This is a genomic window from Clostridium sp. ETTB3, from assembly GCF_053571985.1.
In genome coordinates this window covers 2,244,630-2,682,500 of sequence record NZ_CP199832.1, presented here as the reverse complement: position 1 = coordinate 2,682,500, position 437,871 = coordinate 2,244,630, and the positions used below count along the sequence as shown (strand labels likewise).

Below are 437,871 nucleotides of genomic sequence, written 5' to 3'. Positions count from 1 at the left end.
TGTTGGGTTAAGTCCCGCAACGAGCGCAACCCTTATTGTTAGTTGCTACCATTTAGTTGAGCACTCTAGCGAGACTGCCCGGGTTAACCGGGAGGAAGGTGGGGATGACGTCAAATCATCATGCCCCTTATGTCTAGGGCTACACACGTGCTACAATGGCAAGTACAAAGAGATGCAATACCGCGAGGTGGAGCAAAACTCAAAAACTTGTCTCAGTTCGGATTGTAGGCTGAAACTCGCCTACATGAAGCTGGAGTTGCTAGTAATCGCGAATCAGCATGTCGCGGTGAATACGTTCCCGGGCCTTGTACACACCGCCCGTCACACCATGAGAGTTGGCAATACCCAAAGTGCGTGATCTAACTCGCAAGAGAGGAAGCGCCCTAAGGTAGGGTCAGCGATTGGGGTGAAGTCGTAACAAGGTAGCCGTAGGAGAACCTGCGGCTGGATCACCTCCTTTCTATGGAGAAATGAAACAACAAGATGTTTGTTTCGTAAATCTTAAAAGATACTGGTTTAACTAGTCTGTTCAATTTTGAGAAACCATGTTTCTCAAAATTAATTTACTGTTAGAAGTAAGCAGTACGAGGAAGTTGACGTAGTAATGCTAAGTTTATAACTGTAAATTTTGTTCTTTGAAAATTGCACATGAATTATATATAACTTCAAAACATATTGAGAAGTAAGCCAAGAAATATTCTTAAGTGAGAATCCAAATTTTAATTTGGTAATTCGAACTTACAACTCTGAAGTAATTAAGAGTTGTTGCGAAAATATTAAATGCAAAACTTTGAAAATTTTTGACTGATAGGTTACGAAGTTTAATATAGCTTAGTACAAGGAAACAAGAAAGATATGAAATGAACAGTACTTGTGTACGTGAATGAATAGATTTCATAGTTGACGAAGTAATAAGATATAGTAAACGAGTAAAGGTCAAGCTACAAAGGGCGCATGGTGAATGCCTTGGCATCAGGAGCCGATGAAGGACGTGATAAGCTGCGATAAGCTTCGGGTAGGCGCACATAGCCAGTGATCCGGAGATTTCCGAATGTGGGAACACACATGGGAAACCCCATGTATCGTATAGTGAATACATAGCTATACGAGGGTAAACCTAGGGAACTGAAACATCTAAGTACCTAGAGGAAGAGAAAGAAAAATCGATTTCCTAAGTAGCGGCGAGCGAAAGGGAAAGAGCCCAAACCAAAGATTTATCTTTGGGGTTGCGGACAGAACATTAACGAGAAGTCGTGATTAACCGAACACAACTGGAAAGTTGGACCGTAGGAGGTAATAGTCCTGTAGGTGAAAGTCAAGATAATCAAGTTCTGATCCAGAGTACCACGAGACACGTGAAACCTTGTGGGAAGCAGGGAGGACCACCTCCCAAGGCTAAATACTACCTGATGACCGATAGTGAAGCAGTACCGTGAGGGAAAGGTGAAAAGAACCCCGGGAGGGGAGTGAAATAGAACCTGAAACCGTGTGCCTACAACCGGTCAAAGCCCCTTATGAGGGTGATGACGTGCTTTTTGTAGAACGAGCCAACGAGTTACGGTATGTAGCAAGGTTAAGTACTTAAGGTACGGAGCCGAAGGGAAACCGAGTCTTAATAGGGCGACTAGTTGCATGCCGTAGACCCGAAACCGGGTGACCTATCCATGGCCAGGTTGAAGCGAGGGTAAAACTTCGTGGAGGACCGAACCACGTTGCTGTTGAAAAAGCATGGGATGAGCTGTGGATAGCGGAGAAATTCCAATCGAACTCGGAGATAGCTGGTTCTCCCCGAAATAGCTTTAGGGCTAGCGTCGGATATGTGTAGTGGAGGTAGAGCACTGAATGGGCTAGGGGGCATATCGCTTACCGAACCTTATCAAACTCCGAATGCCATATACATTAAGTCCGGCAGTCAGACTACGAATGATAAGATCCGTGGTCAAAAGGGAAACAGCCCAGACCGTCAGCTAAGGTCCCAAAGTGTAAGTTAAGTGGAAAAGGATGTGGGATTTCTAAGACAACTAGGATGTTGGCTTAGAAGCAGCCACTCATTTAAAGAGTGCGTAATAGCTCACTAGTCGAGAGATCCTGCGCCGAAAATGTACCGGGGCTAAACTTACCACCGAAGCTACGGATTTGCAAGTAATTGCAAGTGGTAGGGGAGCGTCGTAATCGGGCTGAAGTCGTACCGGAAGGAGCGGTGGACTGATTACGAGTGAGAATGTTGGCATTAGTAGCGAGATGTAGGTGAGAATCCTACAGGCCGAATATCTAAGGTTTCCTCAGGAAGGCTCGTCCGCTGAGGGTTAGTCGGGACCTAAGCCGAGGCCGAAAGGCGTAGGCGATGGACAATCGGTTGATATTCCGATACCACTACCATCGTTATTATCGAGGGTGTGACGGAGAAGGATAGTGTGTGCTAGCGATTGGAAATGCTAGTCTAAGCGTTTAGGAAGTTACGGTAGGCAAATCCGCTGTAACAATTCTGAGGCGTGATGGGGAAGGTCATTAAGACCGAAGTACATGATTCCATGCTTCCAAGAAAAGCATCTAGAGAGAGAAGTAGTGCCCGTACCGCAAACCGACACAGGTAGATGAGGAGAGAATCCTAAGGCCGGCGGAAGAATTGCAGTTAAGGAACTAGGCAAATTGACCCCGTAAGTTCGCGAGAAGGGGTGCCTGCGAGAGCAGGCCGCAGAGAATAGGCCCAAGCAACTGTTTAGCAAAAACACAGGTCTCTGCTAAAGCGTAAGCTGATGTATAGGGGCTGACGCCTGCCCGGTGCTGGAAGGTTAAGGGGAACACTTAGCGCAAGCGAAGGTGTGAACTTAAGCCCCAGTAAACGGCGGCCGTAACTATAACGGTCCTAAGGTAGCGAAATTCCTTGTCAGGTAAGTTCTGACCCGCACGAATGGCGTAATGACTTGGGCACTGTCTCAACTGCAAATCCGGCGAAGTTGTAGTGCGAGTGAAGATGCTCGCTACCCGCGATTGGACGGAAAGACCCCGTAGAGCTTTACTGTAGCTTAGCATTGAATTCCGGTATTGTCTGTACAGGATAGGTGGGAGACTGGGAAACTAGGGCGTCAGCCTTAGTGGAGTCAACCTTGGGATACCACCCTGACAGTACTGGGGTTCTAACAGGACGCCATGAATCTGGTGACTGGACATTGTTAGGTGGGCAGTTTGACTGGGGCGGTCGCCTCCTAAAAAGTAACGGAGGCGCCCAAAGGTTCCCTCAGAACGGTCGGAAATCGTTCGTAGAGTGCAAAGGCAGAAGGGAGCCTGACTGCGAGACCTACAAGTCGAGCAGGGACGAAAGTCGGGCTTAGTGATCCGGTGGTACCTCGTGGGAGGGCCATCGCTCAACGGATAAAAGCTACCTCGGGGATAACAGGCTGATCTCCCCCAAGAGTCCACATCGACGGGGAGGTTTGGCACCTCGATGTCGGCTCGTCGCATCCTGGGGCTGTAGTAGGTCCCAAGGGTTGGGCTGTTCGCCCATTAAAGCGGCACGCGAGCTGGGTTCAGAACGTCGTGAGACAGTTCGGTCCCTATCCGTCGCGGGCGTAGGAAATTTGAGAGGAGCTGTCCTTAGTACGAGAGGACCGGGATGGACTGACCTCTGGTGCACCAGTTGTTCTGCCAAGAGCATGGCTGGGTAGCTAAGTCGGGAAGGGATAAACGCTGAAAGCATCTAAGCGTGAAGCCCCCCTCAAGATGAGATTTCCCATAGCATAAGCTAGTAAGACCCCTTGAAGAACACAAGGTTGATAGGTCAGAGGTGGAAGTGCGGTAACGTATGTAGCTGACTGATACTAATAGGTCGAGGGCTTGACCAATAATATAAGATAATTCATGTGCAATTTTCAGAGAATAATTTATAAAAAAGTTATTGACAGTTAATTATAATTACTGTATAATAATTAATATAAATGAGATATTAGAATTCTTTGGAACTCAGATATCTGGTGATGATGGCGTAGAGGAAACACTCCTTCCCATTCCGAACAGGACAGTTAAGCTCTACAGCGTCAATGGTACTGCATGGGTGACCGTGTGGGAGAGTAGAACGTTGCCAGGTTAACACTGAGGATCTTTAGCTCAGTTGGTTAGAGCAACCGGCTCATAACCGGTAGGTCCGGGGTTCGAGTCCCTGAAGGTCCACCATTTTTGGGGGTATAGCTCAGTTGGGAGAGCACTTGCCTTGCACGCAAGGGGTCAAGGGTTCGACTCCCTTTACCTCCACCAAAGCTACGATTTTTAATCGTAGCTTTTTTGTTTTATAAGTTTATATTATTTTGTCGTAAAATAAATTTAAATTTATTATTGTTTTTTTACTATGATTTTAATAAAGTATTATATAATAGTATATATAATACTTTAAGTATAGATTATAATATGTTCTTATATAAAAATAAGAATGGGAGTGGTTATATGGAAGAAAAGGTAAATTTAGAACAAAAAATAATAGACTTAAAATTAAAGAAGAGAGAGTTGGTATTAGCAGGGAAGAATACAAGTGATGTAGATGAAGAAATTAAGAAAATAAAACAGGAATTAGATAAAGAATCGTTGATAGTAAAATAAATTTTAAGGTATTGTTATTTAAGCATATTATAAAAAAAAATATCATAATAATTTTTGAAGGAATTATATTTTTATATAAATATAGGAGGGGTTATTTATGATAAGAACAGTGGTATGCGAAAAAGAAGGTTGTTCAGGAAATACCTTTTTTATAGAAACTCAAGGTAATAATTTAGTACTGACATGTGAACATTGTAAAAGTAAATATGAGTTTGATATAAGCTATTATGATTTTATTATTTTATCTAATTGTTCAAAGTGTAATAATGATACATTTAAGGTATTTAGAGATACTGAAAAAGAAGGAATATATGCAAAATGTACTGAATGTGGAGGAACACCTGAAAAGATATATATAGATTCAGATGGTATTCAAGTATCTTATGAGGCCAAATTATTAAATGATATTAAAGAATTGATGTATCAATTAGATCAAAGAATATGTAATTTAGAAGTTAAATTACAAGATCTTGAAGGAAGCCAAGGAATATTGGAAGAATCTTTAGCTTATATTAATAGATATTTAGTTGAAAAAAATTAAAATTTTAAAATTATGACAAGGAGAGAATATGGGAAACAAAAGAATGATAATAAACTGGATATTATTAATAGCATGGATGTTATTAATATTTTTAATGTCAAATCAGCCAGCGCATATATCTAATCAGCAAAGTAACTCATTTATTAATATGCTTGCTTTTTTTGGTATTGATTTAAATAGTAAATTAGGCTCTTTAGCATCATTTGTAGTTAGAAAAACAGCACATTTTACGGAGTATTTTATATTATATTGGTTAGCTTTTGAGGTATTAAAGAATTATATAGAAATAAAGAAAGCAAGAATATATTCTTTATTTGTGGTACTAGGATATGCAACTACAGATGAAATTCATCAATATTTTATACCTGGACGAGAAATGGCTTTAAGAGATGTAATTATTGATTTTTCTGGGGGATTATTTGCAAGTTTTATAAATTATATAGTCTATAGTTTTAAAAATAAAAAAATAAATAAAAATTTTTCATCAAAGATCATTGCTAAATAAATGCAATGATCTTTTTTACAATTAAGAGATAATTTTAATGATTTATTTTTTGATATTTATATATATTGTAAAATTAAAATTTAATTTTACAATATATATAAATATAAGAATAAAATGATAAGTTAGTTGGTTAAACTATAAATAATTGAAATAATTTAAATTGAATGAAAATAATAATATAAAATAGAATAAATTTAATTATGTACTATTTAATGTAACAAATTCATAAAAATTAATTATAACTTTAAATAATATTAATTAGTAAAATGATAATTAATCAATCTATATAAGGAAAGGTGGGTGAAAGATAGTGCTAAATGGTAGCACTATCACTATATTATGAAAGATTATAATTATAAAAACCTTAGAAATGTAGGATTAATAGGACATGGGGCAACTGGAAAAACATCTTTAACAGAAGCATTATTATTTTATACAAATAATACAGATAGATTGGGAAAAGTTGATGATGGAACTACTGTAATGGATTATGAACAAGAAGAAAAGAAAAGAAAGATATCATTATCAACATCAGTAGCTTCATTTGAAGTAGATGACATTAAAGTTAATATAGTAGATATGCCAGGATATTTTGATTTTCAAGGTGAAGTAGCTGAAGGAATGAGGGCTGTGGATATTGCAACTATAGTAGTATGTGCAGCATCAGGTGTTCAAGTTGGTACAGAAAAAGCGTGGGATTATTGTGAAAATATCAAATTGCCTAGGGCATTTTTTATTAATAAAATGGATAGGGAAAATGCAAACTTTGATAAGGTATTAGAGCAGATGAAAGAGAAATTTGGTATGAGTGTAGTACCTATTCAATATCCAATAGGAAAAGAAAATAATTTTAATGGAATAGTTAATATAATTTCAAAATCAGCATTAATATATAATCCTAATACTTCACGAATGGAAAAGGCAGATATTCCTGAAGATTTAATAGATAAAATAGATGAGTGTAAACAAATGATTATGGAAGCTGTTGCAGAAACTGATGAAGAATTATTAGATAAATATTTAAACAATGGTGAATTAAATGATGAAGATATATACAATGGATTAATTAAAGGATGCGCTAATGGAGATATAGCACCAGTATTATGTGGTAGTGCAACAAAAATGATAGGAATAAAATCAATGATTGATAGTATAATTAAGAGCTTCCCATCACCAGAACATTCAATTCCTCAAAAGGCAGTAAATTTAAATAATAATAAAGAGGTTTTCATAAATATTAACGAAGAACAACCTTTTTCAGCTTTTGTATTTAAAACTATAGCAGATCCTTTTGTAGGGAAAATATCATTATTTAGAGTAATTACAGGAAAAATAAATGGAGAAATGATAGCATTAAATCCTAATAAAGATAAGCAAGAAAAGTTAAATCATTTATTTTTCTTAAAGGGAAAAAATCAAATTTCAACACAAGAAATAGTTTCTGGAGATATTGGTGCAGTATCTAAGTTGCAATATACCGCAACTGGAGATACATTATGTAGTGAAGAATTTAAAGTAATGTATGATAAAATTAATTTACCTAAGGCAGTAATGCCAATGGCAATATTACCAAAATCTAAAGGTGATGAAGAAAAAATATCATTATCATTGTCAAAGTTAATGGAAGAAGATCCTGTATTTAAAATTGAAAGAGATGTGGAAAATGCAGAAACTATAGTTTGGGGATTAGGAGAGACACATTTAGAAGTAATAGCTAGTAGAATTAAAAGTAAATTTGGCGCAGAAGTAATATTACAAGAGCCAAAAGTTCCTTATAGAGAAACTATAAAAGGCACTTCAGATGTACAAGGAAAGCATAAAAAGCAATCAGGTGGACACGGACAATATGGTGATGTAAAGATTAAGTTTGAACCAAGAAGAGATGGAGAATTAGATTTAGAATTTATTGATAAGGTAGTTGGAGGTGTAGTTCCTAGAAACTTTATACCAGCTGTAGAAAAAGGATTAAGAGAATGCATTACAAGTGGTGTTTTAGCTGGTTACCCTGTTGTGGGACTTAAAGCAACATTATATGATGGCTCTTATCATCCTGTAGATTCTTCAGAAATGGCATTTAAAATAGCAGCATCAATAGCCTATAAAAAGGGGTTAGAAGCAGCTAAACCTATATTATTAGAACCTATTATGAATGTTCAAATATTAGTTCCAGATAATTATATGGGAGATGTAATGGGCGATATTAATAAGCGTAGGGGTAGAGTAATTGGAATGGAACCAGAAGGAAAACTTCAAAGAATAAGTGCAGAAATTCCTATGGGTGAAATGTTTACTTATGCAACTGATTTAAGGTCAATGACACAAGCAAGAGGTAGTTATTTTAGTGAATTTTTAAGATATGAAGAAGTACCAGCTACTGAAGTAAGCAAGATATTGGAAGAAAGTAAAAAATTAAAAGCAGAAGCATAGAAAATATTAATGAGTTATATTAATTTAAAATGGGAATATACATTGAAAGTAGCATTTAAAATATTTTTGATATAAAATCCATTTTATTTATATAGCTCATTTTTATATAAAAATTAAAGTTATAGAATAAAATTGCAAAAAAATGCATAAAATAAGGACAATTAAGAAATTGATAAGATTGGAAAAATAATAGGAGGGTATAGCAATGCCAGACTATAAGATGGATATTAGAGGAAAGTTAGGGCTTGGGGAATATAGTGATATCTATGATTATATGGGGATAGTAGATAAAAATGATAATTTTACTATAACGTTAGATCAGTCAAATAGGCAACATGTAAATATTATTACCTCCATGTTAAAAGAAAGCAATTTTTGTATATTAGAAGAAGGAATAAATAATTTAGGGGATTATTATATTAATGCTAATAAATATAAATAAAAATTTCTAAAGAAATTTACTTTAGAGGTTTTTATTAAAAAATATTAATGTAAATTTATAGGCAAATATATTATAATTATATTTATAAAAACTTGAGGTGAATTAAATGAAAAATCAAAATTCTATTGAGAATATTATAGGTGATATTTTGTGCAAAAATAATATAACTATATCAACAGCAGAATCGTGCACTGGTGGAATGGTTGCAGCAAAGTTAATATCTTATCCAGGAATATCAAGTGTTTTTTTAGAAGGAGCAGTTACATATTCTAATGAAGCAAAAATAAAAAGACTTGGAGTAAAAGAAGAAACATTAAGTAAATATGGTGCAGTTAGTGAGCAAACTGCTAAAGAAATGGCAGAAGGAATAGCAAGGGAAAGTTTATCTAATGCATCTATTGCAACCACGGGAATAGCTGGTCCAAGTGGAGCAACTATAGAAAAACCAATAGGATTAGTTTATATAGCTATATATTTAAATGGAAAAACAATAGTGAAAAAATGCAATTTCTCAGGGGATAGAAATGAAGTTAGAACTTTAGCTACTAATTATGCAATTAATATGATGATAAAAGAACTTAAGGATAATAATTATGAATAAAAAAATGTAACGAAAATAATCCCAATAATATTATTTAATACATTAAAGGGATTATTTTTGTATATAAATAAAATGGGGGAGAGGCGATTAACTATGAAGTTTTAAACTTCATTTATATTATTATCACCAATTAAATTTAATATACACTTAAGTTAATAAAATTTTTATATAAGGAGAAATTTATGGGAAAGGTTTCTAAGGCAAATACATATTTTTTGATAATTATGTTATTACAATTATTTTTACCAGTGTCAAAAATATTTGAGATATTTAATATAACTGATATTAAGTTAATGCTTTTTATAAATCACAGCATTATTTTTATTATACCTGCAATAATATATTTAATTATAACTAAACAATCAATAAGAGGAACTTTAAAATTAAACAAGCTATATTTTAAGGATGCCTTATTGATAGGATTACTTGCGTTTATTTGTCAGCCTATTATGACTTTTTTTTCATTAATATCACAATTTTTCTTTGAAAATAAAATAGGAAATTTTATGACTAATATAGTAAATTCACCATATATTATATTATTATTATTAGTAGCTGTTTTACCAGCAATTACAGAAGAAATAACTATACGTGGTGTAGTCTTATCTGGATATGAAGATAAAAATATATATTTATCTTCTATGGTAACTGGATTATTATTTGGAATAATGCATTTAGATGCTCAACAATTTTTATATGCTACAATATTAGGATTTGTATTGGCATTGGTTGTTAGAATAACAAATACTATATTTGCATCTGCATTAATTCATTTTTTAATTAATGGAACTTCAATAACAATTCAAAAAATAATGAGTTTAACATACAACAATAATACTATAATACAGGAATCAACAGAAATAAGTTTAAAGAGTATGCCTATGGCATATAAGCTTATTACAGCAGGAATATATGGAACTATAGCATTAGCTTTTGGGATAGTAGCATTTTTCATAATAAAGAAATTAATGAAGTTAAACATTAAAAGAGGAATAATTATAAAGGAAGAAGTTGGAATAGGATATAGTAAAAGCAATGAAAAAGTATTTAATATTCAATTTATTAGTATAATTATTATTTATTTAATATTTATGATAAGGATACCTCTAATAATTAATTTTATTAGAGCAATATTGTAATAAAATTAAAAAGAAAATTTAATATAATAAAAGTCTATGTAATTATAAAGATTAATTACTTTATATATTATTACATAGACTTTTTGTTATTTAAAATTAGATGGAATATCCTTTGATAATGAATAAACTAAAGAAAAATCATTTTCATTTATCCAACCTCGACAATTATATAATGTGTCAACTGGTAAGCTAACATAAAACCAAGTTCTGTTATCAATAATAGCACTATCTAAAATTTTAACTTCCATTTTTATATCTAATGTTTTTAATTGAGGAGAATCAGTTGTTGGAGCTAAAAATATAGTTGACTTATTATTTGCAATAGCAGTTGTTATTGAAGGTTGTACAAACTTGACATTTAAATGCTTAGTTTTAGCTATAGAATTTCTGTATTCATTTCTAATGTTATTAAATTGTGAAGAGGTTCTTAATATCCTATTTTTGGCTATTGTAAGTTTTTTTTCATAATAAAAATACATAAATATAATAATTAATATTAATAATATAAATATAAAGTATTTCAAAATTACCTCCTAAATAATTTCTATATTATATATTTATATTTAAATATAAATAAAAAATTACATATGAAAATATTCTTAATATAAAAAAGTATTTGACATAATATTAAAAATGTTGTATATTAAAGTTGTTAAGGCTCGATAGCTCAGTCGGTAGAGCAGAGGACTGAAAATCCTCGTGTCCCTGGTTCGATTCCTGGTCGAGCCACCAGGAAAGTAACTTACATTTTGGTAAGTTACTTTTTTTTTATTTTCATAATATAGTTTAATCAATAAAAAAATAACAACAACTCTTTTAAAAGTTAAAATTAATACTTAGAAATAGTAAGCAATAACTCTTTACTTTAAATAACTAATATGGTAAAATAATATAAAGAAAGTTTGTTTATAAAAATAAGGAGATATGCAATGGTGGAAAAAATTATGCTTTCAGATAAGGAATATGAATATTTAACTAAGGGAATAGCCATTGGAGTAGGAATAGGAATTGTTTCTGGAATGGTATTGGAAGACATAGTATTAGGATTTTCTGCAGGTGGAGTTATAGGAATTATAGTATCATTTGTATATTCTTATTATAAGAGATTAAAGAAACATAAGAAATAATGTTTTTAAAATATAATAATAAAAAAGTTAGATCATTTTATAATGAATCTAACTTTTTTTGCTATATGTTTTCTATTTGCCAATCAATAGGAGCTTTATTAACAGAAACAAGAAATTTATTAATTTTAGAAAAAGGCTTACTTCCAAAGAATCCCCTTGATGCAGATAAAGGACTAGGATGGGCAGATGATAAAATTAAGTGTTGTTTATTAGTTATTAGCTTTTTTTTGTTAATAGCATTATTACCCCATAATAAAAAGACAACGGGATCTGTTTTTTCATTGATTAAGGAAATTATTTTATCAGTGAATATTTCCCAACCTTTATTTTTATGTGAATTAGCTTCACCAGCTCTTACAGTAAGAGAAGTATTTAAAAGCAATACACCTTGATCAGCCCATTTTTTTAAATATCCATTATTGGGAGTATAACATCCCAAGTCAGAATTAAGTTCTTTATATATATTTAATAAAGAAGGAGGGATTTTAACTCCTGGACTTACCGAAAAACTTAATCCATGTGCTTGATTTGGTCCATGATAGGGGTCTTGCCCTAATATAACAACTTTTACATCTTTATAAGAAGTATAATGTAGAGCATTAAATATATCATATTTATCAGGATAAATTATTTTAGTAGTATATTCATTTTTTAAGAATTCTCTTAATGATAAATAATAATCTTTTGAAAATTCATCTTTTAAAAGTTCATTCCAATCATTTTTTAGTATTTGTCTCATTTTATTCACCTCAAATAAGTAATTTTTGAAATTAAGTTATAAATTTTAGATAATTATAACACAAACGTTACCTAGTATATCAATAGTAGAAAAAAAGAGAAAAAAGAAGAAAAATGATAAATAATTAAAATTATTTAGATAAAATAATGGAAAAATGAAAATTATAATAAATAAATGATGTTAATATAAAACACGTCGCTGATGCAAATCAAACAAATTAAAGTTGATTAGTAAGTGATGATTATCATTTAATTAATATAAAAAAACTTTTAAAACAAAGTTGACAGATATTAATCAAAATGATAAGATAAGGAAGTCGCTTTTGTGCGACAGAGTAAATGGTCTTTGAAAATTGAACAGAATATAGTTAAAGTAAACCAGCAATTCTTTATGAGATGAGTGAGAATCTAAATTTAAATTTAGTAATTCGAACTTACAAATTCAATAAATTGAATTTGGACCTTTTAAAATCTCAAAGTAATTTGAGCAAATGATTAAACTTTTTAGTGAGAGTTTGATCCTGGCTCAGGACGAACGCTGGCGGCGTGCCTAACACATGCAAGTCGAGCGAGTGAATCTCCTTCGGGAGTGAAGCTAGCGGCGGACGGGTGAGTAACACGTGGGCAACCTGCCTCATAGAGGGGAATAGCCTTTCGAAAGGAAGATTAATACCGCATAAGATTGTAGCTTCGCATGAAGTAGCAATTAAAGGAGCAATCCGCTATGAGATGGGCCCGCGGCGCATTAGCTAGTTGGTGAGGTAACGGCTCACCAAGGCGACGATGCGTAGCCGACCTGAGAGGGTGATCGGCCACATTGGGACTGAGACACGGCCCAGACTCCTACGGGAGGCAGCAGTGGGGAATATTGCACAATGGGGGAAACCCTGATGCAGCAACGCCGCGTGAGTGATGACGGCCTTCGGGTTGTAAAGCTCTGTCTTCAGGGACGATAATGACGGTACCTGAGGAGGAAGCCACGGCTAACTACGTGCCAGCAGCCGCGGTAATACGTAGGTGGCGAGCGTTGTCCGGATTTACTGGGCGTAAAGGGAGCGTAGGCGGACTTTTAAGTGAGATGTGAAATACCCGGGCTCAACTTGGGTGCTGCATTTCAAACTGGAAGTCTAGAGTGCAGGAGAGGAGAATGGAATTCCTAGTGTAGCGGTGAAATGCGTAGAGATTAGGAAGAACACCAGTGGCGAAGGCGATTCTCTGGACTGTAACTGACGCTGAGGCTCGAAAGCGTGGGGAGCAAACAGGATTAGATACCCTGGTAGTCCACGCCGTAAACGATGAATACTAGGTGTAGGGGTTGTCATGACCTCTGTGCCGCCGCTAACGCATTAAGTATTCCGCCTGGGGAGTACGGTCGCAAGATTAAAACTCAAAGGAATTGACGGGGGCCCGCACAAGCAGCGGAGCATGTGGTTTAATTCGAAGCAACGCGAAGAACCTTACCTAGACTTGACATCTCCTGCATTACCCTTAATCGGGAAAGTTCCTTCGGGGACAGGAAGACAGGTGGTGCATGGTTGTCGTCAGCTCGTGTCGTGAGATGTTGGGTTAAGTCCCGCAACGAGCGCAACCCTTATTGTTAGTTGCTACCATTTAGTTGAGCACTCTAGCGAGACTGCCCGGGTTAACCGGGAGGAAGGTGGGGATGACGTCAAATCATCATGCCCCTTATGTCTAGGGCTACACACGTGCTACAATGGCAAGTACAAAGAGACGCAATACCGCGAGGTGGAGCAAAACTCAAAAACTTGTCTCAGTTCGGATTGTAGGCTGAAACTCGCCTACATGAAGCTGGAGTTGCTAGTAATCGCGAATCAGCATGTCGCGGTGAATACGTTCCCGGGCCTTGTACACACCGCCCGTCACACCATGAGAGTTGGCAATACCCAAAGTGCGTGATCTAACTCGCAAGAGAGGAAGCGCCCTAAGGTAGGGTCAGCGATTGGGGTGAAGTCGTAACAAGGTAGCCGTAGGAGAACCTGCGGCTGGATCACCTCCTTTCTATGGAGAAATGAAACAACAAGATGTTTGTTTCGTAAATCTTAAAAGATACTGGTTTAACTAGTCTGTTCAATTTTGAGAAACCATGTTTCTCAAAATTAATTTACTGTTAGAAGTAAGCAGTACGAGGAAACGACGAATGAGCAATGGAGCGTATGATATACGTGAGTAGCATAACGAGGAAGTTGACGTAGTAATGCTAAGTTTATAACTGTAAATTTTGTTCTTTGAAAATTGCACATGAATTATATATAACTTCAAAACATATTGAGAAGTAAGCCAAGAAATATTCTTAAGTGAGAATCCAAATTTTAATTTGGTAATTCGAACTTACAACTCTGAAGTAATTAAGAGTTGTTGCGAAAATATTAAATGCAAAACTTTGAAAATTTTTGACTGATAGGTTACGAAGTTTAATATAGCTTAGTACAAGGAAACAAGAAAGATATGAAATGAACAGTACTTGTGTACGTGAATGAATAGATTTCATAGTTGACGAAGTAATAAGATATAGTAAACGAGTAAAGGTCAAGCTACAAAGGGCGCATGGTGAATGCCTTGGCATCAGGAGCCGATGAAGGACGTGATAAGCTGCGATAAGCTTCGGGTAGGCGCACATAGCCAGTGATCCGGAGATTTCCGAATGTGGGAACACACATGGGAAACCCCATGTATCGTATAGTGAATACATAGTTATACGAAGGTAAACCTAGGGAACTGAAACATCTAAGTACCTAGAGGAAGAGAAAGAAAAATCGATTTCCTAAGTAGCGGCGAGCGAAAGGGAAAGAGCCCAAACCAAAGATTTATCTTTGGGGTTGCGGACAGAACATTAACGAGAAGTCATGATTAACCGAACACAACTGGAAAGTTGGACCGTAGGAGGTAATAGTCCTGTAGGTGAAAGTCAAGATAATCAAGTTCTGATCCAGAGTACCACGAGACACGTGAAACCTTGTGGGAAGCAGGGAGGACCACCTCCCAAGGCTAAATACTACCTGATGACCGATAGTGAAGCAGTACCGTGAGGGAAAGGTGAAAAGAACCCCGGGAGGGGAGTGAAATAGAACCTGAAACCGTGTGCCTACAACCGGTCAAAGCCCCTTATGAGGGTGATGACGTGCTTTTTGTAGAACGAGCCAACGAGTTACGGTATGTAGCAAGGTTAAGTACTTAAGGTACGGAGCCGAAGGGAAACCGAGTCTTAATAGGGCGACTAGTTGCATGCCGTAGACCCGAAACCGGGTGACCTATCCATGGCCAGGTTGAAGCGAGGGTAAAACTTCGTGGAGGACCGAACCACGTTGCTGTTGAAAAAGCATGGGATGAGCTGTGGATAGCGGAGAAATTCCAATCGAACTCGGAGATAGCTGGTTCTCCCCGAAATAGCTTTAGGGCTAGCGTCGGATATGTGTAGTGGAGGTAGAGCACTGAATGGGCTAGGGGGCATATCGCTTACCGAACCTTATCAAACTCCGAATGCCATATACATTAAGTCCGGCAGTCAGACTACGAATGATAAGATCCGTGGTCAAAAGGGAAACAGCCCAGACCGTCAGCTAAGGTCCCAAAGTGTAAGTTAAGTGGAAAAGGATGTGGGATTTCTAAGACAACTAGGATGTTGGCTTAGAAGCAGCCACTCATTTAAAGAGTGCGTAATAGCTCACTAGTCGAGAGATCCTGCGCCGAAAATGTACCGGGGCTAAACTTACCACCGAAGCTACGGATTTGCAAGTAATTGCAAGTGGTAGGGGAGCGTCGTAATCGGGCTGAAGTCGTACCGGAAGGAGCGGTGGACTGATTACGAGTGAGAATGTTGGCATTAGTAGCGAGATGTAGGTGAGAATCCTACAGGCCGAATATCTAAGGTTTCCTCAGGAAGGCTCGTCCGCTGAGGGTTAGTCGGGACCTAAGCCGAGGCCGAAAGGCGTAGGCGATGGACAATCGGTTGATATTCCGATACCACTACCATCGTTATTATCGAGGGTGTGACGGAGAAGGATAGTGTGTGCTAGCGATTGGAAATGCTAGTCTAAGCGTTTAGGAAGTTACGGTAGGCAAATCCGCTGTAACAATTCTGAGGCGTGATGGGGAAGGTCATTAAGACCGAAGTACATGATTCCATGCTTCCAAGAAAAGCATCTAGAGAGAGAAGTAGTGCCCGTACCGCAAACCGACACAGGTAGATGAGGAGAGAATCCTAAGGCCGGCGGAAGAATTGCAGTTAAGGAACTAGGCAAATTGACCCCGTAAGTTCGCGAGAAGGGGTGCCTGCGAGAGCAGGCCGCAGAGAATAGGCCCAAGCAACTGTTTAGCAAAAACACAGGTCTCTGCTAAAGCGTAAGCTGATGTATAGGGGCTGACGCCTGCCCGGTGCTGGAAGGTTAAGGGGAACACTTAGCGCAAGCGAAGGTGTGAACTTAAGCCCCAGTAAACGGCGGCCGTAACTATAACGGTCCTAAGGTAGCGAAATTCCTTGTCAGGTAAGTTCTGACCCGCACGAATGGCGTAATGACTTGGGCACTGTCTCAACTGCAAATCCGGCGAAGTTGTAGTGCGAGTGAAGATGCTCGCTACCCGCGATTGGACGGAAAGACCCCGTAGAGCTTTACTGTAGCTTAGCATTGAATTCCGGTATTGTCTGTACAGGATAGGTGGGAGACTGGGAAACTAGGGCGTCAGCCTTAGTGGAGTCAACCTTGGGATACCACCCTGACAGTACTGGGGTTCTAACAGGACGCCATGAATCTGGTGACTGGACATTGTTAGGTGGGCAGTTTGACTGGGGCGGTCGCCTCCTAAAAAGTAACGGAGGCGCCCAAAGGTTCCCTCAGAACGGTCGGAAATCGTTCGTAGAGTGCAAAGGCAGAAGGGAGCCTGACTGCGAGACCTACAAGTCGAGCAGGGACGAAAGTCGGGCTTAGTGATCCGGTGGTACCTCGTGGGAGGGCCATCGCTCAACGGATAAAAGCTACCTCGGGGATAACAGGCTGATCTCCCCCAAGAGTCCACATCGACGGGGAGGTTTGGCACCTCGATGTCGGCTCGTCGCATCCTGGGGCTGTAGTAGGTCCCAAGGGTTGGGCTGTTCGCCCATTAAAGCGGCACGCGAGCTGGGTTCAGAACGTCGTGAGACAGTTCGGTCCCTATCCGTCGCGGGCGTAGGAAATTTGAGAGGAGCTGTCCTTAGTACGAGAGGACCGGGATGGACTGACCTCTGGTGCACCAGTTGTTCTGCCAAGAGCATGGCTGGGTAGCTAAGTCGGGAAGGGATAAACGCTGAAAGCATCTAAGCGTGAAGCCCCCCTCAAGATGAGATTTCCCATAGCATAAGCTAGTAAGACCCCTTGAAGAACACAAGGTTGATAGGTCAGAGGTGGAAGTGCGGTAACGTATGTAGCTGACTGATACTAATAGGTCGAGGGCTTGACCAATAATATAAGATAATTCATGTGCAATTTTGAGATAACAATCTCTAAAAAAACTAACTCAACAAAGTTGAGGAGTACAAAGTTTTAACTAAATCGAAGATTTAGAAAACTATAGCATCTGGTGATGATGGCGTAGAGGAAACACTCTTTCCCATTCCGAACAGGACAGTTAAGCTCTACAGCGTCAATGGTACTGCATGGGTGACCGTGTGGGAGAGTAGAACGTTGCCAGGTAATGTGGCTCGATAGCTCAGTCGGTAGAGCAGAGGACTGAAAATCCTCGTGTCCCTGGTTCGATTCCTGGTCGAGCCACCAGGAAAAAGCACTAACATATGTTAGTGCTTTTATTTTACATATAGAAAATTATAAAATTTTTTAATTTATAAAGCTAGTGATACCAATAAGGTTCAAGATTTAAAGATATAAAATTTATACTATGAATTAGGAGTGGCGATAGCCACTTTTTATTACAGTAATTCTAGATCTTTTAAAACTGTAGATACATGATCCTTTACCTTAACTTTTCTATATTCTTTAACAAGAATACCTTCTTCATTAATTATAAAAGTACTTCTTTCAATACCAAATACCTTTTTTCCATACATATTTTTTTCTTTAATAACATTAAATAAATTACATACTTCTTCTTTTTCATCACTTAATAAAATAAAAGGTAAATTAAATTTTTCAATGAATTTAGTATGTGATTTTAAAGAATCCCTACTTATACCTATAATAATTGCATTTTTATTAATAAACACATCATTACTATCTCTAAAATTACATGCCTCAGTTGAGCAACCAGGTGTATTATCTCGTGGATAAAAATAAAGGATTACCTTTTTACCTCTATATTGGCTTAATTTATGTTCTTGATTATCAGAGCCCATCAATGTAAAATCAGGCACTGCACAATTAATTTCTATCATAATTAACCTCCAAATAATTATATAATAATAATTATTATATAGTAATAAAAAAATATAATCAATAAATAAATGCAACTGTATACATTGGTAAAAATCTGTTATAATTATATATATCAAGTAAAAAAAAGGAGAAATATAGATGGAAAACAAAGTATTAGCTGTTATTTCAGGTAGTGAAATTACAGAAAAAGATTTAAATGCAATAATAATGAGATATCCTGAAGAACAAAGAGCAATGTTTAGCTCTGAAATGGGGAAAAAGCAATTATTAGAACAAATGATTTCTTTTGAATTAATGAATAAATTAGGAAAAGAAATGAAGTTAAATGAAACAGAAGAATATAAGGCTGGTTTAGAGCAACTAGAAAAAGATTTACTTACTCAAATGACAATAAATAAGGTATTATCAGAAGTAACAGTTACTGATGAAGATGCTAAAAAATATTATAAAGAAAATAAGACTCAATTTGATCAACCAGCAACAGTATCAGCTAAACATATATTAGTTGATACTGAAGAATTATGTTCTGAAGTTAAGGAGCGTATAGAAAACGGAGAATTATCGTTTGAAGATGCAGCTAAAGAATACTCAACATGCCCATCTAATGCTCAAGGAGGAAGTCTTGGAGTATTTGGTAGAGGAATGATGGTTCCAGAATTTGAAGATGCTGCATTTGAATTAGAATTAGAAAAGATAAGTGAACCAGTTAAAACTCAATTTGGATATCATTTAATTAAGGTTGATACTAAGAATGAAGCAAAAGCTGCTTCGTTTGATGAAGTTAAAAATAAAATTGTTCAACAATTAATTCAAAAAAATCAAGAAAAGAAATATATGGATGTAATGAAAGAGCTTGAAAATAAATACGAAGTTAAAAGAGCTTAATTAAATTAATAATAAAACCACATTTTAATTTAGGTTAAATAACTAAATTAAATGTGGTTTTTTATTTAAATTAAATCTTCATAATTATATATGTAATTGTCACATTCTTTCTTTAATATATCAATTTGGTGTTCTGAATGTTTATCGTATACTCCAGTTACCTTCATACCAGCTAATTTAGCACCATATACAGCAGCTATTATATCTTCAAATACCATACATTCGCTAGGATTAACACCAAGTTTTTTGGCAGCAAGTAAATATATGTCTGGATTACTTTTACTTTTTTCAACTTCATCAGTAACAGTAATAGCATCAAATAATTCGAAGGCATTATTACTTTTTAATGTAGTAGTTAAAAGATGCATAGAGTTACTTGTAGCTAGTCCAATTTTTATACCTAATTCTTTTAACTTTAATAAGTATTGAAGTGCCCCAGGTTTTAGCTTTATATCATTTGTGTAATAATTATAAGCCATTGTATTCCAATCATTCATAATTTCTTCAATTGAATCTTCAAGAGAAAATTTGTTTTTAAAATATTCAGCTGTTTGTGAAAAACTTAAGTGAGTAATTTCATCATTTAAATTTTTAGGAACAGAATGTCCTTTTTTAGACAAATAATCTATATCAATTTGCTTCCATACCCACATAGAATCGACAAGAGTACCATCTAAGTCAAATATAGCAGCTTTTATATTATTCAAGCTTAATCATCTCCTATATATTGTTTATAAAAAAAGAGATAGATTTTAATCTATCTCTTTGGTCGGGGTGACAGGGATCGAACCTGCGACCTCATGGTCCCAAACCACGCGCGCTCCCATCTGCGCCACACCCCGTAGCATATTTAATATTATATTTAGAATTATATAATATGTCAATACTTTTATTAAAAAATATATAATTTATTTATTATATATTTTTTAAAATTATTCTTATGGTATAATTTTATTTTAGTAAATGTTTATAAAGTATGAGGTGAAAGTATGAATAAAACAATTATAGTTATGTTATTAGGAAGTTTTGGCTTTATTTTGCTTGGAATATACTTATTAAATAATAAATATATTAAAAATAGTGATTCAAGCAATAGTGAAATAAAGAAGGAAGTTAAATCAATAAAATTAAGTGGGTATACTAATATATTAATAGGTCTTGTAGGAATAATATGTTCTATTGTAGCACTTTTATGTGGTGGGATTACAAAAATTATTATAGCTATTTTTGTATTATGTATAGCTATACTATCTATTTTTCAATATATATTCAATAAGAAGGCAAGAATATAAAAATTAAGGGAATAATACTATAATAGTATTAAAATATTATAAAAGATGGGTTTTAAAATTATTGAAAGTTGATTAAAGGTAGTAAAAATATGGAGTAGAACCCTTTTAAATAGGTATTTTTAAAAAAATACCATTGTCCAATGTTTCTATAAGTGATATAATAGTAAGGAAACGAAGTGAGAGGGGGAAGGTCAATAGACCTAGATAATAAATATGAAGAAGAAGATTTTGTCGGCAGTTTTAGCCGCTACCTTAGTTATTACTTCAGTAACACCTACCTTTGCTACGCCAAATGAAGAAGTAATACAAAATCAAAAGAAATATGATGAATTTACGCAAAAAATAGAAGAAATCAATGATAAAATATATACTTTAAATGGAGAAATAGAACCTTTAATTGCAAGCATTGATTCAAATAATGCTCAAATAAAACAAATTAAGGTTGAAGTTGAAAATACAGAAAATGAAATAAAAGCAGCTAAAGAAGATATAGCTAAAACAGAAGAAGTATTAGGGAAAAGAGTAAGAGAGCTATATAAATCAGGTGGACAAAGTAGCTACATAATGTTATTATTCACTGCTGATAGTTTCAATGATTTAATATCTAAAATTGAATCTACTAGTAGATTGGTGAAAATAGATAAGAAAATTGTTAAGGAACTTGAAGATAAACAAAATTCATTAAATGAAAAAATTAAATCTTTAGAACAAAAAAATGAAGAACTTGTTAAGATAAATGAAGAAACAAAAAAATCATTAAGTGAATGTGAAGCTAAAAAGGCTGAACAAGAAACTTTAGTTGAACAAGCAAAGGCTGAACAAGCTCAATTTGAAGTGGAATTCTTAGCAGTTTCAGAAAGACAATTAGTTAGTCCACAATATGCAGTTATAGAGGACTCATCAAGTTCAATTGATAGCTTAAATAGTGCTATAAGTCAATTAAGAAACATAAGAGATAATCAATTAAAGAGTAGTATAGTAAAAGAAGAAGTTAATGAAAAAATTGAAACAGCAAAATCAAAAGTTTCAGAACTTCAAGCAGCAATAGATGTAGCAAATGCAGCTGCTGCAAGCAGACCAAATAGAGGAAATACAACTGTATCTGCAACAGGAAATTCAATAGTTGATTATGCATATCAATTCCTTGGAACACCATATGTATGGGCAGGAACATCTCCAAGTGGATTTGACTGTTCAGGATTTACTCAATATGTATTTAGAAATGCTGCAGGAGTAAGTTTACCAAGAACAACTTATGAACAAATAAATGTTGGTACACCAGTAGCGTATTCGGATCTTCAACCAGGAGATTTAGTATTTCCTCACACTGGACATGTTGGTATATATGTAGGTAATGGACAAATGATACATGCACCAAGTACAGGTGATGTAATTAAAGTTTCAAGCGTATATAAATTTTATACAGCAAGAAGAGTATCATAATTTGAATTTTAGACTAGGATTATTAATCCTAGTCTTTTTTGTATATAATATGTATAATAAAAGTACTTACTTTACAATTGAAAAATATTGCAAAACAACTTAGTTAGTTTTTAGTTAATTGAAAAAATACTATGGGAGTTTCTTAAAATATATATTGCTTTAACTTGAGCATAGATGAAATTATTTATTAATTACTAACTTATTAGCCAAGTTGTTAAACAATTTAATAGAGGTGTATTATGGAAGTTAATATAGAAAAAGATGAAAGTATAGATGATTTACAGTTAAATGGATTGCAATTAATACAAAAAAATGAGGGCTTTAGATTTGGGGTAGATGCAGTATTGTTATCACATTTTGCAAATGTAAAGAAGAAGCATAGAGTAATAGATTTATGTACTGGAACTGGAATAGTATCATTTTTAATGTATGGTAAGTATAATCCAAGTGAAGTTGTTGGGCTTGAAATACAAGAAGAAATGGTTGAAATGGCTAATAGAAGTGCTAAATTAAATGATATTACTGATAGGATAAAATTTGTTAAAGGGGATTTAAAAGATAAGAAGTTATTAGATTCTTTAGGGAGATTTGATGTTGTTACAGTTAATCCGCCTTATAAATTAAACAGTGCTGGAATTTTAAATCCAAATGATAAATTAGCAATAGCAAGGCATGAAATAATGTGTAATTTAGAAGATGTTATTGTAGCATCTAGAAAGTTGCTAAAGGATAATGGAAGGATGTTTATTGTACATAGACCTGAAAGATTAGCAGATATTTTTGGACTTATGAGAAAATATAAAATAGAACCTAAAAGGGTAAGAATGGTTCAGCCTAATAGTAAAAAAGCACCTAACATAGTTTTAGTTGAGGGGCAAAGAGATGGAGGAGCATTTTTAAAATGGGAAGAAACATTATTTGTATATGATGATAATGGAAATTATAGTGAAGAAATAAATCGTATTTATGGAAGGAAATAAAAGTATATGGAATATGGAAAAGTATATTTAGTACCAACGCCAATAGGGAATTTAAAAGATATTACACTTAGAGCATTAGAGGTATTAGAAAATGTAGATGAAGTTGCAGCTGAGGACACTAGACAAAGTTTAAAATTATTAAATCATTTTAATATAAAAAAGCCATTGTTTAGTTATCACCAACATAATGAGCAAGGTAAAAGTGATGAAATATTATCAAAATTAGAATCAGGAAAAAATATTGCTATAGTGACTGATGCTGGTACACCAGGAATATCTGATCCAGGAAGTGTTATTGTTAAAAAGTGTATAGAAAATAATATTTCATTTGAAGTATTACCAGGTGCAACAGCTATTACAACTGCTTTAGTATATTCAGGATTAGATACTACTAAATTTATATTTAGGGGGTTTATACCTAGGGAAACTAAAGAAAGAAAAATATTAATAGAAGAAATAAAAGATAAAAAAGAAACTTTAATTTTCTATGAATCACCACATAGGTTAATTGAATCATTAGATTATTTAAAAAAATCATTAGGAAATAGAAAGATAGCTGTATGTAGAGAATTAACAAAACTTCATGAAGATATATATAGAGGGACTATAGAAGAAGCATATAATTGGTTTTTAGAAAATAAACCAAGAGGGGAATTTGTTTTAGTTATATCAGGAAAAACTGAAAGTGAAATTAAAGCCGAAAAAGAACAGGAACTTAGTGGAATATCAGTAGAACAGCAATTAATAAATTTAATTAATTCAGGAATTGATAAAAAAGAAGCAATTAAATTAGTTGCTAAAGAAAGGGAAATTCCCAAAAAAGAAGTATATAAAATTGCAATAAATATATAAAAAATGAGATTCTTTAAGAATCTCATTTTTTATATATTTAATATGTAAATTAACTTTTGGATTATTTTCCTAATTTTAATTCTTCCATACAGTTCTTGCAGATGTTTTTACCTTTGTAGTTTATAACGTCTCTAGCATCACCACAGAAGATACAAGCTGGCTCATATTTCTTTAATATGATTTGTTCACCATCTACATATATTTCTAAAGCATCTTTTTCAGCGATATCTAAAGTTCTTCTTAATTCTATTGGAATAACGATTCTTCCTAACTCATCTACTCTTCTTACAACTCCAGTTGATTTCATAAAAAATTCCTCCTAACAAGTTTCGACATTTAGCAGATTAATATTAGCAGATATGTAATTAAAAGTCAATAAAAAACTTTAAAAAAAGTTTTAATTACAAATTTCTTATTAAAATTAATTCATAAATAAACTATACTACCATATTTTTGAAAAGTCAATAATATTTAATAAAATAAATGACAAAATAAATGATATAATATACTGCTTGTACATAAAACTTGAAGAAATAGGATTTTTCAGTTTAAAATTATTAAATATAAAGCGATAAAATAAGAAAAAAAAGTAAATATAAAATTAGTATATAATTTTATTATATTTTGAGAATAATTAAAGAATAATAAAAGTTACGTATAAAATAGGCGGTGTTAACTTGTAATAAGTTTATAATTACTATATAATATAATTATGTAATGTAGAGAAGGATAAGGTGGAGTGAATATGGTTAACAAAATAGACAATAACTATATAAAAAAGGTTGCAGAAGAAATCTCAAATACGTCAATGATTCCTTATGAAGATTTACCTAGATATGATCTTTTTTTATCTCAAGTTATAGATTTTTTAAATGATAAATTTGTAGAGGATAAATATACAAATAATATAGTTCAAAATTATATAAAAAGTGAAGTTATTAGTAAGCCAGAAGATGGTAAAAAGAGAGGGTATACTAAAATTCATTTAGTACAACTTGTATTATTAAGTTATATGAGACCTATACTTACTACTGAGGAAATTAAAAAAGTGTTTAGGTTAGCATTTAATGAAATTAATGATAGATCAGATGATATTATTGATTGGGAAACTGCTTATAAGTTGTTTTTTGAAACTCAAGGTGAAAGTTTTGATAAATATTTAGATGCAACTGCTATAAATGATGATAAACTAGATTCTATAATAAAAGATTTAAATTTAGATGAAAAAGATGAAAATAGCATAAGAACTTTTGTTGTTGTTTTATCATTAATAGCTCAAGCTAGTGCTATTAAAAAATTAGTTCAAAAAATTGTAAATGAATATCATTCATAAGTAATATATAAAGGAAATATATATTATATTAAATTTATTTAATTTTAATTAATTAAAAGAAATTATTGTAATATAAGTTTGATATTTATTTAAAGGATGTATTATATTAGTTTATTTATATTGAAGCTGCCAATTTAATTGGTAGCTTTTTTGTTATAATAAGTTTAGGAGGTTAAAAGGTATGGATTATGAGTGAGAGTATACAATTTAAAGAATCGGTAAGAGGTATTGTAGAATATGTATTAAAAGGTGGAAGCTTAGATGATAGGTTTGTATCTAGGGGAAGGGCATTAGAAGGAACAATTGCACATGGTAAACTTCAGAGAGATAATGAAAAGGTATATCAAGATTATGAAAAAGAAGTAATTTTAAAACATGAATTTTTAGTAAATAACATATCTTTAATTGTAGAAGGTAGAGCTGATGGAATAATAAAAGAAAATGGAAAAATTATTATTGAAGAAATAAAATCTACTTATAAAGATTTAAGTTACATAAACTTTGATTATAACTTATTGCATTGGGCACAAGGTAAATTTTATGGATATATTTATTGTGTTGATAATAATATAGATGAAATAGATATAAGATTAAGCTATTTTAATATAAATAATGATGAAGTAAGGTCATTTGATAAAACATACAACATATGTGAATTAGAACAATTTGTTTATTCATTAGTAAATAAGTATTTAGAAATTATAGTTATTAAAGAGGAGTTTAATAAAATTAAAAATGAAAGTATAAGGTTATTAAGTTTTCCTTTTTCATCATATAGAAAAGGGCAAAGAGAATTAGCTGTAAATTGCTTTAATACTATAAAACAAAATGGAATTTTATTTGCTCAAGCTCCAACAGGTATAGGAAAAACAATATCAACGATTTTTCCAGCACTAAAAAGTATTGGAGAAAATAGAGGAGAAAAAATAGTATATTTAACTGCAAAAACAATTACCAGAACTGTAGCACAAGAAGCATATTTAAAATTATATGATAAGGGATTTAAATTTAAAGTAGTAACTATAACTGCTAAAGAAAAGATGTGCTTAAATAATGAAGTAAAATGCAATCCTGATGATTGTATATATGCAAAGGATTATTTTACAAAGATAAATAATGTAATAGCATCATTAATAAAAAAAGATGATAAGTTTTTTGAAGATGATATTATAGAATATGCAAAAATGTATAATATTTGTCCATTTCAACTATCATTGGATTTAAGTGAATGGTGTGATGGAATAATATGTGATTATAATTATGCTTTTGATCCTACTGTAAAATTAAAAAGAATATTTGAAGAAAGAAATGAAAAAAATATATTATTAATAGATGAAGCACATAATCTTGTAAGTAGAGCAAGAAATATGTATAGTTGTCAAATTGAAAAAAGTAAAATTGTAAATGTAAATAAAGTTATAAAAGGTAAGGTGCCAAGATTATATAAAATATCTAATGCTATAAATAAAGAAATGATTTTAATAAGAAGAGAATTGGAAGAAATAAATGAAAATATAACTTATCATAATGAAATTTATCAAAATTTAATAAAATTAATGAAATCATTTATTAATGAAGCAGAAAGTTATTTAATTAAGGCAAAGGGAACTTTAGGATATGAAGATGTATTAGAATTTTATTATAGTGCTAGAAGTTTTATAGCTGTAAGTGAATTATATAGCAATAAATATACAACTATATTAAGAAAAGAAAAAAGTGAATTTATAATAAAGATATTTTGTATAAATCCATCTGAAAATTTAAAACAAACATTAAATGGAGCGTATTCAAGTATAATTTTTTCTGCTACATTATCTCCTATAAAGTATTATATGGATTTAATTGGAGGTGATGAAAAAAGCTTTAGAGTGAGGTTTGATTCACCTTTTAATAAGAAAAATTTATCTACTTATTTGTACAATTTAGATATGAGATATTTTAATAGAGAAAAAAATATAGATATGTTGTGTAAGCTTATTAATCAATTTATAACTGAAGTAAAAGGTAATTATATGGTATTTTTACCCTCATTTGGGTATTTAGGAAAGGTATATGAAAAATATATTGATATATATGGGAATAATGGTACAATAATTCAAGAAGAAAACTTATCGGAAGAAAAAAAGAAAGAATATTTGGAACAGTTTTCTTTAAAAACAAATATAGTTGGATTTACTGTTGTTGGTGGTATGTTTTCAGAAGGAATAGATTTGCCAGGAGATAAACTAATAGGAGCTATTATAGTAGGTGTAGGATTTCCTAAGGTTTCTATAGAAAATAACATAATACAAGATTATTTTGAGAAAAATGGATTTGATTATTCATATACTTATCCTGGAATAAATAAGGTTCTTCAATCTGTAGGAAGAGTTATACGAACGGAAAATGATAAGGGAAGAGTATTATTAATAGATAATAGATATAGTAGTTATAAATATAAAGCTATGTTGCCTTCAGAATGGGATATAAAAAATTATAAGTTACTTAATTAGCTAAAATTTAAAAATAAGTATAAAATAAATTATTAATTAAATAAAAAATATAAAACATACAATATATTATAAAATAATAGAAAGGAAATATGGTGATATTATGTCGAATACAGTAGAAGGTAAAAAGAGAGGTTTTTTCGGCTTTATAATCTACTTTATAGTTAAAATTAAAGAAGATGATATTTTTGCATTAGGTGCTCAATTAGCATATTATTTAATATTATCATTTTTTCCTTTTTTAATTTTCCTACTAACATTAATAGGATTTAGTAATTTAGATTCTATGGAGGTATTAGGAGGATTAAGGGCCATATTACCTACAAGCGTATTTGAACTTGTTTATAATATAGTAATAGAAGTAATTGAAAAACAAAATACAGGATTATTAGGGGCATCTTTATTATTGGTAGTTTGGTCAGCATCATCAGCATTTAGGGCTGTTATTAAAGGCGTAAATAAAGCCTATGGAATAAAAGAAAATAGATCATTTATAAAAAGAGCAATAATAGCAATGATTTGTACTTTTGCATTAGCCTTTGTAATTATATTAACATTGGTAATGCTTGTATTTGGTAGATTAATAGGAGATTTATTGACAACGTATTTGCCTTTTCCAGAGATTGTATCTAAAGTTTGGAATTTCATTAGATACGGCATGGTTTTATTTATTATGATTTGTATATTTGCAGGAATATATAGATATACTCCATCTAAGAGACTTAAGTGGAGAGAGGTTTTTCCAGGAGCGGCAGTATGTACTATTGGATGGCTTATTGTATCTTTATGTTTTTCATTTTATATAAATAATTTTAGTAGTTACTCAAAGATATATGGAGGATTAGGAGCAGTAATTGTATTAATTACTTGGCTTTATATAACATCAATAATATTTATAGCTGGTGGAGAGATAAATTCTGTTATTGGAATTAGAAAAGAAATAAGGCTTAGAGAGTAAAAATTACATTTTCTTGAATAGAAAATTTTGAAGTGGTTAGACTCAAAAATAAAATATTCAGGAGGTGTAATAAAATGAATAAAATAGTGTTGTTAGGAAAACTTATAAAGGATCCTGAACTTAAAACTATAGAAAATGGAGAAAAGGTTTTTACTAGATTTATAATTGCTGTAGATAGAAATTTTAAGTCAGCAGATGGAACAAGAAAGGCAGATTTAATACCAGTAACTATATGGGGAAGAAAAGCTGAAGTAGTTTGTAAATATATGAGAAAAGGGAGCTATATAAGTTTAAGTGGTAGGTTAAAAACTGGTAGTTATGAAGATAAGCAAGGAAATAAAAAATATATAGCAGAAGTTGTTGCAGAAGACTTTAAGTTTGTAGGAAATAAAAGAGATATAAGACAAGACAATGAAGTTAGTGGTGGAGATAATTAAAGTGGGTTGGAGATTGTATTAAAAGCAATCTTCAACTTTTTTTATATATATTTTATGATTTTAATATCTTTCGACATATGTTAACTAATTCATGGTATTTATAAATATATACACAATATAATAACTTCTGAAAAAAGTGCAATAAATTACAATTATGTTGAATAGTAAAGAAAATTTTTTAAACCATTATCCTACGGTTTGACATAATTTTAATTTGCTTTATGGTATTGTTTAATTATTAAATAATATGAAGAGGAGAGAAGTATTATGAAGATTAAAAAAACTTTAAGTAAATTAGTTAGTTTTGATGATAGGGAAAGTAAATATATTTATAGAGTCATTGAAAATACAGTAAAAAATAGACAAGCTTTTGGAATTGAGATTGAAAGACAAGATTTAAATTGTGGAGAGGTTATAAATTTAGAAAGAGATACTATAAATATAGTAGCAAGCAATGAGAAAAAAGCAGAAGATATTTTAGTATTATTATTTAATAATTTAGTTTCACCAATTCATTTAATTGATGTAGTTGGTGAATATTCTGATTTATGTGTAAATGACTTTGGGTTTTAAATTAATTTACATAAATAAATTACAATATATATTTAACTAAAGAGGTGTTTTATGATATTAGGAGTTGGGACAGATATAATTGAAATTGACAGAATAAAAAGAGCAATGGATAATACATCGGGATTTTTAGAAAGGATATTTACTGATAAAGAAATAAAGTATTTATCTGAAAATTCAAATAGAATAGAAAGTATTGCGGGGAATTTTGCTGTAAAGGAAGCTGTTAGTAAAGCATTGGGAACAGGAATAAGGGGATTTACTTTTAAAGAAATTGAAGTATTCAGAGATAATTTAGGAAAACCAGTAGTAAATGTATCTGAAAATGTAAGAAAGTTAATAAAAGCTAAAGATTATTTATTTAATGTTTCTATATCTCATAATAAAACTATGGCAATTGCATTTGTGGTTTTAGAAGAGTGTCAATCTACATAATACAAAATAATGTTAAAAGTTAAATTTATCTATTTAACTTAATAATAAATTATGAATAAAATATATATTTACTTAATATTAGTAATAATGAAACAGTGGTTATGGGAGGAGCTATGAAAAAGAAAATAATCATTTCATTATTATTAATAATACCTTTTATATCAATTCTTCTTGTTATTATTTTTAGAGCAAATTTTTTACCTAATAATCAAGAAATAATTAGAGAATTGAAGAGTATAAAATGTTATGAAACAAAAGTTAAGTACATAGTAAAGAATGCTAAAGGGGAAGAACAAGAAGATACTAATCAATATTATTCAAGCGATTATGGATTTAGGATAGAGTTTGGGGATGAGAAAGTAAAGATCTATAAAAATGATAATATATATGTAAAAGATAGTTTAGATGATAGTGAATATGTATTAGATGAAGGGATGGATATGCTTCATTCCCTAGCATTTATGAATAAAATATTATCATATCCGCTTAAAAGTAATTCCATAAAAGAAGGGCAAGAAGAATGGGGAGATGAAATATATATTCAAGTTGATACAGAATTATTCTTGGAAAATGAACATTTTGATACTGCCAGAATATTTATAAATAAAAAAACTAAAACACCAATAGGTATTATAGTATACGATAAAGAAGGAAATGATTCATTAAGAATAATATATTATGACTTTAAGAAGGTTAAGGGATTTGATGAATCTATATTTAATTAAGGGAAGCTTAGAGATACTGAATTATTATTTTGTATAAAAACGTAATGATTAATATTAAAAACACAAAAGATAAATAATTATATGAAGATAATATATTTGAAAATTTAGCCTATTAAAATATTTAATTTATTAGAATATATTTAAGATGAAATAGTGGGTACATAGTGATTACTAAGAATAATCATATAATAACACTTTAAAATAATAGAATTTGTGGTAAATATAGAAAATGTGTTATTTAAAGGTCTTTCTATTTACAAAATGACATTATTTGAAATATAATTTTATTATATGTAGAAAAATAGAGCTCTTAGGAGGACCAAAATGTCAAAAAAAATAGATAACACAATCATTTTTAAATTTAAAAATGATTTAAAAAAAAGTAGTAAATTTATTAAGGAAAGTTTAATAGTATATAGTGATGATAACGAATCATGTGAATTTTTTGAATTAATGAAGAATGGTTACAAGGAAATGTCGAAAATTAATTTAGAAATAGCAGGATGCGGAAGTTCATCACAAAAGTCACTTAAATATAAATTAGATGATATAAATGAATATGAGAAATGGCTGTGCGGAGTGTGATATTTTTAATGACTACTATGGTTGTAAAAAGAGGGGATATTTTTTATGCAGATTTAAGTCCGGTTATAGGTTCAGAACAAGGTGGAATTAGACCAGTTATTATAATACAAAATGATATAGGAAATAAGTATAGTCCTACTGTTATTGTAGCAGCTATAACTTCTCAAATTAATAAGGCTAAGCTTCCAACACATGTTGAAATTTCTTCAGAAGAATACGGACTAAATAGAGATTCGGTTGTTCTTTTGGAACAGATAAGGACATTAGATAAAAAAAGATTAAAAGAAAAAATAGGGCATATGACTGAAACAGATATGAAAAAGGTAGATAAATCATTACTTATAAGTATAAGTCTAGCTTAAGTAATTTAATAATATAATTAATGGGGCTGTCGCACTAAAACTTTTATACACAATATATTGTTTTAAAAAATAAAAATAAACACAATATATTGTAGTGTTTATTATTAATGCGACATCCCCTTTAATTATACATTAAATTATAATATTAATTCAAAAACAATTAATAATGTATACTATTTTGCGTAAGTGTTATACTTTTTGAAAAAATAGTGTATACAAATAATTTGTGGTATGATAAAATAAATTTGGGTAATTTATATAATTATAGAGTATAATAAAGAATATTAATATAAATTGTTGTAACGGAGGTTTACAAATGGTTAATAATGTAGAAGAATTAAAATCAATATCTAAATTAATAAGAAAAGATATAGTTTCAATGTTAACAGAATCAGCATCAGGACATCCAGGTGGGTCTTTATCTGCTGCAGATATAGTAACTACACTTTTCTTTAAAGAAATGAACATAGATCCAAACAATCCTAAAAATCCAAATAGAGATAGATTTGTATTATCAAAGGGCCATGCAGCACCAGTTTTATATAGTGCATTAGCTAGAAAGGGATTTTTTCCTGTAGAGGAATTATCTACTTTAAGAAAGTTTGGTTCAAGATTACAAGGACATCCAAGTATGAAATGTTTGCCAGGAATAGATATGTCAACAGGTTCATTAGGACAAGGAATTTCTTCAGCTGTAGGAATGGCTTTAGCTGGAAAATTAGATAAAAAGGATTATAGAGTATATACTATTTTAGGTGATGGTGAATTAGAAGAAGGGCAAGTTTGGGAAGCTGCTATGTGTGCAGCACATTATAAGTTAAATAATTTAACTGCCTTTGTGGATTTTAATGGGCTACAAATAGATGGGAATATAGAAGAGGTTATGAATCCATCTCCAATAGATAAAAAGTTTGAAGCTTTTGGATGGAATGCATTAGTCATTGATGGACATAATTATGATGATATAATAGATGCAATAGAAAAGGCAAGAAATTGTAAAGATATGCCTACAGTAATAGTTTGTAAGACTATTAAAGGTAAAGGTGTATCATTTATGGAAAATGATGCAGGATGGCATGGTGTGGCACCAAGTAAGGAACAATGTGAAAAAGCTTTAGCTGAGATTGGAGGAAACAGATAATGAGTAATAAGATAGCTACAAGAGAAGCATATGGAAAAGCATTAGCAGAATTAGCAAAAGAAAATGAAAATGTAGTAGTATTAGATGCAGATTTATCTAAGTCTACTAAAACAGCTGATTTCAAAGCTGTTTCTCCAGAAAGATTTTTTAATATGGGTATTGCTGAAGCAAATATGATGGGAGTTGCGGCTGGATTATCAACTTGTGGTAAAATTCCATTTGTAAGTACTTTTGCAATGTTTGCAGCAGGAAGAGCTTTTGAACAAATAAGAAATTCAATTTGTTATCCTAAATTAAATGTTAAAGTTTGTGCTACACATGCAGGATTAACTGTTGGGGAAGATGGAGCATCTCACCAAACTGTTGAAGATTTATCATTAATGAGAAGTATACCAAATATGGTAGTTATATCACCAGCAGATGCTGTTGAAACTAAAGCAGCAATAAAGGCTATAGTAAATTATGAAGGGCCTTGTTATGTAAGATTAGGAAGAGCTGCAGTTAATGTAATAAATGATGAAAAAACTTATGAATTTAAATTAGGAAAAGGTGTTACTTTAGCAGATGGAAAGGATATTACTATAATCGCAACAGGTATAATGGTTGATGCGGCTATGGAAGCAAGACAAATTTTAGCTAACGATGGAATTAGTGCAAAGGTTATAAATATACATACAATTAAACCTTTAGATAATGAATTAATAGTTAAATCTGCTAAGGAAACAGGTGCTATTGTAACTGCTGAAGAGCATAGCATAATAGGTGGATTAGGTTCTGCAGTAGCAGAAGCTGTTACTACAGAATATCCAATACCAGTTTTAAGAGTTGGAATTAAAGATGTATTTGGAGAGAGTGGTAAGCCAGAAGAATTATTAAAGGCTTATAATTTAACAGCTCAAGATATAGTTAATAAAGTTAAAGAAGCAATTATTTTAAAAAATAAATTTTAATATATACCACAAACAGCTATTTACCACTGAAACTGCGATTTAAAATCGCAGTTTTTTTATTAGCAAATAAGGTATTTAATAGAAAAGTGTGTTAAAATACATAGGATAAAATAATATATAATGAGGAAAAATAATACAAAAAGTTATTTTATAAGGAGTAAGTGTATGAAAAGAGAGAGTATTAAAGAATTTGCTCTAATTACAATGGGAATATTTTTAGTTGCAGTTTCAGTAGTTTATTTTTTTGAACCTAATAATATTGCTGCAGGTGGAATAACTGGTTTAGCAATTGTAATAAATCATTATATACCATTTATATCTATAGGACCCTTAGTTTTAATGATGGATGCTATTTTATTTATAGTTGCATTAATAGTATTAGGAGCAAAGTTTGGAGCTAAAACTATATATTCAAGTTTTTTATTATCAACATCTATGTGGTTAATGCAAACTTTTATACCAATTAATATTACTAATGATTTGATATTAGCAACTATATTTGGTACATTAATATCTGCAGTTGGAATGGCAATAGTATTTAATGCTAATGCATCAACTGGAGGAACTGATATAATTGCAAAAATTTTAAATAAGTTTTTTCATATTGAAATAGGAAAATCCTTATTAATAGTTGATTTTTTAGTAACTTTATTAGGTGCAGTTACTTTTGGAATAAATATTGGGTTATATGGTCTATTAGCAGTTATAATTAATGGAGTGGTTATAGATAATATAATAGCTGGATTTAAAACTAAAAGTGAAATCACAATAATAAGTGAAAAAAATAAAGAAATAAGTAAGTTTATTTTAGATGATTTAGAAAGAGGGTGTACTTTTATTAAAGGTATTGGAGGATTTACAAGAAAAGATACTTCAATATTATATACTGTGTTAGATAGAAATGAATTTATAAAATTAAAAAATAAAATTAAAGAAATAGATAAAAATGCATTTATAACAGTTGGTGAGGTTCATGAGGTTATGGGAGAAGGTTTTATGGGAATAGACGAAGATTAAATTAAGATAGGAGAGAATTATGCAAAAGGTTAAAGAATATTTATTAACAACAATTGGAGTAGCATTAACAGCAATTGCACTTGAGTATTTCTTTTTTCCATGTGATATAGCAGCTGGAGGAGTTTCAGGTATAGGATTAGTTATAAATAAGGTTTTTGGATTAGATACTAGTGTAGTCATTCTTGTTCTTAATATTGTATTATTTGCATTAGCTTTTGTTGTATTAGGAAAAGGCTTTGGTGCAAAAAGTATTTATGCAACAATAATGTTGTCTGTATTTATGTGGCTAATTGAAAATGTTTTTAAGCCAACTATACTTACTGAAAATATGTTTTTAGCAAGTGTATTTGGATCAATTATTTTAGGAATGGGAGCTGCAATAGTTTTTCATCAAGGTGCTTCTACAGGGGGAACTAGCATAATAGCAGCTATAATAAGTAAATTTACGCCTATTGGTATAGGAATTTCTGTTTTACTTACAGATTCATTTGTTTGTATGGCAGCAATAAGTGTTTTTGGGGTTGATAAAGGATTATTTGGATTCTTTAGTGTTATTTTAATTGGGTTGATAATAGATAAATTTATTGATGGATTTAATACATGTAAACAAGTATTTATAATAACAGCAAAGGAAAAAGAAATAGTAAATCATATAATTAAAAATATTGATAGAGGATGTACAGTACTTAATGGAAATGGTGGATATACAGGAACTGATATAAAAGTAATTTATACTGTTTTAAGTACTAAAGAGTTTATTGAGTTAAAAAAATCTATAAAAAATATAGATCCAAATGCATTTTTAACTGTAAATGAATCTACAGAGGTTTTAGGAAAGGGATTTACAGAATATTAATCATAATAGTAATATTAGGTAAATATAGCTTAAATATTGGTATTATAGATAGTTGTATGTTATAATGGCTTTATAGTTTGTCAAGATATAGAAATGAATGTTATAAAGAGGTGTATTTATGATAGAGTTTAAGGGCGTTTCTAAGGTATATGATAATAATGTAAAAGCATTATCAAATGTAAATATAAAAATTAATTCAGGAGATTTTGTTTTTCTAGTTGGTCCTTCTGGAGCAGGTAAATCTACTTTTATAAAAATGTTATTAAAAGAAGTAGAGCCAACAATGGGAGAAATTATAGTTGCAGATAAAGAATTATCTAAGGTAACTAGAAGACAAACACCATACTATAGAAGAAAAATAGGTATGGTATTCCAAGATTTTAGGTTAATACCAACTTTAAATGTATATGAAAATGTTGCTTTTGCAATGAGAGTTGTTGAAGCATCACAAAGAGAAATTAGAAAAAGAGTACCTATGGTATTGTCATTAGTTGGATTATCACATAAATATAAAATGTTTCCTAATGAATTATCAGGAGGAGAACAACAAAGAGTATCATTAGCAAGAGCTATTGTTAATAATCCATCAGTACTAATTGCTGATGAGCCTACTGGAAACCTTGATCCAGAAACAGCAAAAGAGATTATGGGATTATTAGAAGATATAAACAAGGCAGGAACTACTATATTAATGGCTACGCATGCAAAAGACATAGTTGATAATATGCAAAAGAGAGTTATAGCTATTGATAAGGGAATGATAGTAAGAGATGATAGAAAGGGGATGTACGAAAATGAAAATTAGCACGTTAAACTATTTTATAGTCGATGCATTTAAGAGCATAAAGAGAAATAGGACAATCAGTTTTGCTGCTATGATTACAGTATTAATAACATTTTTCGTTTTTGGTACATTTACTTTATTAGCATTAAATTTCAATAAAAGTATTGAAGATGTAGCATCAAAGATTCAAATTCAAGTGTATCTTAGAGAAGATATAAAATTAGTTGATCAAAAAGAAATAGAATTAAAGCTATTGGAATCTCCTCAAGTTAGTGAAGTTAAATATCAATCAAAAGATGAAGCTTTTTTAAATTTAAAAGAAAATTTAGGAAGCAATGAAGGTTTATTAGAAGGATATGATTTAAATAATAATCCACTACCAAGTTCATTTATAGTTAATTTAAAGGATCCATCTTATGCTGAAGAAGTAGCTAAATTAGTTGAAGGTATGACTGGCGTTGAAGGTATAGGAAATCAACAAGAAGTTATTGATACAATAAGTAAGTTTGTTGATGTAGTTCAAATAGTTGGTATAGGTTTATTTATAGTATTTATTGGTGTATCTGTATTCTTAATAATGAATACAATAAAGCTTACAGTTTACTCAAGAAGAAGAGAAGTTGGAATTATGAAGTTTGTTGGAGCAACAGACTGGTTTATTAGATGGCCATTTGTTATTGAAGGTATAGTAATTGGTGCTATTGGGGCATTCTTATCAAGTATAGTTTTATATTTTGCATATAATGCAGTATTTAAATGGATAGTTTCATCTATGTTTATAGTAAATTTAGTACAACCTCAATTTGTTTTAACTACATTATTAGCTTGTTTTGTTGGTGGAGGAATAGTAATTGGAGCTATAGGAAGTATATTTGCATTAAGAAAATTCTTAATTGTATAGTATATAGAGTATGTTAATTAGGCAAAAATATATATAGAAATTATTTAAAAACTACAACTCATTAATTATTATGGGTTGTAGTTTTAAGCAAATAAGGGGTAAAATTAAATAAATATTAATATACAGAAAGGAGATAAGTATTTATGGATAATTTAAATGGAGAAGAAATTAAACCAAGGAAAAAAACACATAAATTCTTAAAAGGTTTAATAGTAATAGTATTTGCTTTAGTAACTTATTTTGCAGCTTTTTACTTAGGAAATAACTTAGCAACTAAGGGAGTAGTTATAGGTGGAGCTGTTCCTCAAAAAGCAGTTGCAGACTTAGAGGAAATTGGAGATTCAGGGAAATATTCTAATTTATTTAATTTGCGAAGTATGTTATTTTCCATGTATGATGGAGAAATAGATGATGAAAAACTTCTTGAAGGTGCAATGAAGGGAATGGCAAATGCAGTTGGAGATCCATATACAGTTTATATGGATAAAGAAGAATTTAATAAATTTATGGAATCAAGTCAAGGAAGCTTTTATGGAATAGGAGCTCAATTAGGAGTTAGAGATAATAATATAACTATAATAGCACCTGTTGAAGGTTCACCAGCAGAAAAAGCTGGACTTAAAGCTGGAGACATAATTTTAAAAGTTGATGATTATGAAGTAACAGATTTAAATACAGAGGCAGTTGTTTCAAGAGTTAGGGGTAATCAAGGAGAACCAGTTACACTAACTATTAAACGTGAAGGAATTGAAGAGCCATTTGAAGTAACCATAGTTAGAGCTGAAATTAAAACAGAATCAGTAAAAGGTGAAATTATTGAAGATGGAATTGGATATATTCAAATAAGTACTTTTAGCGATGAAGAAGTAAGTGATAAGTTTACTGAAAAATTAAATGAATTAAAAAATGAAGGAATGAAAAAACTAATATTAGATTTAAGAGGAAACCCAGGTGGATACTTAAATGAATGTGTTAAAATTGCTTCTAATTTTATTCCAAAAGGAGAAGTAGTAACTTATACAATTGATAAATATAATAAAAAGGTTGTTTCAAATTCAATTGGAGGAGATGCAATTGGAGTTCCACTAGTTGTACTTGTTGATGGTGGAAGTGCAAGTGCATCAGAGGTTGTTACAGGAGCATTAAGAGATCATGGAGCTGCTATAACAATAGGAACAACTACATTTGGAAAAGGAATAGTTCAACAATTAAAGGTATTGCCAAATGATATGGGAGGACTTAAAGTTACAACTTCTAAGTATTATACTCCAAATGGAGAAAATATTCATGGTACTGGAATAACACCAGATATTACAGTGGAAATTCCACAAGAAATATTAGAAAAGGATTATGATAGAAACATTGATCCACAATTTAAAAAGGCTCTAGAGGTAATTAGAGATAAGAATTAAGTAGGAGGCTCAGTATGGATTTAATAATTAATAGTTTAAAATCTGTATCAATAGCAATAATTGAGCCAATGCATTTACTTATGCTTTTTATATTTGGGATAATATTTTATTTTAAAAATATTAGAATTGTATCAATCCAAAAGATGACATTAGGAGAGGGGGTTAATACACCCCTTGAATTAACATTATCTCAAATTGTATTTGGCATACTAGCAGGTGCAGTTGGTACTGTTATATTAACGGTACTAGGAGTTTCATTTAATGAAACCTCAGGTATAGAATTTATATTTATGATATCAATACTATGTTTGTTTTATAAGAAAAAGTATATATCATATGCTTATTCAGCAGCAATTTTAGGTATGATAGGAATTATATTAAAAGTAGCAAGTAATATTACTGGAATAAGGTTATTAATAGATATAAATGTAGTATCATTAATAACACTTGTTGGAGTAATATATATACTTGAAGGAATATTGATAATGTTTGATGGAAGTAGAGGGGCAATACCTGTATTTACAAAAAAAGAAGATAAGATAATTGGAGGATTTTCCTTTAGTAGATATTGGCCTATTCCAATAGCTATATTAATGATTTTTACTAATAGTTCATCACCAGCAGATTCAATTTATTTAAATGCTAGTTCATGGTGGCCAATATTAAATAAAAGCCAAACATTAAGCTTAATAGCTTCTGCTATGGTAGCAACCATACCTATATACGGAATACTTGGATATGGAAATGTTACTTTTACTCAAGAAAAAAAGAAAAAGTCATTAAGAAGTGGCACAGTTATTTTAATTTATGGTATTTCAATTGTATTAATAGCTCAATTAGCAACGCTTAATATACTGGGACAAATAATATCGATTATTTATCTACCATTAGTTTATGAATTTATTATGAGATATGAAGCTAATGTAGAAAAAAAGGGTGAATATTTATACGTTAGTGATGATGAAGGAATAATGATTCTTGAAGTTACTCCAAATTCGCCAGCATATGAAGTTGGAGTTAAGCGTGGAGATAAAATTATAGAAGTAAATGGAGAAAAAATAAAATCAGAAGTTGATATATTTAATGCTATTAAAGAAAGTATATTTAAGATTTCTATTAAGATAAAGAATAATTCGGGACAAGTATTAGAATATAATATACAACCTAGAAATAAAATATTAGGGGTGCTTTTAGTACCTAAAATGGTTAAAAGAGAAGATATGATTGAAATAAATCAAGAAGATTTAAAAGATATAATTAATGAAATTAAGAATAAAAAATAGAGGAAAGTTTATACTTACCTCTATTTTTTGTTATAAAAGTTTTGAAAATGGTGAATATAAAAAGTAAAATATATTTAAGAAAATAAGAAAAATTTGGAGTTGATATATATGGGAAACTTTAAGATACATTCTAAATTTAAGCCAATGGGAGATCAACCTGTAGCTATAGAAAGTTTAGTATCAGGATTAAATAAAAATGAAAAGTTCCAAACACTATTAGGGGTAACAGGATCAGGTAAAACATATACAATGGCAAATATAATTGAAAAAGTACAAAAGCCAACTATAGTTTTAGCTCATAATAAAACACTAGCAGCACAGTTATGTTCGGAGTTTAAAGAATTCTTTCCAAATAACATAGTAGAATACTTTGTATCTTATTATGATTATTATCAGCCAGAAGCATATGTGCCTCAAACAGATACCTTTATTGAAAAAGATGCTTCTATAAATGATGAAATAGATAAATTAAGGCATTCTGCTACATCTGCATTATTTGAAAGAAGAGATGTAATAATAGTAGCTTCTGTATCATGTATATATGGGTTAGGTAATCCAGATGAGTATAAGAAATTAACTATTTCACTGAGAGTAGGAATGGAAAAAGAGAGAGATGAAATAATTAAAAAGCTTATAGAAATTCAATATGAAAGAAATGATATTGATTTTGCAAGAGGTACTTTTAGAGTTAGAGGTGATTCATTAGATATTATTCCAGCTTCATCTTCAACTAAGGGAATTAGAATAGAGTTCTTTGGAGATGAAATTGATAGAATAAGAGAATTTGATGTTTTAACAGGAAAGATATTGGGTGAAAGAGAGCATGTTGCAATTTTCCCAGCATCTCACTTTGCTGCATCACAAGAAACATTAAATAAAGCAATAAGAGAAATTGAAGATGAATTAGAGGAAAGATTAAGAGAATTAACATCACAAGATAAATTATTAGAAGCTCAAAGGCTAAGACAAAGAACAAATTATGATATAGAAATGATTAAGGAAATGGGATATTGTAGTGGAATTGAAAATTATTCAAGAGTTTTAGATGGAAGAGCACCTGGAACTCCGCCAAAAACATTATTAGATTACTTTCCAGATGATTATTTAATGTTTATAGATGAAAGTCATGTTACTTTACCACAGGTAAGAGCAATGTATGCAGGTGATAGATCAAGAAAAGATACATTAGTTGATTATGGATTTAGGCTTCCTTGTGCTTATGATAATAGACCACTTAAGTTCAATGAATTTGAAAGTAAAATTAATCAACTTATATTTGTTTCTGCAACGCCAGGTCAATATGAATTAGATCATTCAACTAATATAGCAGAACAAATAATAAGGCCTACAGGACTTTTAGATCCAATTGTTGAAATAAGGCCAGTTACAGGTCAGATAGATGATTTATATGCAGAAATAATTAAAACAACGGAAAGGGGATTTAGAACATTAGTTACAACGCTAACTAAAAAAATGGCTGAGGATTTAACAAAGTACTTAACTCAATTAGGAATTAAAACTACTTATATGCATTCTGATATAAAGACTATTGAAAGAATGGAGATAATAAGAAATTTAAGATTAGGTGAATTTGATGTACTTGTTGGAATAAACCTTTTAAGAGAAGGCCTAGATATTCCAGAAGTTGCTCTTGTTGCAATTTTAGATGCAGACAAGGAAGGATTTTTACGTTCTGAAACATCTATGGTCCAAACTATAGGAAGAGCTGCTAGAAATTCTGAAAGTAAAGTAATTATGTATGCAGATAAAATGACTGGGTCTATGGATAGAGCTATTAAAGAAACAAATAGAAGAAGAGAAATCCAAATGAACTACAATAAAGAACATGGAATTGTTCCTAAAACTATAATTAAAGGAATTAGAGATGTAATTGAAGCAACAAAGGTTGCAGAAGATTCCTCAGAATATAATGTAAATAATGATTCAATTTCATTAAGTGAAAAGGACAAGAAGAAGTTAATTAAGCAATATACTGAAGAAATGAAAGATGCAGCTAAAAATCTTCAATTTGAAAGAGCAGCTGAGCTTAGAGATATGATTAATGATTTAAAGGAAAAATAATTTCCTAGGAAATTGCATTAAGTATTTTTATGAAAGTCATTTAAAAATCTCATAATTAAAATAATTGTATATATGATATACTGTGTTTGAACTGTTTTGAAAACTTAATGAATAGATATAGTTTCAATATATCCATTCATCATAAATTTCATAGCAAATATATATTAACTGATTCCTATTTAGTGTAGGAATCAGTTTTTTTATCCCCCTATTAACCTTAAGGAATAAACTGAAAAAAATAATACGAAGAGTTAATCATAAGTATGTAGTTTTATTTTATTATATAGGATTATTTATTTGATAAAAAAACGGAATATAATACTAGTTTACTAGTAAAATTTTACATAAGGTTATTTTGACTGATGGTTATTATAAGGGGGGATTATGTTATGGGGAAAAAAATAAGGTAGCGTTAATGTTAGTAATAACGTTATTGTTTAATATTTTTTATACTTCAAATGTATTTGCAACATTTGAATATAAATATATTAAGTGTATTAAAAATTAATTCAATGATAACTGACATTAATTCAGTAGTTAACCTTAGTGCAAATGATCAGGTAGAATTAGATATAAAATATACCAATAGCAATAAAAATATACAAGCTGGAGATGAAGTTAATATTGATTTGCTATTAAATTTTAAAAATGTAAAAATAAATTATGAACCAGAGTATTTTACTTCAAATCCTGTGATTGATAGTCAGAATGTATATACTCTAACTCTGAATGATAAAGTAGTTGATTCGTCTGAAATTAATATTTCTATTATTGGCACAATTTTAGAAGTTGAAGAATTAGTAAATGATAGTATTGTCGTTAATATTGGACAAGAAAAAGTTAATATAGCAGTTAATATAGAATCTAGTACAGATAAGGTTTCTGGAAATATAGATGAAACACAAAATACTAATGAAGTTAAAGAAGATAGTGAAAAAATAGATGATATACAAAATTCAACTGAAGTTACTGATGAAGTATTAGGAATATCTGAAATCGATGAATGTGAAGAAATTACAAAAAGTTAAATTGAATTTGAAGCGATAAATGTTTTGGATGCAACTAAGAAATTGACAGAAGAATATAAGAGCAAAAATACTTTTAGATATGTAAAGGATGGTATTGAATATACTACACCAGCATTTGATTTTCATATTTTTTCAACAGAAGCTATTTTATCAGCTCATACTAATGGAAATATAGCAACTAAAGATTTAGATTCAGGGGGACAAGGATTTGGGGCTAGCCAGTCTTCATCATTAAAATTGAATGAGGAGCATTACTAATAAATAACAAAAGGAAAAAGGTTGAAAATTAATTAAATGTAATAATAAACTAAAGCCTGTAGAAAATAATTTCTACAGGCTTTAGTAATACTAATTTATAGAGACATAATTTTTTGATATAATTTATATAATTATTTGTTATAGAGGATGGAGAATTTATGAATGCAAGTAACAAAATATTAGTAGTTGAAGATGACTGGGATATAAATGCGCTGTTATGTAAGATACTAAGTCAAAATGGATATGATGTAAGAGGGGCATATTCGGGATCAGAAGCAAAGATGTGCATTGAGAAAAGTCAATATGATCTTATAATCTTAGATTTAATGTTACCAGGGATATGCGGAGAAGAGTTAATAAAGGAAATTAGAAAGAATTATTTAATGCCAATAATAGTGGAGTCAGCTAAGATAACTCCAGAAGATAAGATTGGAGTATTAAAAATGGGGGCTGATGATTTTATTAGTAAGCCATTTGATATAAATGAAGTTTTGGCTAGAGTAGAGGCACAATTAAGAAGGTATAAAGCATTTTCTAGTTCTAAAACAAATAGCAATAATAAATTAACTCATAAAAATTTAACTTTAGATATAGATAGTAGACAAGTACAGGTAAATGGAATAAACATAAATTTAACAGTTAGAGAATTTGATATATTAGAACTATTAATTAGTAATCCTAACAAAGTGTTTACAAGGGCAAATTTATTTGAGGCAGTTTGGAAAGATGAATTCATTGGAGATTATAATACTGTTAATGTACATATTAGTAATTTAAGAGCCAAGATATCTAAGATAGATAAGGAAAATGAATATATACAAACAGTATGGGGAATTGGATTTAAATTAAAGTCTGAATAGTTAATATTTGTAGGAAAGAAAATTACAATAGGAAATAATATATTTAAAAAATGTAATTATACAATTTAAATAGTGGTTGGTAGAAAATTTAATGAGTTCTACCAACCATTTTTTAATCTTATTTTTTATCTTTGAAACTTAATACTTTCTTAATATTTTCTTTAAGGTATCTTACAACTATGGATATACAATGTAAGTAAATTAAGAATTTAAATAAAAAAAGAAGTGATAGATAAATTAATACTTAGGGGGTAAATAAAAATGAAAAAAGTTGTATTGAAGACATATAACATTACTAAAAAATATGGTGAACAACTGGCTGTAGATAATGTTAATATGACTATTAAAAAAGGTGATATATATGGATTTATAGGTCAAAATGGTGCGGGTAAAACAACATTAATTAGACTTATTACAGGATTAATTCATAAAAGTGGTGGAGAAATAGAGCTTTTAGGGGCAAATGAGGAAAATGAGTTAAATAAGGCAAGAACAATGGTTGGAAGTTTAATTGAATCCCCTTCACTTTATACTAATATGACGGCAAGAGAAAACCTAGAAGTATCTAGATTAGTAAGGAATATACCAGGAAAGAAATGTATAGATGAAGTATTAGAATTAGTTGGATTAAAAGATGTTGAAAAGAAAAAAGTTAAGAACTTTTCTTTAGGAATGAGACAAAGATTAGGAATTGCAAATGCACTAATGGGAAATCCTAAATTGCTTATATTAGATGAACCTATAAATGGACTTGATCCAATGGGAATTGTTGAAATAAGAGAATTATTAAAGAAGATAAATAAAGAAAAAGATATGACAATATTGATATCAAGCCATATATTAAGTGAGCTATCAGAACTTGCAACAACTTATGGAATAATCTCAAATGGAAAATTAATTGAAGAAATTACAGCTAAGCAACTATCCGAAAAATGTAGACAATATATAGATTTAAAGGTTGATGATACAGCTAGGGCGGTAATTTTGTTAGAGAGAGAATTAGGAATAAGTGATTATGAGGTATTAGAAGATAGTAACATAAAGGTATTTTCTAATTTGGATAATGTTGGTGAAGTAAATTCGTTATTATCAAGATCCGGAATTATTGTTGAAAGTATAAGTGTTAAAGGTGAAAATTTGGAGGAATACTTTATGAATAAAGTTGGAGGTGTTTTAAATGCTTAAAGCAATACAAGCAGAATTATATAAGCTATTTAAAAATAGAACATTTAAAGTACTAATATGTGTTGCAGTTTTATTATCTACATTGACAGTAGTTATGTGTTCATCGGTTTTTGAGAAAATACTTAATGATAGTTTAGGAAATATGCCACAAGATCAAAAAGAGGTTCTTATGGAACAATTAACAAGTATGTCTGAAAGTGAAGCAATAGTAACACCAGGCCAACTAGGAATTCAGTTACAAGCTAAAGATATGATGAATCCAACTTCAATAGAAGTATACCATGCTTCATTTGGGTCAGGAGTTATAGAAATAATAATAGGTATATTAGTAGGAGCATTAATAGCAAAAGAATACTCACAAGGTACAATTAAAAATTTCTTAGCTTACGGTAAGAGGAGAGAAGAATTTTATCTAGCAAAATTTGTATCTATGGTTATAGCAGTTACAATAATTTTAGCTGTTATGACAATCCTACCAACCATAGTAGTAACGCTAATGAATGGCTGGAGACAAGCTTTTGAAATTTCACAACTATTAGGAATGATAAAAACATTTGTTGCATCAGTTATTGCGGGTTCAGCAGTAGCAGCATTAGCTATGATTATAGCAACATTAGTAAAAAGTAATGGAGCTACAATAGGAATAACAGTAGCAATATTTATAGGGATTCCTACGTTAGCTGGATTTTTATACGGAATATATCCTTGGTTCGATAGAGTTTATGAGGTATTACCATTTTATAATTCAGCATTAGCAACTTCAATTAAAGCAGGAAATGGAGATTTGTTAAGATCAGTAATAATTTCATTAGTAACAATAGCAATTTCGTTATTTGTGGGAATAAAAATATTTAAGTCGCAAGATATCAAATAAGAAAGGTTAGTAGATTAAAAATGATTAATAGTAAATTAGAAAAGAACATTAAATTAGGCTTTGGGATAGTTATTTTTATTTTAGGAATTATATCATTTATTATATTACCTAATAAAGTAGGAATGCAGATTTCAGTTAGTGGTAAATTACAAAATTATATGCCAAAGATAATTGCTGTTATTATACCAATTGGGCTATATGGACTTGGTTTTTTACCCAATGGAAATGGTAAATCAGCAGAAATAAAAAGGAATATAATTTTATCATTATTAGCTATAGTTATTCAAATTTTTACATTAGTTTCAAATTTATAAGGATATTATAAAAAGGGGAATAAGTATAAGGGGAGAAATAGTATGTTAGAAATAAAGAACTTTTCAAAAGAATATTCAAAGGGCAAAAAAGCAGTTGATAATATATCTTTAACTGTAAATAGTGGGGAGATATTTGGATTTATAGGTCACAATGGTGCAGGAAAAACAACAACGATTAAATCTATAGTTGGAATATTAGAATTTAGTGAAGGGGATATATTAATAGATAGTAAATCTATTAAGAAAAATCCTATAGAATGTAAAAAAGTAATGGCATATATTCCAGATAATCCAGATCTTTATGAAGCTTTAACTGGAATACAATATTTAAGCTTTATTGCAGATATTTATAAAATAAGTAAAGAACAAAGAGAAAAATTAATTAAATATTATGGAGATAAGCTTGAGTTAACTAAATATTTAGGAGATTTAATTTCTTCATATTCCCATGGTATGAAACAAAAGTTAGCAGTAATATCAGCATTAATTCATAAACCAAAGTTATTAATATTAGATGAGCCATTTGTTGGATTAGATCCTAAGGCTTCTCATACACTTAAAGAAATAATGAGAGAACTTTGCAATGAAGGTAGTGCAATATTCTTTTCAACTCATGTATTAGAGGTAGCAGAAAAATTATGTGATAAGATTGCAATTATTAAAGATGGGAAAATAGTTGCAGAAGGGACTACTGAACAAGTTAAAGGTAATAATTCTTTAGAAGAAGTATTTATGGAGTTGATTGATAATGAGTAATTTATTTATTTTATTAAAAAATTCATTTATAAATAGCACAGGAATTAATTCTTTATCTAAAGGGGTTAGCACTTCTAATGAAAAGAAGAAGTTATTAATTACTACAGCTACATTATTATTAATAGCAGCAGTAATATGCTTTATGTCAACCACATATTCAATAGCGTTAGCTACAGTATTAAAACCAATGGGATATTTAGATTTAATATTAATAGTTGCTGTATTATTTTCATGTATTTTAAGCTTTATAACATCAATATATAAAGCGCAAGGAACATTATTTAGTTCAAAAGATTACGATTTATTAATGGCTTTACCTATAAGAAATAGTACAATATTAACTAGTAAAATATTAAGTTTAATGTCTATAAACTATATAGGAACAGCACTTGTAATAGTACCGGCTTCAATAGTATATTTTATCTATAATGGAAGTTTGTCATGGATTTTCTTCATTATATTAATAATAGGGTTAATATTTATACCAATGATTCCAATAATATCAGCTTCAATAATAGCTGTTGCTATAACATTTATATCATCAAGATTTAAGCATAAAAATATAGTAACTACAGTTGTTGGTATGATAGCATTTTTATTAATTATGATACTTTCAATGAATATGCAAAATTATATTAATGAATTTATTGCAAATAGTGACTCAATAGTAAAAGGACTATCTAGCATATATCTACCAGCAATGTATTTAAAAGAAGCTTTAGTAAATTATGATATATTTGCTTTAATAAAGTTTATACTAATATCAATAGTTCCATTTTTAATATTTATTTTGGTATTTAGTAAGACATTTAAAGTTATAAATGGGAAATTATCAGAAAGCTATAAAAAGGCAAATTATAAGGTGTCAAAGTTAGAAGCAAGCAGTGTAATAAAATCATTGATTACGCAAGAACTAAGAAGATACTTTGCAACACCTATTTATGTTATGAATACAGCGTTTGGGATGGTATTATTAGTTGCAGCATCCATTGCAACGTTATTTGTAAGTAAAGAAACGTTAGTGGAATTTTTGGGGTATCCTGAGATAGCTAATATGATTCCAGTTGAAATATTAGTTTTCTTAGTATTTACTATTGGACTATCTTGTACAACAAATTCATCAATATCATTAGAAGGAAATAGGTTATGGATATTAAAATCATTGCCAATAGAACCTAATGATATCTTTAAGGGTAAAATAATAACTAATTTAATAATAACAATTCCAGCATCAATTATAGCAAATGTATTTTTTTATATAGGATTAAAGTTTGATATAAAGTATTTAATATTTAACTTAGTAATTAGTATAGTATTTGCAATTGTATCAGCTATATTAGGAATAATAATTAATTTATATTTTCCAAAGATGGAGTGGACAAATCCAACAACAGTAGTAAAGCAAAGCGCAAGTGTAATGATTACTATTTTGGGAATATTGATATTAATATTAGTAGTTGTAGCAGTATCAGTTGTATTAGTTAAAGTATTCAATATTACAAATATGATGATTATTTTAAGTTCAGTATTAATTATATTTTTAATAGCTTTATTTGTTTCAATTAAGGTATTGAATAATATAGGTAGTGAAAAGTTTAATAGATTATAGAAGAGTTGCCTCTGTGGAATATTCATTTTTTAGAATATTCTATTGAGGTAATTTGCTTATATTTATATAGTGTTGGAAGGATTAAGCATAGAGTATATAATATACTTAAAGAATAAATTGAATTTTGATATTTATAAAATTAGATTTGAATTCATATGCAAATAGATTAAGAGGTTTAATTATAGATGAGTATATCTAGGGGTATATATAATGAATTGATATATAGAATAGGAGAAAATATGGGAATAACATGTATTTTAATACTAATAATTATTGTTTTAATAGCTGTTATTATAGGATATAAAAGAGAGTTTAGAAGAATAAGTAAGCAAATTAATAATAATTTAGATGAATATGCAAATATAAAAACAAAATCTGTAGACAAGGATATAGAGTATTTAGTTGAAAATATAAATTTGATTTTTGATTCTAAACAAAGAATTGTTGCAGAAAAGAATAAGAACGAAGAAGAATTAAGAGCTAGTATAGCTAATATGTCACATGATTTAAGAACACCATTAACATCAATAATGGGATATTTGCAAATGGAAAGATTAGAAGAAGTATCGGAAGAGGAAAAAAATGAGTATATAGATATTGTAGAAAATAGAACAAAATCATTACAACAGCTTATTAGTAGTTTTTACGATTTATCTAGAATAGAAGGAAATGAGTATAACTTTAATTATAAAAAGGTAAATTTAAAAAACATATTATGCGAAAATATAGCCGCATTTTACAATGATTTTATTAATAATAATATTAATCCGATTATTGAAGTAGATGAGAATATTAGAGATATTATATCAGATGAAGGAGCTATTACAAGAATTTTTACTAATTTAATAGGAAATATAATTAAACATGGTGAAAGTTATGTAAAAATTACTTTAAAACAAAAGGATGATGTAATAATAACAGAGTTTATTAACAAAACAACAGATTTAACGGAAGAAAATGTGGATAAATTATTTAAGAGATTCTATACTGTGGATAAATCAAGAAGTGATAGAAATACAGGATTAGGGTTGTATATAACTAAGGTCTTAGTAGAAAAATTGGGATATAGTATAAATGCCACTTTAAAAAATGAAGAATTAATAATACGAATTTTATGGAAATAAGATAAAAATAGTTATAATCAATGTAAGCAAATTTAATGAAAAATTATTTGCTTGTATTTTTTTATAAACAGATGATATACAAGAAATAAATATTATTGAGACTTTAAGTAAATATGTTGGATAATGCAAAGGTATAAAAACCAAATTATAATCGTATAAATATTAATCATGAAATTTATTGACAATAAATTTCAATAAACCTAAAATATAATAAAGAGAATATTTGTTCGGGATTAAAGAAAAGAAATTATGACAAAAATAAAATAATGAAGTATATCGAAGAGGGTAGAAAAATGAAAGATAAGATTATAGTAAAAGGTGCAAGAGTACATAATTTAAAAAATGTTTCTCTAGAAATTCCTAGAGATAAATTAATAGTATTTACTGGATTATCAGGTTCAGGTAAATCTTCTTTAGCATTTGATACATTATATGCAGAAGGGCAAAGAAGATATGTTGAGTCTTTATCAGCATATGCAAGACAATTTTTAGGGCAAATGAATAAGCCTGATGTAGATTATATTGAAGGTTTATCACCAGCAATATCAATAGATCAAAAAACAACTAGCAAAAATCCAAGGTCTACAGTTGGAACAATTACTGAAATTTATGATTATTTAAGATTATTATATGCAAGAATAGGAATTCCACATTGTCCTAAGTGTGGAAAGGTAATAAGCAAGCAGTCTGTGGATCAAATTGTGGATCAAGTAATGGCACTTGGGGATAAAACTAAAATTCAAATTTTAGCTCCAATAATTAGAGGGAAAAAAGGGACGCATGAAAAAGTTTTAGATAATATAAAGAAAAATGGATATGTAAGAGCTAGGGTTGATGGAGAAATATATGAGTTAGCTGAAGAGGATATAAAGCTTGAAAAGACTAAAAAGCATAATATTGAAGCTGTTATAGATAGACTTATTATAAAAGAAGGCATGGAAGGAAGATTAAGTGATTCATTAGAAGCGGCATTAAGATTAGCAGAAGGATTAGTAATTATAAACGTAATTGGCGATAAAGATATATTATTTAGTGAAAATTTTGCATGTGCTGATTGTGGAATTAGTATACAAGAATTTGAGCCGAGAATGTTTTCATTTAATGCCCCATATGGAAAATGTGATAAATGTGATGGCTTAGGAACTTTAATGGAAATAGATCCAAACTTAGTTATTCCAAATAAGAACCTAAGTGTTATGGAAGGTGCTATAGCAACATGGGGAGAAGGGAGGTTAAAGGAAGATTCATGGACGTATGCAATATTACAAGCCTTAAGCAAAGAATATGATTTGGATTTAAATAAGCCAATAAAGGAGTTATCTAAAGAACATTTATATTTATTATTATATGGAACTGATGGGCATAAATTATCAATAACATATACTAAGGATGGAGTAAAAGGATTATATTCTTATTCATATGATGGAGAAATTAATTCATTAATAAAAAGATATAAGGAAACTAATTCAGATGTTATAAAGAATGAAATAGAACAATACATGAGCAATAAGGCATGTCCAAAATGTAAAGGAGCAAGACTTAATAATGAAGTTTTAGCAGTTACAGTTGGTGGTAAAAATATATATGAATTTACTAAGATGCCAATTAAGGAAGAACTTGAGTTTATAAGTTCAATTACACTATCTGAAAAAGAAAGAATTATAAGTGGTCAAATAGTAAAGGAAATAAGAAGTAGGTTAGAATTCTTAGTTAATGTTGGATTAGATTATTTAAATCTTTCAAGAAGTTCAGGAACTCTTTCTGGTGGAGAAGCACAAAGAATAAGACTTGCAACACAAATTGGATCAGCATTGATGGGAGTGTTATATATATTAGATGAGCCAAGTATTGGATTACATCAAAGAGATAATGATAAGTTGATTCAAACATTAAAAAACTTAAGGGAGGTAGGAAATACTGTTATAGTTGTTGAACATGATGAAGATACTATGAGGGAAGCTGATTATATAGTAGATATAGGGCCAAGGGCAGGAGAACATGGTGGTCAAATAATTGCAGCAGGACCAGTTAATGAAATTATGGCATGTAAGGAATCAATTACAGGTCAATACTTAACAGGAGAAAAATCAATTAAAGTTCCTGAAGAAAGAAGAAAAGGTAATGGAAACTTTATTACTGTAACTGGGGCCAAAGAAAATAATCTTAAAAGCTTAAATGTTAAATTTCCTTTGGGAGTATTAACAATGGTTACAGGTGTTTCAGGCTCAGGTAAAAGTACTTTAGTAAATGAAATATTATATAAAGGTTTAAATAAGATAGTAAATAAAAGTAAAAATCCAACAGGAACTTATAAAGAAATAACAGGATATGAAAATATAGATAAAATTATAGATATTGATCAAAGCCCTATAGGAAGAACACCACGTTCCAACCCAGCAACATATACAGGTACATTTGATATAATAAGAGAATTATTTTCACAAACACCAGAAGCTAAAATGAGAGGATATAAGCCAGGAAGATTTAGTTTTAATGTAAAAGGTGGAAGATGTGAAGCTTGTTCAGGAGATGGAATTATAAAAATAGAAATGCAGTTCTTATCTGATGTATATGTTCCTTGTGAAGTTTGTAAAGGAAAAAGATACAATAGGGAAACTCTTGAAGTTAAGTATAAGGGAAAAAATATAGATGATGTTTTAAATATGACTGTTGAAGAAGCTTTAGAGTTTTTTGAAAATATTCCAAGAATAAAAAATAAGATTCAAACATTAAAGGATGTAGGATTAGGATATATTAGATTAGGTCAACCATCAACTCAATTATCAGGTGGAGAAGCTCAAAGAATTAAACTTGCATTTGAATTATCAAAAAGAAGTACAGGAAAGACATTATATATTTTAGATGAACCAACAACAGGACTTCATGTAGATGATGTAAATAGATTAGTTGAAATATTACAAAGACTAGTTGATGCAGGAAATACTGTTATTGTTATAGAACATAATTTAGATATGATAAAATGTGCAGATTATATAATAGATTTAGGACCAGAAGGTGGAGATAAAGGTGGTACTTTAGTAGCACAAGGAACACCAGAAAAAATTGTCGAAAATAATAACTCTTATACTGGTAGATATCTTAAGAAGTTATTAAGATAAATTAAGATGGCTTGTTATTTTTTACAATAAGATTTAATATATAATGGTAAATATTCATTAGTTTGAGGTGAAGGTATGAGTTTTGGAAAGTTATTTACTTTTGTATTTGGTATAATTTTTATAATTTTATTATATGTAATTATATATTATGCATTAAAAATAATGTATAAAGATGTTAAGACAGGTGGTAAGGCTAAAAATAATAACTCAGGAATAAGATATGGAATTGAAGTTATTCAAACAGGTGTTAATTCTACACTGGAGCAGGGCGCGGTAGTTCCTATAAGGGGAATTATTACATTAGGAAGAAAAGCAGAAAATACAATAGTATTAACAGAGCCTTTTGTATCAGGTAATCATGCAAGGATATATGCTAAAAATAATAATTTATATGTTGAAGATTTAAATAGTACAAATGGTGTATATGTAAATAATGAAAGAATTGAAGAAAAATATAAGCTTATTGCTGATGATGAAGTAAAAATAGGAAGTGCAATTTTTAAGGTTTTAAAATCAGGTAAGTAAAACTCTAAATTTATGATTTAGATAGTTGAACTTATATCTTAGACATTAAGAAAAGATGTTTTAGTAATAATTTAGAGGTGAGGATATGAAAGCAAAAAAGCGAGAAAAAAGATTACTAAATTTAGTATATCTGCTATGCTTACTACTTTTCACAGCATTAGGCTTTTTACAACAGCCTTTTGATAAATTTGCATTAATAATGGGAGTAGTCTTATGTGTATTAATAGGCTATTCCCACTTTATAGTTAGAAGATTTTATCCAGATGGAGATAAATTTATTTTAATTTTTGCAAGTGTGTTAGCAGTAGTAGGAGTAGCAATGTTATATAGAATAAATCCAAATACAGCTATTAAACAGCTTATATGGATAGCACTTGGGATAATTGGTTATATATTAATAGTTGTAATATTGCCGGATTTAAAAAGTTTTGCAAAATATAAAAATGTATATATGATAATAACATTGGTATTAATGCCATTAGCTTTAATATTTGGTACAGAACAGTTTGGTGCAAAAAACTGGATATTAATAGGGCCAATTTCTTTTCAGCCATCAGAATTTGCTAAAATAGCATTAGTTTTATATTTAGCAGCAGCATTGGCTACATATGAATCTAAAAAAAGTTTCAAGGAAGAAGTTAAACAATTATTTCAACCAGCATTAGTTGCAGGTTTTTCAATGGGATGTATGGTATTACAAAGAGATTTAGGGAGTGCATTAATATTCTTTGGGATATCAATAACTTTACTTTATGTTGCAACATCAAAGAAAAAGTATGTTTTTACAGCTTTAGGATTAGCAGCAATAGGTTCTGTTGCAGGTTATACAATGTTTGGTCATGTAAGGGAAAGAGTTATGATTTGGCGTGATCCATGGAAATATGCATTAGGATCATCATATCAAATAGTTGAAGGAATGTATTCTATTGCAGCTGGAGGACTTTTTGGGGTTGGATTAGGTCAAGGACACTTTCAAAACTTACCTGTAAAAGAAAGTGATATGATTTATGCAATTATATGTGAAGAATTTGGAATAATTTTTGCAATTGGATTAATGATAATATACTTCTTATTATTTTATAGGGGTATAAGAGCTGCCTTTGTAACAAAGGATAGTTATTCACAATTAATAGCTGTAGGATTTAGTACAATGATAGCATGTCAAACATTAGTTATAATAGGAGGAATATTTTCAGTTATTCCATTAACAGGTATAACATTGCCTATTATAAGTTATGGTGGTTCATCAGTATTGACTATATTCTTTGCATTAGGAATATTACAAAAAATATCGGAGGAGGCATAGGATATGAATGATTTAGCAAAAAGTGTTAAGAATGTAATGACTGTTTTTTTAGTACTATTTATAGCATTGATATCCTATATTGCATATTTTCAGCTAATTAAAAGCCCTAAAATTAATGAAATGGCAAGTAATACAAGGGTTATAGCTAAAAAGAATGAAGTTTTAAGAGGAACTATTTATGATAGAAATGAAACAGCATTAACTACAAGTGAAAGATTAAATGAAACTTCACAAAAAAGGGATTATTTATATGATGGACTATATGTTCATGTATTAGGATATACAAGTGCTGTATATGGAAAAACTGGTTTAGAAGAAGAATATGATAGTGAGTTAACAACTTATAATGCAATTGGAAATAACTTTAGAAAATTTTTAGATTCTATTGATGTTAAGGGATTAATAGAAGATATAAAAAATGATAAAAAAAGCACAGGAAGTTTTAATTTTGCTTCTAATTTTAAAACATTTAAGGATAAAATAAATTTTAATTTATTAGAAGAAGAAGAAAATAAAGTAGGTAATGGTGTTATAACTACTTTAGATACTACACTTCAACAAGTTGCATCCGATGCATTAGGAAGTAATAAGGGAGCTGTAGTTGCTTTAAATCCTAAAACAGGAGAAATATTAGCAATGGTATCAAATCCAATATTTAATCCTAATAATTTAGCTGAAGAAATGAAAGCTGCTAATAGTGGAAGTGCAGATAACTCACCATTAATAAACAGAGCAATTAATGGACTTTATCCGCCAGGGTCTGTATTTAAAACTGTTACATTAACAAGTGCATTAGAAAATATGCCATCAGTAGCTAATAGAACTTTTCAGGATGATGGAAAAATTAAATTTCCAGATGGCAGAAGTTTAAGTAATTTTGGAAATAATGTTTATGGATCATTAAGTTTAAAGCAATCATATAAGGTATCAAGTAATGTTGTATTTGGGACATTAGCAATGGAATTAGGAAATAATAAATTAAAATCTACAGCTGAAGATTTTGGATTTAATTCTGTAATAACAGGACCAGGTGTTTCTATAACAGCAAGTAGATTTCCAACGTTAGATAGTTCTGAAGTTGGGAATATAGCACAAAGTGGTATAGGACAAAGTAGTATTTTATCAACGCCTATGCAAATGGCATTAGTTGCAGCAACAGTAGCTAATGATGGTATAATGATGCAACCAAAGCTTGTAAATACAATAGTTGATAAAGATAAGAATGTTATTAAATCTATAGATAACAAAGAATTAAAGAAAGTTATGTCTAGTGATATAGCACAAACAGTTCAAGATTATATGTTAAATGTAGTAAATAGCAATTTAAGTAAATGGCCAGCATTTAAAGGAACTAATGCTGGAGGAAAAACTGGAACAGCTGATTATACTTTACCAGATGGAAGTGAAGCAACTCCACATAGTTGGTTTATATCAGTAGCTCCAATGAATGATCCTAAAATAGCAGTTGCAGTAATTGTTGAAAATGGAGGAACAGGTTCAGGAAAGGCTGCAACAGTTGCAAGTAAAGTAGTAAGACAATGGGTCTTAGGTGATTAAATTTTAAATAAATCCTTCAATAAAGGAAATTTCTATAATAGGAGTTAAGGGGGAAGTAAGCATATTTAGTAAGTAACTAAAAAGATAATTTGCTTATTACCTTTTAACTCTTATTTATTAATATAATTAAAACTAAAGAAAGGAGTGTGCAAATAATGTTTGATTTTGAATATCATATAAAGAATTTACCAGATAAGCCTGGTGTATATTTAATGAAAAATTCTTTGGGTGAAGTAATTTATGTTGGAAAAGCAAAGGTTTTAAAAAATAGAGTAAAAAGTTATTTTCAAAAATCTAAAAACCATTCAGAAAAAGTAAAAGTAATGGTAAAAAATATTGCTGAATTTGAGTATATTGTTACAGATTCTGAAATGGAAGCATTAATTTTAGAATGTAATTTAATAAAAAAGTACAGTCCTAAGTATAATATTTTGTTAAAGGATGATAAATTTTATCCTTTTATAAAGATAACTGTAAATGATGATTATCCAAGAGTATTTGTTACGAGAAGATTTGCAAAGGATGGAAGTAAATATTTTGGGCCATATACAAATGGAAGTGCCGTTTATGAAACACTTGATTTAATATATAAGATATTTCCTTTGAGAAATTGTAAATTAGTAATAAAAGAAAATTGTGAAAAGGTTAGACCCTGTTTAAATTATCATATAAAAAAGTGCCTTGGGCCATGTGGAGGGCATATTAGTAAAGAAGAATATGGGAAAATGATTAATGATATAATAGATATTTTAAGTGGAAAAGAAACATATATTACTAAAATGCTTAAATCTGATATGGAAAAGGCTGCGGAAGAACTAGAATTTGAAAAAGCTGCATCATTGAGAGACAAAATATTATCTATAAATGCAATAGCAGAAAAACAAAAGATATTTAAAACCATGGAAGGTGATGAAGATTTCATCAATATAGAACAAGATGAAAAAGATAGTTGTATTCAAGTATTTTTCTCAAGGGATGGAAAGGTAATTGGAAGAGAGCATTTTATATTTGAAAACACAGCAAATGAAAGCATTGGTGAAATAATAGAAGATTTTATAGGATCATTTTATGGAGGAACAGCTAAAATTCCTAAAACAATATATGTTCCACAAATTGATAATTTTGACTTAATGGAAGAATATTTAACAATAAAAAGAGGGGCAAAAGTGTGGATTAAGGTGCCTCAAAAGGGGCAAAAAAAAGAAATGCTTGAAATGGTTAAAAACAATGCAAGAATTACTTTAGAAAAGTTTAAAGATAAATATTTAAAGGATAAAGAAATCAACAGAATTTCATTATTAGAGCTTCAAGACTTGTTAGAATTAGAAGAATGTCCACAAAGAATAGAAGCTTATGATATTTCCAATATACAAGGGGTTGATTCTGTTGGAACAATGATTGTATTTGAAGAAGGAAGAGCTAAAAATAGTGATTATAGGAGATTTAAAATAAAAACTGTTAAGGGTGCAAATGATTATGATAGTATGCGTGAAATATTGACTAGAAGATTTAATCATGGATTAGATGAAATTAAGGCAATTCAGCAAAGAGATTTAAAGTTATCAGCAGGTAAGTTTTCAACGTTTCCTGATTTAATAATGATGGATGGTGGAAAAGGACAGGTTAATGTTGCATTAGAAGTCTTACAATCTTTAAATATAGATATTCCTGTTTGCGGATTAGTTAAAGATGATAAACACCAAACAAGAGGAATTATATATAATAATAATGAACTTATTATTAATAAAAGCTCAAATTTAATGCAATTAATTAGAAGAATACAAGATGAAGTTCATAGATTTGCTATAACTTATCATAGAAGCTTAAGAGATAAGAGAACATTACATTCTGTTTTAGATGATATACCTTATGTTGGTGAAAAGAGAAGAAGGGCATTATTGATGAAATTTGGAAGTGTTGATAATATAAAGAAAGCATCAATGCAAGAGTTATTAGAAACACAATCAATTGATAAAAAATCAGCAGAAAGTATTTATAATTATTTTAATGGTAATAATTAAGAATAAATCACTTGTTTAATAGTATAAATTAATTTATACTATTAAATTGTAAATATTTTATAATTTTAAGGAGCTTATCATGAATAAATACAACAAATTTGTAGGATTATTTAATGAATTTTACGATATAAATGATATTAAAATAGATGAAAAATTAAGTGAATATGTTAATTTTAAAGTTGGAGGACCAGCAGATATATTATTAATTCCAAATTCAAAGGAGCAAGTAATTAAAAGTATTAAAATTTGCAAGGAAAATAATATTCCTTTTTACTTAATTGGAAATGGTTCTAATATATTAGTTAGAGATGGTGGTTTTAGAGGAGTTGTACTTTCATTAAAGAATGTTAAAAACATTTATGTTGATGGAGAAAAGATAGAAGCTGAATGTGGAGTTATGTTAAAAGAAGTTTCAGATAAGGCTATAGAAAATTCATTAACTGGTTTTGAATTTGCATGTGGAATTCCAGGAACTATAGGTGGAGCTGTATTTATGAATGCTGGAGCTTATGATGGAGAAATATCAAAAGTAATTGAAAGTGCTGAAGTTATAGATGAAAATTGCAATATCATAAGACTTTCAAGAGAAGAATTAGATTTTGGATATAGATCATCATTAGTAATGAAAAAAGGATATACAGTATTATCAGCTGTATTTAAATTAGAAAAGGGTCAAGTAAAGACAATAAAGGAATTAATAGAAGATTTAACTAACAAAAGGGAATCAAAGCAACCACTTGAATATCCATCAGCAGGAAGTACGTTTAAGAGACCAACTGGATATTTTGCAGGAAAGCTTATTCAAGATGCTGGATTAAAGGGATATTCAATAGGTGGAGCAGCTGTTTCAGAAAAGCATTCTGGATTTGTAATAAATAAGGGAAATGCAACAGCTAAGGATATAACTGATTTAATAAAACATATACAAGATGAAGTTAAAAAGCAATTTGGAGTTGATCTTCATCCTGAAGTTAGAATTATTGGAGAAGAATAAAAAGTATTAGGGGAATACACAATATAAGTTTTTATAAATGTGTATTCCTATTTTTTAACTTGAAATATAAGATGTGTTTATTATTATATGACCTTGGTATATAATAACAATGAGTGCTTATAAAAAGGTATAATATATAAGTTGAATATTATTAAAATTGATAGTTTGGAGGTATTATATGAGATTTATTATAGTTACAGGATTATCAGGTGCTGGTAAATCAGAAGCAACTAAAAGTTTAGAGGATATGGGATATTTTTGCGTAGATAACCTTCCACCAACATTAATAACAAAATTTGCAGATGTATGTTTGCAAAGTGATGGAAAGATAAATAAGGTTGCATTAGTAATTGATATAAGAGGTGGGGTATTCTTTAATGATTTATTCCAAAGTTTAAAAGAATTAGAAAAGCAACAATTTAAGTATGAAATATTATTTTTAGATGCTTCTGATGAAGTATTAGTAAAAAGATTTAAAGAAAAAAGAAGAAGTCATCCGTTATCAGGTGGTGGAAGAGTTATAACTGGCATTGAGCTTGAAAGAAATAAATTAAGGGAAGTTAAAGATAAATCAGATATAATTATAGATACATCGAAGTATAAAATTGGTGATTTAAGAGAAGAAATGACTAAATATTTTGGAGATGAAAAAATTCCAGAAAAGCAAATGTCAATTACAGTATTGAGTTTTGGATTTAAATATGGAATACCTGTTGATTCAGATTTAGTTTTTGATGTTAGATTTATACCAAATCCATTTTACATACCAGAATTAAAGCCATTTTCAGGATTAGATGCACCTGTTAGGGATTATGTACTTGGGCAAGATGAAACTAAAGAGTTTTTAGGTAAACTAACTGATATGCTAGAATTCTTAATTCCAAACTATAAAAAGGAAGGAAAAAGACAACTTATTATTGCAATAGGATGTACTGGAGGAAGACATAGATCAGTTGCAATAGCAAATGAAATATATCAAAACTTACATGAAAAAAATTATGATGTTTATATAGAACATAGAGATATTAAAGAGGATGTTCATAAAGGGGATAAAAAACTATGATAATGGATTTTTTCATGAAGCCTGGAACCAAAATTAAAAGGTGGATATTTCTAGGGGGCATTGGTATGATTTTATCAGTAATAGGTATAGTTGAGATTTTTTCAAACCATGAGCATAATTTATCAATTAAGTTATTATACTTATTTTTAACTTTTATAGGATTGGTAATGATTTATATATCAGTATCTGAATTTATAAAATCTTTTATTTCGTTAATAAATAATGAAAAGATAAAAATAACTATTAATGATAAAAGTATTGAAGATTTAGTTGAGGAAAAAAGAGTTCATGTAGGTGGTCCTAAAATTGTTGTTATTGGCGGGGGGACTGGTTTATCTACAATGTTAAGAGGACTTAAGTTATATACTAATAATATAACAGCAATAGTAACAGTTGGAGATGATGGAGGAGGTTCAGGAAAGCTTAGAGCAGACCTTGGAATGCTTCCTCCAGGTGACATACGTAACTGTATTTTGGCATTAGCTGATACAGAGCCTATAATGGAAGATTTACTTCAATATAGATTTACAGAAGGTTCTTTAAAGGGACAAAGCTTTGGTAATTTATTTTTAGCTGCTATGGATGGAATAAGTGATAGTTTTGAATCAGCAGTTCAAAAGATGAGCTCAGTACTTGCTGTAACAGGAAAGGTATTACCTGTTACTCTTGATGATATGAAGCTTATAGCAGAGCTTGAAAATGGAAATATAGTAGAGGGTGAATCTATAATTCCAGATAAAGTAGTTAAGCAAAAAAGTAAAATAAAAGAGCTTAGAATAAATCCTAAAAAGGCACTGCCACTATTAGATGCATTAATGGCAATTAACGAAGCTGATGCAATAGTAATGGGGCCAGGAAGTCTTTATACTAGCATAATACCTAATCTTTTAGTTGAGGATATTGTTGAATGTATAAATAAAAGTGATGCAATTAAGATTTATATTTCTAATGTAATGACTCAACCAGGAGAAACAGATAATTTTGCAGTATCTGATCATATAAAAACATTAATGAAGTATAGCGGTAAAAATAGTATTGAATATGTCATTGCAAATAATGGGACGATTCCTAATGAAATAAAAGAAAGATATTTAAAAGAAGGTTCCGAATTAGTTGAATTAGATTATGAAAATATAAAAGGGTTAGGTGTTGAGATTGTGGAAACAGATTTAGTTAAAATAACTAAGGGATATGTAAAGCATGATTCAGAACATTTAGCGCAAGTTTTAATGACAACTATACTTGATAAAAAGTTATTATATGATAAAAAAAGGATTATGGAATATATGTATGTTTCCCAAAAAATAAAGAAAAATTAAATTTAAGGGTTAGTATAAGTAAGCTAAGTTTAGTTAATGGACAAGAGTTTGCTATACTAACTTTTTATATATTTTAAAATGTTAGTATAAGTTTAATTGTAAGTAAGGCAATAATATAAAATATCAAATTTAACAATAAATATTTAATTTATTTAGCAAATATTATTAAAAAAACTATAATTAGCATTAACAATTTTCCAATATTATAGTATGATACATACGGCACAGTTTATGATATAATAATAGATATATTTATAGTTAGTTAGGAGAAAAAATTTATGTCGTTTTCAGCGAAAGTAAAAGGAGAAATATGCAGATATACAGATATATCTAAGGAGGAAGCATTAGCAGAGCTTTCAGCAATAATGAAAGGTAGTGGAACAATAGGATTTAGTGGAAAAGGTCTTAGCTTTAGAATTACAACAGAAAATCCAGCTTCAGCAAGACATATATTCACTATACTAAAGGAACACTTTGATATACATTCTAAATTAATGGTTAAGAAGAGCAATTCATTAAAGAAGAATAATATTTATATGGTTTTAATAGATGAAGAGATGGGGGTTAGGGATTTACTTCAGGAAACAGGAATTTTCAAAGAAATAGATGGAGTACTAACTATTGATTATAAAATTGACCCGGAAATGGTAAAGACTGAGGAGTATAAGAAGGCCTATATAAGGGGAGCTTTTATTGGTGGTGGAAGTGTAACTAATCCTGAAAAGACATATCATTTAGAGTTTGTAACTCATAGTGAAGAATATGCAATTGATTTATGTAAGCTAATTAATTCTTTTGGATTAAATTCTAAGGTTATTCAAAGAAAAAATAGTTTTATAATATATATCAAAGAAGGTGAACAAATAGTTGACCTTTTAAATATAGTAGGAGCTCATACTTCATTACTTGAATTAGAAAATATAAGAATAATGAAGGAAATGAGAAATAATGTAAATAGACTTGTTAATTGTGAAACGGCTAATTTAAGTAAAACAGTTAATGCTGCAGTTAGACAGGTTGAAAGTATAAAACTTATTCAAAGTAGTATAGGACTTCAAAGGTTGCCTAAAAATCTTCAAGAAGTTGCAGAGCTTAGATTAAGTTATCCTGATGAATCACTTAAGGAATTAGGAGAAATGCTAGATCCTCCAGTAGGTAAATCAGGAATAAATCATAGATTAAGAAAAATAGAAAAAATAGCTGAAGAAATAAGAAGCGGAAACTATTAGTTAGTTAGGAGTTAGTAGTGAGTAGTTAGGAGTTAAGGAGAAAATTCAGTTTAAGAAGTATTCAGTTTCAAGTTTCAAGTGGCAACTGACAAGTGAGAAGTTGCAAGTTGCAAGTTAAGGAAAAATTTCATCTAAGCTGAATTTTAGAAAATATAATTTAAAGAAATTCCTTACGGAATTTCATCCACAACTACTAACTCTAAACTCCAAACTAATTTAAACGGGGGTGTTTTATTGGAAAAGAAAAAGTTCTGTCATCTTCATTTACATACTGAATATAGCTTGCTTGATAGTTCGGCTAAGATTAAAAAGGTTATTAGTAGGGCAAAAGAGCTTGGAATGGAAAGCATAGCTATTACTGATCATGGTGTTATGTATGGTTGTGTTGCATTTTACAAAGAGGCTATAGCACAGGGAATTAAGCCTATACTTGGATGTGAAGTATATGTAGCTGGAAAGTCAATGAATATTAAAATTAATGATAAGGATAATGGTACATATCACTTAGTATTATTGGTAAAAAATGAAGTTGGTTATGAAAATCTAATGAAAATAGTATCAGCAGCATCAATTCATGGATTTTACTATAAGCCGAGAGTCGACCATGATTTCTTAAGAAAGCATAGTGAAGGCTTAATTGCATTAAGTGCTTGTCTTGGTGGAGAAGTACAAAAAAATTTATTAAATGATGACTATGAAAAGTCAAAAGAAGTTGCCTTAATGTATAAGGATATTTTTAAAGATGGTTTTTATTTAGAAATACAAGACCATGGAATGGAGGAGCAAAGAAAGGTTACAGAGGGTAATATTAAATTATCTAGAGAAACTGGAATTCCTTTAATTGCAACTAATGATGTCCATTATATTAATCAAGAGGATTCAAAGGCACATGATATTTTAATGTGTATTCAAACAGGTAAGACTGTGGAAGATCAAAATAGAAGAAGATATCCTTCAAATCAGTTTTATTTAAAGTCTCCAGAGGAAATGTGGGATATGTTCTCTTATGTTCCTGAAGCATTGGAGAATACAATTAAGATTGCTGATGAATGTAATTTTGATTATGAGTTCCATGTTTCTAAGTTACCTAACTTCCCAGTTCCACAGGAATATAAAACTCACTTTGATTATCTTGAAGAGGTGTGTTTTGAAGGGCTAGTTGAAAGATATGATGTATTTGAGCAATTTAAGGATAAATTAATTAAAGTTCAAGATATAAAGAATTTTGCAGAAACTAATGAGGAAGCAAAGGAATATGTTGATAGATTAAGCTATGAGCTTAGTGTAATTAATCAAATGGGATATGTTGATTATTTCTTGATTACTTGGGATTTTATTAAATATTCAAATGATCATGGTATACCAACTGGTCCAGGAAGAGGATGCTTTCTACCAGGGACAGAAATACTTTTAAGTAATGGTTCAATCAAAAGTATAGAAGATATTAAGATAGGTGATGAAGTTATCACTGCTTATGGTAATTTGCAGTTAGTTGAAAATTTATTAAGATATGATATTAAAGAAAAAATAATAACTATTGAAAGTGCTAATGAAAAAGTTAAGTTAACAAGTGATCATAAAATGTTAGCTATAAAGGCTTCTCAATGTACTAAAGAATGGCAAGATAGAAGTAATCTACCTGTAATATACAAAAAAGGGTGCTCTTTTGAGGAAGGGTGCATTAATAAACCATATGAAGAATATAAGGCTGAATGGATAGAGGCTAATAAGTTAGAAAAAAACGATTTTATACTTTATCCTAGAACAAAAGAGGCTGTAAGTGATATTACATATGATTTATTAGAATATTGTAAGCAAGAAGAACATTTAAGATATGATGAGAATCATATTTGGTACGAAATAGGAAGTAATAATCTTCAAACTAATAAAATAAATAGGTTTATAAAATTAGATGAAGATTTATGTAAATTATATGGATACTTTATATCAGAAGGTTGGACTACTATTAATGAAGATATAAGAGAATATAAATTTGGTTTTGGATTTAATAAAAAAGAAACTGAATATATAGATGATGCAGTTAACTTAGTTAATAAAATATTTGCATTACAAGTAAGGATTGCTGAACATAAAACAAAAGAAGATACATATGTTGAATTTAACTCAAAGGTAATTTCAGAGTTTTTAAGGCAACAATGCAATAAGGGAGCTAATAATAAAAGAATACCTTATGATGTTATAAAAAATACTAGAGATTATAACTTAAAGTTGTTAGTTGCTAATATGTTTAGAGGTGATGGAAGTTATAGTGATATTAATTGTGAGGAAGCATCATTTAGAATTAAATATACTACAACATCAATTGAATTAACTAGACAACTTAGAATGATTCTTGCTAGATTAGGTTACTGGTCTACTTTTAAGACGAGATTTAAAGAGCAGGAGCAAATGAATGATGAGTATTCTGTTTGTATATCTGGAAAGCAGCTTTTAAGATGGAATGATGATTTTGAAAATTATAAAATTCCAGTGAGAGAGCAAAAGTTTTATAGAAATGATAGTTTTTATATGGATGATGATTATTTCTATATAAAAATTAAGAATAAAACAGAAGAAGAGTATACTGGAAAAGTATATGATTTATCTGTGCCAGGGGATACGTCATATGTTGCAAATTCAATGGCTGTTCATAATAGTGCGGCAGGTTCAATTGTTGCATATACTCTAGGAATAACAAAAATAAATCCGATAAAGTATAGCTTACTTTTTGAGAGATTTTTAAATCCTGAAAGAGTAAGTATGCCTGATATAGATTCGGATTTTTGTTATGAAAGAAGACAGGAAGTAATTGATTATGTTGTTGATAAATATGGAGTTAATAATGTATCTCAGATAATTACCTTTGGTACAATGGCTGCTAGGTTGTGTTTAAGAGACGTAGGAAGAGCTATGAACTATTCATATGCAGAAGTAGACAGGATAGCTAAAATGATTCCTACAATGCTTGGAATAACAATAGAAAAGGCATTAGATTTAAATCCGGAGCTTAAAGCAGCATATGAAAATGAAGATAGATTAAAAACATTAATAGATGTTAGTAAAACTCTAGAAGGGTTACCAAGGCATTCATCAACTCATGCGGCTGGTGTAGTTATAGCATCAAAGCCATTAGTTGAATATGTGCCACTTCAAAGAAATGAAGATATGATAGTAACCCAATTTGATATGACAACATTAGAGGAGCTTGGTCTTTTAAAGATGGATTTCCTTGGATTAAGAACTTTAACAGTTATGAGTGATACTGTTAAGATGATTAAAGAAAATAGAGGAATAGACATCGATTTAGATAAAATAGATTTTGAAGATAAAAATGTTTATAACATGATTGGTGAAGGAAAAACAGCTGGTGTATTCCAATTAGAATCCCCAGGAATGACATCATTCATGAAGGAGCTTAAACCCGACTGTTTGGAAGATATTATAGCTGGAATATCCTTATATAGACCGGGACCAATGTCAGAAATCCCAAGGTATATAGAGGGTAAGAGAAATAAAGATAGTGTGCATTATGAGACGCCAGAACTTGAAAATATACTGGATGTTACATATGGAGTAATGGTATATCAAGAGCAAGTTATGCAAATAGTTAGAGATCTAGGGGGATACTCCTTAGGTAGAAGTGATATGGTTAGAAGAGCCATGTCAAAGAAAAAGCACAGTGTTATGGAACAAGAAAGAAAAAACTTTATATATGGAATAGTAGATAAAGATGGTAATGTAGAAGTGCCAGGTTGTTTGAGAAATGGTATAAGCGAAAAGGCAGCAAATGAAATTTTCGATCAGATGATGGACTTTGCTTCGTATGCATTCAACAAATCTCATGCAGCAGCCTATGCAGTAATAGGCTATCAGACAGCATACTTAATGCATTACTATCCAGTAGAAACTATAGCAGCAATGGTTAATTCTGTTATGGGTATAAGTGAAAAAGTAGCACATTACACTAAGTTTGCAGAAAGCTTAGGAATACAAGTGTTACCACCCAATATAAATGAAAGCTATTCAAAGTTTACGGTTAAAGGAAATAGTATAAGGTTTGGTTTGGCAGCAATAAAAAATGTTGGATTAAATGTTGTTGATGGAATAGTTGAAGCAAGAAAAAACAAAGGGAAGTTTGAGTCATTAGTTGATTTTATAAATAAAATAGACTTATCAACAATAAACAAAAGAGCTATAGAAAGCTTAATAAAAGCAGGAGCTTTTGATGAATTTAAAATATTTAGATCAAAATTATTAGCTGTTTATGAAAAATTAATGGATAGTGTAGCTAGTGATAAAAAGAGAAATATTGATGGTCAAATTAGTCTTTTTGGTATGGTAGATGAAAGTATAAGGGAACCAGAGGTAATATATCCTGATATAAAGGAATTTGCTAAAAACAACTTATTATCAATGGAAAAGGAAATGACTGGACTTTATATATCAGGTCATCCATTAGATGAGTATGAAAAGAGCCTAAAGATGATGACATCTACTACAATAGAAACAATATTTCAATCATATGAAGCTATTATGGATGGATTAGGTGAAGATGAACACCTAATTCAAGACAATCAAAGGGTAATATTAGGTGGAATATTAGCAGAAGTAAATCAAAAGGTAACTAGGAATAACTCAATAATGGCATTTTTAAAGTTAGAGGATTTAACAGGTGTTATTGAGGTTGTAGTATTTCCTAAAACATTAGAAAAAACGAGAAATTTAATTAATTTAGACTCAATGGTAATTATTAAAGGTAGAGTAAGTATAAAGGAAGATGAAGAACCAAAGTTAATTTGTGAAAGCATAGAACCATTAGAAAAAATAAATAGTGATAAAGTATATATAAGGGTTGATGATTTGCAAATGGCAAAATTTATGAAATCACAATTGGTAAATATAACTTCTCAATATAAGGGGGATTCAGCATTATATGTTTTTACTGCCAATGATAGAAAAAATTATAGAATGCCACGTGATATGTGGGTAAATTTAAATAGTGAAGTTTTATTTGAATTAAAAAAGATTTTTGGAGAGTCAAATGTTAAAATAGTAGAATAAAATTGTTAAAAAATATTATCTTAATGAAATTATTTTCATAAAGATAATATTTTTTTGAAAATTTGTAAAATCTCACAATGATAATTAATTAAAAAAGAAATTTAAATACAATAAATATAAAATAATCATAAAATAGCAATAGAAAAATGTTAAAAAAATAACAAATAACTAAGTGGATATTAAATTTTTAATGGAAAATTCTCAAAAAAAATGTTAATATAAAATATGTAAAAAGATACAAAGAGAAATAATTTAAAAAAAAATAATTATATAATTTACATAAGATAAGGGCAAAACATACATGTAATAGTGTAAATAAACGATAAATTTAGGCATAAGTATATTTATTTTAGTTGCAATACTATGCGTTTACAAGTAAAATAAAAAAGGTGGTAAAAAGTTTAACAATAAAAGAATAATAAGGAATATTTCAAAGTGTGTGGACATGCAGAGTCCTTAGTAGTTTCAAGGAGGAATATTTTATGAAAAAAATAGCTGTTTTAACAAGTGGTGGAGATGCTCCAGGAATGAATGCTGCAATAAGAGCAGTAGTAAGAACTGCAATACATAATGGTATTGAAGTTATGGGAGTACAAAGAGGATATGCTGGATTAATAAATGGTGAGTTATTCCCAATGAATAGATCATCTGTTTCAGATATAATTCAAAGAGGCGGTACTATTTTAAGAACTGCTAGATGTTTAGAATTTAAACAAGAAGAAGTAAGAAAAGAAGCTGCACAAATTCTTGCAGATAATGGTGTAGAAGCTTTAGTAGTTATCGGTGGAGATGGATCTTTCACTGGAGCTAAATTATTATCAAAATTAGGAGTTAAAACTATAGGTTTACCTGGTACAATTGATAATGACTTAACTTATACTGATTATACAATAGGATTTGATACAGCATTAAATACGGTAGTTGATGCCATAGATAAAATAAGAGATACTTCAACTTCTCATGAAAGAGTTTCTATCGTAGAAGTTATGGGTAGAAATTGTGGAGATATAGCTCTTCATACAGGTGTAGCTTGTGGAGCTGAATATATTATTACACCAGAACAAGGTTACGATAAAGATGAATTATGCAAAGTTATTTTAGAAGGTAAGAAAGCTGGAAAAATGCATAACTTAGTTTTACTTGCTGAAGGTGTTGGTGGAGCTTCTGAATTATCTAAATATATTGAAGATAAGACAGGAATAGAAACAAGAGCAACTGTATTAGGACATATTCAAAGAGGTGGGGCTCCAAGTGCTTTTGATAGAGTATTAGCTTCAAGAATGGGTTCAAAAGCAATTGAGCTTTTAATGGAAGGCAAAACTTCAAAAGTTGTTGGTATAAAAGATAATGAGATTTTTGACCAAGATATAGATGAAGCTTTAGCTTTAGATAGAAGGTTTGATAAAGAATTATATAGAATTTCAGAAGAAATTTCTAAGTAATTTAATTAATATTGCCAATATTTTATTTTAAAATACATTAAATTAGAGATTAAAGGAGAGTTTTTAAATGAGAAAAACTAAAATCATTTGCACTATCGGTCCAGCTAGTGAAAATCCAGAAATATTATCACAAATAATTGAAGCAGGAATGAATGTTTCAAGACACAACTTCTCTCACGGAGATCATGAAGAACATGCAGCGAGAATTAACTTAGTTAAAGAATTAGCTAAAAAGCATAACAAAGAAATCGCTGTTATGTTAGATACAAAAGGACCAGAAATAAGAACTGGTAAATTTGAGCCTAAGAAGGTTGAATTACAAGCAGGAGATAAATTCACTGTACATGCAGGTGGCGATGTTGTAGGTAATACTGAAGAGTGTTCAGTAACTTATGCTGGATTAGCTAATGATGTTAAACCAGGTGACACTATTCTTATCGATGACGGTTTAGTTGGATTAACTGTTGAATCAATTGAAGGAAACAAAATTCACTGTACAGTACAAAATACTGGATTTGTTGCTACTCATAAGGGAGTTAACGTTCCAGGAGTTTCAATTAAGTTACCAGCTTTAACTGAAAAAGATATAGCTGATTTAAAATTTGGTTGTGAAATTGGAGTAAATGCTGTAGCTGCTTCATTCATCAGAAAGGCTTCAGACGTTGAAACAATCAGAAAAATATTAAATGAAAATGGTGGAGAACATATCCAAATCATCTCTAAGATAGAAAACCAAGAAGGTGTTGATAATATTGATGCAATATTAGAAGCTTCTGATGGATTAATGGTTGCTAGAGGAGACCTAGGGGTTGAAATTCCATTTGAAAAATTACCAGCTGTTCAAAAGATGATGATAGAAAAATGTAATGCTGCAGGAAAGCCAGTTGTAACTGCAACTCAAATGTTAGACTCAATGATGAGAAACCCAAGACCAACAAGAGCAGAAGTTTCAGACGTAGCTAACGCTATATTAGATGGAACAGATGCAATCATGTTATCTGGGGAATCAGCTAATGGGGATTGGCCAGTAGAATCAGTTCAAACAATGGCTAGAATAGCTACTGAAACTGAAGAACAATTAAAGTATGAAACTGCAGTTTCTAAGGCTAAATCTCATACTCCAGCTATATCAGGAGTTATTTCAAGAGCTGCTTGCAATGCTGCTAATGAATTAAAGGCTGCTGCAATAGTTTCTTCAACTAAGAGTGGAGCAACTGCAAGAAGAATTTCTCAATGCAGACCAGAATGCCCAATCGTAGCTGTAACTCCAAGTGAAAAAGTTGCTAAGAGCTTAGCATTCTGCTTCGGTGTATATCCAGTAGTTGCAGAAGATCAAAATTCAACAGATGCTATGATGGCTAACGCTACTAAAATAGCTGTTGAAAATGGATTTGCTAACTCAGGAGATACAGTTGTAATAGCTGCTGGTTTAGATCAAGTTGGATCAACTAACCTTTTAAAAGTAAGCATAGTAGAATAATTTGACATAAAAAAAGAAGTGTAGTATTTACACTTCTTTTTTAGTTTATGGGTGTAAATTTGGAGGAGAAGCAATATGGAGTTATTCTCTAGAGATCCCACATATATTGAATAGTAGTTTAAAATGAATAAAATTATGCAAAAGTTAAGTGGACTATATTAAAAAATGCAAGAAAATATATCAAAAATGCTAATAAATATAAAAAGTTAACAAAAAGTTTACAAATAGAGTTGATAAATTAGGGTATAATTGATAATATCACATTAAGTTCGAAAGAATTGAAATGGTAAAGGCAACTGATTCATTATTTGGCACCGAAAGGTGTCTTTTTTTTACATAAAAAAGATATGGTATGTTTATTACAATGGTAGTTTGGTATATAATATTAGTAGTTTGTTAGAATAACATAAGAAGATTGATGGGTGATAAATTTGATAGAAAAGAATAAAGAATATATACTTGATATTGTTTCACAAGGTTATGAAGGTGAAGGTATTGCAAAAATTAATGATACTTTTCCTATATTTATAGAAGGAGCATTAAAGGGTGAAAGAGTTAATGTAAGAATAGTAAAGAGTAAAAAGAATTTTGCATATGGTAAGTTGCTAGAAGTAATAGAACCATCACTAGAAAGATGTGAAGCAAAATGTAGTATACATAAAAGATGTGGTGGATGTAAGTTACAACATTCAACATATAAGGAACAATTAAATTTTAAATTTGAAAGAGTAAAAGATTGCATAACTAAGATAGGGAAACTTGATGAAAGCATAGTACAATTTCCATTAGGCATGGATGAACCATGGAGGTATAGAAATAAGGTTCAATTGCCTATAGGAATGGTAAATGGAGAACTAAAGATAGGATTCTTTGCACCAAGAAGTCATGAAATAATAGACATGGAAACATGCTTAATTCAAGATGAAATTGCTGATAAGGTAGTAGGAATAACTAGAAGTTGGATTAAGAAAAATAATATAAAACCTTATAATATTGATGGAAAATATGATGAAACTGGAATACTTAGGCATATAATGATTAGAAGGGGATTTACAACTAATGAAGTAATGGTTGTGTTAGTTACCAATGGTAGCAAATTGCCTAATAAAGATGAATTTATAAGCTTAATAACAGAAAATATCCCAGGAATTAAAAGTATAGTTCAAAATATTAATTCTAAACCTACAAATGTAATACTAGGCCAAGAATGTATAACTTTATGGGGTGAACCTACAATAAGTGATTATATAGGAGAATTTAAGTTTAATATATCTCCATTATCATTCTTCCAAGTAAACCCCATTCAAACAGAAGTTCTATATAACAAGGCACTTGAATATGCAGGATTAACAGGAGATGAAACAGTATTTGATGCATATTGTGGTACAGGGACAATAACTCTTTTCTTATCACAAAAGGCTAAAAAAGTTTATGGTGTAGAAATTATTCCACAAGCTATTGAAAATGCAAATATAAACGCAAAAGAAAATAATGCTAATAATGTTGAATTCTTTGTTGGAGAATCAGAAGTTGTTATACCTGATTTAATAAATAAAGGAATAAAAGCTGATGTGGTTGTTGTAGATCCTCCTAGAAAGGGTTGTGATGTTAAATTATTAAATGCTATAACTAACATAGATGCTAAAAAAATAGTATATGTAAGCTGTGATCCAAGTACATTAGCTAGAGATTTAGCTATTTTAGAGGGAAATGGATATAAAACAGTAAAAGTTCAACCAGTTGATATGTTTCCACATACAGCACATATTGAGAACGTAGCTTTACTTATCAAGTAACGATAGTGACTAAGATAAGTATTTAACACGTTCAATGCAAGAGATGTCAAAGATACTTAAGGAAACAACTTTGAAAGAAAATAAGAAATAATTGATAAAAAATTTATATTAGAAGACTAGATATTTAGACGCAATAAGGAGTGAAAAATAATTTCTTAAGGCGTCTTTTTTATAGGAGGAAAATTAAAATGAAAGCAATTATTTATACGTCAAATACCGGCAGTACAGCTCATTATGCAAAGTTGTTAGCAGAAAAAGTTAATTTGCCTGTATATAATATTAAATAGGTAAGTTATGAAAGTTTTAATTAACACATTAACAGCGAATTTGTTTCTTAAATTATATACATCAGTTGGTTGGATTGCACCTTGTAAAGAACAAGTAGAACGAGCATTAGAAAATACATTGGCATCATTTGTTGCATATGAAGATGATAAGCCTGTTGGAATGGTTAGGATTTTAGGGGATAATGGAATGTCATTTTATATAAAGGATTTTGCGGTGATACCTAAATATCAAGGAAAAGGTATTGGCAAGCTTCTTATTTCAGAAGTGCAGAATTATATATTGAGTAACATTGATAAAGATTGGTCAGTTAGTTTAGAGTTGATTAGTACAAAAGAAGGAGTAAAATTTTATAAAAAGAATGGATTTGAGGAAAGGCCATGTGAATGGGATGGGCCTGGTATGTTTAAGATGATTAAAATTACTGATTGAAGCATAGGTATGAAATTTGTTTATTTCATGTTTTATGTAATAGTTAAGTAGTTTATAGAAATTTTAAGTTGCTTTAAGATTTATTTTATATTATTAAATAATTATTTATATACTTTATTTGTTAAATCATTATCTAATATGGTATAATTTTTATTACATAAATACAATAAATGGAAAATTTGGTTTTGATCAATATATTTAATATAAAGTAATTGTAGGTGAAATATGAACAATAAAAAAGATGTGCATGTAGCATTGCAGGAAAGTTTTAAAAAGTTAATACTCAAGCATAACTTTGATAAGATAACAATTAAAATGATAACTGATGATGCTGGTCTTATTAGGCCAACATTTTACAACCATTATGCAGATAAATATGAGGTTTTAGAAGAAATTTTTTATAATGATATCTTTAAGGGAAGTAAAATGCTTATTGAGAATAAAATGCCATATGAAGCTATATATTATATGTTTTCAAGAATAGAAAGCAATAAGAAATTTTACTTACAAGCAATAAAAATAACAGGACAAAATTCTTTTGAAGAAATTATAAATAATAATTTAATAAAAATTTTTAAGAATTTGTTTAATCAATATGATATTAATAATAGTAAAGAAAAGTTTTCAGTAAATGATATTGCAGAATATTATTCCAGGGGATTAACTTTTATAATTAAAAGGTGGATTGAACAAGGAATAAAAATATCATCAAGAGAACTAGCAGATAAATATAAGATTTTAGTAACTAATTCATTAGATGATATAATACATGATTTAACTTAATAATAATTTAAATTATAAAAACTCTAGTATGTAAATTGAATATTAGAGTTTTTTTATTTCAAAATATACAATTTAATGAATTTGTATTTTTAAAATTACAGAAAAATAAAATTGTTTATTTATTAAAACAAAATAAATAAATTATATATTCTAAAATATGGAATATGGTATTAAAATAAAAAGCATGAGGAGGGAAGTGGATGAATGAGGTTATGGGAAATAATTATAGTTTCAGTAGGGTTATCATTAGATGCATTCACCATAGCAGTATGTAGGGGATCTACACAGGGAAAATTGAATAAGCTAACGGCTACATTGGTTGGAATCATATTTGGTTTAATTCAAACATTGATGTTAGCTGCTGGAATGATTATTGCAATATACCCTATGTTAAATATACAAAATGAAAAAATTATATCTATTAATCAATGGTTTTCAGCAATCATACTAATTTATTTAGGTATAAAATTTTTAAAAAACTCATTTAAAATTAATAAGTATGAAGAAAAACGGCAAGAGTTTTTTGGATATAAATACAGTATGGCATTAGCATTTGCAACAAGTATAGATGCCTTTATTTTAGGTATTGGATTTGGATTATTAAGAACAAATCTTATAACAAATATGATAGTTTTATTTATTGTTACAAGCATATTAGTTGCATATGGGTTATGGGTTGGATACTGTATGGGAAACAAATACAAAAAACAAATAGATATATGTGGAGGAATCATTCTTTTAACTATTGGCATAAAGATTATATGTAATTATTTTAATATTATATGAAGGGGAGAGATATTTAAATGTTAAGTCCAAAGTATAAGATTCAACAATTTGCATTAAAACAAGTTTTGGGGTATTTGAAGAAAGATCCTCAAAAAAATTTACCTAAGATAATGGAATGGGTAAGAAAATTTGATACAGAAAATATATATGTAGATCAATATGATATGATTGAAGAATACTTAAGAGACCCTAATAACAACTGGACTCAGTTAATGTGTAACATAATCAATAATGTACATCCAAAAATAGTTCAAACAGTATTTACAAACTTTTTATTAAATGCATCAATTAGGGGTTGGGCTGAAATACAAAAAAATAAAGAAAAGTATGGTCATGAAATACCATTTACAATATTAGTAGATCCAACAACAGCTTGTAATAAACATTGTATTGGATGTTGGGCTGCAGATTATAATAAGGCATTAAATTTAAGTTATGAACAATTAGACAAGTTATTTACAGAAGGAAAAGAGTTAGGAATATACTTTTATATAATGACTGGTGGGGAACCATTGGTAAGGAAAAAAGATATATTAAAGCTTTCTAAAAAACATAATGATTGTGTATTTATGTTCTTTACAAATGGTACTTTAATAGATCAACAGTTCTGTGATGATTTAATTGAAGTTGGTAATTTAGTACCAACAATTAGTGTTGAGGGATTTGGTGATGCTACAGATGGAAGAAGAGGAGAAGGTTCTTGGAATGATATAATGAGAGCTATGGAGCTTATGAAATCTAATAAAATACCATTTGGATTCTCAACTTGCTTTACAACAGCAAATTGTGATAGTGTTCTTTCAGAAAAATTTATTGATTTAATGATAGATAAGGGAGCTTATTTCTCTTGGTACTTTACATTTATGCCAATAGGATGTAAGACAGATACTTCATTAATGGCAAATCCAGATCAAAGAGAAAAGTTATATAGAACAATTAGAGCATGGCGTAACACTAAATCAATATTTAATATGGATTTTTGGCATGATGCAGAATATGTTGGAGGATGTGTTGCAGGTGGAAGAAGATATTGTCATATAAATGCAAATGGTGACGTAGAACCTTGTGTATTTTGTCATTATTCAAATGCAAATATAAAGGATGTTTCTTTAATTGAAGCTTTGGGTCAACCATTATTTATTGAATATCAAAAGAATCAACCATTTAATAAAAATCAATTTAGGCCATGTCCAATATTAGATAATGCTCCTAAGATAGCAGAGATGGTTAAGAATTCAGAAGCTAAGTCTACTGAGTTTATAGATCCTGAAAATGTAGATGACTTATGTAATAAAACTATAAATTATGGATTAACTTGGGCTAAGAGAGCAGAAACATTATGGGAAGAAAATATAGAAAATAAGAGAAAAGCCAAAGAAGAAAAGGAAAGAATAAAAAGGGAAAAAGAGGATTGTTTAATAAAAAATTAAATAGAATAAAATAAGCGGTAGGGAAAACTTACTGCTTATTTTATTGAATAAAAATTATAATAAATGGAATAATTTTAAATAAGGGGCTTATTATAGGCTATACTTTGCTGTTTATTAGTATAATCATAGCGCCATAAGAATTAAATAAGCAGCAAAGTTTAATTATTAAATAAAATAAAAGAATAGGAGTTTATTTATGGATTTAGAAAAGAACTTTTTAAAAACATTTTTAAATAAATTCAAGGGGGTTTGCTTTAATATAAGATTTTGGGATGGAGAAGATTTTAAGGTAGGAAATGAAGAAGTAAAATTTAATATTATTTTACATAAACCATTAAGAAAAAAGGATATGTTAACAAGTACCTCATTATCATTTGGAGAAGCTTATATGAGAGGAGATATAGAAATAGAAGGAGATTTATTTGTTGTATTTGATGAATTACTTAAATGTATTGATGAGTTTTCAACTAATTTTGGAGCATTAACAAAGATATTTGGAGGATCAACATCTAAGAAAAAGCAAAAAGAAGAAGTTTCATCACATTATGATATAGGAAATGATTTTTATAAGATATGGTTAGATGATACATTAAGCTATTCTTGTGCATATTTTAAAAATAATGATGATTCCTTATATGATGCTCAAATGAATAAAATTCATTATATTTTAAGGAAATTAAATTTATCTGAAGGATTATCATTACTTGATATTGGATGTGGATGGGGAGGGTTACTTATTGAAGCAGCAAAAATTTATAAAATAAGAGGATTAGGAATTACATTAAGTGAAGAACAATATAAGGCATTTAAAGAAAGAATAGAAAAAGAAAGTCTTCAAGAATACTTAGATGTAAAGCTAATGGATTATAGAGAATTAGAAAATAGTAAATTATCATTTGATAGAATAGTTAGCGTTGGTATGATAGAACATGTAGGAAGACCTAATTATGATTTATTTTTTAAAAATGTAAATGTTGTTTTAAAAGAAAGTGGATTATTTTTGCTTCATTATATTAGTGGGCTTAAAGAATCAGAAGGTGATGCATGGATTAAAAAATATATATTTCCAGGGGGAGTTATACCAAGTTTAAGAGAAATTATAAGTATTTCATCAGAATATAAATATCATATTTTAGATGTGGAAAGTTTAAGATTACATTATAAAAAGACCTTATTAATGTGGGCTAAAAATTTTGATAATAATATAGATAAAATTAAAGCTATGTTTGATGATAAATTTATAAGAATGTGGAGAATGTATTTATATTCATGTGCAGCTTCATTTAATAATGGAGTTATAGATTTACATCAGATATTATTTGTAAAAGGTGTTAATAATAATTTACCTATGACTAGGAGTTATATATATAAATAATATAAAAAAAGTGGCATAAGCCACTTTTTTTGTCCTAATATTTTAAAACACACTTAAATTATTGATTAATTTATTATTATTCACCAAGAATTTCGTTAATAGCATTTTTATAAGCATCAGCTTTTGCGCCAAATATTGCTTGAATTCCGTTTCCAACTTCGACAACACCAGCAGCTCCTAGAGATTTTAATTGATCCTTATCAACATTTGCCTTATCTTTAACTTCAACTCTTAATCTTGTAATACAAGCATCAACAGATACTATGTTTGCTTCTCCACCTAAAGCAGCTAATACTAAAGGAGCTTTTTCAGCTATTTCACCCTTAGTAGAAGTTTTTGTTGGAGCAGCTTCAGCAGCAGCACCTTTACCTTTTTGGTAATCAGCTTTTGTGAATAATTTAGTTTCTTCGTTATCCTCTTCTCTACCTGGAGTTTTTAAGTTTAACTTAGTAATTAAGAAGTAGAATACTACATAATATAATACTGCATATACAGCACCAACAGCTAAAACCCAATACCAGTTAGTTGGAACACCAGCACCAGCTGGAAGTAAACCAAATAATGCATAGTCAATTACACCACCAGAGAATGTCATACCTATGAATACATTTAATATATCCATTAAGAAGAATGCTAAACCTGCAAATACACAGTGTACAGCATATAAAGCTGGAGCAACGAATAAGAATGTAAATTCTAATGGTTCAGTTATACCAGTTAAGAATGATGTTAATGCAGCTGTAGCTAATAATGAACCAACAACTTGTTTCTTGTTTGGCTTAGCAGCTTTGTACATAGCAAATGCAGCACCAGGAAGACCAAACATCATGAATGGGAATTTACCAGCCATAAATCTAGTAGTCCCACTAATTACATCGCTCATAGTTGAAGCAGAAGCACCAACTAAGCTTGACATACTTGATAATTGAACGAAGTAAGCAGTATTTGCACCAGCAACAGTTTGAACAGCACCATTAACTAAAACATTACCTTCAACTAATGAACTATACCAGAATGGAGTATAGAATACGTGATGTAATCCAAATGGTATTAAAGCTCTTTCAATTAATCCGTAGAAGAATGTACCAATTGCACCAGCATTTTTAACTAAAGTAGATAATACACTAATACCATCTTGAACAACTGGCCATACAAATGCTAATATAGCACCAACAAATGCCATAGTAACAGCAGTAACTATAGGAACAAATCTTGATCCAGAGAAGAATCCTATAATAGCTGGTAATTGAATAGTATGGAATTTATTGTGTAATAAAGCTGTTATTAAACCAGTAATTATACCACCGAATACTGACATATTTAATGTAAATATACCAACATTAGTAGTAACATATGAACCGTAATTACCAACTGAATCAGGAGTAACAACTCCTAATTGAGTAACACCTAAAGATAAAAGTGTAGATATAACTTGGTTCATTACAAAGAATCCAAATACAGATGCTAAAGCAGCAGTACCTTTATCTTTTTTTGCTAAACCAACAGCAACACCAACAGCAAATAATATTGGTAAGTTACCAAATACGATATCTCCTACATTTTTCATAACTGTTAATACAGCAGTAACTGCAGGAATGTTAACAAAACTAATTAATCCTTTATAGATTGCAGGGGCATCTTGTAAAGTTGCGATACCTAAGAAAGCACCACCGATACCAAGTAATATACCTGCAATTGGAAGGGCAGCAATTGGAAGCATTATAGCTTTACCAATTCTTTGTAAAAATTGCATCATTGTGATTATTCCTCCTAGAATTTATATTTTAAATTAAATAAACATAATAGCATGAGCTTGATAGAATATTGTAATTAAACAATAAAAAAGGCTCAAATATCTATAAATTATACAATTATCCCTAAGTATCATTTTGGAATAAACAACAATTTATACATATTTAAGCCTTGCCTGCATTACCAGTAACACACTAATTATTAGATTACATTACATATAATAACATAATCTAAATTTAATGTAAAGCTTTTTTGAAAAATATAATAAGGAATTATTTAATAAGTGGATTTATAGCAATAAATATCTATTTTAATTATTATAAAAATAGATATTTAGTAAATTATAAGGAAAAGGTAAAATTTGAATTGAGATTTAAACAAAAGTTATCCACAGATTGTGGATAAAATCTAAAAAATGTTGAAAACTTTTTTATAGTATTGACACAATATATTAGGTTATTATAAAAATAAACAACTATATAGTGGGTAATGTAAAAAATATGAAAAGTTTGTAGAACAAATAATGCGAACTTACATTCTAAAAAATAAAGTTATCAACAATATCCACAGAATTGTGGATAAAAGTTGTGGATAACTTGATAATAAGTTAAATATTCAAATAAAAATACGGCAATATGTAATTAAAGTTTGTGGATAACTTTTATTAAAAGATATAGAAAAATGTAATATACAAAAATTCTAAAGGGGTGAGTTATATAAAATGAAATATAATAAAAATGTAAAAAAAGCAGAGTTTATAAATAGACCCAATAGATTTAATGCAGTAGTTAAATTAGAAGAAGAAGAAATAACAGCACATGTACCTAATACTGGAAGATGTGGAGAATTGCTTGTAGAGGGGTATACTGTATTTTTAAGAGAGGAAAATAATCCTACTAGGAAAACTCAATATGATTTAATTGCTGTTTATAAGGCAAATAAATTAATAAGTATGGATTCTCAAATACCTAATAAAGTTGTAGAAGAAGCTTTAAAAAATAAAGAAACTTGTTAAATATACAAATATTTTAAGAGAGAAGACCTTTGGAAAAAGTAGATTTGATTTTAAGATTTCTAACGATTTAGGAGCAAAAATGATGTGGATATTTTTGAATATAATTGTATAGTAACGGAAGATGGAATAGAAATAAATGAAGAAGTAGAAATAATATTAACTTAAAGTTCTTTAAATATTAAATTTAAATAGTATAATTATATCTATAAAATTAGTGTTAGGAGTGTTTAGATGGAGAATAAGAGACATAAAAATGTGCCTGAAATAAAAGGACTTTTAAGAAGTCATGTTGTAGAAGTGCCTTCATGTATTAGGGATTGTTCAGGGATAAAAATTTTTGGCAAAAGAATAAAATCTTTACTATTTACAACAGATGTTGCAATAATTAGAAATACAAATGCAGATGCAATAATTGCAGTATATCCATTTACTCCTCAGCCGTTAATAACATCAGCATTAGTAATGGCAGCAGATGTGCCAGTCTTTTGTGGAGTTGGGGGAGGAATAACTCAAGGAAAGAGGGTAGTTAATTTAGCATTAGATGCAGAATTTAAAGGGGCTATGGGAGTAGTTGTAAATGCACCTACTTCAAATGAAGTTGTTTCAAGAATTAGGGAAACTATAGATATACCATTAATAGTTACAGTAGTATCTATTAACGAAGACATAAGAAAAAGAATAGAATCTGGAGCAACAATATTAAATGTTTCAGGTGGAAAAGATACTCCAAATATAGTTAGAAAAATAAAAGAAGAATTTCCAAACTTCCCAGTAATAGCTACAGGTGGACCAAATGAAGAAACGATAAGAAAAACAATAGAGGCAGGTGCAAATGCTATAACTTATACACCACCAACAAATGGAGATACTATGAGTAGTTTGATGGATAAATATAGAAGTTTATAGAAAAATTATAATAAAAAATAAAATATGGTTGAATAATTTAAATAATATGGTATCATATTAATAACAATGTACATATCATATATAATAGATTTATTATTGATGAAAATATGTTATTTTAATTATTTAAATAAAATTTTATAAAAAACCTATGTTAGAGGTGCTATTTATAAATAGTAATAAATTGGAGCTGACGGGCTATGATAATTTATGAAAGGTATAGTAGCCGAAGGAATATTTTATGTAAAGGGGTATTTCTGGGTATGTATATAACATATGCATAACTGTCACGAAAGTGGAGTGCTAAAAAGGTGCAATTATTCAATCAAAAAAATTGAGTTTATTTTGTGAATAAAACTTGCATTTTAATAAGTAAACTACCCTTATAGGTTTTTATATGGGTAGTTTTTTATCGTTATTTTAAATAAAAGTTAATAATTTTTAGATTAAATATAATTTTTAAATAGTTTATGAATGAGGTTTATAATAAATGGCTTCTAATTAAATAGATTATTGGAGGTATAATAATGAAATTATTTGGGGCAATGAAAGTTAAAAACAATGAATTATTAGTAGGAGGTGTTAGTTGTAGTCATTTAGTTAGAGAATTTGGATCTCCATTATATGTAATGGATGAGAAGTTATTGATAAATACTTGTAAAGATTACTATGATAATTTTAAATGTAAGGAAGAAAATAATAAGGTAGCTTATGCTGGAAAGGCTTTTTTGACAAAGGCAATGTGTAAATTAGTAGAAGAACAGGGGCTTTATTTAGATGTAGTATCAGGGGGAGAGTTATTTACTGCTTATAAAGCTGGATTTCCTTTAAATAAAGTATATTTCCATGGAAATAATAAAAGCAGAGGGGAAATTGAATTAGGTGTTAAACTTGGTGTTGGAAGATTTGTTGTAGATAATTTAAGTGAAATGAAAATGTTAAATAAAGAATCAAAAAGATGTAATAAGATACAAGATATTTATTTAAGATTAACACCAGGAATAGAAGCTCATACTCATGAGTATATAAAGACAGGACAAATAGATTCTAAATTTGGATTTGCTCCAGTTGGAGAAACAATTATGGAGGCAGTAAAACATGCATTAGATTGTGAAAATTTAAATTTAAAGGGATTACACTGTCATATAGGCTCCCAAATTTTTGAAACAGAACCTTATGAAGATGCTGTTGAAATTATGATGAAGTTTATAAAAGAAATTAAAGAACAGACTGGATATACTATACACGAATTAGATTTAGGTGGTGGATTTGGTATACATTATACTGATGGGGATAATCCAAAATCAATAAAAGAGTATTGTAAAGTAATATTGAAAAAAGTTGATGAGGTATGTTCAAATTTAAATGTAGAAAAACCTATATTAACGATAGAACCAGGAAGATCAATAGTTGGAAATGCTGGAATTACACTTTATACAATTGGAGCAATTAAAAATATACAAGGTGTAAGGACTTACGTTTCTGTAGATGGAGGGATGACTGATAATATAAGACCTGCTTTATATGGAGCAAAATATGAAATGGCAATTGCAAATAAGATGAATGAAAAATTAGATACAAGAGTAGCTATAGCAGGAAAATGTTGTGAATCAGGAGATGTATTTATTGATGATATATGTATTCAAAATCCTGAAATAGGTGATATTCTTGCTGTATTTTCAACTGGTGCATATGGATTTTCAATGTCAAGTAATTATAATAAGAATCCTAAAGCTCCTGTAATATTTGTTAAGGATGGTATTGTAAGAGTTGTATCTAAAAGACAAAGTTATGAAGAACTTTTAGCTTTAGAAATTTAAAGAGTTTTCAACTTTGTATATTAATGAAAATAAAATTTTAAGAATTTATAAAGATTATATATAAGTAGCTATATCAAATTTAGGTATGGCTATTTTTTTATTACAATATTATAATAAATTAAAATATATATAAAATATATATAGCGTTAATAAAATTTTTTGTTGTAACAAAATTGACATAATAAATGTATATAATGAAGAGTAATACTATTAGTTATTATATAAATATGGTATACTTAATATAACTATCCAACATATGTAGATTTTAATTAATAATCTATATTATATATATAGGAAAAGAGGGTTAGTATAGTATATATGAAGGAACAAAAATTTATAATTGATAGGATAGAAGAAGATTATGTTATCTTAGAAGATGAGAATCATAATATAATTTCAAAAAATATAAATTCATTTTGTATTAAACCTAATGAAGGTGATGTAGTAATTATAAATGAAAATAATTTACCTAAAGTAAACATAGAAGCAACTAACAAGAGAAAAAAAGAAATAAGCATTTTAATGAAAGGTATGTGGGAAGAGTGAGAATAGAATTAAAAAAAACAAATTTCTTTACTGAATGGGTTGTACCAATATTAATAGCATTAGTATTAGCATTTTTAATTAATAAGTTTTTAATTTTTAAGGTTAAAATTCCATCTGAATCTATGGTTCCAACATTAAATGTTGGTGATAGATTATTTGTTACAAGAATTCATAATCCAGAAAAACTTAAGCGTGGAGATATAGTGGTGTTTCATTCAGATGAAAAAAATGAAGATATGATTAAAAGATTAATAGGATTACCAGGTGATAAGGTAGTTATCAAAGATGGGATTGTAACTGTAAATGGTGAAACACTAAAAGAAAATTACATAGGAACTGCAGATAATTATAGTGGAGAATTCGAAGTACCTGAAGGTAAGTATTTTTTCTTAGGAGATAATAGATACTGGTCATTAGATTCAAGGTATTGGGAAAATCCGTATATTGATGGTAGTAAAATAAAAGGAAAGGCTCAAATAAAAGTATATCCTTGGAGTGAATTTGGAAAAATAAAATAAGAGTTTTGAGAAAGATTTTAGGATTAGTAGGAGATTAAAAAAATATGAATAATAATGTAAATAATAGAAAAGATGGAGACAAGAAAAAGAATGGCAAATTCTTGTTAATATATGTTGTAGTAGCTTTCTTATTCTTATATTCATTTTCAACTGCAAAAGAAATGTTAACTACTAAAGAAATTTCATATAATGAATTTGTTAAAATGGTTGAAAATAAGGAAGTAAAGAAAGTTACAGTAGATGGAACAGCACTTGTAATCACACCACAAGATTCAAGTGAAATGAAAGGAAAAGTTTTATATACAGGAAATGCAGATAATCCTGATTTAATAAAGTTATTAATAGATAATAATGTAGAATATTATCCAGAAATAACCAAACAACAATCAGTGTTTATGGATTTTATAATAATAAATGTATTACCATTAGTTATAATGTTCTTTATAGTTAGATTTGTATTTAACAAAATGTCTAAGAAGATGGGTGGCGGCCCAATGGGAATGGGTGGCTTAGGAAAAAGTAATGCTAAAGTTTATGTAGAAAAAGATATTAAGGTAAGCTTTGAAGATGTAGCTGGTCAAGATGAAGCTAAAGAATCATTAACAGAAATAATAGATTTCCTTCATAATCCAAAGAGATATACTGAAATAGGTGCTAAATTACCTAAGGGAGCACTTTTAGTAGGGCCTCCAGGAACAGGTAAAACACTTATAGCAAAGGCGGTTGCTGGTGAGGCAAAGGTTCCATTCCTTTCAGTTTCAGGTTCAACTTTCATTGAGATGTTTGTTGGTATGGGAGCTGCTAAAGTAAGAGATTTATTTAAAGAAGCTGAAAAAGTGGCTCCTTGTATAATATTTATAGATGAAATTGACTCTATTGGTAAGAGCAGAGATAGTCAAATGCAAAGCAATGATGAAAGAGAGCAAACTTTAAATCAATTACTTACTGAAATGGATGGGTTTGATACATCAAAGGGAATAGTTATTTTAGGTGCAACAAATAGACCTGAAATACTAGATAAAGCACTTTTAAGGCCAGGTAGATTTGATAGAAGAGTTATTGTTGATAGACCAGATTTAAAAGGAAGAATTGCAATATTAAATGTTCATTCTAAGGATGTTAAAATGTCATCAAATGTTAACTTAGAATCAATTGCAAAAGGAACCCCAGGAGCTGTAGGAGCTGATCTTGCTAATATAGTAAATGAAGCAGCATTAAGAGCAGTTAGAAGTGGAAGAGAAGAAGTTATTCAAGAAGATTTAGAAGAAGCAGTTGAAGTTATAATTGCAGGTAAAGAAAAGAAAGATAGAATACTTTCTAAGAAAGAAAGAGAAGTTGTTGCTTTCCATGAGGTTGGGCATGCATTAGTTGCAGGGCTTTTAGAAGGGACAGATCCAGTTCATAAAATAACAATAGTTCCTAGAACAATGGGAGCATTAGGATATACTATGCAACTTCCAGAAGAGGAAAAATACCTTGTTTCTAAAGAAGAACTTATGAATCAAATAATGGTTATGTTAGGTGGTAGAGCTGCAGAAGAAGAAGTATTTAATCTTGTATCTACAGGTGCTTCTAATGATATTGAAAGAGCAACTCAAACAGCAAGAAATATGGTAACTATTTATGGTATGACTGATAATTTTGATATGATGGCATTAGAATCAGTTCAAAATAGATATTTAGATGGAAGAGCTGTTAGAAATTGTAGTGAGGAAACATCAACTTTAATAGATAAAGAGGTTTTAAGTATAATAAGGGAATGTCATCAAAAGGCAAGAGAAATATTAAGAGAAAATAGAGATTTATTAGATAAAATTTCTGAATACCTATTAGAAAAGGAAACTATTTTTGGAGATGAATTCTTTAAGTTTGTATATGAAAAATATCCAGAACTAAAGGAAAAAAGAGAAGAAGAAAAGAAAAGTAGAGAACTTGAAATAAATAAAAAATATACAGAAGCTTGTGCTGATACAGCAGAAGAGCTGCACGATAAGAAAGTAGCTCAAGAGGTTATAGAAGCTGTTGAGCAAGAAGAAGAAAATATAATTAAAGAAGCAGAAGAATCAAAGTCTGAAGTTTTATTAGATATGGATAAGGAAGATAAATAATAAAAATATTTATTATTTATGTTTTTAAATCAATAAATTAAAAAATATTTAATTATGATAATAAGGAGTTAAGCAGTAAAACAAGCTTAACTCCTTAAACATTGTTAGTAAGTGGCAAGTGGTAAGTGGCAAGTTGTGGATGGAATTCCTTAGGGAATTTCTTAAATTTATTTTATAAAATTCAGCTAAGGCTGAATTTATACCAAAGCTTTTCACTTTTCACTTGTCACTTGAAACTTACAACTAAAAAAATCGTGGAGGGGTTTATTTTGAATAATTTTGAGTTTTTACAAGAAGAGCAAAATTTAGAATATACTTTGAATTTATTAAGTCAGGAAATATTAAATTACATACAAAAAAGAAAAGATGTTTCAGATTACATATTAGAATATAGAAAGAAGTTTATTGAAGAGTATAGAGATGACGAAGATAAAGTAATGGAATATTTCGATCATGAGAGATATGTAAAAGAAGAAATGTATAGAACTATAGATAAAAAATTAGCTGAGTTTACAAAGTTAAAGGAATCACCTTACTTTGGAAAAGTTAATTTTGAGGATAATGGATATGCAGAACAAATATATGTTGGTAGATATGGATTAACTCCAGAAGGAAATTTTGATGCTGCCATAGTAGATTGGAGAGCACCGGTTGCATCATTATTTTATAAGGGAACATTAGGTGAAACTAGTTACAAGTCACCAGCTGGAGAAGTTCTAGTAGATATATTAGTAAGAAGACAAATAATGATTAAAAAAGGAAAATTAGAAGGGTTCTTCGATTCAGATATTGATGTTAAAGATGATATTCTTCAAATGATTTTATCATCAAATGCAGGAGAAAAGCTTAAGGATATAGTTATGACTATCCAAAAGGAGCAAGATGAAATTATAAGAGAAGAAAGAATGAAGGTTGTAGTAGTTAACGGTGTTGCAGGTTCTGGTAAGACTACAATTGCACTTCATAGAGTTGCTTATCTTTTATACAATTTCAGAGAGCAGTTAGGCGATAAGGTATTAATATTAGGACCTAATGATATATTCATTGATTATATAGGGGAGGTTCTTCCTACTTTAGGTGAAAGTAATGTTAATCAACAAACGTTTGCTCATTTTGTAATAAATGAAATTGGATTAAATGAACCAGTAATTGATTTTACAGCTTATTTAGAAGAAGTTTTAAAAGGCAATGAAGAAGTTATAAATGAAATTAAATATAAGGCTGGAGAAGGATTTATATCTGTATTAGATAAGAAATGTGAGGACTTAGAAAATAGTTATTTTAATGTTCAGGCAGCTAAATTCTTTGATGAAGAAGTAGTTTCAATAGAAGAAATTAATGACTTGTTTGAAAATTACTATAAGTATATGCCTTTATTTAGAAGAAGCAAAAAAATAAAGAGAATAATTACTGAAAAGCTTAAAGATAAAAGAGATGAATTAGTAAGAAATTTAAATGCTGAAGTTAAGGGAAAATTAGCTTCTTTAACAGAAGAACAATTAGTTATTGAACAAAATAATATAGAATTCCAAAGAAAAATAAGGATTAGAGAAATTGTTAGAGAACTAATGATTCAAAAGGAAAACTTAGCAAAGTGGATAGATAATGAAAGTATAGTAGATATTTATAAAGAATTTACTAATACTGAAAATTTATCATACTTAGATTTACCAGCAATACTTTATTTAATGATTAAGCTTGATGGTAAGAAATCTAGTAAAGAAATTAAGCATATAGTAATTGATGAAGCTCAAGATTATAGCATGCTTCAGTTCATTGTATTAAAGGAATTAACAGGATGTAAGAGTTATACTATAGTTGGAGATTCGAATCAAAGGCTTATAAAAGTAGAAGAAGAGCCAGCTATGCTTAAGCTTAAATCTTTATTTGGCGGATTTGTTAAGAATTATGCCTTAAATAAGAGTTATAGATCTACATTCCAAATTATGGAGTATGCAAGTAAGTTATTAGATGAAAATGCAATAGTACCATTTGTTAGAAAAGGTAAGTTTGATGTTGAAGAAGTGAAAGTTAAAGATGAAGATGATTTAATAGATACTATTTTAGAAACATTAGAAGATTATGATGATGAAAATTATGATAATATTGCAATTATAACTAAAGATAAAGAAGAACTTAAGAAAATATCACCTGAACTTAAAAAGTTTACTAAACTTTTAGCTTTTGATAGAGAAGATGTTATTTACAGAGGGGGAAAAGTTATAGTTCCTTCTTATTATGCTAAAGGACTTGAATTTGATGGTGTTATAATAGTTAATTTTGATGATAATACTGATGATTTAGTTAAATATATTATGGCAACAAGAGCACTTCATAGATTAAAAGTAGTAAATTATAGGATGGAGTAGAATATAGGAACGGAGATGTCGCATTAAGAATAAATACTATAATATATTGTGTATAAAAATTTTAGTGCGACAGCCCAAATATAAAGTATTAAATTATAATTATTATGGATAATTTTAAGTTTAAAAGAATCAAGGGTCATGATAGTGAGGTAGAAGAGCTTAATCGATAACTGAAAACTACAAAAAATAGCAGAATGTACAAAAAGATATTTTATTTAAATCCTTAATAAAAATATACTTTTTTATAAAAATATTTTAAAATTTATATTTATGCAAAAATAACTTTACAATATGCATAAAAAATTGTATATTATAAAGGACGAATAGATATGAAGTAGGTAGAGGTTGCGATATTTAATAGTATATTTGCGGAGGTAAGCACAAAGATGTAAATAGAAAGGAAATTTCGCCGAAATATATAGCTAATGCTTTGAGGTTATATTATTGGGGTTATATATAATATATATAACACTGTCACATTTTGTGAAGAGCTATCACTAATATGATTATATTTTTACAAATGATAAATTAAAATTAGTTTTTGTAGTGATATGGTCTTGAGTGATAAACTCAAGACTTTTTTATGTATAGGAAATTGTAAAGCTAGTTATATCAATGGATTTCAATATTTAAAGTTGTAAATTTTATACCACGAAGTTGACGTGGCGATAGCAACTTTGTTCTTAAAAAGTTATTTTTTATAAGTAAAATAATTTTTAATATATATCTCCTTCATCTATGATGTCGAAATAATGCTTAGGGGGAGTTTTTAGCTATGCAAAATGCAGTAAATAATGAAAAAAAGGGATTTTTAAAGAATTTTAGTAATGGAATAAAAGTCCCACATACATTAGTTATTATTTTTTCAATAATAATACTAATGGCAATAGCAACATACATAGTTCCTGGTGGTTCATATGATAGAGTAATAGCTGATGTAAATGGACAAAGTAAAACAGTAGTATTAAATGGTTCATTCCACTATGTTGAAAATGAAGCACAAGGATTGTTTTCAGTAATGCAAGCACCTATAAGTGGATTAGAACAATCAGCTGAAATTATAGCATTTTTATTTATAGTTGGTGGTGCATTTAGTTTAATAACGAGAACAAAAGCAATAGATTCAGCTATTGCAAGGGTTGTTAGTATTTTTAAGGGAAATGAATTATTAATAATTCCTATTATATTTACATTGTTTTCACTTGGTGGAGCAACTTTTGGTATGACAGAAGAAGCTATACCATTTATAACAATTTTAACACCATTAATGTTAGCACTTGGATTTGACAGTATATTAGCAGTAGGAATAAGTTATTTAGGATGTATCGTAGGGTTTGCAACAGCAATGCTAAATCCATTTACAGTAGGTATAGCACAATCAATAGCTGAAATTACCTTATTTTCAGGAGTAGTATATCGTAGTATTTTATGGGTTATAACTACAATAGTAGGGATTATTTTCTTAATGATTTATGCAAGAAGAATCAAAAAGAATCCACAACTTAGTCCAATGTATAAATTAGATGAAGAAAAACGCAAAAAATTAAATAAAAGTGAAAATGAAGAAATTAAGTTTACACTTTCACATAAAATTATTATTGCATCTATTGGTGTTTGTTTAGCAGTTATTATATGGGGAGTTTTAAGAAAAGGTTTCTGGATTCCAGAAATAGCAGCTGTATTTTTAATAACAGGAATATTTGCAGGAATAGTTGGTGGATTAAAAGCTGATGAAATGGCAGATGCATTTGTAGCAGGAGCTAAAGATATGATTGGAGCTGCTATGGTAATTGGATTTGCAAGAGCTATAGTTATAATTGCTGAAAATTCTCAAATAATAGATACAATATTATATGGTTTATCATCATTTATAGGTAAATTACCATCATTATTAGCTGCATGCGTAATGTTACCAGTTCAAATGTTCATAAACTTCTTTGTTATCTCAGGTTCAGGGCAAGCAGCATTAACTATGCCAATATTAGCACCACTTGGTGATTTACTTGATATATCAAGACAAACAACTGTTTTAATATTCCAATTAGGGGATGGATTTTCAAATGCTATTTTCCCAACATCAGGAGTTTTAATGGCATGTTTAGGTATGGCAGGAATACCATATTCAAAGTGGTTTAAATGGATTTTACCATTACAAATAATACTATTTGCACTTGCAATTATATTTATAACATGTGCAATGATGATTGGATGGGCTTAAGAGAGTTAGTAGTGGGGAGTTAGTAGTTTGGACTTAATGAAAAAATTCAGCTAACGCTGAATTTTAGAAAAATATATTTAAGGGGGATGTCGCATTAAGAATAAATACTACAATATATTGTGTATAAAATTTTTAGTGAGACAGCCCCAGCCACTAACTACTCACTATAAACTACAAACTAAAGAAGGGTTAGGTGTAGAAATGAGAAAAGTAATATATAATGAAGCTCAATTAATTAAAGAAAAGTTATATGAAATAAGTGATTACATATATAATAATCCAGAATTGGGAAATCAAGAATATAAGGCTGTTGAAGCTTTAACTAGATTTTTAAAGGAACATGGATTTGAAATAGAATGTCCTTATGCAGGAATGGATACAGCTTTTAAAGCTACTTTTGATAGTGGAAAAGAAGGAAAAAATATAGGATACTTATGTGAATATGATGCACTTCCTGAAATAGGGCATGGATGTGGTCATAATATGATAGGTGCTATGTCTTGTGGTGCAGGTGTATCTTTAAGTAAGGTTTTATCTGAAATTGGAGGAAAAGTTATAGTTTATGGAACTCCAGCAGAAGAAACAAATGGAGGAAAGGTTATTTTAGCAGAAGCAGGTGCATTTGATGAATTAGATGCAGCAATGATAGTTCATCCAGATGGTGAAACTAGAGCAAGTGGATCAAGTAGTGCTTTATATCCTATAAGATTTATATATAAAGGTAAAACTGCTCATGCAGCATCTTGTCCAGAAAAGGGAATAAATGCATTAAATAGTGTTATTAAATTATTTAATGGAATAGATGCACTTCGTCAACATGTAACACCAGATGTAAAGATGCATGGAATAATAACTAAAGGTGGAGCTGCAGCTAATATAGTTCCAGGTGAAGCAGTTGCAGATTTTTATTTTAGAGCATCTACGAAGGAGAGATTAAGCGAAGTTGTAGAAAAGGTTAAAAAGATTGCAGAAGGTGCAGCTTTAATGACTGGTGCAACTCTTGAAATGGAAAGATATGAATTACCATATGATGACTTAAAGACTAATGAAAAGTTATCGGAATTATTTAATAATAACTTAAGAGAATTAGGAATTACAGATATAAAAGAAGCAAAAGCAACTGGGGGTTCAAGTGATATAGGAAATGTTAGTCATGTTACAGCAACAATTCATCCTTATATTGGATTAACAGATTGCCCAATGGTAGGACATAGTGTTGAAATGGCAAATTCAACAATAACTGATAAAGCTCATGATAGATTATTAATTGCAGCTTTAGCTATGGCTTATACAGGTTATGATATAATATCAAAGAATATAAATTTAGAAGATTAATTAAAAATGAGTACAATATACTAGTGGGTAATATTGTACTCATTTTATTTTAACTATTCATATTTTTCTAATTTATTAATAACTTTGTTATAAATATTATCAGCAAAAGCAAAATCCATTGCTTTAATATAATAACTTTCTAATTCATCATGAAGTAAATGGGCATTATGAATTAATGAAATTCCCTTATTAATTAATTCATAAAATAAATCACTATTATATTTTATATCATCTTTTTTAGAAGTAGATAAAGCAGATTTAGTATAATCAAATAAGTTATATTCGATTCCAGTATAATTAGCTTGATTAATTTCATTATTTGTTATAATACATGTTGATGTTTCAGGGATAAAGATATGCTCAATTCGCTCAGGTACAAATGGGTCATGCATATATTCAATAAAATAACCTTTCTTTTGACCGCTACTTCCTATGAATTTTAAAATATCAGTTTTCCCAAATCCTGGACCACCAGTTAATACATATTTTTTTTTAAATTCACTACTAAGTTGATCTGCATAAGTAATTATTCCATTAGGTGTAATTGCTGTAGCAAAAAGGTGACGTTCACTTCCATATCCAATTTTATCAGACTTAAATATATTATTTTTTAGATTTTCAATAATATTAGAAATTTTATTAGAATCTAAAGATTCATAATTTAAACTGCTCCAATCATCATGAATACATCTTGCAGACCCTAGATACCTATAAGCTCTTTTGAAGTTTTTACCTATTTCTTTATTTAAATAAATAATTTCTTTTTTGTTTTTGGCAAGCATATCTATATTTAATGCATCACCCATATTAAGAATTTCATCAACAGCTCCAGGGTTAATAGGATCTACAATATGAGGAGAAGTTCCATCTAATAATGCTATGTTTAATTCTTTAATTAGAACACCATCCAAAGAATTAGGATCAGAAGAACAATGATGATATTCTATTGTATATCCTTTTTTAGCAAAATAAGCTCCAACTTTTTTCATAAGTTGTGATTTTCCTGTTCCAGGACCACCCTTTATACAAAGTATACGTTTTGCATCATCTTGAGAAAGTACATATCTATATAAAGAATAAAATCCTTTAGAGGTATTACCACCAGGAAAGAGATGCCTTTCTTTTAACGTTGTCATTAAATTCACTCCTAATAAAAATAGATTATCCATAATATTTTATTCATAATATATTAAAAAATGGACAAAATTCAGTAATTTATTTAAATATTGATTAATTAATGAAAAATAAATATAAGACTTATGCCATAAAATATGCATATAATCACAATAAGATTATTATAAAATTTATTTAAAGTAAGATTTATGCATATAAAACATAGTGTTTATGCATGAATTCTATGTTTTATATGCATAAATATAAAATTTTATAAAAAAGTATTGCATAAATATAATTTAACGGTGTATAATTATGCTGTGGTTAAGGAAGAGTTCAAGAATACATAAAGTTTAAGGGGGATTTAAATATGAAAAAGGGATTAATGAAAAAAATAATTGCTACAGCAGTTTTAGGAATAATGACAATGGGGCTTGCAGGATGTGGTTCTTCTAATGATAAAAATTCTGCTTCAAAAACTGATTTATTAGAAAAGATACAAAAGAATGGTAAATTAGTTGTGGGAATGAGTGCTGATTATGCACCATATGAGTTTCATTATATAGATGAAAATGGAAAAGATGTTATAGGTGGATTTGATGTTGATATAGCAAATGAAATTGCAAATAAAATAGGGGTTAATTTAGTAATTCAAGAAATGGATTTTGATGCTTTAGTATCAGCTTTACCAGCAGGAAAGGTTGACCTTGTAATTTCAGGAATGAATCCAACTGAAGAAAGAGCTAAAGTGGTAGATTTCTCAGAAGTTTATTATAATTCAAAACATGGAATATTAGTTAGAGCTGAAGATGCGGACAAGTATCAAACATTTGCAGATTTAGAAGGTGCAAAAGTTGGAGTACAATTAGGTTCAACACAAGAAAAAATAGCAAAAACAGAAATTCCAAATGTAAATTTGCAACAATTATCTAATATTAATAATTTAATTTTAGAATTAAAAGCTGGAAAGGTTGATGCAATAGTTATGGAAAAGCCAGTTGCAGAAATGGCTGTTAAAAGCAATCCAGAATTAGCAGTAGGAAAACCAATATACGAAGAACAAACAGGTGGAAATGCAGTTGGTATTGCTAAAAATAATCCACAATTATTAGCAAAGGTTAATGAAGTTATCACAGAGTTAAATGAATCAGGAAAAATGGATGAATATATAGAAAAGGCTAATGAATTAGCAGCAACAGCAAATATTGTTGAAGAATAATAAATATTATAAATATAAGATAATAAAAATAAGGGGAATTTAGAAATATAAAATTTAGTTATAGCAGAGTCTAATATGGTATAGGCCCTGCTAAATAGTAAATTTTATTATAGAAAAAATAGGAGGATAAAAAATGCATTTTGATTTTAGTTTTGTACCAAATTATTTGCCTTATTATCTTGAAGGTGTTAAATATACATTATTAATTTCTTTAATTACAGTATTTTTTGGAGCTATATTTGGATCTTTATTATTTTTTATGAAGACTTCAAATTTTCATGTTTGGAAAATCAAACCTTTAAAGATATTAGCAGTAATTTATATTGAAATAGTTAGAGGAACACCAATGTTATTACAAATCTTAATTATGTATGCAGGCTCTAAGATGTTTTTTGGAATAGATTTAAGTCCATTTACATCAGCAATAATAGCAATTGCTTTAAATTCAGCAGCATATGTATCTGAGATAGTAAGAGCTGGTATAGAAGCAGTTGATAAAGGACAAATGGAAGCAGCAAGAAGTTTAGGGATGAAGAAAAGCACAGCTATGATGTTAATTGTAATACCACAAGCTGTTAAAAATATATTACCTGCTATAGGTAATGAGTTTGTTGCAATAATTAAGGAATCATCAATGGCATCAATAATTGGTGTTAATGAATTAATGTTTGCAGGTAAAGTAGTTGTAGGATCTACATATTTAGGATTAGAACCATATATAGTAGCTGCAGGTTTCTATTTTATTATGACATTTACATTAGGTAGAATAATATCTCTTATAGAAAGGAGAATGAAAAAAAGTGATTCGTGTTAATAATCTCCATAAAAGTTTTGAAAAAAATGAAGTTTTAAAAGGAATAAATGAGCATATAGAAAAAGGTGAAGTTGTAGTTGTAATAGGACCATCAGGTTCAGGAAAAAGTACATTTTTAAGATGCTTGAACCTATTAGAAGTTCCAACTTCAGGAGAAATAATTTTTGAGGGAAAAAATATTACTGATAAAAAAGTTGATATAAATAAAATTAGGGAAAAGATGGGCATGGTGTTTCAACAATTTAATCTTTTTCCACATAAAACAGTATTAGATAATCTAACAATAGCTCCTATTAAGGTTAAGGGAGTTAGCAAGGCTGATGCTGAAAAGAAGGCAAAAGAGCTTCTTGATAGAGTTGGATTGCTTAATAAGGCAGATGCATACCCATCATCTTTATCTGGTGGGCAAAAGCAAAGAATAGCAATAGCAAGGGCATTAGCTATGGACCCAGATGTTATGTTATTTGATGAACCAACTTCTGCATTAGATCCCGAAATGGTTGGTGAAGTTTTAAATGTTATGAAGGAACTTGCCAAGGAAGGTATGACAATGGTTGTTGTAACTCATGAAATGGGATTTGCAAGGGAAGTTGGAGATAGAATTCTTTTTATGGATAAGGGAAATATAATGGAAGAGGGAACTCCTGAAGAAATATTCTCAAATCCAAAGAATCCAAGAACAATAGACTTTTTATCTAAGGTATTATAATAAATTATATTTAATAAACAAGTTATTATAGAAAAATAATTTGTTTATTTTTATTTTATAAAAAAATATTATTAATAAAGATATTAACCATATAATAAACTAATAGTAGGAATAATAACAATTTTGGAGGCCATATGGATAAAAGCTTTAATTATGATTTTCTAAAATTGGAGTTTAATGATATATATGAAGATTTAAATAAATTAAAAGATCAAACTAATTTAGAAATGATAAATAAAGAAGTGAATGATGTAATAAATGATATTATTTATTATATTTCTAAACAAAATAAAGTTTTATATGATGAAAATGAAGAATGCTTAAAAAGATTAGAAGTATTAAAAGAAATAGGTGTTATTCCTAATGAAATAGTAGAAAAGATAATATTATGGGGAAAAATAGTAAAGAGTAATGTTAATAAAACAGATATAGAAATAAAAAGTAGTGTAGGTAATGAAAATAATAGAGAAAGTGTTGAGCAAGGCTTAAATGAAAGTAAAAGCATTGATAAAAATCATGAAAAAGAGGAAATTAAAAAATTAAAACTTATATATGAAGTTTTAGTTTGGTTTGTAATTAATTATGGTAGTGAAAATTATTCATTATTTTTAGAAAATTTATTGGAAGAAGAAAAAGAAATCTTTAAAAAGTATTTAAGAAAGTCAACGTTAATTACTAATAATGATTTAAAAAGTAATAAGTCTATGATGATTAATTTTTCAGATATAGAAGAAAAAGAAATAGAATTATCACATTCCTTAGTTGAAGAAGGCGAAAAATATTATTTTGGAAGAGGAGTAAAGAGAAATTATAAAACAGCATATAAATATTTTTTGGAAGCTGCAAAGTTTAATGATGAATATGCTGAAAGTTATTTAGGATTATTTTATGATAGAGGAATTGGAATATCTAGAAATTATGAAATAGCATATCAGTGGTATTATAAAGCAGCAAACAAGGGAAATGCTTTTTCACAGTATTCAATAGGAGTTTTATATGCAGAAGGAAATGGATTGCCAAAGGATTATTATAAAGCCTTTATGTGGTTTCAAAAAAGTGCAGAAAATGAATATGCAGCAGCATATTATCAGTTGGGACGATGTTATTATAATGGGTTAGGTATTGAAAAAGACTTAAATACTGCATTTAAATGGCATAGTAAAGCTGCAAAGTGTAATTTTCCAGCATCACAATATGCATTATCATTAATGTATAAAAATGGAGAGGGATGTGAAGAAAATTTAATAAGAGCTTATTATTGGATGGAAAAAGCTGCTGAAAATGACTATGAAGATGCATATTATATAATTGGAAGGTCTTATTTAGAGGGAATATACATTGAAGAGGATTATAAAAGGGCATTTAATTATTTATCTAAGGGCTATATTGCTTTAGATACTAATTGTATAGAATCATTGGCTGAAATGTATTTAAAGGGTTTGCATGTTAAAAAGGACTTATATTCCGCAATAGAACTTTATAATAAAGCAATAGAATTTGGTGATAAGAGTATTTACTTTAAACTTGGAAAGTTGTATGAAGATGAGGGACTTATTAATCAAGCTATTTCAACTTATGAAGAGGGGCATGAAGAAGGGAATTTAAAATGTACTCAAAGACTTGGAATAATGTATTACAATGGAGAAGGAATTGAAAGAAATTTAGAAAAAGCAATAGAATATATTGAATTTGCAGCAGCAAGGAAAGAGCCTCATGCGATGTATGTTCTTGCAGTTGCATATTTAAGATTAAATAAATTTGGAGAAAAAACAACAGAAATAGTAAAAAGATTATTAAAGGAAGCATATAGGCTAAATTCACCTTATGCAGCTGATTATTTAGCATCTATTATGATAAATGAATTAAGTGAAAAGAAGGATATAAATAGGAGTGAATTAGTTGAATATATTAAATTTGGAGTAGAATATGAATTAAAAGAATCAATTTTTAAGTTTGGATATATATATGAAAAAGGTATAGGTGTAATGCAAGATTATGAAAAGGCTTATCAATATTATAACCTTGCAGCAGAAAAGAATTGTATTAAAGCAATGAATAAGCTTGGAGATTGGTATAAGAAAGGAATATTTTTATCTAGAAATATAAATTTAGCTATTAAATGGTATGAAAAAGCAGCTAATAAAAATGATATAGATGGGGTAGAAAATCTTATACAAATATATGAAAAAGGAATTGGAAACAAGAAAAATGATATTAAGGCAATTTATTATGTGTTTAAGTTAATAGATTTAGATGTATTAAAAGGAAAAGAAAGATTAATATATTATTGTTATAAGGGAATTGGAATTGAGGAAAATAAAGAAAGAGGAAATGAGTTAATTAATGAAATAGAAGAAATAGATAAGGGAACAGCAAATTTTATTAAAGCAAATTTAGGAGAAAATAATTTAATTAATATGAGTAAAGATGAAATAATAAATTTATATAAGGATGGAATAGATCTTGGAAATTTAAATTGTTATGGAAATCTTGCTGTTTTTTTATATGAAAATGATTTATATGATAGTGATAAATATAAAGAATTATTTAATATTGCAATGCAAGGAGAACACTTGGGTGTAAAGAAATGTGAATATATATATTTAAAGAAAAAGCTTAAAGAATTTGAGATAAGTAGTATAGTAACAGTTGAAGAATTAATTATTATTAAAAAATTGACTAAACTTTTAAATAACGGTGTTTATAAAGTTATTGATGAATTGATTAAATGGTATTCTAAAAGAAGGCCAGAGGAAAAGACTGAATATTATAAATTAATGGAAGATAAAATTTATTATAATTTAATTATTTGATAAATTACAATATCAAGTGCAACACTAATTAATTGCAAAAAAATAACCCATACGGGTACGTTCATGTTAAAGTAATAATTGACTAGAAAACCACTTTAAAGGACGTGACTGTATGAGCTATAAACATATTACTATAAATGAACGTTGTTGTATAGTAGAATATTTAAATTTAGGATGGAGTTTATCTAAAATAGCCAAAGAACTCAACAGAAATAAATCAAGTATTTCAAGAGAAATTAAAAGAAACAATCTTAATGGAAGATACAAAGCTCATGTAGCTCAAGATAAATATGAAAACAGAAGAGTTAAATGTAAACCTCATGGAAAAATTGCTAACGCTTCGTTAGTAAACTATGTTCAAGAAAAGCTAAATAATCACTGGTCTCCAGAACAGATTTCAGGTCGTCTAAAACTTGAATTTAATAAACAAATAATTTCATTTAGCACTATATACTCTTGGCTATATAAAGGTATTTTGGAGCACTGTTCCGTTGACCTGCTTCGCAGGAAGGGTAAATCACTAAAACCAAGAGAAACTCGAGGTAAATTCAATATAGGGAAAACAATAAGTCAAAGACCTAAAGATGTAAGAAAAAGATTAGATATTGGACACTGGGAACTTGATACTATTGTTTCAAGTAGGGGAAAATCTAAGGCGTGTCTTTCAACTTTCGTTGAAAGAAAAACACGTTTAACAAAAATCAGAATAATGCAAAATAGAAAAGCTTCTACTTTTAATGAACATTGTATTATTGCATTAGGCAAATTTGGTAGGAATAATTTAAAATCATTGACTGTAGATCGTGGTAAAGAATTTGCTGGATATTTAGAGTTAGAAAATAAATTAGACTTAGATGTGTATTTTGCTGATGCTTACAGTTCATGGCAAAGAGGAACTAATGAAAATACAAATGGCTTGATTAGAGAATTCTTTCCTAAAAAATTTGATTTTTCTACTATAAATCAAAATCATGTTGATATTGTTGAGGATATTTTAAATAATAGACCACGGAAATGTCTTGGATACAAGACACCGTTAGAAGCATTTAACGAAGAACAAGCTAAGTGTTGCACTTAGCTTGACAATTCGTCATTTAAAAAAAATGACTCAATTTAAAAGAGAAATAATTACTTTTAAATTGAGTCAAACTATTTTATAATGCTAAATCTAAAGTTATTATGCAATTATATTTAGGAGCATGTAATTTGATATCAGCTTCTATTTGTGATAATAGTTTTTCTGGAGAATTTGATTGATTAAGCTTAGAAGGATAAACTTCTATATCAAAAACAAGATTTTTTTTATCATTTTCCCCAACAACTCTAAAATCATGAAATGATTTTACTGCATCATATTTATTTAAAATTGATATGACCATGTTTCTAGCTTCAATTATTTCATCTGTATCAACACAAATAGGATCCATGTGTATGACTAAATAAATATTGAGTTTTTTTGAAATTTCTCTTTCAGCAGTATCTATAATATCATGAATTTTCATAATATCTATATTGCTAGGAATTTCAGCATGAATTGAAGCCATAATTCTACCAGGTCCATAATTATGAACGACTAAATCGTGAATTCCAGTAATATTATCGTAAGACATAACCATATTAATTATATCATTTACTAATTCTGGATCAGGTGGTTCTCCTAAAAGAGGACTAAGTGTTTCTTTAATAAGAGAATAACCAGAATAAACTATAGCTAATGCAACAATTATACCTATGTATCCATCAATAGGAAGTGTTGTAAATTTAGCTATTAAAAAAGAAATAACAACAGTACTTGAAGTAAAAACATCACCCATTGCATCAGTTGCAGTTGCTTTTAATGTTGAAGAATTAATTTTATTACCAATGGATTTGTTAAACTTTGAAAGCCATAATTTAAAGCCAATTGAAATTAGCAATAATAAAAATGGAATAGTTTCAAATGATACTGGAGTAGGGGTAATTATTTTTTGAAAAGAAGTTTTAACAAATTGTAACCCTACAAGCATAACCATAAAGGAAACTACCATTGCAGTTATATACTCTATACGTCCGTGTCCAAAAGGATGCTCAGCATCAGCAGGTTTATTTGCCATTTTGAATCCTATGATAGTTATTATAGAAGAAGCTGCATCTGATAAATTATTGAATGCATCAGCTAAAATTGAAACTGAGTTAGAAAGTAATCCAACTGATAATTTAATTAAAAAAAGTAATGAATTAGTAATTATTCCAATTATACCAGCAAGATTAGCGTAAGATTCTCTTACTTTTACATCAGATATGTTTTCAGGTTCTTTAATAAATTTTTTTATTAAAAAGTTAGAGATCATAAAAGTCCTCCTATGTTTATTTTAATTAATTTATACAAATAAAATTGTATTTAAAAAGAAAGTTTATTATATAATGCTAATTTAATGAAATATAAAAGTCAACGGTAGGACATAAAATTTTAAAAATTAAGGCTACTATGAAGAGCATATTAATTAAATGTATATGTATTTGTTATAGGAGAATGTTGTTATGATTTAAGTATTGGATTTTGTTATAGGAAAATGTTGTTGGAATTTATGATTAGATAAGTTTATAAATGAAGTTACTGATTTGTCTATTTTTATTATTACTTAAAATTTTATATTGAGGTTCTGTTATATCAAAATGTTGTTAACAACATTTTGATATAACAGAATAATAAGACCTAAAGAAATATATATTAAAAGGTTATAAGTTCAAATGAGTTGAGAAAAAATAACAAATGAAGTATAGTAAATATATACATTAAGTAAAGGAGTAAATAACTATGGAAAGAAATCTAGCAATAGAATTAATAGACTTTTTATATGATAGTCCAAGTGCATGTCATGGAGTAAAAGCTACTCAAAGGATATTAAATGAAAATGGGTTTATTGAAATAAAAGAAGAAGATAAATGGGATTTAAAATCAAAGGGTAAATATTATGTTATAAAAAACGACTCAGCATTAATTGCTTTTGAAATAGGTAGTGAAGATATAGAGCAAGTTGGTTTTAGACTTATTGGAGCACATACAGATGTACCAGGATTTAGAATAAAGCCAAATCCTCAAATGATTACAGAAGGAAGATATGTTAAATTAAATACTGAAGTTTATGGTGGACCAATACTACATACATGGTATGACAGACCTTTAAGTATTGCTGGTAAAGTTGCATTAAAGAGTAAATCTCCAATAAAGCCAGAAATAAGATTAATAAATATTAACAAGCCATTATTAATAATTCCAAGCTTAGCTATTCATATGAATAGAGAAGTAAATGAAGGATATAAAATAAATAGACAAGTTGATACTTTACCTTTATTAGGACTTATAAATGATAAACTTGAAAAAGAAGATTATTTAATGAACATTCTTGCTCAAGAACTTAAGGTTAATAAAGAAGATATATTAAATTTTGAATTAGGATTATATGAATATGAAAAAGGGTCATTAATAGGAATGAATGAAGAACTTATTTCTTCAGGAAGATTTGATGATTTATGGATGGTATTTGCTGGTGTTAAAGCATTGGTAAATAGTAAGGAAAATAAGGCAACTAAGGTTATGATTTGCATTGATAATGAGGAAATAGGAAGCTTAACAGCAGAAGGGGCTAATTCTACATTATTAAATAATATCTTAGAAAGAATTACTATTGGATTAGGAAAGGATAGAGAAGGATATTATAGGGCTTTATCTAAGTCTATAATGATATCTGCTGATTTAGCACATGCTGTTCATCCTAATTTAGGAGATAAGCATGATCCTACAAATAGGCCAGTTCTTGAAGGAGGTCCAGTATTAAAAATTGCTGCATCTGGAAGCTATAGTACAGATAGCTTTAATGGAGCTGTATTTGCTGGAATTTGTGATTCTGCAGGTGTTCCATTCCAAAAATTTGTTAATAGATCAGATGTTAGGGGAGGAACTACAATAGGACCTGTAACAGCTGCAAATTTAACTATTCCAGTTATTGATATGGGGGCACCAGTTATTGGAATGCATTCAATAAGGGAATTAGCAAGTGTTAAGGATAATTATTATACTATTAAAGCATTTACTGAATTTTTTAGTTTATAAGATAATTTATTGAAATTTTTTAAAGTGAGCTGTGTAAAGGCTTGTAATATAGATATGTTACAGAAGCCTTACACAGCTTTTTATTATAAAATTTATTATATAAATTAATTTTAATATTATGTTAATTTAATTGTGAAATTTTGTATAAATAATTGCTATATAAGTTATTTTAAGTAATACAGTTTAATATCATAAGAAGTGTTATTCTATAGTTATTGTTCCTTTAGAACTATCTGTATTAGAAATAGTAATAGTGTTATCATTTAATGTAAAATCATGATTTTCAGTATCAAGAAGTAATTTACATTGAGCAACTGTTGCATTTCCTAGTTTCTTTAAGCTATCTTTTTCAATAGGTAAATTATCCCCTTGAAGATCAGAACCTATAGTTTCATTTTCATTTTTAGTAGTAGATTTATATTTTACTGATTCATATGCAGTAACAATTGATTTTGCTTCATTTAAAATGCTTACCTTTTTAGCTTGAGTAATATAGTTACCAAATCTAGGAATAAATGCGGCTGAAAGTATTGCAATAATAGCCATGACAGCTACAAGCTCAATTAATGTAAATCCCTTCTTTTTGTTTTTTAAATTTGATTTGATTTTAAAAAAGTTAATTATTGTTTTCATTACACATCTCCTTTAAATAAAAAATTTAACTTTTAGGCCTAAATAGTCTTTAGAAATTATTGACCAAAAGCAAAATATATATTCAAAAAAATAATATTTATAAAATTTTATAAAAATATGAATAAATTAAATTAAAAAAGGATAAAACATTAATAAGAGGTAACAAGTAATAAATTTTAAAAATTATTTATAGTGAAGATAGTTATAAATAATTAAATAGAAGCTAATCATAATATGTTTGTTATGCCTCGCTACTGTTTTAAAAATTTATATAGTGTTATCTCTTTAAAAGATTTTGGGCTATTAGCTTAAGAGTGGTATAGCGTATCTTTATTATTTTAATATTGAGAAAATATCGATTTATCTTAAGTAAAAGAAATGTTAGAAAGAAAAGCTTTATAAAAGAACATGATGGTTCAAGACGTATTTTAATATTATTGCAAAATAATATTAAGCATAATTTCGGATATTTTCATTTACACATACTGCATTAGAATGATAAAGAAATTTATCAGGAGATAACAAAATTATGTATGATACACTTGAAAACAAGTCATAGGGGATAAAGGTCTAGCTTTTAACATGAATAATAGTTCCGAAGTCTTTTGTTATATTAAAAATAAAAATAAGTAATGATAAATCTTAAATAAAGAGTTTATCATTACTTATTGTATTTAAAAATATGCAAACGCTAATTTATAAAAACAATGGCTTGATAATTAAGCCAGATTCATAAGCATAAATAATAGCTTGAGTTCTATCTTTAACATTAATTTTAATAAATATATTGCTAATATGCTTTTTAACAGTATTTTCGCTTATGTTAAGATTTTTAGCTATTTCAAAATTACTTAACCCATTAGATAATTGAGAAAGTATTTCTAATTCTCTTCTAGTAAGAGATGTCCTCAAATGATTTTTACTAGTAATTGTAACAGCAGATTCATCCTCAACAAGTCTATATAATAATTCACGATCATAAAATTTTGCACCTGTAGAAATTTTATGTAAAGCATAATTAATATCTTCTTGAGCAAATGTTCCAAGTATATAACCATCAACTTTTAATTTTGAAGTTTTAAAAAACATATTTTTACTTTCATTAAAATCTATAACTAATAATTTTAAGTTAGAATAGTTATCTTTAATAGATAAAATATTATCTATTATTTCTAAATCTTCTTTAAATAATGTAATTATTAAAAGTGTATCTTTAGTATTATTTATACTTTTATCATCAGTAGAATTTAAAGACTTAATACAATTATCCATAGAAGAAAAATAAGAAATATTTTCGAAATTATCTTTTAATAATGATTTAATACCTTCGTGAATTACAGGATATCTGCACAAAATAGAAATATTCACATTACCACCCTTTTCCAAATTAAAATAACTAATATTAAAATTATATAATAAAAAAATGGAAAAGTATAGATTTGTTTACATAAAGTTCTAAAATGATTTTGATGTTTTTAATTAAAATTATATTAAATAGTTAAATTTTCAAAATAATACTTTTATTAATACAAAATTTAAAATTATATTAAATTTAAAATTTTAATATTCAGTATTAAATAAAAAATGAATTTTAATATATAAACATAATAAAAATGTAGTAAGGGATAAATAATTAATTAGTATTAGTTAGTAGTATAAAGATAAGTAATGAAAAATAAGTAATATGAGATAATACTAATATATTATTTACTGTAAAAGATTGTAAAATGTATAATAATTTAATAAAAAGATATTAAAGTTATGTTTAATATTGATAAATATAAGAGTAAAAAAATATAAAGAAGGGAGTAAAAGAGGGTTGAGAGGCGAAGCTATTTTAAATTTAAGTAAAAAAAGCAAAAAATCAATATTGTTACTTGGAGATTTAACAATTATATTTTTATCTTATTACTTAATAATGTTATTTCAATATTCATCATCACAGTTAATAAGAAGTATATTTATAAAGCTTCCTTTAGTAGCAGTAATATATATAGCAATATTATTAAGTTTTAAGATGTATAGTTGTATATGGATAAATGCAGGTATTTATGAATTTAAACAAGCAATTACTTCAACAAGTATTGCATGTATCATAACTACAGTAGCAATGTTAATTATTCCAAATTCAATACCAGTATCATTAAATATTATATCTGGAATAGTAATAATAGCTTTAATTACAAGTTTTAGAATGTCATTAAAAGTATTAACAAGAGCAATTATTTACACAACATCTGAAAAAATCAATGGTAAATACAATGTTTTAATAATTGGTGCAGGCGATTGTGCATCTACAATAATGACTGAAATAAGAAAAGAAAAAAGTGATGAATATAATATTGTAGGAATTATAGATGATAATAAATCAAAAATAGGAAATTATTTAAATGGTGTAAAAATTCTTGGTGATAGAAATGATATTGCTGAAATAGTAGAAAAAGAAAATATAGATGAAATATTTTTTGCAATTGCAAAGATAAATGGAGAAGAAAGGGCAAAAATACTTGATATATGTAGTAATACAAAAGCTAAGATTAAGGTTATTCCAGGGTACTATCAATTATTAGAAGAAGGTATTTCTTTTAATAAAATGAGATATGTAGACTTAAAAGATTTAATAGGAAGAGAAGAGGTTAAATTAGATAAGGTTGGAATTGAGGAATATATAAAGGATAAGGTTGTTTTAGTAACTGGAGGAGGAGGTTCAATTGGATCTGAATTATGTAGACAAATTGCAAAGTATAATCCAAAACTTCTTTTAATATTAGATATTTATGAAAATAATGCCTATGATATACAAAATGAATTATCTTTTAATGAACCTAATTTAAATAAAAAAGTAATAATTGCATCAGTTAGAGATAAATTTAGATTAAATCAAGTAATAAGTGCATATAAGCCATCAATAATATTTCATGCAGCAGCACATAAGCATGTACCATTAATGGAAGATAACCCTGGTGAGGCAATTAAAAACAATGTTCTAGGAACATTAAATATGGTTGAATTGGCAATTCAATATAAGGTAGAAAAGTTTGTTTTAATTTCTACTGATAAAGCAGTTAATCCTACTAATATAATGGGAGCAACAAAAAGGCTTTGTGAAATGATAGTACAAGCAGCTAATAATGAAAGAGGAAATAAAACAGAATTTGTTGCAGTTAGATTTGGTAATGTACTTGGAAGTAATGGTTCAGTAATTCCATTATTTAAGAAACAAATTAAAAAAGGTGGACCGTTAACCTTAACTCACAAGAATATAACAAGATATTTTATGTTAATTCCAGAAGCTGCTCAATTAGTACTTCAAGCAGGGGCATATGCAAAAGGTGGAGAAGTATTTGTTTTAGATATGGGCAAACCAGTTAAAATTTATGATTTAGCAGAAAATTTAATAAAACTTTCTGGATATAAGCCTAATGAAGAGATAAAAATTCAAATAACAGGTTTAAGGCCAGGAGAAAAATTATATGAAGAATTATTAATGAATGAAGATTTAAGAAAAACTCAGCATAATAAAATATTTATTGATAAGCCAGAAAGTATTTCATTAAGTAATCTAAAAAATCAAATAGATGATTTAATTTTTGCTACAAAATTAGGAAATGAAAATATGCTAAAAGATAAATTAAAGGAAATAGTACCAACTTATAATTCACCAGAGTTTTATAACAATAAAAGGATATTACAAGAAGCTGCAATTACATCAGGAGGGGAAGAGTAATGGAAGCAATAAAAGAAAGAAAATCAAAAGAAGTTAATGAAAATAAAAGAATATTCTTATCATCTCCACATATGGGTAACTTAGAAAAGGAATTTATTAAAGAAGCATTTGATACAAATTGGATTGCTCCACTTGGCCCTAATGTTAATAGCTTTGAAAAAGAAGTTGCACAATATGTTGGAATAGACAATGCAGCTGCATTAATTTCTGGAACTTCAGCAATACATTTAGCAATTAAGTTATTAGGAATAAAAGAAGGAGATGTGGTATTTTGTTCAGATTTAACATTTGCAGCAACTTGCAATCCAATAATTTATGAAAAAGCAACTCCCGTATTTATAGATTCGGAATATGAAAGTTTAAATATGTCACCAAAGGCATTAAAAAAGGCATTTGAAGTTTATGAAGAAAAAGGAATCATGCCAAAAGCAGTTATAGTAGTTCACCTTTATGGACAAGCTGCTAATATGGATGAAATACTTGAAATTTGCAATAAGTACAATGTTCCAATAATAGAAGATGCAGCAGAATCGCTTGGTGCAACTTACAAGGGAAAACAAACAGGAACAATTGGTAAGTATGGTATTTATTCATTTAATGGAAATAAGATAATAACTACTTCAGGTGGTGGAATGCTTGTTTCTAACAATGATGAAGATATAAAAAAGGCAAGATTTTGGGCAACACAAGCTAGAGATAATAGAAGATATTATCATCATACAGAGCTTGGATATAATTATAGAATGAGTAATATTGTTGCAGGGATAGGAAGAGGCCAAATAAGAGTTTTGAATGAAAGAATAGCTCAAAAGAAAAATATTTATGAAATTTATAAAGAAGGATTTAAAGATATTAAGGAAATTGAAATGCAACATATATGTGATTATGGGAATCCAAATTATTGGTTAAGTGTTGCAACTATAGATTCAAAATCAAATGTTAAGCCACTAGATATAATTTTAAATCTTGAGGAACATAATATAGAATCAAGACACATATGGAAGCCAATGCATATACAACCTTATTATGAAAAATATGATTTCTTCAGTAGTTTTAATGATAATGAAAATAGTGTTTCTGAAGATATATTTAATAGGGGAATTTGTCTACCTTCAGATACAAAAATGACACAAGAAGAAATAAATAGGGTTATTAAAATTATAAAAGAATTATTTAAATGAATATAAAATTAATTAATATTAAAGAAGGGTATAGATTATGTTTGTAAAAAGGCTTCTCGATATTACAATATCATTAATAGCTTTAATTTTTTTATTGCCATTAATGTTATTAATTTACTTATCAGTAAGAATAAACCTAGGGGGCCCGGCCTTTTTCTTGCAAGAGAGGGTTGGAAAAGAGAATAAAATATTTAAAATGATAAAGTTTAGAACAATGAAAAATTCTACTGATAAGAATGGAAATTTATTAAGTGATAATGAAAGGGTAACTAAGTTTGGAAGTTTCTTAAGAAGTTTTAGCTTAGATGAATTACCTGAACTTATCAATATTTTAAAGGGGGATATGAGCTTAGTTGGACCAAGAGCATTATTAGTTCAATATTTGGGACTTTATAATGATGAACAAATAAGAAGACATGAAGTTCTTCCAGGGCTTACTGGATGGGCACAGATAAATGGAAGGAATTCTATTACTTGGAGTGAAAAGTTTAAGCTTGATGTTTGGTATGTAGATAATTGGTCTCTTTGGTTAGATATTAAGATTTTCTTTTTAACTTTTTGGAAGGTACTAAAAAGGGAAGGGATTAATCAAAGTGAAAGTGTTACAATGGAATATTTTAATGGAAGCAATTAGTTATTTAAGTAATAGTAGTAAATCGAGGGCTATATAAGAAGTGGGGATTGCTATATAGATAGAAAAAGATAACGGGAGGATGAAGATGATAGATAAATTTATAAATATTGAAGATTTATTATATACTTTTAAAAAAAAGTTTTGGATAATAATTATTGTTACATTATTTACTACTACAGTTGGCATATATAAAGCTTCAAAGCTAAAACCAACTTATGTTGCAAATGCTACGGTTTTTATTGGAAAAGGTAGTGAGTTAGTAGAGTACTATTCTAAAGAGGAAGTGGATTATTATTCACAATTAGTGTCAATTTTTAATGAGTTATCAAAAGTAGATGGTTTTTTTGATAATATTTTAAGGAAAAATAGAATAAATAAAACTTCTACGGAAGTAGCATATGGTATATCATTTTCATCATCTTCAAACACTCCGATGGTAAAGATATCATATTCTAGCGGAAGTGATGATAAAATAGAAGACATTCTAAATGCTGTAAGTGATGAATTAGTAAATAAAATTAAGCAAATAGCACCGGAATCACAACCAACTATAATAAGTAAAGCAAAATCATCAACAATATACGCAAATAAGAAAAAGATACAATTAACAGGGTTTGTTGCAGGAGTAATAATATCAGCAATGATTATTTTAGTGATAGATTTTTTAGATGATAGAGTAAATTCTAAAAGAAGATTGGCAGAAGTATTGCCAGTGCCTGTTATAGGTAATATACCAACTCATGAAAAGGAGTTTAGAAAGGAGAATAATGATGTTCATAACAAGCAAAATGCCAAAGTCAATATCAGCAGAGGCGTATAGAAGTTTAAGAACTAGTATAAAGTTTTCATCAGTAGATAAACCTATAAAAACAATAGTAGTAACAAGTTCTATTCCAGGAGAGGGAAAGTCTACTATTTCAGGGAACTTAGCAATTACCTTAAGTCAAAGTGGAGCGAGAGTTTTACTTATAGATTGCGATTTAAGAAAGCCATCTATTCATAAAAAATTTAGAGTAGTAAATGATTTAGGGCTTACTGATATTTTGGTTGATAAATGTAGTTTAAAAGATGTAATAAAAAAGATAGATGAGTATCTTTTTATGATTACTGCAGGAACTATTCCACCAAATCCATCAGAAATAGTAGGCTCAAATTCTATGGAGGATTTAATAAAAGAGTTATCTTTAAGTTTTGATTATATAGTTATGGATACTCCACCAGTAATTCCAGTTACAGATCCCTTACTTTTAGCTGCGAAATCAGATGCAACGATTATAGTTGTTAGAGCAAGAAAGACAAAGGAAAAAATAATAAGGCAGGCTTATGATGAGCTTATAAAAGTAAATTCAAATATTATTGGAAGTATATTAAATGATTCAGAAACAAAAACAAATAATAGCTATTATGAGTATTATGCTGAAGAAGATAAATGGAGTAGGCATAAGAGAAGAATAGCTAAGAAGTTAAAAAAATAAAGAAAGTATAAGGGGAAAATATGGTTATTAATATATTGATACTAAGTGCTGGGAGAAGAGTAGAGTTAGTAAAATGCTTTAAAGAGGCAGCAAAAATCAAAAGGATAGAAAGTAATATTGTAACTGCAGATATATCGAAAACTGCTCCTGCAACATACTTTGGGGATAAAAACTATACAATACCCAAAATCGGTGATGATGGATATATAGAGGCGGTTATTAATATATGTAATAAAGAAAATATTATGTTGGTAATACCAACTATAGATACAGAGTTAAAAATTTTAAGCGAAAATAAAAAATTAATTGAAAAGGAAACAAATGCAAAAATTTTAATTAGTGATAAAAAAGTAATAGACATATGTATAAATAAAAAGAATACAAATAAGTTTTTTGAAGAAAATGGATTTGGAATACCAAAGGAAATTAAAAATAGTGATATTGAAAATAGAAATTATAAATTTCCCTTATTTATAAAGCCAATTGATGGAAGTTCTAGTATAAATGCATTTAAAGTTAATAATGAAAAGCAATTATTATTTTTTAAAGATTATATTGATAATCCAATTATTCAAGAATTTATAGAGGGTACAGAATATACAATAGATGCATTTATTGATTTTGATGGAAATCCAATAACAATAGTACCAAGAGAGCGAATTGCAACAAGAGCGGGGGAAATATCTAAGGGGAAAATTGTTAAGGATAGAGAATTAATTAATGAAGTAAAAAAAGTTATAGAGGTATTAAAGCCTATAGGGCATATTACATTTCAATGTATGAAAATAAAGGATGGAATAAAATTTATAGAGATAAATCCAAGATTTGGTGGAGGAGCTCCTATGAGTATTAAAGCTGGTGCTAACTCACCATTAAATTTATATAGATTACTTTTAAATGAGAAATTAACTTATAATGAAGATTTTAATGAAAATATATTGGCATTAAGATTTGATGATTCTATTTTTTTAAATAATGATGGAGAATTAATTTAAATGATTAAAGCAGTAATATTTGATTTAGATGATACTTTAATTTCTGAAAGCGAATATATAAAAAGTGGATTTGAATCTGTGAGTAAAGAAATATCCAATAAATATAATTTAGATTATAAAGATGTAGTAAAAAAAACAAATGATTTATTTAGTCATTCATCAAAAAATGTATTTAATAGAGTTTTACAGTTCTTTAATATAAATTATTCACATGATTATATATTGTATTTAATAGAAATTTATAGAAATCATGATCCTAAAATTAAATTTTTTGATGATGTAATTGATACTATTAATTATTTAAAGGATATTAATGTAAAAATAGGCATAATTACAGATGGCTACAAAGAAAGTCAAAGAAAAAAGATACAGGCTTTAAAATGTAACGATATATTTGACAAGATAATTATTACAGATGAATTAGGTAGAGAGTTTTGGAAACCAAATAAAAAATCTTATGAAATAATGGCTTCAGAATTAAATATTTTATTTAGTGAAATGATTTATATAGGAGATAATGAAGAGAAAGATTTTAAGGGAGCAAATGAGTTAGGAATATTAACTTTTAAAGTAGAAAGGGAAAATAGAATTTATACTAACATAAATGTTGATGAGTCTTTTCAAGCTAAATTTAAGGTTAAAGATATTAAAAGTATTATTCAATATATCGATAATAATTTAATTAAAAGTAGAGGGGTAAATGAAAATGAAGAAAATTTTATATGTAACTACAGTTAGCAGTACAGTTAATGCCTTTTTAGTACCTCATATAAAAATGCTTATTAATGATGATAATATTGTAGATTGTGCATTTAATATTAATAAACCATTAGATGAAGAGTTAATAAATTTAGGAGTTAATTCCTATAATATACCTTTTAGTAGAAGGCCATTAGGTATTGGAAATATAAAAGCTTTTAATGAAATTATAAGACTTCAAAGATTAAAAAAATATGATATTATACATGTTCACACACCAGTGGCAGCTTTATATGTAAGACTTCTTAAAATAATCTTTCCAAAAGTAAAAATAATTTATACAGCGCATGGGTATCATTTTTTAGAAGGTGGTTCAAAATTAGGATGGTTAGTGTATTATCCTATTGAAAAGGTGATGGCAAAACTTACTGATGTAATTATTAATATTAATGAAGAGGATTATGAAATTACCAAAAATAAGCTTAAACCTAAAAATTGTTATCTTATTAATGGAGTTGGATTAGATTTAAGTATCTATAAAAAACTTAGTGAAGAAGAAATTTTAGAAAAAAAAAATGAGTTAGGAATTAATAAAAATGATTTTGTAATTTTAATGATTGCAGAACTAAATAAAAATAAGAATCATAAGCAATTAATTTATGCTATGGAAATTTTAAAAAAAAAATATGAAAATATTAAAATTATTTGTATTGGTGAAGGTAGTATGAAAAAGGAGTTAGATAAACTTATACATTCAAAATATTTACATAATAACATAATTATGTTAGGGTATAGAGAAGATGTAAATAAATTAATAAATATATCAGATATTGGAATTATGATGTCTTATAGAGAAGGACTACCTAGAAGTTTAATGGAATTTATGGCTTGTGGTAGAAAAATAATAGCTACTAATATCAGAGGGTGTAGAGATTTAATTTCTAACGAAGCTATAGGATCACTAGTTAATGTTGGAGATTATAAATCAACAGCAGATGAAATCGAAAAATATTATAATTCACATGATAAAAGTTTTAATGTGCCTGAAGAAGTTAATAAATATGATATTATTAATGTCAATAAGGATTTGGCTAAAATTTACAGAAATATAAGTGGAGAAATTAACTGTGAAAAAGGAATTTCTTCTTATCTTTCAAGTAGATAAGGGGGATTCTTATGTGTAAGGTTAGTATTATTGTGCCAGTATATAATGTAGAAAAATATTTAGAGAGATGTTTAGATAGTTTAATTAACCAAAGTTTCTATGATATTGAGATATTAGCAATTAATGATGGTTCTACTGATAGAAGTCTAGAGATTTTGAAAAAATATGAGAGTACTGATAATAGAATAAAAATTATAAATAATTCTAATGTAGGGGTTTCAGAAACAAGAAATATTGGAATAATGGAATCTAAAGGTGAATTCATAGTTTTTGTTGATAGCGATGATTGGATAGATAAAGATATGATTGAAAAGATGTATAAATTTATGGTTAATGAAAAATCAGATATGGTTATAAGTACTTATATTAGGGAATTTGGAGATCATAGTAGAGAAAGAAAGTTTAATTTGCCAGAAATAAATATATATGAAAATGAGCAAGTTAAAAATGATCTGTTTAGAAAGTTAGTGGGGCCTTTAGGAAGTGAATTATCAAATCCAGAATATGTGGATGCGTTAGGAACAGTATGGGGAAAGATGTATAAAGCTAATATATTAAAGAAAAACTTTTTGAAATTTATAGATTTAAATGAAATAGGAACTGGTGAAGATATTTTATTTAATATATATGTTTTTAATTATATTAATAAAGCTATATTATTAAATACGCCTATGTATCATTATTGGAGAGGAAATGAAGAGTCAATAACATCTAAATATATACCTGGTTTTATTGAGAAAAGAAAGAAGTACTTTAATTATATGAAGGATTTTATAAATGAAAATAAATTAGGTGATGATTTTATTAAAGCACTTAATAATAGAATATGTACATCTGTATTAGGTACTGGGCTTGTTGAATGTTATAAGGATAATAATATATCAGAAGTTGAGAAAATTAATAGAATTAAGAATTTATTGAAGGATGAATATATAGATAGTGCATATAAAAGTTTAGAGTTAAGATATTTTCCAATTCATTGGAGGATTTTTTATTTTTTTAATAAGTACAAGCTAGCTATTCCGTCTTATTTGATGTTAAAAAGTATAGGAACCTTGAAGAAGATAATATAAATTACGAAAGGAATGAAATATATGCCTCTTATTGGAGTTATTATTCCAGTTTATAATGTTGAGAAATACTTAGAGCAGTGTGTGGATAGTGTGTTAAATCAAAGTTTTAAAGATATAGAAATAATATTAGTTGACGATGGATCAAAAGATAGTAGTGGAGAGATATGTGATTATTATAAGGAAAAAGATTCAAGAGTAAAGGTAATTCATAAGGAAAATGGTGGACTATCCGATGCTAGAAATATGGGTATAAGACAATGTAGCTCAGAGTATATTTTATTTTTAGATAGTGATGATTATTGGAAGGAAAATTGTTTGGAAGAAATAGCTCGATGTATTGAAGATAATGTAGATATTGTATTTTTAACAGCAGCAAAATATTTTGAACAAACTGGACAAATAGAAGAAAAGTTTGAAACTTTAGATAAAGATAAAGTTAAAAATAAATCTAAAAGAGAAGTATTTGAGTATCTTGCTTCTTCAGAAAAATTCCCAGTAAGTGCATGTACAAAATTAATAAAAAAGGAATTAATAATTAATAATAATTTATATTTTGAAAAAGGGTTATTAAGTGAAGATATTGATTGGAGTACCAGATTGCTTTTAGCAGCAGAGAAGTTTGATGTTTGTTATGCCGAGTTTTATATTTATAGAAAACAAAGAGAGGGTTCAATAACTAATGGAATAAAGCTTAAAAGTGTACAAGACCTTCTATATATAATAAAAAAATGGGCATATAAATGTAAGAATAAAGAAATAGATTTGGATGTTATAGATAGCCTTTTATCATTACTTAGTTATGAATATTCAATTCTTTTGGCACACTTATTTTCTATAAATAAACAAGAAAGAAAAATTGTTTTTGATGAGATTAAAGAGTTGAAATGGATTTTAAGATATAGTAACTCTAAAAAAACTAAACTAGTTAAATTGGTTACTAATTTTTGTGGATTAAATTTTTCAGCTGCCCTATTAAATAAATATATTATAGTGAGTAATAAATAGTATGAATATTAAAGAAGCTTTAAAAAAAATAATACCCTATTCTGTTATTTTATTTATAATGTACTTTTTGTATTGGGGAATAGCTGAAATAGATACAATACCAATATCATCAGCTATTGTGCTTATATCATTAATATTATTTCTTTTCTTAAAAAATATTGTATTAATTGAAAATAGAAAATATTTAACAATTTATTGTTTAGCATTTGTAATAAAGTTTGGGCTTTTAATTTATGATGTAGCAAATAAAAATTTACCTATGACTAGTGGTGATTTTCAGGTTTATCATATGTTTGCTAATGAGTTAATTAGCTCTAGTGATGGTATATTAGGAATACTTTCTTTTTCTAATGGAACTGACTTTTATGCAAAAATAAATGCAATAGCTTATATATTATTGGATAATAACTGGAATATACCGTATTTTTTATCTTTTATATATTCTTTAATTTTGTCTATATATATTTATAAATCAGCAGTATTAATAACTAAAAATAAAGATAAGGCAGGTTTTATAGTGATACTATGGATGATAACTCCAATTGAAATGATTTATTCTATAACTTTTTTAAAAGAATCATTTATGCAAATGTTATTCATAATTTCTTTTTATAAAATGTTATCTTATTTGAATACAGGAAATAGGGCAGATATTTTAATTGCAATATTAGTTGCTGCTATGAATGCTATGATTCATTCAGGAGTAATAAGTGTTGTTTTAGTATATGCAGTATTTTTAGCATTCTATAGTTTCAAAGAGAAGAAAGTAAAAATTACTATGGGTGCAGCAATAGCTTTAATTATGATTATAGCTATAGTATTTGTATCACCAGCTGGTAGTGCTTTAATGTCTAGATTTCAAGGAATAGAGAGTTCAGAAGATTTATTAGAAAGTACACAAACAATTGCAGGAAATACAACATATGTTTCAAGTACTCCAAGTAATATGTTTGATATAGTATTACAAACACCATATAGATTTTTAATGTTTGCAATGTCACCATTGCCATGGCAAGTGAAATCAGTAGGTACAGCAATCGCACTATTATTAGATGGTATATTACAATATTTTATAGTTGCTTTTTACTTTGCTTTTATATTTATTTATAGAGCGAAAGACAATGAAGATAAATTATATAAATTATTATCTGTATCAATTGTAATATCAACTTATTTAGTTTATGCATGGGGAACTAATAATTTTGGAACAGCTATGAGACATAGGTTAAAGGTATATCCTATGACAATAATTATAATTTATACTTATTGGCCGAAAATTAAAGCGGCTTTAGCTGAAAGGAGAAATCTTAAAAATGAAATCACTAGTTAGTGTAATAGTACCAATATATAAAGTAGAAAAATATTTAAATAAATGTGTTGATAGCATAATTAATCAAAGTTATAAAAATTTAGAGATAATATTAGTTGATGATGGATCACCAGATAAATGTGGAGAAATTTGTGATAAATATGCTGAAAAAGATAGTAGGGTCAAGGTTATTCATAAGGAAAATGGAGGATTATCTGATGCTAGAAATGCTGGAATTGATATAGCTAAAGGTGATTATTTATTGTTTGTAGATAGTGATGATTGGATTACATCTAATATTTGTGAAGTATTAATTAAAAATGCTAATGATAATTTATCTGATATTATAGCATGTAATCAATATGAGACCTTTGATGGGGATTTTCATGAAATATGTGAAAGTTATGAATATAGAAATTTTAGCAATGAAGAAGCATTGAAGATGTATCTTAATGGAAATTTATTTTATACATCTACTTGTGGAAGATTATATAAAAGGGAGATATTTAATAATATAAGATTTCCGTTAAATAGGAAAGCAGAAGATTTATTTACAACATATAAATTATTATATAGTGCTAATAAAATAACTTATGTTGATTTTATTGGTTATATATATTGTAGAAGAGATAGTAGTATTATGGGATCATCAGATATGAAATTAACTATGGATGTGTTTCTAGCAACAAGTGAGGAGTTTGAATTTTTAAATAAGAAAGTACCATCACTAAAAACAGATATTAATAGAATTTATATGAGGTGTTTATTAAAAACATACTCATATTTTTCAAGAAATGAGTTTATTAACAATGATGAAGCTAAAGATATTAAAAGAAAGGTTTATAATTTAATAAAGAACAATAAGTGCTTAAGTATAGATAAAACTACTAATTTTATAGTAAATATATTTTGTATTTCACCAATAATTGCAGTAAGAATTTTAAGGTTATTAAAAAAGGATAGATGATATATGAGTATAAAAAATGAAAAAATTACTATTATTGTTCCAGTTTATAATGTTGAGAGGTATTTACAGCAATGTATTGAATCTTTGATAAATCAATCATATGAAAATTTAGAAATTATATTAGTTAATGATGGTTCAACTGATGCCAGTGGAGAAATATGTGATAAATATTCAAGTGTAGATAATAGGGTAAAAGTTATTCATAAAAAAAATGAAGGGGTAAGTATTGCTAGGAATACAGGGTTAAAAGAAGCAAGTGGTGAATATATTGCTTTTGTAGATGGAGATGATTTTTTAGATAAAGATATTTATTTTAAATTATTTCAAATAATAAATAACTCCAAATATGATTTAGTTATGTGTAGATTTTATAAAAGTTTTTCTAATGGAAATAATGTTATTGAAAATGAACCATTAAAAGAGGGAGAGTATAAAAAAGAAGAGATTTTTAAAAAATTAATACTCCCTATGATAGGAAATAGTTTTAAAAATACAGGTAAAGAATTAATTATGGGAGCTGTTTGGAGGTGTTTATACAAAAAAGAAATTATAGAGAAAGAGAGAATTGAATTTCCAATAATAAAAATTGCTGAAGATATGTTATTTCATTTAAATTACTTAGGATATTGCAATTGCGTATATATATTAGAAGAAGCATTATATTTTTACAGATTTAATGAAATGTCAGCAACAAGAAAATATATAACTTCATTGTGGGAAACGTTACAAACTCAGATTAATATGGTAAGAAAGATATTGATAAATTTTAATTTATTAAATAGAGAGAGTGAAGAAAGATTAGAATCAAATACTTTTTATTTCATTTCATGGTGTTTCACCAATGAATGTCATCCAGGTAACCCAAAAAAATATAAACAAATATTAGAACATATAAATGATATAAAGAAATCAGATGAATTCAAAAAAGTATTTAATTGGAAAAATATATTAAATTCTCCGATTAAAGAAAGATGTATATTTATATGTATTAAATTGGGGATATATAAACCAATATATATTTATAATAATAAAAAATTTAGGGCTAATAATTAGAATTTATGAGGTTAAAATGGAGAATAAGCAAAAAAAAATATTATATTTTTTAAATGATTTAGATAATGGTGGTAAGGAAACTTTTTGCTTAAATGTTAATAGAAATATTATTAAGGATAATTATAAAATAGATTATTTCTTAACTCTAGGAAATAAAGAATATTATAAGGAAGAGGTAGAAGAGTTAGATGCAAAGGTAATTAATATAAAAAATGAAAATGCTCCTTTTTTTATACCTAGATTTATTAAGTTATTTTATTTAATAAATAATAATATAAAAAAAGGAAAATATGATGTTATACATATACATCAATGTAAAGGAGTTATTTCTATTTTAATAGCAGCATATATAAATAAGGTTAAGTGTATATGTGTTCATTCCCATAGTGCATTTACACCAGATAATGATAATAAAATAATTAAATTTAAAATAAAATTATATTCAATTATAAGGAATAAGCTTATCAATAAATTAGATCCATATAGATTAGGATGTAGTAAAGAGGCTTGCAAAGAAATGTTTGGTAAGGATTGCTTTAAAAATAAGAAAACTAAAGTTATTTTTAATGGTATATCTTTTAATAAATTTAATAAATCAAAGGTTAATAAAGATGTAGTTATTAATAAATATAACATAAAAGTAGACAGTATTAATTTTATTAATATTGGTAGATTTGAGGAAGAAAAGAATCAATTATTTCTAATTAGAGTTTTTAGTGAATTTATAAAACTTAGAGAAAATTCTAAATTAACCATAGTTGGCCATGGTTCATTAGAAAGTAAAATTAGAAATGAAATTAATATGCTAGGTATTGAAGAGTATGTTGATATATTACCTCAAGATACTAATATACCTGAAATATTAAGTGTTATGGATTATTTTTTATTACCATCATTATATGAGGGGTTAGGTATAGTTCTTATAGAAGCACAGGCTATGGGAGTACAATGTTTTGCATCTAACTATGTTCCTGAAGAAGCTGATATAGGGTTGTGTGAGTTTTTACCGTTAGAAATAGGAGTTCAAAATTGGGCAAAATCAATTGATGAATATATTAGTCAAAATAAGCAGGGAAATATTGATAATGAAAAATTAAATAAATATGATATTAAAAATGTTGTTTTAGAGTTAGAAGAAATTTATCAATAAAGGAAGTAATAATAATGGATTTATATAAATTTAAAGTACTAATATTAAATAAAATAGGAAATTTTAATAGAGAATTATGGAAAAATAAAAGAGATAGTAAAAAAATCAAAAATAAAAATTTTACTATAATATCACAAACATGTATTGGTGGATTAATGTATCATGATACAATGAGTAAGTTTTTAAGTCCTACTATTAATGTTAGTATAGAACCTAAATATTTTATAAAACTTTTAGAAAATATGAAGTATTATATGAGTATTGATAAAATTGAAGAAGTAAAAACAGATAAAAATTATCCAGTTGGAAAGTTAGATGATATTATTATTAATTTTGTTCATTATAGTAATTTTGAAGATGCAGTAAGCAAATGGAATGAGAGAAAAAAAAGAATTAATTATGATAAATTGTTTATTGTTATGGCAGATAGAGATGGTTGTAGTGAAGAGATAATAAAAAGATTTGAAAATCTCCCATATGATAATAAAATAATTTTTACAACTAAAAAATATAAATATAACTCATGCGTGTATGTAAATTATCCAGATCCATATAAAGATCAAATTGGGTTAGTGACTAATATGTCTAATATTTTTGGAAAACGTGTATATGAAAAATACTTTGATTATATAGGATGGTTAAATAATAAATATGATAATATAAAAGAATTTTGTAAAGTTTAAAAGAGTAAAGGAATATGAGTTATGAAAAAGATGAAAGTTTATGCATATACAAAGCAAAATTTAGGTGATGATTTGTTTATAAAAATACTATGTGAAAGATATCCGAATACTCAATTTGTTTTATATGCACCAAATGTTTATAAAGATATATTTAAAGATAATAAAAATTTAGAAATTTGTTCTTCTGAAGATAAGCTAAATAGAGTAATAAATTTTATTGCTAGAAAATTTGGTGTAAATAATTATGTTGATAGAAAGTTAGTAGAAAGTTCAGATGGAGGAGTATATATTGGAGGTTCATTATTTATTCAAGGAGACAATTGGAGAGAATATACTGAAAATTATATCAAGCAAATGAAAGGAGAGGATAAGCCTTTTTATTTATTAGGGGTAAATTTTGGGCCATTTAATAATGAAGAATACTACTTAGAGCATAAGAAAATATTTAAGGAATATACAGACATATGTTTTAGAGAAAAGTATTCTTATGAAATGTTTAAAGATTTAAATAATACTAGAATAGCAGATGATATTGTTTTTGGATTAAAAGGAGTAAAAATTAAGCAAGGCAATTCAGTTGTAGTATCAGTTATAAGACCATCCTATAGAGAAGAATTACAAAGAGAAGATTTTTCTTACTATAAGAAGATTAAGGAAATGTGCATTGAGTTTATAAATAAGGGATTAGAAGTAACCTTAATGTCATTTTGCAAAAGCGAAGGTGATGAAGATGCAGTAAGTGCCATAATGTCATTAATTCCTGATAAATATAAAAATAAAATACATAGTTATTATTATGAAACTAATATAAATGAAGCTTTAGATGTATTGGCTAATGCAAAGGCAATTGTTGCAAGTAGATTTCATGCAATGATATTAGGTTTAGTTTTTGAAAAGCCTATTTTGCCTTTAATTTATAGTAAGAAAATGACTAATGTTTTGGAGGATATTAAATTTAAGGGTCCATACTATAATATTAAGAAATTAGATAAGATTAATATTGATTATAGTTGGATTGAAAATAATAATGAATCGGTTAAAAAGCAAGTTATTAATGCTGAAAATCATTTTAAAAAGTTAGATGAATTTTTAACCAAGGGAGTTTAGTATGAATAATATTGAGTGCGAAGATAAAGAGCTAACATATGGAGTAGATTTAATTAGTGTTATAATTCCGACTTATAATAGAAAAAGTTATTTGATGGAAGCAATAGATAGTGTTTTAAAACAAAATTATTCTAATATAGAGATATTAATAGTTGATGATAATTCAATAGATGGGACAGGAGAATTAATATGTAATAATTATAAAAATTATGACAATATATATTATTTTAAAAATAATATTAATAAAGGACCAGGATATAACAGATTAAAGGGATTTAATAAGGCAAAAGGGAAATATATAGTTTTTTTAGATGATGATGATTATTATACTGATTATAATTTTTTTGGTGATGCAATTAAGAAGTTTAATGAAAATAGTAATTTATCATTTGTTTCAGCAAATAATTATATTAAAAAAGAAGGAAAAGATGAACTTATAGAAAGTATATTGAATTTTAACAAGAAAGTAACATGTGTTGAGTATTTAAATAACTTTCAAACTGTAAAATACCCTAAGCCACAATCAACATTTACAACTATATTCAATAAAAAAATATTAGAATATGTTAATTTAAATGAAGTTAAAATGGTAAATGATACTATTATCTATCTAAGAGCTCTATTAGGTGGAAATCCAGAATTTATAAAAAATATAGTAGGAGTATATAGAATTCATAATAATAATATTTCGAAAGGATGCTCTTCAGATTTTATTATTCAGAATCTTGACGAAAAGTATAAAATATATAATTTAGCTAGGAATATGAGCAATTTTAGAGATAAAATAACTGAAAATTGGTTAAATGAACAAATGTTTTTAACACTTGATTATTATATTTCTGAATCTCCAACTAATTTTAAAGATTATATGAAAATAATAAAATGGATTAATAAAAATATTAAACATAAAAGGTATTTACAGATTAATAATGTAATTAAGAGATCAATAAAAAAGTATATAAGTAGGTAAGATTTATGAAGATAAAACAAGTAATTTTTAGAATTAGTAATAATATTTTAAAAAAAGTTTATAAATTTAAAATTTTAAATAGATATGAAACTATTAATTTAATAAAAAAGAATAAACTATCTGTAGCTAGATTTGGTGATGGAGAATTATTTATAATTAATAATACTGAAATCGGGTTTCAGGAGAAAAATATTGAACTATCAAAAAGATTAAAGGAGATATTAAAGAGTAATGATAAAGATATATTAATTTGTATACCAAGCATGTTGAATGATACAAATTGGTGTACGGAAAAGTGTAAAAAGTATTGGGATAATCATTTACAGGATTCAAGAATATGGTGGTTTAAATATATAAATAAAAATAGAACTTATGGAGATACTCAGATTACTAGACCATATATAGATTTAAAAGATAAAAAGGAAAGTGAAAATTTATTTAATAATTTAAAAGAGATTTGGGATAACAGGGATGTTGTAATTATTGAAGGAGAACAAACTAGATTAGGAGTAGGTAATGATTTATTCAATAATATAAAATCAATAAAAAGAATTATATGTCCTGCTAAAAATGCCTTTAATAAATATAATTATATTTTAGATGAAGCAAAAACTATTTCTAAAGATAAGTTAATTTTAATAGCTTTAGGACCTACAGCTACGGTATTAGCATATGATTTAAATAAGTTAGGATATCAAGCTATTGATGTAGGTCATATTGATATTGAATATGAATGGTTTTTACAAAAAGTTACTGAAAAAGTTAAGTTAAAAAATAAATATGTAAATGAAGGAACGGGAGATATTAATATAAGTAATGAAAATGATGGTTCTTATAATAAAGAGATTATAAAACTAATATTATAATAATAAATGGTGATTTATCTTATGATAATAGAAAATATGGTGTGAGGAAATAAATATGAGGACAAAGAATGTAATAAGAAATATAGGCATAAATATTTTAACTCAAATAGTAATTACAGTTTTAGGGTTTTTATCAAGAAAAGTTTTTATTGATAATTTAGGTACAGAATATCTGGGTATAAATGGATTATTATCCAATGTTATATCTATGCTAAGTCTTGTTGAAGGTGGTATTGGAACAAGTATTATTTTTAATTTATATAAACCTTTAGCAGATGATGATAGACCTAGAATAATTGCACTAGTTCAATTATATAAAAAATTATATGGTATTTTAGCAATAGTAATTTTATTTTTAAGTATATGCCTATATCCTTTCTTAGGATCATTAATGAGAGATTATACAGGTGTTCCATATTTAACACTTATTTATTTTATATTTGTAGCAAAAAATATGATTTCATATTTAAATGCACATAGATGGTCTTTAATAAATGCTGATCAAAAGGGATATGTATTAGCAAGATATAATCTTATATTTAATATAGTAACAACATTATCTAAAATAGCAATTTTATATTATACAAAGAACTATGTTTTATATCTATTAATTGAAGCAGGAATATTTGTAGTACAAAACATATGGAATGGTAGAATTGTTAATAATAAATATCCATATATTAATACTAGAGAAAAATATTATGTTGAAAAACAAGTAAAAGAAAATTTAATTACTAATGTTAAAGCAATTTTTTTACACAATATTGGATCTTATTGTGTTTTTGGTACTGATAATATTTTAATATCAGCATTAGTAAGTATACAAGCTGTAGGATTTTACTCAAATTATACTCTAGTAATTAATCAATTATCAACCGTTGTTAAACAAGTTTTAGAGGGAATAAGTCAAAGTGTAGGAAATTTAATAGCAACTGAAAGTAAAGAAAAAAGTTATAAAATATTTAAAGTAGTATATTTAATTAATTTTTGGATTTACTCATTTGCAGCAATATTTTTATATAATTTATTAGAACCATTTATAGGATGGTGTTTTGGAAAAGATATGATATTAAATAAGCTAGTTCTGGTAATAAGTATTGTCAATTTTTACTTAACTGGGTTAAGAAGTAGTGTAAACACATTTAAAACTAAGGCGGGAATATTTAAAGAAGATAAGTATATACCTTTAATTGAGTCTTTTATTAATTTATCAGTATCAATTATTTTGGCAAAGTATTTGGGGTTAGCAGGAATATTAATAGGTACTGCTATTAGTACTATATCCATTCCACTATGGGTTCAACCCAAATTAGTATATAATAAAGTTTTTAATATGTCAGTAGCAGAATATTTTAAAAAGTATTGTATATATTTAATATTAACTATAATAGTTGGAGCTATAACAACATTTGCTTGTAACATTTTAGTTTTAGGAGCTGGATTATTTAGTTTAGTATATAAAGGGATAATATGTGTTTTAATACCTAATGTTATTTATTTTTTATTATTCTATAGAACTGAAGAGTTTAAATATTTATACGATATAGGAAAAAGTATGATTATAAAAATTAAAGGAAAAGTTGTATTTAATTAATTTATAAATGGAGTATTTTATTATGAAGAAAAAGAGAATATTATTACTTCTACTATTAAGTATGTTAGTAATAGTAATATATAATATCATATTAAATAATATAGTAGAAGTAGTTTATACAAATGTTGAAATAGAAAATTTACCAGAAGAGTTTCAAGATTTCAAGATACTTCAATTAACAGATCTTCATAACAAAATATTTATGAATGATCAAAAATACTTAATAGATAAAATAAATTCAATAGATTATGATATTTTAGTTATTACTGGAGATATGAGTGATTACAATGATATAGAAAAAAGTGATGGGTTTATTAAATTATTAGATGGAATAAATAATAAAAATAATATTTTTTATGTAGATGGTAATGCAGGATTAATAGCTATTGATGATACTACCAATAAAGTTACAGAGATAGGACAGCAACTTATAAATAAAGGATGCATATTACTTGATAAACCTTATGTAATTGAAAGAAATGGACAAAAGTTAGTATTATCACAATTTCTAAATAAAGAAACTTATGAAAAACAATATCCAGAAACAAAGGATGAAGATATAAAGATGGTTCTTACGCATTATCCTAGAGATAGAAGATATTATGAAGAGGTAAGTGTAGGAAATTTACCAGATTACGATTTAGTAATAGCGGGGCATTATCATGGAGGACAATATAGAATACCTTTTTTAGGAGCTATATTTATACCTAATACAAATCCTTATGGAACAAGATTTTTTCCAAAACAAGAAGAAGTTAGTGGTCTAACTGAATGGGGAGGATATAAACAATATATTAGCAGAGGATTAGGTGCTAGTGGGGATTATAAAATTTTAAGATTTAGATTGTTTAACATTCCACAGATAGATGTATTAATATTAAAAAACAAAGAATAGATGGTTATTGGGGGAGTAATTTATGAACAAAACACAGAAACAATTAATAGAAATGATAAATTCAGCTATTCATGGTAGAAAGATTAATTTCGATGAGAATGAAATAGTAAATTGGGATGAATTGTTAGAAGAAGCCAGACAACATAGTGTTACATCTTTAATATATTCCTCAATAAATAGAAGTTCTATAATAAAGTCTTTAGATAAAGAAAGGCTGAATTCATTAAAAAAACAAGTTTTTTATAGTGGAATTAATCAAGTTAGACATATAAAACAAACTGCTGAGATACTGAAAGAATTACAAGAAGAGAGTATAGAAGTTATAGTTTTAAAGGGGCTTGTAGTTAGATATTTATATCCAAATCCAGATTTAAGAACTATGTCTGATGCAGATATAATTGTTCATAAAGATGATTTAGAAAAGGTAAGTGAAATTTTAGTTAAAATGAATTATAAACAGACAAAACATGAAGATGAACATGGTGCTCATATAGTATTTAATAAGGAAAATTCATGCATAGAGGTCCATTGGACATTATTAAATGAGGATTTTTTTAAAGGAGATAGATCTTTTGAAGATAGTTTATGGGATAATGCTATGACAGTTAAGGTTGGAGAAGCAGAAGCTTTATCATTATCATGGGAGGACCTAGCAGTTCATCTTTGTGTTCATATGGCATCACATTTTTCTCACAAGGGATTTGGAGTAAGACAATTATGTGATTTAGTATTAGTTGTTGAAAAAAAAGGAAAAGAAATAGATTGGATTCTTTTTAATGAAAAAATAAAAAAATGTAAGTTGGAAAAATTTACAGCAGCTATTTTTAATGTATGTAAAAAACTATTTAATATGGAGATTCCAAAAGAATTAAATTCTATTTATGATATAAATGAAAAAACTATAAATCTAGTAATAGATGATATTTTTGAAGCTGGAGTTTTTGGAAATAAAAATACTGATAATATGTTTGGAAGAGAATTAGCTTTTGATAAGGATACAGAAAGTGGAAGTAGTAATATTAGAATAATAGGAAGGTTTATAAGATTATTATTTCCATCACCTAACGAAATGAATAATAAATATAATTATGCTAAAAAGTATAAAATTTTAGTACAAATTGCATGGATTCATCATTTGATTGAGGGATTATTTAATAAGAATTATAATACTAAAAATAAAGTTGGAATGTTACTCTCAACTATATCTGTATCAACTAATAGAAGTAAACTATTAAAAAAATTAGAATTGTAATAATAAGGTAGTAAGTAAAACAAAAAATACTTACTACCTTAATTTTTTTATGAGCTAAAATATTTTAGACAAAGTGTAGTTACTAGTTATTGTAGTTGATTTATTAATATTTTCATTTACGTTAATTAATATATAATACTTATGTTAATAATAAGTTAAGAATTTATACTATTATTAATTTTAATTATAAAAAGCAATATCAAATTTAAATAAATAGAATAAAATTTAATATAGTATATTTTTAGGAGGAAGATATAGTTATGTCTTCAGTAGTTAATGAAAATAATCAAGGTATTATAGTAAACAAAAGAAATTTAATTATTAAAGGAAATACTATTATTAATATTAATGACTATAAAAGTGATAAAAGTATATCAAGAGATGGAAAGTTTAGAATAAAATCTGATGATAAATATTATAACTTTAATATTCCAGTTTTAAATAAAATAGATGATAGTGTATATGACTCATTAGATAATTTAGTATATACAAAAAAAATTCAGAGTTTCACTGTAGATGAAAACTGTTATTTTGCAGGGGGACGAGGAGTTAATTATTCTAAAGATTATATTAGTAGCTCTGATAATCAATTTTGGTTTATGATTTATTTAAATAAAATGGGATTACCAAGTTCAATAAGGGATAAGGGAAAAATATTATGTAAATATCCTAATATATCATTATGGACCAAAAAAGAAGTTGGTATTAATGTAGCATATCCAGACTTTATATGTGTCCATTTAGATTTATCATTTTTTGAAAATGATTCAATTCCAAAAGATGCAGAGGAGTTAAAAGAATATTTTAGAACTCATGAGAATAAAAAGTTTAATATTTACTATGAATTAGCAATACCAGAAGTAGAAGAATTAAAAAATGAAACTATAATTTTAGATGAAAATTCACAGTGTATCATTATAGATGAAGCTTACGATGGTGATAAAAATTTATTAAAAACTTATGATATTAAAGATAATTTGAAGTTATTAAATGAAATTAATGACACTTTATTTGGAGAAGATAGAACCTACTATTCATCAGAGTTTGGGTGTTCTTATAGTGAGGTTTCAAGTATATGTAGTGGTAGTAAAGGCAGTAATAAAATATATATTGAAGATTTGTATAATTTAGATTTTGAAGTAGGGCAAGGTATAGCCATTGAAGATGGATGTTATGTTAGAAAAACAGAACTTTCATGGCTTTGTGCATTAATTAAAGAGATAGATTATGAAAATAAATATATTACTATAAATAGAAAGTTACAAGAGAACGTATCTAATAAAAAAGTTGAACATGATAACTTTTTAAATTATATAAAAATATCAGAGTTTTTTATTGATAAAGATTCAGTGGATTTAAAATTTGAACCAGGAACCTATATAAATCATGCATTAAGAAGTGGAGTAGATACATTAAACGTTGTATTGACGGAAGTTGGTATAAAGCATATTGGTGATGCTAGAAGTATGATAAATATACAAAATAAAAGATTTATTAATATAGATTTTCAAGGTTCAGTATTTAAAGAGATTGCTAAGTGGCAGTTGAAATCTGATTATAATTTTGGTGGTTCAAGGTGTTCAGTACTTCCATATACTTTTATTGGATTAATAGGATGTGATAAAGTAACAATAAAAAATGGAACTGTTATTCACGATTCAGAAAATAATTGTATTTATACAGGAGTTAGAACAGCTGAAAATATGGGGGATGGATTTTGTGTTCACGGGTGTAAAGATATTTATTTAGAGAATTTAGAAGCTTATGGATGTGAATCAGATGGATTTGCATTAGGTGGATCAGTAAGTAATTTTTATGATGATAATCCTAGAGGAAATCTAAATATAACGATGAAAAATTGTAGAGCTTACTATTGTGGGAGGCAAGGATTAACTTTTAGTGCTGGTGCTGATGGAGTAATTGATAATTGTGATTTTTCTTATACTGGTTTTTGTAAAGATAAAATTACTAAATGTTGGTGGGGAAATAGGAATCCAGGAGCAGGTATAGACTTTGAGTATGAAAGTGCATCAGATTTAACTACAGGATGGGAAGCGACATCAGCAATTAGAAGAATAAGACTTACTAATTCAAAGTTAATTGCAAATAGTTATGGGGTTGCTAATGGGATGACAGAAGGAAATTTTCTAATGGAAAATTGTGTTTTAAAGGGTAATTCTAATGGAGTATTTCTAATTAAGACTGGTAATAATGCAGGATTTACTATGAGGGAAAATGAAGATGAGGGAGAAACTTATGTATATGGATCAATGCAACCTATAACTTGTATAATTAGAGATTGCTTAATAGATTATAATGGAACACCTAATAAAAGCACCTTTGGATATTTTAGAAGAGTAATTATAGATTCTTGTATATTAAGAAATTTTTTCTATGACTATGGTGGAAGACAATTTACTATTATTAATTCAGATTTACAATATACAGATGGAATTAAAAGTCATATGCAAGGTTATCCGAGATTTCCTCTTATTCAAAATTGTACAGTTAGATTTAGAAGAGAATTTATTGATAAGTGGGAAGCTTCAGGGAAATGGGCATGGAGTCCTATATATGGACAATTCCAAGACTGTATATTTTATTTAGAAGAACCAACAGCAGATTATACTGATAGTAAAAGTAGAAATTTAATTGTTGATTTTGGAAAAAATTCTACCAGAAATTATGTTTATCCAGCAAAAAACTATGGGTTTGTAAGTAGTAATAATAATACCATAATAAAAGAGAAAACTATAGATTGGGGAAATAGAGAGTGTTATGAGGTATACTCAAAGGATGATTTTTTTATTTCAAGAGTATACAGGGAAAATATAATTTTAACTGAAAATGCAACTATAACTTCAAATGTTAAGTCAAATTTTATTATATCACCAAATTTTGTGATTGAAAATAATGTACACTCAAGGAATACAGCCTCCATTTGTTTTAGGGGAAATATAATTGATCATATAATTACTATTCCAGCTAATAGAAAAAATGATTTTAAAAAGATATGTATATATTTTTGGTCACCAAAATCCTTCAAATTTCCTGATGGAAGTACTAAATTTACTTATGTCATTCCTGAGGAATATAATGGGGAAGAGATAATTTTAGAAATTAAGCAAGATTATTTTGATGAATTATTAGTTGATATTAAGTTAATTAATGTAGGAAAAAGTATATTTTAAAATTTGATAAAATCAAATATAATTAGGAAATAGTAGTATAAGTTAAATTAAATGATGAAAGTTTAAGATTTAGTTTGAGCTTATTCAGAATTCAATATTTAGAATTCTGGATTGGCTCTTTTTTTATTTTATGACGAATTGTCAAGCTAAGTGCAACACTTAGCTTGTTCTTCGTTAAATGCTTCTAACGGTGTCTTGTATCCAAGACATTTCCGTGGTCTATTATTTAAAATATCCTCAACAATATCAACATGATTTTGATTTATAGTAGAAAAATCAAATTTTTTAGGAAAGAATTATCTAATCAAGCCATTTGTATTTTCATTAGTTCCTCTTTGCCATGAACTGTAAGCATCAGCAAAATACACATCTAAGTCTAATTTATTTTCTAACTCTAAATATCCAGCAAATTCTTTACCACGGTCTACAGTCAATGATTTTAAATTATTCCTACCAAATTTGCCTAATGCAATAATACAATGTTCATTAAAAGTAGAAGCTTTTCTATTTTGCATTATTCTGATTTTTGTTAAACGTGTTTTTCTTTCAACGAAAGTTGAAAGACACGCCTTAGATTTTCCCCTACTTGAAACAATAGTATCAAGTTCCCAGTGTCCAATATCTAATCTTTTTCTTACATCTTTAGGTCTTTGACTTATTGTTTTCCCTATATTGAATTTACCTCGAGTTTCTCTTGGTTTTAGTAATTTACCCTTCCTGCGAAGCAGGTCAACGGAACAGTGCTCCAAAATACCTTTATATAGCCAAGAGTATATAGTGCTAAATGAAATTATTTGTTTATTAAATTCAAGTTTTAGACGACCTGAAATCTGTTCTGGAGACCAGTGATTATTTAGCTTTTCTTGAACATAGTTTACTAACGAAGCGTTAGCAATTTTTCCATGAGGTTTACATTTAACTCTTCTGTTTTCATATTTATCTTGAGCTACATGAGCTTTGTATCTTCCATTAAGATTGTTTCTTTTAATTTCTCTTGAAATACTTGATTTATTTCTGTTGAGTTCTTTGGCTATTTTAGATAAACTCCATCCTAAATTTAAATATTCTACTATACAACAACGTTCATTTATAGTAATATGTTTATAGCTCATACAGTCACGTCCTTTAAAGTGGTTTTCTAGTCAATTATTACTTTAGCATGAACGTACCCGTATGGGTTATTTTTTTTGCAATTAATTAGTGTTGCACTTGATATTGTAATTTATCTTATAGAATAATTACAATAGTAATTATGAAAAAATAACTTATTAATAGTATATTTAAAAAGATAGGGGAATTAAGAATAAGTTATAACATAGAAAAGTTGATAATGCTAAATACATCAATAACTATAAGTAAATATAATATTTAATATATTATTAAAATTTTATATTCATAAAAGTAGATAATTTTTATATTTAATCCATTTTAAGATAATAAATTTTGGATTAAGAATTTAAATCTTGAAAATATATGAAAATATGTTTAGCATTGATGGTTAGACATGTTATATTTCAATGAAGGTAGTTAGGTTTAGATTTTTAAGTTCTAAATATTTATTAAAATTAAAATAACTATTTATATTTATTGATATTACAAATTCATAATGATTATTATATATCTCATAATAGGATATGAATAATGACCATCTTTATATATTTTTATTAACAATTAGTATTACTATTGGTTATTATTTATTATTAGCTATAAAGAAGTATGATTTATTTAAAGAAGTAACAGAAATATATTATTTACTTAATATTACATATAAGGTAAAATTTTTATAAAGCATATTTATTTATTTATTTATTTATTTATTCTTAAATTTCAGCACAAATTTAGAGATGAATTTATAAAATGTTTAAAAAAATTTAAAAAAGAGGTGAATATAATGAAAAAAAATTGGAACAATCCTGCAATTAAATCATTAAACGTAGAATATACTCATGAAGAGGAATATGATGGATGGGTTTTAGGAGATGATGGATCTAAAGTTGATGCTAAATCTATTGATGGAAGTGCAAATCCAGCATGTCTTGGAAAGTTTGGATATAAGTGTAGGTGCTGTGGAGCAGAATCAGGATATATTTATTTTACTCCAGTTGGAGCTTTAAGAGGATTAATAGAGCACTGGCATTCAGCTCATCCAAATGGTTGTAAATTATCATAAAAATATTTTCTAAAATTAAAAATAATACATTGCTTTTATAGTAATGTATTATTTTTAATTATATTAATAGGGGGAGATTATAATAAGAAAAGTATATATCAAGATTACATATTTTTTATTAATTATAAATATATGTGTTTTTTTTATTGGTTGCTCAAGTAATGATAGAGAAGCTGGATTAGTTTATGGAAATGAAAGTGCACCAATAGAGATAATTAATTATACAAGCTTTCAATGTATTGATTGTGCTACAATGCATGAAAGATTACACGAGAGTATAAAGAGGTTTATTGAAGATGGTACGATAAGATTAATTGAAAAGCCAATAGATATTACGAGATTTGAATATGATGAAGTAATTTATAAACATATGAGTGAAGAACAATCATTAGATTTTGAAAAATTATTAGAAATATACACAACTCAAAGGCAATGGAGAGATTTTAAATCTAATGAAGAGGTAATTAAATTTTTAAATTTGAGTCAAGATGAGAACAAAAAGAATATAAATGATTTAAAAATTATAACTAAAGAAAAAAGTAAAATAAACTTAGAAGAGGTTCCAACTATGATCTTAAATGGAAAAAGATTACCCATAAATATAAGTGAAGAAGAATTTATAAATAAGGTTGAATCATTATTAAGGAAATAATTTTAAAATATAATGATTAAGTATTGGTAGTATTAAAAGTAATATTTAGTATTATATCAAAATGAGTATATAAATATTTTGAAAATGTAATAAATGTTAATTATCTATAAAATTAAATTAAAAATTAGAATGTAGTATGAATAAATGATTTTATTTCAGTAAAATTGTTAAAAAATATTTTAGATTAATAAGTTAAATTTTAGAGGAAAAAAGAATGAAGAAAGAGTGGTTAAATCTAGAATTTATGAATTTAGGAGTAAAATATACGAAAGATGATTGCTATGAACAAGTAAATGTAGCAAAAGAAGTTGGTGAGCAAGAGAAGGTTTTATGGAGTTGTAAATATTGTGGAGCTACATAAGTTCTTATTCTTAATATAAAGCATAACCATTCGTGTCAATATTTAAATAAACCAGCTAATCCTGGATTTGAACCAGAGGAATCTATAACACCAAAGTTAGAAGCAGTTTCAGTATCTTAAAGAGAATAATTAAGTTTAAATATTTTTAAGATTAAAGAAGTAGTAAATAAATTTAATACTATAGTGTAATTTATCACCAAATTATATAATAGTATAATAAAATTAATAATTATCAAAATTATGAGAGTGGGTATAAGAGAATGGTGTTAAACAATTATTGTGTATATGGATTGAATATAAAATCTGAAATAGAAATAGATGAATTTGAAAAAATAAGTAATATTTTTAATGATGATTTAGTAGTAATAAAATATTCAAAAATGGATCAAGAAATAAAAAAATCAATTTTAGAAGATAGAAAAATTCAGTTATATCAAAATAAAATATGGTTTCATATAGATAATATAGCTACATATTGTATAACTAATGGAAATAAGATAGAAGTAGAATTATGTGATAATGCAGATATGAAACTTATGAAAATTTATGTAATGTGTAGCTGTTTAGGATTTATTATGCTTCAAAGAAAAATGGTAGCTATTCATGGTGGAGTAATAGAAATGGATAATAAAGCCGTAATATTTACAGGGGATAGAGGAGCAGGAAAATCTACTTTAACTACGGCATTAAGAGAAAGGGGATATAAGTTTATATCTGATGATGTTGCTGGAATCAAGATAGATAAAGTTCCATATGTAATGCCAGGATTTCCATATCAAAAATTATGTGAATCTGCTATGAATAATTTTGGATATAATAAAGAAGCTTTTACATCATTTATGAGTGATAAAGAAGTTAAATATATAGTGCCTGCTAAAGATGAATTTATTTATGAGCCAAAGGAATTAACTGCAATAGTAAAGTTAACTGTTGGTGATGTAGATGAAGTTACTATTGAAGAATTAAGAGGTAGTGAAAAATTAAATAATATAATTCAAAATATATATAGGGGTGAATATATCAAACATTTAGGAAAAATGGATTCAGTATATTTTAAACAATGTATTGATATAGCTAAAAATATAAGATTCTTTAAGGTAACTAGACCTGCAAATCAATTTACAGTAGATACTCAAATTAATTTAATTGAAAGAGAAATAATATCTGCTAAAGAAATTGTAGTATAAAGTTAATAGGTAGTAAAAATAATAATACTTTATTTATATAAAATGGTAAAAAAGTATTATTTAATAATAAATAATTAATGAGGGTTATTTAATTATTTAGGGGTAATTGGTAAAATTTATATAAGATAATACTATTCAATAATAGATAGGGTGGGGAAGATATGATTAATTTTAAGAAAAGTACTGGTAAGATAGGAAAGATAAAAAGGGATTATGGAATAAATTTAAATACAATAATTAATAAAAATTTAGAAATAGATGATACAGATTTAGATGGAGAAAAAGTAATGATGAACCTTGATAAAGGTGAATACTTTATGATGAATGAAGTTGGAAGTAGAATATGGGAAATTATTAGTGAACCTATAAATGTAAGAAGAATAATAGATACTTTACGTTCTGAATATGAAGTAGATGAAGAAACTTGCAAGGATACAGTAGTAGAATTTTTAGGAAGATTAAATAATGCAGACCTTATCAGTATTAGCTAGAAAAACTAAGACATTTATATGTATGGATAATAAGGAAAAGTTTTATATAATGCAAACTTTTTTTTATACAGGATTTTATAGAGCGTTTATACTTTTCGTTCCATTTAATAAATTAAGGAAGAGAATGGGATCTCATAAACAAGAATCTTTAGATAAAGTTGATAATGATACTTATAGAATTGCTAGAAGAATATCATCTAGAGTTTTATTTGTTTCAGCTAAAACACCATGGGAAAGTAAATGCCTAGTACAAGCATTAACTGCCCAGAAATTATTAAAAAATCAAGGAATTTCAACTACTATTTATTTAGGAGTACGAAAGGAAGGAAATGAAATGAAAGCTCATGCATGGTTAAGATGTGGTGAGTACTATGTTACAGGTGGAGCTATAAGAGAACAATATACTGTTGTAGCTAGATTTGCTAATTAAATCAATTTGATATCATATAAAGGTTATTATTATAAATTTAGTAATCATATGTGTTATTTCTTTAATTTAGTATCAGTTGGAAGAAAATCTTAAAAAATTATTGATAATAAGGCGGATTCAAATTTGAGTCCGTCTTTATATATAAATATATATATATTAGGGTAAAAGTTTATATGATTTTTATAGATTTAGGGCGTAAAACCTCGTGGCTTCATGGCCGAGGCTGTAAGCCCATTACTTTAATTTTTGGTCTTGTATATATTTTTTAATTATCTCCGAACTAACCGCCCCAGCAGTACCGATATAATATCATTTTCTCCATAATCCACTACCCCAAAACTTATTAATTTATCAGTAAATAAAACAAATGAAGATGATTATAAACATGAAAATGAATTAGATGTTACTAATATCGAGTTAAGATATATTGAGTAAACCCATCTTAAATAACAAAAAATACCTTCGATACTAATAAATTAGCATTGAAGGTGTTTTTTTGTTTAAACTAACTCATTTGCAACTTCTAATATACTTTTTCTACTAACTTCTCTAATATGACCTTTTTCAAGTTTCATAATTCTATTACAAATATTAAGAGCAGAAGGTCTGTGAGTAATGATAATACATGTTGGATTACTAGATAATGACTTAACTGACTTTAATACCTTAACTTCTGTTTCAGGATCTAGTGAAGAAGTAGCTTCATCAAGTATTAATATAGGTCTTACCCTTAAGAAAGCTCTAGCAATTGCAATTCTTTGGGCTTGTCCTTCTGAAATACCAACTCCTTTTTCACCAATCATTGTATCTAATCCATCTTCAAGTTCATTAACAAAGTCAATGGCACAAGCATTAGTTAATGCTTCTTTAATTTCATCATCAGTAGCATAAGGTTTACCATAAAGTAAGTTGCTTCTAATTGTTCCTGAAAATAAAGTATTTCCTTGAGGAACATAAGAAATAAGATTTCTAAAGTTTCTATTCATATCTTTAATTAAGTCATTTTCACTAATAAACAAATTACCTTCAGTTGGATTAATTAAAGATAATATAAGTCTAATCATTGTTGTTTTACCTTCACCAGATGGTCCAACAAAAGCAATAGTTTCACCAGAGTCAATAGTAAGATTAATTTTATTTAAAATATAATTATTATCCTTATATGCAAAATAAACATTATCAAAGATAATATCAGGATTATTAAATAAAGTAGATTCAAAATTAGTTATATTATCTACAGCAATTTCATCAAGTGATTTATTAGTAATATCGTTAAGTTCATTTTCATCAGCCATTTTTTCAACTGGTATTGCTTCAATTTCCATAAGTCTTTCAGCCGCTGCTATAGTTGAAATAAGCCCAGGAATCATGCTTGCTAAAGAAGAAAATGGTGCTTGAACTTTATTATATAATTGAAGCATTCCTGTAAATGTACCATAGGTAGTTACTCCTTTAGCTATATTTAATACTCCCCATGTAAAAATTGAAAAGTAAGCAAGTGAAGAGCAAAAACTCATTGACATTGAAGTCATAACAGAAAGCTTAGTATTTCTCATAGCAATTTTATATTTATTATCTTGAATTTCTAAAAGTTTATGCATATTTATTTTTTCCATACAAAATGTCTTAACAATCATTATGTTTTGAATTGATTCTTGCATAAATGATCTATATTTAACATCTTCTTCTTGAGCTTCTTTATATAAGGATTTAAGTTTTCCACTAAAATATCTACCAACCAATATTAAAAAAGGACCAATAAAAACAGCAACAAATGCTATTGATGGTGCCCAATTTATAAGTGTATAAAATGAACCTACTAATGTAACAGTTAATGAAACTAAGCTAGGAATAGTTCCTAGAATAGCAGAACTAATATTACTTACATCAGATGTTACTCTAGTTAATAAGCTTACAGAATGAAATTTACTTTGTTCAAGCCAATCACTATATTGAAGATGTTGATAAATTTTTCTTTGAATATTTTGAGTAAGTTTTGTTGAAGAATGTGTGCTCATAAAAGAAGTAACAGGTGATGATAGCATACTTATTAATGTTATAACAAGCATTATTATAAGCCAGTATATAGTTTGCTTTGAATCACCACTTATTGCAGAATCAATTAATGACTTTGAAACAGTAACATTATAAATTCCAATCAATGAAAAAATAACATTTACTATAATTGAAAATATTAAAAAGGGAATAGCTGGTTTTGCATAGTTTGCCATCCATTTTATTTTTATCCATAGTTCTGTTGTAGGTTTTAGTTTCTTTATGTTTTCCATGAAGTCTCCTTTCAATATATATTGAGTGTAATTATGCATATAAACTTATAAAAGCAATATAATAATATTTTAGCATTTAAGTAAAAAACTTACAATGGATGTTTGCTTGTTGATGAATTGTATTGTTTTAATATAATGTGTTGATTTAAATTTAATGTTCATCAAATGTTACACTAAGAATATAGTATCCCAATCATTTTAAGAGAGGTTTTAATAAAAAAGAGAGCTATATTCAAAATGAATTTATTAATTCATTTTCATATAACTCTTTTTTGAGATATTAATTAAAATAAAGTATTCTGTTTGTTATTTTCTTGTTGAATAGTTTCTTTACTTTTGTTGTTTAAGCTTCCAAGAGGGCTATTAAAACTATTTAGGGGATGAGGAAGTTCTGTATTACTAGAAGGCATAGTTCCTTTCATTCTCTTTTTTTTATCATTAGTTTTAGCCATGACATATCCTCCTTACAAGTAAAATCTAGCTTTAGGTGGTATAAAGTTTAAAATAATAAGCTAGACATCAGAATCGTCGTAAATATCATCAGTATAGTTAAATTCATTGCAAGCAATATTATTAGCTACAATTGGATCATCCATGCAGCTATTAATAGATGCATCAGATTTTATTAATGGATTATTTACGCATGTTTCATTTGTAGGATCGTAATAACTTCTTAGGCTTGGCAAATAAACATTAGACTTATCCTTCAAAATTATCCCTCCTTTAATTTTAATTGGATAAGAATAGTTTATCTCATGGCAAGTTATTAAATAGCTGTAATATATTAAGTTAGTAAATAACAATAAACAAGCCATTAGATAAAGCATTTTAACATTAAGATGAAGTTAAAACTTTATATTAAGCTAAGAATGAATTTTATATTTTTGATAGCTCAAAGAAAATATATTCTTAACCATATTAATATTATTCGAAACATTAGATTTAAATATACTTGGATATGTGAGGAATTTTTAATTAATTATATGTATTTATGTTTATAGAATATGATGACATGAATAAATCTGAAAAATAGTCAATTAACAGTGAATAAATACAATTGTTTTTATGAAAATAATAATATAAAATTGAAATGGATTAAGTTGTAATGCTTTATTAGATAATATAATTTAAGAGTAATAAATTAACATATTGTATAAAAGGAGAGTAAGGTTATGTATCCAATAAGATTTGAGAATCTTTATTATGATAAAATATGGGGTGGAAGAGATTTAGAAGAGTTTAGAACAAACTTACTAGAAGGAAACATAGGTGAAAGTTGGGATATTGCATGTCATCCAAGTGGAACTGGAATAGTTGCAAATGGTGAATTAAAGGGAAAATCATTTACTGAAATAATTAATGAATTTGGTCATTTATTAGTAGGAACTAAGGTTAGTACTGAAAAGTTTCCTTTATTAGTTAAACTAATAAATTCTAAAGAAAAGCTTTCTGTACAAGTGCATCCTGGAGATGAATATGCAAAAAGAGTTGAAAATCAATTTGGTAAGACTGAAGCTTGGTATGTTATTGAAGCAAAACCAGGAGCTAAGTTAATTGTTGGTACTAAAAATTGTGATAAAGCTGTATTTGCTAAAGCAATTGAAGAAGGAAAGTGTGAAGATTATTTAAATGTTGTTGATGTTAAAAAAGGCGATTGTTTTTTAATTAATAGTGGATTAGTTCATGCTATTTGTGAAGGATTAATAATTGCTGAAATTCAACAAAATTCAGATGTAACATATAGAGTTTATGATTATGGAAGACCAAGAGAAATCCATGTTGAAAAGTCTCTTGATGTAATTAATTTTGATTTAAAGGCCCAAAATCTTTCTAACAATGAAGTAGTTAAATATGATGGGTTTTCTAAAGTAGATTTCTGTGAAAATGAATATTTTGGAATGGAAAAAATTAATGTTGAAACTAAGTGGGATGATTGTAGTAATGAAGAAAAGTTCTTCATTTTAACATGTGTTGAAGGTAATGGTACTATTGAAGGAAAAGATTTCTGTGAAGAAATTAAAAAGGGAGATAGTTATTTAATTCCAGCTTCTTTAGGAAAATATGAAGTTAAAGGGCAATTATCAGTAATTAAAAGTTATCCAATGTAAATTTTTTAATGCGCCTCTAGAGGGTAATCCAATAAGTGGATGCCCCATGGAGGCGTATTATTTTTATGTGATGTGCCTATAATTAAGTTAAAAATTTAAAATTAAAATTTTGTATAGAAAATTTTACAATGAGGGATTTTTGAATGGTATAACAAAAGGGGCAATGGGGATGAGGTGTAATTTATTATATAACTAATATAAAAATGGTATAGAGGAGCTTTATAGTTTTGGGATAATTTCAGTAATTGGAATACTACCAGGAGTAGTAACAATTGAGAAGGCAATAAAGTCTGGAGGAACTAATATGGAAAGAGCAGTTTAAAATATAGTAAGGATACTTTAATTATTCCATAAAATTTATGCATTTCTGAGGAACAAATATTTTATGGGTATTCACTAGAGGTAAATCGAAATATAGTAAAAATTGTCGTTGAAAAATACTATAGTTAATGGTAAAATTAAATTTCCGATGGGTACGAATAAAAAAATGAAAATTAAGATAAATATTTGGAGGAGTTGCCAATGCCAGTAAGAATTGCTATACTAGGTGGACCAAGATGTGGTAAAACAACATTAATTCAACAATTATACGTAGATTTAAAAATCAGAGACATAAATGTAGGAGTTGCTACAGAATACAGCACTGATTACTTAAGAGATAAGGGAATGATTGAATCTATTTCAGAACAATATGGAATATATTTAGGTCAATTACATTTAGAAAAGAGTTTAGATTCACATGATTATGCAATAACGGATTATGCTACTTTTGTACCATACATATATGGAAGATTAATGCTTGGAGATAAGACAAGAACTAAGAAAGAAATTGAAATATTAAATGATTTATATAGCTTAGCAATCAGAGATCTACCACAATATGATCATATTTTCTTTGTTCCAAGAGAATTTGGTTATAAGAAAGATGGAGTTAGATGGCAAGATGAAGAAGTTGCTCAAATGGTGGACAAGGCTATTTTAGGATTCTTAGATGCTGAAAATGTTAAGTATTCAGTAATAACTGGATCAACTAAGGAAAGATCTGAGCAAATCATGAAAATAGTAGGAATAAATAAAGCAATTGTACAACCTATTAAGAGTAATGAAGTAAAAGATAAGTAATTTTTTATAATGATGTAAATTAGTAAATATTTTAAAGGGTGGTTCCTATATTATTAGGAATCATCTTTTTTTGATATATAAGAAGAGTATAATAGCTTGAACTTGCAATATAATTATTATTAAGTTATATTATATCTCTGTTATATCAAAATGTTGTTAACAACATTTTGATATAACAGAAGATAAGTTAAATTTTAATATATTGTTAATTACTAATTATTAATTGATTTTTTCCTAAGTAAAAAGCTACCTGCACATAAAGCTACTAATCCAATAAGAACTATAACTCCAGCTGATATTACAGCACCTGTCTTAGGTAATTTATTTAAAGAAGAGTTATTAGTATCTTCAGGTTTTATAGGTACATTTGGATTTGTAGTTGGTTTTGTTATTGGTTCATTCTTAGAATCAGCTTCATCAACTACATTTAATGTTGTGTAAGCTCTACTACCTGCGCTGAAAATAAACTCAAGAGAATAATTATCAACATCTAAGGAATTAAGAAGTGTTTCACTTAATATAATTTTATTGTCAGTTACTGTATAATCAATTCCTTCTTTTAATGTATTATAATTTAATTGAATTTTCTTTAATGTATTTCCATTGAATTCAACATCAAAAGCAACAGTTTTATTTTTAGAAGCTTCAGAATTTTTGTTATAAGTTACATTTGTATTTTTAATTATAGAATCAAGAATACTACCTCTTTGATTATCAGTTATTTTCCAAACTTGTGTACCATAAAATGGATTAGCAGTTCCTAAAGTTAATCCAGAGTTTGTTACTGCAAAAATACGGCATCCATGGTTATAAGGGTCACCAAAACCATTATTAGTAATAGTTTCAAAGTTTATTCCATCTTCAGATACAAGTAAATCAAATCCACGTTCACCAACACTTAAATACTTACAAGTTTCTAAGAAATAGAATAAATTATCAACAGATTCTTGATTTAAGCTTTTATCTAATATTTCAACTAAGTTTTTAGGTAAGAAATCTCTATTAGCTAAATATTTATTAACTAAATTTTGATAAATATCTATTATTGAGTAAGATTTTACAGTATTAGTTTCAGAATCAATATAAGCAGTATCATTTAATATAGAATCTAAATTTAATAATCCATCATATAAATCTGTTAAAGTATTTTCTAAGTTTTCTTGTTCTGCATCCGAAAGAGAATTTATATAATATTCCTCAGAAGATTCTTCAGTTAATGTAGGAGTTTCTTCTGTAATTTCTTCAATTATATTATTATTTTCAAATTTAGAATTAGTAATATCTGTATCATTATTTGAATCATTAGTATGAAGATTGTCAGTATCATCAATATCAGTATTTAAGTTATCATCAGTTAAGTTATCATTAATTAAATCATCATTTGAATAATTAGGTAATTTAGATGAATTTTCATCGTTCTTTTTAAGAATTTCTAAAAGTGCTTTAATATAATGAATTTGAGATTTAATTTCTTCAGGGGTCATATGAAGTACATCACCATTTGTAAATTGCATAAGTGGATAAGCTAAACTTCCAATGTCAAATGTACCAACATAAAGTTTATTATCATATTCCGCCATTCTCCAAACATATTGATTTAAATTGCTACCAAATCCAGCACTTTGATTACCAAGTACAGTAGGGAATAATTCATTTGAATCACCAGCAACCATTTCAATCTTTTCATTTGTATCCATTCTCCATAAGCACACTGGAGAAGAAATATCTTTATAAATATCCTCAAATTTCATATTAAGAACATCAGCTAAAGCTATCATAGGATCATTATACCCACCAATATATAAGTGATTATCATATACAAATAAGTTACCAGCACCAGATCTATCTGCACCTAAGCCATATGGATAAGTAGCTCCATCTTTTTCATCACCAACAATAAGATTAAAGTCCCATTTGCCAGTTTCCTCATTTTCTTTACCGCTAAACATTGCAAAGGCTTGTTTGTTTTCAGATTTTCCTGTTACTACAGTTACATAAAGTTTATTATTAAATTCAACCATGTCCCAAATAGCACCACCAAAAATATTATCATTATAATAGTAAGCAGGATAGTCTAGTAAATCTTCTTGAGTTGCAATTGTTTTAAATGAAGATTCTCCTTGTGATGGATTATTAGATGATACTATATAAGCACCATTGTCACCAATCATACTTGCAACAAGGTTATCATTTACAACTGTAAGTCCTCTAATTCCAACTGAAATGAATGGGTTAGAAGGCTTTTGGCTAGTATATACTATTTTTGTACTATCATCAGTAGGATCTATTTCTAATAAATAAGGTTGACTTGCAGAAGCAGCAAAATATAATTTACCTTTGTACTCAATTGCAGCACGATAAGATGCATCATTTGGAGGTCTAACAACTGTTACTTCTCCAGTTTTAGTATTTAATTTTAATAGCATACTTCTATTTTCATTATTTGGATTATTTTCTTCATCTCCCATAAAAAGAGTACCATTAAAAAGAGCATCAACAGAAGCTTTAAATAATGAATAATCAATATTATTTTGTGCAGCCATTATTTGAAGTGTTCTAGAAATTGCACCATATAATACACCAACATACATGTAATCACCATGGCCAACAGCTGACCAAGAATAGTTTTCACCACGGTCATTAATACCATTTTCATATTCGATTATTCCATCAGGTTGCATTACATCATCATTTGGATGTGATAGTTTTGTTGCAGTATAATTTCCACTTTCCGAAGTATATGTTATTGGAAAGTGTGTATTAGATGTTTCAGCATGAGTTGTAAGTGGAGTTAATGCTAAAGTTACAGCTAAAAACATACTAATTATTTTGTTTTTTTTCATTTTCTTTTTCCCCCTCGACATGAAAATATAAGAAATACTAGAAAATTATAGCATAAATATATATAAATGGACGATATTTAACAGAAAATTTACAATTAATTGTAATAAAAGGGATAAATTTAATTAGTTATAAGAATTAAGTTAAAATGGGGATGTCGCATTAAGAATAAATACTACAATATGTTGTATTAATTTTTATTTTTTAAAACAATATATTGTGTATAAAAGTTCTAGTGCGACAGCCCCATAATATTTCAATTAAAAGACTAAATATGATTATGGAGTTTTTATCATAAGGAGAGATAAGTTAAACTTTAAAAAAGCTTTTATCAAAATATAATATATAAAAGATAAATAGCTAAATTAGTTAATATATTGGGTGAAATTATTAACTTGACTGCAAAAAAAACCAATGCTAAAATATATAGTATGCTATGTATTAAGGGGGATAAATAATGCAAAACTTTGATCCAAAAGAACATGTTGGGCTATTAGTAAAATTTATAAATGGAAGAGTTGTTAATAAAATTAATAAAAATCTTTCAAAATTCAACTTAACAAGAGTACAACATGAAATTTTATTTTTTATAGATAAAAATGAACATGAAGGTGATGTATTTCAAAAAGATATAGAAAAGTGTTTGAAGTTAACTAATCCAACTGTAACAGGCATAGTAAAAAGGTTAGAAGAAAAAGAAATGATAGTTAGATGCCCAAGTAATAATGATGGAAGATATAAATGTCTTCATGTAACTGAAAAAGGTAAGGATGTTATATGTAAAAGCTTTAAATTTGGAGCAAATAATATAGAAAAACAATTAGTTAAAGATATGACTGATGAAGAAATAAAGATATTAAAAGATTTATTATCTAGAGCACTAAAGAATATGGAGGAGTAATCCTCTTATTTTTAGTTAAATAGATAGTTTCCTATGTATTGTAAAATATAAATTAAATTTGTTAAAAACATATAAGAAGATGAATTTAAATAAATAATTTCATCTACAAAATGTTTATATAAAAAATGTACTTAAAAAGTACAAAAGATATTAAAAGGAGAGGTGAAAGTATGATTAAAAAATTAGCTCCATATATGAAAAAATATAAGACACAGCTTATGCTAGGTGTTTTATGTGCAGCATTAGAAGCTATTTTTGAATTATTAATTCCATTAGTAATGGCTCAAATAGTTGACGTTGGTATTTCTACTGGGAACACAATTTATACAATAAAAATGGGATTATTAATGCTTGTTATGGCAGCTATATCTTTAAGTTTTGGTATTGGATTATCAAAATTTTCAGCAATAGCAGGTCAAGGTTTTGGTGCAGAATTAAGACAAGCTGAATATGAAAAAATTCAAACTTATTCATTTAAAAATATTGAAAAGTTTAGTACTGCATCATTAATTACAAGATTAACTACTGATATTACAATGATACAAAATGCTTTAACAATGGGAATTAAGCTTTTAGTAAGAGCTCCTATGATGCTTATTGTTGCATGCATTTTAGCAGTTACAATTAGTCCTAAATTAGCAATGATATTCTTAGTGTCTATGCCTGTTCTTATAATTTCAATTGGATTAATTATAAAGAATGTTAAGCCTAAGTTTGAATCTATGCAAAAGAAAATTGATAACTTAAATACTACAGTTCAAGAAAACTTAATTGGTATTAGAGTTGTTAAATCTTTTGTAAGAAGAAATAAAGAAAAAGAAAAGTTCAAGAATAGCAATGATGAATTATTACAAGCTTCTGAAGGGGCATTTGGTATAGTTGTTTTAAATATGCCAATTATGCAACTTGTTGTATTTGCAAGTATTATAGGTATACTTTGGTTTGGAGGAAATATGGTTCATGCAGGAACATTAACTGTAGGTAAGCTTACAAGTTTCATGACTTATTCCTTCCAAATTTTAATGGCTCTTATGATGCTTTCTATGGTTCTTATGATGCTTTCAAGATCAGTTGCATCAGTACAACGTATAATTGAAGTTTTAGAAGAAGAACCAGATATAAAGGATCCTGTTAATCCTATAACTGAAGTTAAAAATGGAGAAATTGAATTTAGAAATGTTAACTTTAAGTATGAAGATGACAGTGATGAAAATAATTTAGAAGGTATAAACATTAAGATTAAAGCTGGTGAAACTATTGGTGTTATTGGTAGTACTGGTTCTGGTAAATCAAGTTTAGTTCAGCTTATCCCAAGACTTTATGATGCTACAGGAGGTGAAGTTTATGTTGGGGGAGTTAATGTTAAAAATTATCATATTGAAACTTTAAGAAATGAAGTTGCTATGGTACTTCAAAAGAATACATTATTCTCTGGAACTATTAAAGAAAACCTTATGTGGGGTAATGAAAATGCTACAGATGCAGAAATTGAAGCAGCAGCATCTTCAGCATGTGTTGATGAATTTATTGATAGACTTCCAGGAAGATATGATATGCACTTAGAGCAAGGTGGGGTTAATGTATCAGGAGGACAAAAGCAAAGACTTTGTATTGCAAGAGCAATATTAAAACAGCCAAAAGTATTAATTTTAGATGATAGTACAAGTGCTGTTGATACTGCAACTGATGCAAAGATTAGAAAGGCTTTTGCAGAAGATTTAAAAGATACTACTAAGATTATAATTGCTCAAAGAGTTAATTCAGTTTCAACTGCAGATAAAATTATTGTTATGGATGATGGTAAGATTAGTGCAATTGGAACTCATGATGAGTTAATGGAATCAAGTGAAATTTATAAAGATGTATACAAATCTCAACAGGAAGGGGTGGGTTTACGTGAGTAATAAGAAAAGTGAAATGATTAAGCAACAAGTTAGTGCAAATCAAGGACAAGAATCTGATAATAAATCAGGACATCCTGTTCCAGGAAAAGGTGGGAAAAAACCAGGACCTCCAAAACCTAAAAATATGGGGAAGACAATAAAAACATTAATGAGTTATGTTGGAAAATATAGGGCTTTATTAGCTTTAGTTATGATATTAATTATAATTAATTCATTTGCAATGGTTGCAGGTTCATATTTCTTAAAACCATTAGTAAATAATTATATCTTACCAGGTGATTTTGCAGGACTTGCAAAGATGTTAGTAATATTAGGTACAATATTTGTTGTAGGTGCACTTGCTGCATATGGATATGCAAGAATAATGGTACATGTTGCTCAAAATACTATCAGTAATATAAGAACAGATTTATTTAATAAGACGCAAGAACTTCCTATTAAATATTTTGATAGAAATACTCATGGTGACTTAATGAGTTTATACACTAATGATATAGATAACATTAGTGAAGCATTAAATAATAGTTTAACTAATATATTAGCATCAGGGCTTACATTTATAGGAACAATAATAATGATGGCAGTTTTAAGTCCAGTGTTAATTATAATAACAGTTGCATTTTTAGCTTTAATGATTTTTGTTGTAAACAATGTTGGTGCTAAGAGTAAGTATTATTTTGGAATGCAACAAAAGAATATTGGTAAATTAAATGGATATATTGAAGAAATGATAGAGGGGCAAAAGGTTATAAAAGTATTTTGTCATGAAGAAGAAGCAATTGAAGATTTTAAAAGGCATAATGAAGAATTAAGAAAAGCTTCAACAGGAGCTCAAACATTTGGTGGATACATGATGCCAATATTAGGAAATCTTTCTCATATGAATTATGCAGTAACTTGTTGTGTTGGGGGATTAATGACTATAGCTGGTGCTTTTGATATTGGTTCATTAGTATCTTATTTACAATATACAAAGCAAGTTTCTAATCCAATTGCACAAGTATCTCAACAAGTAAATATGATATTAGCAGCATTAGCAGGTGCAGAAAGAATATTTACAGCTTTAGATGAAGAAGTTGAAGTTGATAATGGTGAAGTCACTTTAACAAGAGTTGAAGTTAGAGAAGATGGTAAATTAGTTGAAACTGATAAGTATACAGGTCATTGGGCTTGGAAGGTACCTCCTTCAGTTATAGCTAAAATGAAAAATTTAGTAGAAGCAGAAGATAACTCAATGGCAGAAATGGCAGCAACTACTGCTATTTTAGAATCAGCTGCAGAATTAACTGATGAACCTATATTAAGAGAACTTACTGGTGATGTTAGATTTAAAAATGTTGTTTTTGGATACAATGAAGAAAAGAGTGTATTAAAGAATATTAGTTTATTTGCTAAGCCAGGTCAAAAGATTGCTTTTGTTGGATCAACAGGGGCCGGTAAGACTACAATTACTAACTTAATAAATAGATTTTATGAAATCAATTCAGGTACAATAACTTATGATGGAATAGATATTACGGATATCAAGAAGGATGATTTAAGAAGATCTTTAGGAATAGTTCTTCAAGATACTCATTTATTTACTGGTACAATAGCTGATAATATTAGATATGGTAACTTAAATGCAACTGATGAAGAAGTTAAAGCAGCAGCTAAGCTTGCAAATGCTCATACATTTATTAAGCATTTACCTCATGGATATGATACAGTTATTACAGGCGATGGTGAAGGATTATCTCAAGGACAAAGACAATTACTTGCTATTGCAAGAGCAGCAATTGCTAATCCACCAGTTTTAATAATGGATGAAGCAACAAGTTCAATTGATACAAGAACTGAAAAACTTATTGCAGAAGGTATGGATAAGCTTATGGAAGGAAGAACTGTTTTTGTAATTGCTCACAGACTTTCTACTATTAAGAACTCTCATGCAATAATGGTCCTTGAACAAGGTGAAATAATTGAAAGAGGAAATCATGAATCTTTATTAGAAGAAAAGGGCAGATACTATCAATTATACACTGGAAAAGCAGAATTAGATTAGATAATATTTTGGCTGACTTCAGGGAGCATCTATTTATTGGATGTGTCCTAAAGTCAGCTATATATTTTTTAGTAAAAATTTTGCTTAGTAGAATTTGTGCTATGTTTATGAAGAGTGACTTATGGTATACAATATATATTTCAAATAGTATAGGCATTCTGTTATATAAAAATGTTGTTAACAACATTTTTATATAACAGAATGCCTATAAGGGAAAAAGGGTATATTGATAGATAAACTTTAATTAAGGATTAAAGAGGAAAAATGTGTTAATACTCATAACTGGGTGATAAAATATGAGTAAAACCATTAATAACAAAGAATATAGATTAAAATTATTTAAAGAAAAAATATATAAATCAACATTAAAAGTACAAAATAATATTAATAATAAAAATTCAAATAAATACTTAAAATGTCCTCATTGTAAAGGTGAAGAGGTAATAAAGTATGGTTCATATAATGGTATACAAAGATATAAGTGTAAAAATAGTAAATGTAAAAGAACATTTACAAAACAAACTAGAAGTCCTTTTAGATATTCAAAAAAGTTTAAAGAAAATTGCTATAAATATAAGGAGCTATATGAAAGAGGATTAACAATTAGGCAATGTGCAGATATTCTTAATATAAGTATAGTAACTTCATTTTTCTGGAGGCATAGATTCTTATATAACTTAAAGCAAGTAAATTATATTGAGAAATTATATGATTATGTTGAATTAACAAGGGTAGTTTTACTTGAAAACTTTAAGGGGGATAGAAATAGCAAGAATAAGGAGAAAGGTAAAATTTCAATAGTAAATGCAATGAATAAATCTATTGACATTATACCTATAATAGCAGCAAGAAATCATTTAGGTTTTAGAGAACTAAAGGAAAATATAGCATCAAGAATTGATAAAAAAGCTGTTGCTGTAGCATTTTTAGATGGAAGACTTAAAGCTTTTTCAAATAAACATAATACAATAAATAAAATTAATATTAGGAAAATGGATATCACTCCAATTGATGCAATCTATTCAGGAAAAATAAAAATATGGTTGAAAAAATTTAGAGGAGTTGCAACTAAATATATAGACCATTATTTAAGTTGGAGAGCCAATGAATATAAGAATAATATTGAATATAATTATAAATTAAATAAAGATCAGAAATTAAAATTGAATATAAATTTAGATATAAAAATAACTACATATATATCATGGAATAATATAAAGGGAAAAGTATTGCCAGTATAGTGAAGCATAATAGTATAATAATATATTTGTGATTAATTAAAAAAATTAAGATTTAAATTTGTCTCAATATAGGAAATTGTTGCCTAAGCTTAGAGGAATTCTTGTATTATATAATAAAAAAGTATATAATAATTAAGTTCAGTGAGACTGAAAATTTTAATTTAACAAGTAAAATTTACTCAGTGACTGAAAGAAGTATAGTTTATTTTAAGATAGACTTCAAATTTTAATTTAGTTGGCTGAAATTTACTTAATCACTAGAAAAAATAAAGATTTTCTATAATAAAAAGAAATAAATTTAAATTTATATATAAATAATTTTAGGAGGACATAATATTGGCTGATTACATAAATGAGATTAAAAAGAGAAGAACCTTTGCAATTATTTCTCACCCAGATGCTGGTAAAACAACATTAACAGAAAAGTTCCTATTATATGGAGGAGCAATAAGACTTGCAGGTTCAGTAAAAGCAAGAAAAGCATCAACACATGCTGTTTCTGACTGGATGGAAATAGAAAAGCAAAGAGGTATTTCTGTTACTTCATCTGTTATGCAATTTAATTATGCAGGACACTGCATAAACATCCTAGATACTCCAGGACACCAAGACTTCTCAGAAGATACATATAGAACACTTATGGCTGCTGACTCTGCTGTAATGGTAGTTGATGCTGCTAAGGGGGTAGAAGATCAAACAAGAAAGTTATTCCATGTTTGTTCATTAAGAGAAATGCCAATCTTTACATTCATCAACAAGATGGATAGAGAAGCTCAAGATCCATTTGGATTATTAGAAGATATTGAAGCAGAACTTGGAATTAAAACTTATCCAATGAATTGGCCAATAGGTTCTGGTAAAGACTTTAAAGGTGTTTATGATAGACAAAATCAAAGAATTATAGCATTTAATGGTGGAAACCACGGTTCTACAGAAGTTGAAGCTATTGAAGGTTCTGTTGATGATGAAAAATTCAGAGAAATATTGGGTGAAGCACTTCACGATAAATTAATGGAAGATATTGAACTTCTTGATATTGCTGGTGATGAACTTGATATGGAAAAGGTTAGATTAGGGGAATTAACTCCAGTATTCTTTGGATCAGCGTTAACAAACTTTGGTGTTGAACCATTCTTAGAACATTTCTTACAAATGACTACTTCACCACTTGCTAGAAATTCAAATATTGGAGAAATTGATCCATTTGATGATAAATTCTCTGCATTTGTATTTAAGATTCAAGCAAACATGAATAAATCTCATAGGGATAGAATTGCATTCATGAGAATTTGTTCAGGTAAATTTACAAAAGGTGAAGAAGTATTCCATATGCAAGGTGGAAAGAAGCTTAAACTTGCTCAACCTCAACAATTCATGGCTGAAAATAGAGAAATTGTTGAAGAAGCATATGCAGGAGATATTATTGGGGTGTTTGATCCAGGTATATTCTCAATTGGAGATACTTTATGTTCACCAAGTAAGAAATTTAAGTTTGAAGGAATTCCAACATTTGCTCCAGAACATTTTGCAAGAGTTAGACCAGTTGACACTATGAAGAGAAAACAATTTGTTAAAGGTGTTACTCAAATAGCTCAAGAAGGGGCAATCCAAGTATTTAAGGAAAACCATGTTGGTATGGAAGAAATAATAGTTGGTGTTGTAGGGGTACTTCAATTTGAAGTTTTAGAATACAGACTTAAAAATGAATACAACGTTGAAATCAAGATGGATAGACTTCCATTTAGATATGTAAGATGGATAGAAAGCTATGATGGAGATGTTGATAGATTAAACTTAACTTCTGATGCGAAGAGAGTTAAGGACTTTAAAGATAGAGATCTTATTATATTCCAAAATGACTGGGGTATCAATTGGGCTTTAGAGCATAATAGTGGATTAGTGCTTTCTGGTGTTGGAAAGAGTGACGAATAAGATTAGTTATAAGTTAAAAATAGCAAATTAAGAATTATGTTGATAATTTTATAATTTGATGTTTTTGTACTTATAGTATTTATATAATATAAAAAAATATTTAGAACAAACTGTAATTAAAAAATTGTTCATATAAATAGAAAATTTTTGAAATTTATTTGTATGGATTATTTTTAGATTAATAAATACAGTTTGTTCTTTTTTTATGTGGAGTTATTTTAGTATATAAATAATTTAGCACAATTTTTAAATATAGTATTTACAATATTTTAGAAAATGAATATTAATTTAAAATAGAAATTTTTATAAAAATTATAATATACTGTAGTAAACAATAATATATAATTATAATTTGTTTTTGATATAATATAATTAAATTTTCAAATAAAATATAAGATTAAATACAATAGGAGAAATATGAGATGATAGATATACATTCACATATAATAAGTGGAATTGATGATGGGTCAAAAAATACAGAAATGACTATTAAAATGCTAGAAATGGCAGAAGAATCAGGTACAACAGATATTGTAGCCACACCTCACTTTATGAGAGGAAGATTTGAAGTTACATATAAAGAAGTAATTGATGAAGTAGAAAATTTAAAAAAATTAACAAAAGAAAATTCTATAAACATTAATATATATTCAGGGCAAGAAGTTTACTATAGCAGAAATATTTTAGAATATTATAATCAAGGAATGATAGGAACAATTAATAATACAAGATATATGTTAATAGAATTTCCAATGCTAGAATTTAATATTGAAGAGGCAATAAATACATTATATGAATTACAAATAAGAGGGATTGTACCAATAATAGCTCATCCAGAAAGATATAAGCAATTTATTAAAAATCCTTCACAAATAAATTTACTTATAAAAGAAGGTATGTTATTTCAAGTAAATGCAGGCAGTATTAATGGTGATTTTGGAAGAGATGTTAAAAAAACTGCAATTAAATATTTAAATAATAATATATATAGCTTCATTGGATCAGATGCACATAGAGATAAGGGAAGAAATACTGATATAAAAAATGTAATTAAAATTTTAGAATATAATCAAAGAAAATCATTTATTAATAATGGAAAAGCTATGCTCAAAAATGAAGAAATAGAGTTTAGAGGAATTCCAATTAAGGAAAAGAAGTTTTTAGGAATATTTTAACTTTAAAATTACAAAATTACAATATATTCAAAAAAGATAGCCTTTGATGATAGTCAACAATATAAAGATTTATATAAAACTTAATAGCCTAAAGTAAGAGAGAGTTTTATTTTATAAAATAATTAATTATAAGGGGATATCGCATTAGGAATAAATACTACAATATATTATGTTGATTTTTATTTTTTAAAACAATATATTGTGTATAAAAGTTTTAGTGCGACAGCACCAGTTTAAGGATTAAATAAAAAATATCTATATTAATAAGAAAAGAATTTATTAATATAGATATTTTTATTTGTAAAAATTATAAGTAAAATTATTTAATTAAAGAAGCTTAGTTTTAATTTTTGATAGCAGGGAGAGTAATTGTCTTCTTTTTTTATGATAGTTTAAATTGTTTTCTGTACAATATTTATAAAGTGTTAAATTGGGAGTTAAGTACGAAACTTTTATAAGATTAAATTCATCATCAGTAAGAGAGTTTAAAATGTTTTTTAATTCTAAATGTTGCATATTTTTAATTATGTCATTTTCTAAATTATAATCATCCTTTAATAATGATTCTATATCATCATGTTCATCTAAAGTAATATTAAGGCTTGATTCGCTTGAGTATTTAATTTGTGTACGGGCAAGATTTCTATAAGAGTTTTTTATTGAATTTATTATATAACAATCAATATAGTTTTCACCATGACTAATGTCATATTTTTGAGTTGCTTTAATAACTGCAATACTTCCAATTTGTATTAAATCATCTTTTTCATAATTTTTTAGTATATAAGAAGTTGAATATTTTAAGATAAGAGGTTTGTATTTGTTTATTAAGTAAAGCATAGATTTAGAATCATTCATTTTAGCATTTTGTAAGATTTCTAGTAAACTTTCTTGTTTAAAATAAGTTTTGTTTTTACAATAATTCAAAGTTATCACCCCATTATATCAGTTTAAAGAACTTATGTTCCTGAACATACATTCATTATACTGCATCTGTGGTAAAAATTACATAATATTTATACAATAAATATCTACAAAATAATTTAAAATTAGAATTTATTTTTAATGTATAATTTATATATAAATTTAAGAATATAATTAATTTATTTTAAATTAAAGAAATTTATAAAATATATTACAAGAAATGGTTTACTTAATATAAGTTATAAGATATAGAATATAAATTTTAAAAAAAAATTTTTTTCAAATTACGACAATTATAAATTAAATTTTAAAAAAAGAATAATTAATATTAAAAAAAAGAATATATATAAAGAGAAAAAAGTAATATAATAACAATAAAGTTAAATTAAATAAATATAATACTAAAAGATACTAAGTAATGAAATTATTAAAAAGAATTTTGGCAAATTAATAAGATTTTTTTTTTATAATTTTTATGATATAATTTCAATGCGAAGGAGAGAAAAAAAGAAAGAATTATGGGGTGTATATAAATATAAATGAATAATATTTCAAAAGTTTTAGACGAAATAAAAGATAAATGGAAGAATATTGTCTTAATTGTTTTGTCTTTTTTATTAATTTCAAGTATTTATAATATATTTTTTATAAATAAAGAATATGAAGCTAATGTAAAAATATTTATTGGTAAACAGAAGTTTAAAAATATAACAGAAACTTACAATAATGAAGAAATTAATTTATATCAAAGATTAATTACTACTTATTCTGAAGTTATAAAAAGTAAAAAACTTATTAATGAATCAATAAAAGGCTCTAAAATGAATTATTTACAAGATAAATATAAAAATATAAATTATGACTTATTGATGGAAAACTTAACTGTTAATCCAATTGCAAATACTCAAATTATTGAAATAAAGTATAAAAGTTTAAATCCACAGCAAAGTTATGATTTATTGTATTCTATAACAGAAAATTTAATTAGTTATTCTAAAGAATTATATCCAAATGTTAATATAACAGTTTTAGAGCAAGTTCATGTTAATTTAAATCAGTTAATGAATAAAAAATTAACAATTATTGGATTGGGGTTAATATTAGGATTAATAGTAGGAATAGGTGGAATAATAGGAGTAATGTATTTAAATAACACATATAAAAATCAAAAATCCTTAGAAGAGGAAATAGGCTTAACTGTTATAGGAGTTATTCCTAAAATTGATTAATAAATATGTGATAAAAATAATTAAATAATTATTAAATTACTTATCATTAAAAAGGAGTGTATATTTAATGAATGAAATGGAAGAACAAGTAATTAGTTTGTCGGAAATTTTTGAAGCAATAAAAAAGCGTTGGATAATGATTGTAGCAATTACTTTAAGTGCTACTTTAATATCAGGGATTTTAAGCTTTTTTGTAATTAAGCCAGTATATGAAACAAGTACTAAGTTGTTTATTGGTAAAGAGGAAAGTGAAGATACAGTATATAATACAAATGATATTCAAATGTATCAAAAATTATTACAAACTTATGCTCAAGCTATAAAAACAAAAGATTTAGTTGGAAGGGCAATAAATTCTTTAAATTATGAATTAGAACCAAGTAAGGTTGTTGGAGCATTAACTGTAACTCCAGTTACAGATACTCAAATTCTTCAAATTAAATATAAAAGTAAAAATCAACAAGAAGCAGTTGATGTATTAAAAAATATAACAGAACAATTTATTATTACATCTAAAGAGTTAGTTCCTAATGGAAATGTAAGAGTAATTGAAGAAGTTGAATTTCCAGAAAATCCAGTAAGTCCAAATAAAAAAATGAATATTGCAATAGCATTTTTATTAGGGTTAATGGTAAGTCTTGGCTTAGTTTTCTTATTAGAATACTTAGATAATACATATAAAAATAAAGAACAGCTTGAAAAGGAATTAGATATACCAGTACTTGGAGAAATTCCAGATGTTGATATATTATAGGGGGAAAAGTAATGTTTATAGTTCAAAAAAATCCAAAATCTATAGCAGCGGAAGCTTATAGAAGTTTAAAAACTAATATTCAATATTCTTCTTTTGATAAGGAATATAAAACTATAGTAATAACAAGTTCTAATCCAGGTGAAGGAAAATCAACTACTTCTGGAAACTTAGCATTAACTTTAGCAGAAGGTGAATCAAGAGTTTTATTAGTTGATTGTGATATGAGAAAACCCTCAATGCATAAAAATTTTAGAGTTACTAATACATATGGAATTGCAGATATATTACTTCAAAGAAAAAAGGTTATGGATGTAGCTCATATGTATAATAAAAATTTAAGTATTATAACTGCAGGAAAGGTACCTCCAAATCCAGCTGAAATGTTAGGGTCAAAAGCAATGAGTGCATTTTTAGAAGAAATGAAGGAACATTTTGATTATATAATTTTAGATACTCCACCAGTACAAGTAGTTGCTGATGCACAAATATTATCAACAAAAGTTGATGGAACAATTATTGTTGTTAGAGCTGGAGTTACTAAAAAAGAGGATGTTCATGACACAGTGAATACTTTAAAAAAGGTAAATGCAAATATTATTGGAACAGTTCTTCATGCAGTTGATAGTAGTAAAAATAAATATTATTACTATTATGGAGAAGAATAATATTTTTTAATAACTGTATGTGAATGGGTTAAATTTGTATATAGAAATGGGGAATTAAAGTGGAAGGGATGGAATTAAAGTTTGAAAATAAACAAAATCTTAGAGTTTATGAAATTTGTAAAAGGATAATTGATATTATAGGTGCTGGATTAGGATTAATTTTATTAAGTCCAATAATAGCTATTGTTGCTTGTGCAGTTAAATTTACTTCTAAGGGACCAGTATTTTTTTCACAAAAGAGAGTTGGAAAAAATGGTGAATTATTTGAAATGTATAAGTTTAGGTCCATGGTTGTAAATGCAGAGGAACTTAAAGAAAAGTTAGAAGAACAAAATGAAATGTCAGGTCCTATGTTTAAAATTAAAGATGATCCTAGAATTACTAAGGTTGGAAAGTTTATTAGAAAAACTTCTATTGATGAGCTTCCACAGCTTTGGAATGTTCTAAAAGGAGATATGAGTTTAGTAGGGCCAAGACCAAGTTTGCCTAAGGAAGTTGAACAATTTGATAATTGGATGTTTAAAAGGTTAAGTGTACGTCCTGGATTAACTTGTTATTGGCAAGTTAGTGGAAGAAATAATATTGATTTTGAAGATTGGATGAAGCTTGATTGTAGGTACGTGAATGAGAGAAATCTTTGGATTGATATAAAGCTTATATTTAAAACAGTGGGAGTACTGTTTGGAGATAAAAATGCACACTAGGAGGGAAATGATATTATGAAAAACGTGTTTATAATAGGATCAAAAGGAATACCTGCTAAATATGGTGGGTTTGAAACCTTTGTTGAGAAGTTAACAGAACAACAAAAAAGCAAGGAAATAAAATATCATGTTTCTTGTCTAGCAGAAGATACGAGGGAATTTCAGCATAATGGAGCAAGATGCTTTAATGTAAAAGTCCCTAATATAGGAGCAGCAAAGGCGGTTTATTATGATATAGCGGCTCTAAAAGTGTGTATTAAATATATTAAAGAAAATAAGGTAGAAAATCCAATAATATATATTTTAGCATGTAGAATAGGACCTTTTATTGGATTTTATAAAAGACAACTAAATAAATTAGGAGTAAGTTTATTTGTTAATCCAGATGGGCATGAGTGGAAGCGTGGAAAGTGGAACGCGGCTATAAGGCAGTATTGGAAAATATCTGAAAGGCTAATGGTGAAACATGCAGACTTATTAATTTGCGATTCTGTAAATATTGAAAAGTATATAAAAGATGACTATAAAAAATATAACCCTAAGACGACTTTTATTGCTTATGGGGCGGATACAGAAAGGTCTAAGTTGGATGATAATGATACTACTTTACTTAACTGGTATAAGGAAAATGGGGTCAGAGAAAAGAAGTATTATTTAGTTGTAGGTAGATTTGTACCTGAAAATAATTATGAAACTATGATAACAGAGTTTATGAAATCAAATACTAAAAAAGATTTTGTTTTGATAACTAATGTTGAACATAATAAATTCTACAATCAATTAAAAGAAAAAACCGGGTTCGATAAGGATACTAGAATTAAATTTGTTGGAACAGTTTATGATCAGGAATTATTGAAGAAAATTAGAGAAAATGCATATGGATATTTCCATGGACATGAAGTTGGGGGAACTAATCCTTCTTTACTTGAAGCATTAGCAAATACTGATTTGAATCTGCTATTAGATGTAGGATTTAATAGAGAAGTTGGTGGAGATGGGGCATTATATTTTTCAAAGGAAGATGGATGTTTAGCTAACTTAATTAATAATGAGTTATATGAAGAAAAAATAAGCATGTTAGGAAATCAAGCTAAAAAGAGAATAGAAAATGAGTATAGTTGGAGTAATATAGTTTATAAATATGAAACATTATTTAAAGAGGTTGATGAATCTAAAAGTATAAGCGATATAAATATTGAAACATGTATAAATGATTAGAAATTAATATTATAAAAATATTGCAAAATTAGGGGTGTAGCAATGAAAGGTATTATTTTAGCTGGCGGGTCTGGAACAAGACTTTATCCAGTAACAAAAGCAATGTCAAAGCAAATGGTGCCAATATATGATAAGCCAATGATTTATTATCCAATGTCAGTTTTAATGTTAGCAGGAATAAGAGATATACTTATAATATCTACACCAAGAGATATTGTTAACTTTAAAGAATTATTTAAGGATGGATCAGAATTTGGATTAAATATTGAATATGCAATTCAAGAACAACCAAATGGATTAGCAGAAGCATTTATAATTGGTGAAAAATTCATTGGTGATGATAATGTGGCTATGATATTAGGAGATAATATATTCTACGGACATAACTTTAGTTCACATTTAAAAGAAGCTGCAGAATTAAAGAAAGGTGCAATGGTATTTGGATATTATGTTCAAGATCCAAGAGCTTTTGGAGTAGTTGGATTTGATAAAAATGGAAAAGTAACATCTTTAGAAGAAAAACCTGAAAAACCAAAATCAAGATATGCAGTACCAGGATTATATTTTTATGATAATTCAGTAGTAGAAAAAGCAAAGGCATTAAAGCCATCACCAAGAGGAGAGCTTGAAATAACTGACTTAAATAAAGTTTATATGGAAGAAGGAAACTTAAAAGTTAGTTTATTAGGTAGAGGAATGGCTTGGCTTGATACAGGAACTCATGAATCAATGTTAAAAGCATCTAATTTTGTTGAAGCAGTACAAACTACTCAAGGAACATTTATAGCTTGTTTAGAGGAAATTGCATATAGACAAGGATGGATTTCTAAAGAAAAGGTTAGAGAGTTAGCACAACCTTTAATGAAAACAGAGTATGGAAAATATTTAATAGATATAATTGAGGAAATATAAGGAGAATTTAATTATGAAAACTTATTTAGTAACTGGTGGAGCTGGATTTATAGGCTCAAACTTCGTATTATATATGTTAAAAAAATATGAGGATATAAGAATAATAAATTTAGATAAGTTAACTTATGCAGGAAACTTAGAAAATTTAAAATCAATTCAAGATGATCCAAGACATATATTTGTACATGGAGACATTTGTGATAATGAATTAGTTAAGTCTTTATTTGAAAAATATGAAATAGATTATGTTGCTCACTTTGCAGCAGAATCTCATGTTGATAGAAGTATAAGAGAACCAGAAGTATTTGCTAAGACAAATGTTATGGGAACAGTAAACTTATTAAACTGTGCTAAGGATGCATGGGAAAATGAAGATGGAACATGGAAAGAAGGAGTTAAGTTCTTACATGTTTCAACAGATGAAGTTTATGGTTCATTAGGTGATACAGGATACTTTATGGAAACAACTCCACTTGATCCTCATAGCCCATATTCATCAAGTAAAGCTGGATCAGATTTAATGGTTAAAGCTTATCATGATACTTATAAAATGCCAATGAACATAACAAGATGTTCAAATAACTATGGGCCATTCCAATTCCCAGAAAAATTAATACCTTTATTAATTAATAATTGTTTAGCTCACAAGGATTTACCAGTTTACGGTGATGGAATGAACATAAGAGACTGGTTATTTGTTGAAGATCATGCTAAGGCTATTGATATGGTTATAAACAATGGTAGAATTGGTGAAGTTTATAATGTTGGTGGACATAATGAAAGAACTAATATAACAATAGTTAAGACAGTAATAGCTTACTTAAATGAAAATGTTGATAAAGCAGTTACTGAAAACTTAATTAAATATGTTGAAGATAGAAAGGGTCATGATAGAAGATATGGAATTGACCCAACTAAGATTAAGGAAGAATTAGGATGGTATCCTGAAACTACATTTGAAGTTGGAATTAAGAAAACTATTCAATGGTATTTAGATAACCAAGAATGGATGAAGAATGTTACCTCAGGAGCATATCAAAACTATTATAATAGCATGTATAAATAGTAATTAAATATCTTAGATAAGTTTTTATAATTTTATAGAAGAAAATACATGTTGATTATAGATGCATTTAGACTTTTTTAAAGAAGTCGATAGAAAAGTAATAAGGATAATTCAATAAAATAATTGTATAATATATTTTAGAGTTAGAATTTATAATATAAAAGCTATAAATATGTATATAAATGATATTGTAAACTAAAATCATATATTACTTAAATTAAGATAAGTAATATAAAACTATAATTTTAATATTACCTTGTATAATACGAGTTATTTACTAGATAGTGTGAAAAGAAATTAAGTAATATATAAGAAAAATTATTTTGAACTTACAATATTGATGTATAAAGTGGAGCATTGAGAATACAGTATTGAGGAAATTATAAAAATTTAAATAATTTGAAAGCGAGATATTGCTTTTAGAGAAAGTTATAATATGCTTGATTACGTATATATATATGATAGTAAAAAATCAACATACTATAGAATGATTGGAGTTTTTCGCAATGTGTTTATTAAAACATACCCAATTGTAATATTAAAATCGATATGAATTCAATTCTTGTATCATAGAGTGTATTTGTCATTTAAACAGTATTAGGGAAGTATAGCATATATTATTAGAGCATTTAATGAATAGGGTTAGTGGAATAAGAGAATTAATAGGTAGCCATCAAAAAATTATAGATTAACGCATAGGAGGAGAAGGATGAATTGCGTATCAGGAAATTACTCTAGAAGAAAAGTTGGAATATCATATAGTACAATATTTATAACTATGTTATCGTTAGTTTTTCTTTTTCAAAATGTATTGGAATTATACTTTCCATTTACCGCATATATTGAAGATATTATTTCAGTAGTGTTTTTTATATATTTTGTAGTAAGTGTATTTCAAGAAGGAAAAATAAATAAAACAGATATGTTTTTTATACTTATTTTAATTGCAATTATATTTTGGGGTACATATTCAAATGTCGCTTATAAAATCCAAACGCATGCTATTGCAATAATGATTGATTTAATTAGTAACTTTAAATTTTTGATGATATATTTAGGGTTTTCATGTTATTTAAAAAAAAGACCTAATTTTAGATTTGAACAAGTAAATAAGGTATTAGTGCCAGTGGCTAAGGGATATATTATAATACTTTTTACTTGTGCAGTACTTAATATTTTTGTAGATATAGGAATGTATCAAGAGTATAGATATGGATTGAGAACTTTTTCTTTTATTTTTGGAACTCCAGGGCAAGTGATTAATACAACAATTTGTATACTTTTAATATTATGTATGGATAGAGATTTAAATAGAAAAAAAATAAATAATAGCTTTTTTATTTTTATAACTTGGTTAGTTTTAATATCTACACTAAAGTCACGTGCTCTTATATTAGCTATTACATTCTTTCTATTATATGAGACTTTTGAAATTGAAAAAAGGAGGTCTATTAAATTAAGAATATTAATGGTAACTATAGTTGGTTGTATAATAGGATATTCACAATTTGAATATTACTTTTTGAGTGGCTCTACCCCAAGACTTAGATTTTTCAAGATAGGAATAGAAATATTTAAGGAATATTTCCCGTTTGGAAGTGGATTTGCTACTTTTGGTTCAAGTGCTGCAGCAAAATATTATTCACCATTATATTATAGATATGGGTTTAATAATTTTTATGGAATGAGTCCAGATGATCCTGCATTTTTAAATGATACTTTTTGGCCAATGATTTTTGGACAGTTAGGATTAATTGGAACAATTTTATTTTTATTGATATTAGGAAAGTTTTTAATGAAAATTTATCAAAAAGTTAAAGGACAAAGTAATATTATTAAATTAGCAGTATTCTTTTATATTTTTAATGTTATTTTTTCATCTATTCAATCATCTTATCCTAGTTCCAATTCTATGGTATTTACTACTTATTTTGTAATTATTGTATTGGCGTATGGAATTCGCAGAAAGGAAATAAAATGATTTTAGAAACGATAGGGCTACCAGGTAGTGGGAAAACATATCTTTGTAATGAAATAGAAAAAAAATTAGGTAATAATATCAATTCATTAAATATATCAAGACTTACTTCAAATATATTTATATTTAAAATTATTAAGTACTTATTTATTTTATTGTCAAGTCGCACGAAAATTGCCAGGGATGTGAAGTGTAAAGTGCGATTAGTATTACAACAAGAAAATGTAAAAAGTAGTTTTGGAATATATAAAGATGAATCGTATTCAGTTAATATGATTTGTTGCTTTATTCTTTTGTATAGTTTGCTTGAACGCTCAAAAAAGGTTTATTTATTTGATGAAGGAATTGTACATACAGTTATAAAAATGTGCGCAGATTTTGAATTTTCTAAAGAAACTTTTAATAGTATAATGAACATTATTGAATCGGTATTAAAGGATAAAAATTGGGTTGTTATTTATAATTATATAGATATTGAAGAGGGTTTAGCATCTATTAAAAAAAGAAATAGGCATGTGTGTGCATTTGATGAATTATCAGCACATGATTTACGTCTTATTCTAGAATATTATAATGAATACAATGAATTTTATTATAGTACAAGAAAAACAGTGGGTGTAGAGAGAAATAAGCCAATGAATCAAAAAATAGAAGTTATAATAGACAAAATTTATAATATGGGAGTGAAATAAAAATGGTTTGTTTTGTAGTTCTTCATTATATTGCAGAAGATGAAACTAAACAATGTATTAGTTCAATTTTAAATAATGTTGAAGGTGAAAAAAAAATTATCATAGTAGATAATGCTTCACCAAATGGTTCTGGAGAAGTTTTAAGAAAATTTTATGCCTTAGATAATCGAGTGGATGTAATTTTAAACAAGAACAATGATGGATTTGCAAAGGGAAATAATATTGGATATTATCATGCTAAAATTAATTATAATCCTGATTTTATAGTTGTTATGAATAATGATATGGAAATACAGCAAAGAGAGTTTATTAAGGAAATATATGAATGTTATGACAAATATAAGTTTGCTGTAATGGGACCAGATATTTATTCAACTAAAGCTAAAAGGCACCAAAATCCAGAATCGGAATTTAATATAACTTTAGATAATCTGAAAAAAAGAAAAAAATATTTACTTTTAAAGAAAAATCTAAGATTTATTATTAGATTCAAGTGGATGCTTTTGAGAGGAAAGAAAAAATTTTCGAATATTAATGATGAAGAAAATAATTTTGTAGATCATGTAGTGGAAGATAAAACATTACATGGATCTTGTTATATATTATCTAGAGATTTTATAGAACAACGTGAAAAGTGTTTTTATGATAAGACGTTTATGTACATGGAATCTTACATTCTAACATATGAGATGAAAAGAGATAATATGAAAATGATATACTACCCTAATGTAAAAATATTACATCATGAAGATGTGTCAACTGATAGAACTTACACACAGCAGTATAAAAAATCATTTTTTACAATAGATTGTCTTCTTCAATCTTGTAATGCATTTATCGAATTAATAGAAAAGGATATTAAAAAAAATGAAACAAAATAAAAGTGTAGAATTGAATTATATTTATAATTTACTTTATCAGATTATAGTTGTCATAGTACCATTTATTACAACACCATATGTTTCAAGGGTCTTAAATGCAAATAGTATTGGTATATTTAGTTATACGACAGCGATAACAGGTTATTTTGTTTTATTTGGTAGTTTAGGTATTACTACATACGGGCAATTAAAAATATCAGAGTTTCGAAATGATAAGTATAAAATGTCTAAGATATTTTACGAGTTGTTGATTAATAAGATAATTATTACATTTATTATTATTGGATTTTATTTATTGTTTTTTAATTTGAAATGTAATCAAAATTATAAGACAATGTACTCAGTATTAATTATACAAATTTTAGCGAGTGCAATTGATATATCTTGGTTCTTACAGGGATTAGAAGAATTTAAAAAGATACTTATACGTAATATAATAATAAAGTTTTTAAGTGTGATTCTAATTTTTTCATTAGTGAAACAAGCTAAAGATTTATATTTGTATGCATTAATTATTAATGGATCAACATTAATAGGAAATTTATCTATTTGGATGTTTGCTCGTCGTTATTTAGAAAAGGTTAATATCAATAAACTAAATCTTAAAAAGCATATAAAACCATGTATTATGTATTTTATTCCAACAATAGCAACTACTATTTATCTTACTTTAGATAAAGCAATGATTGGATGGTTTACATCAACGTCTTTAGAAAATGGTTATTTTGAACAAGCTAATAAAGTGGAGCAAATGGCACTTACTGTTGTTACGTCTTTAAGTGTAGTAACAATGCCACGAATGGCGTATTTATTTAAAAATAATAAGTTATCTGAATTGAGATTGAGATTAAATGAATCATTTCGTTTTATTTTGTTTATATCAATTCCAATGTGTCTTGGAATGTTTGCTATATCAGATTCATTTATACCACTTTTTTTAGGTGAAGGATATGATAAAAGTATTGGATTATTGAAGATATTTAGCTTACTATTAATTATTGTTGGTTTAAACAACGCAGTAGGAAAACAGATTCTCATGCCAATAGGACGTCAAAAAGAATATAATAGGTGTGTAATATTAGGGGCAATAGTAAATTTTTCATTAAATTTTTTGCTTATTCCTCGCTTATATTCAATTGGTGCAGCTATAGCATCAGTATCAGCAGAAATGGTAATCTTGTTAACTTTTATTTACTATTCAAGAGATTTTATAAGTTTAAAATGGATACTAAAAAATTCATTTCATTATGTTATAGCAGGTTTAGTTATGTTTGTAGTAATTTGTTTATCTTATCGTTACTTTAATATTTCATGGATTTCGCTTTTTTGTCAAATATCAATTGGAAGCTTAATATATGGTAGTGTATTATTAGTTATGAGAGACAGATTAATATTTCAAGGAATAGTAATGATAAAAAAGTATTTATCAAAAAATTAAAGTTATTTTTAATTTAGAATGTATGATTAAATAAGAAAGGAGTATTAGATGAAGAATATTGTTAAAAGTTTTAAAAGGGTAGGAGGTTTGTCGCTGATAAAACAATATCACGATGCTAGAGTTTTATTTTTTGCAATTACAGAGTTTATAAGATTAGGTAGTTCTCAGACTGCGTTGGAATTACTAAGAGAGTCTGTACAATTAAAAATTCAAAAAAAGCTGTATAAGAAATATTCTTATATTTTAAATGAAATTGATAATGATAAAATTTTAATGATGCCACATATAAAAGAAAATAATGTTTGGGTTTGCTGGCTTCAAGGTTTAGATAATGCTCCTAAGATAGTCCAAAAGTGTATTCAAAGTATTAAAGATAATTTTAAAGATTATAAAATAACTATAATTACAGAAGAAAATTATAGAGATTATGTTAAATTCCCATCGTATATTCAAGAAAAAATTAATAATGGAACAATTTCTAAAACTCATTTTTCGGATTTATTAAGACTTGAATTATTAATTAATAAAGGGGGCATATGGATTGATTCCACTGTACTCGTAACTGATGATAATATTCCAGAAATAATAAAAAATGCAGATATATTTATGTTTCAGGAACTAAAACCTTGTAAGGATGGACATTGTTTGCCTATATCTAGTTGGTTTATGGTTGCAAAAACAAATAATTTGATATTATATGCAACACAGGCAATGTTATATGAATATTGGAAAAATAATAATAAAATGATTGATTATTTTTTATTACATCATTTTCTTAATATTTGCAAAGAAAACTATCACAAACTGTGGAATAATATTCCTAAGTATTCAAACTGTATTCCCCATATGCTTTTACTAGAGCTTTTTGATTCTTATTCCATGTCACGTTATGAAGAAATAACAAGATTAACTAATATACATAAATTAAGTTATAAGTTTTCTGAAGAACAAATCAACAAGGAAAACACATATTATAGATATTTATTTGATTAATAGCAATATGGTAAGTATGTACTTATATATTAAATATTAATAAAGAATAGTAAGAAATTTTAAGTAGAGTATTGGAAATTGTAAAAGTATAAATTAGGAGAGAATAAATAGCACAAATTATATTTTAAGTTACCTTATATAAAGATTAAATAAAAAATACAAGTGTTATTTTAGAATTAAGAAATACTTTATTAAATTTATTTTATAATATTTTATAAAGTGTTATATAGATGTAAGGAGTATTAAAATGAAAAGAGAATTGAATATTAGAGAAACACAAAGGATTTCTTTTAATATTTTGAAAAAAATAGCTGAAATATGTGAAGAAAAAAATTTAAGATACTATCTAATTTATGGTACTTTAATTGGAGCAATTCGTCACAATGGTTATATTCCATGGGATGATGATATTGATATTATGATGCCACGTCCAGATTATGACAAATTATTGTTATATTTAAGAGGGAATATTGAAAAATATCCCAATTTGAAAGTTTTTAATCATGAATTATGTTCCGAATATCCATATATGATTACAAGGATTAGCGATGATAGATATGAAATTGAAATGCTAAATGAAAAAAAATATGGAATGGGTGTGTTTATTGATATTTATCCTTATGATGGATTAGGAGATACTAAGGAAGAAGCCTTAAAATATGGGCTAAAAGGAGATAGATTATCTTCTTTTTGTTATCAATCTACACGTAAAAAATATTTAGTTGAAACAACATCAGCATGTTTGAGAAAAATAACTAAATTTCCGGTATTTGTATTATCGAGATTAATAGGGAAAGATTATTTTCAAAATAAATTAGAAAAGTTAGCAAGAGTAAGGGAATATGATTCAAGCAAATATATTGGATGTGTAGTTTGGTTATCAGGGGGAGAGAAAGATATCTTTCCAAGGGAGTGGTTTGATGATTTTTTAATGATGCCATTTGAAGATTGTAAATTTAGAGTACCAAAAGAGTACGATAAAATATTGAAACACATATATGGAGATTATATGAAATTACCTCCAGAGAAAGAGCGAGTAGGTCATCATAATTATAAAGTATTTGAAAAATGATTATATAGACTTCAGATGGATATTGATGTAAAAGAATTATATATTATTTAATAATTTTTAGCTTGAGTTTTTACGAAGAATTATCATTAAATATATTTATTTTTATTATATTTGCTATGTTAAACTTTAAAGTAAATTATATACTAGATTAAGTTTTAAGTTTAATTAGAAAAATACTTAGATTTTATTATTTTAAACTGAGTTTAATAGGCTTTTGGATATGTATATTTAGTATTAGAAAATATATATATTAGTTGAAATACGGGAAAAATTTTATTAAAATATATATGTTCAATTATTGAACATAGGAGGCGTTATGGAGACTATATTTAAATTATTAAAAGAAATTAATAAAAATTCAGGAATTAATCAAAGGACATTAAGTATAAAGTGTGGAATTTCTTTGGGAAAAGTAAATTCAGATATTGAAGATTTAGAATTTAATAATTTTGTTGTTAAAGAAGTTAAGGGAAGAGAACACAGATATAGTATAACTAAAAAGGGGTTAAATCTACTAGAGCAATATTTAAAAAAATATAAAAAAGAACAACTTCAATTACATATTGATTCAAAGATAAATGTAAAAGTAAAAAAAGCAGTAATTCTTGCAGCAGGAAAGAATAAAAACTTTAATGTTCCTGTAGCTAATTTAAACATAAATAATATATCTTTAATAGAAAGAAATATAAATATTTTAAAAAATAATGGAATTGAAAATATCATTGTAATTGTTGGATATAAATCAGAGGTATTAAAACAAAAATTAATAGATAACAATATAATTATCTTAGAGAATCAAGATTATAAATGGACAGGAACTATGGAATCTTTGGCAATTGCTTCACCATTTATTAATGATGATTTTATATTGATTGAAAGTGATATAGTTATAGAAGCAGATGGAATAAGTCAAATTATCCAACATCCGACGAGAGATTGTATTTTGATAACAGTAGAAAGTGGTTCAGGGGATGAGGCGCTTGTAGAAATTAGAGAAAATAAAATATATAAAATTTCGAAAGATATAGCACAATTAAATAGAATTGATGGAGAAATGATAGGGATAAGCAAGGTATCATATGACTTTTACCAAAAAATGATTGAGTCCTATAAGTATAATCAAAATCCATATATGAATTACGAGTATATGATGCTTGATGTTTCAAGGGTATACTCATTAGGATATGTGAAAATTGATAATTTACTATGGCATGAAATAGATAATGAAGAGCATTATAATTATGTTATAAATAAGTTGTTGAAGAAAATTGATAAAAAAGAAAAATCTGTATTATTAAAAAATCTTAAAGAAATAATTTGTAAGTGTATGAATATACAACCTAATGAAATACATAGTATAACTCCAATTGGGGGGATGACAAATAATAATTTTAAGGTATCTGTGAAAGATAAATTTTATGTACTTAGGGTTCCAGGCAATGGAACAGGTGAAATGATAAGCAGACAAGATGAAATAAAAAATGCAGTTTATGCTAATAAGATTGGTGTTGATGCTAAGCTAATTTATTTTAATGAGGATACAGGAATAAAAATTTCTAAGTTTATAGAAAATGCAGAAACATTAAGCCCAGATGCAGCGAAAAAGCAACAAAATATGAAAATGGTATGTAAGCTTCTAAGAACTTTACATAATTCTAAAGAAAATATGAATAATAATTTCAATATTTATGAAAAAATAGAAAAGTATGAAAAGTTATCTAAAGAGGCAAATGGATTATTTTATGATGATTACTATCAAATCAAAAATAAAGTATATTCTTTAAAAAATATAATGAGTAAGTTAGATGTTTTATATATGCCTTGTCATAATGATACCATAGCAGAGAATTTTATAAAAAGTGGAGAAGAGAAAATGTATCTAATAGATTGGGAATATGCGGGAATGAATGATCCTATGTGGGATTTAGCAGCATATTCTTTAGAAAATAATTTTAATGATGATGAAGAAGAGTTGTTTTTAAAGATATATTTTAATGGTAAAGTGGAAGAAAAATATAAAAAAAGAATTTTAATTAATAAAATATATCAAGATTTTCTATGGAGTATATGGACTAATATAAAAGAAGCAAGGGGAGATGACTTTGGAAGCTATGGTATAGATAGGTATAATAGGGCAAAGAAAAATTTAAGTATTATATTAAAGGAGAATCTATAAAAATGATATATGGGATAATGTCAGGAATATTATGGGGATTAGATACTGTTTTACTTGGAATTGCTTTAGCAATGACACCTTTTATATCAACAGAACAAGCTATATTTTTATCACCTTTTATTAGTACTTTCTTACATGATATATTTTCATCAATTTGGATGGCTATATATATGGCATTTAATAGACAATTAGTTAAAACAATTAAAGTTGCTAGTACAAGAAGTGGAAGATTTATAATGATAGGTGCTCTTTTGGGAGGACCAATTGGTATGACAGCGTATTTATTGTCAATTAAATATATAGGAGCATCATATACAGCAATAATTTCTTCAATGTATCCAGCTATTGGAGCGCTACTTTCATATATATTTTTAAAAGAAAAAATGAAGTTATCAGCTATTGTTGGATTATTAATTAGTATAAGTGGGATAATCATTTTAGGATATTCACCGGGAGGAGAAATTACGAGCTTTGTTTTAGGTTTTATATTTGCACTATTATGTGTAATTGGATGGGCATCAGAAGCTGTTATTTGTGCTTATGGAATGAAAGAAGATGAAATATCACCAGAACAATCATTACAAGTAAGACAATTAACATCTGCAACTGTATATGGATTTTTAATAATTCCAATAATTAATGGAATTGATTTTACCCTAGGGGTTATTTCAACATCAGCTACAGGAATTATAATTTTTACAGCTTTAGCAGGAACTGCTTCATATGTATTTTATTATAAAGGAATTCATAAAATTGGAGCTACAAGAGCAATGTCACTAAATATAACTTATTCAGCATGGTCTATAATTTTAGGATTCATTTTATTAGGAAATAGAATAGATATAAAATCAATAATTTGCTGTATAATTATTATAGTTGGTTCTATAATGGCTGCTGGAGACATTAAAGAAATTATATCTATATTTTTTAAAAACAAAGATAATACTAATAATTTATTAATTTAAATTTTATAAATAAGTTAGGAGAGAGTAAAATGAGAGCTATACTTTTAGCAGCTGGAATGGGAACGAGGTTAAGGCCATTAACATTAGAAACACCTAAACCATTAATTAAAATAAATGGTGAAAGTATTATAGAAAGGCAAATTAAATATCTCAAAGAAATAGGAATAAATGAGATAATAGTAGTTACTGGATATTTAAAGGAAAAATTTAATTTTTTAAAAGATAAATATGGAGTTAAAATTATTCAGAATGATAAGTATGATGTTTATAATAATATTTATACTATGTATTTAGTAAAAGATTTTCTCGAGGATTCATATGTTATAGAAGGAGATATATATTTAAATAGGAACTTTTTAAAAAAAGATATTAAAGAATCATCTTATTTTAGTGCACCTAAATATGAATATACTGATGAATGGATTCTAAGGATTGATGATAAAAATAACGTTATCGACATTGAAACTGGTAGTGAAAATGGACAGTATATTATGTGTGGTGTATCTTATTGGAATAGAAGTGATGCTAATTTTATTATAGAAAAATTAGAGAACTGTATTAATGAAGAAGAATTTACGGAATTATTTTGGGATAATATAGTTAAATATAATATTAAGGATATTAATATTAAAATAGAAAAGATTAATTCAGATGATGTTTATGAAATTGACTCATTAAATGATTTAAAAAAAATAAACGAAATATTATTAAAATAGTATTAGTATAATGTTTTAGAAGTAGTTTTTTTATTAGAAACAAATTCAAAGTTGATAATCAAATATTACAATATATAATAAAAGAATGTGTTCAATCAGGAATAGAAGAAGTTCTTATAATAATAGGAAGAAAAAAAAGTATAGAAGATCATTTCGATAGAAGTGTTGAGCTTGAAATGGAACTTGAAAAATCAGGAAAAGAAGAAATGCTTAAAATGGTTAGAGAAATATCAGATATGGTAAATATCCATTTTATAAGACAAAAGGAACCAAGGAGATTAGGGCATGCTATACTTTGTGCAAAAACCTTTGTTGGTAATGAGCCATTTGAAGTATTACTTGGAGATGATGTTGTTTATAATGATAATAAACCATGCTTAAAACAACTTATTGATTGTTATGAGGAATATAAAACTTCAGTTTTAGGTGTTCAAACAGTTGAGCCACAAGATGTTAACAAGTATGGAATAGTTGGTGGATTACATATTGAAGATAGAGTTTATAAAGTAAAAAATCTTATAGAAAAACCAGCAGTAGAAGAAGCACCTTCTAATGTTGCTATTTTAGGAAGATATATAATTACACCAAAGATATTTGAAATATTAGAAAATACTAAACCAGATAAGGGAAATGAAATTCAGCTTACAGATGCATTACTAGAGCTTATTAAACATGAAGCTATGTATGCATATGATTTTGAAGGAAGAAGATATGATGTTGGAGATAAGCTTGGATTCCTTCAAGCAACAGTTGAATATGCTCTTAGAAAAGAAGAGTTAAGAGATGGATTTATTGAATATTTAAATAGTATAATTTAAAATTTTAAACACAAATTATAATTAAGAAGAGAGTGACTTAGTCTCTCTCAAGGACCCCAGGGGGATTAAAATTCAGTGGCAAACTTATATTAAAGCATGAGTTTGTCACTGTTTTTTTGTTAAATAAGTATGTGTTTTATGGCTAGAAAAAATATAAATGTCAAGAATACTATTTAATTAAAAAATAGAGCAATCACATTATTTATAATAATGTTTACATAAAATTAATGGAATGCTATAATTTTATTGTAACTTTACATAAAATTAATATAATATTCATATTAAATACTATATTAATTTTAATAAAAAATAACTTAAGAGGAGGGAGAAGATGAAAAAATTTACGTCAATTTCTTTGATATTTATGATTATCTTTTCAAATTTTACATATGGCGTTACAGCTGCTGTTACAGAAGGCGTAAAAAATGATGTATTAAATTCTGAATATGTTGTTATAGTTAACACTAGTTCAAAAGAAAATCAATCAACAGGTAAAATTGTATTTGATGAAAATAATAATAATAATAGAATTGGCCAAGAAATTAATTCACAATCAGAAAATATAAATGAAGATTTAATTGTCAACCAATTAAAAAATGAAAATACTGAAAGTGAAGAAATTAAACAAATTCAAAAAGCAAAAAATAATACATATAGTATTGGAGAACAAAAAAATATAGGAAATAATACATATACATTAATTGGTATAGGTGATAAATCTTATATTTGGATGGAAAATAATTTAAAATCTTCTTATGATAATGTTCAAGGTAAAACAGAGTTAGCTGCTAAGGAAATGATAAGAGTTTATGAGGGACGTCCTTATGAATTTTTAAGCAAGAGAGTGACTTCGTCCCTCTCAAGTACCCCCGGGGGTTTTAAAATTTTCCAGTGGCAAGCTTATGTAAAAGCATAAGTTTGTCACTATTTTTAGTTAATAGAGATTTTTATTTATAACATATTTAATGTAGAATATAATTAAAATATACAATAATTATACTATAGGAGAAAATTATGAGTAAAAATTTATTAACTTCTTAAAGTAGATTTTGTATTTTAAAATATATTTAAATTATCAAATCTAGTTAGAAATATTAAAATTAAAAAAATAGTAAGTGTTGAGATAAAAAATATAATTTATTATATAGTAAATGAAGTGAATATATTGGGTTAGGCAAAAGTTATATAGAAAGCATATATAAGTTAGAACATGCATTACAAATACAAAAAGCAGGATATGAAAAAGAATAAAAAAGTAAATGATAATTTCATTAAATTAACAAATTAAAGTAAGAAAATTTATAGGACTAAGCTTTAAATATATTAATAAAGTTTAGTCTCTATTTACTTTTTAATTACTATTCTAACATATAAACATATAACGTATATATTATATTGATATGAATAGAAAGGATTTTTTATATGAAAAAGTATATTTTACTACTAATATCAATACTTTTATTTAGCATATTAATATCCTGTTCGAAAGAAAATGATATTAATAATAAGGAGCATACTGAGATAAAAGAGAAAAAAACTGTTGTTTACTGTACTTATTGTGGAAAAGAAGCAGAAGAAATATATGATTTTTGCCCACAGTGTGGTGAAAAGGGAACTTGGTCTAAGACAAAGGTTAATGAAGATGATTTAAAATCTAAAGAAAAAGAAGAGGAAGAGAGCAGAGAGTGTAAGCTAGACACTAATAATGATAATGGTATAGAAAGCGATAGTTCTAACTCAGCTGAGAAGAAGGAAGATACAGTTCAGCAGATTATAGATGATCCTAATGCAAACTTAATAAATATAAATCCAAATACAGGAGAGATAAATGCTAGACCTGTTCCTTGTTGCGTAAGGTGTAATAAATCTACTAATGAAGCTTATACTACAGGCTATTGTAATGAATGTAGAAGTTGTGATATTTGTGGTGGTGAGATTGATACCAGTTCAGATTATTTTATAAGCCTACAAAGGTGCGAAGATTGTTATTTTAGAGAACAAGGTAGTAGGAGGCAACAGTGCTCAAATTGTGGATATACAGCATTAACATCTGAAGTTGGTACGAGTGGAGAATGTCCAGAATGTAATGGATTTACTATGGAATATATAGATTAATTTTAAAGCATTTAGTACTGTATAGATATAGAAGTCTACACAGGGCTTATTACTTTTCATTATTGAGAAAGAGATTGGCTTCCTCCAGCTCAAAGACGTCCGGCGGTTTTAAAATAATATAGCTATATGCATAAGCATATGGCTTATTTTTTTACAATAAAAGGATTACAGTGGGGGAACTGTAGTCCATGTATATGGGGTATGAGGTTTTAATTAATATGTCTATATCTATAGCTTGACCATATTTGAAATTTTTATACAACAATATTAAAAAAGTTTAATTTTTTTGTAAAAACACTTTTCTTCATGGATATGTATTAAGTGTAAGGCAAATAAATAAAAAACTTACAATAAAAATGAATGGGGGAATTTATTATGGCAAACAAAGCTTTAGAAAGTACAGTATTATCAATTGAAGTGCAATCAGCAATTGGCAAGGATGGTAATCCAACCTTTACAAAAAAGAAGATAGGTAACTTAGTATCCAATGGCAGATCTTAATAAGGTTCAAGAAGTAGCTGGAATAGTTTCAAATTTACTTAGTGCAAACACTAGAAATATCTATGTAACTGAAATGTCTCAAATCCAAGAATAATAAAAGTGGGGTGTGTGAATTATGGAATATACATTAACAATGACTTTTTTAACTGAAACAGGAGAAAAATCTAATATATCTATTTCAGATGTTAAAGCTGGAATAACAAATGAAGAGGTTCAAGTTTTAATGGATAGCCTAATTGCAAATAACATTTTTGAAAATAAAAAGGGAGCATTAGTTTCCAAATACTCAGCTCAAGTAACAGAGAGACAAGTTACTAAATTTACTGTTTAATAACTTAAATATATAAAAAGGTAGTAATAAGATTTGTATTTACATTTCTTATTACTGCCTTAAATTTGTATACATTTACATAAAAGAAAATTGTAAAAGAAAAGTATGATAATTTATCGGATTTCTTAAGAAATTTGTAAAAAATATTATGTAAAATATTACCATAACATAAAGGGTATTAAGAGCTTAAGTTCTACTCTTTCTTGGGAATAAATAATATTTAAGTGAGGTATGAAAGATGAATAGTAATAGTCATGTTATTAGCAATGTTTTTAATGATAAAAATATTAATAAAGATGAAAGATATATGTTTTTAATGTTTATATCAATGGTTAAGGATATTAAAGAGGAAATTACAATTTCAATTAATGATTTGATGGAATCTTTTCAAACTAAAGGTAAAAAGAAAGTATTAAGTATTTTAAAATCATTAAAGGAAAAGGGCTATATAGAAATAATAAAGATCATTGGAAAAACTAATAAATATAGAATTATTAAAAGTTATGTTTGTGATTATATAAAGAAAGATTATTGTAGTAAAGAGGAGCATTATAATAATGAGAATTATTATAATGCACAACCATATGATGATAATAATAGTAGTAGCAATTTAGATACTGGTGTTGAATTAACTAGTGGTTATTTAGATAATAGTAGTGAAATAACTGGTAGTAATAATGATACTGGTATAAAAATAGATAGTGGTTATATAGACACTAGTATTGATGTTGAACCAGGTAATATGAAAGTTTATAGCTGTAGGGAAAATGCTGAAAACAAGCAGCTTAATGAAGATATTATTTATCCAAGTAATGAGAAAAATAGATACAACTATAATTTAAATAATAATAATAAAAATAATATATATATAAATAATAATAAATTATATATAAATATATTTAATACTTGGAATGAAACTAATATAAACAATGAGAAAATATTATATCCATCAGTTAAGAGTGCAATAGATTATGCAATTAATAATTATGGTGAGGATGAAGTAATAGCAGCTATAAAAAATTATAGTGAGGTCTATTATAGTGATTTTTATTATGACTTTGGATGGAATTTAATAAGTTTTTTAAGAAAACAAAATGCTATTAAAAGATTTTTAAATAGTGGAGATATGTGGATTAATTATAGTCGTAGGGTAGAGAATGAAAAACAAAAGGATGAGTTAGAAATAAATATTGAGGATTATATAGATTAAAAACAAAATCATTTAACTTTTTTAGAATATCATAAGCAAGAGATTGACTTCGTCCCTCTCAAGTACCCCCGGGGGTTTTAAAATTTTCCAGTGGCAAGCTTATGTTAAAGCATGAGTTTGTCACTATTTTTTTTGTCAAATAAGTATGTGTTTTATGTTTAGAAAAAAATATAAAGGTCAAGAATACTCCTTATAGGTATAAACAATAAGGAGGCAGAAATGACAAGCGAAAAAAGATCATGGTATGAGGGAGCTACATATCACATTACAGCAAGAGGACATCATAGAAATGATATATTTAGGGATGAAGAAGATTTTAAGATATATTTAATTATTCTAGAAGAAGCATTGCTTTATTTTAATAATTATAATTATGAAATAATAGCATACTGTTTAATGGATAATCATGTACATTTACTTTTAAAAACTGGAGTAGAGCCGCCATGGAGATTTATAGCGCGAGTTCATTCTATATATGCAAGGTATTTTAATAAAAAATATAACTATTTAGGTACACTGTTTCAAGGAAGATATAGTGCAGAGATTATAGAAAACGATACTTATATGCTTGAAACCTCAAGGTATATTCATTTAAATCCGGTAAAAGCAAGAATGGTTGAAACACCTGATGAATATAAATGGTGCAGTTACTTAATATATGTTGGAGAGCAAGAAGAAAATTTTATTAATTCAAAAATAATATTAAATTACTTTCAATATGAGAAAAGATTTAAGTTATATAGAGAGTTTGTATATACGAAATTAAAAGAATTAAGAGAAAAGTTACTAGAAGAAGAAATTAAAGCAAATCAAGAGATAAGATAAATTTAAAAATTGTGAGATGTTACAAATTCTAAAATATAAGTTTAGGAGTACTATCAAAGTGTTAATAATTGAAATGTGAATTATTGATAGGAGTGAAAAATGTATGGCAACAGTATTAAAAAGTTTTGCGATAAGTGGAATTGATGGATATGTAGTTAATATAGAAATAGACACTATATATGGTAAGCCTTCGGTATCAATTGTAGGTATGGGCGATACTGCAATTAAAGAAGCTAGAGAAAGATTAGAAGCTGCTATTATAAATAGTAAATTTGAATTTCCTAAAATGAAAATAGTAATTAATTTATCACCAAGTGATGTAAAGAAAAGCGGATCGCATTTTGATTTAGGAATGGCGATAGCACTTTTAATTCAATCTGCTCAAATATTCGTAGAAGAAGTTGAGAGATATGCATTTATAGGAGAGTTATCATTAAATGGGGACTTGAGACCGTGTATAGGAGTTTTACCAATGGTTATGGAGGCTAAAAATAAAGGAATTAAGAATGTAATAGTACCAAGAGATAATATGACAGAAGCAAGTTTGATTAGTGATATGAATATTTTTGCGTTTAATAAATTAAATGAGGTAACAGATTTTTTAACAGGAGTAAAGCCATACGAACCAATTAAAGATAAAAAGGATAATTATAAATTAGATAGTCCATATATAATAGATTTTCAAGATGTTCAAGGGCAAGATAGTGCACTTGAATTTGTGGCTGTTGCAGCAGCCGGAGGGCATAATTTATTAATGTCAGGAACGCCTGGATGTGGTAAATCAATGGTTGCAAAAAGAATACCAACAATACTACCAGCTATGAGTGAAGAAGAGGCTTTAGAAGTGACAAAGATTTATAGTGTAGCAGGGCTTTTGAAAAATAGAGGTACATTAATAACAGAAAGGCCTTTTAGGTCACCACACCATAGTGCATCTACAAACTCATTAGTTGGTGGTGGCATGTTTGCTATGCCAGGGGAAATATCGTTAGCACATAATGGAGTACTATTCTTAGATGAGATTGCAGAATTTAATAAGAAGACCTTAGATGCACTAAGACAGCCAATTGAAGATGGAAAAGTATCAATTTCTAGAGTTAGACATACTCATGTATTTCCATCTAAGTTTATGCTAGTAGCAGCAATGAACCCTTGCCCTTGTGGTTATCATGGCGAAATTAGATGTCATTGTACAGATTATGAAATTATTAAGTATTCTCAAAAATTATCTGGACCAATAATGGATAGAATTGATATACAAAAATATTTTAGAAGTGTTCATATTAAGGAGTTAGCTAATGATGTTAAGGGGCCAACATCAAAGAGTTTATTGGAGAAGGTAGAGCTTGCGAGAAAAATACAAAGGGAAAGATATAAAAATATTATAGGGGTTTCATGTAATGCACAAATGACACCAGAATTAATAAGTGAATATTGTAAGTTAGATGAAGAAAGTATGAAGGTATTAATGATTGCTTACGATAAATTTAAATATAGTGCAAGGACATATCATAAATTTTTAAGGGTAGCAAGAACATTTGCTGACATGGCAGGTGAAAAAAATATATTAAAATCACATATAATAAAGGCTCTTATGTGCAGGGAAATTGAAAAGGAGCAAGCAACTATGGTTGTAGTATAAGATTATGGATAGAAGGATATTATATATTTGGTTAAGCAAGATTAAAGGAATTGGTCCGGTTATTACAAGAAATCTTATAGAATTTTTTAAAAGAATAGATTTTGTATATGAAGCAACTTATGATGAATTAATTAAAGTTGAGGGAATAGGTGATAAATTAGCTAAAATAATAGTTGAAAATAAAGATTTAAGTAAAAGTAAGGAGATATATTACAAGTGTAAAAGAAGTAAAATCAAGATTATAACTATGGAATGTAGCAATTATCCTAAGCAACTAAAAAATTTTAAAAATGCACCTATAATATTATATGTTAAGGGAGAATTAAAGGAATTTGACAGTGCTGTATGTATAGTTGGATCTAGAAGATGTACTGAGTATAGTAAGAATATAACAGTTGAGTTAACTGAAAATTTATCAAAAAGAAATATACCTATAATAAGTGGTATGGCTAAGGGGATAGATGGATATTCACATACAGTAGCATTACATAATGATAATTATACTATTGCAGTAGTGGGAACTGGAGTTGATATATGCTATCCAATTGAACATTTAACATTAATGAATGAAATAATAAAAAAAGGAGCAGTTATTTCGCAATTTGAGCCAGGTACAAGTAATATTAAAAGTAATTTTATTAAAAGAAATGAGCTTATGGCAATGTTAGCAGAAAAAATAATAGTGGTTGAAGCAACTAAGGATAGTGGAGCTGTATATACAGCACATTGTGGAATGAAATATAAGAAAGAAGTATATTCTGTACCAGGAAATATTAATAATAAAAGTAGTGAGGGTACTAATATGTTAATAAGTGAAGGGGCTAAGCCTTATTTATCTGTTAAAAGTATTATTAAAGAAGAGGTTGAGATTTGTAGTAATAATTTAGAAAAGGATAAAAATTTAGGTTCAATAAAAATGGAAATACTTAAATTAATAGATAAAAATAAGATGTCAGTAGATGAATTAAAGATAAAATTGAATTTTGTAAAGGATAATTTAGAAGAAATTTTGCTTGATATGGAGCTTAAAGGCTATATTAGACAAGTTTCTGGATATATCGAAAATGACCCTCGGGGGTTTTAAAATTCAGTGACAAGCTTATGCAAAAGCATGAGCTTGTCACTGTTGTTATTAATAGAGATTTTTATTTATAACATATTTAATGTAGGATATAATTAAAATATACAGTAATTATATTGATAGGAGAAAGTTATGAGTAAAGGTTTATTAGATCCTAAAGTAGATTTTGTATTTAAAAATATATTTGGCTCGCCCAATCATCCAGAAATATTAATATCATTTTTGAATGCAACATTAAAGCCGAAAAAGAAAATAGTAAGTGTTGATATAAAAAAAACAGACATAGAAAAACAATATATTGAGGATAAATATTCAAGATTAGATGTAAAAGCTACAACAAGTAATGATGAGATAATTAATATTGAAATACAACTAAAAAATGAAAATAATATGGTAAAGAGGAGTCTTTACTATTTAAGTAAGATGTATGAAGAACAGTTAAATGAAAAAGAAGATTATTCAAAATTAGCAAGAACTGTGTGTATTAATATTCTTAATTTTAAATATCTTAAAACAGATAATTTTCATACAGGATATAGATTTAAAGAAATTGAAAGTAATGAAGAGTTAACAGATATTATGGAAGTTCACTTTATAGAAATTCCAAAGTTACAGGATTCTAGTGATGAAAAGGATATGCTTGTTGCATGGACAGAATTTTTAAAGGATCCAGAAAGTGAAAAGGTTAGGGGATTAGAATTAAGTATAGAAGAAATACGACAAGCAAAAGATGAACTTATACGAATGAGTAATGATAAAAAACAAAGAGAACTATATGATATGAGAGCAAACTCCTTAAGAGATAAGATTAGTGAATTGAATGCAGCTAAAAGAGAAGGAATAGAAGAAGTGGCTAGGAATATGAAGAAAAATGAATTACCTATTGAAATGATTTCAAAATTAACTGGCTTAAGAGTTGATGAAATAGATAAATTATAGTCTCAAGGACTACCGAGGGTTTTAAAATTTTCAGTGGCAAGCTTATGTGAAAGCATAAGTTTATCACTATTTTTTTGTTAAATAAGTAAGATTTTTATGTCTAGAAAAAATATAAAGGTCAAGAATATTCCTTATACGTATAAGCATAAGGAGGGAAAAATGACAAGTGAAAAAAGAGAATGGTATGAAGGAGCTACATACCACATATTACAGCAAGGGGACATCATAGAAATGATATATTTAGAGATGAAGAAGATTTTAAAATATATTTAAGTATTTTAGAAGAAGCATTGCTTTACTTTAATACTTATAATTATGAAATATTAGCATACTGTTTAATGGATAATCATGTACATTTACTTTTAAAAACAGAAGTACAGCCACCATGGAGATTTATAGCATGAGTTCATTCTATATATGCAAGGTATTTTAATAAAAAATATAACTATGTAGGTGCACTATTTCAAGGAAGATATAGTGCAGACATTATAGAAGATGACACTTACATGCTTGAAACTTCAAGGTATATTCATTTAAATCTAGTAAAAGCAAGAATGGTTGAAACGCCTGATGAATATAGGTGGTGTAGTTATTTAATATATATTGGAGCGCAGGAGGAAAATTTTATTAATTCAATCTGCTCAAATATTCGTAGAAGAGGTTGAGAGATATGCATTTATAGGAGAGTTATCATTAAATGGAGATTTAAGGCCATGTATTGGGGTTTGACCAATGGTTATGGAGGCTAAAAATAAAGGAATTAAGAATGTAATAGTACCAAGAGATAATATGACAGAAGCAAGTTTGATTAGTGATATGAATATTTTTGCGTTTAATAAATTAAATGAGGTAACAGATTTTTTAACAGGAGTAAAGCCATACGAACCAATTAAAGATAAAAAGGATAATTATAAATTAGATAGTCCATATATAATAGATTTTCAAGATGTTCAAGGGCAAGATAGTGCACTTGAATTTGTGGCTGTTGCAGCAGCCGGAGGGCATAATTTATTAATGTCAGGAACGCCTGGATGTGGTAAATCAATGGTTGCAAAAAGAATACCAACAATACTACCAGCTATGACTGAAGAAGAGGCTTTAGAAGTAACAAAAATTTATAGTGTAGTAGGGCTTTTGAAAAATAGAGGTACATTAATAACAGAAAGGCCATTTATCAAGGAATACTGTGGTTTTAAAATTTTCCAGAGACAAGTTTATGCTTAGCATAGACTTTGTCTCTGTTTTTTGGTTAATTGATATTTTTATTTTGTAATAAAAGATTCAACTGTGTAGCTTTTTTGATAATTTAGAGTAGTATTACCTCTTTCCAATGACACAGGTAAAACAATTTTTTTCTCAATAGAAGTATTAATTTTATTAATCAGATTCATTAATGTTTTTACAGCTTGCTTAGATAACTCCTTAATAGGTTGTTGTATTGTTGTTAAACTAGGATAAGTAAGAGCGCAAATAGATAAACCATCATAGCCCACAACCTTTACTTCCTTAGGAACATTTATATTACGTTTACTTAATTCCTTAATTGTAGCTAAAGCAATAGTATCAGTTGCAAATACACCATCAATGTTAGGATTATTATCAAGTGCTTCTTGGATAATTGGAGAATAGTCTGAAAAAGAAAAGAAATTAATAGGCAATTCTATTGTATTTACTTTAACATTTCTTCCTTCTAGAGTATCATTAAAAGATTTATGACGATCATTAGATGGAGTTGGTACTTTTGAGCTTCCTGAAAAGTGAAGAATATTAGTACAACCGCAGTTTAACAATTCAAGCGCAGCTAATTTACCACCTTCCATATGATCTGCAGATACAACAGGAATGTCATCTCCTAAATATCTATCTAAGGCTACAATTGGTAGGTTTAGATTTAAATAATCTTCAATTTTTAAAGTATGGCTACCTATTATAATTCCATCTACTTGATTTCTTAAAAGCATATTTATATATTCTTGTTCTCTAGTACTGCTATTATATGCATTACAAAGCATTAACTTATATCCTAATTTATATAATTCTTCTTCGATATATCTAGTTTCTTCAGCATAGAAAGGAGTACTAATATCAGGAAGAATTAAACCAATTATATTAGATTTCTTTTTAAATAAACTTTTAGCAATTTCATTTGGTTGATAATTTAAGTCTTTCATAGCATTAAAAACTTTATCTTTGGTAGCTTGTGAAATATAGCCTCTATTATTCATTACCCTGGATACGGTAGAAACAGATACACCAGCTTTAATAGCTACATCCTTTATATTCGTCAAATTACTCACCTCTTTTATATCTTAATATCCAAAAAGTAGCATTGTCAATTAATAAAATTAACAAAAAAATATTTTCTGCAAACCCGTTGACATATACCAAAAAATGGTTCTATAATATAAATGTAAACATTAACAAAAAGCGTATACAACGATGTGCTAACCGGTTAGCACATAATAAAAATATGAGGTGGTATAAATGGCAAGAAGAAGAGGGAAATTGTTATCTTTAATTTTAACTGTGGGAATATTATCAACTACTTTTACTGGATGTTCATCATCAAATAATAGCACAGAAGATGGAGTAGCGAAGATATCTATTTGGACACAAGAAGGACAAGTTGTAGAACAAGAATATTACAAGGATGCAATAGAACAATTTAATGAGTTATATGAAGGACAAATAGAAGCTACTTTACAAATGATACCAAGAGGAAATGGATATGAGTATGAAAATAAAATAAATGCAGCTGCAACTTCTGGTAGCTTACCAGATATTATAGCCATGGATGGGCCATCAGTTGCTAATTATGCAGATTCAGGAATAATAGTCCCAATTGATGAGTATTTCACTGAGGACAAGCTAGAAGATTTTGTTCCATCAATAATTACTCAAGGAACAGTTGATGGACAATTATATGCATTAGGGGCATCAGAATCTACTGTAGTTTTATTCTATAATAAAGATGTTCTAGATGCTGCAGGAATACAAGCTCCAACTACATTAGAAGATGCTTGGACTTGGCAAGAAGTATATGAAATAGCTAAACAATTAAAAACTGATGATATGTATGGAATTAATTTAGAATGGGATTTAGGAGAAGGTCAAATTTATGGATTTGCTCCAATTATATGGTCAAATGGAGGAGAGTTACTTTCAGAGGATGGTAAAGAAATTGATGGATATTTAAATTCTGATAAATCAATTGAAGCATTAGAGTTTTATCAAAAATTTGCAGTAGAAGGATTAATAAATCTTCAACCATTACCAAATGATTTTGAAGAAGGAAAATCAGCTATGTATTTAATGGGATCATGGGAAATTCAAACAATAGAAGAAAGCTATCCTGACTTTAATTATGGAATAACATATTATCCTAAATTCTCTGAAACTAGTAAAGTAGTTTCACCATCAGGGGATTGGTGCTTTGGTATTACTTCAGGTTCAAAAAATCAAGAAGCAGCAGCTAAGTTAGTTGAATTCTTAACATCAGCAGAGGAAGTACAAGAGTATTGTTCAGCTATAAGCAAACCACCAGCAAGAATATCTGTATTTGATACTATGGAAGAATATCAAGATGAAAGTAGAAAGGTTATAAAGGATCAAGTAATAAACACAGCACATCCAAGACCAATTTCAACATCTTATCCAGTATTATCAAATGAGTTTGCATCAGCACTACAAGATATAAGAACAGGAGTAGATGTTAAAGAAACCTTATCTAAAGTAGTTACTCGTTTTGAAGAGGATATAAAGAGAAATAATTAATATATAAATAATGAGAATTATGGCTTTTAGTCGTAATTCTCTTAGAAAGGTGGGTATTGTATCAATGCTAACAGTTAAGAGAAATGCAAAAATTAAGACAGATGTAGCTTTAAAAAAATCAATGAGTAAAGAAGCAGTAGCAGGAATAGTATTTGTTTTACCAGCAGTTATATTTATTTGTGTATTTTTAGTTTTACCAGCTCTACTTGCTTTTGGATATAGTTTTCAACAATATAATATGTTAAAGCCAGCACAAAAGGTTTTTATTGGATTAACAAATTATATAGATGTTTTAAAGAATCCAGCTTTTTATAAAAGTTTATTTAATACAGTATACTTTGCAGCAATTGTAGTACCACTTCAAACTATAGTTGCATTAGGATTAGCATTACTAGTTAATAAAAAGTTAAAAACATCAAAAATAGCACGTATTTGTTTCTTTAGTCCTGTTGTTACTTCAATGGTTGTTGTAGCTATATTATGGACATTCTTATACAACAAGGATAGTGGTCTTATAAATTCACTTTTAAATTCTATAGGAATACAATCACAGCCTTTCTTATTAAGTGAGAAACAAGCTATGAATTCTATTATATTCATGTCTATATGGCAAGCAGCTGGATATCAAATGATGATATTCTTAGCAGGTTTACAAGATGTTCCAGAAGAACTTTATGAAGCAGCAAGCTTAGATGGTTGTAATTGGTGGGATAAATTTAAAAATGTTACATTACCATGTATAAAAAATGTATCAAGTTTTGTAATTTTAATTACTACTATTCAAGCTTTTAAATTATTTACACAGCCTTATATAATGACAGGAGGCGGCCCTAATGAATCAACTAAAACACTTGCATATATGATATATGAACAAGGTTTCCAATATAGAAATGTTGGGTATTCATGTGCAATAGCAGTAATTTTCTTCTTAGTAATATTAATAGTATCAGGTGCTGTGAAGAAGATATGTAATGTAAATGGTGATTAGGAGGGAAAGACTATGAAAAGAAAACAGAAAAGGATTTTAGGTAAAGGTTTAGCATATGTATTTCAAATAAGTTTAGCATTAATATTTGTATTACCATTAGTATGGATGATTATATCATCATTAAAGCCAGAGGCTGATTTATTTAAAGATATGAGTTCTATTGCAACATTTTTTGTATCTAATCCATCATTAGATAATTATAAGGAAATGCTCTCTAGATCATTAGTATTAAAAAGTACAATGAACAGTATAATATATATTGGATTAATACTTTTAATAGGCATACCTGTTAATGCTTTATGTGGATATGCATTAGCAAGATTAAAGTTTCCAGGAAAGAACTTTATATTAAGTGCAATTATTGCATTATATATAGTTCCTTTTGAAACAGTAGTCTTACCATTATATTTAGTAAGTAATACATTAAAAATTACAAATACATTCTTTGCATTATTTGTACCTTTTATAGGTAATTGCTTTAATATATTTTTATTTAGGCAGTTTTTCATGTCTCTTCCTAAAGAATTAGAGGAAGCAGCTAGTATTGATGGATGTGGAGTATTTGGAACTTTTGTAAGAGTAGTGTTACCTAATACAAAACCAGTAATAGCTACAGCAACAGTATTAACAATTGTAACTCATTGGAGTGATTTTATGTGGCCTTTAATGGCAGTAACATCACCAAAACAGAAGACAATTCAACTTGCTATACAAGGATTCTTTACAGATCCACCAGTAAGGTATGCTCCAATTATGGCAGCATTAGTATTCTCAACAATTCCTATATTAATAGTATATTTATTATTACAAAAATATTATGTACAAGGTATTATGTCTAGTGGAATTAAGGGATAAAGGAAAAATAAATATTATTTTAGAGAGGTTTTAATATGGCAGATAATCATAAGGTGAAATTAGAACAAGCACAAAAATATGTAGATTCAATAAAAGATGAGGTAGCTTTAAGTAAATATAGACAAGGATATCATTTTATGGCGCCAGCATCATGGATTAATGATCCAAATGGATTTATCCAATACAAAGGTAAATATCATTTGTTTTATCAATATAATCCCTATGATTCAAAATGGGCATCAATGCATTGGGGACATGCAGAAAGTGAAGATTTAATTAAGTGGAATCACTTACCGATAGCATTAGCACCTAGTGAATTTTATGATGACGATGATGATGGAGGGTGTTTCTCAGGTAGTGCAGTAGATGATAATGGAGTGTTAATTTTGATGTATACAGGTACTACTAATAATGGAGAAGGAACTGTTCAAGTTCAATGTATTGCTACAAGTAATGATGGAGTAAATTTTGAGAAGTTTGAAGGAAATCCAGTAATATTACCTAATTTTATTGAAGGAAATAGAGATTTTAGAGATCCGAAAGTGTGGAAAGAGGGAGACCTTTGGTATGTAGTTATAGGAACTACTAAAAATAATGAAGGAAGAGTTTTATTATATAGTTCACCAGATTTAAGAGAGTGGGAGTTTGTAAGTGTTTTAGCAGAATCTCATGGTGAGCTAGGAAGTATGTGGGAGTGTCCAGATTTCTTTAGGGTTGGAGATAAGCATGTTTTAATGTTCTCACCGATTGGGTTAGGTACTACAATTACAATGTATTTAATTGGAGATATGGATTATTCTACAGGAAAGTTTACATGGACTGAAAAGGGAAAAGTAGATTCTGGATGTGATTTTTATGCACCACAATCATTGTTAGATGATAAAGGTAGAAGAATTATAATAGGTTGGGCTAATAGCTGGCCTTGGATGGAATGGTTTAGTGATTTTGGGCCTAATATGGAAGATAAGTGGAATGGAGCAATGTCTTTACCTAGGGAAGTTAAGCTTGATGAGAAAACTGGTAAATTAAAGTTCATACCAGTAGAAGAGATTAAGAATTATAGAAAAGAAGAAAATAAAGTTGAATTAAGCATTCTTAATGGAAGTAAAGATATAAAAATCAGCCATAGAAATAGATATGAAATGTTATTTAATATTGATTTAAAATCTACAACTGCTAAGGAATTAATTATTAAGTTAAGAGAAAATAAAAATGGTGTAGCTATTATAAAATTAGATATTGAAAATAAGCAGTTAATATTTGATAGAAATAATTGTGATGGTTACAATAAAGGGATTAAGAGTTGTGATTTAGATTTATTTGAAGATACATTATCTGTCAATATATTCTCTGATAATATATCTATTGAAGTATTTACTGATGATAATAAGGTAGCTATGTCAAATAATATTTATCCATTAGAATGTAGTAATAAAGTAAATTTAGAAGCTGTTGATGGAAATGTTGTATTTAATAGCTTTGATATTTGGACAATTGAAGTGTAATGAATAAGTAGTAGATTTATTAAATGAAGGGTGATTATTTATGAAAAAAGTACTTTGTCCAGGAGAAGCATTAATTGATTTTGTTTCAATGGATGTGGGTGTAGCAAGAGAGTGACTTCGTCCCTCTCAAGGCTCCCCAGGAGTTTTAAAATTTTCCAGTGGCAAGCTTAAGTTAAAGGCTAAATGTTCAAATTATGAATATTTAGCCTTTTAGTTTAAGAAAAAATAAATATGGGCTATAATATAAATATAGAAAATTGGTGTTTAGTTGGAAAAAGAGAAAGTAAAATTAGATGAAGTTCTAAAGTTTTTATTTTCAACATCTAATAAGGTATTAGTGAAGTTATTAAATGGAATATTTAATGAAAATTTTAGTGTAGATGAAGTAGAATTAACTGTTAGTAATAATGAGTTTGTTGAAGATGATTTAGGAATATTAAGAGGAGATATGTTTTTTGATATTCTTAATAAAGATTATAATAAGGCAAGTTATCATATAGAATTTCAAACAAAAAATGATAATACAATGATTGTTAGGATGTTTGAGTATGGTTTTAAAAAGGGAAAAGAGCAACTGAAAAGTTTTAAGAACTATACAGAAGACATAAGAACTATATATTTCCCAAAGCAAAAAGTAATATTTTTTGAAGAAAATAAAAATATTAAAAATCAATTAAAATTAAAAATAATATTTCCAGATGAGAAGGAGATTATTTATACAGTAGATGTAATGAAATATTGGGAATACAGTGATGAACAAGTTAGAGAAAAGAAGATGTATCCCTTAATACCATTACAGCTTTTTAAGTTAAGAAAAGAGTTAGAAAAGGCACATAATAAGAAGGATTTAAATAGAATAAAAGAATTATCTAATAATGCTAAAGAACTTGCTGGTAAATTAGCTAAACAATCAGCAATATTATTTGAAGCTGATGAAATATTAGGTGAAGATTTTCATAAGATGCTATTAGCTATACAAAATCTAATAGAATATTTAAATAGAAATTATATGAATGATGAAAATATAGAAAATGAGGTGACTACAATGACTAAAACATTATATGACCCCGAAGTAGAAAAAAGAGGGATAGAAAAGGGAAGAGAAGAGGGAATAGAAGAAGGAATTAATCTTACTAAAAAGGTATTTAAATTAGCTAGCCAAGGAGAAACAATAGGTAATATATCAAAAATATGTAAGATATCAGAAGAGAAAGTTAAAGAAATTTTAGATTAAAGAGCAAGAGTAGTCTCAAGGCCCCGGGGGTTTTATCCCGATGTTGCTGTTTATTGTGATAAAAATCAAATTTTCTATAGGGGTTATATAGGTATCCCACAATTAGTTGTAGAGGTATTAAGTCCATCTAATGCTGATGATGATTTGATTGTGAAAAAGGATTTATATGAAAAGTATGGTGTGCCTGAATATTGGATCATATCACCAATGAGTAAAAAAGTATGGATTTACTATTTACAATAAGGTTTACATAAAATTAATGGAATGCTATAATTTTATTGTAACTTTACATAAAATTAATATAATATTCATATTAAATACTATATTAATTTTAATAAAAATAACTTAAGAGGAGGGAGAAGATGAAAAAATTTACGTCAATTTCTTTGATATTTATGATTATCTTTTCAAATTTTACATATGGCGTTACAGCTGCTGTTACAGAAGGCGTAAAAAATGATGTATTAAATTCTGAATATGTTGTTATAGTTAACACTAGTTCAAAAGAAAATCAATCAACAGGTAAAATTGTATTTGATGAAAATAATAATAATACTAGAATTGGCCAAGAAATTAATTCACAATCAGAAAATATAAATGAAGATTTAATTGTTAACCAATTAAAAAATGAAAATACTGAAAGTGAAGAAATTAAACAAATTCAAAAAGCAAAAAATAATACATATAGTATTGGAGAACAAAAAAATATAGGAAATAATACATATACATTAATTGGTATAGGTGATAAATCTTATATTTGGATGGAAAATAATTTAAAATCTTCTTATGATAATGTTCAAGGTAAAACAGAGTTAGCTGCTAAGGAAATGATAAGAGTTTATGAGGGACGTCCTTATGAATTTTTAAATGAATTATCAGATAATAATATTCCTTATTTAGATGGTTCAGGAAAGTTATCAATTTTTTTAGAAGTAACTAACAATAATAGTACAGGATATTATAATAATGAGAAAGATATAACAGGAGTACATATTAATACTCAATCAGATCCAAATAAGTTTAATGAAGGTGGATTTGATAATACAAATGGACTATTAGTTCATGAAGTGCAACATGCTTTATTTAATATATTAGCATGTAATGGACAAGCCAATATATCAACTAGCCTTTTGTGGTTTAATGAAGGAATGTCTGTAGCTGCAATGGATTACCTTTGGGGATATTATGATAATAATGGTTGGTTATCTAAAATAAACAATGATGTAATTATTAGAAATGGAACATCATTAATATATGACTCATATAGAAATAGTACAGTTCAAGATTATTCTATGCAATATTTATTTGTAAGATATCTTGCTAGCCAAGCAACTAAGGGTACAAATCCAATGGAGTTCTTTAAGCAAATTTATAAAATAAATGCGGCAGGAAAAACTGCTGAAGAGTTTATAAATGAATTAACTTCTAAGGTTGATGGATTAAAGGGGAGAACTTTTAAAGAATTACTTGGAAGTTTTTATGTAGCAGCTTTTTCTCAAGAAAAAACGGGAATATATAGCTTTTATGGCGATCCAGTAATTCAACAAAAGATTACAAGTTACCCTGTTTATATGGGAGAAAGTGGACAATCTATTACATTAGAACCAACAAGTGCAATAGTTGTAAAAGCAAAGGATGGAAGATTTGTTGTTCCTAATGATGCAGGAAATGATATTAAATTTTTTGGAGTAACAAAAGACTTAGATATATTTAAGCCATCAGAGGGAAATGGAACAATCAATGATCCATATATAATAAAAAATGTACAAGAGTTAAATGCCTTAAGTAAGTATCCAAATGCTTATTTTAAACTTGGAAACAATATAGATGTAAAGCAAGGAGAATACTTTAGTGTAGAAAAATTTTATGGAGTAATTCAAGGAAATGGATATACTATTAATGGATTAAATAAGGCATTAGTTAAAAATAACTATGGAAAAATTAGTGATTTAAAAATAAATGCTGATTTTAATGGTGAGTATTCAGGATATATAGGAACAATTGCTGAAGCTAATAGTGGTACTATTACTGATATTGAGGTAAATGGAAGCTTTGATATTAACTTATATACACCTAATAAGTTTTCAACACCTATATTTGGTGCAGTAGTTGGTATAAATGAGCCTGCAGGTATTATAGAAAGAACTTCATTTAATGGTAATGCTAATATAATAATGACAGTTAGTGATGCTATTGTAGGGGGAATTGTTGGATATAATCAAGGAAGGATTAATAATTCATATTCTAAAGGTAGTATTGTAGTAAATCAAAATAATATTGGAACTTATAACTTACAAATGGGAGGAATAATTGGTTATTATAAGAGTTTTGGTGTTGGGGCAAGCTTGAAAAATTCATATTCTATAACATCATTGAGTTATAATAATGTTAATAGCAATTCAGCTCAAATAGGACAACTTATAGGTGCTCTTGGGTCTACTGCATATATATTAAATTCATATGCATTAGACAACATAAATTCTATAGGTAGTGAGCCTACAAAAACTGAATATAAGAGAACCTTATCTCAATTACAAGATAAAAGTACTTTTATTAATTGGGATTTTACTTCTGTTTGGAAGATGGAATTAGATGGGGATAAAACGCCTATATTCTTAGATTCAAATGAAAGTATGAATGTTAGTGCAAAGTTATCTAAAGATACTTATTTTATAGGAGAAAAGTTATCTTTAATAAATGCAAAGTTAATTATTGATGGAACTGAAATTCCATTGGAAGAATATATGCTTAATATATCAGATTTTGATTCAACAATAGAAGGAAGTTCAAAGGTTATTAATGGTAGTTATAAAGGTAATGCTTTTACTGTTACGTATAATGTAAATAAACCTAAAAGTGTTGAAGATTTGCAAGTTGTAAATCAAGGAAAAGTTATATATTTCGAAAATCAAGTATATAGTACTGAAGGAGTTGTTTTAAAAGCAAAACTTGATGGACAACAAAATTATACTTACATATATTCTGGATTTACAAGCAATTTATTAAATCCACTTAAAATTACAGATAAGTCTACAACATTAACTTATATTAATAAGAATGTTGATATTAATATTAATGTTGTGGAAAAGAAAATTAAATCTATTACTACACTTAAGAAGCCAAATAAAACTGTTTATGCAGAAAGTCAATTATTAGATTTAACAGGAGCTAGATTCCAAGTAACATATAATGATGGAAGTAAGTCAGAAGTATTTGGCCCAAGGGAATTTTCAAAATATAATTTACATGTTGCTCAAGCCTTACCTAATGCTCCTAATGCAGAAGCTATAGATTTAAACAAGGAATTAACAGTTAGAGATAATGATGGAAGAATTCTATATTTATATTATGATTCATTATTACCAGGGCAATCAGGAGCAATTTTTGCATCAATGGGAAAAATAAATATAAATACAAAAATTGCAATGAAAAATGAAACTTTTAGAGCTGTTGTAGGACAAAAGTCATATTTATTTTCTGAGCCACTATTATATGCAAATTATGATGTTACAACTACTATAAAATCAGGTAGTTTGCCGGATGGTATAAAAGCTATTTATGTACCTAATGATAGAAATAATTTATTTAGATTTGAAGGAGTTGCAACTACAATTGGTACATATGAAATAACATATACAATAACAAGAAAAAATGGAGATTCAACAGATGTTACATTTACTTTTAATGTGGAAAGTATATCTAATGAACCATTATTAGAAGCATTAACACTTAAAAAAGATCATAATAATCATTTAAATAATGATATTGAAGGGATAATAGATAATATTAATAATACTATCACTTTTACTGTTCCTTATGGAACTGATATTACTAAGTTAAAACCTACACCAACTTATTATAAGGGATCGACATTAGAGCAAGATCGTTGGAATGGTTCTACTTTTGACTTTTCAAAAGGAGCTGTTAATTATAAGGTTACAGCAGAAGATGGTATTACTACAAAAACATATGAAGTTAGTGTAGTTGTATTGCCAGAAACAATAATTATTCAAGAAGTAAAAATTTCACCTAATGAAGTTGAAATAGAGCAAGGAAAATCATATAAATTTAAATCGACTGTAGTTGTAAATGAAGTAGAAGATTTATCTCATAGTGTTACTTGGACAATTGAAGGAAATAATAGCATTGATACTATTATAAATGCTAATGGAGAAATTAGTATAGCTGAAAATGAAACAAGTAATAGATTAATAGTAAAGGCAACTTCTAATGTAGATCCAACAAAGAGTGGAGTAGCAATTGTAAATGTAAAAGAAGCTATAAAGCCAACACTTGATGAAGTTGATGGATTAAGTTGGGAGGGGAAGGTTGCAAAATGGAATCCAGTTAAAAATGCAACATCTTATGAACTTACTGTATTAAGAGATAATATAGTAATTGGAACAAGAGAAACTATAAATAATTTTTATGATTTATCTGAATTCTTCAATAAAACTGGAAAATATTCATTTAAAGTTGTAGCTAAAGCTAATGGATATACTAATAGTACAAACTCTAATGATAGTGTAGAAAATGATTTTATAAAAAGTAATGATAAGCCAGTAATATTAGGAGCAGAAGATATATCAATAGAATTTGAAAGTCAATTTGATAAGTATGCAGGAGTAACGGTAACAGATACTGAAGATAAAGATTTAACAAATAAGCTTATAGTTACAGGGGATGTAAATGTTAATGTTGCAGGTATATATGAAATTACATATTCAGTAACAGATTCAGATGGAAATACCACTACTGCAATAAGAAAAGTTACAGTTAAACCTAAGAAGGAAGAGCCAGAAGTTAAGCCGGAGAAACCAGAGGTAAAACCAGAAAAACCAGAAGTTAAGCCGGAGAAACCAGAGGTAAAACCAGAAAAACCAGAAGTTAAACCGGAGAAACCAGAGGTAAAACCAGAAGAGCCAGAAGTTAAGCCGGAGAAACCAGAGGTAAAACCAGAAAAACCAGAAGTTAAACCGGAGAAACCAGAGGTAAAACCAGAAGAACCAGAAGTTAAGCCTGAGAAACCAGAGGTAAAACCGGAAGAACCAGAAGTTAAACCAGAAAAACCAGAGGTAAAACCAGAAGAGCCAGAAGTTAAGCCGGAGAAACCAGAGGTAAAACCAGAAAAACCAGAAGTTAAACCGGAGAAACCAGAGGTAAAACCAGAAAAACCAGAAGTTAAACCAGAAAAACCAGAGGTAAAACCAGAAAAACCAGAAGTTAAGCCGGAGAAACCAGAGGTAAAACCGGAAGAACCAGAAGTTAAGCCGGAGAAACCAGAGGTAAAACCGGAAGAACCAGAAGTTAAACCGGAGAAACCAGAGATTAATCCTGAACTTCCTGGACAAGAAGAAAAAGTTGAAAATAGTAACTTAATTAATAAGTTACCTAAGACTGGTAAAATGCCAACGATAATATTAGGGTTACTTATTACTATAGGTGGAGCATTTATATATAAAAAGAAAAAGTAGAAATACTATTTAAAAATTTTCAATAGTAAGAAGATGCTTTTACAATTCTCAAAGTCTCATGGAAGTTAAAAATTTACAGTGGCAAGCTTATATTAAAGAATAAGCTTGTCACTGTTTTTTTACTTAAATTAAACTTATATATTGACACAATAATACAAATGTATATACAATTGAAAATATAATAAATTTACATATATAGGAGTGGTAACATGAGAGATAAAATTGCAGGGGCAATATATGGTATGGCATTAGGAGATGCAATGGGAATGCCGTCAGAACTATGGGGAAGAGAAAAAGTAAGAAAATACTTTGGTAAAATTGAAGGCTTATTAGATGGGCCAAAGGAAAATTCAGTAGCTTGTAACTATAAAAAAGGCCAATTTACTGATGATACTGGACAAGCACTTGTAATAATAGATTCATTAAAAGATACAAAGTTTAAACCAAATTCAAAGGATATTGCAACTAAACTTTTAAAATGGGCACAAAAAGAAAAGGCATTTGAAAATAACATATTAGGACCAACATCAAAAGTTGCATTAGCTAACTTTAGAGATGGAATAAATTCAAAAGCTGTTACAGATAAGGCTTTATCAAATGGGTCAGCCATGAGAATTGCACCTATAGGATGTCTTTTTAATGCACATGATAAAGAAAAGTTAGCTAACTTTGTCTATGAAGTTTCAGAGGTAACTCATACTAGTGATATTACAATTGCAGGAGCAGCAATGATAGCAGTTGCTGTTAGTTCTGCCATTGAAAATAATGATTTTGATATTGTTATAAAAGATATTTTTGAAATGGAACCAATTGCTAGAAGGTTAGGAGCTGAAACCTATAGTCCATCATTAACAGAAAGAATAAAAATAGGTATTTATTTAGCAAATAAATATAAGGATAATGAAAATTTATTTTTAGAAAAGTTATATGACATAGTTGGAGCTGGGGTAAATATAAGTGAATCTGTTCCATCTGCAATTTCTATAGCTTACTATGCACAATATCCTAATAGGTGTGCTTTACTTTGTGCAAACTTAGCTGGTGATACTGATACAATTGGAGCAATGGCAACGGCAATTTGTGGGGCTTTTAAGGGACTTGATTATATAAAGGAAGAATATATTGAATCTTTAAATAAAGCAAATGATATTGATTTTGACAGTTATATTTCTATTTTAATGAATGGAAGGATGTGTATTTAGTGAAAACTTTAGTACTTGGAGCTGCAATAGTGGATATTATTATGAAAATTCCAAGGTTACCTAAAAGTGGCGAAGATATTTTATGTACTGAAAGAAAATTAACTATAGGTGGATGTGCATATAATGTTTCAAATATATTAAGAAGCTTTAATGTAAAACATGATTTATTTGTGCCAGTAGGTTGTGGAATTTATGCAGATATAATAAGAAGAGAATTGAATGAAGATGGATATGAAATATTAATTAATGACTTAGAAATGGATAATGGCTATTGCTTATGTTTGGTAGAAGAAAATGGTGAAAGAAGTTTTATTACTGTTAATGGAATTGAAGCAAATCATAAAAAAGAATGGTTTCATAATTTAAATATGAATCAATATGAAAATATATATTTAGCTGGTTATCAACTGTGTGGAGATAAGAGTGACATAGTAGTTGATTGGTTGTTAAATCAAAGTGATAAAAATATATTTTTTGCACCAGGACCAGTTATTAACAATATAAGTAAAAATACTTTAGAAAAAATATTTTCAATTAATCCAATATTACACCTTAATGAAAAGGAAGCTTTAGAGTTTACTAAAAAGGATAATATAAATCATAGTATTTTAAGATTATATGAATTAACTAAAAATGTTGTATTTATAACTCTTGGGGAAAGAGGAGTAATATTTTATAATGGAAAAAACATTACTCATATAGAGGGAGAAAAAGTAAAAGTTGTAGATACAATAGGTGCAGGGGATAGTCATATTGGGACAATTATTTCAGCATATTCTTTATGGGCAGATAAGATGAATTTTAATTATTCTTGGAGTAATTATTTAAATGAAAATAATGACTTTATAAAAGGATGTAAATTAGCAAATAAGATTGCAAGTGAAGTGGTACAAGTACAAGGTTCTAAAATAAGTAAGGAATGTTTTAATAAATCTAATATTTAAAAGGAGATTAGAATTATGGAGAAGATTAAAAGTTATTTTTCAGATTGGACTATGCTTGAAAAGTTATGGTTAATAACAGTATGTACAATTATGACTGTTATTTGGTATATAAATGGGGATTCAGCATTTTTATTAGCACTTACTTTAACAGGATGTCTTAACTTAGTTTTAGGGGCAAAGGGGAAAATAGCAGGATTATATTTTGCAATTATTAATTGTTTATTATATTCATATCAATGTATGGGTGTAAAGCTTTATGGAGAAGTAATGTACAATATGTTATTTAGTATTCCTGTTAGTGCTATAGCAATATATTTATGGAATAAAAATAAAGATGATGATGGAAAAATAAGATTTAAGGTTATGCCAATGAAAGTAATAATAGTAACTTTTGTTGGTACATTAATAGCTGTATTTTTATATGCAAAGGCGTTAAATTTATTAGGTGGAAACTTAGCATTTATGGATTCTTTAACAACTGTAGTTTCTGTTGTTGCCAGTATTCTTTATTTAATGAGATTTTCTGAACAATGGTTAATGTGGGTTGGAGTAAATGCTTTATCAATAGTAATGTGGGTTATGGTATATATATCTGGTGATAAAAGTGCACTTATTATAATAGTTATGAAGGTTACTAATTTATTGAATTCTTTATATGGATATTATAACTGGAAGCACATTGCAAATAATGTTGAAGTAATGGAAGCGTAATTTAAAATTAAAGAAAGGCTATATCAAATAGATTGTGATTTGATATAGCTTATTTATTTTTATAAAGTAAATTTATAAAAAGATGATATAATTTAATATAGAAATAAAATAGTTTATGAAGTAAAAGAAGTTAGTTAATTTTAATAACAATTAAAACTGGGAGTATATTTAATAATAGTATATATGGCATTTTAAGTAACATTGAAAGGAAAATTAGAATTATGGAAGAAAGAGAACAAAAGGAAGAATTTAAAGTAAGGGATTTACCAGAAATTGAAGTTGGACAAATGTTATTATTTGATAGTAAAGATGGCCATATAGATGGACCTGTATTTTATATTAAAGAAAGTTCATATACAATTCAAAAAATTTTAAAAATGAGATCTAAGCTAACAATTAAATTTAAGGATATTATTTTTTATTTTGCATATTCTGAGCCTTTATTAATAATGATAAAGTTAGGTGATAATAATAAATGGATTTATGGGCAATGGTTTAATAAATATAATCCTATAGATAGGGAATTAATAAAAAAAATAGTATTTCAAGATGAGTTAAGGTTTTGTGTTATAGATAATAATAACAATATTAGATTAATTTATAGATATACTAATATATATAAGATAAGCTGGTGGAGTTATTTTAAAATTTTACCTGGAGATAGAAAATGGTCTAAATCAATGTTTGAAAGTGATATTAATGCTATTTTATCTAGCATTAAAACTAAAGATGAATTATTTAATATTGAGAATTAATTAAAAACTTTAATTTAATTTATAATTTCATATAAATAATTATATAAGATAATACAAATTTATAATATGTGACGAAAAATATCGAATAGTTTTTAGTTTCAAATAAAACTTATGATGATATAATGAACTATATTGTTAAAATATAAGAGCTTTAAATAAGAAAAGAATTTATATAAAAATTATAGTAAAAAAGAGGAGAAAAATATAATATTTATGGAAAATAAAATAAGAAAAGCAATAATACCTGCAGCAGGTCTTGGAACTAGATTTTTACCAGCTACAAAGGCACAACCAAAAGAAATGCTTCCAATAGTAGATAAACCAACACTACAATACATAATAGAAGAATGTGTGGCATCAGGTATAGAAGAAATACTTATAATAACAGGAAGAAATAAAAAAAGTATAGAAGATCATTTCGATAGAAGTGTTGAGCTTGAAATGGAACTTGAAAAATCAGGAAAAGAAGAAATGCTTAAAATGGTTAGAGAAATATCAGATATGGTAAACATCCATTTTATAAGACAAAAGGAACCAAGGGGATTAGGGCATGCTATACTTTGTGCAAAAACCTTTGTTGGTAATGAGCCATTTGCAGTATTACTTGGAGATGATGTTGTTTATAATGATAATAAACCATGCTTAAAACAACTTATTGATTGTTATGAGGAATATAAAACTTCAGTTTTAGGTGTTCAAACAGTTGAGCCACAAGATGTTAACAAGTATGGAATAGTTGGTGGATTACATATTGAAGATAGAGTTTATAAAGTAAAAAATCTTATAGAAAAACCAGCAGTAGAAGAAGCACCTTCTAATGTTGCTATTTTAGGAAGATATATAATTACACCAAAGATATTTGAAATATTAGAAAATACTAAACCAGGTAAGGGAAATGAAATTCAGCTTACAGATGCATTACTAGAGCTTATTAAACATGAAGCTATGTATGCATATGATTTTGAAGGAAGAAGATATGATGTTGGAGATAAGCTTGGATTCCTTCAAGCAACAGTTGAATATGCTCTTAGAAAAAAAGAGTTAAGAGATGGATTTATTGAATATTTAAAAACTATAATATAATTATATTCAAATTTTGAAGATAAGAAAATTTTGTAATTTAAATTAAATATCAATTTTAGAATAGTGATAATATGGAGCCATTAATTTATTTTAAATTAAAATAAATCAAGTTTAAAATATATCAAAAATTAAATATACGAATTAACTATATAGGTATATAATTTTATTATAAGGTAATAAATGTATAATAATGATATAGTTAAGGAGTGAAGGGTATGAAGAAGAAATTAAGTATAATATTATGTATATTGTGGATGGGATTTATATTTTATAATTCAAGTCAGCCAGGATATAAATCAAATGAAAGAAGTGTTAAAGTACTTAATGTAATAAAACAATTTAAAAATGATACCCTTAATATTATAAAAGAATTAATAAGTGATGATAAGAGCTCAAGTTTAAATAAGCATATTATATATAATGAAGACAAGGAATTTAATAAGAGTGATAAAAGCTTAAATATTAATTTAGCAATTAATAAGAATGAATCTAATTATACAAAAGTAAGTATTGAAGAAGTTAATAATATTGAAAAAATAAATACAATTTCATTGGCCAGTAATCTAACAAGAGATACTAAAGATATAAATAAAATCGAAAAAATAAATAATATTAAATATAGCAAAATAAGCATTATAAAAATTAAAGCAAAGGATTTTTTTATTAAAGCAAGAGATAAGATAAAAATATTTGTATATAAATACTTTAAAAATTTTAATGTTTTTGTTAGAAAATCTGCACATGCATTTGAATTTTTAGTTCTTGCAATGCTAATATTATGGGCAATGACATGTCATGATGTTAAGGGAATTAAAGCTATATTTTTTACATTATTAATAGTTTTATTTTATGCAATAACAGATGAATTTCATCAATTATTTGTATATGGAAGAGGGGCTAGCCTTAAGGATGTGAAAATTGATTTCATTGGAGGAGTAATTGGAAGTATTTTTTATTCTTTAATTAGTTTAAGACCTAATTTAAAGTCTAAAAAAATTAGAGAAGTTTAATTGTTATTTATTTAATAATTAGAAAAAGTCAAGTCTTTTAAGGAGGCTTGACCTTTTTGTATTAAGTAAAGTATATTATTTTATTTTGAGAGAATTTTATTAAGAGTACCTATTTTATAAAAACTTTAAATAAAAATTATATGAAAATTCTTTTTCATTTAATTGATATCTTTGGTCTAATTCAGGTCCACAGCTATTTGAACCAATTCCACTTTGCTTATAATCAATTATTAAATAAGTTGCATCTTCTTCATTTAATTCAAAGTTATGATTTACAGTAGTTAATTGATTAACTGAATAATGTGAAGCATTAAATGCAAAGTCATTTTCAGAAAAAACTTGTATTTTTTCATGTTCATTATTTATAGAAATATTTCTACAGAAATGGTGGCTACCATTTTCTTGAGGCTTTATATAATCTTCATGCATTTCAGAAACTGTAGAATTAAAGTTACCTAAATAGCATGATAAGTTTTTATCTAAATAACTTTCGTATGGACCAAATCCAAAGTAATTTACATTTTCATATGATTTATTTAATTTTAACTGAACGCCAAAACGAGGTAAGAAAGGAGTTAGCATATTCTTAGTAGCTGCAATGTTACAATTAATTAAACCAGATGAATAAATGCTCCATGTTACCGTAAGATCAAGAACCTTTTCTCTATATGGTGGAATTAAGCATAAATTACTTATTATTTTTAACTTATCTTCATATTCCTTAATTTCATTAGTATATACACGTGTTGAAATTTGATCAAAACCAGCTTCAATCCAAGTATTTTTAATATTTCTATCATTATCTGTTGGAGCTCTCCAAATAAGGAAGTCCATAGGAGCATTTAAAAATACTTTTTCATATAATTTAATATATTCAAATGTTGCAGTATTTTTATTGTAAGTTAAATTGAAATTTGAATTTGAAATATCAATTTTATTAGCACATTCTTTTATATTAAATTTTTCTTTATTAGTTTTAGTATTTAATAAATCATTTATATAAGATAAGTTATTTCCTTCATTTATAATAAATTGATCATGTCCTAAGTTCATATCCTTTTTATAAAGTGATTCATCTTGTTTTACGTTATATTCAAATAAAATAGTGCAAATTCCATTTGGAATATTTGGAACATTTAAGTCAAACCATTTTTCTTCTTTTGGCTTTAAGCTATCTATTACTAAATGCTGAGATGAAATAAGCTCTCCGTTTGCATGAATTTTATAAGTAACATTTAAGAATTCATTAATGTTCTTAAAATCAAGCATGTTTTTAAACTTAACTTTATTATTAGCTTCATCAAAGCTTAAGGCTCTAATTGGCCTGTTAATATTTTTATATTCTAATAATCCAGTATGAGGAGTTCTATCAGGATAAACCAAACCATCCATACAGAAGTTTCCATCATGGTTTCTTTCACCAAAATCTCCACCGTATCCATATGCTTTTTTACCATTTTTACAATTCTTCATAAATAGTGCATGATCACACCATTCCCAAACATATCCACCTATGAACTCATCATGTTTTTGAATAAGTTCATCATATTTTGTTAAGTCACCAGGACTATTACCCATTGCATGTGCATATTCACATAATACAAATGGCTTATCTATTCCTTTTTCAAAATAGGCTTTGATTTCTTCTACACTTGGATACATTCTGCTTATAACATCAAGATTACTAAAATCATTAGTTCTTTGCTTATTAGCATAATGTGCAGCTTCATAATGTATATGACGTGATGAATCTAAATCTTTAGCATATTTTGCTCCAGTTTCAAAATTTATTCCGTATCCAGATTCATTTCCAAGTGACCACATAAAAATACAAGATTTATTCTTAAATGGAACTATGGAAGAATCTATTCTATCTATGATTGATTCTTTATAAATAACATCATCTGCTATCATATTATAATTATCTAAATAGCCTAATCCATATAATTCAACAACTCCATGAGTTTCAATATCAGCTTCACTCATAACATAAAATCCGTATTCATCGCATAATTCATAAAAAATAGGCGCTTTAGGATAATGTGAAGTTCTTATAGAATTAATATTATTTTCTTTCATTAATTTTAAATCTACAATAAGGTCATCATAAGTAATAGCATACCCCTTAAAAGGATCTGAATCATGATGATTAACACCTTTTATTTTTATAGGAACATCATTAATTTTTAAAATAGAATTTTCTATTTTAATTTCTCTTAATCCAACCTTTTCTTTTATAACTTCAGTTTCTGTTTGTAGTAATAATGTATATAAATTAGGATTTTCAGCATCCCAAAGTTGAGCATTTGAAATATTAATTTGTAAGTTGTTTTCTATTATGTTTCCAGAGGAAATAACAGTATTATTGGGTTCTAATAAGGTATAACTAATATTTGGGTTACCAACAGTAGCAAGAATTTCAAGGTTTATAACACCTTCATTAGATAATACGTTTACAGAGGTTGTTAATTTAAAGTCATTAATTCTTGATTTTGACCTTGTTAGTATATATACATCTCTAAATATCCCTGACATTCTAAATTTATCTTGATCTTCAAAATAAGTTCCATCACACCATTTTAAAACTAATACTGTAATAGTATTTTTACCATTTACTAAATAATTTGAAATATCAAATTCAGAAATGCTATGAGATATTTGACTATAGCCAACAAACTTATCATTTATCCAAAAATAAAAGCATGAATCTATACCTTCAAAGTTTATATGATAATCTTGTTTTTCGGAATCAATATTAAAATCAAATTCTTTTTTATAAATTGCACAAGGATTATCAGTAGGTACAAAAGGTGGATTATATGGAATTGGATATTTAACATTTGTATATTGATTATAATCATATCCCTTCATTTGCCATACAGATGGTACATCAATTGAATCAGAAAGGTTGATTTCATTGATATGATTAAAGTCTTTAATTAACTGAAGGCTAGGAAAATAATTAAAATCCCATTTCCCATTAAGTGAAAAAAAGTTAAATTGATTAGTTCTATCCTTAATATTGATTGCTTCAGTAGCATCAATAAAAGGAATGTAGTAACTCCTTCTTTGCATCATATTTACATGATGTATAGAAAGATTTTCATGATATTCATTTAATAATAACATAATTACCTCCAATATATTTAATATGATTATGGAATTAGGAAACATAATGAAATATGTAGGAAATATAATTCCATAAAATTGATTTTAAAAGTTTATTTTTTACTATAATTTAATATTAATATGTAATTTAATCTTTTAAAATAGTTATAAAGCTCTAAAATATGTTATAATGTTTCCAATGTTTTTAAATTGAAGGTGTATATTAAAATTAGAATAAAGTCTAATTTAAATTAGGGGAATTTATAAATTAGGGAGGTATTTATATGCAAATATTATGGAAGAAGTATAGTAAGGAAAATTTTGAAGTTAATGTAGATGAATGTGGAATAGAGCAAGGAATTCCGGGATTTGGATATAAGTATGAAGTATTAAAAAGTGCTGTTGTACATTATATAACAAAGGGAGAAGGAATATTTAAGGTTGATGATAAGGTATACAAGCTGAAGAAAGGTGATATATTTATATTATTAAAAGGAATGAAGGTTGAGTATATGGCATCTATAGATGAACCATGGGAATATCAATGGATTGGTTTTAATGGAGCGAATGCAAGTGAATATTTAAATAGAACATCTATAGTTGATTCTTATGCAGCTAGTTGTAAGGAAGATTCAAAAATTCCTAAGATAATATCAAATATGTGTGAAATATCAAAAGCTTATAATCCATCGGCATCTGATGATATATTATTGTTAAGAGAATTGTATTCATTATTTCATGCATTAATAGAAGAATTTCCAAAGGAATTTGAATATAAAAATAAGGAATTACATACATATATTCAAGAAGCTATTGATTACATTAATATTAATTATATGAATAACATAACAGTTCAAGATATTGCTGAACATGTAAATTTAAGTAGGAGTTATTTATATAAAATGTTTATTAAAAATCTTAAGGTTTCTCCTCAAAATTATCTTATAAATCTTAGGATGTATAAGGCAACATTATTATTAAAAAATACAAAAATGCCTATAGGAGAAGTTGCAAATAAAGTGGGATATAGTGATTCATTATTATTTTCAAAAACATTTTCAAAGCATTTTTCAATCTCTCCTTTAAGTTATAGAAATAATAAGAAAAGTAATAATTGGTTTTAAAAAAATAATATAAAAAAGACAATATGTAAATTAATGATTTGTATAAATTTACCTATTGTCTTTGTTTTTAATAAATTTATTTATAGTTTAATTAGTCACTTAATCTTGTAACTCCATTTCTTAAATCTTCCACAATTGCATCATATTCAGCTTCAGTTAAATTATATCTTCTCAATAATAAGAAGCTTGTAAATATAATTATACATGGAATTAATGTTTGAATTACATGTATGCCATTTAAAGTAAAAGTAGATTGAGTAACATTTGCTTTATAACCTATATATGCTAATATATATCCACATAATGAACCACCAATTGCACTAGAAATTTTACTTTTAAATATATTTAAAGAAAATATCATTCCTTCAGATCTTTTACCTGTTTGCCATTCACCATATTCAACACAATCAGCAACCATTGATGTTAAGGTAATATATCCAGCACCATCAAAAATTCCAGATATAAAGTTTATACCAATCATTGTATATAATGAAGAATATGATAATAAAAATATTAAAAGTGATCCAGTTGCAGAAACTAATAATCCTAAAAGAGCAGTATTTCTTTTACCAAGTTTTTTCGATAAAAATGGAGATACTAGTCCACCTAAAATGCTAGCAACAAGACCAATTGAAGTTACAACAGGAATCATCATTTCTGCATTGAAATTATATTTTATATAATACATAGCAATTGTATTTTTTATTGAACCACTTAATTCTAGTACTAACATTGATAATAATACTATTCTTAATGGTTTATTTGTTTTTAATAAGTTTATAAATTGCTTAAAGCCTTGTTTTTCTTTCTTTGTAGTAGAAGAAGTCTTTAATTCTCTAATACCAAATGCAGTAATCCAAGTAAATAATGTAGCAAAACAAACATAAATTATTGCAACCTTTGTCCAGCTTCCAAAAAGTGAGACTAATGGGATAGTAAGTGTAGAAATAATAAATCCACCAACGTAAGCAATTGTTCTTGCAGAAGTAACTATTTTAGTTTTTCCAGTTGATGATTTAGTGATATTGGCAGATAGTGACCAATATGGAATATCCATTGCAGTAAAAGATATTCCCCAAAATATATATGCAGTATAAATCCAAATGATTTTATTGTTAGCACTTAAATTTGGAGATGAAAAGCACATTATTGTAGCAAGTCCAACAAAAATAGGAACAATAAATAAATAAGGTCGACTTTTACCTATTTTAGTATGAGTATTATCAACAATAACACCCATTATAGGGTCAGTTATACCATCTATGATTCTTGCAATTAAAAATAAAGTACCTATTGCAGCAGCTCCAATACCAAAACTATCAGTTAAAAAGATTAAAAGGTAGGAATTAATTAATGAATAAATCATATTATTTCCTAGGCTTCCAGAACTATAAGTAAGTAAAGTTTTTATAGAAATATCAGTATTTTTTTCGATTTTTTTATTTGCTAAAGTATCCAAACTCTCACCCCTATTTAATAATGAAATATATTCTTAATACCTGTTTAATTAAACTAATTATTATAGAAATCGATTTCTTTTATTGTTATATATATTATTACAAAGTTTTTAAGAGATTAATATAGTATTAAGTTTCTAAAATATTGATTTATAGTTCCTAATTAATATAATAAATTATTTAATTAAAAATTTTATTATATATTACAAAAAACAGAAAATAATAAGTTATTATGAAATAAAAGGGAAAATGTGATATAATTGTAATATAAGAGGTGTTGGATAAAAAGTACTAAGGGTGAGGGAAGAATGAGATATACTAAGGAAATTAATAAATTAAAAATTAAACAAACTAATAGAAAAAAGGAACTTATTATAATTTTAGCTACACTAGCAATTATGTATATTATAGTAAGCTTATTTAAGGTATATGAAAGTAGTGAATTTCAATATTCAGTAGTAAGATTTATTAGAATAATAAATGGATTAATAGCTACAATTTCAATAGCAGTTTGTTTAAATTTATATAAAAAAACAAAGGAGTTATCAATATATATATTATTATTAGTATATATATCCTTTGCAATAACTGTAATTTTTGGACAAATTGATTATGCAACATTTTTAAATTATTCATTTAATGTTACTAATTATTTAACTATTACAGTATCATTGCTTAGGGTAGTAATACTTTCTAGTATTATTATTCCAAATTCAACTATATATAAGATTATAGAAAAGAATAGAGGAAAATCTCTTATATTTGTTATTACATATTCTATATTTGCTTGGATAATAGAAAAGCAATTATTTGTTGGGGGAATTTTTGAAAATAAAAAAACACTAATTATATATACTATATTTTTAAATATATCATATTTGGTAATAGCTATAAAATTATTATTAAAATCAATAAATAAAAATAGAGTGATATTAAATGCATTTAGTATAAGTTTATTAATTGTTGCTATTAAATTATTATATATTACAATGGCATTTAAATATAATAGTTTTAATATGAAATTAATATCGGCATTATTAACATATTTAACTTTTTTTGTAGTTGTTGTAGGAAGTGTAATAGAACTATATTTAATTAATGGAAAGGTAGAACACTTAAATAATGAATTAATTAAATTTTATAATTTAGCTCATTTTAATAGTTATAATTATATGTTTATTTGTGATAGAAATTTAAATATATCATATATGAATAATAAAATTAAAGAACATTATGGACAGGATATTGATGAAAAGTGGTATAAGGAAAAGATATTAAAAAATGATGGTTTTAAAGAAAAAATAAATGAGATTCAGGAAGAGTTAACTAAAAATGGAGCATGGAGAGGATTAGTGAATGTTAGCAATAATAAATGCATATTTGATTGTTATATTCAAATGATATATTCAAGTGAAAATAAATCATTTAATGAAAATGAAATATTAGTTAGCTTTATAAGTATTACTGATAGAATTAAATTAGAGCAAGAATTAGAAGTGCGTAAGCTTAATGATACAAAAAAATCAGAATTTATTTCAACTTTATCACATGAGTTAAAAACTCCACTTAATGTTCTTTATTCTACATTACAATTATTAGAAGGAACAAAATCAAATGGGGCAGATGAGTTTTTAAAGGTGTATGATAAGTATAGTTCTTCATTAAAATTAAATAGCAAAAGAATGATTAGGCTAATAAATAATATTGTAGATACAACTAAGATTGATACTGGTGTAATTAGCCCTAATTTTGGAAATTATGAAATAGTTTCATTTATAGAAAATATAGTTATTTCAACAGTTTCATTTTTGAAATTTAAAAATATAACTATTGAATTTGATACAAATGTGGAAGAGCATTATATAAAGTGTGATCCAAATATGATTGAAAAGGTAGTTTTAAATTTATTATCTAATTCTATTAAATATACTGAACATAGTGGAAGAATTAAAGTTAATATTAATGTAAGTGAAAAAAATGTAGTATTAACATTTGAAGATAATGGAATAGGTATTCCAATAGATATGAAAGATAAAGTATTTGAAAGATTTTTAAGGCTTGATAATTCTTTTAAAAGGTTAAATGAAGGTAGTGGTATTGGTTTAAGTATAGTTAAATCAATGGTAGAAGCACATGATGGATTTATATTTGTAAGTAGTGAATTAGAGAGAGGTAGTATATTTGATATTGTATTACCAAATGTACTAGTTGATAATATGCCAATGAAAATTTATGAATTTGATGAAGCTAATACAGAATTAGAATTATCAGATATTTATAATTAAAAAAATCCACATTTAAGGAAAGATTAATTATTAAAATTTTCTTTAAATGTGGATTAATGTTATATAATATTAATATTTTTTTATAAATTAATTGAATATGAGTGATTATTTATCTTCAAAAGGAGATTCATCAAATTTAATAAAATATCCTTGAGGATGAGAACATACTGGACATTTTGCTGGTGCTACTAGACCTTCATAAATAAATCCACAATTTGTACACATCCAAGCTGAAGTAATTGTATCTTTAAACAATGAGCCACTTGAAAGCTTTTCAGCATATTTTTTAAAGCGTTCAGAATGAACATTTTCAATAGAAGCTATATTAGTAAATAGATTTTCTATATCAGAAAAACCTTCTTCTTTTGCAACTTTGGCAAATTCAATATAAATATTTTTACCTTCATTTGATTCATTTTTTTCAGCTTGTTTTAGTAAAGTTAGCGTTGATTTTTCTACTTCTACTGGATAAGAAGCTGTGAATTCAATTTCACTTCCAGAAAATTCTTTTAATTTTTCCATGAATTGTTGAGCATGAGCTTTTTCTTGGTTAGCTGTATAAATAAATAAGTCATGTAAAATAGGGTATCCCTCTGTTTTAGCTACTTCAGCAGCAAATGTATATCTATTTCTTGCTTGACTTTCGCCTGCAAATGCTTTTAATAGATTTTCTTTTGTCTTACTTGTTTTAAAATCAATCATTGAAATTTTACCTACCTTTATTAAATTTTAAAATATAAAATCATAGTTAATATACTTTTATTCTTGTCGTTGTAAACTTTTTTTATACTTAGCATAAATAAAGATAAATAAAAAAAATATGAATTAAAAGAATATATTGCAATTAAGATGGGAAAAATTCGTAATGATATTGTTTGGTTTGTAAGAGGTGAGTATGTGATTAAATATATTTTTATTATTGGATTTATATGTTTAATATTTATAGTTATTTTTTCATTATTGAAAGTAGCAAGTGATTTTGATGATGAAATTGAAAATAGTTATAATAATTTTTATGAATATGGTTATTTAGATGAGAAGTATGATTATTATGATAATAAATATAAGAAAATAATAGATAATCATGATGAAATACAATAAAAAAGTTAAATTAAAGAAAGTGAACCTAGTGAAAATTTTACTCTACGCTAGGTTCATTTATTTTATAATTGATTTATGGCATTTAAATTATATGATATAATTATAATAATATGAATAAAAGACAAGATAATTTAGAATTTATAATTTTGGTTTATCAATAAGGTAAATAAAATGGAGATAATTATGGTTAAGTAAAGTGATGTAAATTATAAATTGATATTAATTTATAATAGAAGGAGGAATATATAGTCAATTAAAATATTGACGAATGTGTTTAAAAGTATTAATGTGTGCTCAAGAAGTGATATTAATGAACAGTAAACACATAACAAATTACAAACCAAAAGATTTTGCTGAATTACTTGGAGTGAGTGTAAAAACCTTGCAACGTTGGGATAGAGAAAACATATTAAAGGCAAAAAGAACACCAACAGATAGAAGATATTATACTTACGAACAGTATTTAGAGTTTAAAGGTATCAATAGTGCTAACAATAATAGAAAGACGATTATTTATAGTAGAGTTTCTACTAATGGGCAAAAAGATGATTTAAAAAATCAGATAGAATTTCTTTTAAACTTTACATCTTCCAAAGGAATAATAGTAGATGAAATAATTGAAGATATAGGTAGTGGATTGAATTACAATCGTAGAAAATGGAATAAACTTATTGAAGAATGCATGGAAAATAAAGTTGATTCTATTATAGTAACTCATAAAGATAGATTTATTCGCTTTGGATATGATTGGTTTGAACGATTTTTGAGTAAATATAATGTGAAAATAATAGTTGTAAACAACGAATTACTTTCACTACAAGAAGAATTAGTTCAAGATATAATTTCAATATTACATGTTTTTAGTTGTAGAATCTACGGATTAAGAAAATATAAGAAAAATATAGAAAAGGGTGAAGAAATTGCTAAAAGCCTACAAAGTAGAGATAAAACCAACAACAAAACAAATACAGAAAATCAATCAAAGTATTGGAGTTTGTAGATGGCTATATAATGAATATTTATCAATGAACAATCAACTATATACTAAATACAAAGATGGATTCATTGATAAGAAACAGGTGTTTATGAGTGCCAATGATTTTGATAAGTATATAAATAATGAAATCAAAGTTTTAGATGAATACTCTTGGATAAATAATTGTGGTTCTAAAGCTAGAAAAAAAGCTATACAAAATGCCGAAATCGCTTATAAAAGGTTTTTTAAAGGTAAAGCTAAGTTTCCTAAGTTTAAAAAGAAAAATAAATGTGATGTTAAATTATACTTTCCTAAGAATAATAAAGGCGATTGGAAAGTGGATAGACATAAAATAATGATACCTACATTAAAAAACGTAAGGTTAAAGGAGTATGGCTACATTCCAATAGGCTCAAAAATTATTAGCGGAACTGTATCAAAGAAAGCAAATAGATATTATGTGTCTGTAATAATAGATGTAGAAAATATCCCACAGAAAAATACAAATCAAGGTATAGGAGTTGATTTGGGCATAAAAGATTTTGCTATTTGCAGCGATAAAATCATTTATAAAAACATAAATAAAACTCAAAGAGTTAAGAAGTTAGAAAAGAAATTATTAAGAGAGCAAAAAAGACTTTCAAGGAAATATGAAAGTTTAAAATTAAGAAATAAAAAAGAGAAGGGAGAAGCTACTAGACAAAATATCCAAAAACAAATAGCTAAAGTACAAATACTTTATCAAAGACTTAACAATATAAGAACTGATTATATAAATAAAGTTGTAAGTAATGTGGTGAGAAACAAACCATCTTATATTACGATAGAAGATTTAAATGTTAAAGGAATGATGAGGAATAAGCATTTATCTAAAGCGGTTGCACAACAAAAATTTTATGAATTTAGAAATAAACTAGCAAATAAATGCAATGCTTTTGGTATAGAATTAAGAATTGTTGATAGATTTTATCCTTCAAGTAAACTATGTCATAAATGTGGTTCTATAAAAAAAGATTTAAAACTTAAAGATAGAATTTTTAATTGTGATTGTGGGTATGTTGAAGATAGAGATTATAATGCAAGTCTTAATTTAAGAGATGCAAAAATCTATAAAATAGCTTAAACAAACTTTATAGATATGTACCGATGGCTAAGTCGGGAATTTACGCCTTTGGAGTGATATATCAAACTAAAGTAGTCTATGTTTATCAAGACAAAATAGGTCACGTTGAAAAAGGAAAAATCTCAATATGGATACGTTTGTCCATATTTCGAGTAGCAGAATTAATTAGAGATGAATTGTTTAAAGCATGAAAATAGAGAAGCAATAGCAATGTGTGTTAAATGCCATAAGCTTATTTGTGAAGAATGTGCAGTAAAAATAAATAATAAATATTATTGTAAAGAATGTATTTCAGAAATGTATTCAAACAAAGAAAATGAAATATATAATAAAAATGAAGTTATTGATGATTTTCAACATTTAAATGATAATGATGAGAGTAATTTATTTTTAAATACAAATGTTGATTTTCAAAGCAATATAAATAAAAATGTATCAAATAAATCTTTTATAAGATATAAGGGTATAGGAAGTATTTTAGGGGTAATAGCTATAGTAATTTTAATACCAAGGGTAATTAGTGCTTTTAATGAATTTGGAAACTGTTTTGAAAATATGTATCTTTCATTTAGATACGATAGTGGAGTTAGGGCTTTTCTATTTTTAATAAATTCAATATTAATATTAGCACAACCATTAATACTTATAGCATTATCAGCATTATTATTTAGTGATTTTATAAAATTTAAGAAAACCATAAGAATAATTACACCTATAATTATAGTTTCAGTATTTACATTACTAATATTTATTATAGGTAGTATAGCAATAAGGTTTATAGATTTTATACCTTTTATAGATTTAATATATTATATAATACCAGTAATTTTAATTATTATAGGAAATTGCATAAATGAAAAATAACTTAACATTTTAAAAATATTAGGAGGAAAAAATAAGTGGAAAAGATAAAGGTTTTAAGTGTATTCGGAACAAGACCGGAAGCAATAAAAATGTGTCCATTAGTAAAGATGTTAGAAAAAGATGAGAGAATAGAATCTATAGTATGTGTAACAGGACAACATAGAGAAATGCTTGATGCAGTATTAGATGTTTTTAATGTAAAACCTAAATATGATTTAAATGTAATGTCTCATGGGCAAACTATTGTAGATGTTTCAAATAAGGTGTTAACTGGTGTAGATAAAGTAATTAATGAGTGCAATCCAGATATAGTATTAGTTCATGGAGATACTTCAACTACATTAAATGGAGCATTAGCAGCATTTTATAATCAAAAACCTATAGGACATGTGGAAGCAGGTCTTAGAACAGGAGATATATATTCGCCTTTCCCAGAAGAAGCAAATAGAAAGCTAACTGGGGCAATAGCCACTTTACATTTTGCTGCAACAAAAAGCAATAAAAAAAATTTAGAAATGGAAAATATACATAAAAATATTTATATAACAGGAAATACGGTAATAGATTCTCTTTTAAGTGTAATAAATAATGAACATAAATTTGAAGATAATAGTTTAAACAATATAGATTTTGAAAATAAAAAGGTTATTTTATTAACTGCTCATAGAAGAGAAAATTGGGGAGAACCAATGAAAGAAATATTTAAAGCAGTTAATGAATTAGTTATTAAAAATGATGATGTTGATGTAATTTTTCCTATGCATAAGAATCCATTGATAAGAGAAATTGCAGCTGAGGAATTTAAGGAAATTGAAAATAGGGTACATTTAATTGAACCATTAGAATACGTTGATTTTGCTAATTTAATGGCTAAATGTTATTTAATAATGACTGATTCAGGAGGAATTCAAGAAGAAGCACCTGCACTTGGAAAACCAGTTATGGTATTAAGAACAGAAACTGAAAGACCAGAAGCAATTGAAGCTGGAACAGTTAAGTTAGCTGGGGTTAAAAAGGAAGATATTTTTAATATAGCAAATGAACTTGTAAATGATAAAGGCGCTTATGAAAATATGGCTCATGCAGCCAATCCTTATGGAGATGGAAAGGCATGTGAAAGGATTGTAAATCATATAGTTGAATATTTTAATTAATTAAATTTTAATCATTTCTTATGTAGTATAGTTATAGTTTTAGTAAATTTATTACATGGGGAATGATTTTTTTATTTATATTTTTAGAATTTTTAAAGTCGAAAAAAGTCGTAAATTGAATTAAGGATTGAATATTAATTTATATAAATTGAATTAAATTAAATAAAAGTGTTTAAAAATACAAAAAAGTAGAGTAAAATTTAAAATGGTTATAAATTTGTATAATTATAAAATAAAAGGAGAGGGTGTAAATGAAGAAAATAGTATCAAATACTATTTTAACTGCATTGGCAGCAACTAATTTAACTACTATAGCGGCACAATCAGTAAGTGCTACAACTAAGGCAGATGATTCAATTAATGCTAATATAAATGAAGAGTTTAACAATTCTATTGATGTTACTGTAGAAGATACAGAAAGTATAGAAAGTTCAAATACTGAAAATTCATCAAATAATGATGAGACAGGGGAAGGTAGTATTAACTCAGAAATAAATGATGAAGATAATGAATTAAATAAGGATGAAGAAATTCAAACAGATATAGATAATAGTGAGTCATTTGAAAATAATAGTGATGATTTAACTTTAGAAAATAATCCAAATGAAGAAGTTTCAAATGAAACAACATCAGAAAATACTTCTAATATTATAGAAGATGTAAAAAGATATGGAAAATTAGAATTTGATATGAATTTTGCTATGCCAGTAAAGGACTTAAATTCAATAGATTTATCAATATTTAAAGATGAAAGTAAGATTATTCAAAATTTAGACTTATCTTTAGAAAATGGAGATTTAGAAAATGGAATAACATATAAGGTTGAAAAATTAAATTCAAAAAGATTGCCATTAGAAGATGGACAAAAAGATATTTATTTTTTACATATAACAATTGAAAAATTAGAGCTTGGAACATATGCTGCTGAAATTAAATCAGAAGGATATATAGATACAAAGGTAGAAAATATAGAAATTAAAGATTTTTCAAAGAGAGTTATTTTAGGAAGTAGTAATAATGAATCTTTAAATTACAATGGAGTATTTTTAGCTGGTGATGTAAATGGCGATGGAAAAATAGATATGGGAGACTATGATTTAGTATTTGAGAATATTGGAACATCAAAAGTTACAAAAGATACATTGAAATTTGATATTAATAAGGACGGTAAAATTGATATTGCTGATTTAACTTATATAAATTCTAATATGGGAGCTACTCAAGGTAAGGCAGTTATTGAAAATACTGATGCAATAATTGATGTAAATAGTATTAGTGTTGATGAAAGTAAATTCAAGCTGGAAAGTGGTACTAGTATTAAGGATATATTTATAGATAATGAAAAATCAGTATCTTTAGGAAAAAATGACGGGCAAGCACCTAGTGAGGAATCTCCATTAGTACTTGGGATTGATTTATCTAAATCTATGAGAGGAAGCAAAGAAGGAATAGCTTTAGCATCAGAAAATTCAATTGAAATGGAACAAATAGTAATTAAGGCTCCTAAGACTTCAAGTAATTCAGATGCATCAATGCCAGAAAAGGGTAGTATAACATATGTTGATGAAAATGGTGTTACAAAAACTGTAGAATTTAATGAAAATTATAATGAAGCTCGTTCAAAGGGTTCAAATGGAGATATAGTTATTGATTTAGGAACTCAAGTTGCTGTTAAGCAAATTTCTATAAATGTAACAGCTAATAGAGGAAATAAAAATATATCTGAAATAGCTAAAATAGAGTTTTTAAATAATGTATATAAGGAAGTTCCAAAGCCAGATATGAATATTCCTACAATAAAGACTTTAGAAACATCAACTAATCTTCATGATGAAAGAATAACTATATCATGGGAAGCACAACCAAATGTAACTTCATATGAAGTAATGTATCAAAAACTTAACGAAAATGGACAAGTTATTAGTACTAAGAAATTACAAACCAATAAAACTAATTTAAATATATTAGATAAAGACATAAAGCCATATGATTTATATAGAGTAAGTATTCAATCTTTAAATGGTGAATGGAGCAGTGGATATTTAACTGAAGAAGATGTGCCTTCAGCCTTTGATAGAAAAGCTGATAATGTAGATGCTAACTTTAATCCAATTGATAGTTATTATAATGGTGATAAAGGAAGTGTATCAGAAATTCAAGTTATTCCTTTAAATAAGCCAGAACCACCTAGAAATTTAACTACAGATCAAGGTTATAAGTCATTTACAGTAAAATGGGAACAACATTCTCAAGCAAGGGATTTTGATATTTATTACAGAAAAATTGGTGATAGTAATAAAAATTGGATAAAGGCAAATGATAATCACAAGGAAGTTGTTGAGGGTAGTGAAGATATTACTAATCCAGATAAAAATAAATTAGTAAGAAGTCATAGCTATACAGTTAATGGTCTTGAGGATAATGTTTCTTATGAAGTAAGGGTTACAGCAACTAACCATTTAGGTACAAGTGAAATGTCTAAGGCATATATAGCAAGTACAACATCTGTTAATCCACCAAAGATGCAAGAGTATAAATTAATTAATAGACCAACAACTGAAAATGAAATTGGAACAACTCATATTGTTGATGTTCGTAATAAAAAGGATTCTAATGGATGGGCATCTCAAGATGATGGCTTACATTATGATTCTAAATATGCATTAGTTGATGGTGATTTTACTACTGAATGGAAGGTTAATGACTGGGATACAGGGGCTAGTTATGGTGCTGATAGAGGTTCTGAAATTACATTTGATGACACTTATACAATTGGGAAAATAGGGATAGGAAGAACATTACAAAAGGGCCACTATATGGGCTTATATAAGGTTAAGGTTACTTATTGGGATGAGAATGATAATAAAAATGTAATTTATACGGAATCAATAACTGAAAAGAGCTCTAATGGTCATAGCTATTACATGGTAAATTTAAATGAACCTATAAGAGCAAAAAAAATAAAGGTTGATACATCAGGATATGGTGGAAGTACACAAATAATATCAGAGCTTAAATTTTATGAATATGATAGTTTAGCTGATGATATAAAGAATTTATATAAAGATGATTTAAGATTAGTTCTTAAAGAGTCTGTTACTCAAAATGTATTAGATGAATTATCAAAGCGATTAAATACACAAGATGATTTAAGTGGAGAATATCATCCAGATAAAGCCATTTTAGAAAAGGAATTAGATGTTGCACAAAAGTTATTTAATGATAAGGAAGTTTCTGAAAAGGTAACAACTCTTGATGCTAGTATTAGAACTGATAATGAAGGTCCATCTTTAGGAATGGAAAATAGTTATCAGTCATTAGGAAGTGTTGCAAGACCTTCAGTTGATGATAATGGAACATCTAAACAAATAGTAGTATATATGGGATCAAGTGACCCAAATACAAAGGTTGATATAGTATTTTTACAAAATTATGGATTACCAACTTCATATATGAGTAAAGTTTATACAATATCTCCGGGAAGAACTGAAATAACAATTCCTTCAATTATTTCTGCTGATGTAGAAAAGGGTGGTCAAGTTATGGCGAGGGTTACTCAAGGTTCTACAAGTGCAAATGTACAAATTCGTTTAAGTGGAGTTACTGATATTCCTCATTTAAATGTTAATAATATAATAAATGATTCTACTAAGGAAGAAGAAGTTAAAGATAAAATAAGAGCTTATATAAATGAGTTAAAAACATATATATCTGACATAAAGAGTTTATATCCAACAGAAGTTAGTGATAAAGATAAGATTAATAATATTTATCTTTATGATAAAGAAACATCACCTTTAAACACAACAGATATAGAAGGGGATAGATTTACATTAACTTTACCAGCATCTGAAATACTTAGAGGAATTGAAGAAGGATTAGAAAATGATATAGAAGCTCAAGTTGAAAGGGTACATAATGCACTTTTAGCATGGGAACAGGAAGTACAAGTTGGATTTGCTAAAAAAGGTGTATTTGAAGAGGTTAAGGATTTCAATGGAAATGGAGAAATTGACTCTGAAGATAGAGAATACTTTAAAAAGCATAGAGCTCCGCTTACAAGATTAAATATTAAATATCAAAGAATGATGATGGGAGCAGCAGCTTATGCATCAAGTCATCATATAGGGGTAGGATTTAATTCAGCTTCATATATTCAAGGGGTTCCTTATAAGATTGATTCAATGGGAGATGTAGTAAATAAGGATGAAGCTCATCTTTATGGAGGATTAATAGGTCATGAAATGGGACATTGTATGGATATTGCAGATAGACTTTATCCAGAAACAAGTAATAATTTAATGACTGCAATTACAGGAACAATGCTTGATGAAGATAGTCCATATGCATCATCAATGAATGAACTTTATAAAAAAGTAACTTCAAATACAATTGGTTTATCTACTAATAGAAGTGTTGTAGTTAATATGTTATGGCAACCATATCTTGCATATGAAAATGAAAGTACATATAAAATGTTATTAACTGATGGAGATGCTGATTTAAGTAATGATTCATTCTTTGCAAAATTAAATAGAGCATACAGAGAAATGACAGCAGAGGAAAAAGCTAATGGCGATAGAGATCAATGGTTAATTAGAATGAACTCAAAGGTTGCAGGAAAAGATTTAACTGATTTTTATGAAGCACATGGAATAGTGGCAAATGAAACAACATTACAATATGTATCTCAATTCCCTAAAGAAACTAAGAAGATTCAATATATTAATGATGAAGCTAGAAGAAGAAGAATGGCAGGAACTGCAGATATGGAAGAGGGAACTACTCTTTCTGCTAAGTTTGGAAATGACTCTAGAGGAAATGAAATAGTAAATGGTTCTTATGTAAATGATAAAAATGTTTCAATTAATTTATCTGTAGATAAAAGCAATGATAATATTTTAGGATATGAAATATATAGAAATGGTAAGCCAGCTGGATTTATTGAAAGAAATAAAAATGGACAAGAGACTGTTTATACTGATGTAGTTGACAATATAAATAATAGAGTAGTTACTTATTCTGCAGTTGCATATGATTATAATTTAAATCCAACTAATACAGTTGAATTAGGAACAATTAAAGTTAGACATGAAGGTGGAATTGCTAAATCTAGTACAATTTTAACTACTAATACAATAAGTTTAAATGAAAACCACAATGATATTCATTCACATGAAGAAAATAAGGATTTAAAATTAGCTTTAGATGATAACAATAATACTGCTTATGAAGGTAGAATGTTAACTAAAGATGAATTTAATAGCTCAATTCATTTAACAGAAATGAATCCTAATAATAATCCATATGTAATAGTAGATACTACTGAAATGAAGACATTAGTAGGTATAAAGTATACTGCACCTATTGAAACTTCAGGCTTTATATTTAAGAGACAAGCTGTGGCAAGTTCAGCACTTAAGAAATATAAAATTGAGGTTAGTAAAGATGGAGCAAATTGGACAACTGTTAAGGAAGATACATTAAATTTAACTGCAGATAATCCAACAGCTACTATTTTCTTTGACCAAGAAGGAGTTACTGGAGGAAATCAATTAAGCTCATATAATGCAAGATATGTTAAGATTACAGCTTTAGAAACTAAGAATATTTCAATAGCTGAACTTGAAGTAATAACACCTCCTGGAGATAATATTGAAATTGGTGTTGCAGAAGATAATATTAATTATGAAAATGGTATTGGAATATTAAAAGAAAAGTTTGTTTATGTAGTTGATAACCCTGAAACTGAGGAAAATGAAGAAAAATCAATTCCAGCAGGTTCAATAGTTATAACTGGTGAATATAGAGGAAATCCAGCTTTTAATGTACCTTTAGTATTAAATCAAAATGAAGAGCATATTGCTGATAAATATAATGGAATACTTATGGCAGAAATTCCTGATAACGGAGATTTACAAGAAATTTCTGAAGGAAATTGGGTTTATTGGGTTGAACCAGAATATGTTAATGACTTTATGAAAGATAATACAGAGATATTTGCTGAGTTATATAGAACAGATAGTGCAGATGCATTAACTGGAGGACAAAGACTTGTAAGTGATACTTTTAAAATTAAAGTTCCAGATGAACTGCCAGAAATAAAATTATCATCAGGTAATGAAAAAAGAACTAATAACATTAAGACCTTTAATATTAAGGAAGATGTAATTAATAAAGTAATAGAAGCAAGATAATATGAGGATAGTTAAGAGTGACGAGTGACAAGTGACAAGATGAGGAAAAAATTCAGCTTATGCTGAATTTTGAGATAGTTAAGAGTGGAAAATGGCAAGTGACAAGATGAGAGAAAAATTGAGCTGATTCTTAATTTAAGAAAATATATTTTAAGAAACTCTTAAAAGAGTTTAATCATTAACTTGTCACTTGTCACTTATAACTTGTCACTAAATTAAACGGGGTGATAAGATGATTCAGAAAAGATTTGAAAATAGAGCTACTAGAAGAAATAATAAGAAAAAGAAAAATAAGAGATTTGTTAATTTAATGGCTATATCTACAGTTACTGCAGTTATATTTGCATATTCAATTAATGGTGTTGCAGATAATAAAAAAGTAAGTAATAAAGTAGCTGTAGAGTTAGGTGTTGAAAAAATAGAAAAGGATAAAGTTAAAATTAAATTGGATAATTTTACTCCTGTAATTAAATCATTACAATTGAGTTTGAAGATTGATGGTAATGCTAAATTTAAAGAAAATAGCATTGAATGGCTTGTGAAATCAAAATCAAATGATATAAAAACTCATACTAAAATAAGTGATGATAAAAAGTCTATGGAAATATTTATAATATCTAATGAACCATTAGATAAGAATGGTGGAGAGTTAGAAATATGCGAAATAAATGTTACCAAGGATGGAAATGGAAGTTCTGCATATACTATTAATGCTAATGTAAATAATGACGGAAACTCATATAGCTATATAATTAATGATACTAATAAGCAAGTTAGTGGAAATGATATAGCAAACCTAAATATGGAAAAATTAACTATAAATTCCTCTCCGGTAATAAGTCTGAAAAGTTTAGCAACAGTAGTTGATGGAAATATTTTTGTATCAAAGGGAGAGGATTTTGATGCAAAAAGTTATATTGTAGTTAATGATGAAGAGGATGGAGAAATTCCAGTTGATAAAGTAGTTGTTACCGGAAAGGTTGATACGAAAAAGGTTGGTACATATAATATTAACTATTCAGTTAGTGATAGTGAGGGAGAAGTTACTAATTTAAAACAAACTGTAATAGTTGAAGAAGTGGCAAATCAAGAAATTAGTAAGCCTATAATAACTATTATGAATAATGGGCAAGAAGTTGATAAAATAGTTGTTACTAAAGGTGATGAACTTGATTTAAGTAAATATATAAGTGCAGTTGACTATTTAGGAGGAACTATTAATCCTGAAATAATTGGTAGTTATGATGTGAATAAAGCAGGAACATATGAGTTAACAGTGAGAGCTACTGATAGATTTAATAATGTTTCAGAAAAATCATTAACATTAGTTGTTGAAAAGAAAGTAATAAATGCACCAAGTATGAATGCTGCACCTGTAATAATAGCAAATGATGTTGAATTAGTAGTTGGTGATAAATTTAATGAACTAGACAATGTAAAGGTAATTGATGAAGAGGATGGAGAAATTCCAGTTGATAAAGTAGTTGTTGAAAGTGATGTTGATACAACTAAGGTTGGAAATTACAAGGTAATTTATAGTGTAACAGATAGTAATGGTGCAACTACAACTAAGACTATAAATGTAAAGGTAAGTATGAAAATGGTAGAATTAGAGCCATCTAATCCTATAAAGCCAGAAAAACCAGATGAGCCAACTACTCCTGGTAATCCAGAACTTCCAGATAACCCAAGTATTCCGGAAAAACCAGATGATTCAGGTAATGATAATTCAGGGAATATAAATAAACCAGGAAATAGCAGCGGATCAGATGATAAAGTTGAAGCACCAGATGTACCAGTAACACCTGAAACTCCTAAAGATGATAATAGTAATACTAGTACAGATAACAAGGTAAATTCTGAAAATAAAAATGAAATACCTAAAACAGGACAAGGAATATTTTATGGAATAACTATAACATTTGCAGTTTTAATAATTGGATTTGGTGTATACTTCCTAAAAAAGAAAAATAAATAATTAACAATTTTAACCTCAGAAGTATGTTAACAGTAGTTAATATACGCTTCTGGGGTTTAGTTTATTTTATAAATAAATAGTATTATTTTTGTGCATATTCTTTTGTTATGACGAATTGTCAAGCTAAGTGCAACACTTAGCTTGTTCTTCGTTAAATGCTTCTAACGGTGTCTTGTATCCAAGACATTTCCGTGGTCTATTATTTAAAATATCCTCAACAATATCAACATGATTTTGATTTATAGTAGAAAAATCAAATTTTTTAGGAAAGAATTCTCTAATCAAGCCATTTGTATTTTCATTAGTTCCTCTTTGCCATGAACTGTAAGCATCAGCAAAATACACATCTAAGTCTAATTTATTTTCTAACTCTAAATATCCAGCAAATTCTTTACCACGATCTACAGTCAATGATTTTAAATTATTCCTACCAAATTTGCCTAATGCAATAATACAATGTTCATTAAAAGTAGAAGCTTTTCTATTTTGCATTATTCTGATTTTTGTTAAACGTGTTTTTCTTTCAACGAAAGTTGAAAGACACGCCTTAGATTTTCCCCTACTTGAAACAATAGTATCAAGTTCCCAGTGTCCAATATCTAATCTTTTTCTTACATCTTTAGGTCTTTGACTTATTGTTTTCCCTATATTGAATTTACCTCGAGTTTCTCTTGGTTTTAGTGATTTACCCTTCCTGCGAAGCAGGTCAACGGAACAGTGCTCCAAAATACCTTTATATAGCCAAGAGTATATAGTGCTAAATGAAATTATTTGTTTATTAAATTCAAGTTTTAGACGACCTGAAATCTGTTCTGGAGACCAGTGATTATTTAGCTTTTCTTGAACATAGTTTACTAACGAAGCGTTAGCAATTTTTCCATGAGGTTTACATTTAACTCTTCTGTTTTCATATTTATCTTGAGCTACATGAGCTTTGTATCTTCCATTAAGATTGTTTCTTTTAATTTCTCTTGAAATACTTGATTTATTTCTGTTGAGTTCTTTGGCTATTTTAGATAAACTCCATCCTAAATTTAAATATTCTACTATACAACAACGTTCATTTATAGTAATATGTTTATAGCTCATACAGTCACGTCCTTTAAAGTGGTTTTCTAGTCAATTATTACTTTAACATGAACGTACCCGTATGGGTTATTTTTTTGCAATTAATTAGTGTTGCACTTGATATTGTAATTTATCTTATATAAAAATGTTGTTAACAACATTTTTATATAACAAAAGAATATGAATTAAATACAATCAATTTTATAAATTCAAACATATTATTTAATTATGGGTAAAACAAATAAGGGAAAATATAAATAAAGGGGATGAAAAGTAAATGAAAGGAGTTTGGATTACAACAGTATATAATCAAGATTGGCCATCATCTTCATCAAAAGGAAATGTAGAAATTCAAAAAAGTGAATTTATTAATATACTTGAAGATGTAATGTCATTAGGAATAGATACAATAGTTGTACAAATAAGACCAAAGTCAGATGCTTTATATAAATCATCAATAAATCCGTGGTCAGATATATTAACAGGAGTACAGGGAAAAGATCCAGGATATGATCCTTTAGAATTTATATTAGAAGAATCTCATAAAAGAAATATAAAAGTTCATGGATGGTTAAATCCATATAGAGTTACAACTAGTGGAACTAATTTATCAGTATTGTCAGAAAATAATTTTGCAAGGAATAATCCTCAAACAGTTATAAAATATAATAATGCAATGTTTTATAATCCAGGATTGCCAGAAGTAAGAGAGTATATTGTAAATACTGTAGCTGAAATTGTTAGAAATTATAATATAGATGGAATACACTTTGATGATTATTTTTATCCTGGTGAAAATATTGATGATAATGATGCATATAGAAGGTATGGAAATGGAGTAAGTTTAGGTGATTTTAGAAGAAGGTCAGTAGATGAAATGGTTAAAGCTTGTTATGAAGTTATAAAATCAATTAATGGTAATGTTAAATTTGGAATTAGTCCACGAGGAATATGGAAAAATAAAAGTAGTGATGTTAGTGGTTCAGATACATCAGGATCAGAAAGTTATTATGATATTTATGCAGATACAAGAACTTGGATAAAAAATAATTGGCTTAATTATGTAGCACCCCAAGTTTATTGGGAAATAGGAAATAAAGTAGCTGATTATTCAAAATTAATACCATGGTGGGCAAATGAAGTAATCAACACAAATGTCAAGTTATATATTGGACAAGGTATATATAAGGAGGCTGTAGCAAGAGAACTATTAAAGCAAATAGAATTAAATAAAAAGTATAATATAAATGGAAGTATATTATTTTCTTATATAGATATTAAGAAGAATATAGAAAATGTTAAAGATCAAATTAAAGCTATAAATTATATAAATGATAATGAGGAGATGAATTATTCTATGTATGTATTCAGTAAGAATTGGTATTTGAATAAATATCTTGATGTTGCTAATAGTCCAACTTATAAATATGATCCATATAAGCATTATGTTGATTATGGAAAAAAGGAAGGAAGGTTACCATTACCACCTATTCCAGAAGAATATAATGAAGGTGCTTATTTAAAGCTTAATCCAGATGTAAATGAAGCAGTTAAAAATGGGATATTTGTATCAGGAATAGATCATTATTTACAATATGGATTTAATGAATCTCGTAAAGTAAATTATTAATATTTATATAAAATATAAAGGATTAAATTAAGTTTAGTTTTATTATTTTTGGCAATAATCAAAATAAATAGTTTATAAAAGGAAGCTAAATTTATGAAGATTAAAGTTAAATATATCATAAAAATATTTATTAGCTGTTTTTTATTATTAAACATTTTGATATTGCCAGTACATAGTCAAAATATTAACTTTATTAAAGGTAAGCTTGAGGAAATTGGAATTCCAAAGGAATATTCTAAAAATATTTATGAGTATATAGAGAATTTAAATATAAATGAAGGTAAAATTAAGAAAATAATTAGTGATAGTAGCGAGATAATTAATGATATTAAAGGTGGAAAATCACTAAAGGAATTTTCACTATTACAATTATCACAAATATATAGTGATGCATTAATGCTTGCAAATGAATTAGGAATACAAGTTAATATTGATTCTTATAATAATAAGTTTGAAATTAAAGATAAGAAAAGTGGAGAAATCTTATTAATATGTGATATAAAAGGAGCTATAAAATATTATAATAACTATAAAAAGTCACCGTTTACAAAAGAAGAGTATAATGAGTTATTTGATTATATAAATAAAGAAGAGATTAATGAGAATAATGAATTTGTAGATGATAATACAAATGATGAAGTAGTAAAAAATGAATATGAAAGTAAAGAGGATAAGAATAGTAATGTAGTTAATGGGACTCAAGAAAGTAGTAGGGCTATAAATAAAAGTAAAATTAGAATAATGAGTATTATTTATTTCATTTTATTTTTATGTGTTATAGTTTCACTTATTGCTAAGGGAATTTTTGTAGAGGAAAATTGAATAAAAATATAAAATATAGAATAAAAGATGTAACATAATAAAAATAGCTGTTACATCTTTAAAGTTATTTGAATTTAATTTGAAGAATATAAGAAGTTATGAATATCATTAGTAATTTCATCAGTATCAATAGTTAAATGAAGCATATCTGTATAAATAGTTTTTGTTTTTTCTACTGAAGGGAAACTTGCTTGTTCAATATGAGGCATTCCCATACCTAAAACAGTAGTAACTATTGAAATAATTTCATTATTAGTAAGGTTAGTTGACACTAAAGGTAAAATATCATCCATTATTGAAATTAAATCTCCAATAGATGCAGTTTTAAATTTATTGAATAATGCATCTAAAATCTCTCTTTGTCTTTCACCACGCTTATAATCACTACCTTCAGTATATCTTATTCTACAATATGCAGCTGCTTGAGTTCCATTTAAAAGCTGGGTACCAGCAGAAGTTAATTTAGCTGTAGTAGTACCATTTTCATCATCAATATTTTTTATATATCCATTTATATAATTTAATTCTTCGTTAGTTAATGTAATTTCAACTCCACCAAGTTTATCTATTATTGTAGGTAAGCTATGTAAACTAACTGAAATAAATTTATCAACTTTTAAATTAAAGTTTGTATTTATAGTTTTTAATATAAGCTCTGGGCCACCGTATGCCATTGTATAATTTAAATTTTGTTTTCCACTACCATCAGGTAAATCTAAATACATATCTCTCATTAAAGAAAAAAGTTTAATCTTATTATTTTTTTTATCAATACCTAATATCATAGTAGAATCTGAAGCACCATATAAATTTCCGTATTTTTCGTTTTGACTAAAATCTGTGCCTAATAAAGCAATTGTTATTATATTTTCATCTTCCTTTGCAGGTGTTTTACCTGTTTCAGTTACTATATTTCTATCAATGTCTACTCTTTCAACTTTAGATGAATAGTGGTTAATTGCAAAGGCTACACCTCCTATTATTAAAGCTAAAATTAAGCAAATACTTATTAAAATTTTTTTTGTTTTAGATGATTTTTTTTTCATAAGGTCCTCCTATAATCAAAGAAAAATGTAATTTCGAATAATATAATAATTTTAACATGAATAAATGTATTTTGACAAAAAGTATTAATATTTAATTTTTTAGAAAAGTATTATTTTAATAATTGAAGTTATTTTACGATATAGTTAACACTGAATCTTAACTTTATATAATTTAAAATAAATTAATTAGGAAACTTTATTAAATAATTTAAAAAAGTTATTTTATATTTGAAGAATATGTTATATAATAAAAGTGAGAAATTTAATAGTTGGTTGGGAGGAAATTAATTATGGCAGTATTAGTATCAGGTGGTATGGGTTATATTGGAAGTCATACAACTGTAGAACTTTTAAATGCAGGATATGATGTTGTAATTGCTGATGATTTAAGTAATAGTAAAGAAGTTGTTAAAGATAGAATTAAAGAGATAACAGGTAAGGACGTTAAATTTTATAATGTTAATTTAACAGATGTAAATGAAACAGAAAAGGTATTTGAAGAAAATAATATAAACTCAGTAATTCATTTTGCAGCTTTTAAAGCAGTAGGGGAATCAGTTGAAAAACCATTGGAATATTACTACAATAATCTAACAAGTGCATTAGTAGTGTTAAAGGCTATGAAGAAATATGGATGTAGAAACTTTGTATTTAGTTCTTCTGCAACTGTTTATGGAGATGCAAAGGTAGTTCCTATAACAGAGGATTCTCCATTATCAACAACTAATCCGTATGGAAGCACTAAGCTTATGATTGAAGATATGTTAAGAGATATTGCAAAGGCAGAGCCGCAATTAAATATAGCAATATTAAGATATTTTAATCCAGTTGGAGCTCATAAAAGTGGATTAATAGGGGAAGATCCAAATGGAATTCCAAACAATTTAATGCCTTATATTACTAAAGTTGCTATTGGTGAATTAAAAGAACTTAGAGTATTTGGAAATGATTATCCAACTCATGATGGAACAGGTGTAAGAGATTATATCCATGTTGTTGACTTATCAGTTGGGCACGTTAAAGCATTAGAAAAGTTAGCAACTAATCCAGGATTAGTAACATATAATTTAGGAACTGGTAATGGGTATTCAGTATTAGATGTTGTTAAAGCATTTAGTGAAGCTTCAGGACGAGAAATTCCTTATGAAATAGCTCCTAGAAGAGCTGGTGATATTGCTACTTGTTATGCTGATCCTAAGAAGGCAAATGAAGAGTTAGGATGGAAGGCTGAAAGAGGAATCAAGGAAATGTGTGAGGATTCTTGGAGATGGCAAAGTAATAATCCTAAGGGATATAACTAATATTTAATTTAAAAATAAACATAATAAAAAATAGAGGATTTTTAGATAATTACTAATATGTATAATTAATGCTATCATATTAAATTTAAATCCTCTATTTTTATTATAATTATTTAAATATTAGTTCATTTGAATAAGAAAATATAGTTGAATCAGTTGTGGAATCTTGACGAATTTGAATTTTATCACCTTTTTTGCAATAATTTAATGGAATAGATAAAGTATTATTATCTATAGATATTTTTTCAATATATTTCCCATTAATATATACATTACTATAATTATTAAAGTTTTCACCTTTAATTAAAATATTATTATCATCATAGATTTCGATACTATTAATTTTTACATTTTTAAAACCAATTTTATATTCACTTGAAGGAACAAGCTCTTCATAATCTGCAGTATAGTTTTTACCATAAATCATGTCATATTCTAATTGATTAAGATATTCAGTCTTTGTTTTTTCATCAAGACTACTATTATGAAGCATATTTAAGGTTGTACTAGGTAATGATAGCTTGTCTAAAATTAATGAAGTAAGTTCATATGCAGATATATCTTTATTTTCCCTAGCTAAATTCATATTATCCCAAATTAAATAAGGAGTTTTTTTCAGTGTTCTAATTGAAATATTAGATTCGGATAGACCAATTGCAGGGAAGTGATCTCCATAAAATACAATTATAGTAGGCTCATTTAATTCATTTACAGCTTCTATTAAGTTACCTATAAATTGATCCATTTCATAAATTTGATTTATATAGTATTCTAAGCTATTTTTATTATCTTTAGAATAATCATTAGTAATATAAACTTCTTTATCTTCTATATAATCACTAGGATATCCTCCATGACCTTGAATAGAAATACCAAATATTAGGTCAGAGTTATCTGTAGAAATTAAGATATTACAAATCTCATCTATTAAAACACTATCTTTCGCCCAACCTACAGGAGTTCTTTCAGGAGTAGACATACATTCTATAGGGGTAAAAGAATCAAAACCTAAATTTTGATATACTACATCTCGTGAATAAAACTTACCTTCATGGTTATGCAAAGAATTAGAACTATAGCCCAAATCTCTTAAAGTATAAGCGAGTGAAGGTATAGCTTTCTTTGAAGCTATAGTATTATAGGGAAACTCTCCAGAACCAAAAAATTCAGTTGACATTCCAGTAATAACCTCAAATTCTGTATTTGCTGTTCCACCACCAAGTACTGGAACAGATATTAATCCAGAAGTAAATTCATTAGATAATGATTCTAGATTGCTAACAGGATTTTTGTTTAATTTAATATCAGTTATCCAATTTGGATTTATAAAAGATTCTAATTGAATTAATATTATATTTGGTAATAATTTATTATCATTATCTTTAAAATCTTTTATATCTGTAAAATCGTAATTAACAATTGAAGAACTAACAGTAAGCTTCATATCATTTTCAGGTTCTAATAAAAGTAAACTATTTTTTATTGATGATATTGTATCGTTTGAATAATTTATTGGTTTATTTATTCCATTATTAATAGCACTATTAAAAAAGGAATAGATAAATCCATAAGTATTATATCCCCAATTGATATCCCAAAAATTTTTACTTATTATATTTGATTTTAATCCATAATTTAGAATTTGAGGAAAAGATATAATAAGTAGTGATATTAATAAGATATTAATAAAATAATTAATAGATTTTTTTTTACACTTTAAGAAAATAAATATTAATAATGATATTAGTAATAATGATATTAGTAATAATGATGATAATATCATTATTATTATTAAATTCTTAGAAAGGTATTGTTCAATTATTTCTAAACCATTTTCTATCATTCCTATATCATAAAACGTTAAAGGCATTCCTCTGAATTTTGTTACTAAATTATTGGCAAGAGCCAATATAAACCAAATTAAGCTTATTAATGAAAAATAAAATAACCTTATTTTAAACAAAAAACAAGGACTTAACGTAAGTACAATAATTAATACATTATATAAAAATATATTAAATGAATTGGTTAGAAAATTAAAAGCTTCATTAAAGCTTGAACGTGAAATACAGTCTATAAAAAAGGTTAATAGTATTGAATAAACAATAAATATAAAGATATTTAAAATTTTTTTATTCATATAATTTTCTCCTAGTAGTAAATATTGGTGTAAAGTTTTTTAAATTACTTTTCTTTTAAATTCTTTATATGTCAAAGTTTTACAAGTTTTTTGTATAAAAAACAACACCCACTAATTTTATGTTAAAATTGAATATCAAACCAAACAAATTTAACCCTGAAAGGGTGTCGTTATTATGGATTCAATTATAACTTATTTAATCACGTATAATCAATATTTAATTAAAATTATTTATCAATTTATTATTTTTTTCAACACACATATAACTAAAACAGATGGTATTTGATGACTCAAATAGATTGGTATATCAAAAATTCAAAGTAGATAAGTACCTACAATTATTAAATTTGAAAAGGTAGATTATAAATTACTTTTAACTTATTACAAACACAAATATAACAATATCGTAAAATCTGTCCAAAGACGAACCGGTAAATTAAAAAGTTTAAGCCTCATATAATAGGATTATGTTTTAGTTATCACCTTAATTGTAAAATATCCACAAGATTAATTGAACATGTTTTAAAAGAAGTTCATGGAATAACAATATCACCTAGAACTATTGCTAATTATGCTCTAATAGCAACTGCTGTTATTAAAAGCTTTTTTAATATATATAACTACAAACCATCTAAAATACTTTCTGCAGATGAAACTTATATAAAAGTTAAATGAATTAAACATTATGTGTGGGTTGCAATATTACCTATAGATAGTTATTATCCAGTTAATTAGAAATATCTAATTTAATAAAAAAATTATTCTGAAAAATATAAAAAACCACCTTTTTATAGTATAAAATTTGTTTGCAATAACAATTTACAAAAAAAAGGTGATTTTTATGATAAACTATCAAGAATATATTGCTACAAAATTGAAAAAAACGCTAGAAAAAATGATAAATTTATCTACTCTTTGCTTAAATAATTTAATTGCAATGATTATTGGAATTTATCATACAACAATAGATGATAGATTTGTAATACTTTAATTTTCATTGAAAGTAAGTAAAAGAGATATTCAACTTTGGTTTAAGTTGTTTAAATATAAATTCGTTGGGCAGAAGGGTTAGTAGTAAATTTTATTTTTATATCTATAAAAAAATTTAAAATGGTTTTATTATATGCTATAATTACTAGCATTAGGTAAAGTTGAGTTTTGTATTTAAATATTTTAATAATATAATTATTTATTTTTTATTAGAATTAAGTAGTATTTTAGCATATTAATAGGTAGTAATTTATAATGAATAATAAGATTTAATGTAAAGATAATTTTATTGTAACTGTTTATTAGTTACTAAATTTGTTATACGATTTAGCATTTTCGGAAAAAATATTTTTAAAGTTTAATAATATTTAGAATATAAAACAAGTTATTAATAAAATAAGAGATATTACTTTAAAAGGAAAGAATGGAGTAAGGATGATGTGTAAAGTTGCGGCTATTATAGTTTCATATAATCCAGATAGCAATTTGTTTGATAGTATAAATTTATTATTGAATCAAGTTGAAAAAGTGATTATTGTAGATAATGGGTCTAAAGAAAAATATGTAAAATATATAAAGAGTATAAATGAAGATAAAATAGAAATTATTTTAAATAAAGAAAATTTAGGAATTGCCACTGCATTAAATATTGGAGTTAGAAAAGCATTAGAAAATGGATATGAATGGATATTAACAATGGATCAAGATAGCAAAGCTAGTCCGGATATGGTAAAAAAAATGTTTAATGTATATAATTCAATAAATAGAGAAGAGAGAAAAGATATATTAAGTATTTTTCCTAACTTTGTTGATGAAAGGATACAATCTATTGAAGAAAATTCAAATATGAATTCTTATGAATATGTTGATGCAGATATAACATCAGGAAATCTATTAAGGAAAGAAGTTTTTGAAAAGGTAGGTTTTTTTGATGATAGTTTATTTATAGATTTAGTAGATACTGATTTTTGTATGAGATTAAATGAAAAAGGTATTAAAATGATTAAAATTAGAGATGCAGTTCTTTATCATAGTCTTGGAGAAAGTAAGACCATCAAGGGGATTTTAGGAAGTTTTAATACTTCAAATCACTCTGCTTTAAGAAGATATTACATGACAAGAAATAGATTTTATATTTGGGAAAAGTATAAGGGTTTAAATAGTTTTACTTTAAATAGAGATAAGAAATTATTTAAAAAAGAATTTGTAAAAATTATTTTAGGTGAAAAAGATAAGGTAAATAAAATAAAGATGGTTCTTAGAGGATACAAAGATTATAAAAAAGGTATTAAAGGTAAATTAAAATAGAGTAATTAGAAGGAGAAGTATATGCTAGGAATAGTAATTGCTAACTGGAATGGTGAAAAACTAATTGATGAATGCCTTAAAAGTTTAGAAAATCAATCTTTTAAAGCTTTTAAACTATACATAATTGACAATAATTCCAAAGACAAATCTAAGGAAGTAATTAAAAGATATAATGAAAAACTAAATATAGATTTAACAGAAATGAATTATAATAGTGGGTTTGCACAAGCAAATAATATTGGAATAAAGAAGGCAATTAATGATGGATGTCAGTATATTTTAACATTAAATAATGATGTTGAGGTTTCTAAGGAGTCTTTAAAAAATGCTATGAACTATATAGAGAATAATAAAGAGTTTGATGTATTTCAATTATTTATGATAAACTATTTTAATAAAGAGATTTGTGATGCAGCTGGATTGAATTTTAGAGAGGATTTAATTCCATTACAAGTAGGATTTAAAGAAAGTGTGTCAGATATATTAAATAAAGGCGATATAAATATAGAAGGGGTATGTGCTGGAGCGGCTATTTATTCAACAAAAGCATTAGAAGTAGTAAAATTAGATAATGATAATTATTTTGATAATAATTTCTTTGCATATTTTGAGGATGTTGATTTATCTTTAAGACTTAAATCATCAGGATTTAAAGCTAAATTATTAACAAATAGCATTGTATATCATATGCATTCAGCAACTGGAGGAAATACAACTGGATTTAAGGAATATTATTTAACGAGAAATTTATTTATATATGCTAAAAGGCATCAAAGTGATGAAAATTATAAAAAACATAAGAAAGAATATTATATAAGATTTTTAAAAACGGTTGTAAAAAATATTAATAATTTTAATGTTGTAAAATCAGCAATAAAAGGTTTAAATGACGGATTAAAAGAAAGTAAAAAAATTGAATATTGGAAGATATAATAAGGAGGTATTATTATGAGAAAAATAGTAAAAGCGATGAGAAAAGTTATTTATTTAAGAGATCAGAGTAATTTTAAAAGGTATATAAATAACTTATTAGAGAAAGTAGATTTTACTCCAATTGTAAATATAGTACCAAAGGAAATAAAGAATATAACATTTGTTATACCGGGAATGCCTGCTTTTAGTGGAGGTCATACATCTATATTAAGATTAGGAACAGAGTTAAGTAAAAAAGGTTACAATGTAGGATATGTTTCTTTTGCACCTCAAAATATAGAAGATATGAGGAAAAATGCAGAAATAAATTTAACTAATTATAAAGGAAATATTATTGGAGATGATGTTAAAAAAGTAAAAAGTGATATAGTAATTGCTACCTCATGGGAATCTGTATATTACTCAAGAGAAATGAGTGGATATAAGATGTATTTCATTCAAGATTATGAACCATACTTCAATTTATATGGAGAAAGCTATATTATGGCTCAAAAATCTTATGAAGTTGGATATCATATGGTTAGCTTAGGAAAATGGAATAAACATATGATAGAAAAGGAATGCAACATAAATTCAAGGTTAGATTATATTACATTCCCATATGAAGGAAAAGAATACTTTGCCAAAGAAAGAAATTTTGATGAATATAAAACTAAAAAGGAATTTAATTTTGCTGTTTATATAAAGGATGTAGGTAAAAGAGCACCTTATTTAATTCAATATTTACTTACAAAATTAAAGAAAGATTTTAGTGAAGAAGGCATTACATTAAATATTAAATATTATGGTGAAGATAAAAACTTCAAATGTGAAGGTGGAGAAAATATAGGAAAGTTAAGTAAATCTGAATTATTAAACTTATATAATACTTCAGATTTTGGACTAGTTGCATCTTTAACTAATATTTCATTAGTACCATACGAAATGTTAGCTACAGGATTACCAGTAATAGAATTTAAAGAAGGAACATTTGAGTATTTCTTCCCAGAAGATACTGCAATTATTACCTCTTTTGATTACAATGATTTTTATAATCAAGTTAAAGAAGCTATAAATAATACTGATAAATTAAAAGAAATGAATAAAAATTCAATGAAATTCTTGAAAGAATTAAGTTGGGAAAAAACTACTGATGAATTTATTGAAATTTTAGATATGATAGGTTCAGAAAAGGGAGAATAGTATGGCTAGAAGTGTAAAAACAAATTATTTGTATAATTTGCTATATCAAATTACTGCGATTTTATTACCGTTAATAACTATGCCATATGTATCTAGAGTTTTAAGTCCGCAAGGCGTTGGAACAAATAGTTTAACCAATGCAAATACTCAATATTTCATGTTGTTAGGAACTTTAGGTATAACTATGTATGCAACAAAGAAGATTGCTACAGTTAGAGAGAATAAAAGAAAATTAAGACAAACATTTTGGGAGATATTTTCAATACAATTTATTGGTTGTATGATTTCATATGTTATTTTTGTTTTAGTTTTAGGATTAAATAGTTCTCTAGGAATGTATTATATGTTGCAAGGGCTCTTCATTTTATCAAGTGCTATAGATATATCTTGGTATTTTGTTGGAATTGAAGATTTTAAAAATGCATCAATAAGAAGCTTTTTTGTTAAGGTTACATCAGTAATTTTAATTTTTATTTTTGTAAAAGATAGTAATGATTTATGGAAATATATACTTATAAATAGTTTAACAATGTTTGTTGGACAATTTGTAATGTGGTTTTATGTGGACAAGAGTAATTTTTCATTTAAAAGTTTGGAAAAATTAAAGTTAAAGAAACACATGCTACCAGTTTTAGCGCTTTTCATACCACAAGTAGCATCACAAATTTATACTGTTTTAGATAAGACTATGTTAGGTATATATTCACCTACTGTAGATGTTGGATATTATGATCAATCTCAAAAAATAGTTAGAATATTACTTACAATAATTACTTCTTTAGGTATGGTAATGATGCCTAGGATAGCAAGCTTAACTAGTAAAAATCAACATGATTTAGTAAAAGACACACTAAAAAAATCTTTCACTGTAATAAGCTTTTTAGCAGTACCAATTGCTTTTGGAATTATGTCAGTAAGTGATAGATTTATTCCTTTATTCTTTGGATATGAATATATTAGTGTAATACCTTTACTTAAAATATCATCAGTTTTAATAATAATAATCGGATTAGGAAATGTTTTTGGAACACAGTATATGATAGCTGTTGGAAAAAATAAAGAATATACTATTTCAGTTTGTGTAGGTGCTGTTGTTAATTTTATTCTTAATTTAATATTAATACCTAAATACTCTGCTTTAGGAGCGGTAATTGCAACAGTATCTGCAGAACTATCAATTGCATTAATTCAACTTTGGTGTTCTAGAGAAATATTAGATTTTTCTTGGATTAAAGAAACATATAAGTATTGGGTTTCAGGAATTATTATGCTATTAGTAGTTAGACTATTAGATATAGGAACACACAGAAATGTTTTAATATTAATAAGACAAATAGCAGGCGGTATGACAGTTTACTTTGTTATGTTACTTATCTTAAGAGATAAGATGTTAAAGAATGCTTTTCAAACTGTAAAAAACAGGTTGAAAAAGAGCAGTTAAAAATTTACTTTATTAAAATATAAACTATAAAAAAAGTGGCTTAGCCGCTTTTTTTATGGTAATAATCTTAATTTTTAAATAGATTAAATATAATGCTTAATAAAAATAGATATTAAATATAATGTTTGATAAAATTATATTTATAATGATAATTTAATGTATATATTTTTAATAAAGTTAAATTAAATAAAAAGATGGAGGCCTAATTAAATGAATTTTATTAATGAAGGTGTAAATAAATTTGTTAAATTTGGATTAGTTGGAGTACTAAATACTTTAATAAATTGGATAATATTCGCTTTATTAAATTTTATAGGTGTGTATTATATAGTAGCTAATGTTATTGCTTATGTTATTGCAACTGCAAATAGTTATATTTGGAATTCTAAATGGGTATTTAAATATAATGGAAAAAATAAAAAAGAAACAACAACTAAATTTGTAATATTAAATTTAATTGGATTGGGATTAAACACAGGAATATTATACTTATTAGTTGATATGGTAGGATTTAATAAATTAATAGCTTTAGTTATTACAACTGGTATTGTAATGATTATTAATTATATAGTAAATAAACTTTGGGTATTTAAAGAAAAATAATGTTTAATGAAAACAAGGAGAATATTATTTATGCAAAAGAAAATAGTATTATACTCTTTAATAGTTATTATAATTATTAGCTTTAGTATTTATTTTTTCATAGAGAGAGATTTTGAAAAAGTTAAAGAGGTAAAGAATGTAGAGGATAGTTATGATATAGAAGTGGAATATGATATTGAAGATATAATTTATTCTGATATTGATATCGTAATAAAAGGATGGTTAGTTCAAATTGGAAGTAATAATAAATATATTAATAGAAGTATTTTATTAAAAGATGATGATGGTACTATTATTTCTATAAAAACTGAAGCAGAAAATCGTAGTGATCTAGCTGAGAAAAACACTTCAGAAACTATTTATAATAAATGTGGACTTATTGGCAGGGTAAAAAAAGATAAGTTAGATAAAGGTAAAAAATATCAAGTAGGATTTATGATAATTAACCAAGATGAAAAAGAAGAAGTAATTTTCACTAATGAGGTTATTGAGATAAGTTAGGATGGTATGAAATGAAAAAAATTTTAAAAAAGGTATTTAAAGCTGAGAATATTCCATATTTAATATTAGGATTAATGATGTTTTTGGTTTTTAGTAAAGTAAATATTACTTCGGGTGATGATGAGTGGTTTTCTACAATCCTTGATAAGTCATTCAATGGAAGTTTAATAGCATATCTAAAAGAAAGATATACTGGATGGACTGGTAGAATAGTTATAGAATCTATTATGGTGCCGATGTTTGCATGTAACATTTGGATATGGAGAGTTTTAAATACTATAATGAGTGTTATTTTAGCAATTGGAATATATAAATTAATTCCATATAGCTATATAAGAGAAATAACAGTAAGCAAAAGAATGTTAATTAAAAGTTTAATTTGCATTTTAATATTTTCTATACCAACAGAGGTATTTTCAGCATCAATATCATGGATAACTGGATCCTATAATTATTTATGGCCAGTATCATGTTTGCTTTTAACTATATTACCATTTAAAAATTCTATATTTAAGGAAGAGTTTAATAAAAAATGGTATTTTTTATTAATATTTACGGCTATTTTAGGTGCTAATATGGAGCAAGCATCATTAATAATGTTTGTCTTTGCATTTATAACTAATATATATATTGTAGTTAGAGATAAAAAAATAAGAATAGATTTAGTAATATTCAATATTTTTATTGCAATAAATACTGCTGTATTATTTTTAGCACCAGGAAATTATGAAAGATCAAATAAAGAAATAGTAAATTGGTTTGGGCAATGGGATATGATATCTTTACCAACTAAGTTAATGATGGGACTTAATTTGTTTTTAGAGCATATTTTCGAAAGTAATATTATAATGATATCTATATTAGTTATTTTAATTAATATAGTAATTTGGAAGAAATATAAGTCTATATTAATTAAGGTAATAGGGGCTATTCCTATAGTTGTAGTTATTATAAAGTTTATAGAAGGAAAATTAAATATTTTAAATGTTAATACTGATTTAATTATATTTAAAATGTTTAATGTTCAAAACTTAAATATTTTAAATTATGATAATATAAAGATATTTTTACCTACTTCTATTTTATTATGTATAGTATTAATTATACCAGTATTATTCTTACTTATATTTGATAAGATTGAAGTCCAATATTTATCAATAATATTATATTTAGCAGCAATTTGTTCAGCATTATCAATAAGTATATCTCCAACTATATATGCATCAGGACCAAGAGTATTTTTTGTAACTGATATATTGATAGTTGTAGCAATAGGATTAATATTAAGTGAACTTTTAAGAAAATGGCGTATTAATATTTTTGTTATATTGGTTTCTATACTTATTTTTTGGAGTAGTTTTGTTTTATATTTAGAATATATTTTAAATAAGGGTTAAGGAGTGGATAAAGTTATGAAGAAGTTAATATCTATTATAATACCTATGTATAATGAAGAGGAATCTTTACCGTATCTTTATGATAGGTTAACTAAGTTAGCAGATAAGATAGAAAATTATAATATGGAATTTTTATTTGTTAATGATGGAAGCAAAGATAATTCTTTAAATATAGTTAAAGCATATAAAAAAAGTGATGAAAGAGTTTGTTATTTAAATTTATCAAGGAATTTTGGTAAAGAAGTTGCTATGGCAGCAGCACTTGATTATGTTAGGGGTGATGTAGTAGCAATAATAGATGCTGACTTACAAGATCCACCAGAATTAATAATTGATATGCTTAAATATTATGAAGAAGGATATGATGATGTTTATGCAAAGCGTAAAAGCAGAAAAGGTGAAACAGTTTTAAAGAAGTTTACATCACATACTTTCTATAGAGTTTTAAGAAGTGTTTCAAAAGTACCTATTCAAGAGGACACTGGAGACTTTAGACTTTTAAGTAGAAGAGCAGTTGAAGCATTAAAAGCATTTCCAGAAAGACAAAGATATACTAAAGGTATGTTTAGTTTAATAGGTTTTAAAAAGAAGGCAATAGAGTTTGATAGGGATCCTAGAGTAGCAGGAACGACAAAATGGAATTATTTCAAGTTATTTGATTTAGCTATTGAGGGAATAACATCATTTACAGTAGCCCCATTAAGAATTGCAACTATATTAGGAACAATAAGTGCTATTGGTGCATTGATATATATGGTATTTATTTTCTTTAAAACAATTATTAATGGAGTAGATGTTCCCGGATATGCAAGTTTAATTTGTATAATGTTATTATTAGGGGGAATTCAATTAATATCATTAGGGATAATAGGGGAATATTTAGGAAGAATATTTATAGAGGTTAAAAATAGACCTTTATACTTTGTAGATGAATATAGTGAAAGTAAGTATGAAGAATAAAAATCTTTCATTATATAATGAATATTTTATAAAAATTTAAAAATCAATAGTTTTATTTTAGTAAGGTAGAGTGATTTTAAATGAATAGAGGGAAGTTAAAAAGCGATGTTTTAGAGTTAAAGAGTGACATATTAGAATTTATGAAGTATTGCAAAGAAAATACATTAAGCATAATTTTAATAATACTATTTACACTTATGACATATGGAATGAAAATATTTAACTACAGTATATCAATAGATACAGAAAAATTAATAAATGAATATGATTGGCAATTAGATACATGGGCGACATTTGGAAGATTTGGTTTGGTATTTACTAAAAAGTTATTTGGACTTAAGCCCTTTAATGCATATATATCGTGCTTTATGATGGTTGTTGCTATAGTTATATTTGGAATAACATGGAGTTATGTAATGAGTTATTTTTCTTTTGAGAAAAATAAGAAATCATTAATAAACTGTGTTTTCCCAATAATATTTATTACAGCACCGTTATTTACAGAACAGTTTAATTTCATATTACAAAGTTTTGAAGTAGCATTTGCTATAATATTATGCTCAATAGCAGTATTTTTTATTTCAAAGTGGACTATAAAAAGTAATAATAATTTATATCTTATTATTTCAATAATATGCATGGTATGGGGATTTGGAACATATCAAGCAATAGTTGCTTTATATATATCTGGAGCATTAGCTTGTTACATATTAATTTATATTGCTAATAAAAAAGGAAATGTAGAAATAGACAAAAATTATTTTAAAATTTCAGTAATAAAATATTTAGTTACATTTATTATAGGTTACGTTGGATATTATATAGTTGATAAAATCGTTGCAGCTTTATATGGAGCATCAAAATATGTAGATGGAATGATTAAATGGGGAACAGAACCAGCTATAGAATCTATAAAAAATATTTTAAGATATGTAAGATATGGATTGTTTGGAGATGGACTGTTTTATAGTAAAGTATTTTTAGTATGCGTTTTAGTTTTAGGGGGATATGCTATAGTGAATATTTTCTCTAAGGGAAAAGATAAATTTTTATTCCTATGTGCAACAGGAGTATTTATTATATCACCATTTTTACTTTCAATATATATAGGAAATGGATTAATTCCTAGAATGCAGTTTAATTATCAATTTGTAATTGCAACTGTATTATACCTTATAATATGGATGTTAAAAGATAAAAAAGCTAAAGGAATAATCATGATTGTTGCTTTATGTATAGCTATGAATCAAAGCTATACGGTTGTAAGATTATTTACTAGTGAGCAATTAAAGTATGAGGATGATGTTAAATTAGCTCAAGAGATTTCAGAAAAAATTGAAAGCTTAGGTTTAGGGGAATACCCAGAATATCCAGTAGTACTAGTTGGAAGACATACTAGTTATATACCGGATAAAGTAGTGGGCGAGTTTATTGGTGTGTCTTGGTTTGAATTTGGTGGAAATAGTTCAAGAGCTATAGGCTTTATGAAGGCATTGGGATATAATTACATTGAAGCAACACAAGAGCAAATAAGCGAAGGCTATGAAATAGCAGAAAGTATGGAAGCTTGGCCTAGTACAAATAGTGTACAATTTAAAAATGGATTAATAATAGTTAAGCTTTCTTAAGCTTTTATAAAAAATATAATATAAAATAATTAATATTCAATTGTTTTATAATAAAAATATAGAAAGTGTAGAGTTATATGGAAAAGTTAGTTTCGGTAACAATAGTTAATTGGAATGGGGAAAAATATTTATACAAATGTATAGACTCATTATTAAATCAAAATTATAAAAATATAGAGATTATAATTATAGATAATGATTCTACTGATAGTTCTGTGAAAATTATTGAAGATAACTTTAAAGAGAAAGTTGTATTATTTAAAAATAAAAATACTGGTTATGCAGGAGGAGCTAATAAAGGTATAGAACTATCAAATGGTGAGTACGTAATAATAGCAAATCCAGATATTGTGTTTGGAGAAAATTATATTGAAAAGTGTATTAATAAATTTTCAGAAGATGAAGCAATAGGAGCAGTAACAGGAAAGCTTTTAAAGTATGATTTTGATACAGATGAAAAATTAAATGTTATAGATTCTGCTGGGATATCCTTTAATCACTATAGACAAGGTATAGATATCGGACAAAATGAAGTTGATGAAGGTAAGTATGAGGAAGATAAAAGAGTATTTGGAGTTTGTGGAGCAGCTGCAGTTTTTAAGAAAGATGCTTTAGAGAAGATTAAAGTAAGTGGAGAATATTTTGATAATGACTTCTTTGCTTATAAAGAGGATATAGATATTTGTTGGAGATTAAACCTTTATGGATTTAAATGCTATTATGTTCATGATGCAATTTCTTATCATGGAAGAGGGATGAATAGCAGTAAGGGTATAATAAATACTATAAAAAATAGAAGAAGCCAATCAGAGTTTTTAAAGGGAATATCATTTAGAAATCAGTATTTAATGATTATAAAAAATGAAACAAATTATGCCTTTGAAAAAGATAAGAGTAAAATATATATTGGAGTAATGAAATATCTTGTGTTCTTTATGTTATTTGATAGAAAATGTTTAAAGTATGTTAAAGAAGTAAAAAGTAAAAGGTCTTTAATGGAAGCAAAGAGAAATCAAATATTAAAAAATATAAAGATATCTGATGAGGAAATATATAAATTGTTTGATTTATAATCATGGAGGGATAATATTGAACAGTGTTGCAGCAATTATTATTACATATAATGTAGAAAATGATTTTAGATTGCGTATTAATAAGCTTAAAGGAAAAGTTGATGAAATAATAGTAGTGGATAATGGATCTACTAATGAAACAATTAATATGTTAAAAGCTTTAGAAGATGAAATAACAGTTATATATTTAAATGAAAATAAAGGAATTGCATCAGCTTTAAATAAGGGGATAGATTATTCTATTAAAAAGGGATACCAATGGGTATTAACTTTAGATCATGATAGTATAGTAACTGAAAATATGATTAATAATATGTTAAATTGTTATAAAGGACTTAATAGCAATTTAAAAGAAGAAGTGGCAATGCTTGTGCCAATACATGTTGAAGAAAAAGAGTATAATAATAGTAGTAATATTAATGAAGGAATAAATTTAAATTCATACAATGAGGTATTAACAGAAATTACTTCAGGTGCATTAACTAAAGCTAAAGTATATAAAGATGTTGCCATGTATGATGAAAAATTATTTATTGATTTAGTAGACCATGATTTTTGCTTAAATTTAAATAAAAAAGGATATAAAATACTACAAGTTAACTCTGCTGTTTTAGTGCATAATTTAGGAGAGAGTGAAAAGAAAAAAGTATTAGGTGTTACTATGATACCAACTAACCATAGTGCATTAAGAAGATATTATATGAGTAGAAACAGACATTATATCTGGGATAAATATAAGGAAGATTTTCCTAAGTGGGTACTAACTGATAAAAGAAGATTTATTACAGAAAATTTAAAAATAATTTTATTTGAAGATAATAAAATAGAAAAATTTAAATATATTAAAATGGGGATAAGAGATTACAAAAATAATATATTTGGAAAATTTGAGAAATAATAAATATAATATAGAGTGGAGAAATGATAATGAGTGGTAAGAATGATACTATAAGAAGTATTTTTAATGTAGTTACTATTTTAATTTTTATTGAATTTGTATTGGGGGGATTAGGACACGTATTTGGGCTTCCTATTAGAAAGGGGTTATTTGTTGTTGGAATACTTTTTTCAATATATATGATTTTTAGAGAAAAAATTAAAATTGAAAAAGTTTTTTTGATACCAATTATTGTTGTATGTATATATTTAGCATATGGAAGTATTATAGGTTTAATTAATAGAAATAGCTTAGGTGATATATTCTCAGATGTTAATTCATTTTTAGGGATAATATATATATTACTTTTAATAGTCTATGTCAAAGGTAGAAATGAAAATATTGATAAAATAATAAATGTGTTTGTAAATTGTGCAGTTATAGTTGCTATCATGACTATTACATTATTCTTTGTAAGTAGAATTTACTTACCTAACAATTTAGAAATAATAGTTACTTATAATAATTTAAATAGTAAATTACAGTATGGATTTATTAGTGGATTAGTAATGTCTAATAATTATGCTAGAGTGTATTTATATAATGGTATTTTCATGCAACTTGCAGCAGCGATTATGTTTATTAAATTATTTAATAAAGATAAGAACGTTTTTGGGATTCTTAAGTTAGCAATACTTTTAGTTGGGATATATGTATCAAATACAAGAGGGTTTTGGCTTGGAACAATAGGGGCAGTAGTTATATCAATGATATATTATTTATGGAGATTTAAAAAGTTTAATTTAACATTAAGAAATATAGTAATTGCTTTAATTCCATTGATTCTAGTCTCAGTTATAATTCCAAAAACTATTGTAGCAGTATCACCAGAACAAAATTTACCTAATTCATCAGGTTCAATAAAAGATAGAATAGAATCTATTAGTGATTTTGAAAATGATGAATCTAATAAGGTAAGAGCAATTCAATTAAAATTTTTAGTAAATAGAATTAAAGAAAAGCCTATTTTAGGTTGGGGATTTGGAGCCCATATTGAAGAATATCCTCAATATATGATTGATAATAATTTACAACCAGTTAGCAGCACTAGTTTTGAATTATATTATATAGAGTTATTATTTAAAACTGGAATAATAGGAATTTTAATTTTCTTTGGATATTTAGTATTTAATTTTGTTAAATTAATTGTTCTTTTATTTAAGAAAAATTTAAGAATGAGAGATGAACAAGTTTTAGTTGGCTGGACTATAGGAACAATGTCTATTTTAGCATCATCTATTACTAATCCATATATAGCTGGATTATCAGTATTTTTTGTTTTAGTTATGGAAGTTTATTTAATTCAATTATATGATTTAAAATATTAAAATTTATTTAAGGTGCACTGATAATGCGCCTTTTATATTGACATTAATATTATTAAATAGTAAGATTTACTTTATGTATTACTATAATTAGAAATAAATCTAAATTTAAGATATTGTGTTAATAAGGTAAAAAAACGTGTAAAAAAATCAATTAAATGTAAAAAATATATGAATTTTTAGTCAATTGTTAAAATTTGAAGTATAATATAGTTTAGATAATTTTCATTAATAATTAAAATTATAGTAATTAGTGTGAAATTTGATAATAATACTTATGAGGGAATATTAATAGGAGATTCATATGGAGTGTGATAATATGACTGATTTTAGAGCTAATGATATAGGTGAAGTGACAAGGGGAACAACATTTTATCTAATAGTAAAAAGAACTATAGATATTTTAGGAGCATTAATTGGATTAGTATTATTAAGTCCTATTTTTCTTATTGTTGCTATAGCTATAAAATTAGACTCAAAGGGACCAATAATATTTGGGCATACTAGAAAGGGGTTACATGGAAAAGATATAAAAGTATATAAATTTAGAACTATGTATGAAAATTCTCAGGAAATATTTAATAATTTTACAAAAGAGCAAAAAGAAGAGTTTTATAAAAATTTTAAATTAGAAAATGATCCAAGGGTAACTAAAATTGGAGATTTTTTAAGAAGAACTAGTATTGATGAATTGCCACAATTAATTAATATTTTAAATGGAAGTATGAGTATAGTTGGTCCAAGACCTATAGTTCAGAAAGAAATAGACTTATATGGGGATTATGCGAATAAGCTATTTTCAGTAGTTCCAGGACTTACTGGATATTGGCAAGCTAATGGAAGAAGCGATACTACATATGAAGAAAGAATTAAAATGGATATGTATTATATAGATAATAGAGGATTTTGGTTAGACTTTAAGATAATTATTAAAACCTTTGGATCTGTTTTAAAGGGTGAAGGGGCTGTTTAACTTAGTTAAAGATGGAGGAAAAGTAATATGAAAATATCCATAATATGTCCTATTTATAATGCAGAAAATTATATTGAAGATTTATATTTTAATATAAATAGACAGAAGGATGTTTATATAGAAGAAATAAATTTTATTTTAACTGAATCAAAAGATAATACTGAAGATAAATTAAAAAAAATAGGATGTACATATGAGAAAATAAATAAGGAAAAATTTTCACATAGTTTAGTTAGAGAAAAGGCTGCATTTAATGCTAAGGGTGATATAATTGTTTTTATAACTCAAGATATAAAAATTGAAGATGAATATTGGTTATATTATTTAACTAAGGATATAAAAGAAAAAAGATGTGAGGCTGCATTTAGTAGGCAAATAGGGTATAAAGAGCATAAAGTTGAAAGGTATACAAGAGAAATTAATTATCCAGATAAAACAAGAATAGTTAGTAAAGATGATATTGAAAAGTTAGGACTTATGACATTTTTCTTTTCAGATGCCTCAAGTGCAATTTTAAAAGACGTTTTTATTAAGCTAAATGGATATGATAATAAAAATTTACCTACAAATGAAGATATGTATTTTGCATATAAGCTTATTATGAATGGTTATAGAATTGAATATGCATCAAAGTCAAAAATAATTCATTCACATGATTTATCTTTTAATGAAACAGTAAAAAGATATAGTGATATAGGAAAGTTTTTTGACCAAAATAAGTATTTTAATGAATATAGTGCAAATGAAAGAGGCCTTAAGGTACTTAAATATATAATAAAAAGAAGCATAGAAGATAAAAAACCATTAATTATTATGGATGCTATTATTAATTTTGGGGCAAGATTTATAGGAGTAAAATTTGTTAAAAATAGGAAATGAGGTGTTTGATATGAAGGGAATAATTTTAGCTGGTGGCTCTGGAACAAGACTTTATCCAGTAACAAAGGCGATGTCAAAGCAAATGGTGCCAATATATGATAAGCCAATGATTTATTATCCAATGTCAGTTTTAATGTTAGCAGGAATAAGAGATATACTTATAATATCTACACCAAGAGATATTGTTAACTTTAAAGAATTATTTAAGGATGGATCAGAATTTGGATTAAATATTGAATATGCAATTCAAGAACAACCAAATGGATTAGCAGAAGCATTTATAATTGGTGAAAAATTCATTGGTGATGATAATGTGGCTATGATATTAGGAGATAATATATTCTACGGACATAACTTTAGTTCACATTTAAAAGAAGCTGCAGAATTAAAGAAAGGTGCAATGGTATTTGGATATTATGTTCAAGATCCAAGAGCTTTTGGAGTAGTTGGATTTGATAAAAATGGAAAAGTAACATCTTTAGAAGAAAAACCTGAAAAACCAAAATCAAGATATGCAGTACCAGGATTATATTTTTATGATAATTCAGTAGTAGAAAAAGCAAAAGCATTAAAGCCATCACCAAGAGGAGAACTTGAAATAACAGATTTAAATAAGGCTTACATGGATGAAGGAACCTTAAAAGTTGATTTATTAGGTAGGGGAATGGCATGGCTTGATACAGGTACACATGTATCAATGCTTAAAGCATCAAACTTTGTTGAGGCAGTACAAACTACTCAAGGAACATTTATAGCTTGTTTAGAGGAAATTGCATATAGACAAGGATGGATTTCTAAAGAAAAGGTTATAGAGTTAGCACAACCTTTAATGAAAACAGAGTATGGAAAATATTTAATAGATATAATTGAGGAGTAGAGAGAAATGGTTGAAGTAGGAAATTTTAAATTTATAGAAACTAAAATACCTGATTTATATATAGTTGAACCAAAGGTATTTGGAGATGCTAGAGGATATTTTATGGAAAGTTATAATAAACAACATTTTGATGAAGCTGGATTAACTATGACTTTCGTACAAGATAATGAATCAAGGTCTAAAAAAGGTGTTTTAAGAGGATTACACTTTCAAACACAACATACACAAGGTAAGCTTGTAAGATGTACTGAAGGTGAAGTTTGGGATGTTGCTGTAGATTTAAGAAAAGGATCACCAACATACGGACAATGGGAAGGTGTATACTTAAGTGCAGAAAATAAGAGACAATTTTATGTGCCAGAAGGGTTTGCACATGGATTTGTAGTATTATCTGAAACTGCAACATTTAACTATAAATGTACAGATTTCTATTCACCAGAACATGATGGCGGAGTTTTATGGAATGATGAAGATATTGCTATAGAGTGGCCATTAGATGGAATTGAAGAGGTATTATTATCAGAAAAAGATAAAAAACAAAAGAAATTTAAAGAATTAGACCTACCATTTGTTTATAAATAATAATTAAAATCTTTTATTTTTTAATTATAAAAATTAAGTGTTAGGGTTTACTAGCAAAAATTTGAAATTAACATAAGGGAGGTCTTCATATGAAAATTTTAATAACTGGTTCAAATGGACAATTAGGAAATGAACTTCAAAAAATAGTAGCTACAGGAACTGCAGAAATAGGAAGTGTTTCAGAAGAAATCAAAAATAGTGAAGTTTTTGCTATGGATGTAGATACATTAGATATAACAAACTTAGAGCAAGTAAAGAGAGTTTTAAATGAAATAAAGCCAACTGTAGTAATTAACTGTGCAGCTGCAACTAATGTTGATGGTTGTGAAGCAAATCAAGATTTAGCTTTTAAGATAAATTCATTAGGACCTAGAAATTTAGCAATGGTTTGTGAAGAAATAGGAGCAAAAATAGTTCAAGTTTCAACTGATTATGTATTTAGTGGGGTTGGAGAAACCCCATTAAAGGAATCAGATTTAGTAGCACCAGTAAGTGTTTATGGAAAAACTAAGCTTTTAGGTGAGGAGTTTGTAAGAGATTTTTCATCAAAATACTATATAGTTAGAACATCATGGCTTTATGGATATGTAGGACATAACTTTGTTTACACAATGATGAAGCTTGGAAAAGATAGAGATTCTTTAAGTGTTGTAAATGATCAACTTGGAAATCCAACTCATGCTAATGATTTAGCATATCACATATTAAAACTTATAGAAACAGAAGAATATGGTGTATATCATTGTACAGGTAAAGGAGAATGTAGTTGGTATGATTTTGCTTCTGAAATAATGAAGCTTTCAGGAAGAAATTGTACAGTAAATCCATGTACTTCTTCAGAATATAAGGCTATGTATCCTAATTCTGCTGATAGACCTGCTTATTCATCACTTGATAATATGATGCTTAGATGTACTGTTGGTGATGAAATGAGAGATTGGAAAGATGCAATAAAAACTTTTATGGACAATGTTGAAAAATAATTAGAGTTTAAGGAGAATTTAATTATGAAAACTTATTTAGTAACTGGTGGAGCTGGATTTATAGGCTCAAACTTCGTATTATATATGTTAAAAAAATATGAGGATATAAGAATAATAAATTTAGATAAGTTAACTTATGCAGGAAACTTAGAAAATTTAAAATCAATTCAAGATGATCCAAGACATATATTTGTACATGGAGACATTTGTGATAATGAATTAGTTAAGTCTTTATTTGAAAAATATGAAATAGATTATGTTGCTCACTTTGCAGCAGAATCTCATGTTGATAGAAGTATAAGAGAACCAGAAGTATTTGCTAAGACAAATGTTATGGGAACAGTAAACTTATTAAACTGTGCTAAGGATGCATGGGAAAATGAAGATGGAACATGGAAAGAAGGAGTTAAGTTCTTACATGTTTCAACAGATGAAGTTTATGGTTCATTAGGTGATACAGGATACTTTATGGAAACAACTCCACTTGATCCTCATAGCCCATATTCATCAAGTAAAGCTGGATCAGATTTAATGGTTAAGGCTTATCATGATACTTATAAAATGCCAATGAACATAACAAGATGTTCAAATAACTATGGGCCATTCCAATTTCCAGAAAAGTTAATACCATTATTAATTAATAATTGTTTAGCTCACAAAGATTTACCAGTTTACGGTGATGGAATGAACATAAGAGACTGGTTATTTGTTGAAGATCATGCTAAGGCTATTGATATGGTTATAAACAATGGTAGAATTGGTGAAGTTTATAATGTTGGTGGACATAATGAAAGAACTAATATAACAATAGTTAAGACAGTAATAGCTTACTTAAATGAAAATGTTGATAAAGCAGTTACTGAAAACTTAATTAAATATGTTGAAGATAGAAAGGGTCATGATAGAAGATATGGAATTGACCCAACTAAGATTAAGGAAGAATTAGGATGGTATCCTGAAACTACATTTGAAGTTGGAATTAAGAAAACTATTCAATGGTATTTAGATAACCAAGAATGGATGAAGAATGTTACCTCAGGAGCATATCAAAATTACTATAACGAAATGTATAAATAAAAAATAAAAAGCTGTAAAATAAATTACAGCTTTTTATTTTTTATCTCATTTATTGAGTAAAGTAAAATAATTATAAATAATGGTAACCACATAAGGGTAATTCTATGAATTATAAATAAATCTTTAGCTAACACTATTAATCCTGTTAATATTGTAAAGTATGCAGTAAATTTAAATAAATAAATCAGTTTACTATCCTTAATTTTTATTATGAAGTATATGAAGGCTAAACAACAAATTAAAGTTAAAATAGTTCCTACAATATTTCCTATTGAATATAAAATTAAATATATTAATCCAGAACCTAAAAAATTTAAATAAGGAGGATTATATATAATATGAAGAGTTAATTGATAAAATAATTTAAATAGCATAGATATCCCAGTACCAAATTGCATCTTAAAAATTTCTTGTAAGTAAGTTATTTGGAAAAATGAAAAAAAGGTATTTGAATGATTTAATTGAAAATTAAAATTAACAAAGAAATAAATTGTTCCAATTATAGCCATAAAATATATTAAATCATTAAATTTAAATATAGATTTTGAATTTTTAAAAGTAAATAATAATGTTGCAATAATAACTAATATTAAATAGGATCTAAATTCTAATAATAGTAGTGAAATTAATAATATAAGAATTATAGATTTATAATTAATTTTTCTTGAAAATATATAATAAAAAATTATAACTATCATTCCGATTATAATATTATCACGCATTAATAGTGAGTTACATAATATATATCCAGGTAATAAGCTAAATAAGCTTAAACTAATTAAAGAAAGCTTTTCGCTTAAATAAATTTTAGACAATTTATAAAAATATATTGAAGTAGGAATATATACTATCAATTTTATTAATATTAAATCTAATGTAGAATTTATTCTAATGGATTTTAAAATAGTTAATAAAATTACAAAAATATTATAATTTCCATAACTAGCATGACCAGAAAAATCAACAAATTCGTATATAGGTAATTCTTTGTTAATCCATTGAGTTATTTCACCACTTCTTAAATGATTTAGCAATATATCAGAATCTACATAATATTTATATTCATCACAAAAGTGGCTATTTAAAACATCACCAAATAAAATTCCGTGTTCGAATCCATTTGATAAATTATTATAATAAATAAGTATAGTAGTAATTATATAAATTATTAAAAAAATACTTGATAAATAAAAAAAGTTTTTTGAATATGAATTTTTTTTATATAAATAGTAATTTAGTAATAATATAAAGATAATTACTAATGGGGTAAAAACACTCATATTAATCTCCTTTAGTATAATTAATTAATATTAGTATATATTATTAAACAAAATATAACAATATTTCATATAACCTTAATATATAGTTTTAAGTTATTAAATCTCATCATTTTTAATTGTAAATAAAAAAATATATATAATGATATTATTGACAAATTTATAATTTATTAAAAGTAAGTTTTAATTAATAACTTATATATTTTAATATTAAAACTTAATATTAGGCTATTTAACCTATAGGCTTACATAATTATAAAATTTATGATATTATTTATTTGACATAATATTTTATAATGTGGGAGGAAGATAATGTTTAAAACTAAATATGTATCAAGGGTATTATGTGTATTATTTATAGTAAATTTATTCATTGCGGATTTAAAACCTTTAGCTACATCGTATTCTAGTAGTTCCATTGGTAACATAGATATTATTTCTAATGTAGATGTATCAGTTGAATCAGTTGAAGCATGGGCAAAAAGTAAAAATGCAACTGAAACATTTATTAGTTTAGCATCTATATATAAGAAATATGGACAAGCTAGAGGTGGGGTTAATTGGGTATTAGCGTATGTACAAGCTGCAAAAGAGACAGGCTATGGAAGATTTGGAGGAGTTTTAGATGAATCATTTCATAATCCATGTGGATTAAAAGTTCCTTCAGGTGGTGATGATTATGACCAAAATGCACATAAAAGATTTGATAATTGGGAGCAAGGAATTATTGCACATTTAGACCACTTAGCATTATATGCAGGTGCTAAAGGATATCCTAAAACGGTATATGTTGAAAGTTGGAAAGCAGAAAGCTTATCAATAAATGAAACATATGATCCTAGACACATTGGATGGTTTGGGACAACTAGTGGGATATTAGGGAAAGCTACTAATGCTATAGATTTAGGAAATAAATGGGCACCATCATCATCATATGGTGTAGATTTATTTAGAATGTATTGTGATGCAGTTAAAGCTGATTATTTAGAAGGAAAAAGTAATCTAGAGTCACCAATTAATGGATTTGTAACTAATGATGGAAAATTAAATATAAAAGGTTGGGCATTGCATGCATTTGGTGTAAAAGAAGTTAGAGTTTTAATAGATAATACTCAAATTGATACTATAAGTGTTAATGAAAGTAGAGCAGATGTAAACTCTACATATCCAGGTTATTATAATGGAACTAATTCAGGATTTAATAAAATTATTGATATAAGCAGTTTAGGTTATGGAAATAAAGTATTAGAAATAAGAATAGTAGCTAATGATAATAGTACTCAAGTTTACAGAAGAAATATTGTATTTACAAATACTTTAGAATCAAGAAGTTATTTAGATGCTCCAAATGATAATGAAGTAGTAAAATCAAAAACATTAAATGTTAGAGGATGGGCATTAGCAGGAAGTGGAGTAAAAGAAGTAAGAGTATATGTGGATGGAAAGGACTTAGGAACAGTTGCTTATGGAGCAAAGAGAGCAGATGTAAATAAGGCATATCCAGGATATTCAAGTGGAGATAATGCAGGATTCGAAGGAAATGTTAATATTTCAGGAATAAGTGAAGGAAATAGAAAGTTAACAGTAAAGATAACAGCGAATGATGGAAGTGTTCAAAATATTGAAAAAACAATAAAAATAGAAAAAGCACAATCAAGAAGTTATTTAGATGCTCCAAATGATAATGAAGTAGTAAAATCAAAAACATTAAATGTTAGAGGATGGGCATTAGCAGGAAGTGGAGTAAAAGAAGTAAGAGTATATGTGGATGGAAAGGACTTAGGAACAGTTGCTTATGGAGCAAAGAGAGCAGATGTAAATAAGGCATATCCAGGATATTCAAGTGGAGATAATGCAGGATTCGAAGGAAATGTTAATATTTCAGGAATAAGTGAAGGAAATAGAAAGTTAACAGTAAAGATAACAGCGAATGATGGAAGTGTTCAAAATATTGAAAAAACAATAAAAATAGAAAAAGCACAATCAAGAAGTTATTTAGATGCTCCAAATGATAATGAAGTAGTAAAATCAAAAACATTAAATGTTAGAGGATGGGCATTAGCAGGAAGTGGAGTAAAAGAAGTAAGAGTATATGTGGATGGAAAGGACTTAGGAACAGTTGCTTATGGAGCAAAGAGAGCAGATGTAAATAAGGCATATCCAGGATATTCAAGTGGAGATAATGCAGGATTCGAAGGAAATGTTAATATTTCAGGAATAAGTGAAGGAAATAGAAAGTTAACAGTAAAGATAACAGCGAATGATGGAAGTGTTCAAAATATTGAAAAAACAATAAAAATAGAAAAAGCACAATCAAGAAGTTATTTAGATGCTCCAAATGATAATGAAGTAGTAAAATCAAAAACATTAAATGTTAGAGGATGGGCATTAGCAGGAAGTGGAGTAAAAGAAGTAAGAGTATATGTGGATGGAAAGGACTTAGGAACAGTTGCTTATGGAGCAAAGAGAGCAGATGTAAATAAGGCATATCCAGGATATTCAAGTGGAGATAATGCAGGATTCGAAGGAAATGTTAATATTTCAGGAATAAGTGAAGGAAATAGAAAGTTAACAGTAAAGATAACAGCGAATGATGGAAGTGTTCAAAATATTGAAAAAACAATAAAAATAGAAAAAGCACAATCAAGAAGTTATTTAGATGCTCCAAATGATAATGAAGTAGTAAAATCAAAAACATTAAATGTTAGAGGATGGGCATTAGCAGGAAGTGGAGTAAAAGAAGTAAGAGTATATGTGGATGGAAAGGACTTAGGAACAGTTGCTTATGGAGCAAAGAGAGCAGATGTAAATAAGGCATATCCAGGATATTCAAGTGGAGATAATGCAGGATTCGAAGGAAATGTTAATATTTCAGGAATAAGTGAAGGAAATAGAAAGTTAACAGTAAAGATAACAGCGAATGATGGAAGTGTTCAAAATATTGAAAAAACAATAAAAATAGAAAAAGCACAATCAAGAAGTTATTTAGATGCTCCAAATGATAATGAAGTAGTAAAATCAAAAACATTAAATGTTAGAGGATGGGCATTAGCAGGAAGTGGAGTAAAAGAAGTAAGAGTATATGTGGATGGAAAGGACTTAGGAACAGTTGCTTATGGAGCAAAGAGAGCAGATGTAAATAAGGCATATCCAGGATATTCAAGTGGAGATAATGCAGGATTCGAAGGAAATGTTAATATTTCAGGAATAAGTGAAGGAAATAGAAAGTTAACAGTAAAGATAACAGCGAATGATGGAAGTGTTCAAAATATTGAAAGAAATTTTAATATTCAAAATGATTTTAATTATAAAAAAGCTAAGTTAGTTATAGTAGATCCAGGTCATGAAAATGATGGTGGTGATCCTGGAACATCAGCTACTCATAATGGAATTAGATATATAGAATCAAATTTAAATTTACAAATTGCGGTAAAATTAAAAGCTGAATTAGAATCTAGAGGTATGGAAGTTTATATGACTAGATATGAAGGAAGTGGACTAATATCTCAAGATTCTACAGAAAGTTTAAAAAAAAGAGTTGCTTTAGCAAATGAAAAAAATGCAGATTTTTTTGTATCTATACATCATAATTCATTTACTAATACATCAGCAAATGGATTTGAAGTGTATTATAGTACAGGAACACCTGCAAATCTTACATCTATAGCAAGAAGTGCTATTACTGAAGATGGTAGAGATTTAACTTTAGAAAGATCATTATATAGTACTAGAAGTGTTACAGAAAAGGTTAAGGTAAGTAAGGCAGTTGCAACTGAAATTGCAAATGAAGCTTCAAGGAAGTTAAATATGTATAACAGAGGCGCTAAAGATAGTAATTTTTATGTTTGTAAAAATACAAATATGCCATCTATATTAGTGGAGAATGGATTTTTAACAAATCCAACAGAGGCTGTTAAAGCAAGTAGTAGTTCACATCAACAAAAATTAGCACAAATAATTGCAGATAAAGTAAATAATGCATTAAAGTAAATATTAAAAGAGTATTTCTAGGTTAAGTTTAGAAATACTCTTTTTTATTAAATTATTTATTTTCTTTTATAAAACATCCAATACCTAAAGCAATTACAGTAGGTAAAACCCATCCAAAGCCAATATTAGCTAATGGCATGAAGTTTAATGAAGAACCAAATAATTGGAATAACACACCAAATATTAATGATGCATAAACTGCAAATCTAACTGCAATTACATTAGTTAAGAATTTATTAAACATAGTAACTGCAATTAGAGTAATAGCTACAGGATATAATACATTTAATATTGGAACAGATAACTTAACAATTTTATCAACACCTTGGCAAGCAATTATATAACTCATTAAAGAAATTGCAATTGCATTAAACTTATAAGATAATTTACCATTAGTTACTTTTTCAAAGAAGGTAGAACCAGTTGTTAATAATCCTATAGAAGTTGTTAAACATGCTAATCCAATAGCAATACCTATTAATAATATACCTGATGTTCCTAAAATTTTCTTAGAAATAAATACTAATAATGCAGTATTTGAAATATTAGAATCAACTAAATTTACTGTATGTGCACCAATGAAAGTTAATCCACCATATACAAAAGCTAATCCAATAATAGCAATAAAACTTGAGTTTAATAATACAGAATTGATTTCTTTTCCTTTATAACCCTTAGAAACAATAGAAGATGTAATAACACTTGAAAATAATAAACCTGCTAATGCATCCATTGTTTGATATCCTTCAAGTAATGAATAAGAAATTACATTAGTTGCTCCTGTAGAGGCAATATCTCCAATAGGATTTATAACACCTTTAACGATTATAATAATTAATATAATTATTAAAGCTGGTGTAAGAAATTTACCTATTGTATCAATAATAGATGAACGTCTTAATACAAAGAATAAGTTAATTAAAAAGTAAATTGCCATCATAATAACTGGTGACCAGTTTGGGAAAAATGGTAATATTGAAATTTCAAAGGTAGTTGCAGCAGTTCTTGGAATTGCTAATAGCGGACCTATTGCAAAGAATAAAACTGTTGTAAGAATTAATGTAAATTTAGGACTTATTTTATTTGTTATACTTTCAAATGTACCATTTCCTTTTGAGCAAGCAAGAATTGCAAGTAATGGTAATCCAACACCTGTTAAAACAAATCCAATTATCCCTAATAAATATTTATCGCCTAATGTATGTCCTAATGAAGGTGGGAAAATTAAGTTACCAGCACCAAAAAACATAGAAAATAAGGCGAATCCTACTATTATAGAATCTTTTCTTTTGTTTTTCATACGTATTCCTCTTTCTGTTTTTATAATTTAATCTTAAATTTAAATGTTAAATTATAAATTATAATTTATAAATTCAACATTCATAATTTATATAATAACATTTATATAGTTAATTTTCAATTTTATATTTTACATAAAAATTTAAAAATGAGAATATTGTAAATTTAAAGAATATTTATTAATCTTTTTTTAAGTAATTCATTGTGATATTATATAATTATGTATACTAAAATTTTACTTAAATAAGAGAGGGAAAGAAATGAAAGTAAGAAAGGCAATAATACCAGCAGCTGGACTTGGTACAAGATTTTTACCAGCAACAAAGGCTCAGCCAAAGGAAATGCTTCCAATAGTGGATAAGCCAACAATTCAATATATAATTGAGGAAGCAGTGGCATCAGGGATTGAAGAAATATTAATAATAACAGGAAGAAATAAAAAATCTATAGAAGACCATTTTGATAAATCTGTTGAATTAGAAATGGAACTTGAAAAAGCAGGAAAGCAAGAAATGCTTGATATGGTTAGAAGAATTTCAGATATGGTTGATATTCATTATATAAGACAAAAAGAACCTAGAGGATTGGGGCATGCAATTCATTGTGCAAAATCATTTGTTGGGAATGAACCATTTGCAGTAATGTTAGGTGATGATGTTGTTGATAGTGAAGTTCCTTGCTTAAAGCAATTAATTGATTGCTTTAATGAATATAAAACTACTATATTAGGTGTTCAAACAGTAGATCCAAAGAATGTAGATAAGTATGGTATTGTTGATGGACTTCATATAGAGGATAGAGTTTATAAAGTTAAAAGGTTAGTTGAAAAGCCATCTGTTGATGAAGCTCCAAGTAATGTGGCTATATTAGGAAGATACATTATTACTCCTCAAATATTTGAAATATTAGAAAATACTGCACCAGGTAAAGGGAATGAAATTCAATTAACAGATGCATTAGAAACATTAATTAAAAATGAAGCTATGTATGCATATGATTTTGAAGGAAGAAGATATGATGTTGGAGATAAGTTAGGCTTTTTACAAGCAACTGTTGAATTTGCTTTAAAGAGAGAGGAACTTAGAGAACCATTTATTCAATATTTAAATACTAAGCCTTGGGAAAATGAAACAAAATAAAAAATAGGGGATGTGGCATTAAGAATAAATACTACAATATATCGTGTTAATTTTTATTTTTTAAAACAATATATTGTGTATAAAAGTTTTAGTGCGACAGACCCTATTTTGATTTTATATCAAGTTTTAATTTAATAATATATTATGTTAAATATATTATTAAGATCTAGGAATAAGTCCTATTTTCTTTTGCATTTTTCTTAAATTTTTAATTGCAGCATAATTAGCTTTTTCAGCACCAAGTTTATAAATTTCTTCTAATGCCTTTTTATCTTTAAGAAGGATATTTACTTTTTCTTGAATTGGTGCTAATTCATCAATAATTGCATCTGCAACATCTTTCTTTAAATCAGCGTAACCCTTATCTTTATAAAGATAAACAACCTCATCCTTAGTATAACCCTTAATTGAAATAAGTATATCAAGTAGGTTCTTAACCCCTGGTTGTTCATCAGTATAATTAACAACACTAATACTATCAGTTACAGCTCTAGAAATTTTCTTTCTTATAACTTCAGGAGGATCCATAATTAAGATGTAGCTATTAGGATTATCATCAGACTTAGACATTTTCTTAGTAGGATCTTGAAGACTCATAACCTTAGCTCCAACTGGTGGAATATAAGGTTCTGGTATTTTAAACGTTGGACTATATGCATTATTAAATCTTGCACCTAAATCTCTAGCAAGTTCTAAGTGTTGCTTTTGGTCAATTCCAACAGGAACTAAATCTGTATTATATAATAGTATATCAGCTGCCATAAGAACAGGATAAGCAAATAATCCAGCAGGTATAGAATCACCATGCTTTTTAGCTTTATCCTTAAATTGAGTCATTCTTGAAAGTTCACCCATATAAGTATTACATGTTAATAACCAAGAGGCTTCAGAATGTGCTGGAACATGAGATTGAATAAATAACGTATTTTTATCAGGATCAATACCACAAGCAATATAAATTGCTAAAACCTCTAAAGTTCTTTTTCTTAAATCTGCAGGAATTTGTTTAACTGTAATTGCATGTAAATCAACTACACAGAAAAAACAATCATATTCATTTTGAAGCTTAACCCAGTTTTTTAATGCTCCTAAATAATTTCCCAATGTTAAATTTCCAGAAGGTTGTATTCCACTGAAAATAATTTTTTTATTTTCTGCTATATTTTCCAAAATAGCACCTCTTTTCATATATTTAAATATTAATGTACCTATAATGACGAATATATTCTTAAAAGTAAATTTAAAGTCTAAAGGTATCTAATAGTTAATATTATAAAATTATCAAAATTTTATGTCAAATAAAAACAATAGATTTAGAAAATAAAAAGGAGCTACAATAGTAGCCCCGTAATTTAACTTTTAAATATTATCTTCTGTCTCTATTCATTTTTTGAGCTTTTCTAGCTTTTCTACATTCAGGACATCTTACAGGATCGTTTTCAAATCCTTTTTCTTTGTAGAATTCTTGTTCTCCTACAGTAAAGATGAATTCCTTTCCGCAGTCTTTACAAACGATTTTCTTATCTTCCATTTTTATTTACCTCCTTAAAATCCATAGGGTGAATCTTGATAAAACTACTAACTTAACCCGCTATGGAAAAAAGGGGTATTTAATGATATTATCATAGAATTTCCTAATGATTTTTATTACATTATTATTATAGCATAATTTACCAAAAGTGCAACAAATATACTGTATGGGTAAATAAATTTATTTGTTTTTATAACGTATTTGGAAAGAAATAAAAGCTATAAGTGGAACAAATATAAATAATATTAAATTAATATATTGATAATATTTTAGTATTATAAATAATACATAATTATTTCTTGATATAAATGTTGAAAATATAAATATTACTAAAGTATAAATAGTTATAAAACATTTATCATTTTTTATGTATTTTTTATAAATTATATAAACTCCATAAGCTGAAAGTATATATTTTAAAAAGTATCCTACTACTGTTTGATATAGGAAAAAGAAATCTCCAAATTCTAAAATACCACCAATTTGAACTCTCTGGCTTTGAGTAAATTCAGGATAAAATAAATTAGCTGCTCTTATAGGACCAAAGCTTGATAAAATTCCAATTAAAACATAAATAAAAATTATTCCTAATATACTTAAGCAAATTATAGTATGCTTTTTTAGGTTTTTTCCGTTATTTAAATATTTTAAATAAGGAAGTGTAATAACAAAAGCTGATAATGAACCTAAAACAAGTAAAAGCGTAGAAATAAATTCATTTACTATATTTCCAGAAAGTAAAGGCATTATGTATTTAATATCTTTATATTTTTCAGTAATAATAGCTAAAATTGCAGTATTAACTCCAAGTGATGAAATTAATATTATTGAAAAAGTTAATAATGTATGTATTCCTTTTCCTATTAAAAAAATTGATGGCAAAATAAAAAATAATATTATATACCAAGTAGGAGTTTCTAGAAAAAAGCAAGATTTAACTACATTAGCTTCTACAGAAGCAGACTCTAATGAAGATAAAAATAATCCTAATGAAAATAAAAATAAAAATATATTTCCAAAAAATTTAGAAAGACCAAAGGTAAATATTTCATTTATATTGTAAACTTTTTTAGATTGCATAACAGAAATAAGATACATTACAAATGCAAAAAATATTAAATATATAATTAAAGAATAAAGCCAGGTATCTCTGCCCCCTTGTGCAATAAATAAAGAGGGATATGTTTTTAATGATATATATGTAACACCAAATATAAAAATTATAAAGTGTTTTACTGATATTTTATTCATGTTTATTCCTCCAAAATTTTAAATAAGATAAGTCTATTTTATTATTCTCAAAAAAATGAATATTAAACATATGCAGAGGAATAATATGTTTAGGTGATTAAAATGGATAAATTAAGTTATATTAAACAAAGATTTGAAGGAAATTTTGATGTAAAGTATAGGGAAGTAAAAACAATAATAGGAGATGGAACTTTAGTATTTATAGATGATTTATGTAATGGACAATGGATGATGGAATATTTAATATTACCATTAAGGGGATTTGGAGAATTAAAGGATTCATCTATAAAGACACCTAATGATTTATTAGAAAAGGTATTGGATATAAGTGCAGCTGGAATGGCAAAAGATTTAGATGATGCACTAATACATGTTTTATCAGGAGATGCTATATTAATTTTAAATGATTTTAATGAAATTATATTTTGTGAACTTAAGAATTTCCCAAGGCGAGGAATAGGAATACCTGAAACTGAAGCCGTATTAAAGGGACCAAGGGAAGGGTTTAATGAACTTATAGTAGACAATGTTGCATTGATTAGAAGACGTATAAAAAATCCTAACTTGAAATTTGAAGCTGTAGTTATTGGAGAAGAATCTCAAACTGCTGTTGCAATGGCATATATTAAAGGAATTGCACCAGATGATTTAGTAAATAAAATAAAGAATAAACTTAGTAAATTAGATATGAGGTTTGTACTTGATTCAAATTATATCGAGGGTAATTTAAAAGAACAAAATTCATTTTTTGATACTATTGGATATACAGAAAAGCCAGATGAAGTTGCAGCTAAGTTATTTGAAGGGCGTATAGCAATAATTGTAGATGGAACACCTTTTGTAATAACAGCACCTTATTTCTTTTTAGAAAATTTTCAAATGCCAGATGATTATTATATAAACAGATATTATACAAATTTTAATAGAATTTTAAGATGGATTGCGTTTTTTATGGCATCATTTTTACCTGGTATTTATGTAGCGATAATTACATATCATTTTTCAATGATTCCAAGCCTTTTTGTATTTAGGCTGGCAGTATCTAGAGCTGGGGTGCCATTGCCAACGTTTATTGAAGTAATTGTTATGATGTTAGCTTTTCAATTAATAAAAGAAGCAGGCTTAAGGCTTCCACATCCAATTGGTGGAGCAATGAGTATAGTATCAGCACTTATTTTAGGTGATGCAGCTGTAGGTGCAGGAATTGCATCAAGAATAACTATAATTGTAGTTGCAATAAGTACATTAAGTTATTTTTTAATTCCTAAAATTTATGGTGCAGTTTCTTTTTGGTCAATAGCAATAATGATTTCTTCAGCATTGTTAGGGTTGCCAGGATTTTTATGTGCAGCATTAATATATATAATTCAAATAGTTAAACTTGATTCTGTTGGATATCCATTCTTATTTCCTCTTGGAAGTATAAGTGAGTATAGGTTTAAGGATATATTTTTTAGAGGAAAATTAGATAGAATTTCTAAAAAAATAATAGAGGGAGGTAATAAAAAATATGAAAAATAAGAAAAACTTATTTCTTACAATATGTACAATAATTTTATTACCTTTACTTTTAACAGGATGTTTTAATTATCATGATATTAATAAGGTTACTTTCCCTACAAGTGTAATTTTTGATATTAATGATTTAGGAGAAGCAGTTATTTACTTAGATTGTATAAAACCATATAGAAGTACTAATGATAGTTCTGATAAAGGAAGGCGTATTATTTATAAGGGTGAAGGAAGAACAGCTATGGAAGCTTTAGAGGATATTAATAGAGCTTCTAGTTATAAACTTAATTATAGTCAAACTAGAGCATATATATTTACTGAAAAAGCTGCTAAAAATGGAATAAAGAAGTTTTTAGATTTAATTAATAATAATAGTGAATTTCAAGTTAAGCCAAGTGCTTTTATTTATTATGGTGATGTTGATGATTTATTGAGTACGGTATCTGCTGATGAGGAATATTTAGGTTTATTTTTAAATGATTTAGTTGGAAAAGAAAAATATAATTCAAAAGCAGTAAAATCTAATATTAATTATTATTTAAGCAATGTATTAATGGGAGGAAATACAGCCTTACTAACATCTATTGAATTAAAGGAAAATGCATTAGATAAAAAAATAGAAATAGATGGAGCATCAATTTTTAAAGATAATATATTAATTGAAAAAATAAACATAGAAAACTCTTTAATGTACAACATTTTAATGGGAACAGCTAAAACAGGAATTTTGGAAGCAACAAATCCAAATAGTAAATCTGATTTTATTAGTTTGGAAATAATAGATAGCAATGTAAAAGATAATTTAAGTTATGAAAATGGAGCAATTAAATTAATTAAGGATATTGAGGTTGATGTTTCTATATCTGAAATACAAGGAAGTTTAATAGTGGATTCATCAGCTTTAGATTATATTAGATATAATGAAGAAGAATATATAAATGGATATGTTAAATATATTTTTAATAAATACAAAGAAAAAAAATTAGATATATTTGATGTTGAAAGATTAGCAGAAATGTATTTTTCTAAGGAAGACATAAAAGATCCGCTAAGTATAACAGAATTAGAAGTAAGAACAAAATTAAATATAAAAGGAACTGGAATTACTAGAAATAGTCTTTAAGTAAAGCTTAAAATTATATTATTAAAGAACAAGGAAAAAGATAGCTAGAAAGTTGTTTTCTTTGTTCTTTTTTTTATTACAATAAATATAATATATTATTATAAGTTAATTATTATTTAAATTTTAAATTATTGTTTGGTAAATTACTGATGATAAACTTAACTAAAAATTCAATAATAGTAATTAGTCCCAGACAATTAGTAGATAAAAATAATAGATTAGGGGATATGGGGTACAGTAAAAGAAATATGTGGATTTATGATAAATTAATATCTTTAGATGAAGGAAAGCGGGTTATTAATTATGGAAATGGAATAGTTAGAATAAAGGAAGCATTTAAGGGAAAAAGAAAGGTAAAATTAATTAATTCTGATTTATAGGATTGTTTTAAGGTTATCTTACCAATGAATATTGAATAATAAAATCTTTATAGCTAATAATAATTCATAAGAAGGATAGATATATTAAAATTTTTAGTTAAATATGCATCTTTTATTATAAAAAAGATGTTATAAATAATTTTATAAAAAGGAGTGGTTCCGATGATTCAAGTTTTTTGTGCAAGAAGGGGTTCTGGAAAGACAAAAAGGTTAATTGATTTAGCTAATACTCAAGTAGCAGAAGCTAAAGGCGATTCAGTATATATTGATGATGATTCAAGGCCGATGTTACAGCTATCTAGAGGAATAAGATTTGTAGACACAAATGAGTATTATGTTGGGGATTGCCAAAGTTTTTATGGAATGTTGTGTGGAATAATTTCATCTAATTATGATATTGAAAATATCTATATTGATGGGTTATCTAATATTGTTAAATGTACTATGAAGGATGCAAGTGAATTATTAAAAAAAATAGCTGGATTAACAGAGAGATTTGGTATAAATGTTTATATTAATGTTAATGTTGATGCTGCTGATGAAGTACCAGAATGTATAAAGGAATACGTAGCATAGGTTTGAAAATAATTAAATTTAGATAAATGTAAAAAGCTGCCTAAATAGGTAGCTTTTTTATGTTCTAAGCAATTACTATTTATATATGGTTTAAAAATTTGTTTAATACATATTATAAAATTAAATTAAATATTAAAGTGAAATACAAAGGTAAGTTAATTAAAATTTCTTGATAAAAATTGTTAATAAATATATACTAAATATATGATTTTTTATAGGAGGTAGGAATATGGCTAATGTTTTAGATGAGTTATTAGACCGTGGATACATAAAGCAATTTACTCATGAAGAGGAAACAAGAGAATTGCTAGAACAGGAGAAAATAACTTTTTATATAGGATTTGATCCAACAGCAGATAGTTTACATGTAGGTCATTTTATAGCAATGATGTTTATGGCTCATATGCAAAGGGCAGGACATAGACCAATAGCTTTACTTGGTGGGGGAACTGCAATGGTTGGGGATCCATCAGGAAAAACTGATATGAGATCTATGCTTACAAAAGAGCAAATAGAGCATAATGTTTCTTGTATAAAGAAACAAATGGAAAAGTTTATAGATTTCTCAGATGATAAGGCTATATTAGTAAACAATGCAGATTGGTTACTAAATTTAAATTATGTTGATTTCTTAAGAGAAGTAGGAGTTCATTTTTCTGTAAATAGAATGTTAACTGCAGAATGCTTTAAGCAAAGATTAGAAAAGGGATTATCATTCTTAGAATTTAACTATATGTTAATGCAGGGGTATGATTTTTATGTGTTAAATCAAAAGTACAATTGTAAGATGGAATTAGGTGGAGATGATCAGTGGTCAAATATGATTGCAGGGGTTGAGTTAGTTAGAAGAAAAGCTCAAGGTCAAGCAATGGCAATGACTTGTACATTATTAACTAATAGCCAAGGTCAAAAGATGGGTAAAACAGTAGGTGGAGCTTTATGGTTAGACCCAGAAAAAACATCACCATATGATTTCTATCAATATTGGAGAAATGTAGATGATGCAGATGTTGAAAAATGTTTAGCATTATTAACATTCTTACCTATGGATGAAGTTAGAAGATTAGGTACATTAGAAGGTGCTGAAATAAATAAGGCTAAGACAGTTCTTGCTTATGAAATAACTAAGCTTGTTCATGGAGAAGAAGAAGCTAATAAAGCTAAATCAGCTGCAGAGGCATTATTTGCAGGTGGAGTTGATATGAGTAATGTTCCTACAGTTACTATTTCTAAGGATAAATTAGGTGCTACAATTTTAGATATAATGGCTGAAAATAAGATTGTTCCATCAAAGGCAGAAGGTAGAAGATTAATTCAACAAGGTGGATTATCTTTAAATGGAGAAAAGGTTACAGATGTAACTAGAACTTTAAATGAAGAAGATATTCAAGATGGAGCTGCCTTAATAAAAAGAGGAAAGAAAAACTATAATAAAATAGTTGTTGAATAAGATGAAAAGCTGAAGTATAAATTTACAATATAATTTTAATATTATTTGTAATTTATGCTTCATTTTTTTGTATTAATAAAATTATTTAAGGAGATATTTATAAAGTAGGATTATTGTTTTAAAATAATAGAGATTGTTTAAAGCATGGTAAGTAGTTATAATATATAAATGAAAGAATTTAAACAGTAGATAAGGGGGATGACTATGGCATTATATGCTATTTCTGATTTACATCTTGCATTAAGTACAGATAAACCTATGGATATATTTGGTGTACAGTGGGTTAATCATGATGAAAAGATAAAGAAAAATTGGAAAGAGAAAATAACAGAAAAGGATACTGTATTAATTGCTGGAGATATCTCTTGGTCTATGAAGCATGAAGAAAGCAAGGTAGATTTAGATTGGATAAATTCTCTGCCAGGTAATAAAATTATAAGTAAGGGAAATCATGATTATTGGTGGACTAGTATTTCAAAATTGAATTCAATGTATGATAATACAAAGTTCTTACAAAATAATTTTTATACATATAATGATTATGCTATTTGTGGAACTAGGGGATGGATTGATCCAAGTAGTGATAAATTTAATTCTAAGGATGCAAAGATATATGCAAGAGAGCAAATAAGAATAAGATTATCTTTAGATGCAGCTAAAAAATCAGGATTTAATAAGTTTATAGTTATGATTCATTATCCTCCATTTGGGGAAGAAAATAAGGAATCAGAATTAATGAAAATATTTCAAGAGTACAATGTTGAAAAAGTTATATATGGACATTTACATGGGCCATCTAATGTTAAGGCAATAGAAGGTTTAATAAATGGTGTTGAATATATAATGACATCATGTGATTTTATAAATTTTGACCCAATTAAAATATTAGAAGATTAAAAAATGAAATTAAATATTGTGGTAAATTTTGGGTTACAGTTTAAGGTGTTTTTGATATAATGTATTTGTATAAAGTTTAAGGGTGATGTATATGGCAATGCAAAATTGGAAGAGTTTTCTTATGCCCTATGAACAAGCAGTAGAAGAATTAAAGGTAAAGCTTAAGAGTATAAGAAAAGAATATAGAAAGAGAAATGAATATTCTCCAATTGAATTTGTAACTGGAAGAGTTAAGGAAGTTTCAAGTCTTTTAGAAAAAGCAAATAAGTTTGAAATTCCTTTAGATAGAGTGGGCGAAGAAATGGAGGACATCGCTGGTATAAGAATTATGTGCCAGTTTGTTGATGATATAGATACAGTTATAGAACTTATAAGAGCAAGAAAGGATATGCAAATACTTTACGAAAAGGATTATGTTAGGAATGTTAAACCAAGTGGATATAGAAGCTACCATATGATTATTAAGTACACTGTTTATATGGCTGAAGGACCTAAGCCAATATTAGCAGAATTTCAAATAAGAACACTAGCAATGAACTTTTGGGCAACTATAGAGCATTCTTTAAATTATAAGTATAAACAGCATATTCCAGAAGAAATACAACGAAAGCTAAAATCAGCAGCTGATTCAGCTTTTAATTTAGATGAGCAAATGTTAGAAATAAAGGATGAAATAAAGGATGCTCAGAAATTATTTGAAGTAAAATCTGATATTATTACAAATATAATGAGTAATATAATGACCTTAATGTCTTTAGGAAAAACTGGAGAAGCTAGTAGATATCAAATTATGTTAAATAAGCTAATAAAAGATGGGGAAGTTTTTGAATTAAATAATTTACTTCAATCTATAAAGCGTGATATTGATAGATATAAAGATGGTTAAAAGCAAAGTTGGCATATAGCTAACTTTGCTTTTTAATATAATTTTTATAGAAAAAATTGGTATTATTAAGCGGTTTGCTAGTTATATCCCTATATGTTATACTTAAAATAGCGGGGGTGGCTTATGAAATCCAAAGGTAATATAAAAGACAATTGTTTTTTGATTGTTATATGTATTTTAATGATAAGCTTTACAGTTAATATTTATCAAGCTATAGAGAATAATAAATATTCTTATGAACTTGGAAAACAAAATTATAATAAAATTGAAGAAATAAGATATAGAAATGAGTCTATACTTTCAATACTAGAAAGCTGTGTTTCAGCAGGAAGTGTAAATAATTCTGATTTATTAACATTGCATAGAAATTATAGTAAGATTACAGAACTTGAATTAAGTTTATGGAGCAATTATCTTAATGATAATAAGCATATGTTTATAAGTAAAAAAAATAGGTCTAAAAATATTGTTGTAAGCACAACAAGTAAAAATGAATTATATTCAGAAATTGAAGAGTTAATATATTCATATATTCAAAATGATATGACTGAAAAGAAGGATGTAATAGAATTACAAGGAAAGGTAGCAGAGAATTTTGAAAATTTAAAATCAATGTCAATTGATTTAAATAATTATTTTAATGATTTTTATGCTAAAAATTGTGATTTATCTGATGAAATGAAAGAAAAGAAAATGATTAATCATGATTATTGGATTGATATACTTCAGGGAATGCAAGAGGTTAATAGTAAGTATTGGGATTATGAATTTATTTATTAATAATATATAAAAAAGCTAAGCAATTTAATGCTTAGCTTTTACTTTATATTAGTGGTGACATCCACCACCACAAGAACCACAGCCACCTTCAGCTTCGATAACTGGCTTTAATGATAATCCTCTACCACCATTTTCTTCTGATGAAAGTAATTTAAATCCACCAAATTCATCAACTAATTTTTCTTCTGCAATTAAAGTTATATCATGAATTTTTTCAGAAATATCTCCTTCTTTAACTTCATCAACAGTTATATTGAAAGCTGGTCCGCTACAACCAAATCCAGCTAAGTTTATTCTTATGCTGTAGTTTTCTACTTCATTTTCTTCTAAGAAAGCTTTGAATTCCTTGTATGCTTCTTCACTTACTAAAAATTTATTCATTATGTTCACCTCACGAAAATTTTCAAATTATATTTATAGTATACCATATTACTCGGAAATAGCAATGTATTTTTAAGGGGTAAATGTAAAAAAACACTAAATAAAAAATTGGAATATTGAAGTTTCAATAATTTGTAAATATAATATAAAATATAGAGAGTATATTAATTAGTATAATAATTAATTATAAGAGATACAAATTTAATGTTTTTAATAGGTTTAGTAAGTTATACTAATGTTATAATAGTTTTAATATATTAGGATGAAATTAAGATAACTAATATGATAGTTAACATAACAATTAAGCAAATGATAAGAAAAAGTAATATTGAAAAGAGAGGATGTTAGAATTGAAGCCTTTTGATAAAGAATATGTTTTGGATAAAATTGAAGAATATAATAAAAAAATAAAAAGCAATAAGGTTGGAGATTATAAAATAAAATCAGTAGATGGTTTACAGGGAGTAATACAAGGATATCTACATTCAAAGGAAGACAATTATGATATAAATATATTGGAGTTACATGCACCAAATCATGTTTGGATGAGGTTAACTCCACTAGAGATACAAGGAGCTTATTTTGCAATAAAAATGGCTAAAGGAAAAGTTGGAGTTGTAGGGTTAGGATTAGGATATGTAGTAGAAGAAATGGCTAAAAAGCTAGAGGTAGAAGAAATTACTGTATATGAAATAAGTAAAGAAATAATAGAATTATATTATGAAAACTTTCCAAAGAATTCTAAGATAAATATAATTTGTTGTGATGCTTATAACGCAGAAAGAAAAGAGTTTGATTTCTTTTATGCCGATATATATGAATATAAATTAACTTCACAAATAGTTGATGATTATAAGAAGTTTAATGAACTGCATAATATTGAAGAATATAGTTTCTTTGGTATGGAGCATTTTTTATTAAGTTGCAGTTATACAGAAATAGTTTGGGTATATATTCCTGAAAATTGGATGGAATCAAGTAGGAAAGCATTTGAGGCAATTCAAGAATCAAATTTACTGCCATATTATGAAAAGCTAGAGGAAAATATAGTTTCTCAAGTATTAGGAGAATTTAAAGAAGTGTTAAATGATATTTAATATAATAAAAAAGCTATGTATAAAATGAATTAAAATCATTTTATACATAGCTTTTTGCAATATTAGCAATATAACAAAATCATATACTTGAAATAATAAAAATACAATGAAATATAGCAAAAGTAAATTAAATATTAATAAATAGAATAAATAATATATAAATTTAATAGATTGTATAAAGGAGGGGGCGTTATGAGATTAGAAAATAATAAAATATTAATTACAACAGTAAGTAGTATTATTGGATTAGGATTAATAATTTTTTTATTAATTAATTATAAACTTAATAAAAGTACAAATGATAAAATTTATGAAGAAGAGTTATCAGAAAATAAATATAAAAGTAATTTAATTATTGAAGATAATAATACAACAATGTTAGATGATGAATTAGAGGATGAGGGTGAAGAGAGGATTTTTCCAGTAGAGGATGATCAAGAGATAATTGTATTACCTAATCCTAATATAAATGAGGCAGTTATTTTAAAAAAATTATGAAATAAAAAGTTAAAAAGTTCTATTTTAAAAATTATGCTTATAAATAAAATAGAACTTTTTTTATTTATATATGGTGTGTAAATTAATTTGATATAATCCCTTATTTATCTTATATTACTTTACAACTATGTTTACAAGTCTTCCTTTAATAACAATAACTTTAACTATAGTTTTTCCTTCAGTGGCAGCTAAAACAGCTTCATCAGCTAAAGCTTCAGCTTTAATTCCTTCTTCGTTTAAGTCAGAAGCAACATTAATTCTTGCTTTAATTTTACCATTAATTTGAATTGCTATTTCAATTTCATCTTTAACAAGAGCTTTAGCATCAAACTCAGGCCAAGCTTCAGTAAATACTGAATACTTATTAGTTAATAATGACCATTGTTCTTCAGCAAAGTGAGGAGCAAATGGAGCTAAAATTTTAATAAAGCTTTCACATACAGTATTTAAGAAATCTAAGTTCTTAGTTTCTTCTTTCATGTACTTAGATAAAGCATTAATGAATTCCATCATTCTTGCAATTGCAGTGTTGAATTGCATTTTTTCAGCATCTTCAGTAACACCTTTAATAGCATTATTTAACCAGAAGTTTAATTCTTTTTCTGCCTTATCCATAGTAGTTTTATTATTAGTACCAGCATTAATAGCTTCTCTACACATTGTTAAATATCTTTCAATTCTATCTACAAATCTAGCAACAGACTTAATACCATCATCACTCCAAGCACCACCTTCAGTGTAAGCAAATCCAAACATTAAGTACATTCTAAATACGTCAGCACCATATTCTTTGATGTAATCATCTGGAGAAATAGTATTTCCTTTAGATTTAGACATTTTTAATCCATCTGGACCTAAGATTAATCCTTGGTGAGTTAAGCTCTTGAATGGTTCATCAAAGCTTAAATATCCCATATCTCTTAAGGCTTTAGTTATAAACCTTGCATATAATAAGTGCATACAAGCATGCTCAGGCCCACCAACATATTTATCAACTGGAAGCATCTTATCTACTTTTTCTTTATCAAATGCAATTTTATCATTTTTATTATCTACATATCTCATTTGGTACCAAGAAGAGCAAACAAATGTATCTAAAGTATCACACTCTCTCTTAGCTGGTTTACCACAACAAGGGCAAGTAGTGTTAACAAATTCTTCGCATTTAGCAAGTGGTGATTTACCATCTGGGGCAAATTCAACATTGTATGGCAATTCAACAGGAAGATCTTTTTCTGGAACTGGAACAGCACCACAATCTTCACAGTAGATTATTGGAATTGGAGCACCCCAATATCTTTGTCTTGAGACTAACCAGTCTCTTAATCTGTAATTAACTTTTGCAGAACCTAAATTTTCTTTAGCTAGTTTTTCAACAATAGTCTCTTTAGCTTCTTCAGTAGTTAATCCATCAAATTCACCAGAGTTAACTAATACACCATATTCACAGTATGGTAATTTAACTTCTTCACCTTTTTTGCTAGTTATAACTTGTTCTATTGGTAAGTTAAATTTAGTAGCAAATGCAAAGTCTCTTTCATCATGAGCTGGAACAGCCATAACAGCACCAGTACCATAAGTTGCAAGAACGTAATCACCAACCCAAATTGGAACTTCCTTACCATTTATAGGGTTTATAGCATATGAACCAGTAAATACACCAGTTTTTTCTCTTGTAAGAGATTGTCTTTCTATATCTGATTGCTTTTTAGCAGCTTCTTTATATTCTTCAACAGCAGCTTTATTTTCATTAGTTGTTATTTCATCAACTAATGGATTTTCAGGAGCTAAAACAACATAAGTTACACCATTTAAAGTGTCAACTCTTGTTGTAAATACATTAAAGTTAATATTTGAATCTTTAACTTTGAAGTTAACTTCAGCACCTGTAGACTTACCAATCCAGTGTTTTTGCATAGCAACTGTCTTTTCAGGCCAATCTAAAGTATCTAGTTTTTCTAATAATTCATCAGCATATTGTGTTATTTTAAAGAACCATTGAGTTAAATCCTTTTTAGTGACTTCTGTTCCACATCTTTCACAAGTACCTTCAACAACTTGTTCATTAGCTAAAACTGTATTACAAGATGGACACCAATTTACAGGAGCTTTTTTTCTGTAAGCTAAATCATTTTTTAATAATTGTAAGAATATCCATTGAGTCCATTTGTAATATTCAGGAGTACAAGTTATAACTTCATTTTCCCAATTAAACATAGCACCCATTGCTTTTAATTGTTCTTCCATAGTTTTGATATTTTTTTCTGTAGAATCCCATGGATGAATCCCAGTTTTAATTGCGAAGTTTTCAGCAGGTAAACCAAAGGCATCAAATCCCATTGGTTGGAATACATTATATCCTTGCATTTTCTTTAATCTTGCCCATGAATCAACAGGTCCATAGTTAAACCAGTGACCAGCATGTAATTGACTTCCAGATGGATAAGAGAACATTTCTAAAACATAAAGTTTTTCACCCTCTGCATCTGGATTAAATTTGTAAAGTTCAGTTTCTTCCCATTTCTTTTGCCATTTTTTATCAATGGCAGTTCCGTAGTTACTCATAGTTTTAATCCTCCTTTAGATAGTGACAAGTAGCAGGTGACAAGTTAGAGAAAATCTCTAAATTTTGACTAAACTTATTGTTTAGATTACCACTTTAAATTTATCACTTGAAACTTGTTACTTGAAATTTGCTAAGTTTTATATAAAAAAAGCCCTTCATCTCAATTAAGAGACGAAAAGCTATATTTCGCGGTACCACTCTTATTAGAATTTAGCAGTTTAAGTTTAGTAAACTTAATAACTTGTCATTTGTCACTTAAAACTTATCACTGACTAATTTCTCGCTTAAATCTGTAACGGGGATTCCGTACTTGCTTTTAAACAAGTAAGCTCCAAGGCAAGTTCCCATAAATGCATCACTGTTTTACAGCAACCAACAGCTCTCTAAAGACTACAATTTTATAGTACTACTCCTTTTCAATGCAATAAATATTAAATTTATTAAATAATTTTAATATTAATTAATTATATATTAATTAACTATAATAAGTCAATAAGAGGAATAACCTTATTTTACATAGTCAATATATCAAGAAATGATTAAGTTTATATTTATTTTAAAAGAAAATTACTTAAGAGAAGTTTAAGGTGAATAAAAATATAAACTATTTAAAATTCATAAAGTATGGTATAATATTGTAAATATGATATAAAATAAAACAATATAATATACTTAAAAATATAGAATTTATATGAACTTAATGATAAATTAATAATTTAATAAACAATTTTTTTATTTTTAAAGAATATAAGTATATATTTTAGATAAAACTAAATTAAGAAAAAGATTAACAAAAGGTGGTATTTTATGGCGATATTAAATTGTATTATAGGTATAATTTTCGTGTTTTTAGTAGCATTTTTAATTTCGAATAATAAGAAAAAAATAAATTGGAAAACAGTAATTATTGGATTTTTAATTCAATTTATATTTGCATTTGCTGCATTAAAGTGGAGTGTTGGAAAATATATATTGAGTAGAATTTCATTAGGTGTACAATCTGTAATTGATTATGCAAAAGAAGGAATTTCTTTTATATTTGGTTCATTATCTAATGATGGTAGTATATTTGCAGTTAATGTTTTAGGAGTAATTATATTCATTTCAGCATTAGTATCAGTGTTGTATTACTTAGGAGTTATGCAGTTTGTTATAAAGCTTATAGGGGGTGGATTATCAAAGCTTTTAGGCACTTCTAAGCTTGAAACTATATCATCAGCTGCAAATATATTTTTAGGGCAAACTGAAGCACCATTATTAATTAAGCCATATGTTGAAAAGTTAACAGAATCAGAATTATTTACAGTTATGGTTGGGGGACTTGCTTCAGTTTCAGGATCAATATTAGTTGGGTATTCATTATTAGGAATTCCTATTGAGTATTTAGTATCAGCTAGTTTTATGTCAGCTCCAGCAGGACTTATAATTTCTAAAATAATAATTCCAGAAATAAGGGAAGCAAAAGTTAATGAAGAAATTGAAATGGTAAAAGATGATTCATCTAATATTGTTGATGCAGCTTCCAAAGGTGCTATTGATGGTTTAGGATTAGTTCTTAATATAGCTGCAATATTATTAGCATTTGTAGCATTAATTGCACTTATAAATGGAATTATTGGATTAATTGGTGGATTATTTGGAATAGATAACTTAAGTTTACAATCAATTTTAGGATATATTTTTGCGCCAATTGCAACTATTATAGGAGTGCCTATGAAAGAATCTGTAATTGCAGGATCATTAATAGGGCAAAAAATAATATTAAATGAGTTTGTAGCATTTACAAGTCTTTCTGAAATAATATCTACATTATCTCCAAAAACAATAGCTATAGTTACATTTTCTTTATGTGGATTTGCTAATATTTCATCTATAGCAATATTAATAGGTGGCATAGGTGGAATGGCACCTAGTAGGAAACATGATATAGCACGTTTAGGTTGGAAGGCTGTATTAGGAGGGACATTAGCTAATCTTTTAAGTGCCACAATAGCAGGATTTTTATTAACAATTTAATACATAAATAGTGAAAGTGTCTTTAAGAAAATATATAAATATTTTTAAAGACACTTAAATTTTATAACTTAATAAATTTGTAATAAATATGATAGGTTTTTTTAAAAGTTTTTTGTTACTATATAAATATAAAATAATAATTATTATATAGTTAAGTTTGTTATAGGGGAGTGGGGTAACTTATGAAAAAAAATAATGTTTTAGTAGTAGATGATGACAAGGAGATAGTAGATGCTATTGAGATATATTTAAAAAATGAAGGAATCAATGTTATTAAGGCATATGATGGACTAGAAGCATTAGAAGTATTAATGGAAAATAATGTACAACTTATATTAATGGATATAATGATGCCTAACATGGATGGACTTAGAACTACAATGAAAATAAGGCAAGAAAAAAATATTCCGATTATATTAATTTCTGCAAAATCAGAAGATACAGATAAAATATTAGGTCTTAATATGGGAGCTGATGATTATATAACAAAACCATTTAATATATTAGAACTTATAGCAAGGGTTAAATCTCAACTAAGAAGATATACTGTATTAGGGAATTATGGTGGTAAAAATGAAGAAAACAATTCAATAATAAGAAGTGGAGGACTTTCATTAAACCAAGATACAAAAGAAGTTATAGTAGATGGAGAAGTAATTAAGTTAACAGCAACTGAACTTGGAATATTGAAATTATTGCTAAAAAATCAAGGAAAAGTTTTTTCAATAGATGAGATATATGAAAATGTATGGAATGAACCTAGTTACAATGTGGAAAATACAGTAGCAGTGCATATAAGAAGGATTAGAGAAAAGATAGAAATTAATCCTAAAGAACCTAAGTATTTAAAGGTGGTGTGGGGTATTGGATACAAAATCGAAAAATATTAATGAAGAAAGTATTTTTCAAGAAGAAATAAAAAAATCAAATAAGAGAAAAAGTAGAAGTGAAAATATTTTTAAAAAATATATAGTTGTATTATTAACTTTTATATCAATAGCATGTGCTATTTTATCATTAAGAGAAATTAAAGCAAATATAAGATATATAATTCCAGGTGGGATATATTTAAATGGTGATTTATCAAATAATATATCTGATTATATAAATTTGGTAAAAGATTATTCGATTTATTATAAATCATTAGAATATGCTAGTGATAATAATAATATAACCCAAAATGATATTGATATTTGTAAAGCTGAATTAGTTGATAAAGTTAATAAGGAATATGAAAATTATAGAAATGATAAATATAATGAGGAGAGTTTTAGCAACTTAACTTATGAAGAACAACAAAAGATATTGAGTGAAGAAAAAGAAAAAATTACTGAAAAATATACATTAAATGATGAAGAAATGAAAGAGTATATTTTAAATAGAAAAGGCAATAGTGCTAGTGATTTAAATAATAAAATAAAATCTTATGTTAATTTAAACTTTAGAGCTTATGATAAATTAAAGGATATTTGGATTGGTGGAGAAAAAATTGATTCTAATAACATTATAAAAAATAGTAAATATTTTGAAGAAATAAATATTGATTATAATGGTAATGTTATAGAAAAAATATATGTTGATGGCAAGGAAATAAATAATAATATTATAAGCAAATTAATTTACTATAATAAATATAGTTATTATACTTATTATGATAGGTATGAACCAAATAATATATATGCTTATGATTATAATGAAAAGCAAAGTATATCAATATATATATGGATGCCACAAGAAATTAAAAAAGGTGATGTAGTTTATGAAAATCTTAAAAAAGTAGAAATCAATATTAATAGATTTTACTTGAGCTGTGGTAGTTTTATATTGTTTATAATTTTAGCAATTTTATGTTTAGTATCTTTAAGTAAAAATAAATCAAAGATAAATATAATAGAAGATATAGTGAATAAGATTAAGGTATGGCCTATTGAAGCTAAGGTTGGAATAGGAATTTTAGGGTGGATAAGTTGGAACACTACATTTGTTTACTATAATGCAAATAACTATATTAGAAGATTAAATTTAATATCAGTCATATGGACATCATTAGCTTTACTAATATATTATGTGTTAATTAGAGTTATAATTATAAATTATAATGAAAGAAATTTATTTAAAAAAAATATTACAATTAAATGTTGGAATTACTTAAGTGAAATAATGACTCGTTCTTCTTTAATAAAAACATTTTTAATAATGAGTGGTTTATATGTAATTAGTGGATTATTATTATTCGTTGTTTCAGCTATATTAAATATATTTCCAATTGGGATATTAATAGGAATAATATTAACAATTATATATATAGTAATATTTATTAAAGAGTTAATTTATTTAGATAAAATAATTATTGGCTCAAAGGCTGCAACTGAAGGAAAATTAAATTGTAATATAGAAGAAAAGGGAAGAGGCCACTTAAGAGAATTAGCTCATGATATTAATAATATTAGAGATGGATTAAGAAAATCTATTGAAAGTGAAATAAAAAGTGAAAATATGAAAACCGAGCTTATTACTAATGTGTCTCATGATTTAAAAACACCTTTAACTTCAATAATTAATTATATTGATTTATTAAAGAGAGAAAATATAGAGTCAGAAACAGCTAAAGATTATATAAATATATTAGATAAAAAATCTCAAAGGCTTAAAGTTTTAATAGATGATTTATTTGAAGCATCTAAGGCTACTAGTGGAGCAATGGAGCTTAATATAACTAAAATAGATATTGTACAATTATTAAAGCAATCATTAGGTGAAAATGATGAAAGATTTAAAAATAGTAATTTGAGTGTTAAATTAGATATCCCAGATACAAAAATATTTATAAATGGAGATGGACAAAGATTATATAGAGTATTTGAAAATCTTATTTCTAATATAGTTAAATATTCTTTAAGTAATACTAGAGTATATATTCAGATGTATGTAGATGATGAAAATAAGGTTGTAATAATTATGAGAAATATATCAGCTTATGAATTAGATTTTTGTGCTAATGAAATAACTAATAGATTTAAACGTGGTGATTCATCAAGAAGTACAGATGGCTCTGGATTAGGGCTTGCTATAGCAAAAAGTATAGTTGAACTTCATGGAGGTAAATTTAATATTGAAGTTGATGGTGACTTATTTAAATCGATAATAAAATTAAATCAATAATATTTTTAAGTATAAATTTAAATGAAATTAATGATATATTATTAAGTAAAAAGATTTTTGAACAAAGTTTAAAAAGATAATGTAATATTTAAAGAGGTAAATAAAAAGTTGTTATTAAATAGCAACTTTTTATTTTTAAAAATATTATCAATTGATAATCAATATCTTACTGTTGGGTGATAAGACTAGTAATAATGCTAAATGATAGGTATTATCAATTAGAAAAAAATTAAAAAAATTTTTAAAAAATACTTGCAATTAATAATAATTATTATATAATAATATATGAAAAGTGATTCAAAAAGAATTGCAAATAAAAAATAAGTAAATTAAGAAATTAAATATAGAATAAGTATTAAAAGTTTTAGGAGGAATAAATTTATGAAAAAGTTTATTTGTACAGTATGTGGATATGTTCATGAAGGAGAAACTGCACCAGAAGTATGTCCAGTATGTGGAGTTGGAGCAGATAAGTTCGTAGAACAATCAGGAGAATTAGTATATGCTGATGAACATAGAATCGGAGTAGCTCAAGGTGTAGATGAAAGAGTAATAGAAGGATTAAGAGCTAATTTTGTTGGAGAATGTACAGAAGTAGGAATGTACTTAGCTATGTCAAGACAAGCAGATAGAGAAGGGTTCCCAGAAGTTGCTGAAGCTTATAAGAGAATAGCAATTGAAGAAGCAGAACACGCTGCAAAATTTGCTGAATTATTAGGAGAAGTAGTAGTAGCTGATACAAAAGCTAACTTAGAAGCTAGAGTAGCTGCAGAACACGGAGCAACTCAAGGTAAGAAAGATTTAGCTACATTAGCTAAACAATTAAATTTAGATGCAATCCATGACACAGTTCATGAAATGTGTAAAGATGAAGCTAGACACGGAAAAGCTTTTGAAGGATTATTAAAGAGATATTTTGCATAAGATTTAATAAAAAGCCATGCTAAATTGCATGGTTTTTTATTTTAGGAAAAATTGCAAAAAATATTAAATTTTACTATGTTTTTAGGTTTAAAAAGTAAATATAATAAAAAGATAATAAAAAATATTTTTTTATAAATTAATTTTTGTTATTTCTATATATTGTAAGGGGTATAAATAATAATATTAAAAAAATTATACAATTATTAGTAAAATAATGAAGAAATTAACTGGATAGGGTATAATAAAAAAATAAATAGTTAAATTAAGGGAAGGTTTATTTTATGGCATATATATTATTAATAATTATGTTTTTTTTGATTAATTTAATATCTGCATTATCATTAATATTTATAGAGAGAAAAGAACCTACAACTACATGGGCTTGGCTTGTGATTTTAATAGCACTTCCAGGGATAGGATTAGTTTTATATTTACTATTAGGGCAAAATTTAAGTAGACAAAAAATATTTAGAGAAAAAAAACTTGCTGATAAAATAAAGAGATATAAATTAAGGAGAGATAATGAATTATCAAATTTTAGTGATGATAATGAAATAAATGAGAATTATGAAGATTTGATATTAATGAATTACAATCATTCTGGTGCTATTTATACTATTGGAAATGAAGTAAAGACTTATACTAATGGAGAGGATAAATTTAAAGATTTATTTGAAGATATAAAAAATGCAAAATGCTTTATACATATTGAGTATTATATTTTTAGATATGATAATCTTGGAAAGGCATTAATAAATGAATTAAGAAAAAAAGTAGATGATGGATTAGAAGTAAGGTTACTTATAGATGGCATGGGTTCAAAAGCAATTACAAAAAAAATCATTAGGGAAATTCAATCTTATGGAATAAAGATGTCTGTATTTTTTCCGGGAATTTTACCACATATCAATACTCGTGTAAATTATAGAAATCATAGAAAAATAGTTGTAATTGATGGGAAAATAGGATATGTAGGTGGATTTAATGTTGGAGATGAATATATAAATAGAGGAAAGCAATTTAAGTTTTGGAGGGATACCCATATTAGAGTAAGAGGAGAAGTCGTTAATGAACTTAATAAAAGATTTATATTAGATTGGGATTATGCTGCTAATGAAAATATGGGAAATATGTTTATGTATTTTCCAAAACCTGAAAAGGTAGGTAATGTAGGAATACAGATAGTTTCATCAGGTCCTGACCATATGGAAGAATATATTAAGAATTCTTATATGAAAATTATTAATAGTGCTAAAAATTATGTTTATATTCAAACACCATATTTAGTTCCAGATAGTCCTATGTTAGAAGCTTTAAAAATATCAGCATTATCAGGGGTTGATGTAAGAATAATGGTTCCGGGAAAACCAGATCACTTTTTTATGGAATGGATACTTAGTGCTAATATAGGTTTGTTAATTGAATATGGAGTAAAAATATATAGATATGGAAATGGTTTTATTCATTCAAAAACAATAGTTGCAGATGGTCAAGTATGTAGTATAGGAACAGCTAATTTAGATATTAGAAGTTTCAAATTGAATTTTGAAGTTAATGCATTTATTTATAATGAAAATGTAGCAAAGGAACAAGAAGCCATATTTTTAAATGACCAAGAAAAATCTAAATTAGTAATAAAAGAAGAATATGATAAGCGATCTAAAAGATTAAAAATAAAAGAATCACTAATAAGGTTATTAGCACCTATATTATAAAAAATAAGAATTTATTTATTACTGTAAAATATTGACAAAGTGGTTGAGGTTGAGTTAATATAAAGAAAAGTAATTTAATTATTAAAATATTTTGAAAGAGGTATATTATTATGGAAGGATTAGAAAAGAATTTAATAGCAAAATTTAATAGATTTTTTTATTTTATATTCTGGGGCTTTTATTTTAGTGCTGGTTATTTCTTTTGCAAAAATAAATATAAATCTTTTCTAATGAGTATTTAGTGAACCTTTTTATATAGTTTATTAATTAAAATATGTATTTAAAGAATAGTTTATAAAAGAGAACTCATTAAGGGTTCTCTTTTTTAGTTATTAGTTAGGGATTATTAGTTAGTAGTTAGGAGTTAGTAGTTAGGAGTTAAGGAAAAAATTCAGCTTGACTGAATTTTTAAAAATATAAATTTAAGAAATTCCCAAAGGAATTTCAACATTAACTACTAACTACAAACTAAGTAAAAGTAATAAGTGACAAGTTTAAGGATGAAACTCTTTGGAGAGTTTCTAAAACATAAATTAAAGAAATTCCCAAAGGAATTTCATCCATAACTTTGTCACTTAAAACTTGAAACTTGTAACTAAAAAATAGGGGGGCAATTTTTATGGTAGTAATTTTAAATCCAAAAACAAGCAAAGAAGAAATAAAAAAATTAACAGGGGAACTAGAAGCATTAGGGGTTACTGTTAATCCTGTTATAGGAACAGAAATGAGCATTTTAGGATTAGTTGGAGATACAACTAAAATAGATTCATCATACATTGAAGCAAATCCTTATGTTGAAAGAGTAATGAAGGTTCAAGAACCTTTCAAAAAGGCAAATAGATTATTTCATCCAGAAAATACAGTAATTGATGTTAATGGTCATACAATTGGTGGAAATAAAATTGCCATTATAGCAGGACCTTGTTCTGTTGAAAGTAAGGAACAAATATCTTTAGTTGCAAATGAAGTAAAAAAATATGGTGCAAGTTTTTTAAGAGGTGGTGCATTTAAGCCAAGAACTTCTCCATATAGTTTTCAGGGATTAAAGTATGAAGGATTAAATTTGTTAAATGAAGCAAAGGCAGAAACTGGTTTACCAATAGTTACAGAATTAATGTCACCATATGATATAGATACATTTGTTGAAAAGGCAGATATAATTCAAGTTGGAGCAAGAAATATGCAAAATTTTGATTTATTAAAGGAGTTAGGTAAAATAGATAAACCTATATTATTAAAAAGGGGATTATCTGCAACAATAGAAGAACTTTTAATGAGTGCTGAATACATTATGGCTGGAGGAAATGAAAAAGTTATTCTTTGTGAAAGGGGAATAAGAACTTTTGAAACATATACAAGAAATACCTTAGATTTAAGTGTAGTACCAGCTATTAAAAAGTTAAGCCATTTACCAGTAGTTATTGATCCAAGTCATTCAGCAGGTAAGTGGTGGATGGTTGAACCATTAGCTAAAGCAGCAGTAGCAGTAGGGGCAGATGGACTTATAATAGAAGTACATAATGACCCACAAAAGGCATTATGTGATGGGCAACAATCAATTAAGCCAGAGGTATTTGCAAAACTTATGGAAGAGTTAAAGCTTATTGCAGCAGCTATTGGACGTGAAATATAGTAATTGAGGTTGTTAAGAGAGGGAGAATGGAAATATTAATTTTTATATAATTTAAAAAATTTTCATTTTTCCTTCAAATATATCAAATTTATTATTTTATATAAAATTATGAAATATTAATTTTTAAATAGTATAATTAGAGGAAAATATAAAATACTAGCTGTATAAAAATTTTTAATTTGAAATACAGTAATGATTAATATTAGAAAGGTCATGCAATGGAATTAGTAATTGATTTAAAGGAAAAAAGTTATCCTATAATAATTGAAAAGGGAATTATTAATAGAGTTGGAGAAGAAGTTAGTAAGGTTTACAAAGGAAAAAGAATATTTATAATTACTGACCATAATGTAAGTAAATATTATGGAGATAAGGTTTTATTTTCATTAAAAAACAAAAACTTTGAAGTTAAATTGCTATCTTTAGAACCAGGAGAAAAAACAAAAGGTTTTAATACATTACCTGATATTTATAATGAATTTTTAAATTTTAATCTAACTAGAAGTGATTTAATAATTGCATTAGGTGGAGGGGTTATAGGAGATTTAGCTGGATTTGCTGCTTCTACATATTTAAGAGGAATAGACTTTATACAAATACCAACATCACTTTTAGCACAAGTGGATAGTAGTGTTGGAGGTAAAGTTGCTGTAGATTTAGAAAGAGGAAAAAATTTAGTTGGAAGCTTTTATCATCCAAAATGTGTATTAATAGATCCGCAAGTACTAAGTACATTAAATGATAAATTCTTTGCTGATGGAATGGGTGAAGTAATAAAATATGGATGTATAAAAGATAGTAACTTTTTTGAATTTTTATATAAAATGAAAGATAATGAACAGTTAATGAGTAATATGGAAGAAGTAATTTATAAATGTTGTGATATTAAAAGACAAGTTGTGGAAAGAGATGAAAAAGATAAAGGCGAAAGAATGCTTTTAAATTTTGGGCATACATTGGGACATTCAATAGAACAATATTATAATTATGAAAAATATACTCATGGTGAAGCTGTTGCAATTGGAATGTATATGATAACTAAAATAAGTGAAGAAAAGGGATTAACTAAAAAGGAAACAGCTGAAAAAATAAAAGATATATTGATTAAATATAATCTTCCTTATGAAGTAAATGTTAATTTAAAAGAATTATTAGAAGCAATTAATTTAGATAAAAAGAAAATGGGAAATGACTTAAATATTATTGTATTAAAAGAAATAGGAAATTCAGAAATATATAAAACAACAATAAGCTTTTTTAGTTAGGAGTTAGATAGTTTTAAGTGACAAGCGGCAAGTGGCAAGTGACAAGTGGCAAGTTAAGGATGAAACTCCTAAGGAGTTTCTGAAATATATTTTTTAAATTCAGCATAAGCTGAATTTATACCTTAACTTGTCACTCTAAACTTATCACTTGAAACTAACTAAAGCAAGGGGAGATATAGTTATGGCAAATTTAATGATAACTCCATCAAAATTAAATGGAGAAGTTAAAATACCACCATCTAAAAGTATGGCACATAGGGCAATTATTTGTGCAGCTTTAAGTGATGGATTAAGTATAATAGAAAATATAGATTATTCAGATGATATAATAGCAACTATTGAAGGAATGAAAGCTTTGGGTGCATCAATAGTAAAGTATGATGATTACTTAGAGATAGTTGGAATATATAAAAGTAATAAAGAAAATAATGAGTTTAGAATTATAAATTGCAATGAATCGGGATCAACTTTAAGATTTTTAGTTCCTATATCAATGTTGTTTAGTGGTAAAAGTAAGTTTGTAGGAAAAGGAAACTTAGGTAAGAGACCATTAACAACTTATTATAACATTTTTGAAAATCAAGGAATTGAATATTCTTGTGAAGAGGGAAATCTTAATTTGATTATAAATGGAAAACTAAAGCCAGGTAATTTTGAAGTTGAAGGAAATGTAAGTTCACAATTTATAACAGGATTATTATTTACATTGCCATTATTAAATTCAGATTCTAAAATTACTATTACAACAAAAATGGAATCAAAGGGATATATTGATTTAACATTAAAAGCTATGAGTGATTTTGGAATTGAAGTAATAAATAATGATTATAGAGAATTTGTTATAAAGGGAAATCAAAGATACAATGCAAGAAATTACAGGGTTGAAGGAGATTATTCACAAGCTGCATTTTTCTTATGTGCAGATGCACTAGGCAATAATGTATTATGTAAAGACTTAGATTTAAAGTCCCTTCAAGGAGATAAAGAAGTAATAGATATTTTAAAAAGAATGAATGTTGAATTTACTGCAAGTGATAAAGGTGTAAAAGCAATATTAAAAGAGAAATTAGTTAACACAATAATTGATGGTAGTCAATGCCCAGATATTATACCAGTATTAACAGCAGTAGCAGCTTTATCAGAAGGAACTACTGAAATAATAAATGCAGGAAGATTAAGAATAAAGGAATGTGATAGGCTTGCTGCAGTTACAATGGAATTAAATAAATTAGGTGCAAAGATAATTGAAAAAGAAGATGGATTAGTAGTAACAGGAGTAAGTGAATTACAAGGTGGAGTAGAAGTATGGAGCCATAATGATCATAGGATAGCAATGACTTTAGCAATTGCTTCTACAAAGTGTAATGAGCCTATAATAATAAAGGATTATGAATGTATAGTCAAATCTTATCCAAATTTCTTTGAAGATTTTAAAACTTTAGGAGGAAATATTCATGAGTGGAATGTGGGGAAGTAAAATAAAATTATCTATTTTTGGAGAATCTCATGGAAATGCAATTGGAATAACTATTGATGGGCTTCCTGCAGGATTTTCTATTGATATGGATAAGATAATGATGGAGATGGCAAGAAGAGCACCAGGGAAAAGTTCGTTATCAACACCAAGAAAAGAATCAGATACTCCAGAGATATTAAGTGGATACTTTGAAGGAAAAACTACAGGAACACCATTATGTGCAATAATAAGAAATTCAAATACAAAGTCTAAGGATTATTCAAAACTTAAAGATGTAATGAGACCAGGTCATGCAGATTATACAGGAGCTGTAAGATACAAAGGTTTTAATGATTATAGGGGTGGAGGACATTTTTCAGGAAGAATAACTGCTCCATTAGTTTTTGCAGGAGCTATTTGTAAGCAAATATTAGAAGTAAAAGGAATAATAGTTTCAGCACATATTAATTCAATAGGAAAAATAAAAGATTTTAGTTTTTTAGAAAGTGATATAAGTGATGAATTATTAAATTCATTTAAAGAAAAGGAACTGCCATTAATTAATACTAAATTAGAAGATGAAATGAGACAAGAAATTTTAAGCGCAAGAAGTAGTGGAGATTCTATTGGAGGAACTATAGAATGTGCTATTTTAGGGGTAAGTCCAGGTATTGGAGATCCATTTTTTGATTCAGTAGAATCAACATTAGCTCATTTAATGTTTTCGGTACCAGCAGTTAAAGGAATTGAGTTTGGAAAAGGATTTGATATTTCTAAAATGAGGGGATCAGAAGCAAATGATGAATATTACTTAGAAAATGGAAATATTAAAACAAAAACTAATAATAATGGTGGTATTTTGGGTGGAATTACTAATGGAATGCCAATAATATTTAATGTAGCAATAAAGCCAACAGCTTCAATATTTAAGGAGCAAAATGCTGTTAATATAGTAACTATGGAAGAAACAACTTTATGCATAGAAGGAAGGCATGATCCTTGCATAGTACAAAGGGCACTTCCAGTTATAGAAGCAGTAGCAGCAATTGGAATAACAGAACTGATGAATAGTTAGTTTAAAGTGACAAAGTTTTAAGTGGCAAGTTTCAAGTGACAAGTGGCAAGTTAAGGGTGAAACTCCTTGGGGAGTTTCTTAGAATATATTTTATTAAATTCAGCATAAGCTGAATTTATACCTAAACTTATCACTTGTCACTTGAAACTAATTACGAATAAGAGGGGAGAACGTTGCTTTGGATCTTTTAGAGTGTAGAAGAGAAATTGATAATATAGATGAAGAGTTAGTTAAGTTATTTGAAAAAAGAATGAATATAGCAATTAATGTAGCAAAGTATAAAATTGAAAATAATATGCCAATATTTAATGAAGCAAGAGAAATTGAAGTTATAAAGAAAAATGTTGCTAGATTAAGCAATAAGGAATATTCAAAGCTTACAGAAAGTTTTTTTAATAATTTAATGACATTAAGCAGAAGTCTTCAAGAAGAAGTTTTTGAAGAAAACAATTATGACATAATAAATAAAATAAATGATAACATTTCAGTTAATACTAATAAAAAGAATTTAAGTAATATTAAAATTGGTTATCAAGGTGTAAAGGGTTCTTTTAGTGAAGAAGCTATGATTAAATACTTTGGAGAAAATCATAAAAATACTAATTATGAAGAATTTGAAGAGGTATTTATAGCATTAAAAAGTAATAAAATAGATTATGGAATATTACCTATAGAAAATTCATATACAGGGGCAATTACAAATGTGTATGATTTATTAGTTAAGTATGGATTTTATATAGTCGGGGAAGAGTGCATAAAAATAAATCAAAATTTAATTGGGGTAAAAGGAACTAAAATTAGTGATATAAAGGAAATTTACTCACATCCTCAAGGATTTGAACAAAGTAGAGAGTTTTTAAGTAATAATAATAAATTAAAACTTATTCCATTTCACAATACAGCAATTAGTGCTAAGTATATATCAGAATTAAATGATAAATCTAAGGCAGCAATTGCAAGCTTAAGAGCAGCTAAAATATATAATTTAGATGTAATTCAAGAGAAAATAAATGATAAAGATGATAATCAAACAAAATTTATTATTATAGGTAAAGAATTAGAATCATCAAAAGAATGCAATAAAATTACAGTTGTATTTTCATTAGATGATAAATCTGGTACTTTATATAACTTATTAAGGCACTTTGCAGAAAATAATATTAATATGCTAAAAATAGAATCTAGACCAAGTAAAAGTGAACTTTGGCAATATCTATTATATGTAGATTTTGAAGGTAATATAGAAAATGAAGATGTTAAAAAAGCAATTAAATTAATTGAAGAAAATAGTGAATACTTTAAATTACTAGGAAGCTATAAATTAGTTAATAGTTAGGAGAAGAGCAAGTTTCAAGTGATAAGTGGCAAGTGACAAGTTTAAATATTAAACGTAAAATCAGTGATAAGTGATAGGCTAATGAAGAAACTAATAAGGATTCTTAGATAGATTTTTTAATTCAACGTAAGTTGAATTTATACCTAAACTTGTCACTTGAAACTTGAAACTTGAAACTATTAAAGGGGGTGTTCTTAAATGGAATTCTATGGATTATTAGGTGAAAGGTTGGAACATAGCTTATCACCAAGGATTAATAAAATAATATTAGAAAAAAACAATACTGAAGGTGCATATAAATTATTTGAAATTCCAAATGATAAATTAGGTGATTTTGTTAATGCTATAAAATTACTTAAGATAAAAGGCTTTAATGTTACAATTCCATATAAAGAAAGTATAATTAAGTATTTAGATAATATTTCAGATGAAGCAGCTAGAATAGGGGCTGTAAATACTGTAATGCTTAAGGATAACAAATTATATGGATATAATACTGATTATTTTGGAATTCATATTATGCTTAAAAGCAAAAATATAAGTATAAAAAATAAAACTGCAGTTGTGTTAGGAGCTGGGGGAGCATGTAAGGCTGTTATTACTTATTTACTTGATAATGATGTAGAAAAAATATATATAGTAAGTAGAAATCCTAAAAATATTAATTTAAATAAAGATAATAAAAAAATAAGTATTATAAACTATAATGACTTAATTAATATAAAAGGTTATTTAATTATTAATACGACTCCTGTTGGAATGTTTCCTAAAATTTATGATTCTGCAGTAAATAAGGAAGTAATTAAAAATTTTGAAGTAGTTGTAGACCTAGTATACAATCCAATGAAAACTAAATTTCTTCAATTTGCAAAAGAGGAAGGAAAAGTAGCTATAGGTGGATTGCTTATGCTAGTAGGTCAAGCAGTAAAAAGTCAGTCTATATTTAATGATAAAGAAATAAGTAATGAATTGATAAATTATATATATGATGATTTATCTAAAGAGTTTAAATAGTGGAAGTGGAGGGATGAAGGATATGGAGAAAAGTATTACACTAATAGGGTTACCTGGGTGTGGAAAGACTACAGTAGGAAATTTACTTTCAGATAAATTGAAGTATGAATTTGTAGATATGGATTTTTATATTGAAAATAAGCAACAAAAGAGTATAATAGAATTATTTAGAAATGGTGAAGATTATTTCAGAAATATAGAAACAGAAACTTGTAAGGTACTTGGTGAAAAAAGTAAAACAATTATTTCTTCTGGTGGAGGAGTTATAAAAAAATCTATAAATATAGAATATTTAAAGAAAAATTCAATAGTTGTTTTTATTGATAGGCCAGTAGAAAATATATTAGGTGATATACAAGTAGAAAAAAGACCACTATTAGCAAATGGTAAGGAAGTTTTATATAAATTATATGATGAAAGATATGATTTATATAAAAAATATTGTGATTATAGAGTTGAAAATACAGGAAGCTTGGACGAAATAGTAGATAAAATAGCAAAACTTAGAAATAGTTAGTAATTAGGAGTTAATAGTTAGTAGTTAAGGAAAAAATTCAGCTTTTGCTGAATTTTAAAAAATAAGATTTAAGAAATTCCATAAGGAATTTCAACATCAAACTACTAACTACAAACTAAATGAAGTATGGAGGTACGGTAGAAATGGTAATAGTAATGAATCCTAAGTGTAGTCAAAATGAAGTGATGGCTGTAAAAAATGAATTAATTAATCATGGATTAGGAGTTAATCTTTCTCAAGGAGCAACTTTTTGTATTATAGGTGTGGTTGGAGAAACTAGAGCTGTTGATCCTGATAAAATATTATCTTTTAATGGTGTTGATAAAATCTTAAAGGTTGAAGAAGCATTTAAGAAAGCAAATAGATTATTTAAGCCAAATGACACAATAGTTAATGTTGATGGAACGTTAGTTGGAGGAAATCATTTAGGAATAATGGCAGGGCCTTGTTCTGTTGAAAGTGAAGAACAAATAATTGAAATTGCTAAATCAATAAAGAAATCAGGAGCAAACTTTTTAAGGGGAGGGGCATTTAAACCAAGAACATCACCTTATAGCTTCCAAGGATTAGAACTTGAAGGATTAGAGTTATTAAAGATAGCAAAAAGAGAAACGGGGTTACCAATAGTTACAGAAATAATGTCTCCTAAATATATAGATGAATTTGTAAATAATGTTGATGTAATTCAAGTTGGTGCTAGAAATATGCAAAACTTTGATTTATTAAAGGAGTTAGGTAAAACAAATAAGCCAATTTTATTAAAGAGAGGATTATCTGCTACTATTGAAGAATGGCTTATGAGTGCTGAATATATAATGGCTGGTGGAAATGAAAATATTATTCTTTGTGAAAGAGGAATAAGAACTTATGAAACATACACTAGAAATACTTTAGATTTAAGTGCTATACCAGTAATTAAAAAATTATCGCATTTACCAGTAATAGTTGATCCAAGTCATGCAGCAGGATATTGGTATTTAGTAGAACCATTAGCTAAAGCAGCAATAGCTGTAGGAGCAGATGGGCTTATGATAGAAGTTCACAATAATCCACAATGTGCATTAAGTGATGGTCAACAATCACTTAAGCCAGAATTATTTGATAAAGTAATGAAAAAAGTAAAAACTTTAGCTGAAATAGAAGGAAAAGTTTTATAAATTAGTTTTTAATTAGGAGCAAGTTAGTAGTTAGTAGTTAAGGATGAAACTCCTTGGGGAGTTTCTGAAAATATAAATTAAAGAAATTCAACTTAAGCTGAATTTCACAAATAACTACAAACTACTAACTACAAATGGGGGTGAAATTATGAAAATAGTTATTGTAGGTCTTGGTGTTATTGGAGGGGGATATGCAATGGCACTTAAGGACGCTGGATATACTGATGTTTATGGTGTAGATAAAGATGTAGAAACATTAAAAAAGGCGAAAGCACTAGGAATTATTAAAGAGGGTTATAAAAATGAAAATGAAATAATCAAAAGTGCTGATTTAATTGTTTTAGCCATTTATCCTAATTTAGTAAAGAATTTTATTATAAATAATAAAGAAAATTTTAAAAGTGGAGTAATAATTACAGATGTAACAGGCATTAAGCAGTTATTTATAAATGAAATAGCTAAAATATTGCCAAAAGAAGTTGATTTTATTTTTGCACATCCAATGGCAGGAAGAGAAAAAAAAGGTATAGATTATGCAACTAATAAAGTTTTTAAAGGTGCAAATTTTTTAATTACTGTTACAGATAAAAATAAAGATGAAAACTTAAATTTAATTGAAGAATTAGCATATAAGATGGGGTTTAAGCATATTAAGAAAATATCTCCAAAGTATCATGATGAAATAATATCATTTACTAGTCAATTACCTCATGTATTAGCAGTAGCACTTATAAATAGTGATATTGATGGAAGAAATACAGGTGAATTTATAGGTGATAGTTATAGAGATTTAACTAGGATTGCTAATATTAATGAATCCTTATGGAGTCAATTATTTTTAGGAAATAAGGAGAATTTACTTAAAGCAATTTATAATTTTGAAGTTGAATTAGATAAAATTAAGAATTGTTTAGAAACTGGTGATAGTGAAACATTACAAGAATTGTTTATTAAGTCTTCTTTGAGAAGAGAAAAATTATGATATTTATTTTGAAAAAAGTTGGTTATTTAATTAGAAATAATAAGCTTTTTTAAAGTCTAGAAAAATATAAAATTTTGAAGATATAAGTTTAGCAATATGAATATATTTTAAAATTTAAAGTTACGAAATTGATGTTATAAAATGAGCTTAAAGTTACTCATTTTTTATATAAAAATAAAAAACTAATAATTATATAAATATAAGATAATAATATATAAAAAGTATTATTAATATTTAAATTTGGTATATTTACTATGAAAGGAAGATATTATTTTGGCTGGAAAAATAAAAATAACTAAGCAATTTATTATATCACAAACCATTTTATATGTTTTTATAATGGCATTTGTAATAACATTTAGGATGATTTTTGGAGATAAAAATATACTTATTGGAGTAATGGGAATAACTGCAATTTTAATGCTTACACAAATTAATCTTACAGTTTCACCAGGAAGAAATTTTTTAAAGTTACTTATAATAAATTTAGGAATAGGTATATTTACATATATAGCAAACCTTAATATTTGGTTAGCTATACCAATAAACTTTATAGGGGTTTTTATATTAACATATACATTTTATTATAATTTGAAAACAGCGGTATATTTACCATTTATATTACAATATATGTTTTTATTAGCTACTCCTATTACTAAAGCTGAATTGCCAATGAGAATGCTTTCACTTTTAGTTGCTCCAGTAGGAATTATATTAATTCAATTTGCAATTAATAAAAATAAGACTACTAAATCTGGAAATAAATTGATAGGTAGTATTTGTGATAATATTATAAAAAAAATAAATAATACTGGCAGTAATGAAGAAATAAATGATGCAATAAAAAGTGATGCTAACTCTTTTAGAAAAATTGTTTATGATAGTAGAAAAGATGATTTTTATGTAACAGAAGAAGGTAGATTAAAATTAAATATAGTAATAATTTTAGAAAAATTATCAATTCTATTAGAAAGTAATATTAAAAATAAGAAAATTACAAATGATTTACAAATTTGTTTACAAGAATTAAAACGTAGTTTAGGTAAAGAGGATGAGTTAAAAGATATTGATAATGTTATAAGTAAAATACTAAATAATTATAAGAGAGAAAATATAAATGATTTAGTGGAATTAAGAATATTAAATACTATTGATAGGTTAAAGTTAGCGTTAGAAGAGTTAAAATTATTGGGGAAAGAAAATTATAATAAGATAAAATCAAGTAATGATATACCAGAAGAATATAAGATGGCTAATATTCATAAAAGAGAATTTTATACAAAATCAGTGAAGTTTTCTTATGCTATTAGATTATCATTAGGAATAACTATTTCTGCTTTTATTGCAGATTATTTTAAGTTTGCAGAAGGAAGATGGATATACTTTACGGCATTTGCAATAATAATTCCTATATATGAATTAGCACAAAAAAAGCTAAGGGACAGGATATTTGCAACCTTAGTTGGTGGAGCTATAGTAGTTATATCATTTACAATATTTAAAAATGCAACAATTAGAATGTTAATATTAATGGTAGCTGGTTATTTAAGATCATATACATCAACATATAGATATGGAACTATTTATACAACAATATCTGCAATTGGTACTGCTGCTATGACTAGTGGAGCTATAATGATAACTATGGATAGAATAACATTTGTTATATTTGGTATTATAATAGCTGTTATTATTAATAGACTTGTATTACCAGTAAAAATGAAGGATGCAAATGAAGAATTATTAGGTACATACAAACAAGTTATTTATGAAATGTTAAATAATGTTTACAAGGAAAGCTTAGATAAAAACAATAGTACTCATGAAATGGATACATTATTACTTGTAACTACTATGATAGAGGAAAGATTAGCAGTTAATAATGCAGATTATATTAAAGAAGATTATACAGATTATTTTAATAAAATGAGAATTTTAATAATTGATATTTATCAATTATATACACTAATAAGAATTAAGAAGAATGAAAATAATGATATAAGCTATTTAAATGATTATTTAAAAGTGTTACCGAATATAAATAATGTAAATATTAATGAAGTTATTAAAAAGATAGAGGAAAATATAAAAGCTTCAAATGAAATTGATAATAAGATAATTTTTGCAAATATAAGAGGCGTTTTAACAGAAGTAAATGAAATAAAAAATTTAAGTAAAATATTAAGTAATAAGGCTGTATAATAAAAATTAAATTAATTTATTTAAAATGAGCAAAAAGCTTAGGGGATAAATAAGAAAATACATATATAAATATTACAAAGTATAATAATAAAGAATTTAGATAACTAATTTTTATATATTTTTATAAGATTAGTTATCTTTTTTGTATATAGATAATATAAATTTTTGAAGTAGTAAAATTAGTATATAAATGGATTTCAATATTTAAAACTATAAAATTCATACATCCATATGACAATTGTGATAGTAGTTTTTTAATAAAATTTATTAAAAATAAAAGAAAAAAATAGAGTAATATAGGGAAATATGATATAATATTTTTTGCATGATTTAATTTAAAGAAAAAATAAAAAATTATTATGAAAGTTGAAGAAAATTTGTAATACTTTTGTAACAAATTTAGGTAGTATTATACTATATATTAATATTAAAGATAAATTGTTTATAAAATAAAATTATAATTTTAATAAATATTAAAAATGAGAGGACGAAATAAGTTATGGAAAAAAAGAGAAAATCATATAGAAAAATTAAAAATCAACAAAAATTTATCCTTATTTTAATAACTTGTGTTTTAATCATAGCAGCTATATTTTTAGGAAGTAAGCTTGCTAAGAAGAGAGTTAATAATCTTCAAACTAATCCAAAAGTTGAAAATCAAGATGGAACAAGTAGTAATAGTTTAAAAGAACAGGAAGATAAAAACAATTCAAATAATGAATATAATAAGGACAAGGTAGATACACCTAAATTAGATAATAGTGGTTATTTATCTTATGAAGAAGATCCTAATGCAGATGATGGTGTTATGGTAGCTGAAAATACAAAGGGACTTTTAAATGGAACAAAACATTATCCAGTTAGAACTGATGGAAAAAAAGTTGCATATTTAACTTTTGATGATGGACCATCAACAACAAATACACCAAAAATATTAGATATATTAGATAAATATAATATTAAAGCAACATTCTTTGTTTTAGGTAGCTCAATAGATGCAAATGAAGGAGCAAAGGATATATTAAAAGAAGAAGTTAAAAGAGGACATGCAATAGCAAATCATACATATGGTCATGATTATTCATATTTATATCCAGGTAGAGTTATGAATGTAAAAAACATTTTATCTGATCTTGAAAAAAGCCAAAATGCAATGAAGGCAGTATTAGGAAAAGATTTTTCAACAAGAGTTATCAGATTCCCTGGTGGATATTGGTCATGGGAAGGTCGTACTGCAATGAAGGAAGCATTAGAGCAAAATAAATATTATAATGTAGATTGGAATGCATTAAATAAAGATGCTGAAGGAGCAAAGAAAAATGCAGATCAATTAGTACAATGTGCAAAGGAAAGTGTTAAAGCTTTAGGGCCAGATGCAGATAGTGTTGTATTATTAATGCATGATACATATGGAAAAGAAGAAACAGTGAAAGCACTTCCACAAATAATTGAATATTTACAAAGCCAAGGTTTTGAATTTAGAAGTATAAAGTAAAACATATAAAAAATGAGTATATTAGAATTGGATAAAATAAATCTAAATATACTCATTTTTTTATAAAAGTAGTAAAATTATAATTTATAATTGGATTTATCTTCCTTTGATTTTTCCTTCAATTCCTCTTTCAGCAAGAATTTCATAAATAGTCTTAGATGTAGTATCAGCTAAAGTATATCCAAGTAATTTTAAAATTTCCTCAAGTTTTTCCTCAGAAGAAGTTTCAATTTCTAAATAAGGGAAAGGACAGAAGCTCTTGTCATTAATATCAATTTCAATTAAAGAATCATTAAGTTTATAGCTTTCTCTATATTTAGAAATAGACTCTTGAAGAACAAGTCCTAAAGATTTAAATATTTTTTTAGCCATTTCACCATCTTCAACAATAGTTTCATTTTCTTCCATGACTTTAAATGTACCTTGACTTAACATTTTTTTAGTAGTCATAAATACAGTTTCTTTTCCAGTAAGCCTATCAGTAGTAGTTCTAACCCTAGCATAGCCTTTATTATCTAAAAGTCTACCATCTTCAAAGTCGTATATTTCATTAACTTGATCTTCAGATTTAACTTTAATTGCACCTAAAGATTCCATTTTATTTCTAATGTCATCAACATCAATATCCACTACTCTAGTTTCTAATTCTTTCATTAATAATTCTCCTTTCAGTTTAAAAATAATAATATTTATATTATACAATAATAAATAAAATTAAGGAGTATCTATATTAAAGTTTATATATTCCTTTTAATATTAACAATTATAAATTTCTTTATTTAAGCAACCTTCAGAATTTGCTACAACTACTGCAGTTGCAGAATCTCCAATTACATTTAAACAAGTTATAAGCATATCTATAGGTCTGTTTATAGCAATAATTAATGAATAAGCTATAAGTGTAGCTTCATTGTTAAACCCCATTCCTGTTAATACTGTAAAAAGTATTATTGATGATGAACCAGGTGCAGATGGTGTACCTATAGAAGCTATTAATGCTAAAACTGCTATTAATATTATATTTTGAATAGTAAGAGTATAACCTGAGCTAGCAGCAATAAAAATTGCAGCTATTACTTGCATTATTGCAGTACCATTCATATTAATAGTCATACCAAGTGGAAGTACAAAAGATGCAATATCTTTATCAACTCCAAGTTCTTCAACAGTTGTTTTTTCATTTAATGATAAGGCTGCAGAAGAAGCAGCAGCTGAAAATCCTAAAAGAGCAACTTTAGCAACTTTTTTCATGAATGTAATTGGGTTTAACCTAGTTAATAAATAAACAAATAGTGGATAAGCAATTATTAAAAATACAATTGAAGCAATTGTAACAGTAATCATGTATGCTAATGCTGGTTTTAAACGATCTAAACCATATACAGCAAAGGTTCTTGTAATTAATACAAAAACAGCAAATGGACTAAATTTAGTTATGATAAAACATAAAAATACACTAATTATATTGTTTATATCAATAAGTAAGTTTTTTAAAACTAATATTTTTTCACCTAAGGTGTTAATGCATAACCCAACAACTACAGCTAAAAATACTATAGATAATACCATTGAGTTATTTGTCATAACGTTAGCAACGTTATTTGGAATTGCATTAAGTATTAATAAAAGAGGGTTATTTCCTGTAGCAGTAGTTACAGAAGTAGCTCCGTTAGTTGATAAATGAACATTAAAAAATCCTAATTTATAAGCAATAAATCCAAATATACATGCAGTTGCTAAAGCAAATGTAGATGTTGTTAAAAAGCTTAATAGTGTTTTATATGATATTCTTCCAAGTTTTTTAGTGTCGCTAATATGGCACATAGCAAGAGCTATTGATGAAAATACCATTGGAATTATTATTAATTGAAGACAATTAATAAATAATTGCCCTAATATATAAAATAATCCTAATGAATTTCTTCCTTCATCAGTAGTTATATCTTGAAATAATATACTGTTAATAGTATTCCAAATTTCTACCTTATCATTAGAAATTAATGATTCTCTAATTAGTATAAAAGTAATACCAATAATTAAAGCTAGCACAAGTGATATTGACATTCTTATAGCTAGCGCAGTAGAATTGTTTTTTCCTTTTGTAAAATTAAATTTCATAAAATTATCTCCAAATAATCAATATTGTAAATATTATTAATAAACAACTTATGTAAAGGTTGTTTATTAAAAATTGAAAATTAAGTGTTTAATATTTTATTAATGGAATATAATCATTTAACGTTATGATAAATATATATTAGATAAAATAATATGTCAATAATTTAACTAACTTATATTATAAATATATATTTAGTTAAAAAGAAATTTAATTAAAATATATAGAAAAAAACTATTAAAATTATAGAATATATCTATTAAAATGTATTATTAAATAAAAGCAAAAGTGATAAAATATATATAAATAATTTAAATTCATTTAATTAAGGGGGCAATAAAAATGAAATTTAATGATTTAAATATGAGTAAATACAATGTAATGAAGGTTAAGGAAACAGTAAAATGTAGTGTGTGTAATTCTGATACAAACTATGTTGATTATTGGAATGGTAATAATTTTTGTTCGGCAGAGTGCCAAGAAAAATATTATAAATGGATTAGAAAAAATAAAGAATCAATAGCATAATATATATAAATGATGAATTATTTAGATAAATTATTATCAATAATTCATCATTATTTTTTACATATTATAATAATTTGTTAATATAAATTGATTTAAAAGATATATAATTAATATAAACCATAAAGAACACTTATGTAATATAATGAATATATAGTTTTTATCTATAAATAATACTATAAAAATCAATTGGATTACTATTAAGGGGTGGAATATAATAAAAGAGAATTAAGTGTTAAATATTTAACGTTCGTTATTTTTTATTTAAGAAAATTAAGACGTATTAAAATGACTAACAATAGTTTAAGATAAAATAAATAAGCTATTTATATAAAGGAGAGAATACAATGGAAAATCGTATTTCAGGTTATACTACATTAATAGGATTATTAGCAACACCAATTAAACATTCTAGTTCACCAAAGATGCATAATGAAGCATTTAGACATTTAGGATTAGATTATGCATACCTTGCATTTGAAGTTGGAAGTGATGGGTTAGAAGATGCAGTAAAAGGTTTAAAAGCAATGCAAGCTAGAGGTTGTAATGTATCAATGCCAAACAAAACTGTTATTCATAAGTATTTAGATAAATTAACTCCAGCAGCAGAACTTGCAGGAGCTGTAAATACAGTTATAAATGATGATGGTGTTTTAACTGGACACATAACTGATGGTGTTGGTTATATGAGATCATTAAAAGATGCAGGATTTGATGTTATAGGTAAGAAAATGACTATAGTTGGAGCTGGTGGAGCAGCAACAGCAATTTGTATCCAAGCAGCTTTAGATGGAGTAGCTGAACTTTCAATATTCAACCAAGATGATGAGTTCTTTGCAAGAGCAGAAGAAACAGTTAAGAAAATAAATGAAAAAACAAATTGTAAAGCTAAATTATTTAGATTAGAAGATAAAGAAGCTTTAAGAGCTGAAATTGCTGATTCTGTAATATTTACAAATGGTACTGGAATGGGAATGAAACCATACGTTGGACAAACTTATATAGAAAAGGATATGTTAAGACCTGACCTTATAGTAAGTGATGTTGTATATCAACCAGCTAAAACTAGATTATTAGAATTAGCAGAAGAAGTTGGATGTCCAACAATTAATGGATTAGGAATGATGTTATTCCAAGGTGCAGAAGCGTTTAAGTGCTGGACAGGACAAGAAATGCCAATAGATCACATGAAAGAATTCTTATTTGGAGATAAGTAAGCTTCCAAATTTTAATTTGGCAAAGCGAACTTGACTGAAACTACAAATTTTAATTTGGTTAGTTGAAGTTACACACAGTATACACTTACGACTAGCAGGAGTAGGTGTTTAATTAATAAAAATATGAAATTAGATGAAGTCATGCATGTATGTAGGAGGAAATAGATATGAAATTCATGGTAATAAATGGACCAAACATAAACATGATAGGTGTTAGAGAAAAAGGTATATATGGATCAAAGAGCTTTACTGAAATTTGTGAATATATAAAAGAAGAAGGAGAAAAGAGAGGGCATGAAGTTACTCTTCTTCAAAGCAATTGTGAAGGAACTATGATAGATTTCTTACAAAGAGCTTACTTTGAAAAATTTGATGGTGTTGTTATAAACCCAGGTGCATACACTCACTATAGCATAGCTTTACATGATGCTATTAAAGGAAATACAGGAATTCCAACAGTAGAAGTTCACATTTCAAATGTACATGCTAGAGAAGAATTTAGAAAAGAATCTAAGACTGCTCCAGCTTGTATAGGACAAATGTGTGGATTTGGTGAAAAAGGTTATGTTTTAGCTATGGAAGCTTTAGAAGACTATATAACTAAAAATAAATAATATTTTATAATAAAAAGGTTGTGGCAGTATGCACAGCCTTTTTAATTGTGTTACCAGCATGGGTAACAACTCGACGGTGAAAGTCCGTTGTGGGCTTGGTAGTGGGAACCACTAGCCAAGGACAAGGGTGTCCATCGTGAGATGGAATCTGAAGGAAGTCGGAGGCAAAGTCTCGGTCTGAGGGATACGAACTACATACAAGGCTTACTAAAGTCGGACAAGTTTGCAATACAAAACAAAATCCAACACTCCCCAAAACTTTAGGAGTAAATGTAGCAGATATATGAGATGAAGGTTACGGACTTAGGCTTGAAAAGCCTAACATATCAGTATATTAAAATTCATTAAACTTAAAGAACCGCCGTGTACCAGGCCGGTAGACACGGTGGTGTGAGAGGATTGGGATGTTGCATTAAGAATAAATACTACAATATATTGTATTAATTTTTATTTTTTAAAACAATATATTGTGTATAAAAGTTTTAGTGTGACAGCCCCTCCTACTCAATTAAAGTAAATTCATAGTTTATATCTATAGAAAAATATAAAAACATATATTAGATTTATGGTTTATAAAGAGTTATACTTAATTTAGTATTTTTATGAAAACAAAAGTTAAAACTTTATCAATATATATTTTATAGGAGAAATATATAGTCAATTAAAATATTGATGAATGTGTTTAAAAGTGTTAATACATCCTCAAGGAGTGATATTAATGAACAGTAAACACATAACAAATTACAAACCAAAAGATTTTGCTGAGTTACTTGGAGTGAGTGTAAAAACCTTGCAACGTTGGGATAGAGAAAACATATTAAAGGCAAAAAGAACACCAACAGATAGAAGATATTATACTTACGAACAGTATTTAGAGTTTAAAGGTATCAATAGTGCTAACAATAATAGAAAGACGATTATTTATAGTAGAGTTTCTACTAATGGGCAAAAAGATGATTTAAAAAATCAGATAGAATTTCTTTTAAACTTTACATCTTCCAAAGGAATAATAGTAGATGAAATAATTGAAGATATAGGTAGTGGATTGAATTACAATCGTAGAAAATGGAATAAACTTATTGAAGAATGCATGGAAAATAAAGTTGATTCTATTATAGTAACTCATAAAGATAGGTTTATTCGCTTTGGATATGATTGGTTTGAACGATTTTTGAGTAAATATAATGTGAAAATAATAGTTGTAAATAACGAATTGCTTTCATCGAAAGAAGAATTAGTTCAAGATATAATTTCAATATTACATGTTTTTAGTTGTAGAATCTCCGGATTAAGAAAATATAAGAAAAAGATAAAAAGGGATGAAGAAATTGCTAAAAGCCTACAAAGTAGAGATAAAACCAACAACAAAACAAATACAGAAAATCAATCAAAGTATTGGAGTTTGTAGATGGCTATATAATGAATATTTATCAACGAACAATCAATTATATACTAAATACAAAGATGGATTCATTGATAAGAAACAGGTGTTTATGAGTGCCAATGATTTTGATAAGTATATAAATAATGAAATCAAAGTTTTAGATGAATACTCTTGGATAAATAATTGCGGTTCTAAAGCTAGAAAAAAAGCTATACAAAATGCCGAAACCGCTTATAAAAGGTTTTTTAAAGGTCAAGCTAAGTTTCCTAAGTTTAAAAAGAAAAATAAATGTGATGTTAAATTATACTTTCCTAAGAATAATAAAGGCGATTGGAAAGTGGATAGACATAAAATAATGATACCTACATTAAAAAACGTAAGGTTAAAGGAGTATGGTTACATTCCAATAGGCTCAAAAGTTATTAGTGGAACTATATCAAAGAAAGCAAATAGATATTATGTGTCTGTAATAATAGATGTAGAAAATATCCCACAGAAAAATACAAATCAAGGTATAGGAGTTGATTTGGGCATAAAAGATTTTGCTATTTGCAGCGATAAAATCATTTATAAAAACATAAATAAAACTCAAAGAGTTAAGAAGTTAGAAAAGAAATTATTAAGAGAGCAAAAAAGACTTTCAAGGAAATATGAAAGTTTAAAAATAAGAAATAAAAAAGAGAAGGGAGAAGCTACTCGACAAAATATCCAAAAACAAATAGCTAAAGTACAAATACTTTATCAAAGACTTAACAACATAAGAACTGATTATATAAATAAAGTTGTAAGTAATGTGGTGAGAAACAAACCATCTTATATTACGATAGAAGATTTAAATGTTAAGGGAATGATGAGGAATAAGCATTTATCTAAAGCAGTAGCACAACAGAAATTTAATGAATTTAGAAATAAATTAGCAAATAAATGCAATGCTTTGGGTATAGAATTAAGAATTGTTGATAGATTTTATCCTTCAAGTAAACTATGTCATAAATGTGGTTCTATAAAAAAAGATTTAAAGCTTAAAGATAGAATTTTTAATTGTGATTGTGGGTATGTTGAAGATAGAGATTATAATGCAAGTCTTAATTTAAGAGATGCAAAAATCTATAAAATAGCATAAACAAATTTTATAGATATGTACCGATGGCTAAGTCGGGAATTTACGCCTTTGGAGTGATATATCAAACTAAAGTAGTCTATGTTTATCAAGACAAAATAGGTCACGTTGAAAAAGGAAAAATCTCAATATGGATACGTTTGTCAATATTTCGAGTAGCAGAATGTAGGATGAATAAGTACCAAAACATATTTACACCATTAACAATAAAAAATATGACTATTAGAAATAGGATTGCTATGCCTCCAATGGGAACAAACTACGGTGGAGCTATGGGAGATTTCACTGAAGAACATGTTCAATATTATGAAAAGAGAGCTAAAGGTGGAACTGGATTAATAATTGTAGAAAATGCTTGCGTTGATTTCCCAATGGGTTCAAACGGAACAACTCAAATTAGATTAGATCATGATAGATATATGCCAAATCTATTTAGATTAACTGAAAGATTACATAGACATGGTGCTTGTGTTGCTATCCAAATAAATCACTCAGGAGCATCAGCAGTGCCAGGAAGAATAGAAGGAAATACTCCAGTATCTTCTTCAAATATACCTTCAAAGACAGGTGGAGCAATTCCAAGACCATTAACAGTTGAAGAAATATATGTAATTGCTGATAAATATGCAGATGCAGCAAGAAGAGCTCAAATGGCTGGATTTGATGCAGTTGAAATTCATGGAGGACATTCTTACTTATTATGCCAATTCTTATCACCTTTATATAACAAGAGAACTGATGAGTTTGGTGGAAGTTTAGAAAATAGAGTAAGATTCCCTAAATTAGTATTAGAAAAGGTTAGAGCAGCAGTAGGACCAATGTTCCCAATAAGCTTTAGATTTAGTGCTGATGAATTCATGGAAGGTGGAAACACATTAGAAGATACATTAGAAATGATGGAATATCTTGTTGATGAAATTGATATATTAAATGTATCAGCTGCAGTTAACGATACACTTCAATATCAAATAGATGCTAACTACTTAAAGGATGGATGGAGATCATACATGGCTAAAGCTTTCAAGGAAAAGTTCAATAAGCCAGTTATAACATCAGGAAATATAAGAAATCCAGAAGTTGCTGAAAAAATATTAGCAGAAGGACATGCTGATTTATTAGCAATGGGACGTGGACTTATAGCTGATCCAGAATGGGTTAATAAGGTTAGAAGCGGAAGGGAAGATGAATTAAGAAAATGTATATCTTGTAATATAGGTTGTGCAGGTCATAGAATTGGAATAAACAGACCAGTAAGATGTACAATAAATCCAGAAGTTATTTTAGGAGAAGAAGCTCATACTTCAATGAAAGTAAAAAAAACAGTTAATGTTGTTGTTATTGGAGGTGGAACTGCAGGATTAGAAGCTGCTTGTACAGCTGCTGAAGTTGGATGTACGACATTCTTATTTGAAGCTAAACCTTACTTAGGTGGATTGGCTAGAGAAATAGCTAAATTACCAGCTAAAGATAGAATTAATGATTTCCCAGATTACTTAATTAACAGGGCTAAGAAATTAAGAAATCTTTATATATTCACAAATACTACTGCTACAATGGAAGCAATAGAAAATTTAAAACCAGACGTAGTTGTTAATGCCACAGGATCAACTCCTCTTTTACCTCCAATCACTGGATTACATGATAGAGTAGATAAAGAAAATTCAAAGGTATTATCAATATTTGGATTAATAGAGAATATCCAAAAGTTCAATGAAATGGACTTAGAAGGAAAGAAAATAGGTGTTATTGGTGGAGGAGCTGTTGGACTAGATGTAGTTGAATATTTCGCTCACAAAGGTGCTCATGTTACTATAGTTGAAAGAATGCCAGCTGTAGGAAATGGAATGGATATAATAACTAAGCTTGATTTTATGACTATGCTTAAGAAGAAAGAAGTAGATGTAAGAGTTGAAACTTCATTATTAGAAATTAAAGATAATAGCTTTATAGTTAATAAAGATGGAGTAGATGAAGAAATTAACTTTGATTATGGATTTGTATGTTTAGGAATGAGAGCATATTCTCCATTAATGTCAGAGCTACAAGAAAAATTTGTTAGAATTAATGTTGAAGTTATAAACATTGGTGATAGTGTTAGAGCTAGAAGAATAATAGAAGGTGTTGAAGAAGGTAGACATATTACTGATACACTTAAGAGAATAGGTGCTCTATAATAGTAAATTTTAAATATTACTGGAAATGTATTTTCCAGTAATATTTTTTTATAAATTTTTATAAATTTTAACTTCATATATTTATATCTAATTAAAACAATATGAATTGGTTAAAATAAAATTAGGTGGTGAATAAGATGGAAAGTAAAAAAAAGGAGTTTTAATATAAAAAATTCTTTAATAGGACTATTTACAGGATTTATAAATGGATCTTTTGGTTCAGGTGGCGGAACACTTTTAGTACCAATTTTAAATGATATTATTAAATTAGAGGAGCACAAATCTCATGCTACAGCATTAGCTATAATTGTATTTTTAACTGCAGCAAGCTCATCTATTTACATCTTTAAAGGTACTTACGATTTTCAATTAACATGGAAGGTTGCAATAGGAAGTATAATAGGTGGAATTATTGGAGCTAAATTATTAAGTAAAGTTACAGGAAAGTTCTTAAGGATAATTTTTGGAATAATAATGATAATAGCTGCATTTAGGATGGTGTCTTAATGATATATACAATAATAGGTTTTTTTGCAGGAGTAATTGGTGGAATGGGAATGGGAGGGGGAACTATTCTTATACCGGCTTTAATTATGTTTGTAAATATTGACCCTAAAATTGCACAAAGTATTAACTTACTTTCATCCATACCAATGGCCATTTTTGCTCTTATAATTCATATTAAAAATAAAAATGTTGTACTTAAGTTAGTAATACCAATAGCTTTATTTGGAGTATTGGGATCTATTGCAGGTGCTTTTTTAGCAAATTATTTATCATCTGAAGTATTAAAAAAAGCCTTTGGTATTTTTTTATTTGTAGTTGGATGCTTTGAAATTAAAAAAGGATTTTCTCAAAGGAAAGTTAAAAAATGCCCTAAATAATATAAGTCTAAAAAGTTATTCTATTAAAAAGAATAACTATTTTTTTGCTTTATTATTAACATATAACTCTCAGTTTTCTATAAGTGAAATATGAGATTATTAGTTTGGATTTTTAATCTAATTTTAATCTTTCTTATATTTTAGATTAATTTACTAAAAGTATTATATAACCATAGTAAATGAGAAAAATAAATTTAGAGAGGTTATATAAATGGAAAGAGATGAAATGATTAAAAAATTAATCAAAAAGGCTCATGTAACTTATGAAGAAGCACAAGAAGTATTAGAAAAGTGTAATTGGGATCTTTTAGATGCAATAATATATTTAGAGAGAAGTGGAAAAGTAGAAAACAATGATACTACTACTATTATTGAAGTAAAAGAAGAGTATCAAAAGAAAGATGATAACACTAAAAAAAATCACGAAAACTATGGTGGAATAGGAGAAATTATTGGAAGAATATTTAAAGGCTTAGGGAAGATTATAGCTAAGGGAAATAAAATTTATTTTAAAATTAAAAAGGATAATGAAAAACCAATAAGAATATCTTTAACAATCTCAATACTTTTAGTATTATTCTTTATGCCACCAACTGTAGTATTATTAATAATAGGTTTATTCTGTGGATATAAATATTCAGTTGCAGGGCCTAATATGAATTATGATGGAGTAAATGATATTTTTGAAAAGGTATCAGAATCAGCAGACACTATAAAAAAAGATTTTAAAAAAGGTTATGAAGGAAAGTAGAATATTATGATAAAAAGGCTTTGAATATAATTCAAGGCCTATTTCTTTTATGAAATCTTTAGAAATATTTGGTCAAATGGTATAATTTAATAAATGAGGATTTACTTAAATTAGTTATTATTAAATACAGGCTGGAGGAACAGTTGTGGATAGGCTTAATCTTGTAGAGAAATTAAGGACAAAGACAGGAATAACATATGAAGATGCAAAAATGGTATTAGAAATAAATAATTGGGATATACTTGATGCTATTTTAGATTTGGAGAGACAAGGAAAGATAAAGGGACCTTCTGTTAGTATATTTTATACTAATGAATATAATGAAAACTATGAAGAAGAAAATACACAATCTAACTTTGAAGAAGTTAAAAAAGATAGTAATTATAAATCTAATAGTACCTTTGAGGGGATTTTTGAGGTTATATGTAAGGCTATAGATATCTGTAACAATATTTTTATAGAAATAAAAGGCAAAAATAATTTCTTTTTAAAATTTCCACTTACAGTAGTTATTGTTTTTTTAATATTTGGATTTTGGCTACTAATACCTGTGGCCGTTATTGGATTATTTTTAGATGTAGAATTTTTTGTAGAATCTAAAAAGATTAATACAGATAAAGTTAATGATATATTAAGTAAAATATCAAAAGAGGTGCAGAATATTAAATCTAAAGGGAAAGGTGGAGGAAAATAATGATTAAAATTTTAATAGTTGAAGACGAAGAGAAAATAGCGAGATTTATAGAATTAGAATTAGTTCATGAAGGGTATAAAGTAATAAAAGTTAATAATGGTAGAGATGGGCTTGAAATTGCTGAAAAGGGTGAAATAGACTTAGTGCTTTTAGACATTATGCTTCCAGGGCTTAATGGACTTGAAGTATTAAGAAGACTTAGGAAAACATCAGATATTCCAGTAATAATGTTAACAGCAAGGGATGCTGTTATAGATAAGGTATCAGGACTTGATGGTGGTGCAGATGATTATATAACAAAGCCCTTTGCAATTGAAGAGTTACTTGCAAGAGTAAGAAATGCTTTGAAAAAGAGAATAGTCACTGTAAAAAAGGATGAAGATGTATTAAGGCGTGGTTTACTATCTTTAGATAGATTAAAGCATAAGGTAATGTATGATAATAATGAAATTGAATTAACTAATAGAGAATTTATGCTTTTAAAAATATTAATAGAAAATAAAAATATAGTATTAACTAGAGATGTACTTATGGAAAAGGTATGTGGCTATGACTATGTTGGAGAAACAAATGTAATAGATGTTTATATAAGATACTTAAGAACAAAAATTGATGATAGATTTAATATTAAGATAATTACTACAGTTCGTGGTGTAGGATACGTAATAAAAGATGAATAAGAGAAGAAAAACCAAAAATGTTACATCTATTGCAATAAAACTTAATGCCATAAAAGTAAGAGATTTATTTTTTAAATTTCTTATAATTGATGCAATTTTAATGTCAATTTTAATAGGACTATGGTGTATTGAATCTGAAAAGAGCTTTTATGGAGAACTAGTAAATAATGCTGAAAGAGCAATTAATTTTTATCCCATAGAAACAGCTACATATACGGTAATATGGGATAATGGAAAAGTTATGGTTAAGGAAGCTAGCGAATTTCTATACAATGTAAGAATCATACTAATTATAATTGGAATAGTAGAAGGTATATTCTTATTAGAAGAAATAATATTTGGAACAGCAAGAGTAAGAAAAATATTAAAGCCTCTTAATGAAATAGCAGAAACAGCAGAGAGACTTAGTAACATGGTATTTGATGAAGAAAAATTTCATAGTATAGAAGATGCTATATCAAAAATTAGTCCAGTTGCTTCTGATGAAAGAATTCATATTGGAGATAGTGAGTTTAAAGGATTAGAAGATGCTATTAACAAATTGTTAGATAGAATGAGGGATTCTTATAGACAGCAAGCAAGATTTGTATCAGATGCTTCACATGAACTTAGAACTCCTATTTCAGTAATTCAGGGGTATGCCAATATGCTTGATAGATGGGGAAAAAATGATGAAAGTGTATTAGATGAATCTATTACAGCTATAAAGTGTGAATCAGAAAATATGAAAAATTTAGTTGAACAGTTGTTATTTTTAGCAAGGGGTATTAATGGAAAAACACAGCTTACTATCAAAGAGTTTTCTTTAAGCAATATGATTAAGGAAGTTGTAGAAGAATCTAAAATGATAGATGATAAACATGTATATAGTTATATTAATTTAGAAGAGGTTAATGTTTATGGAGATATGGGATTTCTTAAACAAACTGCTAGGATATTAGTTGAAAATGCAGCTAAATATACAGAGACAGGAGAAAATATAGAACTTAAAGTAGGAAGAAATAGCAAAGGAGAACCTTATTTTTCTGTACAGGATAATGGAATAGGAATGGATACGGAAGATATACCACATATATTTGAACGTTTCTTTAGAGCTGATACAGCAAGAGTTAGAAAGAATGGAGGGACAGGTCTTGGATTATCTATAGCTAAATGGATCATTGATAATCATAATGGATATTTTAGTGTTTTAAGTAGAAAAGGAATAGGTACAAGAATAACGGTATATTTACCAGAAAAACAAATATAAAAATAAAACTAAAGAGAGAGTATATAAAGATGGGGAACATATATGTATCACAGCTTTTTTCAGAAGATAAAGTTAGTGAATTAGTAAAGGACTATAATATTGGAATCGAAATAATTGAGTTTGGAATAGGATATACTTTAGATAAGGATGATAATGGAGTAGTGGAATTTTGTGAAAGAATGGGGGATTTAATAAAAAGAAGACCTTTATCTGTACATGGACCATTTTTAGATTTAAATCCAGCAAGTTTTGATAGTATGATTAAGAATGTTACATTAACTCGTTATAATCAAGCATACAATATAGCTAAAAAATTAGGAGCAGATAGGATAGTATTCCATTCTTGTTATTACGAAGATATATATTTTAAAGAAACATATATAAATAATTCATTAGAATTCTGGAATGAGTTTTTAAGTGACAAAGATGAGAGCGTAAAGATACATATTGAAAATATGTATGATAAGGATATATCAGTTTTAAAAGAACTTGTTGATAAAGTCAATAATAGTATTTTTTCTATATGTTTAGATATAGGTCATGCTAATTGTTATTCTAATCAATCGTTAGAAGAGATAATTGAGTTATTAGGAAATAGAATAGGACATTTACATTTAAGTAATAATAATGGTAAAAAGGATAGTCATTGTGGGCTTAATAATGGGAATATTAATGTAATAAATACTTTGAATTTAATAGATAAATATTGTAATGATCCTTCAATGACAATTGAAGTGACTGATTTTAATGAAGCTATTGAATCAATTGAATTTATAATGGAGAGAAATAAAAAGTGAAAAGAGTTCCTTCTTAGATAGTATATTTAAGAAGGAACTTTATTATAGGATTAAATTTTAAGTTTTCTAAAGGCCAAGGGAGTTTTGCCGTGTGTCTTTTTAAACATTTTAACAAAATTGCCGCTATAATTATATCCAAGTTGTTTAGCTATCTCATCAATACTTAAGTCAGTTGTAGATAATAAATTTTCGGCTAGTGTCATTCTAATAGAATTAGTATATTGACTAATTGACATATGATATTTTGCTGAAAATCCAGCCTTTAATTTTTGCTCATTTAAAAATACCATTTTACTTAAAGCTTTAATAGTTGGTGGATTACAGGCTTCTTCCGTTAATATATCATGGGCTTTTTGTATTGCATGTGCATCTGATGCAGTTAATGTAATATATCTATCTTTTCCTATTTTTATCTCTCCATAATTTAATTGATTAGTAAAAACATTTTCTGGAGAAGAGTATATTTCGTTATAAAGTAAGGCAATACACTCTAATATCTTGCTTTCTAAATATATAGGAGTTATTTTATCAACTTCGGACATACTTCTTAATCCTTGAATAATAGAAGATATTTCAAGTGGCAAATATCTATAAGTATAGTTACTGATAAAATTATCAAAATCTATAGTTTTGGGAAAATTAGGTCCTATTATTTCATCAAAATATTTTTTATAAATTGTTATTTCAGCGCCATGAAAGTGCTGTCCTTTTTTCCACCTTTGCGTTCCTTTTATTCCTTTTTCAGCTACAAAAAAAGAAGAGGGGCTAAAGGAAGAAACAGGACTATCTTCAATTTCAAATTGTGTTTCTCCTGTATAGACAGTACCAAATCTCATTAGATGTTCATTATGCTCAAAAGATATAGAGAAATCTATAGGAATAGTATAATCACCAATTCCAAAGTCATAATATCCTTCTCTACTATATTTAATAAAATATCCAAGTTCAGGTCTGTCTTCATTTTTATAAATTGTATAATTTTCTGTTTTAAAAGGAGTAAAAGTCATATTATTTAAAACTTCATTTTGAAATTCCTTTGTTGTTTTAGCAATCATAATTTACCTCAATATTTATTAAATTAGATTAATAAATAATATAACATAAAAATAATTAATGCACATGTAAAATTTAAACTTTACATGTGTTTTTTTTAAATAAGATAATTATTTATAAAAGTGATGGAAATACTAATTTAAATGAGAGTGCAAAGTTAAAATAAATTATAAAATTGAGTGATAAAATTATCAAATTAGGTGCAATAGTTGAAATGAGAATGACTATCATATACAATCGATTTTACAGTAGACGAGAAAAAACAGAAGTTAATTATAAAATATATGGAGGTACGTGATGAAAAAGAGAATATTAAAAACATTAGTAGCTACTTGTATGACAGCTATGATGTTTGTAGGGTGTACTAGTAATGGTGCAGCAAATGAAGAGGTAAAAATGGGGGATACTGTAAAAGTTACAGATGTAAGAGGAGAAGTAGAAATACCGGCAAATCCTAAAAGAATAGTAGACTTAAGTGGTAATAGTGATATTTTATCAATTTTAGGATATAAAGTTGTAGGAACTGCAAATAGTGATGCTTATGATTACACTAAATTCCCTTCATACTTAGAAGATACATTAAGTGGAGCAAAAATATTAGGATATAGCATGCAAGATACAATGGATATAGAAGCAGTTATGAACTTAAATCCAGACTTAATAGTTATATCAACAGTTCAAGAAAAAATGTATGATGCATTAAGTGAAATTGCTCCAACAGTTATGATTCAATTAGAAGCTTTAAATTGGAAAGATGACGTTAGAGCTTTAGGAAAAGTATTTGATAAAGAAGATGTTGCTAATGAATGGATAGCTAATTATGAATCTAAGGCAAAAGAAGCTGGAGATAAAATTAAAGCTAAATATGGTGACAATACAACGTATCTTTCATTCTTAGCTAGTGGTGGACAATTCTTTGTTTTTGATGGTGCAGGATTTGGTGATGTATTATATAAGGATATGGGATTAGCTAAACCAGTAGGAATGCCAGAACAAACTGATATTAGTTTACCAGTTGTAACTTATGAAGGATTAGCAGCAATACAAGCCGATTATATATTTGCAATAGCAACAGAGGAAGATTTAGCTCAATTAGAAGCAAACAGCATTTGGAACAACTTACCTGCAGTTAAAAATGGTAATGTAGTAATACTAGAATCATCACCATACTTTAACCAAGGATATAGCCCAATTGGAAGAGAAAAATTAGTAGATGAAATAGGTGACATGTTAAATGAAACAAAGTAATAAACGTACAATAATATTTGTTATTAGTAGTTTGTTACTCTTAGTAGGAGGATTGGCTTTAGCAATTAGGCTAGGGTCAGTCCATATTACTTTTTCAGACATTTGGAATAGTATTTTTAATTATAATGAAACTTTAGAACTTATGTTAGTTAGAGATGTACGTATTCCAAGGGCACTTTGTGTATTATTTACTGGAGGAGTTTTAGGAGTAACAGGTGCAATGATTCAAGGTGTTACTAGAAATCCAATAGCTGAACCATCTATATTAGGAATAAGCCAAGGAGCAACTTTAGTAATATCAATTTTTTATGCAACAGGAATAGGAATAACAACTCAAAATGTAATGATAGCTTCCTTTATAGGAGCATTATTAACAGGAGTTATAGTTTTAGGATTTATATCAAAAAAGGCAAATAATAATTCAATTGCAAAGATTCTTTTAGCAGGAACAGCAATGAGTACATTTTTCATTTCTTTAACTACAGTAATAGGTCTTTTATCAAATCAATCTCAAATGATAGGATTTTGGGTATCAGGTGGATTTAGAAATGCAAGTTGGGCAGATTTTAAATTAATTTTTGTAGTAGGAGTTATAGGACTTATTATAGCAATATTCTTATCACCAAAAATAAATATATTAAACTTAGGTGATGATGTTGCAATTGGGCTTGGAGAAAATCCAGAAAAAATAAGATTTATTACTCTTATGGTTATGATACCAATGTGTGCAGCAGCAGTTACAGTTGGGAAAAATATAGCTTTTGTTGGTCTTATAATTCCTCAAATAGTTAGAAAGTTATTAGGTGAGGATTATAGAAGAAATATTCCATGCTCATTTTTACTTGGAGCAGTTCTTTTAACATTTGCAGATGTTGCAGCAAGAATGATATTTAATCCTTATGAAACACCAATTGGAGTGTTTACAGCATTAATAGGAATACCATTCTTTATATCAGTGGCTAGAAAGGAGAGGGGATAATGAATAAGGGAAAATTTAAATTAGCTATATCAGTTTTACTTATTTTATTAATAGTCTCTTTTATGGTTACATTATGTTGGGGGACATATAAAGTTTCACCTATGGAAGTTATTAATACTCTTTTAGGAAATGGAACAAAACTTCAAAATACAGCAATATTAACTATTAGGGTTCCAAGGCTTTTAGTTGGTATGTTTGTGGCAATTGCATTATCAACAGCAGGAGCAATTCTTCAAACTATAACAAAAAATGATTTAGCGGATACAGGGATAATAGGTATAAATGCTGGAGCTGCAGTTGCAGCAGTATTATTTATTACATATTCAACTGGAGCATATTATAGTGAACTTGGACAATTATCTATATTTGTATTGCCTGTAATAGCTATAATAGGAGCTGCAGTTACGGCATTCGTAATATATATGATGTCTAGTAGAAAAGGGATAAAGCCTAAAAGACTTTTACTAATTGGAATTGGATTAAATGCAGGACTTAATGCTTTTATAACATTTTTTACTTTTAGAGGTGGCGTTGGAGATTACAATAGGATTTTAGTTTGGACATCAGGAAGTCTTTGGGGATCTGGATGGAGTTATGCAAAGGTAATAATTCCAATAGTAACTTTAATGTTTATCATAGTTTTATTAAACCATAAAAAGTTAGATGTATTAAATCTTTCTGATGAACTTGCAATATCACTAGGTTTAAATTTAGAAAAGGAAAGAAAAAAGTTTTTAACTTTTGCCGTTATTTTAGCTGGAACAGCAACAGCTTTTGCAGGTAATATAGGATTCTTAGGTCTTATATCTCCTCATATTGCAAGGAAGTTAGTTGGACCTTATCATAAAAAAGTTATAATAGTATCTGCAATGATAAGTGTTATTATAGTAATTCTTGCAGATTCAATTTCAAGAAATTTATTTTCTCCAATTGAAATTCCAGTAGGAATAACAGTATCTATATTTGGAGTACCATATTTTATTTATTTAATGATGAAGGAGAAATAATCATGGAAGCTATTAGTGTAAAGAACTTAAGGGTAGGATATGAAAACAATACTATAATTGAAGATATGAGTTTATCTATACCTAAGGGAAAAATAAGTATAATAATTGGTGCAAATGGATGTGGTAAATCAACACTACTTAAAACTATAGCTAGAATTAATAAACCTACAAATGGTGATATTTTTATTAATAACAAAAATATCAAAAAGGTAAAAGAAAAAAATATAGCAAAAGAAGTTGCATTTTTGCCACAAGGACCAGTTTGTCCAGATGGACTTACAGTAAGAGAACTTGTTGCTTTTGGTAGATTTCCTCATCAAAAAATGATAGGTGGTCTTACTAGTTACGATAAGGAAATTATTGATTGGGCAATAGAAGAAACAGGACTTAGTGAATTTGCAGATAGAGGTGTTGAAAACTTATCTGGAGGGCAAAGACAAAGAGCTTGGATTGCTATGACTTTAGCTCAAGAAACTGAAATAATAATGCTAGATGAACCTACAACTTATTTAGATATGTCTTATCAATTAGAAGTATTAGAGGTTCTTCAAAAATTAAATAAAGAAAAGAATATAACAGTTGTTATAGTACTTCATGAACTTAATAATGCTTGTAGATTTGCAGATAATATAATTGGACTAAAAAAAGGTAAAATTATATGTCAAGGAAGACCATTAGATGTAATTAATAAAGAAAACTTAAAAGAGATATATGGAATAGATGCAAATCTTACAATAAGTGAAGATGGGCAATATCCAATTTGTATGGAATATGACTTATTCAGGGGGAAAAATGAAAAATAAAAACTTCATAATAATAGTTATAGGTCAAATTATTTCCTTGTTTGGTAATGCAATTCAAAGGTTTAGTATGTCATTATATTTATTAGAATTTACAGGTAGTACAGCAGCCTTTGCAAGAATATTAGCAATATCAACTATACCTTATATATTATTTGCACCTATTGCAGGAAGGCTTTCAGATAATATAAATAGAAAGAAAATAATGGTTTATTTGGACTTAGTTTGTTCTATATTAATTGGAGGTTATGCAATTATCTTATTAAGAGGGCATGATCATGAATTAATAGTTGCAGGAGTGATGTTTATATTATCAATATGTGCTACATTATATGCACCAGCAGTTACATCATGTATTCCTCAAATAGTAGAGGAGGAAAAATTAACTTCTGCAAATGGAATAATAAATCAAGTTGGATCAATAGTAAATTTTGCTGGACCAATATTAGCAGGATTACTTTATGGATTATTAGGAATTAAGGTAATAGTAATTATAAATGCAGTTAGCTTTTTAATATCAGCTATTATGGAAATGTTCTTAGATATTCCAGATGTAAAAGATAATAAATCAATATTAAATGATGAAATATCAGTTGATGTCAATGATGAAAAAATATTATCCTTAAGTTTTATAAAAAAATCTTTTATAGATATGAAAGAAAGTTTTATTTATTTAAAAGAAGAAAAAAAGGTTGTGCTTGGAATTATAGCTTCTTATGCATTATGTAATATTTTTTTAGTACCTATATTATCAATAGTTGCACCATATTTCATAAATATATTTTTAGGATTATCTTCTGAAGTTTATGGAATTGTTGAAGGAATATGTGTTTTAGGAATGATATTAGGTGGCTTTTGGATTAGTGTAAAACCTAATATGTTTTCTATAAAAAAAGTGCATTATACATATTTTCCTATGATTATAGGTGTTATTATAATGTCTATATTAGGATTTATAAAATTAAACACTTATGCTTTAGCAGGTATATTTGCAATTAGTGGATTAGCAATAATGTTATCATTAGCTTTATCTAATGTATTAACATTAACATTTATACAAAAACAAGTTCCTAGTGATATGTTAGGGCGTGTATCTGCTTTTTCAACAGCAATAGCAACTATAAGTGTTGCACCAGGACAATTGTTATTTGGACAGGTTATTGATATGGGAATGCCAATAGGAGTAATTCTTTTAATAGCTGCAATGCTTAATATAGGTCTTATATTATTTATAAAATGGAATGTAAGACAAGTAAAATAATTTAATATTAATAAAAAATCCCCATTATTTAACCAATATAATTAAGATAAAAAAATTATTTTAAAATATATTGTGTTATATTTAGGGGATTTTTTTATTAAGTTTTATGGCTTATATGTAAGGTTATATAGCATTAAAATTTTTAGTTAAATTATTTTATATGAATATAACACATTTTAATTTGGCCAATAATTTTATCATTAGCATAAATATTACCCCAAGTGCTTCCATTAGGGCAATCATTAGGAAGTGAAAAGGAAAGGTGAAGTTCATTTGTATAAGGCTTCACTAAGGTGTATAATTCCTTATAATTTATGTGAGGTATTACTTTACAAATAGAAATTTTATTTTCACCAAAATCCTTAATTTCAATTTTATACACTTTAATAGCTCCTTAATTTATTATTATATTATATATTTATTAAAGCTATTAAGTTTTAGAATAATAAAAATTTAAAATATTGATTAAAGCTAAATAAAAAAGGAAGTTGTATTTTTGTACAATTTCCTTTAATTTATTAAGCTACATTTTTAGAAGCTTTTAACTCATATTTTTTTATTATGTTATATCTAATATTAACTATAAGTGCTAATACAACACCTAAAGTTGTTATTCCCATATCGAATAATATTACATGGCTTAAGCTTATATCTGCTAATATACCAGTGATACTTGGTACTATAGTAGAAGCTAAGCTTGAAGAGGTAAATACTATACCAGTAATTTTACCCTTGCTTGTTGGGAATAATTCTGACATTGAAGTTAATGCTAATTGTAATACACCACCAGCAGCAGAGAAACCTATTACAAATGCTGCAATTATACAAGTTGTTGTACTTGGGAACATCCAAAGAATAGTTAACATTATTAATGAAATTAATGGGTAAACAAATGTAAATCTAACTTGTTTAATCCACTTAGCAACTAATATTGAAGTAACAAATACAGATACTATTGATCCAGTACTATAAATACTTATTAATTTAAGTGAAACAGTTTGTTCAACACCAGCAACTTCTCTTGCAAATGATGGTAACCAGTTTGCAATTACTTGGAATGTAGCAGTAGCAGTAAATCCAATTAAGATTAAGCAAATACCTTCAATCCAGAAGTTTGCTTTAACTTTAGCTTCAACTTTTTCTTCAACAACATTTTCTTGCTTTGGCTCAGCTTTGAAATCAGGGAATGGAAGTTTTAGTATTAATAATCCATTAATTACAAATACTATAATACAGAATATAAATGACCATCCGTAGTAAAGGTTATTAGCAATTAAGAAGCTTATTATCCATGGTAATATGAATTGTCCAGCAGAAATAAATGCTTTAATTGCAACATTAGCACTTCCTGAAGCTTTAGGGAAACATTCAGTTAATGCAGGATAAGTACCAGAATCCATAAATGAATTAGCCATACCAGCTAATAAAGCAAAGAAAAATGCCATAGTAACATTAGTACTAATTAATATACCACCCATAAATAACACATAAGTTCCCATACCTAATAGTATGAAAGGTTTTCTACCGTATTTATCTGATAATACTCCAGATACAAATAAAACTATTAATCTACCTAATCCAAGTGCTGAAATAACATATGATACTCCTGCTTTGTTAGTATTTAATTGTTCCATTAAAAAATCAATATTTTGAGCTAATATGATAGCTCCCATACCATGTATAAAATAATTTATATACATAGATAATGCTGTTGGCATATACTTATTTTTAGTAAGCGTATTTTGCATTTTAATACTCCTTCTTGATAAAAATTTAACGTTTTTATGTATGAATAATCTATTTAATTTACAAGATAAATTGTAATATATAAGTTTTAATTATTCTAATACATATTTTTTTGTTTATTTATAGAAAAAAACTATAGATATGGTATAATATTTAAGTGTTTAATAGAAAAAATAAAAAAATATTAGTTTGTATTTTATCAAACAAAATATATAAATAAAAAGGAGGAACTATGAATTTAAATCATTTAAGTTATTTTAGAGTATTAGCAAAATTAGAGCATTATACCCAAGCTGCAGAAGAATTATCTATAACACAGCCAAGTTTAAGTCATGCTATGTCTGCGTTAGAAAGGGATTTGGGAACTTATCTTTTTGAAAAACAAGGTAGAAACATTAAGCTAACTAAATTAGGAAAAATATATTTTGAATATGTAGAAAAAGCATTGAGTGAATTAGAAAGAGGAGAAAAAAGAATTAAGGAATTAACTAATGTATCTACAGGAACAATAGAACTTGGATATATTTATACATTAGGCCCCAATTTTGTTCCTAAATTAATTAAGAAATTTACTTCAATAGAAAAAAATAAAGATATTAAATTTTTATTTGGACAAGGAACAACAAAATCCTTAATTAATGATTTAAAAGAGGAAAGATATGATATGGTTTTTTGCTCATTAATGGAAAATGAGCCAGAAATAGATTTTATGCCAATAGCAAAAGAAGAGCTTGTTGTTATAGTATCAAATGAACATCCATTAGCTAAACGAGATTTTATAGATTTAAGTGAAGTTGGAGGTTATCCATTTATAGGTTTTAGTGAAAAGAGTGGAATTAGACCATTAATAAGTGAATTATTTACTAAGGTTAATATTACTCCTAATATAATTTGTGAAGTTGAAGAAGATAATGCTGTTGCAGGTTTAGTTGAAATAAATTATGGAATAGCAGTAGTACCTAAGATATCTTCATTAAAATATTACAATGTAAAAGTATTACCTATAGTAAATCCATCACATGAAAGATTTATATATTTAGCAACATTAAAGAACAGGTATTTAACACCATCAGTAAATTTATTTAAAAAATATATTATAGATAATTTTTAATAAGTAAAATTAAAGAAATAAATAGAAAATTAAACTGCCTCTTGTTAATTATATAGGTGCAGTTTAATTATTATAATTTTTATGATAATAGTTTTACTAATATTGCTTTTTGTGCATGAAGTCTATTTTCAGCTTCTTCAAATATAACATTAGCATGAGCTTCAATAATTTCTACAGTAATTTCTTCGCCTCTATGAGCAGGAAGACAATGAAGAACTATAGCATCATTATTAGCTAATTTCATAATTTCTGAATTAACTTGATATCCTTTAAAAGCAATTTGACGCTTTTTTGTTTCAGATTCTTGGCCCATACTAGCCCAAACATCAGTTATTATTACATCAGCATCTTTAATAGCTACTTTTGGATCTTCGGTCATTTCAAAAGAAACACTATTTTTTATAGCTAAAGCTTTACCCTTTTCAATATAATATTTAGGAGGTTTATAACCTAGAGGATTAGCAATAGATATATGCATTCCTAAAGTTAAACATCCTATTATTAAAGAATTACACATATTGTTGCCATCACCTATATATGCAACTTTTAATCCCTCAAGAATAAGCTTATTTTCTCTTATTGTCATTAAATCAGCTAAAACTTGGCAAGGATGTTCCTCATCTGTTAATCCATTAATTATAGGAATAGATGAACATTCAGCTAATGTTTCGACTTCTTCTTGTGAAAATGTTCTTATCATTATTCCATCTAAATATCTTGATAAAACTCTAGCAGTATCCTGTATAGCTTCACCACGTCCTATTTGTAAGTCTTTAGAACTTAAAAAAAGAGGATGTCCTCCAAGTTGATACATTCCAACTTCAAAAGAAACTCTAGTACGTGTTGAAGCTTTTTCAAAAATCATACCTAGAGATTTACCTTTTAGTATAGGATGCTCTATGCCATGTTTTCTTTCGTATTTTAATTGATCAGCAAGGTTTAATATATCCAAAATTTCATCTTTAGAAAGATTATCCATACGTAACAAATCTTTATTCATAAAAACCTCCTTTTTTAGTTAGGATTAGGGAGTGATAAGTGGCAAGTGTAGAGTGGCAAGTGGCAAGTTAAGGAGGAAACTCCTTGGGGAGTTTCTAAAATTATATTTATTAAATTCAGCTTAAGCTGAATTTATACCTTAACTTGAAACTTGTCACTTGAAACTTGCAACTATCTACAGATTATTTAAAAGTATTTTAACTCCTGATTTAATGTCTTCCATTGGTGTGTTTAGTGGGGGAAGTAGTCTTATTACATTTTTACCAGCGGTTAAGACTAGTAAACCATCTTCTAATACCTTCTTTTGAAATTCAGAAGAATCCCCATTAATTTCAATACCTATCATTAATCCTAACCCGCGAACATCTATAACATTTTTTATATTTTCTTTTAAAATAGATTGCTTTATATATTCACCCTTATTTTTAATATCATTATAAGTATTTGAATTACAAAGTTGATTTAAAACAGAAAGTGCACCAGCGCATACAACAGGATTTCCACCAAAGGTTGAACCATGATCTCCAGGATTAAAAGTATATGAAAGCTTATCATTACATAAAACAGCACCTATTGGAAGTCCAGCACCAAGTCCTTTTGCACAAGTAACTATATCTGGAAAAACATTAAAATGATTATATCCAAATAAATTTCCAGTTCTTGAAATACCACATTGAACTTCATCAAATATAATTAAAATATCATTTTCTTTAGCTAATTTAAAAGCTTCTAAAACAAAATTTTTATTAAGGGGATGAACTCCACCTTCACCTTGAATTGCTTCCATTATGATAGCACAAACATCAGGAGTAAGGTTTTCCTTTAATTCATCTATAGAATTAGCTGAACTGTATTTAAATCCTGTAGGAAAAGGGAAAAAGTAGTTATGAAATTTATCTTGACCTGTTGCTGTTAATGTAGCTAAAGTTCTTCCATGAAATGATTGCTTTAATGATAAAATAGTACCTCTATTTTTACCATATTTATCAAAGCTATATTTTCTTGTAAGTTTAATTGCACATTCATTTGCTTCAGCACCTGAATTTGAAAAAAATACTTTGCTCATTCCAGAAAGTTCACAAAGTTTTTTTGCTAATGACACAGTAGAATTATTTGAAAAAATATTTGATAAGTGTTGAAATGAATTAAGCTGAGATATTATTTCATTTTTCCATAATTCATTATTATAGCCTAAGGAATTAACACCAATTCCACTAGTAAAATCTATATATTTTTTATTATTAATATCGAATAAATAAGAACCTTTTCCATTTAAAACTTCAATAGGAAGAACTGAATAAGTATTCATTAAATATTCTTTTTGCTCTTTAAATAAATTCATTAAAATCACCCCGAGAGTTAGTATAGTTAGGAGTTAGTGGTAAGTGATAAGTGACAAGTTAGGGATGAAATTCCTTATGGAATTTCTGAAAATATATTTTATTAAATTCAGCATTAGCTGAATTTATACATAAATTTGTCACTTGTCACTTGCCACTTGAAACTAATTAATATATTTCCGTTCCTATTCCTTTTTCTGATAGTAGTTCTAGTAAAATGGAATGTTTGATTCTTCCATCGATTATATGAGCTTTTTTAACTCCCATTCTTACTGATTCTACACAGCAGTTTATTTTAGGAATCATACCACCATTTATTACTTTATCTGCAGTTAATTTAGGAATTTGATGTAATCTTAAGGTTGAAATTAATGTTGAAGTGTTATTTGGATTTGTCATTACACCTGGTACATCTGTTAGTAGGATTAGTTTTTCAGCTTTTAAAGCAGAGGCAATTTTTGAAGCACATGTATCTGCATTAATGTTATAACTATTGTTATCATTTTCTCCAATAGCTATAGAGGAAACTACAGGAATATGTCCAGAATTCATAGCTAAGTTTAAAAGATCGGTATTTACAGATGTTATTTCTCCAACAAAGCCTAAATCAATTTCAGAATTTAATTTTTTAGCTTTAATTAGTGAACCATCAATTCCAGATAAACCAATAGCTTTTCCACCTGTTTTTTCAATAAGCTTAACTAAGTCTTTATTTACTTTTCCAGCTAAGACCATTTGTGCAACTGTTATAGTAGTTTCATCAGTATATCTTAAACCATTTATAAATTTACTTTTATGGTTCATTTTAGATAATGTAGTACTAATATCTGGTCCACCACCATGAACAATTATTGGATTTATACCAATACATTTCATAAGAATAATATCATTTATTACAGTTGAGGTTAACTCATCATTAATCATTGCATTCCCACCATATTTAATAACAATGGTTTTACCATAGTATTCTTGTATGTAAGGTAATGCTTGGACTAATATATTAGCATGTTGAGCATAGTTCAATTTTTTCCACCTCCTATAGCTTTAATAATTAGAGCAGATTTAAAATGGTTAATTGATAAGCAAAAATTATTAACTGCGATAATCACCATTAATTTTTACATAATCATAAGTTAAATCACAGCCCCAACAAGTTGCTTCTGAATTTCCTTGTTTTATATCTATTAAAATTTTAATTTCATTTTGAAATAATATTTCTTTTGCTTTAGATTCATCAAAGATTACTGGAGAACCATCTTTACAAACAAGTATGTTTCCAGCAGTACTTGAAAAAGAAATATCAACTTTTTCAGGATCAAAATCTATATTAGAGTAACCTAATGCACAAAGAATTCTTCCCCAATTAGCATCACTTCCAAACATTGCTGCTTTTACTAGGCTTGATGATATTACACTTTTAGAAAGAATTTCTGCATCTTCAATAGAATTTGTATTTTTAACAGTGCACTCTATAAGTTTAGTTGCACCTTCTCCATCTTTTGCAATTTTTTTAGAAACATATATATTTAAAGCTGTTAGTGCTTTTAAAAATAAATTATAATTATCATCTTTTTCAGTTATAGTTTTGTTATTGGCAAGTCCATTTGCCATAATTAATACCATATCATTGGTGCTAGAGTCACCATCCACACTAATTCTATTATAGGAACGATTAACACTTTCTTTTAATGCTTCTTTAAGAAGAGAGGGAGAAATAGAAATATCAGTTGTTATAAAAGAAAGCATAGTAGCCATATTAGGATGAATCATTCCAGAACCCTTAGCCATAGCTGCAATTGTTATTTTTTTATTTTCAATTTCAATTATAATTCCAGCTTGCTTTTCAGTAGTATCAGTAGTCATAATTGCTAATGCGGCATTTTTAGCTTCTTCAAAGTTAGATGATAAATTATTGACTAATTTAGGAATACCATCTTTAATTGCATCTATATTTAAAGGAACTCCAATTACACCTGTTGATGCAACAAGAACATTATCATTTTTTATATTTAATTTTTCAGCACAAATTTGTGTCATTTTTTTTGCATTAGATAAGCCATTAGCACCATTACATGTATTAGCATTTCCACTATTAATTATTATTGCTTGAGCTTTTTTATTATTTAAATGCTGTTTAGTTACAATAAGAGGAGCACCTTTAACTTTATTTTTTGTATATACTCCACAAGAAGAAGCAACAACATCAGAGTATATTAAAGCTAAATCCTTTTTTAATAAATTCTTTTTCAAGCCACAATGAATTCCAGACGCTTTAAATCCAATAGGAGAGCATATGGTTAAATTTTTGTCTATAAACATAAAATAATACCTTCTTTCTTTAAAATAAGAAAATATAAATCAATAAAAAAATTAACTTTTTAGATAGTAAATTAAATTTATTAATATTAAAAACTAGGTGCTATTAATTTAAGACCTGTATTTTGAGGAATACCAAGCATAATATTCATATTTTGAATAGCTTGTCCTGCAGATCCTTTTACCATATTATCTATAACACTAATTATAATAATTTTATCTTTTCTATAATTTTGATGAAGTGATATATGACAATTGTTAGTGTATTTAACATGTTTTATTTCAGCAGTTTGTCCTAAAGGTAGTACATGGACAAATTCTTCATTTTCATATTGTTTTATATATATAGCGTGAATTTCTTTTAAGGTAAGTTTATCTTTAGTTTCGCAGTAAATTGTAGATAGGATACCTCGATTAATAGGAAGCAAATGAGGAGTAAAAGTTATTTCAACATTTTCATTTGCCATACAAGATAATGTTTGTTCTATTTCTGGAGTATGCCTATGGCTTCCAACACCGTAAGCAGTAAAGTTTTCATTTGCTTCTGCAAAATGAGTTTTTAATGAGAGACCTCTTCCAGCACCAGTAATACCTGACTTTGAATCACAAATTATATTTTTAGTATGAATTAAATTATTTTTTAATAAAGGCATAAGGCCAAGTGAAATACTTGTAGGATAACACCCTGGATTTGCAATTATATTATAATCCTTGATTTTATTACCATTAAACTCAGGTAATCCATAAATACTTTTAGAATGAAGAGATTTGTAAATGAATTTTTTGCCATACCATTGTTCATAAGTAGATTCAGAAGTTAATCTAAAATCAGCTCCTAAGTCTATTACTTTTTTATTTTTATTTATTGCTTGTTCTGCAATTTCCTCACTTAATCCGTGAGGAAGAGCAGTAAAAATTAAATCACTTTTATTAATAACGTCACTTTTATCTTTACATATTAAGGCTGTTTTATTAAAAAAGCTTTTATATACAGAGCTAATTTCCTCATCCTTAAAGGTAGAAGAGGAAATAGCTGAAACTGTAATTTGATCATGATTAAGTAAAAGCCTTAATAATTCAACGCCAACATATCCAGTGGCACCAATTATTCCTACTTTAAACATGATAAATTCTCCTTGTTTGTTTTAATAAATTTTTCTAACATTTCAATTTGTATTTTCACTGATGAGGAACTTGGACCTCCAATAACGTTTCTTTCTTCAACACAAGTTAATAAATCAATTGCATTATATATGTCTTCTTCGAAGATAGAAGAAAATTTGTTGAATTCTTCAAGTGTTAAATCATCTATAGCAATATTGTTATCTATGCAATAAAGAACAATTTTACCAACAACTTCATGAGCATTTCTAAATGGCATACCTTTCTTTACAAGATAATCAGCAACATCAGTAGCATTAGTAAATCCACCAGAAGCAGATTTTTTCATATTATCTTTTTTAACTTTCATTGTTTTTATCATTCCATTGAAAGTTTGAAGTGAAAGGAGAGTAGTATCTAATCCATCAAATAATGCTTCTTTATCTTCTTGCATATCCTTATTATAAGCAAGTGGAAGTCCTTTCATTACAGTAAGTAATGTCATTAAATCTCCATAAACTCTTGGACATTTTCCACGAACTAATTCTGCAACATCTGGATTTTTCTTTTGAGGCATTATACTACTTCCTGTACTATAGCTATCATCTAATTCGATAAAATTAAATTCACCAGTACACCAAAGAATAATTTCTTCAGAAAATCTTGATAAATGCATCATTATTAAAGAAAGTACAGAAAGAGATTCAATTGCATAATCTCTATCAGAAACAGAATCTAAACTATTAAGAGTAATTTTAGAAAATCCAAGTTCTGATGCAACAAAGTCTCTATCAATTGGATATGTAGATGTTGCTAAAGCTCCACTTCCAAGTGGCATTTCATCAAGTCTTTTATAACAATCAAAAAGTCTGCCTATATCTCTTTTAAACATTTCACAATAAGCTAATAAATGGTGGGCAAAGGTAATTGGCTGAGCTTTCTGCATATGAGTATATCCTGGCATTATTGTAGTTATATTATCTTTTATTTTTTCTAAGAATGTTTCATGAAGATTTAAAACTTCTTGAAGTATAGTTTTTAAATATTTTTTTAAGTATAATTTTGTATCTAAGGTAACTTGGTCATTTCTGCTTCTTCCAGTATGAAGTTTTTTACCTTCATCACCAATGTAATAAGTCAAGATACTTTCAATAAAACTATGGATATCTTCAGCATCTTTATCTATTTGTATAGTTCCATTATCAATTCTAATTAATATTTCTTTTAAGCCTTCAACTATTTTTTTACTATCCTCTGATGGGATAATTCCTTGCTTTCCAAGCATTTTAACATGAGCAAGGCTTCCTTCGATATCTTCCTTATAAATTCTTGAATCAATTGAAATTGAGGAGTTAAAGGTATTAACTAACTCATTAACTCCTTCAGTAAATCTTCCGCCCCAAAGTTTCATTTTATTTATCCTTATTTTTTAAAGATTCTTTCATCTTTGAATTTACTACTGTTGGTAAACCATAAAGATTAATGAATCCTTCAGAATCCTTTTGATTATATACGCCATCTTCACCAAAAGTAGCATATTCTTCGCTGTATAATGAATAAGGAGATGTCATACCGGCATTAATAATATTACCTTTATATAGTTTAAGCTTAACTTCACCTGTAACAGTTTCTTGAGTTTTATCAACAAAAGCTGAAAGACTTTCTCTAAGTGGAGTGAACCATTCACCGTTATAAACTAAATCAGCAAATTTTAATGCAATTGATTGTTTAAAGTGATGAGTTGCCTTATCTAAACAAAGTTCTTCTAAATCAGCATGAGCTTTGTAAAGAATAGTTCCACCTGGAGTTTCGTAAACACCTCTTGATTTCATACCAACAAGTCTATTTTCTACCATGTCCATAATACCAATGGCATTTCCTCCGCCTATTTTATTTAATTCTTGAATTAATGAGACCCCATCCATTTTTATTCTATTAAGTGCAACAGGAATACCCTTTTCAAAGCTTAAGGTTATATAAGTTGCAGTATCAGGAGAATCTTCTAATGTTTTACACATTTCCAATATCTTATCATATTTAGGTTCATTTTCAGGAAATTCTAAATCTAATCCTTCATGGCTTAAGTGCCAAAGATTTTTATCTTTACTATAATTAGTTTCATAAGTTATTTTTATTGGTATTTCTCGATCTAATGCATATTTAATTTCTTCTTTACGAGATTTTATATTCCAAATTCTCCATGGTGCTATAATAGGTATTTCAGGTGCAAAGTTTTTAACTGCAAGTTCAAAACGAACTTGGTCATTTCCTTTACCAGTACAGCCATGACAAATTGCATCTGCCCCTTCCTTTTTTGCAATTTCAACAAGTCTCTTTCCAATTAAAGGTCTAGCAAAAGAAGTTCCTAATAAATATTTTCCCTCGTATACAGCTCCAGCTTGAAGGGTAGGGAAGATATAATCATAAACAAATTCCTTTGTTAAATCTTCAATATAAATTTTTGATGCTCCAGTTTTTAATGCCTTTTCTTCTAATCCTTCTAATTCATCAGTTTGTCCAACATTGCCAACTACAGCAATAACTTCACAACCATAAGTTTCCTTAAGCCATGAGATTATAATTGATGTGTCTAATCCTCCTGAATAAGCCAAAACAACCTTATTAAATTTTTTCATATATAAAAAGCCCCCTTTTTTTACTTAGTTTCAAATGACAAGTTTCAAATGATAAGTTTAGGTATAAATTCAGCTTAGGTTGAATTTAAAAATATATTTTCAGAAACCACTTTTATAGTTTATAGTTTTTAGTTAGTAGTTAGTAGTTAGTAGTTAGTAGTTAGTAGTTGATGTTGAAATTCCTTGGGGAATTTCTTTGATTTATTTTTTAGAAACTCCCCTAGGAGTTTCATCCTTAACTTGCCACTTGTCACTTGCCACTTATCACTAATAACTTGCCACTTGTCACTTGTCACTGATTTAAAGTTTCATCCTTAACTACTAACTAGCCGTGGTTTCCTATATTTTTATTTTAATACATAAAATGGAATGGTTTCTTGATGTTTATAATTATACACAAGTATGTATAATTATGCAATAATTTTTTGAGGTTTTGTATAAAAAATGTGTTTATGCAAAAAAGTGCTATATAAATGCATAAATATAATTAGTTGTATAAATTTATTAAAAAATATTTTCTATATTTGGAACTTGTAATTCTTTCATATGTTCTGTGCTAGATTTTAAGAGATGCAAAGAAGCATCTGATTCACCGTAATCATCTCTTTCAATATAAACAGTTAATTTTAATGCTTCGTTTAGCATTACGTCATAATCAAGATGATTTACATATATTGCAGCAAGTTTACCTTTATCTTCAATTAAATTATATATATCCATTGCTTTTTCAAAGTTTTCTTCTTTAGATAAAGAGTCTATATTTTTTTCCATTTCTTCGCACTTTAATATAACTTCGGAGCAAAGATTTTTAAAACTAATATCAGTATAAGTTAAAAATCCTAATAATATTATAAAAAGAAAAATAGAAAATAATGAATTTTTCATTTTTAAGCTCCTTTCTTATTTTTGTTTTTATCATAAAGTTGATAATAAAATTTTCCTTCAGTATCTGTCATGGCAATTAATACATCTTTTATTGAGTTTATGTGATGTTTTTTTAATTCATGCTCAATCCATACTTTATTTTTACCACTAGTTGTTAAAGCATTTTTATTAACATGGCCATCTAAAACATATATAATTGGAAGTTTAGGCACTTTTGAAGTCTTATTTTTTGAAGCATTATCATTTGAAGAGAAAGTATTTTGAGAAGAAGAGTTAGTGCTTGTTGATGATAGTGGTTGAGTATTTGAACTACAAGAAGTATAACATGAATCACCACCCGAACTACTTTGAGAAGTTAAAAAAGATAATTGCCCATTATTTTCTAAAATTGCATACTCAATATCATTTAAATCAAAATAACCTGCTAATCTTAATTCTTCCATAAGTTCATCTAAATTAATTTGTTGTTTTTTTAATGCTTCATAATTTATTTTTCCTCTACATACTAAAATGCAAGGTTCACCTTCTAATATTTTTCTTGTAAGCTGACTTTTGAGTTGTAATTGAGTTAATATGGTTTTTATAAATAATAAAGTTATTATAGGAATAATTCCAAGAATTAAAGGCAATCTGGTATCTTGCATTGGTAAAGCAGCAAGATCAGAAATCATTATTGTTATTACAAATTCATATGGTTGTAATTCACCAATTTGTCTTTTACCCATTAATCTCATTACAAGTATTACTAAGAAATATAAAAAAATTGTTCTAATTAAGACAATAAACATATTAAATCACCTCTAGTAAAAGTATTTGTAAATAAAATGCTTTTATTCAGAAAAAATAATAGAATATTTTGATGATAGGTATATAATAAAAGTATAGGGCTATTAATAAAAAGGATAAATAAGCTGCTAAATTTTATAATAAAGGATAAAATATTAGTTTAATGTAGGTAAAAATATTTTTAAATTTAAAATAATATTATAAGAGTTTAGATAGGTGATTAGGTATGAAGGAAAAGAGTAATTTAAAAGTAAAAAGAGATGATAAAGTTGAAAAAAAATATACAAGGACATTGCAATTTATATTTATTAAAGCAACTTTAGATTTGTATCCAAATTCTAAGATTACAATTCAACATAGTATTGGAAAAGGTATTTTTGGTGAAGTTTTTAAGGAAAAACCATTAGACAAAAATGACATAAAGAAAATAAAGGATAAAATGCAGGAATTAATAAAAAGAGACTTACCAATAAATAAAGTAAATGTTACAAGGGAAAAGGCTATTCAAATTTTTAAGTCATACAATATGGAAGATAAAGTTCTTTTACTTAATCAAATAGATTTAAAGGAAATAGAATTATATGAATTAGATGGAAGATATGATTATTTTTATGGGCCAATGAATGAAAGAACTAGTGAAATAAAAGGCTTTGATTTAATTGATTATGAAAATGGATTTATTTTAAGACGACCTACTGAATATGAAAAGTTTACTTTATCAGAATTTGTTGAACAAAGAAAAATGAGAAATGTATTTAGAGAAAATGAAAAATGGTTAGATATTTTAGAAGTTGGAAATGTAGGCTCACTTAATAAAAAATTTGACGAAGGTGAATTAGTTAATTTAATTATGATTTCAGAAGCTCTTCATGAAAAGAAGATTGCAGAAATTGCAGATAAGATTTCTGAAAGAAAGGAGGTTAAATTAGTATTAATTTCAGGACCAAGTTCTTCAGGAAAAACTACATTTGCAAATAGACTTGGAATTCAATTAAGAGTAAATGGAATTATGCCAATTCCAATTTCTTTAGATGATTATTTTGTTAATAGAGATCAAACACCAGTAGATGAAAATGGTGAATATGATTTTGAAACTATACAATCTGTAGATATAAATTTATTTAATAAACATTTAAATTTAATTTTACAAGGGGAAAAAGTTGAAGTACCACAATTTAATTTCATTAAGGGAGAAAGAGAGTGGACAGGTAAAAAAGTTAAGTTGCCACAAAATGGTGTTATTATAGTTGAGGGTATTCATGGATTAAATCCAATATTAACATCACATATTGATGAAAAGTATAAGTTTAAAATTTATATTTCTGTATTAACTCAATTAAATTTAGATAATCATAATAGAATTACAACCACTGATGTAAGAAGAGTTAGAAGAATAGTTAGAGATCAGTTATCAAGGGGGCATGGAGCAGAAGATACATTAAAAATGTGGCATAAAATTAAAAGGGGGGAAGAAAAAAATATCTTTGTTTATCAAGAAGAAGCTGATATTATGTTTAATTCAACTTTAGTTTATGAATTATGTGTTTTAAAGAAATATGCATTAAAGGAGCTTGAAAAGGTTAAAGAAGATAGTAGCGTTTATGAAGAGGCTAATAGATTAAAAGTGTTTTTGGGGTTTTTTAGAGAAATAGATATAGACATTGTACCAGAAAATTCTATATTGAGAGAATTTGTTGGAGGAAGTATTTTTTACAAGTATTAAGATAAGTATACTAAGGATTCTATTTATTAGAATCCTTAGCAAAATAAAATTATAAAATTTACATAACAAAATGGAGAGAAATATGAAAAGTGTAGGTGTTTTTGATATATTAGGACCTATAATGGTTGGACCATCTTCTTCTCATACTGCAGGAGCAGCAAGATTAGGAAAAGTTGCTAGAGCTGTTGCAGGAGCAGATATTGAGGAAGTAACATTTTATTTACATGGTTCATTTGCTAAAACTTATAAAGGTCATGGAACTGATAGAGCATTAGTTGCTGGAATATTAGGGATGGAGCCAAGTGATTTAAGACTTAGAGATTCTTTAGAAATAGCTAGGGAATTAGGATTAAAGATAGATTTTAAGGAAGCTGATTTAGGTGATGTTCATCCAAATACAGTTGAATTTATTATAAGAGGAAAAGAAGGTAATTATGGATTAATAGGTTCATCAATAGGTGGAGGAAGCATAGAAGTTACATCGGTTAATGGAAATGCTGTTAATTTTACTGGGGCATATCCAACAGTAATTGTTTCAAATAGAGATGTTCCTGGAGTATTATCTAAAGTGGCATCAATTCTTTATGACAATGATATAAATATAGCATTTATGAAGGTGTTTAGAAATCAAAAAGGTAAGAATGCAACAATGGTATTTGAAGTTGACCATGAAATTACAGCTGAAATAATAGGAAATATAAAGGCTATAGAAGGAATAAATAAGGTAATAATGATTAATCCAATTAAGGAGTAAGGATAGAATGTTAGCAAGAACAGGTGAAGAATTATTAAAGATTTGTGAAGAAGAAAGCATATCATTAAGTGAATATGCTATAAGAATAGAAATGAGAGATAGAGAATTATCTCGAGAAGAAGTATATAAGAAAATGGCTAAAAATCTAAAAGTCATGAAAGAAGGAGCTACAGAAGGGAGAGAAAAGCAAGTTAACTCTTTAAGTGGGCTTATTGGTGGAGATGGATATAGAGTTCAAAAATATTTAGAAAAAGGAAATACATTAACAGGAGATATCACAGTAAAAGCAATGGCAATGGCTTTATCTTCATCAGAAGTAAATGCTTCAATGGGAAGAATAGTAGCTTGTCCAACAGCTGGTTCTTGTGGTATTTTACCAGCAGTAATTTTATCAGCTGGAGAAAAGTTAGGTAAAAGTGATGAAGAACTTATTGATGCATTATTTGCTTCAGCAGCAGTTGGTATGATAATTGGAATGAATGCTACATTATCTGGGGCTGAAGGTGGTTGTCAAGCCGAATGTGGTTCAGCATCAGCTATGGGAGCTGCAGCAGTAGTTGAAATGATGGGTGGAACGCCTAAAATGAGTTTAGATGCAGCAGCTATAGTTATTAAAAATGTATTAGGTCTTGTTTGTGATCCAGTTGCAGGACTTGTTGAAATACCATGTGCAAAAAGAAATGCAGCAGGAGCTATAAGTGCTCTTTGTACAGCAGATATGGTTATGGCTGGAGTAAGCAGTAAAATAACTTTTGATGATACTGTTTCTGCAATGTACAAGGTAGGTAAGAGTCTTCCATCATCATTAAGAGAAACGGCTCTAGGGGGAGTTGCAGTAACAAAGTCTGGATTAGAGCTAAGAAAAAAGGTATTTGGAGAAGAATAGCAAGTGGTAAGTGGCAAGTTTGAGGAAAAAATTCAGCTGATGCTAAATTTTAAAAAGATATATTTTAAGAAACTCCGTAAGAAGTTTTTTCCTTAACTTATCACTTGAAACTAAAAAATATCGTTGTAACAATATAGATTTTGTCGAATAATATGTTATTAGGCAAGCGTGCACTATAGATAATAAAGTGAGGAAAATAATATGAGGCTTAGTGAGGAGTCTATAAAAAATGTTTTAGACTTGCTAAAGAAAAAGCTGCCTCTTGTATATTGTTCTTGTGGAATTGAAAGATTAAGTGATTTAAGCAGGGGAATAATATATTATAATGGAAAGGTAAAATCTAAATTGGATAAAGACAATGATGAATTTAAAAATATAAATACATTATTGATTTTCTTAGATGAAATAAGAGATAAGAATATTATAGATATAGAAAAAAAGTTAATAGCTATAAATAAAAAAGGGGTAGTATTATTAGAAGCCAAAGGAATAGATGAAATAATATACAAAAGAAATTTAGCATTTAGCTTAATTAATAGGTATAATATTAATATTTTAAAGGGAACTAAAGAAGAAATAAATTCATTAATAGCACTTGAAGATAATGAGAAAAATAAAAATTTTAATTATAGAAATTTTGCAAAAACAAATGACTGTATATTGATTATTAAAGATAAAAAATATTATATAACTGATGGATATAGTGAGTTTTATATAAAAAATAAAAATAAGTATTTTAATGATGAAGAGTATATAGATAATATATATACAGGAGTTTTAGCAAGTAGTATTGGTATATGCAATAATAAAAGTGAAATTATCCAATCAGTTTTAATTTCTACTTTATCTTTTTATATAGCACAAGAAGCTTCAATAGAACTATTTAAATATCAATTTGAAGATGATATAGATAAAAATGATATAAATTTAGTAAATGAATATCTTTTAGAAGAAATATCAAAAATTAATGTAGATAAAATTAAATCTTATGGAGATGTAGAGTATTATTTTAAAAGAAATAGATAAAAAGAAGTTCTAATTCATATGAGATATATGAATTAGAACTTCTTTATTTATTACAATTTAGTAAGTTATTTTTAACATAATTTGAATATATTAATTCAAAATGTTATACGATTTAAAGAGGGGTATAAATTATTTTAAGGGATTATGTGAGGAGTGAGTAAAATGAAAAAACTTTAGTAGCATTTTTTCATATTGACAAGTGAAAAGTGATAAGTTGTGGATGAAATTCCTTAGTGAATTTCTAAGAATATATTCTTAAATTCAGACTAGGCTGAATTTATACCGTAACTTGTAACTAAATAAAAAGAGCACTTTTGTGCTCTTTTTATATTAAAAGGAATTAAGCTTTGTTGATTGATCCGAATAATTCCATTTTTTCTTTAACTGTAGCTTTGATTGCTTCGAATCCAGGATTTAATAATTTTCTTGGGTCAAATCCTTTTCCTTCTAAGTCTTTTCCAGCTTCGATGTAAGCTCTTGTAGCTTCTTGGAATGCTAATTGACATTCAGTGTTAACGTTGATTTTAGAAACTCCTAAAGAGATAGCTTTCTTAATCATATCTTCAGGGATTCCAGTTCCTCCGTGTAATACTAATGGCATGTTTCCACAAGCTTGGTTGATTTCTTCTAAAGCATCAAAAGCAAGTCCTTGCCAGTTTGAAGGGTATTTTCCGTGGATGTTTCCGATACCAGCAGCTAACATAGTAACTCCTAAATCAGCAATTGATTTACATTCTTGAGCATCAGCAACTTCACCTTTACCAACAACTCCGTCTTCTTCTCCACCGATTGAACCAACTTCTGCTTCTAAAGATAATCCTTTTTCAGAAGTAACTTTAACTAATTCAGTAGTTTTTTCAATGTTTTCAGCTATTGGATAGTGAGATCCATCAAACATAACTGATGAGAATCCAGCTTCCATAGCTTTGTAGCATCCTTCATAGCTACCGTGGTCTAAGTGTAGAGCAACTGGTACAGTGATGTTTAACTCTTCTAACATACCGTTAACCATTCCAACGATTGTCTTGTATCCACACATATATTTTCCAGCACCTTCAGATACTCCTAAGATTACTGGTGAGTTGTTTTCTTGAGCAGTTAATAAAATAGCTTTTGTCCATTCTAAGTTATTGATGTTGAATTGACCAACAGCATATTTTCCTTCTCTTGCTTTGTTTAACATTTCTTTAGCTGAAACTAACATGGCAATACCTCCGTATATTTATATTTATTAATGGAGAAATAAAAAATACAATGTTATAAAATTAACAAATAGATATATCAATTTATTCTCCATTGGTTATTATACCCTAAAATTATAAGAATGAAAACAAAAAAATATGATATATCAAAGAAGTAACATAAATTTAAAATAGTTATGAAAAATTTTAGTGTTGATGTAAAATATAAAAGTAAATTATATTTTTAAGGAGGAGTAAAATGTTAGTAGATTTACATATACATACATATTATTCAGATGGAACTATGTCGCCTAAAGAAGTTGTAGAAGATGCAAAAAGAAAAAACTTAGGTATTATAGCAATAACAGATCATGATGTATTGGATTCATATGAGGATTTAAAGGTAGAAGCTGAAAAGGCAGGAATTATTGCAATAAGAGGTGTTGAAATAGATTCTATATTTGAAGGTCATTTAGTTCATCTTCTAGCATATAAGTTTGAAGACAATGAAAAGTTATTTAAATTAATTAATCATGCAAAAGATCAATTATTAGAAACTAGTATAGAGCTTATTAGAAGAATGGAAAATGATTATGAAGGTATATCATTAGAAGATTATAATTCATATGAATATGAAAGAAGAAAAGGTGGATGGAAGGGAATCCATTATTTGCATGATAGAAAAATTACAGAAGGCTTATTTGATGGAGTGAAATTTTATGGAAAATATGATTGTGGACATGAAAAATTTGCTTTTCCAAGTGTAGGAGAAGTTTGTAATACAGTACATGATGCTAATGGATATGTAGTTTTAGCACATCCTTGTAATTATTATAGTAACAAAAATAAAGAAGAGATATTAGAAAAATTAGAAATATTAAAGAGTTTAGGAATTGATGGAGTTGAATGTTATTACCCTGCAAATTCAGATTTAATGACTAATACTTGTTTAGAGTTCTGCAAAGATAATAATTTAATAATAACAGCTGGCTCAGATGGGCATGGAGATTTTGGAGCAGTAAGTAAGGGGATAGAATATTATATAGGTGCTATAAATAAAGACAGTGAAATATTAAATATAAATAAATTATTGTAATTGAAAAAAAGTTATGGAATTTAAATGTTTCATAACTTTTTATACTTTTTATGTAATATATGAAGGGAGATAATAAATAAATTATTATGTGAATAAAAAAACAAAAGACTGTATTTAAATACAGTCTTTTTGGTGCTGAAGACCGGAATCGAACCGGTACGGTATCGCTACCGCAGGATTTTAAGTCCTGTGCGTCTGCCTGTTCCGCCACTTCAGCAGGCAAGAATTATTATATTACTATTTTATAATTATGTCAATATAAAAATGAAAAAATAAAAAATATTTTTAGAAAACTTAAAAAAGTGGTAATATTTAATTAATATGATAATAGAAAGATGGTGAAAAAATATGAATAAAATTTTTGAAATACTTAATAAATATTATGGTTATAATTCATTTAGAAAAGGACAATATGAAATTATAAGCAATATTTTAAGAGGAAGAGATAGTTTTTGTATTTTACCTACAGGAGCAGGAAAGTCAATTTGTTATCAAATACCAGCACTAATGTTTAACGGTATTACAATAGTTATTTCACCATTAATTTCTTTAATGAAGGATCAGGTAGATAATTTAAATTCAAATGGAATAAATGCACGATATATAAATAGTACTCAAAAATTAGAGGTAAGTGATGAAATTATTGAGCTTTGTAAAAAAGGTGAAGTAAAACTTTTATATATAGCTCCTGAAAAATTAGAAAATGAATTTTTTAAACGTAAATTAAGACTTCTTAATATAAGTCAAATAGCAATAGATGAAGTACATTGTGTATCAATGTGGGGGCATGATTTTAGAAAAAGTTATGGTTTAATAGCTGAATTTATAGATAATTTAAGAATAAGACCAGTAGTAACTGCATTTACTGCAACAGCAACTGAAGTTGTAAGAAAGGATGTAATTAATCTTTTAAAGTTAAGAAATCCTTACATATATATAGGAAGTTTTGATAGAGAAAATTTAGAAATTAAATTGTATATTGAAGAAGATAAGTTAGAATTAGTAAAAGATATTATACGAGAACGAGAAGGTGAAGCAGGAATAATATATTGTGTTACACGAAAAGAAGTAGATGGATTATATTATTATTTAAAGGATTTAGGATATGATGTATTAAAATATCATGGAGGCTTAAAGGATAGTGAAAAGGAATTTTATCAAGATGAATTTTTAAATGAAAATTCAAATGTAATGATTGCAACAAATGCATTTGGAATGGGGATAGATAAATCTAATATTAGATATATAATTCATTTTACAATTCCTAAAAATATAGAAGGTTATTATCAAGAAATAGGAAGAGCTGGGAGAGACGGATTTTCAGCAAAATGCTATTTGTTTTTTAATAGAGCAGATATAAGAACATTAGAATATTTAATTTATACTACAGTGCAATTAAATAGAAAGGAAATTGAAATAAAAAAGCTTCAGCAAATGATAGATTTTTGTGAAACTAAAGAATGTTTAAGAGCATTTATACTTAGGTATTTTGGAGAGCAAAATATTAGAGAATATTGTACTAATTGTAGCAATTGTTTAAGTAATGATGAGCTAAGAGATTATACAATAGAAGCACAAAAGGTGTTGTCATGTGTATATAGATCAAAAGAAAGATATGGTATTTCAGTTTTAATAGATGTTCTTAGGGGCATGGTAGGTCCTAAAATAATAAATGATAAATTAAATCAATTAAGTACATATGGTATTATGAAAGATTATAGTAGCAAGTTTATAAGGGACTTTATAAAAGTGTTAATTGAATATGGTTATATAAGTTTAAGGCAAGGAACATATTCTATGCTCCAACTTAATGAAAAATCATATAAAATATTAAAATCAGACTTAAAGGTAGTTTTAAAATTAGAAGCAGATAATGAGGAAAAAGTACTTAATAATATGCTGTTTAATAAATTGAAATTATGGAGAAGAGATATAGCAATTCAAGAAGGTGTAAAACCATATATTATTTTTTCTGATGCAACATTAATTGAATTATGTAATAAGCTTCCACAAAATGAAGAAGAATTATTAGAAATTAGAGGTATGGGAGAAAAGAAATTTAAAAAATATGGAGAAAAATTAATAGAGTTATTGAAAGAAGATTAAAAGATAAGAGCTCATGTAATCAATAAGGATTTACATGAGCTTTTTAATTAAGTAAATATCCAAATTTTAATTTGGTAAGATGAATTTATTCATCTCACTAAAAGGAAGGAGGAGTTTTATTAAATAAAAATAATAAATTAGGGATTATTAATAATAATTGTAAAATAAAAATTATAAAATATAGAGAAAAGTAAATAAAAAATAGGAATATAACCATTTGAAACAATAATATATTAGATTAAGGGGAGGGATGAGTATATGAACTTCAAGGACTTTATAATTACAGACAGGGAAAATAGAAATAGTGAAAAATTCGAAGGAACTTTTTTAGATTACTTAGAGATAGTAAAACAAAATCCAGATGTTGCTAAGCTTTCTCATAAAAGATTATATGATTTTATTATGAGTAAGGGAGTAGAGGTATTAAAGGCAGATGAAAATCCAAGAATAAGAAAGATATATGGAAATGAAACTATTAGAGAATATGGATATTTTAAAGATGATTTCTTTGGAATAGACAAGGTTATAATGAAAATAGTTAATTATCTACATTCTGCTTCTATGAAAGGTGAGGAATCAAGACAAGTATTATACTTAGTAGGACCAGTTGGTGCAGGTAAATCTTCTTTAGTTGAATCATTAAAAAGTGCATTGGTTCATTGTGAACCTATATATTCAATCAAAGGTTGTCCTATGCATGAAGAACCTTTACATTTAGTTCCTAATCATTTAAGGGATGAATTTAATAAAATGCTAGGAGCACAAATAGAAGGTGACTTATGTCCAGTATGTAAGTATAGATTACTTCATGAATTTAATGGAGAATATGAAAATTTCCCAGTTGAAAGAAAAGGTTTTTCAATAAGATCAAGAAAGGGAATTGGAGTTGTTCCACCAGTTGATCCTAATAATCAAGATACATCAATATTAACTGGTTCCATAGATATTTCTAAAATGGATATGTATCCAGAAGATGACCCAAGAATATTTTCATTAAATGGGGCATTTAATGTTGGAAATAGAGGATTAGTTGAATTTATTGAAGTGTTTAAAAATGATGTTGAATATTTGCACACAATAATAACTGCTACTCAGGAAAAATCTATACCATCACCAGGTAAAGGATCAATGATTTATTTTGATGGTATTATAATAGCTCACTCAAATGAAGCTGAATGGAATAAGTTTAAATCAGATCATACAAATGAAGCAATATTAGATAGAATTGTTAAAGTTGAAGTGCCTTATTGTTTAGAGCTTGAAGAGGAAATTAAAATTTATGAAAAGATTTTGAAAAAGAGTAATTTTAGGGCACATATTGCACCACATACAATTGAAGTTGCAGCTATGTTTGCAATATTATCAAGATTAACACCATCAGCTAAGGTTGATCCTATGACTAAGCTTAAAATTTATAATGGTGAAGATTTAGTTGAAAAAGGAACAACTAAGAAAATTGATATTATAGAGCTTAGAGAAGAGGCAGGACCTTATGAAGGAATGAAGGGAATAAGTACTAGATTTATAATTAAGGCAATTGATAATGCGCTTTCTAATTCTGAATTTGATTGCATTAATCCATTAAGTATAATGGAAAGTATTATTAAGTCTGTTAAGGATTTAGATATATCAGCTGATGATAAGAAGAAGTATTTAGGATTTATTCAAGATACAATTCGTAAGGAGTACAATAAGATCCTAGAGAAAGAAATTACAAAGGCATTTATTCATTCATTTAAGGAACAAGCAGAAAGTTTATTTAATAATTATATAGATAATGCAGAAGCCTTTGTAAATAAAACAAGAATAAAAGATGCTCAAACAGGTGAAGAGTTAAATCCAGATGAAGAATTTATGAGAAGTATAGAAGAGCAAATAGGGGTATCAGAAGCATCTAGTAAAGGATTTAGGGCAGATGTTACTTCATATATGTTCTATTTAGTTAGAAATGGAGCTAAGATAGATTATAAATCTTATGAACCATTAAAGGAAGCTATAGAAAAGAAACTTATAGCATCAGTTAGAGATTTGTCTAGAATAGTTACTAAATCAAGGGTTAGAGATAAGGAACAAACTGAAAAATATAATGCAATGGTAGAAGAAATGAAAAGGAATGGATATTGTCAACATTGTTGTGATGTAATTCTTAAATATGCAGCAAACAACTTGTGGAAGGATTGATAAGGATGGCTATATTTAGAGATAATACAACAAATCCAGTTGAGCATGATAGAAGTATAGAAGATAGAAGAAGGCATAGGCAGTTAGTAGAAAAGTCTATTAAAGAAAATTTAGGAGACATACTTTCAGAAGAAAGTATAGTTGGTGAAACTAAAAATAAGAAGTTTAAAATTCCAATTAGGGGAATAAAAGAATATCAATTTGTATTTGGAAGTAACAATAAGGGGGTTGCTACTGGTACGGGTGAAGAAAAGCGCGGTGACAAACTAGGCTCTTCTGAATCAAGTGGTAAAAAAGGAAATAAGGGTGCAGGCAATTCTGAAGGTGATGATATATATGAAACAGAAATTACCTTAGAGGAATTAATGGATTATATAGTTGAAGATTTAGACTTGCCTAATTTAGATAAAAAGAAATATTCTGAAATTATTAGTGAAAGTGCAAGTAGAAAAAGAGGATATCAAAGGCATGGAATAAATCCAAGACTTGCAAAGAAAAAGACTGTTATGGCTAAAACAGCACGTAAGCAAGGAAAAATAAGGGCATTGAGGGAGGCTGGGTTAGATACAGAATTAGATAGATTTCCATTTAGAGAAGATGATATTAGATATTATAGAGTTAAGACAAAACCTAAAAAAGAAAGTAATGCTGTTATGATTTTTATAATGGATGTATCAGGATCAATGGATAGTACTAAAAAATATTTAGCAAGGTCTTTTTTCTTTGTATTAGCTACTTTTATAAAAAGAAAATATAACAATATTGCTTTTGAATTTATTTCTCACACAACAGTTGCAAAGCAAGTTAATGAGTATGAATTTTTCCATAAAGCAGAATCTGGAGGAACATATATATCAAGTGGTTTAAACTTAGCATTAAAGTTAATTAAAGAAAGGTATTCACCAGAAGTTTGGAATATATATCCTATATATGCTAGTGATGGTGATAACTGGTCTGAAGATAATGAAAAGGCAGTTGAGTCAGTTAAAAACCTTTGTGAAATAAGCAATATGTTTGGATATGCTGAACTTTTACCATCAACTTATTCAACAACTATGTATTATAGGTTTAATAAGGAAATAGTAGATAAAAAGTTTGTATCTGTTATTGTTAAGGAAAAGAAAAATTTATGGGATGCTCTTAAGTTAATGCTTAGCAAGGAGTTAAAGGAGGATGAATAATGGAGTACACATTAAAAGAATTAGAAGAATGGAATGTGAAAATTGAAAAAAAGGCTAAGGAGTTTGGGCTTGATTATTATCCTCAAGAATTTGAAATAATAGGATTTAATGAAATGCTAGCTTATGAAGCATATGTTGGAATGCCATCAAAATATCCTCATTGGAGTTATGGTAAATCATATGAAAAAAATAAAACATTATATTCATTAAATTTAACTGGATTACCTTATGAAATGGTAATAAACTCAAATCCAGCATTAGCTTATTTAATGAATGAAAACACACTATTATTACAAATATTAACTATGGCACATGTATATGGGCATAATGATTTCTTTAAAAACAATAGGCTATTTAGGGAGGGAACAAAAGCCTCTTATACTATAGAAATGTTTAAACTAGATGCTGATATAATAAGGGGATATATAAATGAGCCAAGCATAGGCTATGAAAAGGTAGAAAAAATACTTGATGCAGCTCATGCACTAAGATATCAAATTCCAAGGGTTGTTGGAGTTAAGGAATTAAGTGATGAGGAAATTAAAAAGAGTTTAATTGAAGAATATAATAGAAAAATTGAAAAAAGAGATGAGTTAAATAGTGATGAAACTATAAATTTACCTGATTTAAGCAAGACTCCAATAGAACCATGTGATGATATAATTGGGTTTATTATAAAGTATGGTTCTTTAGAGGAATGGGAAAAGTCAGTACTTAAAATAGTTAGACGAGAAACTCAATATTTTATTCCTCAAATTGAAACTAAAATAATGAATGAAGGTTGGGCTAGCTATTGTCACTACAATATATTAAAAAGCTTAGATTTACCACAGGATTTACATCTTGAATTTATCAAGCGTCATAATGATGTAATTGCTCCAGCTTTAGGTGGATTAAATCCATATTATGTTGGATTCAAGGTATTTGAGGATATAGAAAAGAGATATGGAAGAGATAAGATTTTTGAAGTTAGGTATATTGAAAGGGATAATTCTTTTTTACGTAAATATTTGACACAACAACTATGTGAAGAGTTAGGATTATTTCAATATGCAAAGAAAAGCTTTGAATTTGTTGTTGATGAAGTATCTGATGAACAAGGATGGAAGAGTATTAGGGATACTATGGCTACTTCATGTGGAGCAGGTTCTATACCTTATATAAGAATTACTGATTTAAATAAGAGAGATGGAACTTTAACATTAGAGCATGTATTTGATGGAAGAGAATTAGAATTACTTTATGCAAAAGAAACAATTAAATATTTATTTGATCTTTGGGGACATAAAGTAGTGTTGCATACTAAAACTAAGGAAGGTAGAAGTGTAGAAATAGTATGTGATAATGATAGAAGGGTTACAGTAAATTAATATTATTTAAAGAAATGATGAATTTAAGTTTGATTGTTAAATTTCACAATCAAATTTAATTCATCATTTTTATATGTTTTGAATAATTTAGTATAAGGAATATTTTTTAGGGAGAAAATAATGGACTTAAAAGGAAGTAAAACTGAAAAGAACTTATATAGAACCTTTTTAGGAGAAAGTAGGGCAAGAAATAAATATACTTTATATGCAGAAAAGGCTAAAAAGGAAGGATATCAATGGATTGCAAGTATATTTGATGTTACAGCAGGAAATGAATTAGCCCATGCAAGAAAGGTATGTAATGATTATTTGAATCTTATTTGTAATACAAAAGAAAATTTAGTTGATTCAATTTATGGTGAAACATCTGAATTTAAGGATGCTTATTTAAAGTTTGAAGAGGAAGCAAGACAAGAGGGATTTAAAGAAATTGCCGATTTTTTTAAAGAGTTAAGAGAAGTCGAGGAAGAGCATGCAAAGAGATTTAAAGAATTATATGATAAGTTAGATAAAGAAACTATATTCAAGGGAACAAAAGATTCAAAATGGGTATGTATGAACTGTGGATATATATATGAAGGTGCTTAAGCACCACAAAAATGTCCATTATGTGGTTATCCAAAATCATATTTTAAGCCATATTGTAAGATAGAAAACTAATAGGAGGGCAAATAAGATGTTTATATCAATACCTAAGGAATTTTTTGTACCAGTTATATTTAGTGATGGATTTATATTAAATCAAGAAAATGATCATTTAGAATTAGATACTAATTTATATAGAAAAAGTAGTGAAAGTGAAAAATATAGTGAAATTGAAATTAGTAAAAAAGTTAATTTAGATGAAATCTTAAATGTAAATAATGAATTAAATAATTTTAATGATTCAAAGTATGCAGAATTATTTAAAGATGAAAATAATGATTTTGATGAAAATTCATATAGGGAAAGTACTGCTAAAATAATAAATCAAAGTATAAATAAAAATTTAGAAAATAGTAAATATGAATCAGAAAAAGAAAATATTATTGCAAAGGTTGAAATGAATAATAAGAACTATATAAATAAGGATGAGGGAATTAGCAATAAGAAGCAAAATGATGATATATATAAGGCGTGTAAATATTCAGGAAAAATGTTTAATGAAATAGATGATGAAATAATAGAAAATATGGATATTGAAGGATGTAATAAAAATAAATAATTATTATAACTTATAAATGGGGGTATTTTATGAAGTACCAACAATTGATGAAACAATATTATGGTGATATAAATAACTTAAGTCAATTGCTACAATCAATGGTAAATTCATATAGATTATTAATTGCAGGAGCTGCGGAATTAAATAATATAAATGAAGCAAAAAGCAGTTATGTTAAGGTAGCAGTAAAAAGAGCTGATAGCTTAGGAAAAATAATAGATCATATAATAGATTTAATAGATGAATGTGGAGAGGGATATTTTAAATATATTAAAATTGTAGGAGGGCATATTTTAAAGAATACAGATAATAATGTCATTTTAACTGAAGTAGATAATGAGTTACTATTTCAAGATGCATCTGTAAGAGAAGAATATGAAGCATTAAAGCAATTTAAAGAACAATATGATAAAAAAAATAATAATTAAAAGAATATCCTATAAATAACAAGCTATAGTTTTAAAACTATAGATTGTTATTTATAGGATTACAATTTCTTTAGCTTTAATTTACTTACCATTAAATAAGAGCCTAATAATAATAATAATAATGGAATAAGTGCAGATATTTGTTTATTAACAGTAAATAAAGAAAATAAAGCTAAACAACTACCGGTTACGGTAATTGGAACACCTGTAAACACTCCATTAAATTCACTTGTATTGTATTTAGCTAATCTAAATGCACCACAAATTGGAAATAATAATAAAGGAATTATTCCAAATATTTTAGAAGGGCCTAATGTATAAAAATTAAATAGCAAAAATACTAATATAGATGGTGCTACACCAAAGGAAATTAAATCTGCTAATGAGTCTAATTCCTTTCCTAAGTCACTTGTAACTTGTAAGTAACGTGCAATTCTTCCATCATATCTATCTACTAATGCAGCAAGTAATATAAGAATACATGATAATTGATAATTGCCTTCAAATGTGCTTAGTAATGATAAAATACCAAGTGATAGATTAATAAAGGTAAAGATATTAGGAATACAGCTTTTTTTCATATAATCACTCCTAGAATAATCTTTCTATTTTATATTATATCATAAAATTTATGAAAAATTAACAAAAATTAGGAATAGGTGAAAAATGTAGAAAAAAGCTAAAAACAAAGAATAAATTAAGTTTATTTATTATAAAATAAAATATATTTATGTATGGCTTATGTAGAAGTATATGGTATAATTTTTTTATGTAATTAGGAGGGGTATAATGAAAAAAGTAAAGTTAATTTATAATCCATATTCAGGAGAAAATGTTGTTTTATCTAAATTACACAATATAATTAGTATACATCAGCAGGCAGGATTGACAATAGTTCCCTATAGAATTGTAAAGGAGTGTAGTATAGAGGAAGCATTTGAAGATATTACACCTAGTGAATATGAGTATATTTTAGTTGCAGGTGGAGATGGAACTGTAGATTCTGTTGTAAACACTATGGCTAAAAAAGGTATTTCATTACCTATAGGTATTTTGCCAGTTGGAACAGCAAATGATTTCTCAAAGTTTTTAGGAATACCATTTGATGTAGAAGAAGCATGTAAACAAATAATAAATTCTACAGTTACAAGTGTGGATTTAGGTAAAATTAATGATAAATATTTTGTTAATGTTGCAAGTACAGGACTTTTTACTGATGTTTCACAAAAAACAGATGTAAATTTAAAAAATACCATAGGAAAGTTAGCATATTATTTAAAGGGACTAGAAGAATTACCTAACTTTAGACCTCTTAAGGTTAATATAAAGTCAGATGAAATGAATTTTGAAGGTAATATGTATCTTATGCTTGTGTTCAATGGACAGACAGCGGGTAATTTTAATTTAGCTTCTAGATCAGATGCTACAGATGGACTTTTAGATGTTATAGTATTTAAGGCAGTTCAAGTTTATGAGTTATTACCACTATTCATAAAGGTTCTAAAAGGAGAACATTTAGATTCTGATAAAGTAATATATTTTAAAACAAATCATTTACATGTTGAATGTAATGAAGATATTGTTACAGATATTGATGGAGAAAAAGGGCCGGATTTCCCATTGGATATAAAATGTATAAAAGGTGGAGTTAAAATTTTAGGGGCTAATATAGCAAAATAAAGAATAAATATAAAAGTAAATTAATAATTATAAATAATAGTATTTTTATAAGGGAGAGAAAATATGAAAGCCTTTATTTATTTATGTATATTATTATTTATAATTATTTTTTCTTTGTATTTAATATGGTTAAGTTCCCAAAAATGTCCTATAAAAATACAAAAGTTTTATTTAATCACATTAACAATAATGCTTATAAGATATTTGTCATTATTATCATTATGGATAGTTCAGTATCAAAAAATTATATATATAATTAAAACATTAACACAAGTTACTTTTGTTGGAATGCCATTATTATCATTAGCATGTTTTTATATTTATTTGAGAGATGAAAATAGAAAATTTGATTATAATTATATTTTTATGGTGATTATATTTTTAGTTTATATTTTCATCAATATATTTTATAAAATGGATATAAAATTAGATAGTATTTTTGGATTTATAGTAAGCTATAAAAATTCATTAATACCAAGTTTAATTTATTTAATAATTATGTCATGCATGGTAGTTGCAACATTATTTTTACTAGATAAGCCATATAATAATTCAAGTGGAATGGTATTTTTGTTAATATCATTAATAATAACAATAAGTGAATTTATAATATTTTTAGGTGGAATAAAAATTTTCCCTTATCCAGTATTAGGAGAAATATCAATGCTTTTATGTTCATATAAAGCTATATTAACTTTTAAGAAATAAAAATTTAATAATAATGATATAAAGTATTGCCTTTTGAAGGGAGATTAATATAATATTATTATATATAGCCCAAAGAAGGGCATTTTTATTGCCAATAAAAAGGTATTATTTTTATAAAAAACGGTGGTGAGATTAAATGGAGGGTGTCCCTCAGAGTATTAAATTAAGAAAATTGAATATAAGAAATAATAGAGGGAAAGCTTACATTTAATTTTATGTATAAGACTTCCTCTATTAATTGAGGAGGATTTTTATGCAAAGATTATCAGTGTTTTTATTTACTAGCATATTAGGAAAGAACATTTATGATGAATTTGATGATGTGTTAGGAGAATTAAAAGACATTTACGTAACAACAGAGCAAGGATATCCAAGAGTAATTGGTTACAAGGTTAAAAGAGATGGTGTTACTTTTCACTATGAATTTAGAAGTATAGTTTTTTATAGTGAAGACAATAAAGTCAAAATTTTAACTAGAGGAAGTAAAGAAATATTACCAAGAACTTATTCCTATTTATTATCAAGAAATTTACTTGATAAGAAGATTGTTGATATTAATGGCAAAAGAGTTGTTAGGGTTGATGATTTAAGAATTGCTGAAATAGCAGGGGAATATAGAGTAATTGCAGTTGAAACAGGACCACTTGCAAAGTTTAGAAGAATGAATTGCCAAGCTATAGGAAAGTTTCTTTATAAAATTTTAAATAAAGATTATGAGGATAAAGTATTGATGTGGGATGATGTTGAATCTTTAGAAATGGTTAATAATAATCTACAAATATCTGTACCATATAAAAAGTTATCAACATTACATCCAGCAGATTTAGCAGATATATTAGAAAATTTAGATGCAAATTCAAGAAAACAAATTTTTGAATCTTTAGATGAAGATTTAGCTGCTGATACATTAGAAGAAATAGAACAAGAATATAAAAGTAGTATAATTAAAGATTTAAGTGAAGCAAAAGCAGTAGAAGTATTAGAAAATATGCCTAATGATGAAATTGCAGATATATTAGATGAACTTGATGATGATGAAAGAGAAAAAATACTTGTTAACTTAGAAACAGAAGACGCTGAGGAAGTTAAAGAGCTTCTTAAATATGAAGATGAAACTGTAGGAAGTATAATGAGTAAAGATTTTATTTCATTTAATTTAGATATAACAATTGGTGAAATAATAGATATATTAAGAGAAAGCAATCCAGAAGATGAAGAATTAAATTCAATTTTTATTAAGGACGAAGAAGAAAGAGTAATAGGTATAATAGAATTAAAGGATCTTATTTTAAATAATGGAAATGTTAAAGTTAAAGAAATAATGGATGAAAATATAAATAGCCTTAAGCATACTGAATCTATCAATGAAGCAGTTGAAATAGCTTCAAAATATGATTTATTAGCAATTCCTGTTGTTGATAATAATGAGGTGTTAATAGGGGTTGTAAATACTCATGATTTAATAGATGAAGTATTATATCCAATGTGGAAAAAGAAGAATAAGTAAAAATTTAAAAAAATATTGACTTTTTTATCCAACTAGCTATAATATAAAGTATAGTTAAATACTGGGAATTAAAACTATGAAAAAGGAAAGTAATATAAAATGATGATCACAGAGAGAAAAGGATGCTGGAATCTTTTCATTGGTAATTTATAAATTGCGAATTATTTAAAATTTGCATTAGCATTAATAAATTCCTCTAAACTTAAATTATGGTTTAGAATCATTTATATGAAGTGCCCTTTGGAGTTTATACCTGAAATAACAGTAAGGTTTTACGGGAGTGCCCGTTATAGCGATATGGTATTATAATGTACCTTAAAATGAGTGAAATCATTATTGATATGATGATTTAATTAGAGTGGAACCGCGAATATATAACTTCGTCTCTATTATGGAGACGAAGTTTTTTTTTATATATAATTTTAAGTTTTGGAGGCTAAGTTATGATTTATAATGGAGCAATTGAATTAATAGGTAAAACACCAGTATTAAAATTGAAGAATATGGTTGATAAAAATAGTGCTGATGTATATGTAAAGTTAGAAAAGTTTAATCCTGGTGGAAGTGTTAAGGATAGAGCAGCCTTAGGTATGATAGAAAAAGCAGAAAGGGAAGGAATCTTAAAAAAAGGGTCTGTAATAGTAGAACCTACAAGTGGTAATACTGGAATAGGATTAGCTATGATAGGAAGAATAAAGGGATATAGAGTAGTAATTGTAATGCCAGAAACCATGAGTAAGGAAAGAAGAGATTTAATAAAAGCTTATGGTGCAGAATTAGTATTAACTGAAGGTTCTAAAGGGATGAAAGGTGCTATTGAAAAAGCAAATGAATTAGTTAAGGAAAAAGGATATTTTATGCCACAACAATTTGAAAATATAGCTAATCCAGAAAAACATTATGAAACAACAGCAGATGAAATATTTGAAGATATTAATGATTTAGATGCATTTGTAGCAGGTGTAGGAACAGGAGGAACTATTTCAGGAGTAGGAAGAAGATTAAAGGAAAAAATAAAAGAAATAGAAGTAATTGCAGTAGAGCCAAGTAATTCTCAGGTTATTGGAGGAAAAAAACCAGGAGCCCATAAAATTCAAGGAATTGGAGCAGGATTTATACCACAAAACTATAAGGCAGAATATGTTGATAAGGTTGTTCCTGTAAGTGATGAAGATGCAATAAAAACAGCTATAAGATTTGCTAGAGAAGAAGGAATATTAGTAGGAATTTCTTCAGGAGCAGCAATTTTTGTAGCCTTAGAAATTGCAAAAAAATTAGGAAAAGGAAAAAAAGTTTTAGCATTATCTCCAGATGGAGGAGAAAAATATATTTCAATGGGAATATATGAATAGTTAGGAGTTAAGGAAAAAATTCAGCTTAGTCTGAATTTTAGAAAATATATATTTAAAGGGGCTATCGCACTAAAATTTTTATACACAATATATTATTTTGAAAAATAAAAATCAACACAATATATTGTAGTATTTATTCTTAATGCGACATTCCCAACAATAACTACAAACTAAAAAATGCTTTTTTGGAGGAATATGGTTGTTTAGAAATTTAAGATATGATTTAAATAAAGTAATGGAAAATGATCCAGCAGCTAGAAGTAAGATAGAAGTATTTTTACTTTATCCAACCATACATGCATTAATAGCATATAGAATATCTCATTACTTGTATATTAATAAACTATTTTTCTTAGCTAGACTTATATCACAAATATCTAGATTTTTTACTGGAATAGAAATTCATCCTGGTGCTAAAATAGGAAGAGGTTTAGTTATAGACCATGGCATGGGGGTTGTAATAGGAGAAACAGCAGAAATAGGAGATAATGTTCTTTTATATCATGGAGTAACATTAGGTGGAACAGGAAAGGATAAAGGAAAAAGGCATCCTACTGTTGGAAATAATGTTGTAATTGGTGCAGGAGCAAAGGTATTAGGGCCTATTTATATTGGAAGTAATTCTAAAATAGGTGCAAATTCTGTAGTATTAAATAATGTTCCAGAAGGTGCAACTGCTGTAGGAATTCCAGCTAAAAATATTATTAAAATTAAAGAAGAAAAGCTAGATATAATTGAAATTAAAGATTACATGGGAAGAAAAAAACAAATATATAATGATATGGTGATATAAGTGAAGGAAAAAATAAAAAGTTATTGTAATTCAATAGGAATACAAGAGATAGGATTTGTTAAATGTAGAAGGTTTGATGAATTAATAAGCTTTTATAATTACAGAAAAGAAAATAATTTGGAAAATGAATTTGAAGAAAGTGATATAGAAAAAAGAATAAATCCTAAATTATATATGAATGAAGGGAAAACTATTATTTCAATAGCTTTCCCTTATCTTTGGAATAATGATTATGTAGAAAATGGATTTTCTAAATATACAAAGGGGTATGATTATCATAAGGTTGTTAAAATGCATTTAGATAAAATTTGCAATATGATTATTGAAGCTGGAGGAAAGGCAATTTCCTTAGTGGATAGTAATGCTTTACCAGAAAGATATATTGCATATTTAGCAGGTGTTGGATTTATAGGAAAAAATAATATGATAATAACTAAGACACATGGATCTTATGTTTTTTTAGGAGAAATTATAACAGATTTAAATTTATATGATGATGATGTAAGAAAGTTTGATGAGATAAGCAAATTTAAAGAATGCGGTGAATGTACTATTTGTTATAAAGAATGCCCAACTAAGGCTATAAATGAGTATAAAAAGAATCCTAATATTTGTACATCTTACATTACTCAAAAAAAAGAACTTACAGATATTGAAATAAAGTTTTTGAAGGATAAGATATTTGGATGTGATGTATGTCAAAATAAATGTCCATATAATGAAAATATAAGTTTTTCTAAAATAAAAGAATTTAAACCATTAGAGTTTATGGAAAATGGTAAATATGAAGTTTATGCTGAAATTAATAATAAAGCATTTAAGGAAAAGATATTACCTACTTCATGTGGATGGAGAGGCAAAAATATAATTAAACGAAATGCTATAATAAGGTTACATAATAGGGGGGGAAATATAGAAAAATATAAGGGGGATTCTCCTTACTTAAATAAATATATTGAAATATTAAATAAGTAAACATAATTGTTTACTCAATATATATAAAATATAATATTGAGTAATGGTTAAAGAGGGGGGCGTAAATTTGATATCCAAAAGAAAGGCAAGATTAATAGAATTTTTACCAGAGAAAATTGTAATAAAAATAGCTAGAAGAACTATAGATGGATATTTAAATAAGTATGCAAAAATTAATGTTAATGGTTATGAAAATATAAAAAAAGCAAATGGGGCAAAATTATTTGTTTGTAATCACTTAAGTAATTCAGATGGAATAGTATTAGATAAGATATTAAAGAAGGAATATGATCCAACGTTTGTAGCAGGAGTAAAATTAAATGATGATCCAGTTACTAACTTGGGAATTAAAATAATAAAGCATATATCAATAAAACCTAATACTGCAGATAAAGAGGCTATAATAGAGATGATAAATATTCTTAAGGGTGGAGAAAATCTACTCCTTTTTCCAGAAGGAACAAGAAGTAGAACTGGAAGATTGATTGAAGGGAAAAAGGGAGCAATTCTTGTTGCAAGAATGAGCAAGGCAAATATAATTCCTATTTCATTAACAGGCACTGAAAAATTACTTCCAATTAATGAAAAAGGGAATATGTCTCAAGAAAAATGGAATGATGCTATAGTAAATGTAAACATAGGAGAACCAATACTTATGCCTAAGAAGAATAAGAAAGAATCAAAACATGAATATGATGAAAGATGTTTAAATCATTTAATGCAAGCTATAGCACAAGGACTTCCAGAAGAATATAAGGGTGTTTATAAGTAATATAAAAATATTTTAATTAAGAATTAAAATATGGAGGGATTAAAAATTGAAACAAAGGACTAAATTAATATTAGAAGAATTAAAAAGATTATATCCAGATGCAAAATGTGAATTAAACTATGAAACTCCATTTCAATTGTTAGTAGCAACAATTTTATCTGCTCAAACTACTGATAAAAAAGTAAATGAAGTTACAAAGGATTTATTTAAGGAGTATCCAGATTTAGATGCATTTTTAACATTATCAATTGATGAATTAGAAAATAGGATTAGACAAATAGGTCTTTATAGAAGTAAAGCAAAAAACATATTAATTATGTGCAATCAATTGAAAAGTAAATTTAATGGAGAAGTTCCTAAAACAATGGATGAAATAACAAGTTTAGCTGGAGCTGGAAGAAAAACAGCTAATGTGGTATTATCAAATGCATTTGGAGTTCCATCAATTGCAGTTGATACTCATGTTTTTAGAGTATCTAATAGGTTAGCACTTGCAGATTCAGATAATGTTTTAGAAGTTGAAATGCAATTGCAAAAGGAACTTCATAAAAAGGAATGGAGCCTTACGCATCATTTATTAATATTTCACGGAAGAAGGCTATGTATGGCTAGAAATCCTAAGTGTGAAGAATGTCCACTTACTAATAGATGTAAATATTATAAAGAAAATAAAAAAAATATTAAATTATAAAAGAGTAGTTATTAATGTAAATTGTAGGAATATTAAAGTTTATATGATATAATTATAAATGAATTTCTATTAAGATTGTAAGTTTAAATATATATAATGAATTTTATATTTTACTTTCAATGAAAGAGATAAATATATTTATTTTAAATTGGGAGGATTTTAATGAAAGTTGGAGTAATAATGGGTGGAATTTCTTCAGAAAGAGAAATTTCGCTTAAAAGTGGTAATTCTATAGTAGAGAAAATAGATAAAAGTAAATATGAAGTAATACCAGTAGTTATTGATGATAAAGAAGATATAATAACTAAGGTTAAAGGATTAGATTTTGCGTTATTAGCTCTTCATGGAAAATTTGGTGAAGATGGAACTGTTCAATCTGTGCTTCAAACTTTAGATATACCATATTCAGGCTGTGGACCTATAAGTTCTGGTATATGTATGGATAAGGATTTTACTAAAAGAGTATTAAAAGCTAATGATATTAGAACAGCAAGATGGATAAATGTTTCATCAGTTGATGAAATTGATTATGATAAAATAGAAGAAATGGGATACCCTGTATTTGTTAAGCCTACTAATGGAGGTTCAAGTGTTGCAACATTTAAAGTAAAAGAAAAAAGTGAAATAAGAGCAGCAGTTGAAGAAGGATTAAAGTGGGATTGTGAAGTTATGATTGAGGAGTTTATTGAAGGTGAAGAAATAACTTGCCCTATATTTGATGGTGAAATGTGGCCTGTTATAGCAATAAAACCACATTCAGATTTCTTTGATTATACTCAAAAGTATGCAGCTAATGGTGCTGATGAAATAGTTGTAGAATTAGAAGAAAATCTTCATAAAGAAGTTGAGAAAATGGCATTAGATACTTATAAGGCGTTAAAATGCAAAGTATATGCTAGAGTTGATATGATAGTAGATAAAAATGGAGTTCCATATATATTAGAAGTTAACACATTACCAGGAATGACCCCAGCAAGTCTTTTCCCTAAAAGTGCAGCAGCAAAAAATATAAGCTATTCAGAACTATTAGATAAAATAATAGAAACATCAATTTTAGTTAGAAGCCTATTCTAGTTTCAAGTGACAAGTTTTAAGTGGAAAGTTAAGGAAGAAATTTAGCTTAGGTTGAATTTAATAAATATAATTTTAGAAACTCCCTAAGGAAGTTTCCTCATTAACTTATCACTTGCCACTTGTCACTTATCACTAACTAAAAATTACTTGTAACCATAAATAAATTCCTTAGTATTATAATACTAAGGAATTTATTTATGGGAGGACTTATGCAAAATAGGAGTGATAAAAGCTTATTTGGGATAGATATCAATGAGTATTCACAAGGAGTTGATTTTACAGTACTTGCAACAACTATAGATTTTTTATATTTACGGTCTTCTGGATCAGCAACTGGTAGGTTTAGAGTTGATAGAAAGTTTTTAGAGTTTGCTAGAAATGCAAGAAGTATGAAAATACCAGTAGGAGCTTATCATTTTGGAGTTCCAAGTTATGATTTAACTACAGCAGATTCTCAGTGTGATGATTTTATAAATATACTTCAAGATGCATTTGGAGAAAAGGATTATGGTGATTTGTTTCCGGTATTAGATGTTGAAACTCCTACAGATAAATCCATTTCTACACAAGCATTAATAAATTGGATTGAAAGATTTAAAATCAGATTTGAAAAGAAGACAAGAAGAAGATTAATGCTTTATACAGGAGTATTTTTTGTTGAAATTTATAATAATTTCTTTATACCTAATAAGGGTTATCCATTAAAAAATATGATATTATGGATTGCTTATTATACTGCAATTAGTGGAAATGCTCCAGTTCCACCAGATGTAGGTGGATGGACAAGATGGAGAGTATGGCAATATAGTGAATCAGCAACAGTTGCAGGAGTAACTAGTAAAGTAGATGCTAATTGGGGACCAAATAGTATAGATTTATTGACTCAACCAAGAAATGTTTCTGGACTTACTGTAAGTAGAAAGGGAAATACATTAAATATAAGTTGGAAAAAGAATACTGATACAGATTTAGTTGGATATAATATTTTTGCAAATAATTATTGGATTGGTACAGTAGATGCAAAAGATACTAGTTTTTCTATAAACACAAATCAATTACCATTCAAAGTAAGTGGCCCAATAAAAATAAGCATAGAAGCATTTGATAATGATGGAGAAACATCCAAAAGGAGAAGTAGCTTTACAATATAAGTGAGATTCTAAATCTTTGATTTAGCTAATCGAACTTACTCATCCGACGTTTAGGAGGAGGAGTTTCATAAATTGATTCTAAATCTTTGATTTAGCTAATCGAAGTTGCTTGAAGCTCCAAATTTTTAATTTGGTTAGCTGAAAGTACACTTTAGTGTACTCATCCGACGTTTAGGAGGAGGAGTTTCATAAATTGATTCTAAATCTTTGATTTAGCTAATCGAACTTGCTTGAAGCTCCAAATTTTTAATTTGGTTAGCTGAAAGTACACTTTAGTGTACTCATCCGACGTTTAGGAGGAGGAGTTTCATAAATTGATTCTAAATCTTTGATTTAGCCAATTTTATTAAAAGTAAAAGAATAGCATTAATGGTGATTTGTATATAAAAAAAGAAAGTGTAAACAATAACTAAACGTAAATATACAAAAAAGAAAGGCTATTCTTTTTATTTTATAATTTATAAATAAAATAGTTTTATGAATTGTAATAATTTTATTAATTGTATTAATTTAAGGAATAGAATATAATTAAAGTTATAATGCAATTTTAAGCAATTATATATATTTTTGAGTGAGAGGAGTAAGGTTGTGAATAGTGAAAAAGCAAAGGATGGAAAGTTTAAAAATATTATAGGCAAAAACAAAAACATAATAATTATAGCATCTACTGTTATAGTATTAGGTGCAGGTATTATAGGAGCTTATATTATTAATGTTGAAAATAAAGTTGCTGGGTGGAAAGAAAGAATATATCCAGGTGTACAAGCTTATGGTATAGACCTAGGTGGTAAAACAAAAGAAGAAGCAATAAATATACTTAATGAAGAGTTAGTTTCTTTAATTGGAAATAAAAATATAAAGGTTACAGTTGGAGATAAAAAATTTGAGTTAAAATATTCAGATATCACCCCATCAGTAAGTGCTAGTGAAACTGTAGAAAAAGCGTTACAATATGGGAAAGATTCAAGTTTATTTGATAAAAAGAAAATGATAGAAAATGGTATAGATGTAAAAGTTGATACTGTATTAAGCTATGATGAAGAAAAGGTTAATGAATTTGTAAATTATGTTAACGGGCAAGTTAAAATTAATGCAGTAGATGCATCTATTTCAATTAATGGAGGTAATATTTCAGTTATACCAGGTTCTAATGGAAAAAGTATAGATACAGAGGAATTAACAAATAAAATTAAGGCATGTATAGATCCAGATCCTGAAAAATTTGAAGAGGTATCAGTTGAAATGCATGAATATTCTCCAAAAATCACATCTAAATCATTAAATAAAATAGATGGAATAATATCATCTTATTCAACTACTTTTAGTAATAATGATTCAGGAAGAGTAGAAAATTTGAGAATAGCTAGTGGATATATTAATGGAACACTATTAATGCCAGGAGATGAATTTAGTTATAATAATACTATAGGACCAACAACTGCTGAAAGAGGATATAAAAAAGCAAATACATATGTAGGATCTAAAATAGTTCCTGATTACGGTGGTGGTGTATGCCAAGTATCAAGTACTCTTTATAGAGCTATAATTCAGGCTAATATAAGATCTACAGAAAGAAGAAATCATTCAATGACAGTTGGATATGCAGCACCAGGATTAGATGCAACAGTTGCAGCTGGATACATTGATTATAAATTTGTAAATACTTATGATTTTCCAATATATATTCAAGGATATTTATCAGGAAACAGAGTTGTATTTAATATTTTTGGTAACAAGGAAGCAATGAATGGAAAAACTTATGAACTTGTTAATGAAATATTAGAAACTTATAATTATGGAACAGAAGAAGTTAAAGACTCTACTTTAAATGAAGGAACAAGAATTGTAACATCATCTGGAGTTAATGGATGTAAAGCTAGTGGTTATTTAGTTACTTATCAAAATGGGGTGCAAATAAATAAGGAACTTATTTCAACAGACATTTATACAGCTAAAAATCAAGTTGTAAGTGTAGGAACTAAAAAGGCACAAGAACAAACTCCAGTAGAAGCAAAGCCAGAGCAAGATAATCAAGAGCAAGTAGTACCGCAATAAATAGAGTATTCTGTGAATTGATAAAATTTAAAAAGTGTAAATTAAAAAAAGTTGTCATAATATGTGTTAAAGATGTAAAATGTCAATAGCATGATATTATGACTTTTTAACATTTCATAGAAGGTATTTATAAAATATATTATATGAATTTATGTTTTAAGATCAGATTATAAGGAGTTTTACAATGAAGTATAAAATGATATGTATAGATATGGATGGTACTTTATTAGGGAAAAGGAAAAGAATTTCAGAGAGAAATAAAAATGCAATAAAACAAGCACATGATAAAGGAATTGAAATAGTTGTAACAACAGGTAGGTTGTATAATAATGCAGCATATTTTTCAAAACTTTTAGGTGTAGATTCTCCTGTAATAGCGGCAAATGGAGCAATTGTTATTGATCAAAAAAATAATGAGGTTATATATGAATGTGGTATTCCTAAAGATGAGTGTATTAAAATATTAAAAATATTAATAAAATATAATTCCTTTTTTCAATTTAACACAAGAAATATGATTTATTGTAACAATTGGATTACTAAAACAGCTACTAAAAGTTATATGACAAAACAACATTTTTTTGAGCATTTACAAGTAGAATATGAAATTGTAAAAAGTCAAGAATGTTGGATAAATATATTTAATAAGGAAGAAGTAGATAAAAGTATTGTTTTTACACCACTTAAATCAACTATGATTAAAATAAAAGATGAAATAAATAAATTAAATAGTGTAGATTGTTTTGCATCAGGGGATCATAGTTTAGAAATTAATTATAAAGATGTATCAAAAGGAAATGCAATTAAATCATTACTTGACAAATATAAAATTAAAGAAGAAGAATTAGTTTGTATTGGTGACAATGAAAATGATATATCAATGATTAAGTTAGCAGGCTTGGGAATTGCAATGGGAAATGCAATATCTGAAGTTAAAAATATAGCAGATTATATAACAGATACTAATAAAAGAGATGGTGTAGCAAAGGCTATTGAAAAGTTTATATTAAAATAAACTTAAAAAATTAACAAAGTGTAAAATACTTTGACTATTAAAGGACTATATAGTATCATAAAATATATATAAATAGTGTAAAGTAAGATGTTATAACATCTTACTTTTTATTTTGGAAGGTGAAATTTTTGAATTTAAATATAGTTTTATATCAACCAGAAATACCACAAAATACAGGAAATATTGCAAGAACTTGTGTATTAACTGATTCAACTCTTCATTTAATAAAACCTTTAGGGTTTAGCATTGATGATAAGGCTGTTAGAAGATCAGGATTAGATTATTGGAAGGACTTAAAATTAGAAGTTCATGAATCATATGAAGATTTTATAGCTAAGTATGGAGATAGAAGAATATTTTTATCAACTACTCATGGAGGAAATATATATTCTGATGAAAAATTCCAAGATGGAGATTTTATAATGTTTGGAAGAGAATCTTCAGGTGTTCCAGAAAGTGTACATAATGCTCATATGGGAATAAGAGTACCTATGGTTAAAAGTAGCACAAGAAGCTTAAACTTATCAAATACTGTAGCAATAATAGCTTATGAAGCATTAAAACAAATTGGATTTCCAAATATGAAATAATAATGATAGGGGGTACTTGTATGGAAAAAATTAAGATTATTACTGATAGTACTTTAGATTTACCTGCAGATCTTATTAAAGAAAAGGGAATTGAAGTTTTACCTTTATTAATTAACTTTGGAGAAGAAAGCTACTTAGATGGAGTTGAAATAAACATTCATCAAATGTTAGAAAGAATAGAAAAAGATAATATTCTTCCAACTACAGCTCAAGTTACACCAAACAGATTTGAGGAAGTATTTAAAAAATATTTAGATGAAGGTTATAAAATAGTAGCATTACTTTTATCATCAGAAATGAGTGGAACTTACCAATCAGCTTGCATAGCAAAAAATATTTTAGAAAGTGATGATATTGTTGTAATTGATTCTAAAAATGTAACTTCAGGATTAGGAGTTTTAGCATTAAAAGCTTGTGAATTTAGAGATAATGGAGATAGCATTATTGAAATTGAAGAAAAAATTAAGGTGTTAATTCCAAAGGTAAGAAGCTCATTAGGATTTGAATCATTAGAAAACTTAGTAAGAGGTGGAAGACTTTCTAAAACAGCAGGTACTATAGGTAGTGTTTTAGGCTTAAGACTTATTTTAGAAGTAAAAGATGGGAAAATGGCTGTTAAAGATAAGGTTAGAGGAAGTAAAAAAGCCTTAAAGAAAATAATTTCTGATTTTGAAAATGGAAATGTAGATATGGAGTCTCCAATAGTATTATTAGAAATTTTAAATCAAGAAATTTATTTAGGATTAAAGAAATATTTTGAAGAAAATGATGTGAATTATATAGATGCTAAAGTTGGATGTACAGTTGGAATACATTCAGGAATTAAAGCATGTGGTATTTTCTTTATTGAAAAATAGTTATCATATTTGGGGCTGACGCACTGAAACTTTTATACACAATATATTGTTTTAAAAAATAAAAATCAACACAATATATTGTAGTATTTATTCTTAATGCGTCATCCCCTTTTTCATAAGGAATATTAATTAAAGTACTATAAATAAGCAGTTTAAAATATTAAAAATCAATGAAAAAAATAAACATCTACCTTGGAATATTAAGGGGAAAGTGGAATATTGTTTTTGAATATAGTAATATCAAAATACATAAAATATAAAGGTAAATTTAGAAAATAAATATATTAATTATATTAAATATAACTAAATTTAATAAATTTAATTAAAAAAAGAAAAAAATATAAAAAAAATTACTAGAAAGACTTTCAAATTTTAGATATCTGTTTTATAATAATAAATGTGGGACATAAAAGTCATTGCTGGGACATTTTTAGTCCAAAAGGAGGGGCTGAAGTGCAGGAAATATTAGAATTGCAAAAAAAGATAGTTCCTGAGCTAGTAGAAGTTCTTGAAAAACGATATAATGTTTTAAGAACAATTTATTATAACCAACCTATTGGAAGAAGAATGCTAGCAAGTGAACTAGATCTTGGTGAAAGAGTAGTTAGAAATGAAATTGATTTATTAAAATCACAAAACTTAATAGAAATAAATACCCCTGGTATGACAGTTACAAAAGATGGACAAAATGTCTTAGAGGGATTAAAAGAATTTATTTATCAAATTAAGGGATTAAATGACATTGAGAAATGTATTAAATCATTTTTAGGTGTAAAAGATGTTGTAATAGTTCCAGGAAATGTTAATGAAAATCCAGAAACAATTAAGGAACTAGGTAAAGCAGCAGCTAACTATGTAAAAAATATCATTAAGGATCATGATATAATAGCCATAACTGGAGGAAGTACAATTAAGGAAGTTGTGGAAGCTTTCCCTAAGATAAATAATGTTTCAGATATTCTTGTTATTCCAGCTAGAGGCGGAATGGGAAGAAAAGTTGAAAGTCAAGCTAATTATTTAGCTGCATCATTAGCAAACAAGCTTGATGGTACTTATAAATTACTTCATATTCCAGAAAATGTTAGTCTGAATGTTTTAGAAGGACTTCTTAAAGAAAAACAAATAAAAGAAGTTATTGATAATATTCATAATGCAGATATTTTAATTTATGGAATAGGAAATGCAATTCACATGGCTAAAAAGCGTGGATTATCAGAGGAATATATAAGTAAACTTAAAAGTATTGGAGCAGTTGGTGAAGCTTATGGATGTTATTTTAATAAAAATTCACAAGTAGTTTCAGAAAACACACCAATTGGAATAAATTTCAATGACTCAAAGAAAATTAACACACATATTGCTGTAGCCGCAGGAGAAAATAAAGTTGAAGCAATTATTGCTACTGAAATGAACAATGAAAAGGCTGTTTTAGTAACAGATGAAGCTGCAGGGAGAAAAATTGCTAAATTAATAGAATCTCATAAATAGATTTTCAAAAATAGTAATTAATTAAAACTTTGAGAAATTTTTAATCATGATTTAAAATTTAATTTTAAATATATAATATCTATTTTTAGGAGGTAATTGTAATGGTAAGAGTTGCAATTAATGGTTTTGGACGTATAGGACGTCTTGCATTTAGACAAATGTTTGGAGCTGAAGGGTACGAAGTAGTTGCTATCAACGATTTAACAAGCCCAAAAATGTTAGCTCACTTATTAAAATATGATTCAGCACAAGGAAGATACGCTTTAGGTGATACAGTTACTGCTGGTGAAAACTCAATCACTGTAGATGGAAAAGAAATCAGAATATATGCTGAAGCTGATGCTTCTAAATTACCATGGGGTGAATTAGATGTTGACGTAGTATTAGAATGTACTGGATTCTACGTATCAAAAGCTAAGTCTCAAGCTCACATTGAAGCAGGTGCTAAGAAAGTTGTTATATCAGCTCCAGCTGGAAACGACCTTCCAACAGTTGTATTCAACGTAAACCAAGATATCTTAACTGCTGAAGATAACATAATTTCAGCTGCATCTTGTACTACAAACTGCTTAGCTCCAATGGCTAAAGCATTAAATGACTATGCTACAATCCAATCTGGTATAATGTCTACAATCCACGCTTACACTGGAGACCAAATGATCTTAGACGGTCCTCAAAGAAAAGGTGATTTAAGAAGAGCTAGAGCTGGAGCTGTTAACATAGTTCCTAACTCAACTGGAGCTGCTAAAGCTATCGGATTAGTTATCCCAGAATTAAACGGAAAATTAATCGGTTCTGCACAAAGAGTACCAGTTCCAACTGGATCAAGCACAATCTTAGTTGCTGTAGTTAAGGGTGAAAATGTAACTGTAGAAGGAATCAACGCTGCTATGAAAGCTGCTTCTAACGAATCATTCGGTTACACTGAAGAAGAATTAGTTTCTTCAGACATCATCGGAATCAAGTACGGTTCATTATTTGATGCAACTCAAACTATGGTATCTGAAATCGGAGAAGGATTATACCAAGTTCAAGTTGTTTCATGGTATGACAACGAAAACTCATACACTAGCCAAATGGTTAGAACTATTAAATACTTCGCTGAATTAGCTTAATTTTAATAGATAATTATATATGGATTTAGATGCTTATAAAAGCACTCTTATAAGATCCTAAACAGGGTCCGGTCTCTAAGGCATACTTATAAGACCGGGCCTATTTTAAAATTATAGATAAAACTATAAAAATTTATGAGGTGAAAAGAATGAGCTTTAATAAAAAGACAATTGAAGATGTTCAAGTTAAAGGTAAAAGAGTTTTAGTAAGATGTGACTTTAACGTACCATTAAAAGATGGAGTTATAACTGATGAAAATAGATTAGTAGGAGCTCTTCCAACAATCAAATACTTAATTGAAAATGGAGCTAAAGTTATACTTTGCTCACACTTAGGAAAAGATGCATCTAAGAGCTTAGCACCAGTTGCTGTAAGATTAAGCGAAATGTTAGGTAAAGAAGTTGTTTTCGCTAGAGACGAAGAAGTTGTTGGAGAAAACGCTAGAAAAGCTGTTGCTGATATGAAAGACGGAGATGTTGTATTATTAGAAAACACTAGATGCAGAAAAGAAGAAACTAAGAACGGAGAAGAATTATCTAAGGAATTAGCTTCTTTATGTGACATTTATGTTAACGATGCATTTGGAACAGCTCACAGAGCTCACTCATCAACTGTAGGAGTAACTAACTACGTTGATACAGCTGTATGCGGATACTTAATTCAAAAAGAATTAAAGTTCTTAGGAGAAGCTGTAAATAACCCAGTTAGACCTTTCGTTGCTATATTAGGTGGATCTAAGGTTTCTGATAAAATAGCTGTTATCAACAACTTATTAGAAAAAGTTGATACAATTATCATTGGTGGAGGAATGGCTTATACATTCTTAAAAGCTCAAGGATATGAAATCGGAACTTCTTTATGTGAAGATGATAGAATGGATTACGCTAAGGAAATGATAGCTAAAGCTGAAGCTAAAGGTGTTAAATTCTTATTACCAGTAGATCACAGAATTGCTGATGGATTCAAGGATGTTGAAGCTAAGGTTACTGAAGATCAAAATATTCCAGCTGGATATATGGGATTAGATATCGGACCTAAGACAGAAGCTTTATATGCTGAAGCAATAAAAGATGCTAAGACAGTTATCTGGAACGGACCAATGGGAGTATTCGAATTCGAAAACTTCAACAAAGGAACAATTGCTGTTGCTAAAGCTATGGCAGATGCAGATGCTACAACAGTTATCGGTGGAGGAGACTCAGCTGCTGCTGTTAATATCTTAGGATTTGGAGATAAGATGACTCACATTTCTACAGGTGGTGGAGCTTCTTTAGAATTCTTAGAAGGTAAAACATTACCAGGAATTGCTGCTTTAAACGACAAGTAGAAATATTTAAGAGTGGCAAGTGATAAGTGGCAAGTTGAGGAAAAAATTCAGCTTAGGCTGAATTTTAGAAAAATATATTTTTAGAAGCTTCATTAGGAGTTTCTACCTTAACTTGTCATTTGTAACTGTAAACTTGTTACTAAAAACTTTTAAAAAAATTTTATTAGAGGTGAATTAAATGAGAAAGGCTATTATTGCTGGAAACTGGAAAATGCACTATACTCCAGAAGAAGCTGTTAAAGTTATAAATGAATTAAAGCCATTAGTAAAGGATGCTACTTGTGATGTAGTAGTTTGTCCTACTTTTGTTTGCTTAGATGCTGTATTAAAGGCAGTTGAAGGATCAAACATTAAAGTTGCAGCTCAAAACATGCACTTTGAAGAAAAGGGAGCTTTCACTGGTGAAGTTGCTCCAGGAATGTTAGAAGCTATGGGAGTTAGCTATGTTGTTTTAGGACACAGTGAAAGAAGAGAATACTTCAATGAAACTGATGAAGCTTTAAACAAAAAAGTTAAAGCTGCATTTGCTCATAATTTAACTCCAATCCTTTGCTGTGGAGAAACTTTAGAGCAAAGAGAAAATGGAACAACTAATGAAGTTGTTGGAGCTCAAATCAAAGCTGATTTAGAAGGTTTATCACCAGAATTAGCAGAAAAAGTTGTTATAGCTTACGAACCAATTTGGGCTATCGGAACTGGTAAGACTGCTACTGATGAGCAAGCTAACGAAACAATAAAAGCAATTAGAAACATCTTAGCTGAAATGTTTGGTAAAGAAGTTGCTGACAAGATAAGAATTCAATACGGTGGATCAGTTAAGCCAGGAACTATAAAAGCTCAAATGGCTCAATCTGATATCGATGGTGCTTTAGTTGGTGGAGCTAGTTTAGTTGCTACTGACTTTGCTCAAATCGTAAACTACTAAAATTAATAAAAGAAATCCTCTGCTAGGGATTTCTTTTTTTGCTTTTTAGTAAACTTTTCAATTTAAAACAATTAAATATTTTTGGGTTATTTAGCAAAAAATAAATTATCAGAAAATTTTTTAGACAAACGTTTACAAGAAATTAACTATATTGTTTAGCTATAATAATTATAGTATAATAAACATGGTTCAATTAAAGGTACTAAGGACAAGTGAGGTTCAATTGTCTTTAATTATATAATGAAACTCACAGAGGTATAATTTTTTTGAAACTAAAAAGTATATATATATTTGGAGGGAATTATGGCAAAGAAACCTGTAATGTTAATGATATTAGATGGATTTGGAATAGCTCCAGCAGGAGATGGAAATGCAGTTGCTGCTGCAAATAAACCAAATTATGATAAATTAGTTGCAAACTATCCTCACTCACAATTACAAGCAAGTGGTATGTTTGTTGGATTACCAGATGGGCAAATGGGTAACTCAGAAGTTGGTCATTTAAATATTGGAGCAGGAAGAATTATATATCAAGAATTAACAAGAATAACTAAAGAAATAAATGAAGGTGGATTCTTTAAAAATGAAGCATTATTAAAAGCTATGGAAAATGCTAAAAATGATAATAGTGCATTACACTTAATGGGATTATTATCTAATGGTGGAGTTCACTCACATATAGATCATTTAAAAGGATTATTAAAATTAGCTAAAGAACAAGAAGTTAAAAATGTATATGTTCACTGCTTTATGGATGGTAGAGATGTTGCCCCTGGTTCAGGAAAAGACTTCGTTGTTGAATTAGAAAATTACATGGCTGAACTTGGAGTAGGTAAAATTGCTACTATTTCAGGAAGATACTATGCAATGGATAGAGATAACAGATGGGAAAGAGTACAATTAGCATATGATGCAATGGTACTTGGAAAAGGTGAAACTGCTACATCTGCTGTTGAAGGTATTGAAAAATCTTATGCTGATAATAAATCAGATGAATTCGTAATTCCATGTGTTATAGAAGAAAATGGAGCTCCAACAGGAACTATTAAAAATGGAGATTCAGTAGTATTCTTTAATTTTAGACCTGATAGAGCTAGAGAAATAACTAGAGCTATAAATGATAAAGAATTTACAGGATTTGAGAGAGAAACTTTAGATTTAGTATTTGTAACAATGACTCAATACGATAAAACTTTAGAAGGTGTTGAAGTTGCTTACAGACCAGAAGCTATAACTAATACTTTAGGTGAATATGTTGCTTCTAAGGGATTAAATCAATTAAGAATAGCAGAAACAGAAAAATATGCTCACGTTACATTCTTCTTCAACGGTGGTGTTGAAAAAGAAAACGAAGGTGAAGATAGAGCTCTTATTGCATCTCCAAAGGTTGCAACTTATGACTTAAAGCCAGAAATGAGTGCACCAGAATTAACAGATGAATTAATAAAGAGATTAGATTCAGATAAATATGATATGATTATATTAAACTATGCTAATCCAGATATGGTTGGACATACAGGAGTAATGGAAGCTGCTAAGGCTGCTGTTGAGGCTGTAGATACTTGCTTAGGAAGAGTTGTTGATAAAGTTTTAGAGTTAGATGGAACAGTATTTATAACTGCTGACCACGGAAATGCTGAAACTATGATAGATGCTGAAACTGGAAATCCATTTACAGCACATACAACTGATCCAGTTCCATTTGTATGGGTATCTAATCATACAGATGGTAAATCTTTAAAAGATGGTAAGTTAGCTGACATAGCACCAACAATGTTAACAGTTATGGGATTAGATGTTCCTGCTGAAATGACAGGTGAATCTTTAATAAAATAGTTTTAAGGAGAGGGGATATCCCCTCTTCTTTTTATATGTTAGAAAGCATAAAATTTTTTAAAGTTGTAAAGCAGAAGAAACTCAATAGTTTTAAATATTTATGGCAATATAAATAAATTTAGCTTAATTTATATATTTTTATCATAAAATTTGATAATCAAAATATTTGACAATAATAATAAATAAATATATAATTTCATTAAGGAATAAATAAAATAATTAAAAATTAAATGAGGATAAAAATTATGGGAATTAAGATAATAACAGATTCAGCATGTGACTTAACAAAAGAATATATAGAATCAGAAAATATAGGGTTAGTATCATTAATATTAAATTTAAATGGGAAATTAATAAAAGATGATTTAGGAAAAACATTAACTTATAAAGAGTTTTATACTGAAATGAGAAAAGGTGCAACACCTACAACATCACAAATAAATTCATATGATTTTGAAGAAGAATTTATAAAGCATATAAAGAATGGTGATTCAATTATATATATATCATTATCATCAAATTTAAGTGGTACATTTAATAGTGCCAATATAGCAAAAAATAATTTAATTGAGGAATATCTTGATGCAAAGATTTATTTAGTAGATTCATTAAGCGTGTCTGTAGGTCAAGGGTTTTTAGTGGAAAAGGCATGTGATATGAGAAATAATGGGTTAAATGCAGAGGAAATTGTTAATTGGTTAGAAGAGAATAAAAGAAAAGTAGTTCATTCTATATTAATAGATGATTTAAATCATTTAAAAAGGGGAGGACGTATTTCAAGTACAATAGCAACTATTGGAGGATTATTAAATATAAAACCCACTTTATATATTGATGATGATGGTAAATTAGTTCAAGGTGAAAAGATTAAAGGAAAGAAAAAAGCTTTAAGGTTTTTGGTTAATGAAGTAAAGGAAAGAGCTATAAATACTGAAAATGAGACATTATATATATGTCATGGAGATTGCTTAGAGGAAGCAGAAACATTAAAAAATATGATATTAGAAGAAGTTAAATTTAAAAATATAGTAATTAATTATATTGGAAATGTTGTAGGAGCCCATGCAGGCCCAGGAGTTTTAGCAGCATTATTTTTAGGAGAAAATAGATAAATAAAGTATTTAAATTAGATTCAAAGGATACATCTTATATTATTGCAATAGTAGATGAAGAACAATTTGTTAGACATGTTTACTTTGGTAAAAAGATATTAGATAAAAACGTTAATTATTTATGATAGTTTCCCAATGGAATACTCAACACATGGCATAGGTGATTTTAGAGAATCGTGCTTATAAGTAAGAGATAGTAAGGGGCATACTGCTTGTAAATTACAATATATATCACATGAAATATTTAAGATAAGAATTACTAAAAAATTAAATATTTTAGGATGGCAAGGATTTTTAGATAGAACAATGGGTGTTATAAATACATATAGTTATTAATATAATAATACAAATATTAATTAAGGTAGGTTATAATGGCTAGGACATATGCATATTCAGCAGACTTTGATAAAGAAGTAGAAAGTCTATTTAAAGATGCTAAGTTATTAGGGGAAGGTCATAATGGAATTGTTTATGAGGTACCAGGAAATAAAGCAATAAAAATATTTACGAATAAAAAGGTTTGTAAAAGTGAGGCTGAAATATTATACAAAGTTAAAAAATCAAAGTATTTTCCTAACATATATAAAAATGGAGACTTTTATATATTAAGAGAAATGGTACATGGTAAAAGGTTAGATAATTATATTGAGGAAAATGGATTAAGTCAACAATTAATTTATAACATATATATATTGATAAAAGAATTTAAATACTTAAAATTTACAAAACTTGATGCTAGGTGTAGAGATATATATGTAAATAAAGATGAAAGAGTAAAAGTGATAGACCCAAAACAATGCTACAAAAGAAAAGTTGACTATCCAAGACATTTAATGAAAGGTCTTGATGGAAAAGATATATTAGAAGAGTTTTTAAGGGGAATTTATATAATAGATAGAAGAAAAGCTGAGGAATGGGAAAAAAAAATAAAATTATATTATTTAAATGATTATTAAATTTATAATTTAAGGGAAGTTAGTATAGCTTCCCTAATTTTATGATGAAAATATAAAAATATATAAATATATAATTATAATTTAATGAATATTATTTATTTTCAATGTAAAAAATAAATAAGTAGATATTTTAGGAACAAATAAAAATTTCATTTATTTCTAAAAATAAGGAGGAGTAAGAATGAAAAATTTTGTTGAAATTGTAGATGTTGTTGCAAGACAAATATTAGATTCAAGATGTTTTCCAACAGTTGAAGTTGAAGTTTATCTAGAAGATGGAACAATGGGTAGAGCAGCAGTTCCATCAGGAGCATCAACTGGGATTTATGAAGCAGTTGAATTAAGAGATGGAAAAAAAGATTATTACATGGGAAAAGGTGTCTTAAAGGCTGTTGAAAATGTAAATGATACAATAGCTGAAGAACTAATAGGTTGTAATGTTTTTGATCAAACATATATTGATTAGAATGGCTACGCACACTCGCGACTTTAGTCATGAGTTAGTAGCCAAAATAGTCAGCATATAGAGAAATCTATATGTAGAGATAGGGTGATACCTATCCAATACTACTTGAATTGCTGGAAACTTGTAAAGCTAACTAAACCACAACGTAAACATGAAACAAGGTTAGGCGTGAAGGTTACGAAAGTAGAAAAAATTAGTTAGATGACATAAGGTTAAATCCTAAGTGTTTATAGAATCGATAATCAGCAGGTAAGCCTCGAATAGAGGAAACTTCAACGACTATCCCTCCTGAGGGGAGTACATTACAAGCTATTGGTAATGGAAGTGGGTAGACCTAAACAGATAATGCTGTAGGATAAGATATAGTCTGTGCTTATATGAAAATATAAGAAGTTCATAAGAGAACTGCATAGAAAGTAGCGTTTCTATGTGAACGACAACCTCAAAAACGATTAAAGTTAAGAACTTACGGTTCTTACATATGTTATTTAAAAATATAATATTAATCCTTGAAAATAATTAATTATATTCAATACATATGTTAATATAATTATAGGTGATAAAAATGGAAGTAACTTATGGTAGAGGGTATGTATATTCTATACAATACCATATAGTATGGTGTGTAAAATATAGACATCCAATATTAACAAATGAAGTTGAAAAAAGATTATTTGAGATTTTGTATAAAATTGCAGAAGATAATAAATTTCAGATACTAGAGTGCAATGGAGATAAAGACCATATACATCTTTTAATAAATTGTTCTCCGCAAAATTACATACCAGATATGATAAAAGCCTTAAAAGGTGTATCGGCAAGATTGTTAATGAAAGAATACGGAGATGATTTGAAAAAGAAGTTATGGGGAGGACATCTTTGGAACCCTAGCTATTTTGTTGCTACTGTATCAGAAAATACAGAAGAACAGGTAAAAGCATATATACAAAATCAAAAAATATTGAAAATTTGCAAGTAAAGAATATGATTAAAAATAAAAAACTTGCTCAATCAATATCAGATGTATCATGGTTAGAATTTACAAGGCAATTAGAATATAAGTCTAACTGGTATGGTAGAAAAGTAATTAAAGTAGATAAATTCTTTGCAAGTTCACAATTGTGTAGTAAATGTGGATATAAAAATGAAGAAGTAAAAGATTTGAGTATTAGAGAATGGATTTGTCCAGAATGTGGTGCTAATCACAATAGAGATATAAATGCAGCGATTAACATATTGAATGAAGGATTAAGAAATATGACTATATAAATAGATAATATATATAAGAACCGTAGGAACTACGGGGATAGCTTGGTTATGCTTAGCACACTAGTGCTATCGACCAAGAACCCTGCGACTTTAGTCGTGGGAGGTTCAGAAAATGTTAATAGAGCTGGATGGAAGCAATAATAAAGGAAAATTAGGAGCTAATGCTATTTTAGGTGTTTCATTAGCAGTAGCACAAGCAGCAGCTAATTATTTAGGATTACCTTTATATCAATATGTTGGAGGAGTAAATGCAAAAGTGCTTCCAGTTCCAATGATGAATATTATTAATGGTGGATCACATGCAGATAACTCAGTTGATCTTCAAGAATTTATGGTTATGCCAGTGGGTTTTGATAACTTTGATAAGGCTGTTCAAGCTTGTGCAGAAGTTTATCATGCATTAAAGAAAACTTTAAATGAAAAAAATTACTCAACTGGTGTTGGTGATGAAGGTGGATTTGCTCCTAACTTAAAATCAAATGAAGAAGCTATAGAAATCATATTAGAAGCTATAACTAAAGCTGGATATGAACCAGGTAAAGATATATTTATAGCTATAGATGCTGCTTCATCTGAATATTACAAAGATGGTAAGTATGTATTAGAACATGAAGGAAAGACATTAACAGCATCAGAAATGGTTGATTTTTTTGAAGATTGGGTAAATAAATATCCTATTATTTCTATTGAAGATGGAATGGCTGAAGAGGATTGGGAAGGATGGAAGCTTCTAACTGATAGATTAGGAAAGAAAGTTCAATTAGTTGGTGATGATTTATTTGTTACTAACACTCAAAGATTAGAAGAAGGTATTAAAAAAGGTGTTGGTAACTCAATTTTAATTAAATTAAATCAAATTGGTACTTTAACAGAAACATTAAATGCTATAGAAATGGCTAATAGAGCAGGTTATACTGCAGTTATTTCTCATAGAAGTGGAGAAACAGAAGATACTACTATAGCTGATTTAGTTGTAGCTGTTAATGCTGGTCAAATTAAAACAGGGGCACCTGCAAGATCAGAAAGAGTTGCTAAATATAATCAATTAATTAGAATTTCTGAAGAACTTGATTAGAATGGCTACGCACACTCGCGACTTTAGTCATGAGTTAGTAGCCAAAATAGTCAGCATATAGAGAAATCTATATGTAGAGATAGGGTGATACCTATCCAATACTACTTGAATTGCTGGAAACTCGTAAAGCTAACTAAACCACAACGTAAACATGAAACAAGGTTAGGCGTGAAGGTTACGAAAGTAGAAAAAATTAGTTAGATGGCATAAGGTTAAATCCTAAGTGTTTATAGAATCGATAATCAGCAGGTAAGCCTCGAATAGAGGAAACTTCAACGACTATCCCTCCTGAGGGGAGTACATTACAAGCTATTGGTAATGGAAGTGGGTAGACCTAAACAGATAATGCTGTAGGATAAGATATAGTCTGTGCTTATATGAAAATATAAGAAGTTCATAAGAGAACTGCATAGAAAGTAGCGTTTCTATGTGAACGACAACCTCAAAAACGATTAAAGTTAAGAACTTACGGTTCTTACATATGTTATTTAAAAATATAATATTAATCCTTGAAAATAATTAATTATATTCAATACATATGTTAATATAATTATAGATGATAAAAATGGAAGTAACTTATGGTAGAGGATATGTATATTCTATACAATACCATATAGTATGGTAAGAATTTTGTATTATTAGCAATGGAGAAATCATTGAAAATCCAAAATGTTTGAAAAAGTCAGTAAATAAACTTGCTAAATTGCAAAGAGAATTATCTCGAAAATCAAAAGGTAGTTCAAATAGAAATAAAGCGAGGTTAAAAGTGGCAAGGCTTCAAGAACGTATATCTAATCAAAGAAAAGATTTTTTGCAAAAGGTATCTACTAAATTAATAAGGGAAAATGATATTATTTGTATTGAAAACTTGCAAGTAAAGAATATGATTAAAAATAAAAAACTTGCTCAATCAATATCAGATGTATCATGGTCAGAATTTACAAGGCAATTAGAATATAAGTCTAACTGGTATGGTAGAAAAGTAATTAAAGTAGATAAATTCTTTGCAAGTTCACAATTGTGTAGTAAATGTGGATGTAAAAATGAAGAAGTAAAAGATTTGAGTATTAGAGAATGGATTTGTCCAGAATGTGGTGCTAATCACAATAGAGATATAAATGCAGCGATTAACATATTGAATGAAGGATTAAGAAATATGACTATATAAATAGATAATATATATAAGAACCGTAGGAACTACGGGGATAGCTTGGTTATGCTTAGCACACTAGTGCTATCGACCAAGAACCCTGTGACTTTAGTCGTGGGAGGTTCAGGATGTAGCAGAATATAGAGGAAAGAAAGCTTTCTTTAATTTAAAAGAATAAAAAATAAATATATCAGTAATTGAAGTTTTAGGTAAAAATTCATTAAATAAAAATCATGATATAGAAATAAGAGTAATTAATGAAGATAAACCAGTAGAAGTAAATATAATGGGATTTTTAGTATCATAGAGCAGTATCATGTATTTAAATGAATTAAATAATGCAAGTAAAAACTTAGAAAAATTGATAGTATAGGCTATTAGTAATAATGAGGTTGAAACGAACTTGTAAGCTTGGGTAAACTCATTCCACTAAGAATATTGACCAAAAAGCTCCCACTTCTATAATGGAAGAGTAGTTCACTTGGTGGTATTTGTAAATATTCTTGATAAGTATTATATATTATGTTATGATAAAGTTATATAAATATGCACGAAAGTATAATATGGGAGGTAATAGCCATGAAAACTTTTTTATTTGTTTTAGAAGCAATTTTAGGGTTAATAGTTGTTGGTTCAATATTAATGCAAAAAAGTAAAGCTGATGCTTTAAGTGGATTAATTCAAGGTAGTAAAAGTGAAACTTTTTTTACGAAAAATAAATCAAAGACAAAAGAGGCTATGTTAGCTAAGGTTACTATAGTTTCAATGCTTTTATTTGCTATTAACACAATAGCTTTAAACTTAATTTAAGATATTTAGGGAGTGTATCTATATTAGTGGTACATTCCCTTTATTAATTTACTTTAAGTTAGGATACCCTATAAATATAGTATCTATAATATTTTTAGAAAATAAAATCTAATTTAAATAAGTAAAAAATTTAGAAATAAATATAAATTAAGTCTTGGTAGTTAAAACAAAAGTAATTGAATAAAGTATAATAAGCGAGATTTAGTAAGCCTTATATTGAATAAAAAATCAAACATGTGGTAGTATAATAAATAGTGTGTATAAGAAAAAAATGGAGAAAATTATATGTTAATGGAGGAAATTACATGGGAATAAAGGAAACCCTACTTAGCTTCATGAAAGAAGAAGCATATAGACCTATGGATATTCAAGAATTAGTTTCAGTTTTTGATATTAGTCCAGATGAATATAAGGTTTTTAAAAAGACATTAAAAATAATGGAATTAGAAGGGTCTATAGTTAGAACAAATAAAGATAAATTTGCTGTGCCAGAAAGATTAGGATTAATAAAGGGAAGAATTCAATCACATAAAAAGGGATTTGGATTTTTAATTCCTGAAGAAGATGGGGAAAGAGATGTCTTTATACCAAGCTCATTTATTAATGGTGCAATGAATAATGATAGAGTTCTTGTTCAAATAACTAGAGATGATGTTAATGGTAAAAAGAGAGAAGGAGAAGTAATAGAAATTCTTGAAAGAGCTAATACTAAAATAATTGGTGTTTATGAAGATAGTAGAAATTTTGGATTTGTGGTTCCTGAAGATACTAGATTAAATCAAGATATTTTTATTTCTAAGAAAGATAAAAATGGGGCAAATCATGGGGATATAGTTATTGCAGAAGTAACTAAATGGCCAGATAAGAGAAGAAGTCCAGAAGGTGCAATTAAAGAAGTATTAGGAAAAAAGGGCGAAAAAGGATTAGATATTTTAACAATAATTAAAAAACATGGTCTTCCAGAAGAATTTCCAGCTAAGGTATTAGCATATGCAGAGGGAATACCTGAAGAAATAGATGAAAAGGAAATTAAGAGAAGAAAAGACATTAGAAATATTAGAATGGTTACAATAGATGGAGAAGATGCAAAGGACCTTGATGATGCTGTATCTATTGAAAAATTAGAAAATGGAAAATATAAATTAGGTGTTCATATTGCTGATGTTTCACATTATGTTAAAGAAAAGAATCCTTTAGATAAAGAAGCATTAAAAAGAGCAACTTCTGTTTATCTAATAGATAGAGTTATTCCTATGCTTCCTAAAAAGTTATCTAATGGAATATGTTCTCTTAACCCTAAAGTTGATAGATTAGCTTTAAGTTGTTTTATGATTATTGATAATAAAGGTAAGGTTTGTGATCATGAAATAGCAGAAACTGTTATAAGAACTTCTGAAAGAATGACGTATACTGATGTTACTAAAATATTAAGAGATAATGATGAAGAACTTATAAAAAAATATGATTATCTTGTTGATGATTTTAAAACAATGGAAGAGCTTTGTTTAATTCTTAGAGAAAAGAGAATGAAAAGAGGCGCTATAGATTTTGATTTTGAAGAATCAAAGATAATATTAAATAATAATGGTAAACCTATTGATATAAAGCCATATGAAAGAGAAATAGCAAATAGAATAATTGAAGAATTTATGCTTGTTTGTAATGAAACTATAGCAGAGCATATGTTTTGGACTAATTTACCTTTTGTATATAGAGTTCATGAAAATCCAGATGAAGAAAAACTAGAAAAGTTTAGAGAATTTATATATAATTTAGGATATACAATGAAAGTTTCTCAAGACATTCATCCAAGAATTCTTCAAGAAGTATTAGAAAAGGTAAAAGGAAAAAAAGAAGAAACTGTAGTAAGTACACTTTTATTAAGAAGTATGATGAAAGCAAAATATACTCCAGAATGTTCAAGTCACTTTGGATTAGCAGCAACTTATTATTGTCATTTTACATCTCCAATAAGAAGATATCCTGATTTACAAATTCATAGAATAATAAAGGAATATTTAAATGGTAAAATTGATGAAAAGAGAATAACTAAATTAACACCAATAGTAGATATAGCAGCTAAGCAATCATCAGAAATGGAAAGATTAGCAGAAGAAGCAGAAAGAGAAGTAGATGACTTAAAGAAAGCTGAATATATGATGGATAGAATTGGTGAAGAATTTGAAGGAATTATATCTTCAGTTACATCATTTGGTATATTTGTTGAGTTGCCTAATACAGTAGAAGGTCTTGTTCATATTAATGATTTAGATGATGATTATTATATTTATGATGAGCAGCATTTAATGTTATTAGGACAAAGAAATAAAAAGGTTTATAGACTGGGAGATTCAGTGAAAGTTAAGTGTTCTAGAGTTGATATTGATAATAGAGAAGTTTTCTTTGATATTGTAGAGAGTGAGCAAGATTTAAAGGAAATTGTTCCAAGTGAAGAAACAGCATCAATAATTGCAGAAATTAAGAAGGAGTTTGGAACAAAGCAAGAAGATAATTAATAAAGTGGGTGGGAAAATGGCAAGAGTTAAAAATAGTAATTCTTTAGCTGAAAATAGAAAAGCTCGTCATGATTATTTTGTTGAAGAAACAATGGAGGCGGGAATCGAATTAGTTGGTACAGAAGTAAAATCTATAAGGGGTGGAAAATGTAACCTTAAGGATTGCTATGCTGATGTTAGAAATGGTGAAATATTTATTTTAAATATGCACATTAGTCCATATGAACAAGGTAATATATTTAATGTTGATCCACTAAGAGAAAGAAAGTTATTACTTCATAAAGAGCAAATAGGAAGATTAGCTGGATTAGTTTCAAGAGATGGATATACATTAGTTCCATTATCTTTATATCTTAAAAATGGAAGAGTTAAAGTAGCTCTTGGAATTTGTAAAGGTAAGAAAAACTATGATAAGAGAGATTCAATGCTTGAAAAAGCAGCAAAGAGAGATATAGAGCGTCAAATGAAATTAAATAATAGATATTAATAATATATAATTTAATTTAATATAGTTTTTTATAAATAAAATATTACTGGAAATTTTGATTTCCAGTAATATTTTTTTAATATGATAATTTTATATTTTTTTCTTTCCAACCTAAATCAAAAGGCATATTAGAAATATTAAAGGAATTACTATCTATTAAAGGATAACCATTTGAATCATAACCAGATATTATTGCCTTATGATCAGTAAATAGTGATTTATCAAATCTTATAATATCATTTTTATTAAATTGTTCTGAAACTTTATAATTAGGATTAATTTTTTTTGTATAAGGTAATGAAGTTTCAGTTAAATAAAAATTATAATCATTTAATTCATCATTAAATACATCACTATAATAATCTTTATCAATAATAAAACATTCCTCTCCTAAGTCATTTGTATAACTATAAAGTGTTAAAATATGTGGAATTGTAAATGAAAACTTATTTGAAGCAAATTGCTTATTATGAATATAATTAAAGTTATAATATTCATCTAAATTTACTATTATTTTATTATTATTTTTAGTTACTTTATTTATAATAACTAATGAATTAATGCTTGTAAAAATTATAGAACGTTCTAAAGACCAATCCCTTAAATAAGCTATCCTTTTAAATTCATAATCTAATGAATATTTAGCATTAGCATCAGAAGTACCATAATAATTATATAATTTATATACATTTCCATTTAAAAAACTATTATTACGCTCATTAAAAGCTGAGCTAATGAATTTAGTAAGCTTTTCTTCATAAACACTAATATTTTCATTTAAGGTTGTATTAGAATTAATATTAAAAATATTAGCACTAGCTGAAACAGCACTTAAAATATTATTTTTAGAAACATAATGACTAGGAGGCACTTTTCCTATGCAATAAAAAAAGTGTGCAAATAGTGCTATTACTAAAAAACAATAAAGTATTAATGAAAGTATATTTTTAGTTTTACTATTTTTATTTAATGGAAACATAAAATCACCCTTTTAAGTAAAATATATTAGATTAAATATAAAAATAAAAAAATATGAAATTTATTTTAGAATTAAAATGTAATGGTCTAATTACCAAAATTGACTATTTATAGTATTATCAAATTTATAAATAATTATTTATTATAATATATAAAAATAATTAGTATAAATTCTCAAAGAATGATAAATGTTAATAAAAATTAAACTTTAAAGCAATTTGTTGAAAAATAGAGAAATATGTATAATAATAATATTAACGATTAATAAAAAATTATAAAAATATTTTAGTTACTGATTAAAATAAAGTAATTTTTTATTTATTTTAGGGGGATAAAAGATGTTAAAAAGAAAATTATCAACATTAATATTAGCTACTACAATAGCAAATATGACAGCAGCACCTATTAATGTGTTTGCAGAAACATTATCTAAAAACAATACTGTGCAAACTAATGAATTATCAGAAAAAAATGAAACAAAAAAAGCTATTGTTAGCAAATTCAGTTTACATGGAAGTGAATTATTACAAAGTTATAATAAAGTTTATAAAATGGATAATTCTAATATTGAATCTATAACTAATAATGGTGGAAGATATGTAAATAGCACTATAGACAAAGCTATAGATGAAAACTTTAAAACTCATTGGGAAACAGGACAACCTAATAAGTCAAATTTTACTAATGAAGTTGTAATTAGTTTAAAAGAAAAAGCTATTTTAAATAGAATTGTTTATGCAGCAAGACCTGATGCAGGTGGAAAGGGATTTGCAGAAGAGTTTGAAATATACGGTTCTAAAGATGATAGCAATAATTTTGAATTAGTAGCTACTGGTGAATATAAAAATTCAACAACAGATGTTGTTGAAATAAAATTTAATCCTACGGAATTCAAAAAAATAAAGTTTGTATTTAAAAAAGCTAATAGAGATTGGGCAAGTGCATCAGAATTTGTGTTCTATAAGGAAGATACAGTGTCTGAAACTGTAAATAATATTTTTACAGATGGTACAATGACAAAATTAAAAGATCAATATAATAATCAAGAAGCAATAAATAAGCTAGAAGAAGAAGTTAACAATCATCCTTTAAAGGATAAATTATCATATGCTATAGAATTAGCAAAAGAAATTTTAAATGGTAATAAAGATTATTCAGATAGAACATTTACACTGACACAATATGGTGATACACATGCAAAAGCAAGAAATCAATTAAAAATGTCTACTTTTGGTACAGATTTACAATCTACAGGTATAGTGGCAAAACCAGGACAAGTATTTAGAGTTTTTGTTGATGCAGAAGATGGGGCACCACTTCCAAAAATTGCATTTACTCAGCAAGAAGGTAGATTTGGTTACTGGAAACAAGAGTATCAATTACAAAAGGGTATGAATGTTATAACAGTACCTGAAATATATAGTGACTCATGGAGTATGAAATCTACAAAGGGTGGAGCAGTATATTTAATAAACAAATATACACCTGAACAACAAGGAAAAGCCCCAGTTGTACGTATAGAAGGTGGAGAATTCTTCCCATCATTCAAACCAGGAGATGATAAAGAAAAATTCTTAAAATTATTAAAAGAATATAAAGAAAAGCTAGATAAAGATCCTGAAAATACAGTTGATATATATGAATTCAGTACAAAAAGAGTATTATACACAGGAACTGCAAAAGCAGCATATCAAGTATATGTAAATGAAAACGTAGATGTTGAAGAAAGTGTAGATGTTTGGAATAAGAAATTCCAAGAAGCATTTGATTTTGCTGGATTAAAAGATGATACAAGCGATCCAGATAATGATTCTACAAATGTTAGAACAGCAGTAAGGTTAATGCAACCTTATGGAGCAGCTTATGCATATACTGATCATATAGGTATTCAAAGACATATACAAGAAATTGTATTAAGAACTGATGAAAGTAGTATAAACAGTATACTTTGGGGAATGCTTCATGAAGCCGGACACCAAATGGATATAGATGCAAGAGAGTGGGCCGAAGTTACTAATAATATGTGGGCAAACAATGCTTATATAAAAAATGGATTAAATGATAGAGTACAATACGATAAATTATATAAGTATTTAGCACCAGAGAAATCATTAAAAACGTATGAAGAATTAGATTATTCTGAAAAATTAGGGATGTTCTGGCAGTTACAAATAAAGAAAAATACTTATTGGGCAGAGTTAGAAGCATTATATAGAAAGAGAAAACCTAATCCTAGCACTACACAAGAAAAGCAAGATTTATTTGCTGAATATTCATCAGAAGTTATAGGTATGAATCTAAGTAATTATTTTGACAAATATGGATTTAAATTATCAGATGAATGTAAAAATAGATTAAAAGAGAAATATTCAAATGTAGGACAAAAAATATGGTATTTAAATACTAGTGCTATGAATTATGAAGGAAATGGATTTGAAAACAAAGATACTTCTTTAGAAGTTTCATTATCAAAATCAAATTCTGGAACAAAACTAAGCATGAGTATTGCTAGTGAAGCAAAAGATGACTTACTTGGTTATGAAATAGTGAAAGATGGAAAAGTGATAGGGTTTACTACATCTGGAACTTATACAGATTCAGAGGCAACTAATACAAATGAAAATATAAATTATGAAGTAATACCTTATGCAAAAAATTTATCAACAGGTGATAAAGTACAAATAAATTCATTAACACCAAGCATAAGTATTCAACAAGAAACTATAACATTAAATTTAAATGAAGAATTTAATGCTATGGATTATGTTAAAGGATTTACTCACTCAGGAAGTGACATAACATCAAAAGTTAAATTTGAAAGTAATGTAGATACTACTAAGCATGGAAACTATCAAGTTAAATATACAGTAGAAGATAATGATGTAACTTTTAATAAAATATTAAATGTAAAAGTAGTAAGTGACTATGATTATTTATCAGATTTTGAGTGGAAATCTGTATCAACAGCATGGGGGACTCCAAGAAGAAACTCTAATATACAAGGTAGAGTAAATGGAAATGTAAAAACATTTGAAAAAGGTTTTGGAATACATGCTAATGGTAAGATAACTTATGATTTATCAGATAAAGAATATGATACATTTGAGGCATTACTTGGAGTTGATCAATCATCAATACAACCAAATAATAATTCAAGTATCAAATTTAAAATAATAGCAGATGGTAAAGTTTTAGCATCTACAGATGTTTTAAGATATTATGACAACATGGCTTATGTAAATGTTCCTGTATCAGGTGTTAAAGAGCTTGTAATTGAAGTTTCTGATGCTGAAAATGGAAATACAGCAGACCATGGACTAATAGCTAATCCAAAATTAACTACAAATAATGCTAAACCAAAAATTATAGCAGAAAATAAAAACTTAAAACTTGGACAAGATTTCAATCCAAGAGAAGGTGTTGAAGCAATTGATGTGGAAGATGGAAATTTAACATCAAAAATTGAAATTGAATCAAATAGTTTTGAAAAAGATAAAATAGGAAAATTTGAAGTTGTATATAAAGTAACTGATAAAGATAACAATGTAACAAGTAAAAAAATATATGTTACAGTATCTGAAGATTATACAGTTACAAAATCTAAGTATGGGCAGTTCTCAAATTTAGATGGATATAACGAAGAGTTTAAATTACCTATAGTATCTGCAAAAAATAATGCAGGAAATTACGGAAACAGTGTAATAGGCAATGCAATAGATGGAAAAATAAATACTCATTGGGAGACAAACTCTCCAAATAATAGTTCATTTAAAAATGAAGTAACATTTGATTTAGGTGAAGTTCAAGAAATAAGCAAGATGGCATATGCATCAAGACGTGACGGAAATAACAAAGGTTTTGCTAATGAATTTGAAATATATGTATCAGAAAGTGAATCAGGAGATGATTTCTATTTAGCAGGACAAGGCTCATATTCTGGAGCAATAAGCGATACTGTTGAATTTAATATGAGCAAAGTAAATGCAAGAAGAGTGAAGTTTAAATTTGTAAAAGCAAGTGGAGAATGGGCAAGCTTTGGTGAAGTGGCATTTTATAAAGAAGATAAATTAGCAGATAAAATGGCTGGTTTATTTACAGATGAAAACAAAACAGAAGTAGCACAAAGCTATAATACTTTAGAAAAATTAGAAGCTTTAAGAGAAGAGGTTAAAAATCATCCAGCATATGAATTATTCAAAGTTGAATTGGATAACGCTGAAAAAATAATAAAAGCTAAATTCCCAACTTTAACATTTGAAGAATTTACAATGATTGAGAAAAATACTGAATTAAATTTAATGGATGGAGTAGTTGCAAGTGATCAAGAAGATGGCAACATAACTTCAAATATAGTAGTAAATGATGGTGGATTTTCACCAAACAAAGTAGGAACATACAAAGTAACATACACAGTAACTGATAGTGATTCAAATATAACTACAAAGGAAAGAACAATAGTAGTTTATGGTCAAAGCAAATATTTATCAGATATGAATTGGGAGTCAGCTACAACTGGATGGAGAAGTGTTGTTAAAGATATGGCAGTTGGCTCAACTAATAAGATTAAACTTAACGTAGATGGAACTGTTAAAACTTTTGATAAAGGTATTGGTGCTGCAACAAATGCTAAAATAGTATATAATTTAGATGGAAATTACAACTATTTTACAACATATGTGGGAACAGATAAAAACTATAACTTAGGAAGTACAACAATAAGATTTAGAATACTTGCTGATGGAAAAGAAGTTTATACTTCTGATGTAATAAAAACAAATACTCCTGCAGAATATGTAAGATTAGATGTTACAGGAGTTAAAGAACTTACTTTAATTGCTGATGATGTAGATGGAAACTTAGTAGGAGATTTTGCATCTTGGGCAGATACTAAATTATATAAAAATTATTCAAAACCAGTAATAGAAGGTAAAGATTTAGCAGTATTTAATGTAAATGAGGAAGTAGATTTACTTCAAGGAATAACAGCAACTGATTATGAAGATGGAAACTTAACTTCTAAAATAAATGTAAAAACAGATTATGAAAAAGGAAAAGTTGGAATATTTGATGTTGTATATTCTGTAACAGACAGTGATAACTTAACAACTGAATTTACAAGAAAAGTAGCAATTACAGATGAAGAAACTTATGTATCTGATTTAGAATGGAAATCAGCAACAATAGGTTCAGGGGCTATAGGTAAAGATAAATCAGTAAGACAACAACCTATAAAACTTTTAAATGAAAATGGAACTTATGATACTTTTAAAAAGGGTATAGGAACTCATTCTTATTCAGAAATAGTATATGATTCAACAGGATATGATATATTTGATACTTGGGTAGGTCTTGATGAATTTGTATCAAATCAAAGTGCATCAAGTGTTATATTTAAGGTTTATGTAGATGGTAAATTAAAAGCAGAAACTGATGTTATGAAATCAAATTCACCAAAACAACGTTTAATGGTAGATGTTAGAAACTCTAATGAAGTTAAATTAGTAGTAGATTCAGCAACTAATGGTATTACTTGGGATCATGCAGACTGGGCAGAGGCAAGATTTAGAAATATAGCAAAATTTAATACAGCTAAATTAGAAGAAGTTTTAACAAAAGCTGAAAATATAAATTTAAATAATTATACTCAAGAATCTATTGAAAGATTAGAAAATGCAATAAATGTTGGTAAAGAAGCTTTAAGTTCAGCTAATCAAGAAACAATAGACAAAGCTATTGAAAAATTAAAAGAAGCTATGGATTCATTAGTAGAAATTAATTTAAATGAAACAGTGCAAATAAAAGATGAATTTTTAAAAGCTAGTATACAAAAAGAACTTGGAATATCAGGTGAAATAACAGTTGGACAAATGAGAAAGCTAACTTCACTAAAAGTATCACAAGTAGAAAGTTTAGAAGGGTTACAACATGCCATAAACTTAGAATCATTAGATATAGACTATAATGAAATAAGAGATTTATCACCACTTAAAAATCTTAAAAAATTAAAAGATTTAAAAGCAAATGTTTTAGGTGGATTAATGTCAGGAAGTATTTATTCAAAAGATAATAAAGCAACTGTAAACTTAGATGTTATAAATAGAAATGGTGAAAAATTATTACCAAAATCAGTAATAGTGAAGCATAATAAAACACATGAATATACTACTTTAGATATAAAGGATTGTGTAGATGAAAATGGAGTTGTAACAATAGATACTACAAATTTTGACTCATATATATATACAATTACTTTAGTATATGAAGATGAAGTTGATAATTATACATCACAATTTATGTTTATGCTTGATAATATAAAATAAACTATAAATTAGTATAATAAAAAAATGGGGATTCAAATTTGAATCCTCATTTTTACATATAATATTGTGATTAAAAATAAAAATTAAAGTTTAAAAATATAATAAAGTAATTAATGATTTTATAGAAAAATAAAGTAAATATGAAAAGTAAAATAAAGTTTGTTAATATAAAGAAAAATATGGACTAGAAAAGTATAAATGATATAATATTTTTAGAAATATAAAATTATGTAAATTTAATATTAATTATGAAATATATTTTTTAGCACACAAGGGAACATTCCCACAATTGAATTTTAGGAGGAAAAGAAAATGAAAAAGGTAATTTCAATAGGAGAAGCTTTAATTGATTTTATTCCACATGAAAAGGGAGTTGCATTAAAGGATGTGAGCAACTTTTTTAGAGTTGCAGGTGGAGCACCCCTTAATGTTGCAGCAGCAGTTGCAAAATTAGGTGGTAAAGCACAAATGCTTACTAAACTTGGTGTTGATGGATTTGGAGATCATATATTAGAAGAAGTTTCACCATTAGGTGTTGATGTTTCAAAGGTATTAAGAACTAAAGAAGCAAATACAGCATTAGCATTTGTGTCATTAAAGGAAGATGGGGAAAGAGATTTTTCATTTTATAGAAATCCAAGTGCAGATATGTTATTAAATGCAGCAGAAATTGAAGAAGAAGATTTTACAGAAGGAGGAATATTACATTTTTGTTCAGTTAGCTTAATAGATGCTCCAATTAAAGAAGCTCATAAAAAGGCTATAGAATTTGCCAAAAAACATAATTGTTTAATTAGCTTTGATCCAAATGTAAGATTACCATTATGGGAAAGTCCAGAAGCTTGCAGAAAAGCAATTTTAGAATTTTTACCATTAGCTAATATAGTAAAAATAAGTGATGAAGAATTAGAATTTATTACTGGAATTTCAGATGAACCAAAGGCTTTAGAGTTTTTATTACAAGGTGATGTTGAAGTTATAATTTATACAAAGGGAACTAATGGAGCAGAATTTATAACTAAGGAAAGAAAGGTATTTTCACCATCATTTAGAGTTCAAGCTCAAGATACAACAGGCGCTGGAGATTCATTTATAGGTTCGTTTTTATACCAAGTTGCTGAAGATGACAATACTTTAGAAAGCTTAGTTAATTTATCAGAAGAAAAAATAAAAGAAATATTAACTTTCTCAAATGCAACAGCTGCTTTAACAGTATGCAAAAGAGGAGCTATTGGTGCATTACCAACTAAAGAGGAAGTTTTAGCTTTAGCACAAGGGAGATAAAGATGGTGAGAAGTGATTTTGACAAGCAAATAAAAGAGTGCATGGCTAAACATTTAGAGCAAGTTAATAATGATAAATGGAGAAGTAAATATCATATAATACCTCCAATTGGATGGATAAATGATCCAAATGGATTATGTGAATTTAATGGAGAATATCACTGTTATTATCAATACTCACCATTAACACCAATGGGAGGATTAAAGTTTTGGGGACATTCAATATCTAAAGATTTAGTTAATTGGGAAGATAAAGGTGTAGCTCTTTATCCAGATATAAATGAAGATAAAGATGGAGTATATTCGGGATCAGCTTTTGTTAAGTATGATACAATATATTTCTTCTACACAGGGAATGTAAAACATGCTGGAGACCATGATTATATATTAACTGGAAGAGAACAAAATGTTATATTGGTTACTAGCAAAGATGGAATAAATTTTTCAGAGAAGAAAGTAGTTTTAAGAAATACGGATTTCCCAAAAGATATGTCCTTACATGTTAGAGATCCAAAGGTATGGGAAGAAAATGGGATTTATTACATGGTTTTAGGTGCTAGAACTATTGATGATAAGGGGTGTATTTTAGTATATAAATCAACTGATCTTTATAATTGGGAATTCCATTCAGTACCAGCAGGGAAAAATGAAGATATGGGATATATGTGGGAATGTCCAGATATATTTAAGTTAGAAAATAAAGATATACTAATGTTTTCACCACAAGGGATGGAAGCAGAAGGATATAAATATAATAATGTATATCAATGTGGATATGCAGTAGGAAGTTTTGAAGAGGATAAAAAGAAACTTAATCTTGGTGAGTTTGTTGAAATAGATAGAGGATTTGATTTTTATGCACCACAAACTTTTGAAGATTCTAAAGGAAGAAGAATTGTTATAGGGTGGATGGGGGTTCCTGATGCAATAGAACATAGAAATCCAACTATAGATAACTTCTGGCAACATCAATTAACAATTCCTAGAGAATTAGTTTTAAAGAATAATAAAATATATCAAATTCCTATTGCTGAATTAGAAGTATTAAGAAAAGGAAATTCTTTTAAGAAGGAAATTTCTTTAAATGAGGTAGCTATTTTAGATATATTTGAAAGCAATACTTTTGAATTAAATTTTAATTTTAAAGAGTGTGATGAATTTAAGATTGAATTAAGAGAAGATTGCAATCTTTCATTTAGTAATGGGGTATTTAAGTTACAACTAGGAAAATCAGGGTATGGAAGAAATATGAGAGCTGTTGAAATTAATAATGTTAAATCATTAAGAGTATTTTCTGATAATTCTTCTTTAGAAGTGTTTTTAAATGAGGGAGAAGAAGTATTCACTACTAGAATTTATAATGATAAAATTGATTCTAAATTAAAATTAAGTGGAAGTGGTACAGTTGAGGTTGAAAAGTGGGCGTTTTAAATTAATTTAGAATTTTATACTTAATATAGATGATATAATGTTTAATGTTAAAACAATATTTTTTTATTAAGCCTTTACTACCAATAATTGTTTATTTGTTGTTTATTTTGGAAAAAAGTGTAATATTATTAAATAATAAAAACGGTAAGATTTATAAGTTTATAGGTCTTACCATTTTACATTTACAAGATAACTGAGTAATTCATATTTTACTTAATAGTTTAATAAAAAATATTAAAATTTATATTAAATTAATATTTTTTTGAAATTTAGTTAAATAAAATTAATGATATTGGAAAAAACGGCTTAAATATGATATATTTTATGTAGGATTTTGTATAAAAAGGAGGATAAGAATGAATCGAAGAAAAATATCAGCTATGTTAGCAGTAGCTTTGATTACTACTCAAGTGCAAGGTGTTACATTTGCAGATACTAAAAATGGCAATCAAGAAAATAATAAAGTAAATGAAGTTGTTGTTGGAAATAGCAATGAAAGTAATTCTGATTCAGCGACTGAAAAGTCAGAAGATAATCAAGAGGGGAACTTAGAAAAAGATAACAAATCAGAAGAAAGTAATGGGGCAGCTACTGAAGATAAAGAACAAACTGAAAAAGAGAATACTGAAACTGAAAAAGAAGAAAATAATAATGGTGAAGAAAAAAATGATACGCCATCAGAAAAAGAAGATAAATCTAATGAAACACAAACTTCAACACCATATAAGGTAACAGGAAAGTTAGAATTAGATGTTAATTTTGCTAGTCCTATAAAAGTAGCAGATTCAAGCAAAACAAATTTTACTGTAAAATTAACTAAAAAGGATGGACAAAGTCATACTGTTAAATTAGGTTCTGATGTTACAAGTGGAAAGTTAGATAGCAGTGAAATAGCGTACACTTTAGAAGCATTAGATTATAGAAGAAATAAATTAAGTGAAGGTGCAACAGAATTAAATTTTTATCACTTAACTTTTGAAAATCTTGAATTAGGAACATATTCAGTTGAGATATCTGGAGGTGGATATCAAACTGTAAAGATGGATAACGTAGAAATTGAAAAGTCTTCAAAGAGAATTTTAGTAGGTACAGATGAAAAAAATATAGAATCAGAAGATGGAACTACTGAACATTATCCAGCTGCTTTAATAGGTGGTGATTTTGATTCTGATAATAAAGTTGATAAAAAAGATTATGAAGAATTAAAAAAAGCTATAAAGAGTAAATCAACAGATACAAAGTTTGATTTAAATAGAGATGGTAAAGTTGATATAACAGATTTAAGTTATGTACATAAAAATATGGATAAGGTTAAGAGTAATCCAGTTGTAGTTAATACAACACCAATAATAAATCCAGAAAATGTTGATATAAATTTAGATAAAGAAAAGCTAACTGTAACTGGAGATATTAAAAACATACTAAAAGATAGTGATGATGTAGTATCTTTACAAGCTAAAGGTCAAATAAGTGAAGAAAATCCTATAGAAATTCCTATGAGTTTAACAGGAAAATCAAGAGCTGCTAGCTCAGAAGAAGAATCAGCATCAATTGAAGAAGTTGTTATACAAGCACCAAGTGAAAATGCACCATCTAGTGGTGAAGTTGTTATACCAGGTGCAGGAGAAAATGGACAAGACTTAACAGTTAAATTTAATGATTCGAATGTAACTAAATCAGCAGCAAGAACTGCTGATGGTACACAAATGGACACTATAAAAATAAATTTAGGAAAGCAAGTTGCAGTAAGTCAAGTTAATATAAGAGTTACTGGAAGTAGAAGTAATAAGAATTTAACTGAAATAGCAAAAGTTGAATTTTTAAATAATGTATATAAAGAAGTTCCAAAACCTAAAATGAATATACCTGTTATAAATAATTTTACAAGTTCAACTGCTGTTGGAAATGAGGCTATGACAATAGGCTGGAACCATGAAACAAATGTATCAGGTTATGAATTAAAGGTTGAAGAATTAGATAATAACAATAATGTAGTTGATACAAGTACTTATAAAACAAGTCAAAATTCTTTAAAAATAGAAAAAGTAAAACCTTATGGAATTTACAGAATTAGTATCCAATCAATTTCAGGAGAATGGAAGAGTGGTTACAAAGATGAGCAAGAGGGTTATAGCACAGCTACAACAGGTGATACTAACAAAACAAACAATTCAAATGATAAAGATGGTAAGCCAGATAATGTTGATGCAAATTATAATCCACAAGCTTGGGATTCCAAGACAGGAATATTAACAGAAAAAGCAAATGGAGACAATGGAAGCAACTTTGGAGCTGATTCTATAATAGAAGTTCAAGTAATACCAGAAACAGCACCAGAAGGTCCAGAAGGAATTTCAGTAAAAGGTGGATATAAACAACTTACAGTTTCATGGAAAGCTCATGCAAAAGCAAAAGATTATGAGTTATATTACAGAGAAGTTGGAACTAAAGAGTGGTTAAAAGCAAATGATAATGGTGATAAATATAAAGATTCTGACTTAAATGATGATATTCCAACAGGAGTAAAAGATTTAGCAGCAGGAGTTGCTGATAGTAAGGACTTTATAAGAGCTACGTCATATACAATAACAAATTTAAAAGATACAACAAGTTATGAAATTATGATGACAGCAACAAACCACCATGGAACAGGTGGATTATCTCAACGTTACCTTGGAACTACAGCTAAATTAGTACCACCAGTAACGCCTAACTATAAGCTTATAAATACACCAAATGGAGTGGGAAGTTTAACTAATAACATAGAAAAAGTTGAATTTACTCAAGGTGGAACTACAGATAATGATATTTCTGTTTTAGATAATGATTATACTACAGCATGGACTTGGCATAACTGGGATACATCTGCTTATGGAAAATGTGGTCCTAAGATAACATTTAAAGAAGAACATACAATAGATACTATAAAATTAATAACAAGATTAGACTTAGATTCATGGCCATATACAGGTAATATAGGATTTGTAAATTCACAAGGAAATTGGGAATATAGAGATGCTTCATTAAGCACAAGTGGAAGAGTAGTAACATTAAAATTATCAGAGCCTATAACAACTAAGCAAATACAGCCAAATATATCTGTATATCCAGGTTCAGGTTCAGGTAAAGTAAATATATCTGAAATTAAGTTATATGAATATGATAGCTTAGAAAAAGATGTAGATAACTTATTTGCTGATGATTTAAAATTATCATTAAATAGTGATGTAACTAGAGAAAAAGTAGAAGAACTTGTTAAGAGAGTAAATACAATAGACCCAGTAAACTTAGAATATCATCCAAATAAAGATGAAATACTAAAGAATTTACAAAGAGCTCAAGACTTATTAAATGATATTTCTTTACAAGATGAAATAATAACTTTAGATTCAAGTATACATAGTATAGGGGCTCAAAATACTATAGGACAAACTAATGATTACCAAGCTCTTGGTATAGCAGTAAAACCAGGAGATAAGGTTAATATTTACATAGCAAGTCCAAATAGAAGCGATACTAAATTTAATTTAGTATTAACACAATTTAATGCAGAAAGTGGAACTGCTTATAAGGTCATAAAAGAATTAAAAGTAGGTAAAAATGAAATTGAAATACCTGAAACTGGTTTTGATATGAACTATGAAAAAGGTGGAAACTTATATATAGGCCTTAAGAGTGGATTTGCAGAAAGTAATACATTTAAGGTAAGAGTAAGTGGTGGAACAAAAATACCACACTTAAATGTAAATAATATTATAGATGATGCTTCTAAAGAAACAGAAGTTAAAGATGCTATAAGAAAATATATTAAAGACTTAAAGAGTTATGTAAGCACTTTAAAAAATAGATATCCAAGCACAGCTAGTATAGAAGATAATGTTGAGAATATTTACACTTATGACCCAGAAACATCTATATTAAATGCTACAGATATAGAAGGTGAAAGAATAATGCTTTCTTTTGCAGCTGATAAGGTACTTAGCTCAATAGAAAGTGGATTATCAGGAAATGAAGAAGCTCAAGTAAATAGACTTTATGAAACATTGCTTGCTTGGGAACAAATAATGAAGATTTCTTATTCACAACAAGGCTTACTTGAAGCACCAATAGACTTTGATGGTGATGGAAAAATAACAAATACTGCTTTACAAGTATTAGGTGGAAAGAGCGAAAATCAATTCTATAATGAAAATAGAGCACCTAAAAACCGTATGAATATTAAATATCAAAGAATGTTTACTGGAGCATTTATGTATGCATCATCACATCACGTTGGTATAGGATATGGTTCTATTGAAGGTGCAATGAATGGTACTCCTTTCAAATTTGATTCAAATGGAAACTTAACAAATCCAGCAGATGGAAGCTTATTTGGATGGGGAATAGCTCATGAAATTGGACACGTTCATGATAGACCAGGATTAACATATGCAGAAACAACTAATAATATATTAGCACTTATAACTCAAACATTTAATGATATAAATGAATCTAGATTAGAAGGTGGAACATATACAAAGATATATGATAAAGTAACTTCTAATAGTGTAGGTTTAGCAAGTGATGGTGGAACTAGATTAGGAATGTTCTGGCAATTACATTTAGCATATGATAATGACTATACTTATAAAATGTTAAATCTTAACTCAGATAATAACTTAGATAATGATACATTCTATGCTAAGTTATATAGAGAAACAAGATTAAAAGGTGTAGCTCCAAATGAAAATGGACATGATTCTACAGCTCAAACATTTATAATGAGAGCATCTGATGCAGTACAAAAAGACTTAAGAGGATTCTTTGAAAAGTGGGGATTAGTAGCTAGTCCTAATACTAATAAATACTTAGATTCAAAGAACTATCCAAAAGAAGATAAGGCTATTTACTATTTAAATGATGATGCTAGAAGAATTAGATTAGCAGCTGGAAGTAATACTGAATCAATAACTATGGATTCAGATACTGCAGTAAAGGGAAGCTTTGGAGTTGATGCAAATGGAACTCAATTAATTAATAAATCTTACTTAAATCAAAAAGAAGTTCCATTAACATTAAGTGTTACAAAAGATGCAGATAAAGTTTTAGGATATGAAATAATAAGAAAAGAAGCAACAACAACAGGAACTAAGGAAGTAGTAGTTGGATTCGTTGAAAGAGATAAAAATGGAGAAAATGGATTAACTAAGTACACTGATGTTATTGATGCTATAAATAATAGAGCTTTTGAATATAAAGTAAGAGCTTATGACTACAACTTAAATGTTACACAAGAAACTACAATTGGTAACATAAAGGTAAATCATGATGGAAGTATATCAGAAGCTAATTGGGTATTTGATACTAATACAAGAAGTGAACATGATATATCTGATGAACATTCAGGACATGGTCAAGCTCAAAATGGAGAAATTAAAAAGATAAGTGATAATGATCCAACAACTATTTATACAGCTAAAAAAGCAACTAATAACAATGGTACAGTTGTTTCAGGAGATCCATATGTAACTATTGATTTAGGAAATGCTAAATCTGTTGTAGGATTAAAATATAATCCAGGACAAGCACCTACAAAGAAATTCTCATTAAGAAGCTTATTTAGTAAAAATTCAGGTACTGATTATTCACCAATAAGTAGTTATGAGGTTTGGGTAAGTAAAGATGGAAAGAGTTGGTCAAAAGCTCATTCAGGAAAATTTGATACAACTAAAGAAAATACAATTTACTTTAATGAAAATGGAAGCAATTCAAATACTCAATTATGGGCATATGATGCACAATATGTTAAGTTAGTAGCCAAGGGAGCTAATGCTATATCTATAGGAGAAATAGATATATTAGGTCCAACAGGAGATAATATAGAAATTGGTATAGATAATGGAAATAAAGTTTATGAGCATGGTGTAGGTAAGTTAGCAACTGATTATACTTATGCAGAAGGAAAGACTATACCAGCAGGTTCTATAATAGTTACAGGTGAATATAAAGGAGACCCAGCATTTAATGTACCTTTAGTAATTAATGAAGCTGATGAAAACTTTGCTTTAAATGCTCAAGCAATTTTATTAGCAACACTACCAGAAAATTCACAACTTGGAGAAGTTGCTAAGGGAACTTGGTTATATTGGATAACTCCAGAGCAACAAAAAGATGATAAAAATATTAAGGGAACTAAGATAAAAGCTGAACTTTACAGATACAATAAGCTAGATAGCAATAATGCACCTGTAGGTCAAAGATTAGTAAGTGATACATTCTTATATGATTTACCAACAAACTTAAATGACTTACCATCAATAGAATTAAATAATTCAACAGCAAGAGCAATAGCAAATGAATATGATGAAGTTATAGAAATAAGTAATGATATGATTCAAAATGTATTTAACAACAGATAGTAAACTAAGATAATAATATTTTTAATTGAAAGGGGTTATCTCTTTTATGATAGCCCCTATAAAGTACGGAAGGAGATAAGTTATGAAAAATAATAAGCTGAAGCCAACTGTAAAAACAGCTTTGGTATATACATTAGCAGCAACTTCAACAGCTGCAATAGCTTATGCAACACCTAAAATTATAGAAAATAAATCTAAAAATACAGAAAATAAATTTGTATTAGATGTAAAAAAAGTAGATTCAGATACAGTTAAAGTATCATTAGATAATATAGAAGATATTCCAAAAGCTCTTCAATTTAGCTTAAAGTTAGATGGAATAGTTTTAAAAGAGCAAGATGGAAAGCCAGTAATAAAGGATTTAATAAATCCAGCAAAGTCAGATAAGATAATAACAGATTATACTTATAATAAAGAAAATAATACAATAGATGTTTTAATAACAGCACAAGACTCTATACCAAAGACTGGTAATGAAATTGATGTTTTTGAGTTAGATATACAAGCTTCTAATGATAATTCATCAAGAAAGTATAAAATAAAAAATGAAGAAAGCTCTGAATATAAATATGTAAGTAACACAAATAAAGAATATGTAAGAAGTGTAAGTGTTAAAAATGAAGAATTAACATTAAATACAAATCCTACTGTAAAGATGAAAGAAGGTAAGTCTTACATAGAAATTACTGAAGGAGAAACAATTCAATTAACAGAAGAAGTTTTAAAAGAAAAAGGTTTAGAAATAGAGGATGCTGATAAAGATAAAATAACTTTAGAAGTTAAGGATGCAAGTGATAAAAAAATAACATCATTTAAAGGAACTGAAGAAGGAATATATGATTTATATATTACAGCAAAAGATGATTTTGGTGGAGAATCAAAAACTTTAAATGTACAATTAAAAGTTAATGCATCAACTGTAGGGCCTGCTATTACTAAAAATGGAAAAGATCTTGAAGATGTTACTATAAATGCAGGTCAAGCATTTAATTTAATGGATAGCGTTAAAGCTGTAGATGTTAATGGAAATACAGTAAATGTTAGTGTTTCATCAGATAAAGAACTTAATTTAGATACAGAACAAGACACTACATATGTTATAACATATAGTGCTACTGATAGTCGTGGTAGAAAAACAGAAAAAACTATAAACTTAACAGTAAAAGGTAATAAAGCACCAGTAATTGAAGGTGTTAAGAACCATACTTTAAAAGTTGGAGATAGTTTTGATCCAAAGGCTGGAGTTACTGTAAAAGATGAAGATGAAAATATAGAATTAGTAGTTGAAAGTAATGTTAACACAAATATACCAGGTGTTTACAAGGTTATATATAAGGCTACAGATAGTGGAAATAAAACAACTATAGTTGAAAGTTCAGTTGTTGTAAATCCAAAAATGACTACACTTAATAAAATTCCAGTAATAAATGCTCAAGATAGAATAGTTCAATTAGGAGAAGAGTTTGATCCTTTAGAAGGAGTAACATCAACTGATGAAGAAGATAAAGATCTTACTGAAAAAATAAAAGTTATTAGAAATGATGTTGATACAAAAGTTGCAGGAGATTATACAGTTGTATTTAGTGTAACAGATAGTCAAGGTGCAACAGCAATACATGAAATGCTAGTAGTTGTAAATCAACCACCAGTAATACATGCAGAAGATAAAGTTATAACTGTTGGAGATGAGTTTAAAGCATTAGAAGGAGTAACAGCAACTGATGATGAACAAGGTGATATAAGAGAAATAGAAGTTGTAGAAAATAATGTTAAAACAGATACTCCAGGAGAATATACAGTTACATATAAAGTAGTAGATAAACTTGGTGGAGTAGCTACAAAAACAATAAAAGTAACTGTAAAAGAAAAAGTTACTTTAGTAGAAAATGTAGTTATAAACAATAGAGTTAACAATTTATATATAGGAAGCAACCAAGTATTAAGTGCAACTATAACAAATGAAAATGCAGATAAAAAAGATGTAGTATGGACAACTAGTGATGAAAAGATAGCATCAATAGAAGCAGATGGAAATACTGTTAAAGTAATAGCCAAAGCAAAAGGACAAGTAACTATAACAGCAAAAGCTACAGATGGAAGTGAGAAAAGTGATAGTATTACTATAGATATACAAGATTACAAAGACCATGTAGTAGATTTAGCAAAAGATATTATAGATACTAACGTTGTAACTCCAGTAAATGGTTCAGGTCAAAAAGACTCTCCAGTACAAATGGAAGTAAAAGATGTAAATATAAAAGAGTTTAATGTATTTTTAAAGAAGGTTAAGAAATTAAATCCAGAAATACAAAGAGAATATACTGATGGAGAATTTACAGTATATCAAATAAAAATTCAAAATAATTCATTAATGTCTAAGTTTATAAGAACTCTTAAAAATGAAGAAACAAATGAAGCTTATATAAACATAAAAATAAAAAATTCAGTAGCAAATAGTGAAGAATTAAAATCAGAGCTTAAAAAAGTATTAACTGAAAAAGATGAAGAAATAGTAAAACCAAGTATTCCAGGTGGAATTATAAATGCAATTCCAAAAATTGAAGCTAAAGATAGACTTATAAATGTTGGACAAAAGTTTGAACCTTTAGAAGGGGTAACAGCAACTGATAAGGAAGATGGTACTATAACTAAAATAGATGTTATAGAAAATACTGTTAATGAAAATGTTGCTGGAACATATAAGGTTACATATAAGGTAACAGATAGTAAAGGTGCAGAAGCTAGAAAAACAATAACAGTAATTGTAAATGCATTACCTGTAATAAATGCAGAAGATAAAGTTATAAAAGTTGGAGAAGACTTTAATCCATTAATTGGTGTAACAGCAACTGATAAGGAAGATGGAGCTATAACTAAAATAGATGTTTTAGAAAATACAGTTAATGTAAATGTTCCAGGAGAATATAAAGTTACATATAAAGTAACAGATAGTAAAGGTGCAGAATCTACTAAAACAATAAATGTAACTGTAAAGAAAGAAACTATATTAGCACAAAGTGTAACTATAAATAATAAAATTAATAGCTTATATGTAGGAAGTAATAAAACATTTACTGCAACTGTAAATGAAGAAGCTGATAAAAAAGATGTAGAGTGGTCAGTAAGTGATGAAAATATAGCATCAATAGAAGTTAATGGAAATAGCGTTAAAGTAATAGCAAAAGCAAAGGGACAAGTAACTATAACAGCAAAAGCTACAGATGGAAGTGAAAAAAGCGATAGTATTACTATAGAAGTACAAGATTACAAAGAGCATGTAGTAGATTTAGTAAAAGATATTATAGATACTAATGTTGTAACTCCAGTAAATGGTTCAGGTCAAAAAGACTCTCCAGTACAAATGGAAGTAAAAGATGTAACTGTAGAAGAATTTAATAAATTCTTAAATAATATTAAAAAATTAAATCCAGAAATACAAAATGAATATGTTGATGGAGAATTTACAGTATATCAAATAAAAGTTAAAAATAATTCATTAATGTCTAAGTTTATAAAAGCAATTAAAAATCAAGAAACAAATGAAGCTTATATAAACATAAAAATAAGAAATACAGCAGAAAATAGTGAAGAATTAAAAGCAGAACTTAAAAAAGTATTAACTGAAAAAGATGAAGAAATAGTAAAACCAAGTATTCCTGGTGGAATTATAAATGCAATACCTCAAATTGAAGCTTCAGATAAAGTTATAAATCTTGGCGAAAAATTTGAGCCTTTAGAAGGGGTAACAGCAACTGATAAGGAAGATGGAAATATTACAAAAAATATAAAAATTATAGAAAATACAGTTAATGTAAATGCTGTTGGAACATATAAGGTTACATATAAGGTAACAGATAGCAAGGGTGCAGAAGCTATAAAAACAATAATTGTAACTGTAAAGAAGGATGCTGTATTAGCACAAAGTGTAACTATAAATAATAAAATTAATAGTTTATATGTAGGAAGTAACAAAACATTTACAGCAACTGTAAATGAAGAAGCTGATAAAAAAGATGTAGAATGGTCAGTAAGTGATGAAAATATAGCATCAATAGAGGTTAATGGAAATAGCGTTAAAGTAATAGCAAAAGCAAAGGGACAAGTAACTATAACAGCAAAAACTACAGATGGAAGTAATAAAGTTGATACTTTCACTATAAATGTAGAAGAGTATAAAGATAATGTAGTAGATTTTATTACTGATATTATAGACACTGAAGTTGTTTCAGCTATAGCAGGTTCAGGTGAAAAAGATTCTCCATTACAAATGGAAGTACAAGAAGTAAGCTTAGAAAAATTTGCTGGTTTCTTAAATAACATTAAGGAATTAGATGCAACTGTAGAAGATAAATATACAGATGGAAACTTTATAGTTTATAAAATAAAGGTTAAAGATACATCATTCATTTCTAAAGTTGTAAAAACTATTAAAAATGAAGCTAATGATGAAGCTTACATAGAAATAAGAATATCAAAAGACTTAGAAGAAGCAAGTTTATTTGAAGCAAAATTAGAAGAAGTTATACCTAAAAATGAAGATACAAGCAAACCAGGTGATGAAGAAAATAAACCAGGAGATGAAAATAAACCTGGAAGTGAAAATAAACCAGGAGATGAAAATAAACCTGGAAATGAAAATAAACCAAGTGTAGAAAATAACTCTGAAAATCAAGAAACTTCAAATGATAAAGTTACTACAGAAAACTCTAAAAATGATAATTTACCTAAGACAGGAAAAAGAAATGTATTAGCATATATAGGATCAGTTACTATAGCTGCAGGTGCATTATTAGTAGGTAAGAAAAAGAAAAAATAAAATTATAAAAGCAAAATAAATTTATTTATTATCATAAATTTGTTTAAAGCATATAATAAAATATATTAAAGATGGTAAGGCTTATGAAAGCATAGGTCTTATCATTTTTTTGTAATAAAAATAGTAAAGTTGACAGTTAAAAATATATGATTTATAATAAAATCACGATGTTAATAATCAATTGAAAATTAAATAGGTAAAGCGTTTATAACCTATTAACCTAACATGGGGGCGTTTTGGCTTCGACGGGGGTGTGATGGGTTTGATAAGCGGGCCGAGTAAAGCATGGACGACTCGTTAATAAGCTATGCATTAAATATAAACGCAGAAGACAATTTTGCATTAGCAGCTTAATATAGCTTGCTCATCAGTCCAGGATGCCTACGTCTTGGGTAGCTGGTGTCATTAAAGTAGGGAACGAAGTCTAGCAAAGCTTTGAGCTAGAGGGGTATTTATGAAGCTAGGGAATTAGGAGTTTGTTTGTGAGCGAACTAAGGACCGAATTTTTAGTCACATAACTATGCTCGTAGAAAGTCAGGCTGGTCTGCTTTCGGACAGGGGTTCGATTAAGAAAGATAGTCGCCTTAAGCAGTGATGTTTAAGTGATAACTTGGCTTTATCGGTGAAACCGTAACAGAAAATGCTGACGGCAATACCGAGAGGTATGTAAAGAAATTTAACAGCCTCGTATCGACTTATAGGTTCCTAAGGATAATCTATGGAATACTAGGATAGAAGATATAAACTATACTAAGCTTCTATAATATGCCAAGCTACTATTTAAAATAATAGTAGAAGATATAGTCAGTGCCATATAGAAATAATGGATGCGCATGACCCCTCGCCTCCACCAAAAAAATCACTATAAGTTAATACTTATAGTGATTTTTTTATTTGACGAATTGTCAAGCTAAGTGCAACACTTAGCTTGTTCTTCGTTAAATGCTTTTAACGGTGTCTTGTATCCAAGACATTTCCGTGGTCTATTATTTAAAATATCCTCAACAATATCAACATGATTTTGATTTATAGTAGAAAAATCAAATTTTTTAGGAAAGAATTCTCTAATCAAGCCATTTGTATTTTTATTAGTTCCTCTTTGCCATGAACTGTAAGCATCAGCAAAATACACATCTAAGTCTAATTTATTTTCTAACTCTAAATATCCAGCAAATTCTTTACCACGGTCTACAGTCAATGATTTTAAATTATTCCTACCAAATTTGCCTAATGCAATAATACAATGTTCATTAAAAGTAGAAGCTTTTCTATTTTGCATTATTCTGATTTTTGTTAAACGTGTTTTTCTTTCAACGAAAGTTGAAAGACACGCCTTAGATTTTCCCCTACTTGAAACAATAGTATCAAGTTCCCAGTGTCCAATATCTAATCTTTTTCTTACATCTTTAGGTCTTTGACTTATTGTTTTCCCTATATTGAATTTACCTCGAGTTTCTCTTGGTTTTAGTGATTTACCCTTCCTGCGAAGCAGGTCAACGGAACAGTGCTCCAAAATACCTTTATATAGCCAAGAGTATATAGTGCTAAATGAAATTATTTGTTTATTAAATTCAAGTTTTAGACGACCTGAAATCTGTTCTGGAGACCAGTGATTATTTAGCTTTTCTTGAACATAGTTTACTAACGAAGCGTTAGCAATTTTTCCATGAGGTTTACATTTAACTCTTCTGTTTTCATATTTATCTTGAGATACATGAGCTTTGTATCTTCCATTAAGATTGTTTCTTTTAATTTCTCTTGAAATACTTGATTTATTTCTGTTGAGTTCTTTGGCTATTTTAGATAAACTCCATCCTAAATTTAAATATTCTACTATACAACAACGTTCATTTATAGTAATATGTTTATAGCTCATACAGTCACGTCCTTTAAAGTGGTTTTCTAGTCAATTATTACTTTAACATGAACGTACCCGTATGGGTTATTTTTTTTGCAATTAATTAGTGTTGCACTTGATATTGTAATTTATCATTTAATAAAAGTTTATAAAATAAATTGTAGAAAAATGGCGAAAAAAAGAAAATTGTGATATAATAATAAAACATAATTAAGTAAAACAATTAAAAAAACATAAAAATATACAAATGAAAATGTATTTTAAAGGTAAAAATACATTTAAAGGAATTTTTTGAAATATAAAATAGTGATTTGAGAATGAAGTTGACTATTTTAAATAATTAAAGGGTATAATAGAAATAATTAATACAATAAAAATAAGTCAACAAAAAACTATTCTAAATCACCCGATAGAATAGTTTTTTTTATTTTAGTGGAAAAATAATTATCAAGGTTAGGACTTACATCCGCTACATTAAAAGGATAGCGGTTTTACGCCAGTATGTATAAAAATTAGTTGTGATTGTGTTTTATGTTAAGGAGGATTATATAAATGAAAATAGCTATATGTGATGATCAAGAAATACAATTAGAGTTAATGGAAAGATATATAAAAGAATGGGCTATTAAAAATAGCGTAGAAATCTATATAGATAAATTTAATAGTGCAGAAGAATTTTTATTTGAATGGGAAGATTATGAAAAATATGATGCTATATTTTTAGATATAGAAATGAAAAAAATGTCTGGCATTGAATTATCAAATATAATTAGAAAGAAAAATAAAACTGTTAATTTAGTTTTTGTTACAGGTGAATTTAAATATGCTCTTCATGGATATAAAGTAGGTGCACTACAATATTTAATGAAGCCTATAAAAAAAGAAGACCTTTTTGAATGTTTAGATATAATTAAAGAAAAAATAAAAGTTACAAATGATAGTGGAAATTATATAACTATAGAACTACCAAAAAGAAGTATAAAACTTAATTGTGAAACTATTGAATATTGCATTATGTTTTCGCCATATATAGACATTTATACCACAAGCGATAAAATTACTATTAGAAAAAAGATAAGTGATATGGAACAAATGTTACCAAAGGGAAATTTTGTTAGATGCCATAGATCTTACTTAGTAAATATAAAATATATAAAGGTAGTAAATAAAGATACAATTACATTAGAAAGTGGAATAAAAATACCTATAAGTAGAGGAAAGTATGAAGAAGTTAATGAAGCTTTTATAAATTATTTTTTATAATTAAAAACTTTAAAAATATTATGGGGGTATTAATATGATATTTACATGGAAGTTTATAAGTGATTTTATAGCTATATTCATGCCAATATATTTTTTAAATAAAATAATGCCAACACAAAAAAAGAAAGTATATATGTATTACATTCTTATAATAGGTGTGTTATATCCAGTTATGTTATTAATAAAAGATGGATATTATTTAGATATTTATTTCAAGTATTTTATATTTATAATAACATTAATTTACCCAATAGTATTTAGAGAAGGGAGTTTAGCTAAAAAAATATTTTGGGTATGTTTCTATTTATCAGGTATATCAACAATATCATTACTTTGTGCATCAATTGTTATTTTACTATATAAAAATAATATTATTGAAGCAAACTATTTATATAGTGATAACTTTATATTAATGCGTAGAATTATAGAGCTTATATACATATATATAATTTCAGAAAATATAGGGTTCATAAGATATGTAAATAATAAAATATTATCAGTATTAAGTTTTACTTGCATAGTTAGTCTCGTAATAATAAACTTTGTAGGAAAATACATAATAGAATATTATAATTATAAAACTTATGATTTAGTTATTATAGTTTCTGGAATGATATTTCTTCAAATATCAATTTTTTACATAGTAAATTCAATTTCAAAAATAGTTGAAGAAAAGCTAGTTTTAGAAATCGATTTAAAAAGTAAGCAAAATGATGAAGATATAATTAGAATGCATAAAGAAATGATAGGATGGAGACATGATATGAGAAATCATGTTAACACCGTTTTAGGGTTAATTGAAAGAAATGCATCAAATGAAGCAATTGAATATATAAAAGAAGTAGATAAAAGAACTAGTGATTTTGAAAAAATAAGATATACAGATAATGTGGCTTTGGACTCTATTTTAACAAGTAAAATTAATTTAGCTAAGGAAAAAGGGATAAATGTTAAATTGGAGTTAAATATAAGTTGTGAAATAAAATTAACTAATATAGAAATATGCACTTTATTAGGCAACTTATTAGATAATTCTATTGAAGCTTGTGAAAAACTTGAAAAAGATAAAATTATAGATTTAAAAATGTTAGCTCAAGAAGATAAATTAATTATAAAGATAAAAAATAATACAAATGGAAAAGTAAATAATGAAAATGGTGTTTTTAAAACAACAAAAACAAGTGGTATTCATGGAATTGGATTATCTCAAATAAATGATATTATAAAAAAACATAATGGATATATAAAAAGAAGTCATGAAAATAATGTTTTTAATACTAATATAATGATAAATTACTAAAAAGAGTTAAAAATTGAGAAAAGCAAATTAAGTAAATGGTTAAGTAATTATTTATTTAAATTTGGATAGGAGAAATCCCCTATAGTCTTTAGCTTAGGGGATGAATCTGTAAAAAAATATTAACTTTTATGTTTTTCTAATAAATCAGATAAAGCTTCATCAAGTAATTTAGAAATAGGTATTCTAGTCTTTTCTGACAGTTCTTTTAGTTTATTATATAATTCAGTATTAATGGCTGAACCTATTTTAGTTCTATTTTTTAGCATATGCAACACTCCATTGAAAATATTTATGTATATATTATATAAGATAAAAACAGTTCTTGCAAGTGGTTCTACTTTACAGTAAAATTATATTTGTGAGGTGAATAATATTGTATACTAGCAAAAATCACAGTAAATTCATATTAAGGTATCATATTATTTTTGTATGTAAATATAGAAAAAACTTAATGATACAATATGGAGAATTTGTGAAAGAAACTATGGTATCTATATCACAAAAATATGATTTTGAAATACTGGAAATAGAAGTTGATAAACATGTTCACTTATTAGTGGAAAGTGAACCTAAAGTATCACCCTTTATGATAGTTAGAATATTAAAGCAACAAATTACAATTAAACTATGGAATGAATTTTCAGATGAATTATGTAAATACTTTTAGAAAGAAAGAACATTTTTTACTGATGGTTATTTTGTATCTACTATAGGTGAGGTAAGTGCAGAAACATTAAGAAAATATATTCAAAATCAAGGTTAGAAAGGAGGAAACAAAATATGTTGAAAGCTTATAAATATAGAATATATCCTAATTTAGAGCAAAAAGAATATTTAGCAAAGACATTTGGTTGCAGTAGATTTATATATAATAAAATGTTAGCTGATAAAATTGAGTATTATAAAGAAACTGGTGAGATGTTAAAGAATACACCTGCACAATATAAGAAAGAATTTGAATGGCTAAAAGAAGTTGATTCGTTAGCGTTAGCAAATGCTCAACAAAACTTAGAAAAAGCTTATAAGAATTTTTTTAGAGATAAATCTATAGGTTTTCCTAAGTTCAAGTCTAAAAAGACTAATTATCATAGTTATACTACTAATAACCAAAAAGGAACTGTTTATATTGATAAGGGTTATATAAAAATACCTAAATTAAAAACTATGATAAAAATTAAATATCATAGAGAATTCAAAGGATTAATTAAATCTGCAACACTTTCTAAAACTCCAAGTAATAAATATTTTATATCTATATTAGTAGATACTGAAAATATTAAACTTCCAAAGAGTAATAAGAAAATAGGTGTAGATGTTGGACTTAAAGAATTTGCAATATGTAGTAATGGATATAGAGTATCAAATCCAAAATACTTGAGAAAAGCAGAAAAAAGGTTAGCTAAGTTACAAAAAGATTTATCAAGAAAACAAAAAGGAAGTAATAATAGAAATAAAGCTAGATTGAAAGTAGCTAAATTACATGAAAAAATTACTAATCAAAGAAAGGATTTTTTACACAAGTTATCTACTAAGTTTATAAGAGAAAACCAATCTATAGCAATAGAAAACTTAAAAGTAAAGAATATGCTTAAAAATGATAAATTATCTAAAGCAATAAGTGAAGTTGGCTGGTATGAATTCAGAACAATGTTAGAATACAAGGCTGATTGGTATGGAAGAAATATTGTAGTTGCTCCAGCTAATTATGCAAGTAGTCAATTATGTTCAGAATGTGGATATAAAAATAAAGATGTAAAAAACTTAGCATTGAGAAATTGGACTTGTCCGAAATGTGGTGTAAGCCACGATAGAGATATAAATGCAAGTAAGAACTTACTAAAATTGATAGTGTAACTATTGATTATATTGAGGTCGGAACGATCTTGTAAGCTTGGGTAAACTTATTCCACTAGGAATATTGACCAAGAAGCTTCTAAGTCTTTAGCTTAGAGGTAGTTCACATATAAAATTCTACAATTTACGACAAAATAATAAAAAAATATTAAAAACACATTATTATAAATAACAGAGACAAGCTTGTTAGCAAACAAGTCTTGTAAGAGAAAAATAATTATACATATACAATAATGGAGGGAATTTTTATTATGAAAAAGAAATTATTATCATTAGTTTTAGCAGGAGCAATGGTTGCTTCAACTTCAGTAAGTGCATTTGCTGATGCAACAATAACAAATCCAGATACAGAAGAACCAACAACAAATATTTCAATTACAGGTAATGTTCAAAATGATTCAGGTGAATTGCCAACAGGAACATTTAATGTAACTATTCCAACTACAGCATCATTTACAGTGAAATCAGATGGTACATTTGTAGCACCACCAGCAATAACTGTGAAAAATGATGGAAATCAAGGTATTGATATATTTGCAGCTTCATTTACGGATACTAACAAAGACGGAGGAATAACTGTTGTAAAAGAAAGTGACCTTAAAACTCATAATAGAGATCATGTAAGTTTAAAAATTAGTGGAGATTCAGGAACTGTATTTTTAGGTTCTGAACAAGGAACTGCTAATGGGCTTTACTCAAAAAGTGATTTCACTGCTCAAGCAGGTGACTTTAAATTAGCTAATATACCATCAGGTGGAAGAGGTAACTTAACTTTAAGTGGTTCAGCTGGTGATAATACCTCAGTAGAGTTAGATGAAAGTATAAAAGCTAATGGTGTACAAGATACGTTTACACTAACATTAAAAATTAAGAAATCTGCAAAATAATAAAATTAACTTTAAAAATCCATAATAATTTAATTATTATGGATTTTTAACCGATAAGGGTTTATAAATACTAAAAGAAAGGGGATATTATCATGGATAAAAAAGTTGAAAAGAAAAACAAGGTGAAAATTATAATAATTGCACTGTTAGTTGTATCTGTTGCATCTGCAGGAGTTTATTTTGTATACAATAAAAACAAAAATAAAAATGCTGGAGCTGAAAATGGTTCAGCAGTTTCAGGATATGTTCTTGCAGATGGTGCAGAACCAGGTTTATCTGAAGAAGAAATAAAAGCTTTATTACAAAAGCAAGTTGATGATTCTACTATTTCTTTTAGTATTTCTTCAGATCCTGTATTTAAGGGGAAAAAAGCATTTATTGTTATGGCAAATCCAAGATATAATGCTTATGATATAGATTATGTTATAACTGTAGATGGAAAAGAAATAATAAGAACAGCTAAAATAGCACCTAATCAATATATTGAAGAAGTTGAATTAAAAGAAGCTTTACCTAAGGGTACTCATACTGGAGAAGCACTTGTAACTGGTTATAATAGAGAAACTGGTGAAGAAGTAGGTAAAACTATAGTTGAAATTACTATAACAGCTCAATAATTTAATTTTATATTAAAAATATAAAGGTAAAGGGGGGTGCAAATGAATAAAAAGAAAATTTTAATTATATTAAGAACAGCATTTGCTAGTAGAACAGCACATCATGTATTATCACTTTTAATTACTGCTATTATGCTTGGTGGAATTGGATTAACTTTAAGGTCAGATATTGAAGATATTAAACTTTATGTTCAATCAGTTTTAGATAGAGATCCAAATTATAAAAACTTACAAGATTCAGTAAGTGAAAATATGATTAGAGGAAAAATTGATATTGAAAGCCAACTTGTAGAAGATGATGCAAAAGAAGAAAGTAAAACTTTAGTTTCTAATGACACTAAAACCGGGTATGATAATTATACTCCAAGTAGTTCTTCTTCAAATAGTAGCAATACTTCAAATAATACTTCTTCTAGTAATACTTCTTCTAGTAATACTTCAAGTAGTATTTCTTCTAACAATAATTCTTCAAATAACAATAATAATGATAACTCTAATTCAAATAATAGCAATAGCAACAATAGTAATAAACAAGAAGAAACTGTTGATAAATCAGCTTTTAATGGTAAAGATGCAATTATTTCAGAAGGACAACCCTTTAATCCAATGAATGCATTACAACTTTATGCTTGTGATATAACTGGGGAAAATATAACAAATTCAATAGTTATTACAGAAAATAATGTTGATATATACAAACCTGGAGTTTATAAGGTAAAAGCATCTATAGCATTAAAAAATGGTAAAACTTTAGACAAGAAATTTGCAGTAAGAGTTGAACCAACTGTGTTAGATTTAGCAGTTAATGATGTTAAAGCATCTAAAACAGAGCTTAAAAAAGAAGAAAATTATACTATGAATTTTGCAGTTAACTCTTCTAAAAGTTATATAGATGTAGAAAAAGTTGTTATAAATAAAAAAGAATATGAAGTATCAAAGATACTTGAAGATGAAATTGAAAGATATAGTGTTAATTTAATGGCACCAAATAAAGCTGGATATGAATCTTTAAAATTACAAAAAGTAATAATGTCTGATAAAACTGTAGTTGATATTGATAAAACTGTTAATATTAATGTTTTAAAAGAAGATGCTGCTTTAAATGATGTTGTTGTAGAAGACGAAAGTAATGGAAATAATGCGCTTAAAATATCATTTAAGTTAAAAGATGTTGATAATACAATAAGTGAACCTAAAATTTGTATATATGATAAAGATGGAAATTTAGTTTTAGAGAATCCATTTTCAAAAAGTAAATATTCATCATATACAAAGGTTTCTACTAAAATAAATTTAGATAAAGCAGGAATTTATACTGTTAAAGTTTTAGCTAATAAAAATGATGAAGCTAAAGAACAAACTAATGAAGAAAAAAGTATTGAATTATTTTCTAAAGAAATTGCTGTAAATATGAAGGCAGTATCTGATGATGAAGATATGAGTTTATTACCTATGAATGAAAATTATGATGATGAAGGTATTGAAGCATATTCAGAGGCAAATTTAAATTCAGTATCAAATGATGAAGATATTGAGGGATATTCAGAAAGTGATGAAGTTAATTTTAGAAATATTTTAAGAACTTCAAGTGGTAATATAACTGGAAGTGATATAACAGAACAAAAACATAATATTTCTATAACAGGAAATGTTCTTAATGATAAGGGTGAAATGCCTTCAGGAACATTCCAAGTTGTAGTTCCAACAACTGCTTCATTTACAGTTAATGAAAAGGGGCAATTTTTAACTATACCATTTACAATTAAGAATGAAGGATATCAAAACATTGATATTTATGCTTATAAATTTATAGATGTAGATGGTACAGCAGGAATAAATGTTAAGCCTAAATCTGAAGTTACTGATCAATCTTCTAGAAGTGATATTGCAATGAATATTTCAGGAAATAATAGTACTGCATATTTTAAAACAGAAGATATTGATGATGAAAAAACTGGAGTTTACAATGAGTCAAATTTACAATCTTCAGCTGGTAGTAGTGGAATAAAAGTGTCAAAAATTCTAGCTGGTTCTAATGATACATTAACTTTACATGGTGAAGCAGGAAAAAATTCAAATATTGATACAGCTATAAGTAATAGATTTACATTAATATTAAAAATTAAAAAATCCACAAATTAATAATTTTAAAATCAACTTAATAAATGTATAGCTGTATATATTTTTTAAGTTGATTTTTTTGTTAGAAGAAAAAATTAACAAAAGATAAATAAAATAGAAAAAGATTTGTGGGGATGTGAGATATGAAAAAGGAAATGATTATAAATAAAATAAAAGAATTATTTTATAATAAGAAAAGGTTAAAATTAATATCAATTATAGCTATTGCTGGAGTTGTATCAGTAGTTTTAATAGTTAAAGGTTCTTATATAAAATCAGTTATTGATGGAGATCCTGGTTATGAAAAGTTAAAAGAAAAAACAGCATTATTTGCTTATAGAAAAACTATTAGTTTAAAAGAAATTGAAGAAGGTACAACAATAGCTGGTGAAGATAAACCAAAAGGGCCTATAACAGCAGCTAGTGTTAAAGGTGGATTTGATTCATATACTCCAAGTCAAATTGTAACTGCTGATTTAGAAGATAGCAGTAATAATTTTAATTACAATAACACAAATAGTAATTCTAACAACAATATAAATAATAGTAGTAATTTAAGTGATGATTCAAATAAAAATAACCAAACAGAAGATAAAACAGAAACTAAACCTAATAATGATAAAAAAGATGAAGTTGCTGTTGATAAATCAGCATTTGTAGGAAAAGATATGATAATTTCAGAAGGAGATAATTTTGAGCCTTTTGAAACATTACAATTATCTGCAAAAGATGTTGATGGAAAAAATATAACTAAAAAAATTGTTATAACAGAAAATAATGTAGACATATATAAACCAGGTTTATATACTGTAAAAGCTAATGTTCAGCTTAGCAATGGAAATATTATTTATAAGGAATTTTTAGTAAGAGTAGAACCTGTAAAGTTACAGTTAGCAGTAAATGATATTCAAGTTTCAAAGGATATTTTGAAAAAGAGAGAAAGTTATACTATGAGCTTTAAAGTAGATTCTTCTAAAGATTATATAGATGTAGCAACTGTTAATATTAATGGAAAGATGTATTATCCAAATAAAACTACTAAAAGAAGATTCTTTAGTAAAGATGATGTTTATACAATTCAATTAGTGGCAAATGATAAAGCTGGAGTTGAAGATATTAATTTTAATACTATAACTATGACTGATGGAACGGTTGTTGATATTAATGAATTAAAAACTGTGGAAGTTTTAAAAGATGAAGCTTCTATAAAAGATATGGTTATAGATAATATAAGTGATGATGGAGAAGTTGCAATATCATTTTTTATAAAGGATATTGATGATACTATTAGTAAAGCTAAACTTTATGTTTATGATGAAGAAGAAAATGTAATAGTTGAAAAAGAAGTTGAGAAGAATAAAACTATAAACTCTATATTAAATGTAAATAAAAATGGAGTTTATAAAATAAAAATAGTTGCAGATGAAAATGTTGAATTTGTTGCTCAAAATACTAAGGATTCAAAAAGAAAAGAGCTATATTCAACTTCAATAGAAGTTAAGAATGCTAGATTTTCAGATGATAGTATAAAGGAAGCAAATGTAGATATAGCAAGTTATATAGTTTATAATGATGAAAATGATTTTATTAATCAATTATCTTTTGCACAAATAAAGGCTGGAGATGGATTAGAAGAAGATACAGATTCAGAAAATCCTGATGGAAGTGATTCAAGTGATACAACGATAGACCAAAATCCAGGAAATTCAGGATCAGCTGGTGGAGCTGGTGGTTCTGACTCAAACACTCCAAGTAATGGAAATGATGGAAGTGGAGCTACAGAAAAAGCTGATGTTTTTATTCCAGATAAAAATAATCCTCAAGGAGAAACAAGTGAGCCTAAATATACTAGAGGATATACAACTAAAGATAAATTACATGTAGTAATACCAACTAAAGGTAAAATGAAGGAAGATGCAGGAGAAACACCACATGGTAGATTTAATGTAACAGTTCCAACAACTGCAAGTTTCACTGTGAAAAATAATTCTGAATTTATTGGAACATCAATAAAAATTACTAATAACGGAGAAAAGCCTGTAGATGTAAGTGTTGCTAACTTTATAGATGTTGATGGAGATTATGGAATAAAGCTAATAACTGATACAAATGTTGATGAGAATAAAAAGAGGAATGAAGTTAATTTATTCCTTGAAAATACTTCTGAAAATAAGAAGATATATTTAGGTAATAAAGAATTATATTCAGATTTAGGTACAGAAGCAATTACTCAGGAGGAAAAGAAGAAAATTGCTAAAGTTTTAGCTGGAAGTACTTCTACAATAAATATATCTGGAAAAGCAGGAACATCTTCTGAAGCAATAGAAAAACCTATTGGAAATACATTTACATTAATTTTAAAAATTAAGAAAAACACTGAAAGTAATACTTCAAAATAATTAAAACCTTATTATATTGAAAAATATAATAGAAAGGATAATAAGTATGGAAGATAATTCAACTAAAAACAATTCTTCAATGAAAAAAAATATTAAGATTTTTTTAGCTATAGTTATTTTAATAGGAATAGGTGTTGGTTTTGGATTAAGTTTAAATTTTGCTAATGATAATTTTGGTCAATCTAGTGGAGCTATAATAGAAGATGGTGTTATAGCAGGATATACAGCAGAACAAATTGCAGAAATTATGCAAAGAAAAGCAGATGAATCTACATTTTCTTTTGAAGTAAATGCAAGACCTACATTTAAGGATGGAAAATCTGAAGGTAATTTAAGAATTTATAATCCACCATATAATAAGTATGTAATAGATGTAGAAATAAAGCTAGATTCTAATGATAAAACAGTATTTAAAAGTGGTAAAATTAAACCAAATCAACATATAGAAAATGCTAAGTTAAGTAAAAACCTTAAAAAGGGTGAATATGAAGCAACAGCAACTATAAATGCTTATGATTCTGATGGTGAAACATTAATAGGTGTATCTGCAGCGAAACTTATTATAAATATTGAAAATTAATTAGTGATGGGGGGATTTTTATATGATGAAAAAGAAAATTTTAAGCTTATGCATGGTAGCTATTATGCTAAATTTTTCTGTAGAAAGTTATGCATATTCACTAAATAATATTCAATTAGCTACTAATTCAGATTCAACTAGTACTCCATCAGGTGGAGATACACCATCAGGAGATGGAGGAGCAGAGCAACCTCCAAGTGCACCACCAGGTGGAAGTAATAGTGGAGATTCAGCTCAGCCTCCAAGCAGTAGCGGAGGCAGTACAGGTACTGGAGGAGCTGGGAGTTCAACAACAGCTCCAAACACTCCTCTGCCTAATAAAGGTGGAAGTAATAGTGTAGAATTAGATGGTGGAATAGGTGAATGGGGTCCTGATAAGGATAAGAATTTACCTAACTTTAATGGAACTGAAGGTAGTGAAAAACCAGATGTTGATAATGAACTACAAAAAGGTGAGTATTTTACTATATCAGCAACTGTTCCATTAAATATGGAGTTTTTAATAAAAAATGAAAATGAAAATGGAAGTTCGCCTAATGGTAAATTTATTACACCTTATTATAAAGTTATAAATAATGGTTCTCATAAATTAAAAGTTCATTTTGAATCGTTTGAATATGCAACTTCTTCAACTACTAAAACTAGTGGATTAATAACAGAAAAATTAGAAAAATTATATGTTGTTGATAATCCAACTCCAAATAACAATAAAGTTGAAATGAAGTTAAATTTAACATATGATAGACCTTCTAATTCATATTTAAAGAGAATTAATTTAGTACCACCTGAAAATTCATCAACTATAACTTCAAGATTATTAAAATCAAGTAATTCAGTTGAACAAGAATTAGGTGAATTAGACCCAAATGAACAAGCTAGATTATATTATGGAAGTGATTTGTGGGAATCACCAAAATCAGAAGGTATTAATAAAGGTGTTGAAGCTAATTTTAATTTAAAGTTAGCATTTTCAATAGAGGGTAAAACTACTGAAACTAATCCACCTTCAGGATCACCAGGTGATACAACACCAGATACTTCACCAAGCCAACCACCAAGTGCTCCTACACCAAGCCAACCGCCAAATGGCACTACACCAGGTGATACATCTCAATCATCACAAGGTAGTAGCACACAAGGTCAACAACCAAATGGAGATACATAAAGTGAGGTACAAAATCCAGCAGGAAATGGGCAACAAGGACAAAGAAATTAAATATTAAAAATAAGTAATAAAAATATTATTTAAAATGAGGCAAATTCCCTTAGCCTAATTAAATGAAGCAGAGAGTATAAAAAGTTAATTTGAAATTTTTTAAGTTGGTTATGAGAAATTTTTATTCATAACCAACTTTTTTTATAGTAAGAATTTTTATTAATTTTATTGGATAAAATAAAAAATAATTAATTATATAGAAAGGTGCAAATATATGAAACAAGATAAAACATATAAATTATTAATAATAGCGTTAGTATGTGCAGTTTTAATTATATTTGGAATAGTTATTATGAATAGTAAAAAGGAAGAAGTAAAACAAGAATCAAATATTACTATGAAAGACTTACCTTTAAAAGTAGAGGCGATTCCTATAAGTTTTAATATAGTAAATACTGCAGAAGGAAATATATTAGAATGTACTTATAAAAATAATTCAAATGAAGATATATCTAGATTAACAATACAAGTTAAGTTTAAAGGTACTGAAGAAATAGTAACTTTATCTTGTAATGAAGTTGTAGAAGCTGGAAATGAATCAGTGAAGTTTACTGGAAAAGGGCCAGCAAGTGGTAATATTGATGATGTACAAATATTAAAATATAAAATATCTACAGCAAATGGAACATATATGGAATATGATTCAGAATTAAATCAATACAATTGGTCATAATATAGTTAGCTAAAATCTTATATATTAAAAATACACTTAATAATATAGTTTAATCTATATATTAAGTGTATTTTTGGTTAAAGAATAAAATTTTATGCTATTATATATTTAAAAATAAATTAAAAGGAGAAAAATTATGAAGTTAAATATATTAATTGTTGAAGATGAAATAGAAATAAGGGAAGGTGTAAGTGAATATTTATCAGAAGTTGGATATAATGTTATAACTGCTGAAGATGGACTTCAAGCAATAGAGTTATTTAATAAAAATAAAATAGATTTGGTTATTTTAGATATAATGCTTCCAAAGGCTAATGGTTTTGTTGTTTTAAATAATATTAGAAAAGAAAGTAATATTCCAGTAATTATGTTAACAGCAATGAGTGATGATTATACTCAAATTATGAGCTTTGATGAAAAAGCAGATGATTATATTACAAAGCCATTTTCAATAATACTTTTACATAAAAGAATAGAAGCACTTCTTAGAAGAGGAGTAAAGTTAGAAGAAAATAGGAAATGGAATTATAAAGATATAGAAATTGATTTTGAAGGATATTCTGCAAAGAAAAATGATGAAATTATAGATTTAAAGCCTAAGGAAATAAAATTAATAGAATTATTATTAAAATATAAGGGTAAGGTTTTAAGTAGAGCACAAATTTTAGATAATTTATGGAGTATAGAAGAATGTCCAAATGACAGAGTTATTGATGTTTATATTAAAAATATAAGAAAGAAGCTATCATTAGACTGTATAGTAACAGTTAAGGGAATTGGCTATAAGTTTGAGGAGCAGTAATGAAAAAATTAAAGTTATTTTCAAAAACATACATATTTACAGTTGGATTAATAAGTTTAATAATTTTTACTTCAAATATTTTAATATATTTAGCAGTACCAAGGGTATATTTAAGTAATAAGGAAAAAGAAGCTGATATAATTATTTCAGAATTAACTCAAAAAATAAATGAAGAAACTAGTGAAAAGTCTTTTGAATTAGCAAAAGGTTTTGCTCAAAAGTATAATATTCAGGTTTTTATTACTTTAGGAGAAGAGCAAAGAAGTTTTCAAGGGGTTGAAAATGTAGATATATACATAGATAAGGATGTTATTAAGGATAAATCATTAATACTTCCAGATTTAACTGGTGAAGGTATTATAAAAAGTTCTGAAGAAGAAGAAGTTGATTCAATAAATGAGGGGATATTTAGTCAATATATTAATGTAAATAATTCATCAATAATAAAAAGTAGAGATTTTAAGACTATAAATGATGTAAAAGGAAATATTCAAATAGTAACTAATTTAGAATCTTTTACAGAAACTAGGGATATTATATTAAAAATATTGCCATATTCTATGATTGTAAGTTTAATTGTAGCTTTAATTGCATCATATATATATGCAAAAAAAATTACAACTCCAATAAAGGAAATTTGTAATGTTACAAAGGAAATGGAAAAGTTAAATAAAAGGGCTTTTTGTAATGTTGAATCTGAAGATGAAATTGGAATATTAGCATATAATATAAATAGTTTGTATGAAAATTTGTTAAATACAATTATATCATTAGAAGAAGAAATAAAAAATGTAAGTGAATCTGAAAAGGTTAAGGTGGATTTTTTAAGAAGTGCATCACATGAGCTTAAAACTCCATTGATGAGTATGCATATAATGATTGAAAATATGTTATATGATATAGGAAAATATAAAAATCATTATGTATATTTGGAAAAGTGCAAGGATATAGTTAATGAATTAAGTAAAATGGTTCAGGAGATTTTAGATACTTCAAGGCTTAATTCTATAGAAAATAAAAATGAAAAGTTATTGGATTTATCATATATAGTTGAAAATGCATTGGACCATTATAATATAATAGCTAAATCAAAAAATATTAATATTAAAGTTAATTTAAATGATTCTTTTAATATTAAGGTAGATGAAAAGGTGTTTACTAAGGCAATTTCTAATATTATTTCTAATGCAGTTAATTATACTGATGAGGGGAAGGAAATAAGAGTTTATATAAAAGATAAAAAGCTTATTATAGAAAATGATTGTAAACCAATTTCAGATGAGCATTTAGCACATATTTTTGAAGCTTTTTATAGGGTTGATTTTGATAGAAATAAGTCTAGTGGAGGAAATGGATTAGGGTTATACATAGTTGAACAAATTTTAAGGATGTATAATTTAAGTTTTTCTTTTAAATCAATTTCAACTGGTATGAGGTTTGAAATTGATTTTAATTAATTATTTTTTAATTTTATAAACTTAACTCTTTTATTTCATAAATATTTCATATTGAACTAATAAAATGTACTCAAGTTAATAAACAAGGAGGAAATAAATATGAATGTATTTAAAAGATCGGTATTATATATAACAAGAAAAAAAATGAAAAGTATTATTATGTTATTTATATTATTTGGAATAGCAACAGCTGTTTTAAGTGGAATTTCAATTAAAAAGGCAGCTAATATAGCAAGACAAGATTCAAATAAGGATATGGCAAATACTTTTGAATTACAAACTAATCTTGGAAGTAATTTAAGTGGAACAATTCCAGAAAGTTTAATTAATAAGCTTTCAAAGGTAGATGGTGTTAAGAATTATGATGCTGCAATTCAAGGTGCTGGTTTAGATTTAGAAAATGTAAATTATATAAAACCAGAAAAAAATGCAGTTCAATATAATGATGATTATAAATATGAAAAACTTTTTTCTGTAGAAGCACATAAGAGCTCTGAGTATGATACTAAGTTTATAAGTAAATCATTAAAGCTTGTTGATGGTAGACATATTGTGCCTACTGATAAAGGTAAGGTATTAATTCATAAGGCTTTAGCAGAAGCAAATAATTTAAAAGTTGGAGATACTATAAAGGCTAAAAAGAGTGCTGGTGATTTTAATGCATCAACTTTATCTAAAAATGATTATGATCTTGAAATAGTAGGTATTTTTGAAAGTAGTAACACTGAAAGAGTTGGTCACAAATTAGAAATGCCAGAAAATCTTTTAATAACTGATATAGATACTGTTAAAACTTTATATGGATATTCAGATGGAGAAGTAAAATATACTAATGCTACGTTTAATACAAGCACTGATGTAGATAAGGTAACAGCAAAATTTAAAGAAATTTCTGCTGAATGGAATAAGTATACAATAGTAAAGAGTGAAGATACATTCTTAGCTTTATCTAAGTCTTTTGATTCTTTAGATAAGATTATAAATATGATTTTAATTGGTGCAATAATAGCTGGTGCAATAATACTTTCATTAGTGTTAGCATTTTGGATTCAAGGAAGAATTCATGAAACAGGTATATTACTTTCAATAGGAGTTTCAAAGTTTAATATTATTTCTCAATATATAATTGAATTATTACTTATAAGTGTATTAGCTTTTGGAGGATCATATTTCTCAAGTAAAGTAATTTCACAAAATATAGGAAATACAATAGTTTCACAAGCAAGCAAACAAGCTGTTCAAGATGTTAAGAGTGGATTTGGAGGATTTTCATTAGGAAATGATGTTAATAGTTCTTTAGCAACTCGTACAGTTGATGAAATTGATGTAAAAATACAAGCTAAGGAAGTTGTTTATGTATATATTATAGGTACAGGAATTATCATAATTTCAGTAGTGTTATCTTCAGCATCAATAATTAGATTAAAACCAAAAGAAATATTATCAAAAATGAGTTAGGAGGAGTTAGTATGTCAGTTTTATCTTTAAATAAAATTAGCTATTCATATAAAAATGGCAAAAATATTTTAGATGATATAAGTATTGAATTTGAAAAAGGTAAATTTTATACGATTTTAGGTGTTTCAGGTTCTGGAAAAACTACTTTATTATCATTGTTAGCTGGGTTAGATGAACCTAGAAAAGGAGAAGTTTTATATAACAATGAAGATATAAAAATAAAGGGATATGAAAACCATAGAAAAAACAATATTTCGTTAATATTCCAAAATTATAATTTAATTGATTATATGACTCCCTTAGAAAATTTAAGAATAATTAATCAAAAAGCTGATAAGTCAATATTAAATAATTTAGGCTTAGGTGATGAAGAAATTAATAGAAATGTATTACAACTATCTGGTGGTCAGCAACAGCGTGTGGCAATTGCAAGAACTCTTGTAGCAGATTCTCCTGTAATATTAGCTGATGAACCAACAGGAAATTTAGATAGTGATACAGAAAATGAAATTGTAGAAATATTAAAATCTAGTGCACATGAGCATGGCAAATGTGTAATAGTTGTTACACATAATAAGGATTTAGCTAAAAAATCTGATGTTATACTTATGTTAAAAAATAAAAAGTTAACACGTGTTAACAAATAATTGAGATGTAAAATTTGTGAATTAACATAGTCGTAACAAATAGAAACTATATCAGGTTAACAAATAATTGAGATGTAAAATTTGTAGCATTTAAAATAGAACTAATTTTATATAATAATCCCCCATTTATTATTAAAATTAATATTAATAGTTAAGTAAAGTAAAAATAATAAAATTAATGACAAAAAATAATAAAATTAATGACAAAAAATAATAAAATTCCCCATTTATTATTAAAATTCAAAATCAATATTTAGTTAAAACTAAAAGATAATAATAGAAATAATAATAATCCCCCATTTATTATTAAAAGTAATATTTAGTTAAAGGGAAAAGGATAATAATCCCATTGATTTTTTATTAAAGACTAAATAAAAATTTTTTCAATGGCTGAAAGTTAGAAAAATCTAGCTTTTAGCCATTTTTTTTATGTATATGAAAGTATAAAAAATTTGAATTTTTAAGGCTAGTTATATGAATGGATTTTAAGATTTAAAACTATAGGATTGATCCAATGAAGTTGGTGTGGAGATAGCCAATTTGTCAACGTTTAGGAAAGTATAAAATTTTTTAAGCGTTAAGGCTAGGTATATCAATGGATTTTAAGATTTAAAACTTTAAGATTGATACCATGAAGTGGGCATGACGATAGCCATTTTGTTCTGTATAGAAAGTAAAAAAGTATTTGCCTATATTATTTATTATTTCAAATACGAGAAAAATATAAAATTTTCAAAAGATATTATTTTTATAGAACTTAATTTGTAAATATTGCAAAAATAACCTTGTAAACTATTACGTTTTTTGGAGTTAGATAAGGCCTTTTTAAGAATAAAATAAATAATATATAAAATAATTTTAAAAAATATAGTATATATAAATAAAATTATGTTATAATATGATTGTGCTTAATTTTTAAATATGTATACGATAACAATTCGATATATTTTTCTTAATTAAGTATAAATAAAAATATTTTATAGTTATTAATTCAATTAAGTATAATTTTATGAAGTAAAATAATTTATTATTTATATCAGGTATATTTTGTATTTTGATTAATGGCATTATTATTTTTTTTCATTAAATAATATAATAATAATTTTACTTTATTTTATAAATACTTATATTTTTGAATTTGTAACAAATAAAAAAATAGGAGGTATAAAAAATGGTAGGAATTATTCTTGCTAGTCATGGGGATTTTGCTAAGGGCATTATGCAATCAGGCTCAATGATTTTTGGAGAACAAGAAAATGTACAAGCAGTTACATTAATGCCAAGTGAAGGCCCAGACGATTTTAGAGCAAAACTACAAAAAGCAATATCAAAATTAGATAATGCAGATGAAGTATTGTTTTTAGTTGACCTTTGGGGTGGCACACCATTTAATCAGTCAAATGCTTTATTTGAAGAGCATAAAGATAAGTGGGCAATTGTATCAGGCTTAAATTTACCTATGTTAATTGAAGCTTATGGGGCTCGTCTTTCAATGCAATCTGCACATGAAATTGCAGCTTATATTTTGAAGCCAGCTAAGGACGGAGTTAAGGTTAGACCAGAGGAATTAGAGCCAAAGGAGGCTAATGTGAATTCTGAAGCTTCAGTTAAAATTTCTAATGCGGGTTCGCCTGGAAAATTTGAATACGTTTTATCACGTATTGATTCTCGTTTATTACATGGACAGGTAGCAACAGCATGGACAAAAACTGTACAACCTACGAGAATTATTGTTGTATCAGATGCAGTAGCAAAAGATAATCTTCGTAAAAGCTTAATTCAACAAGCAGCTCCTCCAGGGGTTAAAGCTCATGTTGTTCCAATAAATCATATGATTAAGCTTGCAAAAGATGATAAGCATTTTGGTGGTCAACGTGCAATGCTTCTTTTTGAAAATCCAGAAGATGTATTAAGGGTAGTAGAAGGAGGAGTACCTTTAAAGACCATAAATGTTGGATCTATGGCACATTCTACGGGAAAAGTTCAGCCAAATAAGGTTCTTGCTTTTAATCAAGAAGATATTGATACTTTTAATAAATTAAAGAAAGCTGGAATTGATTTTGATGTTCGTAAAGTACCAAGTGATTCTAAAGGAAATATGGATGAAATATTAAAAAAGGCACAAGATGAATTAAATAAGTTAAAATAATTTAATTAGGTAAAAAGGAGAAGGAATAACTATGGATTTAAATATAGTTCAAGTAATATTAGTCATTATTGTAGCATTTTTGGCTGGTATGGAAGGTATATTGGATGAATTTCAATTTCATCAACCATTAGTTGCTTGTACATTAATTGGTTTGGTTACAGGTAATTTAGTACCATGTTTAATATTAGGTGGTACTCTTCAAATGATTGCATTAGGTTGGGCAAATATAGGTGCAGCAGTTGCACCGGATGCAGCATTAGCAGCAGTAGCATCAGCAATTATATTGGTGCTAGGAGGAAAAGGAGCAGAAGGTGTTTCTTCAGCTATTGCAATTGCAGTTCCTTTAGCAGTTGCTGGATTATTATTAACAATTATTTGTCGTACAATTTCTACTGTATTTGTACACTTTATGGATGCAGCAGCTAATGAAGGGGATGTAAAAAAGGTTGAAATATGGCATGTTGCAGCTATTTGTTTACAAGGTATACGTATTGCTATTCCAGCAGGATTAATTTTAGCAATTGGTGCTGGTCCAATTAGTTCATTACTTAATGCTATGCCAGCTTGGTTAACTGATGGTTTAGCAATTGGTGGTGGAATGGTTGTAGCTGTTGGTTATGCTATGGTAATTAACATGATGGCAACAAAAGAAGTATGGCCATTCTTTGCAATTGGATTTGTATTAGCAACTGTTTCACAAATTACACTTATTGGACTTGGTGCAATTGGTGTAGCTTTATCTCTTATTTACTTAACACTTTCTAAAAAAGGTGATACAGTTGATGGAGGAAGCTCAAATACAGGAGATCCTTTAGGGGATATTATAGATAGATACTAATAGAAAGGATAGATTAGAAAATGGCAAAGGAATTAAAATTAACAAAAAAAGATCGTATTTCTGTTTGGTTACGTTCAACTTTCCTTCAAGGTTCTTGGAACTATGAAAGAATGCAAAATGGTGGTTGGGCATTTGCAATGATTCCAGCAATAAAAAGATTATATAAGACTAAAGAAGAGAGGTCAGCAGCATTAAAGCGTCACCTGGAGTTCTTTAATACCCACCCATATGTTGCTTCGCCAATTCTTGGTGTAACATTAGCTTTAGAAGAAGAGCGTTCTAATGGTACAGAAGTTGATGATATAACTATTCAAGGTGTTAAGGTTGGTATGATGGGACCTTTAGCAGGTATTGGTGATCCAGTTTTCTGGTTTACTGTTAGACCTATATTAGGTGCATTAGGAGCATCGCTTGCAATTAATGGAAATATTCTTGGGCCAATTATATTCTTTGTTGCTTGGAACCTTATTCGTATGGCATTTACATGGTATACACAAGAGTTTGGATATAAGGTTGGATCTAGTATAACTGATGATTTATCAGGTGGGTTATTACAAGATATTACAAGGGGTGCATCTATTCTTGGTATGTTTATCTTAGGGGCATTAGTTAATAGATGGGTATCTGTTTCATTTGCACCAACAGTATCATCTGTTAAATTAAGTGAGGGTGCATATATTGATTGGAGTAAGCTTCCTGAGGGTGTGAATGGTATTAAAGAAGCTTTATTACAACAAGCATCAGGATTATCATTAACAGATGTTAAGGTTACAACATTACAAAATAACTTAGATTCATTAATTCCTGGTTTAGCAGGATTATTAGTTACTCTTCTTTGTATGTGGTTACTTAAAAAGAAAGTATCTCCAATTGTAATTATTCTTGGATTATTTGCAACAGGTATAATATTCCATGTTATTGGATTAATGTAATATGGTTCAATCATTAAATACAAAAGTAGATTTGGTGATTGATGGAACATCTTTTACATGGATTTCTGATTATGGAAAAATAATGATTGGCGATAAGGGATTTGAATTTTATAATTCTCGTGACAGTCATAAATATATTCAGATTCCATGGGAGGAAGTTGATTATGTGATTGCCTCTGTATTATTTAGGGGAAAATGGATTCCTCGATATGCATTAAAAACAAAGAGAAATGGAACATATATTTTTGCTTCAAAGGACCCTAAAAAAGTTCTTCGGACTGTTAGAAAATATGTTGATCCTAATCATATGGTACAATCATTAAGTTTTTTTGATGTGGTAAAAAGAGGGGTAAAATCTATGTTTAAGGGAAAAAGTAAATAAGTATTTATTTTAGCACATTCTATATTAAGAGAGTGAAACTATAAATATTAATTTATAAGAATTAAATTAAACTATAAAGAAAAGTAACTGTATAAGAATTTAAGTATACTATAAAGAAAGGTAATTATATAATAATTTAATGTATTATTAAAGAAAAAGTAGTTGTATAATTAATCAAAAATTTAGGCAATAAAATTATTCATGATTATTTTGAGTAATTTTATTGCTTTTTTTTATTTTTAGAAAATATAAAGATATTTATTTATACTATTTATTATTTCAAATACAAGGTGATATTAATGGAAACTTACTTTTCAGTTGGTGAAATATCTAAATTAACTAATGTTCCAATTGAAACATTAAGGTATTATGATAAAATGGGTCTTCTTAAATATGCTTATATTAATAAACAAAATAATTAAAGGTATTATTCTGTAAATCAATTTATAAAAATTGATTTATTAAATAAAGCAGTGTAAACTTATGATATTATCATTAAAGGAAGGAATAACAGAAGATTCTATGATAAAAATAATTCAACAGCAAAGAGAAGTGTTGGATAAAAAATTGAAGAGCTTCAAGCAGTTAAGTCATATATAGAGTTTTTAGATTTTAGAATAAAGGAAGTAGAAAAAACAGAAATCTTTATAAAGGAAAATGATGAAAAGTAGTGAGCAAATATAAATATAGATTTATTACTATATAGTTGTGTTATATCAAAATGTTGTTAACAACATTTTGATATAACACAACTATATATAGAAAATTAATATAATTAAAATAGAGCTAAATCAAAAAAATGATTTAGCTCTATTTTAATTATATAAGCTACTAGGAGTCGTTTTGACAGATAGATAAAGTCTACAAAATTTTATAAGACTATATTGATTATTTATGATGTTTATGTTGTTGTATAATCAAGAGGCATAATTTTGTATAGAAAAATATAAAATTTTTTTAAGGATTAAAATTAAGTGCTATCAATGAATTTCAAGATTTAAAATCATAAAATTAAATAATACTACGAAGTAAGTATGACGATAGTTAATTTTTCAATTTAAATTAAAGATTAATGAAAATATTGACAAGATTTATTTAGGGTGATATTCTAAAATATGTAGTTTTAAAAACTATATATTTTAGAATAGAAATAAAAATTATATAGAATAAAATTTTAAGTGATTGGAGATAAGCTTTATGATAAAAATAGTATCTGATTCATCAGCATTATATTCAAAAGAAGAGGGACAAGTTAAAGGAATTTCGATTTTACCATTAATAGTAACTATAAATGGAACTACATATAATGAATATGAAGATATAAAAACAAAGGAATTTATTGATATAATTAATGAAGGACATATTCCAGTTTCTTCACAACCAGCTATAGGTGAGGTATTAAATGTTTATAATGAAAATGAAGATTGTGAAATAATTAATATTTCAATGGCTGATGGATTATCAGGAACTTATAATTCTGCATGTGTTGCTAAGGAAATGGCTGAAAACTCAAAGCGAATAGAAGTAATTAATTCAGGAACATTATGCGGACCACAAAAATATTTGGTTGATTTAGCTGTGAAGCTTGTTGAATTAGGAAAAAATAAAGATGAAATAGTTAATGAAATAAATAAATCAAAAGAAGAAACAAAGTCATTTTTAATACCAAATGATTTTGATTATTTGGTAAGAGGGGGAAGATTATCTTCTATAGTGGGGAAAATAGGAAGTGTGATTAAATTAGTGCCTGTTATGACACTTTCAGAAGATAAAAAGTCATTAGTTAAATTTACAACTAAGCGTACATTTAAAAGAGCATTACAAAAAATTAGTGAAGATATGATTAATAAGGGTATTAATTCAAATTATAAGATTTACATATCTCATGCTTGTAATGAAGAGTTGGCGAAAAGTGCAGAGAATATTATACTAGAAAATATAGAAAATACAGATATAGAAATAAATTTATTAGGGCCTGTATTTACTACTCAAGGAGGGCCAGGTTGTATTTCAATACAATATATTAGAAAACATGAAGTATTAAAGTAAGGTGGGATATAATATGGAATTTGTTAACTTTTCTATACCAAGGTTTAAGCAGTTACCAAAAGTACCTCTTTATAAGGATCAAGTAATTATTTATTTAGAAGATTTAGCAAAATCATTAAATATAGAAAGTAATGAGAAATTATTAACACCAACCATGTTAAATAGTTATGTTAAGCAAAGGGTTATTCCAGCTCCTAAGGATAAAAAATATACTGAAGAGCATTTAGCGTATTTAATTGTTGTAGGGGTATTGAAACAAGTATTTAGTTTACAAGAAATATGTGAATTAATTAATATTCAAATTAAAGGCTATTCAGTTGAAGAGGCATATGATTATTTTTGTGATGAAATAGAAAAAGCTATTAAAGCTGTTTTTATAACAAGAGATTTTTCATATGCATCTATGGTTGATAATAATATAAAAGAAAGTAAAATGTTAAAATCTGCTGTTTTATCATTTGCACATAAATTATATATTACAGAGTATTTAAAAGATGAAACTACTAATGATTAGTTTCATCTTTTAAATATTTAAGTTTTATGAAAAGAAAAGGCTTTGTGCTGAAAGAAAGTGAAGTAATTTTCTTTTAATAATTGATATTTTGTAGAAAAATATGCTTAAAAATAGAAAGTTTTTCTATTGTTGGTTATAGATAAAATTTAAAATTAATATTTTATTAATTAAGGTTTTTGTTTAAAGTTATAAAATTAAGTTAATAATCATAACTGGTGATGATTATGATAAATAGTAGATTTTATAAAACTTTAATTAAAACTAGTCCTAAATTAAGCAATGAACAATTAAATTACAAGAAATATTATAAGAATGTTGAAGAAAATAAAATTAAAGAAGGAAAACAATGTCCTTACTGCAAGGGTGAAAAAATAATAAAGTTTGGATTTTTTAATGGGCATCAAAGATTTAGATGTAAAAACGAACTTTGCAAAAAGACTTTTACAGGTAATATAAATAATCCTTTTAGATATTCTAAAAAATTTAGAGAAAATTACGAAAAGTATTTTGAATTTTTTATACAAGGGCTACCCTTGAGGATTTGTGCTGCAAAGACTGGAATTACACTAGTTACAGCATTTTTTTGGAGACATAGATTTTTACATGATTTAGCTAAGAAAAATTATAAAGAGAAAATATCAGGGCCATATATTGAGCTTACTCAATTTGTTACTTTGGAAAATTTTAAGGGCGATAGAAAGTTCCATGAAGAAAAGAGAGATAAAATTATAGTTATAAATGCATTAAATGATAAAATTGAAATTCTTCCAATTATGGGAGGAAGAAAGTTTTTTGGAGCTAATCAATTAAGGGATAATCTTATACCAAGACTAGATAAAAAAGCTTATACCGTAGGATTTATAAATGGAAGATTAAAAAACTTTTGCAGAGCACTTAATGTAGTTAATAAGGTAAAGATTAATAAAGAAGAAATTAATGAAATTGATAAGGGGTATTCTAATAAAATAAAATGCTGGCTAGTTAAATTTAGAGGTGTTGCAAGTAAATATTTAGATCATTATTTAAATTGGAGAGCCTTTGAATATAAAAATAGTATTGAATATACAAGGAATAATTCAATAATAGAAAAAATTAATTTTAATATTAATGTAAAGGCTGAAATTAATACTTATTTATCTTGGAATAAAATAAAAGAAAAGACTATTTGTATTTAATTTAGTAAATTGTTTAAAGAAATCTTTAAAGCTTTGTTTTATATTGAAATAAATTGATTAAAATAAAATGATAAATTAAAAAAACTGTTATTGAAATTTGAAATTTCAAATTTGATAATGGTTTATTTGTGATTAATTTTGTTTTAAATAAGTTAAAGAGTTTATTATATTTTAATTGAAAAGTGAAATTTATGGTTTTGAAGTAGTGAGGGAATATTAATGTAGTTTTATTACTTACGATTGTGTTATATTAAAATGTTGTCAACAATAATTTCATATAACACAAGCATATATAGTAAATTAATACACTATAAACATACTAAAGTTTAATTAAAAATATAAAATTTATATAAAAATAATATAGTTTTTACCTTACAAATATTGTAAAATAATAAATAGTTAATAATTTTATTACATTAAAAGCAGTAAAAGGAGATTATACTATGGATATATATGGGTTTTATGCAGGTGAAATTTTTGATGCATATAAATATATGGGAGCACATATAGAAAATGATCAGGTAGTGTTTAGAACATATGCACCACATGCTTCAAGGATAGAACTAATAGGGGAATTTAATAACTGGTCAGGAACAGAAATGTATAGGTTAGAAGATAATAAGTTCTTTGAATGTAGAGTTTCCAATTTAAGGCCAGGAATGCTATATAAGTATAGGATTTATAGTAATGATGGGCAATGTGTTGATCATTGTGATCCATATGGATTTGGTATGGAATTAAGACCAAATACAGCATCTATTATTAGAGATTTAAATGAATATACATTTAATGATGAGGAATGGATTAATAGTAGAAGTGATTGCAAAGAAAAACCTTTAAATATTTATGAAGTACATTTAGGATCATGGAGAAAAAAAGAAGATAATAGTTGGTATAATTACAGCGAATTAGCAGATATGTTAATCCCATATGTAAAAGAATATGGATATAATTATATAGAAGTTATGCCATTAAGTGAACATCCATGTGATGAATCATGGGGATATCAAAATACGGGATTTTTTAGTCCTACATCTAGATATGGAACTGCAACAGATTTAAAATGCTTTATTGATAAATGTCATAAAAATAATATTGGGGTAATAATGGATTTTGTTCCAGTACATTTTGCTGTAGATGGATTTGCATTGGCAAATTATGATGGGACTCCATTATATGAATATCCACATGAAGATGTTGCTATTAGTCAATGGGGAAGTAAAAACTTTATGCATTCAAAGGGTGAAGTAAGGAGTTTTTTACAATCTGCAGCAAATTATTGGATAGAAGAATATCATTTTGATGGATTAAGAGTTGATGCATTAAGCAATATAATTTATTGGCAAGGAAATTCTGATAGAGGTGAAAATAAAGAAGCAGTAGAATTTATTAAAGGGATGAATAAAGGATTAAAGTATATGCATCCAAGTATAATTTTAGCTGCGGAAGATTCAACCGCTTATCCTAAAGTTACAGCTTCTGTTGAAGAGGGTGGACTTGGATTTGATTATAAATGGGACATGGGATGGATGAATGATACTTTAGAGTATTTTAAAATACATCCTTATGATAGAAGAAGAGAATATCATAAATTGACTTTTTCTATGATGTATTTTTATAGTGAAAAATTTTTAATGCCATTATCACATGATGAAGTTGTTCATGGAAAAGCAACTATAATTCAAAAAATGTATGGTAATTCATATGAAGAAAAATTTAAGCAAGCAAGAGCACTTTATATGTATATGTATGCTCATCCAGGGAAAAAACTTAATTTCATGGGAAATGAAATTGCACAATTTAGAGAGTGGGATGAAAAGAGAGAACAAGATTGGAATATCTTAGAATATCCAATGCATAATAAATTTCATAGATTTATGAGAGATTTAAATTTAGTTTATATCAATCATCCAGCATTATTTAAAGATGATTATAAACATGAGGGATTTAATTGGATTGATTGTCATCAAGAGGAAAAATGTGTATATACATTTGAAAGAATGGGGGAAAATGAAAATATTATTGCAATATTTAATTTTTCTGATGAATATCATGAAGGATATGAAATTCCAATGGAATATAATACTTTGGAAGTTATTATGGATAGTAGCATAAATGAATATGGTGGAGATGGAAAAACAAATTACAGAATTTTAATTGAAGAATATATTAAATATTATGAAGGCGGAAATAAAAATGATGCAAATTCAATTATTTCAAGTCACAAAAAAAGGTTGCTATCAGTTGATATGAAACCATATTCTGCTGTGTATTTTATATTAAAATAATAAAAAATTAAATATTTTAAAATATAATTTAGTTTAAAGTGTATAAATTATATTAAAAAATAAGTCGATATAGATAATAAAAAAGAGCCTGTAAATAATTTTGTGTATTCTGAATTTCCTCTTGAAAATAATGAGTGATTTTTAAAATTTAAATTTTATTTAGTTTTGTCTAAATATAGGTTTTATTGACATTTTAAATATTACCCTATATGTATATTATCCCCACTTATTAGGAATAATATACGCTAGGGAAAATATCAAAAGAACTTTATTTTAGGTTTATCCTAATTTAAGGTTCTTTTTTCATCTAAAATATCACTAAAAATAATATTTAATTGATTAATAACTAAATCCCAATCAGCATAAGCTCTAGTCCATTTCCTTGCTACACGGTATATACTTCATACTAGAACGTATTTGATGTATTATGCACCTTTGTATTTTAGCAAATGGAAAAGTAGCTCCGATAGCTTCCTTGAAGCCATTAAGAACGTCAACGCAGAATATAAGTACATTTTGAACACCTCTATTCTTTAAATCGTTTAATACAGATAGCCAGAATTTACTTGATTCATTAGCCCCAATCCATATCCCTAAAACTTCTTTTTCCCCATCTAAATTGACTCCGATAACAACATACGCAGCTTTAATCACTACTTGTTTATCCTCTCTAACTTTATAATGAATTGCATCCATAAATACAAATGAGTATGTTTTTTCTAAAGGTCTACTTTGCCATTCCGCTACCAGCGGTAAGATTCTATTTGTAATATTAGATACAGTTTCAGCACTAACATCCACTCCATAAAGTTCTTTTACTTGTTCAGAAATATCACGAGTTGTCATTCCAGTTGCATATAAACCTAATATTTTTTCCTCTATTCCATTAACTGATCTTTGATGTTTAGGAATAATTCTAGGTTCAAATTCACCATTTCTATCTCTTGGTATATTTATTTTAACTGGTCCTAATTCTGTTTTTACTATTTTCTTTGAATAACCATTTCTACTATTATCAATGGATTTACTAATGGAATCGTACTTTTCATACCCTAGTGCTTCATCCATTTCAGCTTCTAACGATTCTTGAAGTACATCTCTAAACATATCTTTTAGAGCATTTAAAATTTCATTTGGACTAGTAAAGTTTTGTTCCTTAATATATTTTCTTAATAATTCTTTCGACATATTTGACATATAAAAAACTCATTCTTGTAATAATTATTTATCTCAATTATTTCCAAAAAGGAGTTGGTTTTATTCAGTTTACACAAAATTTTTTACAGAACCAATAAAAAATATTTATATCGACTTATTTTTTATAAATACTGGCGTAAAACTGCTATCCTTTTAAAGTAGCGGATGTAAGCCCTAACCTTGATTTTGTATATATTTTTCAATTGTTTCCTTAGAAACATTTCCAATACTGCATGAGAAATATCCATCTGACCAGAAAGTTTTTTCTTTCCAAAAGAACTTAGCTAGTTCCATAATATTATTGTTTTGCCTCCACAATCTATATGTAGAAATTTGTTTAAACCATCGAACTAAGTCTAAAACTGACATAGTTTGTTTGTAATGTACCAGTAGATGTATATGGTTCTTATCTACTTCCATTTCTACAATCACAATATCTTTCTCCTTGGTTATATCATAAAATATTTGTTTAATCTCATCTTCAAATTTGATAAGCAAATTTCTTCGGTATTTCACAACAAATATCAAACGAACCATTAACAGATATTTACTGTTGTTTTCACTAACATAATCCATAACTCCAGTTAAGCCCTTTCTTAAAAACATAAGGTATTAATAACTCCACTTTAGGAACTTTTTTAATTTCCTTTAAAGCGATATACTTGCCTTCGTTTTGAGTTCCTTTAACAGTATAAACTTTTCCATTATATTTAACTAAATCATTAGGTTGATAGAAATATTTTTGTTTTCTTATTCTACGCTGACCTTTTGATATTTTAACACCTCTATATTTTCTTAAATTTTCTGTATTAAGATTTTTGTTTCTTGTGCTTCTACCACAGTTTAAGTCTCCACCAGAAACCTTTTTTTCTGTTCTAATATCTATAATTTTTGAATCATAGAACTTCTCTAAACTTCTATTTTTGAGCCTATCTTGAATTACTAAAAACTTGTCTTTAGTTCGAGCTTGATTCGTTCCTTTTGCAATAGCAAAAGCGTCGTTTAAATGGCTCTTTTCAATACCATTTTGAATTCTATGTTTTTTAGTAATATATCCATAAGTTATAGACACATTATTATGTTTAGATTTTAATTCATTAACTAAATGCCATCTAATCATACTCATAAATGTAGCATCTTTAAAACCTCTAACTTTTTTACCATTCACGCACCAATCATAAAGAAATTTTCCTTTCTTATGATTGGCGGGAGTATGGCATTTGCTACAAAGTGTAATTAAGTTTTCAGGTCTATCACTACCGCCTTCGCTGTAAATGATAATATAACAATGAACAGAAAATGGAAAATAAAAATGTACAAAAATGATCATTAGTTATATCCTATTTATTGGAGGGATACTAATGATTATGAATTTACAAGGTCAATTAACTATATTAAAATCTATGAATATTAAACCTAACTTTTCAGAGTTAGCTAGAGAATATGATTTAGATCGAAGAACTGTGAAGAAATATTATGAGGGATATGAAGGTAAATCAAAAACTAGAAATAAAAGTAGTAGATTGGATCAATATTATATTGAAATAAAAGAAAAGCTTGCCATAAATGGCGTTACGATAAATGGAGTATATCAATATTTTAAAGATAAATATGGTGATATAGGAACTTATTCAAATTTTAATAAATATGTAAAACTTAAAAACCTGAAACCAAAGAAAGCCATAAGAGGACATGCTAGATTCGAAACACCGCCTGGCAAGCAAGCCCAAGTTGATTGGAAGGAAGATATTAAGTTAACTTCAAAATATGGTGAAGTTTTTATTTTCAATGTATTTTCTTATAAGTTAGGAAATTCAAGATTCTGTTGTTTTACTTATAAAAAAAATAAAACACAACAAGATGTATTTGAAAGCCTAATAGAATCTTTTAAAATGACAGGAGGTGTTCCTAAGGAAATTTTATTTGACAATATGAAAACAGTTGTTGATATAACTAAAGATGGAAGAAAAATAAATAGCAAGCTAAAAGCTTTTGCGGATGACTTTGGATTTAAAATTACATTGTGTAAACCAAGGCATTCTTATACCAAAGGAAAAGTAGAATCTGCAAATAAATTTGTAGAATGGATATTACCTTATGATGGAGAATTTGAAAATGAATCAGACATCATTGAACTGCTTCAAAGAATAAATTCTAAGGTTAATCAAGCACCAAACCAAGCAACTAACATTCCACCTATATTATTATTTCAAAAAGAAAAGGAGTATCTACTTCCCTTACCAAGTAATCATATCATAGAATCCTATATGAACTACGACCGTCAAACCAAAGTTCATAAGGATTCACTAATAACTTATAAAGGAAGTAAATACTCTGTACCACCTAAATATATAGGTAAATCTGTAACTCTTAGAAGAATAGATAAAGAATTACAAATATATTTTAACACAGATTTAATTTCAACACATCAATTAAGTGATAATAAGATTAATTATAATGAGTGTGATTATAAAGAAATTTTAGGATCAGTGTTAAAAAATAAGAGTACGGATGATATAGAATCGCTAGCGGAAGCTAATTTAAAACAGTTTGATGCTTTTTTATAATTAAATAGGAGGATAATATGAATAACTATGTTAAATTACTAAATAATCTTGAGGAGTTAGGATTGCTTAATATCAAAGCTAGTATTGATAAATATATAGATCTAATTAACTCTGGAAATAAAAGTATTGTTGATGCTCTTTATGAGTTAAGTAATTTAGAAATTAATGCAAAATCTGATAGAGCTATGCAGGCATGTGTAAAAGTTGCTAACTTTCCATTTTTAAAGGAAGTTACAGATTTTGATTTTGATTTTCAACCTGCAATAAATAAGCAGCAGATACTTGATTTAATGACTTTAAGATTTATAGAAAATAAAGAAAATATATTATTTGTAGGATCATCCGGCGTGGGTAAAACCCACCTGGCGACCTCTATTGGAATAGAATGTGCTAAGCATCGATATTCAACATATTTTATATCTTTTCAGGATTTAATTTCTCAATTAAAGAAAGCTTTATCTGAAAATAGATTAGATATAAGACTTCGTCATTTTTGTAAATATAAGATTTTAATAATAGATGAAATAGGATATTTACCTATAGATATTGATGCAGCAAATCTTTTCTTTCAATTAATATCTAAAAGATATGAAAAACATTGTACAATAATAACTACTAATACTAATTTTTCTAAATGGTCTGATATTTTTGGAAATTCCGTTATCGCAAATGCGATATTAGATAGACTTTTACATCACTCTCATATTATATCTGTAAAAGGACCTTCTTATAGAACTAAATCAAAATTAGAACATTTAGAAAGCTCTTTGACTAAGATGTAAATTCTAATTATTGTACATAATTATTTTCCACTTTTTATACAAAAATATATTGACATTTACATTCGCTTCGGTATCTAATGTGATGAACTTTTAATATCTGCTCTTTCTTATCTTTATGTTTGCAGTTTGGATTTTGACACTTATGACCGTCCCTGTGAAGGACAAACTCTCTCACATTCCAAAAACCAAACATATCCCCATTTTGATAATCAATACCAGAAATCAAATCATCTTTCATCTTTTGAATATCGAAATTAGCAACTTCAATAGTAATTTTCTCTATTGGAAGTATATTTTTTAAATAATCTATAAATTTAATGTGAGTATCCAGTTTGTGCTTTAAAGATGGAGCTAACCATCCTTTTTTCTTAGACTTAACTCTATTATTCCATCTAGCTTTTCTATATCTTAATCTACTTCGTCTAATTCTTCTATATGAAGCTTTTTCTAATAATCTTTTTTTCATTCCTTCAAGAAGTTTAACTTCTCCAGCAATATATTCTTGTTTTGCGTCTATGACGCTAAAACCGATATTAGAATATCCACTATCTACACCCAAATTTAGTTTTTGTGTATATTCAGTTTTAGTTTTGTATGTTAGCTTAACCACAAAAGGTCTTAAACTTACAACTTTAGCCTTCTTTTGTTTAAGTAGCTTTCTAGCTTTTGCATTAGATGTAGGCATAAGAGCCTTTCCATCTATACTTTTAACATAAACCATAAAAGTCATTCCTTTTAAATTAATCTCGCCCGAAGGCGGTAAGCTCCCTTCGTCAATGTTATCCAGAGGTTTTGTATACAAGCAACACTTCTCCTGCCATCAGAGATGTTTAATCGCTTACCACAGAGCTTAGAACTTGGGAAACATTCTAAGGTGTCTATATATTCTCCAGTAACGTAGTATATTCGCTGTGCAAAGCACATTCCGATATACTTAGGCTATTCAACCATCACATTCGCCCGAAGACTATGCAATACTACTTTCAGAGGAGAGACTAGGGACTTTCATCCCAAGCCCCTATCCCTTTAGGGTAGTGGGCTGTTGACATTTTATTTTTTAATTATATTAATAGGAACAAAAATAATTAGCTTTTAATACTATGTATTATAAGTAAAAAAATATATATTTACTCTATTAAAAAGTTGAAATTTGTAAATTTACATAAGAAAAATTGATGAATTTATATTATATAATACTATAATACAGTAATGTAATTATTATATAATATAGAAAATATGAAAATGGTATCAAATTAGAGGAAAATATGAAAGTAAAAAATAATAAAAATAAAAGAGTTAAAATTTGTGATATTAGAGATTTAAATAAGGCTTTAAACAAAGAAGGGTATAATATTAAAATATCAGATTATGAGGATTTTAAAGAGTTTTTTGTAAAAAATTTTAATATAACTGATAAATTATTTAATGAAATTTATAAAGTGATTAATGAAAAAATTATTACTTATAAGGTGAATGATGTTAATGATTTTATAATGTACATAAATAATATTATGATATTTGAAGAAGAACATAAAATTTTATGTGAAAAAATAAGCAACATAAAAGTACTTAATATTAATAGAGTTGAATATGATAGAACTCCAAGTGCTCAAGATGATGTTGAGCATATATTAAAAATAATAGAAAAAACTAAAAAATATATATCAAAAAAAATTAATAAAGAAGGGAAATTTAGATTAGAAGAATTAGAAAGAGAAATTAATAAGGATTATATTTATTCAAAGGATATAGAGTTGCTAAAAAAAATGATTCTTTTTAATAATAAAAATATTTATGAGGAATATGATGAGTTTAATCAAACAAAAAGTGTATTTATTGAAATGCCAAAAAAAATAAGTTTTGATTATGTAATGGCGCAAAAGGGAAGTGTTGAATATCATCAGCATATAAATAGTTATATTCCAAGAATGAGAAGATTAATTAAAAATATGGATAGGTATCTTATAAAAGAAGAGGAAAATGGTATTTTTAAAATAAATCAAAGCAGTACAATTCAGGATTCTGTTAATATAGCAATTGCAATATTTAATGGAAGAGAATTTAGGGCTGTTAGTGGGAAAAATGATATTAAAAATAGTTGTTTATTAATACCACCAGGAGAAGAGAAGTTTGAAAGTTGTAAGGTTAATAAAGTTGGGAAATTGGGAATTGGATATAATAGAGTTAATGATAGTGAAAAAAAGATAATTGAAGAAATAAATAATCTTATAGATTTAGGAAAGATACCAAGTGAAGGTGAGTTAGTTTTATATAGTAAATGGGAGCCGTGTCCAAGTTGTTATTATGTAATTAGTCAATTTATTAAAAAGTATCCTAATATAAATTTCAAAATTATGTATAATAAAGAATATGGTGATGGATAATAAGTTTATAAAAAAATACAAAAGTGGTAATATTAATTAAGTTTTAAAGAATACTTAAGTAGGAAGAAAACGGAAGTGAAAAAAATAAGATGCTTCAAAGAATTTATGGTATGGCATTTGATAACAAGGGTATTTTAAAAGAATATTTAAATTTATAAAATAGAAACACATTAGTATAGAGATTTACCTATGATAGTTGGTGAACTTGGAAGAGTTCATAGACATGAGTTTTAAGGTGTATTGCATGGACTTATGAGAGTAAGAGCATTTACCCAAGATGATGATCATATATTTATGTTACCTGATCAAATAAAATCAGAAATTAAATAAATGAAGGCAATGGAGCATTTTATTGGCCTAAAATAGATTTTCATCTTGAAGATAGTTTAGGAAGAACATGGCAATGTGGAACTATTCAGCTAGATTTTCAATTGCCTCAAAGATTTGAATTAGAGTATAAGAGTATATTGGAAGTGATGGTGAAAAACATAGACCAATAGTTATTCATAGAGTTATATTTGGAAGTATTGAAAGATTTATTGGAATATTAATTGAAAATTTTGCTGATAAATTTCCAACATGGCTTGCTCCAGTTCAAGTTAAAAATTTGCTTATTTCTGATAAGTTTGAAAATTATGTTGAGAAAATTAAGATAAATTTAGAAGAAGCAGGTATAAGAGTTGAAATAGATTCGCGTACTGAAAAGATAGGATATAAAATAAGAGAAGCTAGAAATAAAAGAGTTCCTTATATGATTATTATTGGTGAAAAGGAAGAAGATAATAAAACTGTATCTGTAAGAAGCAGGGATAATGGTGAAGAAGGAGAAGTGGATTTAACTTTAATGTGCGAAATTCTCCCATCTTCTATAAGTGGGAGATGGATAGCACTTGACGATAAGTAAACAAGAGTAGTATGTTGTAATCAATAGTAATTAACTACTGGTAGAGCTCCTATTGAATATAAGAAGTAATTAATGAAAAGAGAGATTATCGTAATGGTAATCTTTTTTTATGGAATTTAATTTTTATAAAATGTTTGTGAAATGTAATTAAATTAAGTTAGGAATAGGAAGTTATATAAGAATAGTTTTATTAGTATATGATTCTGTTATATCAAAATGTTGTTAATATATTAAGGTATAACCAACAACATTTTGATATAACAGAGTAATATATATAAAATCAACTAACTATGAAACATTAAGAAATACAAAGCATGCTAATATTTGCACAATATAAAAAGTTAATATTATAACCTTTTTATCTTAATAACCTTTTACAATCTTTAAAAATATATATAAGGCAATATGGTGATAAATAAAAATTAATATACATAAGTTTAATATATAGCAAATTTATTAGTAAAGGAATTGAGGGATAATGAATAATATAAAAATATCAAATGTATTAAATAGTTTGCCATTAATATTTGAAAAAAATATTGGGCAACATGATGAAAAGATACAGTTTGCATTAAATAAAAAGGAATGTACAACATTTTTTAATGATAATGAAATAATATTATCCTTTAGGAGTAATGAAAAAATACAAGAGTTAAAAGAACTAGAAAATAGCTTAATATTAAATGAAGAAGATAAAAAATATAGTAAATATGGAATAAATATTTTAAGGGTAAGTTTTGAAAATGGAAATAAGTCTCCTCAAATAATAGGAAAAAATGAATTCAACTGTAGATTGAATTATTTTAAGGGAGAAAATAGTTTGAATTGGAAATGTTCCATACCATTATATGAAAAATTACTTTATAAAGAAATATATAAAGGAATAGATATATTATATTATGAAAGTGAAGGGACAATAAAGTGGGAGTTTCAAGTAAGCTCCAAGAAAAGCTTAGATAAAATATTATTAAATTTTCAAGGTGCCAATAATATATATTTAGATGAAGAAGGAAATATAAATATTAATATTAAAGAAAATATATTAAAAATATTAAATCCAAGGGTAACTCAGGAAGATGGCAGTTGTGAAGTAACAGGAAACTTTGAAATAAATGAAGAAGGCAAGGTAAAGTTTTGTATACAAAACTATGAAAATGAAAAAAATTTAAAAATTACATTACCAATAGTATTTGAAAAGTTTAATTCTACTTTTGTAGTTGATAGAGGAAATTCAATAGCTGTAGATGAAAATAAGTGTATTTATATTACTGGAGAAATAGGGATCCAAAAGTATCCGAATAAAAAGCCACATAAAAATATTTTAGAGGCTAAGGACTATAGTGCATTTTTAGTAAAAATAGATAGCAGTAAAAAAGGACAATCTGCTTTGAAATATGCAGCATATATAGGTGGAGAAAAAAATGATGAAGGAGTAGGAATTGCTGTAGATGATGAAGAAAATGTATATATAGTAGGTTCAACAAATTCAGAGTATGAATTTCCAATAACAGAAAAATCATATGCATCTAATTATCCAGGTGGAAATAGTACTGGTTTTTTAATTAAGATAGATACTTCTAAAGTTGGTTTAAATAGTTTTATTTATGGAACATATTTAGGGGGAAACTTATATGATTATGCTTATTCAGTAGCTATAGATAAAAATAAAAATGTATATGTATGTGGCTTAACAAATTCAAGTTTAGGATTTCCTATAACTGAAAATGGATATAAGAAATTTAATTGCGAATCTGTAGATGTTGGGTTTTTATTAAAATTAGATATATCTAAAAAAGGAAAAGAAGCATTATTATATGGAACATACTTTGGAGGAAATGATTCTACTAATTTTTCAGCTTTAGCAATAGATCAAAATAATTACGTTTATATTACTGGTATTACTCAATCTTCAGATTTTCCTGTAACAGAAAATTCATATAAAACTAAAGTTACAGGGGGGCTAAGTAGTGCTTTTATAACTAAATTTGATTTAGAAAAAGATGGAGAAGAGGGAGTATTATATTCTTCATTATTATGTGGGAATGGTGAAGAAGCAGGATATGGAATTGCTGTTGATTTAGAAGAAAATGTATATATAACAGGAACAACTAATTCAAGAGAAGATTTTCCTATAAGTGAAAATGCATTTCAAAAAAATATTTATGCAATAGAAGGTTCAGGATTTTTTATTAAGCTTGATACAAAATTATGTGGAGATAATGGTCTGATATATGGAACATATTTAGGGGGGAATGGAAGTGATGTATGTTCAGATATAAAGATAGATTCTAATGGATATGCATATATATGTGGATTTACAACATCTACAGATTTTCCTGTAGAAGGTTATGATAATGGTTGGGTTAAAGATGGATATAATTCTTTTTTTATAAAAATAGATCCAAGTAAAGAAAAAAGAAAATCATTATTAGGTGGAAAGTTTTTAAGAAAGAATATAAGTGATTTTGCATTAGCAATGGCTATAGATAATAATTTAAATTTATATATTACAGGATATTCTCATTCAATTTCTAAAAGTATGGAAAAAAGAGAAGGAAATTATTATGAAGAGGCTGCAATAGGAATGATTAAAATTGATGCAAGGATTTGTAATTTAAGTGTTACAAAGTCAAGTTATAATAACCAAGCAAAAATTGGTGAAATAACAGAATATGAAATAAGTATTATTAATAATGGGCCAGACAAAGCGAAAGATATTAAAATTATGGATGTGATTGGGGATGGAAAGGCTATAAAAGAAATAGAAGTTTCAAAAGGAGAAATTAGCAATATTGCTAAAAAGATAATATGGAATATTAGGGAGTTAAATATAGGAGAGAGAGCATGGGCGACTATAAGGGTAAGAGTATTAGATAATAGTGAATCAATAAAAGATAATAATTTTATTAATTTAAAAGATAATATATATTATTCAAAAGAGTATATTAAAGAATATATGGATGAATGTATTTTAAATAAATAAGATAAAAATAAAGTAAAAGTCCTGCTGTAGTAGACTAAACTTTGAAGTTTTAAATTATATATTCTAAATAAGTAAAGCAATAATCCCATTTATATTAAAGTATAAGATTAAATGGGGTTTTTTATGTTTAGAAAAATATGAAGTTTTTGAAGTGATAAGGGGAGTAATATTTATGAATTTTAAAATTTAAAACTATAAAATTGATATTACTAAGTAGAGGAATATCTTACTTTATTTATTAAATTAAAGTAAGCTTTTGACAAAATAGGGAGTGTTATATAAAATAATAATTGCACACTTAAATAAAATAATATAGTCAGAACACTTAGTTGAAGAAAAATAATAGTAAAGGGTGAAAAAATTGAAAGAAGTAAGTAGATTAGTAAAAAGATTAGTATTATTCTTTATTGGAATGAGTATAATTCAATTTGGAGTTGCAGTATTTTTGCAGACAAGCATAGGATCTGATCCATTTACTGTTTTTACTCAAGGATTGGCAACGGTTCTAAATAAAACGGGATTAAAAGAATTTTCAATAGTACAAATGATTTCAGGAAGCACAGAAGTTACACCTGGTGTAGCAAATATGATAATATTAATAGCATTATTTATAATAATATTATTAACTGATATGAAGCGTATAAAAATTGGAACATTAATATGTGTTGTTGGAGTAGGACCTATAATTGATTTAAATGTTAAGTTAGTATCTTATTTTCCAATTGAATCTGCTAATATTTTAATAAAGATGTTAATAGTTTTAGCGGGATGTTTTATAATTTCAGCAGGATTTTCTATAATGTCTGAAAGTGATATAGGAGTAGCTCCTAATGACATTATTCCATTTATAATAAAAGATAAATTAAATTTTCAATATAGATGGGTTAGAATAGCATTTGATGCAACATTTTTAATTGTTGGATTTATTCTTGG

The 437,871-nt window shown here is 27.3% G+C and carries 349 protein-coding genes, 6 tRNA genes, 6 rRNA genes, 1 other RNA gene, 10 pseudogenes, 2 riboswitches and 1 other annotated feature (2 of these 375 running past the window's edge); of the genes and pseudogenes, 317 read left to right on the top strand and 55 right to left on the bottom strand.

Annotated features, from left to right (window positions below):
* From ACUN06_RS12805 to ACUN06_RS12750, 12 genes are all read left to right on the top strand, one after another.
* Nucleotides 1-460 (top strand): 16S ribosomal RNA (locus ACUN06_RS12805); it begins 1,056 nt to the left of the window's first position.
* A gap of 474 nt (nt 461-934) precedes the next feature.
* Nucleotides 935-3,842, top strand: a 23S ribosomal RNA gene (locus ACUN06_RS12800).
* 125 nt (nt 3,843-3,967) lie between these two features.
* Nucleotides 3,968-4,084: ribosomal RNA gene (gene rrf / locus ACUN06_RS12795) — 5S ribosomal RNA — on the top strand.
* Together the 16S, 23S and 5S rRNA genes with 2 tRNA genes alongside form the textbook arrangement of a ribosomal RNA operon.
* Nucleotides 4,085-4,093: 9 nt before the next feature.
* Nucleotides 4,094-4,170, top strand: a tRNA-Ile gene (locus ACUN06_RS12790).
* Between the two features lie 5 nt (nt 4,171-4,175).
* Nucleotides 4,176-4,251 (top strand) — tRNA-Ala (locus tag ACUN06_RS12785).
* A 186-nt stretch (nt 4,252-4,437) separates the two neighbouring features.
* Entirely contained in the window at nt 4,438-4,590 is a 153-nt protein-coding gene (locus tag ACUN06_RS12780; RefSeq protein WP_291735165.1) for a hypothetical protein, read from the top strand.
* Between the two features lie 97 nt (nt 4,591-4,687).
* Nucleotides 4,688-5,131 (top strand): hypothetical protein, encoded by a 444-nt coding sequence (locus ACUN06_RS12775; protein WP_291735163.1) that lies wholly within the window; start codon nt 4,688-4,690, stop codon nt 5,129-5,131.
* A 28-nt stretch (nt 5,132-5,159) separates the two neighbouring features.
* The gene (locus ACUN06_RS12770; protein WP_449389922.1) at nt 5,160-5,636 is read left to right on the top strand and encodes a VanZ family protein; all 477 of its coding nucleotides are present in this window, start codon (nt 5,160-5,162) and stop codon (nt 5,634-5,636) included.
* 339 nt (nt 5,637-5,975) lie between these two features.
* Complete coding sequence (gene fusA / locus ACUN06_RS12765; protein WP_449389921.1) at nt 5,976-8,063, top strand: elongation factor G; 2,088 nt, start codon at nt 5,976-5,978, stop codon at nt 8,061-8,063.
* A gap of 205 nt (nt 8,064-8,268) precedes the next feature.
* Nucleotides 8,269-8,505 carry a hypothetical protein gene (locus ACUN06_RS12760; protein WP_291735157.1) on the top strand — a complete coding sequence of 79 codons (237 nt, stop codon included), beginning with the start codon at nt 8,269-8,271 and terminating at the stop codon, nt 8,503-8,505.
* Nucleotides 8,506-8,611: 106 nt separating this feature from the next.
* The gene (locus ACUN06_RS12755; RefSeq protein ID WP_449389920.1) at nt 8,612-9,106 is read left to right on the top strand and encodes a CinA family protein; all 495 of its coding nucleotides are present in this window, start codon (nt 8,612-8,614) and stop codon (nt 9,104-9,106) included.
* A gap of 182 nt (nt 9,107-9,288) precedes the next feature.
* On the top strand, nt 9,289-10,245 hold the full coding sequence (locus ACUN06_RS12750; protein ID WP_449389919.1) for a CPBP family intramembrane glutamic endopeptidase: 957 nt from the start codon (nt 9,289-9,291) through the stop codon (nt 10,243-10,245).
* An 86-nt stretch (nt 10,246-10,331) separates the two neighbouring features.
* Here ACUN06_RS12750 and ACUN06_RS12745 read toward each other — a convergent pair whose 3' ends face one another.
* The gene (locus tag ACUN06_RS12745) at nt 10,332-10,769 is read right to left on the bottom strand and encodes a hypothetical protein (RefSeq protein WP_449389918.1); all 438 of its coding nucleotides are present in this window, start codon (nt 10,767-10,769) and stop codon (nt 10,332-10,334) included.
* A 132-nt stretch (nt 10,770-10,901) separates the two neighbouring features.
* Between ACUN06_RS12745 and ACUN06_RS12740 the strand changes: the two genes are divergently transcribed.
* Nucleotides 10,902-10,977, top strand: a tRNA-Phe gene (locus ACUN06_RS12740).
* Nucleotides 10,978-11,174: 197 nt separating this feature from the next.
* Complete coding sequence (locus ACUN06_RS12735) at nt 11,175-11,372, top strand: hypothetical protein (RefSeq protein WP_291736878.1); 198 nt, start codon at nt 11,175-11,177, stop codon at nt 11,370-11,372.
* Nucleotides 11,373-11,433: 61 nt separating this feature from the next.
* Here ACUN06_RS12735 and ACUN06_RS12730 read toward each other — a convergent pair whose 3' ends face one another.
* Nucleotides 11,434-12,111: a uracil-DNA glycosylase gene (locus ACUN06_RS12730; RefSeq protein ID WP_291736877.1), complete on the bottom strand. Its 678-nt coding sequence runs from the start codon at nt 12,109-12,111 to the stop codon at nt 11,434-11,436.
* Between the two features lie 502 nt (nt 12,112-12,613).
* On the opposite strand from ACUN06_RS12730, the gene ACUN06_RS12725 reads away from it, so the two are divergent.
* The 4 genes from ACUN06_RS12725 (at nt 12,614) to ACUN06_RS12710 (ending at nt 17,875) form a co-directional block, all read left to right on the top strand.
* Nucleotides 12,614-14,129, top strand: a 16S ribosomal RNA gene (locus tag ACUN06_RS12725).
* Nucleotides 14,130-14,655: 526 nt separating this feature from the next.
* Nucleotides 14,656-17,563, top strand: a 23S ribosomal RNA gene (locus ACUN06_RS12720).
* A 114-nt stretch (nt 17,564-17,677) separates the two neighbouring features.
* A 5S ribosomal RNA gene (rrf, locus tag ACUN06_RS12715) occupies nt 17,678-17,794 on the top strand.
* A 5-nt stretch (nt 17,795-17,799) separates the two neighbouring features.
* A tRNA-Phe gene (locus ACUN06_RS12710) sits at nt 17,800-17,875 on the top strand.
* A gap of 152 nt (nt 17,876-18,027) precedes the next feature.
* Here ACUN06_RS12710 and ACUN06_RS12705 read toward each other — a convergent pair.
* A complete protein-coding gene (locus ACUN06_RS12705; RefSeq protein WP_294369963.1) occupies nt 18,028-18,489 on the bottom strand; it encodes a peroxiredoxin in 462 nt (153 codons plus the stop codon).
* Nucleotides 18,490-18,628: 139 nt separating this feature from the next.
* Here ACUN06_RS12705 and ACUN06_RS12700 point away from each other — a divergent pair, with 139 nt between their 5' ends.
* Complete coding sequence (locus ACUN06_RS12700; RefSeq protein WP_291735493.1) at nt 18,629-19,375, top strand: peptidylprolyl isomerase; 747 nt, start codon at nt 18,629-18,631, stop codon at nt 19,373-19,375.
* Nucleotides 19,376-19,440: 65 nt separating this feature from the next.
* Here the strand turns inward: ACUN06_RS12700 and ACUN06_RS12695 are convergent, their stop codons facing one another.
* Nucleotides 19,441-20,082, bottom strand: a complete 642-nt coding sequence (locus ACUN06_RS12695) for an HAD family hydrolase (protein WP_291735491.1) — start codon at nt 20,080-20,082, stop codon at nt 19,441-19,443.
* Between the two features lie 59 nt (nt 20,083-20,141).
* Nucleotides 20,142-20,217 (bottom strand) — tRNA-Pro (locus ACUN06_RS12690).
* A gap of 147 nt (nt 20,218-20,364) precedes the next feature.
* On the opposite strand from ACUN06_RS12690, the gene ACUN06_RS12685 reads away from it, so the two are divergent.
* The 4 genes from ACUN06_RS12685 (at nt 20,365) to rsmI (ending at nt 23,942) form a co-directional block, all read left to right on the top strand.
* Nucleotides 20,365-20,667 carry a hypothetical protein gene (locus ACUN06_RS12685; RefSeq protein WP_291735489.1) on the top strand — a complete coding sequence of 101 codons (303 nt, stop codon included), beginning with the start codon at nt 20,365-20,367 and terminating at the stop codon, nt 20,665-20,667.
* A gap of 213 nt (nt 20,668-20,880) precedes the next feature.
* Nucleotides 20,881-22,110: a C40 family peptidase gene (locus ACUN06_RS12680; protein ID WP_294369960.1), complete on the top strand. Its 1,230-nt coding sequence runs from the start codon at nt 20,881-20,883 to the stop codon at nt 22,108-22,110.
* 239 nt (nt 22,111-22,349) lie between these two features.
* Entirely contained in the window at nt 22,350-23,090 is a 741-nt protein-coding gene (locus ACUN06_RS12675) for a tRNA1(Val) (adenine(37)-N6)-methyltransferase (protein ID WP_291735485.1), read from the top strand.
* A 6-nt stretch (nt 23,091-23,096) separates the two neighbouring features.
* Nucleotides 23,097-23,942, top strand: coding sequence for a 16S rRNA (cytidine(1402)-2'-O)-methyltransferase (gene rsmI, locus ACUN06_RS12670; protein ID WP_291735483.1), 846 nt, complete (start codon nt 23,097-23,099; stop codon nt 23,940-23,942).
* A 61-nt stretch (nt 23,943-24,003) separates the two neighbouring features.
* Here the strand turns inward: rsmI and ACUN06_RS12665 are convergent, their stop codons facing one another.
* Entirely contained in the window at nt 24,004-24,249 is a 246-nt protein-coding gene (locus ACUN06_RS12665) for an AbrB/MazE/SpoVT family DNA-binding domain-containing protein (RefSeq protein WP_042401932.1), read from the bottom strand.
* 438 nt (nt 24,250-24,687) lie between these two features.
* Here ACUN06_RS12665 and ACUN06_RS12660 point away from each other — a divergent pair, with 438 nt between their 5' ends.
* The 45 genes from ACUN06_RS12660 to ACUN06_RS12440 all read left to right on the top strand — a co-directional run bounded on the left by ACUN06_RS12660 (nt 24,688) and on the right by ACUN06_RS12440 (nt 78,273).
* Nucleotides 24,688-25,275, top strand: a complete 588-nt coding sequence (locus ACUN06_RS12660; RefSeq protein ID WP_291735449.1) for a DUF1836 domain-containing protein — start codon at nt 24,688-24,690, stop codon at nt 25,273-25,275.
* Nucleotides 25,276-25,463: 188 nt separating this feature from the next.
* Nucleotides 25,464-27,767 carry an ATP-dependent DNA helicase gene (locus ACUN06_RS12655; protein WP_449389917.1) on the top strand — a complete coding sequence of 768 codons (2,304 nt, stop codon included), beginning with the start codon at nt 25,464-25,466 and terminating at the stop codon, nt 27,765-27,767.
* A 100-nt stretch (nt 27,768-27,867) separates the two neighbouring features.
* Nucleotides 27,868-28,722 (top strand): YihY/virulence factor BrkB family protein, encoded by an 855-nt coding sequence (locus ACUN06_RS12650; RefSeq protein WP_291735453.1) that lies wholly within the window; start codon nt 27,868-27,870, stop codon nt 28,720-28,722.
* A gap of 74 nt (nt 28,723-28,796) precedes the next feature.
* Nucleotides 28,797-29,159, top strand: a complete 363-nt coding sequence (locus ACUN06_RS12645; protein WP_291735454.1) for a single-stranded DNA-binding protein — start codon at nt 28,797-28,799, stop codon at nt 29,157-29,159.
* Between the two features lie 267 nt (nt 29,160-29,426).
* Entirely contained in the window at nt 29,427-29,732 is a 306-nt protein-coding gene (locus tag ACUN06_RS12640) for a DUF6514 family protein (protein ID WP_291735456.1), read from the top strand.
* Nucleotides 29,733-29,783: 51 nt separating this feature from the next.
* Nucleotides 29,784-30,164 (top strand): holo-ACP synthase, encoded by a 381-nt coding sequence (acpS, locus tag ACUN06_RS12635; protein WP_291735459.1) that lies wholly within the window; start codon nt 29,784-29,786, stop codon nt 30,162-30,164.
* Nucleotides 30,165-30,277: 113 nt separating this feature from the next.
* The gene (locus tag ACUN06_RS12630; RefSeq protein ID WP_449389916.1) at nt 30,278-30,889 is read left to right on the top strand and encodes a germination lipoprotein GerS-related protein; all 612 of its coding nucleotides are present in this window, start codon (nt 30,278-30,280) and stop codon (nt 30,887-30,889) included.
* A 324-nt stretch (nt 30,890-31,213) separates the two neighbouring features.
* Nucleotides 31,214-31,474, top strand: coding sequence for a hypothetical protein (locus ACUN06_RS12625; protein ID WP_294369841.1), 261 nt, complete (start codon nt 31,214-31,216; stop codon nt 31,472-31,474).
* Nucleotides 31,475-31,482: 8 nt separating this feature from the next.
* Nucleotides 31,483-31,836 carry a type II toxin-antitoxin system PemK/MazF family toxin gene (locus ACUN06_RS12620; RefSeq protein WP_042401953.1) on the top strand — a complete coding sequence of 118 codons (354 nt, stop codon included), beginning with the start codon at nt 31,483-31,485 and terminating at the stop codon, nt 31,834-31,836.
* Nucleotides 31,837-32,152: 316 nt separating this feature from the next.
* Nucleotides 32,153-32,977 (top strand): transketolase, encoded by an 825-nt coding sequence (locus ACUN06_RS12615; protein WP_294369839.1) that lies wholly within the window; start codon nt 32,153-32,155, stop codon nt 32,975-32,977.
* Nucleotides 32,977-33,927 carry a transketolase family protein gene (locus tag ACUN06_RS12610; protein ID WP_449389915.1) on the top strand — a complete coding sequence of 317 codons (951 nt, stop codon included), beginning with the start codon at nt 32,977-32,979 and terminating at the stop codon, nt 33,925-33,927. The genes ACUN06_RS12615 and ACUN06_RS12610 overlap by 1 nt, the downstream gene beginning before the upstream one ends.
* Before the next feature lie 165 nt (nt 33,928-34,092).
* On the top strand, nt 34,093-34,944 hold the full coding sequence (locus ACUN06_RS12605; protein WP_291731994.1) for a YitT family protein: 852 nt from the start codon (nt 34,093-34,095) through the stop codon (nt 34,942-34,944).
* A 19-nt stretch (nt 34,945-34,963) separates the two neighbouring features.
* Entirely contained in the window at nt 34,964-35,800 is an 837-nt protein-coding gene (locus ACUN06_RS12600; RefSeq protein WP_294369835.1) for a YitT family protein, read from the top strand.
* Between the two features lie 118 nt (nt 35,801-35,918).
* Complete coding sequence (gene ftsE / locus ACUN06_RS12595) at nt 35,919-36,605, top strand: cell division ATP-binding protein FtsE (protein ID WP_291731989.1); 687 nt, start codon at nt 35,919-35,921, stop codon at nt 36,603-36,605.
* On the top strand, nt 36,595-37,485 hold the full coding sequence (gene ftsX / locus ACUN06_RS12590) for a permease-like cell division protein FtsX (RefSeq protein WP_291731987.1): 891 nt from the start codon (nt 36,595-36,597) through the stop codon (nt 37,483-37,485). Before ftsE ends, ftsX begins: the two co-directional genes overlap by 11 nt.
* A gap of 143 nt (nt 37,486-37,628) precedes the next feature.
* A complete protein-coding gene (locus ACUN06_RS12585) occupies nt 37,629-38,897 on the top strand; it encodes a S41 family peptidase (RefSeq protein WP_449389914.1) in 1,269 nt (422 codons plus the stop codon).
* 14 nt (nt 38,898-38,911) lie between these two features.
* On the top strand, nt 38,912-40,180 hold the full coding sequence (locus ACUN06_RS12580; RefSeq protein ID WP_449389913.1) for a PDZ domain-containing protein: 1,269 nt from the start codon (nt 38,912-38,914) through the stop codon (nt 40,178-40,180).
* A gap of 108 nt (nt 40,181-40,288) precedes the next feature.
* Entirely contained in the window at nt 40,289-42,262 is a 1,974-nt protein-coding gene (gene uvrB / locus ACUN06_RS12575) for an excinuclease ABC subunit UvrB (RefSeq protein WP_291731981.1), read from the top strand.
* 473 nt (nt 42,263-42,735) lie between these two features.
* The gene (locus ACUN06_RS12570; RefSeq protein ID WP_412217668.1) at nt 42,736-43,290 is read left to right on the top strand and encodes a hypothetical protein; all 555 of its coding nucleotides are present in this window, start codon (nt 42,736-42,738) and stop codon (nt 43,288-43,290) included.
* 24 nt (nt 43,291-43,314) lie between these two features.
* The gene (locus ACUN06_RS12565; RefSeq protein WP_294161287.1) at nt 43,315-43,548 is read left to right on the top strand and encodes a hypothetical protein; all 234 of its coding nucleotides are present in this window, start codon (nt 43,315-43,317) and stop codon (nt 43,546-43,548) included.
* Nucleotides 43,549-43,706: 158 nt separating this feature from the next.
* Complete coding sequence (locus ACUN06_RS12560) at nt 43,707-44,408, top strand: response regulator transcription factor (RefSeq protein ID WP_022212098.1); 702 nt, start codon at nt 43,707-43,709, stop codon at nt 44,406-44,408.
* 261 nt (nt 44,409-44,669) lie between these two features.
* The gene (locus ACUN06_RS12555; protein ID WP_294161286.1) at nt 44,670-45,593 is read left to right on the top strand and encodes an ABC transporter ATP-binding protein; all 924 of its coding nucleotides are present in this window, start codon (nt 44,670-44,672) and stop codon (nt 45,591-45,593) included.
* Entirely contained in the window at nt 45,586-46,467 is an 882-nt protein-coding gene (locus tag ACUN06_RS12550; protein WP_195959109.1) for an ABC transporter permease, read from the top strand. Before ACUN06_RS12555 ends, ACUN06_RS12550 begins: the two co-directional genes overlap by 8 nt.
* A gap of 20 nt (nt 46,468-46,487) precedes the next feature.
* Complete coding sequence (locus ACUN06_RS12545) at nt 46,488-46,781, top strand: hypothetical protein (protein WP_055291757.1); 294 nt, start codon at nt 46,488-46,490, stop codon at nt 46,779-46,781.
* A gap of 42 nt (nt 46,782-46,823) precedes the next feature.
* Nucleotides 46,824-47,537 (top strand): ABC transporter ATP-binding protein, encoded by a 714-nt coding sequence (locus ACUN06_RS12540; protein ID WP_294161284.1) that lies wholly within the window; start codon nt 46,824-46,826, stop codon nt 47,535-47,537.
* Complete coding sequence (locus ACUN06_RS12535) at nt 47,530-49,146, top strand: putative ABC transporter permease subunit (protein WP_449389912.1); 1,617 nt, start codon at nt 47,530-47,532, stop codon at nt 49,144-49,146. The genes ACUN06_RS12540 and ACUN06_RS12535 overlap by 8 nt, the downstream gene beginning before the upstream one ends.
* Nucleotides 49,147-49,331: 185 nt before the next feature.
* On the top strand, nt 49,332-50,270 hold the full coding sequence (locus ACUN06_RS12530; RefSeq protein WP_449389911.1) for a sensor histidine kinase: 939 nt from the start codon (nt 49,332-49,334) through the stop codon (nt 50,268-50,270).
* Between the two features lie 293 nt (nt 50,271-50,563).
* The gene (uvrA, locus tag ACUN06_RS12525; protein WP_449389910.1) at nt 50,564-53,389 is read left to right on the top strand and encodes an excinuclease ABC subunit UvrA; all 2,826 of its coding nucleotides are present in this window, start codon (nt 50,564-50,566) and stop codon (nt 53,387-53,389) included.
* Between the two features lie 75 nt (nt 53,390-53,464).
* A complete protein-coding gene (locus tag ACUN06_RS12520) occupies nt 53,465-53,914 on the top strand; it encodes an FHA domain-containing protein (protein ID WP_294161281.1) in 450 nt (149 codons plus the stop codon).
* Nucleotides 53,915-53,999: 85 nt separating this feature from the next.
* Nucleotides 54,000-55,220, top strand: coding sequence for an FtsW/RodA/SpoVE family cell cycle protein (locus ACUN06_RS12515; protein WP_291731951.1), 1,221 nt, complete (start codon nt 54,000-54,002; stop codon nt 55,218-55,220).
* A 3-nt stretch (nt 55,221-55,223) separates the two neighbouring features.
* Nucleotides 55,224-56,777 carry a peptidoglycan D,D-transpeptidase FtsI family protein gene (locus ACUN06_RS12510; protein ID WP_449389909.1) on the top strand — a complete coding sequence of 518 codons (1,554 nt, stop codon included), beginning with the start codon at nt 55,224-55,226 and terminating at the stop codon, nt 56,775-56,777.
* Between the two features lie 155 nt (nt 56,778-56,932).
* Nucleotides 56,933-58,798, top strand: a complete 1,866-nt coding sequence (uvrC, locus tag ACUN06_RS12505) for an excinuclease ABC subunit UvrC (RefSeq protein ID WP_449389908.1) — start codon at nt 56,933-56,935, stop codon at nt 58,796-58,798.
* Between the two features lie 79 nt (nt 58,799-58,877).
* A complete protein-coding gene (gene murB, locus ACUN06_RS12500) occupies nt 58,878-59,792 on the top strand; it encodes a UDP-N-acetylmuramate dehydrogenase (RefSeq protein ID WP_291735195.1) in 915 nt (304 codons plus the stop codon).
* Between the two features lie 178 nt (nt 59,793-59,970).
* Nucleotides 59,971-60,855 carry an RNase adapter RapZ gene (gene rapZ, locus ACUN06_RS12495; protein ID WP_291735191.1) on the top strand — a complete coding sequence of 295 codons (885 nt, stop codon included), beginning with the start codon at nt 59,971-59,973 and terminating at the stop codon, nt 60,853-60,855.
* A complete protein-coding gene (locus tag ACUN06_RS12490; protein ID WP_449389907.1) occupies nt 60,852-62,174 on the top strand; it encodes a gluconeogenesis factor YvcK family protein in 1,323 nt (440 codons plus the stop codon). The genes rapZ and ACUN06_RS12490 overlap by 4 nt, the downstream gene beginning before the upstream one ends.
* A 278-nt stretch (nt 62,175-62,452) precedes the next feature.
* Complete coding sequence (gene whiA / locus ACUN06_RS12485) at nt 62,453-63,403, top strand: DNA-binding protein WhiA (RefSeq protein ID WP_291735186.1); 951 nt, start codon at nt 62,453-62,455, stop codon at nt 63,401-63,403.
* A gap of 234 nt (nt 63,404-63,637) precedes the next feature.
* Nucleotides 63,638-68,464, top strand: coding sequence for a DNA polymerase III subunit alpha (locus ACUN06_RS12480; protein WP_449389906.1), 4,827 nt, complete (start codon nt 63,638-63,640; stop codon nt 68,462-68,464).
* Nucleotides 68,465-68,946: 482 nt separating this feature from the next.
* Nucleotides 68,947-69,906, top strand: coding sequence for a 6-phosphofructokinase (gene pfkA, locus ACUN06_RS12475; protein WP_291735873.1), 960 nt, complete (start codon nt 68,947-68,949; stop codon nt 69,904-69,906).
* A 67-nt stretch (nt 69,907-69,973) separates the two neighbouring features.
* Nucleotides 69,974-71,386 (top strand): pyruvate kinase, encoded by a 1,413-nt coding sequence (pyk, locus tag ACUN06_RS12470; protein WP_440250795.1) that lies wholly within the window; start codon nt 69,974-69,976, stop codon nt 71,384-71,386.
* A 431-nt stretch (nt 71,387-71,817) separates the two neighbouring features.
* Nucleotides 71,818-73,182, top strand: a complete 1,365-nt coding sequence (gene rlmD / locus ACUN06_RS12465; protein ID WP_331892332.1) for a 23S rRNA (uracil(1939)-C(5))-methyltransferase RlmD — start codon at nt 71,818-71,820, stop codon at nt 73,180-73,182.
* Nucleotides 73,183-73,476: 294 nt separating this feature from the next.
* On the top strand, nt 73,477-73,899 hold the full coding sequence (locus ACUN06_RS12460) for a GNAT family N-acetyltransferase (RefSeq protein WP_331892334.1): 423 nt from the start codon (nt 73,477-73,479) through the stop codon (nt 73,897-73,899).
* Nucleotides 73,900-74,124: 225 nt separating this feature from the next.
* Entirely contained in the window at nt 74,125-74,682 is a 558-nt protein-coding gene (locus ACUN06_RS12455) for a TetR/AcrR family transcriptional regulator C-terminal domain-containing protein (RefSeq protein WP_291731557.1), read from the top strand.
* A gap of 204 nt (nt 74,683-74,886) precedes the next feature.
* Nucleotides 74,887-75,468, top strand: coding sequence for a manganese efflux pump MntP (locus ACUN06_RS12450; RefSeq protein ID WP_291731559.1), 582 nt, complete (start codon nt 74,887-74,889; stop codon nt 75,466-75,468).
* Between the two features lie 17 nt (nt 75,469-75,485).
* On the top strand, nt 75,486-76,898 hold the full coding sequence (locus ACUN06_RS12445; protein WP_449389905.1) for a radical SAM protein: 1,413 nt from the start codon (nt 75,486-75,488) through the stop codon (nt 76,896-76,898).
* Between the two features lie 196 nt (nt 76,899-77,094).
* Entirely contained in the window at nt 77,095-78,273 is a 1,179-nt protein-coding gene (locus ACUN06_RS12440) for an SAM-dependent methyltransferase (RefSeq protein ID WP_301953629.1), read from the top strand.
* 76 nt (nt 78,274-78,349) lie between these two features.
* Here the strand turns inward: ACUN06_RS12440 and ACUN06_RS12435 are convergent, their stop codons facing one another.
* Nucleotides 78,350-80,029 carry a PTS transporter subunit EIIC gene (locus ACUN06_RS12435; protein WP_301953628.1) on the bottom strand — a complete coding sequence of 560 codons (1,680 nt, stop codon included), beginning with the start codon at nt 80,027-80,029 and terminating at the stop codon, nt 78,350-78,352.
* Between the two features lie 717 nt (nt 80,030-80,746).
* Here ACUN06_RS12435 and ACUN06_RS12430 point away from each other — a divergent pair.
* From ACUN06_RS12430 to ACUN06_RS12390, 9 genes and pseudogenes are all read left to right on the top strand, one after another.
* Nucleotides 80,747-81,113, top strand: a pseudogene (locus tag ACUN06_RS12430) (DNA/RNA nuclease SfsA); the annotation flags it as partial.
* A gap of 158 nt (nt 81,114-81,271) precedes the next feature.
* Nucleotides 81,272-81,946: a beta/alpha barrel domain-containing protein gene (locus ACUN06_RS12425; RefSeq protein WP_291731568.1), complete on the top strand. Its 675-nt coding sequence runs from the start codon at nt 81,272-81,274 to the stop codon at nt 81,944-81,946.
* 144 nt (nt 81,947-82,090) lie between these two features.
* Nucleotides 82,091-82,257, top strand: a riboswitch (Lysine riboswitch).
* Between the two features lie 213 nt (nt 82,258-82,470).
* Nucleotides 82,471-83,763, top strand: coding sequence for a diaminopimelate decarboxylase (gene lysA, locus ACUN06_RS12420; RefSeq protein ID WP_291731569.1), 1,293 nt, complete (start codon nt 82,471-82,473; stop codon nt 83,761-83,763).
* Nucleotides 83,764-84,081: 318 nt separating this feature from the next.
* Nucleotides 84,082-84,309 (top strand): DUF3006 domain-containing protein, encoded by a 228-nt coding sequence (locus tag ACUN06_RS12415; protein WP_291731570.1) that lies wholly within the window; start codon nt 84,082-84,084, stop codon nt 84,307-84,309.
* A complete protein-coding gene (lepB, locus tag ACUN06_RS12410; protein WP_291731571.1) occupies nt 84,306-84,827 on the top strand; it encodes a signal peptidase I in 522 nt (173 codons plus the stop codon). The genes ACUN06_RS12415 and lepB overlap by 4 nt, the downstream gene beginning before the upstream one ends.
* Before the next feature lie 44 nt (nt 84,828-84,871).
* On the top strand, nt 84,872-86,935 hold the full coding sequence (gene ftsH / locus ACUN06_RS12405; RefSeq protein ID WP_291731573.1) for an ATP-dependent zinc metalloprotease FtsH: 2,064 nt from the start codon (nt 84,872-84,874) through the stop codon (nt 86,933-86,935).
* Nucleotides 86,936-87,201: 266 nt separating this feature from the next.
* Complete coding sequence (locus ACUN06_RS12400) at nt 87,202-89,304, top strand: HelD family protein (protein WP_449390283.1); 2,103 nt, start codon at nt 87,202-87,204, stop codon at nt 89,302-89,304.
* 331 nt (nt 89,305-89,635) lie between these two features.
* A riboswitch (Lysine riboswitch) is annotated at nt 89,636-89,806 on the top strand.
* A gap of 273 nt (nt 89,807-90,079) precedes the next feature.
* The gene (locus tag ACUN06_RS12395) at nt 90,080-91,522 is read left to right on the top strand and encodes a YfcC family protein (RefSeq protein WP_449389904.1); all 1,443 of its coding nucleotides are present in this window, start codon (nt 90,080-90,082) and stop codon (nt 91,520-91,522) included.
* A gap of 201 nt (nt 91,523-91,723) precedes the next feature.
* Nucleotides 91,724-92,857, top strand: coding sequence for a M20 family metallopeptidase (locus ACUN06_RS12390; protein ID WP_291731576.1), 1,134 nt, complete (start codon nt 91,724-91,726; stop codon nt 92,855-92,857).
* 53 nt (nt 92,858-92,910) lie between these two features.
* On the opposite strand, the gene ACUN06_RS12385 is transcribed toward ACUN06_RS12390, so the two are convergent.
* Nucleotides 92,911-93,993 carry an ATPase gene (locus tag ACUN06_RS12385; RefSeq protein ID WP_301953623.1) on the bottom strand — a complete coding sequence of 361 codons (1,083 nt, stop codon included), beginning with the start codon at nt 93,991-93,993 and terminating at the stop codon, nt 92,911-92,913.
* A 347-nt stretch (nt 93,994-94,340) separates the two neighbouring features.
* Here ACUN06_RS12385 and ACUN06_RS12380 point away from each other — a divergent pair, with 347 nt between their 5' ends.
* The 5 genes from ACUN06_RS12380 (at nt 94,341) to ACUN06_RS12360 (ending at nt 100,603) form a co-directional block, all read left to right on the top strand.
* Entirely contained in the window at nt 94,341-95,189 is an 849-nt protein-coding gene (locus ACUN06_RS12380) for a transporter substrate-binding domain-containing protein (RefSeq protein WP_291731578.1), read from the top strand.
* Nucleotides 95,190-95,322: 133 nt separating this feature from the next.
* Nucleotides 95,323-96,003: an amino acid ABC transporter permease gene (locus ACUN06_RS12375; RefSeq protein WP_449389903.1), complete on the top strand. Its 681-nt coding sequence runs from the start codon at nt 95,323-95,325 to the stop codon at nt 96,001-96,003.
* Entirely contained in the window at nt 95,990-96,712 is a 723-nt protein-coding gene (locus ACUN06_RS12370) for an amino acid ABC transporter ATP-binding protein (protein WP_291731580.1), read from the top strand. Before ACUN06_RS12375 ends, ACUN06_RS12370 begins: the two co-directional genes overlap by 14 nt.
* Nucleotides 96,713-96,846: 134 nt before the next feature.
* Nucleotides 96,847-99,525 (top strand): tetratricopeptide repeat protein, encoded by a 2,679-nt coding sequence (locus tag ACUN06_RS12365; RefSeq protein WP_449389902.1) that lies wholly within the window; start codon nt 96,847-96,849, stop codon nt 99,523-99,525.
* Between the two features lie 112 nt (nt 99,526-99,637).
* Nucleotides 99,638-100,603 (top strand): IS30 family transposase, encoded by a 966-nt coding sequence (locus ACUN06_RS12360; RefSeq protein WP_042403103.1) that lies wholly within the window; start codon nt 99,638-99,640, stop codon nt 100,601-100,603.
* A 76-nt stretch (nt 100,604-100,679) separates the two neighbouring features.
* On the opposite strand, the gene ACUN06_RS12355 is transcribed toward ACUN06_RS12360, so the two are convergent.
* Nucleotides 100,680-101,855 (bottom strand): cation diffusion facilitator family transporter, encoded by a 1,176-nt coding sequence (locus ACUN06_RS12355; RefSeq protein ID WP_294368238.1) that lies wholly within the window; start codon nt 101,853-101,855, stop codon nt 100,680-100,682.
* Nucleotides 101,856-102,322: 467 nt separating this feature from the next.
* On the opposite strand from ACUN06_RS12355, the gene ACUN06_RS12350 reads away from it, so the two are divergent.
* A complete protein-coding gene (locus ACUN06_RS12350; RefSeq protein WP_449389901.1) occupies nt 102,323-103,618 on the top strand; it encodes a M18 family aminopeptidase in 1,296 nt (431 codons plus the stop codon).
* Nucleotides 103,619-103,819: 201 nt separating this feature from the next.
* On the opposite strand, the gene ACUN06_RS12345 is transcribed toward ACUN06_RS12350, so the two are convergent.
* Both ACUN06_RS12345 and ACUN06_RS12340 read right to left on the bottom strand, forming a co-directional pair.
* The gene (locus ACUN06_RS12345; RefSeq protein ID WP_294163078.1) at nt 103,820-104,251 is read right to left on the bottom strand and encodes a type II secretion system protein; all 432 of its coding nucleotides are present in this window, start codon (nt 104,249-104,251) and stop codon (nt 103,820-103,822) included.
* Nucleotides 104,252-104,947: 696 nt separating this feature from the next.
* Nucleotides 104,948-105,619, bottom strand: coding sequence for a response regulator transcription factor (locus ACUN06_RS12340; protein ID WP_302739783.1), 672 nt, complete (start codon nt 105,617-105,619; stop codon nt 104,948-104,950).
* Nucleotides 105,620-106,070: 451 nt separating this feature from the next.
* Between ACUN06_RS12340 and ACUN06_RS12335 the strand changes: the two genes are divergently transcribed.
* From ACUN06_RS12335 to ACUN06_RS12230, 22 genes are all read left to right on the top strand, one after another.
* The gene (locus ACUN06_RS12335) at nt 106,071-107,978 is read left to right on the top strand and encodes a polysaccharide biosynthesis protein (RefSeq protein WP_449389900.1); all 1,908 of its coding nucleotides are present in this window, start codon (nt 106,071-106,073) and stop codon (nt 107,976-107,978) included.
* The gene (locus ACUN06_RS12330) at nt 107,978-109,159 is read left to right on the top strand and encodes a DegT/DnrJ/EryC1/StrS family aminotransferase (protein ID WP_291735337.1); all 1,182 of its coding nucleotides are present in this window, start codon (nt 107,978-107,980) and stop codon (nt 109,157-109,159) included. The genes ACUN06_RS12335 and ACUN06_RS12330 overlap by 1 nt, the downstream gene beginning before the upstream one ends.
* A 37-nt stretch (nt 109,160-109,196) precedes the next feature.
* Complete coding sequence (locus ACUN06_RS12325) at nt 109,197-109,793, top strand: sugar transferase (RefSeq protein WP_449389899.1); 597 nt, start codon at nt 109,197-109,199, stop codon at nt 109,791-109,793.
* An 85-nt stretch (nt 109,794-109,878) separates the two neighbouring features.
* On the top strand, nt 109,879-110,613 hold the full coding sequence (locus ACUN06_RS12320) for a YveK family protein (protein WP_294126137.1): 735 nt from the start codon (nt 109,879-109,881) through the stop codon (nt 110,611-110,613).
* A complete protein-coding gene (locus tag ACUN06_RS12315; protein ID WP_294163068.1) occupies nt 110,564-111,268 on the top strand; it encodes a CpsD/CapB family tyrosine-protein kinase in 705 nt (234 codons plus the stop codon). Before ACUN06_RS12320 ends, ACUN06_RS12315 begins: the two co-directional genes overlap by 50 nt.
* A 20-nt stretch (nt 111,269-111,288) precedes the next feature.
* Nucleotides 111,289-112,263: an ATP-grasp domain-containing protein gene (locus ACUN06_RS12310; RefSeq protein ID WP_294163067.1), complete on the top strand. Its 975-nt coding sequence runs from the start codon at nt 111,289-111,291 to the stop codon at nt 112,261-112,263.
* Nucleotides 112,264-113,001, top strand: coding sequence for an HAD family hydrolase (locus ACUN06_RS12305; protein WP_294126134.1), 738 nt, complete (start codon nt 112,264-112,266; stop codon nt 112,999-113,001).
* Nucleotides 112,970-114,127, top strand: coding sequence for a glycosyltransferase family 4 protein (locus ACUN06_RS12300; protein ID WP_302739792.1), 1,158 nt, complete (start codon nt 112,970-112,972; stop codon nt 114,125-114,127). Before ACUN06_RS12305 ends, ACUN06_RS12300 begins: the two co-directional genes overlap by 32 nt.
* 11 nt (nt 114,128-114,138) lie before the next feature.
* A complete protein-coding gene (locus ACUN06_RS12295) occupies nt 114,139-115,200 on the top strand; it encodes a glycosyltransferase family 2 protein (protein WP_449389898.1) in 1,062 nt (353 codons plus the stop codon).
* Nucleotides 115,201-115,221: 21 nt separating this feature from the next.
* On the top strand, nt 115,222-116,205 hold the full coding sequence (locus tag ACUN06_RS12290; RefSeq protein WP_294126131.1) for a glycosyltransferase family 2 protein: 984 nt from the start codon (nt 115,222-115,224) through the stop codon (nt 116,203-116,205).
* Between the two features lies 1 nt (nt 116,206).
* Entirely contained in the window at nt 116,207-117,535 is a 1,329-nt protein-coding gene (locus ACUN06_RS12285; protein WP_449389897.1) for a hypothetical protein, read from the top strand.
* Nucleotides 117,519-118,481: a glycosyltransferase gene (locus tag ACUN06_RS12280; RefSeq protein ID WP_148322719.1), complete on the top strand. Its 963-nt coding sequence runs from the start codon at nt 117,519-117,521 to the stop codon at nt 118,479-118,481. Before ACUN06_RS12285 ends, ACUN06_RS12280 begins: the two co-directional genes overlap by 17 nt.
* A 3-nt stretch (nt 118,482-118,484) precedes the next feature.
* Nucleotides 118,485-119,534 (top strand): glycosyltransferase family 2 protein, encoded by a 1,050-nt coding sequence (locus ACUN06_RS12275; RefSeq protein WP_449389896.1) that lies wholly within the window; start codon nt 118,485-118,487, stop codon nt 119,532-119,534.
* Between the two features lie 16 nt (nt 119,535-119,550).
* Nucleotides 119,551-120,684 (top strand): glycosyltransferase, encoded by a 1,134-nt coding sequence (locus ACUN06_RS12270; RefSeq protein WP_449389895.1) that lies wholly within the window; start codon nt 119,551-119,553, stop codon nt 120,682-120,684.
* Nucleotides 120,685-120,698: 14 nt separating this feature from the next.
* On the top strand, nt 120,699-121,367 hold the full coding sequence (locus ACUN06_RS12265; protein WP_294126126.1) for a DUF1919 domain-containing protein: 669 nt from the start codon (nt 120,699-120,701) through the stop codon (nt 121,365-121,367).
* A 21-nt stretch (nt 121,368-121,388) separates the two neighbouring features.
* Nucleotides 121,389-122,474: a polysaccharide pyruvyl transferase family protein gene (locus ACUN06_RS12260; RefSeq protein WP_449389894.1), complete on the top strand. Its 1,086-nt coding sequence runs from the start codon at nt 121,389-121,391 to the stop codon at nt 122,472-122,474.
* A gap of 1 nt (nt 122,475) precedes the next feature.
* Nucleotides 122,476-123,444 carry a glycosyltransferase family 2 protein gene (locus ACUN06_RS12255; protein WP_294126124.1) on the top strand — a complete coding sequence of 323 codons (969 nt, stop codon included), beginning with the start codon at nt 122,476-122,478 and terminating at the stop codon, nt 123,442-123,444.
* 5 nt (nt 123,445-123,449) lie between these two features.
* On the top strand, nt 123,450-124,310 hold the full coding sequence (locus ACUN06_RS12250) for an SP_1767 family glycosyltransferase (RefSeq protein ID WP_294126123.1): 861 nt from the start codon (nt 123,450-123,452) through the stop codon (nt 124,308-124,310).
* Nucleotides 124,311-124,365: 55 nt separating this feature from the next.
* The gene (locus tag ACUN06_RS12245; protein ID WP_449389893.1) at nt 124,366-125,904 is read left to right on the top strand and encodes a lipopolysaccharide biosynthesis protein; all 1,539 of its coding nucleotides are present in this window, start codon (nt 124,366-124,368) and stop codon (nt 125,902-125,904) included.
* Between the two features lie 22 nt (nt 125,905-125,926).
* Nucleotides 125,927-126,799 carry a metallophosphoesterase gene (locus ACUN06_RS12240; protein ID WP_449389892.1) on the top strand — a complete coding sequence of 291 codons (873 nt, stop codon included), beginning with the start codon at nt 125,927-125,929 and terminating at the stop codon, nt 126,797-126,799.
* 22 nt (nt 126,800-126,821) lie between these two features.
* The gene (locus tag ACUN06_RS12235; RefSeq protein WP_449389891.1) at nt 126,822-128,051 is read left to right on the top strand and encodes a nucleotidyltransferase domain-containing protein; all 1,230 of its coding nucleotides are present in this window, start codon (nt 126,822-126,824) and stop codon (nt 128,049-128,051) included.
* A 260-nt stretch (nt 128,052-128,311) separates the two neighbouring features.
* Nucleotides 128,312-131,242: a right-handed parallel beta-helix repeat-containing protein gene (locus ACUN06_RS12230; protein ID WP_449389890.1), complete on the top strand. Its 2,931-nt coding sequence runs from the start codon at nt 128,312-128,314 to the stop codon at nt 131,240-131,242.
* 296 nt (nt 131,243-131,538) lie between these two features.
* Here ACUN06_RS12230 and ACUN06_RS12225 read toward each other — a convergent pair whose 3' ends face one another.
* Complete coding sequence (locus ACUN06_RS12225) at nt 131,539-132,354, bottom strand: IS30 family transposase (RefSeq protein WP_449389889.1); 816 nt, start codon at nt 132,352-132,354, stop codon at nt 131,539-131,541.
* A gap of 779 nt (nt 132,355-133,133) precedes the next feature.
* Between ACUN06_RS12225 and ACUN06_RS12220 the strand changes: the two genes are divergently transcribed.
* From ACUN06_RS12220 to ACUN06_RS12195, 6 genes are all read left to right on the top strand, one after another.
* Nucleotides 133,134-133,412, top strand: a complete 279-nt coding sequence (locus tag ACUN06_RS12220; protein WP_449389888.1) for a hypothetical protein — start codon at nt 133,134-133,136, stop codon at nt 133,410-133,412.
* A 76-nt stretch (nt 133,413-133,488) separates the two neighbouring features.
* On the top strand, nt 133,489-134,064 hold the full coding sequence (locus ACUN06_RS12215; protein WP_307986424.1) for a thioredoxin domain-containing protein: 576 nt from the start codon (nt 133,489-133,491) through the stop codon (nt 134,062-134,064).
* A 214-nt stretch (nt 134,065-134,278) separates the two neighbouring features.
* Nucleotides 134,279-134,425 carry a hypothetical protein gene (locus tag ACUN06_RS12210; protein ID WP_449389887.1) on the top strand — a complete coding sequence of 49 codons (147 nt, stop codon included), beginning with the start codon at nt 134,279-134,281 and terminating at the stop codon, nt 134,423-134,425.
* A gap of 260 nt (nt 134,426-134,685) precedes the next feature.
* A complete protein-coding gene (locus ACUN06_RS12205; protein WP_294126117.1) occupies nt 134,686-135,612 on the top strand; it encodes a hypothetical protein in 927 nt (308 codons plus the stop codon).
* A gap of 161 nt (nt 135,613-135,773) precedes the next feature.
* On the top strand, nt 135,774-136,103 hold the full coding sequence (locus ACUN06_RS12200) for a lasso peptide biosynthesis PqqD family chaperone (protein WP_412217076.1): 330 nt from the start codon (nt 135,774-135,776) through the stop codon (nt 136,101-136,103).
* Complete coding sequence (locus ACUN06_RS12195; protein ID WP_294368325.1) at nt 136,078-136,533, top strand: lasso peptide biosynthesis B2 protein; 456 nt, start codon at nt 136,078-136,080, stop codon at nt 136,531-136,533. The genes ACUN06_RS12200 and ACUN06_RS12195 overlap by 26 nt, the downstream gene beginning before the upstream one ends.
* A gap of 500 nt (nt 136,534-137,033) precedes the next feature.
* Here the strand turns inward: ACUN06_RS12195 and ACUN06_RS12190 are convergent, their stop codons facing one another.
* The 3 genes from ACUN06_RS12190 to ACUN06_RS12180 form a co-directional block, all read right to left on the bottom strand.
* Entirely contained in the window at nt 137,034-138,821 is a 1,788-nt protein-coding gene (locus tag ACUN06_RS12190) for an ABC transporter ATP-binding protein (protein WP_302541511.1), read from the bottom strand.
* 284 nt (nt 138,822-139,105) lie between these two features.
* Nucleotides 139,106-139,273 carry a hypothetical protein gene (locus tag ACUN06_RS12185; RefSeq protein ID WP_291732903.1) on the bottom strand — a complete coding sequence of 56 codons (168 nt, stop codon included), beginning with the start codon at nt 139,271-139,273 and terminating at the stop codon, nt 139,106-139,108.
* A 60-nt stretch (nt 139,274-139,333) separates the two neighbouring features.
* Nucleotides 139,334-139,531 carry a hypothetical protein gene (locus tag ACUN06_RS12180; RefSeq protein ID WP_291732905.1) on the bottom strand — a complete coding sequence of 66 codons (198 nt, stop codon included), beginning with the start codon at nt 139,529-139,531 and terminating at the stop codon, nt 139,334-139,336.
* A gap of 462 nt (nt 139,532-139,993) precedes the next feature.
* Here ACUN06_RS12180 and ACUN06_RS12175 point away from each other — a divergent pair, with 462 nt between their 5' ends.
* Both ACUN06_RS12175 and ACUN06_RS12170 read left to right on the top strand, forming a co-directional pair.
* Nucleotides 139,994-140,929: a type I phosphomannose isomerase catalytic subunit gene (locus ACUN06_RS12175; protein ID WP_294126109.1), complete on the top strand. Its 936-nt coding sequence runs from the start codon at nt 139,994-139,996 to the stop codon at nt 140,927-140,929.
* Between the two features lie 522 nt (nt 140,930-141,451).
* Nucleotides 141,452-142,051, top strand: coding sequence for an ATP-binding protein (locus ACUN06_RS12170; protein ID WP_291732909.1), 600 nt, complete (start codon nt 141,452-141,454; stop codon nt 142,049-142,051).
* A gap of 212 nt (nt 142,052-142,263) precedes the next feature.
* Here the strand turns inward: ACUN06_RS12170 and ACUN06_RS12165 are convergent, their stop codons facing one another.
* Nucleotides 142,264-144,894, bottom strand: a complete 2,631-nt coding sequence (locus tag ACUN06_RS12165; protein ID WP_294161085.1) for a X2-like carbohydrate binding domain-containing protein — start codon at nt 144,892-144,894, stop codon at nt 142,264-142,266.
* Nucleotides 144,895-145,349: 455 nt separating this feature from the next.
* On the opposite strand from ACUN06_RS12165, the gene ACUN06_RS12160 reads away from it, so the two are divergent.
* From ACUN06_RS12160 to ACUN06_RS12135, 6 genes are all read left to right on the top strand, one after another.
* A complete protein-coding gene (locus tag ACUN06_RS12160) occupies nt 145,350-145,793 on the top strand; it encodes a MarR family winged helix-turn-helix transcriptional regulator (RefSeq protein WP_449389886.1) in 444 nt (147 codons plus the stop codon).
* Between the two features lie 170 nt (nt 145,794-145,963).
* Nucleotides 145,964-147,697 carry an ABC transporter ATP-binding protein gene (locus ACUN06_RS12155; protein ID WP_449389885.1) on the top strand — a complete coding sequence of 578 codons (1,734 nt, stop codon included), beginning with the start codon at nt 145,964-145,966 and terminating at the stop codon, nt 147,695-147,697.
* A gap of 124 nt (nt 147,698-147,821) precedes the next feature.
* Nucleotides 147,822-149,741 (top strand): ABC transporter ATP-binding protein, encoded by a 1,920-nt coding sequence (locus tag ACUN06_RS12150; protein ID WP_449390282.1) that lies wholly within the window; start codon nt 147,822-147,824, stop codon nt 149,739-149,741.
* Nucleotides 149,742-150,037: 296 nt separating this feature from the next.
* Entirely contained in the window at nt 150,038-150,982 is a 945-nt protein-coding gene (locus ACUN06_RS12145; protein WP_291736349.1) for a transposase-like zinc-binding domain-containing protein, read from the top strand.
* Nucleotides 150,983-151,318: 336 nt separating this feature from the next.
* A complete protein-coding gene (locus ACUN06_RS12140) occupies nt 151,319-152,914 on the top strand; it encodes a peptide chain release factor 3 (protein WP_449389884.1) in 1,596 nt (531 codons plus the stop codon).
* A gap of 422 nt (nt 152,915-153,336) precedes the next feature.
* On the top strand, nt 153,337-154,089 hold the full coding sequence (locus ACUN06_RS12135; RefSeq protein WP_294368345.1) for a tyrosine-protein phosphatase: 753 nt from the start codon (nt 153,337-153,339) through the stop codon (nt 154,087-154,089).
* Between the two features lie 327 nt (nt 154,090-154,416).
* Here ACUN06_RS12135 and ACUN06_RS12130 read toward each other — a convergent pair whose 3' ends face one another.
* Entirely contained in the window at nt 154,417-155,016 is a 600-nt protein-coding gene (locus ACUN06_RS12130; RefSeq protein WP_294381758.1) for a sigma-70 family RNA polymerase sigma factor, read from the bottom strand.
* Between the two features lie 536 nt (nt 155,017-155,552).
* Between ACUN06_RS12130 and ACUN06_RS12125 the strand changes: the two genes are divergently transcribed.
* The 28 genes and pseudogenes from ACUN06_RS12125 to ACUN06_RS11990 all read left to right on the top strand — a co-directional run bounded on the left by ACUN06_RS12125 (nt 155,553) and on the right by ACUN06_RS11990 (nt 183,158).
* Nucleotides 155,553-156,242, top strand: a complete 690-nt coding sequence (locus tag ACUN06_RS12125) for a YveK family protein (RefSeq protein ID WP_449389883.1) — start codon at nt 155,553-155,555, stop codon at nt 156,240-156,242.
* Nucleotides 156,243-156,318: 76 nt separating this feature from the next.
* Nucleotides 156,319-156,996 carry a YveK family protein gene (locus tag ACUN06_RS12120; protein ID WP_449390281.1) on the top strand — a complete coding sequence of 226 codons (678 nt, stop codon included), beginning with the start codon at nt 156,319-156,321 and terminating at the stop codon, nt 156,994-156,996.
* An 11-nt stretch (nt 156,997-157,007) separates the two neighbouring features.
* A complete protein-coding gene (locus ACUN06_RS12115) occupies nt 157,008-157,661 on the top strand; it encodes a CpsD/CapB family tyrosine-protein kinase (RefSeq protein WP_412656881.1) in 654 nt (217 codons plus the stop codon).
* A 68-nt stretch (nt 157,662-157,729) separates the two neighbouring features.
* Nucleotides 157,730-158,365 (top strand): sugar transferase, encoded by a 636-nt coding sequence (locus ACUN06_RS12110; protein ID WP_449389882.1) that lies wholly within the window; start codon nt 157,730-157,732, stop codon nt 158,363-158,365.
* Between the two features lie 15 nt (nt 158,366-158,380).
* Nucleotides 158,381-159,583: a beta 1-4 rhamnosyltransferase Cps2T gene (gene cps2T, locus ACUN06_RS12105; protein WP_449389881.1), complete on the top strand. Its 1,203-nt coding sequence runs from the start codon at nt 158,381-158,383 to the stop codon at nt 159,581-159,583.
* A 42-nt stretch (nt 159,584-159,625) separates the two neighbouring features.
* A complete protein-coding gene (gene rfbA / locus ACUN06_RS12100; RefSeq protein ID WP_449389880.1) occupies nt 159,626-160,495 on the top strand; it encodes a glucose-1-phosphate thymidylyltransferase RfbA in 870 nt (289 codons plus the stop codon).
* A 13-nt stretch (nt 160,496-160,508) separates the two neighbouring features.
* The gene (gene rfbB, locus ACUN06_RS12095) at nt 160,509-161,561 is read left to right on the top strand and encodes a dTDP-glucose 4,6-dehydratase (RefSeq protein ID WP_449389879.1); all 1,053 of its coding nucleotides are present in this window, start codon (nt 160,509-160,511) and stop codon (nt 161,559-161,561) included.
* A gap of 709 nt (nt 161,562-162,270) precedes the next feature.
* Nucleotides 162,271-163,542: a hypothetical protein gene (locus tag ACUN06_RS12090; protein ID WP_449389878.1), complete on the top strand. Its 1,272-nt coding sequence runs from the start codon at nt 162,271-162,273 to the stop codon at nt 163,540-163,542.
* Nucleotides 163,539-164,231, top strand: coding sequence for a hypothetical protein (locus ACUN06_RS12085; protein WP_449389877.1), 693 nt, complete (start codon nt 163,539-163,541; stop codon nt 164,229-164,231). Before ACUN06_RS12090 ends, ACUN06_RS12085 begins: the two co-directional genes overlap by 4 nt.
* Nucleotides 164,232-164,233: 2 nt before the next feature.
* The gene (locus tag ACUN06_RS12080) at nt 164,234-165,112 is read left to right on the top strand and encodes a glycosyltransferase family 2 protein (RefSeq protein WP_449389876.1); all 879 of its coding nucleotides are present in this window, start codon (nt 164,234-164,236) and stop codon (nt 165,110-165,112) included.
* Entirely contained in the window at nt 165,099-166,550 is a 1,452-nt protein-coding gene (locus ACUN06_RS12075) for a flippase (RefSeq protein ID WP_449389875.1), read from the top strand. Before ACUN06_RS12080 ends, ACUN06_RS12075 begins: the two co-directional genes overlap by 14 nt.
* Nucleotides 166,551-166,598: 48 nt before the next feature.
* Nucleotides 166,599-167,543 (top strand): capsular polysaccharide synthesis protein, encoded by a 945-nt coding sequence (locus ACUN06_RS12070; protein ID WP_449389874.1) that lies wholly within the window; start codon nt 166,599-166,601, stop codon nt 167,541-167,543.
* A gap of 247 nt (nt 167,544-167,790) precedes the next feature.
* Nucleotides 167,791-168,615, top strand: a complete 825-nt coding sequence (locus ACUN06_RS12065) for a LicD family protein (protein ID WP_449389873.1) — start codon at nt 167,791-167,793, stop codon at nt 168,613-168,615.
* A gap of 316 nt (nt 168,616-168,931) precedes the next feature.
* Nucleotides 168,932-170,791, top strand: a complete 1,860-nt coding sequence (locus ACUN06_RS12060) for a phosphotransferase (protein ID WP_449389872.1) — start codon at nt 168,932-168,934, stop codon at nt 170,789-170,791.
* 2 nt (nt 170,792-170,793) lie between these two features.
* Complete coding sequence (locus ACUN06_RS12055) at nt 170,794-171,756, top strand: DMT family transporter (protein WP_449389871.1); 963 nt, start codon at nt 170,794-170,796, stop codon at nt 171,754-171,756.
* Nucleotides 171,757-171,785: 29 nt separating this feature from the next.
* Complete coding sequence (locus tag ACUN06_RS12050; RefSeq protein WP_449389870.1) at nt 171,786-172,472, top strand: sugar phosphate nucleotidyltransferase; 687 nt, start codon at nt 171,786-171,788, stop codon at nt 172,470-172,472.
* Nucleotides 172,473-172,522: 50 nt separating this feature from the next.
* Nucleotides 172,523-173,290, top strand: a pseudogene (locus ACUN06_RS12045) (UTP--glucose-1-phosphate uridylyltransferase); the annotation flags it as partial.
* Nucleotides 173,291-173,621: 331 nt separating this feature from the next.
* A complete protein-coding gene (locus tag ACUN06_RS12040) occupies nt 173,622-174,206 on the top strand; it encodes a hypothetical protein (RefSeq protein ID WP_449389869.1) in 585 nt (194 codons plus the stop codon).
* Nucleotides 174,207-174,712: 506 nt separating this feature from the next.
* A complete protein-coding gene (locus ACUN06_RS12035) occupies nt 174,713-175,405 on the top strand; it encodes a hypothetical protein (RefSeq protein WP_302542584.1) in 693 nt (230 codons plus the stop codon).
* A gap of 375 nt (nt 175,406-175,780) precedes the next feature.
* Nucleotides 175,781-175,906, top strand: a complete 126-nt coding sequence (locus ACUN06_RS12030; protein ID WP_449389868.1) for a hypothetical protein — start codon at nt 175,781-175,783, stop codon at nt 175,904-175,906.
* Nucleotides 175,907-176,021: 115 nt separating this feature from the next.
* Nucleotides 176,022-176,237, top strand: coding sequence for a DUF2922 domain-containing protein (locus tag ACUN06_RS12025; RefSeq protein WP_449389867.1), 216 nt, complete (start codon nt 176,022-176,024; stop codon nt 176,235-176,237).
* Between the two features lie 238 nt (nt 176,238-176,475).
* Entirely contained in the window at nt 176,476-177,447 is a 972-nt protein-coding gene (locus ACUN06_RS12020; RefSeq protein WP_449389866.1) for a hypothetical protein, read from the top strand.
* Between the two features lie 219 nt (nt 177,448-177,666).
* A complete protein-coding gene (locus tag ACUN06_RS12015) occupies nt 177,667-178,272 on the top strand; it encodes a transposase (protein ID WP_195516930.1) in 606 nt (201 codons plus the stop codon).
* A 103-nt stretch (nt 178,273-178,375) separates the two neighbouring features.
* Nucleotides 178,376-179,914, top strand: a complete 1,539-nt coding sequence (locus ACUN06_RS12010) for a YifB family Mg chelatase-like AAA ATPase (protein WP_449389865.1) — start codon at nt 178,376-178,378, stop codon at nt 179,912-179,914.
* A 4-nt stretch (nt 179,915-179,918) separates the two neighbouring features.
* The gene (dprA, locus tag ACUN06_RS12005) at nt 179,919-180,998 is read left to right on the top strand and encodes a DNA-processing protein DprA (RefSeq protein ID WP_302570188.1); all 1,080 of its coding nucleotides are present in this window, start codon (nt 179,919-179,921) and stop codon (nt 180,996-180,998) included.
* Nucleotides 180,999-181,127: 129 nt separating this feature from the next.
* On the top strand, nt 181,128-181,934 hold the full coding sequence (locus ACUN06_RS12000) for an Rpn family recombination-promoting nuclease/putative transposase (RefSeq protein ID WP_302570189.1): 807 nt from the start codon (nt 181,128-181,130) through the stop codon (nt 181,932-181,934).
* Nucleotides 181,935-182,170: 236 nt separating this feature from the next.
* Complete coding sequence (locus ACUN06_RS11995) at nt 182,171-182,338, top strand: transposase (protein WP_368043975.1); 168 nt, start codon at nt 182,171-182,173, stop codon at nt 182,336-182,338.
* A 328-nt stretch (nt 182,339-182,666) separates the two neighbouring features.
* The gene (locus tag ACUN06_RS11990; protein ID WP_449389864.1) at nt 182,667-183,158 is read left to right on the top strand and encodes an ATP-binding protein; all 492 of its coding nucleotides are present in this window, start codon (nt 182,667-182,669) and stop codon (nt 183,156-183,158) included.
* Between the two features lie 38 nt (nt 183,159-183,196).
* On the opposite strand, the gene ACUN06_RS11985 is transcribed toward ACUN06_RS11990, so the two are convergent.
* On the bottom strand, nt 183,197-184,222 hold the full coding sequence (locus ACUN06_RS11985) for a LacI family DNA-binding transcriptional regulator (RefSeq protein WP_302739863.1): 1,026 nt from the start codon (nt 184,220-184,222) through the stop codon (nt 183,197-183,199).
* Nucleotides 184,223-184,418: 196 nt separating this feature from the next.
* Here ACUN06_RS11985 and ACUN06_RS11980 point away from each other — a divergent pair, with 196 nt between their 5' ends.
* The 13 genes and pseudogenes from ACUN06_RS11980 to ACUN06_RS11920 all read left to right on the top strand — a co-directional run bounded on the left by ACUN06_RS11980 (nt 184,419) and on the right by ACUN06_RS11920 (nt 201,469).
* Nucleotides 184,419-185,708, top strand: a complete 1,290-nt coding sequence (locus ACUN06_RS11980; RefSeq protein ID WP_291735641.1) for an ABC transporter substrate-binding protein — start codon at nt 184,419-184,421, stop codon at nt 185,706-185,708.
* Nucleotides 185,709-185,772: 64 nt separating this feature from the next.
* Nucleotides 185,773-186,696 (top strand): carbohydrate ABC transporter permease, encoded by a 924-nt coding sequence (locus ACUN06_RS11975; protein ID WP_366846473.1) that lies wholly within the window; start codon nt 185,773-185,775, stop codon nt 186,694-186,696.
* A 12-nt stretch (nt 186,697-186,708) separates the two neighbouring features.
* Nucleotides 186,709-187,551, top strand: coding sequence for a carbohydrate ABC transporter permease (locus ACUN06_RS11970; RefSeq protein ID WP_291735642.1), 843 nt, complete (start codon nt 186,709-186,711; stop codon nt 187,549-187,551).
* 35 nt (nt 187,552-187,586) lie between these two features.
* Nucleotides 187,587-189,056, top strand: coding sequence for a glycoside hydrolase family 32 protein (locus ACUN06_RS11965; protein WP_331891413.1), 1,470 nt, complete (start codon nt 187,587-187,589; stop codon nt 189,054-189,056).
* Between the two features lie 268 nt (nt 189,057-189,324).
* Nucleotides 189,325-190,290, top strand: coding sequence for a hypothetical protein (locus ACUN06_RS11960; RefSeq protein WP_302538733.1), 966 nt, complete (start codon nt 189,325-189,327; stop codon nt 190,288-190,290).
* A gap of 33 nt (nt 190,291-190,323) precedes the next feature.
* A pseudogene (locus ACUN06_RS11955) lies at nt 190,324-190,533 on the top strand (Uma2 family endonuclease); the annotation flags it as partial.
* Nucleotides 190,534-190,652: 119 nt separating this feature from the next.
* The gene (locus ACUN06_RS11950; RefSeq protein ID WP_449389863.1) at nt 190,653-195,764 is read left to right on the top strand and encodes an immunoglobulin-like domain-containing protein; all 5,112 of its coding nucleotides are present in this window, start codon (nt 190,653-190,655) and stop codon (nt 195,762-195,764) included.
* Between the two features lie 209 nt (nt 195,765-195,973).
* Nucleotides 195,974-196,966, top strand: a complete 993-nt coding sequence (locus ACUN06_RS11945) for an ADP-ribosylglycohydrolase family protein (RefSeq protein WP_449389862.1) — start codon at nt 195,974-195,976, stop codon at nt 196,964-196,966.
* Nucleotides 196,966-197,910, top strand: coding sequence for a PfkB family carbohydrate kinase (locus ACUN06_RS11940; RefSeq protein ID WP_449389861.1), 945 nt, complete (start codon nt 196,966-196,968; stop codon nt 197,908-197,910). Before ACUN06_RS11945 ends, ACUN06_RS11940 begins: the two co-directional genes overlap by 1 nt.
* A 15-nt stretch (nt 197,911-197,925) precedes the next feature.
* The gene (pnuC, locus tag ACUN06_RS11935; RefSeq protein WP_449389860.1) at nt 197,926-198,621 is read left to right on the top strand and encodes a nicotinamide riboside transporter PnuC; all 696 of its coding nucleotides are present in this window, start codon (nt 197,926-197,928) and stop codon (nt 198,619-198,621) included.
* A 221-nt stretch (nt 198,622-198,842) separates the two neighbouring features.
* Nucleotides 198,843-199,376 (top strand): hypothetical protein, encoded by a 534-nt coding sequence (locus ACUN06_RS11930; protein ID WP_294127148.1) that lies wholly within the window; start codon nt 198,843-198,845, stop codon nt 199,374-199,376.
* A 213-nt stretch (nt 199,377-199,589) separates the two neighbouring features.
* Entirely contained in the window at nt 199,590-200,459 is an 870-nt protein-coding gene (galU, locus tag ACUN06_RS11925) for a UTP--glucose-1-phosphate uridylyltransferase GalU (protein WP_294127146.1), read from the top strand.
* Nucleotides 200,460-200,674: 215 nt separating this feature from the next.
* Entirely contained in the window at nt 200,675-201,469 is a 795-nt protein-coding gene (locus tag ACUN06_RS11920; protein WP_412229404.1) for a VanZ family protein, read from the top strand.
* Nucleotides 201,470-201,583: 114 nt separating this feature from the next.
* On the opposite strand, the gene ACUN06_RS11915 is transcribed toward ACUN06_RS11920, so the two are convergent.
* A complete protein-coding gene (locus tag ACUN06_RS11915) occupies nt 201,584-204,598 on the bottom strand; it encodes a glycoside hydrolase family 2 TIM barrel-domain containing protein (RefSeq protein ID WP_449389859.1) in 3,015 nt (1,004 codons plus the stop codon).
* A gap of 263 nt (nt 204,599-204,861) precedes the next feature.
* Between ACUN06_RS11915 and ACUN06_RS11910 the strand changes: the two genes are divergently transcribed.
* On the top strand, nt 204,862-205,701 hold the full coding sequence (locus ACUN06_RS11910) for an AraC family transcriptional regulator (RefSeq protein ID WP_449389858.1): 840 nt from the start codon (nt 204,862-204,864) through the stop codon (nt 205,699-205,701).
* Nucleotides 205,702-205,792: 91 nt separating this feature from the next.
* On the opposite strand, the gene ACUN06_RS11905 is transcribed toward ACUN06_RS11910, so the two are convergent.
* Complete coding sequence (locus ACUN06_RS11905; RefSeq protein ID WP_449389857.1) at nt 205,793-207,160, bottom strand: MFS transporter; 1,368 nt, start codon at nt 207,158-207,160, stop codon at nt 205,793-205,795.
* A 306-nt stretch (nt 207,161-207,466) separates the two neighbouring features.
* On the opposite strand from ACUN06_RS11905, the gene ACUN06_RS11900 reads away from it, so the two are divergent.
* Nucleotides 207,467-209,443: a sensor histidine kinase gene (locus ACUN06_RS11900; RefSeq protein WP_449389856.1), complete on the top strand. Its 1,977-nt coding sequence runs from the start codon at nt 207,467-207,469 to the stop codon at nt 209,441-209,443.
* Between the two features lie 105 nt (nt 209,444-209,548).
* On the opposite strand, the gene rbr is transcribed toward ACUN06_RS11900, so the two are convergent.
* The gene (gene rbr / locus ACUN06_RS11895; protein ID WP_294127133.1) at nt 209,549-210,145 is read right to left on the bottom strand and encodes a rubrerythrin; all 597 of its coding nucleotides are present in this window, start codon (nt 210,143-210,145) and stop codon (nt 209,549-209,551) included.
* Between the two features lie 195 nt (nt 210,146-210,340).
* On the opposite strand from rbr, the gene ACUN06_RS11890 reads away from it, so the two are divergent.
* The 8 genes from ACUN06_RS11890 (at nt 210,341) to ACUN06_RS11855 (ending at nt 222,836) form a co-directional block, all read left to right on the top strand.
* On the top strand, nt 210,341-210,544 hold the full coding sequence (locus tag ACUN06_RS11890) for a hypothetical protein (RefSeq protein ID WP_291734434.1): 204 nt from the start codon (nt 210,341-210,343) through the stop codon (nt 210,542-210,544).
* Between the two features lie 325 nt (nt 210,545-210,869).
* Nucleotides 210,870-211,544 (top strand): IS607 family transposase, encoded by a 675-nt coding sequence (locus ACUN06_RS11885; protein WP_449390280.1) that lies wholly within the window; start codon nt 210,870-210,872, stop codon nt 211,542-211,544.
* A complete protein-coding gene (locus ACUN06_RS11880; RefSeq protein WP_449389855.1) occupies nt 211,465-212,643 on the top strand; it encodes an RNA-guided endonuclease InsQ/TnpB family protein in 1,179 nt (392 codons plus the stop codon). The genes ACUN06_RS11885 and ACUN06_RS11880 overlap by 80 nt, the downstream gene beginning before the upstream one ends.
* A 23-nt stretch (nt 212,644-212,666) precedes the next feature.
* On the top strand, nt 212,667-212,834 hold the full coding sequence (locus ACUN06_RS11875; protein WP_449389854.1) for a hypothetical protein: 168 nt from the start codon (nt 212,667-212,669) through the stop codon (nt 212,832-212,834).
* Nucleotides 212,815-213,507 (top strand): B-box zinc finger protein, encoded by a 693-nt coding sequence (locus tag ACUN06_RS11870; protein WP_294163149.1) that lies wholly within the window; start codon nt 212,815-212,817, stop codon nt 213,505-213,507. The genes ACUN06_RS11875 and ACUN06_RS11870 overlap by 20 nt, the downstream gene beginning before the upstream one ends.
* 35 nt (nt 213,508-213,542) lie before the next feature.
* A complete protein-coding gene (gene wecB, locus ACUN06_RS11865; protein WP_301953760.1) occupies nt 213,543-214,661 on the top strand; it encodes a non-hydrolyzing UDP-N-acetylglucosamine 2-epimerase in 1,119 nt (372 codons plus the stop codon).
* Nucleotides 214,662-214,912: 251 nt separating this feature from the next.
* Nucleotides 214,913-220,858, top strand: a complete 5,946-nt coding sequence (locus tag ACUN06_RS11860; RefSeq protein ID WP_449389853.1) for a fibronectin type III domain-containing protein — start codon at nt 214,913-214,915, stop codon at nt 220,856-220,858.
* A 232-nt stretch (nt 220,859-221,090) separates the two neighbouring features.
* Nucleotides 221,091-222,836 carry an immunoglobulin-like domain-containing protein gene (locus tag ACUN06_RS11855; protein WP_449389852.1) on the top strand — a complete coding sequence of 582 codons (1,746 nt, stop codon included), beginning with the start codon at nt 221,091-221,093 and terminating at the stop codon, nt 222,834-222,836.
* A 123-nt stretch (nt 222,837-222,959) separates the two neighbouring features.
* Here the strand turns inward: ACUN06_RS11855 and ACUN06_RS11850 are convergent, their stop codons facing one another.
* On the bottom strand, nt 222,960-223,925 hold the full coding sequence (locus ACUN06_RS11850; protein ID WP_042403103.1) for an IS30 family transposase: 966 nt from the start codon (nt 223,923-223,925) through the stop codon (nt 222,960-222,962).
* 256 nt (nt 223,926-224,181) lie between these two features.
* Between ACUN06_RS11850 and ACUN06_RS11845 the strand changes: the two genes are divergently transcribed.
* Nucleotides 224,182-225,534 carry a glycoside hydrolase family 10 protein gene (locus ACUN06_RS11845; protein ID WP_449389851.1) on the top strand — a complete coding sequence of 451 codons (1,353 nt, stop codon included), beginning with the start codon at nt 224,182-224,184 and terminating at the stop codon, nt 225,532-225,534.
* A 93-nt stretch (nt 225,535-225,627) separates the two neighbouring features.
* Entirely contained in the window at nt 225,628-226,356 is a 729-nt protein-coding gene (locus ACUN06_RS11840; protein WP_449389850.1) for a hypothetical protein, read from the top strand.
* A 74-nt stretch (nt 226,357-226,430) separates the two neighbouring features.
* On the opposite strand, the gene ACUN06_RS11835 is transcribed toward ACUN06_RS11840, so the two are convergent.
* Nucleotides 226,431-227,402: an LCP family protein gene (locus ACUN06_RS11835; RefSeq protein ID WP_346967596.1), complete on the bottom strand. Its 972-nt coding sequence runs from the start codon at nt 227,400-227,402 to the stop codon at nt 226,431-226,433.
* Between the two features lie 290 nt (nt 227,403-227,692).
* Between ACUN06_RS11835 and galE the strand changes: the two genes are divergently transcribed.
* Complete coding sequence (gene galE, locus ACUN06_RS11830) at nt 227,693-228,703, top strand: UDP-glucose 4-epimerase GalE (RefSeq protein ID WP_294399508.1); 1,011 nt, start codon at nt 227,693-227,695, stop codon at nt 228,701-228,703.
* Between the two features lie 109 nt (nt 228,704-228,812).
* Here the strand turns inward: galE and ACUN06_RS11825 are convergent, their stop codons facing one another.
* Entirely contained in the window at nt 228,813-230,843 is a 2,031-nt protein-coding gene (locus ACUN06_RS11825; protein ID WP_294399510.1) for an LTA synthase family protein, read from the bottom strand.
* An 841-nt stretch (nt 230,844-231,684) separates the two neighbouring features.
* Between ACUN06_RS11825 and ACUN06_RS11820 the strand changes: the two genes are divergently transcribed.
* The 19 genes from ACUN06_RS11820 (at nt 231,685) to rfbB (ACUN06_RS11730) (ending at nt 250,492) form a co-directional block, all read left to right on the top strand.
* Nucleotides 231,685-231,834: a hypothetical protein gene (locus ACUN06_RS11820; RefSeq protein ID WP_294369438.1), complete on the top strand. Its 150-nt coding sequence runs from the start codon at nt 231,685-231,687 to the stop codon at nt 231,832-231,834.
* Nucleotides 231,835-232,268: 434 nt separating this feature from the next.
* Nucleotides 232,269-233,141: a glycosyltransferase family 2 protein gene (locus ACUN06_RS11815; RefSeq protein WP_294163126.1), complete on the top strand. Its 873-nt coding sequence runs from the start codon at nt 232,269-232,271 to the stop codon at nt 233,139-233,141.
* 21 nt (nt 233,142-233,162) lie between these two features.
* Entirely contained in the window at nt 233,163-234,074 is a 912-nt protein-coding gene (locus ACUN06_RS11810; RefSeq protein WP_412655628.1) for a glycosyltransferase family 2 protein, read from the top strand.
* A gap of 15 nt (nt 234,075-234,089) precedes the next feature.
* Nucleotides 234,090-235,256: a glycosyltransferase family protein gene (locus ACUN06_RS11805; protein WP_412875324.1), complete on the top strand. Its 1,167-nt coding sequence runs from the start codon at nt 234,090-234,092 to the stop codon at nt 235,254-235,256.
* 1 nt (nt 235,257) lies between these two features.
* Nucleotides 235,258-236,697: a flippase gene (locus ACUN06_RS11800; protein WP_449389849.1), complete on the top strand. Its 1,440-nt coding sequence runs from the start codon at nt 235,258-235,260 to the stop codon at nt 236,695-236,697.
* Between the two features lie 210 nt (nt 236,698-236,907).
* Nucleotides 236,908-237,300: a GtrA family protein gene (locus ACUN06_RS11795; protein WP_449389848.1), complete on the top strand. Its 393-nt coding sequence runs from the start codon at nt 236,908-236,910 to the stop codon at nt 237,298-237,300.
* A gap of 30 nt (nt 237,301-237,330) precedes the next feature.
* Nucleotides 237,331-237,801: a hypothetical protein gene (locus ACUN06_RS11790; RefSeq protein ID WP_449389847.1), complete on the top strand. Its 471-nt coding sequence runs from the start codon at nt 237,331-237,333 to the stop codon at nt 237,799-237,801.
* A gap of 11 nt (nt 237,802-237,812) precedes the next feature.
* Nucleotides 237,813-239,198, top strand: coding sequence for a DUF6056 family protein (locus ACUN06_RS11785; RefSeq protein WP_303188730.1), 1,386 nt, complete (start codon nt 237,813-237,815; stop codon nt 239,196-239,198).
* A 15-nt stretch (nt 239,199-239,213) separates the two neighbouring features.
* Complete coding sequence (locus tag ACUN06_RS11780; RefSeq protein WP_294369453.1) at nt 239,214-240,158, top strand: glycosyltransferase family 2 protein; 945 nt, start codon at nt 239,214-239,216, stop codon at nt 240,156-240,158.
* Between the two features lie 80 nt (nt 240,159-240,238).
* Nucleotides 240,239-241,786: a glucosyltransferase domain-containing protein gene (locus tag ACUN06_RS11775; RefSeq protein WP_449389846.1), complete on the top strand. Its 1,548-nt coding sequence runs from the start codon at nt 240,239-240,241 to the stop codon at nt 241,784-241,786.
* 77 nt (nt 241,787-241,863) lie between these two features.
* Nucleotides 241,864-242,859 (top strand): glycosyltransferase family 2 protein, encoded by a 996-nt coding sequence (locus tag ACUN06_RS11770; RefSeq protein ID WP_449389845.1) that lies wholly within the window; start codon nt 241,864-241,866, stop codon nt 242,857-242,859.
* Between the two features lie 16 nt (nt 242,860-242,875).
* Nucleotides 242,876-243,757, top strand: a complete 882-nt coding sequence (locus tag ACUN06_RS11765; RefSeq protein WP_294369457.1) for a glycosyltransferase family 2 protein — start codon at nt 242,876-242,878, stop codon at nt 243,755-243,757.
* A gap of 29 nt (nt 243,758-243,786) precedes the next feature.
* A complete protein-coding gene (locus ACUN06_RS11760) occupies nt 243,787-245,124 on the top strand; it encodes an O-antigen ligase family protein (protein WP_294369462.1) in 1,338 nt (445 codons plus the stop codon).
* A 316-nt stretch (nt 245,125-245,440) separates the two neighbouring features.
* Nucleotides 245,441-246,094, top strand: coding sequence for a sugar transferase (locus tag ACUN06_RS11755; RefSeq protein WP_331892724.1), 654 nt, complete (start codon nt 245,441-245,443; stop codon nt 246,092-246,094).
* A gap of 27 nt (nt 246,095-246,121) precedes the next feature.
* Nucleotides 246,122-246,973, top strand: coding sequence for a glycosyltransferase (locus ACUN06_RS11750; protein ID WP_294369463.1), 852 nt, complete (start codon nt 246,122-246,124; stop codon nt 246,971-246,973).
* A gap of 10 nt (nt 246,974-246,983) precedes the next feature.
* Nucleotides 246,984-247,850 carry a glucose-1-phosphate thymidylyltransferase RfbA gene (rfbA, locus tag ACUN06_RS11745; protein ID WP_291732932.1) on the top strand — a complete coding sequence of 289 codons (867 nt, stop codon included), beginning with the start codon at nt 246,984-246,986 and terminating at the stop codon, nt 247,848-247,850.
* Nucleotides 247,851-247,856: 6 nt separating this feature from the next.
* Nucleotides 247,857-248,432: a dTDP-4-dehydrorhamnose 3,5-epimerase gene (gene rfbC, locus ACUN06_RS11740; protein ID WP_291732930.1), complete on the top strand. Its 576-nt coding sequence runs from the start codon at nt 247,857-247,859 to the stop codon at nt 248,430-248,432.
* Between the two features lie 89 nt (nt 248,433-248,521).
* Nucleotides 248,522-249,415, top strand: coding sequence for a dTDP-4-dehydrorhamnose reductase (rfbD, locus tag ACUN06_RS11735; protein WP_291732928.1), 894 nt, complete (start codon nt 248,522-248,524; stop codon nt 249,413-249,415).
* A 24-nt stretch (nt 249,416-249,439) separates the two neighbouring features.
* Nucleotides 249,440-250,492, top strand: a complete 1,053-nt coding sequence (rfbB, locus tag ACUN06_RS11730) for a dTDP-glucose 4,6-dehydratase (protein WP_294127031.1) — start codon at nt 249,440-249,442, stop codon at nt 250,490-250,492.
* Nucleotides 250,493-250,515: 23 nt separating this feature from the next.
* Here rfbB (ACUN06_RS11730) and ACUN06_RS11725 read toward each other — a convergent pair whose 3' ends face one another.
* Nucleotides 250,516-251,772 carry a hypothetical protein gene (locus ACUN06_RS11725; RefSeq protein WP_294369467.1) on the bottom strand — a complete coding sequence of 419 codons (1,257 nt, stop codon included), beginning with the start codon at nt 251,770-251,772 and terminating at the stop codon, nt 250,516-250,518.
* A 309-nt stretch (nt 251,773-252,081) separates the two neighbouring features.
* On the opposite strand from ACUN06_RS11725, the gene ACUN06_RS11720 reads away from it, so the two are divergent.
* The gene (locus ACUN06_RS11720) at nt 252,082-255,759 is read left to right on the top strand and encodes an N-acetylmuramoyl-L-alanine amidase (protein ID WP_449389844.1); all 3,678 of its coding nucleotides are present in this window, start codon (nt 252,082-252,084) and stop codon (nt 255,757-255,759) included.
* A 52-nt stretch (nt 255,760-255,811) separates the two neighbouring features.
* Here the strand turns inward: ACUN06_RS11720 and brnQ are convergent, their stop codons facing one another.
* Nucleotides 255,812-257,059 carry a branched-chain amino acid transport system II carrier protein gene (brnQ, locus tag ACUN06_RS11715; RefSeq protein ID WP_291731719.1) on the bottom strand — a complete coding sequence of 416 codons (1,248 nt, stop codon included), beginning with the start codon at nt 257,057-257,059 and terminating at the stop codon, nt 255,812-255,814.
* Nucleotides 257,060-257,318: 259 nt separating this feature from the next.
* Between brnQ and galU (ACUN06_RS11710) the strand changes: the two genes are divergently transcribed.
* Nucleotides 257,319-258,197, top strand: a complete 879-nt coding sequence (galU, locus tag ACUN06_RS11710; RefSeq protein WP_294127076.1) for a UTP--glucose-1-phosphate uridylyltransferase GalU — start codon at nt 257,319-257,321, stop codon at nt 258,195-258,197.
* A gap of 159 nt (nt 258,198-258,356) precedes the next feature.
* Here the strand turns inward: galU (ACUN06_RS11710) and trpS are convergent, their stop codons facing one another.
* The 3 genes from trpS to ACUN06_RS11695 all read right to left on the bottom strand — a co-directional run bounded on the left by trpS (nt 258,357) and on the right by ACUN06_RS11695 (nt 260,979).
* Nucleotides 258,357-259,358, bottom strand: coding sequence for a tryptophan--tRNA ligase (gene trpS / locus ACUN06_RS11705; protein ID WP_449390279.1), 1,002 nt, complete (start codon nt 259,356-259,358; stop codon nt 258,357-258,359).
* A gap of 205 nt (nt 259,359-259,563) precedes the next feature.
* Nucleotides 259,564-259,728 carry a zinc-ribbon domain-containing protein gene (locus tag ACUN06_RS11700; protein WP_291731714.1) on the bottom strand — a complete coding sequence of 55 codons (165 nt, stop codon included), beginning with the start codon at nt 259,726-259,728 and terminating at the stop codon, nt 259,564-259,566.
* 180 nt (nt 259,729-259,908) lie between these two features.
* The gene (locus ACUN06_RS11695; protein WP_294163017.1) at nt 259,909-260,979 is read right to left on the bottom strand and encodes an endospore germination permease; all 1,071 of its coding nucleotides are present in this window, start codon (nt 260,977-260,979) and stop codon (nt 259,909-259,911) included.
* A 102-nt stretch (nt 260,980-261,081) separates the two neighbouring features.
* Here ACUN06_RS11695 and ACUN06_RS11690 point away from each other — a divergent pair, with 102 nt between their 5' ends.
* The 8 genes from ACUN06_RS11690 (at nt 261,082) to ACUN06_RS11655 (ending at nt 268,583) form a co-directional block, all read left to right on the top strand.
* Nucleotides 261,082-262,500: a spore germination protein gene (locus tag ACUN06_RS11690; protein ID WP_291731709.1), complete on the top strand. Its 1,419-nt coding sequence runs from the start codon at nt 261,082-261,084 to the stop codon at nt 262,498-262,500.
* A complete protein-coding gene (locus tag ACUN06_RS11685; RefSeq protein ID WP_449389843.1) occupies nt 262,490-263,614 on the top strand; it encodes a Ger(x)C family spore germination protein in 1,125 nt (374 codons plus the stop codon). Before ACUN06_RS11690 ends, ACUN06_RS11685 begins: the two co-directional genes overlap by 11 nt.
* A gap of 149 nt (nt 263,615-263,763) precedes the next feature.
* Nucleotides 263,764-263,994, top strand: coding sequence for a hypothetical protein (locus ACUN06_RS11680; RefSeq protein WP_294163021.1), 231 nt, complete (start codon nt 263,764-263,766; stop codon nt 263,992-263,994).
* 162 nt (nt 263,995-264,156) lie between these two features.
* Complete coding sequence (locus tag ACUN06_RS11675) at nt 264,157-264,570, top strand: hypothetical protein (RefSeq protein ID WP_291731700.1); 414 nt, start codon at nt 264,157-264,159, stop codon at nt 264,568-264,570.
* A gap of 229 nt (nt 264,571-264,799) precedes the next feature.
* Nucleotides 264,800-266,020 (top strand): tyrosine--tRNA ligase, encoded by a 1,221-nt coding sequence (gene tyrS, locus ACUN06_RS11670; protein ID WP_449389842.1) that lies wholly within the window; start codon nt 264,800-264,802, stop codon nt 266,018-266,020.
* 204 nt (nt 266,021-266,224) lie between these two features.
* A complete protein-coding gene (locus tag ACUN06_RS11665) occupies nt 266,225-266,917 on the top strand; it encodes a metallophosphoesterase (protein ID WP_449389841.1) in 693 nt (230 codons plus the stop codon).
* Nucleotides 266,918-267,008: 91 nt separating this feature from the next.
* Nucleotides 267,009-267,803 carry a GTP pyrophosphokinase gene (locus tag ACUN06_RS11660; protein ID WP_449389840.1) on the top strand — a complete coding sequence of 265 codons (795 nt, stop codon included), beginning with the start codon at nt 267,009-267,011 and terminating at the stop codon, nt 267,801-267,803.
* A 123-nt stretch (nt 267,804-267,926) separates the two neighbouring features.
* Nucleotides 267,927-268,583: a hypothetical protein gene (locus ACUN06_RS11655; protein ID WP_291731693.1), complete on the top strand. Its 657-nt coding sequence runs from the start codon at nt 267,927-267,929 to the stop codon at nt 268,581-268,583.
* Between the two features lie 48 nt (nt 268,584-268,631).
* Here the strand turns inward: ACUN06_RS11655 and ACUN06_RS11650 are convergent, their stop codons facing one another.
* Nucleotides 268,632-268,964 carry a HesB-like protein gene (locus tag ACUN06_RS11650; protein WP_291731691.1) on the bottom strand — a complete coding sequence of 111 codons (333 nt, stop codon included), beginning with the start codon at nt 268,962-268,964 and terminating at the stop codon, nt 268,632-268,634.
* Between the two features lie 350 nt (nt 268,965-269,314).
* On the opposite strand from ACUN06_RS11650, the gene ACUN06_RS11645 reads away from it, so the two are divergent.
* Together ACUN06_RS11645 and ACUN06_RS11640 are read left to right on the top strand one after the other, a co-directional pair.
* Complete coding sequence (locus ACUN06_RS11645; RefSeq protein WP_449389839.1) at nt 269,315-270,061, top strand: hypothetical protein; 747 nt, start codon at nt 269,315-269,317, stop codon at nt 270,059-270,061.
* Nucleotides 270,062-270,253: 192 nt separating this feature from the next.
* Complete coding sequence (locus ACUN06_RS11640) at nt 270,254-270,559, top strand: hypothetical protein (protein ID WP_301953534.1); 306 nt, start codon at nt 270,254-270,256, stop codon at nt 270,557-270,559.
* A gap of 114 nt (nt 270,560-270,673) precedes the next feature.
* On the opposite strand, the gene leuS is transcribed toward ACUN06_RS11640, so the two are convergent.
* Entirely contained in the window at nt 270,674-273,124 is a 2,451-nt protein-coding gene (gene leuS, locus ACUN06_RS11635) for a leucine--tRNA ligase (protein ID WP_294399447.1), read from the bottom strand.
* Between the two features lie 165 nt (nt 273,125-273,289).
* Nucleotides 273,290-273,554, bottom strand: a binding site (T-box leader).
* A gap of 378 nt (nt 273,555-273,932) precedes the next feature.
* Between leuS and ACUN06_RS11630 the strand changes: the two genes are divergently transcribed.
* The 16 genes from ACUN06_RS11630 to ACUN06_RS11555 all read left to right on the top strand — a co-directional run bounded on the left by ACUN06_RS11630 (nt 273,933) and on the right by ACUN06_RS11555 (nt 295,074).
* Nucleotides 273,933-275,141: a NupC/NupG family nucleoside CNT transporter gene (locus ACUN06_RS11630; RefSeq protein WP_291731682.1), complete on the top strand. Its 1,209-nt coding sequence runs from the start codon at nt 273,933-273,935 to the stop codon at nt 275,139-275,141.
* 182 nt (nt 275,142-275,323) lie between these two features.
* On the top strand, nt 275,324-276,031 hold the full coding sequence (locus ACUN06_RS11625) for a response regulator transcription factor (RefSeq protein WP_449389838.1): 708 nt from the start codon (nt 275,324-275,326) through the stop codon (nt 276,029-276,031).
* On the top strand, nt 276,006-278,303 hold the full coding sequence (locus tag ACUN06_RS11620; RefSeq protein WP_449389837.1) for a sensor histidine kinase: 2,298 nt from the start codon (nt 276,006-276,008) through the stop codon (nt 278,301-278,303). Before ACUN06_RS11625 ends, ACUN06_RS11620 begins: the two co-directional genes overlap by 26 nt.
* Before the next feature lie 381 nt (nt 278,304-278,684).
* The gene (locus tag ACUN06_RS11615) at nt 278,685-279,227 is read left to right on the top strand and encodes an NADH peroxidase (RefSeq protein ID WP_294127046.1); all 543 of its coding nucleotides are present in this window, start codon (nt 278,685-278,687) and stop codon (nt 279,225-279,227) included.
* Nucleotides 279,228-279,508: 281 nt separating this feature from the next.
* Entirely contained in the window at nt 279,509-280,942 is a 1,434-nt protein-coding gene (cls, locus tag ACUN06_RS11610) for a cardiolipin synthase (RefSeq protein WP_331893207.1), read from the top strand.
* A gap of 619 nt (nt 280,943-281,561) precedes the next feature.
* Nucleotides 281,562-282,575, top strand: a complete 1,014-nt coding sequence (gene aroF, locus ACUN06_RS11605) for a 3-deoxy-7-phosphoheptulonate synthase (RefSeq protein ID WP_291731672.1) — start codon at nt 281,562-281,564, stop codon at nt 282,573-282,575.
* A gap of 218 nt (nt 282,576-282,793) precedes the next feature.
* Nucleotides 282,794-283,840, top strand: coding sequence for a 3-dehydroquinate synthase (gene aroB, locus ACUN06_RS11600; RefSeq protein ID WP_294125490.1), 1,047 nt, complete (start codon nt 282,794-282,796; stop codon nt 283,838-283,840).
* Between the two features lie 181 nt (nt 283,841-284,021).
* Nucleotides 284,022-285,317, top strand: a complete 1,296-nt coding sequence (gene aroA / locus ACUN06_RS11595) for a 3-phosphoshikimate 1-carboxyvinyltransferase (RefSeq protein WP_449389836.1) — start codon at nt 284,022-284,024, stop codon at nt 285,315-285,317.
* Complete coding sequence (gene aroC, locus ACUN06_RS11590) at nt 285,295-286,371, top strand: chorismate synthase (RefSeq protein WP_449389835.1); 1,077 nt, start codon at nt 285,295-285,297, stop codon at nt 286,369-286,371. The genes aroA and aroC overlap by 23 nt, the downstream gene beginning before the upstream one ends.
* Before the next feature lie 178 nt (nt 286,372-286,549).
* The gene (pheA, locus tag ACUN06_RS11585) at nt 286,550-287,707 is read left to right on the top strand and encodes a prephenate dehydratase (protein ID WP_449389834.1); all 1,158 of its coding nucleotides are present in this window, start codon (nt 286,550-286,552) and stop codon (nt 287,705-287,707) included.
* 198 nt (nt 287,708-287,905) lie between these two features.
* A complete protein-coding gene (gene aroE / locus ACUN06_RS11580) occupies nt 287,906-288,721 on the top strand; it encodes a shikimate dehydrogenase (protein ID WP_291733990.1) in 816 nt (271 codons plus the stop codon).
* A gap of 22 nt (nt 288,722-288,743) precedes the next feature.
* Nucleotides 288,744-289,238 (top strand): shikimate kinase, encoded by a 495-nt coding sequence (locus ACUN06_RS11575; protein WP_291733992.1) that lies wholly within the window; start codon nt 288,744-288,746, stop codon nt 289,236-289,238.
* Nucleotides 289,239-289,381: 143 nt separating this feature from the next.
* Nucleotides 289,382-290,395, top strand: a complete 1,014-nt coding sequence (gene aroF, locus ACUN06_RS11570) for a 3-deoxy-7-phosphoheptulonate synthase (protein WP_412345617.1) — start codon at nt 289,382-289,384, stop codon at nt 290,393-290,395.
* Nucleotides 290,396-290,543: 148 nt separating this feature from the next.
* On the top strand, nt 290,544-291,377 hold the full coding sequence (locus tag ACUN06_RS11565) for a prephenate dehydrogenase (protein WP_291733994.1): 834 nt from the start codon (nt 290,544-290,546) through the stop codon (nt 291,375-291,377).
* Nucleotides 291,378-291,650: 273 nt separating this feature from the next.
* Nucleotides 291,651-293,579 (top strand): FUSC family protein, encoded by a 1,929-nt coding sequence (locus ACUN06_RS11560; protein WP_294369283.1) that lies wholly within the window; start codon nt 291,651-291,653, stop codon nt 293,577-293,579.
* A 499-nt stretch (nt 293,580-294,078) separates the two neighbouring features.
* Nucleotides 294,079-295,074 carry a polysaccharide deacetylase family protein gene (locus ACUN06_RS11555; protein ID WP_331893203.1) on the top strand — a complete coding sequence of 332 codons (996 nt, stop codon included), beginning with the start codon at nt 294,079-294,081 and terminating at the stop codon, nt 295,072-295,074.
* A gap of 96 nt (nt 295,075-295,170) precedes the next feature.
* Here the strand turns inward: ACUN06_RS11555 and ACUN06_RS11550 are convergent, their stop codons facing one another.
* Nucleotides 295,171-295,728, bottom strand: coding sequence for a class IV adenylate cyclase (locus ACUN06_RS11550; protein WP_291734000.1), 558 nt, complete (start codon nt 295,726-295,728; stop codon nt 295,171-295,173).
* A gap of 102 nt (nt 295,729-295,830) precedes the next feature.
* Nucleotides 295,831-297,192 carry a dicarboxylate/amino acid:cation symporter gene (locus ACUN06_RS11545; RefSeq protein WP_449389833.1) on the bottom strand — a complete coding sequence of 454 codons (1,362 nt, stop codon included), beginning with the start codon at nt 297,190-297,192 and terminating at the stop codon, nt 295,831-295,833.
* A gap of 340 nt (nt 297,193-297,532) precedes the next feature.
* Between ACUN06_RS11545 and ACUN06_RS11540 the strand changes: the two genes are divergently transcribed.
* The 13 genes from ACUN06_RS11540 to ACUN06_RS11480 all read left to right on the top strand — a co-directional run bounded on the left by ACUN06_RS11540 (nt 297,533) and on the right by ACUN06_RS11480 (nt 309,279).
* On the top strand, nt 297,533-297,718 hold the full coding sequence (locus ACUN06_RS11540) for a hypothetical protein (RefSeq protein ID WP_291734005.1): 186 nt from the start codon (nt 297,533-297,535) through the stop codon (nt 297,716-297,718).
* A gap of 344 nt (nt 297,719-298,062) precedes the next feature.
* On the top strand, nt 298,063-298,932 hold the full coding sequence (locus ACUN06_RS11535; RefSeq protein WP_449389832.1) for a shikimate dehydrogenase: 870 nt from the start codon (nt 298,063-298,065) through the stop codon (nt 298,930-298,932).
* A gap of 167 nt (nt 298,933-299,099) precedes the next feature.
* Nucleotides 299,100-299,546 carry a type II 3-dehydroquinate dehydratase gene (aroQ, locus tag ACUN06_RS11530; protein WP_291734009.1) on the top strand — a complete coding sequence of 149 codons (447 nt, stop codon included), beginning with the start codon at nt 299,100-299,102 and terminating at the stop codon, nt 299,544-299,546.
* A gap of 733 nt (nt 299,547-300,279) precedes the next feature.
* The gene (locus ACUN06_RS11525; RefSeq protein ID WP_449390278.1) at nt 300,280-300,954 is read left to right on the top strand and encodes an IS607 family transposase; all 675 of its coding nucleotides are present in this window, start codon (nt 300,280-300,282) and stop codon (nt 300,952-300,954) included.
* Nucleotides 300,875-302,053, top strand: a complete 1,179-nt coding sequence (locus ACUN06_RS11520) for an RNA-guided endonuclease InsQ/TnpB family protein (RefSeq protein ID WP_449390277.1) — start codon at nt 300,875-300,877, stop codon at nt 302,051-302,053. Before ACUN06_RS11525 ends, ACUN06_RS11520 begins: the two co-directional genes overlap by 80 nt.
* A gap of 167 nt (nt 302,054-302,220) precedes the next feature.
* On the top strand, nt 302,221-304,224 hold the full coding sequence (locus tag ACUN06_RS11515; protein ID WP_449390276.1) for an oxidoreductase: 2,004 nt from the start codon (nt 302,221-302,223) through the stop codon (nt 304,222-304,224).
* A 132-nt stretch (nt 304,225-304,356) separates the two neighbouring features.
* Entirely contained in the window at nt 304,357-304,731 is a 375-nt protein-coding gene (locus tag ACUN06_RS11510; protein ID WP_449390275.1) for a TSUP family transporter, read from the top strand.
* Nucleotides 304,731-305,108 carry a sulfite exporter TauE/SafE family protein gene (locus tag ACUN06_RS11505; RefSeq protein WP_277005834.1) on the top strand — a complete coding sequence of 126 codons (378 nt, stop codon included), beginning with the start codon at nt 304,731-304,733 and terminating at the stop codon, nt 305,106-305,108. The genes ACUN06_RS11510 and ACUN06_RS11505 overlap by 1 nt, the downstream gene beginning before the upstream one ends.
* 211 nt (nt 305,109-305,319) lie before the next feature.
* Nucleotides 305,320-305,859 (top strand): DUF4342 domain-containing protein, encoded by a 540-nt coding sequence (locus tag ACUN06_RS11500; protein WP_449389831.1) that lies wholly within the window; start codon nt 305,320-305,322, stop codon nt 305,857-305,859.
* A 145-nt stretch (nt 305,860-306,004) separates the two neighbouring features.
* Nucleotides 306,005-306,553, top strand: a complete 549-nt coding sequence (locus tag ACUN06_RS11495; RefSeq protein WP_294131204.1) for a UBA domain-containing protein — start codon at nt 306,005-306,007, stop codon at nt 306,551-306,553.
* A complete protein-coding gene (locus ACUN06_RS11490; RefSeq protein ID WP_449389830.1) occupies nt 306,553-307,233 on the top strand; it encodes a response regulator transcription factor in 681 nt (226 codons plus the stop codon). The genes ACUN06_RS11495 and ACUN06_RS11490 overlap by 1 nt, the downstream gene beginning before the upstream one ends.
* Nucleotides 307,226-308,482 carry a sensor histidine kinase gene (locus ACUN06_RS11485; protein WP_449389829.1) on the top strand — a complete coding sequence of 419 codons (1,257 nt, stop codon included), beginning with the start codon at nt 307,226-307,228 and terminating at the stop codon, nt 308,480-308,482. The genes ACUN06_RS11490 and ACUN06_RS11485 overlap by 8 nt, the downstream gene beginning before the upstream one ends.
* A 29-nt stretch (nt 308,483-308,511) precedes the next feature.
* A complete protein-coding gene (locus ACUN06_RS11480; RefSeq protein WP_412344495.1) occupies nt 308,512-309,279 on the top strand; it encodes a sugar phosphate isomerase/epimerase family protein in 768 nt (255 codons plus the stop codon).
* A gap of 50 nt (nt 309,280-309,329) precedes the next feature.
* On the opposite strand, the gene ACUN06_RS11475 is transcribed toward ACUN06_RS11480, so the two are convergent.
* Nucleotides 309,330-310,334 carry a helix-turn-helix domain-containing protein gene (locus ACUN06_RS11475; protein ID WP_291735008.1) on the bottom strand — a complete coding sequence of 335 codons (1,005 nt, stop codon included), beginning with the start codon at nt 310,332-310,334 and terminating at the stop codon, nt 309,330-309,332.
* Between the two features lie 295 nt (nt 310,335-310,629).
* On the opposite strand from ACUN06_RS11475, the gene ACUN06_RS11470 reads away from it, so the two are divergent.
* The 5 genes from ACUN06_RS11470 to ACUN06_RS11450 are packed head-to-tail and all read left to right on the top strand — an operon-like array spanning nt 310,630 to nt 315,627.
* Entirely contained in the window at nt 310,630-311,580 is a 951-nt protein-coding gene (locus tag ACUN06_RS11470) for an iron-hydroxamate ABC transporter substrate-binding protein (RefSeq protein ID WP_449389828.1), read from the top strand.
* On the top strand, nt 311,567-312,559 hold the full coding sequence (locus tag ACUN06_RS11465) for a FecCD family ABC transporter permease (RefSeq protein ID WP_294161543.1): 993 nt from the start codon (nt 311,567-311,569) through the stop codon (nt 312,557-312,559). Before ACUN06_RS11470 ends, ACUN06_RS11465 begins: the two co-directional genes overlap by 14 nt.
* A complete protein-coding gene (locus tag ACUN06_RS11460) occupies nt 312,559-313,566 on the top strand; it encodes a FecCD family ABC transporter permease (protein WP_291735657.1) in 1,008 nt (335 codons plus the stop codon). Before ACUN06_RS11465 ends, ACUN06_RS11460 begins: the two co-directional genes overlap by 1 nt.
* 2 nt (nt 313,567-313,568) lie before the next feature.
* On the top strand, nt 313,569-314,369 hold the full coding sequence (locus ACUN06_RS11455; RefSeq protein WP_291735655.1) for an ABC transporter ATP-binding protein: 801 nt from the start codon (nt 313,569-313,571) through the stop codon (nt 314,367-314,369).
* Nucleotides 314,359-315,627, top strand: a complete 1,269-nt coding sequence (locus tag ACUN06_RS11450; RefSeq protein WP_449389827.1) for an MFS transporter — start codon at nt 314,359-314,361, stop codon at nt 315,625-315,627. Before ACUN06_RS11455 ends, ACUN06_RS11450 begins: the two co-directional genes overlap by 11 nt.
* Nucleotides 315,628-315,778: 151 nt before the next feature.
* Here ACUN06_RS11450 and ACUN06_RS11445 read toward each other — a convergent pair whose 3' ends face one another.
* Nucleotides 315,779-316,009, bottom strand: coding sequence for a hypothetical protein (locus ACUN06_RS11445; RefSeq protein ID WP_291735650.1), 231 nt, complete (start codon nt 316,007-316,009; stop codon nt 315,779-315,781).
* Nucleotides 316,010-316,145: 136 nt separating this feature from the next.
* Nucleotides 316,146-317,375: an MFS transporter gene (locus ACUN06_RS11440; protein WP_449389826.1), complete on the bottom strand. Its 1,230-nt coding sequence runs from the start codon at nt 317,373-317,375 to the stop codon at nt 316,146-316,148.
* Nucleotides 317,376-317,605: 230 nt separating this feature from the next.
* Here ACUN06_RS11440 and ACUN06_RS11435 point away from each other — a divergent pair, with 230 nt between their 5' ends.
* The gene (locus ACUN06_RS11435) at nt 317,606-318,484 is read left to right on the top strand and encodes a LysR family transcriptional regulator (RefSeq protein ID WP_294369039.1); all 879 of its coding nucleotides are present in this window, start codon (nt 317,606-317,608) and stop codon (nt 318,482-318,484) included.
* Nucleotides 318,485-318,563: 79 nt separating this feature from the next.
* On the opposite strand, the gene argF is transcribed toward ACUN06_RS11435, so the two are convergent.
* The 9 genes from argF to ACUN06_RS11390 form a co-directional block, all read right to left on the bottom strand.
* Nucleotides 318,564-319,484, bottom strand: a complete 921-nt coding sequence (gene argF / locus ACUN06_RS11430; protein WP_449389825.1) for an ornithine carbamoyltransferase — start codon at nt 319,482-319,484, stop codon at nt 318,564-318,566.
* Nucleotides 319,485-319,658: 174 nt separating this feature from the next.
* A complete protein-coding gene (locus ACUN06_RS11425) occupies nt 319,659-320,825 on the bottom strand; it encodes an aspartate aminotransferase family protein (RefSeq protein ID WP_294369036.1) in 1,167 nt (388 codons plus the stop codon).
* Nucleotides 320,826-320,991: 166 nt separating this feature from the next.
* Nucleotides 320,992-321,846 carry an acetylglutamate kinase gene (gene argB / locus ACUN06_RS11420; protein ID WP_291736225.1) on the bottom strand — a complete coding sequence of 285 codons (855 nt, stop codon included), beginning with the start codon at nt 321,844-321,846 and terminating at the stop codon, nt 320,992-320,994.
* A gap of 69 nt (nt 321,847-321,915) precedes the next feature.
* A complete protein-coding gene (argJ, locus tag ACUN06_RS11415; protein ID WP_449389824.1) occupies nt 321,916-323,142 on the bottom strand; it encodes a bifunctional ornithine acetyltransferase/N-acetylglutamate synthase in 1,227 nt (408 codons plus the stop codon).
* Between the two features lie 86 nt (nt 323,143-323,228).
* Nucleotides 323,229-324,263, bottom strand: a complete 1,035-nt coding sequence (argC, locus tag ACUN06_RS11410) for an N-acetyl-gamma-glutamyl-phosphate reductase (RefSeq protein WP_294369029.1) — start codon at nt 324,261-324,263, stop codon at nt 323,229-323,231.
* Nucleotides 324,251-325,651, bottom strand: coding sequence for an argininosuccinate lyase (gene argH, locus ACUN06_RS11405; protein ID WP_449389823.1), 1,401 nt, complete (start codon nt 325,649-325,651; stop codon nt 324,251-324,253). The genes argC and argH overlap by 13 nt, the downstream gene beginning before the upstream one ends.
* Before the next feature lies 1 nt (nt 325,652).
* On the bottom strand, nt 325,653-326,876 hold the full coding sequence (locus ACUN06_RS11400; protein ID WP_331892018.1) for an argininosuccinate synthase: 1,224 nt from the start codon (nt 326,874-326,876) through the stop codon (nt 325,653-325,655).
* Nucleotides 326,877-327,380: 504 nt separating this feature from the next.
* On the bottom strand, nt 327,381-327,761 hold the full coding sequence (locus tag ACUN06_RS11395; protein ID WP_294125443.1) for a DUF4363 family protein: 381 nt from the start codon (nt 327,759-327,761) through the stop codon (nt 327,381-327,383).
* 2 nt (nt 327,762-327,763) lie between these two features.
* Entirely contained in the window at nt 327,764-328,549 is a 786-nt protein-coding gene (locus tag ACUN06_RS11390; protein WP_302538169.1) for a DUF421 domain-containing protein, read from the bottom strand.
* Nucleotides 328,550-328,773: 224 nt separating this feature from the next.
* On the opposite strand from ACUN06_RS11390, the gene ACUN06_RS11385 reads away from it, so the two are divergent.
* From ACUN06_RS11385 to ACUN06_RS11370, 4 genes are all read left to right on the top strand, one after another.
* Nucleotides 328,774-330,270 (top strand): nucleoside kinase, encoded by a 1,497-nt coding sequence (locus ACUN06_RS11385; RefSeq protein ID WP_449389822.1) that lies wholly within the window; start codon nt 328,774-328,776, stop codon nt 330,268-330,270.
* A gap of 82 nt (nt 330,271-330,352) precedes the next feature.
* A complete protein-coding gene (sdaAB, locus tag ACUN06_RS11380) occupies nt 330,353-331,024 on the top strand; it encodes an L-serine ammonia-lyase, iron-sulfur-dependent subunit beta (protein WP_291732256.1) in 672 nt (223 codons plus the stop codon).
* 7 nt (nt 331,025-331,031) lie between these two features.
* The gene (sdaAA, locus tag ACUN06_RS11375) at nt 331,032-331,910 is read left to right on the top strand and encodes an L-serine ammonia-lyase, iron-sulfur-dependent, subunit alpha (protein WP_294369013.1); all 879 of its coding nucleotides are present in this window, start codon (nt 331,032-331,034) and stop codon (nt 331,908-331,910) included.
* A gap of 201 nt (nt 331,911-332,111) precedes the next feature.
* The gene (locus ACUN06_RS11370) at nt 332,112-332,936 is read left to right on the top strand and encodes a hydroxyethylthiazole kinase (RefSeq protein WP_291732252.1); all 825 of its coding nucleotides are present in this window, start codon (nt 332,112-332,114) and stop codon (nt 332,934-332,936) included.
* Nucleotides 332,937-333,276: 340 nt separating this feature from the next.
* Here ACUN06_RS11370 and fba read toward each other — a convergent pair whose 3' ends face one another.
* The gene (gene fba, locus ACUN06_RS11365; RefSeq protein WP_291736541.1) at nt 333,277-334,140 is read right to left on the bottom strand and encodes a class II fructose-1,6-bisphosphate aldolase; all 864 of its coding nucleotides are present in this window, start codon (nt 334,138-334,140) and stop codon (nt 333,277-333,279) included.
* 236 nt (nt 334,141-334,376) lie between these two features.
* On the opposite strand from fba, the gene ACUN06_RS11360 reads away from it, so the two are divergent.
* Entirely contained in the window at nt 334,377-335,213 is an 837-nt protein-coding gene (locus ACUN06_RS11360) for a PHP domain-containing protein (protein WP_449389821.1), read from the top strand.
* 130 nt (nt 335,214-335,343) lie between these two features.
* Here the strand turns inward: ACUN06_RS11360 and ACUN06_RS11355 are convergent.
* Nucleotides 335,344-335,430: transfer RNA gene (locus ACUN06_RS11355), tRNA-Leu, on the bottom strand.
* A 131-nt stretch (nt 335,431-335,561) separates the two neighbouring features.
* Between ACUN06_RS11355 and recQ the strand changes: the two genes are divergently transcribed.
* The 8 genes and pseudogenes from recQ (at nt 335,562) to ACUN06_RS11315 (ending at nt 343,683) form a co-directional block, all read left to right on the top strand.
* Nucleotides 335,562-337,319, top strand: a complete 1,758-nt coding sequence (recQ, locus tag ACUN06_RS11350; RefSeq protein WP_449389820.1) for a DNA helicase RecQ — start codon at nt 335,562-335,564, stop codon at nt 337,317-337,319.
* A 258-nt stretch (nt 337,320-337,577) separates the two neighbouring features.
* Nucleotides 337,578-339,500: a PrkA family serine protein kinase gene (locus ACUN06_RS11345; RefSeq protein WP_291735140.1), complete on the top strand. Its 1,923-nt coding sequence runs from the start codon at nt 337,578-337,580 to the stop codon at nt 339,498-339,500.
* Nucleotides 339,501-339,505: 5 nt separating this feature from the next.
* Nucleotides 339,506-340,681, top strand: coding sequence for a sporulation protein YhbH (gene yhbH, locus ACUN06_RS11340; protein ID WP_291735138.1), 1,176 nt, complete (start codon nt 339,506-339,508; stop codon nt 340,679-340,681).
* Nucleotides 340,681-342,051, top strand: coding sequence for a SpoVR family protein (locus tag ACUN06_RS11335; RefSeq protein ID WP_294160863.1), 1,371 nt, complete (start codon nt 340,681-340,683; stop codon nt 342,049-342,051). Before yhbH ends, ACUN06_RS11335 begins: the two co-directional genes overlap by 1 nt.
* Nucleotides 342,052-342,171: 120 nt before the next feature.
* On the top strand, nt 342,172-342,639 hold the full coding sequence (locus ACUN06_RS11330) for a rubrerythrin family protein (RefSeq protein ID WP_449389819.1): 468 nt from the start codon (nt 342,172-342,174) through the stop codon (nt 342,637-342,639).
* A pseudogene (locus tag ACUN06_RS11325) lies at nt 342,640-342,711 on the top strand (rubredoxin-like domain-containing protein); the annotation flags it as partial.
* A gap of 16 nt (nt 342,712-342,727) precedes the next feature.
* A complete protein-coding gene (locus ACUN06_RS11320; RefSeq protein ID WP_449389818.1) occupies nt 342,728-343,255 on the top strand; it encodes a hypothetical protein in 528 nt (175 codons plus the stop codon).
* Between the two features lie 29 nt (nt 343,256-343,284).
* The gene (locus ACUN06_RS11315) at nt 343,285-343,683 is read left to right on the top strand and encodes a hypothetical protein (protein ID WP_291735129.1); all 399 of its coding nucleotides are present in this window, start codon (nt 343,285-343,287) and stop codon (nt 343,681-343,683) included.
* Nucleotides 343,684-343,742: 59 nt separating this feature from the next.
* Here the strand turns inward: ACUN06_RS11315 and pssA are convergent, their stop codons facing one another.
* Nucleotides 343,743-344,264, bottom strand: a complete 522-nt coding sequence (gene pssA / locus ACUN06_RS11310; protein WP_291735033.1) for a CDP-diacylglycerol--serine O-phosphatidyltransferase — start codon at nt 344,262-344,264, stop codon at nt 343,743-343,745.
* Nucleotides 344,265-344,472: 208 nt separating this feature from the next.
* On the opposite strand from pssA, the gene ACUN06_RS11305 reads away from it, so the two are divergent.
* The 29 genes and pseudogenes from ACUN06_RS11305 (at nt 344,473) to smpB (ending at nt 375,436) form a co-directional block, all read left to right on the top strand.
* A complete protein-coding gene (locus ACUN06_RS11305) occupies nt 344,473-345,363 on the top strand; it encodes a YegS/Rv2252/BmrU family lipid kinase (RefSeq protein ID WP_291735035.1) in 891 nt (296 codons plus the stop codon).
* A 63-nt stretch (nt 345,364-345,426) separates the two neighbouring features.
* A complete protein-coding gene (locus ACUN06_RS11300) occupies nt 345,427-346,071 on the top strand; it encodes a hypothetical protein (RefSeq protein WP_294160860.1) in 645 nt (214 codons plus the stop codon).
* 253 nt (nt 346,072-346,324) lie between these two features.
* Entirely contained in the window at nt 346,325-347,578 is a 1,254-nt protein-coding gene (locus ACUN06_RS11295; protein WP_291735039.1) for a magnesium transporter MgtE N-terminal domain-containing protein, read from the top strand.
* Nucleotides 347,579-348,021: 443 nt separating this feature from the next.
* Nucleotides 348,022-348,930, top strand: coding sequence for a cysteine synthase A (gene cysK, locus ACUN06_RS11290; RefSeq protein ID WP_449389817.1), 909 nt, complete (start codon nt 348,022-348,024; stop codon nt 348,928-348,930).
* A gap of 199 nt (nt 348,931-349,129) precedes the next feature.
* The gene (gene epsC / locus ACUN06_RS11285) at nt 349,130-349,723 is read left to right on the top strand and encodes a serine O-acetyltransferase EpsC (protein ID WP_294125407.1); all 594 of its coding nucleotides are present in this window, start codon (nt 349,130-349,132) and stop codon (nt 349,721-349,723) included.
* A complete protein-coding gene (queG, locus tag ACUN06_RS11280; protein ID WP_449389816.1) occupies nt 349,724-350,698 on the top strand; it encodes a tRNA epoxyqueuosine(34) reductase QueG in 975 nt (324 codons plus the stop codon).
* 67 nt (nt 350,699-350,765) lie between these two features.
* Complete coding sequence (locus ACUN06_RS11275) at nt 350,766-351,470, top strand: lysophospholipid acyltransferase family protein (protein ID WP_291735046.1); 705 nt, start codon at nt 350,766-350,768, stop codon at nt 351,468-351,470.
* A 46-nt stretch (nt 351,471-351,516) separates the two neighbouring features.
* Nucleotides 351,517-352,161: an endonuclease III gene (gene nth, locus ACUN06_RS11270; protein WP_449389815.1), complete on the top strand. Its 645-nt coding sequence runs from the start codon at nt 351,517-351,519 to the stop codon at nt 352,159-352,161.
* A 162-nt stretch (nt 352,162-352,323) separates the two neighbouring features.
* Nucleotides 352,324-353,235, top strand: coding sequence for a D-alanine--D-alanine ligase (locus tag ACUN06_RS11265; protein WP_412857574.1), 912 nt, complete (start codon nt 352,324-352,326; stop codon nt 353,233-353,235).
* 209 nt (nt 353,236-353,444) lie between these two features.
* Nucleotides 353,445-354,386 (top strand): glycoside hydrolase family 25 protein, encoded by a 942-nt coding sequence (locus tag ACUN06_RS11260; protein ID WP_449389814.1) that lies wholly within the window; start codon nt 353,445-353,447, stop codon nt 354,384-354,386.
* Nucleotides 354,387-354,974: 588 nt separating this feature from the next.
* The gene (locus ACUN06_RS11255) at nt 354,975-356,441 is read left to right on the top strand and encodes a VanW family protein (RefSeq protein WP_294160853.1); all 1,467 of its coding nucleotides are present in this window, start codon (nt 354,975-354,977) and stop codon (nt 356,439-356,441) included.
* 184 nt (nt 356,442-356,625) lie between these two features.
* On the top strand, nt 356,626-357,456 hold the full coding sequence (locus tag ACUN06_RS11250; protein WP_291736427.1) for a Cof-type HAD-IIB family hydrolase: 831 nt from the start codon (nt 356,626-356,628) through the stop codon (nt 357,454-357,456).
* Between the two features lie 128 nt (nt 357,457-357,584).
* Entirely contained in the window at nt 357,585-358,046 is a 462-nt protein-coding gene (locus ACUN06_RS11245) for a tRNA (cytidine(34)-2'-O)-methyltransferase (RefSeq protein WP_294125393.1), read from the top strand.
* 20 nt (nt 358,047-358,066) lie between these two features.
* Nucleotides 358,067-358,903, top strand: a complete 837-nt coding sequence (locus tag ACUN06_RS11240) for a DegV family protein (protein ID WP_294125391.1) — start codon at nt 358,067-358,069, stop codon at nt 358,901-358,903.
* A 453-nt stretch (nt 358,904-359,356) separates the two neighbouring features.
* Nucleotides 359,357-360,391, top strand: coding sequence for a sugar-binding transcriptional regulator (locus tag ACUN06_RS11235; protein ID WP_294368980.1), 1,035 nt, complete (start codon nt 359,357-359,359; stop codon nt 360,389-360,391).
* Between the two features lie 101 nt (nt 360,392-360,492).
* Nucleotides 360,493-361,506 (top strand): type I glyceraldehyde-3-phosphate dehydrogenase, encoded by a 1,014-nt coding sequence (gene gap / locus ACUN06_RS11230; protein WP_291732989.1) that lies wholly within the window; start codon nt 360,493-360,495, stop codon nt 361,504-361,506.
* A gap of 149 nt (nt 361,507-361,655) precedes the next feature.
* Nucleotides 361,656-362,834: a phosphoglycerate kinase gene (locus tag ACUN06_RS11225; RefSeq protein WP_294125388.1), complete on the top strand. Its 1,179-nt coding sequence runs from the start codon at nt 361,656-361,658 to the stop codon at nt 362,832-362,834.
* A 178-nt stretch (nt 362,835-363,012) separates the two neighbouring features.
* Nucleotides 363,013-363,759, top strand: coding sequence for a triose-phosphate isomerase (gene tpiA, locus ACUN06_RS11220; protein WP_291732993.1), 747 nt, complete (start codon nt 363,013-363,015; stop codon nt 363,757-363,759).
* A gap of 303 nt (nt 363,760-364,062) precedes the next feature.
* Nucleotides 364,063-365,595 carry a 2,3-bisphosphoglycerate-independent phosphoglycerate mutase gene (gene gpmI / locus ACUN06_RS11215; protein ID WP_291732996.1) on the top strand — a complete coding sequence of 511 codons (1,533 nt, stop codon included), beginning with the start codon at nt 364,063-364,065 and terminating at the stop codon, nt 365,593-365,595.
* A 245-nt stretch (nt 365,596-365,840) separates the two neighbouring features.
* Nucleotides 365,841-366,707, top strand: coding sequence for a DegV family protein (locus ACUN06_RS11210; protein ID WP_449389813.1), 867 nt, complete (start codon nt 365,841-365,843; stop codon nt 366,705-366,707).
* A gap of 371 nt (nt 366,708-367,078) precedes the next feature.
* The gene (locus tag ACUN06_RS11205) at nt 367,079-367,663 is read left to right on the top strand and encodes a protein kinase family protein (RefSeq protein WP_294368970.1); all 585 of its coding nucleotides are present in this window, start codon (nt 367,079-367,081) and stop codon (nt 367,661-367,663) included.
* 181 nt (nt 367,664-367,844) lie between these two features.
* Nucleotides 367,845-368,126 (top strand): annotated as a pseudogene (gene eno / locus ACUN06_RS11200) (phosphopyruvate hydratase); the annotation flags it as partial.
* Between the two features lie 568 nt (nt 368,127-368,694).
* On the top strand, nt 368,695-369,108 hold the full coding sequence (gene tnpA, locus ACUN06_RS11195) for an IS200/IS605 family transposase (RefSeq protein WP_449389812.1): 414 nt from the start codon (nt 368,695-368,697) through the stop codon (nt 369,106-369,108).
* Nucleotides 369,090-369,398 (top strand): annotated as a pseudogene (locus tag ACUN06_RS11190) (RNA-guided endonuclease TnpB family protein); the annotation flags it as partial. The gene tnpA (ACUN06_RS11195) and the pseudogene ACUN06_RS11190, both read left to right, overlap by 19 nt.
* Before the next feature lie 103 nt (nt 369,399-369,501).
* Nucleotides 369,502-370,473, top strand: a pseudogene (gene eno / locus ACUN06_RS11185) (phosphopyruvate hydratase); the annotation flags it as partial.
* A gap of 634 nt (nt 370,474-371,107) precedes the next feature.
* On the top strand, nt 371,108-371,641 hold the full coding sequence (locus ACUN06_RS11180) for an RNA-guided endonuclease TnpB family protein (RefSeq protein ID WP_449390274.1): 534 nt from the start codon (nt 371,108-371,110) through the stop codon (nt 371,639-371,641).
* A 561-nt stretch (nt 371,642-372,202) separates the two neighbouring features.
* On the top strand, nt 372,203-372,433 hold the full coding sequence (secG, locus tag ACUN06_RS11175; RefSeq protein ID WP_291734615.1) for a preprotein translocase subunit SecG: 231 nt from the start codon (nt 372,203-372,205) through the stop codon (nt 372,431-372,433).
* 305 nt (nt 372,434-372,738) lie between these two features.
* Entirely contained in the window at nt 372,739-374,949 is a 2,211-nt protein-coding gene (gene rnr / locus ACUN06_RS11170; protein ID WP_449389811.1) for a ribonuclease R, read from the top strand.
* A 16-nt stretch (nt 374,950-374,965) separates the two neighbouring features.
* Nucleotides 374,966-375,436, top strand: coding sequence for an SsrA-binding protein SmpB (gene smpB, locus ACUN06_RS11165; protein ID WP_291734619.1), 471 nt, complete (start codon nt 374,966-374,968; stop codon nt 375,434-375,436).
* A 76-nt stretch (nt 375,437-375,512) separates the two neighbouring features.
* Here smpB and ACUN06_RS11160 read toward each other — a convergent pair whose 3' ends face one another.
* Complete coding sequence (locus tag ACUN06_RS11160) at nt 375,513-376,415, bottom strand: amidase domain-containing protein (RefSeq protein WP_294383198.1); 903 nt, start codon at nt 376,413-376,415, stop codon at nt 375,513-375,515.
* A gap of 337 nt (nt 376,416-376,752) precedes the next feature.
* Here ACUN06_RS11160 and ACUN06_RS11155 point away from each other — a divergent pair, with 337 nt between their 5' ends.
* The 6 genes from ACUN06_RS11155 (at nt 376,753) to ssrA (ending at nt 397,231) form a co-directional block, all read left to right on the top strand.
* Complete coding sequence (locus ACUN06_RS11155; RefSeq protein ID WP_449389810.1) at nt 376,753-382,734, top strand: NPCBM/NEW2 domain-containing protein; 5,982 nt, start codon at nt 376,753-376,755, stop codon at nt 382,732-382,734.
* 312 nt (nt 382,735-383,046) lie between these two features.
* Nucleotides 383,047-384,018 carry a carbohydrate kinase family protein gene (locus ACUN06_RS11150; protein WP_294126893.1) on the top strand — a complete coding sequence of 324 codons (972 nt, stop codon included), beginning with the start codon at nt 383,047-383,049 and terminating at the stop codon, nt 384,016-384,018.
* 2 nt (nt 384,019-384,020) lie between these two features.
* A complete protein-coding gene (locus ACUN06_RS11145) occupies nt 384,021-385,448 on the top strand; it encodes a glycoside hydrolase family 32 protein (RefSeq protein WP_449389809.1) in 1,428 nt (475 codons plus the stop codon).
* 356 nt (nt 385,449-385,804) lie between these two features.
* On the top strand, nt 385,805-391,846 hold the full coding sequence (locus ACUN06_RS11140; protein WP_449389808.1) for a M60 family metallopeptidase: 6,042 nt from the start codon (nt 385,805-385,807) through the stop codon (nt 391,844-391,846).
* 82 nt (nt 391,847-391,928) lie between these two features.
* Nucleotides 391,929-396,662, top strand: a complete 4,734-nt coding sequence (locus ACUN06_RS11135; RefSeq protein WP_449389807.1) for an immunoglobulin-like domain-containing protein — start codon at nt 391,929-391,931, stop codon at nt 396,660-396,662.
* Between the two features lie 235 nt (nt 396,663-396,897).
* Nucleotides 396,898-397,231: a transfer-messenger RNA gene (gene ssrA, locus ACUN06_RS11130) on the top strand.
* Nucleotides 397,232-397,572: 341 nt separating this feature from the next.
* Here ssrA and ACUN06_RS11125 read toward each other — a convergent pair.
* Entirely contained in the window at nt 397,573-398,538 is a 966-nt protein-coding gene (locus ACUN06_RS11125; protein ID WP_449389806.1) for an IS30 family transposase, read from the bottom strand.
* Nucleotides 398,539-399,072: 534 nt separating this feature from the next.
* Here ACUN06_RS11125 and ACUN06_RS11120 point away from each other — a divergent pair.
* Entirely contained in the window at nt 399,073-399,783 is a 711-nt protein-coding gene (locus ACUN06_RS11120; protein WP_302538591.1) for a LytR/AlgR family response regulator transcription factor, read from the top strand.
* Nucleotides 399,784-399,817: 34 nt separating this feature from the next.
* A complete protein-coding gene (locus tag ACUN06_RS11115; RefSeq protein WP_449389805.1) occupies nt 399,818-401,083 on the top strand; it encodes a sensor histidine kinase in 1,266 nt (421 codons plus the stop codon).
* A gap of 119 nt (nt 401,084-401,202) precedes the next feature.
* Here the strand turns inward: ACUN06_RS11115 and ACUN06_RS11110 are convergent, their stop codons facing one another.
* Nucleotides 401,203-401,349 carry a ribbon-helix-helix domain-containing protein gene (locus tag ACUN06_RS11110; protein ID WP_294126155.1) on the bottom strand — a complete coding sequence of 49 codons (147 nt, stop codon included), beginning with the start codon at nt 401,347-401,349 and terminating at the stop codon, nt 401,203-401,205.
* A 104-nt stretch (nt 401,350-401,453) separates the two neighbouring features.
* Here ACUN06_RS11110 and tnpA (ACUN06_RS11105) point away from each other — a divergent pair.
* From tnpA (ACUN06_RS11105) to glgB, 22 genes and pseudogenes are all read left to right on the top strand, one after another.
* A pseudogene (tnpA, locus tag ACUN06_RS11105) lies at nt 401,454-401,846 on the top strand (IS200/IS605 family transposase).
* 17 nt (nt 401,847-401,863) lie between these two features.
* Entirely contained in the window at nt 401,864-402,937 is a 1,074-nt protein-coding gene (tnpB, locus tag ACUN06_RS11100; protein ID WP_449389804.1) for an IS200/IS605 family element RNA-guided endonuclease TnpB, read from the top strand.
* A 251-nt stretch (nt 402,938-403,188) separates the two neighbouring features.
* Nucleotides 403,189-403,824 carry a hypothetical protein gene (locus tag ACUN06_RS11095; RefSeq protein ID WP_449389803.1) on the top strand — a complete coding sequence of 212 codons (636 nt, stop codon included), beginning with the start codon at nt 403,189-403,191 and terminating at the stop codon, nt 403,822-403,824.
* A 92-nt stretch (nt 403,825-403,916) separates the two neighbouring features.
* Entirely contained in the window at nt 403,917-404,441 is a 525-nt protein-coding gene (locus ACUN06_RS11090; RefSeq protein ID WP_449389802.1) for a hypothetical protein, read from the top strand.
* Between the two features lie 42 nt (nt 404,442-404,483).
* On the top strand, nt 404,484-406,583 hold the full coding sequence (locus tag ACUN06_RS11085) for a hypothetical protein (RefSeq protein ID WP_449389801.1): 2,100 nt from the start codon (nt 404,484-404,486) through the stop codon (nt 406,581-406,583).
* Nucleotides 406,584-406,705: 122 nt separating this feature from the next.
* Nucleotides 406,706-408,961: a hypothetical protein gene (locus ACUN06_RS11080; RefSeq protein ID WP_449389800.1), complete on the top strand. Its 2,256-nt coding sequence runs from the start codon at nt 406,706-406,708 to the stop codon at nt 408,959-408,961.
* Nucleotides 408,962-409,007: 46 nt separating this feature from the next.
* Nucleotides 409,008-409,541, top strand: a complete 534-nt coding sequence (locus ACUN06_RS11075; protein WP_291735805.1) for a hypothetical protein — start codon at nt 409,008-409,010, stop codon at nt 409,539-409,541.
* A gap of 22 nt (nt 409,542-409,563) precedes the next feature.
* Nucleotides 409,564-410,706 carry a hypothetical protein gene (locus tag ACUN06_RS11070; RefSeq protein WP_449389799.1) on the top strand — a complete coding sequence of 381 codons (1,143 nt, stop codon included), beginning with the start codon at nt 409,564-409,566 and terminating at the stop codon, nt 410,704-410,706.
* A gap of 265 nt (nt 410,707-410,971) precedes the next feature.
* Nucleotides 410,972-411,430 carry a hypothetical protein gene (locus ACUN06_RS11065; protein WP_294127749.1) on the top strand — a complete coding sequence of 153 codons (459 nt, stop codon included), beginning with the start codon at nt 410,972-410,974 and terminating at the stop codon, nt 411,428-411,430.
* Between the two features lie 136 nt (nt 411,431-411,566).
* Nucleotides 411,567-412,232 carry a response regulator transcription factor gene (locus ACUN06_RS11060; protein ID WP_291736083.1) on the top strand — a complete coding sequence of 222 codons (666 nt, stop codon included), beginning with the start codon at nt 411,567-411,569 and terminating at the stop codon, nt 412,230-412,232.
* Nucleotides 412,232-413,689 (top strand): ATP-binding protein, encoded by a 1,458-nt coding sequence (locus ACUN06_RS11055; protein WP_440250700.1) that lies wholly within the window; start codon nt 412,232-412,234, stop codon nt 413,687-413,689. Before ACUN06_RS11060 ends, ACUN06_RS11055 begins: the two co-directional genes overlap by 1 nt.
* Before the next feature lie 99 nt (nt 413,690-413,788).
* A complete protein-coding gene (locus tag ACUN06_RS11050) occupies nt 413,789-415,147 on the top strand; it encodes an ABC transporter permease (protein WP_449389798.1) in 1,359 nt (452 codons plus the stop codon).
* An 11-nt stretch (nt 415,148-415,158) separates the two neighbouring features.
* A complete protein-coding gene (locus ACUN06_RS11045) occupies nt 415,159-415,794 on the top strand; it encodes an ABC transporter ATP-binding protein (RefSeq protein ID WP_291736088.1) in 636 nt (211 codons plus the stop codon).
* Between the two features lie 1,171 nt (nt 415,795-416,965).
* Nucleotides 416,966-417,943, top strand: a complete 978-nt coding sequence (locus ACUN06_RS11040) for a mannose/fructose/sorbose PTS transporter subunit IIA (protein WP_294161043.1) — start codon at nt 416,966-416,968, stop codon at nt 417,941-417,943.
* Nucleotides 417,944-417,974: 31 nt separating this feature from the next.
* Complete coding sequence (locus ACUN06_RS11035) at nt 417,975-418,781, top strand: PTS mannose/fructose/sorbose transporter subunit IIC (protein ID WP_301953959.1); 807 nt, start codon at nt 417,975-417,977, stop codon at nt 418,779-418,781.
* A gap of 20 nt (nt 418,782-418,801) precedes the next feature.
* The gene (locus ACUN06_RS11030) at nt 418,802-419,713 is read left to right on the top strand and encodes a PTS system mannose/fructose/sorbose family transporter subunit IID (RefSeq protein WP_291736167.1); all 912 of its coding nucleotides are present in this window, start codon (nt 418,802-418,804) and stop codon (nt 419,711-419,713) included.
* 1 nt (nt 419,714) lies between these two features.
* Nucleotides 419,715-420,095: a DUF956 family protein gene (locus ACUN06_RS11025; RefSeq protein WP_301953958.1), complete on the top strand. Its 381-nt coding sequence runs from the start codon at nt 419,715-419,717 to the stop codon at nt 420,093-420,095.
* Nucleotides 420,096-420,394: 299 nt separating this feature from the next.
* Entirely contained in the window at nt 420,395-420,517 is a 123-nt protein-coding gene (locus ACUN06_RS11020; RefSeq protein ID WP_449389797.1) for a MerR family DNA-binding transcriptional regulator, read from the top strand.
* Between the two features lie 775 nt (nt 420,518-421,292).
* Entirely contained in the window at nt 421,293-422,144 is an 852-nt protein-coding gene (locus ACUN06_RS11015) for a DegV family protein (RefSeq protein WP_449389796.1), read from the top strand.
* 13 nt (nt 422,145-422,157) lie between these two features.
* Entirely contained in the window at nt 422,158-422,658 is a 501-nt protein-coding gene (locus tag ACUN06_RS11010) for a DUF1836 domain-containing protein (protein WP_294128278.1), read from the top strand.
* A gap of 224 nt (nt 422,659-422,882) precedes the next feature.
* The gene (locus ACUN06_RS11005; RefSeq protein WP_449389795.1) at nt 422,883-423,833 is read left to right on the top strand and encodes a transposase-like zinc-binding domain-containing protein; all 951 of its coding nucleotides are present in this window, start codon (nt 422,883-422,885) and stop codon (nt 423,831-423,833) included.
* A 443-nt stretch (nt 423,834-424,276) separates the two neighbouring features.
* Nucleotides 424,277-426,121, top strand: coding sequence for a 1,4-alpha-glucan branching protein GlgB (gene glgB, locus ACUN06_RS11000; RefSeq protein WP_449389794.1), 1,845 nt, complete (start codon nt 424,277-424,279; stop codon nt 426,119-426,121).
* A gap of 390 nt (nt 426,122-426,511) precedes the next feature.
* Here glgB and ACUN06_RS10995 read toward each other — a convergent pair.
* From ACUN06_RS10995 to ACUN06_RS10985, 3 genes and pseudogenes are all read right to left on the bottom strand, one after another.
* Nucleotides 426,512-427,318: pseudogene (locus ACUN06_RS10995) on the bottom strand (IS256 family transposase); the annotation flags it as partial.
* A 174-nt stretch (nt 427,319-427,492) separates the two neighbouring features.
* The gene (gene tnpA / locus ACUN06_RS10990) at nt 427,493-427,894 is read right to left on the bottom strand and encodes an IS200/IS605 family transposase (RefSeq protein ID WP_449390273.1); all 402 of its coding nucleotides are present in this window, start codon (nt 427,892-427,894) and stop codon (nt 427,493-427,495) included.
* A complete protein-coding gene (locus tag ACUN06_RS10985) occupies nt 427,881-428,648 on the bottom strand; it encodes an HNH endonuclease (RefSeq protein WP_449389793.1) in 768 nt (255 codons plus the stop codon). The genes tnpA (ACUN06_RS10990) and ACUN06_RS10985 overlap by 14 nt, the downstream gene beginning before the upstream one ends.
* Nucleotides 428,649-428,682: 34 nt before the next feature.
* On the opposite strand from ACUN06_RS10985, the gene istA reads away from it, so the two are divergent.
* Both istA and istB read left to right on the top strand, forming a co-directional pair.
* The gene (gene istA, locus ACUN06_RS10980; protein WP_370778846.1) at nt 428,683-429,885 is read left to right on the top strand and encodes an IS21 family transposase; all 1,203 of its coding nucleotides are present in this window, start codon (nt 428,683-428,685) and stop codon (nt 429,883-429,885) included.
* Nucleotides 429,886-429,902: 17 nt separating this feature from the next.
* Nucleotides 429,903-430,667: an IS21-like element helper ATPase IstB gene (gene istB, locus ACUN06_RS10975; protein WP_148325070.1), complete on the top strand. Its 765-nt coding sequence runs from the start codon at nt 429,903-429,905 to the stop codon at nt 430,665-430,667.
* 34 nt (nt 430,668-430,701) lie between these two features.
* Here istB and iscB read toward each other — a convergent pair whose 3' ends face one another.
* Entirely contained in the window at nt 430,702-431,397 is a 696-nt protein-coding gene (iscB, locus tag ACUN06_RS10970; RefSeq protein WP_449389792.1) for an RNA-guided endonuclease IscB, read from the bottom strand.
* Between the two features lie 535 nt (nt 431,398-431,932).
* Here iscB and ACUN06_RS10965 point away from each other — a divergent pair.
* The 4 genes and pseudogenes from ACUN06_RS10965 to ACUN06_RS10950 all read left to right on the top strand — a co-directional run.
* A complete protein-coding gene (locus tag ACUN06_RS10965; RefSeq protein ID WP_294367610.1) occupies nt 431,933-433,051 on the top strand; it encodes a deaminase domain-containing protein in 1,119 nt (372 codons plus the stop codon).
* A gap of 174 nt (nt 433,052-433,225) precedes the next feature.
* Nucleotides 433,226-433,955: pseudogene (locus ACUN06_RS10960) on the top strand (aminoacyl--tRNA ligase-related protein); the annotation flags it as partial.
* Between the two features lie 478 nt (nt 433,956-434,433).
* Nucleotides 434,434-436,938, top strand: a complete 2,505-nt coding sequence (locus ACUN06_RS10955; protein ID WP_449389791.1) for an SBBP repeat-containing protein — start codon at nt 434,434-434,436, stop codon at nt 436,936-436,938.
* 361 nt (nt 436,939-437,299) lie between these two features.
* Nucleotides 437,300-437,871, top strand: partial view of a YczE/YyaS/YitT family protein gene (locus tag ACUN06_RS10950; RefSeq protein ID WP_449389790.1) — the 5' portion only. Its footprint extends 154 nt past the window's final position; only the first 572 of its 726 coding nucleotides appear in the window; its start codon is at nt 437,300-437,302; its stop codon lies beyond the right edge, outside the window.

Excerpts from the sequence above, each read along its gene's own strand:
- rbr (WP_294127133.1), bottom strand. The coding sequence starts at position 210,145 with ATGATTGATTTTAAAACAAGTAAGACAAAAGAAAATCTATTAAAAGCA.
- ACUN06_RS11135 (WP_449389807.1), top strand. The coding sequence starts at position 391,929 with ATGAAAAATAATAAGCTGAAGCCAACTGTAAAAACAGCTTTGGTATAT.
- ACUN06_RS11875 (WP_449389854.1), top strand. The coding sequence starts at position 212,667 with ATGGCTAAGTCGGGAATTTACGCCTTTGGAGTGATATATCAAACTAAA.
- ACUN06_RS11550 (WP_291734000.1), bottom strand. The coding sequence starts at position 295,728 with ATGAAAGAATTAGAAACTAGAGTAGTGGATATTGATGTTGATGACATT.
- ACUN06_RS11910 (WP_449389858.1), top strand. The coding sequence starts at position 204,862 with ATGCAAATATTATGGAAGAAGTATAGTAAGGAAAATTTTGAAGTTAAT.
- ACUN06_RS12660 (WP_291735449.1), top strand. The coding sequence starts at position 24,688 with ATGGTTAACAAAATAGACAATAACTATATAAAAAAGGTTGCAGAAGAA.
- ACUN06_RS11500 (WP_449389831.1), top strand. The coding sequence starts at position 305,320 with ATGGAAAGAGATGAAATGATTAAAAAATTAATCAAAAAGGCTCATGTA.
- ACUN06_RS12310 (WP_294163067.1), top strand. The coding sequence starts at position 111,289 with ATGGTTATTAATATATTGATACTAAGTGCTGGGAGAAGAGTAGAGTTA.
- ACUN06_RS11640 (WP_301953534.1), top strand. The coding sequence starts at position 270,254 with ATGAGATTAGAAAATAATAAAATATTAATTACAACAGTAAGTAGTATT.
- ACUN06_RS12035 (WP_302542584.1), top strand. The coding sequence starts at position 174,713 with ATGAAAAAGTATATTTTACTACTAATATCAATACTTTTATTTAGCATA.
- ACUN06_RS10955 (WP_449389791.1), top strand. The coding sequence starts at position 434,434 with ATGAATAATATAAAAATATCAAATGTATTAAATAGTTTGCCATTAATA.
- lysA (WP_291731569.1), top strand. The coding sequence starts at position 82,471 with ATGAAATTATTTGGGGCAATGAAAGTTAAAAACAATGAATTATTAGTA.
- ACUN06_RS12205 (WP_294126117.1), top strand. The coding sequence starts at position 134,686 with ATGGTGTTAAACAATTATTGTGTATATGGATTGAATATAAAATCTGAA.
- ACUN06_RS12675 (WP_291735485.1), top strand. The coding sequence starts at position 22,350 with ATGGAAGTTAATATAGAAAAAGATGAAAGTATAGATGATTTACAGTTA.
- ACUN06_RS12115 (WP_412656881.1), top strand. The coding sequence starts at position 157,008 with ATGTTTATAGTTCAAAAAAATCCAAAATCTATAGCAGCGGAAGCTTAT.
- ACUN06_RS11475 (WP_291735008.1), bottom strand. The coding sequence starts at position 310,334 with ATGATTGCTAAAACAACAAAGGAATTTCAAAATGAAGTTTTAAATAAT.
- ACUN06_RS11790 (WP_449389847.1), top strand. The coding sequence starts at position 237,331 with ATGCAAAAGAAAATAGTATTATACTCTTTAATAGTTATTATAATTATT.
- ACUN06_RS11840 (WP_449389850.1), top strand. The coding sequence starts at position 225,628 with ATGAAGATTAAAGTTAAATATATCATAAAAATATTTATTAGCTGTTTT.
- sdaAA (WP_294369013.1), top strand. The coding sequence starts at position 331,032 with ATGTTAGCAAGAACAGGTGAAGAATTATTAAAGATTTGTGAAGAAGAA.
- rsmI (WP_291735483.1), top strand. The coding sequence starts at position 23,097 with ATGGAATATGGAAAAGTATATTTAGTACCAACGCCAATAGGGAATTTA.
- ACUN06_RS11360 (WP_449389821.1), top strand. The coding sequence starts at position 334,377 with ATGTTAGTAGATTTACATATACATACATATTATTCAGATGGAACTATG.
- ACUN06_RS12770 (WP_449389922.1), top strand. The coding sequence starts at position 5,160 with ATGGGAAACAAAAGAATGATAATAAACTGGATATTATTAATAGCATGG.
- ACUN06_RS11630 (WP_291731682.1), top strand. The coding sequence starts at position 273,933 with ATGGCGATATTAAATTGTATTATAGGTATAATTTTCGTGTTTTTAGTA.
- ACUN06_RS11480 (WP_412344495.1), top strand. The coding sequence starts at position 308,512 with ATGGGGAACATATATGTATCACAGCTTTTTTCAGAAGATAAAGTTAGT.
- ACUN06_RS11315 (WP_291735129.1), top strand. The coding sequence starts at position 343,285 with ATGAAGTACCAACAATTGATGAAACAATATTATGGTGATATAAATAAC.
- ACUN06_RS12350 (WP_449389901.1), top strand. The coding sequence starts at position 102,323 with ATGGAAAGAAATCTAGCAATAGAATTAATAGACTTTTTATATGATAGT.
- ACUN06_RS12040 (WP_449389869.1), top strand. The coding sequence starts at position 173,622 with ATGAAAAAATTTACGTCAATTTCTTTGATATTTATGATTATCTTTTCA.
- whiA (WP_291735186.1), top strand. The coding sequence starts at position 62,453 with ATGTCGTTTTCAGCGAAAGTAAAAGGAGAAATATGCAGATATACAGAT.
- ACUN06_RS11055 (WP_440250700.1), top strand. The coding sequence starts at position 412,232 with ATGAAAAAATTAAAGTTATTTTCAAAAACATACATATTTACAGTTGGA.
- ACUN06_RS11150 (WP_294126893.1), top strand. The coding sequence starts at position 383,047 with ATGAAAAAGGTAATTTCAATAGGAGAAGCTTTAATTGATTTTATTCCA.
- ACUN06_RS11855 (WP_449389852.1), top strand. The coding sequence starts at position 221,091 with ATGATTCAGAAAAGATTTGAAAATAGAGCTACTAGAAGAAATAATAAG.
- ACUN06_RS12330 (WP_291735337.1), top strand. The coding sequence starts at position 107,978 with ATGGAAGCAATAAAAGAAAGAAAATCAAAAGAAGTTAATGAAAATAAA.
- ACUN06_RS11535 (WP_449389832.1), top strand. The coding sequence starts at position 298,063 with ATGGAAAATCGTATTTCAGGTTATACTACATTAATAGGATTATTAGCA.
- ACUN06_RS12025 (WP_449389867.1), top strand. The coding sequence starts at position 176,022 with ATGGAATATACATTAACAATGACTTTTTTAACTGAAACAGGAGAAAAA.
- ACUN06_RS12185 (WP_291732903.1), bottom strand. The coding sequence starts at position 139,273 with ATGGCTAAAACTAATGATAAAAAAAAGAGAATGAAAGGAACTATGCCT.
- ACUN06_RS12665 (WP_042401932.1), bottom strand. The coding sequence starts at position 24,249 with ATGAAATCAACTGGAGTTGTAAGAAGAGTAGATGAGTTAGGAAGAATC.
- ACUN06_RS11210 (WP_449389813.1), top strand. The coding sequence starts at position 365,841 with ATGGGAATTAAGATAATAACAGATTCAGCATGTGACTTAACAAAAGAA.
- ACUN06_RS11145 (WP_449389809.1), top strand. The coding sequence starts at position 384,021 with ATGGTGAGAAGTGATTTTGACAAGCAAATAAAAGAGTGCATGGCTAAA.
- ACUN06_RS12170 (WP_291732909.1), top strand. The coding sequence starts at position 141,452 with ATGCCAGTAAGAATTGCTATACTAGGTGGACCAAGATGTGGTAAAACA.
- ACUN06_RS12535 (WP_449389912.1), top strand. The coding sequence starts at position 47,530 with ATGAGTAATTTATTTATTTTATTAAAAAATTCATTTATAAATAGCACA.
- rfbA (WP_291732932.1), top strand. The coding sequence starts at position 246,984 with ATGAAGGGAATAATTTTAGCTGGTGGCTCTGGAACAAGACTTTATCCA.
- ACUN06_RS12445 (WP_449389905.1), top strand. The coding sequence starts at position 75,486 with ATGTTAAGTCCAAAGTATAAGATTCAACAATTTGCATTAAAACAAGTT.
- dprA (WP_302570188.1), top strand. The coding sequence starts at position 179,919 with ATGGATAGAAGGATATTATATATTTGGTTAAGCAAGATTAAAGGAATT.
- ftsX (WP_291731987.1), top strand. The coding sequence starts at position 36,595 with ATGAAAATTAGCACGTTAAACTATTTTATAGTCGATGCATTTAAGAGC.
- ACUN06_RS12530 (WP_449389911.1), top strand. The coding sequence starts at position 49,332 with ATGAGTATATCTAGGGGTATATATAATGAATTGATATATAGAATAGGA.
- ACUN06_RS12490 (WP_449389907.1), top strand. The coding sequence starts at position 60,852 with ATGATAATGGATTTTTTCATGAAGCCTGGAACCAAAATTAAAAGGTGG.
- ACUN06_RS12360 (WP_042403103.1), top strand. The coding sequence starts at position 99,638 with ATGAGCTATAAACATATTACTATAAATGAACGTTGTTGTATAGTAGAA.
- ACUN06_RS11650 (WP_291731691.1), bottom strand. The coding sequence starts at position 268,964 with ATGAATAAATTTTTAGTAAGTGAAGAAGCATACAAGGAATTCAAAGCT.
- ACUN06_RS12615 (WP_294369839.1), top strand. The coding sequence starts at position 32,153 with ATGGTTAATAATGTAGAAGAATTAAAATCAATATCTAAATTAATAAGA.
- istB (WP_148325070.1), top strand. The coding sequence starts at position 429,903 with ATGAATAACTATGTTAAATTACTAAATAATCTTGAGGAGTTAGGATTG.
- pyk (WP_440250795.1), top strand. The coding sequence starts at position 69,974 with ATGAGAAAAACTAAAATCATTTGCACTATCGGTCCAGCTAGTGAAAAT.
- ACUN06_RS11005 (WP_449389795.1), top strand. The coding sequence starts at position 422,883 with ATGATAAATAGTAGATTTTATAAAACTTTAATTAAAACTAGTCCTAAA.
- ACUN06_RS11040 (WP_294161043.1), top strand. The coding sequence starts at position 416,966 with ATGGTAGGAATTATTCTTGCTAGTCATGGGGATTTTGCTAAGGGCATT.
- ACUN06_RS12125 (WP_449389883.1), top strand. The coding sequence starts at position 155,553 with ATGAATAATATTTCAAAAGTTTTAGACGAAATAAAAGATAAATGGAAG.
- ACUN06_RS11330 (WP_449389819.1), top strand. The coding sequence starts at position 342,172 with ATGGACTTAAAAGGAAGTAAAACTGAAAAGAACTTATATAGAACCTTT.
- galE (WP_294399508.1), top strand. The coding sequence starts at position 227,693 with ATGGCAGTATTAGTATCAGGTGGTATGGGTTATATTGGAAGTCATACA.
- ACUN06_RS11295 (WP_291735039.1), top strand. The coding sequence starts at position 346,325 with ATGCAAAGATTATCAGTGTTTTTATTTACTAGCATATTAGGAAAGAAC.
- tnpA (WP_449389812.1), top strand. The coding sequence starts at position 368,695 with ATGGAAGTAACTTATGGTAGAGGGTATGTATATTCTATACAATACCAT.
- ACUN06_RS11470 (WP_449389828.1), top strand. The coding sequence starts at position 310,630 with ATGAAAAAGAGAATATTAAAAACATTAGTAGCTACTTGTATGACAGCT.
- rfbD (WP_291732928.1), top strand. The coding sequence starts at position 248,522 with ATGAAAATTTTAATAACTGGTTCAAATGGACAATTAGGAAATGAACTT.
- aroA (WP_449389836.1), top strand. The coding sequence starts at position 284,022 with ATGGCAAATTTAATGATAACTCCATCAAAATTAAATGGAGAAGTTAAA.
- ACUN06_RS12165 (WP_294161085.1), bottom strand. The coding sequence starts at position 144,894 with ATGAAAAAAAACAAAATAATTAGTATGTTTTTAGCTGTAACTTTAGCA.
- ACUN06_RS12625 (WP_294369841.1), top strand. The coding sequence starts at position 31,214 with ATGTCAAAAAAAATAGATAACACAATCATTTTTAAATTTAAAAATGAT.
- ACUN06_RS11760 (WP_294369462.1), top strand. The coding sequence starts at position 243,787 with ATGAGTGGTAAGAATGATACTATAAGAAGTATTTTTAATGTAGTTACT.
- ACUN06_RS11460 (WP_291735657.1), top strand. The coding sequence starts at position 312,559 with ATGAATAAGGGAAAATTTAAATTAGCTATATCAGTTTTACTTATTTTA.
- ACUN06_RS11335 (WP_294160863.1), top strand. The coding sequence starts at position 340,681 with ATGGAGTACACATTAAAAGAATTAGAAGAATGGAATGTGAAAATTGAA.
- ACUN06_RS12260 (WP_449389894.1), top strand. The coding sequence starts at position 121,389 with ATGAAAAAGATGAAAGTTTATGCATATACAAAGCAAAATTTAGGTGAT.
- ACUN06_RS12580 (WP_449389913.1), top strand. The coding sequence starts at position 38,912 with ATGGATTTAATAATTAATAGTTTAAAATCTGTATCAATAGCAATAATT.
- ACUN06_RS12705 (WP_294369963.1), bottom strand. The coding sequence starts at position 18,489 with ATGATAGAAATTAATTGTGCAGTGCCTGATTTTACATTGATGGGCTCT.
- aroQ (WP_291734009.1), top strand. The coding sequence starts at position 299,100 with ATGAAATTCATGGTAATAAATGGACCAAACATAAACATGATAGGTGTT.
- ACUN06_RS11900 (WP_449389856.1), top strand. The coding sequence starts at position 207,467 with ATGAGATATACTAAGGAAATTAATAAATTAAAAATTAAACAAACTAAT.
- ACUN06_RS12415 (WP_291731570.1), top strand. The coding sequence starts at position 84,082 with ATGAAGGAACAAAAATTTATAATTGATAGGATAGAAGAAGATTATGTT.
- ACUN06_RS12515 (WP_291731951.1), top strand. The coding sequence starts at position 54,000 with ATGAAAGCAAAAAAGCGAGAAAAAAGATTACTAAATTTAGTATATCTG.
- ACUN06_RS11240 (WP_294125391.1), top strand. The coding sequence starts at position 358,067 with ATGGAAAAAATTAAGATTATTACTGATAGTACTTTAGATTTACCTGCA.
- ACUN06_RS11825 (WP_294399510.1), bottom strand. The coding sequence starts at position 230,843 with ATGAATAAAAAAATTTTAAATATCTTTATATTTATTGTTTATTCAATA.
- ACUN06_RS11110 (WP_294126155.1), bottom strand. The coding sequence starts at position 401,349 with ATGCTAAAAAATAGAACTAAAATAGGTTCAGCCATTAATACTGAATTA.
- ACUN06_RS11065 (WP_294127749.1), top strand. The coding sequence starts at position 410,972 with ATGAAACAAGATAAAACATATAAATTATTAATAATAGCGTTAGTATGT.
- aroE (WP_291733990.1), top strand. The coding sequence starts at position 287,906 with ATGGAATTCTATGGATTATTAGGTGAAAGGTTGGAACATAGCTTATCA.
- acpS (WP_291735459.1), top strand. The coding sequence starts at position 29,784 with ATGATATTAGGAGTTGGGACAGATATAATTGAAATTGACAGAATAAAA.
- ACUN06_RS12425 (WP_291731568.1), top strand. The coding sequence starts at position 81,272 with ATGGAGAATAAGAGACATAAAAATGTGCCTGAAATAAAAGGACTTTTA.
- ACUN06_RS11625 (WP_449389838.1), top strand. The coding sequence starts at position 275,324 with ATGAAAAAAAATAATGTTTTAGTAGTAGATGATGACAAGGAGATAGTA.
- ACUN06_RS12435 (WP_301953628.1), bottom strand. The coding sequence starts at position 80,029 with ATGATGCAATTTTTACAAAGAATTGGTAAAGCTATAATGCTTCCAATT.
- aroC (WP_449389835.1), top strand. The coding sequence starts at position 285,295 with ATGAGTGGAATGTGGGGAAGTAAAATAAAATTATCTATTTTTGGAGAA.
- tyrS (WP_449389842.1), top strand. The coding sequence starts at position 264,800 with ATGGCTAATGTTTTAGATGAGTTATTAGACCGTGGATACATAAAGCAA.
- galU (WP_294127076.1), top strand. The coding sequence starts at position 257,319 with ATGAAAGTAAGAAAGGCAATAATACCAGCAGCTGGACTTGGTACAAGA.
- ACUN06_RS12550 (WP_195959109.1), top strand. The coding sequence starts at position 45,586 with ATGCTTAAAGCAATACAAGCAGAATTATATAAGCTATTTAAAAATAGA.
- ACUN06_RS11810 (WP_412655628.1), top strand. The coding sequence starts at position 233,163 with ATGCTAGGAATAGTAATTGCTAACTGGAATGGTGAAAAACTAATTGAT.
- uvrB (WP_291731981.1), top strand. The coding sequence starts at position 40,289 with ATGGGAAACTTTAAGATACATTCTAAATTTAAGCCAATGGGAGATCAA.
- cps2T (WP_449389881.1), top strand. The coding sequence starts at position 158,381 with ATGAAAAACGTGTTTATAATAGGATCAAAAGGAATACCTGCTAAATAT.
- ACUN06_RS11305 (WP_291735035.1), top strand. The coding sequence starts at position 344,473 with ATGAAAAAAGTAAAGTTAATTTATAATCCATATTCAGGAGAAAATGTT.
- ACUN06_RS11965 (WP_331891413.1), top strand. The coding sequence starts at position 187,587 with ATGGCAGATAATCATAAGGTGAAATTAGAACAAGCACAAAAATATGTA.
- ACUN06_RS11755 (WP_331892724.1), top strand. The coding sequence starts at position 245,441 with ATGACTGATTTTAGAGCTAATGATATAGGTGAAGTGACAAGGGGAACA.
- ACUN06_RS11975 (WP_366846473.1), top strand. The coding sequence starts at position 185,773 with ATGCTAACAGTTAAGAGAAATGCAAAAATTAAGACAGATGTAGCTTTA.
- ACUN06_RS11265 (WP_412857574.1), top strand. The coding sequence starts at position 352,324 with ATGAAAGTTGGAGTAATAATGGGTGGAATTTCTTCAGAAAGAGAAATT.
- ACUN06_RS11565 (WP_291733994.1), top strand. The coding sequence starts at position 290,544 with ATGAAAATAGTTATTGTAGGTCTTGGTGTTATTGGAGGGGGATATGCA.
- ACUN06_RS11050 (WP_449389798.1), top strand. The coding sequence starts at position 413,789 with ATGAATGTATTTAAAAGATCGGTATTATATATAACAAGAAAAAAAATG.
- ACUN06_RS12070 (WP_449389874.1), top strand. The coding sequence starts at position 166,599 with ATGAAGAATATTGTTAAAAGTTTTAAAAGGGTAGGAGGTTTGTCGCTG.
- ACUN06_RS12610 (WP_449389915.1), top strand. The coding sequence starts at position 32,977 with ATGAGTAATAAGATAGCTACAAGAGAAGCATATGGAAAAGCATTAGCA.
- ACUN06_RS12395 (WP_449389904.1), top strand. The coding sequence starts at position 90,080 with ATGCAAAATGCAGTAAATAATGAAAAAAAGGGATTTTTAAAGAATTTT.
- ACUN06_RS11490 (WP_449389830.1), top strand. The coding sequence starts at position 306,553 with ATGATTAAAATTTTAATAGTTGAAGACGAAGAGAAAATAGCGAGATTT.
- ACUN06_RS12560 (WP_022212098.1), top strand. The coding sequence starts at position 43,707 with ATGAATGCAAGTAACAAAATATTAGTAGTTGAAGATGACTGGGATATA.
- ACUN06_RS12110 (WP_449389882.1), top strand. The coding sequence starts at position 157,730 with ATGGAATTAAAGTTTGAAAATAAACAAAATCTTAGAGTTTATGAAATT.
- ACUN06_RS11300 (WP_294160860.1), top strand. The coding sequence starts at position 345,427 with ATGAAAGCCTTTATTTATTTATGTATATTATTATTTATAATTATTTTT.
- recQ (WP_449389820.1), top strand. The coding sequence starts at position 335,562 with ATGAATAAAATTTTTGAAATACTTAATAAATATTATGGTTATAATTCA.
- ACUN06_RS11080 (WP_449389800.1), top strand. The coding sequence starts at position 406,706 with ATGAAAAAGGAAATGATTATAAATAAAATAAAAGAATTATTTTATAAT.
- ACUN06_RS12240 (WP_449389892.1), top strand. The coding sequence starts at position 125,927 with ATGAAGAAAAAGAGAATATTATTACTTCTACTATTAAGTATGTTAGTA.
- cysK (WP_449389817.1), top strand. The coding sequence starts at position 348,022 with ATGATTTATAATGGAGCAATTGAATTAATAGGTAAAACACCAGTATTA.
- ACUN06_RS12755 (WP_449389920.1), top strand. The coding sequence starts at position 8,612 with ATGAAAAATCAAAATTCTATTGAGAATATTATAGGTGATATTTTGTGC.
- aroF (WP_291731672.1), top strand. The coding sequence starts at position 281,562 with ATGGTAGTAATTTTAAATCCAAAAACAAGCAAAGAAGAAATAAAAAAA.
- ACUN06_RS12160 (WP_449389886.1), top strand. The coding sequence starts at position 145,350 with ATGCAAAACTTTGATCCAAAAGAACATGTTGGGCTATTAGTAAAATTT.
- ACUN06_RS12455 (WP_291731557.1), top strand. The coding sequence starts at position 74,125 with ATGAACAATAAAAAAGATGTGCATGTAGCATTGCAGGAAAGTTTTAAA.
- ACUN06_RS12190 (WP_302541511.1), bottom strand. The coding sequence starts at position 138,821 with ATGGAAAACATAAAGAAACTAAAACCTACAACAGAACTATGGATAAAA.
- argH (WP_449389823.1), bottom strand. The coding sequence starts at position 325,651 with ATGAAACTTTGGGGCGGAAGATTTACTGAAGGAGTTAATGAGTTAGTT.
- ACUN06_RS11515 (WP_449390276.1), top strand. The coding sequence starts at position 302,221 with ATGAATAAGTACCAAAACATATTTACACCATTAACAATAAAAAATATG.
- ACUN06_RS12085 (WP_449389877.1), top strand. The coding sequence starts at position 163,539 with ATGATTTTAGAAACGATAGGGCTACCAGGTAGTGGGAAAACATATCTT.
- ACUN06_RS11545 (WP_449389833.1), bottom strand. The coding sequence starts at position 297,192 with ATGAAATTTAATTTTACAAAAGGAAAAAACAATTCTACTGCGCTAGCT.
- ACUN06_RS12150 (WP_449390282.1), top strand. The coding sequence starts at position 147,822 with ATGGGGAAGACAATAAAAACATTAATGAGTTATGTTGGAAAATATAGG.
- ACUN06_RS12685 (WP_291735489.1), top strand. The coding sequence starts at position 20,365 with ATGAATAAAACAATTATAGTTATGTTATTAGGAAGTTTTGGCTTTATT.
- brnQ (WP_291731719.1), bottom strand. The coding sequence starts at position 257,059 with ATGAAAAACAAAAGAAAAGATTCTATAATAGTAGGATTCGCCTTATTT.
- ACUN06_RS11820 (WP_294369438.1), top strand. The coding sequence starts at position 231,685 with ATGATAAACTATCAAGAATATATTGCTACAAAATTGAAAAAAACGCTA.
- ACUN06_RS11700 (WP_291731714.1), bottom strand. The coding sequence starts at position 259,728 with ATGGAAGATAAGAAAATCGTTTGTAAAGACTGCGGAAAGGAATTCATC.
- ACUN06_RS11390 (WP_302538169.1), bottom strand. The coding sequence starts at position 328,549 with ATGTTTATTGTCTTAATTAGAACAATTTTTTTATATTTCTTAGTAATA.
- ACUN06_RS12145 (WP_291736349.1), top strand. The coding sequence starts at position 150,038 with ATGAGTAAAACCATTAATAACAAAGAATATAGATTAAAATTATTTAAA.
- ACUN06_RS11395 (WP_294125443.1), bottom strand. The coding sequence starts at position 327,761 with ATGAAAAATTCATTATTTTCTATTTTTCTTTTTATAATATTATTAGGA.
- tpiA (WP_291732993.1), top strand. The coding sequence starts at position 363,013 with ATGAGAAAGGCTATTATTGCTGGAAACTGGAAAATGCACTATACTCCA.
- ACUN06_RS11425 (WP_294369036.1), bottom strand. The coding sequence starts at position 320,825 with ATGAATTTATTTAAAGAGCAAAAAGAATATTTAATGAATACTTATTCA.
- argF (WP_449389825.1), bottom strand. The coding sequence starts at position 319,484 with ATGAATAAAGATTTGTTACGTATGGATAATCTTTCTAAAGATGAAATT.
- ACUN06_RS12655 (WP_449389917.1), top strand. The coding sequence starts at position 25,464 with ATGAGTGAGAGTATACAATTTAAAGAATCGGTAAGAGGTATTGTAGAA.
- ACUN06_RS12320 (WP_294126137.1), top strand. The coding sequence starts at position 109,879 with ATGATAGATAAATTTATAAATATTGAAGATTTATTATATACTTTTAAA.
- ACUN06_RS12345 (WP_294163078.1), bottom strand. The coding sequence starts at position 104,251 with ATGAAAACAATAATTAACTTTTTTAAAATCAAATCAAATTTAAAAAAC.
- ACUN06_RS11945 (WP_449389862.1), top strand. The coding sequence starts at position 195,974 with ATGAGAGATAAAATTGCAGGGGCAATATATGGTATGGCATTAGGAGAT.
- ACUN06_RS12355 (WP_294368238.1), bottom strand. The coding sequence starts at position 101,855 with ATGATCTCTAACTTTTTAATAAAAAAATTTATTAAAGAACCTGAAAAC.
- ACUN06_RS12195 (WP_294368325.1), top strand. The coding sequence starts at position 136,078 with ATGCAGACCTTATCAGTATTAGCTAGAAAAACTAAGACATTTATATGT.
- ACUN06_RS11140 (WP_449389808.1), top strand. The coding sequence starts at position 385,805 with ATGAATCGAAGAAAAATATCAGCTATGTTAGCAGTAGCTTTGATTACT.
- ACUN06_RS11090 (WP_449389802.1), top strand. The coding sequence starts at position 403,917 with ATGGATAAAAAAGTTGAAAAGAAAAACAAGGTGAAAATTATAATAATT.
- ACUN06_RS12060 (WP_449389872.1), top strand. The coding sequence starts at position 168,932 with ATGGAGACTATATTTAAATTATTAAAAGAAATTAATAAAAATTCAGGA.
- ACUN06_RS12650 (WP_291735453.1), top strand. The coding sequence starts at position 27,868 with ATGTCGAATACAGTAGAAGGTAAAAAGAGAGGTTTTTTCGGCTTTATA.
- ACUN06_RS12760 (WP_291735157.1), top strand. The coding sequence starts at position 8,269 with ATGCCAGACTATAAGATGGATATTAGAGGAAAGTTAGGGCTTGGGGAA.
- ACUN06_RS11860 (WP_449389853.1), top strand. The coding sequence starts at position 214,913 with ATGAAGAAAATAGTATCAAATACTATTTTAACTGCATTGGCAGCAACT.
- ACUN06_RS12585 (WP_449389914.1), top strand. The coding sequence starts at position 37,629 with ATGGATAATTTAAATGGAGAAGAAATTAAACCAAGGAAAAAAACACAT.
- ACUN06_RS12545 (WP_055291757.1), top strand. The coding sequence starts at position 46,488 with ATGATTAATAGTAAATTAGAAAAGAACATTAAATTAGGCTTTGGGATA.
- leuS (WP_294399447.1), bottom strand. The coding sequence starts at position 273,124 with ATGAGTAACTACGGAACTGCCATTGATAAAAAATGGCAAAAGAAATGG.
- ACUN06_RS11505 (WP_277005834.1), top strand. The coding sequence starts at position 304,731 with ATGATATATACAATAATAGGTTTTTTTGCAGGAGTAATTGGTGGAATG.
- ACUN06_RS11780 (WP_294369453.1), top strand. The coding sequence starts at position 239,214 with ATGAAGAAGTTAATATCTATTATAATACCTATGTATAATGAAGAGGAA.
- ACUN06_RS12225 (WP_449389889.1), bottom strand. The coding sequence starts at position 132,354 with ATGAGCTATAAACATATTACTATAAATGAACGTTGTTGTATAGTAGAA.
- ACUN06_RS12220 (WP_449389888.1), top strand. The coding sequence starts at position 133,134 with ATGAAAAAAAATTGGAACAATCCTGCAATTAAATCATTAAACGTAGAA.
- ACUN06_RS12460 (WP_331892334.1), top strand. The coding sequence starts at position 73,477 with ATGAAAGTTTTAATTAACACATTAACAGCGAATTTGTTTCTTAAATTA.
- ACUN06_RS11540 (WP_291734005.1), top strand. The coding sequence starts at position 297,533 with ATGAAATTTAATGATTTAAATATGAGTAAATACAATGTAATGAAGGTT.
- ACUN06_RS11015 (WP_449389796.1), top strand. The coding sequence starts at position 421,293 with ATGATAAAAATAGTATCTGATTCATCAGCATTATATTCAAAAGAAGAG.
- ACUN06_RS12450 (WP_291731559.1), top strand. The coding sequence starts at position 74,887 with ATGAGGTTATGGGAAATAATTATAGTTTCAGTAGGGTTATCATTAGAT.
- cls (WP_331893207.1), top strand. The coding sequence starts at position 279,509 with ATGGCATATATATTATTAATAATTATGTTTTTTTTGATTAATTTAATA.
- ACUN06_RS11435 (WP_294369039.1), top strand. The coding sequence starts at position 317,606 with ATGAATTTAAATCATTTAAGTTATTTTAGAGTATTAGCAAAATTAGAG.
- ftsE (WP_291731989.1), top strand. The coding sequence starts at position 35,919 with ATGATAGAGTTTAAGGGCGTTTCTAAGGTATATGATAATAATGTAAAA.
- ACUN06_RS11725 (WP_294369467.1), bottom strand. The coding sequence starts at position 251,772 with ATGAGTGTTTTTACCCCATTAGTAATTATCTTTATATTATTACTAAAT.
- ACUN06_RS11045 (WP_291736088.1), top strand. The coding sequence starts at position 415,159 with ATGTCAGTTTTATCTTTAAATAAAATTAGCTATTCATATAAAAATGGC.
- ACUN06_RS12375 (WP_449389903.1), top strand. The coding sequence starts at position 95,323 with ATGCATTTTGATTTTAGTTTTGTACCAAATTATTTGCCTTATTATCTT.
- ACUN06_RS11250 (WP_291736427.1), top strand. The coding sequence starts at position 356,626 with ATGAAGTATAAAATGATATGTATAGATATGGATGGTACTTTATTAGGG.
- ACUN06_RS10985 (WP_449389793.1), bottom strand. The coding sequence starts at position 428,648 with ATGATCATTTTTGTACATTTTTATTTTCCATTTTCTGTTCATTGTTAT.
- ACUN06_RS12210 (WP_449389887.1), top strand. The coding sequence starts at position 134,279 with ATGAAGAAAGAGTGGTTAAATCTAGAATTTATGAATTTAGGAGTAAAA.
- ACUN06_RS11990 (WP_449389864.1), top strand. The coding sequence starts at position 182,667 with ATGGTTATGGAGGCTAAAAATAAAGGAATTAAGAATGTAATAGTACCA.
- ACUN06_RS11020 (WP_449389797.1), top strand. The coding sequence starts at position 420,395 with ATGGAAACTTACTTTTCAGTTGGTGAAATATCTAAATTAACTAATGTT.
- pssA (WP_291735033.1), bottom strand. The coding sequence starts at position 344,264 with ATGAAAAAAAGCTGTATTCCTAATATCTTTACCTTTATTAATCTATCA.
- gap (WP_291732989.1), top strand. The coding sequence starts at position 360,493 with ATGGTAAGAGTTGCAATTAATGGTTTTGGACGTATAGGACGTCTTGCA.
- ACUN06_RS12175 (WP_294126109.1), top strand. The coding sequence starts at position 139,994 with ATGTATCCAATAAGATTTGAGAATCTTTATTATGATAAAATATGGGGT.
- ACUN06_RS11800 (WP_449389849.1), top strand. The coding sequence starts at position 235,258 with ATGGCTAGAAGTGTAAAAACAAATTATTTGTATAATTTGCTATATCAA.
- ACUN06_RS12780 (WP_291735165.1), top strand. The coding sequence starts at position 4,438 with ATGGAAGAAAAGGTAAATTTAGAACAAAAAATAATAGACTTAAAATTA.
- ACUN06_RS11795 (WP_449389848.1), top strand. The coding sequence starts at position 236,908 with ATGAATTTTATTAATGAAGGTGTAAATAAATTTGTTAAATTTGGATTA.
- ACUN06_RS11160 (WP_294383198.1), bottom strand. The coding sequence starts at position 376,415 with ATGTTTCCATTAAATAAAAATAGTAAAACTAAAAATATACTTTCATTA.
- rfbA (WP_449389880.1), top strand. The coding sequence starts at position 159,626 with ATGAAAGGTATTATTTTAGCTGGCGGGTCTGGAACAAGACTTTATCCA.
- galU (WP_294127146.1), top strand. The coding sequence starts at position 199,590 with ATGGAAAATAAAATAAGAAAAGCAATAATACCTGCAGCAGGTCTTGGA.
- ACUN06_RS11025 (WP_301953958.1), top strand. The coding sequence starts at position 419,715 with ATGGTTCAATCATTAAATACAAAAGTAGATTTGGTGATTGATGGAACA.
- ACUN06_RS12285 (WP_449389897.1), top strand. The coding sequence starts at position 116,207 with ATGAATATTAAAGAAGCTTTAAAAAAAATAATACCCTATTCTGTTATT.
- glgB (WP_449389794.1), top strand. The coding sequence starts at position 424,277 with ATGGATATATATGGGTTTTATGCAGGTGAAATTTTTGATGCATATAAA.
- ACUN06_RS11115 (WP_449389805.1), top strand. The coding sequence starts at position 399,818 with ATGATATTTACATGGAAGTTTATAAGTGATTTTATAGCTATATTCATG.
- tnpB (WP_449389804.1), top strand. The coding sequence starts at position 401,864 with ATGTTGAAAGCTTATAAATATAGAATATATCCTAATTTAGAGCAAAAA.
- ACUN06_RS12385 (WP_301953623.1), bottom strand. The coding sequence starts at position 93,993 with ATGACAACGTTAAAAGAAAGGCATCTCTTTCCTGGTGGTAATACCTCT.
- ftsH (WP_291731573.1), top strand. The coding sequence starts at position 84,872 with ATGAATAATAATGTAAATAATAGAAAAGATGGAGACAAGAAAAAGAAT.
- ACUN06_RS11870 (WP_294163149.1), top strand. The coding sequence starts at position 212,815 with ATGAATTGTTTAAAGCATGAAAATAGAGAAGCAATAGCAATGTGTGTT.
- ACUN06_RS11075 (WP_291735805.1), top strand. The coding sequence starts at position 409,008 with ATGGAAGATAATTCAACTAAAAACAATTCTTCAATGAAAAAAAATATT.
- ACUN06_RS12620 (WP_042401953.1), top strand. The coding sequence starts at position 31,483 with ATGACTACTATGGTTGTAAAAAGAGGGGATATTTTTTATGCAGATTTA.
- ACUN06_RS12520 (WP_294161281.1), top strand. The coding sequence starts at position 53,465 with ATGAGTTTTGGAAAGTTATTTACTTTTGTATTTGGTATAATTTTTATA.
- ACUN06_RS10965 (WP_294367610.1), top strand. The coding sequence starts at position 431,933 with ATGAAAGTAAAAAATAATAAAAATAAAAGAGTTAAAATTTGTGATATT.
- ACUN06_RS11655 (WP_291731693.1), top strand. The coding sequence starts at position 267,927 with ATGAAATCCAAAGGTAATATAAAAGACAATTGTTTTTTGATTGTTATA.
- iscB (WP_449389792.1), bottom strand. The coding sequence starts at position 431,397 with ATGACTTTTATGGTTTATGTTAAAAGTATAGATGGAAAGGCTCTTATG.
- ACUN06_RS12050 (WP_449389870.1), top strand. The coding sequence starts at position 171,786 with ATGAGAGCTATACTTTTAGCAGCTGGAATGGGAACGAGGTTAAGGCCA.
- ACUN06_RS12055 (WP_449389871.1), top strand. The coding sequence starts at position 170,794 with ATGATATATGGGATAATGTCAGGAATATTATGGGGATTAGATACTGTT.
- ACUN06_RS11970 (WP_291735642.1), top strand. The coding sequence starts at position 186,709 with ATGAAAAGAAAACAGAAAAGGATTTTAGGTAAAGGTTTAGCATATGTA.
- ACUN06_RS12555 (WP_294161286.1), top strand. The coding sequence starts at position 44,670 with ATGAAAAAAGTTGTATTGAAGACATATAACATTACTAAAAAATATGGT.
- ACUN06_RS11785 (WP_303188730.1), top strand. The coding sequence starts at position 237,813 with ATGAAAAAAATTTTAAAAAAGGTATTTAAAGCTGAGAATATTCCATAT.
- tnpA (WP_449390273.1), bottom strand. The coding sequence starts at position 427,894 with ATGGATTATGTTAGTGAAAACAACAGTAAATATCTGTTAATGGTTCGT.
- ACUN06_RS11070 (WP_449389799.1), top strand. The coding sequence starts at position 409,564 with ATGATGAAAAAGAAAATTTTAAGCTTATGCATGGTAGCTATTATGCTA.
- ACUN06_RS12265 (WP_294126126.1), top strand. The coding sequence starts at position 120,699 with ATGGATTTATATAAATTTAAAGTACTAATATTAAATAAAATAGGAAAT.
- ACUN06_RS12540 (WP_294161284.1), top strand. The coding sequence starts at position 46,824 with ATGTTAGAAATAAAGAACTTTTCAAAAGAATATTCAAAGGGCAAAAAA.
- ACUN06_RS12075 (WP_449389875.1), top strand. The coding sequence starts at position 165,099 with ATGAAACAAAATAAAAGTGTAGAATTGAATTATATTTATAATTTACTT.
- ACUN06_RS11915 (WP_449389859.1), bottom strand. The coding sequence starts at position 204,598 with ATGTTATTATTAAATGAATATCATGAAAATCTTTCTATACATCATGTA.
- ACUN06_RS12065 (WP_449389873.1), top strand. The coding sequence starts at position 167,791 with ATGAAAAGAGAATTGAATATTAGAGAAACACAAAGGATTTCTTTTAAT.
- ACUN06_RS12020 (WP_449389866.1), top strand. The coding sequence starts at position 176,476 with ATGAATAGTAATAGTCATGTTATTAGCAATGTTTTTAATGATAAAAAT.
- fusA (WP_449389921.1), top strand. The coding sequence starts at position 5,976 with ATGAAAGATTATAATTATAAAAACCTTAGAAATGTAGGATTAATAGGA.
- ACUN06_RS11720 (WP_449389844.1), top strand. The coding sequence starts at position 252,082 with ATGTTTAAAACTAAATATGTATCAAGGGTATTATGTGTATTATTTATA.
- aroF (WP_412345617.1), top strand. The coding sequence starts at position 289,382 with ATGGTAATAGTAATGAATCCTAAGTGTAGTCAAAATGAAGTGATGGCT.
- uvrC (WP_449389908.1), top strand. The coding sequence starts at position 56,933 with ATGTTTGATTTTGAATATCATATAAAGAATTTACCAGATAAGCCTGGT.
- smpB (WP_291734619.1), top strand. The coding sequence starts at position 374,966 with ATGGCAAGAGTTAAAAATAGTAATTCTTTAGCTGAAAATAGAAAAGCT.
- ACUN06_RS11665 (WP_449389841.1), top strand. The coding sequence starts at position 266,225 with ATGGCATTATATGCTATTTCTGATTTACATCTTGCATTAAGTACAGAT.
- ACUN06_RS12775 (WP_291735163.1), top strand. The coding sequence starts at position 4,688 with ATGATAAGAACAGTGGTATGCGAAAAAGAAGGTTGTTCAGGAAATACC.
- ACUN06_RS12275 (WP_449389896.1), top strand. The coding sequence starts at position 118,485 with ATGAGTATAAAAAATGAAAAAATTACTATTATTGTTCCAGTTTATAAT.
- fba (WP_291736541.1), bottom strand. The coding sequence starts at position 334,140 with ATGTTAGTTTCAGCTAAAGAAATGTTAAACAAAGCAAGAGAAGGAAAA.
- ACUN06_RS11675 (WP_291731700.1), top strand. The coding sequence starts at position 264,157 with ATGATTCAAGTTTTTTGTGCAAGAAGGGGTTCTGGAAAGACAAAAAGG.
- ACUN06_RS11370 (WP_291732252.1), top strand. The coding sequence starts at position 332,112 with ATGAGGCTTAGTGAGGAGTCTATAAAAAATGTTTTAGACTTGCTAAAG.
- ACUN06_RS11750 (WP_294369463.1), top strand. The coding sequence starts at position 246,122 with ATGAAAATATCCATAATATGTCCTATTTATAATGCAGAAAATTATATT.
- ACUN06_RS12730 (WP_291736877.1), bottom strand. The coding sequence starts at position 12,111 with ATGAGACAAATACTAAAAAATGATTGGAATGAACTTTTAAAAGATGAA.
- ACUN06_RS12010 (WP_449389865.1), top strand. The coding sequence starts at position 178,376 with ATGGCAACAGTATTAAAAAGTTTTGCGATAAGTGGAATTGATGGATAT.
- ACUN06_RS11930 (WP_294127148.1), top strand. The coding sequence starts at position 198,843 with ATGGAAGAAAGAGAACAAAAGGAAGAATTTAAAGTAAGGGATTTACCA.
- ACUN06_RS11815 (WP_294163126.1), top strand. The coding sequence starts at position 232,269 with ATGATGTGTAAAGTTGCGGCTATTATAGTTTCATATAATCCAGATAGC.
- ACUN06_RS12365 (WP_449389902.1), top strand. The coding sequence starts at position 96,847 with ATGGATAAAAGCTTTAATTATGATTTTCTAAAATTGGAGTTTAATGAT.
- ACUN06_RS11980 (WP_291735641.1), top strand. The coding sequence starts at position 184,419 with ATGGCAAGAAGAAGAGGGAAATTGTTATCTTTAATTTTAACTGTGGGA.
- gpmI (WP_291732996.1), top strand. The coding sequence starts at position 364,063 with ATGGCAAAGAAACCTGTAATGTTAATGATATTAGATGGATTTGGAATA.
- argC (WP_294369029.1), bottom strand. The coding sequence starts at position 324,263 with ATGTTTAAAGTAGGAATAATTGGTGCCACTGGATATGTTGGCGTTGAA.
- ACUN06_RS12630 (WP_449389916.1), top strand. The coding sequence starts at position 30,278 with ATGAAAAAGAAAATAATCATTTCATTATTATTAATAATACCTTTTATA.
- ACUN06_RS11440 (WP_449389826.1), bottom strand. The coding sequence starts at position 317,375 with ATGCAAAATACGCTTACTAAAAATAAGTATATGCCAACAGCATTATCT.
- ACUN06_RS12315 (WP_294163068.1), top strand. The coding sequence starts at position 110,564 with ATGTTCATAACAAGCAAAATGCCAAAGTCAATATCAGCAGAGGCGTAT.
- ACUN06_RS11035 (WP_301953959.1), top strand. The coding sequence starts at position 417,975 with ATGGATTTAAATATAGTTCAAGTAATATTAGTCATTATTGTAGCATTT.
- ACUN06_RS11455 (WP_291735655.1), top strand. The coding sequence starts at position 313,569 with ATGGAAGCTATTAGTGTAAAGAACTTAAGGGTAGGATATGAAAACAAT.
- ACUN06_RS11575 (WP_291733992.1), top strand. The coding sequence starts at position 288,744 with ATGGAGAAAAGTATTACACTAATAGGGTTACCTGGGTGTGGAAAGACT.
- ACUN06_RS11385 (WP_449389822.1), top strand. The coding sequence starts at position 328,774 with ATGAAGGAAAAGAGTAATTTAAAAGTAAAAAGAGATGATAAAGTTGAA.
- ACUN06_RS12235 (WP_449389891.1), top strand. The coding sequence starts at position 126,822 with ATGAACAAAACACAGAAACAATTAATAGAAATGATAAATTCAGCTATT.
- ACUN06_RS12250 (WP_294126123.1), top strand. The coding sequence starts at position 123,450 with ATGAAGATAAAACAAGTAATTTTTAGAATTAGTAATAATATTTTAAAA.
- ACUN06_RS12000 (WP_302570189.1), top strand. The coding sequence starts at position 181,128 with ATGAGTAAAGGTTTATTAGATCCTAAAGTAGATTTTGTATTTAAAAAT.
- ACUN06_RS11615 (WP_294127046.1), top strand. The coding sequence starts at position 278,685 with ATGAAAAAGTTTATTTGTACAGTATGTGGATATGTTCATGAAGGAGAA.
- ACUN06_RS12640 (WP_291735456.1), top strand. The coding sequence starts at position 29,427 with ATGAAGATTAAAAAAACTTTAAGTAAATTAGTTAGTTTTGATGATAGG.
- ACUN06_RS12135 (WP_294368345.1), top strand. The coding sequence starts at position 153,337 with ATGATAGATATACATTCACATATAATAAGTGGAATTGATGATGGGTCA.
- ACUN06_RS12510 (WP_449389909.1), top strand. The coding sequence starts at position 55,224 with ATGAATGATTTAGCAAAAAGTGTTAAGAATGTAATGACTGTTTTTTTA.
- ACUN06_RS11485 (WP_449389829.1), top strand. The coding sequence starts at position 307,226 with ATGAATAAGAGAAGAAAAACCAAAAATGTTACATCTATTGCAATAAAA.
- ACUN06_RS11805 (WP_412875324.1), top strand. The coding sequence starts at position 234,090 with ATGAGAAAAATAGTAAAAGCGATGAGAAAAGTTATTTATTTAAGAGAT.
- ACUN06_RS11345 (WP_291735140.1), top strand. The coding sequence starts at position 337,578 with ATGAACTTCAAGGACTTTATAATTACAGACAGGGAAAATAGAAATAGT.
- ACUN06_RS11465 (WP_294161543.1), top strand. The coding sequence starts at position 311,567 with ATGAAACAAAGTAATAAACGTACAATAATATTTGTTATTAGTAGTTTG.
- rnr (WP_449389811.1), top strand. The coding sequence starts at position 372,739 with ATGGGAATAAAGGAAACCCTACTTAGCTTCATGAAAGAAGAAGCATAT.
- pfkA (WP_291735873.1), top strand. The coding sequence starts at position 68,947 with ATGAAAAAAATAGCTGTTTTAACAAGTGGTGGAGATGCTCCAGGAATG.
- pnuC (WP_449389860.1), top strand. The coding sequence starts at position 197,926 with ATGGAGAAGATTAAAAGTTATTTTTCAGATTGGACTATGCTTGAAAAG.
- ACUN06_RS12255 (WP_294126124.1), top strand. The coding sequence starts at position 122,476 with ATGAATAATATTGAGTGCGAAGATAAAGAGCTAACATATGGAGTAGAT.
- ACUN06_RS11950 (WP_449389863.1), top strand. The coding sequence starts at position 190,653 with ATGAAAAAATTTACGTCAATTTCTTTGATATTTATGATTATCTTTTCA.
- ACUN06_RS12440 (WP_301953629.1), top strand. The coding sequence starts at position 77,095 with ATGGATTTAGAAAAGAACTTTTTAAAAACATTTTTAAATAAATTCAAG.
- ACUN06_RS12380 (WP_291731578.1), top strand. The coding sequence starts at position 94,341 with ATGAAAAAGGGATTAATGAAAAAAATAATTGCTACAGCAGTTTTAGGA.
- ACUN06_RS12120 (WP_449390281.1), top strand. The coding sequence starts at position 156,319 with ATGGAAGAACAAGTAATTAGTTTGTCGGAAATTTTTGAAGCAATAAAA.
- ACUN06_RS12290 (WP_294126131.1), top strand. The coding sequence starts at position 115,222 with ATGCCTCTTATTGGAGTTATTATTCCAGTTTATAATGTTGAGAAATAC.
- ACUN06_RS11260 (WP_449389814.1), top strand. The coding sequence starts at position 353,445 with ATGCAAAATAGGAGTGATAAAAGCTTATTTGGGATAGATATCAATGAG.
- ACUN06_RS11095 (WP_449389803.1), top strand. The coding sequence starts at position 403,189 with ATGAAAAAGAAATTATTATCATTAGTTTTAGCAGGAGCAATGGTTGCT.
- ACUN06_RS12735 (WP_291736878.1), top strand. The coding sequence starts at position 11,175 with ATGGTGGAAAAAATTATGCTTTCAGATAAGGAATATGAATATTTAACT.
- ACUN06_RS12305 (WP_294126134.1), top strand. The coding sequence starts at position 112,264 with ATGATTAAAGCAGTAATATTTGATTTAGATGATACTTTAATTTCTGAA.
- ACUN06_RS12680 (WP_294369960.1), top strand. The coding sequence starts at position 20,881 with ATGAAGAAGAAGATTTTGTCGGCAGTTTTAGCCGCTACCTTAGTTATT.
- ACUN06_RS11660 (WP_449389840.1), top strand. The coding sequence starts at position 267,009 with ATGGCAATGCAAAATTGGAAGAGTTTTCTTATGCCCTATGAACAAGCA.
- ACUN06_RS12270 (WP_449389895.1), top strand. The coding sequence starts at position 119,551 with ATGGAGAATAAGCAAAAAAAAATATTATATTTTTTAAATGATTTAGAT.
- argJ (WP_449389824.1), bottom strand. The coding sequence starts at position 323,142 with ATGTTTATAGACAAAAATTTAACCATATGCTCTCCTATTGGATTTAAA.
- ACUN06_RS12030 (WP_449389868.1), top strand. The coding sequence starts at position 175,781 with ATGGCAAACAAAGCTTTAGAAAGTACAGTATTATCAATTGAAGTGCAA.
- sdaAB (WP_291732256.1), top strand. The coding sequence starts at position 330,353 with ATGAAAAGTGTAGGTGTTTTTGATATATTAGGACCTATAATGGTTGGA.
- ACUN06_RS12230 (WP_449389890.1), top strand. The coding sequence starts at position 128,312 with ATGTCTTCAGTAGTTAATGAAAATAATCAAGGTATTATAGTAAACAAA.
- ACUN06_RS11060 (WP_291736083.1), top strand. The coding sequence starts at position 411,567 with ATGAAGTTAAATATATTAATTGTTGAAGATGAAATAGAAATAAGGGAA.
- ACUN06_RS11120 (WP_302538591.1), top strand. The coding sequence starts at position 399,073 with ATGAAAATAGCTATATGTGATGATCAAGAAATACAATTAGAGTTAATG.
- rfbB (WP_449389879.1), top strand. The coding sequence starts at position 160,509 with ATGAAAACTTATTTAGTAACTGGTGGAGCTGGATTTATAGGCTCAAAC.
- ACUN06_RS11690 (WP_291731709.1), top strand. The coding sequence starts at position 261,082 with ATGGATAAATTAAGTTATATTAAACAAAGATTTGAAGGAAATTTTGAT.
- rfbB (WP_294127031.1), top strand. The coding sequence starts at position 249,440 with ATGAAAACTTATTTAGTAACTGGTGGAGCTGGATTTATAGGCTCAAAC.
- ACUN06_RS11555 (WP_331893203.1), top strand. The coding sequence starts at position 294,079 with ATGGAAAAAAAGAGAAAATCATATAGAAAAATTAAAAATCAACAAAAA.
- ACUN06_RS12300 (WP_302739792.1), top strand. The coding sequence starts at position 112,970 with ATGAAGAAAATTTTATATGTAACTACAGTTAGCAGTACAGTTAATGCC.
- aroB (WP_294125490.1), top strand. The coding sequence starts at position 282,794 with ATGGAATTAGTAATTGATTTAAAGGAAAAAAGTTATCCTATAATAATT.
- ACUN06_RS12750 (WP_449389919.1), top strand. The coding sequence starts at position 9,289 with ATGGGAAAGGTTTCTAAGGCAAATACATATTTTTTGATAATTATGTTA.
- ACUN06_RS12325 (WP_449389899.1), top strand. The coding sequence starts at position 109,197 with ATGTTTGTAAAAAGGCTTCTCGATATTACAATATCATTAATAGCTTTA.
- ACUN06_RS11845 (WP_449389851.1), top strand. The coding sequence starts at position 224,182 with ATGAAAGGAGTTTGGATTACAACAGTATATAATCAAGATTGGCCATCA.
- ACUN06_RS11400 (WP_331892018.1), bottom strand. The coding sequence starts at position 326,876 with ATGAAAAAATTTAATAAGGTTGTTTTGGCTTATTCAGGAGGATTAGAC.
- ACUN06_RS12295 (WP_449389898.1), top strand. The coding sequence starts at position 114,139 with ATGTGTAAGGTTAGTATTATTGTGCCAGTATATAATGTAGAAAAATAT.
- ACUN06_RS12280 (WP_148322719.1), top strand. The coding sequence starts at position 117,519 with ATGAAATCACTAGTTAGTGTAATAGTACCAATATATAAAGTAGAAAAA.
- murB (WP_291735195.1), top strand. The coding sequence starts at position 58,878 with ATGAATAAATACAACAAATTTGTAGGATTATTTAATGAATTTTACGAT.
- ACUN06_RS12390 (WP_291731576.1), top strand. The coding sequence starts at position 91,724 with ATGAGAAAAGTAATATATAATGAAGCTCAATTAATTAAAGAAAAGTTA.
- ACUN06_RS11225 (WP_294125388.1), top strand. The coding sequence starts at position 361,656 with ATGAGCTTTAATAAAAAGACAATTGAAGATGTTCAAGTTAAAGGTAAA.
- ACUN06_RS12200 (WP_412217076.1), top strand. The coding sequence starts at position 135,774 with ATGATTAATTTTAAGAAAAGTACTGGTAAGATAGGAAAGATAAAAAGG.
- secG (WP_291734615.1), top strand. The coding sequence starts at position 372,203 with ATGAAAACTTTTTTATTTGTTTTAGAAGCAATTTTAGGGTTAATAGTT.
- ACUN06_RS11320 (WP_449389818.1), top strand. The coding sequence starts at position 342,728 with ATGTTTATATCAATACCTAAGGAATTTTTTGTACCAGTTATATTTAGT.
- ACUN06_RS12155 (WP_449389885.1), top strand. The coding sequence starts at position 145,964 with ATGATTAAAAAATTAGCTCCATATATGAAAAAATATAAGACACAGCTT.
- ACUN06_RS12015 (WP_195516930.1), top strand. The coding sequence starts at position 177,667 with ATGACAAGCGAAAAAAGATCATGGTATGAGGGAGCTACATATCACATT.
- ACUN06_RS11775 (WP_449389846.1), top strand. The coding sequence starts at position 240,239 with ATGAATAGAGGGAAGTTAAAAAGCGATGTTTTAGAGTTAAAGAGTGAC.
- ACUN06_RS12645 (WP_291735454.1), top strand. The coding sequence starts at position 28,797 with ATGAATAAAATAGTGTTGTTAGGAAAACTTATAAAGGATCCTGAACTT.
- rapZ (WP_291735191.1), top strand. The coding sequence starts at position 59,971 with ATGAGATTTATTATAGTTACAGGATTATCAGGTGCTGGTAAATCAGAA.
- ACUN06_RS12700 (WP_291735493.1), top strand. The coding sequence starts at position 18,629 with ATGGAAAACAAAGTATTAGCTGTTATTTCAGGTAGTGAAATTACAGAA.
- ACUN06_RS11030 (WP_291736167.1), top strand. The coding sequence starts at position 418,802 with ATGGCAAAGGAATTAAAATTAACAAAAAAAGATCGTATTTCTGTTTGG.
- ACUN06_RS12605 (WP_291731994.1), top strand. The coding sequence starts at position 34,093 with ATGAAAAGAGAGAGTATTAAAGAATTTGCTCTAATTACAATGGGAATA.
- ACUN06_RS12600 (WP_294369835.1), top strand. The coding sequence starts at position 34,964 with ATGCAAAAGGTTAAAGAATATTTATTAACAACAATTGGAGTAGCATTA.
- ACUN06_RS11680 (WP_294163021.1), top strand. The coding sequence starts at position 263,764 with ATGATAAACTTAACTAAAAATTCAATAATAGTAATTAGTCCCAGACAA.
- ACUN06_RS11125 (WP_449389806.1), bottom strand. The coding sequence starts at position 398,538 with ATGAGCTATAAACATATTACTATAAATGAACGTTGTTGTATAGTAGAA.
- ACUN06_RS11685 (WP_449389843.1), top strand. The coding sequence starts at position 262,490 with ATGAAAAATAAGAAAAACTTATTTCTTACAATATGTACAATAATTTTA.
- ACUN06_RS11850 (WP_042403103.1), bottom strand. The coding sequence starts at position 223,925 with ATGAGCTATAAACATATTACTATAAATGAACGTTGTTGTATAGTAGAA.
- ACUN06_RS12080 (WP_449389876.1), top strand. The coding sequence starts at position 164,234 with ATGGTTTGTTTTGTAGTTCTTCATTATATTGCAGAAGATGAAACTAAA.
- ACUN06_RS11155 (WP_449389810.1), top strand. The coding sequence starts at position 376,753 with ATGTTAAAAAGAAAATTATCAACATTAATATTAGCTACTACAATAGCA.
- ACUN06_RS11205 (WP_294368970.1), top strand. The coding sequence starts at position 367,079 with ATGGCTAGGACATATGCATATTCAGCAGACTTTGATAAAGAAGTAGAA.
- ACUN06_RS11695 (WP_294163017.1), bottom strand. The coding sequence starts at position 260,979 with ATGAATAAAATATCAGTAAAACACTTTATAATTTTTATATTTGGTGTT.
- ACUN06_RS11920 (WP_412229404.1), top strand. The coding sequence starts at position 200,675 with ATGAAGAAGAAATTAAGTATAATATTATGTATATTGTGGATGGGATTT.
- ACUN06_RS11770 (WP_449389845.1), top strand. The coding sequence starts at position 241,864 with ATGGAAAAGTTAGTTTCGGTAACAATAGTTAATTGGAATGGGGAAAAA.
- rfbC (WP_291732930.1), top strand. The coding sequence starts at position 247,857 with ATGGTTGAAGTAGGAAATTTTAAATTTATAGAAACTAAAATACCTGAT.
- ACUN06_RS12090 (WP_449389878.1), top strand. The coding sequence starts at position 162,271 with ATGAATTGCGTATCAGGAAATTACTCTAGAAGAAAAGTTGGAATATCA.
- ACUN06_RS11010 (WP_294128278.1), top strand. The coding sequence starts at position 422,158 with ATGGAATTTGTTAACTTTTCTATACCAAGGTTTAAGCAGTTACCAAAA.
- uvrA (WP_449389910.1), top strand. The coding sequence starts at position 50,564 with ATGAAAGATAAGATTATAGTAAAAGGTGCAAGAGTACATAATTTAAAA.
- yhbH (WP_291735138.1), top strand. The coding sequence starts at position 339,506 with ATGGCTATATTTAGAGATAATACAACAAATCCAGTTGAGCATGATAGA.
- ACUN06_RS11450 (WP_449389827.1), top strand. The coding sequence starts at position 314,359 with ATGAAAAATAAAAACTTCATAATAATAGTTATAGGTCAAATTATTTCC.
- ACUN06_RS11085 (WP_449389801.1), top strand. The coding sequence starts at position 404,484 with ATGAATAAAAAGAAAATTTTAATTATATTAAGAACAGCATTTGCTAGT.
- ACUN06_RS11835 (WP_346967596.1), bottom strand. The coding sequence starts at position 227,402 with ATGAAAAAAAAATCATCTAAAACAAAAAAAATTTTAATAAGTATTTGC.
- ACUN06_RS12245 (WP_449389893.1), top strand. The coding sequence starts at position 124,366 with ATGAGGACAAAGAATGTAATAAGAAATATAGGCATAAATATTTTAACT.